This window comes from Pseudoalteromonas sp. OOF1S-7 (genome assembly GCF_022347765.1).
In the GTDB taxonomy this organism is placed as follows: Bacteria; Pseudomonadota; Gammaproteobacteria; order Enterobacterales; family Alteromonadaceae; genus Pseudoalteromonas.
This window is the reverse complement of the sequence record NZ_JAKRFZ010000004.1, coordinates 1-408,822: the sequence shown is the minus strand read 5'-3', so window position 1 is coordinate 408,822 and position 408,822 is coordinate 1. Positions and strand designations below refer to the sequence as shown.

Genomic DNA, 408,822 nt, shown 5'->3' with positions numbered 1-408,822 from the left:
GGTTGGATGGTGGAATAGGTCTGCGTTCTCTAAAATGGTTCATTTCACCTTGCGCAAAGGCCGAGCTAAAGCTCGACTTTGCACGACAAAAGCCCGATTCGAGAGAGTCGGGCTTTTTTGCGTTTGGACACATATCAATTTATTAGCTGCTAACGTGAATGCCATAAAGATGCTCAATCTTACGACAGCCATCTTGCTCTGGATGTGAAACCTGTTACAGAGTCATGACGAGGTAGATCCAAAAAGTACACGTTGTAAGACCAATTTTACTTAATATCTGGTCAATTTGAAGGAGCAAATATGACGCTAACTATTTTAAAAATTTCTTATTTAGAACAACTAAATAGCAAAATTTTTTTCTGATTATCGACGATATTTTCTCGCCTCAAAATAGAACACTTAATTAAGCAAATTGGTACAACTTAGCAACCTTTTTCAAACTTCCAAATGTGTTTCAGTCGATATCCGATTAATTTTTGCTTTTAATAAACGTAGATTTCAAAAGTCCTTGAGCCTATTTTATTGTTTTGTTCATAAGTCCAGCCAGCAGTTTGTAGCTTCTCTTGAACAACCTCCATTACATGTCTGGCCACTCCGTAGGGCACTTCGCTATCAAATGTAGGGCGGCCATGAAAATAGCCGTGTTCCTGTAAAACGTCATTTATACCATTCAGCGTTTCTCCAACCTCTTTTTTAATCGTTACTTCGTGTTGTGCCAAAAACTCATTTTTCTTAGTCATGTTTTATTTCCTTTGCTCTTATCTAAGTAAGAATAATGTAAATCCGGATCTTAACGCTGCTCTTCGGGTATAACCACACTGGGTGCAGAGTCAATTCCAGGCTCATTTTATCTTAAAGTTACAGCACGACTTTGCCACTCAGTATAAGACTAAGGTCGTAGAATACACTGTCTGTATGAATTTTACTCGCTCTGTTACGCTGAACGGGCAGGTCATCAACTATTGAGAACGTCGGCTCGGCCTGCATTTGCCGACAAATACAACATGGAAAAGGTAATGAAATATAGAAACTTATTAATGGCGTTGCCATTGCTTGGTGCAATGGAAGTCGCGCTTGCGGTGGACTGTAGTAGCTTAGAACAATGGCAAGCTCAGAATGTGTATATCAAAGGGGACTCAGTGACTTATCAGTCTGTGAGTTATACTGCAAAATGGTGGACTCAGAATCAAAACCCAGCGAATAACTCAACTACTTATGCTGTGTGGAACAAAGATGGCACCTGTGATGCGACAGATCCGACGCCTCAAGTCACCGTGACCTCACCGAGCAACAATGCAAGCATTATTATTGGGACACCTATTGATCTGACAGCATCTGTTTCACATCCGCAAAATGTTGCCATTGAGCGGGCTGAGTTCTATATTGATGGAACGCTGGTAGCGACAGACAATACGGCACCGTACTCCGTGTCCTGGCAAGCGCAAGGATTAGGTAGTCGTCAGTTACAAGTATTTGCAGTCGATGCCGCAGGTGGCAGAGGAGAATCCAGCGCTGTGAACTTTACTGTCATTGCGGACGACTTGCCACCGGGCGACCCCAGCTTCAAAATAGTTGGCTACTTTCCAAGCTGGCAGGGCGCCGTCAACGACATTCAGTTTGATAAACTAACGCATATCAATTACTCCTTCTTGTTACCGAATGCGGATGGCACACTTCAGCCGCTCGAAAATTTGAGTAAAATGACAGCGCTGGTAAATTCTGCTCATGCAAACAAGGTAAAAGTTGGTATCGCTATTGGTGGCTGGAATGGTGGGGATGACAGCGCATTTGAGACCTTTGCGGCGTCAGCACAAGGTCGCGCGACGTTTGTACGTGAAGTGATGAATTTTGTAGAGCGGCATAACCTCGATGGTGTAGATATGGACTGGGAATACCCGGATCCTGGCACCTCGGCTAATAACTACGCGTTGTTAATGAAAGAACTGAGCTTAGAGTTGCGAGCTCGTGGTAAATTTCTGACCGCTGCGGTTGTGGCGTTGGGCTACACTGGAGGTGGCGTACTGGAGTCGGTTTTTCAGGATATAGATTTTCTGAACCTGATGGCCTACGATGCAAATAATGGTAATCATGCATCTATGCAATATGCCAAAGATTCCATTGCGTATTGGCAAAGTCGTGGATTGAGTAAGGAAAAAACAGTGTTAGGAGTGCCTTTTTATGCGCGCCCGACCTGGAAGGCATATCGAACATTGGTACAGGAAAATCCGGCCAATGCCTGTCGGGATACGGATGGCAGCAGCTACTACAATGGTATCCCAACCATCCGTGCCAAAACGGAGTATGCAACGCTCAATGCAGGTGGGATCATGAACTGGGAGCTGTCTCACGACAGCAACGGCCCGGCTTCATTACTCACCGCAAAGTGGGAAGTCGTCAAGGGCATTGCGCCTAGTTATAGTTGCCAGTAAAACGTTAATAACCACGGAGTTCAGCTGTTATTGGACCGCTGAACTCATTGGTGAAAACTGTTTTAGAGTGTTCATATCTGGTAACAAAGGCAAATTAGCTAGTCTGTTTTGCCAGTGCTGGATAACTTCCGGTATGTTTTCATAATGCGGAAGCAGGAAATAGCCGCTCAGCAGCACCACACCTAACTGAAAAGTAGATGCTAATGGTGCACTGATTGCAACTGGTTTAAGCGCGCTACCAAAGGAGGCTTTCAGTTCATTGTTATTGATGTCTACTGCGTAACATTCATCCAGAATCAGGTGGGTCAGCATGCCTAAGGTGACCATTACACCGCAAAGCAGTGCAAAAGACAGCGCCTTATCTAGATACAAGGAAATGTTCACTGCGATCAAGGTAAACATTATTACAGACAGTAACGAGTGACTTGCGCCGCGGTGAATGGTGTAGCTTTCAAATACGGGCTTCAGGCCGTACATGATGAGCAGATATACGCCCAGCCCAGATAACCAGATGGTAGTCAGAGAGTGAAACTCGATGGCCAGTGGCAGACCAATGGCCGCGCACAGTGCAAATATAGAAAACAAACTACTTAACGAGCGTGATTTGTCGGCATCGAGATCCGGCAGCAGCCCGGCCAGCGCACCTAATATAAATAACAGCAGTATATCGCTCATGTCAGCAAGGTTGGTTGCCAATATAACGGATGATGCGGCGGCACTAACTACCACTGCTGCTTTGAAGTGAGTTGCAAAATTAGCCACTAAGTACATTCCCGAATGAATGGAGACAATGTCAGCCACATAAGCGAATTTGTGGCTGTTTAATCGACTCAGATCATAATGGCATTGTTGTTGTTTTACTAGCTATAAAACAGAGGCTTATTTATAGCGATTGCCACAGATGTGTGAACCAGGCGACAAATAAGGTGATACTGCCAAGGGCAAAGGCGAGTGTGCGCATTCTCAGGTTGTGGCCAAGTATATGCTCATAGCAGTGCCAGTAACGTGCGGCAACAAATACAGTGCTGAACATATACCAGAGTTGGCTCTGAACTCCCTGAATATGCAGCAGAAGCAACAGACACATAAACAACAGTGGTAATTGGAACTGGTTGTCATAGCTGTTGGTCAATAGCCGGATCCGTTCAGGGAAACTTTCTTTACTCACAAAACGAATGTCGGCCAGAGAAATCTTGCGCTGATAAACGGCACGAATGCGCAGCCCGGCAGTTGTTAGCCACAAAAAGGTATAGAGCAATACTAAAAAGAAAATAGGGATATGGATCCACATAGGGTTGTTCCTTCTACAATTAAAACTGACTTTACTTTATCTGAGGCAAGCGTTAACTTGCTGTGTCAATATTGACTAATTTCAGGTTGAAACTGACATGAAGGTTATACTTTTGTGCCCTCCGAAAGTATTCGCCAGTGCATTAACTGGTGTAATCGACATCTTTAACGTGGCTAACCAGGTAATGGGCAGGCAATTTTTTAGCTGGAAAATTGCGGCATTGAGCAAAGAACTTCAAGTTGTCAGTAGTCAGGGGTTAACCATTCAGTGTGATAGCATGTTAGGTGAACTTAAAGGTTACGACGTGCTAGTCTGGGTCGGTGCTCAGTACAGTAGTGATGCTACTTTGTGGCAGCAGTGTAAAGAGGTAAACCAAGCGCTGAGTGAGGTTAGCGATACGCTCAAAACGTGTCGTTATCATTTGGCAGGCTGCTGCGGAGTGGCCTATCTTGGCGCTACAGGGCTGCTCGATCAACATAAGATCACCGCGAGTTGGTGGCTTGCGCCGTTTTTTGCCAAGTATTTCCCGCATATTGACTTTAAAGCAGATGAGACTGTTTTGCGCAGTAATGAAGTGTACACCGCAGGGGCTGCGCACAGCTATCTGCACCTAATCCTCACGTTTGTCTGTGATAGGGTCGGAAAAGAAGTAGCGGAGCAAGTTGCGTCCTGGCTGGCCATTCCACAGAAATCATCAAGTCAAAACCAATTTATCCGGCTGAGTGTATTGCAGGATCACAGCGATGAGCAGATAAGAGCAGTACAGTCTCTGATAGACAATAATCTTGCAGAAGCACTGAGCCTGAAGCGTCTGGCAGAGTTTGCATATATGTCTGAGCGTACCTTAATCCGGCGCTTTAAGCTGCATGTGGGCATGACACCCATGGACTATGTTCGGCTGGTTCGGCTGGAGAAATCAAGACACTTGCTGGCCAGCTCTAACTTGTCACAGGCGCAGATCGCTTATCAGGTTGGTTATCAGGACCCTCAGGCGCTGGCAAGGCAATTCAAAAAGCACTTCCAGATGAGTATGAAAGCGTTTCGAGATTAATAGTAATTTAGTATATGTTTTATAAGGCATGTCTGTTATAAAAGTATTAAATACTGTTGCGGGTAATGCAATTATGAATACTCACCTGACTCTCGTGGCTTTTTGTCTGACCACGCTGGTTGCCTGTGGTGGCTCGTCTGAAAGCAGTCCAGCCCCGAATAACACCTCATCAAATACATCAAAGGATACGCAGACATCTCAGCAATCTGGCGGTAGTACGACAGAGCCTTCACCGGAACAGGGGGACGATACCGATCCGCAAGCGGGTGATGAGACACCCGAGCTGCAAAATACCCCGCCCGAAGTGGTCGTCGATATCGCTCAGCCTGAGGTGATAAAAGGGGCACCGTTGACCTTGTCTGCAAACGTGGCAGATCCCGAAGACACTGCTTTTAATTACTTCTGGCGACAGCTAAGTGGGCCCAAAGTGGAATTGGGCGATGTCACCGGACCAACTCTGACTGTGACTTTGCCTGAGACTTATCAGGCCGCAGCGGATAGCTATCAGTTTTCTGTCACAGTGACGGATCCTCAGGGTGCAGAAACAACCACAAACATTGATATACTAGCCAGCAATGCGATGTCAGCCACCCAGGCTGCAACGCTTTTACATCAGGGTACCATGGGGCCAACACTTGTAGAAGTGAATGCAGCGACGGGTATCAGTGAAACGCAATGGCTGGACGCGCAAATGGCACTCCCTGCGACCTATCACTCTGTGTTACTAGAGAATTACCCAGACAGAGATACGCCTTATCAGATAAACCGGATTGACGCCTGGTGGAAAGCTACTCTGAATGCAGAAGACCAACTGAGGCAACGGGTGGCCTTTGCCTTAAGTGAAATATTTGTCGTCTCGGATGCAAACAATGCACTTAAAGGCGAGCCGGAGGGCATGCTGGCATATTATGATCTCTTGCTTGAACATGCATTTGGCAATTATCGTGTACTATTGGAGGCTGTGACTTTATCGCCTGTGATGGGCACTTACCTCAGCCATCTTGGTAATGAGAAAGCGGATCCTGAGCGTAACATACGGCCCGACGAGAATTATGCACGAGAGGTTATGCAGTTGTTTACCATTGGACTGGACATGCTTAATCAGGACGGCAGTATCATGCGAGATGACAATGGTCAGCCAATCGCGACTTATTCCCAGCAGGAGATAACCGGATTTGCACGTGTCTTTACCGGCTGGACGTTTGCCTATTCGGCGCGCTGGGATCGTCCGAGCCGCAATTTCAGTCTGCCTATGCAGGCCTTTCCCGACTATCACTCCGAATTTGAAAAGACCTTGCTCAATGGGACAGTGGTCCCGGCCGGGGTCGGGCCAGAAGACTCCATGCAGCTCGCTTTGGACAACCTGTTTAATCACACCAATGTGGGTCCGTTTATTAGTAAACAACTGATTCAGCGTTTAATTACCTCTAATCCGACTCCACAATACGTTGAGCGGGTAGCAGCGGTTTTCAATGACAATGGCAGTGGCGTACGCGGAGATTTGAGTGCCGTGGTCCGTGCTATCTACCTTGATGATGAGGCGCGCCACTACGGCTCTGTGCTGACCTATCAGGGTAAAGTCAAAGAGCCACTGTTAAAAGGGGTTCAGTTGTGGCGTACATTGAACGCACACAGCGAGGAAGGTAACTACTTTACCTGGAATCTGGATGACAGATATGGCCAAGGGCCTATGCTATCGCCTTCGGTATTCAATTTCTTCAGACCAGATCATCAGCCGTCAGAGCTCAGCGCGCAGGGGTTGTTTGCCCCAGAGCTCCAGATAGCCAATGATGCTGCAATGATCGGTACTTTAAACCAGCAATACAGCGATCTTATCTGGCGTATGGCAGAACGTCACGATAGCTTAAACCCATCAACAATCTACTTATACGGCCACAGTGACATCAGTTTGCTCGAAACCAGTGGTCTCAATGCGTTACTCGACAGATATAACTTATTGTACTTTGCAGGCAATATGTCACAGGCAAGCCGGGATGCGTTTGTCGCACTGGACGAGTATTTTGCTAATAAGAGCGCGGCAGACAGAGTCGGACAACTGCTATTTATGGTGTCATTATCACCCGATTTTAACGTGCAGTATTAGGAGCCAAGCATGATGAACAAAAGCAGAAGAGACTTCTTATCATTATGCCTGAAGGGCGGCATGTCAGCGGCAGCATTAACCAGTTTACAGCTTCAGGCCCTGTCAGGCAGTGTTGAACAGCGCAGTTTTGCCGACTACAAAGCGCTGGTATGTGTGTATCTGTATGGTGGAAATGATTCCATGAATATGCTGGTACCACTGACTGGCGAGCAACGTCGCTGGTACGAAGCAAGCCGCCAAAACCTCGCTGTGCAAGATGCGATTGCGCTCTCCACTGTCAGCGAATTTGACGGTGGGGTTGGTCTGCATCCGGCTATGGCGCCCTTACAATCCTATTTTGATCAGCATAGCCTGGCGTTTGTTGGTGGAGTGGGTACTTTGATAGCGCCAACCTCTTTGGCAGAGTTCCAGGCCAAAAGCGTACCTTTACCCCAGCATTTGTTTTCCCACAATGATCAGCAGGCAACCTGGATGCATGGCCAGGAAAAGCAAACGCTGAATACCGGTTGGGGAGCAAGACTGTTAGAACGCCTGGAGCAGGGCAGCGTATTTGGCAGTAACATTACTATAGATGGGGCAAACCCCTGGCAAACCGGCACTAGCACCAGTGCATTTGCCTTGAGCAAAAACGGGGTCAGTAAAATTAATGCTCTGAGTGGCTATGAACCTAGAGTTGAGCATGTGCGGCGCGTTATGCAAACTTTGTTTAGCCAGGCTTCTCACCCGTTGACATCGGCTTATGCCAGCAGATTAAACGGGTCTATTGAACATACCTTGTACATGAATGCCTTGCTTGAACAAGCACCAACATTAACCACTGAGTTTGGCGAATCAAGCCTCTCGGCACAGTTAGCAGCGGTGGCTAAAACCATCAGTATTCAGTCACAGCTTGGTGTGAAGCGACAAATCTTCTTTGTGTCTATGGGTGGCTTTGATACTCATGACGATCAGGAGTCAGCTCATCCGGCGTTACTGGGCGCGTTGGCAAACAGCCTGGGAGATTTTCAAGGCGCACTGGCAGAGCTGGGACTGTCCGATCAGGTAAGCACATTTACTATGTCTGACTTTGGTCGCACTCTGACCTCGAACGGTGATGGCACTGACCATGGCTGGGCGGGTAACCAGCTGGTACTGGGTGGTGCGGTTAAAGGGGGTGATATCCATGGTGCAATGATGGCGCAGCAACTGGAAGGTTCTGACGATGTTGGCGGTGGACGGCTGATCCCGGCTTACAGTAATGAGCAATATTTTGCGCCACTTGCTCGTTGGTTTGGTCTTGCAGACAGTGAACTGACAGACTTATTTCCGAATCTTACTAACTTCGATGCACAGGCGCTTTCTTTGTTTAAGACCTAGGATGTAGTTTGTCTTGGGCCACAGTCATGATAGATTATCTCGTGAAATATCACGAGGTAATCTATGTCTTCTGTAATTGCACAATTTTTAAATGATCCCCGATTGCTACTTAATGCAGTTGGCGAGGGGATTTATGGCTTTGATTTGTCAGGCAATGCTGTCTTCATTAACCCGGCCGCGGAAAAAATGACCGGCTGGTCTGCAGAAGATTTACTTGGCAAGAAAATCCACCAGTATCACCATCATAGTTATGCAGATGGCACACCATATCCCGCTGATCATTGTCAGATCTATCGGACTATGTTCGACGGGCAAACTCGTCATGTCACTGATGAAGTATTCTGGCGTAAAGATGGCAGCTGTTTTGCGGTGGAGTATACCTCTACGCCAGTATTCAAAGATGAACAGATCGTTGGAGCGGTCGCGATATTTCACGATATATCTAAGCAAGTAGAAGCTGAGCAGGCACTGCGGGATGCGCTTGAACAGGTCCAGACGCTCTCTGAGCAGTTGAAAGAAGAAAATAGTTACCTGCTGGCAGAAATTAACGAAGACTGGCAGGATTCCGGGCTGGTCGGTCAGAGCCATATTTTTCAGGCCATGCTGGAACAAATTAAGCTGGTCAGCCAGACCGACAGTACCGTGCTGATCCTGGGTGAGAACGGCACTGGTAAAGAGCTGGTTGCGCGCAACCTGCATCGCCTGAGTTTACGCTGCACCCAGCCGTTTGTACGAGTTAACTGTGCTGCCTTTTCGCCGAGTTTATTAGAGTCTGAATTATTCGGTCATGAGAAAGGCGCGTTTACGGGCGCCAATGAAAGACGTAAAGGGCGCTTTGAGTTGGCTCATCAGGGTACGTTATTCTTAGATGAAATAGGTGAACTGCCTTTGGAGGCGCAAAGCAAGTTACTGAGAGTGTTGCAGGAACAAGAGTTTGAACGTGTCGGAGGGAGCAAAACCATTTCGGTTGATATTCGCGTAATTGCTGCCACCAACCGCGATTTGTGGCAGATGGTTGAAAAGGGTGAGTTCAGAATGGATCTGTACTACCGCCTGAACGTTTTTCCAATCAAAGTGCCGGCGCTCCGGGAGCGCCTGGAAGATATTCCTTTATTATGTGCCAATATGTTGTCCCGACTCAATGCCCGACTGGGTAAACAATTACGGGGTATTGCTAAATCATCTTTGGCGAAACTACAGGCTTACGACTGGCCCGGGAATATCCGGGAACTGCAAAACATTCTCGAGCGTGAAGCCATTTTAGCCAGTGGCAGAACCCTGCATCTCACTCAGGCGCTGGCCGCGAATATTGGGGAGGCGACAGTGTCTCAGGACTTGTCACTTGCTCATGCCCAGAGAGAACACATTCTAGCGGTGCTTGAACTGTGTCAGTGGCGGGTTGCAGGGGCGCAGGGCGCTGCAGCACTGCTTGGTATGCCAGAAAGCACTTTGAGGTCAAAGATGAAGAAGCTCAATATACAGAGAGGGCGCGATATTTAGCGTTGAATCGTGAAATATCGCGGGTGAGTATTTTTTGCTCTTTATAAAATTCAATTAAAACAATAGGTTAAAAACTTTCAGTTTGGTCTGAAACTTGCAAATTGATAAGTGTGTTTCACTGAAAATAAGCAAGTATTATGAAGTTCGATATTAAAGAAGAAGATATGATCATTAAGCCCTACAAGATGGACGGGCCGATTTATATCCGCGAGCAAAAGGGACCTTTCCAGCATATTCGTCGCTATCTCGGGTGGTTCCTGATGCTGGTATTTATTGCCATTCCCTGGATCCCCTATAAAGGTCAGCAGGCTGTGTTGCTGGATGTGGCTTCCCAGCAGTTTCGTATTTTTGGCGTTACTTTATTACCGCATGATTTCATGATTTTGGCTTGGGTATTTATGGCCGGCGCATTTGGCTTATTTTTTGTCACCAACTGGCTGGGTCGAGTGTGGTGTGGCTACACTTGCCCGCAAACGATTTGGATGCTGATGTTCACTTGGGTTGAACATCGGATCGAAGGGACTCGAAACCAAAGGATTAAACTGGATAAAAGCAACTGGAATAGCAAAAAGGTATCCAAAAAGTTAGCCAAACACGCAGTGTGGTTACTGATCTCTGTTTTCACAGCGACCTCTTTTATGGCCTATTTTGTACCAGCTAAATCTTTATATACCGAGATGTTTACACTGCAATGGTCTGGCCTGGTGAGTTTTTGGGTGTCTTTATTTGCATTTTGCACCTACGGGAACGCAGGTTTTTTGCGCGAGAAAATGTGCAACGTAGCCTGCCCATATTCACGCTTCCAGTCTGTGATGTTTGATAAAGATACCTTGGTTGTGTCGTACGATGCCGCACGAGGAGAAAACCGTGGACCCAGAAAGCGCAAGGCCGATCACAAAGCCATGGGATTAGGCGATTGTGTTGATTGCAATTTATGTGTTGAGGTATGCCCGGCAGGTATTGATATCAGAAATGGTCTGCAATACGAATGTATTAACTGCGGACTGTGTATTGATGCCTGTGATGAGACTATGAGCAAATTTGGCTATGAGACCGGGCTTATCAAATACACCAGTGAAAATACGCTTTCAGGTAAAAAGACCAACCCGTTCAGGCTCAAGCTGGTGGGGTATGCTGCTTTATTCGCCATGATTTTGGTCACTATGGTGTTTTGGGCTATGAATCGTACACCAATAGAAGCTTCAGTGATACGTGACAGAAATGCGCTATATCGCGTGAACTACGAGGGTCTCGTTGAAAACCCTTACACCCTGAGCATTATCAACAAAACTCAGCAAACACTCCATTATCGGGTTGGGATAAGTGGGATTGAGCATGCCAGTTTATCTGCGCCAGAAACAATTCGAATTGAAGCTGGACAAATGCTACTGGTACCAGTCACTGTCACAGCAGATGGTTACGATTTACGCGGCACTGCTACGCCACTAAACTTTGTGGTGACAGCCGAGGAAGATGCCAGTATCACGATAGAAAAAGAAAGTTATTTCTATAAAAACCGTTAACTTGAGGTTAGTTTCGGTCTTTTGTGATATGTACCTCATTTCTGAGTAAATTTGTTTCGGAGATGAGGTGCTTGCTGAGTTGACGTTTTAAGTGATCTGGTAACCATTTTAGCATGATGCGCTTATAGTCTTGTGTTTTTGTCAGTTTGGCTAAAGCTGTATCTAACAGGCTGACAGCTTGTTTACCCTGAGCATTGTTGGTGCAGCCAATATAGCCTTTGGTAACAAGTGGCATACCGGCCAGAGGCATTTGTGTCAGGTTGTCTGTACCAAGGCGTTTGCTCAGGTAATAGTGCTCACTTGGGTAACCCAGCACCAGGTCTACTCGTTTTTTGAGTAGCATGTTTGTCAGACTTTGCAGCGTGTCCCACCCGGGACGGATAACAATCTGGTCGGGCGGTAATCGAGCGATAAGCTGGTCCAGTTTTTCACCATATGAGCGGCTTTGTGCAATGCCCAGTGTGAGATGATGTTTTAGCACCAAATCAACCAATGAAGCTGGTTGATGAACATCTAACCCAAGCGAATGAGCTGTTTCTTTACGCAGTGCTAGGCCGGGTGACAAGCCAACTGTGGAATAATGCTTGGTATAGGTGATGTGCTTGGCTCTTTGCGCCGTTTTGTATAAAGAAACCATGCAGTACCCCATGTCACTGTGGCTCAGCTCGTGAATTGCGCGGCTGGCGGGAAACCCTTGCAGCTGATAGGCCAGAGGGTGTAGCTGAGTATGGAGCAATGAAATTAACTGCTCATCTCTGCCTTCGCCTGCATCTCTATCTGCATAGATATAGTAGGGTGGAAAATCTATGGTGATCCATGAAATGACATGGTTTATGTTGTGAGCATAACAAAATGAAGTAAGGCACGTTAACAACAGCAAAATAAGTTTCACGTATTTCCCCGACAACACAACTAATTACTGAGTTTAGCAGAAGTGGACAAAAAGCCGAGTAAATGGGCATTCTGGCTGAATATTTACTGGAATAGACAAGGTGTAGCATTTGTTTCTGAATTTTTTTTACAAATGGTAATGGTTTGCTACATTTTAGGGAGCCCCAGCTCAGTTTGCACCGCATTAAGAACATGGACAGGCAAACTTAGTTACGCTGCAATAGGTGCATTTTTCAGTTAAGATAGGGGGTTGGCGTAACGATTAATATAATAACTATATTGGAAATAAGAGAAAACAACCATGGTTACGCTTATCGTCAGTGATATATTCGGTCATAGCGACTATCTCGAAGACTTTGCTCAAAGCTTGGATTGCGATTGCAAAGTAAGTTCGCCATACGGCACTTTCCAGGCGAAAACACACCTACCCGAAGCCCAAGTCTATCAAGCCTTTACCGATGAGATTGGGCATGATGCATATATGCGTAAGGTATTGGATGACATCCTTGCATATCAGCCAGAATTGATCATTGCTTTTAGTGCCGGAGCTGTTGCCGCCTGGCGTGCCTTATCAGCGATTGCGCTGAAAAGCTCTGTAAAATTGATCGCATTTTACCCCGGGCAGATCCGAAACTTCTTACACCTTAACCCAGGTTGTAGAGTGGATATTTTTTTTCCATATCAGGAAAGTCATTTTGACATTGTGCCCGTTATGGAAATATTGCAACAACAGCCTAACGTTGAGTGCTTTCGTACCCGCTATGAGCATGGGTTTATGAACAGTTTGTCTGCTCATTATGACAGCGATGCGTATGGGCATTATCAGACAAGGTGCCAGGGGGAAGTTGAACAACTGGCAAAAATTAAATTTAACTATCGACGTATTAAAGATGAACTAGACTTAGTGTCACATTAATCATTGCGGGCATTTAACACCCCGGTTATCGGTCAGGGAAGTACAGCCTAAGGTTGTGAAGTGGTGGTTACTGATAGCGAATGGGAGCAGAGGTAACAAGTTTGCTTGGTATCACTGTGTTTCTGTCGTCGCATATTACCACCGCTTTATAGAAAGGAGTTTTCTATGTCTGAAAAACTGACTATCCCTTATCGCCATTTCTTGGGTAACCCTATTGCTAAGCCCCCCTGCAGAATGCTTAATGCAATGATGTACGGATTTTTTTTAAAAGGGAAAATTGAGAAAATACAGGCGTTTTTTGATGCTACATTGAACTCCGTCCCAAATGAAGTCAATAGCTACAAGGCGATATCTTCGCACTGTCTTCTGACATTCACTGACATTGAAAATATCGCCTCGAAGGTTCTGCCATTTAGCAACTACGGCTATATGCAAGAGACAGATATCATTATCTGGGTGCCGGTTGCTGAAGTGTGCAAAAATACTAATCGAATGACGCACTTATACTGGTACCCGGCATTTATCACAGTAAACAACATCAATGCATTGATCAATGGACGCGAAACCTGGGGATATAACAAGTACCTGTGCCGTTATGAAATGCCTGCAGATCGTCGTCACGCCGATCATTTTTCGCTCAGTCTTGAAACCTTTCAACCTTATGATCCCAGCAAGAAAATGGCCTGGTACGAATTGCTGTCTATCGACCGAGTGGCTGATGATGATACCTGGTTTGAAGAGGCAGTAGAAATAAGCAAAGAAGTTGCTGAATTACTTCATGAAAGCGCGAGTGAAATTGATATTAGCAGCGAATTTATTAAACAGCTATTGACGGGGTTTACTAACCCTATGCTGGATCAGATTTTCTTTAAGCAACTTCCGGATGGTTTCGCTACCAACAGCGTATACAGTGCGGTTGTTCATTCTCCCTCAGAAGTAAAGAAGTTGCACAAACTGGGCTTTTTGAAAGACGAATATAAAGTCACGATTAATCAGGTTGCAGCGTATCCCCTGGAAGACATGTTTGGAATTGCTGTGGGAGAACAGTTTGCCAAATTGCCTTATTATTTGTGCATGGACTTTGATCAGGACGGGGCACATGAAATCGTCAGAGCGGATTTGGGGTAGGGTGTCACTATGAGTAAAGAAAAAATTGCAATCCTGGGCGGTGGTGTGTCTGCCATGACCGCAGCCGTTTATCTCACAGAAAAAGATAATTGGCAGCAAGAGTACGATATTACGGTGTATCAGCTTGGCTGGCGCCTGGGCGGCAAGGGCGCCAGTGGACGTAATCCGGATGTTCATGAGCGTATTGAAGAACATGGCTTGCATGTATGGTTCGGTGCTTATATTAACTCATTTCGGGCTATTGAAACGGTATACAATAATCTGGACAGACCAAGCTCAGTGCCTATTGCCACCTGGGAACAAGCACTCAAGCCTCACAGCTTCGTGGTGTTGCAGGAATTGATTGACAACGAATGGGAGACCTGGCCGGTTGACTTTCCGTTGGTGCCCGGTAACCCGGCAGACGGCACGTTGGATTTGCACTTCTGGCAGCTTATCCAAATGACCATCGCCTGGTTACATAAGTGGATAGACGGGCTTGAAGACGAAGTGGTTGCGGCACACCGGGAGATCAGGTTGCAAACCCGAAAACGACGAGACCGTGGCCTGTTACAGCACCTTGCCAGCGAAATAACCTCAGCATTTGATAGCCTGGAAGATAAGGTAACAGACTTTTTTGACAGTGCACAGGATGAGGCTAGGGAGATCTGGTCGACCCCCAGGCTGTTGATAACACAGCTCCATGAATTATTGAACCTACGTGCAGCGGATAAAAACCTGTCCAACAGTCGTGACCGGTTAGTTACCTGGTACATAGTTCGCAAGCTTAAACGCTGGCTCAGGGCTGAGGTACGAGATTTACTGGATGATCACTCAGCCATTCGGCGTCTCTATATTTGTGCCGACCTGGCCATTGCAATGTTGATTGGCTTGCTTCGTGATCATGTTCATTCAGATGGCTTTGAAGCAATCAATAAATATGATTTTAAAGCCTGGCTTAAGCGCAATGGCGCCGATGAGAAGTATGTAGTGGAGTCGGCACCCGTGAGAGGCTTTTACGATCTGGTTTTTGGTTATGTGGATGGTGACTTTGACAAGGGAAACGTTGAAGCGGGGGTTGCCTCGCTGGCGATGCTGCGCTTGATGTTGTGCTACCGTGGCGGTGTAATGTGGAAGATGCAGGCCGGTATGGGCGATATTATTTTTTCGCCAATTTATGAGTTGCTGGCGAAACGTGGTGTGAAGTTTGAGTACTTCCACCAGGTCGATGAACTCATACCTGCATCTGTCGCTGGGGAGTACGTAGTCGACGAAATAGCTATCACGCAGCAAGTAAAGCTAAAAAATGGTCTGTATGATCCACTTGTAGATGTGAATGGCTTACCGTGTTGGCCGGACCGGCCTAACTATGAGCAAATAGATGATGCGCAGGCTGCATTATTACAGCGACATAACGTGAACCTCGAATCTTTCTGGAGCAACTGGCCAACATTGTATGAAGCAGAGTTTGGCTCCCCATTGCCAAGATTGTCTCTAAAGCGAGGGCGGGACTTTGATAAGGTGATTTTTGGAATCTCTGTGGGTGGGCTTGAGCACTTATGCCCGCAGTTGTTGGCGCTGGACAACGGGCTCAGGTTACAAAGCAGCGAAGTCAAAACGGTAGCGACGCAGGCATTTCAGGTTTGGCTAAATCAGACTGATGAACAACTTGGGTTTAATTACACACCACCGAGTGAAGAGCGTCCTATTTTGAGTGGCTTTTCACAGCCTTTTGATACCTGGGCTGCAATGTCTAATTTACTGCCGCATGAAGATTGGCCCTCAAATGGACCTAAAAATATCGCTTATTTTTGTAGTGCATTTGGGTGCACAGAATATCCCCCTAGCAGCGAATATAATTTTCCGGCGGAGCAAAAAGCCAAGGTGAAGGGCAATGCTATCAGTAAGCTGGCGACAGAAATGAAGCCGTTGTGGCCAAATGCCTATAATGCTGCGGGCCAGTACAACTGGAACACGCTCTATGACGACTCCATCGCGCAGGGCGAGGAACGATTTGACAGTCAGTACTGGCGGGTTAATGTTGATCCCAGTGAGCGATATGTATTGTCCGTAGTCGATAGCAGTCAGTACCGGCTTCCTACCGATGGCTCAGTATTTAAAAACCTGTACCTGACAGGTGACTGGATCAGTACGGGTGTCAATGCCGGATGTGTTGAAGCGGCGGTGATGGCGGGTATGCAGACCTCCCGGACAATTTGCGGACTGCCTGAAAATATCAGCGGTGAAGATGGCTTTAAGCCAGATTAATTCGGAGCAGTTAACTGGTGCGGTAACCAACCTGGCTGTCCTGCCAGCTAACTATTGATATAATAGACAAAAGACCTCCAATTTTGTTGGAGGTCTTTGCATTTAGACTATACTCAAACAAGCACACGCGTGAAGCAGAAAAAGAGCACGGATATGTTTAAACTCTCAGCGATATCAATTTCATTAAGTACAGTTTTTTTCTCTCCCGTCAGTGTTTTTGCAAACAATGATAGTATTGAAGTCATCGAGGTATATGCGCAAAAACGCAAACAAACACTAGAGGAAGTGAGTATTTCGATTGCCACACTCAATGGCGACAACATTACCCGCCAGGGAATTAAAGACGTCAGTGAAGTGGGTGGCTATGTTGCAAACTTCAAAATCAGTCAAAATGCAGCCGAGGGAACCCCTCCGGCATTGAACATTCGCGGTGTGGGCTTAATTGACTACAACACTGCGAACACATCGCCCATTGCTATGTACATTGACGGCAGACCTGTTGGCTCTGCAAACAATCAGATCGCCAATTTGTTTGATGTTGAACAAATTGAAGTACTTAAAGGACCACAAGGCACTCTGTTTGGGCGCAATAGCACCGGTGGTGCCTTACTTGTCAGGACCAAGCGTCCAGATGACGGAAATTATGGTTTTATCAAAGTGGGTATTGGTACCGATGAGTGGCGTCGCGTTCAGGGTACCTACAATGCGCGGGTGAACGAACACAGCGCGGCGCGGTTCTCCTTTAACCACACCGATTATGAGTACACAAGCTACAACTTGTTTGAGCCTTCTCCCGAAGCGGGTCTGAAGCAGCAGGATGCCCGGCTTAGTTACTTAGCTGAGTGGGACGATTTCTCACTCTATGCCAAACTTGAATACGGTCACTGGGATGGAATTGTTCAGCCGGTGGGCAATATCGGTATCTTCAAAGATCCGGTCAATGGGGTTCGCTGTACCCCGAGCGAAGCGGGAGGCGCAGGATGTGTTGATGCGTTTGGTTTCAATGATGGCAGCGGTGATTATTGGGCTGTCAGCGTGAATAATAACTCACCACATTTGTCGATTTATAAAGGCTGGACAGTACAAGGAGACTGGCAACTATCTGATATTCAGCAACTAACCTACATAAATGGTTTTAACCGCCTGGACAGGCGTCACGCTTTCAACTGTGATGGTAGTCCCGCTAAGCTGTGCGAAGGGCAGCTGGGCTTGAAAAATGAAATGCTCTCCAACGAATTGAGGTACAACCATATCTTTAACAGAGACCACCTGACATTGGGCCTGTTCCATATGGAAGAGCGCATATACCAGGATAATTTCAATGATATTCTGCGGGATATGCGTGGTCTGCTAGACACAACTCTGACGAATACTTTTTTTTATGACAATGAAATTACCGTCAAGTCGGCGGCGGTGTTTGCGCAGTATGAGTGGCAGCTAAATGAGGCTCATCGCATTACAGTGGGGTTGCGCTACAGTGATGAAACGGTTGAGTACGACTCAATTTCCCGACTGAATACGGTGTTAGACATTGCCCAGTTGGATGGGGTGACCATACCTTACTACCAGGTCTCGGGTGAAGTGAAAGATGATGGTCTGTCTGGCCGCGTTGCCTGGAATTATCAGTACTCAAAATCCCTGATGTTGTATTACAGTCTGGCCAATGGCACTAAAAGTGGGGGATACAATGGGGGATTGCTGGCGACTGAGGAGCAAGCAAGAATGGCTGACTATGACTCAGAAGAGCTTTATGCCCATGAGATAGGAGCGAAGTACAATAACGCAGATAATTTGTCGTTAAACGGTGCCGTGTTCTTCTATGATTACAGCGAGCAGCAGGTGTTCATGAATCAGGCCTCGACAACACCAGGTGCTCCACCGTTACAGCTTCTTGAAAATGTCGGTAGTTCAACAATATACGGTGCCGAGCTGGCTATGCAATACAAGCTTAGTGAGTCTCTTTCGTTCAGAAGTGCGGCAGGTTATGTACCAGAAGCAAACTTTGACAGGTTTATTGATCCTGTAGGAAATGTGCTGACGGACAATCGTCTGCCCTTTACTCCAGAGTGGAACATTAATGGTGATGTTACGCATTCATTGCCACTTTGGAGCGGGGAGCTGGTTTCAACCATCGGGTTTGACTATCAATCGGAATACTACTTTGACCAAAACCAAAGTGCCTATGCGATGCAGCCTGGATATACCTTGTGGCGTGGTAGTGTGCACTTTGAACAAGGAGACTGGCGTGTTGGGATATGGGGAAAGAACCTGTTTGATAAAGAATACAGCCATTTAAAATTCGATTTGAGTGCTTTTCTTGGCATGCTGGAAGACTTTAAGGGAGAGGGGAGACGCCTTGGGGTGGATGTTTCGTATCGGTTTTAGCCGGGCACTTGCCCTGAGCTGTCAAAGTTAAGGTCTCAAATGGGTAGTTTAAGACTATTATGTGCGGTGCTGTTGTGCCTGTGTTCCTGTTTCGCAAGCGCCAGTGTGTATGTATTTGATGGCACACAGCGAGGGCAGAATTTACACGACCAGGGTTTGGTGCTGTCGGCTCAGAACAACGCGCGTTTCCCGGATAATTTTGCCCAGGTTGAACAATGGGCGCGTAGCCAACCGGAGCAGACGAAACGCGCGCTATTTTCTGGTCGATACTGGTTAGTGACCGAAATTGAAAACCACTCCAGGTATCAGGATTTGGTGCTCTATCCGTACAACACTGTATTGTCTAACGTGGAAACGAGGATTTACTCGCAGACAGGGGTTGAACGATTTTTTACCGGTGGCATGCACGCGAATGAATACCCTTTTCACTATGGCAATAAAATACACTTGTTACCCAAGCAGCGGTATTTCATTGTAACTTTGTTTGAGAGTGACTATTTCTATACACCTATCAAACTGGAGCTTGTCCCGGTTAAAGAGTTCGAGCGTCAGATAACCTTCGATAACCTTTTCATGTCGTTATGTTTTAGCGTTGGTATCGTACTGGGTTTGTACAACTTACTGATTTATATCGGCTCTAAAGACATGACACATCTGTATTATGCAATGTTTGCTGCAACCTGGGTGTTCGCATGGAGCCATTTCTTTCATGTTTCCGATCAGCTGTTTGGCTTTTATTCAGCGCACTTGCACTGGCTGGGCTTTGCACTGACACCGATAACCAATGTATTGTTTTATAATCAACTGCTTAAGCTCAAAGAAACACACCCTGCACTGTCTACAGCGTCGCTCTGGGTTGGCGCAATAGGCGCGATCGGAACTCCGTTTTGTATACTGTTCCCAGGATTTGGTTTTTTGTGGGCCACATTAGCTACGGGTTCAGCATTGTGCATGGGGCTTTATGTTGGCGTGCTACGTCTGATGGAAGGTTTTAAACCGGCTCGCTACTTTGTATTGGCCTATGTGTGTATGGCCATTCCTAACATGGTCGGAAACTTCACCAATCTCGGGTTACTTCCGCCTATCGCGGTCAATTTGTATTTAATCGGACTGATAGGCACTGCCTTGGATGCCTTGCTATTGGCATTCGCCGTAGCAGATAAATATCGTCTGACGAATGAAGAAAACATTGAACTGAATAAAAATCTCGAAGCAAAGGTACTCAAGCGGACATATGAATTGGAACAGCTTGCCTCTGAATTACGCGACGCCAGTGAAGCGAAAAGCCGCTTCCTGGCGAATATGAGTCATGAAATCCGCACCCCCATGACATCAATAATTGGCTATGCTGACGGCATTATGCTGGGGGATATTAAGCCCCATGAGCGCAATCATGCTATCTCGGTAATTTTACAGAATTCTCGCCATGTCCTTGGTTTGATCAATGACATTCTCGATATGTCTAAGATAGAGGCAAACCGGTTGGAAGTGGAGCTCATTGAAGCGAATCTGTTTCAATCTATTACTCACGTAGAGTCTTTACTGGGTAAGCAGATCAGAGACAAAGGTTTGGAGTTTGAGCTGAACTACCATTTTCCACTGCCAGATTATATTGTGATTGACCCGACCCGGTTGCGACAGATACTGCTCAACCTAACCTCAAATGCGCTTAAGTTTACTTCGGTGGGCAAAATTTCCATCGATGTCAGTTGCACGCAGGAAACCCTGTCGGTTCGCGTTCAGGATACCGGAATTGGCATGACCTCTGCTGAGCAGAAGGAGCTGTTTAATGCTTTTCATCAGGCCGACTCGTCTACGACCAGAAAATACGGTGGAACCGGCCTTGGACTAAATATCTCGAAAAGCCTGGCGCAGAAGCTCGATGGAGACATTACCGTAGAGAGTGAAGTCGGCTCTGGCACCGCTTTCACTTTGTCGGTAGGTTTATACACTACGCAACGCACTAAGTGGCTGAATACGTTTTCGGAAATTCATCAGTCAGAGGAGCCCGACACAGAGACGGAAAGTTATGAATCCGAGTCGTTAAAAGGTGAAGTACTGTTGGCTGAAGATCATGTTGATAACTGCCGTCTTATCACTCGTATTCTTGAACGAATGGGGCTCAGTGTGACGGCAGTAGAAAATGGCCAATTGGCTGTACAAGCCGTATTGGACGATGAGTTTGACTTGATCCTCATGGATATTCAGATGCCGGTGATGGATGGCGAGCAGGCATTTAATTTTATTCAGGCAACGGGTTGCACGGCACCGGTCATTGCCTTAACGGCCAATACCATGAGCCATGAAGTGGAACGCTATCTCAAGCTTGGCTTTACAGATCACCTTGCTAAACCAATCGACAGAGCTGAATTTGCCAAGAAGGTTAGTCACTACCTGAACATCACTGTTGAGGAAGACCTTGCACTGCCTGATGAAGAGTTTTCCATGCTGAAATCTCAGTATATAGCCGGGTTGCATGAGCAGCTGGTGCAGTTACAAAACCAGCTTAAATACCACGACTTTGATGGGCTGGCGCGGTCTATACATGCACTTAAAGGCACGTCGGCCATGTTTGATTGTCATGATATTTATCAGACAGTCACAAAAATAGATACGCTGTTGAAAGAAAAAGACTATGACAAAATTGAAGCGCCAATGACCGAGCTATTTGAGCTGATGCACATTGCAATCCAGCAGTCTGAGTGCAACCAGGCCATCTAATCTCAGTGTGGGTTAAATTGTAATAAGTTGTGCCATAATTGTTCTTTGGTTAATACAGTTTTTTATTCCGAAAATTTCAATAAAATGTATTTTAATCATTACACTAGTCTTTTTTCTGAAATCTAAATGAGAATACATACTTTTGCTAACTTTGTGTAAAAGCAGAAACATCAAAGTCTTAGCATGAAAATGTAAAACACATTTTCACACTTCAGTCTGGGTGTTTTTTGAGCTGATGGTCTTTTTGGCTTACCTTTAAAGCGGGTTAGACAACAAGGTATGCAACTATGAAAACATATATTCCATATATTTTACTGGCATTATTAACGGGATGCTCGTCATCGGACAATGATGAGTCTGGTATCACCAATACACAGGATCAGCAGCAACCTGCTACAAATAATGACTCTTCCAGTGGTGACTCGGACAACAACAGTGATAGCACTGACTCTGACGATGGCAGCTCAAACAATACTGGTGCCGGAGAGAATAATTCGGATGACAGCGACGGTCAGAATGAGCCGGACGATTCGCGCGGCGTATACTTCCCTCGGGAGGTCATGGCATCCTCACCCTTTAGTGACAGCAGCAATGAAGTTGCACGCGGCTTTGGATCTAGGCCTGCCGTGGAGTATGGTCCGTCTGTACCCACGTATTTGTGGTCGACTCAGCGGATTGGTCGGATCCTCAATGGTACAGTACCTTTGCTGGATGTGTTTCGAGTTCAATCATTCTATCGCAATAGCACGAATGCCAGTTGTTTTGGGCCTCAGGTAGCCTATACAGGACATCCGGATGCAACCGATCCCGCCTCGGCATCTGGCACGTTACCAGGTGGTGATTTAGGGCTGTGGCTGGAAAGTGACAGTGATGGTAATGCCTGTGCAGTGGCGCAGACCAATGCTTTATTGAGCGGACTCAGAGATCAGTCGCGCATGAGCCTGATGACCTTAGCCAGCATGGTATCAGCAGCGCTCGACTCGGGAATGAGTCTGCCCGAGGATGGCAGCAGTATTGATGTCACTGGTGAAATGAATGCCAAAGGCGTGTCTGGCGTAACATTTAGCACTGCCGCCATCACTCGTGCGGGTAGTGAATGGCAATATATCGTTTCGCTCACGTATACAGTGAGTGGTTCCGATTACGATATTTCGTTATCTATGGCGCATACTCCCGGCGCCGATCTGTTGAATTACTCTGGCCATCTGACCTATCTGGTTGAAGGCGAGCAGGGCGTAAGTGGCATTGAATTTCCCGGCGGAAATTGCGCGCAAAATGAGCGTACCCGGGCGGGCTCATTGGCCTATGAGCGCGCTGGTGGCAACATGTCTTTGCAAGCTCGGGTTGCGACGCTGTGTGGTCACGGCAACAGCGGTATGTTCAACAGCGACAATCAGGTCGACGTGAACAACAAGTACCACAGTGTCGATAATCCGGATGGCTGGAGCGAGAACTTTTCGATATTTGGTGCCAACTTTGATCTGACGACGCTGGCAGGGCAATATGCCTATGTTTGGCAGGCCGGGGTGAACGACAGTAACAGCCGGATTTTAAATATCGGATTTAACTCTCCCAGCCTGGACAACGGTGAAGCGCACTTTGGTTACGGCACAAAAATAGAGGATACAGACGGCCTGATCCAGGGCTTTATTTGCAACTGGGCAGGACCGGGCAATGACCACAGTATGCAGGCATTCTCACAGCGTCAGTTCTTCCAGTACGACGCTGCAACGGCAACCTATGACGGCAGCGGTAGCAAAGCGAATATTGAATATGCACCGACTGCTTCATGTAGCTATGACGGCACTGGCAGCTTTGTATTTGATATTGATGCCAGTGGGGTATTAGGCGATATTGCACTCGAAGATGCATCGCTTACGTTCAGTCAGGACTTGTGGACACCCACAGATCCGAGCAAAACCGTCGCAGAATCCATCATCGACAGAGGATTGTCTGTACCGGCGGTCCCGTATACCTGGCCAGTTGATGAATAAATCAAGTCAAACGAGGCCCCCGCCAGGGGCCTTTAGTTTCTCCGTTTAATCGAAAGTTTGCGACAGATCAAATTCTTTCCTGTCATCGACCAATGTCTAGTGTTGTCTTTATCTCAGTAATTCTATGTTTTACAGGGTATCGGTCGTTAACCGGGTATTAACCAGTTGGCAGAGTTTCATACCCGCTGGACCCGACCCAACAGGAAATCATTATGACAACAACTGCATATCAGGCCTATCAACAGGCATATGAACAATTTGAGCAAAATCCAGAGGCCTTTTGGCTAAACCAGGCTGGCCGTCTTAACTGGCATACCACACCAAAAACCGGAGTCAGTTACGACGAGGAGTCGCTGAGTCACTGGTTTGAAGATGGCAGGCTCAATACCAGTTATCTTGCACTGGATCATCAGGTAAATGAGGGCAGGGCCGAGCAAATCGCACTGATTTATGATTCACCTGTAACAGGACAAAAGCAGAATTACACGTATGCACAACTGCTGGAGGAAGTCAGTACATTTGCCGGGGCGCTCAGTAAACTTGGTGTGATAGCAGGAGATCGGGTGGTAATCTATATGCCCATGATCCCGCAAGCAGTGGTGGCCATGCTGGCATGTGCGCGGATCGGTGCCATTCATTCTGTGGTATTTGGTGGCTTTGCACCCAAAGAGCTTGCAGTACGCATTGATGATGCGAAACCTAAGCTGGTACTGAGCGCATCCTGTGGCATTGAGATAGGTCGGGTGATTGAATACAAGCCCATGCTGGACGAAGCGTTAGAGCTGGCGGAGCATCAAATAGAGCACGCGATTGTCTGGCAACGTCCTCAGTATCGTGCGCACATGTCCGCGCCGCGTGATCTTGACTGGTGCGAGCTGGTTGCAGCCGCCCCGCAGGCCGATGCTGTGCCATTGAGTGCAACTCACCCTCTTTATATTTTGTATACCTCAGGTACGACCGGCACCCCCAAAGGCGTTGTACATGAGCAGGGAGGTCATGCCGTAGCGCTACACTACAGTATGGAAACCGTTTACGGCATGAAACCGGGGCAGGTATTTTGGGCCGCGTCAGATATCGGCTGGGTCGTGGGCCACTCTTATATTGTTTATGCGCCACTTTTGTTTGGCTGTACCACCATATTGTACGAAGGTAAGCCGGTCAGGACCCCGGATGCAGGTGCATTTTGGCGCGTGGTTGAAGAATATCAGGTGAATGCGCTGTTCAGTGCGCCGACAGCGTTTCGTGCCATTAAGAAAGAAGATCCAGACGGAAAACTGTTTACTCAGCATGATACCCATTCTTTACAAACCTTGTTCCTCGCAGGAGAGCGCCTGGATCCCGCGACCTATGACTGGCTGCAATCTGTCACGCGCCTGCCGGTTATTGACCACTGGTGGCAAACCGAAACGGGCTGGCCCATTGCCGCTAATCCAATGGGGTTATCACCTTTACCGACTAAAGCGGGCAGTGCGTCGGTGCCAACACCGGGTTATCAATTGAGCGTACTGGATGGGAACGGCGAGCCTTGCGCGCCTAACGAGCAAGGCCTCATTGCAATTAAGACTCCTTTACCGCCTGGTTGCCTGAGTAGCATCTGGAAAAATAGCCGTCGTTTTAGACAAGGTTACTTGTCTGAATTTCCGGGTTATTACTTGTCTGGTGACGGGGGGTACCTGGATGAAGAAGGCTATGTGTTCATTATGGGACGCACGGATGATGTGATAAACGTGGCTGGTCACCGTTTGTCGACCGGAGAGATGGAAGAGGTCGTTGCTGCGCATGACGCCGTAGCCGAATGTGCCGTATTTGCGGCTAAAGATGAGCTAAAAGGCCAGGTGCCTGTGGCTATGGTGGTGCTTAAAGATGGCGTGGATCTTACTCAGGAACAGTTACGCGAAGCACTCGTTCAGTCTGTTCGGGGCAAAATAGGTGCAATTGCCTGTCTGAAGCAAATTCTGGTTGTAGAGCGGTTACCAAAAACACGTTCCGGAAAGATATTACGCAAAAACTTACGTCAGCTGGTGGATGGTGAAGCGATGACAGTCCCGTCGACCATTGACGACCCTGCCACACTTGATGAAATCAGTGTGCTGTGGCATGCCACACAGCAACAAGCCTAGGATAGCCTAGATACACTTAGCCGGTTTTGGCAGGCCGGCTATTTTAGTGGCCTGTTTTGCCGGACCTTTCGGAAACAGTTTATACAGGTAAATGCTTTTACCTTTATCTTCACCCAGCTTCTGCCCGATGGCCTTAACCAGCATACGAATGGCCGGGCTGGTATTGTATTCTTCGTAAAAATCGCGCACAAAGTTGACTACTTCCCAGTGGGCGTCTGTCAGCGTTATATTCTCTTGCTGGGCCAGTAATGGCGCCAAGTCTTTATGCCAGTCCTGATGGTTGAGCAGGTAGCCTTCTTTGTCTGTTTCGATTTGTTTATCTTGAAAAACGAGCATAGTTACCACGTAATAGTTTTATGACATTGCTCAACCAGCAAGACCCACTGCTGGTCGCTGAGCGGTTCGATATTATCTTGCGCGCTGATCCCGCGTGCCTGAGCACAGACACTGAGCATACAGGTTCGGTTGGCGCTAAGCTTGCGCCACGCAGCCTGATCATAACAGGCATCCCGTGTGAGCAGCAGCACATCCTGCTCACCGAGCAAGCTTGCACTGAATACATCATGATAGTAGCTCAGTGGCTTAGAAAAAATATGTAATGTTGGAAGGCTCATAAACTGACCACCTTACTTTGCTGTGCGAGTAATGCCTGTTGTGCCTCCAAAGTCAGGACCTGGGCGTCAATATTCAGTGCTTCAGGAGTGAGCGCGAAACGCTGCATGGCTTGAGCGCAGACATAGACTTGCTCAACATCATAAATCTCCAGCGTTTTGAGCTGTTTAAAGTAGTTCTTGATACCTAACAGGGATGCATCGTTGCCTTGTTTTAAAGCTAGTACCGCAGGACCCTTAAAAAGCCAGGAAACACTCTGATCCAGTGCAGCAAAAATCAATGCCATATCTAATCCTTCACGGATATGTGCGCCGTCGAATGGGGCAGTGTGGTTGATCACCAGAATGTTCTCACTCATTTGAATTGCACCCATTTATCCGCTTTCGTCGCCAGCATGGCAAACTCCGCCAACCCGGCAACCTCAAAAGGGCCACACTGCGTGGTGTCCAGACCATGTTTTTCTGCCGCGGTAACGCACAGTTTCAGCGCAATACCTGCGTCATGCAGGGATTGCCACAGTTGCGTTGGCTGAAGTTCATCACTGGCCAAACTAAAATGCTGACTGGCAAACAAAACAGCTTGCTGATAAAGGAAGATACAGGCGACTTGATGATCTTGTGCCTGTAAAGCTTGGGTAAAGCGCAGCAATTGCTGTAACGCATCGTGGTTACTGACATCACTGTGCAGGGAAAGTACGTACTGGCTCAAAAGTTACTCATAAAAAAAGCCCCGAATGGGGCTTATTTTAGCAAACTGAGCGGATTAGTCATCACTTGAGCCAAGTAGCGCAAGGATAGCCGTGAACAGGTTATAAATACTCAGGTACAGGCTGACTGTTGCCAGGATGTAGTTTGTCTCACCACCGTTAACGATACGGCTGGTGTCGTACAGGATAAAACCAGACATAAGCAATACAACCGCCGCGTTAATCGCGATAAATGCAACGGAGCTGCCAATGAACAGGTTAACCAGGCTAGATACGATCACGACCAGCATACCGACAACCAGAAAGCCGCCCATGAAAGAGAAGTCTTTCTTAGTTGTTAACGCGTAAGCCGATAAACCAAAGAACACCAACGCCGTTGAGCCAAGCGCTTGTGCAATCAGTAGGCTACCATTTGGCATCGCCGCATAGTGACTAAGCAGTGGGCCTAAGCCAAAGCCAAGCAAACCTGTGAACAGGAAAACCAAGCCAATTGCTGAGCTGGAATTTGCTTTTTTCTGGATTACAAATAAAAGGCCAAAAGCAATTAATGAACAGACAAGACCAGTGAAGCGCGGTAGTGCCATAGTCATAGAGATGGCAGCAGTAATCGCACTAAATGCCAGTGTCATTGCCAGTAGGAAGTAGGTGTTTTTAAGCACCTTGTTAGTTTCGACCGTCGACATAGCCACTTTTTGGCCAGTGTACGAATGATTGAACGCCATTTTCAGCTCCTTATTAGAAACACAATGTTCCGAAAATTATTCTAGGCCAAGATTACCAAGAGTTAAATCACTCGGCAAACCTTTCTGGAACAGTAGACCCTAAAATCCCCTTAAAAGTTCTTTATCTACTGACTTTAGCCCTTAAAATCTTTCAATGTGTCCGATGTTTGTACAAATCAAGTGAATTTTAACCAATTAAACAAAAAAGCGAAAAAAAAGCTTCACAAGGGGGCCGGGATTCTCTAATATTCGCCCCGCTGCGGAGAGATGGCTGAGTGGTTGAAAGCACCGGTCTTGAAAACCGGCATACGTTAATAGCGTATCTAGGGTTCAAATCCCTATCTCTCCGCCACTTTATTTTACGCAGGTTTGCCCATGATAGTTCACAGGCGAGCCGCGACAATTCGATTTGGAGAGATGGCTGAGTGGTTGAAAGCACCGGTCTTGAAAACCGGCATACGTTAATAGCGTATCTAGGGTTCAAATCCCTATCTCTCCGCCACATTAAGGCCGCAAGTCTCAGACTCGCGGCCTTTTTCTTTTCCATCATTTGACTGAGCTTAGCCCGCAAACCGCAATGCTCTTTTTACGTAGCGTTTGGCGCGATGAGCACAGGCATCTATCGCATCAGACGCTTTACCCGCCACCTCTTTGACTTCAATGGCCTGAAAGCCCTTCAGTCCAACCCGTATGGTGCAATGATATTGTGGACTGGCTTGTACCATATCCTCATCGGTCAAAAGATAAACTTCGACTTTGTCTATTTGCCCTGCATAGCGGCCAAGCATTAGCCTTATTTGCGCATCAACATGATTATCCTCGGCTTCTGTAATGTCACTATGGGATGAAAACACATCTACCCACATATTCTACTCTCGTTGATTGGTTTATCACTCGCCTGTCTTTTAGGCATACTCAAACGTCGCCTTTAGTATGAAGTGCTACCTGATTAAGCCTATCAATCGAAAAGAATTAAATGAAATCGTTTGTTCTATATACTACAGTTCGGATTATTCGAAGTGTTCGTGAACGAGAGGAAGCACTATGCAGGATGTCATTAACTACAAGCACTTAAAGTATTTCTGGGCGGTTGCGCATGAAGGCAGTATCGCCAAGGCCAGCACTAAACTGAACATCACCCCGCAGACCATCAGTGGTCAGCTGTCTTTGCTCGAAGAGCGGATAGGTAATGAGTTACTACAAAAGGAGGGGCGCGGGTTGCGCTTAACCGATACCGGCAGAGTCGTATTGCGTTATGCCGACGAAATTTTTGAACTGGGCAATGAACTGAGCGATGTATTAAAAGGCAACAGCGCGGTGGGGCCGGCGGAGTTTATTGTGGGGGCGTCGAGTGTACTACCCAAAACCATAGTCCATAAGATCATTGAGCCGGCCATGCATATTGAGCAGGACATTAGATTGACCAGTCTGGAAGGGCCTGTTGAGAGTATGCTCGCTGACCTGGCGATACATAAAGTTGACCTGGTACTCAGTGATGTGCCTGTGACGGGGGCTTTCAGTGTGAAGGCCTATAATCATCTGCTTGGAGAAAGTGGCATCACCTTTTTGGCCGCGCCGGCACTCGCCCGTCAGTATGCTAAAAACTTTCCTTTGTCGCTTAATAATGCGCCCTTGCTGTTGCCGACGCAGCAGCATGAAATTCGCAAAGAGTTTGACTTTTGGTTAAGCGATCAGAATATTCACCCCAATATCGTCGCCCAGTTTGATGACAGTGCATTGATGAAATCGTTTGGTCAGTCTGGCCTTGGGCTGTTTTTTATGCCCAGCACGATTGCCAGAGATGTGTGTGACGCATTCCACGTGCGTCCGGTTGGTGAATTGCCTCACATCAAACAAAAGTTTTATGCGATTTCAGCAGAGCGCAAGATCCGCCACCCGGCTATTGCAGCTATTTTTAACGCGGCTAAGGCGTCTTTATTCAAGTGAGCTACGACGCCAAAGTGGCAAAAGATCAACTTTGTGCCAGAATTAAACTTCGTATTTTTCGACTATTTGAATTTAATAATTCGAGTTTTACATATCATTGCCGCACCCTAGTATAGTTTTAGTACAACTAGTTCCCGAGGTGTTTTATGCAAGATCTGAAAGACTGGCACAGTCAACACTCAGAAGCAGTACTCAAGCAGTTCGAGGCCGACCCGGAGCGGGGTTTATCATCGCAACAGGTCGACAGGCAACAGGCTCAGTTTGGGCTTAACGCCATTACCAAACACGATGGCGATGGGCCAATTAAGCGATTTGCCCTGCAATTCCATCAGCCCTTAGTCTATATTCTGCTCTTTGCGGTGGTTGTTACGCTGGCCCTTCAGGAGTGGGTCGACGCAATCGTCATTTTCGCTGTGGTGCTGCTCAACGCCATCATAGGTTTTGTACAAGAGTCTAAAGCGATCAATGCCATCAACGCCTTGTCGGGCAGTATTAAATCAACCGCAACCGTGATCCGGGACGGGGTAAAATCCACCATTGCTGCCCAACAACTCGTGCCCGGCGATATCGTATTGCTGCAGGCGGGTGATAAAGTGACGGCGGACATGCGTCTTGTGAAGGTCAGAGACTTACAGATTGATGAGTCGGCATTGACCGGCGAGTCGGTCCCTGTCGAGAAAAACCTTGAGGTACTCGCTAATGAAGCTCTGCTGGGCGATCGCCAGAATATGGCGTTTTCGTCGACATTGGTAGTTTATGGTACCGGCGTTGGGGTAGTCACTGAGACCGGAGACAATACCGAAATTGGCAAAATCTCCGAGCTAATAGCAACCACGCCAACACTGGATACCCCATTAACCAAGCGCATCAAACAATTCAGCCATGTATTGTTGTATGCAATCGTAGGCCTGGCAGCCATCACCTTATTGATCGGATACCTGCATGGTCAGCCTTTACTTGATTCCTTTATGGCGGCAGTTGCCTTGGCGGTGGGCGCGATCCCCGAAGGCTTACCTGCGGCGGTTACAATTATGCTGGCCATCGGTGTCTCCCGGATGGCTAAGCGCAAAGCGGTGATCAGAAACTTGCCAGCGGTTGAAACACTGGGAAGCACCACTATTATTTGTTCTGATAAAACGGGCACGTTGACCAAGAACGAGATGACGGTAGAGCAAATCTACAGTGGCGGGCAGCTCTATACGGTATCTGGTAATGGTTATGATCCCGCAGGTGAGATCCAAACTCACATGCCGCAGTCTGAGTTACAGTCAGCGTTAGTTGAGGCCAACACCCAGCCAGGTCTTTATGCAACACTCAGAGCTGGCGCGTTGTGCAATGATGCTCAACTTTTGGCACCGGATACAGGAAATGCACAGTGGCGTATCAGCGGTGATCCGACCGAGGCGGCATTACTGGTGTCGGCACGTAAAGCCAATATGGCCTCAGGCAGCCTGAATGCCAAACGAGTCGATTGCATCCCGTTTCAATCTGAATATCAGTATATGGCTACTTTGGATGACGTCGACGACACGCGCATGATCCATATGAAAGGCTCTATCGAGAGTATTTTGCCTAAGTGTCAGTTTATGCTTAACGAGCAGGGCGCTTGTGTTGCGCTTGACCAGGAAGCCATTGAACAACAAGTAGAGCGCCTTGCCGCTAAGGGCCTGCGAGTACTTGCTTTTGCCAGCAAAGCGACTTCCCAGGAGCAAACCACGCTGAGCCATGAAGATGTGGCCGGTGAGCTGGTGTTCCTCGGCCTGCAGGCAATGATAGATCCGCCTCGTCCGGAAGCCATTGAGGCCGTTGCAGCCTGTCACCGCGCAGGGATCCGGGTCAAAATGATCACTGGCGATCACGCTCTGACCGCTACCAGCATTGCCAAACAGCTTGGCATTATTCAGCCGCAAAGCACGGGTAAAACCGTCACTGGCTATCAGCTAGGTGATTTGTCGGAGCATGAGTTCAGTGACATTGCCAGAAACAATGACGTGTTTGCACGAGTCAGCCCTGAGAACAAGTTACAGCTGGTAAAGTCGCTCCAGGCTGAAGGTCATGTAGTGGCCATGACGGGTGACGGAGTGAATGATGCACCAGCGCTCAGACGGGCTGATATTGGTGTGGCCATGGCACTCAATGGCACTGAGGTGGCCAGAGATGCATCGGATATGATGCTGACCGATGATAATTTTGCCACCGTTCGGGCTGCTGTTGAAGAAGGCCGGGGTGTCTTCGATAATCTGAAAAAGTTTATTGTCTGGACATTGCCGACCAATGGCGGGGAAGGCCTGGTTATCTTGCTTGCCGTGCTATTGGGTGTTTCTTTACCTTTGTTACCCGTACATATTCTGTGGGTCAACATGACTACCGCTATTTTACTCGGTCTGATGCTAGCATTTGAGCCCAGAGAAAAGGGCATCATGGAACGACCGCCATACGACCCGGACGCACCCATCATAGACAGAATCTTAATGTGGCGTATTTTGTTAGTGTCTTCGTTATTGTGTATCACCGCCTTTGGCCTGTATGAGCTGGAGCTGATGTGGGGCGCTACTGAAGCGCAAGCCAGAACTGTAGCAGTCGCTATGTTTGTGGTCGGTGAAGCATTCTACCTGTTTAACTGCCGCTCTCTTGACCGCTCGGTGTTTTCTGTCGGCTTGTTTTCAAACCGCTGGATCTGGATAGGCATCGCGCTGATGATGGCATTACAGCTGCTGTTTACTTACCTGCCTTTGATGAACGACTGGTTCCAGAGTGCTCCTATCTCCGTTGAGGCCTGGTTACGAGTTATTGCCTGTGGCTGGTTGATCTCCCTGATTGTCGGAGTTGAAAAGCACCTGCGCAGTCACAGCAAACAAACACATCGAAACTCAGGTTCAAATACCAATAGAGTGAGCGAATCAGTATGAACTCAAAGACGCATTCTCACAATTCAGACAAACGGACCTTGCTTATCCGGGCAGTGATCTTCAGTGCACTTTGGTTGCTACTCACCAAAGGGGCATGGTCCTCCTGGTTGATCGGCATTGTCGTTGTGCCTGTGTCTGTCTGGATGAGCATGCGTCTTTTTAACAGCTCACCGAGTACAGCAGGGCGTAATGTCCGATCTGTAACAGGGCAACTGCATTATGATCGCCTGTTGCGTTTGTTGCCGTATTTTTTGCTGAATTCGTTAAAAGGGGGAATACAAACTGCACGCCTTGCGTTTTCCCGGCGAATTGAAATGCGCCCGGGGACTGTAGCTTACTCGGTGAGATTGCCTTCGGGGTATACACAGTTGTGGTTTATTCATCTGATCAGTTTATTGCCGGGCACATTGAGTGCACGACTGGAAGGAGGACAACTATTGATCCATATGTTAGAGGTGAACGAGAGCAATTACAGAGACGTCATTGATTGTGAGCAGAAAATTGCCTACTTGTTTGATTTAGATATAGATAACAAAACGACGCTGGTATTGAAGGAGCAATTATGAGTGACTATTTGAATCTGGCGATCAGTATTTTAACCCTGGCCTTATTAGGTGGGCTATGGCGGCTTTGGTTAGGCCCTTCCAAGCTTAACCGGATTCTTTCTTTGCAGCTATTTGGCACTATAGGGGTGGCTATCCTGGCGTTACTGGCTGTGGTTTACCAGCAAAGCGCTTTGTTTAATGTGGCACTGGTGTTAGCGCTGCTGGCACCCACCGCAACCGTCATTCTGGTTAAAATGGGAGAAGCCAAATCATGACACTCTTTGACTGGTATAGCGTGGTGATGGTGACACTGGGCGTGTTCTTTTTTGTTGCCGGGTGTGTCGGGTTATGGCGTTTTCCCGACGAGTTATCAAAACTGCATGCCCTGACTAAAGCCGATAATTTAGGGTTGGGGTTTGTTGTGCTGGGCGTGATACCTCAGGTAGGAGAAGTGACCGATGCTATCCAGCTGTTGGTGATCTGGGTTGCGGTTATGCTGGCTGGAGCAGTTTGCTGTTACTTATTAGCCAGCCACACCAGGGTGCAGCCAGGTGGTGCGCACAGCGACGGCGGCTGTAAACCGAACTTTGAGGAGCAAACGCATGACAGGTAGTGAATTGGTGATAGATCTGCTATTGGGCTGCGGTACTGTAGTGACGGCTGTACTGTGTCTGACTGCAAAAGACATGTTTCAGGCTATTTTATTGTTTATCAGTATGGGTTTGCTGGTCACCCTTGCCTGGGTCAGGCTTGGCGCCTGGGATGTTGCCATCGCTGAAGCGGCTATTGGTGCCGGATTAACGGGTGCTTTGCTCATTGCTACGCGTAGGCAGCTTAACTGTTAAGCCTGAACTCGCAAATAATAGAGGTATATATGTTTAATAACTTGACGCTCGGTCGCAGTGCACAACACAAAGCAGACTTGCCAGTCGGCGTCTTGTTTATGGTTGCCCTGGCTATCGCTGCAGCCTGTCTTTTTCTGACAATGGCGCTTATCGACTTTGGGCCTGCTGAGCAACCACTGGTTACGCTGGTCGCTTCTCATCTTGAACAAAGTGGTGTAGAGAACCCGGTCACGGCTGTACTGCTGAATTTTCGTAGTTATGACACTTTGCTTGAGGTAGCGGTTCTTTTGATTGTTGCACTGGCCGTAATGCCCGCAAACTCAGAGCAAAGCAAGGTGCGATTTATTAGTGTGTTGGTACCGACCGAACGCAGTTTTGTATTGGAGGCATTTCTGCGTTGGTTACTACCCGCGATAGTGGTTACCTCAGGGTATCTTTTATGGACCGGTGCAGCCCTGCCTGGTGGGGCGTTTCAGGCAGGTGCCTTACTGGCAGGTGCTGGCATTCTATTGCTGCTGGCCGGCCACCATAGCTTTAATTTTAATGCATCAGCCGCGCGATTACTGTTAGTCGTGGGCTTGGCTGTATTTTTACTGGTGGGCGCAGCTGTGATCCTGTCAAGCGGTATCGCATTAGCCTACCCGCAAGCCTGGGCCGGGATTTTAATCTTGGTGATAGAAGTCGCGGCAACATTAACCATCGCAGCCATTCTAGTATTGCTGTTTTGTGCGTTGCAGGTCGAAGCGCCACGTGCAAATTACGAGGGTCTAATAAAGGAGGAACGCCCATGACGCAAGCGATGTTATATGCTGTATTTGGCATTGTTTTATTTGGCGTGGGTCTGTTTGGCGCGCTGGCGATTGCCCACGTTATGAAGAAGCTCCTCGCAATAAACATTTGTGGCGTTGGCGTATTTATGGTGTTTATTGCCAATGCGTCATCTGGCGTTGCAGCTGATTATGTACCGCATGCGATGGTTTTGACCGGCATCGTGGTGGCTGTGGCTGGCACTGCCATGGCTCTGTCTTTGGTGGTACGGATCAATACACTTGAACAGCAAGAGGAAGACGCTTAATGCCACTATCTGACGTATCTTCATTGCTTCCTCTGCTGGTCGCTATTCCCCTGACGGGCGCTATATTTTCTGTATTGATAAACTCTAAACATGGGCAGGTGCTGACAGGGCTGCTTGCGGCATTGAGTTTGGCGCTGGTGATTGGTGTTATCTTACTTGGCTTACCTTCCGATGGGCTCCAGAGCACAGCGGTTTTCAGGTACCCTATTGCTGGCTGGGAGGCGCCGTTAGGTATTGCACTGAGTCTGGACGGATTTTCAGCACTGCTGCTGACGTTGACGACTTTCCTAGTCACGGTATTGACCTTTTATTCCGCCTATTATTTCTCGGCTTCGCCTGCTCGTGTGCGCTTTTGGCCGCTTTGGTGGTTGCTGGTGGCCGGAATTAACGCGCTGTTTTTATCTGCGGATATCTTCAATGTGTATGTAACACTCGAGATCATCGGGCTGGCTGCGGTTGCGCTGGTTGCACTGAGTGGTAACAAGGCGGGCCTGACGGCGGCGCTGCGTTATCTGTTAGTGGGCTTGCTTGGGTCGCTTTGTTATTTAATGGCTGTGGCTTTGTTGTATCACGTTTACGGCACACTGGATTTTGCTCAGCTCGCTGCTGAGGCCGAGTCGAATCCATTAAGCTGGTCGGCATTGGTGCTCATCACTGTGGGCCTTGTGCTAAAAACGGCGCTGGTTCCGCTGCACTTTTGGTTGCCCCATGCGCATGGCAGTGCACCCGCGCCGGTCAGCGCTATTTTGTCTGCACTGGTTGTCAAAGCCTCGTTTTATCTGCTGGTAAGATTTTGGATGGAGATTTTGGCACCGGCTGTCACCAACGGTGCATTGATACTGCTGGGTATTCTTGGGGGCCTGGCAATTCTGTGGGGGTGCATTCAGGCACTCAGAGCGACGCGCTTAAAACTGATGGTGGCTTATTCGACCGTCGCGCAGATAGGATATTTGTTTTTGCTGTTCCCGCTGTTAATGAGCGCAGAAGGGACATCGGCAGCGCAGCTGGCTGTACAGCATCAAAGTGCACTGGCAGCGGTGTCCTACTTTATTGTTGCGCATGCCTGTGCCAAAGCGGCAATGTTTATTGCTGCTGGCAATATCATCCATTCATTGGGGCACGATGATATCGCCAAGTTGCAGGGCATGGCCAAGTATATGCCGCTGAGCTTATTTACGTTTGCGATAGCCGGGGGCAGTTTAATTGGTTTGCCACCCAGTGCCGGGTTTATCGCTAAATGGTTATTGCTTAATGTCGCCATAGATACTCAGCAATGGTGGTGGGTCGTGATCATTCTCACCGGCGGACTATTGGCGGCGCTGGCCATATTCAGAGTCCTCGACCTGGCATTTATTAAATCAGAGCAGGCGTCTGAGCAGGTTGCTCCCGCTCACTGGCGGAAGGTGCCCGTTGCGATGCCGCTCAGTGGTCTGGCACTTGCGCTCTGTACGATGGCGCTGGGCTTTAACGCGGATCTGATCATTGATCTCATCACGATAGGAGGCGGCGAATGATGTGGCAAAGTACTCTGCCTTTATTGATTTTGCTAAGCGCGCTGGCATCGGGCATTGCGATATTCTTTGTCAGTGACGATAAGCCGATACTCAGAAAGACCTTGAACTTTCTGGGGGCTGGCAGCTGTGTCGCCCTGATCCTAGTGATGATTTCGGGCGTTTATCAGGGACAGGTGTTTGAAACGCGTTTACCGTTGCTGCCTAATATGGATTTGGTACTGCATGCGGATGCACTGTCATTACTGTTTGTCGCCTTATCCGGTTTTTTGTGGTTGCTGACCACGATTTATGCCATCGGCTATCTCGAGCAATCTCCCAATCGCAGTCGTTTTTTCGGGTTCTTTAGCCTGTGTGTATTTGCGACCATAGGTGTTGCGCTTGCGGGCAACCTGATCACCTTTTTGATTTTCTATGAGTTGCTGACGCTGACAACCTATCCGCTGGTTGTTCATAAAGGGAACAAGGCATCGCTGGCAGCCGGACGTAAATATCTGATCTACACCATGCTGGGTGGAGCCAGCCTACTGGCCGGTGTTGTCTGGCTTAAAGCCCTGGCGGGCTCACTGGATTTTACCGCAACCGGGATTTTGGCCTCTATGCCGCATCTGGACCCGCTTCATCTGAAAGTGATCTTTGCTCTGATCATCATAGGCCTGGGTGTCAAAGCGGCTTTGGTACCGCTGCACGGCTGGTTACCATCAGCTATGGCTGCACCTGCGCCAGTCAGTGCGTTGTTGCATGCCGTTGCTGTCGTGAAAGCGGGCGCATTTGGCATAGTGCGGGTGGTATATGATGTTTACGGCGTTGAGTTTGCACAGGAGCTGGGGCTAACCATCATACTGGCCGTCATGGCCTCTGTCACCATTGTTTATGGCTCGACCCGGGCGGTGTTTCAGGATGATTTGAAGCGCAGGCTGGCATACTCGACGGTCAGTCAGGTGTCCTACATTGCGCTGGGCACTGCCATTGCCGGACCGATTGCGACAATCGGCGGGATTGCACACCTGGTCCACCAGGGGTTGATGAAAATCACTATGTTCTTCTGTGCCGGTAGTATTGCAGAAACACTTGGCGTCACTAAAGTCAGTCAAATGAAAGGTGCTGGTAAGCGCATGCCGCTGACTATGCTGGCGTTCAGTCTGGCGGTGCTGGGGATGATAGGGATCCCGCCTGCTGCGGGCTTTATTTCTAAATGGTATCTGGGCACCGGCGCATTGGAGACGGGCTTTTATTGGGTGCTTGGGGTGCTGATTATCAGTAGCCTGCTGAATGCTATCTACTTCCTGCCCATCCTTTATGCAGCCTGGTTTAAGCCACAGCAGGGAGCCTGGCCCAAAGAGCAGCCACGCGGGCGCTTTGAAACACACTGGATGCTGATGCTGCCGCCAATAGTGACGGCGATACTGGCGCTGAGCGCGGGCTTATTTGCAGATGCTCAGTTTAGCCCACTCAACTGGGTTAAGCTGATCGCAGCCCGGGAGTATGGTAGTGAGTTTGTGTCGACACTGACGTTAAGCTCGCAACAGATCCCCTGGATGTGGCTGGCAGTTGTTACGCCCATATTGTGCGCGCTGCTGCTCGTGCATAAGCGGATGCAGGAAATTGCTCACTGGTTTTTGCCAGTGTCAGCCGCCGTAGCGCTACTGGCCTTTAGCGCGTCATCACAAGGCACAAATACCACGCCCTGGTTGTTCTTTGGCAGCATCATGACGCTCAATTATACCACTTCTACCTTCTTCCTGCTCGCGGCCTGCTTATGGCTTCTGGCGGCGGTCTTTGCCGTCAACTTTGCCAAAGACGATGCGCGCAAAGTGCGTTTTTGCCTGTTTTTCCTGCTCGCCATGTGCGGTAACTTTGGGCTCATTCTGGCCGAGGACATCTCTGGGTTCATTAGTTTCTTTACTTTGATGAGTCTGGCCTCGTACGGCCTGGTTGTGCACTTTGATACAGAGGAGGCACATCAGGCTGGTAAATCCTATATGCAATGGGCTGTGCTGGGAGAATTGTTGCTGTTTACTGCTTTGGCTGGTCTGGCTTTTGGCTCAATTGATCCGTCCTCAGCAGGTAACCCTGAGCAGGCTTACCCGGCCTGGGCAATCGGGTTTTTGCTTGCGGGATTTGGCGTTAAAGCAGGATTGTTTGGCTTGCACGTGTGGCTGCCTCTGGCGCATCCGGTTGCGCCTGTTGCCGCCAGCGCGCTGTTAAGTGGGATAATGGTCAAAGCCGGTCTGTTGGGCTGGCTGAAGTTTATTCCATTTGGTGAAGTCGCCTTTGCAACCTTTGGCTCTGTGCTCGTGGTGTTGGGGCTGTTTGCGGCATTTTTTGGTGTTTTAGTAGGTGTGACGCAGGAAAATCCCAAAGCTTTACTTGCTTATTCAACGATGAGCCAGATGGGTATCCTGATAGCCGCGGTTGGTGCGGGGCTGAAATATCCCGAAATATGGTCTTTGCTGTTACCTGCAATAGTATTATACGCTGTGCATCATGGCCTTGCTAAAGCGGCGCTGTTTCTTTTTGCGGGGATGAATAGCACCCTGGCATGGCAGAAATATCCCTGGCTGTGTTGGCTTGCAGTGATACTTCCTGCTGCTGCTCTGGCCGGGTTGCCGTTAACCAGTGGTGCGGTTGCTAAAATCGCTTTAAAAGATGTGGTGGAAAGGGATTTGCTGATGGCGGCCGTATTGCCTTTGACTGCAATCGGTACCACCTGGCTGATGATGCGGTTTTTACAATTGATCGGACAAATGCGCTCGAAAGTCGAAGCGTGTCAGTCTGACAGACTTCAGCTAGGCGCTTACGCCGTATTGCTGGCATTGGTTTTAGTCATGAGCTATGTGGTTCCTCAGGCCGACAAGGCGTGGTCTACGCAACTTACTATGACGAGTGTATGGGGGAGTGCGTGGCCTGTTCTACTTGGATTGGGTTTGTACCTGGCTACGCGTTCTTTTGTCAATAACATGGAGCCGCAGCCGGCTGGTGACATTAACCTTGCCTACGTGGAGGCAGGTTCGTTGCTGCGTCTAGGCGTCGATACAATGCTGCAGGGTTTGCACTTGTTGAAAGATGAAATTAAAAGCACATCCTGGCAGCTGCCTCAGCAGGTTTTACAAAGGCAAGTCCGACTGATTGCCATGGCCACTGCGACCGCTCGTTCTATGATGACTCCGGGTGTCCTGTTTGCTGTGTTGCTGTGCATGTTACTGTGGATTATGGCTGCGGGTAGGTAACCCTATTCGACCAAAGTTGACTTGTGATACACAGGGTTCCCGATAACACTGAGTAAGTCTATGTGAAGTGTTAAAAGGTGAAAGAGATGGTCAAAAGGCAAGTGGCTAAAGCCGTGGGGTACTCGTTATTGTCACCGCTCATTATTGGTATTGTTCTGGGCAGCTATTACGCACTGGTAACTGGTCAGAGCAAGATACTGTTTCAAATACTGATGACCGCTGTGGCGAATGCTCATATAGTTGGGCTGTCCATGGCGTTTTTTGTGTTACCAGCGTATACGTTGCTGCTGCGTTATAACAAGCTGAGTTATTCAGGGGTGTTGACGGCTGGCATGCTGGGAGGTGCGCTGTTCAGCTATTTGTTTGTCGCAGGTTCTGGTATGGTTTTTATTATCAATGCGGTGATGGCGGCAGTGGGTGGTGGGCTGTTTTTGTTCAGTTTGCGTCGCAATGTACGCAGGGCGTGATGGCTTTTTATACAGCTCGGCTGAGTTTTACACTAATTTAATAGTTTTTCTGTCTAAAAGGTTTCATTTAGCTGCACGAAAGAGTACCTTTACTTCTTATGTAAATTTGTTGAATAACCGCAATGCAGAAGAAAAAGTTCTACGATACTCTCAGCCTACAAGCTCAGGCCCTGATTGGTGATGAGCACAATTACATCGCCAATATGGCAAACCTCAGCGCTCTGTTATTTACCTCTATGGAAGACATTAACTGGGCAGGCTTTTACCTATTGGACGGTAAAGACGAGCTCGTATTAGGCCCTTTTCAGGGCAATCCCGCCTGCATTCGAATTCCGCTTGGCAAGGGCGTGTGTGGCACAGCGGCCGCTGAGTTAACCACTCAACTTGTCGAGGATGTGCACAGCTTTGATGGTCATATCGCCTGTGATGCTGCTTCAAACTCAGAAATCGTGATCCCCGTGATGAGAAACGGCGAACTGTTTGCCGTGCTGGATATCGATAGCCCAAGTTTGGCAAGGTTTGACGATGAAGATAAAATAGGCCTGGAAGCACTGGTTAAATGCTTTGAAGGTACATTGTAAATGAAAGAACTACTCAACGTTCAGGATTACCTGTTTTCAAATTTCGATGTTGGAGACTGGGAAGGGGACGAAGAGCGTGTCGCTGAAACGTTAAATGAGCTTATCCACGTAGCCTGGGAGCAAATACCTGACGATCTGGCGTGCGAGCAAATTGATTTAATTATAAATGGAATATGGGAACATCTGCGCGGCGATTTGGCTCTTGTTGAGGCCGAGTATGATGAACTCGTTGACTGGGTAACACATTACATTCAGTCATCTCTTGATGAAAATATTGAACTATAGGTTTAGACATGGAAACCACAAACAAGCTAAAAGATATCAAAGAGGTTCTCGACTTTTTATATGCCGAGTTTCCTCAGTGTTTTAAACAAAAAGACGGTATTAAACCGCTTAAGGTTGGCATCTTTAAAGACATTGCCGCCAGAATTGAAGGATCTGAGAAAGTCAGTAAAACTCAGGTCCGTCAGGCGCTACGCAAGTACACTTCTTCGTGGCGTTACTTAGAAGCCGTCATCAACAATGAATTTCGTGTTGACCTGGACGGTAATGACGCAGAAAAAGTTGAACAAGAACACGTAGAACATGCGCAAAAAGCGTTGGAAGAGTCGCGTGCTAAAATGGCTAAGCGTAAGAAACCACAACGCCCAAGACAGGATGGTCGTGGCGAGCGTCGTCGCGATGGCGACACAAAATCTTACAAATCTCGCGGTGATAACAAGCATCGCCACGGCAATAAAAACGCTAAAGTTAATGCTAAGCCAGAGCAACAACAACGTCGTAGCTCAGGCAAAGTTGAACCTCTGCCGGCAAATGAGGTCAAGGTAAATAATAAGGTTAAAGTAAAGTTAGGACAGGCTCTGGTCAATGCAACCATCACTGAAGTCAACAAAGATGAAGTACATGTTGAGTTAGTGACAGGTATGCAAGTTAAAACAAAAGCAGAAAGCCTGTTTATTCTTTAAGGAGTAGTGTATGAGTAATAAGTTACCTTTAGTTGGTGCAATCGCATTGTTTGTATCTGGCGTGTGTTCTGCTGCAACACAGGCTGTGACGGAAAAAGACATTCCTGTGCTGGAGCCTGAAATCCAGCATGCGACTGCAACCAAAAGGGTAACCAGTAAATTTACTCGTGAACACTATAAGCGCTTTAAACTGGACGATGCGCTGTCTGAACAGATCTTTGATCGTTACATCGAAAATCTCGACTATAACAAATCACTGTTCCTTCAGTCAGACATCGACAAGTTTGCGAACTACAGAAAGCAATTTGACGATGCATTGAAAAAAGGCAAGCTCGATTTTGCGTTTGACATGTTCAACGTCAGTATGCAGCGTCGTTATGAGCGCTTTAACTACGCCATTTCTCTGTTAGATACAGAAATGAAGTTTGATAAACCAGACGAGTTTGTATTTGACAGAGAAGAGATGCAATTTGCCAGTACTCAGGCCGAACTTGATGAGTATTGGCGTCAACGTGTAAAATCTGATGCTCTGAGATTGAAACTGACAGGTAAAGACTGGGCAGGCATCAAAGAGGTCCTGACCAAGCGTTATAAAAACGCCATCAAACGTCTGGTTCAAACCAACAACGAAGATGCTTTTCAGATTGTCATGAATGCGTTTGCGCGCAGCATTGAAGCGCATACTTCCTACTTATCCCCCCGTCGTGCAGAGCAGTTTAAGATGGACATGGAACTTGAGCTGGAAGGCATTGGTGCCGTGCTGGGCTATGACGAAGACTATACGATTATCCGTAGTCTGGTCCCCGGTGGTCCTGCCGACAAAACGGAAAAAATCAAACCGGATGATCGTATTGTTGGCGTGGCGCAGGAAGGGGAAGAATTTGTTGATGTGATCGGCTGGCGTCTCGATGACGTTGTCGACCTCATTAAAGGTCCCAAAGGGACCAAAGTAAGGCTGCAGTACCTTAAAGGCAGTGATACCCATGGTACACCCAAAGTAGTGGAAATTGTGCGAGATAAAATCCGCCTTGAAGACCGGGCTGCAAAGTCAGAAGTATTCGAAGCCAAATACTCTGATCTCACCAGTAAAGTGGGCGTGATTGAAATCCCGAGCTTCTACAACAACTTGTCGAAAGATGTGAAAAAGGAGCTGGAAAAGCTCAAAGAGCAAAAGGTAGACGGCATTATCGTTGATCTCAGACAAAACGGTGGCGGCTCATTGTACGAAGCCACTCAGCTGTCTGGATTATTTATTGATAAAGGCCCGATAGTGCAGATCCACACCGCGTACAACCGTGTTGAAGCACAAAAAGACAGTGATGGCGTGACTTATTACGATGGCCCGTTAACCGTATTAGTTGACCGTTATAGTGCGTCTGCATCCGAGATTTTTGCCGCTGCAATGCAGGATTATGGTCGTGCCGTGGTGATAGGTGAGCAGACGTTTGGTAAAGGAACGGTACAGCAGCACCGTGGTCTAAGAAAGACTTATGATCTGTTTGATAACGCACTTGGCAGTATTACTTACACCATCGCCAAATTCTATCGAATTGATGGCGGCAGTACTCAGAACAAAGGGGTTATTCCAGATATTTTACTGCCTTCAGCGGTTGACCCGGCAGAGTGGGGTGAGAGTCAGGAAGACAATGCGTTGCCATGGGATAGCATTGTAAGAGCCAAATACCGGCAATTAGATGACCTGAATCCGACCATTAAATATTTGAGCGAGCGTCATGGGCTTCGTATTGCAAAAGAGCCTGAGTTTGCTTACGTATACGATGATATTGCGCGATACAAAGCACAGAAAGATGACAATGCGATTTCTCTGGTTGAAGCTGAGCGCACTAAAGAGCGTGAAGAGCGTGACGAACGGGCGCTGAAGCGTACCAATGAGCGCTTAAAACGCCTGGGACAGGAGCCGGTGAAAGATCTGGACGATGTACCAGATATCATTGCAGAGCTAGACCCTTATCTGGAAGAAGCTGCACTGATCACACAAGATTTGATCAACTACGGTCGTTTGGCTAAGAATAATGCAGGTGACTGAATATCTGTTTTAAAGCCAGATGTACAACCGGGCTAAATAACGAAAAGGCGCATTGAGCGCCTTTTTTCGTTACCAGTGCGTGGGAAATTTGTTATTATTGTCAGCTGCAATATTAAAAATAGTCAGGCAGGAATTTGCCTGGCGCTGTCTTGGGCGCAGATTCAGATGTTGTGCTTAACTATTGAACTGACCCGGCAGAGATAATAATAAAGCACTCCATTAAGTGCGAAGGAGTATTCTGGTTTGAGACAACAAAAACAAGCATCCTATCTGGATGCCTTTATTCCCATTGTGGTATTGGTCAGCCTGTTAGGCGCTGCGGTATACCTGTACGGTGACAATTCTTCTTCAGGGCCGAACCAGATAGCCCTGCTGTTTGCGACCTTTACGGCTGCATTGATCGGATTAAAAAATGGCTTTACCTGGAAAACACTCGAAGAAGCCATGATCAAAGGGATCACGATCTCTTTAGGGGCAATCCTGATCCTGCTGATGGTCGGCGCTTTGATCGGAACCTGGCTGTTGTCTGGTACAGTACCGACGTTGATCTACTACGGATTGCAGATTATTCATCCTTCCTGGTTCTATGCCGCAGGGTGCTTGATCTGTGGCATTGTCGCTATGAGTATTGGCAGCTCCTGGACGACAGCCGCAACCATAGGTGTTGCCTTGTTGGGGGTGGCTAACGGCTTAGGGTTAGATCCGGTTGTTACGGCCGGGGCGGTGATCTCAGGTGCTTACTTCGGCGACAAACTCTCACCGCTTTCAGAAACCACTAACCTGGCACCCGCAGTGGCAGGCAGTGACTTGTTTGAGCACATCCAGCATATGTTATGGACCACAGTACCAAGCTTTGTTATTGCTTTGGTTATCTTCATCTTTATGGGGTTTAACGCTGATGTGTCGAGTGAATCGAGCAAAATTGATGAGATTGCCACTATCCTTGAAAGTAACTTTAGTATCAGCATCGTTAATCTGGTTCCACTTGCTATTCTACTGGGACTTGCCATTAAAAAGATGCCTGCTTTTCCGGCCATTTCAATTGGCGCTGTGATTGGTGCGATTTGGGCTTTGCTGTTCCAGGGAGATTTGATTGCGAGCCAGGTTAATCCAGACGAAGGTGCGCTGGTCAGCCACTTTAAGCTGGTTTGGGCCACCTTCTTTGACGGATTCAGCCTGGAAACCGGTAATGCCAAGATGGATGATTTGCTTAGTGGCGGCGGTATGTCCAGTATGTTGACAACTACCTGGCTGGTGATGACTGCGTTAATGTTTGGTGCCATTATGGAAAAAACGGGGTTACTGGAGCTATTCGTTAAGAGTATACTCAAAGTAGCTAAGAGCACAGGCTCGCTCATCGCTTCTACAGTTGCAACCTGTTTTGGTACAAACCTGGTCGCAGCCGATCAGTATATCGCCATCGTAGTGCCGGGGCGCATGTTTAAAGAAGAATATAAGCAACGGGGCCTGAGAAGTGTAAACTTGTCCAGAACCCTGGAAGATGGCGGGACGATCACCAGTCCTCTGATCCCCTGGAATACCTGTGGTGCCTATATGCAAAGCGTATTATTGATTAATCCACTTGATTATGCCGTTTATGCTTTCTTCAACCTTATCAATCCATTCCTGGCGATTGTGTATGCCTATCTAGGCATTAAGATTTTGAAAATCAAACCTAAAGCAATGCAAGAGAACGAGACTGCACCCAACGCATCGTAACCATTAGTACGCAATGTTAGATAAAACGCCTCATTGAATTTGAGGCGTTTTTACACGTCTGTAATTCATAAATCCCTTTGCCCTTAGCGCGGGCCGTTCTACAATAAAGATATTGATTTGTACTCATTTTTTCATTTTGTTCAGTTGTGTGACACTGGCATCAGCAAATGAATTTGATAATAGGAATTGTCATGAACTCAAAACCCCAGGCCAAATACCTGCATGATTATCAGCCTCCTACACATGCAGTTGAAAACCTCTCCTTGACGTTTGAACTGGATCCACAAAACACTAAGGTAACCGCCCGTTTTGTCCTGATTGCGCAAGATGATGCAACGTCTGTGACGCTTAATGGCGTTGATCTGACACTTAACTCTGTGAAAGTAAATGGACAAAGCCATTCAGATTACAAACTACACGACACCGGTCTTGAACTATGTGGGCTAAGTTCACGCGCTGAAATTGAAATCGTCAATACCATATCACCTGGCACAAATACGTCTCTTGAAGGCCTGTATCTGTCAGATGGTGCTTACTGTACTCAGTGTGAGGCAGAAGGATTTCGAAAAATCACCTATTTTCTTGACAGGCCAGACGTACTGACGACTTACCAGGTTAGGATAGTGGGGCCTAAAGACATGCCTTACTTGCTGTCTAATGGCAACAAGGTCGACAGTGGAGAACTGGCTGATGGCCGCCACTATGTATGCTGGGAAGATCCCTTTAAAAAGCCATCGTATTTATTTGCGCTGGTAGCCGGTGACTTCGATGTTCTGGCCGATAAATTTGAAACCCGCTCTGGCCGGCTGGTTGATCTGCAACTATTCGTCGATAAAGGTAACCTGAGTAAAGCTCCTCATGCGATGACTTCTTTGAAAAAGGCCATGGCGTGGGACGAAGAACGGTTTGACCTGGAGTACGATCTTGATATTTACATGATTGTTGCGGTCGACTTTTTCAACATGGGGGCAATGGAAAACAAGGGCCTTAATGTATTCAACAGCGCCTGTGTGTTGGCAAATCAGGAAACAGCAACTGACAGAGATTTTCATGTAATCGAATCAATTGTCGGACATGAGTATTTCCATAACTGGACAGGCAACCGTGTAACCTGCCGGGATTGGTTCCAGCTGAGCCTAAAAGAGGGCCTAACTGTATTCCGTGATCAGGAGTTCAGTAGTGATCTGGGCTCGCGCGCATTAAACCGGATTGATGCAGTGAATACGGTACGTACCCATCAGTTTGCTGAGGACGCGGGGCCAATGGCACATCCTATCCGGCCACAGCAAGTCATCGAAATGAATAACTTCTATACGGTGACTGTGTATAACAAAGGCGCTGAAGTGATCCGTATGATGCATACCATCCTGGGTGAGGCGGGTTTCCAGCAGGGGATGAAGCTTTATTTCGAACGTCATGACGGCCAAGCGGTTACATGTGATGACTTTGTTGCTGCGATGAGTGATGCCAATGGCAAAGACTTGACTCAATTCAAGCTTTGGTACAACCAAATTGGTACGCCTAAGATTAGTGCACGCACGAGTTTTGATGAGCAACAGGGCGAATTTATTTTGCATCTGACACAAAGCCACGCGGAAAATGATCCCATAGAGGCACCACTGCATATTCCGGTTGCGATTGAATTACTGGATAAGCAAGGGCTGGTAATTCCGGCCCCCGAGTCGATTGCTAAACAGGGTAAAGTGATAGAGCTAACCGAGAAACAACAAAGCTTTGTCTTTTCTGGGTTAGAAAATGAGCCTGTGATCGTATTGCTAGAAGGGTTTTCGGCACCTTGCTTATTGAATTATGACTATCAGCAACATCAATTGCTCCATATTGCCAAGTTCGCCAGCAGTGATTACGCGCGTTGGGAAGCCATTCAGCAGCTTTATAAAGCTGAAATTAAGTCTCTGGTGAATACACAGGCGTTTAACGAATATCAGTTGCCGGAGCGTTTGACTCAGGCGCTAAGTATGTTGCTTGACGACTTGAGCGGGGACCTGTCGATTTTGGCAGAGCTATTTACCGTGCCAGGCTTTGAGGCACTCAGCGCTGATTACACCCCAGTTCCGGTAGAACAGCTGGAACAGGCGATATCGACAATAGAGTATCAGATAGCCGAGCAACTTAAGTCAGCCTGGTGTGCAGTCTATGCGCAGCTTGAGGATGACGGCAGTCTTGACGCCACGGCTGTGGCAATTCGAACGATGAAAAATAAATGCTTGTTTTATCTGGCGCAAGTGTCAGATCCGCAGATCCAGGGTTGGATCATGGCGCAAAGTGAAAGCCACAATATGACGCTAAAACTGGGGGCGCTCAGGGCCGCAGTCAATGCTCAGCACGTGCTGACCCAGTTGTTGCTGGATGATTTTGATAAACAGTGGCAGTCTGATTTGCTGGTGATGGACAAGTGGTTTGCGTTGCAAGCGAGCCGGGGTGATGATAACTGTATTGACAACATCTTGTCCCTATATAACCACCCCTGTTTCGACAAAGCCAATCCAAACCGGGTGCGGGCACTCATCGGTGCGTTTACTCGTAGCAACCCTCGCCACTTCCACCACAGCGGTGGCCGTGGCTACGCTTTGCTTGGTGATCTGATAGCCGAATTGAACCAGGTCAACCCGCAAAATGCTTCCCGGATTATCACGCCTTTGCTGTCTTTCAAACGCTTTGATGAAACTCGCCAGAGCCTGATGAAAGCGCAGTTAGAGAAGCTAGCACGCTTGCCCGAGCTGAGTGATGATTTGTTTGAAAAAATCGACAAGGCGCTGAACTAGCAGTGTCTTTAGTCTTGATATGTAAAGGTTTTTATCCACAAGATGCAAGAGTATTACTTTTACATGGATTTGAGCTATGAACTGTGTATGGCGTATTACCACGGACATGTTGAGTTTATTCAGGTCGTTGAAGATGGCGGGAAGCGGATCCGTTTCCCCGCTTATCATATCAGACGGCATGTCTCTAGTTTAGGGATTCGTGGGCGCTTCCGTTTATTGCTTGATGAAAATAACCGCTTCGTAGCGTTGGAAAAAGTAGTTTGATGACAAATATACGGCGAGACATAAACTATTTTTGTTAAATCGGTTTGTTTTAAACTTAAATTACGTGTTATAACTACTCTGGTAGGACGTCTTACCATGAGTGAAATGCGCTCCAATGAGATAAAAATGCACCGATCAGACGCGTATTATTTGTAATTTAAAGCTATCGCTTCTATCGTTACGACAACAAAAAACAATAACTTGATAAGAATTACCCGCCAAAGGGGGGAGAAATAATGATAAAAACATCGCGCTTTGTGAAGAACAAGATAATGCTGGGCCTGAGTGCTGCATGTCTTGGTGTCGCTGGCACTGCTGCGCAAGCCGCCACGTTCCAAGTTGGTGATTTTGATGTGACCTTTGATTCCACGTTTTCTTACGGTCAGAGTATTCGTGTAGAAGACCGTGATTTTGATCACATTGGTAAAAGTAATCACCCACGTTACAACTGGACTGGCTACAACGCCTCACTGGGCAACACCATCTACTCATCTTCTCAGGTCTGGTCACAGCAGGGTGCATACTCGAATAACGGTGACGCCGGCGATTTAAATTTTGACTCAGGCGACACTTTCTCTCAGTTGCTTAAAGGCACGCATGAACTTGGCATTACGAAGGACAACTACGGCTTTTTCTCTCGCTTCATGTATTTCAAAGACTTTGCAATGGAAGACGGTGATTTTGCATACACTAACCCAGTGTCAGGTCAAAAAGTAGACCCCTGTGCAGACGATAACACCAAAGAGCAGGTTTGCTCCGATGTTCGTTTGCTAGATGCCTTCGTCTGGGCAGACTTTGACATCAATGATGGTAAGAACCCGTTGTCAGTGAGACTAGGTCGTCAGGTGGTTAACTGGGGTGAGAGCACGCTTATCAGCCATGGTATTAACGTTAATCCCGTTGATATCGATCGCCTGAAAGCACCTGGTGCTGAACTCAAAGAAGCCTTTATCCCGGTTGGTATGTTCTGGGCGTCACTGGGTTTGACAGACAATCTAACGCTTGAAGCTTTCTATCAGTACGAATGGCATGAAACGCGTCTTCCTGCATCAGGCAGTTACTTCTCAACCAACGACTTCGCGTCTGAGAATGGCTATAATCAAAATATCCAGCTCGGCTTTACAGCGAACCCAGATATTGACCTGGCACATCTGACTGAAGCACTGAATAACCTTCATACAAACTGGATGGGCGCTTTAGCAGCTCAGGGTCTTGATGTGACCGATCCAAATGTATTACAAAGCGAAGCGGCTGTGTCACAGCTCACTTCTATGTATCTGGCTTACCCGACTAAGGTGGCTTTGAAAGGCAAGGGCCACAATGGTAAGAAAGAGCCACAAGATGGTGGTCAGTTTGGTATCCGCCTGGGCATGTTTGCCCCGGAGCTTAACGATACTGAGTTTGCGCTATATTACATTAATTATCATGCGCGTCGCCCGCTGATCTCAGGTAAAGCCTCTAACTTTACCAGCGATGCCATTGCCGCCGATCTGAACTACATTCAGAACAACACGCTTAACGACGAAAACTTCACTAACCTCAACGCATTTACGCAAGGTCTGATTGAATACCCTGAAGATATCAAGCTGTATGGCTTGAGCTTCAATACCGCAATCGGCGAAACGGCTTTCTCAGGTGAATTTGCTTATCGCGAAGATGAGCCGCTGCAAATTGATGACGTAGAATTGCTTTATGCCGGTATGTTGGAACAGCTGGCTTTAGCTGGCATTCGGACTGACGTTGCAGGTCTGTCTCAGTTGAGTAAAGGCGACGATGTTGCTTATGTAAAACCGGGTGAAATCGCACAAGGTTATGTCCTGAAAGACACCATGCAGCTACAGTTTACCGCCACACACCTGTTCGGTCCTTCTCTGGGGGCAGACAGCTGGGCATTGGTCGGTGAAGTAGGTGGTGTCACCATCAAAGACATGCCAAGTTACGATGAGCTACGTTTAAACGTAGCAGGTACTGGCCGAAGCGGTACCATTGAGGGTGTTAACGGTCAAAGCTACGATTTGCTTCATATGGCAATTTCCAATGGTCCTGAAGTGAACCCGTTCCCAACAGCATCAGCATGGGGTTATCGTTTAATTGCGAAGGGTGAATACAACAACCTGTTTGCAGGCGTGAATATGTCACCTCGCATCGTGTTCTCCCACGACGTCAATGGTATTACACCTGATCCTATGTTCTTGTTTGTCGAAGATCGTAAGTCAGTTGGTCTGACCCTGAACTTTAATTATCAAAATGCCTGGTCATTTGACTTTGGTTATAACGCATTCTGGGGTGGTGGCAAGACTAATACATTCTCAGATCGTGACTTCGTTTCATTTAATATCAAGTATTCAATCTAAGGGCTTTCCATATGTTTAGAAAACCTACTATGCTTGCTGCAACAATTATAACTATGATGGCAGCACCGGGAGCATTTGCAAAAATGACCCCAGAAGAAATTGCGCGCTTAGGCGCGGACCTGACGCCGATCGGCGCGGAAAAAGCGGGTAATGCCGACGGTAGTATTCCTGCGTGGACAGGTGGTATCACTAAGCCACCTGCGGGATTTGAAGTGGGTATGCACCACCCAGACCCATACGCAGATGACAAAGTTTTGTTCACGATTGATAAAACCAATCTGGACAAGCACAAAGATAAACTGAGCCCGGGTCAAGTTGCCTTGTTTGAAACGTATCCGGATACCTTTAAGATGCACGTCTACCCAACTCGGCGTAGTGCTGCCTATCCTCAGTTTGTTTACGATGCAACTAAAAAGTATGCAGCTACCGCACAGTTGATTGAAGACGGTAACGGTATCAAAGACACCGCCATTGGTATTCCTTTCCCTATTCCTAAGAACGGTTTAGAAGCAATCTGGAACCATCTGTTGCGTTATCGTGGTTTATCTATCGCGCGTTTCGGCGGACAGGCTATGCCTACAGCTTCAGGGTCATACAATATCATCGGATTCGATGAACAACTGTTGGTAAAATATTCTGATCCAGATGCGACACCGGCTGAGTTGAAAGAGTCTAACGTGTTGTTCAAGTTCAAACAGAAGGTAACGGAACCTGCACGTCTTGCAGGTACCGCTCTGTTGGTTCACGAAACCATGGACCAGATCCTGACTCCTCGTCAGGCATGGACTTACAACACAGGCCAGCGTCGTGTACGTCGTGCACCAAATGTGGCTTATGACGCACCGGGAACAGCATCGGACAGCCTGCGTACTACCGATGATTTCGATATGTTTAACGGTTCACCTAACCGCTATGACTGGACGTTAAAAGGCAAGCAGGAGCTGTACATCCCATACAACAGCTACAAGCTGCACAGTGATAAGCTAAAGTATGACGATATTCTGATGGCCGGTCACGTAAACCCTGAGCATGTTCGGTATGAGAAGCACCGTGTCTGGGTTGTTGAGGCAAACCTGAAAGAGGGAACCCGCCACATCTATAAGAAGCGTGTATTCTATATTGATGAAGACAGCTGGCAGATCCACATTGCCGATTTATATGATAACCGCGATCAGATGTATCGTGTGGCGATGGCCCATGGTCTGAACTACTACGAAGTACCGACCCACTGGAGTACGCTGGACGTGTATCATGATCTTAACTCTCGTCGTTACCTGGCTATTGGCCTGGACAACGAAGAAAGCATGTATGATTTCAGCCAGTCTTTCCAGGACAATGAGTTCACACAAAGCGCTTTACGTCGCGAGGGTAGACGATAAGCACCGCGGCCGGTTGACACCGGCACAGCACAACTTCTCAGGGGTTGCTTTGGTGGCCCCTGAACCTGCTCTTCCTATTCTCTCTCACACTAATTATCGAGTATTCATCATGATTAAGAAGTTAGTCGCAACCACGATTGCAGTGATGGCAATGCAAAGTGATGCAGTAGCCGCAGCTTCTGATGCATTAATGGTGGCACACCCACAGCGTACACTATTGACAGATATCAGTTACACAGGTCAGCAACTGGTTGCGGTTGGTAAGCATGGCACCATAGTAACCAGCCAAGATGGTAAAAGCTGGCAGCAAGCCACAGTGCCAGTGCAAAGCTTACTGACCGCAGTGACCTTTGCCAGCGAAAAAAAAGGCTGGGCATGTGGCCACGACGCAACGATCCTGAACACCGAAGACGGTGGTCAAAGCTGGCAGATCCAGCAACATTTACCAGATATTGAAAAACCTTGTCTTGATATTACCTTTGCCGATGAACAAACCGGCTATGCTGTTGGTGCTTACGGAATGATGTATGAAACCACAGACGGCGGGAAAAAATGGACGAAGCGGTTTATTGATGCCTTTGTTCACCCGGATGACGTCACTTATCTTGCCGAACTCAAAGAAGATGATCCGGCAGCTTATGAAGATGAAACCGCGTTTATTTTGCCTCACTTCAATGCGCTGCTGATTGATGGCTCGCAATATCTGCTGGCCGGTGAAATGGGGTTGTTCGCCATCAGTGATGATGCCGGAAAGAGCTGGCGCAAGATACCCGCATTTTATGCCGGGTCTCTGTTCTCAATTAATAAAACAGCGGATGGCAGGGTGATTGCAGCAGGGCTACGCGGCAATGCTTTTGTCTCCAACTCGGACTTATCTCAGTTTCAGCGCCTGGCGCTTAACAAAACAGCCACGATTAATCACGTTTTAAGCGTTAATAATCAACAGTATTTGTTTGCAAACAGTGGTGTTATACATTCACGAAATGACGCAGGCTTGTCCAGTAAGCAGCTTAAAAATGGCAAATCCATTATGGCTGGCGTTTTATTTGAAGGAAACCTGGTGTTGGCAACGGAACAAGGGATCCAGATAGTAGAGGCGAAACACTAATGCAGTCATTGTTAAACCAACTAGTTTACGTCGTTTTCAGACATCGTGTCGCGATGATCTTGTTCTTCATTGTGGCAACCCTGTTTTTAGGTTTTCGCGCGACGCAGATCCAGCTTGATGCTTCTTTCAACAAAAACATTCCTCTAAATCATGAGTATATGCAGGTTTACCTGAAGCACGAAAAGCAGTTTGGCGGTGCAAACAGCATCCTGATTTCTGTGTGTGATGCCGACGGGGATATTTTTAATCCTGAATTTTTTACTCAGCTGAAAGCCGTTCACGACCAGCTGTATTTTATTCCGGGGGTCAATCGCCCACTGGTTAACTCAATTTTTGCTCCCAGCGCACGGTTTGTGGAGGTCGTTGAAGACGGCTTTGCCGGCGGTCCTATTATCCCTGCAAATTTCACGGCTGATGAAGCAGGTTTGGCTGTTGTGAAGCAAAACATTGAAAAGGCGAAAGTTGTGGGCCGTATGGTGGCCAGTGATTATTCGTGTGCGATGGTGACAGCCCAGCTTATGGAAACGGATCCGCAAACGCAGGAAAAGCTGGATACACTGGCATTTGCTAAAAAGCTCGAAAGTGAAATTCGTGAACCACTGAGTACAGATAAGGTGTCTGTTCATATCATTGGTTTCGCCAAAATGGCTGGTGATATTGCCGATGGCGCTAAAGGCGTTGTGCTGTTTTTTGCGGTAGCAATTTTATTCACATTTATCATGGTGTGGTTATTCTGTAAGAGCTTCAAACTGACTCTCTTGCCCATCATGTGCTCCCTGATTGCCGTTGTCTGGCAAATGGGCTTGCTCACTGTATTGGGTTTTGGCTTAGATCCTATGTCGATCCTGGTACCGTTTTTGGTCTTTGCCATTGGTGTGAGCCATGGTGTACAGATGATCAATGCGATCGGTAAGAAAGTGGCAGAAGGTGTGAGCAGTAAAGTAGCGGCAGAAGCGAGCTTCAAAGCTTTGCTTATTCCGGGTGGAATTGCACTGCTATCCGACACGGTAGGCTTTTTGACATTACTCGCGATAGATATCGGCATTATCCGCGAGCTGGCAATTACGGCAAGTTTGGGTGTTGCTGTGATTATTTTCACTAACCTGATCTTGTTGCCAGTACTGGCTTCTTACTACAACTCCAGCAGAATTCACCGTGTTGATGATGGTAATTCATTCAGCCATAAGCTGTTCACCACGATGCGAGAAAGTTTGGTGAAAACCACCGATAAGCGTGTCGCTCGGGTTATCCTGCTGGTCAGTGCCGTTTTGTTTGGCCTGGGATACTGGCAGTCACAACACATGCAAATTGGTGATCTGCATGCAGGGGCACCAGCGCTACACGAAGATGCCCGTTATAATCAGGATACTTTCCTGATCTCAGACCGTTACGCTATTTCTTCGGATATCCTCAAAGTGTTGGTTGAAGCCTATCCGGCTGCGTGTACAGAGCATGACACGATGGACAGGATCAGTCGTTTTCAGTGGCGCGTGGAGAACTTGCCTGGTGTCCAGTCTGCTGTTTCGTTAAGCTCCGTGGCGCAATCGGTGAATGCAGGATACAACGAAGGGAACCTGAAGTGGCAAACGCTGCCGCGTAACAGCGCGTCGCTGGTTCAGGCCACATCCCGGGTTGAAACCAGCACCGGCTTGTTGAATGGCGACTGTTCTGTGATGCCGATTATTATCTTCATGGCCGATCACAAGGCGCAAACCATAGATAATGTGGTATCGCAAATTAAGGCGTTTGCTGAGGAAGAGGGCACCGATCAAGTGCAGTTTAAACTGGCATCTGGCCCTATTGGTGTAATGGCGGCGACTAACGAGTCGGTATCGGCGGCGCAGTTGCCGATGATGATTTACGTTTATGGCGCGGTGATTGTATTGTGCCTGATTAGTTTCAGAAGTGTGCGCGCCACCATCGCTGTTGTATTGCCACTGTATATCGTCTCAACGTTGGCACAAGCATTGATGGTGAAGCTGGAAATTGGTCTGACGGTATCGACCCTGCCAGTAATTGCTCTGGGGGTAGGTATAGGTGTGGATTATGGCATCTATATTCTGTCTTCTATGATGACACAGTTGAAACAAGGCGTGCCGCTTGCCTATGCGTATCGTAACGCGCTGGCCGAGCGCGGTAGTGCGGTGCTGTTTACCGGTATCACCCTGGCCATCGGTGTTAGCACCTGGATTTTCTCTGCACTCAAATTCCAGGTCGATATGGGGATATTGTTAACCTTCATGTTCCTGGTTAATATGTTGGGTGCCGTTTTATTATTACCTGCAATAGGAACCTTAATCTGGACAGACCAGAAAAAAAAGTGTGAATAAAAGTGCTTATAAATGGCCGGTTTCGGCCATTTATATCTATATTTAGTGAATATCTGACCAACCGGCTGAAAAGGCTATAATGTTTTCGTCGAAAAGGCTTTTTATTAGCGCCAGAAAGGTTAAAATTCACATGACTCCACGCTAATAAATGGCTGTACAAATAATCTACCGTTCAAAGGTGGTATAGATTAAGGAACACATAATGACACAAAATGAAGGTCCAGCATCGGTTATCCTGGATAACGTCACCAAGCTGATCCACAAAAAAGTTCATGCCGAAAACGTGTCGCTCGTTGAAACTTTTGCCAAAGCCTTGTACAGCAATATGTCTAAAGAGGACTTGGCACATCGTAACGACAGTGACTTATACGGAGCCGCATTGAGTCTTTGGAATTCTCTGGAAAAGAATGCCACTGACGATGCGGTTATTCGCGTTTTCAACCCTGAAGTAGCCAAAGATGGCTGGCAATCCTCTCACACGATCGTAGAGATCATCGCCAAAGACATGCCGTTTTTGGTTGACTCGGTGCGCATGGCACTTAGCCGCAAAAACATCGTGTCTCACTTACTGTTACATAGCCCGCTTAAAATCAAGCGCGACAGTAATAACAAGATCACTGCGCTTTCAAATTTAAAAGCAGATCAGGAATCATCGTCGACCAAGACTGTGTTTTTCATAGAGATTGATCGTCAGACCGACGCTAAGGCAATCAAAGAGTTCACCGAGGAACTGGAATCAGTATTGAAAGACGTGTCTGTGGCCGTTGAAGACTGGAAGCCAATCCGCGACAAGCTGGTTGCAGTCAGCAAAGAGATCCCAACACGCCACCATGATTGCACTCAGGCTGAGGTTGATGAAGCGGTCGAGTTCCTTGAGTGGCTATCTTCAGATAACTTCACCTTTATGGGTTATCGTCAGTATGACTTGGTGCCTGTACAAGGGGACCACGAACTGCGCGCAGTGCCAGACACAAGCCTGGGTTTGATGAAAAACTCCAGCCATGATGGCGGTCGTTTGCTGTCAGAGCTACCGGAAGTTGCCCGTAAAGAAGCACGCAGCAAAAACCTGCTGATATTAACTAAGACTAACTCCCTGTCTCGTGTTCATCGCCCGGCTTATATTGATTATGTGGGCATCAAACGCTTTGACGAACAGGGCAATGTGATCGGCGAAGATCGTTTCATTGGGTTGTTCTCATCAAGCTTCTACAACAATAGTGCAGCCGATGTGCCTGTTCTCAAGAGCAAAATCCAGCGCATTATGGAGCAGTGTGATTTTGCAGAAGGTACCCACGCTTATAAGGCAGTATTGAATTTACTGGAAACCTATCCGCGTGATGAGTTGGTACAGGCCCGTGAAGCCGAGTTATTAGAAGTTGCGACTGGCGTATTGCAAATTCAGGAACGCGACATGTGTCGTCTGTTCGTTCGCCGTGATGTATACGGGCGCTTCTTCTCTTGTATGGTTTACGTACCACGTGAACGCTATAACACGGCACTACGTCGTGAAACTCAAAAGTTATTGGCAGATGCATTTAAGTCCAATGAAAAAGTTGAGTTTACGACCTTTTTCTCAGAGTCCACACTGGCGAGAACGCATTACATCGTGCGTGTGGCAGACAACAGTATTAAGTACAACGTGAAAGACATCGAAAATAACCTGGCAGAAGCCGCACGCACTTGGGAAGATAAACTACAGTCAGCCTTGCTTGGCAGCACTGGTGAATCCCGTGGCAATGAGCTAAACCGTAAGTATGCTAATGCATTCCCACACTCATATAAAGATCAGGTTCTACCGAGTGCAGCGGTGGTAGACATTGAAAAGCTTGAGCAACTAAGTGATGAGAAAAAGCTGGAAATGCTTTTTTACCGTCCTCAGGAAGAAGCAAACAGCGAAATCGTTCGTCTGAGCCTGTTCCACAAAGATGTTCCCATTCATTTGTCAGACGTCATGCCGATGCTGGAAAATTTCGGTCTGCGCGTCATTGGTGAAACGCCTTACGCAATCAAAACCAGCGACGGCCAGGTAAACTGGATCATGGACTTCTCCATGATGATCGATTCCAAAGGCATTGCTGATTTCGATAAAGTGTCGGCACGTTTTCGCGCCGCACTGACTAATGTGTGGAACAACCGTCTGGAAAGCGATGGCTTCAACCGCATGGTGTTGTTAGGAGGCATGACGGGTCGTGAAGCGTCTATTTTGCGTGCATACGCTAAATATATGCGTCAGATTGGCGTGACATTCTCGCAATCTTATATCGAAAATACCTTTGAGCACTATCCGCACATTGCAGCGCAAATCGTCGAGCTGTTTGTGAAGAAATTCTCTCCTGCGAAGAAAGCGACGCAGAAGACGCTGGACAAGCTGATTGAGAAGATCTATCTGGAACTGGAAAATGTTGCTAACCTGGATGACGATCGCATCATTCGCATGTACGTTGATATGATCAATGCCACACTGCGTACTAACTTCTATCAAAAAGAAGCGGACGACAGCAACAAGTCTTATGTTTCATTCAAGGTCAATCCTCGGGCGATCCCTGACATGCCTTTGCCATTACCGGCATACGAGATCTTCGTCTACTCTCCGCGCGTAGAAGGTGTGCATTTACGTGGCGGTAAAGTCGCTCGTGGTGGCTTGCGCTGGTCTGACCGCCGTGAAGATTTCCGTACTGAGGTTCTGGGCCTGGTTAAGGCACAGCAGGTTAAGAATACAGTTATTGTACCGGTTGGGTCAAAAGGCGGATTCGTTTGTAAGCAACTGCCAAGTGACCGTGAAGCTTTCTTCAAAGAAGGACAAGCGTGCTACAAGATGTTTATTCGTGGTTTATTGGACATCACAGACAACATTGTCCACGGTGAAATTGTGCCACCGGTAGATGTTGTGCGTCATGATGAAGATGACCCGTATCTGGTGGTTGCTGCCGATAAAGGCACTGCAACTTTCTCTGATATCGCGAATGGCATCGCGGATGAGTACAACTTCTGGCTGGGTGATGCATTTGCCTCAGGTGGTTCAATTGGTTATGACCATAAGAAAATGGGTATCACTGCGAAAGGTGCGTGGGAGTCGGTTAAACGTCATTTCCGTGAAATGGACATCGACTGTCAGACCACAGACTTCACAGCGGTTGGTATCGGTGACATGGGTGGTGACGTATTTGGTAATGGTATGTTGCTGTCTAAGCATATTCGCCTGCAGGCAGCCTTTAACCACATGCACATTTTCATCGACCCGAATCCGGATGCAGCAAGTTCGTATGTAGAACGCGAACGTTTGTTTAATCTGCCACGCTCAAGCTGGGAAGATTATAACAAAGAGCTGATCTCTGAGGGCGGTGGTGTATTCTCGCGTGCTGCTAAGTCAATTAACCTGACTGCTGAGATGAAGAAGATGCTGGGCACCAAAAAAGCCAGCATGACTCCTAACGAGTTAATTAAAGCCTTGCTTAAGATGCCAGCTGACCTGCTGTGGAACGGTGGTATCGGCACTTACATTAAAGCTAAGTCTGAATCCAATGCAGACGTAGGCGACCGCGCGAACGATGGTTTACGCATAGATGGTTCAGAGCTGGGTGCAAAAATATTTGGTGAAGGTGGTAACCTGGGTGCAACGCAACTGGGTCGTATCGAGTTTGCCGAGAAAGGCGGGCGCATTAACACCGACTTCATTGATAACGTAGGTGGTGTGGCGTGTTCAGATAACGAGGTAAACATCAAGATCCTGCTAAATGGCTTGGTAGCTGAAGGTGACCTGACCAAGAAGCAGCGTGATGAATTACTGTATGCCATGACGGACGAAGTGTCTGAACTGGTGCTGGCGGACTGTTACCGTCAAACACATACTTTGTCTATCACTAAGTCAAAGGGCCCGGCAACACTGAAAGAGAAGATCCGCTTTATCCATGCACTGGAGAAAGAAGGCAAACTGGACCGTACCATTGAGTTTCTACCAACCGATGAAGAGTTAGCAGAGCGTGCAGCGGCAGGTTCAGATCTGACTCGTCCAGAGCTTTCTGTACTGGTTTCTTACTCTAAAATGGTGTTGAAAGAATCACTGGTTGTCGATGAGATTTCAGAAAACCCATATTATCGCCAGCTGTTGGTAAATTCATTCCCGGTGCCACTGCGTGAGCGCTTTAACGCGGCGATGGATAACCACCCACTGCGTAAAGAAATTATTGCGACTAAACTGGCCAATAACATCGTTAATGACATGGGTCTGAACTTCATGGTTCGTATGCATGAAGAAACAGGAGCAACGGAAGCTGAGATTGCGTTGTGTTACTCAATTGCCAGCGAAATCTTTGAAATGAAGGACACCTGGCAGTCAATTGCGGCACTGGATAACCATATTCCATCAGCGGTTCAGACTGAAATGTTGTACCAACTGCGTCGTACTGTTCGTCGTACAACGCGTTGGTTCCTGCGTCATCGCAACAAAGGCATGACGATTGAAGAGACCATTGCGTTCTTTGCGCCAACCTTTGCCGATTTGAGTAAGAACCTGAACAACTACATGGTTGAGGAAGAGGGGGCTCGCCTGGCAGAAAAAGCCGATGCATTGATTGCACAGGGTGTACCTGAGCAAATCGCGATGCGCATTGTGTCTCTGTCTAGCTTGTTCTCTGTCATGGATCTGGCAGAAGTAGCTGCGAATTCTGGCCGCGCTATTGATGTAGTGTCTAACACTTACTTCAAGTTGGGCGCTAACATGGGACTGCACTGGTTCCTGGATCAGATCACGGCACAACCTGTAGCGAACCACTGGCAGGCGCTGGCACGTGCATCTTATCGTGAAGAGCTGGACTGGCAGCAACGTGCACTGTCTGAAGTTGTCTTGAACAGCTTTGAAGGGGATGACCACGATGTAGATTCACTGATCAACCAGTGGATGGAAAATCAGTCAACCTTGTTACTGCGCTGGCAGCAAATGCTAGCTGAGTTCAAGACGTCACAGAGTCACGACTTTGCGAAGTTCTCAGTGGCATTACGTGAGCTGATGCTGTTGAGTCACAACTGTGACACTTCCAAATAGAAAATAACCCGTTAAAATACCCCGGCTTTGCTGGGGTATTTTTTTATCTCAGATTTGAAATTGATACTAAGTCGCTTCATTAAGTAGCTAATTTTGAGGTAAGAAAATCTCGGTGAGAACCAGGTAAAAATTTTGCTGTTTAGGGAACTAAACGAAAAATTTTTAACGCAGTTAGCGGCAGATTTTATCCTCCAAGCTGGTTACGCATGAATGCGCAGTGGTGTCATACGTTACTAGGAACTTAAGGAGTCTCCATGTTTTATGATTTAGCGCGTCGTTATATGTTCAGTAAAGATGCCGAGTGGGCTCATGATTTTGCGCTCGGAAATTTACGCCGCTTCGCGAACACCCCATTAAGTATGGCCTGGTCACAGTCACTTCCAAAGAAACCGGTTACTTTCCTTGGCCTGGAGTTTGACAACCCGGTGGGGTTAGCTGCGGGACTCGACAAAAATGCAGAATGTATTGATGCGTTCAGCCAGATGGGCTTTGGCTTTATTGAAGTGGGTACGGTTACACCTAAACCTCAGGCAGGTAATGATAAACCTAGGATATTCCGCTTGCCAGAAGCCAATGCCATTATTAACCGCATGGGTTTTAATAACAAAGGGGTCGATAACCTGGTTGCGAATGTTAAGGCGGCCCGGTACAGCGGTATCCTGGGTATTAATATCGGTAAGAACAAAGACACACCGAACGAGCAGGGTAAAGATGACTATATCCACTGTATGCGTAAAGTGTTTGAGCATGCGTCTTATATTACCGTCAATATTTCCTCACCCAATACACCAGGATTACGCGATTTACAATATGGTGAAGCGCTGGACGACCTGCTCCAGAGCCTGAAAAATGAGCAGGTTGACCTGATAGAGAAACACAAAAAGTCAGTGCCTATGCTGGTGAAGATCGCGCCGGATGTGGATGCGGTTCAGTTGCAACAAATTGCCGAGTCATTAGTCAATAATCGGATTGATGGCGTCATTGCCACCAATACTACACTGTCGCGAGAAGCGGTAAAAGGTCTGGCACATGCAGAAGAAGCAGGCGGTTTGTCGGGTCGTCCGGTACGTGAAAAGTCGACACAGGTTGTGAGTGAGCTAAAACGTATGACAGAGGGCAAACTGCCCATTATAGGCGTAGGTGGGATCGACAGCGCTGCTGCGGCAAAAGAAAAGCTCAATGCCGGTGCCGATTTGGTTCAGGTTTACACCGGTTTTATCTATGAAGGTCCTCAGTTGATCAAAAAGATCATCACTGAGATCTAACTGGCGGTTTTATAAGCTACTGAATATGAATGTAATTGCTTTGTAATTTCACCGCCATTTAAACACACATTGATTAAACGATCATTGTAACGTCACAATGATCGTTTTTTCCTTATAAAGATCATTTATATAACGCAATGATCTAAAACAATTTGTTATTACAAATATTTTCACACTGTGATATTTCGCGATATACTTCTGGTCAGGTCATAGGTGCATAACACATTGATATCGGGAGGTCAGTTTTGCAAGCATCCAAAGAGTGGCGGTGGATAAGATGTAGCCACAGAAACAGACTGCTTGTGGATTTGGGTGAAGACCTCCAGTTGTGTACGCCTTTTCGTCTCAGGCAGCTAACGGAAGACTCTCTGCACAGTATCGACTTGAGCGTCGATGAAGCTGCGTTTTATCGTAATGTTTATGATTATTTGCTTGGGTTTAAAGTCTGGTCTGAGCCTCAGTGTTGCCAAATTGCACTCAATGCCACGGCCGCAAAATTTCACCTACTTCCTGTTCAGGCCAAAAGCTGGTTTTTCAGTTGTTACACGGGCGGTCAGCCTTTGTGTGAAGCTGTTGTCACGTTGCAGTCAAGATGTCAGTCCGGTGAATTCCTGATTGTTGATCACAATCATGAGACCAGCCTGTGTATTAATCTGACACAAGGCTTTATGCTGGATGAAAACATAGAGCTGGAGCAGTTCCAGGCAATCAAAGTCCTTAACGACAGGGTACACCCTCTCATTCAGGTACACAAGCAAACTCAGACGGCCTGATGCTCATTTCAGTCAGCAGGTTTTGATTGCTGAGCTAAAGGGCCAGCTGCCACTCTGATATCCCAGTCTGCTACTTGCTGTGTTATACTCGCTGCAATTGAAATTATTGAGTATTTACATTGCAGTTTATCGCCTTAACGTCCATCGGAATTGAAAACCTGTTGCTTGAAGAACTTCAGTCTCAGGGACTGGAAGTTGTCAAACAAAGTGTTGGCTCGGTCCGCTTTACTGCGGATAGTCTGGCAGTGCAGAAATTCTGTATGACCACACGCTTTGCAACGCGCGTCATGATGCTGATTGATGAGCACGAAAACATCAACAACAAAGATGACTTATACAAGTTCGCGCGTTTTCAGGGCTGGCAGGAGTGGTTTGGTCCTAAGCAAACATTTGCGGTTGAATTCAATGGTACCAATCGGGAGCTGAAAAACACGCAGTTTTCCGGTTTGGTGATCAAAGACGCCATTGTCGATTATTTTCAGGATCTATACGAGCAACGCCCATCTGTCGATAAGCAAGACGCCAATGTACGCGTAATAGCTAAACTCAATAAGGAAAAAATTGCCCTTTATATTGACTATTCTGGTCCACGTCTGTCAGACAGAGGGTATCGTACCAAACAAGGCCGGGCACCGATCCGGGAAAACCTGGCAGCGGCATTGGTGCAGCGCAGTGGTTGGCTGAATGATACCGCTAAACCTTTGTTTGACCCATGCTGTGGCTCCGGTACTTTGCTGATAGAAGCGGCCAGCATGGCGCTGAACCTGCCTGCCAATATAAACAAAGACTTTGCCTTTAAGCGCCTGCCAGGGTTTCGTGATGCCAAATTTAAAGAGCTGAAAAGCGAGTTAAAACAGGCTCAGCTGGACAAACCCTTGTGGATCATCGGCCAGGACATTGATGCTCAGGTACTTGAAACCGCGATAGGCAACGCCAAACGCGCCGGGCTTGAACAATACATCCGTTTTAATGAAGGGGATGCCAGCCAGCTGACTTGCGTTGCCAAGCGCCCGGGCACATTGCTCAGCAACTTGCCTTATGGTGAGCGCTTAGGCTCTATGGCGGAGTTAATTAGCCTGTACCGGGGTATGGGGGAGCGATTCAAAAAGCATTATAAAGACTGGTCTGTGGCTTTGCTCGGCACAGATGAGGCACTATTTAAAACCCTCAAACTGTCCTCGAAAAAGCGTTATAAATTTAAAAACGGTCCGCTCGATGTTGCTCTTTATCTGTACGATATGGACGAGCGTCAGGTGGCACAAAATGAACAGACCGGCGCGCTGCATTTTGAACAATCACGGGCATTTGCCAACCGGGTTAAAAAGAACAAGCAAGCTCTGAAAAGCTGGCTCAAAAAAGAGCTGGTGCAGGCGTATCGTGTGTATGATGCCGACATTCCTGAATATAATGTGGCGGTGGATGTCTACGGTGACAGTGCCGTGGTATTTGAATATGCCGCACCGAAAGAAATTGATGAATTAGTCGCGAACAAACGCCTTCAGGATGTTATCACGCTGACTGCGGAAACGCTGGATATCGACCCTTCAGATATCGCAGTTAAGGTACGTAAAAAGCAAAAAGGTCAGGAACAATACAATGCACTTAGCAAGCAAAACCGGGTGCAAGTGGTTGAAGAGTTTGGCGCCAAGTTCAAAGTTAACTTGTTCGACTATCTTGATACAGGATTGTTCTTAGATCACCGACTGGCCAGACGCTATATTCAGCAAAATGCCAAGAACAAGCGTGTACTGAACTTGTTTGCGTATACCGGCAGTGCGTCGGTCCATGCGGCACTCGGTGGCGCAAAAGCAGTGACTACCGTCGATATGTCTAAAACTTACCTGAAGTGGGCAGAAGAGAACTTCGCGTTAAACGAGTTGCGTAACCCACGATTCAGATTTGAGCAGGCAGATTGTCTTAAGTGGCTTGAGCACGCGCAGGGTCAATATGATTTGATCTTCCTTGACCCGCCAACGTTTTCCAATTCAAAACGTATGAAAGACGTATTTGATGTGCAGCGCGACCATATCCAGCTACTGGGATGGGTGAAAAAAATCCTCAGCCCGGGTGGCACCTTGTTGTTCTCCAATAATAAACGGGGCTTTAAAATGGATGAAGTTGGTCTCATGGGGCTTGGGCTCAAGGCTGAAAACGTGTCAGAGCAAACTTTGTCACCGGATTTCAAGCGCAACAAGCAAATTCACAATAGTTGGTTGATCACCCATGGCTAAGCTTACCCTGTTTTATACTGACGGCTGTCACCTTTGCGAGCAAGCTCACGAATTGGTGCTACGTTGTGTCGACAGCGACGCTGTAGTGCATCAGGATATTGTGGACGACCCTCAGCTGATGGCTGACTATCAGACGTCAATTCCCGTACTTAAGTCAACAGACAGTGCCAGAACTTTGTTCTGGCCCTTCACAGAACAAGATATAAAAGAGTTGTTAAAGTAAGATGGATTTAATCAGAATTGCAAGGGCCCAACTGGCTTTTGGTACTCACCCTTTGTTAGATCAGGCGGATGCGGTCATTGAAGCCGGAGAGCGGGTCTGTATTGTCGGGCGCAATGGTGCCGGTAAATCAACCCTGCTCAAGGTTCTGGACGGGCAGGTTCAGCTCGACGATGGTGAAATTAACCGGGTATCGGGACTGAAAGTATCGCGGCTCGAGCAAGATCCGCCAAAGGGCGCACAGGGCAGTGTATTCGATTATGTCGCCGGTGGCCTGCCAGATATTGCCCAGCTGTTGATTGATTATCATCATGTCAGTGAAGCGCTGCAAACGGATCATTCAAGCAGTTTGCTTAGTCGTCTGGAGCGTTTATCTGCAGACATTGAAGCGAAAGATGCGTGGCGTTTTGAAAGCCGTATTAAGCTGGTACTGACCCAATTGCAACTGAGTGCCAACATGAAGCTGGAGAAACTCTCCGGAGGCTGGCTGCGTAAAGTGGCTTTGGCGAAGGCGTTGGTGAGTGACCCGGACTTATTACTGCTGGATGAACCAACTAACCACCTGGATATGAGCAGCGTCGAGTGGCTGGAGCAGTTCTTAAAAGAGTTCAAAGGCGGCATTGTTTTTATCTCCCACGACCGGGCATTTATTCGCGGTGTTGCAACGCGTATTCTTGATTTGGATCGCGGTAAGCTTATCTCTTACCCGGGCGATTATGCCAAGTATCTGGAGCAAAAGGCGCACGATCTGAAAGTTGAAGAGGCACAAAATGCCTTATTTGACAAAAAACTAGCTGAAGAAGAAGCCTGGATCCGACAAGGGATCAAGGCACGGCGCACACGTAACGAAGGACGAGTCAGAGCACTCAAAACACTGCGGGTTGAGCGTAAGCAGCGTGTGGAGCAAGTCGGCAAAACAGACTTTAACATTGAATCAGCTGAGCGTTCTGGCAAGTTGGTCTTCGAGGCACAACATATTGGTCATGCCTTTAAAGATAAGCGTATTGTGGATGACTTTTCGACGCTGGTCATGCGCGGCGATCGGGTTGGTCTCATTGGCCCCAACGGCGTTGGCAAAACCACTTTACTGAAAATTTTATTTGGTGATATTGCACCGGATAACGGCAAAGTGAAGCAGGGCGTTAACCTTGAAGTGGCCTATTTCGACCAGTATCGTGAAAAACTGGATGAGGAAAAGACCGTTCAGGACAACGTTGCCGAAGGCAAGCAGGAAGTACAAATGGGGGGCCGAAGCCGCCATGTCCTGGGTTATCTGCAAGACTTTTTATTCCCGCCAGCGCGAGCGCGTACCCCGGTTAAGGCCTTGTCCGGCGGAGAGAAGAACCGTCTGCTGCTGGCCAAGCTATTCCTTAAACCTTCAAATGTATTGGTGCTGGATGAGCCGACCAATGACCTGGATATCGAAACCCTGGAATTGCTGGAAGAGATCATCAACCAGTATCAGGGAACTATCCTGATTGTCAGCCACGACCGGGAGTTTATCGACAATACCTGTAACAGTGTGTGGGCATTTGAAGGTAATGGTAAAGTAACTGAGATTGTCGGCGGTTTTAGCGATTTTGAAGCATATCGGACACAGCGCCAGGAGCAGCAAAAAGCGCTCGAAAAGCTGGACAAAGAGAAACAGCAGGCGAGTGAAAACAAAAAATCGGCCAATAAAAACAAATCCGGCAAGTTAAGCTACAAATTAAAGCTTGAACTGGAAGCATTGCCGGGTAAAGTAGAGGCTCTGGAAAACGAGCTGGAAGAGCAGCAAAACCTGGTGAATTCACCGGAGTTTTTCAAGCAAGATCCTGAAACGACCCAAACCGCGTTGAACCAATTGGCTGACCTTGAGTCCAAGCTTGAAGCCGCGTTTGAGCGTTGGGAAGAATTAGAAGCATTACAGAATCAGTAGTAAGGATTGAAATGAAATATTCACTTATGGCCGCCAGCATTATTTTCGGCCTATCTGGTCAGGCGATTGCCGCGACCTACAAACTCACTGAATTACCGACCAGCGACATAGGCAAAATGCATTATGTCACTGATGCCAATGAAAGCGGTGAAGCCATTGGTCGCGTGACGGGACTATATAATCTGCCAGTCGACATTAGTTATATCGATTTTCAAGACAGTTCGATCACCAACTATTACGATACTTATAAAAGGGTCTTAGAGGACAGAGACGAAACCATCACTTTTACCCTGGATGAAATTGAGAATGGTGATGCTCTGGCAACCGATGCAGAAGCGCATAATTTTATGTTGGGTTACTTGTCTTCGGGAACGCAAAGTGGCAGTGCAGAATTCCAAAAGATCAGTTCGGCAGCCGGGTTTGAGTTTACGGGTACAAGTGTCAACTTGATCGACCTATTCGATGTTGAATCCCCGGACTATGCGGGTCTGACACGCTCCGTCAGCAATTCGATAACCGCCATAGCGGCAGATGGCACTGTGGTTGGCTGGGGATCTGCGCCTTATAAAAAGATCACTTTTACACCTGAAGGAGAAAGTGAAGAGAAAACTTACTTTGTTCGTGACTGGCATGCGCGTGGGTTAGTGATATCTCCAGGTGGTAAGCGTGTTACACTGGAGCCTGAGTTCACTGAATATGGTGGCTACAGCATTGCGACAGATATTACTCTGACCGATGAAGGCAACTATCTGGTAGTGGGCCAGGCATCAGTGGGCTTACCGGAGAACAGCCAGACATCCATTACCGACAACTGTGATAACAAAGATGAACCTGAAGCGGTTTGTATCTGGCGTCAAGGGCGGGGTGTCTATGATTTGCGTGCCTATCAATGGACGCTGGATAAAGATTTCAACGTTATTGAAACAAAAAACCTGGGTATTGGTCTGGAACGCAAAGACGATGAAAACAACCCGTTCTATAGCTCAGCGTTTGCCATCAACAAGTCGGGTATTGCCGTGGGCAAATCCAGAATCAGGGTTGACGATAGTCTGAAAGCCTATGAAGAGCCAGGTTACTATCAGGACGGGCAATTTTTTACCCTACGCGCGCATGACGATTTTTATCAAACTGGTAATGCCTTAGATATCAACGACAGTAATGTGATTGCCGGGTACGTTGGTCGACAAAATCAGAGTTCCCTGTTCGAGGTGACTGGTTTTTACTACGATATGAATGACAAAAAACTGGTGGAAATCCCCAATTACTTCAGTGGTTCAGACACCTATGTCAGAGACATTAACAATGCCGGTTACATGGTTGGCCAGGGCGAGACTGAGAAAAACGTCTCTAATTCCCGCAGTGAAGCCTTCTTGTACAAGATTGGTGATGAAAAGCTAACTAACATCAACGATTTATTACCTTGTAAAAGTGATGAATTCCCTTATACCATTGCCGAAGCCATCCGTATCACAGATGACAATACGATCTATGCAGTTGCAACTAAAACAGTGACTAAGTTAGACTCGTTTGGCAATGTGGATAAAGATTCCAATGGCGACGAAGCGTCAGAATCCGTTACGGTGCCTGTGGTATTGACTAAGACAGGCAGCACAGAGCTAGATCAGTGTGTTGCGCCGGAAGTAGAGACTTATGAACGTCAATCCGCTTCGCTGAGCTGGTTATCTTTGTTCGCGTTACCGCTGCTGTGGGTGCGCCGCAGACGTAAGATTTAAGCATTTTTGGGGCATGTACAATGTGCCATGCCCCGGGTTTTCGCCACCATCACCTCCTGCTATTGGTTTTTTAAAGCCTCATGTCCCATTGGTGTTCGTAACAACCAGAACTGTTTATTCAGATTACTAAGCTTGTTTCTATAACGCTCGCTTTGTCGAGATCCCCAGCGGCCATCTTAAGGCTAGTCTGTCTGTATTCATCTAAGTATTTTGTAACTTGATCGCTGAGATGCGAACTCTTGTGCGCTTTTGCGGGTACATAAAAGGCATTTAGATAGGCGTGAATACTGTTTCATAGCACCAAACTCTGCCTGTGAACCTATTTTTATTTAGGTGAAAAGTGCTGGTTTTGGGAGTTTCAGTCATCCTTACGGCTGTTCTTACCAGTTTCTATTGTAAAATATACGATACAAAATAGGGGTTTCCAAATAATCCAGCATTCATATAAATGCAACAAATAAATAATCTCTATAAATATCATAAATATATATGTTTTGTGTATTCACGGGAGTGGTTGAGTAAAAGTAAAAATGTACTAGATTATTATTTATAACCAGTCACTTGTTATGTGTTTTTGGAACGATACACTGCATTCGCCTGGACCGAAATGGAAACAAACTCATTTTCCATTGATGTCAGGTTAAAAATAAAAACAAGTGAGGGTGCATTTATGCAACTAGTTAACATAATAAAACCTGCTGTTAAACTCAGTGCAATAGCGCTGGCATTAACGGCATACAACGCCAGTGCGGCGGTGGAGTGTAGTGGGCTGCCTCTGTGGCAAGCCGGTCAGGTGTATACGTCCGGCCAGCAAGTGCAACAAGATAACATAGCTTATCGGGCAAATTGGTGGAATCGTTCATCACCTAAGCTTCGCTCCGGGCAGTGGCAGGAATGGCGCAAGCTGGGTGAATGTCGTGGCACTGAGCTACCCAATCAGTCACCGGTTATTGATATCGCTCAGCCGCAGGATGAGATAAATGTAAGCGAAGGCGAACAGATCCAGTTCGTTTTTGAAGCGAGTGACAGTGATGGTGTGATCAAGCAGGTTTTGGCTTATCACAATGACACCCTGGTCAAAGTGCTGGATGAAGCCCCCTATGTACTTAACTGGAAAGCACGCGCAGGGGAACACCTGTTTCATGCGGTGGCCATTGATGACGACGGGGCAAAATCCGTATCGACCAGGCGGACAGTCGTGGTGAACGCGTTACCGCCTGAAGATAAAAACACCGCGCCGGTTGCACGCCTGACAGCCGAGTTGCCCAGTGAGCTTGAAGTGGGCAGTCAGGTTCGCCTGACGCTGCGAAGTCATGATAAAGAAAATGATCGCATAACGCAGGCGTTGACACACAATGGCAAAGAGGTGAAGCGCACAGATCTGACTGAAGCGCATTATAACTGGTCGGCAGCCTTTGCCGGGCGTCATGAGTTTACTTTGCAGGCAACGGACGAGCATGGCCTGGTGTCAGAAACAATAACGCGTACTTTCATTGTGAAAGCGCCTGGTGACGATAAAACCAGTCAGCTGGATTGTTTGCCTGCCGGACTATATCGTACACCAGGCGTAACCAGTGCTTATTGTGATGTCTACGATAGCGAAGGTCGGGAGAAAATGGGGGCAGATCATCCACGGCGTGTGATTGGTTATTTTACCAGCTGGCGTCATGGTAAAAATAATCAGCCAAGCTATCTGGTCAATGATATTCCATGGGACAAGATCACCCACATTAACTATGCCTTTGCCCATGTAAATAGCCAGAATGAGCTAAGTATTGGCGACCCGAAAGCACAGGGCAATGCGGCAACCAATATGACCTGGCCAGGCAAGGCAGGCGCCGAAATGGATCCAAGTCTGCCCTATACCGGTCACTTTAACTTATTAAATCGTTACAAAAAGCAGTATCCACACGTCAAAACCATGATCTCTGTTGGCGGCTGGGCTGAGACGGGCGGTTACTTCGATGAAACCGGTAAGCGCGTCAACAGTGGCGGGTTTTACACTATGACCACCCACGCCGATGGCAGTGTTAATCATGACGGAATAAATGCCTTTGTTGCCAGCTCTGTGGCCTTCTTACGTCAGTACGGGTTTGATGGTCTGGACATTGACTACGAATACCCGTCCTCGATGAAAGACTCGGGCCATCCTGAGGATTTCGAGATCAGCAACCAACGCCGCGCTGGCCTGAATCAGTCTTATCAGGTGCTGATGAAGTCCCTGCGTGAAGCACTGGATAAAGCAGGCGAGCAGGATGGTAAGCACTATATGCTGACCATAGCGTCTCCTTCTTCGGGCTACTTACTCAGAGGTATGGAAACGTTCCAGACCGCGCAATATCTCGACTTTGTGAACATCATGAGTTACGACCTGCACGGCGCCTGGAATGACCATGTCGGCCATAACGCGCCTTTGTATGACACGGGTAAAGACACCGAGCTGAAAACCTGGAATGTCTATGGTACCAGAGAGTTTGGGGGAATTGGCTATCTAAACACAGACTGGGCCGTGAATTATTTCAGAGGCGCATTGCCTGCGGGGCGGATCAACATAGGTATCCCTTATTACACCCGAGGCTTTAAAGATGTACGTGGCGGTGAAAACGGCCTCTGGGGTAGAGCACCTCTGCCAGACCAAAACGCCTGCCCGAAAGGAACGGGGATTGGCGAGAAAAACAAATGTGGCAACGGCGCCATTGGCATCGACAACCTCTGGCATGACATTGAAAATGGTCAGGAAGTCGCTGCGGGGTCGAACCCCTTATGGCATGCAAAAAATCTGCAACATGGTATTAATCCGAGTTATCTGGCTGGCTATGGCTTGACGCCTGCTACAGATCCGGATGATGTGCTGCGGGGTGACTATGTGCGGCATTACGATGACATCGCTGTCGCGCCCTGGCTGTACAATGCGCAGAAAAAAGTCTTCCTGTCGATGGAAGATACCGAATCCATGCAGACTAAGCTCAATTATGTGGTTGAAAAAGGCCTGGGTGGCGTGATGTTCTGGGAGCTGGCCGGCGACTTTGACTACCATGCGGATAAAGGTGAGTACTTCATGGGGTCAACCATGACCAGCCTTGCTTACAACACCTTCAATCAAAGTGGCACAGACTACGCAACGGCACAAGGTGATGCAGAATTTGTTGTGCCTGAGTCAGCGGTTGATATTCGCTTTAACGCCAAAAACTTCCCAGTTGGCGATCAGAACTACCCGATCAGACCCACATTCGCGTTCACTAACCACTCGGAGCTGGACCTGAGCGGGGCAACCATCAGCTTCAATGTACCTGTCTCAACCTCTGCGATTTTCAAGTCCAACTGGAATGCCCGTAAAAAGCTGGGCATGAAAGTAGAGCATGATGCCAGCAATGTACGTGGTAACAACATAGGTGGCTTTGACAACGCATTCCATCGTTTCTCAATTACCCTGAAAAACGAGTGGGGTGGCCAGCTGCAGTCATTCAAGCCGGGAGAGACCGTGAATGCCCAGGTGATGTATTACATGCCGATCACGGGACCCGTTAACTTTGTTATCGAAAAAAACGGCAAACAATACGCCTTCAGTAGCGAATATCCTCAGTTGCCTGTAGCGAAAAAGTCGGACGACACCTCTGGTGGTAACCCTCCATCCGGCACGCTGTGCGAGGGAGTTGAGCTGAGTAATATCAATCATTACCCACAGTGGCCGCGCACCAACTGGGCCGGTACACCAAGCCATGCGCTCGGTGGCGATATGCTGATCCACAACGGTTACGTCTACAAAGCAAAGTGGTGGACCAATGCTACACCGTCCAATGGTGGTGCCTGGCAGCAGGTTTGCTCGCTGTAATCCTCAATAAATAGCGGTGGCATAGCTGCCACCGCAGGAGATAACCCTATGAAATATAATAAAACCCTATCGGCTCTCGCCGTGGGGATAAGCTTTGCTGCTGCAAATCAGGCATTAGCGCATGGCTATATGGACTTTCCCAAGGCCCGTCAGGCGATTTGTCAGGAGCAGGGCGGGTTTTGGTGGCCAAAAGATGGTTCCAAAATCCCCAATGCAGCCTGCCGTGCCGCATTTTTGAAATCCGGCCATGTACAGTTTATCCAGAAGCATGAATTCGCTGCCAATACAGCAGAGTTTAACGATCAAAGCGCGGTTGAGGCGAATATTCCCGATGGGACTTTATGCCATGCCGGCGATAAAAATAAAGCCGGCATGGGTTTACCCTCAAAAGACTGGCAGAAAACCCCTGTGACGGTCGATGGTCAGGGGCAAATCAAAATCCGTTATCGCGCCACAACGCCACACAACCCGAGCTTTTGGCAGTTCTATTTGACCAAGCCGGGCGTTGATTTTGAAAACAAAGCGCTCAGCTGGGCTGATCTGGAGCTGGTGCAAAGCCATGGCAATGTCGACTTTTTTATGGCACCCGACGGTAAACGTTACTACGAGATGACTGTGGCCATTCCTGACAAGTTTTCGGGCGATGCTGTCCTGTACAGTCGCTGGCAACGGGATGATGTAGTCGGAGAAGGTTTTTATAACTGTAGTGATATTACGCTCATCAGAGACGCTGAACCCCAACCGCCACAAAGCTGGCACAGCGCAGGGTATTATCTGCGTCAGGGGCAGACGGTCAATATAGGCGATACGGTCTGGCTGCGGGCGTTCGACGGCAACGGCAAAGAACTTATTCAGGAAAAACTCACCATTTCTGAGCAACGCCTTGCCGACTGGCCAGCGTATTTTGCGACTCAGCTCAATGAAGCATTCGCTGCACTGATCCGAATTGGGGTGCAGGATGCGCACGGCAATATTCACTTTGATGCAACGAACCTGGCGGGCAATCAGGTTTTTGTGAGCGATCAGGCGCATACCTTTAATCTTAGTGTGGTTGCCAGGCCCGTGAATACACCACCCACAGTGCATACCCCGGCCGTATTGACGGTGCAAGAAGGACAAAGCGCACATTTGCATGTGCATGCCTTTGATGACCAGCAAAGCAGACTGGATTTCGACTGGCAGTTGCCTGCCCAGATCAGTTACACCGGCGACGGCGCAACCATTACAGTCACGGCCCCACAGGTAGATAAAGACACGCAATTTAGCGGCAAAGTTACGGTTTCCGACGGGCAACTTAGCACCTCAGTCAATGTGGTCATTGCCGTGACCAACCAAAATGACACCCCGACGCCCCCCGATAGTGATACCTGGCAGGCGGATAAGGTCTATACCGGCGGAGACATTGTCAGCTTTAACGGCAGTCAATATCGCGCCAAATGGTGGGTTCGCGGACAGCGCCCGGACAATAGCCATGCCTGGGAGCGCATAGCATCACCTTCTGAACCAAAGGACCAATGGCAAGCCTCCGTGGCTTATACCGGTGGTGCCGTTGTGCGTTACCAGGGTCAACGTTATCAGGCCCGCTGGTGGACCCGAGGCCAGCAACCTGGCAAGCACAGCGTGTGGCAAAAACTATAACAACGAACGAGGAAAAAACATGTTTAACTATTTGATCAGTGCGGCTGCGGTCGCGTCAGCTTTATCGGTAGCGACAGCAGTCGCTGCACCATCAACCCCGAGCATCAACTGGAAACCACAAAACTACTCCTTTGTTGATGTGAACATATATGGCAGAGGCTCCTACAAACAGCTGATCCAGGCCAAAGAGGTAGTGGATATCGCTATCGAATGGAATGCCTGGTCGGGAAAAGGGGGTGACAGTTACAAAGTGTACTTTGATGACGAGGTGGTTAATGAAGGGCCGCTGGCGAAAGGTACCACCAGTGGGGTGATCCGCTTCCCCTATCATAAATCAGGGCGGCATGAATTGCGCATTGCATTGTGTGATGCGTCGGGCTGCGCCACCTCTGCCAGTAAGCCCATCGTAATTGCGGATACCGATGGCGGGCACCTGGAACCACTCAAGCTGAACGTCAATCCCAATAACAAAAAGTATGACACTGACCCCAATACCGTGGTGGGTGCTTATTTTGTCGAGTGGGGCATATACGGCCGAAGCTTTGATGTGACCCAAATCCCGGCGGATAACCTGACCCACCTTTTATATGGCTTTATTCCTATTTGTGGTCCGAATGACTCGCTGGCAGAAATTGAAAATGGCAATAGTCTGCGCGCGTTAAAGCTGGCGTGTGGCAGCTCTGAAGATTATGAAGTGGTGATCCATGACCCCTGGGCTGCGGTGCAAAAGGCACTGCCTGGGATCAGCAGTAAAGATCCAATTCGTGGCACCTATGCGCAATTAATGGCGCTTAAACAGCGTAACCCGGATCTGAAGATCTTACCTTCGGTAGGGGGCTGGACTTTATCCGATCCCTTCTTTGATTTCACGGACAAGGCAAACCGCGACACCTTTGTAAAGTCAATGCGCGAGTTCCTGACGACCTGGAAATTCTATGATGGTGTGGACATTGACTGGGAGTTCCCCGGTGGTGATGGTGCTCACCCTGATTTGGGTGCCAGCACGGATGGCGAAACCTATGTATTACTGATGAAAGAGCTCAGAGAGATGTTGGACGAGCTGGAAATTCAAACCGGTCGTGAATACGAATTAACGTCGGCCATTGGTACCGGCTGGGACAAAATCGAAGATGTTGATTATCGCGATGCTGCGCAGTACATGGATTACATCTTTGCCATGACCTATGACTTTTACGGTGGCTGGAACAACGAAACAGGCCATCAGACGGGCATTTACTGTGGTTCACATCTGAGTTCAGATGAATGCCGGGGCACGGGTGTTGATGAGCAAGGGGAGGCAAGAAAAGGCCCTGCTTATACCCTGGATAATGCAATTCAGTTATTACTCAAGCAAGGCGTTCCCAGCGAAAAGCTGGTCGTCGGTGCAGCCATGTACGGTCGTGGCTGGGAAGGTGTTTATCCGAACAATGCCCAAATTGCAGATAACCCGATGACGGCACCGGCCAATGGTAAGTTACGAGGCAGCATGTCACAGGGCGTTTGGGAAGCCGGTGTCATTGACTATAAAGGTCTAAAGGCGCACATGATTGGCAGTGGTGAGCAGGGCATTAATGGCTTTGAAGTGGGTTATGACACCACCGCCGAAGCAGCCTATGTGTGGAATCGCGATACCGGCACGCTGGTGACCTATGACAGCCCGCGTTCAGTCAGAGCCAAGGGGCAATATGTCCGTGAGCATAATCTGGGTGGTTTGTTCGCCTGGGAAATTGATGCCGATAACGGTGATATTCTCAATGCGATGCACGAAGGATTGGCAGGGAAAGCGACTGAGCCGGTGCCCGTGAACAAAGCACCAGTAGTCACTATGCCAACTAACCTGACGCTGGCGGCGGGTGACATTTATATTCTGACTGCCGATGCACGCGACCCCGAAGGTCAAGCTCTGACCTATCGCTGGTCAGGTGATGCTCAACTGAATCTGCAAAGCGAGGATGACAGCGTTATCGTAACGGCGCCGAATGTCACTCAGGATGCGGTGTATACGGTTAACTTGCAGGTTTCCGATGGGGTGAACCAGGTACAGCGACAAGTCAAAGTACTGGTAAAAGCGCCGGTGGTTGAAAATAAAGCCCCCGTTGTTGGAGACATAGCGAGTATTAGCCTGGATGAAAAGGCCAGCAAAACGCTGACTGTGGGCGCCACTGATCCGGAAGGTAAAACACTGAGTTATCGTTGGCATGTGCCGGGTCATACCATCAGCGGCCAGGGCGCATCTGTCACTCTGAACGCCTCTGAAGTGGAGAAAACACAGACTGTGACCGGCACTGTGACCGTCAGCGATGGCGTTCATGAAGTGCAGCGTCAGTTTAACGTTACCGTGAAAAATCTGGCTGACACACCTGAGCCGACTCCAGGTGACGGCAACACCACCTGGGATGCCAATAAAGTGTATGTAGGCGGCGACAAGGTGTTTTACAAAGGCGTTGAATATCGCGCTCGCTGGTGGACAAGGGGCGCGCTGCCTGCCAATGGTGGTGTGTGGCAGGAGATCATTCCAGACGATGGCAAAGTGCGTGCATGGCGCAGTGACCTGGTTTATACCGGCGGTGATAAGGTTATGCATAACGGTGAAACCTGGCAGGCGCGCTGGTGGACCCGAGGTCAGTCGCCTGGCAGCAATGGTGTCTGGCGCAAGCTATAAATTAACGCACGCTTACGGATAACCCCTAAACAGCGCAGGGACGCGCTTCTAACAGATAAATAAAAACAACGAACAATAAGAGTAAAATCATGTATAAGTTATCACCCATAGCGTCTTTTCTCGCCGCAGTCAGCGTGTTTGGCGCTACTGCAAACACCGCCCCGATCAGTGTCCACAGTAACAAGCAGCTGGAATCACAGCTGATCGAACAGTTGCAGCAGTCAACGCGCTTTTTCCAGTCCCGTCAGGCAAGCACTATGCCTGGCTTTGAATTTAAAACCCATAGTCGCAGCGAAGATGGCAAACACCTGCGTCGTAGCCAGTATTATCAGGGTATACGGGTACATGGTGGGGAAATCGTCACCCATCATGATGCGCAAAACCTGTTTAGTGTGTGGTTTGCCCCTGAGGGGAATATTACGGGTGTCAGTGGTTCCGTGGTCCCGGCGCCTAAGCTGGATTCAGTGGTAGCGTCAATTGATGAAGCGCAAGCTTTACGCAGCGCAAAAGCCAGTATCCCGGATCTTCTTATGACTCAGGATGAGCAGATTGAACTGGTGGTTTACCCATATCAGGATGGCTTTAGGTTAGCATACATGATCACCTTCTTTGCTGAGACAGAGCAAGCGCCCAGCCGGCCGGAGTTCTTTATTGATGCCCATAGTGCAGAGGTGTTGAGTCATGTTGAAACCTTGACCCACGGCAAAATTGGTACGGGCCCCGGCGGCAATGAGAAAATCGGCCGCCATTATTACGGCGAAGATAAGCCCAAGTTTTATGCCACAGAGCATGACGATGGTCGTTGTGCCCTGGCGCATGATGATATTCGCGTGATCGACATGAAACACGACATCAGTAATACAGAGACCTTTGTGTTTGATTGCCATGAGAACCAACACAAGTCAGTCAATGGCGCCTATTCTCCGCTCAATGATGCCATGTATTATGGTAAAGCAACGCTGGAGATGTTTGATGACTGGTACAGCAGCCGCGCGCTTGAAGGCGATTTGGTGATGCGGGTGCACTACCGTGAAAATTACCTCAATGCATTTTGGAATGGCAAGGAAGTGACGTTTGGCGACGGTAACTTGTCGCGTTATGGCGTATACCCCTTTACATCACTGGGCGTGGTCGCCCATGAGATTGCCCATGGTGTGACGTCACAAAACTCCAAGCTGGTATACAGCAGTATGTCCGGCGGTGTAAACGAAGCGTTTTCAGATATGACATCGGAAGCACTGGAGTGCTTTTTGAATCAAGACGCCGATGGCAGCTGCGAAGTAGACTGGTTAATTGGTGCCAGTATTTTCAAAAACCGCACAGCGCTGCGCTATATGGATGATCCAACCAAAGATGGCAAGTCGATTGGTCATGCGGATGATTACACCCCAGGGCTGGATGTTCACTATAGCTCTGGGGTGTTTAATAAAGCATTTTATCATCTGGCAAACACACCCGGCTGGGGCGTGAAAAAAGCCTATGAAGTGATGTTGCATGCCAACAAACACTACTGGGTTTACAACGGCAATTTTGAGTCGCTTGCTTGCGGGGTAACAGATGCTGCCGAGGAGCTGGGTTACGACATTAAAGCGGTTGGCGCTGCATTTAAACAAGTGGGGGTCTTTGCCTGTACAGAAAATAAAGCACCAGAAATTAGCATAACAAACCCGGGCGAGGGCAGTCGCTTTAAGATTCACTCAGCGCTGACTTTCAGTGCTGATGCAAAGGATGATTATGGTGAGGTTGCTCAAGTCACTTTTGTTGTAAACGGCGATCAATATCGGACATTAACCGCTGAGCCTTATGAAATAAACTGGCAAAGCGATGAAACCGGCACCTATCAAATCAGCGCGATTGTAGAAGACAACGAAGGACTGACAGTCACCTCAGAGCCCGTGCGCTTTACCTTAATTGACCCTGCGCAATGCCAGACACCCCAGTGGAGAGAAAGTCAGGTCTATGTCCAGGGTAATAAAGCGTCCTTTGATGGCTTTGAATATACAGCCAAATGGTGGAACCGAGGCCAGAGCCCAGCGCATAACTCAGGTTCCTGGGGCGTGTGGCAGCGCGGCGTCGAGTGTGGTGTCACTGCGGAGCAACCAAACCAGGTGCCTGAACTGACCTTCTTATCACCAGACAATGACCTCGAGGTGAGTGAAGGCAGCAAAGTAGCGGTGGCATTAAAGGCAACCGACAGAGATGGCACAATTAAACAGATATTAGTTAGCGTTAATGGACAGTTGCTGACTGAGCTTATTCAGGCACCTTATGTATTTAACTTTGACGCGAAACAGGCTGGAGAGTACATCCTGAGTGCGGTTGCCATAGATAACAAGGATGCCCGCTCTGCGGTGGCAACACGCACAATTAAAGTGAGTGCAGCGCCTGGTGAGACCCATACGCCAGAAGTAACCCTGAACAGCCCCAAAAATGGCAGTGAGTTTGCTCCGGGGCAGCCAATCGCACTGCAGGTTAGCGCCTCTGATAAAGATGGCGACCTGATTCAAGTCCGTTATTTTGTTAATGGCAAACAGGGGGCAGGCAGTCATACAAAGCCTTACTCAGCCTCGGTGACCTTAAGCGAAGCGGGTGCGTATGAGATATATGCCGTGGCCAGCGATAAGAGTGGGCTGCAAACTCGCTCAGCCACGCACAACATAAGCGTCAAAACGCAGACACCCGGTTGTCGGGTCGCAGTCTGGTCCGCCAATACGGTTTATACCGCCGGCGATCAGGTGAGTTACGACGGACGCTTGTTTCAGGCTAAGTGGTGGACACGCAATCAGAACCCGGCCGACAATGCTAGCCGCTGGGCTGTGTGGAAAGACAAAGGAGATTGCAAGTAACTAACAACAAGGGCCTGAGCTGCGTTTGCCCCGGGCCCGAATCAATTGAATAGTTCGTTTTACTGAGCAAAGGGTAACATTTAATAACACGTAATCCATTGTTACCCAAATCCATACAGATAGAATATGGTGATGAAGTAGAGTAAGGATAACAAACAATGAAGGTACTTACACTGTGCGCACTGGCGCTATCGGGCATGCTTCTTGGTTGCGGTTCGGGTAGCAATGGCACTACGCCCGGGCCGGATGTGCCACCTAAGCCCAGCGCGAAAAAATCCAAAATAGTCACCCAAGGATTTGAAGTTCGCGTTTACAATCGACTGGCGGAACAAGATACGCAAAACCCTGAATATAATCGAGACACACCCTATCAGGGTACTGGGGAAGTGACCTACCAGGACATTGTTTTTGGTCTGGATACGCAAACGATGTCGGTTACAACGGCATCCTGGCTTGATATACCTCATTCGTTTTCATTGATCACAAAAGCCTATGCTTTGTCGCCCGTACCGCCTCAAACAGAAGAAAACATCGTCTCTATTAAGATCACCTCAGCCACAGACTTTAGCCAGGCCTATCCATCTGGTAGCAATCTAAATGCTCTATTCTCGGTAACTTACGCTGATGCACTGAATAAGTACTACACCTACAAAAACGAGACGAAAACGTTTTTTACGGTTGAGGAGTATGTGCAATATGGTCAGGCCAATGGCGGGCTAAACGCCGGGTTTACACGTAATTTGATATTGAATACCGGGCCAGACTATCCAGCGAGTATGACTTTTTATATCGAGATTGAGTTGGACAATGGCAAAACCTTCTCCCTTGAAACACAAGAGGTTGTCTTTAAAGGCGTGGATAATTAGAGCGTAATTAAAGAGGTCGCAAAGGTTCATAAGTGGCAAGTGCGTTCGGGCCAGTTTTGACGATGAATTCAGGGCTGAGCTTATCTTTGGTCAATGATTGTTAACGAAGAGTGCTCACACCGTGGTTAGCTGGATGTGAATAGTGTGCTGGGTGAATACCTTATTTTTGTCTCGACATTGTGTTCATGATCGCCTCGAAAAAGGAAAAATGTTGATGTAATAGTATGTAATGGCTTCTTTGAATATGTGATTTATGATTGAACAGTACTTCACACATAAAAGGACAATTCATGGCTATCATTACCTATACCAGCTTAAGTCACATCGGAAAACTCAATATCAATGAACGGCCTAATACACAAGAACAATTTGATAATCTCAATGAACTGGCTCACGCTTTTTCTCCTTCACCATTTGATTTGATACGTCTGAGTATGACTCAGCCACTAACGTCGCAATACTGCGCTGCCTATAGTTTGACTGCGGCTGCTGCAACTTTGGGATTATTGCCCAGGAATGAAGAGATATTATTAACATCACATGAGGGATGTGTGCGCAGTGCTACTTTAAAGTATGATGACAATTTCACTACATTGGCACTCAAACTTTATAAACTAACGCGCTTTGATGTAGAAGAAATACAAAATTTCTTTGACGTTAGAAGCGTTCCAGCAGAGATTGAAAAAGGAGGCAGCGTGCCACAGCGGGTCACTGAAGTGGCGTGCAAATTGGGGATGAATGCTGAACTTTTTGTCACAAAGGAAGCGCAGAGTAACTTTTTTAAGTTGGCACAAGACCAAATTAAATTGCTAGGTCTGAGCACAAGTCCTGAGAAGGTTTTGGCATTTATGTTCGGCAATGGCTATACCTCAGCCGAACCAACTATGCCGATCCCTAAAGCTGATGAACTGAATTTAGTTTTGGTCCAAACCCCAGTTAAAACATTGCATTGGGTAGCACTTAGCAGTGATGGTACCTACTTTGATTCATTGCGTAACTTTCAGCCTGGCGGCAGGTTTGGATGTGTCGGGAGTGTCTGGTCGTCAAGGCCTTATGTAGATACAGGAGTCTGGATCACCGTCAGCAATAGCACCATGACAGATAAGGTTACACCTAAACTGAACGTCACTAGCGCTTTTAAATATGACTAGACAGCGGTGCTAAAAAACGCATTGAGGACCACACAAAATGGTGAAATTAGCCGGGGGAGCGGAACTAACAACTGAGACCGTGGCCGTTCTTTTGGCTGGTATTACAAATGGTGTGCGGCTGTAAAAGTAGAAGGTAATGGGCCATTTTATATTTTAAGGCTGTAATTACTGGGCGTTGCCAAGACAGCCTCATCTTATGTTCAGGTTTGAACAATCACTGCAACTTTTTCTTCTCTACTATGGTGTCTGCTGTGCTAAATACAGTATCAATTTCTGCTTTTGCATGGAGCTGGCTGACCCCATAAATTATGCCTGTGCCAGATTTAGATGGGTCGTTTTTGTGTTTGGGGTGGACAATATCGGAAAGGCTCTGCTCTTCAGCGTATAGCTTAATGTTTTTACTCGCTGTACTCAGTGCGTGTTCAACGTGTGAAATGGTAAGGCCTTCACCGGTGACGATAAAGCTAAATTCATCGCCGCCGTGACGAAAGTCACAGGAGTCGGCTGCCAACAAGGCTATTTGCTGTTTGGTTAAACTTGCCATCTGGCGATAGACCTTATCTGCGCCCGAATGGCCAAGCACCTGATTAAGCCCACCAAGATTTTGGATATCTACTTCAATATAAAAAGCGTTTTCGGTAGGTTTGTCTTGCAATCGTTCAATCGCCCGTTGCACAGTGGGTGGTCTGTCCGCTGCGATGGCAAAGCCTGTGACTACATCCTTTTTATCTGCGCCACTTAATTTGTAGAGCTTTAGTGCATCCTTTTTGGATAATTGCATAGCTTGCGCTTCGTTAACAAACCGGGCTTGCCTGTGTTGGGATTCACAAAGAAGAGAGTGAATATTATCTGCAACGGCCACATTTGATTTATTTGATGTAGAAGTGCAGGCGGTCATGCTGATTGCAATTGCAATCGAAAGAACAGTTATCTTGGTGCGTGTCATTCTAATACTTCCTTATGGTTACAAGTGAATGCTTGAAAGTATGGTTGCTTACATAAAAATAACAAATCCCAAGTGTGTATAATGTACAAAAGTTCTATGTCCAGTCGTTCTGCCATCCTATTTTGCAACCTGGCATGAGTATGATTTTAGCACCAATGAAATAATGGGATTGGCAAAGGCGTGAGTGCGCAATTCAAAGTTGGAAGCGCCTAATAGTTTCAGTGAATGGAATCGACAGTGACCAGTAAATTTGTTGAGAGTTTGCTCGATGAGCTTGATGCCATAGTGTTGTATGCTCAATAGCGCCGGAGAAATACCATCTGACGACTGAAAAAATAAACCCCACTTAAAAAAAGTGAGGTTTATCATCAATCTGAGCCGGATTATTGAATCCGGTTTTTTATTTTGAAACAGGGTGTACAAACTTGCATATTCAGTTAGTACTGCTGCACGACCTTCACGCCATCCGTGACTGAGTCGGATGAGACAAAACCAATTGTATCTGGGTTTGCTGAGACCATTTTGATCACTTCGGCATCATTAGAGACCTCTTTGGGTGGCGTACCTTTACCTGTAAAAATGAGTTTAGACCAGTATGCCTTGAGCTGTGCTGAAGACTTATTAAGCGCTTTATTATTAAACTCATCGGTGATCGGATTACCTGCTTCTTGTGAAACCGGGATTGCCTTATTGCCATTGGAAAAAGACTTCTCTTTGCCAGTAAAAATACGGTTTATCGTTGAGGTATCAAAGCTACTGCCATTGCTGGGATGAACAATCACAGATACGCCTGCATAGGCATTCAAAGCTGATGACAATAGCACTACACTTATTAAATTTTTCATGTCATTTCCCCTAAAAAACCAAATCAATACCAAGTGTGAGTGATTCGCTGTCGCCAGCGACTGCCAGTGCAGTGGAGTCGTCCTCGACTTTGTCGTATTGTACTTTAAAGGCCGCAGATGGATGGAAGTCCCATCTTACCCCAACGGCGCGAGTGTCATGTTTTTCAGGGTCGTCTCCGTCTTTTTGTTCAAAGTTAGAATACATAATGTAGGGGGTGATACTGTCAAAGCGATATCCGGCACTGACCATATAGGTATCCAGATCGCCATCCAGATCCAGGCGGTTAAATTCCGATAAAATAAAGACATTGCCAAAGTCGGCATTGGCAGCCAGTCCATAAAACTTGCCATCCCGAGAATCCGAGCCATTCCACATTTCTGGCTCGCCATTGCGAAAACGCTTGTTGGTATAGCGCATGTGGGTTACCCGAAGTTCGAGCCAGTTATAGCTGAATTGAACCACCCCACCTAAAATATCTTCCCAAATCTCTCGCGTAGGTGTCTGGAAGAAAAACTCAGATAACAGCTTGTTTTCAGTGTCATCCTCACGTCCAGTATAAACATTGGCAGAGACTCCCCAATCCCCGATCGAACCACTGTATAAAAGGTTAACCCCTTCATAGTTAAATATTTGCCAGGTGTAGTTGTCGGCAGGTGCCCGCATCCACACATAGGCAAAACCTACGTCATAAAAGTCAGAATAATAGAACAACGGAAGGCGTTTTTTACCGGCTTGCAGTGTCCAACTATCGTTGATTTCGTACGAGACATATGCCCATTCAAATTCTGCGTCATAGTCATTAGCACCCCGGGCAACAATTTGGCCTGTGACGGTTAACCCCTCACCAAGATCACCGCTCACCTGCAGCCCAATCAAGGATTCAGGCGATAATGAAAAGTCTTCTTTATAAGCACTGACGATAGGGTAATCTGCCAGAAAAGTGGGCTCGAGACCAAATTGAGGCACGCCCGATCCACTGAGTACCTGGCCGCCGGTGATACTGGCAAACCCGGATATGTTGACCTCGGCATGAAGCGCTGTCGACGATAAAGCTGCGACCAGGAGAGTATATTTTAGTTTCATGGATAGCTCCGCTAAACTCGTGTTGTTGGCACGGCTAATTATAGTTAAATATGCGAAAAAGAAAGTTTTATTGAATAAATTACGAACAGCGCTAAGCTTTATTGTGATAGGTGTATCCTAATTTGGTAGGCGCAAGGAATTCGACTGGCCTGTTGTACATCAGAATCGTTTTAACGCTATTTTGGCGTCAGTTTACAAGGTGTGATATGTCGATACTTTCTGGCTTAAAAAACTTAAGTATTTCCAAGAAAATACATGCTCTTACCATAGTGGCCGTTGCAGCTTTTGTTGTACTGGTGATGATTAATTACACGTCTTTGCTGGAAAATCAACGCTCTTTGGACGAACTGGAAAATCAAACTTACAAACTCCTGATTTTGACCTCAAAGAATGTCACAACGATGCAAACCATAGATGAAACCTACACCCAGTCAGTGACCTTTGGCGATGCCGAACTGATAGAAAAGGCACAGACTATGAGTGCTGAGTTACGGGAGAGTTTGAGTCAAATTCCCGCATTAAACGACAATTTCCCAACCGCTTCCACGATAGATGACATTCAGGAGTACGAATCAATCGCCAAAAATATAGCTTCCAGCATGCTCGATGGTACAGCAGACTTTTCAACACTACCGCAAAAAGCAAACCAAAAAAGAGCATTGTTTGAAAGTGTGATGCAGCGACTCGGTGATGATCAAAAACGCGCCGATGCGCGTTTCTTTGAGCTGGTTAACAACACAAAAATGAATGCTGACAGCGCGCTGGGAATGATGTTTATTGTTGCGATTGTGTCTCTGATTATTGTTATTATTTTAGCTGTACTGATAGCCAGTGGAATTAGCTCCGCGGCAAAAGAAGCTGCCAGTAACCTCCACCTGCTTGCAGAGGGAAAAGGCTCACTCAGTTCGCAACTGACCGTACACTCAGGTGACGAAATTGGTCAGGTGTCGAAAAATTTTAATTCATTCATTAGCTTGCTAAGAGCAACTGTGGTTGATGTGGTTGCTGTTGTGGAGCCGTTAACCAAAAACTCGACGCGGCTCGTTGAAGGCATGAAGTCTGCGGAACATGCCACACAAAGGCAGTCCAGCGATGCAGAAGTTGTCAGGCAATCAATGGAAGAAATGAAACAGAGTGTAGGAGATATTTCGCAGTCGGCTGCCAGTGCATTTCAGGCCGCCGAGCTTGCCGAAGGGGCTGTTGACGAAAGTATGAAGCAAATTGATGTGTCGGTGGCCCAGTCTCAGGAGCTGAGTGCTGAGATTAACAAGGCTGCCAGCACCATTAATAAGTTGGCGGATGACACTCAAAACGTGACGCAGATCCTAAATGTGATCACCTCTATCGCTGAACAAACGAACTTGTTGGCACTCAATGCGGCAATAGAGGCTGCTCGGGCTGGAGAGCAGGGGCGTGGCTTTGCGGTAGTCGCTGACGAAGTCAGGGAGCTCGCATCACGTACAGCAAAGTCTACCAATGAAATACGAGAACTTATTAATGTATTGACCGTTGCTGCATCCGATTCGGTTAAGGCCATGAATAGCGCCCGGGACATGGCGACCAACAATGCCGAAGCCGCGCAAGCTACTGGTGCATCTATTCAGTTGATTTCAGAGCAGATCCTCGCAATCAATGGAATGAACTCTCAAATTGCCACAGCGACAGAGGAGCAAACTTCTGTTGCAGCAATGGTAGTTACCAATGTGTCAAATATGCACAGTTCTTTTGAAGAAACTATGAATGCACTATCCCAGGTTGGTGATGTCGCGCAGAGTTTGCACAAGCTGTCTGACAACTTACTTAGTTCAACATCTAAATTTAAGGTGTAACAAAAATATCAGCGAGCAGTGATTGTTTGACGGATGCGTTTGTTCTGCACTTAGGCTTGGTCCTGTGTTGGAAAAACGCTGGCAGTGCTTTGTGACCTCCATCGGTTTTGGCTCAGGCTCCTGCTTTAATATGCATATTGCCTTGTATATTTGAGTTTTTGAGCGAATAAAAAGTCACCTAGCTCAATGGTTCAATTAATGTTTACAGTTGATGTCAGCTTTAAAAACAGCTGACGTAACTGGTACAGGTAGTATCATGGCCGAATACTCATTTCGCTTTCAACTCATCGTGTGTCTATCGTGTTGCCTCACAATTAGCCCATTGTGCATGGCGGATCCCTCTGCGACAGCTGAGAGCATGGCCGAAAAAATTGAGCAAAATAACGGTCAGGAAAAGATTGAGGCGATCATCGAGTATGTCGCAAATCATTTTCATTTTCATACTAACCAGTCACTAGAATACGGATTGCAGGGCCTGGATTTACTGAATGAGCAGCCAAACGCCGACCAGGCTGCCAGATTGTTAAGCCATTTGGCCAGGGCCCATATATCGAAACGTGAGCTAAGCGAGGCCAAAGAATTGGCACAGCGCGCGAACGTATTGGCAGTACAAAGTGGTATCGAGACTAACCAGGTACTAGCCAGGCTGGTCTCTGCAGATGTTGCGACACGGCAGAAAAATTTCGCAGTTGCAGAGGCTGATCTTGCTACGGCAATGGTGCTGGCAGCCAATATAGGGCATGACAGGTATCTCGCCAGAGCCCGACAATTATCGGGTATGCTCAATGTACAGTTAATGCGTTTTGATGATGCATTGGCCGATTTTCTTCATAGCCTGAATTTATATCGCAATTTACAGGACACCTTTAGGGCCTCTTCGATACACCAAAGTCTGGCGTCTCTGTACAGAAAAATGAATCTGTATGAGAAAGTGCTTTTCCATCAAAACAAGGCAATCCAGATGGCGGTGCAGCTCAAAGACGATAGAAAGCTTGGTATTTATTACAGCAACATGGGTACCTACTTTGAAGAGATTGGTGACTATAACAGCGCCATTGAGTCGTACCTTAAATCTCTGACGTACAGGAGAGCCCTGGACTACAAAATGGGTATGATCCACACCTATAATCGCCTAGGCTCTGCATATCGTTTAGCGAAAGAGTATAGCAACGCTGAAAATAGCCTTCTGGAAGCACAGCGTTTGAAGCAGGAGATCAATCGCTTTGACACCAACATATCTACGTATTTGGATCTAGGCCGATTGTACATAGACACAGGGGAGCTGAAAAAGGCTGAAGAATACCTTAATAAAAGTTTGCCATTATATCTGGGATCACCGTGGGAAAACCGAATCGCTGAGATTAATCAGGCATTCGCGCAATTATCGTTGCAGCGGGGCGAAGCACAACAGGCTATTGAGCACTATCTCAGAGCCATTGAAATTGCCCATCGGCATCAAAGAGACGCGCTGGTCCTGCAATATCATCGCGAGCTTGCGCAGGTCTATGAGCGCGTTGGTCAGACACAGGAGGCGCTGAGGTCTCTGAACGCTTATTTACTGCGTCAAACTGAGTGGGAAGGTAGGAATAACCAGTATCGGCTCAATGCGTTAAGTGTGGAGTTTGATGTTGAAGAAAAAGAGCGAGAAATTGCTGTCCTGGTTCAGGAAAATCGAATTAAAGATTTAGAAATAGAAAAGCAGGCATTCCAAAAAGGCGCTGTTCTGATTGCGTTAGTGTTGGCATTTGGCGCCGTCTTCTTTTTATATTTTTGGTACAGCAAAAACAAACAGCTCAAGATAGAGCAACTTGCTTTGCAACAAGTGAGTGATGCAAAAGAGCGCCTGAGACTGGCCTTATGGGGAAGTGGTGATGAACTGTGGGATTGGGATTTGGCTGCGGGGGTTATCACACGAGATAATCGACTGGGTAATTTGCAGTTACCTGATGCTCAGATTGGTTCTGATCTTGGCACACTCAAAGCGTCCGTTCATCCACAAGACTACGCAAGGTTACAAGAGGCGTTTAACAGACACTGTAGCGGAGAAAGTGATTACTATGAGGTGAGTTACCGGGTTAAAGACAAGCAGGGTAACTGGTTGTGGGTGCTGGACAGAGGCAAAATAACGGCACGAGACGAAGCGGGCAACGCCATCAGAGCATGTGGCACAATCAAAGATATATCAGAACTTAAGGCCACAGAGCTGGCGCTGGCAGAGCTCAATAAATCCCTTGAAAAGCGGGTCGAAGAGCGAACCGAGCGATTGCAACAATCCGCCGATGAGCTGGCAAATACCCTTGAAGCACTCACCGCAACGCAATCTACCCTGGTGGAAGCACAAAAAATGGCGTCTCTTGGACGTCTGGTCAGCGGTGTTTCTCATGAGCTCAACACACCACTTGGCACAGCCATAACGGCCAGCTCAGTATTAACTCAGTCTTTGCGAAGCTTTAAGGAGCAGCTGGACAGTGGCAAGCTAACATTGAGCGACACCCAGGCTTTTATTGATGTTGCAGGGTCTAGCGCGCAGCTGGTGGACAGCAATACAGCCCGTGCAGCTCAACTGGTTAAGCGTTTTAAGCAGGCATCCGCTCAGGAATATACCAGCAGTAACGACCCAATCGAATTGAAATCCTTTATTGAGGCGTTTTTGGCATACAGGATAAAGGAAAGCAAAGTAAAGGTTGAGCTTGACTGTCACGACCCAATCAATATCTTCAGTAATGGTCAGGCACTTGAAAAAATACTCGAAGACTTGCTTGCAAACGCGATAGATCATGGCTTCGATACTGCTGAGGGGCGTATTTTGATTCAAGTCAGACAACAAGAAGAATTGATAAGCATACTGTTTTCAGATAATGGCAAAGGGATCGACAAGACTGAACTTGCGCAGATTTTTGAGCCATTTCATACTACTGCGCGCCATAAAGGGAGTACAGGCCTGGGCTTATACATGGTGTTTAACTTGGTGACCTATGTACTAAATGGCAACATTCAATGCAAACCCAATGTACCACAGGGCTGCACGTTTGAGGTGGTATTCCCGACAAAATTAAGGTGACTGTAGATTTTTTCAAAGACCTGGTTGAATTAATTAACTCATTAGGTCAATGTATATGCACCCAAAATAAAAACAAATAAGGAGCTCTGCGTGACAGAGTTACTGGTCCCATATCAACTGACTATTCTGGTGCTCGGGTTATCGGGTGGACTATTTTTAATTCAGCTGGCGATTGTCGATATTATTGCAATTAAGCAAAAGCATCCGCCTGGCGTGGCGGTCGCGCAGGACCCGCAAACGCTGTTGTTTCGAAGTAACCGAGTGTTTGCCAATAGCAACGAAACAGTGGGGATCTTGATACTGGTGGTACTTTTTGCTGTATTCTCGGGCACACACCCTGATTTGCTCAACGGATTAGCTGTCACATACCTGCTGTCCAGGGTCGGGCATATGGTGTGTTACTACTTAGATCAGAAACTAATGCGAAGTATCTCTTTTGGCGTCTGTTATCTCAGCCTGTCGGGTATTTTTGTTAGTGGCATGGCCGCCTGGTTAAGATAATCCAGACGTGCGTATTCAGGTTATGGCGCGAATAATGATGCCTGGGTCTGTGATCCCCGCTTCCTTCAGGGCTTTTTGAATGGACTCCATAAGCTCGAAGTATTGCCCCTGTAATTGGACTAATTGGTTGTTTTTCATTTCTATCATTGCTTTGGTTGCATCGTCTTGGTCTTGCTGGGTTTGCAGCGCCTGAAGCTCTTCTTTTAAATTCAATATCTCTTCCTTAAGCTTTTCCAGCCGTTCGACCATTTTTTGGATATGCGGAGGCAAACCCGTTTGCTCCTCCGCTTGCTCTTTGGCTTTTTCGCCTGATAACACTTTTTTGTCTTCGTCTGATAAAGTAATGCCGTGTGATTGTTCCTTAGTATCGGCAACCCGGGTACTATTTTTATCCTCGGCCGCTGCTGAAGGGGCACCTTTTTTGTTCGTATCGGGTGCGACAAGCGGCTTATTTTGCAAAGCTGAAATGCCTTTGGGTGCCTGATGGATAGTAAATGTCATAACGCTTTCCTTGGTTATACTGAGTGAGATACAAAGCTTCAAACCTTACTTTAATGTTAATCGGCACCAATAGTGACATCTTTAGGTAAAAAGTAACTATACATGCGACAGGCTGCGGTTAAGCCTGCTTTTCAATGACGGCAACACAGAAAGTAATATCAATAAGTAGGCACCTGAGAGCGGCATAATGAGTACCAGTACCAACCCCAATATAAATAATGATGGTGCGAGCACAGGTGGTACCGATATGGCATGCTTACCCAAATAGCGCATCATCACACCCAAAAGCACAAACAGGCATCCACAGGTTAGAAACCAGACAATAGCTTCGCGGTCAAACAGCATACTGCCGTTGGCGACGGTCGTGGCGAACCAGCCTTCCTGATGCATTTCAGTGAGAACGTCCCAGCCCATCAATAAACCGATCAGGTTGTGAAGCAGGCCAGTGGCTATCAAGCCATTTCCTAAAAAGCAGCGCGATTCATAATAGTATCTCCAGTTGTGATTTTGCCTGCTGTGAACTGAGGGCCAGGCAATCCTGTATGGGCAGGCGAGAATCGAGTTGCATGTTCGCATACATCACTGATGTACGTCGAAAAAAGACGAATGAGAGCCGGATCAGAACAGATGTACGTCGAAAAAAGACGAATGAGAGCCGGATCAGAACAGATGATCCGGCAAAAGCCTGGTTTAGAACGTCCAGGCGAGGTGAACCTGAGGCACTGACTCGTTGGTGTCTGTGCCCAGTTTATTTCGCCAGTACTGCCATTCGATACCCAGCATCAGTTGATTTTCTGGCATTTCCAGCGCATGACCCAGATCCCAGCGCAGAATAGGTTGCGCCAGTAGCCAGCCTTTCACATCACCGCCCAATTCATTGTCGCGGCCGGTGATGTATTCCACATGGCCGGTGAACTCAAACCTGTGTCCGCCAATGGTAAACGGATAGCCCCAGGCCACATCCAGCATATAACTGTTGGTTTCTTTTGGCGCGCCACCGGCATTCACGCCGCGACTGTCGTCGATATAGCCGGTCAGGGTGGTAGAAAAGAAATTAAACCCGTCGATATTCCAGGAAAGCTTTACGCCAGGCAGATATTTCATCACCTTGGCATCGCCCGCGGCGTTAAAGCCCATCACAATCCCAACGTCCTGAAGCGCAGAGTCATTAAACTTCAGGTCCGTCAGTTTTCCCAGGCTAAATGTGGAGTACCACTCGCCGTAAAAGTCGCCATCCTGATAACCATCGTTTAAATCATCTTTACTGTAGTCGATAAAGAAGAAGTTATCGCCATAGCGGTAACCGGATGCATGTTGCAGAGAATAAATCGTCTGATTGGCTTTTTGCTGGCTAAACGGGTTTTTAAATTCACCGTGGTTGAGGTGTAGTTGAGTGTTGCTCCAGTCAGCCGCCGCAGCCGTACCAGCACTTAGCATAAGACTGGCAGTGAGCGCAGAAAAAAGAGGTGTTTTCATGGTTTCTCGTGTGTATGGGGTTATAAATAGCTGAATTATAAACGCAAATCAACAAACAAGGGGAATAAAAACACGCATTTTATTGGTTTAGAACAAATAATGGCATCCTCAGGATGCCATTTCTGTTTGATGATCAGTCTTTATGACGGCGCAAACATATAACGGCAATGGCCGTAAACGCCAGAATAAAGCAGTAAAACGACGAAGTAGAAACTTCCCAGGGGCTGATCTTAAAGGTCGCACCCAGCAACAAAGCTTGTGCGCCATAAGGCAGCGAGCCCTGCATGACACAGGCAAAAATATCCAGCAGGCTGGCTGAGCGCTTACCAGAGATCTCACCATCATCCGCCAGTTTTTTAGCAACCGGACCGGCAACAATAATACTCACGGTGTTGTTGGCGATACACAGGTTACTGGTCAGTACCAATGCGGCAATACCCAGCTGATCGGCCACTTTTCTGTGCCATTTGGCAATGATGGCCGTGATTGCCTGGATCTTATGCGCCAGATAATCCAGTCCGCCATTGACGCGGATAAATTCAGACAAGCCACCGATGAACATAGATAACAGGAAAATTTCCTGCATATCACTGAAGCCCTTGTATACGTCCTTAACGAAAGCGGCACCCTGATAATCGGCGGTGAATCCCATCAGTGCAGCGAAAATAATACCACTAAAGAGCACCACAAAGACGTTAATGCCGATCACAGCCAGTACCAAAATAAAGGCATAGGGCAGCACCAGCAGCCAGTCAAACGGCTTGGTTTCAACCGCCTGTGGCTCAGGGGTTAGGAATACCAGCAACGCAACGGTGAGTGCGGCGGCGGGCAGGGCAATTTTCAGGTTTTCTTTAAATTTGTCTTTCATTTCACAACCCTGAGTACGGGTTGCTGCGATGGTGGTATCCGAAATAATTGACAGGTTATCACCGAACATCGCACCGGAGACAATGGTACCGGCCATCAGGGCGGGGTCGATACCGGTTTTGACTGATACCGCATAGGCAATCGGGCCAATCGCGCCTATGGTACCCATAGACGTCCCCATGGCAGTCGAAACCACGGCGGCAATTAAAAACAGCCCGGGTAATAGCATGCTTGACGGGATCAGCGACAATCCGGCATTAACGACGGCATCAACGCCGCCCGTGGCACTGGCCACCGACGAGAACGCACCGGCAAGCAGGTAAATTAAGCACATGGTAATGATGTTGCTGTGCCCGGCGCCTTTGATGAAGGTTTCAACGCTCTGGTTGATGGTGCCTTTGTTGATCCAGAACGCGATCACTATGGCAGGCAATATGGCGACCGGTGCCGGTAGCTGATAAAAAGCATAGTCGACGCCCTGTGATTGCAGGTACAGACCTGCGCCCAGGAACAGGCCAACAAAGGTTAAAAGAGGTAGCAAAGAAAGCTTTGCGTGTGTGTGATTTAAGTGTGGCTGCATAGCACTCCCCAAAAACTAACCACAGCCAACGAGTCCATTATTAGCTGCATTTAAACTACATCGCCCGCAATAATTGAAATCGGCGAGGGCGGAAGTTTATATGGTTAGACGTCTAAAGTCCATTGTGTTTCGTTATTATATTTTTCTACCTGTCTGAGCGTTTAGCTTTGAGCGTGAACAGAGCGCTCGATAGCGCAAAACACGACTTTAAAGTGTGCTCGGCCTTGCTGGTTGCACGTCAATGACGAGCCTGCAAAACAGGATAGATTCGTATTATTGTCAACTGACTATGACACAGAGATAGGGTAAACTCTAGAGCACAAAATTAATCACCTGGCACAAAAGCGGGGTGATCGTGCTTATCTCTCTTGCGCTGAAAATCGGGAAAATACGTTTCCGTACCACCAAACAGGTGGCATATCTAACACAAAGGAAAACCGTAAAATGACACAAATCGGTATTTTTGGCGCCAATGGCCGTATGGGCCTGGCGCTGATTGAAGCAGTCCAACAGTCTCAGCATTGCTTGCTTGGCAGCGCATTCGTCAGAGCTTCCTCGCCCCACCTTAACCAGCCTATTGCCACATTACAGCCGCAAGCACCCGCCGGGTCAACCTTCAGTTCTGAACAGCAACTGGACCCTGAACTGGATGTACTGATCGACTTTACCCTGCCAGAGGGCATGCTTGGCCACCTGCAACAGGCTGTGGCCAACAAAACACCCATGGTGATTGGCACAACGGGCCTGAGTGCAGAGCAAATGCAGGCACTGGAAACCGCCTCTCAGTCTATCCCGATTGTTTTTGCGCGTAACTTTAGTGTGGGTGTCACTTTAATGCTGGATCTGGTGCAAACTGCCGCGGCAAAGCTGGCCGATGAAATGGACATTGAAATCTTTGAAGCCCATCACCGTAATAAAGTCGACGCACCGTCGGGTACCGCACTGGCGATTGGGGAAGCCATTGCCGAGGCAAAAGGCTGGGATCATGACCAGGTGGCACGCTATGACAGAACTCAGGTACACGAGGCTAAAAGTCAACAAGAAATTGGCTATTCAGTGCTCAGGGCTGGCGATATAGTTGGTGAACATACGGCTTATTTTGCCACTATGGGAGAAAGGCTGGAATTAACACATAAAGCAACATCAAGATTAACCTTCGCATCAGGTGCTGTAAGGGCTGCGCAGTGGTTAAAAGATAAGCCGAACGGACTTTATTCCATGCAAGATGTGCTTGGATTGAAGAGGTAAGCTTACTATTTTAGCGTGTTCGTTAGTAAAAGTCGTCAAAAACCTTATTTTTTTATTTTTTACGTGAATTGTTAGACGAATCTAAGAAAGTGCTGTAGACTATAACGAATTTGCCAAAATTTTAATAACTGCGTGTTACCAAGCGCTTTGTAGACGGGAAGATAAGCGTTGGCTTGCTCCCGTTTTTTACTATCTAGGAGGTTAACTTGACTAAATCCGCTCTCTTAGTCCTTGAAGACGGCACTGTGTTTCGCGGTACTGCCATTGGCGCTGACGGCCTGTCCGTTGGTGAGGTAGTATTCAATACGTCTATGACGGGATATCAAGAAATTTTGACGGATCCTTCTTATGCAGAACAGATTGTGACGCTGACTTATCCACACATCGGAAATACCGGTACTAACAGTGAGGATGAAGAAGCCGATAAGATCTGGGCTAAGGGTCTGGTAATTCGGGATTTGCCATTACTTGCAAGTAATTTCCGTAACGAGCAATCGTTAAGCGACTACTTAAAAGAACGCAATATCCTTGGGATTGCCGATATAGATACGCGTAAGCTGACGCGTATCCTGCGTGATAAGGGCGCTCAAAATGGCTGCATCATCGCGGGCGATGAAATTGATGAGCAGCAGGCACTGGAAGCGGCAAAAGCGTTCCCAGGCCTTAAAGGGATGGATTTAGCGAAAGTCGTAACAACAGAACAGACTTACGAGTGGCGTGAAGGAAGCTGGACTTTAGGTCAGGGCTTCCAGACTCTGAGTTCTGAGGAAGAAAAATTTCATGTTGTTGCGTATGATTTTGGTGTGAAAAAGAACATTCTTCGCATGTTAGTAGACCGTGGCTGTAAACTAACTGTAGTACCTGCAGAAACCTCCGCTGCAGAAGTACTGGCGATGAATCCAGACGGTATTTTCTTGTCTAATGGCCCTGGCGACCCAGCGCCTTGTACCTACGCAATCGATGCGATTAAAGCTTTCCTGGAAACTGACACGCCTATCTTTGGTATTTGTTTGGGCCATCAGTTACTGGCGCTGGCATCCGGTGCACAAACGGTGAAGATGAAGTTCGGTCACCACGGTGGTAACCACCCGGTGAAAGACCTGGACCGTGACGTGGTAATGATCACAGCACAGAACCATGGTTTTGCTGCGGATGAAGCAACCTTGCCAGATAACCTGCGTGCAACGCATAAGTCGTTGTTCGACGGAACCTTGCAGGGCATTCATCGTACCGACAAGCCGGCCTTTAGCTTCCAGGGTCACCCAGAAGCGAGCCCGGGTCCGCATGATGCAGCGCCGCTGTTCGACCACTTCATTGAATTAATGCAAGCACGTAAAGCCTAATTAGAACCGGAGTAACAATGCCAAAACGTACCGACTTAAACAGCATACTGATCCTGGGCGCAGGCCCAATCGTCATCGGCCAGGCCTGTGAGTTTGACTACTCTGGTGCTCAGGCGTGTAAAGCGCTAAGAGAAGAGGGCTACCGGGTTATTCTGGTTAACTCAAACCCGGCAACCATCATGACTGACCCGGAAATGGCAGATGCGACTTACATCGAGCCAATTCATTGGGAAGTGGTTGAAAAAATCATCGAAAAAGAAAAGCCAGATGCCGTGCTGCCAACTATGGGTGGTCAGACTGCCCTAAACTGTGCGCTTGACCTGGACAAGCATGGCGTACTGGCTAAGCACGGTGTTGAACTGATCGGTGCAACCGCAGATGCCATCGACAAAGCTGAAAACCGCGAACGCTTCGACGCGGCAATGAAAAACATTGGCCTTGAGTGTCCTCGCGCAGAGATCGCACACTCAATGGATGAAGCGCACGACGTACTGTCGCGCATCGGCTTCCCGTGTATCATTCGTCCTTCTTTCACTATGGGTGGTACCGGTGGTGGTGTTGCCTACAACATGGAAGAGTTCGACGAGATTTGTACCCGTGGTCTGGATTTATCTCCAACCAACGAGCTGTTGATCGACGAGAGCTTGCTGGGCTGGAAAGAATACGAAATGGAAGTGGTGCGTGACAAAAACGACAACTGCATCATTGTGTGTTCTATCGAGAACTTCGACCCTATGGGTGTGCATACTGGTGACTCAATCACAGTGGCACCAGCACAAACTCTGACTGACAAAGAATATCAGATCATGCGTAACGCCTCGATGGCGGTACTGCGTGAGATTGGTGTAGAAACCGGTGGTTCAAACGTTCAGTTCGGTGTTAACCCGGATGATGGCCGTATGGTTATCATTGAAATGAACCCGCGTGTATCGCGCTCATCTGCACTGGCATCTAAAGCAACTGGTTTCCCGATCGCTAAGATTGCAGCTAAGCTGGCTGTGGGTTACACCCTGGACGAGTTACAAAATGACATCACAGGTGGTGCAACCCCTGCGTCATTCGAACCGTCAATCGATTACGTTGTGACTAAGATCCCACGCTTTAACTTCGAAAAGTTTGCCGGTGCTAACGACCGTCTGACTACCCAAATGAAGTCAGTGGGTGAGGTGATGGCCATTGGTCGTAACCAGCAAGAATCACTACAAAAAGCACTTCGTGGTCTGGAAGTGGGCGCAACAGGTCTTAACCCAATCGTTGCACTGGACGACCCGAAAGCGAAAGAAACCATCATTCGTGAACTACGTGAGCCAGGCGCTGAGCGTATCTGGTACATCGCCGATGCAATGCGTCACGGCATGAGCGTAGAGGAAGTGTTCGAGCTGACCAAAGTTGACCGCTGGTACCTGGTTCAGATTGAAGACATTCTGAAAGACGAAGCAACCATCGCTGAAGTGGGTATGGCCGGTCTGAACAAAGACTTCCTGCGTCGCCTGAAGCGTAAAGGTTTCTCAGATCCGCGCATCGCAGAGATTGCGGGTGTGTCTGAAAAAGAAATTCGCAAGAAGCGTCACCAGCTGGATATCCTGCCGGTTTACAAGCGCGTAGATACTTGTGCTGCGGAATTCAGCTCAGACACGGCTTACATGTACTCATCTTATGATGAAGAGTGTGAAGCCGCACCGTCTGACAAAGACAAAATCATGGTTATCGGTGGTGGTCCTAACCGTATCGGTCAGGGCATCGAGTTCGATTACTGCTGTGTACACGCCGCGCTGGCAATGCGTGAAGATGGCTACGAGACCATCATGGTTAACTGTAACCCGGAAACGGTTTCAACTGACTACGATACCTCAGATCGCCTGTTCTTCGAGCCAATCACATTGGAAGATGTGCTTGAAATCGTTCGCGTTGAAAAGCCAAAAGGTGTGATTGTTCAGTACGGTGGTCAAACACCACTGAAACTGGCGCGTGACCTTGAAGCGAATGGTGTGCCTGTAATTGGTACTTCTCCTGACGCAATCGACCGCGCGGAAGACCGTGAGCGCTTCCAGCAGCTGGTAGAGCGTCTTGACCTGCTTCAACCTGAAAACGCGACGGTTACGTCACTGGAAGAAGCGGTAGCTAAATCTCAGGAAATTGGCTTCCCGCTGGTTGTACGTCCTTCTTATGTACTGGGTGGCCGTGCGATGGAAATCGTGTATGACGAAGATGACCTGCGTCGTTACATGACCGAAGCGGTTTCTGTGTCTAACGAAGCACCAGTATTGCTGGACCGCTTCCTGGATGACGCCATCGAAGTAGACGTCGACGCGATCTGTGATGGCGAAAACGTCATCATTGGTGGCATCATGGAACACATTGAGCAAGCCGGTGTTCACTCTGGTGACTCTGCCTGTTCACTGCCTGCACACTCACTGTCGCAGGACATTCAGGACGTAATGCGTAAGCAAGTGCGCGACATGGCACTTGAGCTGGGCGTGGTTGGTCTGATGAACACCCAGTTCGCGGTAAAAGACGGTCAGGTTTACCTGATTGAAGTAAACCCACGTGCTGCGCGTACCGTGCCGTTTGTTTCTAAAGCAACGGGTGTTGCACTGGCAAAAGTGGCGGCGCGTTGTATGGTTGGCCAGTCATTGGAAAGCCAGGGCGTGACGAAAGAAGTTATTCCGCCTTACTACAGCGTAAAAGAAGTGGTACTGCCATTTGCTAAGTTCCAGGGTGTTGACCCAATGCGTGGCCCAGAGATGCGTTCAACGGGTGAAGTAATGGGTGTTGGTGAAAACTTCGCCGAAGCCTTCGCAAAAGCGCAATTAGGTGCATCAAACGCTTTACCACGTGGTGGTCGCGCGCTACTATCTGTTCGCAATGGTGACAAGGCACGTGTTGTAGAGCTGGCTAAGACCATGAAAGCCATTGGCTTTGAGCTGGATGCCACCAAAGGTACAGCACAAGCTCTGGAAGACGCCGGCATCGAAGTACGTCGCGTAAACAAGGTATTTGAAGGTCGTCCACACATTCTTGACCGCATCAAGAACGGTGAGTACAGCTACATTGTAAATACCACAGAAGGCCGTCAGGCCATCGAAGATTCGAAGGTGTTACGTCGTGGTGCACTTCAGCATAAGACTAACTACACCACTACGCTCAACGCAGCGTTTGCAAACTGTACAGCCAATGAGGCTGACGACAGAAGTTCTGTAAACTCTGTTCAGGAGCTACACCAGCGTTTGAACTAAGAAGAACAAGGCCAGGGCGCAAGCCCTGGCAATGAGTGAGATACTATGCAATCAATTCCGATGACAGTACGAGGCGAAGAAATGCTTCGTGAAGAACTGAACCATTTAAAGAAAGTCGTCCGTCCTAAGATCGTTGCCGATATCGCGGAAGCGCGTGAGCACGGCGATCTGAAAGAGAACGCCGAATACCACGCTGCACGTGAGCAGCAGGGATTCTGCGAAGGCCGCATCCAGGAAATTGAAGCCAAACTGTCTACATCACAGGTTATTGACGTCACTAAAATGGCAAACAATGGCAAAGTGATCTTTGGCAGCACGGTGACCATAGTCAATGTCGATACCGATGAAGAAGTGACTTACAAGATAGTGGGTGACGACGAGGCAGATATTAAAAACAATCTGATCTCAGTTAACTCGCCCATTGCGCGTGGTCTGATCGGTAAAGAACTGGATGATTCAGTGACCATTCAAACTCCAAACGGTAGCGTTGAATACGACATCATCGAAGTTGAATATGTCTAGATTTGTCTAACCTATAGCACCAAAAACCCGACCCAGTGTCGGGTTTTTTATTGCCCACTTCCTAACCTTGTGCCAGATCAAAGAGCCATAAAAGCTGCGCGTTATGATGAGTTTAACAAAGGAGAACATCATGACTGCTGACCAAATAACAAGTTTTCTCAAATCCAAACAAAATGAACTGAGTCAACGGATAGCCGCCATTGAAGCCGATTTCAAAAAGGGGCGGTCGGCCAACTTCGCAGAGCAAAACACAGAGCGCGAAAACGACGATGTACTGGATGAAATTCATCAAGAAGCCAAGCAAGAGTTGGTGATGGTCAATCAGGCGATACTGAGAATAGAGCAGGGCACCTATGGCCTGTGTCAGCACTGTGAAGAACAAATCAATCCGCAGCGCTTAAACGCTCTGCCTTACACAACGACTTGTATTAAATGCGCAAAATAGAAAGGACCATATTATGACAATTGAAAAACATGACTTGCACCACGAATTTCCTGAATATAAAGACGAGATCCACCACCTGAAAATGAACGACGCGCATTTCGCTCGCCTGTTCAAGGAGTACCACGAGTGCGATCACGAAGTACATCGCATTGAAACCGGCGCGGAGAACACCTCTGACGACTATCTTGAATCACTGAAAAAACAGCGCCTGCACCTGAAAGATCAGCTGTTCTCTATCATTAAGAAAGCACAGACTGTTGCTTAAGACTTAAGTTGGACTGTCAGGTTTGGCTGATAGAGCTTAATCTGACAGTTTTTTATGTGGTAAAAGCGGGGGTTTAGGTGTCACTTTTTAGTGCTCCGTTTTGAGGTAAAGTGAAAATCTGAAATTTTCCCCCATGTTATCTGCCAGTTTACAGTAGCAATTTTTAGTGGAATTATTAAAGTATGTAATATGAGCCGCTTTGGTGTGTTATGAACTACCAAAGTGGGACAGAATAAGTTGTTATATTTTTATCAAGTATCGTGGAATAAATGGATTTAGCTAAGTATCAAAAAGTAGAAGTGGTTGTATTGGGTGTAATCGCTCCAGTATTACTACTCACTTACACTATTTTACTATTACTCTCAGGTGAAGCTGTCTTTTGGGGGCGTAGTTCAACCATCATCTATCATTCTAACGAAGCATATTTTGTGTCACTGCTTTGGTTTGGTGTAGCTGGTAGTATGTTTAGTCATTTCTTCCTCCGCCCATTAAAGTTATTGTCGAACGCTTCTCGTAGGTTAATTTTATATATTTCAATGAGTTTTCTTTGTTCGGGTTTATTGTCTGCAGTAGTTTTAGTATAAAAACATAACAAAGAAAATTAAAAATGGCGGACAAAAACCAGTTGGCTTTGTTCGCGCCTCACAAATTTTAGCCAACTAATTTTGCCGTTTATTTACGGCGTTAGGTTACCAGCAATAAATCAAGCATCGAGGCTATGGAATTCGTAGAAGAATATAAAAAGTGGCTTGAGCCACCAGAAAATGCGGCATCTACTTGGTATCGTCAAAGGGGGTTTGCTTTTGAGAGAATACTTAAAAGTTGCCTTAGTCATGAGGGCATGGACCCTCGCTCTAGTTACAAAGCCGAAGGTGAGCAAATAGACGGATCATTCTTTCTTGATGGAAGTGTATTTCTATTAGAAGCAAAGTGGCATAAAGATGAACTTCCTGCCTCATCCATATATCAGTTCAAAGGTAAAGTTGATGGAAAGTTAGCAGGGACAATTGGGGTGTTTATTTCAATGTCTGGATATTCCAAAGATGCAGTTGACGCGCTAACCCTAGGTAAATCATTGAATGTCATCTTGTTTGGTAAAGAAGACATTGATGCTGCAATCATCGGAAAAAGCAGTTTTAAAAACGTATTGAAGTCAAAACTGAGAATCGCGGCCGAAGAGGGGGTCGTATACCACTCTTCAGAAGTTGAACAAGTATCAAAAGACGGCCAAACAATTATTGAAGCTTTTTCCTATGACAACATGTTTTCTAGCATTGTTAAACAAGATGCAAACTTCGAATCAACATCAGACCTAGTTGTTGTTTGCGAGGGTCAAACAGACAGGGAGTTGATTGCTCTATTAGCTACAAAAATACTTAATAAGCATAGACTAACAAAGAAAGTTAACATTATTGTTGCGATGGGTAAGATGACGATACCTAGAGTCGCCAATGCCGCCTCTAATATTGTCACGCAATCACCGATTTTAATTGTTACTGATTCGGATAATGATTTTGATAAAACACGGGATATGTTAAATCGAGGTGTTGAACTAGACAGTTGGAAGTATTCAATTCCAGACCCAGAAATTGAAGCATGGCTAGGGTTAGACCGTAGAGAGTTCCGGAGGCATCACAGAGGTGAAATGATGCGCTCAAAGCTTAATGAGCTAGTAAACGAGCTAGACGTAGAAGAGTTGGCAGAGCGAGATTCTTCGTTCAATACATTTTATCAGTGGGTAATAAGTGCCTAACAAACGCATGTTATCGGAGTTCAGCGTGAACAATTTCGAAATCCGTAAACTTTTAGTCTGTGATGATACCGAAGCTAGAGAAAGCTTTGAGAAAGATTTCTCTAATGAAATTGATGAACTCTGTTCACTATTTTCCGATTCGTTACAGCACCTTGAAGAATCTGATTGTGCAAAAGATGAATCGAAGAGAGCTGGCGTTGTTTCTGGGTATCTTCATTTAGCTATAGAGTCCGCTGTAACAGCAACACAATTACTTTCACTAGGCCATATCGCTCCGGCAGGGAATTCTATGCGTATTTCCTATGAATCTTTATGCATAGCTGAGACAAACAGAGACACCCACCCGAAACTGGCGTGCGGAATGTACGTCGTCTACTTTTAGGTAATGCTCAACGGATTGAGAATGACAAACTATGCCAACTGCAAGGAAGAAGCAGATCAGCTTATCAGCAGAGACAAACAGAGACACCCACCCGAAACTGGCGTGCGGAATGTACGTCGTCTACCTTTAGGTAATACTCAATGGATTGAGGATGACAAATTATGCCAACGGCAAGGAAGAAGCAGGTCAGCTTATCAGACACTATGTACTACCACTGCATATCCTGGTGTGTTCGCCGGGCATTTCTGTGCGGCAAAGACCGCATCACGGGCAGGTCTTATGAACATCGGCGAAACTGGGTTGAGGAAAAAACAGGATTGAACGGACACCCACCCCAAGGGGTTGAATGAACACCCACCAAAAAATTGAATAGACATATTGCAAACAAACAGAGACATCCACCGAAACCGGCGTGCGGAATGTACGTCGTCTACCTTTAGGCAATGACAAACAGTAAGACAAACAAAGACACCCACCCGAAACTGGCGTGCGGAACATAGGTAGGACAATTGGTCTGTGAATTTACTGGTGGGTGCCACTTAAAAAACTGGGCGTGAATTTGGGGGCAGTTTTTTCCGAGTATATCGTGTAGGATGAAGGTATCACGCATATTGTTGTTATCTAGATGGTTTTTTGCGAAGTAAATTAGTTCAAACAATGCTGTGCGTGTCCATCAATTTGATTCTAAATATGATTGTCTGGGGATTCCTCAGGTTCAGGCGTTAGCTTTCAATAAGGATTATTTATGCTTAGAAATATTGTTTTTTCTGTTTTATGTCTAGTGGTCATTGGGTGTAAGTCTACTTCTACAGTTTATGTTCCTAAAGCATTACTGCACTCACCAGATTCAAACACCACTACTTTGAAGGCGGACTCTGAACACGAACATGGAATTTTCGTTGCGTTCGATGAGCGTTTATACATTTCATCTATTAATGATGAAAGTACTTTTGAATTCTTCACTATGAGCATGAGTGAATATCCAGAAGTGGCTAAAATCCCGCTTGGTGAAAATATTATCGGTTTAAAATACAGGCAGGGGCAGGTTTATAGTGATGGTTGCGTAGCATTTATTGCTAGAAAGGGTATCTCATATATGGCTACAAAGAAAAGGGAAGGCTTTAAAGTTGTTTTTTGGGTTATTGAGGAAGGCACAAATAAAGTTGTAAGCAAACCCTGTCCGGTACTTGAAAGCTAACAAACGCCTCAAGTAGGAAGAACGCATAAAGCTTGGCTCGCGATAATTTTAGCTAAGTATTTTCCGTCTCTTGGTCGGTAAAAATGACAAACAGAGACACCAATGACAAACAGAGACACCCACCCGAAACTGGCGTGCGGAATGTATGTGAGATTGAATGGACAGCCACCCGAAACTGGAGTGTTGAATGTACGCAATTGGTCTGCGAATTTACCGGTGGGTGTCACTTAAAGCTTACTTATAGAACCTGCCCACATTGGTCTGCGAATGTACTGGTGGATGTCACTTAAAACTCCTATTATTAGTAGAGTAATGAAGGAATGTAATACGAGCTGCTTTGGTGTATTGTAAGCTATCAAAGTGGGACAGAATAAGTTGTTAGCTCAATAATGCAATATTTAAGCGAAGGAATATCATGAATCCATTTCAGCACAAAAAACCCGTCGTGCCCCCTATTTTTGCGGGTCGTTCTGCTGAGCTTGCTAGGCTTCGTGAAAGCATTATAGAACAAAATGAAAGTGTTTCTGTAAGTGGTTTTAATGGTATTGGTAAGAGCAGTTTGATTCTGACGCTTTTTACTGAAGCCGTTAAAGAGAAACGGCAGTTGTTTCCTGTTCGGATAGAGCAGGAGCAATTTCGCACATATTTGAAAGGTGATTTCTTAAGTGTTGTCACACATGAGATATGTGCTGCCATCTGGGTTAAGTTGTTAAAGTGCCGATACTCGGAGTTGTTGGAGCAAACGCTTCTAGACCCTAGAGACTCAACTATCGAATCTAAACATAAATCGATACTAAAGCGTATTTTCAAAATAGTAACAAGTGAGAATATTAATGCAAAAGGATCAAAGGAATCAGGGTTTTCCGGAAAGTTGGTTTTTGAGGGCAAGTCATCTGAGTCTAATACGCTCGGATATTCAAGAAAGCCGCTGATGTCCTTTGAGTTTCTTTTGCTCTTAGATGAATTAATGGAAATTCTAGAAGAAAAAGGATACAAGAAAATAGTGCTAGTGTGTGACCAGCTAAATCATCTTCCCCCTGTGGCTAATTATGACTTGGTCAGTCAGAACTTTGAAGCTCTCTCATCAAAAAAAATAATGTTTATTGTTTCGGCTGTAAATAACGAGGCGAGGCAAGCATCAGATATAGTTGTAGCAACCGAAAATATGCTCAAGTCCTTTAGTAATTGGATTGAACTTCCCGGCTTTTGTAGCTCAGCTGAAATTTCAGAGTATTTAAAGAATAGCTTGACTCACCTAGATGGTGAGCCATTGTTGGTAGATAACGCTTGTGCAGATGTGGTTTATGATATTTGCGAGGGTTTTCCTTGGTTTACTTCTGAATTATTGTCACTAGCATACGATGATGCCCTGATGGCTAATGAGGGTAAATTGCATTCCAGTAATATTGAGAAATATGGAGTGGGGTTTGCGAAGGCAATTTCTCATTACAAAACTGAGGGCGGCAATGTACCAACCCATCAGCTTTCTGGTTTGCTTAAGAAATTTTGGTCCAAGAGCTAACAATTGGTTGAGTAGACATATATAGACGCTCCAGCGGTGAAGGTTGAATGGACACCCACCCGAAACTGGCGTGCGGAATGTACGTCGTCTACCTTTAGGTAATGCTCAATGGATTGAGAATGACAAATTATGCCAACGGCAAGGAAGAAGCAGGTCAGCTTATCAGACACTAAGTACTACCACTGCATATCCCGGTGTGTTCGCCGGGCATTTCTGTGCGGCAAAGACCGCCTCACGGGCAGGTCTTATGAATATCGGCGAGACTGGGTTGAGGAAAAATTGCTGACCCTTGCGAAGGTGTTTTGCATTGATGTGTGTGGCTATGCTGTTATGAGCAATCATACGCATATTGTGTTGTATGTGGATGATAAGAAAGCACAAAGGTTATCAGATAAAGCAATCGTTCTTCGCTGGCATAAGCTGTTTAAGGGCAACTGGCTGACGCACAAGTTCATTAGTGGTGATGAGCTGAGCGCATCCGAGCATAGTATGCTGGCAGCTGATGTTGCTGAATTCAGACACCGTCTTGCAAGCATCAGCTGGTTTATGCGGGTGCTTAATGAAGACATTGCCCGCAGAGCCAATAAAGAAGAAGGTTGCACAGGCCGGTTTTGGGAAGGACGATTTAAGTCACAAGCCTTGCTGGATGAAGCGGCACTGGCAGCGTGCCTGGCTTATGTTGACCTGAATCCAGTCAGAGCCAAAATGGCAGATACACCGGAAACGTCAGACTACACCAGCATTAAAAAGCGTATTGAGCATGCACAGCAAGGAAAGCAGCCCAAAAGCCTACTACGTTTTGCGGGTAATCCAAGGAAGCACATGCCCAAAGGACTGCCGTTTGAGCTGACCTATTACATTCAACTGGTAGAGTTAACAGGCCGATGCATGCGTACAGATAAGCGGGGTTATATCAGCGATAGTCAGCCACTGCTGACACGATTGCAAATAGAGCCAGACAATTGGCTCAAGCTCACTACGCAATTTACGAAGGTCTTTCATGGCGCGGTAGGGCGAAAGCAAGCGATGACAGATTACTGTGAACATCTTCATAAAAGGCGACGAGCCAACTTGACTCAGTGCGAGCGATTACTGGGTTAACACCTTTACGTAAATACCATCTCGATTTATCCAAGCTCAGGTTTGGGTACGTTCTCGTATTGTCAGAATCTGATTATTCTTCAGGGTCTGGTGCTTAAACTTACGACTTTCACTGCTCCGAACTTATAGAAAGCGCAGCATTTGATAGTCTTTCATTTCTTTATTGAACCTGCCCACAATTGGTCTGCGAATTTACCGGTGGGTGTCACTTAAAACTACTTTAATTTACCGGTGGGTGTCACTTAAAAAAATTTTCAATCGATTACTTATGATAATGGGTCTGAAAATGCTCAGAAACTGGATTGAATGGACAGCCACCCGAAACTGGCGTGCTGAATGTACGCAATTGGTCTGTTAAATAACACAGACACCCAGCCTTATCTATTCTTGATACGGGTCCGTAGGCTATGAATACAAGTGCTTCTGCAAATAAAAAAGCGAAAATTTTTAGAAGTCAGGCTTCACGGGTGAACAATTTCAGCTTAAATAATTGTTATTTGGTATTTTTGGACACGTTTAAGCACTGCCTAAGTGCGACAGTCATCACGAGAAGTTAATAATGACAATTCTAACCCAGAAAGCGCTCACAATTAGCGAGGTTAGGGCGTCGCTTTTTTTGCAGGTGCTCACAAAATTTGGTCACGGCTTGCTGTCTGCCGACTGCGCCGTGGAATACTTTGGTAAATCGTGTGGTGAGTTTTAGCCAATTTTCAGGCTCTATTTGTAATCTGGCGAGGATAGGCTGGGTATCGCAGATGTGGCCTCGCTTATCTGCACGAATGCATCGGCCTGTGAGTTCAACCAGTTCAATGTAGTATTTAAGCTCAAAGGGCAAACCTTTGGGCATGTTTTTTCTGGGGTTACCAGCAAAGCGCAGAAGGCTCTTTGGTTGTTTGCCATGCTGTGCGTGTTCAATGCGTTTTTTGATACTGGTGAACTCGGAGTTTTCGGGTGTAGCGGTCATTTTAGCCCGGATAGGATTGAGGTCAACGTAGGCCATGCAAGCGGCCAGCGCGGCTTCATCTAGTAATGCCTGAGACTTAAACCTGCCTTCCCAGAACCGACCTGTACAGCTATCTTCTTTATTCGCACGACGAGCAATGTCTTCATTCAGTACGCGCATAAACCAGCTGATACTCGCAAGTCTCTCCCTATATTTCTCGATAATATCGTCGAGCATAATGCGTTCGGATGGACTAAGCTCGTTACCTTCCACGAATTTGTGTGTCAGCCAGTTTCCCTTAAACAGTTTATGCCAGCGTATGACGATAGCTTTGTCATGCAATCGGTTGGCTTTTTTATCGTCCACATACAAAACGATGTGAGTATGGTTGCTCATCACAGCGTAAGCGCAAATATCAATACAGAAAGTGCTTGCCAGCAGAAGTAGTTTTTCTTCAACCCATTCACGGCGATGTTCATAAGATTGGCCTGTTAACGGGTCTTCACCGCATAAAAAGGCACGCCTTACGCAGCGAGAGATGCAATGATAGTATTTTGTGTCAACTAAGCTGACCTGGCTTTTCCGTGCCGCTGGCATTTGTTTCGTCCTTATCCTTGGAGCAGATGAAAAGCATAGGCTAGGGTTGTATGACAGACAAGTTTTAGACTGGGTGTCTGCTATTTGTGTTCTTGTGTCAACTAAGCTGACCTGGCTTTTCCGTGCCGCTGGCATTTGCTTCGTCCTTATCCTTGGAGCAGATGAAAAGCATAGGCGAGAGTTGTGTGACAGACAAGTTTTGGAATGGGTGTCCGCTATTTGGCTATTTGGAATGTGCTATTTGTGGGGGTAAAGTGACAAGCTGGAATTTTCTGCCATGCTATATGCCTGTTTACATTAGTAATTATTAGTGGAATTATGAAGGTATGTAATATGAGTCGCTGTGGTGTGCTATGAACTACCAAAGTAGAACAGAAGAAGCTGTCAGCTGCCAAGAGCAATTATGGAGGAGTCGATGCTAAACCCATGGGTTAGAGTCCCTTCAGGAATAGTCCTCTTTTTTATAAATTTGTTGTGCTTGCTGGGCGTAATCGTAATGCCTATGGCTGTACATGAAGAGAAATATCTATTCGGCGTATTAATTACAACTGTTTGTGCAATCTTAAATGCATGGCTGTTTATTAAGTGTTTTCAACTCATTTTCAATTTGAATGCTAGCAATGGACTAATCAGTCCTTTTGGTTTCAGAGTTGCAGCTGTAATGTATATGCTACTTCCAATTGTTGGTATTTTTACTGGCTACTACAGTCAGTATGGCTGGCTAGCGCTGATTCAAGCAGGTATCTACTACTTCATTGGCATATCGTTACTTTCATATGCCAAACAAAGGGAAGGCACATTGGCATCTTACAAAGCACTGTAGTCACTCGCTAGCGCTCGTTGGGACAAACACGCAGGTTCCCTTCATTATAGCCTACGTATTTGTGCCCCTAAGTGGGGCGTTATGTGCCACCAGAGTTTTGAGGCGATTAATTGAAGTATAGAGACTTGTCGAAAATTGCACTTGATCCAGATAGCACAGATAAGAGTATCGAGTTGCTCAGGCAGCATGGAGTTAGTGCACCTGATTCTGTGATTGAACAGTTTTATATTGATCATAATGCTAACAGTCGCTTTTTAGCTCTCTACGGTGATTTATCACTTTCTGATCTAAAGTGGGAGCTAGTTGAACTTGATACAACGAGATTTTTGCAAATAGGTAGCAACGCTTCATTTCCTGATTTCCTTGAGGAGGTATCAGAAGATGCATCGCATTTCCACGATGTTGGAGAGGCTGTGATTGATTGCCGAGAGGAAGTGCTCAATCATTGGAAAAAGCATGGTACTTGGTTAACTCCACCAATATTGCTAGATGCAAAGGTTCTTGGTGGTAAATCTGGCATGCCTCATTTAGTTGAGGGGCATTCAAGGGTCGGGTGCCTTCTTGGTATCCAAAAATATAGAATCATTCCTTTGGCTGACAGGCACAAAGTGTATTGGGGCTCTATTCAAAAAGGCAAATAACAAGTTACTCAAAAGGAAGCATTTGTCTTAAGTCATTGACGTCCAAAAATGAGCTAGAGCAAACGTCCGCCGGTCGCCCTCCCAGGCCCACCGACATACTTTGAAACGATTTGTCATACTCCTCTGGACCCACGTTTGCTACACTTCCTGCATCACTGTTGTCGCATATAGGAAGTATTATGTTTTCTTTAATCAAAGGGTTACTGTTTAAGTCACTGAAACACAAAGCGGGCCGAAAGGTGGCTGATGCGGTTGTTGAAAAGTGCCTGCAACAGGGAATGGAGTATATGCGAGGACGCCCGGGCACGGCGCAGCATCACGCTAGTGAAGTTGATGGTCTGATCACCGGGCTGAATAATCTGACCGCCAGAAAGTTGCCCAATGGCCAGTATCCAATCAGGCTGGAGCACCAGACGTTACTTGTAACCATTGAAAACCATGGCATTGTGTCTGTTACCTCGCTGCTTTCAGACAATGCCTGACTAGTCGTCCCTTTTTAATTCCCCTTAAATGCCACTTTATTGCAAGATATGTTAACAAACGCCAATTGCAGTGGCGCTTTTCATTCTGTCATTCCCTTTTTTGGTTCATTCGCTGTCTATGAGTGGCAGTAAAGCGAACTGCCCGCACAATAACCAAACTGTCATATAACTTTTAACATTCTGACTTAATTGAATATTTTATGCTTAAAAGGAAAAGTAAGGTAGCATATTCAATAATATTATATAAATTATATTGTATACACTGTGTTCGTGGTGTTAATAATATGTCACCTCTTCTGGGGTTTGGATACACATTTTAATAAGGTTACATTATGAAAATAACAGCAATACTCGCTGCACTTCCTCTGCTCTGTACCAGTGTAGAAGCCGCGCAGCAACAAGTTGAAAGACAGTTTAAACCACTCAGTGCCCAGGATCTGCAACTGGCACATGGAGACGAAGGCCATAATCATGCTGCTCAGGATAATGCGCCGACGGCTGCGCGCGAGTCCTTTATGCATGCGCATTTACCGGTGGTGATGCGCCTGGCGTCAGAGCCGGTTGATGTGGCAAGCAGCTGCGATCTGGCGGCTTTTGCCAATGCCAGTGCATCCACGATTGTGGCGCAAATCTCCACACAGGGCGCAGGTTGCGTCAACGATTTGTTCAGTGCACCTTCCGACACCCAGGTTGCGACCTTCACAACCGCAAAAATGCTGGCGGTAGCGACTCAGGCGAGAACGCTGTCTGCTGCTTACACAGGCACCGGCAGTGCAGATCTGGAAGCGCTCTTCTTATTTATTCGGGCCGGCTTCTATGTTGAGTTTTATAACGACTCGGTCAGCTTTGACAGCAGTGTGCAAACTGCGGTTAAAGGCGCGCTGGACGCGTTTGTGGCTAACAGCCATTTCTATGACAACAACGATGCCCATGGTGAAGTACTGGGAGAGGTGATCACCACCATGGATTCATCCGAGCTACAGCATGTTTATCTGCCCGTGGTGAAAGCCTGGTTGTCGCGCTGGAGCGAAAGCTATGCCGACAGCTGGCACATGCGCGGTGCGGTGAATGGGATCTTTACCATTTTGTTCCGTGGCCAGTGGAATAGCGATTTTGTTGCTCTGGTTGGCAGCGATGCTGAGCTGGTCACTTTACTTGCAAATTTTACCAAACAAAACTGGATGCTGGGGTCGGACGCTGAGTTTTTGATTATCAATGCGGCGCGCGAGCTGGCCAGGCTGAAAAATTATCAGGGGACACCCATTCAGAGTGCTGTTGATGAGGCGTTAAAATCTCTGTTTGCAACCTATCAGAGCTATGGATATGGTGACGGTGTTTGGCTGGGCGCGACGGATGTCGCGACTTACTATGCCAACTGTGAAGACTTTGGGATCTGCGGATTTAAGGAGGAACTCAGGGATAAAGCACTGTCGCAGACCTATCAGTGCAGCAGCACCATTCGGATCCGCTCGCAGGAAATGACCCAGGCGCAGCACTTGTCTGCGTGCGACACCATGGCGGCCGAAGAAACGCGCTTTCATACTATGCTCGAAACCAACCAGACGCCGGTCGCAGACGACAACAACACCATGTTACAGGTGAATATCTTTAACAGCAGCGCAGATTACAAGAAGTATGCGGGCCCGATTTTTGGCATCAGCACCGACAATGGCGGTATGTACCTTGAAGGTGACCCCAGCGTGGTGGGCAATCAGGCAAACTTTATTGCCTATGAGGCCAGCTATGCAAAGCCCGATCACTATGTCTGGAACCTGGAACACGAATATGTCCATTATCTGGATGGGCGCTTTGACCTTTATGGCGACTTTAACGCGCCCACAGAAACAATCGTGTGGTGGAGCGAAGGCGTTGCCGAGTATGTTGCCAATCTGAACGACAATCAGGATGCCATTGATACCATTAAAGACGGTAGCACCTATCAGCTGGGCGAGGTTTTTGCGACCACCTATGACGGCTTTGATCAGGACCGTATTTACCGCTGGGGTTATCTGGCGGTGCGTTTTATGATTGAAACCCATAAAGACGAAGTCAATGCCATGCTCAGTGAAACTCGCGTGGGCAACTGGGCTGGGTACAAAACACGTATCGACAACTGGGCGGCCCAGTATGGCACTGAATTCACGCAGTGGACGCAACAGCTGGCCGGTGATCAAAACCAGGCCCCAACAGCCGTTATCAATGGTCCTTACCAGGGCACGGCGGGCACGGCACTGAGTTTCAGTAGCCAGGGCAGTTCAGATCCCGAGGGCAGCACTCTGGCTTATATGTGGCAGTTTGGTGATGGCGCACAGAGCACCCAGGCCAACCCGACTCACACCTATCAGGATGAAGGCAGTTATACGGTCACGCTGAGCGTCACAGACGAGCAGGGGCTGGCCCATCAGGTTAGCACGCAGGCTGTGATTGAGTCAGGCCAGGGCACGGTGGAGCTACAAAATGGTCGCGCGATACAAGTATCTGGCGCGCATAAGGAGCTGAGCTACTTTAAAGTCAGACTCCCCGAGGGCGCCAGCGATTTGAATGTGGCCATCAATGGTGGCAGTGGTGATGCGGATCTTTACCTGCGTTACGGACAGTTACCAACACAAGACACCTATGACTGTCGCCCTTATGTAGGAGGAAACAGCGAGCGTTGTGATATCGCGGCGCCGCAGGCAGGCGATTACTACATCATGCTGCGTGGGTATAACGCCTACAGTGATGTAGAACTCATGGCCAGTTATACAGCTCCCAGTACCGCTTTACCTGATACCTGCGCCACTCAAGGCAGTGTTTCTGATGGTCGGCTGTCAGATGGCGTGCCGGTATGTATGGGCAATCGCGAGCCAATGTGGTTTAGCCTGGAAAATGTCAGCGCGCAGCAAAGTATTCGGATTGAGACAGCGCATGGCAGCGGCGATCTGACTTTGGAATACAGTAATCAGGGCTGGCCTGACGAGAATAATGTAGAGGCGCGTTCGGCGCGTTCAGGCAATGGTGAGTGTATAAATCTCAGCGGTCAAAACCAGTATTGGGGCTATCTGAAGGTCAGTGGTGCGCCTGCTGGTGCAACGATTCAGGTGAGTTATAACGAGGGCTGGTGCAACTAAACTCAAAGAGAATTAACTAAATTTGCTTGAAGGTTGGAGAGACACGCTCTAAATTTAAAGGGTCTTCTCCAGCCTTTTTATGGCAGTGATTTGTGAAAAAAAACCTGTTGATTGTCGGCTTCACCTGGCTTTTGTTCAGCATGCTGAACCCCGCGTATGCAGCAGAGCGACTGAACATATATGTTTACCACAACAAACCGCCTTATATTACCAACCAGGTTGAGCAGCGCGGCTTGTACTTCGACCTGGTGTCTTTACTGAATGCCACTCAGTCCCAAACCCGATATAAGCTTGTTTATCTGCCCCGGCGACGAATTGAAAGAGATCTGACTGAGCAGACGTTAGATGGCGTTGTACTGGGTGTGCATCCTGTCTGGTTTAAAGATCCCGACAAAACGCGTTACTTGTGGAGTGAGCCGCTGATGTATGACACCGACGAGTTTGTGTCCTGTGCGGGCAGCCCATTTGAGTATGATGGTGCCTCTTCAATGCACGACAAAAAATTCGGTGGCATTTTTGGTTATCATTATTTTCGTACCGTTGAACCAGTCAACAGCGGGGCGCTTGAGCGAGTTAATGCAAACAGCGAGGAGGGCTTACTGGAGCTGGCGTTGCGCGAGCGAGTCGACTTTGCCATTGTCAGCCGCTCCACACTGAATTACTTTATTAAGAAAAACCGCTGGCAAAACCACTTTTACCTGTCAAAACAACCCCATGAGTCTTATTACCGAGCCATTTTGTCGCCCAGACAACTTCAGCCGCAGTTTGAGCGCTTATCAGAATTACTCAATGACAGCGCTTTGCGCATAAAGCTGGCGCAATTAATGACCAGTTATCAGGTGGAGCCAGTATTGCCCTGATAAAACTGGACTGTGTGCATATAAGAATAAAGTTACCTATATTTAAGTTGAAGGTCGGCAAAAAGGAGTGGTGGCATGTGGCAACGTAATTTATGGTTCTTTGGGGCGATATTGGTGGCCTCAATCTTCACGAGCTCACACAGCTTTGGGGCCGACCTGGTGCGCTACAATGTGTCAAAAGCTTACGCTGATCCTAAACAGGATTATTATATTGCGGTACTGCGCCTCGCTTTGAACAAAAGCCGGGATAAATATGGTCCTTATCAGTTAAGCGAGAACTCGTTTGATCATACACCTCAGGGCCGCACACTTGAGATCCTTGAACAAGGTGAGTTGTTGGATGTGCACTGGACTATGACGTCGCAGCAACGAGAAACTCAGTTGGCGGCCGTATACGTACCACTACTCATAAGGGATGATGGGGGCACGGCTTTTTTTGGTTCATAAAGATATTTTGCCAAAGCTGGATAAGCTTAACTCACCGGCCCAATTAATGGACCTTTTTATTGGTAGTGGCATTGACTGGCCGGATACAAAAATCTACGAGAAAAATGGTTTTATTGTGGTCGCCAGCGTTGCGTCGTTATTGCCCAGAATGCTCGAAGAAAAGCGGTTTGAGTTATTTCCTCGTGCACTACATGAGCCCTGGGCAGAGTTGCCCAGCCTTAAAGGGGTCGTCGTGGAGCCCAGGTTTGCGTTTTGTTATCCCACGGCCATGTATTTTTTTGTTAACAAACACAATACGCGATTAAAAGCACGCCTGACTTATGGCTTACAAAAAGCCATTGATGATGGCTCGTTTGAGCGCTTGTTTGAGGCTCATCCAATCACGCGTGATGCCATCAGGCTAGGTAATTTTAACGAAAGGCAGGCTTTAAAGTTGCAAAACCCGGAGCTCAGCGCCAGAACACGTGATGTGCTGATGAATGCCAGATACGTCTGGGCGCCACTTCATCGCTGCCTTTCGACGATTTAAGCTACCAGCTTCCGGTGTTTTCCATGTTCAGCCAGGGGTCCTGAGGAGGTAACGGTGCTCCTTGTTGTAACAGTTCAATCGAGATACCGTCGGGAGACTTGATAAAGGCCATGTGCCCACACCTTGGTGGGCGGTTAATGGTAACTCCTGCAGCCTGGAGTTTCTCACACAGCGCGTAGATGTTTTCAACGGCAAATGCCAGGTGACCAAAATTGCGCCCGCCTGTATATTGCTCTGTGTCCCAGTTATAAGTCAGCTCAATGGTAGGTGAAAAGCTGGATTTAGCCTCTTCCAGTTGGGTGGGTGCCGCCAGGTAGACCAGTGTAAAGCGGCCAGCTTCGCTGTCCTTGCGTTTTACCTCTACTAATCCCAGCAGGTTACAGTAAAAGTCTAATGATGCGTCCAGGTTTTCAACCCGAACCATAGTATGCAGATATTTCATAAAATTGCCCCTGTAATGTCAGGTGTCAAAGATAAGGGCAAACAGAGAAAAATCAAGGAGCGCGATGTGATTGCCCTCCTTGTTGCGTCAGGGCATCAATACTCTGCGGTTAATGTCACGCCGCTGAAGTCTTTATAGGCTTTGACTGAGATGTGCCAGGTGCCCGTTTGGGGCTGAGTCTGTGTACAGGTTTCTGTATTGCCATCTTCATAGGGGCGGCAATCATAACGTGAAGAGGTTGGCTGCGCGCCATAACGGACATACAGATCGGCATCGCCATTGCCACCAGAGGTGCTAACAGTGAGTTTAGTGGCACTGGCTGGTACCTCAAAGGTTTTGTGGATCCAGTTGCCAGCTGTCGCTGAGAGGTCTGTCCAGGTTTGCTTGTTGTCATCGCCCGGCGGTGTGCCCAAGTCATACTGGCCAACCAATGACACGCCAGAAAACGCAGTGTAACCACGGATAACAATATAGTAGGTTCCCGCCTGTACGTTCGTGATGGTACAGCTCTCGTTGTTACCATCTTTATATGGTCGGCAATCATAAGCCGAGGTGGTTGGCTTTTGCGCAAAACGCACATACAGATCGGCATCGCCACTGCCACCGCTCATAGTGAAACGCAGGTTGCTGGCGCCTTGTGGCACCACCATAGTAAACACCTTTTCGCTGTCCGCAGCGCCTGCAAGATTGCCGACAGGTTGGCCATTTTGCAGCGCATTGCCCGGGTCAACCGGGCCACTGTCTCTGTCGATGATTGACAGCGAATTGGCGGCCCGCTTGAGGGTCATGGTTTCACCCAGTTCACTGGCATACCACCAACTGATATTGGCGGGCAGAGCAAGTGCGTCGGCAGCACGCTGTTCGCGCGTCAGTGTATCCGCACCGGCTGTAAACTGGGCGGTTTGTACTTTGATACTGTCCGGGGTCACACTCAGTACTTTAAATTGCTGAATACTGGCCAAATCTATGGTCCAGTTTTTAGGGTCGTTGGCCGAGCGAGCGGGGGCACCCCAGCTGCCTTCACCCACATACACCGTACCGCCGGTAGTGGTTTTGGTAAATCCGGAACCTGAGGGCTGCAACGCTTCGGTCAGTTTATTTATATGGGTGTCGGATTCAACGACCAGGTTCATTCCATGCTGATAGAACAAGTCTGCCCACCAGGTATGCAGTATGGTGTTGTCCGACTTCCCCGAGTAATGCGGGTACATGGGTTTGTGATACTGAGCAATACGCCAGTTGGCACCGGCACCATTGCTTTGCAAGTCTTGTTTAAGCCAGTTGTTCATGGCGGTGGCATAGCTGGACCAGCCGCTGTCTTTATACTGGCTGTTGAGGGTATAAACGCGCAGCAGGTTGGCAATGTTAAAGGCTCCATAACTGTCTTTGTTGGTACAGGCACCATCTTGGTCATAGTCGACGCCAAACACCTGACAAAGTGTTTTAAAATTATCACCTTCATGATTACCAAATGTGGCAACAAACGGGTAAATGCGTTTGTAGTTTTGCCCGTCAATGACATCATCTGACAATGTCAGCTGCCAGTCTTTCAGGTATTCACGCATTTCCTGAGCCGAATTGGCGTTGGTGTAGTCACCACCGTGCATAATAAACAGCGGGCGGATCTTGGCAACCAGCGCGTTGCCTTCGCGGCGCGTTGTCCAGCCTGTGCGGGTATCTCCACCGGCAATGGCAACAAACCCGGTACTGGTTGTTGGCGCGGTTTTAAACCACATACGCTGGCCACATCCAGTGCTGTCACATACTCGGTAATAAATTGCTGTGTCGGCACTGAGCCCTGTCAGAGTCACAAACTCACTTTCTAAGCTGCCATCAAAAACATATTTGGCAGTAGGTTGCTGAGTCGTCCAGTTTTGCTCATCGGTGGTGGTACCATATTTAACGTAATGATTGTTACCACCGGTTGGTGTGTATCCCAGTGTAACCTGATTGCTCGGGTTGGTATCCCAGATCAGGCGATGATAATCACTGGCACTGTGGGCTGCTGTGGTAAATAAAGTAACCGTTGTGAGGCCTGCAAAAAGCACTCTCATAGAGAAGTTTCCTGTAGTTGGTTAATGGACCACGCTTTTAAGGCGTGATGATTGAAACTCTGGTGGCAAGTCGGCTACCAGCAGTACGAACGCAGCGTTGCGATAGGGCAATGGATATTGTTCTCCAGTATGAAAGTTGACTGCCGTTGCACCTTGTTGAAAGCGCTGATAATGGCCTGTAAGGGGTTGAGAGTGATCCGCGCTCCAGTAGTCTCCATGCTTCATATGGGGGAAATAATCCTGAGCAATATGTACATGTCCCGGGCGAGCGGGGCTTTGCAACAAACTACTTAATTCATCACTGGTTGGCAGACGCCAGTGTGTCAGACCGCACAGGGCTGTTTGTCTGGTTTTGTTGATCAGATCCTGGGTATCACACCGGGAAGATTCAAAGTAACAATCTCCCAGATTTGCGTCGCCTCTTGGCGGGCGGTGCTGGTCTGAAGCCAGATACCAGGAGTAGGTCCAGTAGCCATCATGTATGTTTTCACTGTCGGTTTTAACCTCCCAGACCAAATGTTTCTGGGTATCCAGCACGCAAGACCAGGGGCCTTGCCAGGGTGACATAGGACTGCCCGTTTTATCCAGCTTCACAAATCTGGGGTGTGGCTGGGCAACCGGGCTCAGGGGTTGGATCCATAGCAAGGGGATAACAATTAACAGGACGACTAACGACATCAGCAACCGTGTGATCATAGCGAGTACCTCAAGATGGCAGGGCGAATATGGCGGGTATGTGCGACCTGAGCATGATCAAAGGCGGAAAACCACATACAGGTGCCATTTTTAAGTGGTACATCATGGGCAGAGCCGGTATCGTGTTTTCGCACCAACTCCAGTGTCCAAATTCCCTCATCCCAGCGGCCGCGTGCTCTGACATCAGCACGATCACCTTCGAATCGGTTAGAGCGATAAAGGATAGAAGACACTATGCTACCAGGAGCATACTGGTCGAGTGTGCTTTGATAGGGGGCGCTGCCAAACCAAGGCAAAACACTCAGATGCGCATTTTCGGGATCCGGCAATCGTTTTGGGATCACGGTATTTGGTGTATACCATTGCCAGTTCATCACATATGCACCGCTTTCTTTGCCATCTGGCTGATACCCTGCACTATAGCGGCGCTGTCCTTGCTGCACCACGGCGGGCGGTCCGAAAAAGTTATCATCGGCCAGATACATGTCATTGGTTCGTACCGCTTTCCAGTGCCACACGTCCCGGATCTCGCCGTCCAGGCTTGCGTGAAATCCTTTGCCGTGCCAGTTGGGTGGCTTCCCTTGCAGCGGACGATTGCCCAGGTAGGCGGTGTTATCTGATCCGCTGGCGCATGAGCGTGACAACATCACTGCCAGTTTGTCTTCGTAAAAGGTGCGTTCGTCAAAGTGATAAAAGCCATCTTGTTGCACTTTCCAGCCAGCTTCAGTTTTAAGTAACGGCAGGTGATTGGTGCTCTTACTGGAGTCTGTCCAGCGGATCAGGAAGTAGCTTTCATACTGGTTGGCCAGAGCCTGTACACGGATGATGCTGCGGCCATCGTCAAAATTAGCGCCACCATGCGTTTCAATGGTGTAAACCTGCGCTCTCTTCCAGTGCGATTCATCGTCCCGGCCGTCTATCTCTATAAATTCGTCAGGGCCCAGGTGTGCAACCCGCAGCGGTGATGCTGAATATTGGGTGGCGATGCAAATCAATAAACCTGCGACACAGACGCTTGTTACTATGAATGCGCTCTGTTTTTCGATGCGTGTTGGTAGTACCGCGCTCAGAATATGCTTACCGTATTGAATAAAGTAAATCCAGCCGTGTATAAGCAGGTAAAGGAGTAATAGCCAGAGACAGTAAAAGTGCACAGGCTGCATAAAAGTCACAAACTGGCCTGCCCAGAGAAACCAGCCGGAGCATAACAGGCTCATAATGATCACATACCCCAGACGGTTTACCCAGAGGTGGTAAAGAGTAGGGCTACTGCGAAAAGGCTGCCATAGTGAAAGCAACAGATATGCCATTGCCAAAACGCTGAGGGTACTGCCGCTGGCAACATGCCAAGGGTACAGATCACCCTGAGGTAACAATGTGCTGATGACCGTCAGCCAGTCCTGTGTTAGCAAAGAAAATCGTAAGCCCGTGAGCAGGCTACACGCGATAAGTACAATGACTAGGGCATGAAGCAGTACAAAAGTGACTCTATGCATGTCGTTTGGTGTTATCTTTATGTTTAAATAGTGTAAACATAAAGGGTTGCAATTTTATGTCAAGCACTTGCTTATGAATAAATTCATTGGCTGCATGATGAGCCAGTTCGAAGTTACCCAACAAATCACTTAAAAACTGCTATGCGCTTTTCTGACGCAATCTGCCAAAACCTGGACTAAACTTAACAGGTGCCATACTTCAGGTGGAACAAGTGAGAACAGGATGAATGAGGTTGTATTAGAGAAGATGGAAGCCCTCGACAGCACAGAAGTAATTGACAGCATGACGGACATCGTTGCCTGCCTAAATACCAGTGACTCTATCCAGCGGTTTTTGCTGGACATACATTGTATTTTGCAAAAGGTAACTTACGCGGATAACTTTTACGTTGTGCTGTTTCGTGAGGATGGCAGCCTGACATTTCCTTATTTTCACGATGTAAAAGATGACATTAACCCTGAAGATTTGGAAGCCTTGTCGCTTGAAGAAATCGCCCAATCACTGACTGCCTATGCTTTACAGTCACAGAGCGTGTGTAACTATAACAGCGAGCAATTACATCAGCTGGTGGCGCAAGGCCGGTTAAATATTATCGGTACCGTACCCAAGCAATGGCTATGTTTCCCCTTGGTGAATCGCAGTAACTTTATGGGCGCGTTTATCATTCAATCTTATCGACGAGAGGATGAATATTCAGGGGTGATAGTGGATGTGCTTTACACCATTAGCCATGTGATCTCGTCTGCCCTGGATGCATTTAATAACCAACAGGCGCTGGTCGAAGCCAACAAAGTACTGCAAAACTACCAGGGTGAGTTGGAAAGCAAAGTAGCGGAGCGAACCAAAGAGCTCGAATCCAGTCTGGCTGAACTGCAAAAAGAAATTAGCATGCGCGAGGCGCTGCAGCAGCGCCTGGAGCATGAAGCCTTACATGATACCCTGACGGGCCTGACCAATCGAAAATTCTTATTTCGAGAGCTGAATAACCTTGCGGAGCGTTCAAAGCGTGGCTCGGTTACTGTGCATATTCTGTATCTCGATTTAGATGACTTTAAGCCCATAAACGATAACTACGGGCATCACAACGGCGATATTGTGTTGCAGGAAGTTGCTTGCAGGATCCAAAATGAATTACGCAGTTATGATGTGCTTTGCCGCCTTGGCGGGGATGAATTTGTTGTGGTGTTGTCCGACCCAATCGAAAAACCGGCTCTGTTGCAGATATGTTCGCGGCTTATCACGTGTCTTTGCTCACCAGTCCGGTTGGAAGGCGGGCAGGAAGTACAATGTGGCTGCAGTATAGGAGTTGCCAACAACCAGGGAGAATTCAATGCAGAGACTTTGTTAAAGTGTGCTGATAGCGCACTTTATTCATCTAAAGAACTGGGTAAAAACCAGGCATACTTTTACGATGGTCAAGCGGTTTGACCACAAAACCCGCAATCCTATAATGGGAACTCACAATCAATCTGCGCTGGCTTTTGCTTTGCAGCGACGATTGCATTAGGATCAGGTTTTCTCCTTAACTTTTTGGTTGTTATGGTACTGAGATTCTTTTTGCTGGGTTTGTTCGGCTGGTGTATGGCCGCAAGCGCGGTTGAGGTAACCGATCTATACGAAGCTACCCTGCAAGTGGACAACAAAACGCGCGCAAAGCGTGTTGTCGCCAGTCAGCAGGCGTTGGACCGCGTGATCCAAAAGTTGACAGGCCGCACGGAGCATTTAAATCACCCGTTGATCCGTCAAAGCAAAAGGCGAATTTCCGATTATATGCTCAAATATGAGTATATTGAGTCTGCCGATGGCGATATCAAAATACGTGTCAGGTTTGAGGCTGACAAAGTGGAGCAGTTGGTCAGAGACAGTAATTTACCTTTGTGGGGCAACCGTCGTCCTATGATTGCAATTTGGCTGGTGATTGAAGACAACCTGCGGCGTGAGTTTGTGACGCAGGAAAGCTACCCCCAGCTGGAGCGGCTCATTTATGATACAGCAGCTGAGTGGGGGATCCCTGTCGTTGTACCCCTGATGGATCTGACCGATCGAACCCAGGTGGGCATTGCTGAAGTCTGGGGGAATTTTTCTGAGCCAGTCGAAGCCGCATCTATGCGTTATAACGCTGAGCGGGTGATCACCGGGCGGCTCTTTAAACAACCCAACAGCAGCAGCTGGCAACTGGATTGGCGTTACACAGACACCGAACAATTTGAATCAACGCAACAAGTCGGCGACAAACAGCAACTGCTTATTGCCATGATTAATGATATGTCCACGGCGCTGGCTGCTGAATATGTGATTGATCCCAATCGTTCATATGCCACCAACAGCACGGTATTAACCGTTGATAAACTGACTTCGTTCAGCAAAATCGAGCTGGCCAGACGACAGTTACTCAGTATTAGCACGGTCCAGGATGTTGATGTGATTTATCGTCAGGGCGATCTGGTCAAGTTTGAGGTAGAGCACGGCTCGTCCGTGGTTGATTTACAAAAGTCGCTGAAACTAGAACGTGCATTCAGTGTGTTTGTCGACCCGCGTGCGTTCTATCAGGTGGCCAGTGCCAATAACCTCAGATACAGCTGGGTAGGGCAATAGTATGATGCAGCCGATGCAGATGGCGTTGCCTGTAACACTGCCTGACGATGAAACGTTTAGTGCTTACTTTGGCGGCGAAGGGTCGCTGGAGGTAACACACCTGAAAAATGCGTTGGAGGCGATCCATCAGGACTTTCAGTTTACTTATTTGTGTGGCCTGGGAGACTCGGGCAAGTCTCACCTGCTTTACGCCACCTGTATTCATGCTCAGGAGCAGGGCCTGTCGACCATATTATTGTCGCTCAGAGAAGTGATTAACTTTGGACCGGCTGTGCTCGACGGGCTGGAAGCGCTGGATGTGGTATGCATTGATGATGTGCATTTAGTGGCGGGTAATGAGTCCTGGGAAAAAGCCCTGTTTAACTTTTTTAACCGGTTTAATGAGCCCGGAAAATGCCTGGTTGTAACGGCCGATCTGTTGCCTAATATGCTCAATCTGAGTCTGCCAGATCTGGAGTCACGTTTTACCTGGGGTACTACGTTTCAGATCCGTTCAATGAGTGACGACGATAAGGCCGAAGCGCTGGTTAAAAGAGCTAAAATGCGAGGCCTGGAACTCAGTGATGAATGTGCCCGGTTTTTATTGACCCGACTGAGTCGGGATATGCGTGCATTATTAGATGTGCTTGATAAACTGGATCACGCATCCATGGCGGCGCAGCGAAAACTGACCATTCCCTTTATTAAAACCACATTGAATTTGTAACCTGCGGGTGTGGAATTTTTGAGCGTCTATGTCACAAATTCCACCAGAAACCTCAAACCAGCCCAAAATCAACTGACAACCAGTAAATAGTCCAAGAAAAGCCCCTAATTTGGGCTAGAATCTGCCCCGTTGTTTCAGTTATTATAATCGATTCAATGAAAGGCAAATTACCTCAACAAGATCAGGTATAGAATGAACTTAGAGAATATTTTAGCGCAAGCGCTGGACGCCGTTGCAAACGCGAGCGAAGTTGCGCAACTTGAGGAAGTCAGAGTTAACTACCTTGGTAAAAAAGGTGAGATCACTGGACTACTAAAAACCCTGGGTAAACTGGCACCAGAAGAACGTAAAGAAGCGGGCCAGGTGATTAACCAGGCAAAAAATCAGGTTCAGACCGCGATCAATGACAAACGTGAAGCGCTTGAGCAGGCTGCGCTGGCTCAAAAGCTGGCTGCAGAAACCATCGATGTGACCTTACCAGGGCGCACTATGTCGCAGGGGGGCTTGCACCCGGTAACACGCACCATTGAGCGTATTGAAGCGTTTTTTGGTGAGCTGGGCTTTGCGGTCAAATCAGGCCCGGAAGTAGAAGATGACTTCCATAACTTTGATGCGCTGAATATTCCAGAGCACCATCCTGCGCGCGCCGATCATGACACCTTCTACTTTAACCCTAAGCTGGTACTGAGAACCCAGACAAGTGGTGTGCAGATCCGTACTATGGAGGCTGAACAACCGCCACTGCGTATTATTTCTCCAGGTCGGGTATATCGTAACGATTACGACCAGACACATACGCCAATGTTCCATCAGGTTGAAGGCCTGATGGTAGACACCGACGTGAGCTTCACTGAATTGAAAGGCATTTTGCACGACTTTTTGCGTAACTTTTTCGAAGAAGACATGGAGATCCGTTTCCGTCCGTCTTACTTCCCGTTCACTGAGCCTTCAGCAGAGGTAGACGTGAAAGGCAAAAATGGTAAGTGGTTAGAAGTATTAGGCTGCGGAATGGTACACCCGAATGTACTGCGTTCAGTCGGTATTGACCCCGAGAAATACACCGGTTTTGCCTTTGGTATGGGTGTAGAGCGTCTGACCATGCTGCGCTATGGCGTTAACGACTTGCGTGCTTTCTTCGAAAACGATTTAAAATTCCTAAACCAATTCAGATAAGAGCGATACAACAATGAAATTTAGTGAAAAGTGGTTAAGAGAATGGGTTAATCCTGCGATTGATACCGAGGCTCTATCTGAACAGTTATCAATGGCCGGTCTGGAAGTCGACGGTGTCGATCCGGTTGCGGGTGATTTTGATGGCGTGGTTATTGGGGAAGTGGTTGAGTGTGGCCAGCACCCGGATGCTGACAAGTTACGTGTAACCAAAGTAAACGTTGGCGAAGACGAGCTGCTGGACATCGTCTGTGGTGCAGCAAACTGCCGTGCGGGCCTGAAAGTCGCTGTGGCCAAAGTCGGTGCAGTTTTGCCAGGCGGCTTTAAGATCAAAAAAGCAAAATTACGCGGTCAGCCTTCACACGGCATGCTGTGTGCGTTTGAAGAGCTGGGCATGGCAGAAAGCTCAGATGGTATTTTAGAGCTACCAGCTGATGCACAAATTGGTCAAAACATCCGCGAATACTTCAACCTTGACGATGTCACTATCGACGTAGACTTAACTGCAAACCGCAGTGATTGTCTTGGCATTAAAGGCCTTGCGCGCGAAGTCGGCGTATTAAATGGTATTGATGTCAATGAGCTGGCTATCCCGGCTGTTGAACCTAGCATTGATGACAAGATTGAGATTGAACTGGTTAACAGTCAGGCCTGTCCTCGTTATCTTGGCCGTGTGGTTAAGGGCATCAACCTGGATGCAACCACGCCACTTTGGATGGTTGAAAAGCTGCGTCGTTCGGGCATTCGCTCAATCGATCCGGTTGTTGATATTACCAACTATGTGTTGCTGGAGCTGGGCCACCCAATGCATGCCTTCGATTTGAATGCTATTGAGGGGGGCATTAAAGTACGCAGCGCAGCAGAAAACGAAGAACTGGTATTGCTGGATGGCAATACAGCCAAGCTGAAACCAACTACGCTGGTCATTGCCGATCACAACAGAGCGTTGGCAATTGCGGGGATCTTCGGCGGTGAAAACTCAGGGGTCAAAGAAGGTACTACGGACATCTTGCTTGAAAGTGCATTCTTCAACCCGCTGGCGATCGCCGGCCAGGCACGTAGCTATGGCTTACATACTGATGCGTCACACCGCTACGAGCGTGGGGTAGATTACCAGCTGCAGCATGATGCAATGGAGCGCGCAACGGCGTTGCTACTTGAAATTGCAGGCGGACAGGCAGGCCCTGTGGTAGAAGCTGTGTCAGAGACGGACCTGCCAGAAGCCAAATCAGTGACGCTTCGTCGTGCACGTCTTGATCGTGTTATCGGTTACCATATTGAAGACAATAAAGTAACAGACATTTTGACGCGTTTGGGTCTGGATGTGACATTCGCCAACGACAGCTGGACAGCCACAGTGCCAAGCTACCGCTTCGATATCAGCATTGAAGAAGATCTGATTGAAGAAGTTGCACGCGTGTTTGGTTACAACAATATTCCAAACGTTGCCCCAACGGCCGCTTTAAAAATGACTGATCATCAGGAAGCACATCTCCCTGTGTCTCGCCTGCGTAACGAACTGGTTGCACGTGGTTATCAGGAAGCCATTACCTACAGCTTTGTCGATCCGAAGAAACAACAGTTGTTACACCCGGACAGCGATGCACTGGTATTGCCTCATCCAATCTCAGTAGAAATGTCGGCGATGCGCGTCAGCCTGATGCCCGGACTGCTGAATGCGGTGGCATATAACCAGAACCGTCAGCAGTCGCGGATCCGTTTGTTTGAACATGGCCTGAAGTTTATTAAAGACGAAACTGCTGAAAATGGTGTTCGTCAGAGTCCGGTCATTGGCGGCGTCGTCTATGGTAATACGCACAATGAACACTGGGGTATTGCGAGCCGTAAAACAGACTTCTTTGATGTCAAAGGGGACGTTGAAGCATTACTGGCTTTGTGTAACGATAAAGCGCGTTTCAGTTTTAAAGCACAGGTCTGTGATGGGCTACACCCAGGCCAGTCAGCGGCAATTTATGCCAATGGTGAGCGAGTCGGCTTTATTGGTGCGGTCCATCCGCAGCTGCAAAAGTCATTGGATCTGAATGAAACAGCGTATGTTTTTGAAGTTGAAACAGCGGCAATTGCGCAGCGACAGCTTCCAGAAGCCGTCAGTGTCTCGAAATTCCCGTCAAATCGCCGTGATATTGCTATTTTAGTTGCAGATGATGTAAAAATAGGCGATATTTTAGAAAGCATTGAGAAAGTTGGCGGAAATCAATTAGTTGACCTAAACTTATTCGATGTGTATAAGGGCAAAGGTATTGAGCCTGGTTATAAGAGTTTAGCCATTGCTCTAACACTGCAAGCCGTTGATAGAACGCTCGAGGAGAAAGACATCAACGACACTGTAGAAATCGTGGTGGCCGAATTGGCCAAACAATTTAATGCATCGTTGAGGGACTAGATATGGCGCTTACTAAAGCCGACATAGCTGAACACCTATTTGAGAAATTGGGGATAAATAAAAAGGATGCCAAAGACTTAGTTGAAGCGTTTTTTGAAGAAATCCGCTCAGCGCTGGAAAGTGGAGAGCAGGTAAAGCTGTCCGGTTTTGGTAACTTCGATCTGCGCGATAAGAAAGAACGCCCAGGTCGTAATCCTAAAACTGGTGAAGACATTCCCATCTCAGCACGTCGCGTTGTAACTTTCAGACCTGGTCAAAAGTTAAAAACACGTGTAGAAGTAGGAACCAGTAAAAACCTGTGATCACACAGGAGGACTATGCTGATACTACAGGAAGTCTATTTCCTGGGTAGCATGTAGGCAACCTGTCTGATAACTAAGAGACCCTGGCGTGAGCCGGGGTTTCTTGTAATAAAAACTTCATTTAGCTGTTTTACCATCTGGCCTTTGTATTTGAGTTTAGAGTGCGAAGTTGAATCAGGGTAATCACTCCTTAACTGATCGTATAAAAAATATCACTGTAGCCTGGCTAATTAGTTCCTTACTGTTTGGTTTACTGGCGATTTTTGTTTATGTTCAGCAAAAAGATGCCGCTAAGCAATCTGTGCAAGCCGCTTCTCAATTGATTAGGCTAGAGCTGGACAGTCAGCTGCGTAACATCGATCTCTTTCTCCAGCAGGCTGAGCGGCTTAATCAGGCATGTGATGCCCATACAATCTCTTTGATGCGAGAGCAGGTGTTTGTTAATCCGGCATTGAGTGAGATTGGCATTGTTGATAAGTATGGCCGTTTGCTGTGTAACTCTTTCGGTCGTCTGGAACCTGCTGTGCAAACTACCGAACCCATTAAGCAACCCGGGCTCAGGTATCATGGCCCTATTATTACTGACTTTCTGCAAGTGCCTGCGTTTGTCCTGGCGCGTACGCGCAGCGATGGTTATGAGGTTAATGCGTTACTGCCAACCAGCTGGCTGAGCGATACACTGGATATTACGCGGCACAAAAACCTGGCGTTTATCGCATTGCTTGACGGCGAATCCGGAGTGCCTATTTTCCTGCGTGGTAAGTACACTTTGCCGCTGGGCGAGAGGCTGTTTCCGATGCATGATGAGACTGAGTTTGAAGGGCGCTTTGATGATGGGACGCAAAAGTATATTTTTGCTCACCCACTGGCTGCTTTGCCTCAACTGACCATTATGGTTGCCAGCGATGCGAAACAGTTATCTGTCATTAAGCCGGTATGGCTGCTAACTTTGTTGCTGCTCTATTGCGCTTCATTGGTGGGGCTAACTATGTTGTTAAACCACTATGACCGTCGGGTACTGAGTAGTCGGGCGCTCTTGCTGGGCGCGATAAGCAGGCAGGAGCTGTTTAACGTCTATCAACCCTTAGTCGATGCTACCACCCGCGAGGTTGTAGGGGTAGAGGTGTTGATCCGTTGGCAACATCCGGTGGAGGGAGAGCTTAGTCCTGCCTATTTTATTCCTGAAGCAGAGCGGGATGGGAGTATCCTGGACTTGTCTGTCTATCAGATTGAGAAGGCGCTTAATGAACTGCGCACAATTGTGCAAAGCAGGGCAAACTTTAAAGTGTCGTTCAACGTAAATGGCTACCTATTGACCTGTCCGGATTATCTTCAGAAGCTACATCAAGCTAATGAGCTTATCCCGCAGCTGACGATAGAGCTGACCGAACGCGACGTGCTATCTCAGGCACAAATACACTCGGTATTGCAGTCACTGGTTGAGCAGGGCGTTGAGATAGCGATAGACGATTTCGGGACGGGCTACAGCGGGCTGCACTATTTACAGAGTTTCCCCATTGATCTGCTGAAAATTGACCAAACCTTTGTTGCATCTATAGGCATGGACAACCTGCAATCTCCCGTACTCAACGCCGTGATAGAAATGGCCAATAAGCTCGATAAAAAACTGATTGCAGAAGGGGTGGAGACCGCGCATCAGGCCGAATATTTATCCCGGCAGGGGGTCACAATTCATCAGGGCTGGTATTATTACAAGGCGATGCCCATTCACGATCTGAAGCAAATTTGCTAAATGACTTCATGTGTGGACGGTAAAAAGCCCCGATGTCGGGGCTTTTGTTCAAGGGATTACAATGAAGCAAAGTAGCAGCCAAATCCGGGCAGGGATAGTTGGCCGTCTTCATAGTGACCATTATGGTGAACAATTTCCAGGTGCTGAGCATGCTCTGCAAGTGCTAACGCCAATTGTGCAGGCTGTTCGCTGAGGTTAAAAGCGCACAGTAAAGTCTTACCCTGGTGACGGCGATAAAATGCCAGCACCGGTTCCGGGGTATCAATAAACTCAATATCACCGACCTGAAGTTCAGGCATCGTATTACGCCAGGCCATAAACGCCTGATAGCGATTTAGTACTGAGTCCGCCGCGTCGGCTTGCTCAGAGACCGCGCGAAGCTGATGCGCTGGCGAAACCGGCAGCCAGGGCTCGCTTTCTGTGAAACCGGCATGTCCCAGCTGAGTAGCCCATGGCATCGGCGTCCGACAGCCGTCACGACCTTTAAAATTAGGCCAGAAAGTGATGCCGTAGGGGTCTTGTAAGTCTTCAAATGCAACATCCGCTTCGCCCAGGCCCAACTCTTCGCCCTGATACATGCATACACTGCCACGTAAAGAGCCGAGTAAAGCGGTGAGCATACTTGCCTGACGATCATCGACCGTTTTACCATCTTTAGACCAGCGACTCGCAACGCGCTCAACGTCGTGATTACTGAATGCCCAGCACGGCCAGCCTTCGGTCATGACCGCTTCAAGACGCGATACGGTTTCACGGATATAACTTGCACTGTAGTCTTTAGTCAGTAACTCAAAGCTGTAGCCCATGTGCAGTTTGTCGCCGCCAGAAGTGTATTCTGCCATGGTCTGAAGAGAATCTTCTGATGAAATCTCGCCCAGACTCACAGTACCCGGGTAACGATCGAGTAGAGCACGGACCTCGGCCATGAAGTCAAGGTTCTCTGGCTGGGTGTTGTTGTAATAATGGTACTGAAACGCATAAGGGTTGTCTTCGCTAAAGCCGCGGCCCTGGCGTAATTCCTTCGGTTTAGCCGGGTTATCTCGTAACTGCTGATCATGAAAACAGAAGTTAATGGCATCAAGACGGAATCCGTCGACGCCTTTTTTCAGCCAGAACTCCACATTATCCAGCACAGCCTGACGTACGTCAGGGTTATGGAAGTTCAAGTCCGGTTGCTCGGTCAGGAAGTTGTGCAAATAGTACTGACAACGGCGCGAGTCCCATTGCCAGGCAACTCCACCAAAAATAGACAGCCAGTTATTCGGCGGGCTGCCGTCAGGTTTTGCGTCTGCCCAGACATACCAGTCGGCCTTAGGGTTATCCTGGCTGATACGGCTTTCGCTGAACCAGGGATGCTCATCCGACGTATGACTAAGTACCTGATCAATAATGATCTTAATATCGCGTTGATGCGCTTTATCAATCAGCTCGTCAAAGTCATCCAGGTTACCAAACATAGGGTCGATATCGCGATAGTCGCTGATATCATAGCCAAAGTCCTTCATTGGTGACTTAAAAAAGGGTGAAATCCAGATGGCATCCACGCCAAGCGACTTGATATAGTCGAGCTTGCTAATGATCCCCTGAATATCGCCAATTCCATCATTATTGGTGTCACAAAAGCTGCGAGGGTAAACCTGATAGATTACCGCGCCTTTCCACCATTCTTTTTTAGCCATGCACATTCTCCTGCGCCGTGCAGCCGGGTTGTCGTATATCAAAATCTGCCTCTGAAGTCATTTCGCTACACTGTTTTTAGTGGCTCAATAACTGTAGTCAACTCAGACGGGGAGAGGTCAGATTTTTAAGTAAGCTGGATACGCCAACACTCATAATTAACAATGGCGAAAAGCATACGGCATGCGCTGATATGAGTAAAAAGCCTGCATACGTATGCAGCATAATTAGTTGCGATAGAATTAATATACATAGGTCACTGCAAACTTGTCGGGGCTGTTTACCAATATGTGTTTCTGTCTCACTTGGCCTTTCTCTATCTATGTTACCGTTAGATTAATTGGTAATACCAATTTCCAAGTGAGTCGGTTACTTAAAAAATGGAAGAATTTTTTCGGCACTTACACTGGCAGATATTTGATTTTCGTTAACACTTAGTAAATTCAAGTGAAATTGCATACTCGATGACTGCGCTTGGATTGTTGCGATAACATTTATAAAAGTAACAGTGGGTTAGCTCCATGATGGGTGAATGTTCTGTGAACAAAATGAAAGGGGACTTGCGTTGAATACGTATGCATAAAGTTGTTTGCACGTTGAACGCAGCGCTACTATTGCCGCTGACAACAAAATTACCGCCTTTATAAATCGTTGTAGCGCTCCACGGTACACCGTGTGACGAATTAACAAACAACTAGGCGTCATAAAAATGGTTAATTGGGATAAAACACTATGTCTATGTTCAAACCAAGCATGCTAACAGTTGCGCTTATGGCCGCTGGCGTTAGCCACTTTTCGGTCGTTGCAGAAGAAGAGAAAGCAGTAAAGCAAGAAGACGTTGAAGTGATTGAGGTACGTGGTATCTCTCGCAGTATCATCGCGTCAATCGATAAAAAGCGTTACAGCGACACTGTAGCAGAAGTCGTTGATGCCGGTGACCTGGCATCTCTGCCCGATGTTTCCATTGCAGACTCCCTGAGCCGTTTGCCAGGCGTTACAGCGGTACGCGCAAGTGGTCAGTCATCTCAGCTGAATATCCGTGGTATGAATGGTGACTTTATTCAGACCACACTCAATGGCCGTGAACAGGCCAGCACCAGTGGTTACACCGCAGGTAGTCGCTGGATTTCATTTGATCAGTATCCATCGGAGCTTATCAATCAGGCTGCGGTATACAAGTCGCCAAAAGCCTCTTTGGTAGAAGGTGGCGTTGCAGCAACGGTTGAACTGAAAACTGCAAACCCGCTTGAGGCAAAAGAGCAGCACAACTTCAACTCATCAGTTCGTTATTCATACAATGATGCGGCATCAGATGTCGGCGCCGATTCAAGTGGTGAGCGGATCAGTTTCTCTTATCAGGGTAAATTCCTCGATGAGACTTTAGGTTTTGGTATTGGTGCGGCGTTTCTAAACCAGCCTAATAATGCGATTGATATTTCCGCACATGCTCCAAAACGTTCACAAGACTTTGATGGCGACGGAACAGAAGAGCGCTCCGTTAATGGCTATCAGGTCCGTTCTGCGAAAGGAGCTGACGAGCGTCTGGGTCTTATGAGTACGTTGGTTTACCAGCCTACAGACGCCTTAAAAGTTCAGTTTGATTATTTCCGTTCTGAGTTTGAATCTGAAGATCGTAAAAGTGGTTTGAACATCGAGGGATTCGATAAGGACCTAGGCTCGCTATATACACTTAACAACGCAGTAGTAAAAGATGGCTTCTTAGTCGCCGGTGATGTGGTCATCACAGACTCCAAAGGCCCTTGGGTTGAGATGCGTTCTGAAGATCAGTCTACCGACTCTACCACAGATAGTTTTGGACTAGATCTGGAGTATGTGACCGACAAGTGGGAACTTAGGTTAGACTTTGCACACAGTGAAGGTGAGAAAACGCGCCGTGATATGATTGCATCCATGCATGCCTACGAATTCGGTAATGCAACAGTCGACGGTACCTTGGTTGAAACGTGGCAGGAAATGCGCAACCAAAGTTTTTCTTTTGCCCAGCAAGAGAAAAAGTCGCCACTGCTGACACTTGGTAACAGCTATACAGATCTGTCTAACATGCGTTTGGGTGACTGGGAGCAGTTCCCGCATAAGTACACAGATACGTTAGATAGTTTTAAAGTAGACTTTAAATATCATGTAGAAGTTGGCTTTATCTCGTCTATCGAAGTGGGCGCACGCTGGTCTGATCGTGAGTTTACCGATCAACGCTCTACTTTCCGTTGGGGAGCCCGAGAAGGTCAGAACGGCTATAAAATGCCAGATGGTACAATTGTGACAAACAAAGGGTGTGAGTTTAATCATCAAAACCATGCCTGTGTACCTCATTCTTTAGATGGGTTTGTAACCGTTGAGCACACGCGTGGTTTTGATTACCTGGAGCTGGACCTGGTAGGTATCGCAAATGAGGTATTTGGACCGGGCAATTACAATGCTCAGCAAACCTGGGAGCATAACTGGACGTTGATTGAAAGTGGTGCGGTAAAAGAAGAAGTATTAGCAGGCTACGTAATGGCTAATATTGATACTGAACTAGGCGATATTCCGGTTACAGGTAATTTTGGTGTCCGAGTTGTCAGAACTGATACCAAGTCTGTCGGTATTCAGCAAATCCAGGGGGATGAAGTCGGCGACAAGATCGTTGATGATAACGGCGTAGAACGTAATGACTATCGACATGTAGAATATGGTCCGGAGTACACAGATACACTGCCATCTTTGAACCTTAATTTTAGGGTGAGCGACACGGATCAGGTGCGCTTTGCAGCAGCAAAAGTGATCGGTCGTCCTCCGGTCTACCAACTGCGAGGTGGAGCAGGTTCATGGGCTGATACGGCGAATGACGGTACCAGTCCTCGCTATAATGTATGGTCAAAAGGTAATCCGAATCTGGATCCGTTCCGTGCAACACAGTTTGACCTTTCCTACGAGCGTTATTTTGAAGATGGCGGTGCGTTTGTGGCTGCAATCTTTTGGAAAGATATTGACTCGCTGATTGAAAGCGTTACCTATAACGAAGGTGATATTGACTGGGCTTCTATCGGTCTTGAGGTACCTGAAGGGTTTGTAGCAGGTCAATACCAGACAACCCGAAACAACGACAACGGTGGTTACATCCGTGGCGTCGAGCTGGCGTACACCACTATGTTTGATAACTTGCCAGGTATTTTCTCGGGCTTAGGCTTTAATACCAATTACTCTTATACAGAAAGTGAAGCGAGTGTTGATGGCGGGGCTAATTTCGAAAACTTGGCCCTGGCGCTGCCTGGCTTATCTAAAAATGTCTGGAGTGCCACGATTTTCTGGACTATTGATGCCTTCACAACACATCTGAATGTACGCTATCGTGATGAATACGTCTATGAAGGCGCTACACCAGGTGGTGCTGCATTTGCGATGGCAGATGAGTACATTGTGGTTGACTGGCAGGGTACCTATGATTTCGAGAATGGCCTGCAAGCTGTTCTGCAAATCAATAACCTGACTAACGAGCCTAATACCACGCACTACGGTACAGCACTGAGCACGGGCGAGTACAAAGAGTTCGGTCGTCAGTATTTCTTAGGGTTTAACTATAGCTTCTAAATCCTGAGAGCTACTGTGATATAAAGCCACCAGTTTTCTGGTGGCTTTGTTTTATGAGGTGAAAATGATGAATAAAAAGAGAATCGTTATTTTAGGTGGTGGTACCGCCGGATGGATGGCGGCCAACCTGATGGCAAAAAGCTGGCAGGGCGAGCCGATTGAGATTGCCCTGGTCGAATCGCCGGATATCGGCATCATTGGCGTAGGCGAGGGCTCCACCCCCCAGTTTAAGGGCTTTATGGACTTTATGGGGATCAGTGAAGCGCAGTGGATGCCAGCGTGTAACGCAACCTATAAAAACGGCATTCGCTTTATTGACTGGTCAACGCGCCCCGGCTTTAGTAGCTACTTTCATCCTTTTCCCTCACAGCCCGACGATTATTCCGCACCTGCCTTCTTTCACAACAGCTTTGTACGAAGAAAAGCGATTGATGTAGCAGGCCACCCGGACCCATTTTTCCTTACTACTTATCTGGCAGAGCAGGCTAAAGCGCCAATCGCTGCGCATCATTTTCCGTTTGAAATTAACTATGGCTATCATTTCGATGCCGGTAAACTTGGGCTCTTCTTAGCTAAAACAGCCCGCGATTTAGGTGTAGAGCATATTCAGGCCAATGTCAGTGATGTGCGTAAACACCCCGATGGTGATATTGCGGCCCTGATCTGTGAAGCAGGCATGGAAGTCACCGGAGATGTCTTTATTGATTGCTCCGGCTTTCGCAGCCTATTGATGCAGCAGCACTTAGAAGTCGGCTTTGATTCCTTTGCCAATAATTTGTTTAACGACGCCGCAGTGGTGTTGCCAACCGAGCAGGGCGAGGTGGTTTCGTCTGAGACTCAATCAATTGCCCGAAAATTTGGCTGGAGCTGGCATATCCCGCTGACCAACCGCATTGGGAACGGCTATGTTTACAGCCGACGTTATTGCGATCCGGATAAAGCTGAGACCGAATTACGCGCCGCGCTGGGGTTGCTGGACAGTGAGGTTGAAGCGCGTCATTTAACCATGAAGGTGGGGCAGGTTAAAAAGCACTGGCATAAGAATTGTCTTGCTATTGGACTGTCACAAGGGTTTATTGAGCCGCTGGAAGCAACGGCGCTTCATATTGTTCAGGAAACCGTTCAAAGCTTTATTGAATGCTATCAGGAAGGTGAGTTCACCGATAAGTTCAAAACCAGACACAACCAGTCACTCGATGCTCGTTATCAGGCGATCCGAGATTATATTGTGGCGCATTACCGTGTAAACAGCAGAGCCGATACGCAATACTGGCGCGATAACGCGAACAACAATCAGCTCTCGCGTTCTTTGTATGACGTATTACAAACCTGGGTGTCGGGCAAAAACTTATCGGATGAATTACATCGTCAGGATATCGACAAATATTATCCATCCGTAAGCTGGCACTGTTTACTTGCCGGTTACGGCATTTATCCGGAGCAGTCTCAATTGATTGCAGGTAATGAGGAGGCGAACAAGTACGATTTATCACAGATCCAGGACTACATTGCCCGGTGTGGACTAAATTTTGATGACCATCGTGTGCAACTTGAGCGATTAGCCCAAAAGCGATAAATCGACGAACTATGCCTTTGAGCGGTGTTTACATCTGAGCACTAAGAATATTGAACATGACGCGCGGATGAATAGGAGCTCTGAATACGTATGCAGGCGGTTCACCCGTGATTATCAAGTCAGTAGACTCATTTAAAATACTAAAAATGACAACATTATGATGACAATAAAACCGCTGGTGATTGCCCTTGGACTGATCACCGGCTCTGTGGTACTAAGTGCCTGCAACAGTACTAACGACAACAAGACAGCAATCACCGGCACTCAGAGCCTGGCAGCGCAGCACAGCGATGCAAAGCCGGTTGTTTATCAGGTTTTTACCCGCCTGTTTGGTAACACCAATAGCAACAATATTCCCTGGGGCACAAAAGCGCAAAATGGCGTAGGCAAGTTTGCTGACTTTACCCCCAAAGCCCTGTCTGAAATCAAAGCCATGGGCGTGAGCCACGTCTGGTATACCGGGGTATTGCACCATGGTTTGGTGGGGGATTACACCGAGTACGGGATAGCCCTGGATGACCCGGATGTGGTTAAAGGCCGTGCGGGCTCACCCTATGCTGTAAAAGACTATTACAACGTCAATCCGGATCTGGCTGTTGACCCGGCAAACAGGCTGGCTGAATTTGAAGCCCTGATCGCCCGTACCCATGAAGCCGGGATGAAAGTGGTGATTGACATAGTGCCCAATCACGTTGCCCGAAATTATCAATCGCTCAGCGCACCACAAGGTGTCAGCGACTTCGGCGCGAATGACGATACTTCAGTGACCTACGCCCGTGATAACAACTTTTACTATGTCACCGGCGAAGCCTTTAGCGTGCCAGACTCCCAAGACTATCAGGTACTTGGCGGCGAGCCACACCCGCTTGCCGATGGCCAGTTCAGTGAAAGCCCGGCCAAATGGACCGGCAACGGCGCACGCGCCGCGCAGCCCCATATTCATGACTGGTATGAAACCGTAAAGGTCAACTATGGTGTTAAGCCCGATGGCAGCTACGATTTTGCCACCTTACCGGCGCAGTACGCCCAGCTTGATTACCGTGCTCACTATGCATTCTGGCAGGATAAAAAACTGCCCGACAGCTGGTATAAGTTCCGCGATATCACCTATTACTGGCTGGACAAGGGCGTAGATGGCTTCCGTTATGATATGGCCGAGATGGTGCCCGTTGAATTCTGGAGCTTTCTCAATGCGTCTATCAAGATGAAAAACCCCGACGCCTTCTTGCTTGCCGAGGTGTATAACCCAACGCTTTACCGTGCTTACATTGAGCAGGGCAAGATGGACTTCCTCTACGACAAAGTGGGCTTATACGACTCGCTCAAGGCGCTGATGCAGGGTAAAGGCACGGCGCAGCAAGTGCTGGATGTACATGCCAGCGTTCAGGATATTGCACCGCACATGCTGCACTTTTTAGAGAACCACGATGAGCAGCGCATTGCCAGCCCACAGTTTGCAGGCGATGCCAATAAAGGCAAACCAGCCATGGTGGTGAGTCACTTGATCAGTCAGTCACCAACCTTATTGTATTTTGCGCAGAGCGTGGGTGAAGACGGTTCAGAAATGGCCGGGTTCGGCAAACCCAGCCGTACCAGTATCTTTGATTACATCGGTGTACCTGCCCATCAGGCCTGGATGAACCAGGGTAAGTTTGATGGTGCTTTGCTGAGTAAAGAGCAAAAAGCGCTGCGTGCTTATTATCAAAAACTGATGAACATGGCCTCATTCAGTGCGATAGCGCAGGGCGAGCTAGTCTCGACACCCGTCACAACGCGCGACGGTCAGTCTGCAACCAAAGTGATTGGGTTTGCCCGTCAGAGCGATTCACAACGTCTGGTTGTGGTCAGTAACTTTGATGCAGACGCTCCTCAAACTGTCTCTGTCACTTTGCCAGCTGGCTGGCAGGGTAAAGCGATTGACAGACTGGAACAACATGGACAGGTTGCGCTTAACAATAATCAGCTGACAGTCACCCTGGCACCGCTGGCCAGTGCCGTCTTTGAACTAGAGAATTAATATGCAAAAACAAAAACCACAACTGAGCTTCTGGCAGATCTGGAACATGTGCTTTGGCTTTCTGGGGATCCAGTTTGGCTTTGCACTGCAAAACGGTAATGTCAGCCGGATCTTTCAGACGCTGGGCGCCAAAGTCGATGATATACCCATTCTCTGGGTTGCCGCCCCATTAACGGGCTTGATTGTACAGCCAATCATTGGTTACTGGAGTGACCGCACCTGGGGCAAGCTGGGCCGCAGACGACCTTTCTTTTTGTATGGTGCTATTCTGACCACCTTGTCGTTATTCTTTATGCCGAACTCTCCCACACTCTGGATTGCGGCGGGTATGCTGTGGATCATGGATGCGTCAATCAACGTCACCATGGAGCCATTTCGCGCACTGGTGGGTGACAATCTCAACGAAAAGCAGCGCGCCAATGGCTATGCGATGCAGAGCTTCTTTATTGGTGTAGGTGCCGTGGTTGCGTCGGCTTTGCCCTGGATGATGACTAACTGGTTTGGGATCAGCAATACCGCTGAAGCGGGTCAGATCCCAGAGTCTGTTAAGTATGCTTTCTATTTCGGTGGTGTGGTGCTGTTTCTGGCGGTGGGCTGGACCATCCTAAGAACCAAAGAGTACACGCCACAGCAGCTGGCGGAGTTTGCCGGTGAAGCAGTTGAAACGCAAACCAGTCAAAGCTATCAGGTGATCAACTATGCGCGCGCAGCACTGATTTCTGGCGTGATTGGCGGGGGGATCCTGGCTGCTGTGATTGGGCTGCAACTGGAAAAAGAGCTGTATCTGCTGAGCGGATTGTTTTTATCCTTTACGTTGGTTCTGTTAATAGCTGGCTACCTGCAGCAGCGCGGCAGCACCTCTGGTGGCTTTTATAACGTTATCTACGATGTCTTTACTATGCCCGGCACCATGCGCCAGCTTGCCGTGGTGCAATTCTTTAGCTGGTTTGCCTTGTTTGCTATGTGGATCTATACCACCTCGGCAGTCACCAGTTTTCACTATGGCACGACCGAAGTAACCAGCAAAGCCTATAACGATGGGGCCGACTGGGTGGGTGTGCTGTTTGCCGCCTACAACGGTTTTGCCGCTCTGGCTGCTGTGTGTATCCCTGTGATGGTGAATCGCCTGGGCATGCGTGGCGCACACTGCATTAACTTACTGATGGGCGCAGGCGCATTATTGAGCTTTAAAATGATAGCTGATCCGAGCCTGCTTTGGCTGCCTATGATTGGGATTGGCTTTGCGTGGGCGTCTATTTTGTCGCTGCCTTACGCCATGCTGAGTAATTCGTTGCCAGCTCATAAAATGGGCGTCTTTATGGGGATCTTTAACTTCTTTATCGTGATCCCGCAGCTGATGGCCGCCAGTGTACTTGGCCTGATCCTGAGAAACCTATTTGATAATCAACCGATTTTTGCATTAGTGGTTGGTGGTGTGTCGTTCCTGCTCGCAGCGGTTGCTGTGATGCGGGTGAAAATCGAACAAGAATAACACCACCCAAGGAGACTTTATGAAAAAACTATCTAGTTTAACCCTGGCTTTGATTGCGGCTGGACTCGTTGGTTGCGGCAGTGCCAACAACGCGGTCCAATCGAAACAGGCTGCGCCAGGCGCACCGGGTGACAAGCCATACTGGGCTTATTCAGGTAAAGCCGGCATCGGCACCTCTTACGAGGCATACAAACAGGGCCAGTATTCTGATCAAGCGAGTACGCAAGCCGTATCAAAAGTGTGGTTTTCCATCGCCAAAGGCATGATCACGGAAACTATGTTTGGTCTTATTCACCAGGCGCAGATCAAAGACATGCAGTTCATTGTTACCGGACCTGATTTTACGGTAACGGAGCAAGACGCGCTGGACGTCAGCATTGATTACCTCGATAAAGACGCACAAGGTCGTGCGCTGTCTTTAGCATACAAAGTGACAAGCAAAGACAAGCAAGGCCGTTTTACACTTGAGAAACACATATTCACCGATCCTGACGGCCAAACGCTGTTCGTCCGCGCTAAGGTGCAAACAGAGCTTGATGGCTTGAAGCTGTTCGTTAACGTAAACCCGTACGTGAATAACAACGGCCTGAACGATTTTGCGAAGGTCACCGAGCAGGGCCTGGTTGCCTGGGAAGGAGACAATTACCTGACACTGCAAAGCAGCACGGGTTTTAAGCAGGCAAGCGTGGGCTTTACCGGTCAGAGCGATGGTCTGGCCGAACTTAAAGCAAGCCAGTCAATGGCACCGCGTTACACCAGCACAGGCGCACAAAGCGGCAACGTTAATTGGCTGGCCGAGCTGGGTGACGTGGGCAAGCAGGCGACATTCGACCTGGCACTGAGTTTTGGTAAATCGCAAAGCGCGAGCTTCGAGGAAGGCGCTCAGTCACTGGCGCGTGGTTATCAGCAGGTGCTGGCCCACTACAATGGTGAAGGAGAAGCCATTGGTTGGCGCGACTATCTGAACAGTCTTGAGCCTATGCAAAAGCTCAGCGCTTACACGGCCGATCAGGGTAAACTACTTTACACCAGTGCTTTGGTGTTAAAGGCGCAGGAAGATAAAACCCACGCAGGGGCCTTAATCGCTTCTTTGTCTAACCCCTGGGGTGACACAGTAGCGGCTGAGCAAGGCCACACTGGTTATAAAGCGGTCTGGGTGCGCGACTTCTATCAGGTTGCGATGGCATTTTTGGCCATGGGCGATCCGCAAACCGCACTGACCGCATTTGAATATCTGGAAAAAGTACAAGTCACAGACAAGACGCCTGGCAACCAGGGCGACACCGGCTGGTTCTTACAAAAAACCCATGTTGACGGTGAGCTTGAGTGGGTAGGTGTGCAGCTGGATCAGACTGCTATGCCGATTATGCTGGCGTGGAAACTCTGGCAGGCTGGCGTACTGAGCGATGAGAAGCTTGCTTACTGGTACAAGCGTATGCTCCAGCCAGCGGCTGAATTCCTGGTCGACGGGGGCCTGGCAAAAATCCTTTGGAACGACACGCAAATTACACCACCGGCAACACAGCAGGAGCGCTGGGAAGAGCAGGACGGCTATTCACCATCGACAACCGCAGCCATTATCGCGGGCCTGGTCGCTGCCAGTGACATTGCGAAACTGGCCGGAGATAAAGCCGGCAGTGAGCGTTATATGGCAACAGCCAGGCGCTACGACAGTGAAGTGGAATCGACCATGTTCACCACTGAGGGTAACCTGCCTTCTAAGCAAAGCGATGGTAAATATTTCTTCCGCATTGGCAAAGACGCCAATCCGAATACCGATACTAAGCTAAGCGACAACAATGGCCGTGCGGGTATGGATAAAAAGCAGATCATTGATGGCGGGTTCCTGGAGCTTGTGCGCTATGGCGTCAGAGCCGCAGATGCCAGCAGCATTACCAATACCTTGCCCGAGTATGAAGATGAAAACCTGCCGGAGAACCTGCGAGTTAAATACAGCTTTAACTTTGCCGGGGATCCCAATAGTTATCCGGGCTACCGCCGCTATGGCAACGACGGCTATGGAGAAGATGAGGTACGCGGGACCAACTATGCCGAGCAAGGCCAGAACACGGCCGGTCAGCGTGGTCGGGTCTGGCCTTTCTTCACCGGTGAGCGTGGTCATTACGAAATTGCAGCGGCCAGCCAGGCTAATGCACTGGATGACAATGCGGTTAAGCGTATCAAATACACTTACATCAAAGGCATGGAGCACTTTGCAAATGAAGGCCTGATGCTGCCCGAGCAGGTGTGGGATGGCGTGGGCGTAAATCCGTTTGGTTATGCACTGGGCGAGGGTACCAACTCCGCAACACCACTGGCGTGGACGCATGCCGAGTATGTGAAGCTGGTTCGCTCACTTGCCGATAAGCAAGTCTGGGATCATTACCCGATTGTTGAGCAGGCGCTTAAGTAATCGCGCTGATAGGCTGATAAAAAACGCGGTGTCCCCTTTGGGGGCGCCGCGTTTTTTATTTACTGATATTTAATCTACCCGTTTATCATCAGACTAAAACACAAAGACTGCGTCCAGAATAGATTTAGATCACTCTTTTCTATTTCAATTTTTATTATTCCAATTCTATTCTAGGGTTTAGCTTTCCGCTTATTGTATTATTAACCCGATAATTACTAGGAAATTAAATACCCAATTACAATAATGGAGTAAGAATGTATAAAAAAACACTAATAGCTCTAATAATGGCCTCAGCATTTTCTGTCAATGCACAGGAACTACAGTTTAATCAAATTACAGAGCAGGGTATCTCTATTGGGAAAACGGCGCAGCAAGCTATATTTTCAGGCGTTGCGAGCTTTAATGACCCCACCGCTGGCACCGTTTCTGTTGTTGACAATAATGATGGTACCGTAAATGTTTCATTCTCTGAGTGGCCATATTTGGATGGTCTGCACTTGAATGAAACTGTTTCAACCTTTGTCTTAGATTATGGTCGACACCTCCAGTCGGACGGCTCTATCTGGGAGGTTGGAGTGGTTGATCTTAATGGCAGTAGTCAAATGTTTTCTTTTTCGGAGACAATGCCACAAGTTCCATATGTTTTTTTAACCGGTCAAACGCGCAATGGCGTTGAACCCTACACCGCCAGAGCGAGTCACGTTACACGCCTGGGTTTTAACGCTCAAGTTCAGTATCAAGAAAGCAGTACAGGTTCTGAAGTAAATGAAAAAGTGGCTTATCTTTCTGTTTACGCGCCAAATAGTGAAGGTCGGCTCGATTCAGGGATTTCATACAAGCTCAATCAGGTGAAAGCCACTGATCAGATTACTCAAGCAGGCGAGCATGATATTTTTCTTCATGAAGAGCAGTCTAAAGATACAGAGTTAACCCATACCACAGAAGTTGTTAATGTACTTGAATTGAATGGTCACTTGTTTGCGCAGGACATTACAACACTGGGCAGTGATACGATGACTATTCGCGCGAATCTAAATGTTCGCGAGCCTGAAGCGCCTGAGCCACAAAGCTGCCAAGCTATTTTAAACGCAGATCCAAGTGCGCAATCTGGCTATTATACGCTGGATGTAGATGGCAGAGGTGGTTTGAGCGAGTTCACGACGTACTGTGATATGGAATATCAAGGTGGTGGCTGGACTTTAGTTAGCATCAGGTTTGCACCAAATAAAAACTATGATGGCTGGCCAAACGACTTAACTGGTTTTATGGTCGAAGCGCAGAACATTACATCACTTGATGACAATTACCATTTACCAGATGCACATTGGCAGTATATCAAAGATACCTACAGCGAACTGATGATGACAATGCCTACGTTTAATGGTGCCTATGCAATTGCTGATATAGCAGTGCTTAAAAATGCTAATTGCGTACCCCTTCAAGATACGTTAGGTTTAATTCCGGGCGAGACTGGAGAGAGAAGCTATCGGTTGTTTTGGCATGAAAACTCTGGCTGTTCTGGCTCTGGCTCTGATTATTCAATGCTAAATTATCAGAATATATATGGTTATTCCAAGATTTATAAATCTACAAACATTGTGACTTACGTAAGCCAACAGACTTCATATGTGTATGTTCGCTAATGTAGCCCAATAAGTTACAGCGCTTAAATAATGGCGCTCTAAGCTTGAAAAAACGCGGTGTCCCTTATGGGGCGCCGCGTTTTTTATTGCGCGTATGTCTGCACCTGATCTCCTGTATTTGTTACTTGTCCCGTTAAAGTTTACAATGTGTCCTTTATTGTTGGCTTAAGCGCCCATCGTGCGGCCAGAAGAAGTAAGTATGTTGAATAAGGAATACGATGAGTCAGGTTTTTAAAGTATTGGGGTCTGTTTTTGCAGCTGTATTATTGCTGAAAAGTGGCCACACCCTGGCGCGTGGTACGGCGGGTGACGTGTATATAAAACGAGATACGCAGTGGCAAGCCCTTAAATTGGTCAGTATTGATAGCGATGTGCCGGCAGAGCCGACTTACCATGCTGTTATCTATACCCCGTCTGAAAGTAAGCCGACGCTACAAGATATTAAAAATCTCACAATTGAACTGCGCCATGCGCCTCTGTCTCAGGCTGTCCTGTCTGAGGGGTGGCGTCGGCTGGGTAATCAGGAAGTAACCGAGCTTGAGCGGGCAGGGTATGTGGACTATTTGAAACATAACGATTTTAATAAATACGCTGCCGTTACTGGCCAAAAAGTGGATGAACTGATTGCATCTGCCAACGCAAAATATCGCGAGGCCTATGCGCTGAGTGAGCAAAAACAATTTTCTCAGGCATTGGATCTTTACCACGAAGCGTTAGACATCTTTCCAATGTTCATAGAAGCAATTGACAACATCGCATTTATTTTGATGGATCATGGTCAGTTTCAGGATGCCATCAATGCATTTGACCATTCTCTGGCAATATCACCCGGCGCAACAGCCTTGTATTACAAAGCCCAGTGTTATGCAGAAATGCGGGAATATCAGACTGCAATGGATTTGTTCCAGCAAGGTATGACGCAGTTTCCCGAGAAAAAAGCGGCATTCGAGGAAATGGTTAATAAATTGCACCAGGTAATTGAAAGCAATCGCGGAACGGCTCAATAGAGTCAGGCGTATTTTTACATCACGCGAGGCTGACTTTGTATTGCAAAGATTTTTGTCTATCCTGTTAAACAGCATGCCCTGTCAGTGCTGAGGCTATGCCATTGTGGCATAGCAAATTAACAAGGAGAAAAGCCCGTGTTCGACATTTATTTATCTGCGTTAAAAAAGTATGCAGTGTTTAACGGCCGAGCGAGACGCAAAGAATATTGGCTGTTTATGCTTTGTAATATCATCGTTACAATTGTGCTGGGTTTGGTCGATATGACGCTGGGGCTTTACTCCGAAGAGTCCGGCTTTGGGCTGCTAAGTGGTCTATACGCGCTGGCCGTGATAATTCCCAGTATTGCGCTGAGCATTCGCCGCTTGCACGATACCGGGCGCAGTGGTTGGTGGATATTGATCTCTTTGGTGCCTGTGATAGGGCCGCTGGTGCTGTTGGTGTTTTACGTGATAGACAGTACGCCGGGTGAGAACGACTATGGCCCTAACCCCAAAGAGCAGTCGTCGCAGCAAACACTGTAAATAGATTTGTGCCACTGCCTGCCACACCATGCTTAGCTGAGAGTGACAGGCAGGCGAAGATGATAAAAATGCTTGCCGCTTTCGAAAAGCAAGCCAGTTATGCTGGCACAGGCAGCACACTAATGTGAACTGATCTGATATTCATGTTTACCACTGGATGTTGTTCAGAATGTCAGGCTTACCCGAACTATTCAAAGCCCGGTTACACATTTATGTTAATCTTGGGGTAGATTGCGTCATTCATTTTCATTGCAAAGAGCATTGTGTGGCTATTCACTTTTTCCTCAAGGGTGTGATAGTCCTGACCAAAACCTTCGTCATGGAATTGGTTTTCGAAGCTTCTGCTTAACTCATTCAGCCTGATATTGTCATAGAAGTCTTTTGCTTCAATGCCTTGCCTGTCTGCACCAGAGGACCTAACAATGTGTGCAAGCCCTTCATGTACTTGTTCGAAGACATTTTTTAAGGTGTTATTGTCGTTAATGATAGACTCCAGGTCCGCACGTAACTGACCGCCTAAATTTCCACCAACGAGCTTTAATGTGCCATCTTCATCTTGCGCTAAATCCAAGACACTCAAATCAATGCCAGGATTTAAGCTACTTTGTTCTTTTTTAAATTTTTCAAACTCACTTAATGTGGTTGCAAACGCCTCTTGCGTTTCTCCCATGAGTTTATAATTTTGCTTGCTCATTTCAAAAGTTTCTTGTTTTAACTTTTGGGTTTCTTCTTCCGTTAATATTGACGTATTTTTGGCCGATAACGCCGCAGCATTCATTTCCTGTTCTGGTGCTTGAGGTTCGATGCTATGTGCCTTAGCCTCCTTTTTCGCTGTCAAGCTACTTGCTAAACCAACCTGTGAATTAACGAGTGGAGAATTGATGTTCATTATTTCAGTCCTTGATGGTGGTAAATGATTAAAAAACTTACTATATAGTTGCTGTGTGTACCTCTATGCTTTATCGCCAGTATGCCTATTAACTTTAGGAAGGCGTGAATTGCAGGAATGGACAATGGCTAATAGCGTCATTATTTCCCAGGGTTTTGACTATAAGGTATGCGCTGTTATTGCGCTGCCTGGTTATGTATTGAGTGGGTGAGTTTATCGCTCACCCAGGATCTCAAAATCATCACAGTACAGACGGGCCTTACCGTCTTGCTCAACCACCCAATGTTCAGCGTGGATTTTGCCAAACGCTTTGTTCATCGTCCAGTTGGCACTCAGCAGGAAGCCAACTTCAGGGTGTTTTTCCCAGATTACATCGGTATAAGCAACATCACAGAAACCCTGATCTATGATGTCCTGCCAGAATGCCTCAATGTTTTCCCTCCCGTCAAACTCGCCAATGGGCCGCGCATGCATAATACAGGGTGTGGCATATTGTGCGGCGCAGCCACGTGCATCTTGTTTGTTAAATGCGTTCTGCCACGCGGCAATGCCTGCCTTACATAAGTCCAGCTCTTGTTGTTGTGTCATGTAATGACTCCACTTGTGGTGTTTTCAGTAAGGTCAGCTTAATGGTATTAATTGATGTGAAAAACAGAGATAATAAAAAACACTGTTTAATTAAAGCTTACAATAAAAATGCACCAACTTGGTAAAATGTCGCTGTTTGCCCATGTCGTTGAAGCAGGCTCTATCTCTGCGGCAGCAGACAGGCTGGGTGTGTCAAAGTCTGTGGTCAGTCAGCATTTAAAAACGCTGGAGCAAGAACTCGGTGTGGTCCTGGTTAAACGAACAACCCGTCGACAGTCTCTGACTGAGCCCGGAAAGCGCTTCTATGAGGCGTGTAAAGCACTCAACCAGATTGCAACCGATGCCTGGGATGATGTGCAAGCACAGCAGGGAGAGCCAGAGGGCCTGGTTCATATAACGGCACCGCATGCACTGGTTGATACCTTACTTGCACCAGCCATTTCCGAATTAATGCAGTGCTACCCTAAGGTGGTTGTAAAACTGACCTGTGATGACAAGCATCTGGACTTGATGGCCCATAACATTGATATTGCTATTCGCATTGGTGCCTCGAAAGACAGCACGCTCAGGCAGCAGCGGCTGGGCACGTTTTGCGACGTATTATGCGGACATCCACGTTTTTCACACGAGGAACTGACACAGTCTCCCTACATTGCAAATGCCTGGGAAGGGGCACAGGTAACGCACCAGTTTATGAGCCAAAGCGGTGAGAAAATGCAACTAACTCCTCAGGTTAGTTGCATCACAAATGCATTTCATAGTACCGTTTCTCTCATTCGGGCCGGGGCAGGAATAGGCTTAGTGCCGGATTTTTATTTGAACAATGATTTGTCGGATGTAATAAGGCTCATGCCACACGCCAGTTTACCCGACAATTCAGTGTATTTACTTACTCCCTTTTCCAAACATACCCCAATGGCAGTCCAGGTATGCATGGATGCGCTGAGTACAGGTATACGGGAGAGATTGCCTAAGCATGGCAGGTAAATTGGTATCAGAAGGCACGATGAAACTCACTCAGCTGCTAATAGTGCTCGGGGTCTTGTGTGCAGTGGTGGTTTTTGCACTTGACCGTGCGCAATTGAGCTGTTTTCACTGTGTTAAGGTGTATCATTTTAATGTGCTGGTAACGCCTTTCGCACTTATGTCTTTAGTCATGCTTGTAGCAGGGCTGATGAGGTTGCTCAGTGGCCAAAGGATCAAATCGTCCACCGTGCAAATGAGTGCAGCCTGCGATGCGGACCATCCCGGTGCGTAACCCTATTAATCAGATTGTATAGCGAACCATGACAGAAAAAAAATGGACTCTTAAAAGCATTGCTGCCCACCTTGGCGTGTCGAATGCAACGGTATCCAATGCCTTTAATCGTCCCGATCAGCTTTCCAGCAAAAAGCGTGAGGAGATCCTGGCCGCCTGCAAGGCGTTGGGTTATTTTGGTCCAAATAAAGCGGCGCGGTCGTTAAGAAAGGGCACGTTTAACATAGTTGCCCTGGTTTTACCCGATAGCGTTGAATATATGGTGTCAGATCCCGTGGCCAGCAGCTTTATGCGCGGCGTTGCCAAAGTGCTTGAACCGCAGGGGATCAACCTGTTGTTGTTTTCAGGCAATACCGACAGCGTTAACAACATAGTGGACTTTGTCGATGGCTTTATTTGTTATGGTCGTCCGCGTAACCCCAAATTAATTGAACAGCTGGAAACGGTAACCAAGCAGGTGGTGACCGTCGATTTTGAGCTGCAAGATCAGGCCAGTGTTAATATCGACAACCAAGGTGCAGCCCGGGAAGTGGCCAAAGCGGCATTAATGCAGTTCGATGCGCCGTCTGAGCAGGCCGATGTGGCAATCCTGGGGCTGAGATTGCTCGATACTGAGCTTATCTGCCGGGTCTATGACCATCATTTGCCTCAGCTCAGCACCTCTATCGCACACCAACGCTTGGCGGGATATCGACAGGCGCTCAAAGCATGTCAGGTGACACTCCCTGAAGACCGGATCTGGAATATTCCGGAAAGCAGCGAGCGTTTTGCGCGGATCGCCGCCAAAGAAGCGCTAGCCATTCAGCCAAGACCCAATGTGTTGTTTTGTATGAGTGATTTAATTGCGCTGGCCGCCGCCCGTGAAGCGCTTGCTCAGGGGATCCAGATCCCACAGGAGCTCAAGATCGTAGGCTTTGATGGCATAGATGAAGCAGAGCTGTTTCAACCTGCCATTACCACCATTCATCAAAACAGCGAAAACAAGGGAGAACAGGCGGCAAGTTTGTTTATCCGTAAAGAAAAGCAGCAAATACGCCTGCCTTTTGAATTGAGAGTTGGGCAGTCAATCTGACTGCCATCACCTTAGTTTTTCAGGTTGTGAAGTAAATCACTCAGGTTGAGGTATTTGATGTGGCCCGGCTCCTGCAGAGTGATGTGCGCTTCGCGTGTCGTCAGATTGACTTGCAGTTGAGCACGAGCGTCCTGATTGCGCCACTGTAAAGAGAACGCCTCTTCAGACCCTAACAAAACAAACTCTCCATCGAATGCACTGCTCTGGTTTCGTATTTCAATCAGTTTGCACAGGCCCCTGACTACGGGTTTGGATAACGCGTCTTCAACTTGTTGTTCATTGAGGTAACTGCGATTGATATCCCGGCCTACGTTGGTGTTTTCAAGCAGCGCCATATCATTGTGCAGTGCCAGCAGGCCGCCATAATAAACTTGTGGGACGCCAGGCGAAAAGAACTGAATTGCGCGCGCTATCAGGTAATCGAGATCGTTGCGACCCAGTGCATCATAGTAGGTGCAATTGACCTGGTACAAATCAACGTTGCTGGCAGCGGCACCGGTCGCCTGTTTGCTCTCACCCCGACTGTTGGTGTGTATGGTTTCTACCAGAGTGTCGATTTGCTGTGCATTGAGCAGACCGGGCTTGTCACCGTCCGGACCTGCATCGACAATGCCGATACCGTCATGGGTATCGAGTACCGTCAGGCAATTACGCGGCGATTGCTGTAACCAGCAAAGCAGGGCATCGGCATTATTGCTAAATAGGGCGTGTAAGATTAACGGTGGCAAAGCAAAGTCGTATACGCGGTCTACTTTCGATGCTACGTCAATTTGAGTTTGATAATGGCTGTGGATCTCCGCTATGGTTTCCATACCGAGCGCATTGGCCTGACGCGACAACTGATTAATAAAGTCGAATGATTCAGGGGTCATAAAACAGCTTGTTCCGGCGCGCTTTATGGCATAGCCAGCCGCATCCAGGCGAATAATCTTGACATTGTTTTGCGCAAACAAGGTGAGAATTTTGTCCAGATACGCTTTGCCCTGGGGCGTTTCAACATTGATATCAACCTGGTTATCAGTAAACGTGGTCCAGAAGTTGACCGTTTCACCACTTTGCAGCTTTTTAGGCGTAAAACAGCTGGTTGGCCTGGGTCTGAATATCGCTTGTGCTTGTTCGTCACTGATCCCAGCGGGAAAAATATCCTGCTCCTTTAAAAACAAAGCCCAGTAGGGCGACTGTTCGCCGTGTTTGAGCACATCCTGAAATTCCGGTGACAGAGCCGAAGCGTGATTGACGATTAAATCGGCCATTATCTCAAAGTGCTCGCCAAGTGTTTTCACACTTGCCCAGTTGCCCAGTCGTTTATCAACCTCACTGTGGTCTATCGGATCGAACCCGGCATCGCTACCGTCAATCGGGTAGTAAAACGGCAGGATATGGACACCGCCAAACAATCCCACTAACGGACCGTCCAACAGCTGAGAGAGTTCCGTCAGGCCTGCACCGCTTAAGCGATCGGCGTAGGTTATCAGTTGCACTTGGTTTTTCATGGTTCAGTTCAATTCTCATTGTTGAAACTTAATCGATTAAGTTATATCTTTAATCAGCACGACAAGATATTCAAGCACTATTTACAGGAAAATTGGCACAAGGGTGCGATTGAGTTTTAAACTTAACCGGGCTTTGCCGCAATACCTGAGAGGTAATAACTATGACAAGCAGCAACTTAGGCGCATTGCGCTGGCTGACATACATGATGTTTTTTATGTTTGCCATGACATCGGACGCCGTGGGCGTGATCATTCCCGAGCTGATCCGGGATTATCAGCTAACCATGACGCAGGCGAGCGCGTTTCATTACGCGCCAATGATTTGGATTGCCGCCAGTGGCCTGTTGCTGGGCTTTTTGGCCGATAAAATAGGCCACAAGCCGACCATCATTCTTGGTTTTGTGCTCTTTGCCGGTGCCTGCTTTGGCTTTGCAATGGGTGAAACCTTTATCACTTTTGTGTGCTTACTGAGTGTGATTGGCCTGGCGATCGGCCTGTTTAAAACCGCAGCACTGGCTTTGTTAGGCGATTTGACGCCAACCAGTCAGGCGCACACCCGGACCATGAACATGGTCGAAGGCTTCTTTGCTGTCGGCGCCATCGTGGGTCCCGCGGCGGTGAGCTACATGCTGGCGTCGGGTGTCAGCTGGGTTTACCTCTATATTCTGGCAGGGGGCTTATGCAGCGTTTTGTGTTTAATCACGTTCGCTGTGAAGTTTCCCGAACGGCCCGCTAAGCAGGTTAGCCAGGGCAGTGGATTCAGGCAGACCCTGTTGATGCTCAAGGACAAACATGCACTGGGTTTTTCGGCCGCCATTGCGCTGTATGTCGCAACAGAAGTGGCCATCTATGTCTGGATGCCGACTTTGCTCAAAACCTACGAGGGGAGCTGGGGCCTGCTGGCAACCTATGCACTGACCATCTTTTTTATTTTGCGGGCGGTGGGGCGCTTTATGGCTGCCTGGCTGCTTAACCTGTTCAGCTGGCAGAGCGTGATGTTTGCCCTGAGCTCGGCCATTTTTCTTTGTTACCTGCTGACCTTTGTCTTTGGCGTGAATGCTGCCGTCATTGCGCTGCCACTCAGTGGGCTCTTTATGTCGATGATATACCCCACACTTAATTCGAAGGGGATCTCATGCTTCGATAAGCATCAGCATGGCTCGGTCGCTGGCGTGATCTTGTTCTTTACCGCGCTGTCTGCAGCCCTGGCGCCTTTGCTGATGGGGATGGTCAGTGATTATTTTGGCCATATTCGCTACGGCTTTGCACTGGCGATGGGGTTTGCGGCTTTGCTGATGCTGGCGATGACGTATAACTACTGGAAAAACCCAGCCCAGCTGAGGCTGGCAAACGCACACTAGCTCAAATACTTTTAAAACTAAATCATAGCGTTATCTAACTAGAAACCCGTCGTGTGTAATTTTTTGATTGCAAAGCGACAAATATTTGCTAACTTACTTAATCGATTAAGTAACAAAATCCACTTAATGTGGTGCCAGCAATATATAATTGACAACAACGAGGCACATTATGACAACATACACTCCCGGTTGGTTTGCACTCAGTGCACTGACTCTGGCGCTTAGCCCCACAGTGTGGGCACAACAGAGCCAGGACCAAGCAAATGCACAGGCTCAGAATGAGCTGGAAAAAATCATTGTGACAGGCGTGCCACAACGGCGCACCGTGATGGCATCCAGTGTGTCTGTCAGTAGCATTTCTGCTCAGCAGATAAGCGTCGCGACACCCAGAACCACAGCCGAAGCTTTCCGCTTGTTGCCTGGGGTGAGATCAGAGTCAACTGGGGGAGAGGGCAATGCAAACATTGCTGTACGCGGACTACCGGTTGCGGCCGGTGGAGCGAAGTTCCTGCAATTGCAAGAAGATGGCTTGCCCGTATTACAGTTTGGCGATATTGCATTCGGCAATGCTGATATTTTTATGCGCCTGGATAATACGGTGCAATCAATTGAGTCCATCCGTGGCGGCTCGGCTTCGACTGCCGCCAGTAACGCGCCGGGTGGGATCATCAACTTTATTTCTAAAACGGGTGAAAGCGAATCGGGTAGCATTGCAACGACTCTGGGTCTTGATTATGACGAATTCAGAACCGACTTTGAATTTGGCACCTATCTGTCCGACACCGTCCGATTCCATATCGGTGGATTTGTACGTCAAGGTGAAGGGTCGCGTGATACCGGTTATACCGGCAACAAGGGCGGGCAGGTTAAAGCCAATCTGACCAAAGAATTTGAGTCGGGCTATGTCAGAGTCTACCTCAAGCACCTGGATGACCGCTCAACCGGCTACTTACCTATGCCCATGTATGCCAATGGCGACTCACTGCCGGGATTTGATGCCTTGTCAGATACGCCGCATTCGGTTTTGTTTACCCAAACACAGGGGCTGGGTGCCAACAACGAAGTGCGCCGTGGGGATATGCGTGATGGCATGCACCCTCAGGTAGACAGCGTTGGCGTTGAGGCCAGCTTTGAGCTGAGCAACGACTGGAAAATTGAAAACCGGTTTAGAATAGCCAAGGTAAAAGGCACGTTTAATGCGCCTTTTCCGGCTGAAGTGGGCAGTGCCCAGTCTATCGCCGAGAGCATCGCCGGTGAGGGCGCGACATTAAAATATGCGAATGGTGCAAGCGCGGGTAGCAAATTCAGCGACGATAATCTGATGCGGATCCATACTTTTGATGTTGAGATGCAGGACTTTGGCTCGCTGGTTAACGACATTAAGCTGACCAAACAGCTGGGCGATACCGCTTTAACCTTTGGCTATTTTGCATCAGAGCAGGCCATTGAAATGTCCTGGCTGTGGAACTCTTACCTGCTGGAGTTAAAAGGGCAGAATGCAGCGCTTTTGGATGTCTTTGCAGCCGATGGCACCGCTTTTTCTGACAATGGCTTGTACGCATACGGGACACCTGCCTGGGGCAATTGCTGTCAGCGTAATTACAATACAGACTATTCAACGCGTGCGCCTTATCTGGCGGTTTCCTCTCAGGTGGGCGATTTAACCGTTGATGCCAGTGTGCGTTACGACTCGGGTGAAGCCTCGGGCACCTATACGGGGGCTGTGGTATCGCAGCGGGATGTGAATGCCGATGGCGCGATTTCAAAACCTGAAGAGCAGGTTGCGGGCATAGATTTGGCTAATCCGTCACTCGTTGATTACGACTGGCATTACACCAGCTACTCCCTCGGTGCTAATTATCAGTTGAGTCCAACGCGGGCGGTGTTTGGGCGTTTCAGTGAAGGGGCCAGAGCAAATGCGGATCGTCTGTTGTTTGGCAAAGTGAATGCAGACGGCAGTGTGGCAAAGGAAGACGCCATTGACGAAGTAACTCAGCTTGAATTTGGTTTGAAGCAACGGCTTGAAAACGGCAGTGTGTTTGCCACCGCTTTTTATGCGCAAACCGAAGAGCAAAACTTTGAAGCCACCAGCCAGCGCTTTTTCGACCGTGAATATGAAGCGCATGGCATTGAACTTGAAGGGGTGTACTTTGTTGGCTCCTTTGATTTCAGAGGCAGCCTGACCTGGACGGACGCCGAGATCGCCAAAGATGCGTTGTCACCTGAGGTGGTGGGCAACACGCCAAGGCGCCAGGCAGATTTTATTTACTCTTTGATGGCGCGTTACAACATGGCACAAGGCGCAGTGGGTTTAAGCCTGCTTGGCTCAACCGATGCCTACGCACAGGATAATAATGCGCTGAAATTCGATGGCTACACCCAGGTTAATGCATTTGCCAGCTATGATATGACCGATGACTTGTCTTTATCGCTCAACGTCAACAATCTGTTTAATGCGGTAGGGATCACAGAAGCAGAAGAAGGTATTATTCCTGACTCGGGTATTATTCGGGCGCGTACTATCAATGGTCGTACGACCTCCTTTAGTATCAATTATCAATTCTAGATAGCTGCTTTATTTGTGGCCTGAACACTATCGGGCCGCAAGCATCCTGACACATTAGTTTTGCTATTTATCAACTATAAAAAGACCGTGCCAGCAGATAATTGCCTTTTTGAGTAATGGCCCTGTTAGCAGGCGATAAATGAATACCAGAGTACATATTTTGAATATGGCATTTAACTTGAGCTGTCTATCTAAAGTACTCTTCCTGCAATCCATACTTTTTTGCAATATTAGCCAGGCGACCATCCAGCTGTAATCTGAGCACTCCTAAGTCCAATGCCAGAGTCAGTTGCTCGCTGTCAGTAAGGCGGGGAGAAAAAGCGATATAGGCAGGCTCCAGAGGACTGATTGAACCGACGGATTTTATTTTATCACCGATCCCGAGCTGCTTTGCCTGATACCAGACAACGGGGCCGGCATCGACGTAGGCGTCGATGCGTTTGCTGGTTAACAGTTTGAGGCTGCGTGTTACCACATTATCACCCGTTAACAGGGTTATATAAGTGTTGGGTGAGCTGCGATGTGACTTAATATAGGCATTTAGCAAATTACCATAGTCATAGCCTTGTACTGCTCCAAGGCGAATCTTATTGAGTGAGTGCCGATTTTTATAGACCCATGTACTGTCTGACAAAGTGAATAAGGTATTTGGGCTCAGTTTTAGAATAGGGACTTTTGGGAAATAAAAATCTGGTGCGTCGTCTTTGAACGCCCCCACGATAGCATGTACTTTTCCTTCTCTTGCCTGCTGAATGGCTCTGAGCCAGGGCATTTCGATATAGCGGACCTGATAGCCCGAAATGGCCAGCGCTTCGGTGGCAACATCAATCATAAAACCTTTGTTTTGGTCCGTTTCGCCACAATTAACCGGGCACCAGTTATCTCCGGCGATCAATACCAGCTTGTCGTTGCTTGATAGCACCACTGACGAAAAAACTGACAGGCAAAAACAGATAACGCGTAGCATATAAGGGTAAATTAGTGATGATATTGGGAGTCTAGTCAAGAAACGACCGTCCGGCAATGTGCTGAATGACAGTGCCGTACTTTGGTGTGACGGGAGGGTTGCAAAAGAACAACATACAGCGTGTTTAGTGGGTATGGCGAGATATTTAGGGATGGCTGGAAAACGCCACAATACATACCAATGTTGTCCGGGAACCAAATTTGCCAGAAAAGATGGCAGTCAAAATCGCAATTCATCAACTTAAGAACTTGATATTTATTGATATGTTATTTTGTTGGTAACGAGGTCATGAAGAAATCACGGGTAAATCAGGTCTTTTATGTCGGGTTTCGCTAACTTTGCCGCTTGTTCAAAACAGGAGGGTTAACATGAGCAAAAATAAACTCGTTACTTATTTAATTTCGGCTGCCATCTTCAGCAGTGTCAGTCATTTCGCAATAGCAAATGGTGCGCAGCCTGTTGAAGCAACCGCAGCGGAGTTGAAAGGAGGCTATCGGGATGTCGCTGAACTCGAGCATGCATTTATTGATGCGGCTCCAAAGCAAAGAGGTGATGGTGTGGAAGTTGGCATTCTGGGTGCCGATGGTGGTAATAAAGAGTTGCTGCTGAGTCTGGCAAAAGAAATCGCCAGCAAGACACATGGTCATTTTGACAGTCTGCTTATCTCACATAAGGGCAAGCTGGTTTTGGAATCTTATTTTTCTCGCGGCCGCATCAATCTGCCTCACTATCAGGCTTCTGCCACTAAGGTATATACCGCTTTGGCACTGGGTCGTGCTATCCAGTTGGGTTATCTGAGCATGAAGGATTTGGATAAACCTCTAGTGGGTTTTCTAAAAGAGCTGGATCGCGCCAAGCTTACACCAGGTAGCGAAAAAATCACCCTCAATATGGCGCTGACCATGCGTTCTGGCGTGCGGCTGAGTGACGCACACCAGGAAGCGCTAGAGAACGTTTCAAAACAATTGAAGGGGCAGCAGCATGCGCAAGCACTGCTTGAGCGTAGTGCACCGATCAGTACGGAATCACTGACCTTTAAATATCAGGATGACCCAATGCTGGTAATGCATGTTATTGACGCGGTTGTGCCTGGGAGCGCACAAGCGTTTATTAAAAAAGAGCTGCTCGATAAACTGGGGATTAGTCAATATCGCTGGCAGCATGCCGATAATGGCCTGCCTGAAGCCGGCTGGCGGGTGAGCATGACATCACGGGATATGCTGAAATGGGGTACTTTGACCCAAAACAAAGGAAAATGGCAGGGTGAGCAATTAATCCCGCAGGATTACATTGCCAAGGCCATAAGTCCGCACCTGTATACCGGAGATGAGGATATGTTTGGCGGGGGTAAAGACGTGTCAAAGCAGGGATATGGCTATTACTGGTGGAATGCTGAACTAAAAAGTGGCGACAAGCAGTTTTACAGTGCCTCCGCTCAGGGGGGAGGTGGTCAGTATATTATCCTGGTTGAAGAACTGGATCTTATTGCTGTTGTGACCGCCAGTCGCAGAGAAAACAGCACGCTTCAGCTCATGGCTGAGCGCGTCTTGCCCGCCTTTATGTGACCAAGATAGCAAGCAATGCCTCTGTATGAGGCGTTGCATATTGATGTTGCCTGATCAGGACTGTAAAGTGCTCGCCTGTTCCTGGTTTAAAAGGGGCCTTGTGCTCCTTGGTCAATAATAAGGTTTATACAATGAAAGTGCTGGTAACGGGCTCTGCGGGCAGGGTTGGACGCGCCATCTACATTAAACTCATGCGAGAGCACCAGGTGATTGGGTTTGATAAAACACCTTGCTCAACAGCAGATTTTGTCGGTGACATAAGAGATAGTCAGCTGTTAAGTCGCGCGCTTGACGGGGTAGAGGTGATAGTTCATACGGCAGCATTGCATGCACCGCATGTCGGGGTTGTTGATGACGATGCGTTTCAAAGTATTAATGTCGATGCAACGGAGCAAGTGGCATTGATGGGTGTCAAAGCAGGTATAAGACACTTTGTTTTCACCAGTACCACCGCACTCTATGGTTATGCATCTACCCCCAAAGGGGTGGCAGGTTGGGTGACAGAACATACTCAGCCACAGCCTAAGTCCATTTATCATCACAGTAAAATACGGGCAGAGCGAACATTAGCAGACATTGCAAGGGAATTCAGGCTTCCTGTGACTGTGCTACAGATGTCCCGCTGTTTTCCCGAACCCGCTGACCTGATGGCTGTTTACAGACTAACACGTGGTATCGACGCCCGGGATGTTGCCAGTGCACATCTGTGTGCTATCAAAAAACGCCTGCCAGGCTTTAAACGTTTTATCATTTCTGGTGCAACGCCCTTTAGCCGCGACGACCAAGCAGGCCTGTTTCAGCAAGCCAGCAAGGTGATCATCGAAAAATGCCCGCAACTTTTGTTGGCGTTTGAACAACGTGGCTGGGCCCTACCTGATTCTTTGGATAGGGTGTATGACTCCTCAGCTGCGCAACAACAACTGGGCTGGCAGCCGGGTTATGGTTATGAGCATGTTTTGCAGATGCTAGATGCAGAAACTGCTGAAGTACTGCCGGTAATAAAGCACAAGGATTAGCGGTTGGCGCAGTAAGCATATTCGTTGAAATTTGTGCTTGATTTTTGTTCAGCTTAGCCGATAAAAAACCACATGGATGGGCGCGGAGGAGCTATGAAAATTGAAAATGCACAAGTCAATATGAGTAACAAACATGAGGGTCAGACCCATGTATATGAAAAACGAACCGAAATAACTGAATCGTCAGTTTCTGAAAATGTTAACCCGGCACGATCTGGCAATGGGGGTCAGGTCGTGCCGGGGGAAGTTGCAGAGGTAGACAGCACAGCAACGGAGCTGGATATGCAAACCAGTGCCAGGATGTATATCTTGAAATTACTGGTAGAAAAGCTCGCAGGCAGTGACGTAGAGTGGTATGACGCTGAGGTTGGTAAAGATATTTCACATGCAGAAATGTCACAGATTATGTCAGCTGCAGAAGAAACTCCCCCTACAGAGGTGCTGGTTGAGCGGTTTGCTCATGAGAGTCAGTCCAACATCTTTAAAGCGGATGGACAAATTCGTCTGGAAAATGGCCAGCAAGTCAGTTTTGCTTTTAAATCTGTCTTTGAACAATCCTACACCAGTTATGTACGCACCATAGAAAACGTCAATATGAAAGATCCCCTGATCATTAGTTTTACCAACCGGGCCGTTGAGCTGGATACTGAGCGTATGGACTTTGATATCGATGCCGATGGTCAGGCAGACAACTTTGCTCAGCTGAAAAAGGGCTATGGGTATCTGGCACTGGACCTTAATCACAATAACCAAATCGACGATGGCAAAGAACTTTTTGGTGCACTGAGTGGTAATGGATTCGCCGATCTGGCTCAGTATGATGACGATGGTAACGGCTTTATTGATGAAAATGACGCCATCTTCGATAGCCTCAAAATCTGGATTAAAAACACTGAGCAGGACGAGTTAATGTCACTTAGTGATGCCAATATAGGGGCCATTGCACTGCAAAATGTAGACACGCCTATGAACATCAGAAACGGTGGGGAGTTACAAGGGGCTGTTCGCAAATCGGGTTTTTATCTCGATGAAGATGGAAAGCCAGGTCTTGTCCAGCAGGTTGATTATGTGGTTTAAAGATACAACCTGATGTCAGTGAGACAAACGTTCATTCTTTCGCTAAGATGCAAATAGTTCAGGGACTCTTTGCAATGAGGGCCCTCAACTTTCTTAAAAGATGCTCAGGGAGCGAAAATGCACGCCTTAAGATTCAAAGATTTCCTAACCCCAAGGCCGACTCCAGTAGGAGGTGGTATGTTGTGTAAGCTCCAGCACTTTGCGATGATTACGTCTGTTATTTATCTGCCACCAAAGGTGCTGGCGGGCTGCTCAAAAGAGGTATAGTGACTATGGTTAAGCGACCTCAAGTGAGAAAGTAATGCAGTTTATCTATGTTATGGACCCTATGTGTGGCTGGTGCTATGGCTTTCAGCCAGAGTTAGAGTTGTTTTTGTCCAACCGTCTTGGGGCCGAGCTTAGTTGGGTTATGGGTGGCCTGGCACCCGACACAACCGAGCCGATGGATCCGGCACTCAGAGACACCATCGCCTCTTACTGGGTGCAAATAGAGCGCAAAACCCAGGTAGCATTTAACCATGACTTTTGGCAGCTCAATACCCCTATACGTGCGACTTACCAGGCTTGCCGGGCCGTGATTGCAGCACAAAGCTTACAAGCACACAGCGCCATGGAAATGGTCAAAGCCATCCAGGCAGCCTATTACTTACAAGCTAAAAATCCATCGCTGGATAAAACCCTGATTGCATGTGCCAGGTCCATTGGGTTAGATGAGATTGCTTTTGAGGCCACGCTTAAGTCAGCTGCAACCGAAACACAATTTCAGCAGCATTTGCAGATAGCCCGTCAGCTGCAGGTAAGTGGCTATCCGGCGTTGTTTTATATTAACGACAAAGACCATGCATATCCCCTTGCTTTGGGGTTTTGTCACGCGGGCGACCTTGAGCAGCGATTAGAGACAATATGCAATGACGCTTGAGCAGTATCTCATTAAGTGGGATGGTAAATCAGTGGCGTATCTAGAGGAGACTTTTGGCGTCTTCAAAGATGATAAAGCACTGAGCAGCACACTCATTATATTACTCGAACAGGTAGCGCTGCAGGCGGGCGCAACCTGGCTGCTTAAACACCATCTGCATGCATCCGGCGCCATTAAGGAAAAGGACGTCTCACTGTTGTTTCGTCGTTTATCCACCATTAAAGATTGGCAGGCAAAATTACATCTGCTCCAGTGCCTGCCTTATTTACCGATAAGCAATAACGACAAGCAAGTGGTTGAGTCTTTTATACGCGCTTGCATATCAGCCGACAATAAGTTTGTCAGGGCCTGGAGCTATCAAGGTTTTTACGAACTCGCCCGTCAGCACTGTGAATATCGCCCGGAAGTTCAGCAACTATTAGCGTGTGCGCTGCAAGACGAAGCGCCTTCGGTCAAGGCCAGGGTTAAACAGCTGACAAAAAAGGCTTCTGACTTTAGCAAATAGGGGAGCCGGTTTTGCTGATGTGGTTTCTCAAAACCGGCTATACAGGCAAAAGCGTTTTGCCTTTTACCTGTTGTACTCACTTATCGCATTGCAAAGCCGGTAGGGTAATATCGACCCAGACCAGACGATGATCGGATGAAGCGGCTCTGTCGGCCACCAACTCTGCGCCCGCTTCATGGCTTGCAGGCCAAAACACGCCGCTGACGGTAACGGCAAGGTCTGCAGAGGGCAGGACATAGTCTGCTCGCATACCCCAGTGCGCGGTGTGTGTAGCGCCATGCTTGTTTTCGGGTTTATTCAGTTGCCCGCCTTGCGACGTCGGTGCCGGGTAATCATTGACGCGAGGGTGTTTAAGTAGCTGATCAATGGCACCCGGATACGCATCACCATCAACCGAGCTGGCATTCAGGTCGCCCAGGATGACAAATGACGTATCAGTAAATCCCCCTGTTTGTCCCTTGTCGTCATACAGGTATTCGTTACCCGTGGCGCTGATATAGTCTTTCCACAACCTCAGCTCATCGTGATTACGTTTTCCGTTTCTGTCTTCCGGACCGTCAAACACCGGCGGTGTCGGGTGGCTGGCCAGTACATTGACTTGCTTGTTACAGATCTGGACCGGGATGTCCCAATGGGATTTTGACGACAAGCGCATGGCGGATACCTCTTTTGCAGAATACCAGCTGCTGCCATCTGGCTGGGTCGGCATCAGGTTACCAGGCATGTCTTTCCATAAAAAGTGCTGAAACGTTCTTACCTGGTCTTGTTTGATGGGATATCTGGACAACAAGACCATGCCATACTGACCCGAATACTTGCCAAACCCATAATGCGTCAGGCGGGTATCATCGCCTGAAAATGGGGTTTTTACACCGGTATTAACCGGTGCCAGATACACATAAGGGTACTCGATGGGGTCAAAGCCATTTTGAGATACTTCAAGGTAATCTCGCTTGAACAGGTTAATGCCTTGCTCCGGGTCTTCTATATAATCAAACTCGTTTAGCAGGATAATATCCGGGCGGGTGCGTTGAATGATCTGGGCAATATTGTTGATCTGGCTGAATTCCCCGCTTTGCAGGGCAAAGGTTAATGCATTACCCGATTGCGCAGTATGCTGAGCCATATCATAGTTAGTGGCTTCCATGCTGACATTAAACGTAGCCACTCTCAGAGTATGATGACTTGTTGGCTGTGAGTCTGAGGAGGCTGTGGTTGAGGTGCTCTGACAGCCAGAATTTAAAACGCCGGCGGCCAGTACTAAAGGTAAGAAAATCGCTTTCATTGTTAACCTGATACAGAGTAATACTGATTCAACTATACCGTTTTTCTGCAAAGAAATGTGTTAATATTTCGTTGTGAGTTTGATTCTAAGTCTAGGTTAAATAAGGAGCTTACCCGTATGAGCCGAGGATATGGCATAGCATTATTGCTACTTGCAACCTGTGCTGCTTTTTTAGTTGCCGCTGCGCACTTGTCGTGTATTTATTTTGGTCCGCAGTGCTATGCGGTCCAGATGGCTCCGCCATTTGTGGTAGAGTCTGCTCGTGCAGGTACGCTATTGGCGCCGTTATTAACCCTGGTTGTATCTGCGATTTTTATCATATTGGGGTGCTATGCGTTATCTGCCGCTCGGTTTATTCGACGATTGCCCTTTTTGCGGGCGGGCATTTATAGCATCTCTGCTGTCTGTATTGTCAGGGGCTTGCTACCCATTCAATTGTTTTTGCGTTATCCGGAAAAAATCAGCGCGCCCGTACTGATGGCCGGTATTGCCTGGCTGGTTGTCGGGCTATGTTACTGGTTTGGTTATCGGGCAGTCAAAAAACATACTATGCATTGAGCTCTGTCAACCGCGACCTGCATTTTGCAATTCGCTCAGGACATCCGGGGCAGGGACCTGAGCGGGTTGGCCTTACCCTCAGAGCTTGGCTTTATTCACCATGGCTTCTATATGTTCAAGTGCAATCCAGGGATCCGTCTCATCAAACAGGTGTGAGGCGTATTTCATGGTGACCGCCTGCGTATTGTTATTGAGCTTGGCCAGTTTCTTTTGTGAGTCGTTCCAGGTCTGTGTGTAGACATCAATATCAGCGTAACTCATTTTAGTTTGTCTGATGGTTACATGAGGGATGCCGCGCGATAACACGGTAACAGGCAGATCTTCTTTAATTTTATAAAGCGCAGAATGGCTGGAGGCCTCGGCAAAGTCCTCAAACGAGTTATGCTCACGCTCCCAGTTGATGATCATTTCCATCGTGTCCCAACCGGGCTTAGACATGTTTGACTTCATGGCGTCGAACCAGGATTCATGAGCTGTGTCTATCAGCACCATGCCTTTAACTTTGTCAGGGTATTTGCTGGCGTAAGCACGGGCGACAAAACCGCCAAAAGAATGTGGTACCAGCACCAGAGACTCGACTTTCAGGTGTTCAACCAGGCCGGCAAGCTCGTCGCGCAGCTCAACCATGGTTCTGACTTTGGGGTTCTCATATTGGCTTTTGCCATAACCGGCGCGGTCGTAAAAGCATAACCGATAACCCTCAGGGTTGGCATTGTGTAAGGTATTTTTATAAGTGGTATGAGCATCAAGCCCCATGCCCGAGACCAGCAATGCGGTGACTTTACCTTGCCCCTGACAGGCATAGGCCAGCTTCTTTCCTCCGATCTCAGTATATTGGTAATTATGGGCATCCTGCGATTGGCCAGCCTGGCCTGCAAATGCAGCGCCCAGCAGCACGACGGTGGCGAGTTTATTCATAGTGCAAGTTCCTGTTGTTTATTATTTGATTCACCGCAGCTAGCTTAGCGCGGTTGTTATTGAACTTTCAATAAAAATTGAAACTTTATTGCTGAACTTTTTCCTTTTCTGGTTCGTAAAAGGTCGCATATATCCGAATTCAACAGGGCTGCGTGTGAAAAAAACACTTTACTGGTTTACTCAAGATCTGAGACTGGATGACAATCTGGCACTGGATTTTGCCGCTCAAAATAGTGATGCGCTGATGTTTGTGTATGTGATCAACCCAAAGTATCGCACTCAGACCAATCATCACTGTAAATTACTTGGCGACAGACAGGCGGCATTCATTGCGGATTCGCTGATGACGCTGGACAGCCAACTCATAGCCCGCGGCCACAAGCTATTGGTACTTGAGGGGGAGCCCAATCACCTGGTGCCGGAATTGGTTGCGAAGCATCAGATAAATCAAGTGATCTGTGCAGAGCCCGTCGGGTTTTATGAACGAGCGATATTGCAGCAGACGCGCCGGGCACTGGGCGCTGTTCCTGTGCATAGCTTTTGGCAGCACACCTTATTCGACCAGGCACAAATTCAGACACTCAACAGTGATTTAGGCAGTTTTACTCCGTTCCGCAAGCGCGTTGAAAAGGCCCCGTTGTCGGTGGTCACGGCGTGCCGTTTTGAGTCAAACATAATGCCGGCTTCACCGATAGCTGACGATAGCGCTTGCGTAGCGCTTGAACAGTGGCAGGCACAACTCCAGTCAAATTTGTCAGAAACCCGCGTACCGCTGGACTTCCCAGCCGGTGAAGAAGCCGCTCAGGCCCATCTTAAAGACTATTTTGAGAGCGGCATGGCACGCAGATATAAAGAGACCCGCAATGAACTGGATGGCTGGCTGAATTCAACCAAAATGAGCCCTTATCTGGCGCTGGGTAATTTGTCACCCCGTCAGATTTGGTGGGCGACAGACACCTTTGAGCGCCAAGTAGAGGCCAATGAGTCGACCTACTGGATCAAGTTTGAGCTGCTGTGGCGTGAATATTTTCAGTGGCTGAGCCTGAAACTCGGAGCAAAGCTTTATCGTTTTCAGGGGCTGGCCCCATCGAAACCTTTAACCACCTTTATGCCCGAGCGCTTTTTGCGCTGGTGCGAGGGCAGCACGCCCGCGCCTTTGGTTAACGCACTGATGAACCAGCTCAACAAAACCGGCTATATGTCAAACCGCGGCAGACAGATTGTTGCCAGTTATTTTGTTCACGAATTGGGGCTGGACTGGCGCTATGGCGCAGCTTATTTCCAGCAACAACTGCTCGATTTTGACGTCGCCTCAAACTGGGGTAACTGGCAGTATATCGCGGGTGTAGGCGTTGATCTCCGCGGTGGTCGTCACTTTAATATTGAAAAGCAGGCACAGTTATACGACCCACAAGGCGTGTTCGTGGCTAAGTGGCGGGGTAAACAGGGCATAACAGCTGTGGATAGTGTGGATGCGGCTGACTGGCCGATGGCTGCTGAGGCTGATGTATGAGTGTGGCGCTGGTCTGGCTTAAGCGCGATTTAAGATTGTCTGATCACGAGCCTTTGTGCCGGGCAGTGGCCAGTGGTCACCCTGTGTTGTTGTTATACTGCTTTGAGCCTATGCTGCTGGAAGACCCGCATTATTCTCCCCGCCATTGGCAGTTTGTTTTACAGTCTTTACAGGATATCAGGCAACGTATTCCGGACGGCGCGTTATGGGTTTCAGACAAACCTGCGCTGGATACGCTGGAGTACATCCACAACACGTGGCAGATATCGGGGTTGTATTCTCATCAGGAGATTGGACTGGCGAACACGTTCGAGCGAGATAAGGCGGTGTCAGCATGGTGTACTACACAGAGGATACATTGGTCAGAGTCCCGCAGTGGTGCAGTGCAACGCGGGCTGAGGCAACGACAGAGTTGGGACAAGCAATGGCAGAAAATCATGCGTTCCATATGCGCGACGCCTGACTTGTCTCAAATAAATTGGTTTAAGTTGCAAGCGAGCGAAGGAAGGCTTGACGAAATCCAGCAGAGGTTTAGTGCCCCTCCTGGCACTTTTCAGCCGGGCGGAGAGTCGCAGGCGCAGCGGGTACTGGACGAGTTTTATCAGGGGCGGGGTAAAAGCTATTCATACAGTCTCTCAAGCCCTTTATTGAGTCAGCAGGCCTGCTCGCGTATGTCCGCCTATCTGGCGTGGGGTAACATCAGTTTGCGTCAGGTGTACCAGAGTGTGCTGGCCCATTGGCAAATGGTTGGCTGGCGCCGCACTCTGGTGGCCTTTTCTTCCAGGCTGCACTGGCACTGTCACTTTATTCAAAAGTTTGAAAGCGAATGCGAGATGCAGTTCAGGCACATTAACCGTGGCTATGAGCAGTTGCCGCGCTGCACCGGCGATGAGGCGCAGCGCAGGTTACACGCCTGGGAAACGGGCAACACCGGGATCCCTATGGTAGATGCCAGCATGAAGTGCCTGATTGAAACAGGCTATATTAACTTTCGTATGCGCGCGATGCTGGTGAGCTTTTTATGTCATCATCTTGAGCTTGACTGGCGCGCTGGGGTCGCGCACCTGGCTCGCCTGTTTCTGGATTTCGAGCCTGGTATTCATTACAGCCAGTTTCAAATGCAGGCAGGCGTGACGGGCATTAACACCATTCGTATTTATAATCCTGTTAAGCAGGGGGAAGAAAAAGACCCGGATGGCGAATTTGTGAAAACCTGGCTGCCTGCGCTCAGAGATATTCCATCGCCGCTGGTCCATCAGCCCTGGGCGCTTTCTCCTATGGAGCAGCTGATGTACGGCATTGAGCCTGGCAAAGACTACCCCGAACCCATTGTTGATTTAAAGCTAAGCTATAAAGCAGCCCAGGAATTGCTGTGGCAGTGGCGTAAGAAACCTCAGGTAAAAAAAGAGGCGCAGCGGATCTTAAAACGACACGTACGGCCAAGTTAAAAGCTGGATGAGAGAATGAAAAAATCACAGTTACCGCAAAAAACTTGCCCAGTCTGCCTGCGACCTTTTTCATGGCGTAAGAAATGGCAACGGGACTGGCCCAATGTTAAGTATTGCTCCAAACGCTGTGCAGGCAACAAGTCAACACAAAGAGAACCTCATGAGTAAGCAACTGAGATTAATCCTGGGCGATCAGCTTAATGCTGGTCACTCCTGGTACAAAGAAAAATCCGACGATGTATTGTATGTGGTGGCCGAGCTGCATCAGGAAGCCAGTTACACACGCCATCATGTTCAAAAGGTGTGCGCGTTTTTCGCTGCAATGCAAGCCTTTGCGCAGGCGCTTGAGTCGGCTGGGCACCGGGTACTTCACCTGACGCTGGATGATACTCAGGATTTTGCCTCTCTCCCTGAACTACTGACGCATCTGTTTAGCGAGCACAACATCAGTCATTTTGCCTATCAACTCCCTGACGAATATCGGCTGCGCACGCAACTGGCAGCGTTTTGTGAGTCGCTTTCAGTCACGTCGAGTGTGTATGACACTGAGCATTTTTATCTCGCCGATGAACAGTTAAGTCGTTATTTCAAGCGCGACAAGCGTCATCGCCTGGAGCACTTTTATCGCAAGATGCGCAGTGAATTTAATGTGTTGATGGTTGATGGTGAGCCGCAGGGTGGGCAGTGGAACTTCGACAGCGATAACCGCAACAAACTTAAAGCGGCGGATCTTGCCGATATCCCCGAGCCACTGGTGTTCGCTAACGATGTTACTGGCATTTTAGCGCGACTGGAACACCACCAGATCAAAACCATAGGTCAGGCAGATAAGCAGTTATTGTGGCCCGTTAATCGGGTTCAGGCAACAGACTTGCTGACGTTTTTTTGCCAACATTGTTTGCCGTCTTTCGGACGATTTCAGGATGCCATGACGGGCAAGCTCATAGATCTGGGTGAAGACCGGGGCTGGAGCTTGTATCACTCCCGCCTGTCTTTTGCGATTAATGCCAAAATACTTAGCCCGAAAATGGTGGTCGATGCGGCCATTGCGGCATTCGAGCAGTCTCATGGGACCATCAGCCTGGCTCAAATTGAAGGCTTTGTCCGTCAGATCATTGGCTGGCGTGAATTTGTGCGGGGGATTTATTGGGCCAATATGCCCCAGTATGCACAGCTCAATCATTTGCAGGCCAAGCGCAGCCTGCCATCCTGGTTCTGGAACGGTGAGACCAAAATGCGCTGTCTCAGTCATGCCATCACCCAATCGCTGACCTATGCCTATGCGCATCATATCCAGCGCCTGATGGTCACAGGCAACTTTTGTCTGGTGGCTGGCATTGCCCCGGATGAGGTGGATGACTGGTATCTGGGCATTTATATCGACGCCATCGAATGGGTTGAAATGCCAAACACCCGGGGCATGAGCCAGTTTGCCGATGGTGGCATTGTTGGCTCTAAGGCCTATGCAGCCAGTGGCAACTACATTAAAAAAATGAGCGACTATTGCGGCGATTGCGCCTACAAGGTGACAGAAACTGTCACTGACTCTGCCTGTCCGCTCAATGCCTTGTACTGGCACTTTATGCAGCAACACCATGCACAGTTTGTCAGTAACCCGCGCACCAAAATGGTATACAGTAACTGGCTGAAAAAGTCAGACGAAGACAAACAAGCCGTGCTCGAACGCGCCAGGCAGGTGCTCGATAATATTGAACAGCTTTAACACTGAAGTGATAAATGAGGAAGGTATACAGATGATCAAACAGCTCAACCGGGAAGACATAGCCAGTATGCAGGAGCGGGAAAGGGCACGGCTGATCAACAGCTTGTCGGGGTTTAAAAGTGCTAACCTGGTCGGTACTCAGGATGCCCAGGGCAACCCGAATCTGGCGATTGTTAGTTCGGTGTTTCATATCGGGGCTAACCCGCCGCTGACAGGCATGATCATTCGCCCCGATACCGTGCCAAGAGATACCCTGAGTAATCTTAAAGCCACAGGTTTTTATACGCTGAATCATGTTAGCTCCGACATCTGGCAGAAAGCACATCAGACATCGGCGCGTTATGCGCCTGGTATCTCTGAATTTGCACAGGTCGGGCTGGACACTCAGCATGAAGCGGGTATTGCCGCGCCTTATGTGGCGCAAAGTCAGCTTAAGTTTGCGCTGGCGTTGCGTGAAGTGCTAAAACTGGAGATCAATGGCACCATTTTGGTCATTGGTGAGGTGATGGACATCCAGCTGCCGCAACAGAGCATCAAGGCCGATGGTTATATCGACATCGAGTCTCTCAACACAGTCGCTATATCCGGGCTCGACAGTTATCATAAAACCCAAAGACTGGGCCGTTTGAGTTATGCAAAGCCTGAACAACCGCCCAGAGCGCTGAGTCTGGATGGCGAATAGGCATCACAAAAAGGAGCATTAAGCGCAAGGTGACAACCGTTTCACATAAGTTATGGCATGCATCCATTGCAGCAACGCTTTTATTAGCCTGTAGCACGGTTCTGGCAGCGCCAAAAATAGAGGTAACATCGCGGGTAAATGGGGTGTATTTGGTATCCGTATCTGATCCCGACGCGCCGGCGACTGAGTTGCTTACATTGTGGCTGAGCGCAGCAAAAGAGTTGTGTGCGGGTACCGCCTATCGCGTTGAGCCTAAAGGTCATCCGGTGGTGCGGGAGAAACGCTGCAGCGACGCTGTGAAGTCAGTCCTGAATGACTTGCAATGCCTTGAGGTAGATGCCAGCGTGTTCGGAAAAGTGATCTGTGAACAAGCCCCGCCTTCAGCATCTCGCTAAAAGCGGGCCCTGCGCTTATTTAATCAATCGCATTGCCAGAGCATTGATCTCCCGGAGTACACTTTGGCGATTCATTTCCATAAAGATCCACAGCTTGGTGGCTATTTGCACCACTAACCCGGCAATAAACCACACCGCCCAAAAGACCTGATCCATCACCGATGTGGCAATATAAAAACGATAACCGCTGTATACAAAACCTAGGGTGATCATCAGGGCGCTGATCGAGGCCAGAATCACCCAAAAGCGGGTATTGCCCTGATATACATTGCCCAGCATAGTGAACAGGCCTTTTTCCTCAGCAAGGATCGGGGCCATCTCGGCTTGCTCTTGTTGTAATGCTTTACTGATCTCTTTGTCTAAATTCATGATGCTAGCTCCTCGTTAACCATGGCACGCAATTGGGATCGTGCGCGGTTTAATCTCGATTTAACGGTGCCCTGGGGGACATCCAGTATGTTGGCGATGTCTCTGAGCGACATCTGCTCTAAGTAAAATAAATACACGCAGTGGCGCTCGTCGTCAGCAAGCTGATTTATCAGTGCCAGAATGCTCAGCGAGGTATCCAGATCCGGTGTCTCGTAGGCGTGTTCCGGTTGACTGTCTTCGAACCGACTTTCGCCTTGCTTTTGACTGATAAAGCGTCGATAGATGGCCCTGAACACCCAGGCGCGAAACGCACTGGGCTCTTTCAGCTGCCCCAGCTTTTTTGCCACACTGGTCCAGATATCATCTGCACAGGCGCGCTGGCCACTGAGTTTCATTGCAAATCGCCAGCTTGGCTGATAAAACGCTTCGCATAAGGTTTCGAACGCACGCCGGTTACCCTGTTGGGCAGACAATACCAGTAATGCGGCCTTTGATGGTTCCATGCTATTCCTTGTGGCTTTTTCTACAAGACGGCGCAGTGACCAAAAAGGTTCACGAACATCACATTATTTTTCCCAGTAAGGGATATCGCCGAAATAGCGGGTCAGGTAATCAATAAAAACCCGTACTTTAGGCGCGAGTAATCGGGAGCTGGGATAAACCAGCCAGATTGCGGTATCAGACTTCAAGGGGTAGGCCGCGAGCACCTCAACTAACTCACCAGAGCGTAATGCCTGATACGCACTCCAGCGCGAATTAATGGTGATCCCAAGGCCAAGCTGACAGGCTTCTCTGATGGCATCGCCGTTGTCTGCACGCAGCTGGCCCTGAACTTTGATGGTCTGGACGCCATCCGGGGTATGAAAAGACCAGTGTTCCAGCCCAGAGAGCGTAATGCAGGCATGATCCCGCAAATCCTCAGGACTTTGCGGGGCTCCTTTAAGGGCCAGATAGTCGGGAGCCGAAGTGAGCAGACGAGTGTCTGTTGCTAACCGCTTGGCGACCAGAGTTGAGTCTTTCAGCGCACTATTTCGGATGGCCAGATCAAACCCGCCTTCAACCAGATCCGCAATGGTGTCGGAGAGTTTCAGGTCGAGCTTAATGTCCGGATAAAGCGCAAAAAAGCCGGGCAAAGCCGGCAGAACGTGCATGCGGCCAAAGGAGGCGGGCATGGTCAGCCTCAGTGTGCCACTGGCTTTGGTGGTGCCTGCGCCGATGGCGGCGCGGGCGGCTTCAATGCCGTTTAATACATCCTCGGCATGGGGCAAAAACGCCTGTCCTTCTTCGGTCAAAGCGACCTTGCGGGTGGTGCGGTGCAGCAGTCTTACGCCCAAGTCGGTTTCAAGCTTATTAATATGACTGCTCGCGACCGCGGCTGACAGCCCCAGATCCTGACCTGCCTGACTGATGTTGTGGGTGGAGGCAATGCGGATAAACAGCTTCAGATGTTCAATGTTCATTATCAACAAAATACATAAAGTGATTATAAAACCAAGTCTATTATCAAAATAATGAAAGGCAAGTATAGTTTTCGTCATCAACACAGGAGAGCACAATTATGAAAGCAATGGTTTTGAATCAATATGGTGATGACGCCGAATTTAGCGCAACTGAGGTTGCTAAACCCAGCGTGAGCACCGGTCATGTGCTGGTGCAAGTTGCAGCCAGCAGTGTTAACACCGTGGATACCATGATCCGTACCATGGGTGAGGCACTGCCCCTGTCACCAGCTTTACCCGCTATTTTGGGGATGGACTTTGCCGGTACCGTGGTTGAGGTCGGCCAAGGCGTAACCGGCTTTGCACCAGGCGATGAAGTTTATGGCTGTGCTGGTGGGCTGGCCGACTTACAAGGTGCGCTGGCGGAATATATGCTGGCCGATGCACGATTGATTGCACGTAAACCGCGCAATCTGAGTATGCGTGAAGCGGCGGCGTTACCCCTGGTTGGGATCACTGCCTATGAAGGGTTACAGCGTGGCGGTATTAGCGCAGGTCAACAGGTGCTAGTGCATGGCGGCTCTGGTGGGGTCGGTCATGTGGCATTGCAGTTAGCTAAGCATTTTGGCGCCCGTGTTTATTCTACCGGCGGCGGTGAAGCTCAGCTGGATTTAATTCAGCGTCTGGGCGCCGAGCCAATCAACTATAAAACCGAGTCGGTTGCCGACTATGTCGCCAGGCACACTGATGGTAAAGGGTTTGATCTGATCTTTGACTCGGTGGGAGGTGCTAATATGGCTAACTCGTTTGAGGCGGCGGCACTCAATGGTCATGTTGCCTCAACGGTCGCTATGGTGGACCTGGATCTGTCGCAGGCGCATTTTAAAGGGCTGTCGCTGCATGTGGTCTTTATGCTGATCCCCATGCTGCATAACCACAAACGTGAAGCGCATCATCACATTCTGAATGCATTGGCCCGCATCGTTGAAGCCGGTGATCTAACACCGGTGCTGGATGAGCAGCGTTTTGCGTTGGCTCAGGCAGGGCAAGCGCATGCGCGTCTGCAAAGTGGTGCGGCAATGGGTAAAGTCGTGATTGATGTTTAGCGCTATTTGTTATTACCTCTGTTAAAGAAAGGAAACAGCGTCTAAAGTATAAGTGCTTAATTGACAAGGACTCATAACTTATGACGCTGGATTTGGGACTCATTTTAGCGGGTATTGCCATGCTGACACTGGGTGGTGAGGCGCTGATCCGCGGTGCGGTGGCCGCAGCGCGGCGGTTGCGCGTATCTCCTTTGCTCAGCGGGCTGGTGATTGTCGGGTTTGGCACTTCAGCGCCGGAATTGGTGGTGTCTGTGGACGCTGCCGCTCAGGCTCAGCCCGATATAGCCATGGGGAATGTGGTTGGCAGTAATATTGGCAATATCTTGTTGATATTAGGCTTATGTGCGCTGATAAGCCCCATGTCGGTACAACCGCTGATCCTGCGGCGTGACGGGGTTATTATGGTGCTGAGCTCTGTACTGCTGGTGGTACTGATAGGTGGTCAGGGGCTTTCGGCTACAGACAGCATTATGCTGTTGGGGGCACTAGTCGGTTATCTGGGCATTGCCTACTGGAGTGAAAAAAACCACAGTTCGCCTGCTTCTGAAATGTATGCTGATGAGGCAAAGGAAATTGAAGTCGTGCCAGATGCTGTCTGGCGTATTATCTTGTTTTTGGTCGCCGGTTTGGCGCTGTTATTACTGGGTTCTCAGGTACTGCTGAAAGGAGCGGTGGGCCTGGCTCAGCATTTTGCTATTTCAGAGGCGGTGATCGGCTTAACCTTAGTGGCGGTGGGCACCTCTTTGCCCGAACTGTCCGTCTCTTTGATTGCCGCAATGCGTCGCCATGCCGATGTTGCCATTGGCAATGTGCTGGGCAGTAATGTCTTTAATATCCTTGGGATCCTCGGTGTTTCTGCTTTACTACAACCACTGCCTGCTCACCCTCGCGTATTGCAGTTTGATTTGTGGGTGCTACTTGCCAGTGCGCTTATTCTATTGTTTTTTCTGTTCACCGGGCGTCGTCTAAGTCGACTGGAAGGCGGCGCGTTGCTTAGCGGCTACATAGCTTATCTTATCCTCAGCTTTAAGGTTTTTGGGAGTTAGTGCATAGCCCATTTGAGGGAGCCAGCTTCTACCTAACAATGGATACGCCATTAGGCAGGCTGACATGGCATAGCTTTTGACTCTGTGACCGGGGAATAATTAAAGCCTTGCGAGCATTAAAAACCTAATGTCATGAAATATATGAAGTTATAGGGGTATAGACAAAATGCAAGGCAGATCATCAACAAAAACAATAACCAATCTGGTGCAATGCATGAGTCCGAAACAGGCTGCTTGCACCAAAAGGGGGCAATATGAACTACTACGAAGTAAATTTTGATGGCTTGGTTGGCCCAACGCACAATTACGCCGGGCTGTCGTATGGTAATGTGGCGTCCAAGTCAAATGCCAATAAAATCTCGAACCCAAAACAGGCTGCACTTCAGGGGCTTGAGAAAATGTGGCACCTGGTTCAGCTGGGTCTGCATCAGGGCGTGGTTGCACCTAATGCCCGACCGGACTTAATCACGCTCAGGGCTTGCGGTTTCACGGGCTCAGACAGTGCGGTGATCAGCAAAGCGGCAAAAGCCCAGCCTCAGCTGCTTAAGGCGTGTTATTCCGCCTCATCCATGTGGACCGCGAATGCCGCGACTGTGTCGCCTAGTTGTGATTCAGCCGACGGCAGATTGCATATCACACCAGCCAACCTGAATAACAAGCTGCACCGGGCCATTGAAGCGCCTCAGACCAGCCAGATCCTCAAGGCCATGTTCAGTGATCCTGACTTTTTTAGTCATCATGATGCACTGCCACAGCACCCATTGTATGGCGACGAGGGCGCGGCAAACTACACGCGTCTGGCGGACAGCTACGGCCATCAGGGTCTGGCGTTGTTTGTTTATGGCGAAGACGCTCATACTCAGGTTAAGCCGCAATTATTCCCTGCACGCCAAACGCGCCAGGCATCAGAAGCGGTTGCGCGTAGCCACCAGCTGGACCCGCAGCATACTTTATTTATTCAGCAAAACCCTGAAGTAATAGATCAGGGCGTGTTTCATAATGACGTGATTGCCATTGGTAATGAAAATGTCTTTTTATTCCACGAGCAGGCGTTTTATCAGCAGCAAAGCGTGATTGAGCAGATCAAAGCGGGCTATCAGGGCGACCGGCCGCTTCACCTGATTGAGGTAAAAAATGCCGATATCAGCGTCGAGGACGCGGTTAAGAGTTACGTGTTTAACAGCCAGCTGGTCAGCCTGCCGTCTGGTGGTATGGCCGTGATTGCGCCGGGAGAATGTCAGATGGTAGGCAAAGTGGAGCAGTATTTATCTGCATTGTGCCAGGCCAGCAACCCGGTAAGCGAAGTGATCTATATGGATCTTAAACAAAGCATGCAAAATGGTGGCGGACCGGCCTGCCTGCGTCTGCGAGTTACTTTGTCCGAGCAAGAGCTCAGTGCTGTGAACCCGGCATGTTTACTGGACGAGGGTTTGTATCATCGCCTGCGTGACTGGATAAACCAGCACTATCGCGACAGGTTGAGTGAGGCCGATCTGGCCGACCCATGTTTAATGACTGAAAGTCAGCATGCACTGGATGCGCTCATGACTATCCTGAATTTAGGGTCGGTTTACCCGTTTCAGCAGGCGTAGACAGCATTGTCTGAAACAAATTTCATTCGCGGGCTTGCCAGAGTTAAGGGTTAACAGGTTTAATGGTCTTGATAATAACAAACAAGACCATACACCACTTCGAAGGAATATTATGCCTGCCTATACCATCAGCACCGATCCGACACGGCTTAATTTTGACGTAATTTACAACTATATCTCTGGCTCCTACTGGGCAAAAGATATTCCCCGTGAAATCATGGCCAGGGCAATCGACAACTCACTGTGTTTTGGCGTGTACTGCGAAGCGACAGAGCTGGTGGGGTTCGCCCGGGTGATCACCGACAAGGCTACGTTTGCTTACCTTGCTGATGTGTTTATTCTTGAGCAGCACAGAGGCCAGGGTTTAAGTAAGCAGCTGGTGGACGCGGTGATTAACCACCCTGAATTACAAGGTCTGCGCCGAATGATGCTCGCAACCAAGGACGCACACGGCTTATATGCCCAGTTTGGCTTTGCAGCTGTGGAAGACCCAAGTATCCTGATGCAAGTTTGTAAACCAGATATTTATCAAGCCAAGGAGTGACCTTATGGAACTAGGTCAGTGCGAATGCGGTGCGTTTATTTTCCTGATTGGGGAGTCTATGTATGACATCTCGACCGGTATTTGCAGGCGGTGTGGGGAAATATCCGACAGGCAATATTTGGTAAATTGCAGCGACTTTCGGTGGCTTCAAAAAGGCCAGATCACTACCTGGAAATACCGTAGCTTCTGCGCTCAGTGTGGGACCGATGTACCCCGAGCGCAAGCAAATAATGTGATCGAAGTGCCTGCTCGGATGCTCAAAAAGGGCACCTCAGAGGAAGAAATCATTGCTTTACATAAACGTTATGCAGAGCGAATCAAAAAACGTTAGAAAGTGTAAAGCGCAATCTGGGACACTTTTTTAGTGCCGCGCTCTGTCACACTGGCCGTCAGTTTGTAGTACTCGCGGAGCCGGTTGTGAACCTCCATAATTCAATTTCTTTTGGTGCGATTATTCGCACCAGCCCAGTTAAAATTCTGCTCACCTGGACAATGGTGATCTTAGAAAATATCTTACTGATTTTATTGCCTTTATTTATTGGTTATGCCATCGACGGCGTACTTGAACGTGCAATGGCTCCGCTAACCTGGTTTGCCTGCGTCCTGTTGGCCCTCGTTGTAGTCAGTGTGCTCAGGCGCTTTTATGATACTCGTGTATTTGGCGCCCTGCGGGTGCGGCTGGCTGAAATGCTGGCCTTTAAACTGCGCGCTGCTCCCGTATCGGTGAAAGATGCGCGCCTGACGATGTCACGGGAGCTGGTCGATTTTCTCGAAAATGATCTGCCGGGGGTGTTTACCGCTGTTATTCAGCTAATTGCCACTGTGGCGATCCTGGCCGCTTTTCATATCTACCTGGCGTTCAGTGTAGTCTTTGCCGCCGGTTTAATGTGTTTAATTTATGGTCTGTTTCATGACCGTTTCACCCACTTAAACAGCAAATTGAATGATCAACTGGAGCAACAGGTGTGGGTGCTGAGCCATCGACCACTGGTTGCCGTGAGTGCGCATTTTGAGCGCCTTAAGCGCTGTGAGATCCGCCTGTCAGATACCGAAGCCTGGGTGTATGGCCTGATTTTTTTGGTGCTGTTCATTGCGGTACTGAGCAATTTATGGATGGTCCAGCTGATCCCTGATATCAGTGTCGGTCAGGTGTTTTCCATCGTGACCTACTCACTGGAATTTGTCGACACTGCCATCATGTTGCCAATCACGTTACAGACGCTGTCCCGCTTAAGTGAAATTAGTAAACGACTGAATCAGCCTGTTGATTCGGTGACGAACCAGGAGGTTATCCATGATGTTTAAATCCCGAAAACCGGCCATCGTTGCCGCAACTTCCTTGCTGCTGGCGCTTGTGACCGTCGTATTAATGACGCCATCTGAATCACCAATAGAGGTCGAGGAGGTAAAACCGCCGGCTGTTTCGGTATTGACGGTGCAGCGCAGCGAGCTTAATCCAAAGTTAACAATACAGGCCAACACGCAGGCCCGCTGGCCGTTGCAACTCAAAGCAACCAGCAGTGCCAGATTAGACTATTTAGGTGCGGACATGGAGCCGGGTAATCACATTAAAAAAGGTCAGGTGCTGGCGCGGCTTAACACCCGTTTACTTGAATCTCAGCTTGCCCAGGCCCAGAGCACATTGAAACAGGCTGAGCTCAACTTGCAACAGCAGCTGCATGAGCAGCAAGTGGCTAAAACCATGCGCCCGGGTGCCAGTTCGGCCTTTGCCAGAATGGAGCCGCATGCGGCCGCTGCACGCTCTGAGCTGGCACGTGCACAACAGAATGTAGAAAGTGCCCGTCAGCTACTGGACGATACCATTATTGTCGCGCCCTTTGATGCCGTTATCACGCAGCGGCTGATCAGCCCGGGTGAATGGCTGGAGGCAGGGCAAACGCTGTTTGAGGTGGTGGCCAGTGACAGCATTGACGTGCATGTGCCCTTGTCGCAGCGAGACTGGAACAAAGTAGGCACTGCGCTGGGTGAACAACCAATCACAGTCGTTAGCAGAACAGGCGAAAAATGGCCCGCATTCGTTCGTTATTTATCACCTCAGGTGAATGCAATGACCCGTCAGCGCACACTGGTGCTGGCAGTGTCTGATCCTTATCAGCATGCAACCCGGCTGCTGCCAAATCAACAGGTAGCCGTACATTTTGAGCTTGTTGCGCACAGAGGCCTCTATAAACTGCCACTGAGTGCGGTCGACCCGGACCATACAATCTGGATAGTGACCGAGGCGCAGCAATTGCGTCAGGTCCCGGTGCAGGTGGTTGAAGTCCAGGGAGACAAAGTGATCGCCTCGCTTAAAGTTGAGCAGCCCGATACCTTGCAGCTGGTGCGCTATCCGCTGCGCTCCATGATGGCCGGTAAACGCGTCAGCGTTCAGCCAGATACGGTGCAGGTAGCGGATAACCAGGGGGCGCTATGAGCTGGCTAAGCAAATGGTTTATTGATAACCCGGTGGCTGCCAACCTGCTGATGGCGATGATTATTGCTGGTGGTTTGCTGGCGTTTGGTCAGCTCAGGGTAGAGTCTTTTCCGCAGATTGCTCCATCGAGCATCAGTATTCACGTTGCCTATCCCGGAGGGACTGCCAGGCAGATAGATGAAAGTATTACCCAGCGCATTGAGGAGTCTGTCAGCTCAATTGCCGGTATCAAACAAATTACCAGCCAGTCTCAGGCGGGGTTGTCGAGTGTTACCGTGCGCAAAAAGCCCGATGCCGATCTGGGTAAGCTACTGGAAGAAGTGCGTAATCAGGTTAATGCGATCAGCCACTTTCCGGTGCAGGCTGAAAAACCCATCGTCACGCGCGATGAATTTACGAATCTTGCGGCTTTTGTGATTGTCTCGGCGCCGCGCAGCGATGACGCATTGCAGCAGGTTGCCAGGCGGGTGGAGCTGGCCCTGAAAACGCATCCGGATATTTCTAAAGTCAGTAACTGGGGCGCACGGGAACCCAGACTATTTATCGAGCCCAGGCCTGAAGCCTTGCAGCGTTATGGTATGACGATAGAGCAACTGGCCAACATCATGACTCAAATGTCACTTGAAACCCGCAGCGGTCAGTTGCAACACGAGGGCGGCCATATCACTTTGCGTGGCGACGGTTATTTAAGTGCGCTGGGTGAGTTGCAAACGCTGCCGGTGATCCAGGGGCCGTCGGGTGAAGTGACCTTAGCCGAAATTGCAACAGTGCGACGTGGCTATGAGCAAAGTGACGCCATTGTGCGAAACAATGGCATGCCGGGCATTGCACTGATGGTGAGCACCAGTCAAAGCGATAATCTGCTGGACGTCAGCGCGGCTATTCGCGATACCCTGGCAAAGCTCAGGCCTTTGCTTGCAGAAGACATTGAGCTGACGACCATGGCAGATATGGCGCCTTACATCAAAGAGCAGCTGCAACGACTCGGCACCAGTGCCTGGCAGGGGTTGCTGATAGTGATTTTGCTGTTGGGGGTATTTTTAAATCTCAGGCTGGCATTTTGGGTGGCTGCCGGGATCCCGGTTGCCATTTGTGGCACTTTATATGGCATGCAGCTGCTTGATTACAGCCTCAACGACATCACTTTGTTTGGTTTTATTCTGGTGCTGGGCATTTTAGTCGATGATGCCGTGGTGGTGGGTGAAGCCATCGATGAGCATCAAACCAGTAATGCAAACTACAAACAGGCGGCATACACCGGGGTAGAGTCTGTGACAGTTGCCACCGTGTTTGGTGTGCTGACCAGTATTGCGGCGTTTTCGCCCATGTTGTGGATCAATAACGACTTGGCCAAGTTGTTTGCGGGGTTTTCGGCGGTGGTTATTCTGGCACTGTGTTTTTCGCTGGTTGAAAGTAAATTTATTCTGCCGTCCCACCTGGCCGCAATGTCAAAAAAAGGAGCACGAAGCGGCATAATTGCGACAATCCAGAATAAGGCGCGCTGGGCGTTAACTCAGTTCATTCAGCGTGTTTATAAACCTTTACTGCAATTGAGCCTGAATCATAAGCGATCAACCCTGGTGATGTTTGTGTCGGCCTTTGTATTGGCATATGGATTGTGGCTTGGTGGCGCAATTCGCAGTACTTTGTTCCCGGAAATTCCGGGGCGCTATGTGACCGCCAAAGTGACGCTGGAAGAGGGCGCGCCATTAGGTTTGCAGGCGCGTGCCTTAAGCCAGCTTGAGCTGAGTGCACAAAAGACTAACCAGGCCTTGCAAGCTGAATATGGTCTGAGCACGGCACCGATGAACAATGTCCTGGCCTGGTCTAACGGCCATGGCGACATTGAGGTGACTGCCGAGCTCACATCCGAGGCCTTAAATGTCTTACCGGCAAATACACTCAGTGATGCCTGGCGTGCGCAAACCGGCTTGATAGAAGGCAGCTATGCACAGCACTTTAGTGCCGCCGAGCCTCCGGCGGGCGGGACATTTTTGGCGATTTCAGCCGCTGATGCGCAGCAGGCCAAGCAGGTGAGTGCCAGACTTAGCAGCAAGCTGGCAGGATTGCCTGGGGTTGAAGATGTGCGCGACGATCATCAGGCTGAACAGCGGCAAATTCGCGTCAGGCTGAATGCATTTGGTCGTCAGCTGGGGCTGACTCAGGCACACCTGGCGCAGCTGGTTGCCAATGCCCTGGGTGAGCGCGAAGTTCACCGATTGCTCTATCAGGCCCGGGAGCTAAAAGTCGTGCTGCGTTTCGCCCCGCACGCTGTGCGTACTGAACATGAATTGCTCGACATGCGGGTTATGCTCAATGACGGGCAGAGCGTGGCGCTTGGGGATGTGGCCGAGCTGAATGACGAATATGAACCTCAGACACTGCAACGGCGGGAGCGCGCGCGAGTGATCAACCTCTATTGGTCTCAGGATCGCACCGCAGGGTCGCCGGAGCAAACTCTGGCACTCCTGGCAAGGGAGATTGAGCAATTAAATGCCCTGTATCCGGACGTCAGCATTAAGCCGGCTGGTGAGTATGAAGAAATCGAAGAGGTCAGCAAAGGCTTTAAAGGGGCGCTTATTCTGACCCTGATGCTGATATACGTGTTGCTGGCGATCCCGTTAAAGTCCTACTGGCAGCCGCTGATCATCATGGCCGTGATCCCATTTGGCTTTGCCGGTGCCATTTTTGGCCATGCCGTGATGGACTTACCGGTCAGTTTATTGTCGCTGTTTGGCATGATGGCCATGACGGGGATTGTGGTGAATGATGCGCTGGTGTTGATGACCCGGTTTAACAGTGAATACCGCAAAGGCACTGAGCCCGGACACGCTTTATTAGTTGCAGGGACCGCCCGCTTCAGGGCGATTTTTCTGACCACAGTGACGACAGTGTGTGGTTTATTGCCGCTGTTATTCGGTACATCGGAGCAGGTACAGTACCTCAAACCCGCGGCGGTCTCGCTGGTGTTTGGTGAGCTGTTTGCGACTCTGATCACCTTGTTTTTAATTCCTGTATTGCTGGGGGCTTTTTACCGTAAAGCAAAACCCATAACTGTGTCGCAGCAGGAGGCTGTTACAGCAGGTTGACTTGGGGCACCGCCTGGGCGATATTTGTCGCCCAGGATTCAGCTGTGAGCCCCTATGTCTGAAAAACAAGATCCCGCGTTTAATCTGGTGCCAGAGATTGCTTTGCTTGCGCCTTTACCCGAGCACATGCGCAATCGCTTTGAGCAGGCGTTATTGCTGATGCACGACCAGCTTGAAGCAGGCTTAAGCTGGCAGCAAATAGCTAAAAAAAGCGCCATTTCTGCGTTTCATTTTCATCGTCAGTTTAGCAAGCTGTTCAATGAAACCCCCGGGCGCTACCTTAGTCGCATACGGCTGCAACATGCGGTGTATTATCTGCTCTATCACGATCCCTTGTCTGTCACTGACATTGCGCAATTGTGCGGATTTGCCTCGTCACAAGCATTGGCTAAGGCCCTTAAACGTGAACTGGGGCTTACCGCTAAAGCGGTGCGTTTAATGGGTCAACAGGCAACCCCGGCGCAAACCACTGTGCTGCTCGACAAGCTGGCACATCCGGGTAAGGCTGGTTCACTGGAGAAGCAACTGGCGGAAGCATTGCCGTGCACGCTTGAACAAATAGAAGCGCGTTACATCAAATTGATCTCCAGTGAGAGCGCTGACTGGGAGCAAATTTTAGATCAGTATGGTGAAAAGTCCGTGGGTTTACTGGGGGTCACGCATGTTTCGGAACTGGAGAAAAGCTGGTCAGTTATTAACACTCAGATAGGAAAAGTGGTGGGCCGAACTGAGGCTCATGAGCTGATCATTCAGGGAGGCCGGTATTTTTGTTGTCGTGCGTATCTACTGTCGGATGTGGCCTACAGTCAGGTGCTCAGCACCCTGTTTGATAAAGCGCAAGCCGCCGGGCACGAGATAGATCCTCAGGGTTACTTTATTGAGTCGATTGAAGACATAGATACAGAACACTACGGCGGGATCACCATGCAGTTCCAGATCCCTATTCTCTCCTAGCTAAACATTTCAGGAGCCATAATGGCAGCTTGTCTGTATATTCGTTTGCCCTGTTTTACTGACGAAATAGCGCATTATTTAAGTGTGTTTGTAATTGACACTTTTCAATAACTCGGTCTACGTTTAATTAACTGCAGTGTAATGCAGGTATGTTTATCTGCATGGTGCATTCATGTGATAGCGGCGTGCTTTCACCTTTGCTCAGAGGTTAATTGATGATCCAGTCACTCTTTTTTGGAAAGTCGGATAATACACGTGCGATCCTTGATCAGGCGATTGATGCCGTGATCAGTATCGACACCAAAAACAATGTTACTTATATGAATGCGGCAGCTGAAAAACTGTTTGGTTACGGTAAAACACAAGTGCTCGGAAAAAACGTTAAAATGCTGGTGCCGCGCGAATTTGCGACCAACCATGATCAGTATGTTAATGCTAATCGTAATGGCGGGCCAGATAAGATCGTTGGTACGGCCCGGGATATTCAGATTGAAACCCGCAGCGGCGATAAAAAGTGGTGCAGCCTGTCATTGTCTAAGGTGCGCCAGTCTGATGGCATTCATTATACTGCATTTATCAAAGACATTACGGTGCAAAAAGAAGCTCAGGAGCGCATTGACCAGACCCTGGAGCAATGTATTGATGCCGTTGTATCTATTGACCACAACAACATAGTGACGTTTTTTAATCCCGCAGCGGAGCGATTGTGGGGCTATCAGCGTGAAGAGGTGATAGGCCACAACGTTAAAATGCTGGTGCCCAAAGTCATTCAGGGCAACCATGATGAAATGGTCAATCGCAATCGCAGGACCGGCGAAGACAAAATCGTCGGTACGTCCCGGGATGTGGAAATTGAACGCAGCGATGGTCAGGTGCTGTGGGCCAATCTGTCGTTGTCGAAAGTAAACGTGGCCGGGAAAATTGCCTACACGGCATTTGTGAAAGATATTACGGAAGAAAAAGCGCAGCGCGACCAGATAGCATTACTTTCACTGGTCGCTAATGAAACCGATAACTCAGTGATCATTACAGACGCAGTCGGTCTCATCGAATACGTTAATCCTGGTTTTACAAAGCTCTCCGGCTTTGAACAACATGAAGTGCTGGGGAAAAAGCCCGGACATGTCTTACAGGGCAAACATACGTCGTCAGATACCAAAAAGCGCATCAGAAAAAACCTGGAACAGCGAACGCCGTTTTATGAGGAGATTCTGAATTATACCAAAGAGGGCGAGCCCTATTGGATTAGCCTGGCCATTAACCCGGTTTTTGACGAGCGGGGAAACCTGATACGCTTTGTTTCCATTCAGGCGAATGTAGACAGCACTAAGCGTGTGGCACTGGAAAATGACGTGCGTCTTAAAGCCATAGGTGAAGCGAATATTGTGCTGGAGTTTGACCCTCTGGGAGAGCTGACGTTGATTAACCCAATGGGTCTCAGTGCGCTCGGTGCCACCGATAAACACGCCGTACAAAAAATGCTCAAGACTTTATCGAGTTACCTGAGTGACGAACAATGGCAGTCGATCCGCACCGGCCAGTTTGTAAAAACCCAGCTAGCCTTGCCGAAGGGCTTGAGTGAAGTGCAGATAGATGCGGCAATTTCCCCTGTATTAGATGAAGATGGTAAGCTGAATAAAATTCTGCTTTACGGCACGGATGTGTCTGAGCGTAATGCAGTACTGACTGAAACGCATCATGCAATGGCACAGGTACTGTCAAAGATCAGCACGATTATCAACACCATAAATAGTATCTCCGATCAGACCAATTTACTCGCGCTTAACGCGGCCATAGAGTCGGCGAGAGCGGGTGATGCGGGCAGAGGGTTTGCAGTGGTTGCGGATGAAGTCAGGAGTCTGGCGATGCGCACCACGGAATCGGCTGGAGAAATTGGTGGCCTGATTGATGAAACACGCCAGCATGTTGATCAGCTTAGCAGCTATATACAGGCAAAGTGAAGCGCTAGCCATTTCGCGACCTGGCGCTAGCGTTAACCACTTTCGCTGGGTCGTTACAATGATCAAAGCGGTGTTTTATGTCTGAGTACGGGCAGAGCATACCGTATGAAACTGATTTAACATTTGTATTTTTTATCAATCTGCGGATTACTATTACTCTGAAGCAAAGGGTTTTGACATACCTGGCATCTCAAAGGGCTCGCCCGACGCTCTCACCCTAACATTAATTCACCATGTGCATCTGTCAGAGAGCAGACATTTGAGCGTACAAAAACACCTTCTTTCTATTAATCAATCAGTTAATTTATAACAGTTTTAAAAATTCCTAGCCGCATATGATATAAATATCCTTGATTATAATAATATTTAAGGAAAACACAGTGAAACAGCACAACAAAAGGAGCTTTGCGGCAGGGCATCTGCTGGCTGCAACCACATTTCTATCAGCCATTTACCTACCCACAGCACTGGCCGAAACCATAGTTAATAACATTTACTCCGAAAAGGGGCTGGCAGGTACTATGAGCCAGACGCAAGCTGATAACCGGACTTATACGTCAGAGGCACGATTTGGCTGGAACAACCGGCGAATTATTCTGAATGAATCGCTCAAGCTCGACGAACAGGGCCGGATATTGGCGTTTGAAACCCGGGGTCAGTCGGCTTTTGGTGCGAAGATCAAAGAGTCCTATATGTGGGAAAGTGGCCACGCTAAGTGGCGCAATGATGATGAACAGGGCAGCACCAGGGTTAACGACCCTCAATTCTATGTGCCCAAAAACAGCACCTTGGCCATAGAAAACGCATTGACTCGTTATATGATCAAAAATGATCTGCACAAGACAGATGTGTTACCTCACGGAAAAGTAACCTTCACTAAGCTGGATACGGTTCAGCTGGGTAATGAGCAAGTCCATTTGTATGCCAAGTCAGGGTTAAGCATGACGCCGGATTTTGCGTGGTATGACCAAGCTGGTAACTACTTTGCGCAGAGTTGGGGTGGTATGTATGTGATCCGGGATGGTTTTAGTAAAGCGCAATTTGAGCAGCTAAAAGCCCGTCAACTCGAGGCGGAGCAGGCATATCTGGAAGATCTGGCTGAGCAGCTTACTGAGTATCATCCAAGGTTGTTACTAGACAAGGTGAACGTATTTGACGTAGATACAGGCACGATGCTCAAAGGTCAGCAAGTGTTAATTGAGCAAGGCAAAATAGTTCAGGTTGCGCCGACGATTAAACTCAATAAACAAGTGGCAACAGTGAATGGTCAGGGAAAGACCCTTATCCCGGGCCTGTGGGATATGCATGGTCATTTAAGTAAAAACACCGGGATCCTGAATATTGCAACTGGCGTAACCAGCGTACGAGACATGGGTAATGAACACCAAAACCTGATGGAGATCCAATCTTTGTTTGATACGGGCAAAGTGCTCGGGACGCGCGTATATCGTGCCGGGTTTATGGATCAATACAGTGAAAACTCAGCGGGTTTAAGTGTTAAGACCCTGACTGAGGCGCTCGAGATGGTAGATTTTTTTGCCGACAATGGTTATGTCCAGATCAAGCTTTATTCGTCGATTGACCCTAAATGGGTTAAACCGATTGCTGAGCGGGCGCACAGTCGAGGCCTGCGTCTTAGTGGTCACATTCCGGCTTTTATGACGGCAGAGCAGGCTGTACATGCCGGGTACAACGAGATCCAGCATATCAACATGTTGTTTTTGAACTTTCTGGCAGGTGAAGAAGTTGATACACGCACCAAGCAACGCTTCTCTCTGATTGGTGAAAAAGCCGCAGACATGCCGATGACAAGCGAGCAAATGGGCGTATTTATCAAGCTGCTTGCAGATAAAAATGTAGTGATTGATCCTACTGTATCTACCTTCAGAAGTCTGCTCATGAGTAAAAACAAACAAATTGATCAAGAGTTTGCTGAAATTGCACCACATTTACCCCCCAACTTTGTGCGCAGTCTGAAAGGGGCGCAGATGCAGGTAGAAGAAGAGCACCAAAGTGCCTATCAGAACTCGGGCGAAGCTTTACTGAAAATGGTCAAGATTCTTTACGACGCCGGCGTACCTATGGTTGCAGGCACAGACAGCGTCCCCGGGTTTACCTTACTTCGGGAACTTGAGTTGTATACTCTGGCTGGGATCCCAGCGGCGGAAGTACTGAAATTGGCCACCATTGACAGCGCCAGGCTGATGGGGGTCGCACACCAGACTGGCTCTGTAAGTGAGGGCAAAGTGGCGGATCTAATCCTGGTTGACGGCGATCCAGGTCAAGATATAAAAGCACTGAGAAAGCTTTCATTAGTGATTAAAGGCACGCAAGTCTTTAAACCGGAAGCCATCTTTGAACAAATCGGGATCGCGCCTTTCACCAAAGCAAGCCGCATCGTACTTTGATGTGTTAGTTGCAAGCTGGTACCTGACCAGCTTGCACGCAAAAGCCGACTCAACGCGCGTTCTTGTTAATTATGACGTTTCCATGAAATATTTATTCGCCAGCCTTTCGTGGTTGATTTTTGTGCAAAACATAAACACACTGAGTGTTACCAATATTGGTGCAATCATGTAAAGGTGAAAAATAATGAAACTAGTACTCAACAAGAAGAAGGTCAAAATCCTGTCTGATCAGGCGGCCCTGAACACTTGCAAAACACGCCAGATTGGCGGAGCGATTTCCGCGATGGGGTGCGGTCCGATCTCAGATCCAAACTATTCATGCCCGGTGTCTGTAAACGGATATCGCTGCTGAATATAGGCTAAACTGAAGGGCAGGCCGAGCTATTAGGCTTGACCCTTGATCATTCAAGCGTTGTACAAAAGAGTTGGCTCAGGGGACGCCGTTAAGAAAAACCGTAAGGAGAAAGCAAAATGGACTATAAGCACACCCAGATTGGTACCGCCATATTAGTGGTGATGGGCACATCCGCATTGGTCTTAGCCTACGGCAGCATGACTAAACCCGAAGAGCCGATTGAATTTGCCTTTGTGGTTGTAGGGATCATTGCTATTTTGTTTAGCTCACTGACAATCAAAATAGGCGAAGGCCAGATCCGCTGGTTTTTCGGTCCCGGCTTCTGGCGTAAATCACTCGATCACAGCCAAATTGAATCAGCCAGCGTCATCACAACCAAATGGTATTACGGATTAGGTATTCGTCTGATGTCTACCGGCTGGTTATATAATGTTTCCGGTTCACACGCCGTAGAACTTAAACTAAAAGACGGCACGACCGTGAGCTTAGGCACCAATGAACCCGAGAAACTGCTCGCTGCGATTGAAAAAGCGCTTGAGCGTTGAGGGGGCTCGCCAAACACTACTGAAATTACCGAGTTTTAGCTACTTTCATACACAAGTGATGAGGCGATATGTGCGGTCAAATCACTCTACTTCCCCTGTTTTGAATACTTCGCGTCAACCAATTTACCTTTAAGTTAATTAAATTCAATAAGTTAGTGGTTTTCTCATAACGAGAGCCCCAGAATCGCCGTGATAGCGGGGCGATTTTTGTAAAGGTGGTTAAAACTTGAGCTGCAGGTGAATTGGTGCTAGGTTGTTGTTATTTAGAGTAATAAGTGAACGAGTGTGATGAGGTCTGCGACATCAGGAGCGGTCATACCGAAAGGTTTTGCTTCTGTTAGCGACGTTATTGCTTGGCGGGGTGTTGGTGCGTCTCAGGTAAATGTGGAGGTCAACATGGAATGGTTTTTAAATAATTATGAATGGTTTTTTTCTGGGTTAGGGGTGTTCCTAATTTCGCTAGTAGTTATGTTTTTAAAGAAAAACAAACGATCCACAAAAATTTCAAAAAATATAGAGTCGATAATATCGAAAAATAGTATAAAAGGCAAGGTTGAAATAACCGGAAATGAGAATACAACTATCAATGGCAATGATATCTCATGAGTTTTTTCAAAAGGATTCTTGGGGCTTTACGTAGGTATGATAAGGTTGATTTATCGAATAATATCAATACCAAGATTACTAACAATAGAATAAACTCACCAAATATAATATCCTATCTCGATAATGGTGAGTCTGATAGTGTTTCAATTCCTAGTTCTATTTTACCCTTGATCGACGAAAAGTCAGTGGTAGAAGGGACTCATGAAAGAGCTGAAAATAATATTACGATTTTTGATAAGTTACTTTATATGTCCAAGCAGAGTGGTGAAAAGCAAGTTATTCGTATGTATGGACTTTTTACCTCTCTATCAATATTAGAGTCTAAGTCTAATCGTTCTCCATCGTATGAAGAGCTACTAAAATTAGAAAAGGAATATATAGAACTTTTTATTAAACAGGGTTTTGAGGTGAAAATATGTGCTAGTCTTGATTTGCCATATATTTATGAACAGTGGGGGTATGCGGAGGAAGAGTTAGCTTTAAGAGTTTCAAATTTATGTCAAAACATAAGTCTGCTGTCTGAAAAATATAGCAATTTAAATTTCACTATAGATACTCACAATCGCTTGGATGGACATTTTATATTGGGAAGTAGTCTATTGATAAAATCTATTCGTGTTACAACAGGGAAAGGATATAGTCAAACCGTGTATGATAATAATCAGGTGATTGTATCAAACGCAATTCAGACTTTTGACGATGTTTTTTATAGCGCAAAGAGACGTGAGTTAGGGGCAAGGAAGTTGCTTAAAATAGAACGTGATGAAGATTATATATCTACAGTTATTGAAAGCAGGATAAAGTTCTTGATTGATTAGAAACTGATAAAAGGGAATGTTATGATTGTGACAATAGATGGGCCAGCAGGTTCAGGGAAAACGACGGTTGCGATAGAACTTTCGAAACTGACTAATTTCAAGTGTATTCTCAGTGGAAATATGTTTAGGGGAATCGCTTATTATATAATGGATAATAAAATTTCTCTAGATGACCCATGCTTAGTTGCTTTATGCAAAGCTGCAAACTTTGAATTTACTATTGTAAATGGCGTATATCGAACTAAATTGAATGGTTATGATATTACCGATTCAATTGAATCACCTTCTATTTTACCTCTGACATCCAAAGTTGCCTTAAATGCAGGTGTCAGAGCGGAGTTGGTAAAGAAACAGCGCGATATGGCCAGAGTCAGTGACGTTATAGTCGAAGGGCGAGATTCCGGAACTGTTGTATTTCCAAATGCAGATATTAAGTTCTATTTAAATGCAGATATGGGTACTAGAGTTGATAGATTGTATTCTTTATTACCTGAAGATAAGAAAGACCATATATCAAAAGAAGAGTTTTTCAAAGAAATAACAGAAGTAGATGAATTAGATGCAAGTAGAAAAATAGCGCCATTACGAGTTCCAGAAGGGGCAATAGTTCACAAAAATTACGGTGAGCTATCGGCCTCTCAAGATGCGATAATCTTATACTATTATTTAACCAGAAAGGGAGAAATTTTAAAAAATTCGCAAGTCCTTAGCTCGGTGAATAGAAAACAAGAGAGAGCAGGTGGCACTGAAGTAAAACAAGCGACACTGACCTGAAAACGGCGTAATTTTACGTCGCCATCCACGCTTTAGAATACGCTCAAAGAAAATAATACACTGTGCCAACAGTAACGAAGAAACAAGAAAGTTTAACCGATACCAAATACTATCATTGTATATTCCGGTGTGTGCGTTGTCCCTATGTGTATGATTAAGGCCGCTTCGGGCTGGTCCTATGTCATAGACAGAACCGAGTGACAGTCACCGATTGAAAAATGGGCAACTGTCAGGTTGAGTCTGAGTTGTAAAGCTTAATGCTGTTTGTGAAAATGACTACTATGCAGCATTTGCAAAGAACAGTAGGTTAGAGTTTTTCTCTTTGATATCTTCGATATCTGCCAAAGTCACATTCAGCGAGTCATCGATTGCATTAAGTTTACTCTGTACTTGCGAGGGAGAATTTGAGTTGAGCAGCAGGGTAACAATCAGCACTTCTCTCAATTCTTTTATATTTTCTTTGTGAAGCTTGAAGTAGTCGGTGATGGCATCAATATCATCATTGCTGATGTAATAGCCCAATAACAATACCAATTCGTCATGTTTGGTGTCGTCATCGCCCATTGTTGGATCATCAGATATATCAAGATTTATCAATATACTGGCTTTTTGCGCTGCATCTGGTGCTGACAAGCCCCTATTGATATACGTCTGCATAGCTTTTGCACCTGTTGAAAACTCCGTACTTTTGTCTGCAAATCCTTTCAGAGTATTGTAGATATCTGACCTGGAGATAACGTCTGATGATCCTGGATCTCTGAGTTCTTTTACAATAGGTTCAATTTTGTCAAAAATGTCTTTCACGGCTGTTCTGGCTTGCTGCAGCTGACTAATCACCCCATTGGCTTTGGTTACGCCTTCTCCTGCATCTTTTTCAACCTTTTCATAATGCTCTTTTATTTTGTTAGCTTTATCAATTTCATTAATTATCAACAGGACGCCGCCAACGACAGCCAAAATTGCACCTACGACGGCAATCACCGGTGCAAGTGCAACGGCCACTCCACCAGCTGCGCCAAAATATGCCATTCCACCGGCAAGACTCAACCCAAATACACCGAGCAGCCCTGACACAGCTCCAATATCTGAAATCGTGCTGGAGCCGGAATTGAAATCTTTCAGGTTGACTGTGATGTCCGAACTTATCGACACGAAAGGTGACTCATTGAGCGAGTTAGACCAACGTTTAAGTACGTCGGCGATATCTTTGACGTCCTGCAGGTCTGCTCGGTAATTTGAAATTTCACTGACGATGGTATTCAGTTTACCCTTTAGCTCATTGAGCTTATTTTGTGCCTTGTCGTTTCTTTTGTCGTTGTCCGGACGTAGATTTGTGCCTCTACCTTTTAACTCTTTCAAACTGTCAACCTGGCTGTCTACCTGTTCGATGGAAACATTGGTTTTTATGCTGGCATCATTTAACTCGTGCTGCAGATTGTCCAGGGTATCAGATAACCGTTGAAACATGATCTCTTCGAAAGTCCCAACAACTGAACGATAAAACGGAATGGTTTTTCTGTATAGGCTGTTCGAATAGGGCAGCGGTAGGCTTCTCTCTTTAAGTTTGAATTGGATTTCTCCAAAACCGGAGGAGGCTGTTTTACTGCTAACTGATATTCTGTCCGGTTTATCCAACAGATAACTAACGTCATCGATAGGGAAATTAAAATCTTGATAAGTATCTGTTTTTTCCAATCGTGCGGCCAAAGCCTGAGATATGTATCCGGCAACATTTTCACCATCACGTTTGAAAGAAGATAATATTACTGCATCTTCTTTCACAAGTATCATTTCGTCTTTCGTAACCATGTCTAGCTCCTTAGATAGTTCCCTGCCAAGGGATTTTTAATGATATTCAGGTTTGTTGGTATTACGAGATAAATCAAACAAGTCACGGTTGGCCAAACTTTGTGAATCGCCCATTAATGACTTTGGCCTTAGGCTTTTTCGTAACCTGGTACACTTAAACCTAGCAAGGAAGGAAGCGGTGTAATATTACACTGCGATAACACATTACTTGGGAGCCTGTCTCAAATACAGTAACTACACAAGAATTCTCTCAGCGCAAAACACTTTGATGGTCGCACCATAAGTTGCTACCTTCATCGAGTTATTGCTCCCAGGACAACCCAGGGTTGATGCATTTTTATTGCCTTAATATGAATTCGTATGGTCGCTTTTTACCACAGTACTGAGTACTGGTATTCGTTCAAACCCGGCGTTCAAGGAGCGTTAAGGTGACACTTACGGATGTCTCCAGCGATGACAAGCCGAGTAGTTCAGAGCAACGCATGCTTATCGCTGATACTGCTTTATGTGGACACCTTTCAATATGTACCAGTAATGAATGTACGATTGGTAAGGCTTTGTATTTTGTAGCGCAAAGCGAGTTTTTGTGGTGACAGGTAAATGATTGTAAGTAATTGTAATTAGGTCTTTTTTATTATTATGAAAGTGCTAATGTTCGCTTGCCTTTGGATGGCATTACACACTCAATTATCAGAAAGGAAGTTCAGTATGAGAAGTCAAATAAAAGCACTAATAAAATTATCATCAATTATTGCGTGTAGCTCTATGGCCACTGCAAATGCACAGGACAGCTCGCTCATGTCTTGCTATTGGCAGCTTGATAATCAAAGTGAAGCAGCTACATGGGAAAACAAAATGTGTACTAATCCATTGGATGCTAACTTACCAGATGTATTGGTAGCCAACAGAGTGGATATTTCCAGCTATGATATTTGTAGCATAAACTGGCTTGATGGTTACCGGACTGAGCTTAAAGGAGCGATTAAAGTCGAAGGTGAAAAGTCTTCCTGTTGGGGACACGCTGTTTCTTTTGAGCCTGCACCTGCGCGTCGCATAGTTGATGGGCTTGAAGAAAAACGCCTGAATTGTCGTTGGAAAAATGACGCAAACAGTAACCAAAAACTTCAGTGTGATGATATTGATGGACATCCACTGAATATGCCTATTGCGATTAAAATGCAGGCTGCTAACTCTTCAAGTTGTGTCATGATCTTTAACGACTTTGTACTTAATTATTTCTCTGGTGGAGTAGCGGTCATCGACAATAAACCCGCTTCCAATGCGTGTGACGTAGGCCCAGTGTACTTTAGACCTTATCCGGCTCAGCGTATAGTAGAGGGGTTCGAAGAAACTTTACTGCAATGTGCATGGCGAGATGTAAATGATAGTGCACGTATCAAGTATTGCTCAAATGTGGGGGCATCAGGCAAAGAAGTCACAGTCGCAGTGACAGTGAATGGTATTCACCAGTCACTAATAGATACGGCAAATAATCAATTATCGGATGGGGAAATTATAGAAGACAAAATCCTTAACCCAAATTTTCCGGCGCTTTATTTTAGGAAATATTAGTGCGAAACGAGAGATCTACATAAAGTAAATGCAGCTTTTGGGGTCATATCCGAAAATATATAGCTATCCCCGATATGTTCACAAAACACAAAAAAGGCCGACAATTGTCGGCCCTTTCAATCGAAAAAAGTGAACTATACCAATCTATATAATTAAGTAGCCAAAATTCATCGCATTGGCTCTATGTATTAATGTAGTTGGTATTAATTACCGTTTTCTTCAGCGTATTTTTTACACGCTTCCACGTCGCTGCACTCACCGTACAGGTAAAGAGAGTGGTTGGTCAGCTTAATGCCGTTGTCTTTGGCTATTTCTTCCTGACGCGTTTCGATCACATCATCTTCAAACTCAACGACTTTACCACACTTTAAGCATACCAGGTGGTCATGGTGTGTACTGCCTGACAATTCAAATACAGACTTACCACCTTCAAAGTGGTGACGAGTCACAATGCCGGCGTCGTCAAACTGGTTTAAGACGCGGTATACGGTAGCAAGACCGATTTCTTCGCCTTTATCCAGCAGGATTTTGTATACGTCTTCGGCACTGATGTGCTGGTTATCAGGACACTGCAAGATCTCTAAGATCTTAATACGTGGCAGGGTAACCTTTAAACCCGCTTTTTTTAGCTCTAAGTTGTGATCAGTCATTAATCTGTCTCAATTTGTCTAATTTCAGTTACTACTTAAGTCTAGCACGACACAGACTTAAAAATAGTGCGCTTGGGATACTAACCCGCAATAGGGTTGAATTAGTCTTCCAACTCGCTTAGGCACATTTCTTCATATACCTGAGCAGACCACTTTTTAACACGCTCTTCGGTTAATTCGGGCTGACGGTCTTCATCGATGCCGAGACCAACAAAGTGGCCATCGTCTATCAAGGCCTTTGATGCTTCGAAGTCGTAACCTTCTGTTGACCAGTTACCAATCACGATTGCACCGCGCTCAGTGACAATGTCATTCACCATCCCCATTGCGTCTAAGAAGTACTCGGCATAGTCTTCCTGGTCGCCACAACCAAAAATGGCTACCAGCTTACCCTCAAAGCTAATTTCTTCCAGCTCAGGGAAAAAGTCATCCCAGTCACACTGTGCTTCACCGTAGTACCAAGTAGGGATACCAAAAAGAAGCAAATCGAACTCTTCGATATCTGCTTTGCTGCTCTTGGCAATGTCTTTCACATCGACTAATTTTTTGCCCAATTCTTTTTGGATCATTTTTGCAACGTGTTCGGTGTTACCCGTGTCACTGCCGAAAAAAATACCTACGCTTGACATTAACTACTTACCTTTTATCTATTAATCGCTAATTTTTCTTGCAAAATGGTTTCTATCAGCGCGCTACGACTGATGTTTTGCTCTTCTGCCATATCGCTCAAAGCCTGGTATAGCTCAGAAGAAATTTTAAACTCAACGCGCTTTAACCCTCTTGCTCTGTCTCTTTTAATCTGATTGCGCTTATTGATCTTTAGCTGCATCTCTCTGGGGAGAGGGTTTGTCTTAGGCCGACCAGGGCGCTTTTCATTTTCAAACAAGTCGATAGTGGTTCTATCTAATTCAGACTTGGCCATCAACCAACACCCGCACCTTGCCAAAATACCTGTATCAGGCCCTTGGCGATAAAGCCTGAGCACCCTAAAAATAGCACTAACCAGACAATGTATCGACCAAACTTGGGCACGTCTCCTTTCTTTAGGACGTCCTGAATGGCCATACCTATAAAAAAGAAAATTCCGGCGAGAGCAAAGTAAAGACCAAGGGTTTCAAACTCATTTATAAATTCGTTGATCATCTTTGCACTACTCAAAACATAAACGGCGGCTACTATACCATACCTGGAACCGATAAATTAAGGTTGCAGAGAAAAAACTGAGGTAATTATTGAATAAAATCAATAATTGAACGATTGACGGCTTGCGGTTTTTCTGCGTGCAGCCAATGTCCGGCACCCTGGATAATTTTTGCTCTCGCATTGCTAAACGATTGCATAATGGCAGCTCTGTGCTCGGCCAGAATATAATCTGAATTGTTTCCTTTCAGGAACAGAGTATCACACAAACAGGAATGAGTTGTATTTATATTTGAGATGATCTTATCGTAGTTTTTTTCTATGACATGCAGGTTAAACCGCCAGGTAAGGCCGTTTTGCTCGTTTTTTGCAAGGCTCTTGAGCAAAAAGCCTCGTACACCTTGTTCTTCTATATACGCTTGCATGATTGTGTCGGCTTCACTGCGGCTGGTAATATCGGAAGAAGCTACGGCGTTCAGCGCCTGAATTATGGCATCATGACGCGGGTGATAGTCCACTGGTGCAATATCCAGTACTACCAGCTTATCGATCTTATCTTCATTGAGCATAGCGACTTGCATGGCCACTTTGCCGCCCATGGAATGCCCAACCAGGTGGGTTTTTTCTATTCCAAGATGGTCGAGCAGGGCAAGTACGTCCTGAGCCATACTGGGGTAATCCATCACATCGCTTTTGAACGACTGGCCATGATTACGCAAATCTAGATTGATAACCGTGAATGACTCACTCAGTGCGCGGGCTATAATATTTAGGTTCTCCAGCGAGCCAAACAGGCCGTGGAGCAACACAACAGGCTCGGCACTGCCCAGCGGCTGTCCCGATAATTTGTAGTTAAGCAACATAATACCTCCGGATCCGGCGCATAGTGTGCCAGTGTTGAAAGCAAAATCATAGCCGTAGAGGAATAAGTTAAATTTAGATATAATCCCGTGAAGATGCAGTAGATGTATAAAATGACAGGACAAGCATGAAAAAAATAGAAATAGATGACGAGCTATATCAATACATTGCCAGTAACACGCAAAGTATTGGTGAAAGCGCTTCCCAGATCCTGCGTCGTTTATTGAACCTGAACTCTGTGGCGCAGCCCACTGAGGAAACCGACCAAACCGCAGAGCTCACGCCACAACCAGAAGTTGAGCCTCAGCAAGCCCCGGTTTCAAACGAACCTTCAGGCAATGTATTTGATATCCTAAATAAAGAAGAGCTGGCTATGCAAAAAGGCGTAGTGGGGCGTTTTTTGTTTATTCTGGCAGCGTTTCATCGTAGCCATAAAGCTGATTTCCACAAAGTATTGGAAATCAAAGGGCGAGATCGCATTTATTTTTCGACCAGCAAAGCGGCGCTGCTCGAAAGCGGTAGTAGTACGAACCCGAAAAACATTGCAGACAGTCAGTATTGGGTTATGACAAACTCAAACACGACGCGCAAAAAAATGATGTTGCACGAAGTTGCGCTCATACTAGGTTATTCGGCGCAACACGCAGAAACTATCCGAGACTACCTATAAGGAAATGTGATGGCAAATCACCCCAATGCAGGCAAACCAGCTCCGTTAAGTCAGCTGGCGAATATTCCCAAACTGGTATCGGCTTACTATCTGAATGAGCCTGATCTGGAACAAAACCCCGAGCAGTGCGTTGCTTTTGGCACATCAGGTCACCGTGGCTGTTCGTATAATGTGAAATTTAACGAATCTCACATTTTGGCTATTACCCAGGCTATCTGTGATTACAGAAAAGCCAACAATATTTTTGGCCCGTTGTTTTTAGGCAAAGACACCCATGCCTTGTCGGAAGCTGCGTTTAACTCCGCTATTGAAGTACTGGTTGCCAACGAGGTCCATGTGGTCACGCAGGAAAACGATGATTACACACCAACTCCGGTGATAAGCCATGCCATTGTGTGTCATAACAAGACGCATCCGCATGAGCTGGCCGATGGTATTGTGGTAACTCCATCACATAACCCGCCAGAAGACGGTGGCTTTAAATATAATCCACCCAATGGTGGACCAGCCGACACAGACGTCACTAAGTGGATTGAAGATCGTGCCAATCAGCTACTGATTGAAGATTTAGTTGAAGTTGAGCTGTTCCCATTTGCTAAAGCCAGTCGCTCAGGATTTGTAAAATATGTCGACTTAATCACGCCTTATGTGGAAGACCTGGCGAATATTGTTGACCTCGAAGCCATTGCAAAAGCAGGCGTACGTATTGGTGTTGATCCGCTGGGCGGCTCTGGCATCAACTTCTGGCCGGTGATTGCGAAGCAATATGGGTTAGATCTCACGGTTGTGAATGAGCAGGTTGATCCACGTTTTGCCTTTATGCCTTTGGACAAAGACGGCAAAATTCGTATGGACTGTTCGTCGCCATTTGCGATGGCAAATCTGGTGGCGATCAAAGATGACTATGATATCGGCATTGGTAACGATCCGGATTACGATCGTCACGGTATCGTCACTAAAGACGGTCTGATGAACCCAAATCACTTTCTGGCCGTCTCGATAGATTATCTGCTCAAGCACCGTGACTGGGGCAGTGAGATTAAAATTGGCAAAACCCTGGTATCCAGCGCTATTATCGACAAAGTGGTTAAAGGCAATCAGCGCGAAGTGTACGAAGTACCGGTTGGTTTCAAGTGGTTTGTTGATGGCCTGAGTGAGCAATGGTTGGCATTTGGCGGTGAAGAAAGCGCGGGCGCATCCTTCCTGCGCCGCAACGGTGAGGTCTGGAACACAGACAAAGACGGCTTCATTCTGGGCTTACTGGCTGCGGAGATCCTGGCCGTGACAGGTAAAACGCCATCACAATACTATCGTGAGCTTGAAGCGCAATATGGCGCGCCAGTTTACAAGCGTATTGATGCGCCTGCATCACCTGAGCAAAAAGCCAAACTAAAAGCTTTGAGCCCACAAGATGTGACGGCCAGCTCGCTGGCCGGTGACGCCATCACAGATATTCTGACTGAGGCGCCAGGCAACAATGCGGCCATCGGTGGATTAAAAGTAGTGACCGAGTCGGGTTGGTTTGCGGCTCGTCCATCAGGCACCGAAGACATCTATAAAATCTATCTTGAGTCGTTTAAAGGCGAAGCGCATCTTGCTGAGCTGGAACAGGCAGCCAAGACATTGGTAGATAGCGTGATCCGCTAACTTTAAGTGATAAAAGGCCATACATTGTGATGGCCTTTTTTTATACCTACTATTTAGTTGCTGAAATATGACTCCTCAGCGACGCTTATTTCTCTCACAAAAGGTGATGTTCGTATGTACCTTGATACATTAAAACAAACTGGAGACTTTCTGACTCTGACTCGCAATAACGAGTTCTCGCTTGCCGCTGAACAATTTACGCTGAGCAACGGCACTTTGGTTGAAGTAAAAGACACGGGTGTTATTCAGTTTACGCCTGCCACGTATGGTAACAAAGACATCGTGTTGTCGAGCGCGGTGCATGGTAATGAAACCGCCCCCATCGAAATATGCGATGAGTTTATTCAGGATGTGATCCTGGAACGCATTGAACTGGCACACCGTGTATTATTTGTGTTTGGTAACCCTAAGTCCATCAATATCGCAGAGCGTTTTGTGGATGAAAACCTCAATCGACTGTTCAATGGTGCCCACGAAAACCGCACCGAAAACCCGGAGCAGATCCGCGCTGCAAAGCTTGAGAGCTATGTGCGCGACTTTTTCACCAGCGTGCCAGAGGGACGTTATCGCTGTCACTATGATCTGCATACTGCCATTCGTGGCTCCAAAAATGAGAAATTTGCAGTTTATCCATTCTTACACGGCAAGCCGTGGAAGAAGTCACAACTGCAGTTTATGCTGGCCTGCGGTGTAAACACCATTTTGATGATGCGTTCAGCAGCAACGACCTTCAGCTATTTTTCATCCTGTCAGTTCGGTGCTGACGCCTTTACGGTTGAGCTGGGGCAGGTGAAGCCTTTTGGCCAGAATGATATGTCACGTTTTGCCGCAGTAAAACAAACACTAAAAGCATTAATTAGCCAGGAAAGCGTCAAATTTGGTGAGTTTAATGCAAATGACTTCGAGTTGTTCCAGGTGCATCGCACGATAAACCGCACCTGTGAGGCGTTTTCATTCCCATTCCCTGATTCTGCGGTAAATTTCACCGGTTTTGCTAAAGGTGAATTGCTTGCAACCGATGGTGATACAGCCTACTTTGCAGAAGTTGAGGGAGAAGCCATCATCTTCCCGAATGCCAAAGTCGCGCTGGGCCAGCGTGCATTACTGACGGTGATCCCGCTGGAAGTAGATAAAAACTTCGTGTAACCCTCTGTAAATAAAGCGCTTAATAAAGCGTATCAAAAACTTTCCACCGCAAAATGTGCAAATTAACGGTTATTCATCTAGGATTAGTTGAATAACCGTTTACGTTAACGTAAAGTGGCAAAAGCTTTAATTTAATTAATTTGCATTTACCGCACTAATTATTCAAATCTCTAACCGCGGATCCGGCCCATTTTAAGCGGCTTTGGCGTTGCAAATTAGTTATGACAACAAGAGAAGGTAGGTTATGACTAACCCCAATAACATATCGTTGAATATCAGCCATGCGCTCGAATTTATCGATGGCCATGCGCTTAACATCCCGACGCTGAAAATTCTCAGCGAAGACGGTGAGATTTTGGACGGTGCAACTGCACCTGAGTTAGACAAAGACACAGCGCTGCGTATTTATTCTACCATGCGTTTTATCCGCCTGCTGGATGAACGTATGCAGGCGGCACAGCGTCAGGGCCGGATCAGCTTTTATATGCAGTGTCTTGGCGAAGAGGCTGCAATCACTGCCAGTGCAGCTGCGCTAAAACAAGAAGACATGATCATGGCGCAGTATCGCGAACAGGCGGCACTGCACTATCGTGGATTCTCGCTTGAGCAGTTTATGAACCAGCTGTTCTCTAATGAGAAAGACTTGGGTAAAGGTCGTCAGATGCCAGTTCATTATGGCTCAAATGAATTACACTACCTGACCATTTCATCACCACTGGGTACACAGATCCCGCAAGCGACGGGCTATGCGTACGGCCAGAAACTTAAGCATATTGATGCACAAAGCGGTGAACTAAGCAGCGAAATTGACAACGTCACTATTTGTTACTTTGGGGAAGGTGCTGCATCGGAAGGTGACTTCCACGCAGGTTTGAACATGGCCGCAGTGCATAAGGCACCGGTACTGTTCTTTGCCCGTAACAATGGTTACGCCATATCTACGCCAGCTGATGAACAATTTAAAGGCGACGGGATTGCCTCTCGCGGTGTCGGCTACGGCATTAAGACCATTCGTGTCGACGGAGCGGATACATTAGCGGTTTATGCGGCAACGCAAAAAGCCCGTGAAATCGCAGTCACAACAGGCGAGCCTGTCCTCATTGAATCCATCGCTTATCGTTTAGGTGCACACTCTACGTCGGACGACCCGTCGGGCTACCGTACAAAAGACGAAGAAGCTGAGTTTAAGTCAAACTGTCCGGTTGCACGCTTCAAGGCCTGGTTGCTTAAACAAGGCTGGCTGAACGAAGAAGAAGACGAAGCGCAAAAAGATAAAATCCGCGAAGAGATCCTCGCTGCGCTGAAAGTGGCTGAGAAGATTCAGAAGCCTGCGCTGGAAGAGCTTGTTTCCGACGTTTACGATACGCCAATCCCGGCACTACAAAAACAATACGAAGAACTTAAAGAGCATATTAAACAGCATCCGGATGCGTATCCAATCACGGCTGGGAGGGTAAAATAATGGCTAAAATGAACATGCTGCACGCCATTAACTCGGCGCTAGACATCACCATGGCAGAGCACCCGCAGGCGTGTATTTTTGGTGAGGATGTGGGTTACTTCGGCGGTGTATTCCGCGCGACTTCAGGTTTACAGGAAAAATACGGTAAACACCGTGTGTTTAATACACCACTGACCGAGCAGGGGATCCTGGGTTTTGCAAACGGTCTGGCGGCTTTCGGTGCCCCGGCGCTGGCAGAGATCCAGTTTGCGGACTACATCTTCCCGGCGTTCGACCAGATAGTAAACGAATCGGCCAAGTTCCGTTACCGCTCTGGTAATGAGTTCAATGTCGGCAATCTGACCATTCGCACACCTTACGGTGGTGGTATTGCAGGTGGTCTGTACCACTCACAATCACCAGAAGCTTATTTTGCACACACCCCGGGCCTGAAGCTGGTTGTACCGCGTAATCCCTATCAGGCCAAAGGTCTGCTGCGTGCGTGTATCAAAGATGATAACCCTGTGATTTTCTTTGAGCCAAAGCGTTTGTATCGCGCTTCTACGGGTGAAGTGCCCGAGGGCGATTACACCATTGAAATTGGTAAAGCTGAAGTGGTGAAAGAAGGTAAAGACGTGACATTGCTTGCCTGGGGCGCTCAGATGGAGATCATTGAGCAGGCTGCTGCCAAAGCAGAAGAAGCCGGGATCAGTTGTGAAGTCATTGATCTGCGCTCAATCTTGCCTTGGGATGTAGAAACCATTGCTAAGTCTGTAACCAAAACAGGTCGCTTGGTAATCAGCCATGAAGCACCTATTACTAACGGGTTTGGCGCTGAGATTGCTGCAACTATCCAAAAAGAGTGCTTCTTGCATCTTGAATCGCCTATTGAGCGTGTTTGTGGTCTGGATACGCCTTATCCGCTGGCGCTGGAAAAAGAGTATGTACCGGATGCACTTAAAGTGTTCGCTGCAATTAAGAAGTCAGTAGAGTTTTAAGGGACGGAACATGTCGAAAGAATTTATTTTACCAGATATCGGCGAGGGGATCGTCGAATGTGAGCTGGTCGAGTGGCTGGTGAATGTAGGTGATGAAGTGAAAGAAGATCAGCCTATCTGCGATGTGATGACAGATAAGGCATTGGTCCAGATCCCGGCAGTACATGATGGTGTGATCACCCAGTTACACTATGCAAAAGGCGATATCGCCAAAGTGCATGAGCCATTGTTTGCGATGGATGTTGCGGGCGAAGCCCCGGCCCCCGTCAGTAATACAAGTGACAGTGAGCCCGCCCCGGCGGCGTCAACTGCCCACTTAGAAGACTTTATTCTCCCGGATATCGGCGAAGGCATTGTTGAATGTGAAATCGTCGAGTGGTTGGTCGCTGAAGGCGATGAAATCAAAGAAGATCAGGCTGTGTGTGATGTGATGACAGACAAGGCACTGGTGCAAATTCCGGCTAAATACGACGGTGTGGTAGAAAAGCTGTATTATCAGAAAGGCGATATTGCGCAGGTACACAGTCCGTTATTCCAGATGCGCTTAGGTGCCGATCACAGCCCGAAACAAGATGAGCTGGCGGTCCATAAGCCACAGCCTGTGAAAGAAAGCAAAGCGCTATCTTCACAACCAGCTACAGCGGCTAAAGTGAATGGCAAAGCCGTTGCTTCGCCTGCGGTCAGACGCCGCGCGCGAGAGATGGACATCGACATCACTCAGGTGCCAGGCTCAGGTAAAAACGGTCGTGTATTTAAAGAAGACCTGGAGCACTTTGCGCAAGGTGGCGCAGCGGCCGCTCAGTCGTCGACGCCAGCTCAGACTGAACCATCAACGTCAGCATCGGTATCATCAGGTGGTACACGTGTTGAGTCTATCCGTGGTATGAAAGCTGCGATGGCCAAGCAGATGGTCGCATCGGTTTCAACTATTCCACACTTTACTTATAGTGATGAAATTGACCTGACGGATCTGATAGCCTTGCGTAAGTCTCTCAAAGATCAGTATGCAAAGCAGGGCATTAAACTGACGATGATGCCGTTCTTTATCAAGGCGTTGTCACTGGCAATTAAAGAGTTCCCGATTCTTAATTCGCAGGTGAACGACGAGTGCACTGAGATCACTTACTTTGACGATCACAATATAGGTATGGCGGTAGACAGCAAACTTGGATTACTGGTACCAAATATCAAACAGTGTCAGAACAAGTCGATTGTGGACGTTGCTCAAGCGGTCACACAACTTACAGACGCTGCGCGAGAAGGGCGAGTTTCTCCTAATGACCTGAAAGGCGGTACGATCTCAATTTCGAACATCGGCGCAATCGGCGGAACGACAGCAACACCTATTATCAATAAACCAGAGGTAGCTATCGTTGCGCTGGGTAAGTTACAGCACCTGCCGCGCTTTGATGAGCAGGGTAATGTGGTATCTCGTGCAATTATGCAAGTGAGCTGGTCTGGCGATCACCGTGTTATTGATGGCGGAACGATTGCAAGATTCAACAATTTATGGAAGTCTTACTTAGAGGAGCCGGCTAAAATGATGATGGCCATGCGCTAATCACCACTTTTGCTAGTTTCTTACTTGTTGTAAAGGGCCTTTACGGCCCTTTTTTAATGCCTTCACTTACAAAAAACAAGAAAATGTTCGCTTGGTTGACGCATCGATTTTCGTTGATCCTGGTAAACGTCTTATTCGTATCATTGGTCAGATTTAACTGTTTGGTCTGATTTTATGATTCAAAGTGTGCAAATGGCACTTTTTCCACTACCTGTATTTCTGTTGCCCGGTGGCGTCACTCGGCTACGCATATTTGAACAAAAGTACCTGCGCATGGTAAAAGAAGCAGGCGATGACCGTCACTTTGCGCTTAGCCTGTACAAGTCATCGACTGAGTATCAGACTGCCCCATGGGCCAGCTGGGTCGAGATTATTGATTTTGGCTCAGCAGAAGATGATATCCTGACCATAGACGTGAGATCTAAAGGGTTGCTGGATATTGAAGAGGTCTGGATGGAGTCTGATGGTTTGAGGCAAGCGTGCCTTGCCGCCAGGGCGCATTGGCCACGATCTGAATTGACACCCAGATACCAACATATCAGTGATGAACTGATACGAATTTTCAAACAAAACTCCGAACTGGCAGGGCTTTATCCTCATCCGTGTTTTGAGGATGCAGCGTGGGTAGCAGGACGTTTCTTAGAGATTCTGCCTTTCTCGCCTGAACACAAAGAAGGATTTTGTGAGCCAAACACACTGCCTCAGGCTTTAAAATTTCTCGACACCATCTTAACAGGCCAGGAAGACTGATAAATTTCTCTGTCTTACGTGATCCAGTCTGGGGTAGCTGACGTATTCAATACAGAGAAACAAAAATCCATTTTAAACTTCCATTATGTATGGATGTGAGCTAATGATAGAAAAGAGTCGACAGCAAAGTACCGAAACGCCACAGGGGTCAGTTATGAAAGACGTTGCTGCTACACAAACATCAGAGCAACGCCTGCTCAGTGCTGAGCAACAGGCGCAATTGTGCGACTGGATGCACCGTATTGCAAACCACAGAGACAGGAAAGCATTCGCTTGTTTATTTAAGTGGTTTGCTCCCAAAGTACTGCATCTCGGGCGTCAGCGTTTCGGCGATGCCAGTCAGGCACAAGAGCTGCTTCAGGAAAGCATGGCCAACGTGTGGCGCAAAGCCCATTTGTTTAACGCTGAAAAAGGTGCCGTGACAACCTGGATCTATACTCTGGTACGTAATCAATCTTTTGACATGCTGAGGAAGATGCAGACTAACCGTGAAGATAATCTCAGTGAAGACATCTGGCAACAACACAGTAATGAACGTGATGACAGTGCTGAATTTTCAGACCATTTACTGGACAGGCAACTTGTTGAATACGTAGAAAAGCTACCTGAAGAACAAAAAAATGTAGTGAAAGGCATTTATTTTCAGGAGTTGAGTCAGGAAGAACTGGCAAATCAGCTGGGGATACCTTTGGGCACGGTAAAATCCAGACTGAGACTGGCACTGGGCAAACTGAAAGCACATATGGGGGAACATCATGATTAAATATCACCCATCCGAACACATTCTGCAGTCTTATGTTCAGGGCGAACTGTGCGCGTCGCTGAGTGTGGCAGTGAGTATGCATGTGGCCATGTGTCCTCAGTGTCAGCACCTGACCTGCCAGTACGAGGCAAGTTGTGCTCAAAGCTTTGCTGGTGAAAATCTGGACTTGCATGGTGACGAGAACTGGGACGAGCTGATAGCTCAGATAACAGAAGACACGATGCTTGCAGAAATTGCTGCTCCGGCACCGCTCGAAATCGAAATAAAAGGTGAGCAATTTTTACTGCCATCCAGTTTGCAAAATGTCGGCCTGAGTGGCTGGTTGAAATTAGGTAAACTATCTCGCTCGCGGCTGAACCTGGGTGACGGTAAATTGCACGCCAGCTTGTTGCATATTGAAAAGGGCGGCAGTGTGCCACAGCATACACATAGAGGGTTTGAGCTGACGCTACTGCTATCTGGTACTTTTAAAGACGAAATGGATAGCTATGTACCGGGCGATTTTATTATGTTGGATGGAAGCCATGAGCATTCACCGGTAGCGACTGAGTCTTGCCTGTGCTTTACGCTGGCTGATGATGCTTTGCACTTCAGTCAGGGCCTGAGCCAGTTGTTCAATCCCATTGGTAAACTGATTTACTAACCCAGAATTAACAAGGATCTTAATCCCTCCTTTGACTTAAGCACAAAGCCTGCCTTTGTGCTTTTTTTATATGATGCTGATTTCAGCCGTTTTATCTGAAAACCTGCTACTGTACTAGGTAGGGACTCATGTGCTCCTGATTGTCAGCCAGCACCATCGCAACAGGTTGCCGGAACCTTAGATAGTTTGATCTTATACCTTGCTGAACACGTATAACGAAGCATAGCAGCAAAAAGGACAGAGTAATGACCGAACAACCAGACTGGCTTAACAATTTTGTAGGGATTTATAACAAGCTGGATAAAGAAACTCTGTACTTATTGGCAGAGATTTATCACCCTGATATTGAGTTCAGAGACCCGCTTCATGGGATCAGTGGACTACAAGGTTTGAGCACTTACTTCAGCGATATGTACAGCAATGTGATCAGCTGTCAGTTTGATATTCAGCACAGCTTGTCTCAGGGCGACGAGGCCGCTTTATACTGGACTATGCACTACAGACACAATCGTTTGGGAAAAGGGCGCAATATCAGTGTAGAAGGCCACTCCTTTTTGAAAGTACAGGACGGCAAAGTGATCCTGCACCGAGATTATTTCGACGCTGGCAGCTTATTGTACGAACACATTCCTGTGCTGGGAATGGGGGTACGCTGGCTCAAAGCCCGTATTTCCGGTGAACAAACAGGTAGTAAAGACAACAAAGGAGCGCAGGCATGCCCGAAATTCTAATTACCGGCGCCAGCTCCGGTATAGGGTTGGCCCTGGCTAAGCGCTATGTTGATGCCGGTTACAAAGTGCACGCTTGCGGACGGAACAAAGACAAACTCCAGGCAATGCTGCCTGAATCTGAACAAGTGCGCCATGTATGCTTTGATCTCAACGATAAGGCGGCAATTTTTGAGGTAGCGAAAGATCTCCCGGATCTGGATGGCATTATTCTGAATGCCGGCGGCTGTGAGTATATAGACGACGCAAAGCAATTTGATTCAGCCCTGTTTGAACGCGTTATTTCCGTCAATCTGATATCCGTTGGTTATTGCCTGGATGCCTGGTTGAGTAAGCTTACCTGTGCGTCGTTTTTGGTGTTTGTCAGCTCATCGGCCAGTTTTTTAGCGTTACCTCGTGCAGAGGCCTATGGTGCTTCCAAGGCTGGGCTTACTTACCTGGCTAAAGCGTTGGATGTTGACCTTGCAGGTAGTGGTATTCAGGTCAGTGTAGTGCATCCGGGGTTTGTGGATACACCGCTTACACGAAGAAATGATTTTCCGATGCCTTGTCAAATTACAAGCGCGCAGGCTGCTGAACGTATCTTCAAAGGTGTCGAGAAAAAGCAGTTTGATATTCACTTTCCACGCAGGTTTACCTACCTGCTCAAGTTTTTTGGTTGGCTGCCACATATTACATGGCGGCACCTTGCGGCAAAATGGATAAAAAGATGAAAAAAATAGCCGTCATTGGTAGTGGCGTTTCAGGTATGGTCTGTGCCCGATTGCTTAGCACCCGGCACGACGTACACTTGTTCGAAAAAAGAGATAGGCTCGGAGGGCATACTGCGACCAAAGAGGTCGAGTATCAGGGCCAAACTTATCAGGTTGACACTGGGTTTATTGTTTATAACGACAGAACTTACCCAAACTTTATTAAATTAATGGACAAGATTGGGATCCAGGGTAGGCCGACTGAAATGAGTTTCAGTGTTCATAATAAGGATACCGGGTTGGAGTATAATGGACATGACCTCAATACCTTATTCGCGCAGCGGCGCAACTTAGTTCGTCCCAAGTTTTGGCGTCTGCTTAGTGAAATTGTTCGTTTTAACAAAACTGCCAAGCAGCGCTTTGCGGATGATGATTTTTCCAGTACGGAAACGCTGGGCACTTTCCTTGATGAGCAAAACTTCAGTGAGTTTTTTGCTGAGCACTACATTTTGCCTATGGGGGCAGCCATCTGGTCCACCAGCATGCAAAAAATGAAAGCGTTTGAACTGAAGTTTTTTGTTCGCTTTTTCCATCATCACGGTCTGCTTAATATTAGCGACAGGCCACAATGGTACGTGATCCCAGGTGGATCTAAGCAATATATCGCACCCTTGTTAAATGGTCTGGAAGGCAACATCCATCTCAATGCTGATATCAAAAAGATCACGCGACAAAACGACTGTGTCCAGCTGCACTTCGCCGATGAAATACGGGAATTTGATGAGGTTGTTTTGGCTTGCCACAGTGATCAGGCACTCAAATTGCTTAGTGATGCCAGTGCGAAAGAGAGCAGTGTGCTGTCAGCAATTCCCTACGCAAAAAACAGTGTGATCCTGCATACTGATGCGAGCTTGCTTCCTAAGCGTCGTTTAGCCTGGGCTGCCTGGAACTATTTGCTCGACAACAATGAGTCTCGTCCGGCGGCAGTCACCTACAATATGAATATACTGCAGGGTATTGAAGCACCATGCACTTTTTGTGTGACGCTGAATCAGCCTATCGATGAGAGCAAGGTGCTTGGTCAATATCAATACGCGCACCCGGTATTCAATACTCAGAGTATTGCGGCACAACAGCGTAGGAAAGAAATTTGTGGTCTGCAGCATACGCATTTTGCCGGTGCCTATTGGTACAACGGCTTTCATGAAGATGGTGTGCGTAGCGCAGTTGATGTTGCGGCGCGATTTGGCATCAGTGTGGATGATTTGTAATGTCTGATGCGCTACACCGTTCACCTTTGTATGTCGGTCAGGTCAGGCATCGACGATTTGCACCCGTGTTTCATGGTTTCTCCTATCGCTTATATATGCTTTGTCTGGATATAGAAGAAGACACCTTTGTTAAAAAAGGCCTGGGGTTAATTGGACCACAGTGGTATCGACCTATTCGCTTTTGCCACAAAGATTACCTCAGAGGTGATCCTGGTACGTTGCAACAGCGTATCAAAAATAAAGTCATAGAGCTTGGCGGGCAATGGCCCGGGGGCCGTATCAAAGCACTTGTACAGGGGCGTTGTCTGGGGCTGTATTTTAGCCCACTGAATATTTACTTTTGCTACAACGAACAGGGTCAGTGCAACCTGATGCTGGCAGAGGTGAGCAATACGCCCTGGAATCAGCGCCACTATTATCTGGTCGATATCGGGCAGGTACAAAAAACCGACAAAGTGTTTCATGTGTCGCCGTTTATGTCTCTGGATATGCAATATCTGTGGCGTGTTAAAGCGCCGCCCGAGCTAGGGCCTGGCAAGCTGATGGTGCACATAGAAAATCACGCCACATCTGAGCATGAGTACAAACAGCAGGGCAGTGTGAAACAAGACAAATTGTTCGACGCCACTATGGCACTGGAGTCCAAGCCTCTGTCTTTGAAAAGTGTACTTGGTCTCGGTTTGTGTGTGCCCTCTATGACATTAAAAATTTGCCTGTCGATTTACTGGCAAGCTTTGAAACTTTGGGTGAAGCGTGTGCCGTTTATACCACACCCTAAAACGCATTCTAACTGAAATAAAGCGAAGTGATACATGGAACAAAATAGCCAAACCATCTCCAAGCCTGCCACATCAACCTGGTGGCACCAGTTGATGATCAACAAAGCCAGAACGTTCATTTTTAAGCTGCTTAAAAACCTGAAACACGATCGGCTTGAGATCATTGAAGGGAGCGAGAAAGTATCACTTGGAACCTTGCAACCCAGGCTTCAGGCAACGATTTTTGTCAGCGACCCAGGCTTTTACTTTGATGTACTTAAAGGTGGTGGCATAGGTGCTGCGGAGGCATTTATTGCTGGCAAGTGGCACACCCCTGACCTGACTAAAGTGATCCGTATATTCGCGTGTGCTCAATCCCAGCTAGATGAATTAGAAGGTAAAATGTCTTGGTTTACTGCGCTTAAGAATCGGGTGTTTCATCTTGGGAACCGAAATAGTGAATCGGGTTCAAAACAAAATATTCTTGCTCATTATGATTTAAGTAATGACCTGTATCAGGCATTTCTTGACCCAACCATGATGTATTCCAGCGCGGTCTTTGAAACTTTGGATCAGCCCCTCGAGCAGGCCCAACACAACAAGCTAAAAATCATTTGCGACAAACTTGAGCTGAGCGCTGACGACCACTTACTTGAAATAGGAACCGGCTGGGGGGCGCTGGCATTATTTGCGGCACAAAACTATGGCTGCAAGGTTACGACCACGACGATTTCCGACGCTCAGCATGACTTTACCGCGCAAAGAATTGAAGCGGCTGGTTTGCAGGGGCAGATAACCCTGTTAAAGCAAGATTATCGCTTACTTGAGGGCAAGTTCGATAAGCTAGTTTCCATCGAGATGATAGAGGCCGTCGGGCACAGTTATATGCCGGGCTTTTTTGCCAAGTGCAGCAGCCTGTTAAAAGACGATGGTCTGATGCTACTGCAGGCTATTACCATTTCGGACAGTCGCTACGATCATTACCGCAATAACGTGGATTTCATCCAGCGTTATATTTTTCCGGGCGGGTGTCTGCCATCTGTGGCTGTGATGTCACAACACCTGGCCACACAGACGGATATGGTGGTGCGAGATATAGACGATATCGGCCTGCATTACGCGCAAACACTTAAACGCTGGCGGGTTCAGTTTGAGCAGAACTGGCAGCAGATCCGCACGTTTGGCTTTGACGAGCAGTTCAGGCGTTTATGGCTTTTTTATCTGCAATATTGTGAAGGCGCATTTCTGGAGCGGGTGATCAGTACGCATCATTTAGTTGCACGTAAACCCAGATATGTTGGGGTCAATGATGAGCAATTTCTGGCTAGTTAACCTCGTTATATTCCAGTCAGTGTGGTGGTTGAGTGCTTTGTTCACTCACCAGGCACTGATTGGGGTCATAGTGTTGCTGGCGCTGCACTTCGCGTTGTCGCCAAGTCGCAAGGCTGACCTCAGTAGCCTGATGGTGTTACCGGTAGGTTTATTGGTAGACCAAGCTCTGGCGGCTGCGGGCGTCATCCAGTTTGCCGGTGGTCAGCCCTGGCTTCCTGTGTGGCTTGCTTTTTTGTGGGTGCATTTTACCTTGACTCTCAACCACAGTCTGAGCTGGTTAGGACGTTGCCATCTGGGCGTTCAGTCTGTACTCGGTGCGGTGTTTGGTGCTCTGAGCTACATTGGCGGCATAAAACTGGGTGCACTTGATAGCGCGCTGTCCGTTTTCAATTTGTTTATAGTCTTTGGTGCTGTCTGGGCGGTTGTGTTGCCTCTGGTGGTTCACCTTAACAGCCGTTTTGTCGCGAAAACAGGAGTACAACATGTTTAAACAGTTAAATGGCTTGATTTTGTCAGCTGCATTAATTGTGGCGCCCGCTGTGGTATCGACGCAGGCGGAGGCATCAACATCAACTGAGCTGTCGGAGCTTGATTTACGCGGTACGGCAGACTTGCGCTATTTGTTCTGGGATGTTTACTCAGCTGCGCTTTACACCGGCGGTGAGGCTTATCGGGAAACTGAATACCCTCAGATACTGAGCTTAACCTACAAGCGTGACATTGAAGCGCAGGAACTGGTTGACGCAACCGAAGAGCAATGGCAAAAACAGCAGCTTTCTCTTGATAACAGTGAACAATGGCTGCGGCAGCTTGCACGGCTTTGGCCAGACATACGCAAAGGTAATCAGTTGATCCTGGTGGTCGATGAGGACCTGCAAAGTCGCTTTTACTTCCGTCCTGAACCGCCAGTCGAGCTGAGTGCGTCGCTGTCCGAATCTGATCTTAAAGCGTCGGCGCGTTTTCTGGGGGCGATTAAGGACAGTGCATTTGGGCCAGCCTTTTTAGGGATCTGGCTGTCTGAAAAAACCACAGAGCCTGAGCTAAGAAGGCAGCTCATAGGAAGAAGGTAACACAATGAAACTAGTTATAACTTTGTTGCTGGCGTTGGCTCTGAGCGGCTGCACCAGCAAAACAATTGCGGATTACAGCGACACCAAACCAGAGCTGGCACTGGAGCAATTTTTTGAAGGTGAGCTCACGGCCTACGGGATAGTGCTGGATCGCAGTGGCAATCTTACCCGGCGCTTTGAGGCTGATCTAATCGGCTCCTGGACAGGGAATAAAGGCGAACTGAAGGAGTGGTTTCGCTTCGACGACGGGGAGAAATCAACCAGAATCTGGCAGCTAGAAAAAACAGCTGAGAACCGCTACAAAGGCACTGCCGGTGATGTGATTGGGGTTGCCCAGGGCGAAACGGCGGGGTCCGCCTTGTACTGGCGTTATCAGCTGGAGATCCAATATCAGGGCAAGCCGCTGGAAGTGATCTTAGATGACTGGATGTATCTGGTTAACGAAAAGCGCTTGTTTAACCGCACAGAAATCATTAAATGGGGTTTTAAGGTTGGAGAGGTTATCCTGATCATTGAAAAACATGATGATGACTGAACACTCCGTTGTCTGGGCCTGGAACCGTTCAATGCGCTGCTCCAGGCACCTGTTCTTGCTTGTCTGCGGTTTTATAGCAAAGGTAAAAACTAAGTGCTAAAAGGTACAAAGTGTAGATCCTGAACGGTGCAACGTGAAACTTCAAGTTTCCAGGAACTGTTTGCGCCGACCGGTACTGTGAAGCTGTGATAAGTATTCGTGTCGCCGTATTCATAAGAGTAGTTTCCAGCCCGGATGACTTTTACGCCGTCTATGATTATATCAACGTAGTAAAGTTTGTTGTCACTACTGCCACAAGATGCCCAACCAACGACAAAGCCTGCTGTAGACTCTGTATGCTGTTCAGTGGCCGCTCTGCTCTGGTATATACCAAAGCTGCCCGCAATACCAGCAGGGCCTTGGGGGCCTGTGTCGCCTTTTTCTCCTTTCGGTCCCTGTTCACCTGTTTCACCAACAGGTCCCTGTGGTCCTTGTACACCAGGTTCTCCCTTAGGCCCAGCGGACCCTTGTTCTCCCTGAGCGCCATCTGCCCCATCACTGCCAGGCAAACCTTGTGCTCCTCTAAACGCTTGCCAGCTTTCACCATCACAAATCATAGGCGTATTTAAACTGTCATCAAAATAAAAACTCCCTTTGTTTACTTCTGAGCACATGAATGGTTGAGTTAATTTTGGGGTAAGTAGAATCGCACCATCTACAGTGATATTGCCTGAAAAAGTATGTTGTTGCGATGAAACAGGTGGAGTTGAATTAGGATCAAGCGGATCAAACCTCATTTTAATTTCGTATGCGTTCGAGAAGCCATCACCGTCGGAATCAAAGTGTGCATCATTTAATTTCTTACCAGGGTCTAGACTGAATGCGTCATTTGGGTCTGAGTTTAGCAATGAAGCTTCATCTTGGTCATTAATAAGATCCAGGTCTGAATCCGCATTTAATTGGAACAATACCGCCTTAACACCATCGGCAATGACGTGACCATCTGATCCACTATTAGAGAGCTTAACTAAGAAGGGTCTGTCAAAAAGACCTAACGAAACCCACTCACCATTGTTTGACCGCTGATCCACAGATATTACTTTTTCATCATGTGCGTAAGAAATATAATAGCTGGCATTTGATGCTCTGTTGCTGTGGGCAGTCCAGCGTGCAAACACTTCATATGTCGCATCTTGCGTCAGGTTTAATTGCCAGTGTACTTCTCCATGCCCAGTCGCTTTATCATCATAGATATAATTGCTACCCAAATAGCCGGAAATGGATGAGCTGGTTACCCAACTTCCTGACTCAAATGAAAACATATCGCTGCTATTGTCTACAATGATGGTTTCCGCTGATAAAGTAAAAGTTGAAAAAAATGTCAAAGAACACAAGGCTCTAAGAGATGTCATATACAAACCTTTCTTCATGGGTTCTGATATCCTTGTCTTAATGGTCGTTAGGTTGAAGAGGCATATCACGCAATAACTTCGGCTGGATATTGTCTTCGTAATCGCTCGTCATAGTAAGGGGCGTTTGTTAAATAGGTGTGAATTTTGTTTCTGTTGAGGAGCAACCAGGAAAGGGAGTGTATCCGGGTATACACCAAGGCCTGCTTGAGCAGGCCTTAATACTGTCAGGCAAAGTAATATAAGCCATAGCCTACAAGCAATGCGGGTATGGCCGAGTAAAGGGTAGCCAGAGCTGCGGCCCCGGGTGCCAGTGCCATCGCCGGGAATAGCGCATCACCATCGTTGGCTACAGCGTTTGCTGCCAACGCACTGAAGGGTAAGACACCCTGAATATACAGGCTCGTTACGACTATCTGAGGCCCACATCCCGGCAGCATTCCAATGGCAATGGCAATCAGTGGTGCAAATACCGCATACTCAGAAAACCAGGCCGCCAGGTCCAGGCCAAACAGGGCAACAGACAGTTCATACAGCATAAAGCTGGCCACCACCCAGGCGGTCACAAAGTGGGTGTCGTGGATGACCTTGGCCAGTTTGGAAGGGGGATCCTGCTCATCGTCCTCGGCGGTGACTTCGCGGTAACTCTGGCCTTTTGAAGACAACGCCCAGATGGTCAGGGCGAACAAAGCCAAAGCTGCACCTGCCAGTTCCACGGGCCTGGTCAGTACGCCCAGGTCAGTATTAAAGGCGATCAACAGTGCGATCACCAGACTGGGGAGAAGCACCCAGCGCCAAACAGGCTCACTAAAACGGATAGCACTAGACGGTGCCTTGCATTCAATTGCACTGTTGCTTTGCTTACCGGGTTGGCAAAATTCAGGTTTGTGCAGACAGTTAACAACTAAACCACTGATTATGCCCACAACGACGCCCAGGGCGATGATAGTGAGGCCTTCAAGTGGCTTTTTGGCCAGGAGCAGGAACGCGGCATCGCCCATGGTTGCTGTCAGGACCGCAACCACAGAGGCAAAACTTGCCTGTCCTTTGGTGAACTGGGTAACCACGATAATGGCACCGCCACAGCCGGGCAGCGCGCCCAGAATTGCTGCCATAGAGATTTCCAGTGCCGGTGATTTAGCTTTAAGGTAACTCAGTTCCAGCTGAGGGAGTCTGTCGACCAGAAAGTAGTAGATTGCCAGTGTGCCCGCGACAAACACACTGACCTGAAAAAATGCGTCTGCAAGTGTGGCAATGGTCAAAGCCCGAAGTGGTTCAAATAGCACAGCCAGACAGACTAACACTGGCAGCAGCAAGCGTTTATTTGCCAGTACCGAAGAGAAAGCAGAGTTGCGTCTGGTGGTTGTAGAGTAGGATTGTGAGAGCATAAAAAGTGCAACCGGTTGAAAACACAGTTGCACTTTAGAATGATATTAAATGAAAATCAATATCATTTGCGTTTATTTGTTGCGTTGGAACTCAGAGGTTGCTTTCCAGGTCGGCCATTCACTCTGTTGAGAAATGTCGTAACCAACCTGGAAGAACAATTGCAGATCCTGCACAGCACCACTTAAGTCCCATTCTTCACGGTAGCGATCACAAGGCTGGTGATAACAACCACGTAAAACCAGGCTCATACGCTTACGATATTGTTCCGTGGCCTCGTCACGTGCTTCAGTACCGCCACCGGCATACATCGCCGGGACGCCCATGTTAGCAAAGGCGAAATGATCTGAACGATAGTAGCCGCCTGCTGCCGGACGTGGATCGCCAGAGACAACACGGTCCTGTGCTTTTGCGGCGGTTTCCAGCATTTCATCCAGCGATGACTTGCCAATACCCACAACACTGATGTCTTTTACTTTGCCGAGCAAGTTCAGGCTGTCCATATTAATGTTGGCAACCGTTTTATCCGCTGGGATAACCGGGTTTGCAGCATAAAATTTTGACCCCAGCAGGCCTTGCTCTTCCGCAGTCACGGCCAGGAAAGTGATTGAACGGTCCGGCTTAACAGGCAGCTTGCTGAAGGCTTCGGCGACTTCAATCATGCCACCTGTACCGGTTGCATTATCGTGTGCACCATTGTAAATCTTATCGCCTTTACGGTTAGGATCTGTGCCTAAGTGATCCCAGTGTGCAGAGTAGATGATGTGCTCGTCACTGTGTTTTGCACCAGGCAAGGTCGCGATGAAGTTATAAGATGTCGAGGTGCTGATCTTACTTTTCACGGTGACTGACGCGGTTAAGTCGCCCATGTCTACATGATATGCGCCGGCTGCTGCTTTTTCTTTTGCTTCGGTAAAATCCAGGCCGGCTTTTGCAAATAGCTCTTTAGCTACGTCACTGGTGACCCAGCCTTCAACAGCGACACGGTCCATGTTGTTGTTTTCTTTCTGGAAGCCAAACTGAGGGCCACTCCAGGAGTTTTCAACAACGCTCCAGGGGTAAGAGGCTGGCGCGGTTTCGTGAACGATAATGGCACCTGCTGCACCCTGGCGGCTCGCTTCTTCATATTTGTATGTCCAGCGGCCGTAGTAAGTCATGGCTTCACCGGTAAACAAAGCCGGGTCTTTACGCGCAAAACCCGGGTCATTAACCAGCATGACCACCGTTTTGCCGCGTACATCCAGGCCGTCGTAATCGTTCCAGCCGTACTCAGGGGCATTGACGCCATAGCCGACAAACACCAGCTCAGAATCTTTAATAGACTCCAGTTTGCTGATACGGCCGGTACCCATCACCATGTCTTTCTTGTATTCGTAATCTTTGCCGCCAATGTTCAGGGTCATGTCAGGGTCGGCTTCAATGGAAACCAGTGGCACTTCCTGGAAGAAGCTGTCTCCATTGCCTGGCTGGAAACCCAGCTCAGTGAAGTGCTTTTTAAGATATGCCAGTGTCAGTTCTTCGCCTTTGGTAGAAGGGGCGCGGCCACCAAATTCGTCAGAAGCCAGGGTTTTGATATGACCGGCCAGTTGCTCGGCGTTAATGCTGTTATAAGCGGCGGTTACGTCGCCAGGTTGATTGGTTTGTGTCGCCATACAGCCAGCTAACACAGCAACAGAAAGTGCGCTTAGCGCGAGTCTTAGTTTCATAGTGTTATTATCTTCGCTTGTTGTTATACGCCGCTAGTATAACGTTATTTGCACGGGGATTTCGACTTTTGGCGATAATTGACGGGTTTGGCTATTTACTACACAAAGTTGGCTGGGATACGAGCCCATGCTGGGTTAAAATGGCGGCTTTGACTGTGCCAGATAAAGACTAACCGGCAAAATGAATAAATTTACCGCGCCAGAGCACTGGCATGCAGACCTGTTTACTCAGGCACCCTTTGAGCATCTTGAAGAGCTTTTTACACTCAGCCAGCACACAGACTGGCCCGCTTTTGAATGGCTGAATGCGCAGCAAGATCAGCAACATAACCGCCAGGTGGTGTTTACCCCCAACAGTGAACTGGAAGGCGAAACCTTGTACTACGAAGAGATTATCGCGCAGACGAATCGCATTCCAACCCGGGAAAATAACTGGCATGACTTCTTTGGGGCTTTGGTCTGGTGCCTGTTTCCTCAAACCAAATCTCTGTTAAATCAGCTGCATATGCAGGAAATTGCCGAGCATGGCCTGAAACAACGCAGTAAAAAGCGCAATGCGCTGACGCTGTTTGATGAGTGTGGCGTGGTGCTGGCGGTGCCTGATATGAGCTGGCAAACCGCGTTAAGAGCGCACCAGTGGCAGGAAGTTTTTTATGAATACAGCGCGATGTGGCACCATAACCTGTTGCCATTTGTCTTTGGCCATGCCAACTATGAAATGCTCACTAAGCCGTTTATCGGGTTAACGGGCAAAGTAGTGTGTATTGAAGTTGATGAAGCATTCTATCATCTGCCGCTAGCGCTTCAGTATCGTCATCTCGATAAGCAACTGGCAAACATGATTGAGCAGCAGGGGTTGCTCGATAACAATAAGCAGATGTCGCCTTTACCTTTGCTGGGTATACCTCAGTGGTATCAGGGGCAACAGGACCTGGCTTTTTACAATGATACCGACTATTTTCGGCCCAAGCGGCACAAAGCGACAAACAAGGACACACAGTGATACAGATTGAAGGTTTACAAAAACGCTTCAAGCTCAGCAAGGAGCACAGCAAAAACAAAACCAGCCAGGACGCCAGAGAGCGGGATGGCTATTTTCACTCCGTAGAATCTGTGTCGTTTCAGTGCCAGCAAGCTGAAGTACTGGGGCTGCTTGGTCCCAACGGCGCGGGAAAGACCACCACATTAAGAATGCTGTCCACGGCGCTTACGCCAGACAGCGGCGCAATCCTGGTGGGTGGTCAGGATATTGTTAAAAACCCGCTCCATGGCCGCCGGTGTATTGGCTTTTTGTCGGGTACGACAGGCCTGTACGGCCGACTAACCGCAAAAGAAAATGTCGAATATTTTGCCAGGTTGCACGGCCTCAAAGGCAAAGCACTCAAGGCCCGCTGTGAACTGTTATTTGAAACTTTGGATATGACCGCATTTCTTGACAAGCGCTCAGACAGCTTGTCTACCGGTATGAAGCAAAAAACCAATATTGCCAGAGCTGTGGTACATCAGCCTCAGGTGGTTATTCTGGACGAGCCGACCACCGGGCTGGATATTATGACCAAACAGACCGTACTGACCTTTATCAGGCAGCTTAAAGAGCAGGGGACCCCCGTGATTTTCTCTACCCACCACCTGGATGAAGTCGATATGTTGTGTGACAAGGTGTGTGTGATTGACAAAGGGATAAGCTGCTTTGAGGGCGACTTAGCGGCTTTTCGTACGCAGGGGCGCAACAACGAGCTCAACCAGGCATTTATGACAATCATTCGGGAGACACAAGATGTTTGAAGTCATGTTAAAGGAGCTTAGGGAGTTGCTCAGAGACCGCAAAACCTTGTTCTTTGTCATTGCCCTGCCAATCGTTATTTTTCCGGTGTTATTCGCCTTTGTCGCATTTCTCACTTCCAAAGCGGCGCTGGAAGCCGAGCAACAGGTTCATACCTTTTACGTGGTAAACGAAGACTATGCGCGCCCCTTTGCTGATACCTTATTCTATCATCGCAGTTTTAAGCGCTATGACGGAGAAACTAAACTTGATAGTGTTGAAGCGCTTCGCGATGCGGTCAGGCAAGGCATTATTGATGTGGGCATCTACATTCCATCTGTCCCTAAGAAGCAGTTGCCCCTGGGTGAACAAACGCGGTTCCAGGTGGTCTTTAATGATGCGCAATCGATCAACTATATTTACAGCCGGATCAAGAAAGTAATAGATGAGTACTCGGCCACACTAACGGAGCAGGCACTGAATAATCTCGGTGTGGATCTGACAAAGCAAAAGGCTATGCTCAAGCCTGTCGTGATGGAGAAGGTCGATACTGCCGATCAGCGAGAGAACATAGGCGAGAAAATAGGCGCATTTATTCCGTATATGTTAATTCCGCTGGTGCTGATGGGGGCCAGTTATCCAGCCATAGACCTGGGAGCAGGTGAAAAAGAGCGTGGCACACTCGAAACCTTACTGCTAACGCCACTGACTCGTACTCAGCTGGTGCTGGGGAAATTTTTCACCATATTGATCAGCTCCATTGCCTGTGCACTGGTGACCGTATCCAGTATGTCTGTGTGGATCTGGATTGCGAGTGGGTTTGGTGCACTCAATCCTATCCTGAGTGCGTTTGCGACGGTGACTCAGTGGGATTTTCTGCTGATTTTTGCTTTGTTGCTGCCGGTCGCTATGATGTTGTCGTCCCTAGTGCTGGCCATCTCGATTTATGCCCGCAGCTTTAAAGAAGCACAGAATTACATGGGACCGCTTAGCATGCTGGTGTTTGTGCCAATTGTGGTGTCGGTTTTGCCTAACATGACACTGACCGCTAAAACCGCCTGGATCCCAATTACTAATGTGGCACTGGCCATCAAGGAAATTGTCAAAGGGACCGTTGACTATCAGGCCGTCGGGCTGATTTTTCTGGCCTCAACTCTCCTTGCAGGCGCCTTGCTGGCGTGCTGTGTCCGCTGGTTTAGCCGCGAAGCAGTGTTATTCAGGTAACGCCATAATGCCAACAGCATGGTTAATATCAGGCGTTAATCATGCTGGCAATTCAGGCGGCTTTCACGTCCTCAGAAGAGACAGCCTCGGGCTCGACCACCGTCAGGACTTTTTTGATATCTGACCAGTGCAGCAGTTCAATGCGGCCCTGTTCATTTTCCACCAGGGCTGTGCAGTTCTCTATCCAGTCGCCATCGTTACAGTAAACGATACCATCTATGACGGAAATCCTTGGCTGATGTATGTGGCCACAGATAATGCCATCAACACCACGTTTCCTGGCTTCGTGTACCGCGGCTTGTTCAAAAGCATGAATGGCCTCGCGGGCTTTGTGCAACCGATTTTTGAGCCATGATGCCAATGACCAGTAATGGCGGCCGTATAACCTGCGCACTCGGTTGGTCCAACGATTGAGGAACAGCAAAAAGTCATAGGCCGCATCTCCAATAATGCTGATCAGTTTGTTGTATCGGGTTGCGGAGTCAAAATCGTCTCCATGTAAAAGTAAAAACCGTTTACCCGCTGAGGTGGTGTGAATATAAGTTTTATGCACCTCAACATGAAACAGGGTTTTACCGACATAGTTGCGAAACGTTTCGTCATGATTACCGGGGATATATATCACCCGCGTACCACTCTCAGCTTTGCGCTGAATGCACTCCAGTACCTGGTAATGGCTTGGGTGCCAGAAAAACTGACGCTTTAAAGACCATAGATCGACAATGTCGCCGACCAAATATAAGGTATCGCAGCGGGTACTATTGAGAAAGTCTAACAGAAAATCGGCTTTACAATCTTTGTAGCCGAGGTGGACATCGGAGATCCAGATCGTCGGATAGTAGGTATATGTCATAGCCATGCTCTCGAGCGTAATAAAGACTAAGTTAGAGACGGCGGATGACAAAAGCAGGGCAGTTAAGAGAAGCTATTATGACACTGCAAAAGAGTAGGGAGCGCACGGGGCGCTCCATTGGGGGCTTACTTGCCCAGCGCTTTGGCGATTTCTGCAACCGCTGAATCAATGTCCAGCATCAGCTTTTCACCGGTATGGCGGTTTTTCAGCTCAACCTGGTTGTTGTCCAGGTTACGCTCGCCAATGACCAGGGTAAAGGGTACGCCAAGCAGCTCCATGTCGTTAAACATCACACCCGGGCGCTCTTTACGATCGTCAAATAGTACTTCGACACCTGCCGCTTGCAGATCAGTGTAGAACTTCTGTGCAATGTCCGGGATACGGTGAGACTTGTGCATGTTCATTGGCACAATAGCCAGCTCAAATGGGGCAATGGCCTGTGGCCACTTGATGCCGTAGTCGTCATTATTCTGCTCAATTGCAGCAGCAACGATACGAGATACGCCAATGCCGTAACAACCCATGGTCATGACCTGGTTTTTACCGCTTTCACCAAGTACGCCTGCATTCATCGCTTCAGAGTACTTAGTGCCCAGCTGGAAGATATGACCGACTTCGATACCACGTTTGATCTGAAGCGTGCCCTGGCCACAAGGGCTTGGGTCGCCTTCAACCACATTGCGCAGATCCGCAACTGTGTAATCTGTTACATCACGGTCCCAGTTAATGCCACTGTAGTGGACACCATCTTTATTGGCACCAGCAACGAAGTCTGCCATCACAGCTGCGCTGCGATCGACAATGACTGGCATGTTCAGGCCAACCGGGCCCAAAGAACCTGGCTTTGCACCAATCGCCGCCACTATGTCTTCTTCTTTGGCCATTTCCAGCGGAGCATCAACCAGAGGTAGTTTCTCGGCTTTTAGTTCGTTTAGTTCATGGTCACCACGCAAGATCAGGGCAACCAGGCCACGCTGTTCGTTTTCGTCAGGTGCACCATAGACTATCAGCGTTTTAACGCCACGATGTGGTTTAACACCGTGCTTTTCTTTCAGCTCAGCAATGGTGTTTGCTTCTGGTGTGTCAAAGGTGTTAAGTGCTTTAGCTGGCTCCGGGCGAGGCTCAGAAGGCGCAACAGCTTCTGCTTTTTCGATGTTAGCTGCGTAGTCACTTTCAGTACTGAATGCGATGGCATCTTCACCAGATTCGGCTAGTACGTGGAACTCGTGCGACACGCTGCCGCCAATTGAGCCGGTATCTGCGATAACCGGGCGGTAATCCAGTCCCAGGCGCTCAAAGATATTACAGTAAGCCTGATGCATGGCCTGGTAGGTTTTTTCCAGACAGGCTTCATCCAGGTGGAAAGAATAAGCATCTTTCATGGTGAATTCACGGGCACGCATTACACCAAAACGCGGACGCACTTCATCGCGTACTTTGGTCTGAACCTGATACAAAGTCAGAGGCAATTGTTTGTAGCTACTGATTTCACGACGGACCAGGTCGGTGATCACTTCTTCATGAGTCGGACCCAGTGCAAACGGACGATTGTGTCTGTCATTAATGCGCAGCAGCTCAGGACCAAATTGCTCCCAACGACCCGATTCCTGCCACAGATCGGCGGGCTGGATGATGGGCATCAGCATTTCAATGGCGCCGGCTTTGTCCATTTCTTCGCGGACGATTTTTTCTACTTTACGCAGTACTTTCAGGCCCGAAGGCAACCAGGTGTATAAACCTGAGGCCAGTTTGCGGATCATACCCGCGCGTAACATCAGCTGATGGCTGATCACTTCTGCATCTGCAGGCGTTTCTTTTTGAGTCGCTAAAATATATTGACTGGTACGCATACTTGTTCCGTTCAATTGATGGTTGCACAGGGCTTGCCCGGGAAACCATACGTTGTTGTAGTATTCTTGTCGGGTTAGTTTAACAGTGCTAAAACCGCTTAAAAAGCTTTATTTAATGCGAAAAAGCGACTGTTTTAATGGCTGCAGTATTTTTACTCAATCCGGCCTGATATGCGTGACTTCGAGCACATGATTATGCTCACCATCGACTTGCCAGCGAATGTTAAAGTCATACAGGTTCATGCCATAACTTTGTGTACTAGCCTGTTTTTTCTTGTAGGCCGGGCGCGGGTCTTGTTTAAGCACATTGGCGATAAAGGCTTTTAGTTCCGGATAGGTGTGCTGAGCGTTAATAAAGGCCTCAGCCTGTTCACTAAACGTCACTGTCATCGCCGTTTCAGGGCGAGTATCGGCAAAGCCGGCAGCAGCACCGGTAAGCGCGTCAGAATAGGGCAGATAGGGCTTGATATCCACAATCGGGGTGCCGTCAAGCAGGTCAATCCCGGATAACAACAGCGCCAGCTGACCATGTTTGTATTCGACCCCTTCGAGCTTTACCGCACTCATGCCGATACCATTGGGCCGGAAGGTCGCACGGGTAGCAAACACCCCCTTGCGTTCGTTACCGCCTAAACGAGGCGGGCGGACTAACGCAGAGTAGCCTTTATCGGCGGTCTCGTGAAAGCGAAATAGTAACCAAAGGTGGCTGAACTCCTCAATACCGCGAACAAATTCCTCGCGATTAAACGCATCACAGAATATCAACTTCGCTTTGGCTTCAGGCACGAGTCGGGGTTGTCTTGGAATGGCAAACTTTTGTTTATAGGGTGATTGGATCACTCCTATGGGTTGTATGTCGAAGTGCACACGTTGTTCCGGCTATTAAATTTGCGTGTATTGTAACGGCCCAGAGTCTGCTGAACAAATGGAACTGTACAATACTGTAATCACGTGTAATTCCCCTAGATTAGGTTTGTAGCTAGGATCGGGTTACTACATGATGTATTGGTTTATAAAATGTTGAATATAGAAAGTTCACCAGGGGCTGAGCTACAAGGCGGTTTGATTTCGAATATGATGGAACCGACTTACAGCCGTCTGGTGAGTCATATTTGCCGCAAGGTTTTTTCCGAACAATCGCCGGTCATGCCGCTAGTGGTAGAACAATTGCGCAAACGGCGTATATTCCTGCAACCCTTGTTTGCGGGTGTCGGGGATGGCACTATACGTGCCACGCAGCTTAATACGGCACTGCAGTGTGAAATTGAACTGGTCGTCAGCAAAGTTTTGTCGCAGTGCGATATGCCGCGTCACGAATTAGTCAAGCACACGAACAAAACCGTGTTTGAGCTGGCCAGACAGGCAATTTAGTTATTATCGACGACATCTGGCACAACGTTGTTCAGATGTTTCATTAGCTTATCCAGGCTTTTACGTACCGGTTCGGCGCATTTTTCCAGCTCAAATCTAACCCCTAACAAGCAGTCCTGCTCCGGGCCATCATTGGCTTCAATACGCACAATGGTGCCATACAAAGGCGAAATACTGAGTGCATGAGGCCCGTCAAAATTGTTGAAGCTGAGATTAAACTCTGTGATTCTATAGAGTTTAAGGGCATCGACATAATCGGTATAAACCTGCATACCCGTGTGACTGATATTGTGCACTTTGCCCTCAAGCAGTGCATCGGATGAAATGATCCGCATTGCGTGTGAAGGCAGAGCAGAGTGACGCACAGAGTCACGTTTACTGGCGCCATTCCACGATTTATTAACTGCGGCTTCCAGTTTATCAGCCCGAAACGGTTTGACAACAAAATGACTGACGCCATTCTGAATGGCGGTAATCACAAAGTCTCGCTCACCGTTTGAGGTCATCATGATGAAGGGGATGTCTTTGAATCTGGCGTTATTGCGCACCCGATAGAGGAGCTCCTCACCGTTGAGCTCTGGCATCTGCCAGTCAGAAATAATAATGTCGACGGGTTTTGATTCGAGGATCTGCAGCGCCTGCTTGCCATTAGCGGCCATCAGCACCTGTTCTGACCCCAGACGCGTTTGAATGATGTTGCGTACGACATTGCGCACAGTGGTACAGTCGTCGACCACCAAGAACCGGACATTTCTCACTACTACTTGCTCTACATTTGACCATATTTTAAGCCGGCGGCAATCATAGCATAGCTCACACCAGTAGGTAAGAGATTCACGGATAATTTTGAACCGTTCCAAATTGAGAGACTTAACACCAGACTGCAGCTGTATATGTGAATAACTGTTGTGAAAGGGTGCACAAAGTTACAGTTGCTCACAGGGCTCTCACTGAGTTTTGCATTTATCCGGGGCATCATGAAGGCGTGAAATTCACCGAGGAGTCAGATTGTTGTCCAGTATTGGTATTCAGCTCCTTCTGTATTTGCTATCTCAGCGCAATAAAAACTTTTAGAGACAAAGGAGCTCATTATGATTGGGATTACTAAACACACAATAGCCGTCGCTGCAGGTGGCTTATGTTTGGGACTGGCAAGTTTATGTAGCAGCGCTTCTGAACAAGAGCAAGATGACTGGGACGTCAAGGTGGGAGCGGGCATCCTGGTCGCAGACTTGCCATGGCAAGGCGTTGATAATGAATTTGCACTTGTTCCCATGGCCGAAATCAAAAAAGGCAAGTGGTTTTCCAATGAAGACGCGACAATTGGTTATCAGTTTCTGAATATCCAGGACGTCTTTAGTACCTACGCAGGCCTGGGCTACCGAAATGAGGGCTATGACAGTCTGTTTGGTGATACCAGTTCCAGCAGCAAAGTATTTGAAGGTTACGACGCGCCAGATGGAGAGCTGGTTCTGAACTATGGCGCAAAGTTCTTGTGGTTCGGACTGTCCGGGCATACCGACCTGTCGGATGAATCAGATGCAACCAATTTTACGTTCAGCGCAGAAGTCCCTTTATATGAAAGTGCTAATGGATTTGGTATTTCTGTACAGGCGCAGGTACGCTGGCTGGATGCAGATTACGTTAATACCGTCTATGGGATCAGCGGTAAAAATATCAATGCATCAGTTGGGCGGATGGCTTATCAGACCGACGACAATGCAGTGAATGTGACGTTTGGGCTGAATGCCTATTATCAGCTCACTCCGGAAATGACGCTGATTGGCAGTGTCAGCCGTACAGAGTTAGATGATGTGATCAGCAAAAGCCCCTTAGTTGGCGATGACACAATGGACGTGGCCTTTATCGGCGCACTATACCAGTTCTAATTGTTTTATCCCGTTAGTTCACAGCTGCGCTGGTTCAGTCACCCTGATCCAGCGTATTTTGCAACAGCGATTCAGTTTGTATCGCAATTTCTTTCATCTGAATCGCATACTGCTCCAAGGCTTTTTGCTCTTTGGTTTTGGCCTCAAACTTAGCAACCGGGATGGGATAGCCGGCTTGATCCATGGCAATAAAACTAATAATACAATGATTGGTTTCGACCATATGCTGTTTCTGCGGATCACCACACCTGACCTGAATAAAAATTTGCATGCTGGTTTTGCCTGTGTGGGCGATACGAGCAGAGACCTCGACTATCTGGCCGACCAGAATGGGACGGTGGAAACGCACGCCTGCTACGGAAACCGTCACGCAGTAGGCACCGCTCCAACCGGCTGCACAGGCATACCCGGCCTGATCTATCCATTTCATGACCACACCGCCATGTACTTTACCGCCGAAGTTAACGTCAGTTGGCTCCGCTAAAAAGCGAAACACGACTTCTGATTGCTGTGCCATAAGACACCTCATTTTCTAAAAATGTTTGCTTAAGTATAGAAAAAAAGGGGCATTTTGCCCCGGCAATTTAGGATAAATAGCATGTGTGGCAGGTCAGAGACACCTACCAGCATAAATTACATGTTGGGATAGTTAGGACCACCTGCACCTTCCGGTGTCATCCAGGTGATATTCTGACTCGGGTCTTTGATGTCACAGGTCTTACAGTGAACACAGTTTTGCGCATTTATCACAAACTGTTTATCGCCGCTTTCATCTTCGTTGATCTCGTAAACACCCGCCGGACAATAACGCTGAGCGGGCTCTGCAAACTGTGCCAGATTGACCTGAATAGGAATAGTGGCATCTTTTAATTGTAAATGGCAAGGCTGTTCTTCCTCATGGTTGGTATTTGATAAAAACACCGACGACAGCTTGTCAAAACTCAGCTTTCCGTCCGGTTTTGGGTAGTTAATTTCCTCAGACTCTTTTGCCGGACGAAGAGATGCGTGGTCGACTGTGGTATCAGTAAGTGTAAACGGCAGCGAGCCGGAAAACAGGTTTTGATCAATCGTGTTATAGGCACCACCCAGGATACGGCCAAACTTATGTATCGCAGGACCAAAATTTCGCGACTGATAAAGTTCGTCATAAAGCCAGCTACTCTTGAAATTATCGGCGAATTCGCTTAAATCCGGGCGGTGAGTTTCTTCACCCAACGCAGCCATAATTGTATCCGCGGCCAGCATGCCCGATTTCATCGCGGTGTGGTTTCCTTTGATTTTGGCAAAGTTCAGGGTGCCTGCATCACACCCCACCAGCAAACCTCCAGGAAAGTGCATCTTAGGTAGCGCGTGAAATCCACCTTTGGCTATCGCACGTGCACCATAAGCGATGCGTTCACCGCCTTCAAGAATATTTTTAAAGACTGGATGATGCTTCATGCGCTGAAACTCATCAAATGGACTCAGATAAGGGTTTTTATAGTTGAGATCGATAATTAACCCGATAACCACCTGGTTGTTTTCGGCATGATACAGAAAAGAACCGCCGTGGGTTTCGTGGTCGAGCGGCCAGCCTGTGCCGTGTACGACCTTTCCTTCCTGGTGTTTTGCAGGGTCAATCTGCCAGATCTCTTTAAAGCCAATAGCATAGTGCTGTGGTGTTGACTCTTTGTCTAAATCATACTGGTTGATCAGCTGTTTGCCCAGATGGCCGCGGCAGCCCTCTGCAAATACCGTATACCTGGCTCTAAGTTCCATACCCGGCATATAGCTGTCTTTTGGTTGTCCATCCTTGCCAACACCCATATCGCCTGTGACGATGCCTTTGACCTCATCGTTTTCTATGATCAGAGAATGTGCACTGAACCCTGGAAAGACTTCAACGCCTAACTGTTCCGCCTGTTCAGCCAGCCAGCGACAGACGTTGCCCATAGAGACAATGTAGTTGCCTTCATTTTTAAATGTTTTAGGAACGGCGATGTGGGGAATACCGGTCGCTTTATCTTGATCCCTGAAGAGATAAATCTCATCTTCAGTGACTTTGGTTATAACCGGGGCATCTTTTTCGGCCCAGTCAGGGATCAGTTCATCCAGCGCTTTAGTTTCAAAGACCGCGCCGGACAATATATGTGCTCCGACCTCTGAGCCTTTTTCTACGACACAGATCATCATTTCTTGTTGTTTTTCTTGTGCCTGTTGTGCAAGTCGGATCGCACACGACAAGCCCGCAGGGCCCGCGCCAACGATCACAACATCAAATTCCATGGTTTCGCGTTCGACCATTTTTACCTCACGTAGATTGACGGTAGTTTAACTAAACCGAGGCTTTAGTTTTGTTAAGGTTAAGCTAAGGTTATTTTAGGTTGACGTTTACGTCAACAGGAAGTAGTCTGGTTCCATTAAATTGTTTTGTTGACGCGTACGTCAGCCCATAGAATAACCAGATAATGGAGTAACCATGAAAGTACTTGTGCCAATCAAACGCGTGATTGACTACAATGTCAAGGCAAGAGTCAAGGCCGACAACAGTGATGTTGATCTGACCAATGTGAAAATGGCAATGAACCCGTTCTGTGAGATAGCGGTGGAAGAAGCTATTCGCTTAAAAGAAGCCGGCAAAGCCAGCGAAGTCATCGCTGTCTCGATAGGTGATAAGGCTTGTCAGGAGCAGTTACGCACCGCGCTGGCTCTGGGGGCTGACAAAGCCATTCATATTGAAACCAGTGCAAAACTGGAGTCGCTTCATGTCGCTAAACTGCTGGCAAAATTGGTAGAGCAAGAAAGCCCTGAACTTGTTATTTTGGGTAAGCAATCTATCGATTCTGACAACAATCAAACTGGTCAGATGTTAGCTGCATTGACTAAACGTCCTCAGGGCACTTTCGCGTCTAAAGTTGAAATTGAAGACGGCAAGGCCGTTGTGACGCGTGAAGTTGATGGGGGTCTGCAAACGGTAGCACTTAACTTGCCAGCGGTTGTAACTACAGATTTACGCCTAAATGAACCGCGCTATGCATCTTTACCAAACATTATGAAAGCTAAGCGTAAACCTCTTGATGTGATTGCAGCAGATACGCTGGGCGTTGATCTTTCGCCGCGTGTTGAGCTGGTTCGTGTGGCAGAGCCTGCCAAGCGTGAAGCGGGCATCATTGTTGAAAGTGTAGAAGAACTGGTCAATAAACTAAAAACTGAAGCTAAGGTGATCTCATGAGCGTACTAGTCATTGCTGAACACGAAAATGGTGTGTTGAAGCCAGAAACGGCAAAAGTGGTTCATGCGGCGAGCAAGCTAGGCGCAGAGATCCATGTTCTGGTAGCGGGCCACAATGTTGGGTCAGTTGCTGAGGCGGCAGCACAAATCGCAGGCATCACAGCCGTTAAGCTGGCAGACGACAGTGCGCTGGATCATCAGTTGGCCGAAAGCACAGCGGATTTGGTTGTCACACTTGCACAAGGGTACAGTCACATTCTGGCTGCAGCATCGACCACAGGCAAGAATATCATGCCACGCGTTGCGGCATTGCTGGATAAGTCTCAAATTTCTGAGATCGTCGACGTTGTAGATGCTGACACCTTTATGCGTCCTATCTATGCGGGTAACGCCATTGCCACGGTTAAGTCTTTAGAAACGCAAAAAGTTATCACCGTGCGTGCCAGTGCATTTGATGCAGCCGGTGAACAGGCGCCAGTGGGTGTTGATACGCTTACGGCATCAGTAGACAACACCAGCAGCAGCTTTGTTGGTGTTGAGCAAACGGAGTCTGAACGTCCTGAGCTGACGGCGGCGCCTGTGGTTATTTCTGGTGGGCGTGGTATGCAAAACGGTGAGAACTTCTCTTTGCTGGAAGGTATTGCGGACAAACTGGGTGCGGCCATTGGGGCATCACGTGCTGCGGTTGACGCAGGCTTCGTACCAAATGATATGCAGGTCGGTCAGACGGGTAAAATCGTTGCACCTGACTTGTACATTGCTGTTGGTATTAGTGGTGCCATTCAGCATCTGGCCGGTATGAAAGATTCAAAAGTTATCGTTGCCATTAACAAAGATCCGGAAGCGCCCATCTTTCAGGTCGCTGACTACGGTTTGGTGGCTGATCTGTTCGATGTATTACCTCAGTTCGAACAAGCGCTGTAACAACAAATTCTGGTTGTTAAAGCCGTGAGCACGATTGTGCCACGGCTTTTTTCGTCAACGAAGGAGCAAATTCAGCTGGTCAGTGTGGAGCACTTATTATGAAGCCATCATCCTCTTTATGACGTTAGTTTTTCTTACACTGCCTCTTCAATTCCATTGCTTGCTTCATCACCACAAAAGTTACTTTTCACTTTGACTGAGTTCTCTTGTCATTTTAGCGGCCGTTTTTCCGGCGGGGTCAAAACAGCTCATAGAAATGCACATGGCTTGGTTAGGTGTCCTTATTTACCCGAGAACCCTTGAGGTTATCCCCGATATAGGGGTCATTTTAGCTCATTAAGACTGAAATTTAGCCAGTTTGAAGGGGAGATGGCGGTGTACCGACAATGGCTGCAATAAATTGGTCATTGAGCAAGGTTAAGGTCTTCGCGGATATTATAAACGACTCTTCCTGTGCGAGAAAAATATGAAAAATACTCTACCTTCCGTGATATCCAAAGCCTGCGCTGGCGTCGCTATGGCACTTGGCGTGATAAGTGCACCTGTATTTGCCAATACGTTGCAAGGTGAACTGACCGATCAGCAAAACAAAGCCCGTTTTGAGGGTGCGAAAGTCATCATCAAAGAGCTGGGCCGCGAAGTCAGCTCTGAGCGAAATGGTGCATTCAGATTCATCAATCTACCGGCTGGCACGTATACGCTGGAAGTGCGTTACATTGGTGCGCAATCTGTTACCCAGCAAGTCGTGATTAAAGACAACCAGGTGACTCAAACACGAGTTCAGCTAAGTGCATATCAGGGGGAAATGGACAACATCATAGTCAAAGGGCAGCGTGCCGGGCAGGCAGGTGCCCTGAACAGACAAAAAAATGCCGATGGCATCAAATCTGTGGTCAGCGCAGACAGTATTGGTCAGTTACCGGATCAAAATGCTGCCGAAGCGCTGCAACGTTTACCGGGGTTGTTTATCGAACGTGACCAGGGTGAAGGCCGCTTTGTGGGCATTCGGGGCATAGATCCAAACCTTAACAATGTGACTATTAACGGTGCTGCCGTGCCGTCTCCAGAAGGCGGTGTACGCAGTGTGGCGATGGATGTGCTACCGAGTGAAATTATTCAGAGCCTGGAAGTCAGCAAAACGGTCACGCCGGATATGGATGCCAATGCCATTGGCGGCAGCATCGAAGTGAAAAGCTTAAGTGCCTTTGACCGCGAAGGGGAGAGCTACAGCTTTACGGTGCAGGGGGCCTACAATGAGCAGGTCGAGAAGAGCAGCCCGAAACTGTCGGCAAGTTACAGTGATATCTATGAGATAAGCAGTCAGACACAGCTGGGTGTTGCAACCGCGGTTTCCTGGTTCGAGCGCAAGTTTGGCTCGCATAATATGGAAACCGATGGTGGCTGGAGGGCACTTGAAATGGACGATGCCAATACAGGAGAGGAAGTGGCATTTTTTGGTGCTGAGGAAATTGAGCAGCGTCATTATAGCATTACCCGAGAGCGACTGGGTGCTGCATTAAACTTAGATCTGCATCAGGGATTGTTTAACAAATATTACCTCAGAACTATGTACAGTGAGTTCTCAGACGATGAGTTTCGTCTGCGTAATGAGTACAAGTTTGATAAAGGCGAGTATCTGAGCGAGCAATCGGGCGATACCATGGCCTATTTTAGCGGCGCAGAAATGGACCGGGATACCAAAGACCGCTACGAAGAGCAAAGTATTCTGTCTGTGGTGGCTGGCGGTGAGCATCTGATCAGCGACTGGTTTATTGAATACAGTTTGGTGTACTCAAAATCAGATGAGCGAGAGCCGGAGCGTCTGGATATTGCCTTTGCCGGGGAGGACTTGATGCTGGGATATGCGAGCCAGGGCGACACCCCGGTATTGTCTCGTAGTGAGGCCGCGCATCAGTTAAGTGGTTTTGAACTGGATGAAATTGTTTACGAAAACAACCTCAGCGAAGACGAAGCAACCAGCTTTAAGCTGGATCTGAGCAAAGAGCTGTTGATCTCGGGGCATAACGCGGAACTGAAGTTTGGTGCTAAGTACCGCGACCGTGAGAAGTTTAACTCAGTTAATGCTGTGGTGTATGACGGCGGGTTTGATGATGTTACGGCTGAGCAGTTTAAAACGCCTGAGTCAGAATACGCTCCGGGTGATTTTGGTCCGGGTTTGTCGCAGCATAGGTTGCAAGCCTATTTTGCACAAAAGCAGGGCAGCTTTGAACGTAACGAGCAGGAAACGCGTATCGAGTCAAAGGGACGTAGCTACCGCTCTGATGAAACGGTCAGTGCACTGTATGCAATGGTCAACATTGATTTTGGCAAACTCAACCTCATCACGGGTGTGCGGTACGAGGATACAGACTACACCACCAGAGGCTATCGGGTGGCACTCGAAAAAGACAACCTGACAGACAGTGAGCAAGTTAATATTACACCGTGGGAGGTGGATAAATCCTATGACCATTTACTGCCAAACCTGACCTTGCGTTACGAGTTGGCAGACGACCTGATCTCCCGCTTTGCTTATACCCAAACGCTTGCTCGTCCGGGCTTCGAAGAGGCAGCTGCCTATCAGCTACTGGAAAGTGAAACGGATGAAGATGATGGTCAGGTCGTGACAGAACGTGAAGGTGAGGTCGGCAATCCAGACCTGGACCCTTATGAGTCGCAAAACCTTGACCTGTCGATTGAATACTACACCGGGAACATCGGCGTTATGTCTGCGGGGGTGTTCCACAAGCAAATCGACAACTTTATCACAGAGCAGGAAGTACAGGAGCAGCCCCAGTGGGCGGGCTATAAGAAAGTCATGCAATACGTCAACGGTGGTGAAGCGGATCTGACGGGTATTGAACTGGCTTACAGTAAGAACTTCAAAAATGGCCTGATGTTTTCCGCCAACACCACCCTGATAGATGCAGATGACAAGTTGACCCGTCAATCCGATACCGTGGCTAACCTGATGTTTGGCTATGAAGACGACGCTCTCAGTGCTCGCATCAGCGGTAACTACAAAAGCAAGGCCTACCTGAGTACAGAAAATGATGCGCGCGTTTATCAGGACGACCACATGCAGTTAGATTTGAGCGTGAAATACTACTTTAACGAACAAATGCAGCTGTATTTCAATGCCATTAACCTGACTGATGAGCCGCTTTACATTTATCACGGTGAGCGCAAATACAACTTCCAGTATGAACAGTATGGCCGCTCGTTCGAGCTCGGCTTTACCTATACCTCATTCTAAACTTGGCCGGAGTGTGCCGGGGTAACCCGGCACTGTGTATACCTTATGACTTTAAAACCACTAGTTCTTTGTTGCCTGAGCGTGCTTTGCGGCTCTGCGATGTCGGCAAACAATATTTCTTTCCTGGCATTTGGCGATGGCGGCTATCATCCCGATTATCCAAAACTAAAACATATCCAAAAGCCAAAAAATAAGGCGCAGTTTATTGCCGCTGAAAAAGCTGACTGGTTACAAGATCATCGTCCGCTTGATGAGTTTAATCATGCGCCGATTTACGTTTATCCTGATACCGACATTGCCACGGAGCAGACCGGGGCAATCGCCTCGGGTAAGGCTATGGCAACCTTGTGCCAGCAAAAACGCTGTGACTTTGCCATTCAGCTGGGCGATAACATCTATCCTGACGGGGCGGGCGCAAACGATGGTAAAGACGATCAACAACGGATGAATGATTTGATCTTAAAGCCACTACAGCCCTTATTTGCCCAACAGCCTGATCTGGTTGTGTATTCTGCGCTGGGTAACCACGACTGGAAAACCTCACGCAAAGGGGTCAAACTACAAACCGAATGGATGGCAAAGCAGCCAAACTTTACCATGTCGCCCCAGGGCTACTACAGCTACACAATGGGGGAGCCTGGCAATGATGTTGAGCTGTTCGTACTGGATACGAATATGCTGCTTTCAGGTCAGCACTACTATGAGGTGCCATTGCGGCCCGATGGCAGTGAGCAAGGGTTGGCCAGTGCACTGGCATCTGCTCAGGCTGAGGTAGAAGACATTGAACGTCATGAAGTGCCCGTTAACGGTGAGGATCATCGTCAGCTGGCATGGCTGGCCAACGGGCTGAAAAATTCCAAAGCAAAATGGAAACTGGTGTACGGACACCATATATTGTGGTCGATTGGCGGTACCAAATATGACGAAGGCCATGTGTTACGGCGGCTTATTTTACCTGAGCTATGCCAGTATGCCGATGCGTATATTGCCGGACATGAACATGATTTGGAATTACTGACGGATGATTGCAGCCGCGTCATGCCGGGCAATACCAAACCTAAGCTTCCGCTGATCATCAGCGGCGCTGCAGCAAAAATGCGTGGCACCCATACGCCCTTTGCCCAGCAGCAGGAAAAGCGCTATCCGGAATACGATCTGCTGTGGTCGAAAAGTTTTATCTGGGGTTTTGCGCACATTGAATTAGATAACCAGCATGACAGGTTGAATGTGTCTTTTTATACCACGCCACATGATCGCAGTGGTCGGTTAGAAGCAGAGCAGTCCTTTAGCTTCGCAAGGCGCAGTAACTAAAGGGAGTTCGAATAAAGGCACCACATTTTGGCTGGCAGTAACCCTAATGTAGTGCCTTTATTACTCTGATCGAAAGTTCATTGCAATGCGTATAGTGCACTATAGTTATACTCACACAGATATCGTTTACACCTGATATCACCATTGTTCGGGTTGCGTATCTAAGATTAAATAAGAGTTGAGTTGCCAATGAATACCCATGATCCTTCAATGGAAGAAACCTTGTTTTTCGGTCAGCTAATGGAAAATTCCTCTCCAATTGAATTACTCAAACAAATTCTGATGAATTCTCAGCACGCCATTGTGGTAACCGATGCAGACCGTGACCATGGTTACCGTGTTGTGTACGCCAACCAAGTGTTCTGCAGACAAACCGGATATGAGCTTGCTGAACTGATAGGCCAGTCGACGTCGATATTGCAAGGACCAAAGAGTAACAGCAGAGTACTGGCCCGCCTCAGTCCGGCACTGGAAAAAAACGGCTATTTTTATGGCTCATCGGTTAATTACCGTAAAGACGGCTCTATGTATCCGGTAGAGTGGAATATCTCGGCCATTACTAATGAAGCCGGTGAGGTCACTCATTATATCTCCTTACAAAAAGACCTCACAAACATGCGTCGTCTGGTCAGGCAAATTCGCGATTCCACCGAAGTCTTCAAGCAGTTTTATATGGATTCCAGCCGTCAGGATAGCCGCTTTGGTGGTGTCTCGAACTCGGTACTCAAAGCTTTGAAAAGAAGTGCTAAATTACTTAATGGTAGATTGAAACTTAAAGATAATGTCGAGCTTTTCCAGGACGCATTCCCTTATCAGGAAGCAGAAGAAAATCAGTTTGACGAGCTTTTTTTCGACCTGGATGAAGAATCAGGTAGCGCCACAGATCAGCGTCTCAACAAGCAGGTACTGAGTGCAGAACAATTTTGGGCTGACAGTCCGATAGAAGAGGATGATGTTGAATCCATTGTCGGTGCACTAAATGAGTTAGAGTCTGAGACAGGTCTGATAGAGCTCAATGGTTATTCAGAGGCAAGGTTTAAAAATGTTGCCCGGTTATATAAAGAGCTCGCCAATACCTTGTATTTCTGCATTGAATTCAATGACGGCGCCTTGATGATTGACGAGGTTGCTGAACGCCTGGATGCGCAGGCAGCAGATCCGTCGTTTCCTATCGAATTTTTGTTGATGTTTAATAAAGACATCAGTAGCTGGCTGAATGATGTCTTTGTAGATCAGCAAGCCGATAACGTATTTGCGGGGGAAACTAATGCAATTATGGCAGGGGAGCAGCTGTTGTCTTTGATCGGCAGAGGATAACCACGCTGGTCAGTGTACTTTACCATCTGGTGTGGCGAGCTGCATTCATTGCTCAGAGCAGGGGGAGCTAGATAGAACAGTTCCGGCCTGCCACCCCAATATCAGGGCTATTTAGCTGATACCAGAACCCGCTATGTTTATCTTTAGATAAATTTATAGCGGCTAATCCGTTGTGCATTTTACGCGAAAAAGTCACATTAAAACAAATAACTTGTGCAAATTTCAGAAGGTGCTCGGCTGCTTTGAATGTCAGTGCATCACTCTTTACTTGCCAATGTGGAAAGTCATGGGTTAATATTTAGTTTCCATGTTGGAAAGTAAAGGAATGATAATGAATAGAGAAATTAGGGTAGATGTGGACGTGGCAAAGGCCGCCCTGGCGCTGTCTGGTGAGACGAAACGGCAGGCGCTTCTGTTACTCAGGCCGCCCATGTGGCTGAATGGGTTGATAAGTGTGCTGGCTGCATCCGCCACCATCGCAAGCGCACAAGCCAGTCATAGCAGTCTCTGGACCTTCATTGCGCTTGGCACCTCAGCTGTTTTGCTTGCACTGGTCCTGGGCTGGTGCTGTTATCTCAAGCTCTCTGGCGTTAGCGTAAAAAGCCCGCTTGGCTACAGTCCTAAAAGCACCACCCGTAACCTTGCACTGGCTTTGTTCAGCGCGTTTACCGTCCTGTTGGGGTACCACCTTACACAGCAGGGGAACTGGCAATTTGCTTATCTGGCCGGCTTACTGATTGGAATTTTGAGTGGTGTTGGATTATACAAGTTACCTACAGGCGAGTGGATACCGCAGGACAGAGGCAATGAGTAAAGCCTGTTTTGATCCGCTGATCCATGCCAATAACCGGTTACAGATCTGCGCTTTGCTTGAAAGCGTTGACGAAATGGAGTTTTCTGTCGTGAAAGCGCAGCTTGCGGTCAGTGATTCGGTACTATCAAAGCACGTAAAAGCCCTTGAGCAGGCCGGTTATATTGCGGTAAATAAACGTACCAGTCTGGCCCGCCAGCGTACCTGGTTGTCTCTTACTCGTGCGGGCGAAGCTGCTTATCAACGACATGTAGCAGCGCTGCGGGAGATTGTTGGTTTTTAAGGATTTCAGCTGCATAGTTTTCTATTGCGCTATGAGCGAAGGTGGTTAATCCATATTCATTCAGAGGCAGCAGAACGCGCAAACAGTGTGCTCTGATAATTTATCATATTTAGTGTCTTACAATATCTCAACAGGCTAACATGGGACTTTTGTTGATCTGTGACGCAGCAATATTAACGAGATTAACGAGACTCTTGTACTGAGCAGAAGGGAGCTAAACGCTCCCTGAGTTACCAGTAAGGCTTATAGTTTTTCCAAAATTACTTCTGCTTTACTTACTTCAAAGGTCTTTGGCGCTTCAACCTGTAAGATGGTGACAATGCCATTGTCGATCACCATGGCATAGCGCTGCGAGCGGATCCCACCAAACCCTTCAGTGTCCATTTCTAACCCTAGGGCTTTGGTAAAGCTGGCATCGCCATCACCCAGCATCATAATTTCGCTGGCATTGTGGGCGTCTCCCCAGGCTTTCATAACAAATGCATCGTTTACAGACACACACGCAATTATATCAACACCTTTAGCTTTGATTTTGTCGGCTAAAGTTACATAGCCTGGCAAATGAGCGGCAGAGCAGGTTGGCGTGAATGCGCCGGGGACCGCAAACAGGACGACTTTTTTGCCTGCAAACAGGGCGTCGCTTTGGTGTGTTACCATACCGTCGGCTGTGAGTTGACTTAAGGTCGTCTGGGGTATGGTTTGTCCTTGTTCAATCATGGTTTTCCTCATTGGATGTTACAGAGATTAATCTCATTTTAGACGTAAACGCCGTACTTAAACACTGACAAATTGCAGGGTTAATACCTTTTTATGCGGTTACTATGAACGACATCAGGTGATAACCTGAATGGCTCAGATTATCACTGGTATAGACAAGTTATTTACTTGATCCGTGTATAGAACTGAAAATATGACTTACACTGGCATTATTGGTCGGGCCAGGATAGCCATGACAATTAAAGCAGTTTGCCGCAGGCTGAAGGTTCTGCGGGCCTGTATAGACAACCTCGCTAAACCCTTGTTGTGCGTTGGTTTCCATTGTGGTGTTAGCAAGCTGGATCGACCCTCGTTGGTTGTCATGATCACTCGAAGGCTGGCTGACATCATTCAGCCAGAGTCCACCTACCAGTTCATACTTGGCCAGCACGCGCAATGAGTTGTAAGTAGGCATACGCTTAAATACCTTGCTGAGCTGCTCGTTAAGGGAAATAATATTGGCGCGATTGTGCTTAGCCTGATTGTCGCCATCAGCAGTACCCTGAGCATAAACTTGGCATACTTCCGTAGGCGCACCGGTTAGAGGCGAATCTCCTGTTTTTGTCGGATCTATGGTTTTGTTAAACGCACAACTTGTATCAGGTTTTGGCAGGCCTGATGTGCATTGCTCACTGGCAAAACTCCAGTCAGCAGTTGGCTGATTGGCCTTCTGACAGTCTGGTGCATTATGTGTGTGCTCAAAGGTTGCCCAAATAAACTCGGGATGCTCTTTGGTGCTGATCACCAAATGAAAACCGACCATACCGTACAGCTCATCAGCTTCCAGTTCTCCATTGTTATTGGTATCAGAGCGTATCCAGACATAGTTCAGCATGTCTTTTTCATTGATCTTACGCCAGGATGTTTTGATCTCGGTCGTGCCTGCTGGGAGAGTTGCTGACCCCTGAGCCACGTTACACATACCGCGATCAAATCGTGTTTCATACAATACGATATTGCCATTTTGATCATACAATACGGCATTGTTAAGCGCCTGATTCATCTCGTGTGGAGCCGTAAAATCCTCACTGGTGGTATGAGGGTCTTTATCTCCTCTGACAAACAGTTTGGATTGCAATGAATTTGGTGCACAAGAATTTTGCCCGTTGCCAAGGTAAATGGCATAGCGGTCCTCATTCAGAAAAGTACGCTCTTCACCTGTCGGTGCATTCAGCAAAGAAATAAACCATTGCCAAGAGAATTGATAGAACTGACATAAGTTTTGCCCGCCACCCGGAATTTCACTGGGTGGACTGTTGGGTTGAGTTACCCAGCTAATACTTGCCGGACAAAACAAAGGGTCCTGGCTGGAGGCGGTGTTATTTGAGTCAGCTGAGCCTGAAGGCTCGGTGGAGCAGGCCATTAATGTTGTGACGGCTGCTGTGAGCATAGAAAGCTTTAAGGGGCGCATAACAATTCCTTTCAATATCGAGACGGTCTTGTTAACTGTAGAGCAATGTTATAAAAATTGTTAAGGGAAAACGCTTTAATTCGCTGGTTTTAATGCTAAGAGCGCAGCAAAAGGCAGTCTCATTAAAAACTGAATCCATTTAGTCAAATCACAAAACACAGCGGTCTGTCGCCGCCAGCAAGTCTCAGGGCTACTTAAACATGATCTGAATTTGTTCTCGTTTGGTGTTTCTTGTATCGCCGACGAGATGCGTAAGCAGGTTTATAGAGTGAGCTTCTGCATGGGCTGCAAACAACACCATACTGGGAAACTGATTAACTAAAGGTGTGGCACATAGAATTTTGGGGGCTTTTTCCGTGTGCCTGAAAAGTGTGCTTTAAATGAGCCTGGTTGATTGCCAGCACCTGGTTTCAGCGTTACTTCAAATGTTTTATTCGGGCCAGGTACTCAATGCCGTCGACATCTGCAAAACTGCGATATGTGTCACTACCCTATAAATCTGCATAAATGACACATATATTTAGATGTTACCCGCTACAGGCATCTGAGCGGCAGTAAAATTCTATGCAGTTACTCATGGAAGCCGGTGGCTTACCGCCAGCAACAAGTATAGTTTGGTCCGACGGCATGACTGACTTGTCCTTACTAAGAGATTTTAACTTTTTGGTTTTTATAGCTAATTTCATTTTCATACCTTTTGAATTTATAATTGTTACCAATTAATGGTGGTTAAATCTTTATATGGGTAAACCCAGCGAGCTTCCCTCACTAAGGGATTTCCACATTTACACGTAAATATCAAAATTGCAACCTTGCCTTTAATTTATGTTAACTTTATGTGGTGGCGCCTTGCTGTTGCCCGAATGGTGTCTGAACACTAAAAATAGGCTCAGAGGGCGTTCGGTGCATACTGTCACGACATGTTTCATGTAGTAAGTTTTACGCTAGAAGGGGTTTAACTGACAGCATTACTTTTAAAGTTATGGTGCAGGCGCAATGATTATTGTCAGTGCAGTTCGGGCTTCCTTTTCCTGCTTAAGCGGTTATAGTCTGGTACATGATGAATTTACTACCCTATCTGTGGACATTCGGTTGCGGACAGGGAAGCGCATACAGGATCTATTTCTGATGAGTAACAACTACACAATTCGAACTATGACCCGTGAGGAGGTTGGCCTGGCAATTGAGTGGGCCGCACAGGAAGGCTGGAATCCGGGGCTTGAAGATGCACATTGCTACTATCAGGCTGACCAGGAGGGGTTTCTGATTGGCTTGTTGAATGATAAGCCAATTTCAGTGATATCGGCGGTAAAATACGATAGCTCGTTTGGATTCATCGGTTTTTATATTGTGAAACCAGAATATCGGGGTCAGGGTTTTGGATTGAAAATCTGGCAGGCGGCTATGGCCAGGCTGGACGGATGTAATATTGGCCTGGATGGTGTGATTGAACAGCAGGAAAACTACAAAAAGTCTGGCTTTGATCTGGCATATGCAAATCGACGCTACCAGGGCAACAGCAACAACCTCGCAGTACAGGAAGCGACAAACTTTCAAGACCTTGATACGTTGTCACATGAAACAATTGAGCAATTTCTCTTGCCGTTTTTTCCTGCGCAAAGAACCGCGTTCTGGCATGCCTGGCTGGGGCAGAGAAACGCATCGTCGGTTGCCGTGCTAATTGAGGGGGAGTTGCAAGGGCTTGGTGTAATCAGACAGTGCCGGGAAGGGTATAAAATAGGTCCCTTATTTGCTAAAAGTGTCTTGCAGGCTGAAGCAATGATTGGTGCATTAAGCTCAAAAGTTGCGGACGACAGCTCTGTATATCTGGATGTGCCTGCATGTAGCCCAGCGGCGGTTGTGCTCGCAGAAAAGCTCAATATGACACCTGTGTTTGATACGGCACGTATGTATACGCAAGCGCTGCCGGATATTGGCATAGACCGAACATTTGGTGTGACGTCTTTCGAAATAGGCTAATCAATAGCAACAGTTTGGCGCACTGGGTGCGCCAAACTGTCAGCTCACACGGGTTGTTTTGCAAAACCACTTCGTAAAGAGAGCGATCGTGTTGTGATAACTAAGCCGTTACTTGTTAGACTTTACAAGTGAAATTGAAGTGGCCTCAATATGGATTTTTTCTTGTTTGAATAAACCACCGATAGCTTTTTTAAAGTTAGCCTTGCTGGTGGAAAAAGTCTTTTTAATCAGCTCCGGGTCTGATTTATCGCCTAAAGGGATGAAGCCGTTGTTTTCTTCCAGTTTTTTAAGGATCTGTTCGCCTAAGTCTGAGATCTTATCCATGCCTGGCTTTTCAAGTAAAACGTCAATCTTATCGTCTTCGTGTACTTGTTTCACATATCCGGTCATACGCTGACCTATGTACATACGTTTAAACACCGTGTTAAAAAATACCATGCCAAAGTGTTGTTCGTTGACGATGACTTTATAGCCTAGATCGGTTTTAGCGGCGACAATTAGCTCAACCTGTTCAAATTTTTTGTACTGTGCAGGCGTCTTATTTAAGAATTTTCCAAGGTTACTGGAGGCACATAAACGCTTGCTGGCGTTGTCCAGATACAGCTTAACCAGGTAGCTGTAGCCTTCGCGCATTTTTGGCTTCTGTTCGTTATAGGGCGCCAATACATCTTTACTGATCCCAAGATCTAAAAAAGCACCGACCTTATTAATTTGCTTGGCACGGAGTAAAGCGAACTCTCCCAGCTGAGCAAGTGGTTTTTGGGTGGTTGCGCAGGGGTGTCCCTGGTTGTCACTAAACACAAACACCTCTACATTGTCGCCGGCTTCAAGGTGATCAGGCAGCTCTTTGAGAGGCAAAAAAACGTCGCCATGCTCCTTGCCATCAAGGTATGCACCTTCGGCACAAATCTCTTCGATCATTAAAAACTGAGTAGTACCTAGCATGTTTATTCCTCGGTTGGCTTCTTAGGTTTTCTTCTTAGTGGCGCGTGTCCGTCGACATCAAATGGTGCCGGAATGGCTTTTTTCACTTGCTGTGGCTTACGCTTTGCTGTGCGTTTTACTTTGGCCTTGGTATCTGCAGGCTTGCGCTTGGCACCAGGTTTAGGTTTAGCCACTTTGGGCTTAAAGCCTTTAAACCTTGCTTCAAGCCCTTCAACTGACTGAAACTGCACTGACTCTTTCAGGTAGGCAGCGATGGCTTCATAGCTTTTCCAGTCTTTTGGTCCGACAAAGGAAATCGCATCGCCTTTAAACCCGGCCCGGCCAGTACGCCCGATCCGATGGACATATTCTTCTGCCTGTTTTGGCAAGTCGAAATTAATGACGTGAGAAACATTAAGCAAGTCCAGACCACGCGAAGCCACATCAGTAGTAACCAGTACCTTATACAGTCCGCGGCTGAATGCGTTCATGATCTCCAGACGTTTGCTTTGTGGCAAATCGCCCGCCAGTGCAACGGCTTTAATGTCCATGTCATTGAGCATGTCGCTGAATCGGTTGGTGTCCTGACGCGTGGCGGTAAAGATAATACATTGCTTTACATCACCTTGTTGTACAAAGTGTTTTAGCAGGGCTTCTTTGTGATCCAGGTGATCGGCAAAATACATTGCCTGACGAATATCATCATGTTTTTCGTTACTGCCACTAAGCAGGATGCGCTTGGGTGATTTCAACAGATCTCTGGAAGTGATTTCAATCTGGGCATGCTCAAGCGTTGCCGAGAAGAGTAAGGTCTGACGAAGTCGGTGATCGGCCGCCTGGTTAATGGTCGACAGTTGCTTTTCAAAGCCCAGGTCCAGCATACGATCGGCTTCGTCGAAGATCAGCAGCTCAAGGCCGTGAAGCTGCAAGCTGCGTTGTTCTATATGGTCCGTGATCCGGCCCGGTGTACCAATCACAAAGTGGGGGTCTTTGCGCAGGGCTTTAACCTGATCATTAAAGTTCTCACCACCGAGTACTTTAGTGCATGACATAGCGGTGCCGGCAATGAGTAACCGGCACTGGTTAAACACCTGAGTAGCCAGTTCTCGCGTTGGTGCAACGATCAACACACGAGGATCTCGCTTGCTAAGCGCTTTTTGTTTCATCACGCGCTGAACTGCTGGGAGCAAAAATGCCAGAGTTTTTCCTGAGCCGGTTTTTGACTGTGCAAAGGTATCGTGCCCGGCAAGGGCGGTTGGGATGGCCTGGGCCTGGATCTCGGTAGGGGTCGTGATCCCCTGGTGTTCTAATTGTTTTTCAAAGCGCAGGTCAAGACCCAGTTCGGAAAATCTCAAGGTACTCTTCTCCAGTAATTATTTTCTAAAACGCAGCATTATAACAAACTAACTCTCCCAAGAACCATAATTTTACAGTGCTTAATGTTAGTTGTGTAACGGGCGCGGACAAATGGTTTTGCAATTATCCTTAAAATCCGTAAAATATCGCGCCTGGCGCCGGATTTACGATCCGGTTATGTGCTTACACGTCGTGCTTAAGTGTAGGCTGTTTTAAAGCTTATCGAAGAGAAAGTTATGAATAACCATTTTGTTGTATGTGCAATGTACAAGTTTGTGTCTTTGCCAAATTATCAAGCCATCCGTCAGCCTTTACTCGATGTTATGGAAGCTAATGAAGTGCGTGGTACGTTATTGCTGGCAGAAGAAGGGATTAATGGCACGGTTGCGGCCAAGCGTGAGGGGATTGATGCCTTGCTGGCTTGGCTCGATAAACAGCCTGGCCTGGATAACATAGTGTATAAAGAATCATACGACGAAACCTGCCCGTTTTACCGCACTAAGGTTAAACTGAAAAAAGAAATCGTCACCATGGGCGTGCAGGGCATTGATCCTAAAGAAGTGGTGGGTACTTATGTTAAGCCACAGGATTGGAATGCACTGATCTCTGACCCAGACGTGGTACTGGTCGATACCCGTAACGATTACGAAATCGAGATCGGAACGTTCAAGAACGCCATTGACCCAAATACTAAAACTTTCCGTGAGTTCCCGGCGTGGGCTGAGAAAAACCTCGACCCGGCAAAACACAAGAAAGTGGCGATGTTCTGTACCGGTGGTATTCGCTGTGAAAAATCAACGGCGTACATGAAGGAGCAGGGTTTTGAAGAAGTCTATCACCTCGAAGGCGGCATTCTTAAGTATCTGGAAGACGTGCCAAAAGAAGAGACCATGTGGGAAGGCGAGTGCTTTGTATTCGACAACCGCGTTGCCGTTGATCACGACCTGAACAAGGGGTCATACGAGCAGTGCCACGCTTGTCGTATGCCAATAACTGAAGAAGAAATGCAGCGTCCTGAATACATGGAAGGGGTGTCATGCCACCACTGTTACGAGGACGTGACTGAAGAGCAAAAAGCCCGCTTTGCCGAGCGCCAGAAACAAATTGAGTTAGCGAAACAGCGCGGCGAAGGACACATTGGCCATGAAGCACAGGAAACGTTACGTGCCCGCAAAGAGCAAAAGCAAGCAAAGAAAGAAGCGCAGCGCGCTAAATCGGCGTAATTGCTCTGAGCAACTAAAACTGAAAAAGCCAGCGTAATGCTGGCTTTTAAGTACTTGCTATCCAAGTTATTTTGAAAAGGAAAATAGTACTAATGGCAATGGTTATGCTGTAGGCCAGGTAACCTATATTTACGTCAGATAACGATAGAGTTGGTTGCAGCTCCTTTATGGAGCAGCAACCAACGGTATTAAAAAAGCGTTGACTATGCTCATTGAGCCAGCTCTGTAAACTTTGCCAGCTTACCACCTCAAAATTGGCTACAGAAATAAACGCTTTGATATGAGTGCGATTTTAAACGATCGTATAATTAGCCTGTTAACGTTTTGACAAGCTCTTTTATCCAAACAGGCGCACTGCACCGATGAATTAAGCATAGCTGCTCTGAATTTTGTCTGGCACCATCCGGAACAGACAGTTTTTTGAGCTGCCAGGCCGAGATCATATAATCTGGCAGGTAGGCTATCGCCTTTCCACACCTGACCAGTTCACATAATGCTGCATAGTCGTTCAACACCCACCTTACCTCTCTGTTCAAATTAGTACTTGGCCAGCCGTCGCATCCGATGCCGCGTACTTCACCACAAAAAGGCGATGTCTCTGGTACAGCGAACGGAAAATTGGCAAGATCTTCATGCGTTATACTGAGTTTGTTCGCAAGTGGGTGGGTATCTCCAACCGCCAGCTCAAGGGTGAGCTGACCTAACGGATGCACTTCAAGGTCCTCGGTCAGATATGGTTTAACCAAACGGGTCGTTAATGCAACATCCACCAGGCCACGTTTGAGCTTGTCAAGTGCGCCGACTTCGAAATCAGTTTCGTAACTCATTTGAATACCAGAAGCTTGCGATCCGAAAAGAGCAACCCACCGATACTGAAGGATTGCCGGTGCAGATATACGACAGCAGTACGTATGTTGCTCCGGGTCCATTATCGATTTTATGTTATGGGTGAGATCCAATATTTTGATAGCTTCAGGTAATAAACGTGCACCATTTTCATTCAGGACTAGCTGTTTGCCAATTCTGTCAAATAATAATACACCGAGCGAAGACTCGAGTTTTTTCAGAGATTTGGACAGAGCTCCCGGGGTGGTATGTAGCTTTACAGCGGCGCACTGAAGCGTTTGAGCATTGGCAATTGCGATAAAGCGATTTAATTCTACTATTTCCATTTTGGAACTACAGTTGAGTACTTGGAGACGATATGGAATTAAATATACCTTAAACTTAGTGAGAATATACCGAGATTGGAGGAATTTTCATTGTTTAAGTGGTTATTGTTGTTTTTGAGCCCTTATCTATTCGCGCATCAGCTGCATAATAGCTTTGGTGTACATGGTCTGGTATTGATGCAGGTGGATCATAAAATGATTGCTTCTCACTTGCCAATGCCTGCTGGCATGCATGCGAGACAACTTATTTTCGATGTGCAGGCCGGTTACCTACATGAAAAGGTGGTAAATTTGCTCAAATCTGAGCCTCTGGTAACATTTGCTCCCCATCCATTTGAGCTTGACAAGCTGCGTACGGGAAAAATAACTGAACTGACGGGGGGATTATATCGGGGACATTTTGAGCGCGGGGGGACATTAGTTGAAGATGGACTGAAACTTAAAATAAATGAAAGAATACTCGATAAACCAGTTGAACTGGTTGCCAATGGGCACTTTTATGTGAAGCCCATCACTGAGCAGTCTTGTTTGCTGGTCCACAGAATTGGCAGGCTCCCTAGTTTTGATCAAATAGTTCAGGTTAAATGTCGTGACCAATCTAACTTGGCCAGTATCGTTAACGGCGGGTTGAAAACCCCTCTTAACAAGGCTGTACCGCTACAGTTTACTTTTATTCGATCATTGTACCTTGAAACTCAAGACTTTTCCGGAGGGTAAGCATAAGTTACTGGATCAATACAAAAAGAGCGTGCCTTAAACCAGTCTGGTAGCGCTTTTTTTACTCTGGCTGGGCGCTGTTTTTGGGCAATCTCTAGCTTCACTTTAGGTGCCAGGTATTGCGCAACCAGTTGCTGCAATTTTTCACTTTCAAGTTGTTTAAATGCTGATAATAGGTTTTCCCTGGTGCTTTGAGGGAGTGTCTTACCCAGGTTAGCATCATTGGCACTGACCAGCCAAAGTAGCAAAGCTTTTTTAGATGTGTCTGGGTAGGCGTCTACCAAAGCGGAAATTGGACTGATCAGGCGTTGGAAATTGAGTGTGTGCCCCTGGATGGCGAATACGAGCAACAGGTTGGTACCCGCGGTAATGTTGCCCGAACGTTTATCGCTGGATTGATAGCCAATCAGAGCGTCACGGTAGTAAGCCTCGGCTAAATTAATTTTTCCTTCATCCAGGGCAAGTGTTCCCAAGTTATTGTTCACGTTTGCAAGCGCACGTTCATGATGAAGCCTCTGCGCTATGTTTCGTGCTGACTGATATGACTCCCTGGCAAGCGTGTAATCATTCATGTGCCTCGACAGCACCGCAAGGTTGATAAGTAAAGCCATTCGTTTTTTGTCCGAGAGTTTAAGTGCCAGCGCACAGGTATAAAGCGTTTTTGCTTCAGCCAGGTAGCCAAGACGCCTGAGTGCGATGCCCATAGCACTTACCATGCTTGCCAGGTGCCTTTTAAAGTAAGCCTGTTCCTGGAGTTGTATCAGTGCCGCCAATTCTGCTTCTATGTGGCCTAAATTATTGGTGGCGATGGCTGAGCGGACTTTCACCAGGTGCCAACGGATCCGCTGTGAAGGGTTGAGGTCTGTAATTGAGTGGACTTGCCTGAGTAGTTGATAGGAATGTGAAGGCTCAACAATCATGTAATCCTCTGCTTCTCTCAAAATATCTGCAGATGAACGATTAACCATTTGAGCACTAGCACAGCTGAGCTGGCTATAAAGTACTCCAACAACCAATAACAACCAAGTGTATTGCAACGCATACTCCCGAAAAATGAGCTTATGGCCAGACACTTTTTAAGATAGCGCAACAAAGAGAAGGCGTCTACGTATTAGGTATTCGCCTTGCGAGGGAGAGTTAGAGGAAGGATTGCTCCTGTAGTGCTGCTTCTACAATACTCAGGTTGGTACCAGCAATAACTTTGTTTCCAATAATAATTTGCGGTATATCAGCGCGCTGCAAGCTATTAAACAGAGAGTTTATTTTCTGGTCATTAGATTCTATGTCTCTGCTTAGGTATTCAACATTATGCTGATTAAGATAACTTTGAACCTGTTTACAGTATTGGCACCAGTGCGTGGTATAAAGAATTACGGGCTTATCGGTACCCTCATAATGGGCAGATGTATCCAATGTCATGATATTTGGGTGGTAGGATAACTTGTTGTAGCCAAATTTTAGTGTGATACCCAGGCACAACCCCAGTAGCAACATCACAATGAACACAGCGCTTTGTTTTACTTGTTGTTTCATAATTTTCCTTATTATTGTTTTTAGTTGGTCCTACCCGCAAACTAGCAGGTAGATTAAAATTACAAAAGGGTACAGATTGTGTCAATTATTTTAACAAATAATCGACGATCACCATGAAATTAGCGATTACCGGGCTGAGCAGAGCGCGCATTGCCGTTGATCAGTACACGTTTTTTAAATAATAAGAACGTTGACCAGGTCAGAACTGAAGCGAGTGAAAGTGCAACACAGGTAGAAATCGCTGCGCCTGTAATGCCATGCAAGGGAATAAGCAGCCAGTTTAAAAGTGCATCCGTAGCGAGTGTCAATAACCCAATAACCACAACATACTTGCCTTTTCCTGTATATTGCAACCAGGTCGAAATAAACGCCGTTACGGCCCAAAAACAGGAGCCGAGGATCAGATAGTGCAATGCGTCACTTGCGGTGAAGAAGTCTTCACCAAAGAGTTGCAGTAAGTGTGAACCGGTGATAAATAATCCACCTGAAAGCACTAAGACGATGGCAATCATGATTCTTTGACCTCGCCACAAGATATGCTCGGCCTGCTCTTCCCCTTTTTCCAAAGCCTGTCCTAACAGGGGGATAAAGAGCGCAATAACACTGACTTGTGCGACCGGGATCATGTGGGCGGTCGTCACAGCGCCGGCATAATGTCCTACTTCATGCTCCAGAGCCAGTAGCTCAAGCATATACAAATCTAGTTGTGAAATGGCGACGGTCACTAACATGGCGAGCATCATAGGAATGGAAGTTGCGAGAAGTTGCGGCTGGTTGCTGACGGGCGTCGTCGGTGAGAATGTGAGCAAGTTTTTACTCTGTAGCACTTTCAGTTGCCAGCTTGTTATAACTGCAAGGATCACAATACCGGCTGCAATTACGTGCCATAAATGTACTTGTTCCAGCAAAGTGGCAAGTGCCAGGACCACGGCTGTTTTGGTCAGAGGAAGGACGATACGCCAGGGTAAATTAGCATACACAAGCATTTTAGCGCTTTGTAAAACACGGCTTAGTATTGCTCCCAGTGCGATCAGTGGGATAGCAGCTGAGATCCAAAGTAGCGCGTGATGCTCATCTGCTGACCAGCTCCCAAGGTGAAGGTATCCGCTTAGATAGGTCAGTAAAATGACTATCAGGGACAAAACAAGCGCGATTTTGCTAAAGAAGGCAACAAAGCCACCGACTTGACTCGGCAGATTGTTGGCCAATGGCTTTGCCAAAAATTTAGGCGCAACCCGATCTCCACCCAATAGTACCAATACGCCACATATAGTGGCATAGGCATACGCTACTTTGTAGTCACCGTATTCATGTGTTGTCAGGGCTCGGCTCAGACTCAGATTGAAGGCATAATCGACGAGAAAACCGATGATAACGGACGCACTGAGCGTGAGTGCGCCGTGTTTTAAGTATTTATCTTGTTGCACTGTGGTAAGGCCGTAATTCTTAAATGAATTGTATCATCAGGATTATAGTTTACCGGATTGCGGGATTGAATTTCACTACATTACACAGAAAAGGGCGCTGGTGTATCGAATGCCAGGGCCATATCTATGCATCGCAACGCGGCCTGTTTATCACCCTGAACAAAAGCAGAAGTAGTTGCGCCTTCTTTGAGCAAACACAGCGCATCTACCAGCTGGTCATTAGGCTGGGGCAGGCTTGTTGTGATAAGGCTTCTTACTGCGACTTTGTGACTGGCACAGCGGTTCAAAATTTGCAGATTGAGCGCGCCGGATTCACCCGCGGTATTAATAAAAAAGCACCCTCTGAACTCGCCAAGCTCGGTGGCTCGGTTATTGAACCAGTCATTCAGAGCTTGAAATAGCTTTCTGATCAGCTCGCCATTACTTTGCGCATCAGCCAGTTTGGCTGCGAGCCACTGCATGTACCTTTGATCCCGTAGTGATAAAGCGGCAAGGATCAGATCATCTTTTGAACTAAAGTGATGATAGAGGGTTTTCTTGGCGACCCCGCTGTAAGCAATGATCTCATTGATCCCGACGGCTCCAGTCCCTTTATTGTAAAACAGCTCCAATGCACTACTCAGCAACAACGCGCGTTTATCTGACATATTCGCCTCCTGACATTTTTAGATATCTTGACATGAGGAGACAGTATTGTCTACCATAGTTGGTAGAACAATCTGTCTACATGAGGGGATTATGACCAACTTAATTATTTCTTTATCTGCGGGAATTGGCTCTATGCTGGCAATTACCGCATTGGCTTTGATAGGGCATCACAATCAACAACACTGGTTGCTGATGGCGGCTTTTGGTGCATCCTGCGTGCTGATCTTTGCTCTGCCAGACAGCCCGCTTGCTAAAGCTCGCAACGTAATTGCGGGCCATTGCCTTACGGCTTTGGTAGGGGTTGTGTTCGTTGCATATGTGCCTGTGAATCCACTTTCTTTAGGGACCGCAACAGGGCTGGCTGTGATGCTTATGGTATTGAGTAAAACGGTACATCCGCCAGCCGGGGCCAATCCGCTATTTATCATGTTAACCGGGCAGGGCTGGGCCTTTTTGCTTTTCCCTGTATTAACTGGTGCGGTTTGTTTAGTCGTGCTGGGTCGAAGCTACCATCTGGTACGCACTCGCTGGCTAACTTGACGTATATTCCTTTTTAGCAAAAGTAAATAATAGTGATTATCAATACTGTTTGTGTATAATGTACAGGATCGTTTTTACGCAATAACAGGGAGTGGAAAGTGCTTACTTCAATACTAGTTCTGCTACTAATCGCAGGGACTATTGTTATTTATCTTAGTAATAAGAACCAGCGCTGGTTAAAAAAGCAAATTAAGAAAGGCTGGCGCACCATTGCTTGCCTTTTGTTTGTTGCTGCATTCATTGGGTTCAACAACAGTTTAAGTATACCTGTCAGCTTGTTTATCTGCATGATGGTCATCATGCTGTCGCTGATATGTATTCCTTTGTTGGTTGTGGTGAGCAGAGGTAAATAATGAAAAATTATACTCCGATACAACCCGACTGGCTGAGTAAAACGCTGGCAGGGATAATTGGCGGCGGACTGTTGAGCTTCTCAATTATAGGATTGTTTGCCTGGTTTGGTCCTTCCGGGCTGACTGCTTCGTTAAGTGACACTGAGCTGTTATGGAAGACCCAGTTTAATATGTGGCTGAGTGTACCAATTTGGTTACTGGTGATGAGTTTTACTTACTTGTTTAGAAGTGGGGCTCAGGCTTGGCTCTGCTTGTTGTCTGCAAGTGCTGCTGGTTATGGCGTTTTAGCAATTTTAAGGGGGCTGTTATGAAAGTCAGAGCAGATATTCTGAAAACCTACCAAAGTTTACACACCTGGACTGGGATAACATCCAGTTTATTGCTGTTTATTGGTTTCTTCGCAGGCGCCCTGACCATGTTTGCTCCTGAAATTGACCGCTGGGCAACGCCCGCGGCGCATCAAATGGCTGCTATTGATACAGATCGCTACGATGCCTTGCTAGATAAGGTTTTACAGGAATACCCAAAAGCCAGCGATAGTGTTGCCCTACATTTCACGGATGCTCAGTCTCCGGTGAGTTGGTATGAACAGGGTTCTCCTCGCGGTTTGCGGCTGGATGATATGCGTTGGCATGCAACTCTGGATGATAACGAACAGCTGATTACTGAGTTGGTGCCCGTAAACAGTTTATCAGCGTTACTCGATATGTTGCATCGTACAGCGGGGATCGGCGGCGAAATCGGGCATACGCAAGCTGGTGTTTTTGTACTTGGTATTGCCGCCGGTTTGTATTTCCTGGCCCTGGTATCGGGCGTCATTTTTTTATTACCAACACTGGTAAAGCGGTTTTTGGCTGTTCGTGATCAGGGAGAAAGAAAACGGTTTTGGCTTGACGGACATAATTTACTTGGCATAGCCAGTTTGCCGTTTCATGTTGTCATCGCGTTTACGGTTTGTGTGTTCGCTTTTCATGACATTCTTTATGGCACTTTGGCTCAGATATATGGCGATAAACCGTTATTTCCACGTAGTGCACCATCGCAGGTAGAGCGTAACATTGCGGACCTGCCTAAAGTGAGTGAGCTGATCGCTTTGGCCGAGTCTCATGCGCCTGGCTACCAGGTGGCTCAGATAAAGCTAAGTAATCTTAATAAACCCTCTGCATTTGCCACTATTGATGTTGCTAACGAGGGTGAAATTGCAAGGGGGGCGCTGAATGATTTTATCTTTATTAACCCCTATACGCTAGAAGTCGTCTCGTCCAGTGTGGCAAATCCAGAGCAAACCGTTTGGGCGCGACTAGTGTCGAGTTTCTTTGGGTTGCACTTTGGTAGCTACGGCGGCGACCTCGTTCGCTGGGCTTACTTTTTGATGGGGATTGCGGGGGCTTGCTTGTTCTATTCCGGCAACATACTTTGGCTGGAGAAAAGGCGTCGCAAGGGCATGCAACAGCATCGTTCCTATCGTATTATGGGGGCGCTGACGGTTGGTATCAGTCTTGGGGCACTAACAGGAGTGGCTGCCATATTTGCCAGCAATAAATGGTTGACTCTGACTCCTGTCAATATCAATCAGGCTTACATGTTTGTTTATTACGCGTGTTTTTCTTGTGTACTGATAAGTGCTTTTGTTTATGGTCCGGCAAAAACAGCGATTAACGCTCTGAAGGTGCTGGCGCTGCTTTGTGTGGTGGTACCTGCCACTTCTGTGCTGGCAGGTGCTGTTCCGGCGCTAAACTTATGGACACCAAATAGTCTGGGAACTCTGATGATTGAAGTCATGGCACTCGTTTTTGCGCTTATGTTCTGGTGGATGTCAGTGTGTGTGACACGCAGAGCAACAGCGAACGAGCCGGGTAGCATCTGGCATCTTGAAACATCAAACGCTGTAACGTCAGAGTTGTCAATCAAACACAGTTAGTAAAAGCGGGCAGGACATGCAAGGTGTTCTGCCTTTTCTTTCATCCTAAAAAGAACACATCATACAATATTAACTAATACAATAATGTCAGCTTATTCGTAAGAACTCGTAACATACTTTCTTTACAGGAGGCAGGGTCGGACAAGCCTTGTATTAGAGTCATAAAGTAACAATCCATCATGACAGCTGCTTTTGTATCATCATATTCTTGCTCGGCGAACAGGCGCCGTTTGAACAACGCTATCTGATCAGCAAAATAGGCTTGGTGCCACAGTAAATCACTCATTAGTGCCTGACTAAACTCTCTGTGTTGCAAGTAAAACGAGAACAGGTGGCCTGCATAGTGACGTAACTTAAGGCGTGCGGAGTGATGCTGATCAGTACTACCTGCTTGTTCAATCACCGTATCTATGCGCTGATGCATCGCTGTTTTGAGAATATCAATTTTATTGGGAAAGTGGCTGAAGACAGTACCCACTGCAACGCCCGCAGCTGTTGCAATCTGACGGGTAGAGGTTTCTTTGTAGCCGTTTTCGATAAACAGTTGCCAGCTCTCATCCAGGATCTGTTGCTTGGTTTTTTCGCTTTTTTTCATTGATTTCCAGCCTAACCGTTTTCAGCATTATACCACGATATGAAGGAGCCTTAACATGTAATGGCGCTTTTGAATCGCCATATATTTTTAAGTAACTAACTGATTCAAAATGAGTGTTTGCCTTTTCATATTAAGCCAGCCACTTCAACTATCGGTATTCATTGACAATTGAGCGCGCTCAATTAATAATATGAGCGCGCTCAATATTGTTAAGGAGGCTATATGTTGCAGCGATTTTTTGGTTATATTTTGTTTATCCCATTCATTATTTTTTACAGCTATGTCCTCGGCCCCGTACTCAAAGCAGTTCTGGTGCCCGGAGGTTTGGCGATACTATTCTTTATTTTGGGGCCTGAGGCGTTTTTCTATCATTGGCGCAAGGCCTGTAACAGGCAGTCAGTGATTGCCGTGGCAGACAACAATCCTGTTTAATCTACTCAGCAGAAATGTCGATTCGCTTTGAAGCGCCACTTGGGTATAATACGCCTGAAGTTGGCGCATACCCCAAAAAACTGCGCTTAAATCGTTCAATTTAAACTGAGGAATAATTATGACGGTTGGCATCATTATGGGCTCTAAGTCCGATTGGCCTACAATGCAACACGCTGCAGAAATGTTGGATAAATTCGGTATTGAATACGAAACAAAAGTCGTCTCTGCGCACCGTACACCTCAATTGTTAGCTGACTACGCATCCTCAGCCGCTGAGCGTGGTATTAAAGTCATTATTGCTGGTGCCGGCGGTGCGGCACATTTACCTGGTATGGCCGCAGCATTTACCAGCCTGCCTGTACTGGGCGTGCCTGTTAAGTCTAAAACACTTAATGGGGTAGACTCACTGTTGTCTATCTGCCAAATGCCGAAAGGGGTGGCGGTAGGTACACTGGCCATTGGTGATGCTGGTGCTGCAAATGCAGGCTTACTGGCCGCACAAATATTGGGTTGTCAGCAAAGTGACATTTTCGAAAAGGTTGAAGCCTTCCGTAAGGCACAAACTGACACCATTCTGGCTAACCCTAACCCAGCAGAGTAGTAATGAAAGTATTAGTTTTAGGCGCAGGCCAGTTAGCTCGTATGATGAGCTTGTCTGCCACGCACTTAGATATCCAGATCTCTGCCTACGATGTTGCCACTCAGCAAGTGATTAATCCGGTTACGTTTGAATCTCACACTGCCACACTTGAACTCGCCATCGCGGGTGTGGATGCGATTACTGCAGAGTTTGAGCATATTCCTGCTGACGTGCTATCTGTATGTCAGCAAAGCGGTAAGTTCTATCCCGGAGCAGAAGCGATTTTGACCGGCGGTGACCGTGCCAAAGAAAAAGCATTACTGGAAAAAGCCCAGGTCGCCTGTGCGCCCTATGCGTTAATCACCGAAAAATCACATTTCCTGGCTGCTATCGAAAAGCTCGGTAAGCCACTTGTTGTCAAAACCTGCCAGGCTGGCTATGACGGTAAAGGTCAGTGGCGCGTAAAGCACGACGACGAAGTGGATGCTATCTGGCAGGAAATGTCTGAGTTTTTAGTGGCTGGTACCGAGACCACACCTCACGCAATTATTGCGGAGCAAATGATCCCGTTCGACAGAGAAGTGTCTATTATTGGCGTGCGAGACCGTAACGGCCAATGCCGGATCTATCCATTGACTGAAAACCAGCACACCAATGGTGTACTGACGCTATCCGTAGCGGGTATGGAAAAGTCAACGATTCAGGCGCAAGCAGAGACCGCATTCTCAGCCATTGCCAGTGAGTTAGATTACGTTGGGGTACTTGCAATAGAGTTTTTTGATGTCGGCGGCACCTTGCTGGTCAATGAAATTGCGCCGCGCGTGCACAATTCAGGCCACTGGACGCAACAGGGGTGTCATGTCAGTCAGTTTGAAAACCATATTCGCGCAGTCGCTGGTTTACCTATTGGTGATACCAGCCTTGTTAGACCAACGGCCATGATCAACGTCCTGGGACAGACGCATATTCCGGCGGACGTCTTGAACGTGAGCGGTGTTACCAGCCATTGGTATGGTAAGACTGCCAAACCGGGACGAAAAATGGGCCATATCAATGTCTCCGCGAATAGCTTACATGAACTGGGTGAGCGTCTTGCTGAGCTGGCGGAGATGCTCCCGGAAGATGATTACCCGGGGGTTGCCCAAACCAGTCATGCATTGATCCTCAATTAGGAATTGCCGACGCCGGGCTCGCCCGGCGTTATTCTATCTGATGACCGCGTACGAGCGTTAATATGTTATTAGAACGACCAGGTCTTCACAAAGCCTTATTTCTGTTTGCCTTCTTATATACACTTTCGCCTTATGCCAGCGCTTCTTTGGCACTGTTTATCGGCCTTGGGTTTGCACTTACATTAGGGAATCCTATTCCTGATTTTTCTAACACCGCATCAAAATGGCTATTAAAAGCCGCCGTGATAGGCTTGGGGTTTAACGTCGATATCGAAGATGTATTGGCTGTTGGCAGCAGCTCTGTGGTGTTAACCATAGTCAGTATCACAGCCACAATTGGCCTCGGTGAAATCCTCAGCCAGGTGTTTCGTCTGAATCGCAATACCGGCACACTGATCTCATTCGGCACGGCAATTTGCGGGGGCAGTGCAATTGCGGCTATGGCACCCGTGATTAAAGCAAAACAGGATGAAATTGCGATTTCCCTCAGCATAGTCTTTGCCTTAAATGCGCTTGGCCTGCTCATTTTTCCCTGGCTGGGACATTACTTTTCACTCACTGAAAGTCAATTTGCGATTTGGAGTGCGCTTGCGATTCACGATACCAGCAGTGTTGTAGCAGCGGCTGCGGTATACGGACCGACCGCGTTGGCAATGGCAACCACCATTAAACTCACCCGAGCGATGTGGATAGTGCCTTATGCTGCCATGGCGGGGGTATTCTCGCGCTCTAGTGAAAGAGCCAGTATTCCTTTGTTCATTGTAGGTTTTGTTGCGGCGGCGATGATCAATACTTGGTTGCCTGAGTATCAAGGCGTCTGGTCTGTATTTTATAGTGGCGCTAAGTCGGTGCTGGTTGCCAGCTTATTTCTGATCGGCAGCGGTGTATCCATGACCATGTTACGCCAAAGCGGTTGGCGACCATTTGCGATGGCAACGGTACTGTGGTTTATTGTCAGTGGCATAATGCTGATGCTGATTTTGGACGATCTGATCACGCTTTAATGCAGGTAGTGCAGCTCGGACGAAGTACAGCTTCTGATAGCAAGCTCGCAAATCAGTGGATTACAAAAAAATAAAAAAAATGGATTTTTTTGGAACTTATTCCATTGGCCACAGGTCTACTTTTATGAGGCGTGGATAGGCCTCATTTCATACTCGTTGTCCATCAACGACTATGTGAGCGCAGAGAGTATTTGGCCAGTAGCTTTACTGGCCTTTTTTTTGCAATAATCGCTCAGGTAGGTTGTTTGTCTAAAATTGTTCGAATTATCTGGATTCATTTGCTTAAATTAGCCTTCAATAGCAAAATTAGACAATTCATAAAATGAAACAATCTCTTACTTCTCTCGCCGTGGCATCAGTGTTATTTCTGGCTGGTTGTCAGGTCACTCAAACAAGTAATAATAAATCAACAGCATACGAAACAGTCCCCCCAGCCGTCATGGCCAGCTCTGAAGCTACAGGAACTGAAAGCATCACGCTCGAACAGGCAATGGCTCATCCCGACTGGCTTGGCAGAAAGCCGGAAGATGCTTTTTGGAGTGCAAATAGTCAGTCAGTGCTGTTTAAGCAAAAACAAGTGGGAAGTAAACTAAGAGACACTTTCAGCTATGGTGAGAAAGGGCTTGAGCAAATTGCCTTATCTAACAAGCACCAGATAGGTGCAGATGATGCGGTTTATTCGCGCGATGGCAAGCTTCAAGCCTACACCTTTTCGGGCAACGTATTTGTCAAAAATATTGCCACTAATCAGGTCACCCAGTTGACACGTTCCAGCCAAAAAGCCGAACAACTGCAGTTTTTGACCAACGGGCAGCTTGCCTACGTTGCAGACAATACCTTTTATGCCATTGATTTGACATCAGGCCTGACTACTGAGCTGGCCAAGCTCATCACGGCAAATGCGCCAAAAGGCGTCACTGAGCCACAGAGTTATCTTGCGCAGGAGCAACACAAGCTCATCGGTTATGTTGCTCTTCAGCATAAGAATGCCAAAGACGCGCAAAGCCGAAAAAAGGCATTGATTGCGCAAAATGACACGCTCGACGAAAACTTGTTTTATCTGGGCGAAGATCAGCGTATCGTCGAGACCAGCCTATCGCCAGCGGGTGATAAACTCATTGTTGCCACCACCAAAGACGTGCCTGAACGAAGCGCACAAGACATCATGCCTAATTACGTTACGCAAGATGGCAATATTGACCCCGTTAAGGCGCGTAGTCGTGTGGCAGACAACAAACCCATTGAGCACACGCTGATATTCATTGACCTGACTACCAAAGGGCAACACGCGTTGAGCTACCAGAGCTTGCCTGGTTTTGATGAAGATGTACTGGCCGAGGTAAAAAGCGAAAATGCCCGTGCCCAGGGTAAAACTTACACCAGCAAAAAATCACCACGTCACATTGCGCTGATCCTTGACTGGGCGTGGGATCAGTCTGCTATCCAATGGAACGCACAAGGTTCTGAAGTCGCGGTGATGGTTGAAGCCTGGGACAATAAAGACCGCTGGATGGCAACCGTAGACTTTACTAACAATAAGCTGGTGTCGCAGCATCGCCTGCACGATAAGGCCTGGGTTAACTACACCCATAATGACTTTGGCTGGCTACACCACGAAGATACGCTGTATTACCTGTCTGAAGAATCTGGCTACAGTCATTTATATACCAAGCCACTGAAAGGTAAGGCGACTCAGCTGACCTCAGGAAAATACGAAGTGTCAGAGCTGACGCTGACCAAAGATGATAGCGCAATCTATTTTAAGGCGAATATAAAGCATCCGGGTGTTTATGAGATTTACCGTGTGAATATGCAATCAGGTGAACTGGAAACGCTGACCAGCCTCAATGGTATGACGGACTATGTACTGAGCCCGGATGAAAGCAAACTCTTGCTGACGCACTCAAAAATAGCCAAGCCACCGGAATTGTTTATTGCCGATGCGCAACCGGGCAGTGCAGCCAAACAAATCACTAATACCGTTTCTGAGGCGTTCTTAAGCAAAAAACTCATCACTCCCAAAGTTGTCGCTGTGCCATCCAGCCACACAGATCAACCAATCTATGCCAAGGTTTACTATCCGGCCGATTATCAGGAAGGTGAACAAGGCAAGACACGTAAAGCGGTGATTTTCAATCATGGAGCAGGCTACTTACAAAACTCACATATGGGGTGGTCTGTCTATTTCCGTGAGTTTATGTTCCACTCTCTGCTCGCCAGTGAAGGTTACGTGGTCATGGATATGGACTATCGCGCTTCTAAAGGATATGGACGAGACTGGCGTACTGCCATTTACCGTCATATGGGTAAACCTGAAATTGAAGATTTGGTCGATGGCGTGAACTGGTTGGTTGAAAACGTCAACGTCGACAAAGGTGCAGTGGGTACGTATGGCGGATCATACGGCGGCTTTATGACCTTTATGGCACTGTTTACGCAGCCTGAGCTATTTCAGGCCGGTGCTGCACTCAGACCTGTCACTGACTGGGCGTATTATAACGACACCTACACCTCCAATATCCTGAACCGCCCGGTGGATGATCCCATTGCATATCGTCGCAGTTCACCCATTTACTTTGCCGAAGGCCTGAACAAACCTATGCTGATCAATGCCCCTATGATTGATGACAATGTGTTTTTCCAGGATGTGGTTCGACTGGTACAAAGGTTGATAGAGCTGGAAAAAGAAAATTTTGAAACAGCAATATACCCGGTAGAGCCGCATGGCTTTGTGCAGCCTTCAAGCTGGCTGGACCAATACCGTCGTATTTATAAACTGTTCAAAGAAAACCTGTAATTTAAAGTTGGCGCAGATCGCAAGTTCTGCGCCTTTTTTAGCATTATTTTTTTTGCCACAGCAAGGGCAGGGCCAGCACCATTCCGCCAATGGCACCAATTAAATGTGATTCAATCGCAACGCGGGATGAAATTAACTGACCGACTTCATCGCTGGGGCCAGCATACTGCTCCCAGGCCAGTTTACCGAGAATGCCTAAAAAGAGCAGCACGCCGGTTCTTTCTCCCACTTTAATGTCCTTAATTGCGCCCCAGACTATTACGCCATGAAGCAGGCCACTGAGACCAGTATAAATGTGGATATCCGGACAAAAAAGCCAAATGCCCAGACCTGTCCACAACCCAAGCAGCAGCAGGTGAACAGCATAAGTTTTAGGCGAGCGGTATTCCGCATGTAACACCCAGATAAACACCACGCCAACCACATTCAGTAGCCAGTGCGTCCAGTTGGTATGGACATACTGGCTGGTCAGGATCCGCCAAAACTCGCCCTGGTCAATCAGCTCACGGTTGAAGGTGAGTAATGCCTGAACAGATGGCTGCATAAGCACTGCACATAGAACAATCAAAATTGCAGGAGGAAGAAGGTAGCGAGGCACTAACGGCAGATCAAACATAATATTTCTTAGAATTTTTTTGCATATTGTGCCTGTTTACTTTTATGATGCCAATCATCTATCAGAAGAATTTCCAGACTCTATGAAATATCGCCTATCACTTGCCACACTGGCGCTCGGCGCCGCATTACCATTCACTTCTTCAGCATTAGACAACAACACCAGAGAAGTCAGAGAGCCTGAAGCAGCGACAGGATTACAGCTGAAAAAAGAAAAAACGGCTAAGAAGTACATGGTGGTTGCCGCCAATGCTCATGCCAGTAAAGCCGGGCAGTTAATGCTACAACAAGGCGGCAGTGCGATTGACGCAGCCATTGCTGCGCAGCTGGTGCTGACCCTGGTTGAACCGCAATCCTCAGGTATTGGCGGAGGTGCGTTTATTCTGCATTATGATAGAGAGAATGAATACCTCACCACCTTTGATGGTCGTGAAACGGCACCCAAAGATGCAACCCCGTCATTATTTTTAGACAAAGAAGGCAAGCCGGTTCGCTGGATTGAGGCGGTTGTAGGGGGTCGCTCTGTCGGCACACCCGGGATACTTCATGCTTTGAAGCAGGCTCATGACAAATATGGCAAGCTTAAGTGGCGTCATCTGTTTAAGCCTGCCATCGAGCTGGCCGAGAATGGCTTTATTGTGTCACCTCGCTTACATATGCTGCTAGAAAAGGAACTTAACCCAGGCCTGACTAAGCTATCCCCGGCCAAAGAGTACTTTTATCCTGATGGTAAACCACTGGAAGCCGGCACTTTATTACGTAACCCGGATCTTGCCAGACTGTATCGGGAAATTGCCGAGTTTGGCCTGAAAGGCTTCTATGAAGGTAAAAATGCTGACGACATAGTCCGTGCTGTGCAAAAAGCCGCAATAGCGCCGGGCGTGTTGTCATTATCCGATCTGAAAAATTACCACAGCAAAGAACGCGCCCCCATTTGCACTAGCTATCACAGCTACCGTGTGTGCTCAATGGCACCGCCCAGTAGTGGCGGGATTGCTGTCCTGCAGATCTTAAAACTACTGGAAGGCAAAAAGCTCAGTCAGTATCAACCCAACGACCCTCAGGCAGTTCATCTTTTCACGCAGGCTTCTCGGCTGGCATTTGCCGATCGCAACTATTACATTGCCGATCCCGACTTTGTTGAGGTGCCCACGCAAGGCTTACTAAACCCAGCCTATCTGAAGCAAAGGGCTAAACTGATCACAGACAAGGATAACAAAGAGGTGCCCATCGGCGATCCAAGCAAGGGCGCATTGGCTTATGCCATGGACGACAGCTACGAATTGCCCTCGACAACGCACCTTTCCATTGTGGATGCCGATGGCAATGCAGTTTCTATGACCTCATCTATTGAGATGGCTTTTGGTTCAACTGTGATGGTGAATGGCTATTTGCTGAATAACCAACTGACTGACTTTTCGCTGTCTCCTAAAGTGGGCGACCTGTGGGTTGCAAACCGCGTGGAGGCAAATAAGCGGCCACGCAGCTCAATGTCGCCGGTGATGGTATTTAATAAAGATGGCTCACTTAAATTGGTGGTTGGCTCTCCTGGTGGCAGTCGCATTATTAACTATGTAGCGCAAACCGTTATTGGTGTACTTGACTGGGACTTATCCCCGCAGCAAGCCATAGACTTGCCAAGAGTGACAAATCGAAATCAATACACCACGCTTGAAAAGGGCACTGAGATCACTAAATTAAAGCCAATTTTGGAAACCAAAGGGCATACTGTCAGGGTCAGAGACCTCAACTCCGGAATTCACGCCATTGCGGTTGAAGAAGATCTGTTACTGGGTGGTGCTGATCCGCGCAGGGAAGGGGCCGCGATGGGAGAATCCAGCGAGTAACCTTGGCGCTTATTGGCGATATAAAGTATAATGTACGGCTCTGTTTACGCATTGACCATGCCTGATCAGAGCCGTTTTTTATTGGTCTGACATGCTTAAAATTCATTGAATTTTAATGCATTTGCGCAATAATAATCCCTTGTACTTAAATTAACGAGTCACAGCTTGTAAATATGACTAAACAATCCGATCCCAATTATCTCTACATTCCATACTCTGGCCCTACGCTTTTAGAAACGCCGCTATTAAATAAGGGCAGTGCATTTAGTCAGCGCGAGCGCGAGAACTTCAACCTGACAGGCCTCGTACCGCCACGCTTCGAAACCATTGAAGAGCAGGTCGAACGCTGTTATCAACAGTTCTCTAGTTTCAACGACAACCTTAACAAGCATATTTATTTGCGTGCCATTCAGGATAACAACGAAACTCTTTACTACCGCCTGGTACGCGACCACCTTGAAGAAATGATGCCAATCATCTACACCCCAACTGTGGGTGACGCATGTGAAAAGTTTTCCGATATATATCGTAGTTCACGCGGCTTATTTATTTCATATGAAGAACGCCATCAAATTGATGACATTCTGCGCAATGCGACCAAGAGTAAGGTTAAGGTTATTGTTGTAACCGACGGCGAACGCATTTTGGGTCTGGGTGATCAGGGGATCGGTGGAATGGGTATCCCAATTGGTAAACTGGCTCTGTATACCGTTTGCGGTGGGATTAGCCCGGCCTATACGTTACCTGTCATGCTTGATGTAGGTACCAATAACGAAAAGCTACTCAACGATCCAATGTACATGGGGGCGCGCCATAAGCGTATTTCTCAGGAAGAATATGACGAGTTCCTTGAGCTGTTTATTAAAGCGGTAAAGCGTCGCTGGCCAAATGTTTTGCTACAGTTTGAAGATTTCGCGCAGCCGAATGCGATGCCATTATTGAGCCGTTATCGTGATGAGATCTGTTGCTTTAACGACGATATTCAGGGTACCGCTTCTGTAACGGTGGGCTCACTATTAGCAGCTTGTCGTGTCAAAGGCACTAAATTGTCAGAACAAAAAGTGGTCTTTGTAGGTGCCGGCTCAGCCGGATGCGGTATTGCAGAACAGATCATTGCACAAATGGTCTCGGAAGGTGTTTCTGACCAACAAGCGCGTAGCCAGATCTTTATGGTTGACCGCTATGGCCTGCTGACTGAAGGTATGGAAGGGTTACGTGACTTCCAGGCTGCTTTGGTTCAGTCAAAATCAGCCTTGGAAGCCTGGAGCTTCAGTGGTGAGTATGCCTCTTTGCTGGACGTAATGCATTGTGCACAACCTGACATTCTGATCGGTGTGTCGGGTCAGCCGGGACTGTTTACAGAACAGGTTATCAAAGCAATGCATATGGGCTGTAAGCGTCCAATTATTTTCCCTTTAAGCAACCCGTCTCGTCAGGTAGAAGCACATCCAAAAGATGTGATTGAATGGACCCAGGGTCAGGCAATTGTGGCAACTGGTAGCCCATTTGACCCCGTTGAATTCGATGGTCAAACCTTTACCATTCCCCAATGTAACAACAGTTACATCTTCCCGGGCATTGGCCTGGGTGTATTGGCGGCTAAGGCATCACGCATTACCGAATCCATGTTGATGATAGCCAGTGAAATGCTTGCAGAGTCTTCACCCTGGGCCAACACGGGCAAGGGTAGCCTTTTACCTTCTCTGGTTGAAATTGAACCACTGAGTAAGCGCATTGCCTTTGCCGTTGCTAAAAAAGCGATGGAAGAGGGCGTTGCGCTGGAAATGCCGGAAGACCTGATCTGGGCAGCCATTGAGAAAAATTATTGGTTACCAGAGTACCGCAACTACAAACGTTGTAGTGTCTAACTAGGTAAAAGGCGCGATATGTATGTTCGCGCCTTTTAACTATGGTTCTAACACATTCGTCAAACGACAGTATTTATTGTTGTTGAGAAGATACTGTCCGTCAGTAATGTAAGAAACTCTTAACATCTTTTTACGAGCATGAGCAGACATTACTATAGATAAAACAGCGTTTTCAGAACTGGGAAAGTAAACGGCTTCGCAAGTAGACCCAGGGCTGGATTGTAATTTAAATAATGTATGATCTTTTGATGTGTGGGGGTGTGCATTCGAGAAAACTTGCAGATTTAGCACGTACGTGTTCGAAGTGTGAATTGTTGGAGCAGCCCACGCAAGCGTGTTTACAAATAAAAGTGGTAGCCATAAAAACAGACATTTTTGCATCATAATCAACCTGGTTATTATAAAGGTCACGATAATATCACCTTTACTACCCTTACCAAAAGTACTCATCCACATTGATTTCGTTATTTAAATTGCCATGGCAGATTTACTCTTTTTAGTCCACACTTAATACTAGTATTAAGCGCTCTACATGTAGCGTTTGGCTGTGCATGGAGCACTGATAACTGATAGAGAATCTATGCAGATCCGATCTCACTTTGCTTTGTAGCAGGAATCCAGCAAAAACGGCTTTGCATTGATGTTCGATGTAGGTGAACGAAATGCGCTATGCCATCATACTTATCTTAATTTTCTTCTCGCTTACTGTGAAAAGCAACCCGATATACATTGATGTAATCTCTGACTATTCACCAGATTCAAACAAAGCACCGACGGATCAGGCAACGCTGCTACTATTGAAATTAGAGCAAGCGCTTCAAGGAAAACTAACACTGGCCTTTATGCCTGCAAGTCGTGAGAGGGAATGGCGCGAATTGAACCGTAACCCAAAATCCTGCTTGTATAATAAAGTTAAGACACCAGAGCGTGAAGCCATGGCTTTATTTACACCTTATCCGCTGGTGTCCTACCCGGCAAATCGCCTGATCCTCAAAAATCAGCCAAACATCCCAGACACGGTTTCACTGGGTACTGTGGTCAGAATGGGTTTCAACATTGGTGTTTCTGAAGGGCGCTCTTATGGGCTGGAAATTGATAATTTTATTGTCGCTAACCGCAGTGCGTTTTGGGTTGCAGAGGGAAATCAAAGTGCCTATCGGCTTAGAATGATGCTGAGTCAGGATAAACTGGATGGGATCATCGAATACAGCTCGGTATTCATAAATGAGCATCCCTCGGCACAGGCGCTCAATAGCTATAGTTTTCACGCTATAGAGGAAGCCGGTTTGACCATATTTGGCTATATTGCCTGCGCAAAATCGAATGAGGGTAAGCAAGCAATAGATTTACTGCAATCGGCACTGGAAAGGCCAGATTTGCAACAGGCAATTATTTCGGCGCATACCGGAGTGTTTTTTGAGCAAGAAGAGCCCTTTATTATCCGTTCATTACGTAAAGCCTTCAACATTCAGCATTGATTAACAAACTTGTGCTTTAATTGGCGCACTGCTTGTGGTTTTATAAACCAAAGCCACATCATCTTATTCGATTAATGTAAGGAGGCGTCCATGCGCTCACTTTTAGCCGCTGCAGTTTTTGCGATCAGCACTTGCGCACAAGCAGGCAGTCTACCCGAAGGCCCACATTTATACGTTAAAGGCATGTCATCTATGGAAGTACAGCCTGATGCAGCCATTATTCGTGTCGCAATAACCGAAAAGCACAAGTCCTTACCTGATGCCAAATCCAACGTTGACCAGATCATGGCAAAAGCGATTCAAATAGCGAAAAACTTTGATATTAAAAGCAACGATATCCATGCTGAGCAGCTGAATGTACATCGCCAGACCCGCTACAACCGAAGTTCTAACGAAGAAGAGTTCGACGGTTTCAGAGTGAGTCGCAGCCTGACCGTGAAACTTAAAGACCTTTCAGAATATCCAAATCTGCTACAGGCTTTTGTCGACAGTGGTATTAATCAATTTAATAACACCGAGTTTGTCGTTGAAGACAAAGCGGAGTATATGAAAAAGCTAAAAAAATCCGCTATTGAAGAAGCCAAAGCGGCCGCCAGAGAGCTAGCCGATGACTTTGATGTGGATCTGGGTCGACTATATTCTGTGTCATTTTCACCAATGAATGTACCTGTACAGCCTTATGCGCGTGGCAAAATGATGGCCGCAGAAGCGATGGATGTGAGCCAGGCTTATAATACGGGAGATACGACACTGACCGCCGAAGTGTATGCAGTGTATTTTATTGAGTAAACTCTCTATACTGGACCTACTTATAATACTTACAAGTAGGTCTGCGTCATGATAACAGGATTTTTTGCTGCCATATTTACCCTTTTCTATATCAAACTCAGCTTTGATATCATAGGCTTACGCCATAAGCATCAGGTTGCACTGGGAGATGGTGGTCATCCCGCGTTAGAGCGGGCGATCCGCGCCCATGCCAACTTTATGGAGTACACGCCACTGCTGCTAATTCTCTTATTTGCACTGGAATTTCAGGGTGGTCAGGCAATTTGGTTGTATCTCACCGGCGTCACTTATTTAATAGGCCGTATTTTACATTCTTTCGCGCTGAACCTGGCTAATCTTAAGCTTCGTGTGATGGGAATGGCACTGAGCTTCTTATCATTACTGGCGCTGTCTGTTATTAATCTGTATTGCTATTTTGTTTAATGAATAAAATATTTATTGCTGGTTTACCGCGTACTGGCACTACCAGCGTATGTGCTGCTTTTCTCGAATTGGGGTTTAAAACAGCACATACGGCATATACACGAGAAGCACTATCGCAAGCGCAAGTTATTGCAGACACACCGGTCTTTAACGATTATAAACAGCTTGCTGCTTTATATCCGAATAGCCGTTTTATATACCTGGACAGAGCCATGGAAAGCTGGCTTCCTTCAGTCAGACGCTTGCTCACCCGTATGCTACCCAGGCTGGAGACTCAGCAAGGTGGATTCAACGACACACTGAAACGCTGCTACTATGATACTTTTGCCAAATTGAGTGCTGATAATATCGCGTGCGATCACTATCTGACAGATATCTACCAACAGCATCGCAAAAAGTTACTGTGCTTTTTGGACGCAAGCCAGATTGAGTATTTGATATTAGATGTGTCGCACCCACACAGCCTGCAACAACTGAGCGATTTTCTTGATATCCAGACTAGTACGGCAACTCGTATGCCGAACCTTAATCAGGGTGGCAAAGTGACGGCCTGGAAACAAATTGATCATCCACTCAAGGTTGAGTCAACCCGTCATGGCAAAGCAGATAAAGACAGTCTTTTGTACTGTGAGATAAACACGAACAGATAAAATGTCCGATACCATAGGTTAGGTCGTTGATTTTGTTCACTAGAGTAGGGTGAAGCCCTAAATCGGCTACAGGCTTTGGATATTAGCACCATAGTTGGGTAAAATGCCTTAACACCGACAAATGAACAGAATAGAGATGTTTGAATTAAAATTCCATACGCCATTCGACTGGACTCATAAAGTGATGGCCGACTTTGATACTTTTTTACAGGATCACGCCGCCGCTGAGAAAAAAGCCTCCGGTATGGCCATGTCCATGCTGAGCCATTACCCGGATCGCATCAAGCTGGTTAAAGCTATGGCTGATCTGGCTATAGAAGAAATGATCCATTTCAAGCAAGTGCTTAAATTATTGACTGATCGCGGCGTGACTTTAGGCAATGACAAAGCCGACCCTTATATTAAAAAAATGCGCGCCTTGTTCCGCCAGGGCTCAGATGAGTTTTTGATTGACCGCCTGTTGGTTGCTGCAGTTATTGAAGCGCGTGGCCATGAGCGCTTTTCACTGGTTGCGGAAGCATTACCCGAAGGAAAAGAGAAAGACTTTTACGTAACCATCGCCAAATCGGAAGAGAAGCATAAAAACCTGTTTGTTGAACTAGGTTACGAATATTTTGACAAGGTCGTAATCGACACACGCTTGGAAGAAATATTGATCGCAGAAGCAGCGATTTGCGAAAGCATTCCATTTACCGCTGCATTGCATTAACTGGATAAAATTCAGCCTAAAAAAGTGCCATTTTTCATTATGTTAAATTGCTTGTATAATAATGAAGGGGGCGGTATTCTGCTCCTTTTTTTGAACCGGGTTTTGACCCCATTAATCATTTACCTGGAAGGTGCAATCATCACCCAAGGTATAGCTAATTATTCACCTTCGTTCGGTTAAGAACACTTCAGTCAATAATACAAGCTAATAAGCAGGGCACTTCAGTGTGTTTACCAGTTTACTTAATTAAGTGTTCTATTTTGAGGCGAGAAAATATGCTCAATAACAAGGCGAAAATTTTGCTATTTAGTTGTTCTAAATGAGAGGTTTTTAACCCAGTTAGCGTCATATTTGCTCCTTCAAATTGAACAGGTACTAAGTGAATTTGGTATTATATAGCGGTAGAATAGTCAGTGCTATTCGCAGCTTTTGGCGGTATTGTATTTTATCTCGTCCAGAATGCCGTGCTTTTTAAACTCGGCTATGGCCTTGTTCAGTTCAAACAGCAGGGTTTTACCGTACTTGTTGTGTTTGGAGACGGCAAAGAACAGACCATTCATTTGCAAAATGGGCTCAACCATAACTAAATTTTGCGCCAGAGAGGTCGCATTATTACCTTGCGGTAAAGCAGCAATTTCCATTTCGATGACTTCAGGGTCGCCAATAATAAGATTAACGCGTCCAGCCATTAACAGTCTGATATTGTGCGCATCATCAACGGCTTCAATAACGTTAAATTTTCCCGCGTCCATTAAGCGGTCGAACTCAGGGGTATTCTGATAGCCCCGTACCACACCAATGCGTTCATCGGCCAGAGCGGCAAGGCTGGTAAAATGATCGGTGTTGTAGTCCTGACGTTTGTAAAGTGCGATTGGGCCCCAGCCAAATGGTTCTGTGAGCGTGAGGTGATCCAAACGGCGCGTACCTGGCAAAGTATCCGAGGGGGCTTCTGGCTCAATAAAATACTCAGGCACCAGTATATCTACCTTGCCATTTTCTGCATTGGCTACGGCTCGTGCCCAGGGATAGAATGTCACCGTTGCACCATAATTCTGGCTGTGCAATAAAGCGATAACGGCCTGCATAACCCAGCCTTGCTTACACAAGCTTTGTCCGATGTAGGGCTGCCATTCTAAAGTGGTCACCTCAACTTGCTTTGACGCAGTGATGTTGTAGCGAAAAGTATGATCACTGACTTTTTTGCCAGGCACAGTATGGGTGCCTTTATAATCGCGGTAGGTTACACTTAGCTGATCACTGCCAGAAGCAGAGGCGGCGGATTGGAAGGAAAAAGTACTGAAAAGCACAAACAAAACAAATGACATTGTTGAGAAACTCTTGGCCTGATTAAATGTAAGCTTAGACATAAAGCCGCGCATTGTCACAAACACCTAATTTAACATAACGTAAATTATAGGCTGTTAATACTAATCAATAGAACACGCGTGAATTCGCGGCAATAACTGTATAACACCTTCAAATGTCCAATACTAGACGGTATCGGACATTTGAAGGTGTAAGTATTAAAGGTCTTTGTAGGTACCCATTTAACGATGTTCAAATGACTGTAATCTCTGGGCTGTCGGTGATTGCCACATCACCTCTACACCGTAATGACACAGCTATATTTTAGGCATTACAAGGCTGAGATTATCAAGCTGGCAACAATATCGCGCTGACTTTTGATGTCATTGCCATCTTATCGCTATGATGAATTTACAGTTAATTTATAAATTGCCATTGAGCTCACTTTACGCTTGTCTTAGTATTAGCCTTGTCGTTCAAAAGAAGTAAATACAATATGGAACTTGTCAGACCCCTAGAGCCAATTTTGATCATCGATGACGTTGAAGATGTGCGTAGTTACCTGATAGACATTCTTGAAAACCTGGGTTTTGAAGAAGTCTATGAGTCAGAAGACTTCAAATCTGCAATGCCATTGATGGCAGAAAAATCTCCTAATGTGATTTTCCTGGATATCGAACTACCAGATACTGATGGCACACAAATTCTCGAGTACATTAATGACAACTATCCCAATGTGCATGTCATTATGTGCTCTGGCCATAACAGCCTGGAAAACGTACAAAACACCTGGGAACTGGGTGCAAAAGGCTTTATTGCTAAGCCATTTAACGCGAAAAAAGTCGATTCCGTCATGAAAAGACTCGAAATGATTGCATGAATAAAACCACACAAGACATCATTAGTCAGCTATCTGAGCTGATCCTGGGAAAAGAAGAGCAGATCAGGCTAGCGGTTGTCTGCTTGCTGTGTAAAGGACATCTGCTGATTGAGGATTTGCCAGGCATGGGTAAAACCACCCTCTCCCACGGCCTGGCTAATGTTCTTGGATTGAGCTACCAGAGAGTTCAGTTTACCAGTGATTTGTTACCTGCTGATATTACCGGATCCAGTGTCTTCAATACATCGCAGCAAAGCTTTAATTTTCATCCGGGCCCCATTTTCAGCCAGGTATTACTTGCCGACGAAATTAATCGTGCCAGCCCGAAAACTCAGAGCGCTTTGCTTGAAGCGATGGAAGAGCGTCAGGTAACCGTCGATGGTAAAACCCACCCTCTGCCTGAGCCGTTTTTTGTTATTGCTACACAAAACCCGCTGCACCAGTCAGGAACTCATCCTTTGCCAGAGTCTCAGCTTGATCGCTTTTTCCTGCGGATCAGTTTGGGCTACCCCGATGAACACGCCGAAAAAAGCCTTATCCTGGGCAATAACCTGCAACGACAATCACTTAATGAGCTGAGCTGTGTGCTGGACTTAACTGCGCTGGCAACGCTTCAAAAAGCCGTGCTCGCAGTTAACCTGTCAGACTCCATCGTACAATATATAATCAACCTGGTGAACTTCACACGTTACAGTGGCCAGTTTAGCGATCCCCTTTCACCTCGGGCCAGTATTGCGTTAGGCCTGGCGACTCGTGCCTATGCGCTGACTCAGGGGCGAGATTATGCCTTACCGGATGATGTGCAGGCCGTATTTGCCGCTGTCGCCGGTCACCGTCTGAACATTGCCACCAACGAGCTGGAGGATGTGGTAAAGGGAGTTTTTGATAACGTTGCGGTTGTATTGTAGTTATGCGCCGTGACTGGTTGCAGTCCTGGCTGGCTGACATTATTAGACGTAAGCATAGCGCTGCGCAAATTACTCTGTCACACCACAATATTTATATTGTTCCTTCCAGGCAGGGAGCTTTCTTTTTATGCATGGTGATCCTCAATTTTATTCTGGGTAGCAATTATCAGAACAATCTCATTCTTGGCGTGGCCTACGTGATGTTACTTATTCTGGTACTGGCGCTGATATACGGATATCTAAACTTACATGGCCTGACGATCCAGTTATTGGATGTAAAAAACAACTTTGCCGCCAAACCTGTGGAAGTGATGATAAAACTCACCTCGCCACACAAATGCTACTCTCTGGATGTTGCCAGCCAGGAATTCGACTTTAGTGATTGTTATAGTCACTATTCTCAAGGCGCCCAGGTCATGTCGCTGTTTTTACACCCGGGATCCCGTGGCCGCTACCGGCTTGGCAGGCTCAAGTTATCCAGCTGCTACCCATTTGGCCTGGTACGAGTGTGGACTTACCTGAATGTCGACAAAACATTTTGTGTCTACCCTGCTCCACTACCCTGTCAGCTGACATTTAGTGAGCAAGAAGTCACAGCCGATCAGGGGCAGTATATAAATCAAAGCACACAGAGCCACGAAAATTTTGACGGGCTTGAGCGGTTCAGACCCGGCATAAGCAAAAGTCGGATATCCTGGCGCCATTTTGCTAAAAGTCAGCAGTTGCTGGTGAAGCAATATAGTGGCGATAGCTATTATTCACAGCACACCTTTGATTACGCTGAGCACGACGGAGGCAAAGAAACACGCTTGTCTAAATTGTGCTATCAGGTGCTTGAAGCCGATAAACAGGGCGATGAATTTGCTCTGCGGCTGAGTAACGCCGTTCAGGTCAAGGTCAGTCGCGGAGACAAACACAGGGAATCATGTTTGGAGGCACTGAGTGACTTCTGACAAACTTCTTGGGTTCCAAACCCTGGTGACAACGCTCCTGTATGGTTTAGTCAGCATTTTACTATTTAATAGCTTTGGACTTGTATTTACTTGCGCCATGTTGCTTATCGTACTGTTTAAACTGGTAATTTACCGTGCTCTGGTAAAGGGGCCTTCCGAAAAGCTGGTTAATTTATTAGCGTTTACCATCATTCTGGTGGTCTTTGTTGCAATAGGCTTTACTAACCTTGTAGAAATGTTCGTTTCGTTGCTACTGGGTGCGTGTGCACTGAAAACCATTCAGGCAAAAACAAAAAAACAGGCAATGTCGGTACAGTTGCTAAACTTTTTTGTTTACCCCTGTTTCTTCATCTTCTCTCAGAATGTCCTGTCATTGCTATTCGTACTGGTACTTTTAGTGCTCAATCTTGCACAAATGCTTTGGATTGAACACGGCATAGAACTGCGCAGCGCTACCAGACAAGCCGCCAAACATTTGTTCCTCGCGCTGCCTCTGGCTGCGATCATGGTCGTGCTACTGCCAAAAGTTTCACCGTTTTGGCAGCTCCCCGGTGCCAAAAAGACTCAAACAGGCCTTTCTGAAGACATAGATCCGTTTGAGATTTCAGAGTTATCTCGCTCAGACGAATTAGTATTTCGGGCCATTCTTCCAGATCATGCGCAGATGAATCCACCATTTTACTGGCGAACGTTAGTCCACGACAACTATGATGGAAAGCGCTGGCGAGTTTCAACACATCAGGATGTGCCACTTCAGGCACCTTACCGAGCTGTGGGAGAAAGCTATACGATTATTGCCAGAGCTTCTGGAAAAACCTGGTTATATAACCTGGGGCAAGCCAAGTCATCCACGCGAGGCGTTAATACCAATCAATTTGGTACTTTGTTTATGCAAAAGCACCTCAGTAGCAGTTTGGAATATCAGGTCACACCCATTCATATCGCTGGACCGGGCCTCGTTCACTGGCAGTACCAGCTCAATACAGCCCTGCCTGATGGGATTAACCCACTGGCAAAGGCAATGGCTGAGCAGTGGGATTCAACCACCGACAATACCGCAGACTTCATCGCGCAGATGAAACAATATTTTGTTCGACACAGGTTTCATTACTCGCTGAAACCGCCCACGATAAGCGACCGAAACAGTATAGACATGTTTTTAACTGAGACAAGAGAAGGGTTTTGTGGTCATTACGCGGCCAGCGCTGCTTTTATGTTACGTGCAGCTGGGATCCCTGCGCGCTTAGTATCTGGGTATTTGGGTGGCGAATACAATGAAGAGCGCGGTTATTACAGTGTCTACCAGTATGATGCCCATGCCTGGGTAGAGTACTATATCCCGCAACAAGGCTGGTATCGTCTTGATCCTACAGCCTGGGTCGCGCCAGACAGGCTTAGCGGGTCCTTGTCTGAGCTAACCGCGCTGGAAGACGAGTTTAAGGATAACCTGGGTCTGAGCCTGATGAGCTACTCAAATCTGGCCTTGGTCAATTGGCTCAGGCTGCAAATTGAACAGCTTGACTATCAATGGACTCGCTGGGTGCTGAACTTTGATCATCAAAAGCAATCGAAGCTGTTGCGCGACTTATTTGGGTCATATCACAAGCTGCTACCTGCCCTGAGTGTATTTATGTTGCTGATAGCCATATTCGCAGCTCGCTTTTGGTATCTGCAACGTAAGCAGGTGGCAAAATTACCCGAACCAGTCAGGCTGTATCGTGCCATCTGTCAACTTGCAGATGAAGAGCTGTATAAAGTGACGCCTGCAAAGGCGCTACTGATATTACAGTCTCAATATCCTAACTTGTCGCAGGAGCTGGAAGAGTTCAATCAATATTTTGTAAAATCAAGATTTTCCCGGGCGCAATTAACCAAATCGGAGGCGACAAGGATGAAAGCGCTTGGCCGTTTAATAATAAAAAGGGCGAAAAAATAATATTATGAATGCTGTTATTATTGGTGTTTTGCTGATGCTCGGCCTGACACTATTTAGAGTGAATGTGATTGTTGCGATGACAATTAGTGCAATGGTTGCCGGGCTGACTGCAGGCCTGGGACTGTCGGATACGTTAAACGCGTTTAATTCTGGGCTTTCTGGTGGCGCAGAGATTGCGCTCAGTTATGCCATGTTAGGTGCTTTTGCCGTTGCAATATCGAAATCCGGATTGACTCAAATCTTAGCTGATAAACTGCTGTCATTGGTCCATGGTAGTCAACAAAACTCCAGCCAGCTACTGAGCATGTTAATTATGCTCATTATTCTAGGTTGTTCGATTGCTTCTCAAAACTTGATCCCAGTGCACATTGCTTTTATTCCAATCCTAATCCCACCGCTTTTAGTGATCTTTAACCAACTTCATATCGACCGCCGCGCCATTGTCTGTATTTTAACTTTTGGCCTTGCGACTTCCTATATGGTCCTGCCTTATGGCTTTGGTGGCATCTATTTATACTCTATTTTGCACAAGAACCTGGTTGATAACGGCCTTGAGATTGTTAATACACAGGTCCCTTATGCGATGGTGATCCCTGCGCTTGGAATGCTTGCAGGCCTTATCATTGCGGTTTTTATCACTTATAGAAAAGACCGCGATTACACTCACGGTACCCCTCCCGGCCACGAAAAACCGGCAGATAAGCCAGAGCTTAGTGCTCAGGAAAAGCGTAAGGTGATTATGGCCGGTACACTGGCCGTCGTATGCTCTTTGCTTGCGCAAAACGTTAGCGGTTCAATGATCCTGGGTGGTCTGGTTGGGGTGATGATGTTCAGTCTGTTTGGTATTGTAAAATGGGATCAAAGCTCGGATGTGTTTAGCAAGGGCGTTGCTATGATGGCGATGATTGGCTTTATTATGATCTCTGCTCAGGGTTTTGCGTCTGTGATGAAAGAAACAGGTGATGTTGCCAGCCTGGTGAGCGCATGTGCCGATTTGGTCGGAGACAACAAACCACTGGCCGCAGCCATGATTTTGCTGGTCGGTCTGCTGATCACTATGGGAATAGGCAGCTCTTTCTCAACTGTGCCCATCATTGCTACTTTGTTCGTTCCCTTATCGATGGAAGTTGGGTTTTCAGCAATGGCTACAGTGGCGCTTGTTGGCACTGCCGGCGCGCTGGGTGATGCTGGGTCGCCTGCTTCTGATTCTACGCTAGGCCCAACCTCAGGATTAAATGCGGATGGCCAGCATGACCATATATGGGACTCCGTCGTACCGACTTTTATTCACTTTAATATCCCGCTGTTGATCTTTGGCTGGATAGCTGCCATGGTGCTATAGAATTGAAACGTCGGCCTGCAGGAGGCCGACTTTTGCTCACACATCAAATCTAGCTAAATTAAAACTTCACGTATGCTCTGTTGATATAACACTTATCGGTGGCACTATCATAGTTGACTGTTAAGCTCTTGCCTGATGCAGCTGCCATCAAGGCCAGAGAGTATATTTTATTTGCACCTTCCTGGGTCATACCATTTTGATCTACCTCAACATAGTGATACTTATTGGAAATATTAACCGCTTGAGAGCAATCTGGTGCATTGGTTTCAAAGGCAATAACAAAACCGCCTTTAGAAAGTGGGTACAAAGTATCAATTTTTGAGTTATGCCATTTAGCACTGGCACTAGCTGCAAAACTGGAAGCTGCAAGCACGCAGCTAAACGAAAGTAATATTTTTTTAATCATGAATTTATCCTAAATTCCTTTATTTTTAATAATTATCAAACTAACACTAAGCAAAACACAAAACCGCTTAATCTTATACCTTCCTGGTTATGCTCCTTTTCATACGAACCATGTAAAGAGTGCCTTCCTACAAATTGTATTCAGGCTATTCGTTAAAGATTTAGTGAGCTACACTGCAACAATTAACCTCTAACATGCATATCCAATAAGGCACAGCATTGTAACTGTTAATTATTTAATTTTGAATATTCCCACACAATCACTTCGAATTTTATAAGCGAGCACGATAAAGACACATGACGACTGACGGCATATCCTGTTTCATTATCATCGAATAATGCCCAATAAACTTGGCACCTACCCACTGCGCAATTTTAATACTCCCATTGTTAAATTCAAGGCAATGAAATTCAAGGCAATGAAATTCAACATAGCGGGTTTGATGCACCTTTTTAAGGTGCGGTAACATGACCTTGAGTATCTGGCTGATGACCGCCTTTCCGCGCCCCGCCTCACTTAGCCAGTAACCAATTTCGTACGTTTGAATGGCTTTAGCGGGTTTTACTGCGAATACTCCTATGAACTGGTTTTGCCGCATAATGGCAAAGTAGTTGGCATAAAGTGTTTGTGTGCGATCCAAAATGTAAGCCTTTGCTCCGCAACTGTCGGTGACCCCCGATACCCAGGGCAAATAGGTTTGCAAACTCTTGCGACGACTGTCTACTGCTTCTAAGAGCGCAGTAGCATGTTTTATGTCTAACGGAATTAGGTGTAAATGTGTTGAGATGTGGTATTCCATGACTTCCTTCCAGGTGATCCCTTTTCTGTTTTAGTCCTTTTAACAGAGTATCCATTGATCTGCCCTATTATTACGCAACATAAATTTCCCGGGAAACGCCAGCTTAATGAATATCCGAAAAAGAATTTAAGATATAAACCACACAGCTCAGTTTCGGTAAGTTCTACTTAACGACGTTTGGTTGCTAAGCTAAGGTTAAAACAAAAACTAGTATGATGTGTTCCATTCTAGTTAATGGAGTTCAAAGAACTCCTGTCGTATTACTGATTATTTTGAACTATTTGTAGTGATTAGCGAAACCCATTCAACATTTGATCACATACAACCGGTGTGGGTCTGTGATTATCATCGACGGCGACAAACGTAAAGCTGCCGGAAATAGCCAGGTGCTTGTCGTCTTTGTGCATGGTTTCAAGGAAAATATGCACTTCAACTTTCAAACTGGTGTTGCCAACATGGACTACATTAGCAACGAGTTCAGCGAATGTGCCTGCCGGGATCGCTTCTTTAAAGTCAACTCGGTCTGATGAAATGGTAACCAAAGGCTTGCGGCAAAAACGCGTCGCTGCAATAAACGCGACCTCATCCATCCAGGCCAAGGCATCGCCACCAAACAGGGTATTATGGTGATTAGTGCGCCCAGGAAATACCGTTTTAGTCACTGAGGTTTGCGAGTCTTTAATTCGTTGTGCAATTACTGCGTCTTTATCTGTTTGTGTCATTCTTTACTGCTTTTCGTTGCGAGTTTATCAATCATAAGAAGTTGTGGATCCAGGCGTTCATTAAACCAGTTAAAACGCCAGTCCAGGTGTGGGCCGGTTACCCTGCCAGTCGCACCAATATCAGCGATATGCTCCCCTAATTCCACCACCTGCCCTTCCTCTACATGTAGCTTGTTAAGGTGTATATAGGTAGAGGTAATACCGTATCCATGGTCCAGAATAAGTGTTCCGCCACTGTAATACAGGTCGGGGTTGGCAAATACCACTTTGCCTGATACCGGCGCTAATACGGGTGTGCCCGTTTTATTGGCTATATCCAGTCCAAAATGGGGTCTTCTGGGTTTTCCATTAAAATAACGCTGGCTGCCGTAAACACCAGATATTCTGCCCTTTGCCGGGCGGTACACCGGGTCATCAAAATACGGTAAAGTGCTCAATTTACTTCTGGCGGCACTAACTTGCGCACCTTCTTTACGGATCCGAGCCAGCACTTCCTTTGGTGGTGAGACATATTTTTTCTCAACTCCGGTAATACGGTCAATGTCATAGTCGCGAGACGTTATCAGCAGAGTTTTTGTATGAGTTTGCCCGTCTTTGTCGACCCAGCTCAAATTATGTTCAACGCCGGCGTCCCGGCCAAAACCAAAGACAAACTTGCCATCTGGTGCGATAGCCAAATCTTTATCGTTAAGCCTGGCAGATTGCACGCCTGTCAGCTTCGCAATCACCATACCGCCTTGGGTTAGTGATCCTTTAAGCTCAATGGCATTACTCGACCCCATACCAACGCATAAGCCAGCCAGTATGATAGCGGTTTTCTTTGCCTTACTTAGCCAATCAGGCATAAGCTATTGCTCCTTTTCCAACCCCTTCAAACGCCCTAACTTTCACTTTTCTGTCCGGATACTGCGCTTTAATCTCGCCAGCGAGGTATTCTGCAATACATTCAACCGTGCTGTCACAAGGGATCAAGTCACAACGTGCTTTGCTAATTGCCAGTTCAAAATAGCCCTGAGATGCCGTATAGGCAAAGGTATAATCATTATCGCGAGCAGAGATATACTGTAATGCGCTTTCGTCAACCAGATCTTCTTCGCTCCCCAGGTAGATATCCTGCCAGCGCTCAGCCCATTCTTTTTGTAAACGCGGCATACTGATATCATCAAGGTAAATACCGAGATCAGAGCGGTGTCCATGAATAATTCGTTGACAGTTGCCGTCATGCTTTTTCAAACCATGACTATAGTGGTAGTAAAAGCTGCGGCTGGGCTCTGGGCGTAATTCAATTTCAACGTCTTTTACATTGTCCGGCATTTTAGGCAAAATTTGCTGCTTTAGAAAAGCAACCACATTTGCTTCGTTGATCGCCTCGCCTTCAACAATACAAACGGCTTCATCTGGCGCACTCATCGCCAGGTGGTGACCATCGAACTCACCATCAAAACTCACTCTGCCATTTTGCTCAGCATAGTTGCAATCCAATTGGCTTGGTATGGCCAGTTTATGATCAATTGTGTCATCAATTATGGCTTTGACCTGCTTTTTTACTTTGGCAAAGTCCAGCACCATAGACTCTTCATTTAACCGGCCATGCAGTGTCATATCAACAATCCAGCTCTCGCCTACGGCGCCTCGTTTACTACACAAGTAAGAAAAATCAATTACCGTCAAGGCATCTACAAAAAGGATCATAAACTTCCGCTAACATTAAAAACGACTGATTCAATTATAAAGATTTTTCACGCAAAAATCGCCCTGAAAGGTCGAGAAACAAAGAAATTATCGTTTCGAAAGTCCCCTTTGAATGATTTTCATTCATTTATCCGGGCAAGGCGAGTTGTTGCGCTTTCTTATGACTGTCGTCCACTCAAAACCAACATTCAGTTTGGATAACAGTAAAAGAATGACGAAGCTATGTAACACAAATTGATAAATAAATACTTAAAGCGCTCAAAGAGCAGGCAAATATTAACTGTTCAGAGTTGTTTGGCGTACAAGTGTAAGCTAAAGTAGCGTCAATTGAAGACTAAGACTGATGATTATGGAACCAAAAAATAGCTATACAAAAGAAGAATTGATCCTGTGCGCTGAAGGCAAGATGTTTGGCGAGAACAACTGTCGTCTGCCAATTGATAACATGCTGATGATGGATCGTATCATCGAGATTAACGAAGACGGTGGTCAGTTTGGTAAAGGCCAGATTGTTGCTGAGTTGGATATTAACCCTGATCTGTGGTTCTTTGACTGCCACTTCCGTGGTGATCCGGTTATGCCTGGTTGCCTGGGCCTGGATGCCATGTGGCAAATCGTTGGCTTCTTCCTGGGCTGGTCAGGTGGTCCGGGGCTGGGTCGAGCGCTGGGTGTGGGTGAGGTTAAATTCACCGGTCAGATCCTGCCAACCGCAAAGAAAGTCACTTATCGCGTAGATATGAAGCGGGTTATCAAGCGTAAACTCTTTATGGGTCTGGCTGATGGCACGGTAGAAGTAGACGGTCGTGTTATTTACGAGGCAAAAGACTTAAAAGTAGGTCTGTTCCAGGACACCAGCGCATTCTAATTTGTACCAATTCATTTTCATTAAGTGTATTGATGAAAAAAACAAAGCCCCTGGACAGGGGCTTTTGACATTGCTTAGTCATTAGATATTTTATAGGAATTTAAGTTTTGTACATGTTGCGGTTATCTATGGCTTCTCGCCATCCCCCCAACCATTCTGATCTGTGCTCTACTTGCTGATATGGACATAAATCTTTGGACCGGCCCGCTAAACCTGCTTTGAATCCCTGGGCATGTGCTCTTTCTAAACGGTCTCTTTTCTGTCTCTTCATAGGTAAATTCCTCACCTTCATATTTTTCGAGTTGCTTTCGTCGTTACGACATCCACATTTAATAAATAGTTAATAAATTCGTAAATATCAATCCGTACGAAACACGACAATGTCCTCTGTACAATTTGATTCAGTGCTCCGCCGCAGGCTGACTGGCAGCCGATAGCTCGAATTTCACTTAACTACTAACATTTTTACTATTGCATATGGTTAAACAACGGTCGACTGCGAATGCACTTTTTTGCCAGACACACGTCGACTAATTCAGGATTGGCCAAACCTTCAAAAACAATAAATCATATATTGTTTTGACATGCAACATGCTGGCGATGAGCGAAGAAAGTTGAAAATGCTAAAGAGACAATTAAATACATAAAATAGAACAAAAAGGGATATTTCAATCCAGCTAACTGCCTATCATGAATTATTTACCCTATTACTGGCGTAAAAAAACATTCATTAATTTGTAATAAAAAAGGCCGCAGGAATGCGGCCTTAGATCAATGCGTTAAGTGCGTTACTGAATTTTTTCAAGACCGCCCATGTAAGGTCTAAGTACGGTTGGTACCACAATAGAGCCATCTGCTTGTTGATAGTTTTCCAATATTGCCACCAGGGTACGGCCAATTGCCAGACCAGAACCATTCAGTGTATGCAGCAACTCAGGCTTCTTCTCACCTGCACGACGGAAACGCGCCTGCATGCGACGAGCCTGGAAATCCTGCATGTTTGAGCAAGAAGAGATTTCACGATAAGTGTTTTGTGCCGGTAACCAGACCTCCAGGTCGTAAGTTTTCGCTGCACCAAAGCCCATATCACCGGTGCACAGTACCACTTTACGATAAGGTAGCTCCAGCGCCTGCAAAATACCTTCTGCGTGACCTGTCAGCTCTTCCAACGCGGCCATTGAATCTTCAGGCTTGACCAGTTGAACCAGTTCTACTTTGTCAAACTGATGCTGACGAATAAGACCACGGGTATCACGACCATAACTGCCGGCTTCACTTCTGAAACATGGCGTATACGCTGTCATACGAACAGGTAACTCTTTTTCGTCGAAGATTTCGTCACGTGCACAGTTGGTCAGTGGGACTTCTGCGGTTGGGATCAAGCTGTAACCATCCTGATCTTCACTCAGCGCCTCTGTATGAAACAGGTCTTCTGCGAATTTAGGCAGCTGGCCAGTACCATAAAGACTTGCTTTGTTAACCAGGTAAGGCACGCACATCTCAGTGTAACCATTTTTATCTGTGTGCGTATCCAGCATAAATTGTGACAATGCGCGATTCAGACGCGCAATACCACCACGCATAACAGTAAAACGTGACCCGCTGAGCTTAACGCCCGTTTCAAAGTCCAGGCCTTTACCCAGCGCTTCACCCAGATCAACATGATCTTTAACTTCAAAATCGAAAGTTTTAGGCTCGCCCCATTTGCTGATCTCAACGTTTTCATTTTCATCAGCACCAACCGGGACGTCTTCGGCCGGCAGGTTAGGTAACGTTGCTGCAATATCTTGCAACTGAGCCAATACATCATCTTGCTCTTTTTTTGCTGCGCTAAGCTGGTCGCCCAGATCGGCAACGGCGTCCAGTAATGGCTGAACGTCTTCCCCTTTAGCCTTGGCCTGGCCTATTGCTTTGGAGCGACTGTTGCGCTCGCTTTGCAGCTCCTGTGTTTTGGTTTGCAGTGTTTTTCGTTTTTCTTCCAGCGCATTAATAGCAGTCACATCAAGCTCAAAGCCGCGTTTTTTCAAACGCGCTGCTGCTTCCTCAATGTCCTGGCGTAAATACTTTGCATCTAACATAGTTTGTTCTTTTAACCTTTTTGCATGACTAAGCACAGGCCTATCCAGGCCATGAAAATACACATCACGACATTCAACACTATATTCAGTACCATTTTCACTATCTGACCTTGCTGAAGCAACAGCAAAGAGTCCATCGAAAAGGTAGAAAATGTCGTTAAAGCACCCAAGAAGCCAATCCCAACCAAACTTTTGGCCGGTGATACTTCTATGATCTGCTTATCAATTAATCCGTAGAGAATGCCCATCAACAGTGAACCCAGAATATTAACGGTCAACGTGCCAAAAGGGAATCCCTTACCCAAGAGTTTTAGGGCGATATCACTAATAAAAAAGCGCAGACAGGCACCAAATGCGCCACCAGTTGCAATCATCAGGTAAGTTTTAAGCAAGTCCATCAGTGCTCGTCTTCACCTTGATAGCGCTTTTGCGCACTTTGTTCATTCAATGAGCGCAGGTAACGCAGCTTTTCAGAAATTTGCTTTTCAAGGCCTCTGTCGCTGGGCTCATAGTAACGGCGCTGCTGAATATCCGCAGGAAAATAACACTCTCCGGCGGCAAACGCCCCTGGTTCATTGTGCGCATAGCGATATTCTTCACCAAAGCCCAGCTCTTTCATCAGTTTAGTGGGCGCATTGCGCAGATGTTCCGGCACCGGAAAGTCGGGATCACTGGCGGCATCCTGTTTAGCCTGATTAAACGCCATATAAACTGCGTTACTTTTGGCTGCACTGGCCAGATAAATCGTCGCCTGCGCTATAGCACGCTCTCCTTCACTGGGGCCCACTCTGTGATAGATGTCCCAGGCATTTAGTGCCACTTGCATGGCTCGTGGGTCTGCATTGCCAATGTCTTCTGTGGCGATCGCGAGCAAGCGCCTGGCTACGTAGAGCGGGTCGCCGCCACCGGCAAGGATCCGACAATACCAGTATAACGCAGCATCCGGATCACTGCCCCGTACTGATTTATGAAACGCCGAGATCAGGTCGTAAAAGATATCGCCGCCCTTGTCGTATTTCGCCAGATGCGACGGTAAAACCTGTTTTAGCACGGTTTCGTCAATCACAACTTGCCCATCCCCGTTGGCACCTAAGTCCGTGGCCTGCTCAAGCAGGTTTAGCGCTTTTCTGGCATCACCGTCTGCGGCACGTGACAATGCATCTATACCAGTCTCACTCAAGGTGATCTGCTGGCGGCTGAGCTCTTGATCCTGTGCCAGTGCCTGACACAGCACCTGAGCCAGTTCGGCAAGGCTAAGCGGTTTAAGAGTGTAGACCCGTGCACGGGACAGAATCGCATTATTTAAAGCAAAAGAAGGATTCTCTGTGGTTGCCCCAATGAAGATAAAGGTACCATCTTCAATATGGGGTAAAAATGCATCCTGCTGCGACTTATTAAAACGATGGACTTCATCGACGAACAAGATGGTTCGCATGCCACTTTGGCTGAGACGGTTCTTAGCATCAAGCACCTGCTCACGGATCTCTTTCACACCGGCAGTGACAGCAGATAGCTTACACAATTGAGCATTCGCATGGTGTGCAATGATTTCAGCAAGCGTCGTTTTGCCCACCCCCGGAGGACCCCACAGAATCAAGCTGTGACAACGCCCCTGAGTAATTGCACGGCGCAGCGGGCTGTCAGCACCCAAAATATGGCTTTGGCCTATATAGCCGCCAAGATCGGTTGGGCGCATTCTCGCAGCCAGAGGCCTAACATCGGGCGCAAAATCAAATCCCAGGTTAGTCACTTTGCGTCTGGTCGTCGACGACCACCCCTTCTGGGATCACAAACTTAAACTGCGCTGCATCGATTGGTACATTGACCTGCGCATTGCTGAACTTAAAACTGGAGATCTGGCCCGATGAATCTGTCACGTTTAACTGACCTATTTTCAGCCCACCGTCAGTAAACAAAACGTCCAATCGCTCCACCTGGGCCCCCGACTGAACAGGCTCTATCCGATAGCCACCGGCAATCTCAGCAACCTGGTACTTTTGCCATTGCTTTGGGTCTTGTGTGGTTAACAACACAAAGGGGGTGGTATCAATCAGCCCAAGCGTATTTAGGATCGTTGCTTGCTCCGCAAAACTATCGAAATAGACTGTGCGAAACCCATCCGAAACCAGCAGAGTCTCATCGGGTTCACTTTGCTGCCAGCGTATTCTAGCTGGATATTGCAAAGCGATTTCACCTTTACCTGATTGGATCAGATGACCCTCGTGGTCAATCACACTTTGTTCAAACTGAGCCCGAAAACTTTCCAGTCCCTTTAATTTATCTTTTAATGACTGAGCAGCAACACTCACGGGCTGATTGCCTGTTGCTTGCGCCGCATAGACAGCAGGCGTTGCCCCGATAACACACAGGGCCAGAATAAGTGGTTGTAACTTCATTAATTCGCTCCACCTTTGGGCACCAGGACTTCTCTGGCACCATTGTGTCCGGGCGCACTAACTACGCCGGACATTTCCATTTGTTCGACCAGACGAGCCGCGCGGTTATAACCAACGCGTAACTTGCGCTGAACACTTGAGACCGACACCTTGCCAGTTTCAATCACAAATGCCACCGCTTCATCGTAGAGCGGATCCGACTCCTCGTCTTCACCCTCACTTGTCTCGCCTGGCAGTAAAATATCTTCTGTGGCCTCTCCACACAAGATGTCTTCGATATAGTTGGGTTTACCCCGCGCTTTCCAGTCGCTCACCACGGCATGCACTTCATGGTCGTCTACAAACGCGCCATGCACACGAATTGGGACGCTGGTACCCGGTGGCAGATACAACATATCACCCATACCCAACAGGTTTTCGGCGCCTTGCTGATCCAAAATTGTGCGCGAGTCAATTTTACTCGATACCTGGAACGCCATCCGGGTTGGGATGTTGGCTTTGATCAAACCCGTGATCACATCAACTGAAGGACGCTGGGTTGCCAGCACCAGGTGAATACCGGCAGCACGCGCTTTTTGTGCGATCCGGGCAATCAGCTCTTCTACTTTTTTGCCGACAATCATCATCATGTCAGCAAATTCGTCAATCACCACGACAATACTTGGCAGCTTATCGAGCTCCTCGGGCTCGTCTGCCATACCATCCGTATCCTTAAACAGCGGATCCAGAATAGGATGGCCAGCTTCTTTGGCATCGAGGATTTTCTGGTTATAACCCTTCAGATTTCGTACCCCCAGGGCCGACATCAATTTATAGCGGCGTTCCATTTCACCTACGCACCAGCGCAGTGCATTAGCCGCTTCTTTCATGTCGGTCACTACCTCACATAACAAGTGCGGAATACCTTCATAGACCGACAACTCAAGCATTTTCGGGTCAATCATGATCATCCGCACATCTTCTGGCGGCGACTTGTATAGCAAGCTTAATATCATCACATTAACGCCCACTGACTTACCTGAACCGGTTGTTCCTGCCACCAGCAGGTGTGGCATTTTGGCCAAGTCGGCCACCACAGGCTGACCCGCGATGTCTTTACCCAGTACCATAGTCAATGGTGATGGATTCTGCTCAAACTTAGGGGCATTGATCACTTCTGATAACCGTACTATTTCACGGTTCTTGTTGGGCAGTTCAAGGCCCACGTATGTTTTACCCGGGATCACTTCAACCACGCGCACACTGACCGCAGACAACGAACGTGCCAGGTCTTTTGCAAGGCCGGTGATTTTAGCAACTTTAATGCCCGGTGCCAGATCCAATTCAAAACGGGTAACAACTGGGCCTGGGTAAACTCCCATCACTTTTGCCTGAATATTGAAATCCAACAGCTTAGCTTCAACAAGCCGAGACACCGCCTCTAGCTCTTCTTCCGAAATTGGGTTTTTCGCTTTATCGGGCCTGTCGAGCAAATCAAGGGACGGCAATGGTTCTTTCGGTGGCTCGGCTTCGAGCAACGCCTCGAACTGCTCTTTTGCAGTCGGTGGCGGCTGATAGCCCGATGCCGACTTTTCATTGGGTTTTAAAGGCCTTGCTGGTGACACCACTGTGGTCTCTGCAGGTGCCGGCGTATCATCAAGCGCATTAAGTGCCGCGACCGTATCAAACGCCTCATCATCAACCGCTGAGAAATTAATTTCCTGTTCTAAAATATCGTCCAGCTCATCAAAAACACTGGGCGCGACGGCAATATCGTCGCTATCAGGCATCGTTTTTTCAGTCTCTTGAGCGTGATTTACCACAAGTTCGCGCTGAGCGCCTGATTTAGTACCAAACAACCTGTCTTTAAGCTTTTTAGGTTTGCTCTTTTCAAGTTCTGCTGACTCATCTTGTGGCTCCCCGGCTGGCTTCGTGCTCGGTACAGTATTTTCTATTGCAGGCATGCTCGCGGGTTCTTCAGCTTGTTGTTCTTCGGCTTCACCCAGTGTCGCTGCGGCGTTCGAGGTAGTCTCTGCTATCGCTTGTGGTACATCAACTTCCACTGAAGGGATATCCGGCTGACTTTCAGTGCGCTGCTTGAGCTTGGCAAAACACCACTTACAAAACGCCACCACCTTTTCGCCGATATAGTCAACAAACTCAACCCAGGAAACGCCGGTTAGCAGCGTCAAGCCAGCAAAGAAAAAGCACAATAATAGGATAGTGGTGCCGGTAAAGTTAAACGCAGGCATCATGGCACTGGCGACCACATCCCCCACTACCCCACCGGAAGAAAAATTGTAAATATCATCAAAGTTAATACTACTGATGGCGCTGGCAGAGGTGATAAACAAGGTACCACCAATGAGTCTCAGCCCCAGGGTGGTATAATCCAGCTGCAATAATTTGTGTGGTTTTTTGAACAATAAGTAGCCGAACAGCTGGATAAAAGCAGGTACCAGAAAGGCCAGCCAACCAAAACTGAGTAATAGAATATCCGCAACCCAGGCACCGGCAGCACCAGTGATGTTATTAACCTTGATAAACTCGCCTGTTTGCGTCCAGGCGGGATCGGCCGGATCAAAGCTGATGAGTGCGCACAGCGTAAAAATTGCTGCCGCCGTACTGATGATCAGGCCAGTCTCCAGCAGGCGCTGAATACCATTTAAGCGCATTATGTAATACCTAAATACTGTTTCGTTAATTCTAACATGACTTTTTGCACACCTTAGCAAGAAATTCCTTAGGGTGCACAAGGTTTTATCACTTCACCTTGCTCTCCTTTGACTTCTTCCATAACAACATAGGTACGGCTTTCACTAATGCTGGGCAATTTTAACAGTATCTCACCCAACACCCCTCGATACTCTGACATATCCGTTACCCGGGTTTTCAACAGGTAATCAAAGTTGCCGGATACCAGGTGACATTCAATAATCTCGTCATGTTGCTTTACCGCCTGATTAAACCGGTCAAATACGTCAGGCGAGTTTTTGTTAACCGTGACTTCTACAAACACCAGCAGCCCCTGGCCCAGCTTTGCCGGATCTACGACTGCCTTGTAACCTTTTATATAGCCTTCACGTTCGAGCTTTTTGACCCGCTCCAGGCATGGTGTAGCACTGAGCCCAATCCTTCTGGCCAATTCTACATTAGAAATTCGTCCGTCTTTTTGCAGTTCAACTAAAATCTTTCTATCGGTTCTATCTAACTGAGTATGCATGATCAGTTTATTACCCTGAATAATTACTTAATACAGTGTTATTAACTGCCAATTATACCAAAAAAGGTAGGACATACTAGCAAACCATATTTATAATGGTCGAAAATTTTTACCCCGTTCTTAATTGAGGCGAATTGTTATGATTATTGGTGTACCTAAAGAGATAAAAAACCACGAGTACCGTGTTGGTATGGTTCCAGCAAGTGTTCGTGAACTGATTAATCACGGCCACCAGGTAATAGTAGAAACAAATGCCGGTATCGGTATTGGTTTCACAGATGAAGACTACATTCAGGTCGGTGCTGAGATCCGTGATACGGCAGCACAGGTTTTTGAAGAAGCGGACATGATCGTAAAAGTGAAGGAGCCACAGGCTGTTGAGCGCGCGATGTTACGTGAAGACCAAATCCTGTTCACATACCTTCACCTGGCCCCTGATCTGCCTCAGACAGAAGACCTGGTTAAGAGCGGCGCAATCTGTATTGCATACGAAACTGTGACTGACGCACGTGGCGGCCTACCTCTGCTTGCGCCTATGTCAGAAGTAGCTGGCCGTATGTCTATTCAGGCTGGTGCTCAGGCGCTTGAAAAGTCTCGCGAAGGTCGTGGCATGCTGCTTGGCGGCGTACCAGGCGTTGAGCCTGCTAAAGTGGTTGTTATCGGTGGTGGTATGGTTGGCCGTAACGCTGCACAAATGGCGGTTGGTCTGGGCGCTGACGTTACTATCCTTGACCGTAACATCGACGTACTGCGCAGCCTGAACGCTCAGTTCGGCAGCCAGGCAAAAGTGATCTACTCAACGGCTGATGCGCTTGAGAAACACGTTCTGGAAGCTGACCTGGTTATCGGTGGCGTACTTATCCCGGGTGCTGCTGCACCTAAGCTGGTGACTGCGGATCACATCAAAGCAATGAAGCCAGGCGCTGCCATTGTTGACGTTGCTATCGACCAGGGTGGTTGTATTGCCACTTCTAAAGCAACTACACACGCAGAGCCTACTTACATTGTTGACGACGTAGTTCACTACTGTGTTGCTAACATGCCAGGTGCCGTACCACGTACTTCTACGTTCGCACTGAACAATGCAACTCTGCCTTATATCATCAAGCTTGCCAACCTGGGTTATAAAGAAGCCCTGCTTGCTGATCAGCACTTCCTGAATGGTCTGAATGTCATCAAAGGTCAGATCACGTGTAAAGAAGTGGCTGAAGGGTTCAACATGGAATACGTAGACGCACGCTCGGCGCTTGCTAACGTATAACAGACACGCTCAGTGTTTCAAAAGCCTCGCTGATGCGGGGCTTTTTGCCTTTCGCCTCGCCACACAGAGTTGCCTGCATCACAGATTATTGACTATCTTTGTATAATAGTCAGTCGTAAAGGTAGTGCTGCATGGCCATTTCCCTCACTCAACAAGAAAAACTCATTTTAAAAACGGTCAGTATCCCTCCTCGCCCCCAGGCATTGCTGCAATTTTCTGAAGAAGCCAAGCAACCCGAGCCCAATATCACAAGAATTTCTGAAGTATTGCAAAGCGATGTGGCGATCAGTGCTGCCATTTTACAGGTGGTAAATTCAGCCGCTTTCAGACGCTCACGCGAAATCGACTCTATTGAACAGGCAGTGATGATCCTGGGCCTGAAGCGCCTCATACCCCTGGTTAAAGCGGTTGCTTTAAAATCTTCTGTTGATTTGCCACCAGCACTCAGTGATTTCTGGGAAACCCAGTCAGAGATAGGACAGCATGCGTCCGTCATCTGCAATCGGCTTAACCGCCCGGCACTGGCCAATCATGCCTACATGCTTGGTTTGTTTCATGGCGTCGGTATTCCGATCTTATGTCAGCACTTTGATGACTATCAGAGTGTATTGGACAAAGCGCAATCCGATGGATGGACCGAAGCCAGTCAGTTTGAATTTGCACAATATCATACCAGTCACGGAACCATCGGCGCTTTACTGGCGCAGCAATGGCGTCTGCCAAAGATAGTGATTAACGTGATTTACTATCAACACGATGTCGACGGCATTCTTACTTCGGGAGAGCTGGATAGTCTTGGCAACGATCTGCTGTCTATTCTGAAGATCGCTCGCCATAAAACCTATTTGTCTACCAACCCTATAAGCGAACAAAACCCCGAGTGGCAGGTAATCAAAGATGATGTGATGGATTATCTGGCAATGTCTGATGAAGAACTGGATGAACTCTGGGGTGAATAAACCTGCTCCGGGCTGGCCGGAGCAGGTCTATCGATAAAGTGATATTCGGTTATTCTGAGAAAGTCACTTCCGTATCCTGATTCACAGACACCGATTGTGTGGAGTACAGTGTAAATGTAGCGTCTACAGACTCAGGATCATCCAGGTGCCCCAGGCAGGAATAAGCAATCTGATAGTCTCCTGCGGGTACAAAGCCTATCTCAAACTGACCTTGCTGATTGAGTACGGCCGTTGCCATAGGTCCACTGCCATCTTCCTGAACATCCATAAGCTCACCCTGAGTTTGGCTATACAGATATACCACCTGTTTGAAACCACCCACAGCCGGGGCCAGACCAGAGTTATCGGCAATACAGGCTGTTTGCAGATCGGCCGTTACGGTACCGGAAATATCAAATACCAGCGCCTGATTTTCCAGCCGGACTGCGGTCGGCTTTAAATATACCGTGCTGCTGTTACCTGTTTTAACCAGGGCTTTACCCAAATCAAATTCAAGCACATAGTCATTTTCCCCCTGGTTAACCAGCACAGAATTGATCTGGATTTCACCTTCACCATCGTTGCCTTTGCGCTTTACAGCCAATGCAGCCCGACTTTCATCCTCATATACAACATGAGAGCGCATCTCGCTTACTTCGCCTTCAACACCATTGACCACAGTGACACGCATCCATTCATAGTCACCGGGGTCGATCTCAGTATCTGCTATCAGCTCAAAAGTGCTGCTGCCCTGATAGGCCAGTAAGTTCACTTTTTGTGGATTACCAGACTCATCCAGCGTTTCAAAGCGGGTTGTCGTACCTGTGGTGCCTTGCAAAATGACTTCTTTGAATACCAGGTTAACTTCGGACACGTTGTTAACGGCTGCATCCGACACCCCTAAAGAAAATGTCGTTTTTTCTTCTGACTGTACATTCGTCTTAGTGCCAGAGCCGCTATTGCTATCACTGCCACCACAGGCAACCATAAATGCCGAAGCCAATGCCAGTCCATATACTTTGTGTAACATACCCAAACCTCTTTATTGCCATATTCACAATTAAATGTAGCCATATTGTTATGAACAAAACTTTAATGGCTCGCCCCTGTTTTAAGGCCAAAGCCCTTATTTAGATTTAAATACCTAAATAATTGAAAGTTTCCGTCAATGATTTACCTTTATAGAGGGAAGCAGTTAGGAGATATGCCTGTGAAGTTCAAATTTAAGGTAATAGCCGTTTCAGCCTCAGTGCTCTTTCTGGCCCTGTTACTACTATCGCTCAAACAGTATTTTTTACTGAAAGATAACCTACAACAACAAGTCAATGATAGTGTGGGAGAAATCATTCAGGGGATCAGTAATACGGTGACCTCGCAAATGCAAGGTGCCATTGATTTGGCGGTCCTTACCACCGGCCTTGTGGAACAAAGCGATACATTGCAAGATGCCCTGCCACTGATTTCTCAGCCAAAGCTGAAAGAAACATTTTTACTGATAGGCTATGGTGAAGATGCTACCGGCAACTATGTGGCCAGCGATCCCGGTTGGGATCCGGGCCCTACGTGGGACCCACGGGTGCGTCCGTGGTTTGCCGGCGCCAAACAAGCTAATCAGCTGATTGTGACCGCACCTTATGCCGATTCAGTCACCAAAGAAATTGTGGTGTCTGTGGGCACACCCGTTAAAAAAGCCGGCCGTTTCCATGGCGCTATCTTTTTTGATGTCAGCCTGGCCAAGCTCGGAAATATGATTAACTCATTCGCACTATTCGATTCCGGCTTTGCTTTTATGGTCAGTAAGGACGGCACCATTATCTCCCACCCTGATACAGAGCTAAATGGCCAGCAGGCTAGTGAGTTTTTAGGCCGTACTCGGGTATCACAAACGGTACAGGAAGTGGAGATGAACAACCGCACCTATCTGGTCACCTTTAAAGATGTAGAGGGGCTGGACTGGTATGTCGGTGTGGCACTGGAAAAAGATAAAGTGTTTAGTGCGGTAGATATCATGGCTCAGGACGCGACGTTGTTTTCGATTATCGCCGTAATAGCAGCGATAGTTGTACTTTCTTTGGTTATCAACTTGCTACTCAAACCTCTTGAAGACATTAACGTAGCCATGGCCAACATCGCTCAAGGCCATGCTGACCTGACGGTCCGACTCCAGGCCTCTAACGAACCGGAGTTTGCCTCATTGGCAGAAAACTTCAATCGCTTTACTTCCCGTCTGCAAAACCTCATTGCGGATATACAACAACTTGGTCATGAAGTGTTAGAGGACGCTCGTCAGACATCAACTGGTGCAAATCAGGCAACGATGGCCATCGAGGAACAACTTAACGCCCTCAATACCCTGACAACTGCTACGGGCAACATGTCGAGTACTGAGCAACAAGTTGCCAATACCGCGCAACAAGCGGCGGATGCCATACAAAACACTGACAACCTCGCCAGTAATGGTGAAGCCATAGTAGCGGAGTCAACCGATGCCATTGCTGAGCTGTCTGCACAAATCAAGCGAGCAGTCGATGTAGTTGCCGAGCTGGAAGTGTCGTCGTCCGGCATTGAGCAAATCCTGTCTGTCATCAATGGGATTGCTGAACAAACCAATCTGCTGGCACTCAACGCTGCCATTGAGGCCGCCCGTGCTGGCGAGTCTGGTCGCGGGTTTGCCGTTGTGGCTGATGAGGTCAGAACTCTGGCACAGCGTACTCAGGAAGCAACAACTGAAATCAAAGCCATGATAGATCAACTGCAAAGTGGTGCGCAAAGTGCCGTTGGGGTCATGAATCAAAGCCAGAGTATTGTGGAGAAGTCGGTTAGCAAAGCCAATGATACCCGAGAAGCCCTTGAGTCGATCCGCCAGTCTATAGCAAGCATTGTTGATTTAAACGTCAGTATTGCAGATATGATCAGCGAACAAAAACATGTGGTAGAAGAAGTGAATAATAATGCCTCGCAAATTCGCAACCTGTCAGACACCGTATTTGATGAAGCCAAGGCCGTTGATCACACCATGCAGTCTCAGGTAGAGAAAATTGCCAAGCAGGAAAATATGTTAGAACAGTTCAGAGTCTGATTTTGCCACAGCATAATACTAGCGAGTGCGGTTAAAACTCGCTAGTATATGGATATAAAGACAGTATCAGTAGCATTTCGGCATATGCATAGCGACCTTAAAGAGACATTCGAGCAATATTTCCAGATTGCCGAATCAAACCAAATCAATTTGTACCCGGTAGATGCCAACATGGTACCAAAGAGCCAGGCACAGCTGGAGGCAGCCATTCCGCCGCTGTTCAGACTGGCAAATGAAATCAATGAGCTGGACTTAAATGCGCTGCGGCCACTGCGCAACCTGGGGGATGTGGCCAGCGACCTGGCCGCCTACCTGCAAGCTCAGTCGCGTAAAATCGACCTGATCATGAGTCATATTCTGGCCACAGAGCAACCTGAAGACGAGCTGCTAAGATGCGACAGTTACGGCGGCGGCGGCATTACCGCAACGCTTGAGCAGGACTATGAGATAGGTCAGGATTTCAGGACTAAAGTTTTTTTGCAGCACGAAGCCAGTGCCATCTTTTGTTATGCTCAGGTCATAGACAAAGAAACCGTGGACTCGGGCTTTCGCTATACCCTGGCTTTTACTCAGATCCGCGATAACGATCAGGAACTGCTGGTCCGAGCCAGTTTACACGCCCAAACCCGGCAGCTAAAAAAGCGTCAGTCGCCTGACGAAAACGAACAAAATAGCTGACAGCCAAGCTGTCAGTGCTAAACTAGTCGTCTACTAATTTTGATTGATAACACCATGAGTTTTACACTTTTAACTGAGTGGGCGCCGCAAGATGCGGTGATGCTCACCTGGCCACATCGAGATACCGACTGGGCAGATATTTTACCCCAGGTTGAACCCGTTTATATCGCTTTATGTCAGCACATCTCTCAGGTTGAGAAAGTGGTTATTGTGGCGCACAACAGCGAGCTCAGAGCACACATAACCAAAGTGCTGATTGCAGCGGACGTCGACATAACGCAAATTGTGTTCGTGGATGCGCCCTGCAATGACACCTGGGCCCGCGATCATGGCCCACTCACCACGCGTGACGCATCGGGTAAGCTGTCTGTGAAAGACTTCACCTTTAATGGCTGGGGCAATAAGTTTGCCGCCGAGCTGGATAATCAGATAAACGCGCAGCTTCAGGCTCAAGTCGTCAACCCTGCAAACCACTATGAGCGCATAGAGCTGGTACTCGAAGGCGGCGGTATTGAAATTGACGAAGCAGGTACCCTGCTAACCACCTCTGAGTGTTTGCTCAATCCAAACCGTAATCCGCACCTGAGCAAAACCGAACTAGAGCATGAGTTAAGTAACATACTGGGAGCAAAACAGTTTCTGTGGGTCGACCATGGTTTTTTGGCAGGTGATGATACCGACAGCCATATTGATACGCTTGTGCGCTTTGCACCCAACGATACTTTGGTGTATGTCAGCTGTGATGACCCGCAGGATGAGCATTATGCGGCCCTGAGCGCCATGGAAACACAACTTAAGTCGTTCCGCACACCCCAAGGTCAGCCATACAACCTGGTTGCCCTGCCCTGGCCCAAAGCGGTCTTTAACGATGAAGGTGACCGTTTACCTGCCACCTATGCGAATTATCTGATCATCAATGACACCGTTTTGATGCCGTTATATGGCGATGACAACGACGCCCAAGCGCTAACTCAATTGCAAAGCGCTCACCCGGAACGTACCGTGATTGGCATTGACTGCCTGCCTATTATTCATCAGTTTGGCAGCCTGCACTGTATTACGATGCAGCTACCCGCCGGATTTTTAAAACAGGACTAAATTTTAATGAGCAACAACACGTTAAAAGTCGCACTGGTTCAGCACAGCAATAGTGCAGATCTACAAAACAACCTGGGCAAGTCCATTGCGGGGATCCGCGATGCGGCGGCCCAGGGCGCTAAACTTGTGGTATTGCAGGAGCTTCATCGCAGCCTGTATTTTTGCCAGACCGAGGACACCGACCTTTTTGACCTGGCAGAAACCATACCAGGCCCAAGTACAGACCTATTTTGCCAGCTTGCCAAAGAGCTGAACCTGGTGATCGTTGCCTCGCTTTTCGAAAAACGCGCAACCGGCTTGTATCACAACACGGCGGTCGTCTTCGAAGCCGACGGCAGCATTGCCGGTAAATATCGTAAAATGCACATTCCCGACGACCCGGGCTTTTATGAAAAGTTCTACTTTACACCGGGCGACATGGGCTTTACCCCAATTCAAACCTCAGTCGGTAAACTGGGTGTACTGGTATGCTGGGATCAATGGTTCCCCGAAGGCGCACGCTTAATGGCGATGGCCGGTGCTGACATGTTGATCTACCCGACCGCCATTGGCTGGGATCCGCGCGATGATAAGGACGAGCAAATTCGTCAGCGCGATGCCTGGATGATCGCACAGCGCGCTCATGCCGTATCTAATGGCCTGCCAGTGTTAAGTGTCAACCGCGTTGGCCACGAAACCGATCCAAGCGCCCAAAGCGAGGGGATCCAGTTCTGGGGTAACTCTTTTGTTGCCGGGCCTCAGGGTGAACTACTGGCACACGCCAGCGAGTCTGAAGAGCAGCTTCTGGTGGTTGAATTAGACCAGAGCCGCAGCGAGTCGGTACGACGCATCTGGCCGTACCTGAGAGATCGTCGCATTGACCACTATCAGGATCTTTGCAAAATCTATCGGGACTAAATCATCCCATCAAACGGCCTCGACACTCAGTCAGGCCGTTCTGTTTTATCATCGCAAAAGCGCATTGAATAAAACACAGTGTAATAAAAACAACGTGCAGTAACAGGAGTATATGAATGGCAACAGCGCAGTGGAGCAAACTTCCCTGGGTCAAATCACAAAAGGATAAAATCCATTGGGGCCAGCTGGTCGGTAGCAGCATGTCCATTGCCATCAGTGAGGGCGTCAGACAACATGATGCACTGGTTGTGGTCGTCACCCCCGACACGCCAAGCGCGCTGCGCCTGGAGACTGAGCTGGGTTACTTGCTGGGCGAAGACAAAGTCCATGTTTTTCCCGACTGGGAAACCTTACCTTATGATCACTTTTCGCCGCACCAGGACATTATCTCGCAGCGTCTTGCCAGTCTGAACTCTTTGCGCCAGCAACATCAAGGCGTATTACTGCTGCCTGTGTCGACTTTGATGTTACGCACCGCACCGCCGGAGTTTATTTACGGCAATGCCTTACAGTTTAAAGTCGGTGACTCGCTGGATGCACAGAAGCTCAAAGAAACACTGGCACAGGCCGGTTATCGCAATGTGCAACAGGTGATGGAGCACGGCGAATTTGCCGTGCGCGGTTCTATCATAGACTTGTTCCCGATGGGCAGCACCACGCCATTCAGGCTCGACTTTTTCGATGATGAACTCGACAGTATTCGCCTGTTTGATATTGAAACCCAGCGCTCCAGCGAGCAGATCAAGTCAATCGACCTGTTACCGGCCCATGAATTCCCCACCAATGACGAAGACATAGAGCGTTTTCGGATTGCGTATCGCGAGACCTTTGGCGCGAGCAGCGAACAGGATTCCATTTATATGCAGGTTACCCGGGGCAACTGGCCGGCGGGTATCGAATATTATTTGCCGTTGTTTTATGAGCAGGTCGCCACGATTTTTGACTATCTGCCTGAGCAAGCGGTGTTTATGCATCTGGGCGACATTGAACAAGCCGCCTCGGAGTTCTGGCTCGATGTTAACAAACGCTATGAAAGCCGTCGGGTTGACCCACTGCGACCTCTGCTGGAGCCGGTGCGCCTGTATCAAAATGTCGAAACCCTGTTTGAAGGCTTTACACGTTACCCCAGAATTCGCCTGAGCGAAGCAAGCTTAGGCACCAAAGCCGGTCATACTAACCTCAGCGCCAGTTTGGTAATCGATGTTCGCGTTGACCATAAACAGGCCGCCCCTTACAAGCCCCTGCTGGATTACATTGCCACCCAGAAGAAGAACAAAGGCCGGGTGCTGTTCAGCGTGGAATCGGATGGTCGTCGCGAATCCCTGATGACCCTGCTCAAACCAAGCGGCCTTAAGCTCAAAGAATTCGACAGCTTTAACGACTTTGTCGCTGCACGCAACGATGTGGGCCTGATCGTCAGCCCGCTGGAGCGTTCGGTACTGCTTGATGGTGACAAGCCACTGAGCATACTGACGGAACAAGAGCTGCTGGGCATTAAGGTGTCGCAGCGCCGCCGTCGTAAACATAAATACGATCAAGGGCAGGATGCACTTATTCGCAACCTGGCCGAGCTTAAAGAAGGTCAGCCGATTGTACACCTGGACCATGGTGTCGGCCGTTACCTTGGTCTGCAAACCATCGACGCCGCCGGTGTTGCTACTGAGTTTGTCACCATCATCTATGCCAACGACGCCAAGTTATATGTACCGGTATCAGCGCTGCATATGCTAAGCCGCTATTCTGGTGGTGAAGAAGCCTCGGCGCCGCTGCATAAGCTAGGCTCTGATGTATGGGAAAAAGCCAAGCGCCGCGCGGCCGAAAAGGTCCGTGACGTTGCCGCCGAGCTTTTGGACATTTACGCAAAGCGCCAGAGTAAGCCTGGACACTTATTCAAACTCGACGGCCAGGCTTATCGCGAATTCAGCGATACCTTCCCGTTTGAAGAAACCGACGACCAGCGTAATGCCATTGACGCCGTGCTGGGTGATATGCAAACCCCGCTGGCAATGGACCGGCTGGTATGTGGTGACGTTGGCTTTGGTAAAACCGAAGTGGCAATGCGCGCCGCATTTGTGGCCATTAATGACAACAAACAAGTGGCCGTGCTGGTCCCCACCACCTTGCTGGCGCAGCAACACTACGAAAACTTCCGCGACCGTTTTGCCTCTTTGCCTATTGAGGTGGGCGTATTGTCTCGCTTTAACAGCAGCAAAGAGCAAAAAGACACCCTGGACAAGCTCGAAAACGGCCAGCTCGATATTGTGATTGGTACGCACAAGCTGCTGCAACAGAGCATCAAGTATAAAGACTTAGGCCTGCTGATTGTCGACGAAGAGCACCGCTTTGGGGTAAGACAAAAAGAGAAAATCAAACAGCTGCGCGCGGATGTAGACATACTCACCCTTACCGCCACGCCGATTCCCAGAACGCTGAACATGGCCATGAGTGGCATGCGCGACCTGTCTATCATTGCCACGCCACCAGCAAAACGTCTGGCGGTTAAAACCTTTGTGCAGGAGCGTAACGATGACGTTATTCGCGAAGCCATTCTGCGGGAGATAAAACGTGGTGGTCAGGTGTACTTCCTGCACAACAATGTCGAGACCATAGATAAAACCGCAGCCGACATTGCCGCACTGGTGCCCGAAGCCAGCATTGCCATCGCTCACGGCCAGATGCGTGAAAAAGAGCTTGAGCAGCTGATGAGCGACTTTTATCATCAAAAGCACAATGTGCTGGTGTGTACCACCATCATAGAAACCGGGATTGATATCCCGTCTGCCAACACCATCATCATGGACCGCGCAGACAAGCTGGGCCTGGCGCAGATGCACCAGTTACGTGGTCGGGTTGGCCGTAGCCATCACCAGGCCTATGCCTACCTGCTCACTCGTAACAGCCAGACGCTCACCAAAGATGCGGTAAAACGCCTGCAGGCCATCGAATCACTGGAAGATCTCGGTGCCGGCTTTGCCCTGGCCACCCACGACTTAGAGATCCGGGGCGCCGGTGAGTTGCTCGGTGATGAACAAAGCGGTCAGATCCAGACGGTGGGCTTTACCCTGTATATGGAAATGCTGGAACAGGCCGTTCAGGCACTTAAAGAGGGCAAAGAGCCGACCCTTGAGAACCTGTTGCAACAGCAAAGCGATGTGGACCTGAAGATCCCCGCCCTGCTCCCTGATGACTATATCCATGACGTTAATATGCGCCTGAGCATGTACAAGCGCATTGCCAGCGCCAATGATGAAGAGGCACTGGACGAGCTAAAGGTTGAGCTGATCGACCGCTTTGGCCTGCTCCCGGATGCCGCGAAAAACCTCTTTAGTATCCAACTTTTGAAATCAAAAGCGGCTAAACTAGGGATCACCAAAGTAGAAGCCAACCAAAAAGGCGGCTACTTTGAATTCAGTGCCAGTACCACGGTTAACCCGACATTCATCATTGCTCTGATACAAAGCAACCCGGCTGTGTACCGCATGGAAGGTGCCAGTAAGTTACGCTTTAATATTGAAGAGAAAAATGGTCAGGAGCGCTTAAAACTGGTAAATGCAATGATAGACGACTTTCAGAAAAAGGCGGTGGCATGATAAGGACGGCCCTTTCACTGACAATACTGAGCACAGCCTTGCTGGCCTCTGCACCCGCCAGCGCAAAACGCTGGTATGAAGTTGAGCTGATCGCCTTCGCTCAGCAGGATAACGAGCAACTGCAAGAGGATTTTACCATTGAAAATCCAGAGCTGGATTTAAACCGGACACTGGATTTACTGACGAAAGGCTACAACAGCGCTGGCCAGCAGGCTTGCCTGAATGGCGACAGTCGTTTTGATCCTCGCCCGGTCACCCGCCGTTTTGTTCAGCAGGATGCGTCCTGGCATTGCGGTGATGGCGCAGACTATATGGACAAGTACCAGCAGCTACCGTTGACACCTTACGCTGAGCCACAAGAGCACAAGCAAAGCATCTACTTGCTTAGCGCAGATCAACTTAAGTTTGACAACGTACTCAATCAGCTAAAAAGAAAAGGACTTGAACCAATTCTGCACACCGGCTGGCGCTTTCCCGACCAAAGTAAAAAGCGTGCGCCTAACATACTGATCTACGGTGGACAGAAGTTCGAGCAGCCCGCCAGCTATGTCGTCCGCTTAGATACACCCGATGATGGCTTTATCAGCTTGCTGGGTGAGCCCAGGCAGCACGCAGTAAGAGAGCAAGATCCGGCACTATGGCAGCTACAGGGCTGGATGAAAATCCATATACGGCATTACTTATACGTCACCAGTAACTTTGACTATCATTACAAAAGTGATGAAGGCGACTTAGAAAGCGCCAGAATGTCTCAGTTTACCCGGGTATACAGCGGCGATATCCATTATTTAGATCATCCCAAAATGGGGATCATCTTCCAAATCAGAAAATACAGACACTGACGGAAACTACTATGAAAAAAATTTTAACCCTGACTTTGTTCCTCGGCCTGGCCGCCTGCTCTAAAGTAAGCATGGAAAACTACGATAAAATCGAAGTAGGCATGGACAAGACTGAACTAGAACAGATCCTAGGCTCTGCAGATCAGTGCGAAGAGAAAACCCTGCACACTAACTGCACCTGGGGCAACGACAGCAAACACATTAAAGTGACGCTGGTATCGGATAAGGTTACCTTGTACAGCAAAAAAGGGCTGGAATAAGACTTGCCGGCAAACAGGTTTCTTTACCTGTTTGCCTCTTCTGCTAACAGTTATCTTGTATCTAATTTCGCTTTCCGTGCAATCATTTTATCAATCCCAGCCTTCCTGTTTACCCATATTACAGATACGATCCTTGGTTTGTGGTGTTTACTATTCACTGAACGTTGACAACAGGTACACACCATGATTAGATATATCTCGATTAATTTTGCATACAATATACATTAAAGGGGGGCCATGAATCATTTAAATCTTAAAACAAAGAAACTCAAAAATTTGACCAACAATGAAATGCTCGCTAAGCAAGCAACACAGTTTATCGCAGGCGGCAGCTCTGCTACTAATGTGTGTATAAACTCTGTACAGCAGTGCAGAACAGGTGGTACCGACGGTATGCCTGGTTAATAGCTACGAGCAAGAGCGCACTCGTGTGCTCTTTCTAATCCTACACATGTAAAATCACGCCAAACATAGGCAGCATTCCGGGCTTGAGATCTTCGTTAGAATCCGTTGTACTCTTATGCTCCCCAAACCAATGTAACTTATATCCTTCTGGTAACTTTATCTGCTCGAATTTTTCTAGCACAGATTGTCTCAATGCAGCTGGTGCCATGCCTTCTATAGGAGAAGCCTGAGCGGTTTTCCTATAACTATGAATACGAAGGTGCCACTGCTAATGCCTATCAGCTAGGGGCGCCAGCACTCCCAGTGATGAACGAGTTTTCAAAACAAGGGCATACAGGTAGCGCTCATATGCCCTCATTAGGGAAGCAACTAAATCGCTACACTTGCGATTCTTGCCAATGGTGAGTTTTTAGCTGACTGATCTAGTTAACATCATAACGCCCTGTCTGCGTAGCTCCGCTAAACATGGGATCGGCGCTCAACAGGATATAGTAAACGCCGCCACTCGTTGTACTAAAATGACAGGTTTCACGGTTACCGACTTTCCAGGGGCGACAGTCATAGTCTGTTTTACTTGCCTCGCTACCAAACTTCACATGCAAGTCCAGCTCCCCTGTTCCGCCCGTGGTGCTGAAAGTAACATTAGTCGCGCCAGCAGGCACCGCCATGGTGTACATCAGTTGACCACTGTCAGACACATTGACGGGGACAGCGACCCCATTTTGCAGTTCGTTTTCATCCGCAATAGGCTGCTGAATATATCTGGCTAACAAAGTGGCATCTTGATAGCCCGTTTCGGTGCCAACCGCAATATAGTGCCAACCTTTTTCGATGTTATCTAAAACCAGGGTTTCATCATTGTTGGGCCCTGTTGATTCATGGGAATAACGCCAGCCGTTATCCGGACGGCCATACTCATAATAAAGATCCGCATTGCCCGTGCCATGGCGTAGCGTAATCTCCAGAGAAACGTTTTGCAGCCCTTCGGGCACGTAAATGGGGTACTCTTTAAGCTGTCGGGTATCTGTACCTGACAAACACCTGGCCTGACCTGCCTGTGTTCTGTCAGACGCCAACTGCACCCCACAGGCATTGATGCCAACCTGATCACTCCCCTGAATGTCATCAACATTCACAGGCTCCACTGGTGAGGGAGGACGCGTGGTATCAGTAACACACCCTGTCGACTCTACTTGTGTCAGCCAGTTTGAGAACTGGTCGTCATACAACTTCTGAGTGACCCATTTGTCTACCAATTCAGAGCGGTACCCCGAAAAATCACCGTCCTTAAACCGTGTCAGCATGTCAAAGAACGCAGCGTATTGTTGCTCGTACATAAAGCGTGTTGCCAGGTAGCCCCAGTCGTAGATCCGTGTTTGCCCCACTCCATACTCGTTGCTGAATATAGTGGAAAGTGAATAAGTCCCCTTTCTGGCTTCCTCAACAGCATAAGGGTTACAGTTTTTCAGCGAGCTATATTCCGCAATCCCTTCACCGAACCAGACTGTACGGCCTGCACTATTGCTGTCATTGAAGTCGCCTTTTGAGATATAACGCCCTTCCAGATAATGAACATATTCATGGCGTAGGTTCCAGATGTCAAAAACCGGGCGCTCAGATACATGTTCATAAGCATAAAAGGTGGCCTGATCGCCCGGCTTGGACGGATCTCCCTCTCGATAGGTCCCTCCATTGCTTGTACTGACATTGAACAGCACGCCACCGTATGTAACCCACTCTTTTTTATCATTGAATATCACCATTCTGAGCGAGTCATTGTCATCCGGTGTAACCGGGACCCGATCAGTGCGCAACAGTTGATGAAAGTGGTCTTCATGGACCTTGAGCGAGTTACAGCTCCATGCCAGCTGCGTTGCAGTCATATCCTGTGCCCAGATAAACAGGTTACCTGAGGGGCACGTTAGGCGATTACCAAGTACCTGGGTAATGATTTCCTGTGCCTTGTCACACACCGCGTAAGTATCACACTGACGGTTATAATTGATCGATTCGAGTACAGCCAGATAGAGCGTTCGTTCGCGGTCCGTTTTGAGCGGCCCGTAATTGTTCAGTATACGTGTGATCTCAGTACGTAACTTGGGTTCCAACTGGGCAAAGTGAGGTTCTTGTTTTCCACGATAAAAATTAACCAGTTGATACCCCAGGTTGAACAAATGGTAATCATTGGCTGGCTTACTTAGCCAATTCAGGTTGTCATTAATGAAACCCGTAATTGCATCTATCAAAGCATCTGTATGCTGCTGAGAGCGACAGCTTGTATCACGCGCGCAGTCATTCAAAACTTGCCAGAACAAAGGGGTTGCTGAGCGACCCCAGTCATTAATATGCTCGTAGGATTCATCATACCTGGCTAACAGACCAAGCGTCAGTGACACCAGAAACTGACCTATTTGTGCATTTTTAATGATGCCCGTCGCACTGCGGATCAGCTGAGCATTGGTTTCAGTTTTATCAAAGAAGTGCTCATTGGCGTAGAGAGTATTGATAGCACTAACCATAGCTTGCTGTGTCGTCGGGTTCACAAAACGTCTGAAATCGTAATACGAATAAGCTTTTAGCCAGTAAAATAGATCGCTAAGGTAGGTAACATCAGACTGACCATCGTAGCTAACCAAGCGGGTATTAAGCTCATTGATAACGGTTGCAAAATTAGCATCTGTGTAGGCCCCCAGAGTCAGGGTTTCAGGCCTGTCGTTAAATAAGGTATCAATACAGACCCTACCATGATTTCTTATCGCCTCCAGAAAAACTGAACCACTGAGATGGCTGAAGACCTCATCGGGGCAGCTGGTTGAAGTCGAAAGCGCATTACTGAAAGACATAAAGGCACGGCTTGCAAAAGGCAGTTCTGATTTCGGTGTGATTTGCCTGTTACTGTGCATTGCGTCCGCTTTATACTCAGTATCGACATGGATATGCGCAACGTCGGCACCGTTAAAGTCATTTATGGGTGTGGCGGTTTCTCTGTCACCCTGCGCCCAGCCAGAGGCTGAGCTTAGTGCGATGACCAGAGGTGTCATCTTGATTACTTTATACATGTTGTTGTCTCATTTAGTTGTGTTGTTATATTGCGAGCACAGTTAACCCTCAAGACAGTGCCCGATAGGTGTAACAATAAATAAACCACACAGGGTGTGGCTTATGGTCTTCAGGGATTAGTGTGGGCGACAGCCAGCAACGTCATAATCAACGACTATGGTGGTGCCGACCGGGTTACCTGACATCACCAGATAGCCCCAGTAACGAGATTGGTCTGTGATTTCGTAAAACAGGCACTGCTGATCAGCGTCTGTCACTGACACCGCGTCATGATCGCTGCCATCTGCTTTGGGCCAGTGACCGTCACCGAAATAAATACGGGTATCAGCGGGCGCATTAATCAATGTAACAGCAACTGTCTTTGGACCGCGATCCATTTCTGCAAATGAATAGCCTCGGGTGCTGTTGATGCAGTGCGGTTGACTCGGAGTCAGACGTCTCACCGCTGAACCATCTGAGCCCTCGCAAGCGTTAGTCAGGGGCGGATGGTCAACGACTACTGTGACAACTGCGCTGGCTGCCATATTGTCATTGTCGGTGACCGTTAAAGTTGCCTGATATACGCCTGCTTGTGCGTAACTGTGATTTGGGTTAGCAAAGTCACTTTGTGTGCCATCACCAAAATCCCAGTGAAAAGCGGTGATCTGACCGTACTCATCGTCCGAACCCGCACTGCTGAACGCCACGGACTGGCCGATTTGAATGTCGCTCGTTAATACACTGGCCTGTGCAAGCGGAGGCTGAGGTGGCGGTGGAATGTTCGAGCAATTTGCAAAGCTACACAAAGCAGTCATCTCGGTGACATCGGCGTTGTCAATCACGCCATCGCCATTGATATCAAACGAGCTGTCCAGTGGCAGGTTTGCAGCAATGGCGGCCCGCATCGCACTGATGTCATCACTGTCAACATTGCCATCTTCATCAATATCGCCAATCGGAAGTACCCGAATGATAACCTGTGTGCTGCTGCTCGCGCCTTTATCATCGGTCACAGTAAGGCTAACGGGATAACTGCCAGCGCGTTCGAAGTGATGACTGATAGTCTCACCCACCTGAGTCGTGCCATGTCCAAGATCCCACAGATAGGTAATAAGCTCTCCATCCTGATCGCTCGACTGACGGCCATCCAGTAAGACCTGCTCCCCGGCTCTGACGGTCTGGTTACCGCCTGCGTTGGCTATCGGTAAACGGTTTGGTGCGGAACGGTCAGCATCACGATGGATATCATAGTACGCTTTGAAGCGCAGCGATTCATAATCCTTGAACGGGTCAATCATCACGTTAAACACACCACCTTGTTCAAACTGACACAATTCGGTCTGATTTGGCGCCTCCCAGGGGCGACAGTCATACTGAGATTTAGACACAGCCTGATTTCGACTAACATGAATATCCGGGTCGCCATTGTAACGCTCGACCAGTTCAAAGGTTACCAGAGACGCCGCATCCGGTACTGCAAACTCATAGTTATAAGTCTGTCCACCAGCACTGGCTGCCAGATTTAACTCGTCAGCCAGGTAAATACGCTCACAGTCATCGCACAACGCGGCATCTTCAGGAGATAGCTCAGTAATCACTGCACTGCCATGTGCCGTGCTTTGATTCCCTGCATTGTCGGTAACCGTAAGGCTAACCGGATAAGTACCGGTCATGGTATAAATATGGTCAACGTCTGCTTGAGTACTTTGCGTACCATCACCAAAATCCCACAGGAATGAGACTATCTTGCCATCTGGGTCGTTAGATCCAGCGCTTGAAAACTCCAGTGCGTGACCTACCGCTTCTGCGTGCGTCTGACCGTTGATGTTAGCGAACGGCAATTGGTTTTGCGTGTCTGCTATTTCGTAATACACCTCAATGCTCGCATTAGTGTATGTTTCAAAGGGGTCGATGATCACCTCAAAATCGCCTCCACCCTCAAACTCACAGTATTCCGTGATCCCTTTCCAGGTGAAAGGTCGGCAATCAAACTGTGTTTTTGAAACCGCCCTGTCTTTGGCCACGTACATATCTAAATCGCCATTTCTCTTGATTGACCCATCTGCCATCTTGGGCCCCTGATAACCACCAGGTACGACAACTACAGTACGGCTGGCGTCCTGCGGTACACTGAATTGGAAGTCAAAGGTTTTACCAGCACGGTCCGGCCAGGATGCGTTTTTCTTATTCGCCCATAAGCCATCGATTTTAAACAAGGAATAACGCTGCTCACCGTCATTGAGGTAGGGATCCTCACCCTGAATGACGCTCAGCGTAGCGTCACTGTAAGCAGTAAACGCGTGAACAGAGGCAAAATAGGGAGAGTTGACATCCGGCGTATCCACCGTAACCGCTTCACTGTCTCCAGGACTGTTAAAAGAGATCAGATCGGCTATCCATTGCTCATCCGCATTCGCCGGTGGTGTCGGCTGCTGACCTTTTGACACATACAGATCCGGATCTTCACTGTGACCATTAAGATAAAACAGGATATTGTGTGCGGTATTCGGCAGGTCTATCTCAAAGGTTTCCACCGACCCTTTGGCGGCAAAAGGGATCTGGTAACTAGCCAGCACCTCACCCTGCGGTTCGACATCCAGCCCCGAATTACCATCCCATGGATGACCCGCATCACTAACATATTGCGACAGACCCGTTCTTATCAGGTTATCGTTCGACCATAGTGTACTGCGTGCTGGATTATGGAGCGCAGCGGTCATACGTGCAACCTGCGCTTGTGTGAACATGGCGTAGTTGTCTGAGTAGTGCATAAAGTTTTCGGTGTTGGTAGGCTGTCCCAGGCAGTTAGGCGCATTGTTCTGCATTTCACTGGGCATAGACATCTGAGGTGTATCACAGCTACGGTCGCCGGTTGAATGACAAAACGCTTCGTTGGTAATCGAGCATTGCTTAGTTTCGAAGGTGTGGATCAGGTTAAGCCAATGACCAAACTCATGAGTCAGTACCGAGCGAAAATTTTCACTGGTGTTGTTACCCACGTAATGGCCGTTATAGACGACTCGTGCGGTATTTTCCTCAGTCATCGCTAGCTCAGGGTACCAGGCAACACCGGAATTAGTCTCCTTACCATCATCATACAAGTCATGCATGAGATACACATTCATGTAACTGAAGTTGTCCCAGGCATCGGCCTGTATTTTCGCCAGCGTTTCATCATCATGGTTGCCGTAACCCCTCTGATCGTGACTATAACGGACAATGCCATTAGTTGGGTTGCCCTGAGGGTCTTTACCCGCCAGCACAAATTCGATATTCAAATTTTCACGGATCGCCTGAAACTGAGGAGAGACCTCAGGTGAGTCGACCGACAGTCCCTGAAAATCATTGTTTAACTTGATCAATGCATCCTGTATTTTCTCGTCGGTCAGGCACTTCTGGCTGTCATCGCTGCAGTTGTAGGCGTCACCGTATACATGGAACACGACTGGAATATAGTAGCGTCCCGCTACAGCGGCACTGTTGCTTAATAGCTCGGCCGACAATGGTGCACTTTGTGTTGCTGCCATCATGGGCTGTGCAAATGATGCCATCAACCCTTGAGGTTGCTGAGCAGCAGACTTTTGCAGTTTTGCCCAGTCCTGACCGTTATGATCTGCGCCACAGCTGGGTACGAGCGGGTCCTGAGGCCACTCATTGTGCGCAAGTTTCGCTTCAACTGCACTCGTCTCGGTGCTGGCATGTTTGACGCTTGCTTGCACTGCTAATGGTGCAATACAGGCACTAAACGAGCATAGCCCCGCAATAATGCGTTTCTTCATCTTGTTGTATCCTTGTTGTTGATATGTAGTGCTTTGTACAGCCCGCCCTCTGATTGCCGGTACGGGCTAATATGCTTTGTTATTTTGGTGTCATTTTGGGTGCAATTCGCACCCGACTGCTATGCCATCTTCGTGGCACTAACAATGAAAAAGATTTAATTTATGTCGTTTTGTGCTGACCTAATTGGTCAGTTGGATAATGATGTTATCCAATCCTTTTTTTGAAACCTGAACCGCCTCTAGCTGAGTTAATCCGTCCGGGTATTCTTCCTGCTCCAGCACTAGCCATTGCGTACCACCTTTTTTCACATTAGCGTAAATAACAGCAGGCCAGTCTGTAATGTCCTGACCGATCAAAGGCTTCTTGTTGTATGTTCCCACTGGATATTTGGCTTTAAAATGTGTAGTAATGGTTCTGTTCGGATAGCGATTAATATAAGTCACGGGATCTTTTCCAGCGTACTGGGCCCAACCCACATCCAGCTGCAGCACAAAGTCTTCAGGTGTGTTTGCAGCAATGTAATCCCAGTACGTGCTGTTTTTGTAAGGCACCAACTCCCGGTCATGATTGTGGAAGCCAAAACGCATCCCTTTAGAGCGCATTTTTATCGTTACTCTATTCAGCTCAGCTACAAAAGATTCTATGGTCTCGGCGTGCTCAGCCCGTTTGTCACTGGGCACTATCATCATTGGGCTGCCCAGCTGTTGATAAAAATTTACTGTCTGTTCAAACTTCTCATCGGTCAATTCACGCATTTTGACATGCGCCCCGCTGACTTGCAGATCCAAACTATCCAGATAACGTTTCAATCCCTTAGGATCATCACGATATGGGCCAAAGTCACCGGCAAACTCAACCGCATCAAATCCCATTGCCGAGATTGCTTCTAATGTGCCCTTAAAGTCTTTTTTCAGCGTATGGTTGACCGACCATAACTGCACACTGATCGCGGGGATCTGTGATCGCTCAAGAAGCAATGCCCTTTGATTGTCTTCGTCGCGTGTGCCAAGTTGTCCGTTGCATGCAGTTAGCAACCCAGCGCATACCAGCGTTGAGAGAAAGCGTTTAAAAAAAGTCATAGTAAGTACCTTTATTATTTAAATGCGTCTGGCGGCGATTTCTTTCACCGCGTAGTTCACCGCTCTGACTGTTAATGCCATAAATGTCAGACTGGGGTTTTGCACTGCGCTAGAGCAAAAGCTAGCTCCATCAGTAACAAATAAATTTGGAATATCATGACTCTGGTTAAAGCCATTAAGCACAGAGTCTTTCGGGTTCTTGCCCATTCTGGCGGTACCCAGTTCGTGGATCCCTGAACCAGGCGGTTTGTCGTGCAGGCCAGAAGAGACACTTTCCAGGCCTATCTTTTCCAACATTAACCGGCCCTGCTCGGCGGCATCGAGCATCATCAATCGTTCGTTTTCGGAGAAGCGACAATTGATCTCAAGTTGCGGTATGCCCCATTTGTCCTTTTTAAATGCGTGCAATTGCACACTGTTTTCAAACCTGGGCAACATCTCTCCCTGCGCCCCTAACCAGAACTGCCACTTTCCGGGCTTCTGTAACTGTTGTTTGAATGCGATACCAATGCCATCCTCGTGCTGCATTGCCTTCCAGTCCTCTCGATAAGCACCGGCGGACATACCATATCCGCGTAAAAATGGCCTTTTCGGATCAGGCTTGAAATAAAAGTTAGGTATGTACAATCCACCTGGCCGCCTGCCGGAATAAAATGAATCTTCAAAGCCTGGGATCTCTGCTCTGGCCCAGGCGTTATAGTTATGATCCATGAGGTAGTGGCCAAGTACACCGGAGCGATTGGCAAGACCATTGGGAAAGGTCTTGTTGCGAGAATTAAGCAATATTTGTGTTGAACCCAGCGTAGATGCACACAAAAATACCACTTTGCCAAAATACTCCCGTTGTGACAGGTCTTCATTATCTATGACTCGGACACCTTTAATGCGATTGCTTATGCCATCGTAGATCAGACTGTGCACCACGCTATTGGATGCTATCTGTAAGTTTCCGGTTTTAGCTGCATCTGGCAGCGTTGAGCTTTGCGTCGAGAAATATGCACCGAAGGAGCAGCCTTTTTGGCATTCATTACGCGCCTGGCACTGTCCCCGGCCCTGAGCCAGGTGATGTGCGCTGGGTTTGGTCAAATGTGCCTGCCTGCCGTGGATCAGCTTTCTGTCAGGAAAGGCGGCTTCAAGCTGTTGTTTTATGTGTAACTCAGGCGCCGTCATATCAAACGGAGGTAAAAACTCACTGTCGGGAAGTTGTGGCAATGACTCTTTCTGTCCGCAAATACCCACATGACGCTCTACATAGGAATACCAGTGAGCCAGGTCTTGGTATCGAATTGGCCAGTCATTGCCAAATCCATCCAATTTATTTGCATTAAAGTCAAAGTCACTCCAGCGATATGAAAAGCGATGCCAAAGTAATGATTTACCTCCTAACTGGTTGGCGCGGATCCACCAAAAATCAGTTCCTTTTGCGGTCTCAAATGGTAAATCTCTGTCATTACCAAAAAAGTGTTTGGTACTGTCATTAAACGCATAGCAATTTTTTTGAACATGATACTGCTGCTCTACCTTCGCCAGTGACACTTTGCTACGAAGCGGCTGTTCCCATGGGGGTATGCCTTCGCCAACGTAATCTTTACGATGCTCAACAACCCGCCCCCTCTCAACGAGCAGCGTCTTAAATCCTTTTTCACTGAATTCCTTTGCAGCCCATCCGCCCGTTATCCCTGAGCCAATCACAATGGCATCATACGCTTGTTTTGATTCTTTGATGTACATCACAGCTCCTTAGTAGTAGGCCAAAGAGCCATAGCCAGCTCGCCCGCGATAGGCTATCTGACCTTTGAATCCGCCAGGATAAGCCTGATACACAAGCTCGTGACTGGCTCCGGTTTCTGACGTGTAGTAACCAAAGCAAACCAGTGCCTTAAGCTGTTTAAAGTCAGTACGCTGCTGCTCTGAGAAAGGCTCGGCTGCGGTTTCCAGTCGAGTTAAGTGAACAACTTGCTTTTCGGCATTAAGCTGTGCGAATGAGTGCCCATAAATACGCAAACTGCTTGTTTCGATTACACTCAGTATCGCCCGCATACGGTTATGTACATTCAGGTCGTAGCAGTGATACAACTGATGATCAATAAAACCATGAACGCCTATGTCACCGGCGCCGGGGGTTTCAGTTGCCGGAATAATGGTGTTGCATACTCTCTTCAGCAGCATCAGCTGTTCATTACTCAACACCTTGGTCTGATAGGGTTCACCGTCAGGCACAACCCGATAATTCAACGCAGCAGCCAAAGCATTATCACCAATAAGTCCGTTACTTAAACCGGTCCCTAAACTGATGAGTACGCCCTGCAAAAAGCGTCTTCTTGAGTGGTTAGTTAGTTCAGCTGTCATGGCACACCCCTTTAGGTGTTTGGCGTCTGGCTTTATAAAAGCTGCCCAGCAAAAGCAGTCCAAATGCCACAACCAGGCTAAGTGGGAAGTAACTCAGAACGACTAAGGTACCGGACACATTTTGAGTACCCATCGCCTGCCCTCGCTCAACTAACTGGCCAATTATCGGGTTCCAGATACTGACAGCAAACATACCTGCAGCCCCCATGACTCCCAGGCCAAGTGCGCCGGTTCTGGGTAACTTTTCAGACACAAATCCAAGCATAGTGGGCCAATAATACGTGACCCCCAGAGCGAAAATAATCGCCGCGTAATACACCTCTGTGCCCTGTGCAACAGACATAAAGCGGATCCCCATATATGCCGCTACAGAAGACATTAGCAACACACCCAGTGGGTTTAATTGTTTAATGACAGGCCCTGCAAAATAACGCCCGACTGCCATCACTCCGGTGATCAGCGCCAGAGTCAACATGGCAGACGCACCGGATTCTCGGAGTATGCGTTCGATCCATTGTTGGGTTAGCAGTTCGGTACTCGCCGTAAGCGTCATACACAACAGCATGAACAAAAAAAGAGGTGAAAACAGAGCCTTTAATACCCCATGCTGCGGATCCGCAGGTGCCTGTTCTTCGATAAAGTTGTCGGGTAAACGAATAAGCAATGCGCCATAGAGCAAAGTTGGAACAAGCAGGCAGGCAAACTGAAACTGCCAGCCAAGACCCAAATAGGTCATTGATATTGAAACCAGCGAACCTAACACGATACCGCCCGGAAACCAGACATGAAACCGGTTTAACATGGTAGTTTGCTTGGTAGGAAATAAACGGGTAACCATTGGGTTGCAACCTGCTTCAACAGCACCATTCGCCAGACCAATTAAAAAGGTTGCAAACATCAGGCTGTAAAACCCCGAAGCAAATAGGGTGCAAAACAAACCCAATATATGGCCAGCAAATGCAATCATGAGTAACCGTCTGGCACCCAGCACTTTGTACAGAGCACCACCGACGATTGTTGCCACTGGAAACCCGAAAAATGCCATTGCGTTGACCCAGCCAAGCTGGCTGTCCGTTAGTTGCAGTACCTGACTGAGCTGCGACAACATGCCAGCACGGACAGCAAACGTCATCGCTGTCACCGTCAGTGCAATACATGCAGTAATAAAGGCCCAATGCTTGATTTGGTTGTTCATATTTCACGCTCCCCAAGCCCAAGGAGACGCCTGTTTGTCATCTCACAACTCGCTCTGCCTGCAAAGTCGTCAAATGCTTTTTCAGTCGGTTTAATGATCAGATCTTTAATGATCTGGGCCCCTTGCAGCGCGCCTATGTAAGGGTCTTTTATGCAGCACTCCCACTCCAGTACAGCCCAGCCATCGAAGCCATATTGTGTGAGTTTGCTGAATATCGCGTTAAAATCGATTTGACCGTCGCCAAGGGAGCGAAAACGCCCCGCTCTGTCTTTCCAGTTAAGATATCCGCCATATACACCGGTCCGTCCATTGACGCGATATTCCGCATCCTTGACGTGAAATGCCTTGATCCTGTCATGATACAAATCAATAAAGGCTAGATAATCCATTTTTTGCAGATGTAGATGACTTGGATCGTATAATATATTGGCTCTGGGATGATGGTTGACCTGCCTGAGAAACGCTTCAAAACTCGCTCCATCATGTAAATCTTCCGCCGGATGCAGCTCAAAACAAACATCAACCCCAGCAATGTCAAAAGCCTCAAGGATCGGTAGCCAACGCTGAGCAAGTGCTTCAAACCCTTGCTCTATCAAACCGGCAGGGCGTTGAGGCCAAGGGTAAACCATAGGCCAAAGCAATGCGCCAGAAAAAGTGGCATGTGCTCTGAGCCCCAGGTTTTTACTGGCCTGAGCGGCGAGCGCCAGTTGTCCACTCGCCCACAAAGAAATTGAATCAGGATCCTTGTTCAAGGCGTTTGGATAAAACCCGGCAAACATCTCAACATAACAAGGCGCTACAGCCACCAGTTGCCCCTGGATATGTGTTGAGAGCTCTGAAATTACCAGATTGTAACGCGCCAGTAGTGCCTTGATGTGCTCACAGTAATCTTTACTTTCGGCCGCTTGAGCTAAATCGAAAAGAGATTCAATGTGGGTCGGCAGCTGAATTGCTTTGTATCCCAGGCTTGACGCCCACTGTGCAAGCCCTTCCAATGAATTATATGGCGCTTCATCCCCAATAAACTGAGCAAGAAAAATACCAGGCCCTCTAATTTCAGTCATGTAATTGCGCCCCCTGAACAGCATGCCACTTTTGCGATGATCCACTGGCCCGAACGACACTATCGATGAACAACATCCCCCGGATCCCTTCTTTGATCCCTGGTACGTCTAGCGCTTTGTCACAAGGCACCTGAACCAATTGCCGCGCCCGAATTTGCGCTGCAAAATTGCGGTATAAATTTGCAAAGGCTTCTATATACCCTTCCGGATGACCTGCGGGCAATCTTGTGTTTGCAACAGCAAGAGACGATTCATTAGCAACCCCACTTCGGATAACTCGCATCGAGCTGTCAGCATACCTGAGTGTCAGGCTGTTGGGGTTTTGCTGCTGCCACTTTAGGCTTCCTTTGTCTCCATAGACGCTGATAGAAAGGTTATTCTCTTCTCCTGTAGCCACCTGACTGGCCAGCAACACACCTTTGATTTCATCACCAAACCTGAGCAGCACTGCACCATCATCATCCAGTGCCCTGTGCTCGTATGCTGTATTAAGATCCGCGCATACATGGGTGATAGACTGACCGCTGATGTACTCAGCCAGATTAGCTGCATGAACACCAATATCGCCCATGCAACAACTTAGTCCAGCCTGTTCAGGATCAAGTCGCCAGCTAGCCTGTTTTGTACTCTCTACGTTTTTACCACTCAGCCAGCCCTGCTGATAACTGACAATAATTTTTCGAACAGTCCCTAACTCGCCGGCGTGCACCCGATATCTGGCTTCCTTCACCATCGGATAACCGGTATAGGTATAGGTCAGCGCATATAACACATCAGAGCATGCAAGCTGACGGGCCAGTGTAAGTGTCTGAGCCAATGAAATCGTGGCGGGTTTATCTGAAATCACATGAAAACCATGTTTAATCGCTTCGCTGGCCATTTGAAAGTGCAAGTGGTTCGGCGTGACTATGGCTAGTAGCTCCATTCTTTCGCCCTCTGGCAATGAAGATTCCATCTCCAGCATGTCATTAAAATGTTGGTAGCAACGCGAAGCCTTTAAACCCAGATATCTTCCGTACTCATATGATCGCTGCGGCGCACTGCTGAATACGCCACATACCAGTTCGATTTGACCATCAAGCTGTGCTGCCATGCGATGTATAGAGCCAATAAAGGCGTCCGGGCCACCGCCGACCATTCCCATCTTAATTTTTTTCATCTACTTAATTCTGCTGTCTTGTTTTTCTGATATCGCAACAATGGTAAATAGAAAGTGAATTTATGCGTTAGGTCAAAATCGGACAATAATGCAAGGAAATCGGCGATATTGTATCCACCAATTCACAAAAGAAATTTAAATACATCTATATTAACGACTTATGATAACATATATTGTATACATAAGAAGAAATGAAAAAGAATGAGCTGTAAGGCAATGGATAATGATAAAAATCAGAGCAATGCGTTTTTCGACTCTGTACACTTTTCTCAATTATTAGCTATGCTCGACATGCTCTCTGGTACGCTATTTTGGGTTAAAAATGCGCAAGGTGAAATCGTATACGGTAATGAAGCCTTCCTTGCGCACATTGGTGTATCTTCTTTGCACCAGATACTTGGTCAGACCGATCTTGCTTTTGCACCACCTCACCTCGCCCACCAATATATGGTTGATGATAATAAAGTAATGTCAGGTCAATCAGTTACGGAACGACTCGAAGTAAATCAAGCCGATGGTTCCGACGATATTGCCTGGTATGTTACCTCTAAGCGCCCTTTGTATTCTGCAAACGGCGAGATCATCGGAACTTATGGTATGTCAAAAAAGCTCCACGCACATACCTGTACTCAACCCGGGATGAAAGCACTTAAGGCGCCAGTAGAGTACATCAGAGCCAACTTTGCTCAGCCTCTTAAACTCACGGAGATCGCCGAGGCCAGTCACTTATCGGTCAGCGCACTAGAGAGACGATTTAAAAAGCACCTGAATATCACACCCAAAAAATTTCTGACCCAGGTAAGACTAGAACAGGCCAGAAAGTTACTAATAGAGACCAATGATTCAATAAGTGACATTGCATTTTCTGTGGGATTTACCGATCACAGCTATTTTAGCCGACAGTTTCAGCTGTACTTCAGTGAACAACCCCGCGAGGTTAAAAAGCATTATCATCGATAGAAGATAGTCACGAACTGACAAAGGCGGCATACTCATCAAAGTAACCTGCCTTTTCACTCAACGGACAAAACGCGAATATGGCAACAGCACCACCTTTGACTTGTCGGAACCCGCAATGCTTCAACAAACGCTGACATGCTAAATTATTATGCTGAACCTTGCCCAATATGAGTGACACCTCACGGCCGGGCACCAGTTTATATAACGCATTCATAGCTGCATTGAGTGCTTCTGAGGCCAGACCCATGCGCCAAAACAGCGGATCAAGCTCGATGCCCAGGTGAATGTGTTTTGTATTTATGTCGTAATCGTACAACCCGAGCGTGCCTATGAATTCACCATCATACTCAATAGCAAAGCGCCCGCCTCGCCCTTCGTAGAATTCCTCAAGATCGGCCTGTAACATCACCCTGACTTCTGGCTGAGTCAGCTTATCGCCATAATCATTGTACCGGCTTACCAAGGGATCGTTTAACAACGCCACCAGCGCCGGCACATCACGATAATTCACGGGCCTGAGTAACAATCTGGGGGTTTTAATTTGCATACAGTTTCATCATCTAAAAGCTTTAATAAAGCCCTCTCTTTTACGCGAAATTAGTATAAACTATCGGGCCTTAAGTAACAGCCGTCAGGAGTCGTTAAGATGAGCGAAGAGTATATTGTCATTCCCCCCACCACTAAAGTATGGTGCCCGGAAAAAGGCGAAGGCTGGACACTGACCGGGATAACCGGCATTGAAGAAAACACTTCAGTAATGTTCAGCGGCGTGCGTTACACTATTCCGGCGCAGAAGATTGTAGAAGAATTACTGCCAAATTATCAGGCAAGAGAGAAAGAGCAAGGGTGAGCCTGCACTGCTCCGCTGCAATGAGCCCGCCTGATTATCAATTATCAGGCTCATTCTCTACTCTTTTTGTACTCTGATATTCTGGCCCGATAAAACGCCATTCAGCAACCGGTACCTTCACCAGCATCACCGATTCCTGGCCAAATCGACGGGCATATAAAGACGCCAATGCCTTGGCCTTTTCAACGCCCTGCTCGTCCACAATCACTGTCACCACTTTCGAGCGCTCTGGTTTACCTTTGTAGTAACCTACCGAATCAACAACATTAAAACCGTCAAACGTCTTTACTATTTCACCGTTTTGAAACGCCTGCCATTGCTCTAGCGATACTCCACCGCCATCTGGCAATGACAGACCAAAGAACAGTCTGAGCCGATAGACTTCATCTGCATAGACGTGGGAAGTGCTGAGCAACAGAGTAAGTAAAATCAAACGATTTATGAATTTTACGACCATGCATTTTCCTTATTGAATGCGCGAAAATTAAATTGATGACCAACATCCTTTAAAGTTGAGTCATTAGTTGTTCTTTGCTTTACACGATTTAGATTTACTTGAGGAACAAAGCGCTGGCTGACCAAATAATATGGTAACTATTATTCTCTCACCCAACCAACACTTAACACATAGCGGCTGCCTTGCGTGATTCTGCTCACAGCATGGGCTTCTATGTCGGGCCTGAATAGTTTAACCCTCGACCTGTTAAGAATGGGGTTTTGGCAGATAAACTCTCCACCTTGTTTGGCGTGTTTGAGGATAATATTGAGCCGGTAATGTTTGCCAGAGTCGACCTGATCCACATGCTCTTTAATTTCACTGTCAACCGGGAAATGGATCAGATAACAGTCGAATTTGATGGGCCAGATTGCGCCGCATAACAGCATTTTATCGTAGCCCGAGTCTTGCCTTCCCGTTTCCCAGCGCCATAATTTATTCAGCATATCTGCACTTACTTGACGCCCTGCGCAGCTAGTCTTGTTGATACCGCGCATTTAGTCGATTATAAAATTATCCATCGTACGCTGCAGTGTATCACTGTTTAGCTTCATATCATCAAAGAGTTTTTTCAGTGCCTGCGAGGTTTTAAGTTCTTCATTTGCAGCATCCAGAACGGCAGTGGTATTGCTGGAAATATCCTGTGCAACTACAGACTGCTGCTGCGCCGCGGTGGCCACTGAGGTAGTCAGTTGCTCTACATGATTACTGTGATCGCTAACCTGCATAGACACCTGGCGGGTTTGTTCTACCTCATTCATAATACTACTGGCCAGACCGGTGTTTTCCTTAATTGCATGGACCACATTGCGGCTGATGTCGTTCAGATTATTTAATAATGTAGAGATCTGCTCTGATGACCCTTTACTGTTGTTGGCAAGCCCTCTGACTTCGTCCGCAACCACCGCAAAGCCCCGGCCATGTTCGCCCGCTCTGGCCGCTTCAATGGCTGCATTCAGAGCCAGCAAGTTGGTTTGATCCGCTACGCTGCGAATAGAGTCCAGTATGGTATTAATCTCTTCCACCTGCTGCTCCATATTGAGTGCCATTTCATTGACCTGCTCCATGTTTTGCGAGAGCACATTCATGGTATCCAGATTGCGCTGATTGTCTTCCAGCAACTTTTTAGATTCGTCGTTGAGCTGATCACTGGCCGTCAGCGTGTCTGATGCCGCTTTGGCTATGTCTTCGCAGGTTGCCGCCATTTGCTCTATCGCCGCAGCAATATTAGTTGCCAGGCTCTGAGTGCGCTGGGCACCAATGTCTACATTATTTGAAGCGACTCCCAAACTGTCATTTAATTTAGTCCCAGTGTGAATTGAACCAGACAAAGTGATAAGAAACTGCTTGAAAACTCCTATAGTATGATAGATAGAATGCGAAATTTCCCCGAGTTCATTATTACTGCTAAGCCTTATATCCAGAGTCAGATCATTGTTTCCAGCCACCTTAGACAAAGTCGCCTGAAGCTGTTTCAAATCACTTTTAAGAGAAGTAAACAATCTGTAATTAATGTAGAAAATAAAGACAATAAAAATCACTAGTAAGGCTACAAGTAACATCACTTGATTTTCTAACTGGCTCCTGTAACTCCGGCTTCTTGTTTTGGTCTCATTCCAAATTAAATCTAGCGAAGACTTTAGTGATTGTATCTGTGTTGTCGCAGTAGAAAACCACTGTTCACTGTTAGGTAAATGCGCAAAGTTTACTTCTGGGTCTGACACTAGAGTGGTAATTACATCGTCCAGATCATTTCCATGATCACCGGGAGTGATTTGTAGTTCAGAAGACAATATATATTCTTCCAACGCGGTTTGAAGCTGTTTTTTCAAAAAAGACAGTTGCTGTTGATAAAAAGCCAGCTCCTTTCTCTCTCCCATGTCAATTTCATTCTTAGAAAGGATACCGTAAATCTTTCCACGCAGCTGTCCCATTCGCTCCTTACTACGAGCCAGGATTAGTGCAACTGACAAACTGGCCATTAGCTCTTGATTATGCACTCGAGACTGCAATTGCATCGCAGTACTCAGGGCCAGTTCATTAAGATGGCTGTAGTACTCAAAAGCGAGTGTGTTATTTTGCCGGTCCACTTCGCTTCTTATCATCGCTTTCTTTTCAAATAAATTTAGTAGACCCGGCAACCACCTTTTTACCTTTTCATCGACGCTAAACTGACCTGAATGAAGCGTTCTGAGCGACTCAGAAACCACATCTGCCTGAGTTCTCTGAGCCACCAAAGCTTGCCGATTCTGCGCATTTGGATTCCCCAAAAAGCCTTCCGTTAAGCCCCGCTCCACAGCATGATGATGCGCTACTTTTTCCATGGCATCCAGCAGCCCAATGTAGGCAATGTCTTTTTTGGTGGCTTCTATGTCCTGCCAATATTGGTAAACCACTTTGCTAAGTAAGATCAGAATGAAAATAAGTAAGGCGGTAGAGCTGATAATGGATAATTGAATAATGGAAAAGCGCTTAAGCAGATTCATGATTTCTCCGGTGATCACTTAATGACGCCAATCTGATACATAATGACTGGCTATCCTTATTGATACTAAAGATAGTCAAAAATCTGCAAAGTCAACAATATCTGGGCTGCGACCTTAGTTGGGAGGTTTCAGTTTAGCAGGCACAGTACCGGCTGACTTCTGTCTCAGTGATATCCTAATCAACCTGTGTCACTCTGGGGTAAACTTCTGATGACAGCTCGTGATAAATATCGTCCAGATATCGCGCCAGTTCGTATTCCTCTAGCTCTGGCGGGATCACCACATCGTACACGCGTGCTCGGTTCCCTGTATCTGAGTCAATAAACAGCTGCCATTGCGCTCCAATACGGCTCACAGACATGCGCCTGCCAAATACGTTAAACCTGAGTGTCATGTTTGTCCTTACCATTGTAATAAAAGGTACGCTTAGAGGCAGTTTTCACTAATTGAAGGAAAAAGTCGATAAGTTAATTAAATTGTTTTTCACAAAAGTGAGGGTTGGCCACGGTCACTGTCAGCTTAGTAATTTGGGTGAGCAATACTTGTCGGGTCGCGCCAGCAACATTCAATTGAATACATTCATCCCTGTTCGTATCACGACATAGGTCAGCGGCAATGCCCGAGACTTGTTCACCATTTCGCAGACTCAGTGTCACCGGATAGCGAAACATACAAACAATTTCAAAGTAATCGTAATCACTGCAACTGATCATAGTGCGGTCTCCAAAATTGAAGCGTGGCCCGTAAAGTCCAAAAAGCAGCACTAACCTCACGACTGAGTTAAACGCTGCATACGAAAACCAGTTATGCTTTGGCGCTATGCTGAAGACCCAGTAAATCAAGCAGCGCGCCGTGAATTTGCAGCTTGGGTGTCCCTTCGCAGTATGGCGCGACACCAAGCAATGGCGCTTTTAATCGCTGTTTTAACGTATCCAGGTTAGCATCGTATTCCTGCATGGCCGGGTCTATCTGATTCGCCACCCAGCCCACACAATTTAGTCCGGCGGCAGCTATCGCCTGCTCAGTCAAAAATGCATGGTTCAGACAGCCAAGCTTCATACCCACCACCAGGATCACGGGCAACTCTTCGTGCTTTATCCAGTCGTATAAAAACTGTGAATCGTTGATGGGTAATGCCCAGCCACCGGCACCTTCTACCAGCGTATATTCTGCGCCTAAGACACCAAGTTCCTGGTACTTTTCAGTCAAGGCTTCGCAACTAATAGTCACGCCAGCGCGCTGCGCTGCAATATGCGGTGCAATGGGCGGTTCAAAGCAAAACGGATTAACTTGCTCATATTTACCATGTACAGACGCCGCTTCCATCAGGCTCAGCGCATCTTCATTTACCAGTTGGCCAAAAGCTTCTTCGGCCCCTGCCGCCAAAGGTTTAAAGCCCACCGCTTTTTTACCTCTCTGGGCCAGTAGTTTAAGCAGTAACGTGGAGACATGGGTCTTGCCCACTTCGGTGTCTGTGCCGGTGATAAAAAATGCACTCATAATTTAGTTAGCTCCATAAAAGCAACCTGATAACTTAACTGGGCGCGGCCATTGGTAAGCGGATATCCTGCCAGTAATTTACGATATTGTGTCTTGCCCAGCAAGCCACGGCGATGATCAGCATGTTGTAACTGGTTAGCACCAATGGCTTTCACAGATTTAAAAGCAGCCTGCGCAGTTTTGAAGGTTTCTTTGAGACACATCAGCTGTGCATCATCGAGCGCGAACCCGGCCTCTTCAGCATAGGCCAGCAGACTGTCGAAGGGCGTAAAACGATTGACGTGACAGTGTGCATCAACATTCTGCCAGGCCTGGCGGATCTCGCACAACGACCCATCAACAACAATGCTCAGATAGGCCTTGCCACCGGGTTTTAATATTCGATTCAGCGCCTTAAACAAAGCCGGGTGATCCTGACTCCATTGCATGGCAAAGTTACTAAAAATAGCGTCTACACAGTTATCAGCCAAAGGCAGATTGTCCATATCCGCGCAGACTTTCAATGCATCCCGAGGCCCCTGCCCCAACATGCTGGCACTGAGGTCCAGTGCCACCAGCTGAGCGCAGCGTGTACTTAGCGCCTCATAGTGCTGCATAGGACCGGCACCCAAATCTAACAAAGTTGTGCAGGGCAGACTGATTTTCCTGAGCAGGATCTCGGCGGCTTGTTGCTGGACATTGGCATGCTGTACATAAACCTGTGACGCACGAGAAAAACGTGAAGCAACCTGCGCTTTAACGGACGCACTCATATCGCCTCCTTAAGTGCATGAAGTAACGCATCTATATCTTGTGCTGTATGCGCCGCTGTCAGCGTCACACGCAGTCGGGCTGCGTTTTGTGGCACCGTGGGTGGGCGAATGGCAGTGAGCCAAATGCCATGCGCTTTGAGCTGCTGTTGCGCCGCCAGTGCATTGTCTGCTGAGCCCAGCACAATAGGCTGAATGGCCGTGACTGAGGGCATCACTGCAATCCCCAATTGCGCGGCGGTTTGCGTAAAATAGGCAATGTTGTCTTTTAATGCCGCCCTTTGTGACACTGCACTGCGTAACTGAGCAAACTGGCTGCTTGCGATGTCGGTCAACATGGGCGACATCGCGGTGGAATAAATATATTCGCGGCTAAACTGTAATAAATACTGCTGAACCCGTTCACTGCATAACACCGCCGCCCCCTGACAGGCCATGGCTTTACCAAAGGTGATCACTAAAAGTTCTGGCTTTACGCCACGTTCAATACTGCCCAGCCCGTTGTCGCCAACCACGCCCAGCGCGTGTGCATCATCGACCATCAGCCAGGCGTTATGGGTTTTTGCAAGCTGCGCGATATCTGTTAATGGCGCACAGTCCCCATCCATTGAGAACACGCCTTCCGTTACAATCAGTTTGTGTTTTGCTTTAGATTTTTCGAGCCGCGCACGCAAATGCCCCACATCGTTGTGGTTGAATCGGGTCAGCCTGGCCTGACTATGCAGCGCACCATCGAGCAGGCTGGCATGGTTGAGTTTATCCTGAAACAGCTCTGACTCGCGCCCAACAGCCGGGTCGTTAAATAGCGCCTGCAGCACACTGGTATTGGCAGCAAAGCCACTTGCAAAAAGCAATGCGCTTTCGTAACCAAAAGCTTCACACAACTGTGATTCAAATGCCGCATGCACAGACTGAAACCCGGTCACCAGCGCTGAGCTGCGACTGCCGGGTTGGCCTGTCAGGTTCAGTGGTTGGTCCGCCAGTGCCAGGTAATCGTTACTGGCAAAGTTGAGATAACGTTTACCACCAACTTCAATTTCACGGGCAGAGACCTTATCAATGCACTGACGATGGCGCAGCAAAGAGGCAGCAGCTCTGCTATTCAGAGCCGCATCGATGAACTCAAAGGCCATTTAGTTGGCTTCGTAGAACAGTTCAGAAGTGGCTTTGTCTGCAATGGCAGAATTCAGAGACGCTTCATAGGCTTCGTCTGAGTAATCCTGACGCTTCTCCGGCTGCATACCCAGTTTTCTTAGCAGGTTCATGTCTGCGTCGGCTTCCGGGTTTTCTGTGGTTAATAGCTTGTCACCGTAGAAAATCGAGTTTGCACCAGCAAAGAAGCACATCGACTGCATTTGCTCGTTCATGGCAGTACGGCCCGCTGATAAACGTACATAGCTATACGGCATCATAATACGTGCAACGGCAATGGTGCGAATAAACTCAAAATGGTCCAGATCTTCTACGTCTTCCAGCGGTGTGCCCGCTACTTTAACCAGCATGTTAATTGGCACACTCTCAGGTTGTTTTGGCAAGTTAGCCAGCTGCATCAGCAGACCATAACGGTCAGAAGCTTGCTCACCCATACCAACAATACCACCGGAACAGACTTTCATACCGGCATCACGGACATGATCAAGTGTATCCAGACGATCCTGATAAGTCCGCGTGGTGATGATCTGCTCGTAGTACTCGGGTGACGTATCCAGGTTGTGGTTGTAGTAATCTAGACCCGCTTCTCTGAGTGCATGGGCTTTATCATTATCTAGTTTACCCAGCGTCATACACGTCTCCAGGCCCAGCTCTCTGACTTCGCGCACCATTTTCTCAATATAAGGCATGTCGCGATCTTTTGGATCGGACCAGGCAGCGCCCATACAAAAACGCGTCGCGCCTTTTTCTTTGGCCACCTTGGCCTGGGCTACCACTTTTTCAACTTCCATCAGGCGTTCACGCTCCAGGTCGGTTTTATAATGACCCGACTGAGGGCAGTACTTACAGTCTTCCGGACACGCACCGGTTTTTATAGATAAGAGTGTAGAGATCTGTACTTCATTGGGATTAAAGTTTTTTCTGTGAATGCTCGCAGCATGAAACAACAGATCATTGAATGGCATTTCAAATAGTGCTTTAACTTCTTTATGCGTCCAATCGTGACGTACTGTGCCCAATTCCATAATTATTCTCTTCTTTTGACTGACATTTTTTAGTCAGTTGTTATGACGGTGATTGGCTTAGTCTACTTCTTGCTTTACCATTGTCAACACGGACCACTTAAGCAAGGTTTACAAGTGAGCAATAATAACACAATTGATTTAGCCTTTGATAAAGCGCATATCTGGCACCCCTATACCTCCATGCTGGATCCTCTGCCCGTTTACCCGGCAAGCCACACCCAGGGCAACCGTATCCACCTGGAAACAGGCGAAGAATTAATTGATGGTATGGCATCCTGGTGGAGCGCCATTCATGGCTACAATCACCCCGATATAGTTAATGCGATTACTGAACAAGCAGGCAGGATGAGCCATGTGATGTTTGGCGGACTGACGCATACACCAGCGGTTGAGTTGTGTAAAAAGCTGGTCGCCATGACCCCGACTCCCCTTAATAAAGTGTTTCTGGCAGACAGCGGGTCGGTTAGCGTTGAGGTGGCGATTAAAATGGCTCTGCAGTACTGGCTGAGCCAGGGCCATAAACGCAAAACTAAACTGATGACAGCGCAAAAAGGCTATCATGGCGATACCTTTGCCGCCATGAGTGTGTGCGATCCGGTGAATTCTATGCACAGCATGTATCAGGGCTTTCTGCCGGAGCATATTTTTGTGCCAGCGCCATCCGGGCGCTTCCATGAACAGGCATGTGAAGAAGAGCTCGCGCAACTTGAGGCGTCATTTGTAGCCCATCATCAGGAGGTTGCCGCGTTTATCATTGAACCCATAGTGCAAAACGCCGGCGGTATGAACTTCTATCACCCGGATTACCTGAAAAAACTCCGCACACTGTGCGACCAATATGATGTTTTGCTGATCCTGGATGAGATAGCGACCGGCTTTGGCCGTACCGGAAAATTATTTGCCTGCGAGCACGCCGACATTAGCCCGGATATTCTGTGCCTGGGTAAAGCCCTGACAGGTGGTACCATGACACTCTCGGCAACGCTCACCACAGATGAGATAGCCATTGGGATCAGTCAGGGCGAAGCCAAAGTACTGATGCACGGCCCCACCTTTATGGGCAATCCGTTGGCCTGTGCAGCTGCAAATGCGAGCCTGACCCTGTTGCAACGTAATACCTGGCAACAACAGATCCAACGCCTGGCAAACAGTTTAAAGTTGCTCGAGCGCTGTAAAAACCTCGATGCGGTACAGGATGTCAGAGTGCTGGGCGCAATCGGGGTTGTTGAAGTAAACCGCACCATAGATGTGGCAAAGATACAGCGCTTTTTTATTGAAAAAGGCTTGTGGATCCGCCCGTTTGGCAGGCTGATCTATCTGATGCCCCCGTATATCACACCGGATGAAGATATCGCGCAGCTGGCTGACGGTATTTATGACGCCATCGCACAGAACGCGTACTAGTTTTCCTCAGCACAGCTAAAAAGTGCGAAAATAAAAGCAAGGTTGGCACTTTTTTTGCCAATTTTGCAATTATTTAAGATATTTCATCGTTTGTACCTGAAATCATTTCATGGCTTTGTTAGACTAGGCGACTTTGATTGTAAATTTCGGAATAAAGTCGAGAATCGAGTAACTATGCAACAAACCGTCAAATTGCAGCCAGCTGAAGCTTATCAGCCACCGCGCTTTACTGTTTATCAACACCGTCAGATTGATAAAATTGAGCAACTTGAAAAACTGCCTGAGCACCTGCGCTTCCAGATGAAGGTGGTTGCAAACGTTTTCCCTTTCCGCGTGAACAACTATGTTATTGATGAACTGATTGACTGGGACAAAGTACCTAACGACCCCGTTTTTCAGCTTACTTTCCCTCAGCGTGGCATGCTGGACGACGAGTCGTACGAAGAAATGGCCGCGCTGCTTAAACGCGAGCACACGCCAGAAGAAGTCTTTGAGCTGTCAACCAAGTTAAGACAAAAGCTTAATCCGCACCCAGCCGGTCAGATGGACAAAAACGTCCCCACCTTTGACGGTGAACGCGTTGAGGGCATTCAGCACAAATACAAAGAAACCGTGCTGTTCTTCCCGGCACAGGGCCAGTACTGTCACTCTTACTGTACTTTCTGCTTCCGCTGGGCACAGTTCGTTGGTAAAGCAACCCGCTTTAACAACAACGACGAAGACCTGCTACACAGCTATCTGGAAGAGCACACAGAGGTGACCGATCTGCTTATGACAGGCGGTGATCCTATGGTTATGCGCACCGTTAAGCTCCGTAAATACCTGGAAGCACTGAAAGAACCACGCTTTGATCATATTCGTACTATTCGTATTGGTACTAAGTCCCTGACTTTCTGGCCATTCCGTTATGTGACCGATCCGGATGCACAAGACTTGTTAGCCCTGCTTAAAGAGCTGGTCGACGCTGGTAAGCACGTGTCTATTATGGCGCACGTTAACCACAAGCAAGAACTACGCACCGACATTGCCAAAGAAGCGATTAAATTGCTGCGCAAGACTGGTGTACAGATCCGTACTCAGGCGCCTTTGCTTAACCACCTCAACACCGACCCTAAAATGTGGTCTGAGATGTGGAAAGAGCAAACACAAATGGGCATGATCCCTTACTACATGTTCATAGAGCGTGATACCGGTGCAAAGCGTTACTTTGAATTGCCGCTTTACAAGACCTGGGAAATCTTCCGCGATGCCTATAAAGATGTATCGGGTGTGAGCCGCACAGTGCGTGGGCCTTCCATGAGTGCCGGACCGGGTAAGGTTGAAGTCTCTGGTGTAACAGAAATCAACGGCGAAAAAGTGTTTGTATTGCGCTTTATTCAGGCTCGTAACCCGGACTGGGTGCAAAGACCTTTCTTTGCCAAATACGATGAAGAAGCGACCTGGCTGGATGGCCTTAAGCCGGCATTTGGCGAGGAAAAATTCTTCTGGCAGGACGAATACGAAGCCATGTAAGAGTTTCAGCTCTAAAAAAGCCGACAACGTTGTCGGCTTTTTCGTTTCAGATAATCACTTATTGCAACTACCACTCAAACATATAGGCCATTTTACTGATGGTTCTCAGTGCCACACCATGGGTATTACGTTTGGCATACAAATGCTGCATTGATTTATCTTTCACTTCGCCGACTATCACTTCTTTGACCTGATACCCCATCGCCTGTGCTGCACTGGTGTAAGCAACAAACTCCCAGCGTTTGATATTGGTGTTATCAGCTATCACCAGCGGGATCCCCTCAGCCAGCGCATTGATAAAGCGTGCCAGGTTCAGATTATGGTATTCCGGCAGTCTGAACTTTTCAAAATGATATTCGCCCTGCTCATTATGAAAGTAATCATCGGTAGAGCAAATGATGAATTGCGTTTCGTCACCTGCGACCAGCTCGTCTGCCAGTGCGTAAGCGTAATGTGTTTTCCCAGAGCCAGGTAATCCCCGTAATATAAATGCCTGTTTCATCTATTGAACGACTTATATCCAGTTTTTCTTAGTAGTAGACAGGTATAATGCCATAATTTTTGCGATTAAGTAATTCATCAAGCAAAAGGCAGACAGTTTTTACTCAGTTGCCTGCAAGCGACGGCCGACTTTTCGTAATATAAAGCTCTGAGATGAGCAAATATTAATCGTTCTCTTGCCTGCGCGCGCCAAAGAGGGTAAAAAGCCTTAAGAAATTAACTCACATCCCCATTTGGTGGTTTTTTTATATGTCCATCGCAGGTAAGATACGACATAGCTGACTGCGCAAAAAGCGTGGTCATGGCAGTGAGTTAAACAACACACGCAACAGACTAATTATAAATAATCATTTTGGAGTAAAGATGAGCCACACAGCGATAACGGAGCTACTAGCAGGCACCGTTGCGGTAGACAGCCAGGTTACTGTAAAAGGCTGGATCCGTACACGACGCGATTCAAAAGCGGGTATTTCATTCCTAGCCGTCCATGACGGTTCTTGTTTCGACCCTATTCAAGCCGTAGTCCCTAATTCGCTTAATAATTATGAAGAAGTGACTCGTCTTACCGCAGGCTGCTCTGTGGCCGTGACCGGTGTTTTGGTGGCCTCTGAAGGTCAGGGCCAGGCTTTTGAAATTCAGGCTAATAAAGTAGAGGTACTAGGCTGGGTTGAGAATCCGGATACCTATCCAATGGCCGCTAAGCGTCACAGCATCGAATATCTGCGTGAGCATGCACACCTGCGTCCTCGTACCAACGTTATTGGCGCGGTTACCCGCGTTCGTAACTGTTTGTCGCAGGCTATCCACCGTTTCTTCCACGAAAGAGGCTACATGTGGATCAGCACCCCTATCATCACAGCAAGTGACTGTGAAGGTGCGGGCGAAATGTTCCGTGTTTCTACACTGGATATGCAAAACCTGCCGCGCACAGACAAGGGCGACATTGATTACAGCGAAGACTTTTTTGGTAAAGAAGCCTTCCTGACCGTATCTGGTCAGTTGAACGGCGAAACGTATGCCAGCGCCATGTCAAAAATCTATACGTTTGGTCCAACATTCCGCGCGGAAAACTCGAACACCTCACGTCACCTGGCGGAATTCTGGATGGTTGAGCCGGAAGTGGCGTTTGCCGATCTGGACGACATTGCGGCTCTTGCTGAAGACATGCTGAAATATGCCTTTAAAGCCGTATTAGAAGAGCGCCGTGACGACATGGAATTCTTTGCACAGCGCATCGAAAAACAGGCAATCACACGTCTGGAGTCCTTTATCGACAAAGACTTCGCACAGGTTGATTACACCGATGCCATCGAGATCCTGAAAAACTGTGGTAAGAAATTTGAATTCCCGGTTGACTGGGGTGTTGATCTGCAATCAGAGCATGAGCGTTATCTGGCAGAAGAGCACTTTAATGCGCCGGTTGTTATCAAGAACTACCCGCGTGACATCAAAGCTTTCTACATGCGCCAGAACGAAGACGGCAAAACCGTTGCTGCAATGGACGTCGTTGCTCCTGGCATTGGTGAGATCATCGGTGGCTCTCAACGTGAAGAGCGTCTGGATGTGCTTGATAAGCGTCTGGAAGAAATGGGTCTGGATAAAGAAGACTACAGCTGGTACCGCGACCTGCGTAAATACGGTACGGTGCCGCACTCAGGCTTCGGCTTGGGCTTTGAGCGCCTCGTTGCTTACGTAACCGGTATGGGCAACGTCCGTGACGTTATCGCCTTCCCGCGCACCAAAGGTAGTGCAACTTACTAATCTAATTTAGTTTAGTTTTGAAAAGCCCCGTTTTGGGGCTTTTTTATGCCTGTTAGACTTATTTATTGCGCTGCAACATAATTCTGGCACGCGCCCAATTCGCTGTATCTGTGCGCATGCCCTTCAGTCATAGGCGCAACCCCATGCAAAGGCCCCCCATTAACCCGCCAGTTTTTTCCTTCATAGCTCACTACATCCCCTGTTTGATAGACACTCGGATACGGTTGCCAGGACTCAGCACAACGCTGGCATTTAGGTAAGACTTCACCAATGGCATCGAGCAACTTATTCTCACCGCGCGCATCCTGATGCAGCTCCCAGATAAAAATGCCCGGATAACCATTGTCGGCAACAAACTGTGACTTGGTACGCACCAGCTCCGGTGTCTCCCAAAAATGCAGGTAGTTATCCTGCTCATAAAAGCCCGCGTTGTAATCTACGCCAAGTCCGTCAACAAAGGTTTCTACAATATCACGTGCCGTATAAGTCATGACCGGACCACTTACCCCATCGGGAAATGACTTGTTATAAAATGGAATGCCTAAGCTGGTTTTACTTACATCGTATTTAGTGATCATGCTCTGGCTCCACTGGGCTGGATTAACCAAACCATCGTGAATATATGACCAGGCAGCATGATGGTTTTTCGGGGAGCCTCCCCAGCCGCCGGTATAGTCATAGGCCATAAAACGAATGTAATCGGCATACTCATCTAAATCTGGATGGAAATTAATCCCCGACCAGCCACCTGCCTGAACATCAACACTCACCTCCAGGTGCGCAGGTAAAGCTGCTCTCAGATCTTTTACCAGATCCAGCAGATACCCGCTCTCGATGGGGTTTGGCTGGTTGTATGTGCTCCAGTCTTCCCAGTCAACATCAATACCATCGAGCTTGTGTAGCTCCGCATAAACAACCAGATTCTTTACCAGGTTGGCCCGAGCCTGCTCATCCATAGACAGAAAGTCGACGCCGGCACCGCCTACTGAGATCATGACGCCTGTGTTATTGGCATGGGCATGTGCCACAATGTCATCGATATAGCGATCAGCTTCAAGTGTATTTAGCGTGCCATCAGCATTAGGGTAGGCAAATGCCACTATGATATGTGTGAGTCTATCGGTTGCCAGATCCTGAACATCCAGTTGGCCACCCGCCGGGTAATCCCAGGTAGAATAAAAGCCTTCAACTCGAGGACAAAAAGTATCTTGTGCCCACGCAGACTGCATTGACAGCCCGGATATAGCCACAGCTAAAGTAAGACAGGTTTTCTTAAACATAACGCGCTCCATGTTGTATAAATATTAAACACAACCAATATCACGTTAACAAAAAATTTAAAATTGAAGATTTATAATAGTAAGCCAAACAGAGTAACTTTGGCATTTGTGGATTCAGGATTATCAGAAAAAGAGACGAGATTTTAACATATAATGGCAAAAACAAAGAGAAATGCATTTAGCTGCTAGCCCAGTCACAGTACCTCGGATGTATTTACATGCGTCTACGATACTGCAAAAAGTGCCACATGTTTTAATCGTATATTTTCATGTTCACAAGCTTATAAGCATTTCTGTAAGGGTAACCTGTCTTACAATCACCAGCACCGTTGGCCCACACTTTCTTTCCGGACAGCTGCGCTGCCAGTAACATTGAGAATAACGCTTTTTCATACTCAGAATTGAGCGGCAGATAGTAGCGTGAACCACAACTGGAATTTGGTTTGCTAAAATCAACCAAAATAGTGTTGTTCGCCCCTGACACAATAACGGTACCCGATGTTTCCTTTGATGCGAGAACAAGGTTAGGTAAGAGCATAAATAGTAAAAGTAGTTTTTTCATTATTAACTTCCTTTAGTAATGAAAAAGGCTGCAAAAAGCAGCCCTAATACTGAAGTTACAGAACTTCTAACAACTCAACATCAAAGATCAGAGTTGAGAATGGTGCGATTGATGCACCTGCACCACGCTCGCCATAAGCAAGATCATGTGGTACGTATAGACGCCACTTAGAACCAACAGGCATTAACTGTAGTGCTTCAGTCCAGCCTTTGATTACGCCATTTACTGGGAACTCAGCAGGCTGACCGCGCTCGTAAGAGCTGTCGAATACGTTACCGTTGATCAGAGTACCGTGGTAATGTACACGAACAGTTGAATCAGCTGCCGGCTTGTCGCCTTCACCAGTTTCGATTACTTCGTACTGCAGACCAGACTCAGTTACTGTGATTTCAGTGCGCTTGGCATTTTCTTCCAGGAATGCAGTGCCTTCAGCAGCCAGTACTTTGGCTTCTTCTTCGCGACGCTGTTGAATTTCTGCATTGATTTTTTCGAATGCAGCCTGGATCTCAGGGATCTCGACACGGAATGCTTCACCGGCATAGGCATCTTTCATACCTTCAAATACCGAGTTCAGGTTCAAACCTTCAAATGGGTTAGACTTAAGCTGCTCGCCCATTTGCAAACCAATACCATAACTTGCCTTTTCAGCATCTGTGTTGAATAAATCTGACATATTAGATCCACTTATTTATCAGTTTAAAAGAAGCGGCAGTGTATCACAGCGCATAGATGACTAACAGGGAGGTGGATAACTTTATAGAAACAGCGCATGAAAGCATTGCAAGCAGCCTGGCTGCCTGCAGACATAATGAAAAGTCTAAGTGAGTTACACTTTGCTTTGGTTTTTGAGTTTGAATTCTCTTACTATGAAAGTGGCAAACGGTAAACTGAGCGTCAGGCCTATGATCAACTCGTTGCTGTAACCCACCAAGCGCTCGGTGAAATAACAACCAAAGCCAACTACGCCAAACACCGAAATAACCACACCGGCGATCATTGGGAATAACTTTTCATACTTAGTGATAATGTGTCCGACAAGCAGATTAAAAAAGAAAGTGTACAGCAAAGTGATCCAGATACTGGGGTATGCTTGCCCATCAATTGCCAGTACCAGAGCAGCCTGCAAACCACTTAGATAAAAGAAACTGAAGATCACCCATAACGAACTATGAATAACAACTTGCTTAGTCATCACTGCCTCCGAACGAAAAAAACCGCCGTATAGGCGGTTTTGGGAATGAGGTGGCGGAGAGATAGGGATTTGAACCCTAGATACGCTATTAACGTATGCCGGTTTTCAAGACCGGTGCTTTCAACCACTCAGCCATCTCTCCGTTGTTGGCGCGAATTCTATGGTGCTGAGGTAAAAAAGTAAAGCCCTAATTCAGTTTTTTGCAAAACTTCGCGCCTAAACGGTTGTATTTTACACAACCAACCCGATATAAAGCAGCTAACCTCTAGTAATACTGTTTGGGCCTTCTTGCAACCCAGGCACCTATAATGCTTAATCCAATACACATCAAAATTACCAGCGCCATATCAATAATACCCTGTTTAGGGTCGGGTACCGGATACAATTGCGTTAGTAATAGTGGGATAACTGATATGACCGTAACACAGCTCAGCACCTTAAATGCTCGGCTGAAATCGAATCGCCGACTGTAATTCATCCAACTAACTAACACGAATAAAAAGCAGACCGGAGAAAGTAGCGCCAGCCACACCTCACTGATATAGGGCAACATACTACCCGTTGAAATACATCCCAGTACACCCCAGACAATCCAAGTCCACCAATTCTCCCGCTCTTTTAAAAATAGATTGCCCATGACTATTCTTCTTATAATTGTGCTTTGAGACTGCCAGCCTTTAGCCTAACAAACATTCAGGCCACAAAACAACCGTAGAACGAATAATTAATGGACCAAGTTCCTTTTTTAATGACATGTATCACAGTCTCAAAGACCGGGTTCCTGTCTGGATTAGAAGTTCACTTTAAGTCAGATCATTCACCTATGTCTTCATTCCATAGATCAGGGCGGGCTTTGATAAAGTCGTCCATCATAGTGATGCACTCTGGATCCTGAAGGACTTCTAGTTCAACACCATGCTCGCGCAGTAACACTTCGTTACCCATAAAATTTTTGTTTTCCCCTATCACCACTTTCGGTATACCGTAAAGCATGACAGTCCCTGAACACATTGGACAAGGCGACAACGTGGTATATAAAGTACACTCTTTATATACCGCAGCGCTCAAACGCCCGGCATTTTCTAACGCGTCCATTTCGCCATGCAGCACGGTACTCCCCTTTTGAACTCTCTGATTATGCCCACGTCCAATTATCTGGCCTTTATGAACCAGCACAGAACCAATCGGGATCCCTCCTTCATCAAGCCCCTTTTTCGCTTCTTCAATCGCCGCCGCTAAAAACTTATCCATCGCTGCACTCCTGATGTTTATACCAATTTGAATATGAAGACGGATCATCCTCAACTTCACCCAAGCTAGCATGTAATTGAGGACAAAATAAGAATAGCCTAACTCTGGATGCGGCGGTGTTATCAGAGCAGATTAGCGCAGCCCCTGATACCTGTATTGCTGATTGAGCTGTTGAGCCTGCACATCGCCAACTACACCTTGTTTGTTCAATACCGCAATGATTGAGCCCGGTTTTCTGGCCAAATTAACTGCGATTCTGTCGATCTCCACATTCCCTTTATATTGTTCAAGCACCTGCTCTATATCTTTTTCTGACCAGGGTAAACCGTAATTTTTCGGTAGCCCTTTCTCAAGGTTTTCCTGCTGCTTTTGAGCCAAAGTTCTCTTTACCTTCTTGGCCTTTGGCTGCCACTGTAAAGACTGGAAAAGCGCCCTAATCACGTCTGGGTGGTTATAGGGCGACTGTGCGGGCAGGATCTCTCCTGTGATCGGATCAATGCCATTAGCCAGGCCATTTACTATGCTGACCACTTGTTGCTGATTCATATCGACTCCTTGATGATAACAATATATAAACTTCCTGTAACAATACTAGTGTAGCAGGCTCATAGATATTGGGAGGTCTTTCTCTGGTAAAATAACCGACACAATGTGGGGGCAGAGGTAATAGAGGAAGTGAGATAGCTGCACTAACCCCACAAGGTTAGTACAGCAAGACCAGCTCTTTAAAGCGAGCTGGTCTGAAGTAGAGTTGGGTTTAAAGCCCCTTGATAGATTCGTTGATGGCGCTCAGGGCCTTCACCGGGTCAGTTGCCTGAGTGATAGGCCGGCCAACAACGAGATAATCACTGCCTGACTTTATTGCCAACTCAGGTGTCATGATGCGTTTCTGATCGCCAGCATCGCTGCCTGATGGTCGAATACCAGGCGTTACCAGACAAAAATCATTGCCTAATTCAGCCTTGAGGGTTTGCGCTTCCTGAGCCGAACATACGACGCCATCCAGCCCAGACTCTTTTGCCAGTTTTGCCAAGTAAAGCACCTGCTCTTGAGGGGTTTTGTCTACACCCAGTTTGCTGAGCTGTGCCTGATCCATACTGGTCAGCACTGTTACTGCAATCAACAAAGGAGCTTTGTCTCCATAAACTTCCAGCGCTTGTTTAGCTTTGCTCATCATCTCAGTGCCACCGCTGGCATGCACATTGACCATCCATACGCCTAACTCCGCCGCTGCAGTCACAGCTTTCGCAACCGTGTTTGGAATGTCATGAAATTTCAAATCAAGGAATACGTCAAACCCTTTATCAATCAGTTTAGAAACAAACTGAGGACCGAAATAAGTAAACATTTCCTTTCCGACTTTAAGTCGACATTCGTTCGGAGAAAGCTGGGATACAAACGCCAGCGCAGCAGCTTCATTGTCGTAATCCAGTGCAATAAGCACTTTTTTCATTTCTGTGTTTGACATAGTTGACCTATTTCGCCTTGTAAAATGTCGATTTTTTAATACCCATCCACACCCTGACTTGGCAAGATTGATTCCCAAGACTTACAGGAGGGACATAACCAGTAGAGTTTGTGACTTGTGAAGCCACAGTTGCGACACTGGTAGTCTGGCTTTGTCGCAACATAAGCAGACACCAGATTGTCGACTTCATTTAATACAGAGTGGAATTTGTCCTGCCTTGTGGCAAGTAACTTGAGCAGAAAACTGAACCCCCGAATAGAAGGTTCACGTTTTAGACTGTCAGTAAGGTACGCTACCGCCTGCTGAGTATGGCCGGATTCTACCAGTCCCTCACAGTGCTTTATTTTAACCAGTACGCCACTGGTTGTTAGTAAGTCATTGACCAGCGCATGAAATTCGTGATCGATATTGAGGCGCTGATAACAAATATGCAGGTCTTGTAATACAAGCGGGACAGCGCACGGGAACTGTGAAACCAATTTACGCCAGTAGTAAATGGCTTTCACATTGTCTTCTTTGCCAAGTGCATCGTGCCCTAGCTCATAGAGCGGCCTTATCGTGGTTTTGGGTAGCTTAAGTGCGCGCTCAAGATAATCGTTTGTTTGATTCTCTTGTGCCTGATTTTCCAGCGCAGCTTCACAATAAAAGTTAGCAATAGCGGCACAGTAAACTTGCTCGGTAAACAACTCTGCGTGGCTTTCGTACATGTTTACGCCCTTCTGCCACTCGCGAGTTTGCGAGTAAAGCTGGATAATCGGCGTTAATGCCTCTTGATAATTCGCTTTAACCAGTTCGACCAAATGTTCTTCCGCACTATCTAATAAGCCGGCCATTATGTAGTCTTCGGCGAGTGCCAGTTTACAAGATTGGATAACCTGTACGTCCAGACTGGGTTGTTTTAATAGCAGTTCGTGGATCCGGATGGCTCTATCGAGCTCACCTCTTTTACGAAACAAGGTGGCGAGTATGAGGTAGTGCTCAACGGAGTCAGCACTGACCTCTAATAATTTTATCAGGTGCTCAAGGCCCTGATCTTCTTCTCTATCTAAAAGAAACTTTAATCCTTTGCTGTACTCCGAGGTAATTTTTCGGTTTTGTTCATGGGCTTGATTCTTAGCGCTGTTTTTTCCCATGACGTAGCCATAAGCAGCTGCGACTGGTAGCAATAGGAAAAGTAGTTCAATCATTTACTGCTTTGCGCTGTGTCGATTGATTAACTCTCTGTTGCTGGCGAATTTGCCTCTTTAACTGCGTTATTTTGCCAATGCCCAACAACAACCCTAATACCAAACCAAATACCACGCATAGGCTCATTAAGCTGGCCAACGGCACTTCTGAACTGGCAATGATGTAGTCGACTTTTACCAACGCTGGGTTTTGTGTTCCCAGTACAAAAGCGATTACCACCAGTATCAAAAATAGTCCTTTTCTTACTACCTGGATCAAACGTTACCTCTATAATCAGCTTTCTAGACTGGCGTTTACGCGGTCACGAAGTTCTTTACCAGGCTTAAAGTGAGGTACGTACTTTCCATCCAGCTCAACAGTATCACCAGTTTTAGGGTTACGACCTGTACGAGGTGAACGATAGTGGAGTGAAAAGCTGCCAAAGCCGCGGATTTCGATGCGATCCGAGCTTGATAGTGACCCTGCCATTTGCTCTAAAATCTCTTTTACCGCATTTTCAACGTCTTTGACTGGAACGTGAATATGTTGCTCAGCAAGTTTTTCGATTAGTTCTGACTTTGTCATAGCGTTTCCTTTAGATAAAAAAGAAGGGCAAAAAGTGCCCTTCTATTCAAGACTGAGTATTAGTCTTTTTGAGCGTTTTTGAAAGCTGCAGCCATTGCATTTTCGAATGCTGGCTCTTCTTTCTTCAGCTTCTCAAGCGCTTCTTTCTCTTCTGCTTCGAAGATAGCTTTAACAGATAGGCTGATAGTACGGTTCTTACGATCAACACCTACAAATTTAGCTTCAATTTCGTCGCCTGCAGAAACAACGCTAGTTGCGTCTTCGATGCGCTCTTGTGCGATGTCAGCAACACGGATGTAACCTTCAACGCCTTCGATAAGCTCAACAGTTGCGCCTTTCGCGTCAACGTCTGTCACTTTACCTTTAACAATAGCACCTTTTTTGTTTGCGTCTAGGTAGTTATTGAAAGGATCAGCTTCGATTTGCTTAACGCCTAGTGAGATACGCTCACGCTCTGGGTCAACCTGAAGAACGATTGCAGAGATCTCGTCGCCTTTCTTGTATTCACGTACAGCTTCTTCGCCAGGCGTGTTCCAAGAAATGTCAGACAGGTGTACAAGACCGTCGATACCACCGTCAAGACCGATGAAGATACCGAAATCAGTGATTGACTTGATCTTACCAGTAACTTGGTCGCCTTTGTTCTGTAGACGAGCAAATTCCTGCCAAGGGTTAGCTTTACACTGCTTAAGACCTAGAGAAATACGACGACGCTCTTCGTCGATTTCAAGAACCATAACTTCAACAGTGTCACCTAGTGAAACAACTTTTGAAGGGTGGATGTTCTTGTTAGTCCAGTCCATTTCAGATACGTGTACCAGACCTTCAACGCCTTCTTCGATTTCAACGAAACAACCGTAGTCAGTCAGGTTTGTAACACGACCAGTTAGCTTAGCGCCTTCTGGGTAACGACCAGCGATAGCTGCCCATGGATCTTCGCCAAGTTGCTTAAGGCCTAGAGAAACACGCGTCTTCTCTTTGTCGAACTTAAGTACTTTAACAGCGATCTCGTCACCAACATTTACGATTTCACTTGGGTGCTTAACGCGCTTCCAAGCCATGTCAGTGATGTGAAGTAGGCCGTCAACACCGCCCAGATCTACGAATGCACCGTAGTCTGTCAGGTTCTTAACGATACCTTTAACTTCTTGACCTTCAACAAGGTTAGCCAGCAGCTCTTCACGCTCTTGTGAGTTTTCAGACTCAATAACAGCACGACGAGAAACAACTACGTTGTTACGCTTCTGGTCAAGCTTGATTACTTTGAATTCAAGCTCTTTACCTTCAAGGTGTGTTGTGTCACGTACTGGACGAACGTCAACAAGTGAACCAGGTAGGAATGCACGGATTGAATCAACTTCAACAGTGAAACCACCTTTAACTTTACCGTTGATAACACCAACGACAGTTTCTTGCTCTTCACAAGCTTTTTCAAGGCGGATCCAGGCTTCGTGACGCTTCGCTTTCTCGCGAGAAAGGATAGTTTCACCGAAACCATCTTCGATTGCGTCAAGTGCAACATCTACTTCGTCGCCAACAGCAACTTCTAGTTCACCAGCAGCATTTTTGAATTGCTCTGCAGGGATTGCACTTTCAGACTTAAGGCCAGCGTCAACAAGAACAACGTTGTTCTCGATAGCAATAACTGTACCTTTAACGATTGAGCCTTGCTCAACTTCAAAACCCTTTAGGCTTTCTTCAAATAACTGCGCAAAATTTTCTGACATACTAAATACGTCTCATAAATAAACATTCCAATTAGCAACCATGCTGCATGGGGTGGTTAAAATAACGTTAGCCTCCTGCCAACGCAGTAAAAATCTAATTTGATGCAGGCAGCTTGCCAGCGGCAACGGTGTCCTGAATTAAAGCGGTGACTTTCTCAAACACTTGTTCTGCATCTAATTCTGTTGTGTCGAGCACGATAGCATCGTCCGCAGGCACCAAAGGCGCAACTTTGCGGTTCATATCACGCTCATCGCGAGCTTCAATCTCGCTTAAAAGACCATCTAGTGTAACATCCAGCCCTTTATCCTTCAACTCCAGATAACGACGTCTTGCACGTTCCTGAGCACTGGCTGTTAAATAAATTTTCAGTTCAGCTTGGGGGAAAACAACTGTGCCCATATCTCTGCCGTCAGCGATCAAACCTCTTTCACTGCGAAACGCTCTCTGACGACGTAATAAAGCTTCACGAACCCGAGGGAGTGCAGCAACTTTTGACGCCGCAGCTCCAACCTCTTCGTTACGGATCGTGTGTGTCACATCCTCTCCCTCGAGGACCACTCTAATCCTTTTCGTAACACTATCGATCGGAAACTGAACATCCAGATTCGCGGCAAGCGGGACTAACGCCTCTTCGCTATCGAGTGCAATATGATGATGAATAGCGGCCAAAGACAATACGCGATAAATTGCGCCACTATCCAACACGTCCCAATCAAGCTTCTCAGCTAATAAACGACAAACCGTTCCTTTGCCCGAGCCACTTGGGCCGTCTACGGTGATTACTGGCATGACAGCCTGCATTTAAACCTCCCGAAATGCACACCAAAAATGAACGGCAGTATTATACGCAAGTTTGCTGAATAGATCCTTATTGACATGTAACTTTTTGTTTGATTTTAAATTTACGACGATAAACTGGCACGAGTATAGGGTCAGGCAGACAACTTAGTGTCAAGCTGACTGCCCGTAACCAGCTAAATTACAGCGTTTAAAACGCATTGCATCACCGGTCAGAAGTTATTGGCTCACCGAAGACAATGCCTCGAAATATGTCGGGAAAGTCTTTGCGGTACAACCTGGATCATTGATAATCACATCCACGCCGCCAACAGCAACCATAGAAAAGCACATTGCAATTCGATGGTCGTTATAGGTATCTATCTCAGCCAGATTAAAAGATTCTGGTGGTGTGATTTCGATGAAGTCGTGCCCTTCAGTGACCTCAGCGCCGACTTTTCTGAGCTCGGTAGCCATCGCGTACAAGCGATCTGTTTCTTTAACGCGCCAGTTGTAGATATTACGGATTGCCGTTTTACCTTTAGCAAATAAAGCGACAGTTGCCAGCGTCATTGCCGCATCCGGGATGGCATTTGCGTCGATATCGACTCCGTTCAGCTCACCCTTACGCACAACCAGCTTTTCATCATGCCAGTCAATTACAGCACCCACTTGCTCCATTACTGAGGCAAAACCAATATCGCCCTGCACGCTCTTACGTCCAACACCATTGATTTCTATTTCACCGCCTGCAATGGCTGCGGCTGCTATAAAATAGGATGCCGATGATGCATCCCCTTCGACCATGATGCTGCCAGGTGAAACATAACCTTGCTGGCCTTTAACATGGAATACCTGATAATTATCATGGCTAACGGCGACGCCAAACTGTGCCATGACACCCAATGTAATATCAATATAAGGCTTAGAAACCAGCTCCCCTTTTATCCGGATCGTGGTGTCTTTGACAAACAAAGGCGCAGCCATCAGCAACGCGGTCAGAAACTGGCTTGATATACTGCCATCAATTTCAACTTCACCACCCTCAATACCATTACCATTGATCTGCAATGGCGGATAGTCTTTGTTTTTCAAATATTTGATATCCGCCCCCAAGGCATGTAACGCATCTACCAGGTGGCCAATAGGTCGCTCTTCCATTCTCGGCTCGCCGATCAACGTAAACTGGCCCTGACTTGCTGCCAAAACGGCGGTCAGCGGCCTGAATGCAGTACCCGCATTACCCAAAAACAATGCTTCAGAAGGCGTGTTAAAGCGCCCGCCTTGCCCATAGACTCGGGCAGACGTTTTATCCTCATTCAGCTCCACTTCTACGCCCATCTGGGCAAGTGCCAGTAGCATATGGCGAATATCGTCACTGTCGAGCAAATTATTCACTTGTGTGACACCCTCACACAAGGCTGCCAACAATAAGACGCGGTTTGACAAACTCTTTGAGCCGGGCAACGTGACACTGCCATTAACCTTGCCTATGGCATTAAGCCTGAGTTGTTCCATCAGCTGTTCTCCTGCGCAAATTTTTCCATGAAAGCAATCAGTGCCTGGATGCCTTCAATGGGCATAGCATTGTAAATACTCGCGCGCATGCCACCTACAAAACGGTGACCTTCCAGTGCCATCAGTCCATGCTCCTGCGCCTGTGCCAGAAACTGCTCATTCAAAGACTCATCATGCAACCAGAATGGGACATTCATCAGTGAGCGACAGTGTCTGGCTACCTTATTAAGGTAGAAAGAAGAGCTGTCGATGTAATCGTACAAAAGCGCGGCTTTTTCTTTATTGTGTGCTTCCATCGCCTTAACGCCTCCAATGGACTCCAGGTACTTAAATACCTCGGCTGCCAGGTACCAGGCAAACGTCGGTGGCGTGTTGTACATGCTTTGCTGTTGCGCTTCGATTGCGTAATCCAGAATAGCCGGTCTTGGTAGGCCTTTGCGCTCCAGCAGCGTTTTGCGCACAATCGCTATGCTTAAACCAGACGGACCTATATTTTTCTGAGCACCTGCGTAAATTAAGTCAAAATCATCCACATTCATTTCGCGAGACAGAATGTTAGACGACATATCCGCGACAATAGGCGCAGTCGGATGCTTTGGTACCTCGAATAATTCAATTCCATCAATGGTTTCATTAGGGCAGTAGTGAATGTATGCGGCGTTGTCAGGTAGTGCCCATTGAGAAACGGGTAACACGTCGAACATACCATCCTGATCACGGCGAATATCGATAGACTCAACCTGAGTGAACTTTTGGCCTTCTTTCGTCGCACCACAAGACCAAATCCCATTCTCGATGTATACCCCTGGTGCATCGTCCTGATGCAGGTTAAGCGGGACCGCTGCAAAATGACCACGACCACCACCGTGCATAAACAGCACCTCGAATTCATCCGATATATTCATCAAACGACGCAAACTGGCTTCGCATTCGCGCGCCAGTTCTAAAAATGGTGCCGAACGGTGGCTGATCTCCATCACAGAGACCCCCAGGTTTTGCCAGTTAATGAATTCTTGTTGAGCTTTTTTCATAACAGCAGGTGGCAACATCGCCGGGCCCGCACAAAAGTTATAAACGCGCATAGTTTCCTCATTCCAGTTTTTATACTGCCACAGGCAGTGTGCTTAATTATGTATGTCGAAATAATAAAAAAGCGGCCTAAGCCGCTTTTTTGTCTTGAACCAGATTACTCCGGTGCCTGCTCGTCAGTGTCAGGCGTTTCAACAAGCTCTGCTTCCCCTTTGAGGGTCTCGTCGATTTCGATCTCTTCGATACGTTGTAAACCAACTACCTGCTCGTCGTCAACCGTTCTGATCAGAATAACGCCCTGAGTATTACGCCCAACTGTCGATACTTCGTTCACTCGAGTACGTACCAATGTGCCTCGGTTCGAAATCAGCATGATTTCGTCGTTGTCCTGAACCTGCACAGCGCCAACAACACGGCCGTTACGTTCAGTCACCTTGATTGATACCACCCCTTGCGTTGCACGGCTCTTCGCCGGGTACTCTTCAAGCGGAGTGCGCTTACCATAACCATTTTCGGTCACAGTCAGAATCGCGCCGTCGTTCTTAGGCACAATCAGTGAAACCACTTTGACATCATCCGGCATTTTAATGCCGCGTACACCGGTCGCAGTACGACCCATTGGACGCAATGCCAGCATTTCTTCACCGGTTTCCGGATCAATCTTCACTTCGCCGGTTTCAGAGTCGCGCAGCTTTTCGTTAAAGCGTACAACTTTACCGTGATCGGTGAACAACATGATGTCGTTAGTACCATCTGTGATATCCGCACCAATCAGGCTATCACCATCATTGAGGTTGATGGCAATAATACCGCTTGCACGCTGACGGCTGTACGCAGTTAATGGTGTCTTCTTCACCACGCCATTGGCCGTAGCCATTAGGACAAACTTATCATCTTCGTATTGTTTTACCGGCAATATAGTAGTGATGCGTTCATCTGCTTCGAGTGGCAATAAGTTAACGATCGGCTTACCACGGGCGGCACGAGATGCCAGTGGCAACTGGTACACTTTCAACCAGTACAAGCGCCCTGATGTTGAGAAACACAAAATTGTATCGTGGGTGTTGGCTACCAGCAGACGTTCAATGAAGTCTTCATCTTTCATCTTAGTAGCGGCTTTACCTTTACCACCACGACGCTGCGCTTCATAGTCAGACAGCGGCTGATACTTCACATAACCTTCGTGAGACAGGGTTACAACCACGTCTTCTTCATTGATTAGGTCTTCCAGGCTGATGTCATGTGCCGCTGCGGAAATTTCTGTGCGACGCTCATCGCCATAGTTTTCTTTAATTTCTGCCAGCTCGTCGCGGATCACTTCCATCAGACGATCAGGTGAAGACAAGATCAATAGCAGCTCTGCGATTAAATCCAGTAGCTCCTGATATTCGCCCAGGATCTTTTCATGTTCAAGGCCGGTTAGCTTGTGTAAGCGTAAATCAAGAATAGCCTGAGCCTGTTGCTCTGACAGATAGTACTGGCCATCACGGATCCCCAGCTCAGCATCAAGCCAGTCCGGACGCGCTACATTCTCTTCGCCTGCACGCTCCAGCATAGAACGTACTGAACCTAGCTCCCACGGGCGTGCTGTCAGCGCCGCTTTGGCTTCTGCTGGGGTCGGTGACTTACGGATAAGCTCAATGATTGGGTCGATATTCGCCAGCGCAATCGCCAGGCCTTCTAGCGTGTGCGCGCGGTCGCGTGCTTTACGCAGGTCGTAAACGGTACGACGTGTTACCACCTCACGGCGGTGAACAATAAAGGCTTCGAGCATTTCTTTGAGGTTGAAACACTTCGGCTGGTTGTTATCCAGCGCAACCATGTTGATACCAAACACGGTTTGTAGCTGAGTTTGGGCATACAGGTTGTTCAGAACAACTTCGCCCACTTCACCACGTTTGATCTCAATAACAATACGCATACCGTCTTTGTCAGACTCATCACGTAGTGCGCTGATCCCTTCTACTTTTTTGTCTTTTACCAGCTCGGCGATTTTCTCAATTAAACGCGCTTTGTTAACCTGGTATGGGATCTCATTGACGATGATGGTTTCTTTGCCGGTTTTCTCATCGGTTTCGATTTCAGCGCGGGCACGAATATAGACTTTACCGCGACCGGTTTTATAGGCCTGCTCAATGCCTTTCTTACCATTGATGATAGCTGCAGTCGGGAAATCCGGACCCGGAATATAATCAATCAGCTCATCAATGGTGATATCCGGGTTTTGGATCACAGCCAGACAGCCGTTGATCACTTCAGTCAGGTTGTGAGGCGGAATGTTTGTCGCCATACCAACCGCGATACCAGACGATCCATTCACCAACAGGTTGGGTACCTTTGTCGGCAACACATCAGGAATTTGTTCTGTGCCATCATAGTTGGGCACGTAATCAACAGTTTCTTTTTCCAGATCAGCCAACAGCTCGTGAGACATTTTCGCCATACGCACTTCGGTATAACGCATCGCAGCCGCTGAATCGCCATCGACTGAGCCAAAGTTACCCTGACCATCCACCAGCATGTAGCGCAGTGAAAACGGCTGTGCCATACGAACAATGGTATCATAAACCGCACTGTCACCATGCGGGTGATATTTACCAATCACGTCGCCCACAACACGGGCCGATTTTTTGTAAGGTTTGTTCCAGTCGTTACGCAACTCATTCATTGCAAATAACACGCGACGGTGTACAGGTTTAAGGCCATCGCGAACATCCGGTAATGCACGTCCAACGATAACGCTCATCGCGTAATCAAGGTAGGAATTTTTCAATTCGTCTTCGATATTGACCGGGAGGATTTCATTGGCAAGATCAGTCATTTAATACCACTTTCCTTCAGAGTCTTCCCCTTTTGTGTCACACTATGGACATCAAAAGGCTCAATTATTATTAGTTCGACTGGGGATACTATCATAGTTTCAGGGTTAATGCAGTGGCTAAATGACTCGGAAATTTCATCCAATACCGATAGAATGCCCTCAGTTCAACGAGGAAGTTTCTTATGACCGAACATCAAAATGTAGATCTAAGTGAAATTGCAAAATTTGAAGAGATAGCAGAGCGCTGGTGGGACCGCGAAGGTGAGTTTAAACCATTGCATGACATCAACCCGCTGCGATTGGACTTTATCAATGACCGCTGTGGCGGCTTGTTCGAGAAAAACGTGCTGGATGTGGGCTGTGGCGGCGGTATTCTGACTGAAAGCATGGCTAAACTCGGTGCCAAAGCACATGGTATCGATCTGGGTCAGGAGCCGCTCAATGTGGCTAAATTGCACGCGCTTGAAGCCGGAGTCTCTATTGATTACCGGAAAGTATCAGCTGAAGAGTTCGCCGCGTACCATAGCGAGCAATTTGACGTCGTCACCTGTATGGAAATGCTTGAGCATGTACCAGACCCGGCTTCCATTGTTGCCGCAGTTGCAAAAGCGGCTAAGCCAGGCGCCGATGTGTTTTTCTCAACGCTCAATAAAACGCATAAGGCGTTTTTGCTGGCCGTTGTCGCTGCGGAGCGTGTGCTTAAAATGGTCCCTCCAGGCACGCATGACCATAATAAATTCATTCGTCCCTCTACTTTGATAGGCTGGGCCGAAGCTGAGGGCCTCAAAGTACGTCGCGCAGCCGGGATCAATTACAACCCGTTTGGCAAAACCTTCACGCTGACCAATGATGTCAGTGTTAATTACCTCCTTCACTTTGAGAAGCTCGCATGACACAGGCTGTAATATTTGATCTTGATGGTACCTTGCTCGATACCAGTGATGACCTTGGCGCCGCACTTAATGACGTATTGCAAAAACATGGCATGCCACAGGTAGAACGTGGCGTATATAGTCCAGCTATCTCAAATGGTGTCAAAGCCTTGCTGGAAGTTGGTTTTGCAGATCAGCTCAGCGAGTTCGACTTCGCAACACTAAAACAGCAAGTGCTGGATTACTATGCACAGAATTTGGCTGTTCATTCACACTGTTTTGCTGGCGTTAAAACTTTGTTGGAGATGCTGCTGAGCAGGGACATTAAAGTGGCTATTATGACGAATAAGCCTTCCTTTTTGACTCTCCCCTTGCTGGATCAAATAACCCCGCTCAGAGACATAGAGGTCGTGGTGTGCGGCGATACTCTGGCTGTAGCCAAACCCCACCCAGAGCCTCTGTTACTCGCGGCAAAGCAATTGGGCGTTGAACCAGCACACTGCATCTACGTCGGAGATGCAGAACGTGACATTGCAGCCGCCAAAGCGGCAGGCATGCGATCGGCAACCGCACTGTGGGGGTTCATTCCATCCCTGGAAGAGGCACACAACTGGTCAGCAGATCTGAATCTTACTAACCCAGAATCTCTCATTTCATATATTTAGTGGCATTGATTAAAAAACACCACTATATATAGTGGTGCATGCGAAATTGAGAACAGAACTGCACAGAAAAAAAACAGTCGTGCAGTTTGCAAAAATTTCTTAAAAAAAGCGAAAAATCGATTGCGGCGAGTTGATTTTTTTTTGCTTGCAGCCATGTTGGATAGCAGAAGGTTAGTGTTTGCTAACATAAAAATATTATCCCTATGTTATCCACAATCCACAGAAAGTTGTTCTATTGCAAAATGGCGCTAACCCCACTATCTTGTGATCCTCTTTCTAGCGGACACCATATATAGTGGTGAAATGCTAAGCAATTATGAATATGCGATGACAATTACCGCATTCCGGGGGAATACAGGCGTAGCTATGAACCAACAATTATCTGTCAGTAAACGTAACGGCCGTAAAGAGCCGCTTGATTTAGATAAAATTCATCGAGTGATAAACTGGGCTGCCGAAGGCCTGAATAATGTGTCGGTTTCTCAGGTAGAGCTTAAGTCTCACATTCAGTTTTATGATGGTATTCGCACAGAAGACATTCATGAGACTATCATCAAAGCAGCTGCCGATCTGATCTCAAAAGATACACCAGACTACCAATATCTTGCGGCGCGTCTTGCTGTATTCCATTTGCGTAAGAAGGCCTATGGCCAGTTTGAGCCGCCTCACCTATACGACCACGTGACTAAATTGGTTGAAGACAAGCGCTACGATGCCGGTCTGTTGACCGATTATACCCGCGAAGAATATGAGCAACTAAACGACTTCCTAGATCATGATCGTGATATGTCGTTCAGTTATGCTGCGGTCAAACAGCTGGAAGGTAAATACCTGGTTCAGAACCGCGTTACCGGCGAAATCTACGAAAGTGCACAGTTTTTGTATATTCTGGTTGCGGCCAGCCTGTTCTCTGATTATCCAAAAGAAACGCGCCTTGACTACATCAAACGTTTTTACGATGCGGTGTCTCAGTTCAAGATCTCGTTACCGACGCCTATTATGTCGGGCGTACGTACACCAACACGCCAGTTCAGCTCATGTGTATTAATCGAAACGGCAGATAGCCTGGATTCAATTAACGCTACCTCATCTGCCATCGTAAAATACGTCAGTCAGCGTGCCGGGATCGGTGTTAATGCAGGTCGAATTCGTGCGCTGGGCAGCCCTATTCGCAATGGCGAAGCATTCCACACAGGTTGTATTCCTTTTTATAAACACTTCCAGACAGCTGTAAAGAGCTGCTCTCAGGGTGGCGTACGTGGCGGAGCAGCAACGCTGTTTTACCCGCTTTGGCACCTGGAAGTTGAAAACCTGCTGGTACTGAAGAATAACCGTGGTGTTGAAGAAAACCGGGTAAGACACCTTGATTACGGTGTACAGTTCAACAAAACCATGTACACACGTCTGATCAAAGATGATTACATCACCCTATTCAGTCCGTCAGATGTACCAGGCCTGTATGATGCCTTCTTTGAAGATCAGGACAAATTTGAGCGCCTGTACGTACAGTACGAGCAGGACGAGTCAATCCGTAAGAAACGCATTAAAGCACTTGAGCTGTTCTCTATGTTTGCGCAGGAGCGTGCCAGCACAGGCCGTATCTATCTGCAAAACGTAGACCATTGCAACACGCACAGCCCGTTTGATGCCAAAGTTGCGCCTATCCGCCAGTCTAACCTGTGTCTGGAAATTGCGTTGCCGACTAAGCCACTGAGTCATGTTAATGACGAAGAAGGTGAAATTGCACTGTGTACCCTGTCTGCATTTAACCTGGGTGCCATCAGCAGCTTGGATGAACTCGAAGAGTTAGCTGAGCTGGCCGTTCGTGCCCTCGATAACTTGCTCGACTTCCAGGACTACCCTGTCCCTGCGGCAAAAAATGCCACTATGGGCCGCCGTACACTGGGTATTGGTGTCATTAACTTTGCCTACTACCTGGCTAAGAATGGCGTGAAATATTCAGATGGCAGTGCCAACGGCCTGACGCACAGAACGTTTGAGGCCATTCAGTATTACCTGATGAAAGCGTCTAACAAGCTGGCTCAGGAACGTGGTGCATGTCCTAAATTTAATGAGACGACTTACGCAAAAGGCATTATGCCAATCGATACCTACAAAAAAGATGTTGACACTATTTGTAGTGAGCCACTGCACCTGGACTGGGATGCACTGCGTCAGGACATCATGCAATACGGTATGCGTAACTCAACCTTATCTGCACTGATGCCGTCTGAGACATCTTCTCAGATCTCAAACGCAACCAATGGTATTGAACCACCGCGTGGTCACATTAGCGTTAAGGCCAGTAAAGATGGTATCCTTAAACAAGTCGTGCCTGAGTACGAGCGATTGAAGAATAACTACGAGCTATTATGGGATATCCCGTCAAACGATGGTTACCTGGGTCTGGTAGGTATAATGCAAAAATTTGTTGACCAAACGATTTCAGCAAACACCAACTACGATCCGACTAAGTTTGAAGGTGGTAAAGTGCCAATGAAGCTGCTGCTTAAAGATTTGCTTACCGCATACAAGCTAGGCGTAAAAACCCTGTATTACCACAACACCCGTGACGGTGCATCAGATGCTCAGGATGAAATGAAGCCTGAGGCTGAAGACGATGATTGTGCAGGCGGCGCTTGTAAAATCTAATCATGGTTAGCGGGTAATAAACCCGCTCTTTTTTGGTGTCGAGAATTATCTATGTCGTATTCTACGTTTAACAGAACCCACAACAATCAATTGCAGGAGCCGATGTTTTTCGGTCAATCTGTTAATGTTTCCCGTTATGATCAACAAAAATACCCGATTTTTGAAAAACTGATCGAAAAACAACTGTCCTTTTTCTGGCGCCCTGAAGAAGTAGACGTCAGTAAGGACCGATTGGATTTCCAGGCATTACCAGAGCACGAAAAACATATCTTCCTGAGTAACCTTAAGTATCAAACTCTGTTAGACAGTGTCCAGGGCCGTTCGCCAAACGTGGCCCTGTTACCTATCGTATCGATCCCTGAATTGGAAACCTGGATTGAAACCTGGGCATTCAGTGAAACCATCCACAGCCGCTCTTACACTCACATTATTCGTAATGTGACAAAATCACCTGAGCTAATCTTCGATGACATTGTCGAGAACGACAAGATCAGTGAGCGTGCAGAAGCGGTGACTAAGCATTATGATGCATTGATTGAGAAAGTGTCTTTATACAATATGTATGGTGAAGGCAAACACGAAATCAACGGCGAAACAGTGCACATTAACCTGTTTGAGCTGAAAAAAATGCTTTATCTCTGCATTATGTCGGTGAACATTTTAGAAGCGATCCGCTTTTACGTGAGCTTCGCCTGTTCATTTGCATTTGCAGAGCGTGAACTCATGGAAGGTAACGCCAAGATCATCAAGCTGATCGCCCGAGATGAAGCACTACATCTGTCTGGTACTCAGCACATTCTGAACATTATGCAAGACGGCAAAGACGATCCGGAAATGGCCATCGTTGCTGCGCAATGTCAGGAGCAGGCCATTCAGATGTTTGTAGAAGCCGCAGAGCAGGAAAAGGAATGGGCAGAATACTTGTTCAAAGATGGCTCTATGATTGGCCTGAACAAAGATATCCTGTGTCAGTATGTTGAATACATCACCAACGTACGCATGACCGCTGTCGGTTTACCGGCACAGTTTGAAAGTAACAGTAACCCTATCCCCTGGATCAATGCATGGCTGGTGTCTGACAATGTTCAGGTTGCGCCACAAGAGGCTGAAATCAGTTCATATCTGGTAGGTCAGATTGATGCAGAAGTCGATGCGTCTGACTTTGGTGACTTTGACCTGTAATGACAGACAGGCCAGTCAAAAAAATCTTTCTTGACCCTGACAAAGAGCCGCTCCTCTACGCGGCTCACTCCCCTTCACTCCTTGCAACGCTTGAAGCCAATCAGGTTGAAGTTGCCTATCAGTGCAGAGAAGGGTTTTGTGGTGCGTGTCGCGCTAAGCTCTGTCGGGGAAAGATAGCCTACAATCAGGAACCTTTGGCGTTCGTTCGTGACGGAGAAATTTTACTCTGTTGCAGCAAGCCGGTGACCGATGTGATCATTAAGCTAGTGTAGTTTAATGATCTCACTTTGATAGTAATCCACTTTATCACTCACACTGATCACCCCGTTATCGATGATCACATCCCAGTGCAGACTGCGCGAAAGTGCGCCAGACAATTGACTCACAAAATCTGCAGATAATGCAAAGATACTGATATCCTGCATGGCAATCAGGTGTGGTGACAACTCTTGGTACCAGATATCTGCGTTGGCCACCAGACAAACCACCTTGTTCGCCTGCTTACGATACTTCTGCAACTCACCCAGGCTATGCTCACCGGCATAAAGCGCAACATCCACTTGTCCCTGTGAATTCTCAAGCCAGACATCGGGCTGATTTTTCTCTCTCACCCCCAGCCAGTGCACGTTATCCAGGTACGATAAGCCACAGAAACCGATTAGCTTCAACACAAAGTGCTCCAGCGTTTCGGCTTTTTGCAACGCTGCGGTGAACACTTCCTGATGATGCGCATGATGAAACAAGTCTGCTATGTTCATCCGCACTTTAAAAACAAAGAGATCAGCCATGATGTGTGTACCTGAACCTATTACTTTAACTATATAAAGCCGTCAAAATAATGCAAACTTAAAGAGATAGTATAACATCATTGAAACCGCAATAATGCAGTGTTATATTATTGCAAGTATAAACAATCCAGAATGAGTGTTATGTTTAAGCAGTCTTTAATCACATTTGCCATTACCAGCGCAATTTTTTCCTCTCAAGCCTCTGCCGCACAACTGAAAGGTAAAGTGCTGGATACCTACAATCAACCTGTTCCTAATGCCACCGTGCATTTGCACGGTAAGTCACAGTCCGTGAAAACCGATATTAACGGTCAGTTTAGTATTAATGTCGATCAGGATTCACAGCTGCATGTCAGCAAAGACAACTTTATCAATGAGCGCATTGATGTTTCTCCTGACTCGCCATACGTGACCGTAAAACTGGCCCCTAGTTCTGTTGAGAGCGTTGTCGTCTATGCCTCTGCGCTGCACAAAAGCAATATCGAAATGGCGTCTCCTGTAGCCGTTTTAAGCGGTGATGAACTGAAGAACAGCGCAAAACCAACACTGGGTGAAACACTCAAACAACTGCCAGGCATTAACGCCAGCTATTTTGGACCAGTCTCTTCCAGCCCGATCATTCGTGGTTTAGACGGCCCGCGCGTTAAGATCACCCAAAACGGTCTGGACAGCAGTGATGCATCTCGTGTCGGTCCAGATCACGCCAATACCAACGACTCTCTGGCAGCCCAGCAAATTGAAGTACTACGTGGTCCTGCCACTTTGCTGTATGGCTCAGGCGCTATTGGTGGTGTGGTTAATGTGGTAGATAATCGCATCCCCACTGATGTGATCGAGGGAGTTCAGGGCGCAGCTGAATTCAGCCACGACACTAACTCAAACACCAATACGGTTGCAGCCTTACTGGAAGCTGGTAACAACGGGTTTAACTTCCACTTTGATGGCGTAACGCGTAAAGGCGGCGACTATGACACACCGCGCTTTGCTCTGCCGGGCGAAGAGCATGAAGATCATGACCACGATGATGAGCATGAGGAACATGGTCACGATGAGCATGCAGAAGAAGAGCATAGCGAAACTGAGTACGCAGAACGTGTAGCCAATACCTTCATCGACTCCGAGCAATTCAATATTGGTACCAGCTTCGTTGGCGATCACCTGACGGTTGGCTTGTCTTACGCTCGCATTGAAACAGACTATGGGATCCCTGCCCACTCTCATGAACATCACGATCATGGCGACGAGCATGACCATGATGGCCACGACCACGACGAACATGATCATGACGACCATGATGAGCATAGCGAAGACGAGCATGACCATGCACATGGTGCAGAAGAAGAGTCAGTCTTCGCACGTGTTAAGCAAGACAGATGGCAGGCACTGTTTAATTATGCGTTGCACAACAACTGGATCGAGTCGATTCAGATCAGAGCTGGCTTTACAGACTACGAGCACGCCGAAATTGAGCATGGTGCGGTGGGTACTAAGTTTACTAATGAAACCACTGAACTGAGAACCAATATTGAACACAGACTGGGCGAGTGGCACGGTATTATCGGTTATCACTTCTCTGACAGTGACTACGCCGCTGAGGGCGCGGAAGCGTTCACCCCTGCAACCAACACAAAAACGCACGCCCTCTACGTGCTTGAAGAGCGCCGCTTTGGTGATGTGACTTTAGAGCTGGGTGCTCGTGTTGAAGACTTCGCATTGTCTAGCAACTTTACGTCAGGCCACGATGACCATGACGAGCATGATCATGATGACCACGGTCACGACGAGCATGACCATGAGCATGAGGGTCATGAAGATAAGCACATGGCTGAGGTGATAGACTATACACTGGATACCACGAACTTCAGTGCTTCGATTGGTGCCGTGTATGATTATACTGAAGGCCACAATGTTGCCGTTAACCTGTCTCGCTCGGAGCGTGCACCTCTGACTGCCGAGCTGCTGTCAAACGGCCTGCATATTGCCACTTCTACATACGAGCTGGGTCTTGGTTTCCACATTGAAGGCGATGAAGTACACTTTGAGCCAGAAAACATCGAACAGGAAAGATCGACGAACCTGGATATCAGCCTCAGACGCTTTATTGGCGACTTTGGTTACACGGTAAACTTTTTCTACAATGATGTTTCAAACTACTATTACCAGCGTAACACGGGTTATATGTACACAGGCGAGCACGGTGTAGAGCTGGCTGATCATCACCACGATGGTGCTTTACCTGTTTATCAGTTCGAAAGTGCCGATGCTGAACTATATGGCTTTGAATTTGATGCCCACTATCAGATTGATGCCCGTAATCGCATCAAGGTGTTTGGTGATCACCTGAGAGCTGAGCTAGATTCTGGCGAATACCTGCCACGTATTCCGGCTAACAAGCTGGGTACAAGCTACCGTTTTGAACTGGAAGATTTCGCCGCTGAGCTGAGCGCCATACATTATATGACGCAGGACAAGTTAGCACAGTCAGAAACTAAGACCGACAGCTATACTTTACTCAATGCCAGCTTCAGTTATGACTTCAGCGTGTCCGGCGTTGACCTGGTTGGCTATGTGAATGTCGACAACATCACAGATGAACTTGGCTTTGTACACAGCTCGTTTATCAAAGAGCAGGCGCCACTGCCGGGTCGTAACTTCAAGCTAGGTGTTCGTGGTTATTTCTAAGTTTGCAGGCTCTGTTTATCTTACACGCTAATAGCAAAAGGCAAACAGTTCCTATCTGAGCCCAATGCCGCCATCTGGCGGCATTTTCTTTTCTACCTCTAAAACACCTTCGTATTATAACTGAGTGAAGAAGTCTTCAGGCTGATGTCTGACAGGTTTAGTGCATTGCACCGTTGGTGTGCCCAGGTAAAGATAACCGACGATTTCATCTTGCTCATTCAGCCCAAGCTGGCGTTTAACTGAGCTGCTTTGTGCGAAGTAGCCTGTTCTCCAAACTCCCGAAAGGCCCTGCGCAAAGGCTGCCTGTTGCATCGCAAAAACGCTACACGCTGCACTTTCTATTTGCTCAACTCTGGGCACTTTTGGGTGCTCCACAAAGGGAGAAACGGCAATGATCAGCATAGGTGCGCGCTCAGGTAATGATTTGGCACGGTCAATGATGCGCTGCTCTTGTTGCTCCTCAACGGCAGCCTGATAGAAGATCTCGCCCAGCTTCTCTCTGCCTTGCTCCTCTACCACAAAAAAGCGCCATGGCTTTAAACCACCGTGATCGGGCACCTTAAGAGCGGCTTTTTTTATCACCTCAAGTTGCGCTGCGTTGGGTCCCGGAAAAGACAAGTTGCTGTCTGATTGTCGCGTCAATAATAGTTCTATGGCATCCATTTGTAATTCCTAAAAATTCTGTTCATTCACTATTCTAACGCGACACTGGCCTAAAAGTTTAGTGCCTGGCTTTAAAAACCACCTACGGCAGATAATTCTGGTCAGGCTCAAACCGTTTTCGAACCCAGTGATCAGCGCTGAAAAAACGCCCGCCGCCTGTGAATATCAGGCTTATCAGCATCGCAAAGTATATGGCGGCGAACTCAATGCCATTGTTCAGGATCACAGGGTTACCGTATTCATAAAGGTACTCCGGCAGCCCATTGGCTTCTACTATTTCTTTGATGCGGGACAGCCTCTCTGCCACCTCTGTACTGGCTTGCAGGCTCTGCTTTGCGGTTTCGCTTCCCAGCCAGGCAAAAACCTGCGCTGCACTGGTATCCGGGTTACTTGGCGCGACCGAAAACCAGCCATTATGCCAGTGTACCTGAGTGGCTGCGACAAACATAGTTACGGCAAGTGGCACAGATACCAGGCGCGTAGCCAGGCCAATTAACAGCAACCAGCCCCCTAAAAACTCGGTCCAGCCGGCCAGGAACGCCAGCAGATCCGGAGCCGGTAAGCCCAGTCCCCACTGCGCGTTACCAAACCAGGCAACCACGTTTTCATCGGCCAGCAGACGCTGCCACCAATCGAGTTCGCTGTTGGCCAGGTTTAGTTTGCTATATCCGGCGATGATCATCACAGGTGCCAGAATCAGTCTGAACATCAAAGGCGCCAGGCCATCAAGCAGGGAAAGTTTACTCAGAAAGGAACGATAAAAGGTATAAAGTGATTTAAGCATAAATAAAGTCTGTTATAACGATTGTTATAGAGTGTAGACCTTAAAGCACCGTTTTTTATTGCAAAGATTAAGGTTTTAAATGGTTTAAAACACGAGTATTGACATTCAAGCATACCCGTGTTCTGTGTGTTACCGCTGAATTATATTTTTCTGGCAACCTGCAACGCCTCATAAATTGCGCGTTTTGCGTCAATCGCGGCCGCCAACTTGGCACCACCAATAACATGCTGGTTGGCAGGCATCGCGTCTTTACTGAACAACGCATCATTGGAGGTTTGCCCAATACAAGCAACAACGGTATCAACGTCCAGTACCCGCTCTTTACCCGCTTGTTTGACCAGTAAGCCTTTGCTGTCGAATGAAAGGTACTCACATTCGGCTACCTGTTCGACATTGTGATGCTTAGCAACCGCACGATGGATCCAGCCAGTGGTTTTTCCCAGGTTGCTACCAAAACGCCCTTCGCTACGCTTCAACATATAGAGCTTTTTCTCTGTTGCACTGTCCGATGGCTGACATTCAATCCCCCACTGCGCTTTGAACTCATCAATACTCTGGTCAGCCTGTTCAGCGAGAAAGGCAACCATGTCAAAGCCAATGCCGCCGGCACCGAGAATCGCGATTTTGTCTCCCAGTTCAACTTCTTTGCGGATCACTTCATCATAAGCAAAAACACGTTTGCCATCGCTGCAAGTAATTCTGGACTGTCTGGGGCTCACGCCCGTCGCGAAGACAATGTCATCATAAGACTGAGCCATAGACGACTCATACTCGCAACCAAGTTTCATGGTCACGCCCAGACGCACCACTTCCTTCAGGAAGTAATTGAGGGTGTATTTAAAGTCTTCTTTACCAGGTATGCGCATTGCCAGGTTGAACTGACCACCGGCATGTTCGTTCTTGTCAATCAGCGTGACCTTATGCCCTTTTTTGGCGAGGTAGCAGCTGGCCGACAAACCTGCAGGTCCGGCCCCCACCACTAGCACCTGTTTAGGGCTATTGGTACGCTCAAGGGGGTAATCCAGCTCGAAACCAGCCTGCGGATTGACCAGGCAGGTTGCCCGCTTACCTTTAAACACATGGTCAAGACAACCCTGATTACACCCGATACATATATTGATTTGCTCGCTTTTGTTTTGAGCATATTTGTTAAAGAACTCAGGGTCAGCCAGCAAAGGACGTGCCATAGAAATCAGGTCTGCCTCGCCCTGATTGAGAATATCATTCGCAAGCTCTGGAGTATTAATGCGATTGACCGCCACAACCGGAATATCGACGACGTCCTTAAGGCGCTTTGATGCTTCACGGAAAGCTCCCGCTGGTACCATGCTGGCAATCGTCGGAACACGCGCCTCGTGCCACCCAATACCGGTATTAAGAATATCAACACCGGCTTCTTCCAGAGCTTTTGCTTGTGCCGTAACCTCTTCAGCAGTTGAGCCATTGGGGATCAAATCCATCACAGACAGGCGAAACACAATGATGAATTTAGCAGAGACTTTTTCCCGAACCGCACGAACGACCTCCAAAGCCAGACGCATTCGATTTTCCAGTGTCCCACCGTACAAATCCTGACGCTTATTAGTATGCTCAGCCATGAACTCGTTGATAAGATAACCCTCTGAACCCATGATTTCGACACCATCGTACCCCGCTTTTTCAGCCATTTTTGCAGACTTGGCAAAGTCCTTAACGGTATTACGGATCATGCTCAACGACATTGATTTTGGCGTGTATGGGTTAATCGGCGCTTTGATATCGCTCGGTGCGACATTGAAAGGGTGATATGCGTAACGTCCTGCATGTAATAACTGAAGACAGATTTTACCGCCGTGGGCATGCACGGCATCGGTATATGCGCGATGCTTGATGATATCATAGCGGCTGTTAAATGAAGACGAAATTGGTGTTAGTTTTCCACGCAAATTCGGGCTGTACCCCCCTGTAATGATAAGGCCGACGCCGCCCTTAGCGCGCTCTTCATAAAAAGCTTTCAGTCGTTTCCTGTTATGCCATCCCTCTTCAAGGCCCGTGTGCATCGAGCCCATGACCAAGCGATTTCGCAAATCTGTGTTCTTCAATTGTAATTTTTGTTCTAACATTGCGTGCCCCAATGTAACTGGTCTTACCTGTGAACATTAACGATTTTTTATTTTTTCGCAAGCAAAAACCATGACTAATTTCTGTAAAAGCCCCACCTATGATAGAAAAGTGATTGATTTTTACCCCGTCGTCGCCATAAAAATACTTAGTTACGTTTTTGTTCTAACAGCGCAAGGGCAACTAAGTTATGATTAACAGTGAGTACATTCCACTAAGACATTCAGAGGTACAGCTTTGAAATTGATCGGTAAATTTTTTCTCGGCATCTGGCACGCACTAAACTTTTCTCGTCGCCTGGTTCTGAACTTTTTGTTCTTCTTCCTGGTTATCGCGGCAGTAATTGGTGTTTTCTCTTCGGAAGAGCAACCCCAGGTTGCACAAGACAGCATATTACGGCTGAATTTATCTGGTAAATTGGTTGAGCAACTTACCTATGTTGATCCGATAGACGCTGCAATGGGTGACGTTTTTGGCAAGCAAGACTTGCCCAAGGAAATGCTGGTCGACGATATTGTCGATACCATCAATACCGCAGCCCGGGATCCCCGCATTAAAGCGTTGTTTCTGGACCTGCGCAATATGCACTATGCTCACTTAGATAAATTACGTGATGTAGCAGGTGCGATTGAGTCTTTTAAAGACTCAGACAAAAAGGTTTTCGCACATAGCCCTTATTTCAGTCAGTCTCAGTATTACCTGGCCGCCCATGCTGATGAAATCTCAATGCATCCTTATGGCGGAATCAATATCAGTGGTTATGGCTCATACCCGATGTACTTTAAAGACGCCCTGGAAAAGCTCAAGGTTACTCAGCACATTTTCCGCGTCGGCACTTACAAATCTGCTGTCGAGCCATTCATTCGCAATGACATGTCACCAGAAGCCAAAGAGGCAAACCAACTCTGGCTCGACACTTTATGGGCTCAGTATAAACAAGATGTTGCGACTATGCGTGGGTTTGAACTGACAAATTTTGATGAAACGCTGACTCAGTATGTGAATAAAATGGCCTCAGTGACCGGTGACTCTGCACAGTTCGCTGTTAAGTATGGCTGGGTTGATAAACTGGAAACAGACCAGGAGTTCAATCAAAAAATGATTGATCTTGTTGGCACTCAGGACGAAGGAAAACGCTTTAAACAGATCGCTTTTGAAGATTATTATGCCACAGTGACCTCACTCGATTTTGGCCCCAACCCTTTCGTCGAAAAAGTGGCGGTGGTCGTTGCCAAAGGCACCATTGTAGATGGTAAGCGCAAAGCTGGCATGATCGGAGGCGACTCTACTGCGGCCCTGCTGCGCAAAGCTCGACTTGACGACAAGGTCAAGGCCGTGGTGTTACGCATTGACTCTGGTGGTGGCAGTATGTTTGCTTCTGAGGTCATTCGTAACGAAGTGTTGGCCATCAAGGCCGCTGGGAAGCCGGTGATCGCTTCAATGGGCTCTGTGGCTGCGTCAGGCGGTTACTGGATTGCAGCATCAGCCAATGAGATTTGGGCTTCACCCAGCACGATTACGGGTTCAATAGGTGTGTTTGGCACGATTTTGACTTTTGAAAACTCACTCAGAGAACTGGGGATATACTCAGATGGGGTAGCAACCACAGAACTAAAGTCGTCCTCTTTGTCTCGCGGTCTGGACCCTAAATTTGCCCATGTATTACAGATGGGGGTTGAAGACGCTTACCACAAATTTATTTCTGTGATAGCGGACTCCCGTAATCTGGCAGTGTCCGACGTAGATAATGTTGCACAAGGTCGGGTGTGGCTTGCCACTCAGGCACATGAATTCGGCCTCATCGACGAACTCGGTACTAAGCAGCAAGCCATTGAGGCCGCCGCTAAAATGGCGAACCTTGAGCATTATGAAGTCTATACCGTTGAGCAAACTCTGTCTGACAAAGAGAAACTACTCCAGGATATCTTCGGCTCAGCGACGATGCAATCACTGCTGGCTGTTGCTAATGATACAAAAGAGCCACTGAACTCGGTTGCTCACGCAGGACTCAACCAGCTTTTCCAACAGGTGAAACAAAGCGCTGCGATGATCACCCAGTTTAACGATCCCAACAACATCTATACGCTATGTACCACTTGCGTTGTGGGTGAATAAGGCATGTCTCACTGATTTGACTGCATTGTGATGCTGCAGTTGATATAATTAGCCCGGACCAGGATCCGGGCTTTTTTTAGGTAGCAGAATGAAAAGAAAAAAAATCTATATCGCCTATACAGGCGGCACAATTGGTATGAAACAATCCAGCCGGGGTTATGTGCCCGTCGCAGGCTATCTGACAGAAACAGTCAAAAGTAATGCAGAATTTACCCGAGAAGAAATGCCCTTGTTCGACATTCATGAATACTGCCCGCTAATTGATTCGTCGGATATGTCGCCACAGCACTGGCAGCTGATAGCCGATGATATAAAAAGTAAATATGAAGAATATGACGGATTTGTTGTACTTCACGGCACAGATACCATGGCCTACACGGCATCGGCACTTTCATTTATGTTCGAGAACCTGACCAAGCCCGTGATCATTACCGGCTCACAAATTCCTTTGTCTCAGCTTCGCTCAGACGGCCAGGTTAATTTACTTAATGCAATGTATCTTGCCGCAAATTACCCCATTGCCGAAGTAAGCTTATTTTTCAACAACAAATTGTTCAGAGGTAATCGGGCCATCAAAGCGCATGCCGACGGATTCGATGCCTTTGCCTCGCCTAACATGGCGCCTTTGGCTCAGGCAGGCATTAATATTCAACTGCTTGAGGGCCAGCTAAGCCCATACGTCGATCAGGCGCTGCGCGTTACACCAATCGCCTCTCAGCCTATCGCGGTACTGCATCTGTACCCGGGGATCAGCAGCGCTATGGTGGCGAATGTGTTACAAAGCGATATCAAAGCGCTTATTCTGCTCAGCTTCGGTGTTGGTAATGCCCCGCAACAGGAGGATATACTAAGCGCGCTCAAGGCTGCCTCAGACAGGGGCGTGGTAATTGTCAACTTAACCCAGTGTATTCAGGGCCAGGTGAATATGGGTGGCTACGCAACCGGAAACGCCTTGCTGAACTGCGGCGTGATCAGTGGCTACGATATGACGCTGGAAGCCTGTTTGACCAAGCTACACTACCTATTTAGCCAGGGTCTTGAATTAGAAACTGTGCGCCATCTGATGCAAGATAACTTGCGCGGCGAACTGACGCGTTAGTCTTTGATCCAGACAAAAAAGCCCGGGCTTGTGCGCCGGGCTTTTTTTGTTGTCACTCAGAGATTAGATTATCTGACTTTAGCGTCAATCTCTGTCAGATCAGTCAGGTGACAGGATTCTCCACTGTGTGTTTTAATACCGTGCTCGCCAAAATAATCACGCTGTGCCTGCACTAAATGACCATTGCTTGGCGTGCTCAGCGTCGCAATGTAGGTTTGTGTTGAAGTCAGTACAGGGAATGCCAGGCCGCTTTGAATTGCCTGACCGGCAATTTTACGTAACGCGTTTGCCGGGCCCTCAAGCGTATCCAAAAACTCAACCCCCTTCGCAATATCATCCAGATAATCTGCCCGAATGATACAACCTGCTCGCCATGTCTGCAGTGTTTTGTCCAGATCCACTTTCCACTGATGTGATCTGGAAGCGCCTTTGATTAGTGCTAAGCCCTGACGATAGCACAGCAAGCTAGCAAAATAGAATGCATCTTTCAGCTCATCCAGGTCTAAGTCAACACTATTAGTTGCACGCTGCGCATAGGTCATCTCTTTCGCGGCGGGTGTATCTATGGTGTTTGTAAGGTGTCTGGCTTGTACAGCAGCAACCAACGATGGTACTGCAATACCCAGTTCAAGCGCATTTTGCGCAGTCCATAGACCCGTTCCCTTAGCGCCAACTTTATTATCGATAAGGTCCACCACGGCCTCATTTTGGTCACTCTCAAGGCTAAGAATGTGACTGGAAATCGACAGTAGATAGCTATTTAGAGGCCCTTCAGACCAGTTTTTGAATACTTCGGAAACCTGTGCAGGTGAATAACCCACACCGATACGTAGTAATTGATACATTTCAGCGATCAACTGCATCAGCGCATATTCGATGCCGTTGTGGACCATTTTGACAAAGTGCCCACTGGCAGACTGCCCAACTCGTGCGAAGCAGGATTCACCATTATGTGTAGCGGCCACCTTCTCAAACCAAGGGATTAAGCGCTCCCAGCCACCTTCTGAACCGCTGGCCATCATGGCAGGTCCATGTCTTGCACCTTCTGCACCGCCTGAAATGCCCATTGTGGCAAATTCGAATTTGTTCTGATATTTCAGCTTGCGGGCAATACCATCTTTGTAATTGCTGTTACCGCAATCAACAATAATGTCGCCCTTTTCCACACCGGCTTCAATCAGATCCTGACACACTTTGTCCACCAGCTCACCAGCCGGTACCAACAGCAATACTGATCTTGGTGTGTCCAATCGCTTTACCATGTCAGCAAGATCGGAAACTATGTGAAGGCGCTCGGCGATACCCAGTGACTGGGCGCAGCTTAACAATTCCGCCCCCGCATCCGGGTTCTTATCATAGGCAACTAACGTCATGCCCTGTTCTACTAAATTTAGCGCGAGGTTTTTCCCCATCACACCCAAACCAACTAATGCAACTTGCATTAAGTTTCCTCCTCGGTAACAAATTCTATACTATATCGGTAACGCAACAACATTATACCCCAGCTGGGGGGGATATACAGCAACGCTCGCTTACCTCACTGATCCCGCTTATCTCATGGTAAGTGAACCACCATAAGGTAAGTACGACATATCATTGACAAGAAGTCATGATTGACGACACCTGACACCGGTGTCATAATCAGTTCATATAGATGATATAATTTAATTTGCGTGTTAAAAAGGGCTATAAGATATTTCTTTCTTAAAACCCAGCAAGTTAACCAAATAAAGTCACCGAGACAAGCCAACAGGAGAACCTGATGCTTAGACGCACAAAAATCGTAGCAACACTAGGGCCAGCTACGGATAAAGATAATAACTTAGAAAAAATCATTCGCGCAGGTGCAAACGTTGTCCGTTTGAACTTCTCTCATGGCGTTGCACAGGACCATAAAAATCGTGCTCAAGCCGTCAGAGAAATTGCAAAAAAACTAAACAAACACATCTCGATTCTGGCTGATTTACAAGGGCCAAAAATTCGCGTGTCAACATTCAAAGACGGCAAAGTTAATCTTGCCATTGGGGCCAAATTTACTTTAGATGCTGATCTGGAAAAAGGTCAGGGGACTATCGAATCCGTAGGTATTGACTATAAAGAGCTGCCAAACGACGTAACATCAGGTGACTTGTTACTCCTGAACGATGGCTTGATCCAGCTGACGGTTGATACTGTAGAAGGCAATAAAGTGCACTGTACGGTTACTTTGGGTGGGATCCTGTCGAACAATAAAGGGATCAATCGACTGGGAGGTGGCCTGACAGCCCCTGCATTTACCGATAAAGACAAAGAAGATTTGCTTACTGCAACTGAGATTGGTGTTGATTACATTGCGGTCTCTTTTCCTCGCAGCGGCGATGATATGCGCTATGTACGTGGACTTGCTGAAAAAGCAGGATCAGATGCCCAGTTGCTGGCTAAGATTGAACGTGCAGAGGCTGTAGAATCAATCGAAGCGATTGATGACATCGTGCTGGCATCCGATGCCGTGATGGTAGCCCGTGGCGATCTGGGTGTTGAAATCGGCGATGCCGCATTGGTGGGTAAGCAAAAACAAATCATCAGCCGCGCACGCTCACTGAACAGAACGGTGATCACTGCAACGCAAATGATGGAATCAATGATTGACAATCCTATGCCTACCCGAGCTGAAGTCATGGACGTTGCAAATGCTGTACTAGATGGTACAGATGCCGTTATGCTCTCTGCAGAGACGGCAGCGGGTGACTACCCGGAAGAAACAGTCGCAACCATGGCGCGCGTGTGTCTGGGGGCGGAATCTCAACCGCAGACACATATTTCAAAACATCGCCTGGATAGCATGTTTACTGATACGTCGGAAACGCTGGCATTGTCTGCTATGTACGCTGCTAACCACCTGACCTCAGTCAAAGCCATTGTGGCACTCACGGAGTCTGGTAACACCGCAAAGTTGATGTCGAGAATAAGTTCCGGCTTGCCTATCTATTCATTATCTCGGCATGCCAGAACTTTAGGCCAGACAGCACTTTATCGTGGCGTTTATCCGGTTTACTTTGACTCTACTCAATGTAATGAAGAATCCACCGTGCGCGATGCGCTAAATACACTGGTCGAAGCAGGTGCGCTGGAACAAGGCGATACGGTGATCCTGACTCACGGTGACGTAATGGAAACCATTGGTGCGACCAATACAATGAAAATTGTCACCGTTTAACAACCCCGGTCCGGGTGGCATGACTGCCCGGATCATCATTGCCGCTCAATGCATCATCAATCCACAGACTTAGCTTGCGAGTGCGGCTTTTACCTTGTCGCGGTAGCTTCGGCTAACTTTCAATTCCTGACCATTTTCTAGTACTAACAGATACTCACCACTGCTTTGTGTCACCAGCTTGCTGATTTGCTTGGTATTTACTATCGCTGAGCGATGAACACGCACAAACAATTTAGGATCCAGCTCTTGCTCAAGCTCCTTCATCGTTTTTCGCAGAATATGCGTTTGTCCGTCAGAGCAGTGCAAACACATGTAATCACCCGCAGCATCTATCCACTGAATTGACGCAGCGGAAACGCGAATAATTTCTCCCTGCTCTTTCACCGCGATTGATTCAGGATATTTTTTATCTTCAATGGTATCGCCAGTGGCCAGTTTGCGCAGAATTTCTTCGCAGTTATTGCCTGTGATACCGGCAACGAAGCTGGCAAGCTTTTTCTTATGAGCATTGTCTTGTTGTGTTTTCAAATAGCTATGCACTTTTTCAACCGCCTGTTTTAGTCTGTTGTCATCTACGGGCTTTAGGATGTAATCTAAAGCATGAATTTCAAAGGCTTTTACTGCATAATGATCAAAAGCAGTGACAAACACGATGGCAGGTAGCGGCTTAACACTCTCACTGAGCGCCCTGGCCACTTCAAAACCATTCATGGTTGGCATTTGAATATCGAGGAATACCAAATCTATTTGCTGACTGGCACACAACTCAAGAGCCTGCTCGCCTGAGCTGCACAACTCGATAACGTCTATGTCTTCTATTTGCTTCAGGCGCACCGCCAGGCCTTTTCTGGCCAGGGACTCATCATCTACTATTAGCGTTCTGATTTTGCTCATTACTTTACTTCTCAGCCTTTTCAAAAGGAACTCGTATATTCACCTTCAATCCAGAAGGTGCATTGTGCGCAAGCACAAATGAATAGTTATTCTCGTATAAAGTTTTTAGTCTGTCCTGGGTATTAGCAATGCCAACTCCCTGTACGTTACTTAACTGGCCGTTTTCTATTGAAGCCCCCGGCCCGTTATCACCCACTTCTAACAATAGCTCATTGGCAAAAACCTGGGCTCTTATCTCGATTTTGCCACCACTGGCCATGTGTGCAATAGCATATTTGATGGAGTTTTCAATGAGGGGTTGCAGTATCAAACTGGGAACCAGTGCCTGCTCTGCTTCTTCGGTGATATCAAACACTATATCCAGGCGCTCATCGAAACGAACTTTTTCGATATTCAGATACAATTTGAGCGCATGGAGTTCCTGTTCCAGCGGGACTTTTTTTATTGGATCTGTGTTTAATGTGTAGCGCAGAAAGTCACTCAGTCTGGACACCATCTGGTTGGCATCTTTATTTTCTTCAACCAATATTAAGGTTGAAATCGCGTTGAGCGTATTGAAGAGGAAATGCGGATTTAGCTGGTATCTCAGCATTTTAAGTTGTGCTTCATGCGCCATCGTGTTGGCTTTAAGCGCTTTTTGTCGTTCACTTTGCAATAACTGATAGTACTTAACACCAAAGTACAACCCGCTCCAACACAAAATGATGTAAACAGAGTCAAGTCCTTGCTGAAGGTAATAGTACCATTCCTCAGGCCTGTAACCATGGCGGTAAATTTCCCACATATTGAACTTTTGCACGACCGACCATAGCGTACCAGTCAGGTAAGACGCGCTAAATACCACAAAGATAAGTACTAAGGGCTTCGCATTCCACACTTTTCGATAGAGGTAACGCAAGGGGACAGTCATCAAACAACCAGCATAGGCGTTGAGCACGATCACGAAAACGTAAATATCGCGCATTTCGAATACTTTTGATCCTATGTAGTTTACCAATGCATAGCCTATCCAGCCTGCAATTTGTAAAACCCAGAAAAATCGCTGTCGATTATCGACCAGAGCTTGCCACTTCAAACGTTTATAACCTCTTAAGACTTAGTCAAATTATATCCTATGGCAGCCTTATTCAACAGCACCAGCGGTCTTGCTTTTCTAACGGTTAAACGCAAATTGACGCGGTTAAATTACGTTTCATTGATGACAAAAAAGGCCCTTTCGGGCCTTTTATTTTGTCGTGATTATTTCGTGTACGCGCGTGGCATATCAGAATCGGTTGTATAACGCTCTCTGAGTTTATCATGACGAGACTTCGTGCTTACCTCTTCGCCATTGATCCAGAGCTTATCTAAAGTCGTGCTATATTCAAATGGGTCAGCACTCCACAATACCAGGTCGGCACGTTGACCTGACGCTATCTTACCACCATCCAGACCAAATACCTCAGCAATGTTACTACTGACCGCTTTAAGCGCACCGTCATAACTCATACCGTGTGCAACGGCAATACCCGCATCAAAGCGTAACTGGTACAAGTTATGCGCGCCTTCAAACGCAAAACCCGACAACAATACTTTTACGCCCGCACGCTCAAGTTCACCAGCATTACTCAGATCAGCGTGTAATGAACTGAAACTAGTCGGCAGATTGGATACAGCACTGATCACAACGGGTACGTTTGCTTTAGCTATGTGCTCTTTAACCAGGACTGCATCGTTTACGCCCCACAGGACCAAATTAAGACCGAACTGCGCTTTCACTTTCAATACTTCAAGGATGTCGGATGCACGTTCAACCTCGACAACAACCGGCATGTCGCCTTTTAGGACAGCCGTCAGTACCAGCTCTTCCTGAGTGGGCTTTTTAGTGGCTTTTTTGTCGTCTTTTTTATCTTTTTCAGACAACTTTTGCTGTTGCCCTTCAAGCTTTTCTGTCAGAGTTTTATACTTCATTGCCCGTGAACCACTGCCACTTGCATCCATATCAACTACTAAAGCAGTGCGTGTTTTCAGAACACTGTTAAACTCACCTGATAAATCAACAACGAATGCCAACCCTTCAAAAATGCTTTTGCCACCATGGGGCACAACCAGATTCTGAGTGATACCACCTTTACGGCCATAAGGAATAAGGGAAGAGCGTGGGTTGAATGCCGGGCTGGCGTCAAAGTCAACGTCAGCTTTATCATCACCTGCATCTCTGGAACCGGCCACTGCGCTCACTTCAACTAGTCCGAGCTGGTTCATCGAACCGATAAAGCCAGGTGTCAATACTCTGCCCTTCGCATCAATCGTCACGTCTGCGGCTACATTAGCGGGATTGATTGCAGTGATGGTGCCATTTTCAATGACCACGGTTGCCCCTTCCAGAGTGCCCGCGTCAGTCAAAGTGTGAACCTTAGCATTGGTGATAGCCGTGATCTGAGCAAAAGCAGCAGAAGAAGCCAACAATGCACCGGTCAATAAAGAAACCTTAAAGTTATTCATCATTTACTCCTTAGCGCTGACCCAGCATAAAATCACTTACCGCCTGATACTTCTCATCGAAGCGGTCATATACTTTGGCACCGTCTATATATACGGTTTCAGCCTTAGAATAAACGCTAAATGGATTGCGATCCCAGATAACAATATCCGCTTGCTTACCTAGTTTCACTGAGCCTGTTTTATCTTCAATACCAAGAGATTTGGCAGCATTGTAAGTGATCCACTTGATCGCATCTTGCTCTTTCAGTGAAAAGCCAGCCTGATTTGCGGTATTCATGATTTTAGCCGCTTCATGGTTCAAACGTTGAATCGTGGTGTCTGAGTCGGAGTGTACAACGGCACAAGAATTTTTAACGGCATCCACAATTGCGACGTTTTCCGGTACCATGTCATACGCTTCCATCTTGAACCCCCACCAATCTGGCCACAACGCGGCACAGTTACCGTTTTCAGCCAATAGATCAGCAACTTTATACGCTTCAATACCATGGTGGAAAGTACCAGAATGATAATTAAACTCTTTAGAGAGGTCGATCATCATCGCCATTTCCTCGGCTTTATAACAGTGGTTGTGGATCAGGATTTCGCCGTCTAGTACACCTCGCAATGTATCCAAGCGAATATCACGCTCTGGTGCATCCGGGTTCAAACCAGCAGCATATGCCGCGTTGTATTGCTCCCAGGCTTGCTTATATTCAGTTGCTTCTGCCCAGGCTGCGCGATACCCCGCCATATTACCCATACGGGTGTAAGGTGCGACGCCTTTACCACCATAAACGCGTTTCGGGTTTTCACCACAGGCCATTTTCAAACCATATGGGGCATCCGGAAACTTCATACCCTGCATGGTTGGCGACGGCACGTTTTTCAGTGTCACACTACGACCACCAAACAGGTTCGCAGAGCCAGGTAAAATCTGTAACGTGGTGATCCCGCCTTCTCGCGCGCGATTAAACCCCGGGTCTTGTGGCCACACTGAATGCTCTACCCAAACCTGCGCTGTATTGGGCTTAGTCATTTCATTACCATCTGCATGGGATTCTACTGAAGGATTAGGGTAGGCGCCGAGGTGTGAGTGTACGTCAATAATCCCGGGCGTTACCCATTTCCCCTGCGCATCAATGGTTACGTCAGCCTGAACAGATAGGTCTTTACCTACCTGGCTGATTTTACCTTCTTTTAGCAGTATATCCGTTTCTTCCAGTCGCTCACCTGTACCAGTCAGTACGGTTGCATTAGTGATTAAGGTAGAGCCTGCACTATGAGGCTGATAGGTACTTGGGTAAGGATTTTTTTCAATGGTGACTTTTTCTTTCTGAGGGCCTTTGTCCTGGCACCCTAAAAGAACTGTACTCAATGCAAGTACAATCGCCGTTGGCTTGAATTTTTGCATCATTTTTCTCTTATTGTTCTGCGTGATTGATCACCCCGCAGTCTATTGGCTAACAATTGACGTAAAATTGCAACTTAGTTTCGACAGTTCACAATATAGCTCGGCCACCTGCACATTTCGAGTTTTCTCCCTGTAATAGAGACTTATCCGGTCTTTCAGTACGGTTAACTCGTCTGCACTGCCCTTTTTCGAACCTGGTTGCTTAAGCAGCTGACTACCTTTTGTTCACCAATACATAAAAACGCCTTATTACAGGCCATATGTTCGTGCGAGCAAGGTAGGTGCGCAACGCGTTATTCAGCCTTGTTCTCACACCGATGCAGACAAAACGGTGAGACGTTGCCGACACACTCACAGAAGTATCGACATACTTTTGACACAGGTATTAATCTAAGCTCAATTAAACGAAAACATCACTATAATGAAACAAAGAAAAATAGTTAATCGAAAAAAAATTGCTCAGAAAAAGTCCGACAACCGCTTACGTCTGACACAACTATATCATTAAAATCAGCTTCTTACCCAGCTTTTTTACAGTAGACACAGTTGCTTACACTCGCTCATTGCACGGTTACAGCATTTTGCATGATTCGCATCAATACTTGTTGTGAGCTTTGTATAAATCTGGAGAAGAACATGAAACTTGCCGCGACTTTAGTGCTTACCCCCCTGCTTTTGGCCACCAGCTTATCTGCAACTGCAGGAGAAGTTGAGTTTGTAGGAACAGATAACAGTGTTGCAACCCAACTGTGTGTTGCCGTGGGGGCAAACCACCGCCTGACTTTACTTAAAGAACTGACAGAACATCGCATCAGCCGCACCATTGTCGCGGACAAACTTACTTGTAACGACATGACGGTGCCTCAGTTCGCTAAAAAGTTTGGCCTGCATAAATCTGCTGGTCTGCTTAAGATCGACTTTACCACAGACACATCCATTCGTGACATCGCGATGACTGAAAGCAAGCAGACCATCGTTGTTTCCGGGTCACGATAAGTGCCAAAAAGCACCAGCGGCGTATTGTGATAGCGCTTTAAGCTAGATCACGATGCGCCCTGTCTTACTGGATTATGTTCATATCAATGCTGCGATCAGGCCAAACAAGCCACCAAAAACGCCACCCCATACAACCAACCAGCCAAGGTGTGTATGGATCATATCTTGAACGATACCCTTAACCATTGCCGGCGTGAGCTCTTCCAGGCGTTCTTCGACAGCATGCTCTATGGCCACCTTCACAGCATCAACCGACTGACCGCTGCTCAGTAACCCAGATAGTTGCTGTTTGAACTCAGGGCCTTCACTGATTTCAAACAGTGCTTCTTTCATTTTGTCAGTGAAGCTGTCTTTCATCGGCTCAATCGCTTCTTTGCCTCCCACCATAGCCAACATGGCTCCAAACTGGGAAGCCTCTATCACCTGTACTAGTTTATTGAATGCAGGTGACAGATCCGTTTGTGTGATCACGGGTTTCAGGTCCAACTGAATTTCATTCTTTTTGGCAAAGCTACGCAGTTTGTCATCGTTAAAAAACTCTTCAAGTATTAGCTTGCGAATGGCGGTTTTGAATTCTTTAAATTTAATGGTTATCACGCCGGAGCCGTACAAGCCTGGTACTTTTTCAAACAACATGTGGATTGCAAGCCAGTTAGTAACAGCCCCTGACAGGGCAAACAAGCCCATTGTCAACAACACATCAAGATGTAACAACCAACCCAGAAGTACAACCACTGCAGCCAGGATATTCGTTGCTAAACTTTTACTCATCAGTGCCTCTTAATTATCTGAGTGTTTTGCTCGGCCGCATATTGTAGTGAATTTAAATCTGTCTACAAGTATTTGTGTTATAGCAAAAATCGACCATAGTTTAGAATATGTATGGTACTCAACCATGGCGGTACTATGTGGAATCTCGTAAACCAGTATATTAGTGATGCAATCCATGAACACTTCGAGTTTACCCGTAAAACGCAATTGCCCTGTAATGCGCATGCTCGTTTATTTAAAATCGAGAATGACCATCACAGTTATCTGGTTAAAGTGGATCACATTCAGGCATTGGAACGCTTTGAATGTGAGGCTCGTAACCATGACACGCTGATCCGGGACAGTGACTTTCTGGTTGCAGACACCATAACGATAGGCTCAAGCATTGAGTTTTGCTTTTTGGTGCTTGAATGGCTGGAGACCTCTGGAGAGCTTGAAGACTGGTTTTCCTGCGGCACTACTTTGGCCAAGTTGCACACTCGCCATGAACAGCAAATGTACGGGCTGGAAGAAGATAACTATTTTTTCGACTTGCTACAACCTAACCAATGGCACAAAAAGTGGGAAATATTCTTTGCTGAGGAACGTATAGCCTGGCAACTGCAGTTGTTGGCAGAAAAAGGCATTAAGCTGGTTGATATTGACCAGTTTGTTGAACATATAAAACCTATGTTACCCCATCAGGTTGCGCCTTCTTTACTACATGGCCATTTTTGGCGCGGTAACATCGCCTTTGCACAGGGTAAACCCTGTTTGTTTTGTCCTTCTTGCTATTATGGTGACAGAGAAATTGATCTGGCCTCTAGTGAGCTATTCGCCCCCTTACCTCATGCGTTTTATGAAGGGTATGACAGTGTCTACCCACGCCAGGAGGGATACGAAGTACGTCGCAGCATCTACCAACTTTACCCGTTGCTGTGCCATGCCAATATGTTTGCTGGAGACTACCTGAAGCAAGCAGCCTGCCAAATCGAGACCCTATATAAATAAGTGCAACTTTACTGTAATAATTCGCAATGCTGCTATAGTTATTAATGCGAAAAATGGAAAACTCGTTGGAGTAAACTCATGAAGCAGCTGTATGACCAACGTATTAGTTGCCCGCATTGCGGCCACCATATCTTTGTTAGTCTGGACGTCAGCGAAGGCGATCAGGATTACTATGAAGATTGCGCAGCCTGTTGCAACCCAATTCATTTGAATATGCACATCGACTACGCGATTAATAAACTTGAACTGAGGGTGGACTCTGACGACGAACAAGTCTTTTAACAGTGAACTGACATTACAGGGAAAAACTCCCCCGGACTTTACGTAGATAGTGCTCTACCGTGTTCACTGTAGTGTATGTCTGCTGATCAACTTCAATATTAAACACACCATCAACACGGGCTTCACCGATATTGGTCAGAGTCAGTGTTTCCGGGATCAGATGCAACCAGAAGCCATCTTCTTCTAGTTTACCCACCGTTAAACTCGCGCCATTTACACAAATAAACCCTTTATAGAGTATGTATTTTTTCCATGTTTCAGGGATAGCGAGCTTGATCCGGCAATTGTCAGCTTCGCGAATAAATGCCAATATCGTTGCCTGACAATGTATATGTCCTGACACAATATGTCCGCCTAACTCAGTACCAAAGGTCACTGAGCGCTCAAAATTCACCCGGCTCCCCTGCTGTAATGCACTCAAATTGGTCAATCTGAGTGTTTCATCAATCACGTCAAAAGACACCTGCCCGACTACATCTGCCCCCCTTACTTCAAAGTCAGTGACGGTCAGGCAACAACCGTTGATTGCGATACTGGCACCATGAGTTAACTTCTGCAGATAGCGGCTGTCGACCGACAATACCAATTTCATAATCCCTTCTCGTAAGACGGCACTGACCACCGTCGCTTGAGTCTGTACAATTCCGGTAAACATAACACTCAAATTTTCGAAAGTAATGGCGCGCAGTGTATCTCAAACAGTCATCAGATTAAACTGCCTGTTCATCGGATAAAAGTGGTAAGTTTTTAAGAAGTTATTTAAGATTATCGTTTTAGGAAATCCAGACTCAGTATGAAATTCGCTTTATGGGAAGCAAAGCGCCTGGTACGCCTTGCCACCCCGGTCTTTTTTGCTCAGATCACCCTCGTGCTTATGTCAGTTGTTGACACTATAATGGCAGGACAAGTCAGTGCCGAAGATCTCGCTGCTCTGTCAATTGCCACTGGGACCTGGAACCCGATGATATTTTCCTTGCAGGGAATTTTACTCGCTATCACCAGTATGGTTGCATACTGCGATGGAGCCAAACAGCGAGAAGGTATTAAAACCTATTTTCAACAAGGCATCTACCTGGCGCTGCTGCTCTCTTCATTGGGCTTTATTGCCAGTGTATTTACTCCATTGATATTCGCGCGTATCGGTGCCGCCAGTGCCATCACAGAGCTGGCACAACAGTATATCGATTTCGTTAAGTGGGGGTTACCCGCTTTCTTATTGTTTTCAGTCTATCGTAATGTCACTGAAGGCGTTGGCAACACAAAAGCCGCTTTGTACATCAGTTTGCTCGGGCTGGCCGTTAATGTCTTTGCTAACTATGTATTTATTTATGGCAAATTAGGGATGCCAGCGTTGGGCAGTGCGGGATGTGGTCTGGCTACAGCACTGGTATTTTGGGTCATGGCTATCGCCCAGCTCATCTATAGTTTTTACAATAAATATCTGGACGGCCGTTGGTTAATTGAAGGGTTTTCACGCCCTCATGTTGCTACGCAGTTCCAGATAGTCAAGCTCGGACTGCCCATTTGCCTTGCCACATTCTTTGAGGTGACCTTGTTCGCATGTATTCCGTTGTTTATCGCAGATCTGGGGGCCATTGCGGTGTCCGGGCATCAGATAGCGGCCAGTGTAACGACCATACTGTTTATGCTCCCGTTGAGTTTATCAATGGCAATTGCCATACGCATAGGTACGTTATCCGGAGAGGGGAATTATTCTCGACTCGTTAACTCGGTTTACACCAGTTTTGTGTGTGCAGTGGTGGTTTCAGTCATTGTAGCGACTTTCACCTTCGTGATCCGAAACGAGATTGCCTGGGTATATACTCAAAACAAGGAAGTGGCTGTACTCGCTTCGGGAATTATTATACTGGCCTGTATTTATCAATTGCCAGACGCTTTGCAGGTTGCCGCCAACGGAGTATTGCGAGGGTTAAAGTACACCAGCCCTATCACCATAGTCACATTTGTCTCATACTGGTTAATAGGGTTTAGTCTTGGCTTTGTGCTGGCAAAAACAGATTTACTCGTGCCGGCCATGGGCGCAAGAGGATTTTGGGTTGGTATTATCGTCGGCTTAACCTGTGCTGCGATATTGCTACTGCATTTTGTGAGGAAACGCCTTGATACGTTACGTCCTGATCCTGTTTAGTCTGGCAGTGACAGCCTGCTCACCCACTGCCAGTGACATTAATCAGGAATATGCTGACAGGCTTGCTAATGTGTTGGGCTTGGCCCCGTTGAGTATCGACAAGCCCGCCCCTTTAGCAAGCTTTAGCGCCACACGACCCGAAGCCACTTTCAAGCTCTCAGTTTTGCAGCTTGCCAATCTGGGACATTGCGCACTGGCTCAGGACGTTGCCATGCACAATAATCAACTCGGCAAGCTGGCTGTGCCCAGCGAGGTATTTAAATATCAGGTCCGCTTTATTCAACTGGCGTCGCATTGCATTCAGGACACCAGAACCGAAGATCCAGAAGTCAAAGACATCCTTCGTCAGGCTGCCGCTGAGAAACGTGCAGCGTTAGCGCAGTATTTTGCTTTCATGCTCTCCGCTGAGCCGGAGCTTAACCAGTTTAGCAGACTGACATTTGCCGAAATCGGTAAACGTGGTACAGACAACGAAATTCAGGCCAATGAGGGCCTTGCTACGCTTGCATCCGTTGCAAGCAGCTTAGCTACTCCGGAAAATATTGATCCACAGAAAATAACACCAGCCTTAAGTAAGTTAAACAATAACGGTTATGTTCAAACTTTGCTGACCAGTGCACGTAGGCAAATTTATTGGAACCAAAGTTTAACGGCATGGTTGTCACAAGTTGAACTACAAACAGCAATTTGTCCTGTGGGCAAAAACAAAAAAAAAGCTCTGGTGCTACATAATATTTTCAACAAATTCGCCATTTCACAGGTGCAACCATACCAGGCTCAACTGAGTATCCAGTTGCAGGAATTGAGTGACTCACTCGCACAAATATCACAAGCCATTTCGCACCCGGCATATCCAAATCACGCAGCAGCCCTGATGGTTGAACTGAAAACCTCGAGCAAACAGCATGCACAATGGTGGCAACGCTTCTACAAAGTGTGTAAAGTTGCACCGGTATGAACGAAAAAAGTGCAAACAAACATTAATTTAGCAAATTTACTTGATCCCTTCGAACGCTCGCTATATATTAGCGGCCGTTGGCAAGTGACGTAATGCAACAAAACAGTCATAGTTGTTCAACATAGTACGACCGTAGCTCAGTTGGTTAGAGCACCACCTTGACATGGTGGGGGTCGGTGGTTCGAATCCACTCGGTCGTACCAATTTATTTGATAAGTTAACTCGTATCTCAGTACGACCGTAGCTCAGTTGGTTAGAGCACCACCTTGACATGGTGGGGGTCGGTGGTTCGAATCCACTCGGTCGTACCAACTTATTTGATAAATTAACTCCTATCTCAGTACGACCGTAGCTCAGTTGGTTAGAGCACCACCTTGACATGGTGGGGGTCGGTGGTTCGAATCCACTCGGTCGTACCAACTTATTTGATAAATTAACTCCTATCTCAGTACGACCGTAGCTCAGTTGGTTAGCGCACCACCACGCTCCATGACCCGATCCAGTGCTCGGTGGTTCGAATCCACTCGGTCGTACCAATCGATTCTGGTGATTCCCCCCACCGTATACAAATCATCAGCTTGTACAATAGTTACACTAAAGCAGGATTTCGTATCATTGGTTTGCTCTGACCTGATAATTTGCTATAAATTAGTTAGCAAATTATATTCTAAGGAAGGTCATGCCTGGCAGGTTATGCACCATATTATTATTCATATTGTTGACCGGCCTGTGCAGCCGTTTGGGATATGCCAAGCAGCTACCTGGACAAACACTGACCATTGCCATAGGCTTGGAGAATTATGATTTCAAACCTTTGTTTGCGCAGTTCACCAGAAAAACCGGCATCCAGGTTAAAGTTGTTGAATTCGAAAACAACTCTCTAAAATCTGAGCTCCTGTTGCGGGCCAGCAATAACGCTCTTCCTGACGGTATTATAGTGCCCGCAGACTATATGGGGCTGACAGCACTTAACTTATCCGAAGTACCCGATGACTGGCTCTCAACGCATTTGATAGATCAGGTGCGCATGAACATCAAAGCCAATGGCTCAACACTTGGGATACCTATCGTATTTGGTAACCACCTGATGCTTTATTATAACCGTGCTCTTGTCAGTGATGCCGCCAAAAACTGGCAACAACTGCGCATACAACACCAGGAGGATGGACTTAAAATCAGTTGGAACTATTACGAGATGTACTGGTACAGAGCGTTTCTGGGCACCTTTGGAACGTCTTTGATTTTAAATGGTAACGCTAACTTGGATACATCAGCTATGGTCAGCGCCCTGCGCTGGTATAAGTCTCTTAAAGATGAGGCCTGGCTGGATGTTGAATGTGACTACGATTGTACGGTTAATCAATTTTTATCTGGTGAAGTTGCTTATACCATTAATGGCTCCTGGATGTTTCAACGCTTCTCGGAGCATTTTGGTGATAAACTGGGTGTCACACAGTTACCCAGCCTGCGTGGTGAGCCTATGCGCTCTTACTTTTCGTCTCATGTTATGGCGTTTCCCGACCATGCCTTATCCGGAGAAAAAAGCACGCAACTCAGAACATTATCTGAGTTTTTACAATCTCTGCCAGTGCAAACCAGTTTATGGTCCTCTATTAATGCGCTGCCAGTTGATAGGCGCGCACTTGAAATGCTTAAGATACAAGGTATTACACAGGTAGAGGCTCTCATCTCTACACTGGAGTACGCTCAGCCAATGCCCAACGAGGCACAAATGGCCTTTGTCTGGGAGGCGATGTTAAAAGGTCTGACACGCCACCTGGCAGGTGTGCTGGACGAACACCAGGCCGCCCACTTTATGCAACACATTGTTGAAAAGTCGATTAGTTATGAGCAAGAAAAAAAGCCTGGTCAGTGAGTTACAGCTAAAAGTCGGCGCCATGGTTCTTGCTTTGCTGACCATTGCGCTCGCGCATTTTGCTTACAGCGCCTGGACACAAGCCAACAAAATTGCCGCAGACACGGTTGCACAGCGCGCGACCAGCCTGTCTCTGGACCTCAAGAACCGGCTTGCCGAGTTTACTTTTCAGGTCGCTCATTACAGCGATCACCGGATCCTGGCGGAACTCCCGCTCAACCTTTTATATACGCAATATGCACTCAAAGAAATGCGCGACTTGGTCTATACATCTCCTTTGGTAAAAAGTGTGATGATCAGCGACGGCTCGCCCTACATCGTCGAAGGTTACCCGCTTTATACTCTGCACTGGGCTACGCCTTCCATCATTGAACACGCCAGCTCAGTGATCAATGAAAGTGCGCGAGAGTTGATGGTCCGTAAACTATTGATCAGCAACAAGGAGTTGGGGGTTGCCGACACAACTGCAGGGACCTTATTTATTGCCGTGCCACTACGCCAAACTTTGCCCTCTCTCATTGACCCTTTTCGCTACACCAGCGTGCTGTTTTTTGAGCTGGATGTCAGTCAACTGGCAATTGAGCTGGCTGATTATGAAGCTTTGAGTATCTATTCAGATAAACAAATGTGGTTTCGTGAGGGCCTTGAGTTTGAGGCGGGCCTTAATGCAACCCATCCGATTTATGAACGCAGTGACGATGGCTTGAACTTGTCTCTTTCGCTTTCTCATCAGCACAGCGCATATACGCGGGAGATCCTGTACGCCATTATCAGAAGCGCACTACTGGCGCTGGGTGTGTTAATCATTCTCATTTGGTATCTGGCTTATGTGAGCCGTAAAGTTACAAGCCCTATGAAGCAACTTGAAAAATACTGTGTATCGCTGACTTCTGGAAATTATGAACAAAATAATGCCAACCTCGAATACGAAGAACTCAAAACATTACAAAAGACGCTGAACGAGCTGGTGAGTAACGTTAATACGCAAGTGACACAACTTAAGCAAGAAAAGGTACGCGCAGAGCAATCTGAGCTGGCTAAAGCGCAGTTTCTCGCCACAATGAGCCATGAGATCCGCACGCCAATGAATGCTATTCTGGGGGTTTTTCAGTTGCTCAGACAACACAACCGAGACCCGGAAGACCACTCGCTCGTCGAGCAGGGCTATACTTCATCGCAAACCCTGCTTGCTCTGGTAAATGACATACTCGATTTTTCGAAAATGGAAGCTGGTAAGCTTACGCTTGAAGTTCTGGCAGTCGACATATTACAGTTATGCCAGGAGGTGATCCAGGAATACCAGCACCTGGCCCGCGACAAGCAGGTCACATTAGACTTAACCACTGAGTTAAAACCACCATTGTCCGTCCGCCTTGCTGATCCGCTGCGGCTTAAACAGATACTGCGTAATTTACTGTCAAATGCCATTAAGTTTACCGAGCAGGGTCAGGTAACGTTGGGCATTCAGGGCGATAAAAGCCAGCTGATTATCGAAGTTCGAGATAGTGGGATTGGTATGACACCTACCCAAGTTGCCAGCCTGTTTAAACACTTTCATCAGGCTGACAGTTCAACCACACGCAAATATGGAGGGTCGGGGCTCGGACTGGCTATCGTCAAACAGCTGGTGGAGCTCATGCACGGTGAAGTTACCGTCAGCAGTGCAGCTGGTAAAGGCAGTCAGTTTAGAATTAATCTGCCGTTATTAAGCACCAAACCGACAGCGCAGCAGTCATCCAGTGAAGCTCAACCACAAATACCAAATTTGCGCGGTGTTAGTGTGCTACTGGCTGAGGATAACCTGATCAATCAACAGATATTTGCCGCCATGATGAAAAAGACCGGCGCCAACCTCACTCTGGCCAATAACGGCAAGCTGGCCATGGACTGCTTTAACGAAGCGCAGCCCGACCTTTTCTTTGTCGATATTCAGATGCCCGTGATGGATGGCATAGAAGTTTGCCAGCAAGTGAAGAATACCGATTACCGTAAACCGCTCATTGCCATCACCGCCAATGTGCTCCCTGAAGATGTCAGCCGCTATTTGTCACTAGGATTCGATGATTTTGTCGCAAAACCCATAGATATGCAGGCATTGTTTGATACCATCACCCGAGTAATGGGCAGGCAAGCTCGGACACAACCGGGGACGGCAAAGCCGGATATATCAACTCTAGATAACAAATGACGCAATGGCCCGACCAGGCCTATTCTGGTCTAGACCATCCACGTGCGCTCAGATCCATCAAGTTATTGGTGACCTCACTGGATGTGGTATAAATTTCTAAACAGCAACAATCTGGGAGCGTATATGGACATACTATGCGGTGATGACACTCTTCTACTTCGACCCTTTAAAGAGTCAGATCTCAAGAACTTTGCCCGGTACAGAGCGAAACCCGAGATTGCGCGATTTCAAAGCTGGGATGAGAACTACACACTGGAAGATGCCAGCGCCCTTTTTCGGGCGATGGATTATGACCGTTTCGCAGAGCCCGGGCTGTGGTTTCAGATTGCGATCGTTCAGCGCCTGTCAGGTGAGTTACTTGGCGATCTGGCATTACACTTTTTACCACAACTGCAGGTTGAGATTGGCTTTACGCTGGCACCTGAATCGCAGCATAACGGGGTAGCCAGGCGTGCACTTCGGTTACTACTACCCCATTTGTTTTCTAAGTACGGTATTCACCGCCTGACCGCATTGACTGATACCCGAAACTTACCCGCTCAAAAATTGCTGGAGGCACTGCATTTCCGATGTGAAGCCCATTATGTAAAAAGCCTCTGTTTCAAGGGCTGCTGGGTAGATGAATACAGGTATGCACTGTTACGCGAAGAGTTTCATCAGTTCACTCCTCTAAAGCGCTCAACAGCGCCTCAGCCATAGGTATTGCTGACGCCGGATTCTGTCCGGTTATAAACTGGCCATCCACAACAACATTCACTTCCCCTTTTTTTGCAGCAACAAAATTCGCACCAAGCCTGATTGCCTCATCTTCAATCAGAAATGGATAATGCCTCCGGGCGAACCACCCTTCTTCGCTATTCGCTTTGCCGGTAATACGCCTGTTCGAGATCAATCGGGTACCGCTATCATCCTGTAAGTTCAGTAAGGCAACAGTGCCATGACAATCCGCGGCAATGATACCACCCGCTTTATATATCGCTTCTGTAAGCACCTTTGCTGATGTATGCGCCGTCAGGTCAAACATTGGCCCAGCTCCACCTGCGTAGTACACGGCCAAATAGTCCCGACTATTGCGTGTTTCTATGACACCTGGCTCGCTAAGCTGTTGCTTAAGGGGCGAATTATCCAGCCAGCGTAATTGTTTCTCTCCCAATCGCCCTCGGGGATATCCGGGCTTGCCGGTGCTGCTGGCAAGCTCAATTTCATACCCTGCGTCGTGTAGCACCCGGTATGGGCCTACCACTTCAGGTAACCAAAAACCATGCTTATCCCCGGAGATAACAAACAGAATTTTGCCTTTGCGCAGCTCTGCCGATAAAGCAGACACAGAGAAGGTTAGGATTAAGGTCAGTAAAACAAGCCTTTTTACCAATACCAGAAAGTGAGCACGATGAAATCTACACATCATATAATTCCTTATTTAGGTTTAATTTCTGCTCACCATATCGACTCGTGCCCCGTGACACATGAAGTAATGCTGATTTCTTAAGGAATTCTCAGGATGGAACAGTGACCACACGATGACCAAGATTTTATTGCTTTATATTTTAGGAGGTTAGAACTAAAAAGCTGGAGGTAATGAAAGCACCTGGATTTACGTCGACCTATAAACTAGCGTACTATCTGAATTAACCAACTCACACGTTGGCGTGTACAAAGATAATAATAATACCATTGTGTACCAGGCAGGAACCTATTTTGAGATACCTTAGATTTGAACACCTGATCATAGATACCCATAACCAGATACTCATCCGTGATGGTGTCTCAGTGACGCTGGCACCAAAGGTGTACGATCTCCTCTACTATCTGGCATGCAATCAACAGCGCGTGATTAACAAAGATGAGTTAATGGATACAGTTTAGCAAGGCACGCTCGTAACGGATAACGCCATTAGCCGGACTCTGGTCAAGGTTCGTAAAGCCCTGGGCGATGACCCCAAATCCCCCAATTTCATTTTGACCGTGCCACGTAAAGGGTATCGAATGATCACTGCGTTTCATGAAACAGATCAGCTCCCAATGCAGGCCGAAAACATCCATGGTGCCAGTACAAGCAAACATCAACCTCCTTGCAGCAAAGTCCGAATTAAGCGGCCCATTTTATCTGCCATCGGCATGTCTGCAGCAGTCGCTTTTATGGCTAGTATGTTTCTGTACAACCCTTACTCGCCGCCAGAACTGAGTTTAAACAAACAAGTCAAACCATATACGCGCGCTCAAGGCGAGGAGTTATACCCCAGCCTGTCGCCAGATCTCAAAACTCTCGTTTATGTCAAAAAGACGAAGCAACTGAATGCGCTCATTATCGAAAATGTCAGAACACATTCCCAGCAGCAGCTATCTATCCCGCTCGCGCGTTTTAGTCGGCCCCGTTGGTCACCTGACAGTGCTCAGCTTGCATTTGTCATGCATACACCTCAAGCATGTGGTATTTATCTGGTTCGTCTGACGCATTTGCACACGCAAGCACTATGGCAAAAACTCAGCACATGTGGCAGTGAAAGCAAGCCCGGCCTGGCGTTTTCATCAGACGGGAAAAAACTCTATTTCAATGATCGCACCTCTGAAGAGGCTGGTTATCAAGTTTTTCAGATTGATTTAACCCAGGGGCAAAAGTCAATCGTGAATCAGCCCATTACCAATGGTCGTGGAAACTATGCGTTTGACCTTTCACCGGACGGCAACTCACTGGTTATGCTAAACAGCGAGTTCGGCCCGAAAACACGCATTTACACGCTCGATCTCGCCTCATCAAAACTAACTCAAACCGCACAACTAGATTATCTGATGCGCTCAGCCATCTGGCATCATGATAGCCAAAGCTTGATCCACCCTGCCCCACACCCGGCTTATGAGTTGTGGCAAAGTACTGTACAAGGCGATAAACTGGCAACCGTCGTTAGCAACACGGCGCGCGTAAAACATCCAGCCAGAATAGGTAATGGGACCGACTTTACCTTTGTGTCTTACCTTCTGGACCGGGATATCTATTTACAGCGCAGTTCAGACAATCAAACCCAGCCCCTGGCAAATTCATCGGTTATGGATTACCTGCCAACGATAGCAGATACATCATCACATTATGCCTTTGTTTCAAAACGCTCTACACATGCACAAGTATATCTGGGTGATATTACTCAGCCGCTGGCGGACCCTGTTCCGCTGACCTCCAGTAAAGCTTCCCATCGATTTTACCAGCTCGCATTTTCTCCCGATGGTAACCGGCTGCTCAGTCTGGGGGATAATCAGCTTCTCGTCACAACGATTACAACACTGAAAACCATTCAGCTCCCCGTCACCGACATAGCTATCAGGGGTGTCAGCTGGCATTCTGACAATCAATTGTTGTTTTCCACTACCAGAAACAATCGCTGGCAGCTGGTACGTTTTGATCTGACAACACTAGAATACGAGACTATTTTTCCCGAGTTTATGGGTGGGATCTACAGTAAACACGACGGTGCTTATTACCTGTTACACCGCAAAACAGGACAGGTATTCAAGCATACAGAGTCAACCTCAGTGACCTCAGCATTACCACTGTATTGTACAACGCACCTGCCCAATCGACGGCTTACGCTGCAGCGTGGACAAAATGGGTTACATTGTATAAAGGACGATCAAAGTCATGTGCACCTCCCTATGACTGTAACAGATAGTGTAGCCTTGCCACAGCAGATAGATAATACAGATTATCAGTTTTCAGCACATGGAGTTATCTATACCCGTCTGCAACGGACCACGGCAGATATCATGAGAACGCTCGATGCACAGTAAGGCGATGTTGTCTTACTATCTCACCCCAACTTAAGCTATTAATTTTATTACTTTTAGTTATGACCACTTCCAGTGGTCATCGCTTTTCCGCTAGCCATCACACCTTTTCCCGGTTTGTTCCTGAATCCTCTTTGCAGTTTAGTAATACTGATCTGCGTTTTCATTCACAGGATCAGGAGCCAGTATGGATAAACCTATTCAACCCAAATTTTTGAGCAGACGACGTGTTGTCATTACTTCGATTGCCGTTGCTTTCATTGCGGTCTCAGTAATAAGCATTCAGGTGTTCAGTACCCATTTTCAGGCGTCGGGTAAAATCTACAACGTCAGCCAGAAGACGCTTGAGTTCAGTTCGGCACACCACGCCAACTTTACTCACTACCTGCCATTGCGCGGTATTGTCGAACCACAAGATACCATCTTCATCGATGCAATTGATGGCGGGCGCGTAGACGCCTTGTATGTCCAGGAAGGTGAGCTGGTTCGTCAAGGTCAGGCATTGCTCAAGCTCAGCAACACCGATCTACAACTGAGGGTATTGGCGCGTGAAGCAGAAGTGTCGGAACAAATTAACGACATGCGCAATACGCGCCTCGCCGTTGAGCAAAACCAGCTCGCATTAGCGCGTGACATCATTGAGCTCGACTTTGCAATTCTTAAACTGGAAAAAGATTTAGCGCGACAACAAAAGCTATATGAACAAGCCTTGGTGCCACAACGTACTGTAGAGACGCTCAGGGATGAACTTAACTATCAAGTGAGATACCGCGAAACAGTAAAACAAAGCCAGCAAAAAGAAGCATTATTACAACAGCAACAGCTTACGCAGCTTTCTCAGAGTATTGCTACTTTGCAATCTAACCTTCAGATATCGCAATCCAGCCTGGACAAACTCACTATCCGTGCCCCGCGTGATGGTCAATTGACTTTCATGGCTGCCCGGGTTGGTGAATCAAAAACCCCGGGTGAACGGCTTGGTCAGGTTGATCTGATAGATAAATTTAAAGTCAGTGCACATATTGATGAGTTCTATATTGATCAAATCTCAATGGCGCACACTGCCACTATCCAGGTGGGGCAAGCAACGATTGCACTGACCGTATCCAGAATATACCCAGGCATCGAAAACGGCCGCTTTAAAGTCGATTTTCATTTCCAAAACCCCTCTGAAGCGCCCGCATTGAGACTCGGACAGAGTTTGCCTCTAGAGCTAAACCTGAGCTCCGAAACAGCTCAGCTGGTCATCGAAAACGGGGCGTTTATGCAATCCACGGCGGGTGCCTGGGCATTTGTAGTAAGTCCAGATGGGCGTAGTGCGCACAAGCGCCAGATTACGCTTGGGCGCCGTAATCCCACACAAGTGGAAGTCCTGTCAGGCCTGGGTGCCAACGAGCGACTGATCACGTCTTCATACAACCGCTTTGCTGACGCAGAGCACCTTTCTCTTATTCCTTAAGGTAGCACAACAATGATCATACTAAATAATGTCAGCCGTTCATTTATTGCAGAACATATCGAAACTGTTGCACTGGACAGACTCTCGCTGTCAGTCAGCCAGGGTGAATTTATCACGATTTTGGGGCCATCAGGCTGCGGCAAATCATCTTTGCTCAATATTCTGGGTATGTTGGATGACATTGATGAAGGCAGCTTTGTGTTCAATGGTACTGAGCTTGCCTCAGCATCTTCGTTAACAAAGGCACAGTTGAGAAAAAAACACATTGGATTTATTTTTCAGAATTTTAATCTGATAGACGAGCTCACGGTAGAGCAAAATATCGCACTGCCACTACATTATCAGCAGCTCAATAAAGCACAACGAGCTGCTCGGGTTGAAGAGGTGCTTCACCGCCTGGATATCGCTCATCGCCGCACTCACTTACCAGCCAAGCTCTCAGGGGGCCAGCAACAGCGGGTTGCGATTGCACGTGCGATTGTCACTCAACCAAATTTAATCCTGGCTGATGAGCCAACGGGCAACCTGGACTCACAAAACTCAGCACAAGTCATGGAAATACTTCGCCAGCTCAACATGATGGGAACAACCATCATTATGGTGACGCATGCTCAGGAACAAGTGCAATATGGCACTCGGGTTATTCAGCTCATGGATGGCAAAGTACAAAAAGATCGCCCGGTTTCAGCTCAACATGCATTGAACAAGCAGGAGGTTTTAAGTGATTAGTCTTTTATTCTCCATGACGTGGCGTAATATGTTGCGCAGCAAACGTACCACGGCCATCCAGTTACTCAGTTTAATCATCGGCCTGACCTGCTTCATGTTGATCCAACTGTATGTATCCCATCAATACAGCTTTAATACACAGTTTAAAAATGCGGAAAAGATCTATCGAGTAAATCTGCTTAGAGATGATAATCGTCCTCAAACACTCACACCACTTCGACTCGCCGAGGAGCTTACCAGTAACTTCCCACAAGTGTCGGACACAACTCGTATTTCCGTCAGTACCATATCCGTCAGAAAGGCGTCCGGTGTATTTGCTGAGCGTGCGCTATTCGTTGATGAGAACTTTTTCTCATTTTTTGACTACAGCCTGATTGAGGGAGATGTTCACACAGCACTCCAGGCACCTGATAAGGTAGTATTACATGAAGCACAAGCGCTGAAATATTTTTCGCGTAGTACTCAGATTATTGGTGAACAACTAAACATTAACGGCAAATCCTATCAGGTATCCGCAGTAATCAAATCCTCAGTGACTCCTTCCACCATTCCGAATGAGATAATTCTCCCGATCCAGAACTACTTTCAACAGCTACCAAATGAACGCTGGCAAACATTGTGGAATTTCAACGCGACCATCACATTTGCAAAGATCACGCAAGCGACTGCAATTGAGCCTCTGACTGCAAGTGTCAGTGACTATTATCAACAACGCGTTGAGGGTTTATCATCTTACAAGCGGTACCGAGTCATGTTCGAACCTTTGCTGGATGTCTATCTCAATGCGACTGCGACTCGCAGCCTGATCCCACCCGGTAGCCGAGAGATGGTTGACACGTTTGTGCTGGTATCTTATATGTTATTAATACTGGCCTGTATCAACTTCACCAATTTGGCCACTGCTGCTTCTTTGCGGCGTGCAAGAGAAGTTGGGGTCAAAAAAGCACTTGGGGCAAGTCCGAACCAGCTGGCTTTGCATTATCTCATTGAATCCTTTTTTATTACTCTATTGGCTCTGGGTACAGCAGTGCTTTTTTGCGTCATTCTGTTAGATACCTTTAATCAATTGTTGGGCGCCCAAATCACATTTACTCTGACATTCAAACATATCCTCACGCTAGTGTTCACCTTACTGTGCGTTACGCTTCTTGCGGGAGGCTACCCGGCTGTGTTTCTTAGCCGAATGAATGCAGCTTTAGTGCTCAAGGGAGTGGTAGATACAGGCTATGGAGCAACGCTCTTTCGTCGCATACTCATGATCATACAATTTATCATTGCAACACTGCTGCTGATCGCCAGCACAGTGGTCAGCCACCAAATGCACCATCTCAGTACGATGGCCCAAGGGTATGACAGAGACAATGTCCTCATCATCAATCGCAGTGCAACACTCTATCAAGCCTTCAAACGTCAGGTGTCACGATTTGACGATGTCCTCTCCTTGAGCATGTCTCATACAATCCCTACCAAAGCGACACGTACATCTGCGGTTGTCCGAACGAATGACGCGCCCGGTAATGAGATATGGGTTGGAAATAACCCGGTTAGCTATGACTATTTCAGGACGATGGGTATTACACTTCTGAGTGGCCGAGTTTTTCAACGCCAGTTCCCCGGAGACCCCTACTTTGAGGATAACCAGAATACAGAGAATACACGCGGAAATTTAATAATTAATGCAACGCTGGCAGCCAAGTTAGATACTGATCCCCATAAAGTCATAGGCCGCTTTCTGACACTCGGCAGCGTCAGCGAAGGATTGCATCGTCATCAGGTCATCGGTGTGGTCGAAGATACCCATCATGTTGACGCCAGCCAACGTGTTCCACCTATGATATATGTTTTGTCAGAAAACCCTGAAGACCTAGCACTTCGGTGGATGGCGATCAGACTGAAAGCCGGATTCAATCAAGATGTGCTACGTCAGCTGGAACAGACTTGGCTCGCCTTGGACAGCAGCAAAGCATTTAAGTATGAATGGCTGGCAGGCTTATTCGAAGCACAATATCATAATCAGGCACAGCACCTGCAATTACTTGAGTTATTTACACTGATCGCAATGGTAATGTCTGTTGCTGGATTATACGCAGTGGCCTCCTTTACCCTATTGCAAAGCTTGAAGGAAATAGCCATACGTCAGATTATGGGCGCGAAAAATTGGCAAATTTATGGGTTGTTCCAATTGCGTTTCGGGATTTTGGTGCTGTTTGCAACTTTAATCGCTTTGCCCATAGCGTTTATTTTGCTCAGCGACTGGCTGAATCAATATATCTATCGAATTGAGTTACCTGTTAGCGTATTTGTTATCAGCGCGCTTGCCTGCTTGGCACTGGCAGGGGTAACTGTTCAGGTCGTAGCTTGGAAAGCAGTACGAAGTCGCCCTGTTGATATATTGAAGCGAGATTAGCTTAACTAATGCAATGAGAAGCCCCTGGAAAGGGGCTTCTTAAAATAAGGTTACGCTAATTTGTCTGACGCAACTTTATATTTTGGATCTTCTATCACATTAACTTCTACAAGGTCCGCCGCTTTCGCCAACAACTGCTGACAATCCTGACTCAGGTGACGTAGGTGTAGCTTTTTACCTGCCTTAGTGTATTTTTCTGCCAATGCATCAATGGCTTCTATGGCACTGTGATCGGCAACGCGACTGTGTTTGAACTCAATGATCACATCAGCCGGATCGTTTGCAACATCAAATAGCTCAGCAAAGTTCTTTACAGAGCCAAAGAACAGCGGGCCATGCAGCTCATACACTTTTGAGCCCTGCTCATCAATGTAATTACTGGTGTAAATGTGCTTGGCATGCTCCCAGGCAAAGACGAGTGCAGACACAATCACCCCCACACACACAGCGATGGCCAAATCGGTCACCACAGTGACACCAGACACTAACACAATGACAAAGGCATCACTTTTAGGGATACGTTTCATCAGGCGGAAGCTTGACCACTCAAACGTGCCGAGTACCACCATAAACATCACGCCAACTAAAGCCGCAAGCGGGATCATTTCAATCAGGCTGGCAGCAAACAGGATAAAAGCAAGTAACAGGACAGCAGCTGTGATACCAGACAGACGGCTACGACCGCCAGAGTTAATGTTGATCATCGACTGACCAATCATCGCACAGCCCCCCATCGCACCGAATACACCACAAGTCATATTCGCAGCACCCTGGCCAATACACTCTCTGTTCGAATGACCACGTGTTTCTGTGATCTCGTCAATCAGGGTCAACGTCAGCAGTGACTCAATCAAACCAATGGCGGCCAGAATAAGGGCATACGGGAAAATAATGGTAAAGGTCTCCCAAGTCCAGGGCACCTGAGGGATATGGAATTCGGGGAAACCACCGGCAATAGTCGCGTTCACATTACCGCTCATGTCTTTGAGGTAATCCAGTACGTTACGTGTATCAAGGTCAAGTCCAATCACCAAACCTGTGACCACCAGAATGGCTGCCAGGCTCGATGGTATCGCCGTTGTCAGTTTTGGCAAAAAGTGGATAATGGCCATGGTCAGTGCCACCAGCCCAGCCATAATGTAAAGCTGCTGCCCCTGCATCCATTGCAATGTGCCAGACTCATCCATCATTTTGAATTGACCAAGCTGAGCCAAAAAGATCACAATCGCCAGACCATTCACAAAGCCCAGCATTACTGGATGCGGTACCATACGAATAAATTTACCCAGCTTGAAGACGCCAGCGAGGATCTGCAGAACCCCCATAAGTAGCACAGTCGCAAACAGGTATTCGACACCATGTTCAATCACCAGGCTGACCATTACAACGGCCAGCGCACCGGTTGCGCCAGAGATCATACCCGGACGACCACCAAAAATTGAGGTGATTAAGCCCACGATGAACGCGGCATATAAACCGACTAACGGATCGACATGCGCAACAAACGCAAATGCGACAGCTTCGGGTACCAACGCCAGTGCGACGGTCAACCCCGACAGAATGTCGTTCTTAGCAGAGCTGGGCGCCTTGCTGATTAGATTAAACATTTAAATCCCCAAGATTATTACTACGACAGAAAAGCGCTGGATCCTAGCAAAATCCAGCGCTTTTAACAAATGAGATACATTATAGTTGAGTTTCAGGTCTGATGTATGACAATCAGATTGGCAGGGCTGTGGTGCGCTTAACACACGTCATAGTGACATTTGAGTGGACTTCCTGAACATACTCAAGATTCAACAAGTTGTCTCTGACAAATTGCTCATAGCCTTCTATGCCACGGGAAATAATACGCAGCATAAAGTCCATCGTGCCCGCCATGGTATAGCATTCCGTCACTTCGTCATAGCTCATGATCAACTTTTCGAACTCTGAAAGGTTGTTTCGACCATGATTTGACAGTTTTACGTGGGCGTAAACAAGCATATCAAAACCAAGCTGCTTTTCATCCAACAAAGCAACTTTTCCTTTGATGTATCCATCTTGCTCCAATTTCGCGATGCGACGCCAGCACGGTGACTGTGACAACCCCACTTTATCGGCTATTTCAGCCGTAGATAAACTTGCATCTTGCTGTAACAGCGCGAGTATTTGACGATCAACCTGATTTAATGACATATTTTTCTTAATTTTTAATTAGTTAAATGAATAAAGTGCCGATAGACTCAGTTATCAGCCAAACCGCCCGCTCATAAATGGATTATGACGCTGTTCATATCCAATCGAGGTGTCGTCCCCGTGACCACTCATTACCCGCGTCGCCTCTGGCAAAGTGAATAACTGAGTTTCAATTGAACGCTTTAACAGTGCGGCATCCCCTTTCGGAAAATCCGTTCTGCCTACCGACCCTTTGAACAACACATCTCCAACCAGTACGGTGGCACTTCGCGACTCATAAAACACCACATGGCCCGGCGTGTGTCCCGGACAATGACGTACTTCTAATTTTAACTCGCCGAGCTCTACACACTCGCCGTCTTCAAGCCAGCGATTTGGTAAAAACGCCGCTTGAGGTGCAAAGCCAAACATCTGAGCCTGCATTGGCAGTGCATCAAACCAGAACTTATCTTCGCGTTGTGGCCCGACAATATCAACCCCTAATGCGTGCGATAGGGCTTCACTGGCACCAATGTGATCCAAATGACCATGGGTAAGCAGAATCATCTCGACCTTGAGTGCGCGTTCCTTTATAACAGACAATAGTTTATCAATATCGCCACCTGGGTCAACCACAGCACACAGACTTGTGCTTGGACAACAAATTATCCTGCAATTTTGCATAAATGGCGTGACGGGTATGGTAATTACCTGCATCTACTTTTCCTTAAAGGACATGAGGATCGGATACTTCAAATAAGCCTGATCATAATAAGGCGTACGCTGATAGAGCCATTCCATCCGCGCTTTAGGATCGTTTGCAAAGGCTTTATCCTCGCTGATCTTTTTATCAAATGCCAATGCCATTGTCGGATTGTTTTTTAACATTTTCCGGGCAAAGGGTTCAAGCGCATAATTTTCAACGTACTCTGTTCGCTGGAATACCCCTGGGAAGTCGCCCCAGGCAAACAGTGAATCTGGCGCGCTGGGATGAAGCAAATGCGTTGCCAGCTCTCCACCGGCCTGCTGTGTAGATACTCTATACCAGCCGGACAAGCTCAGTGTGGACGACACAGCCTGTTGTTCGAATTCGGCACTGACACGAAAACGCCCTTCAAATGGTGCATCCGCAAACTGGTAAGACTTTATGGAGAGCTGAACAAGGTCATCAGCCAGTACATCAGTATTCAGCTGTTCTACGGCAATACCATGCAGTTTGAGTTTTTCCACAATACTTGTGTATGCAGGCGGAATGTAAAACGCACTAGGGACCTTTACCTTGACCTTTTCTACTTTTTGCCAGTATACGGGCAGCTGCTCGTACAGTTTAGGCTCTCCCAGATATTTTGCCTCCATTTGCCCGGACAACGCGCTTTCAAAGCGCTTGTAGGCAATGCCTTTAAATGCAATAGGATCTGGCTTATCAGCATAACTCCGTTCAACAACCAGCTCGTCAGGGACAAAGTGTTGCTCCGTTTCGACCGCTTTGGCCAACGCTTGCTGATGCTCAGCCAGTGCATCTATGACACCATCCACAAAGACATACGTTCCCAGTACACGCTGCTTGTAGGGTTTTAGTGAGTGATTTTCCAATAAAATGCTGGGTAATGCCTTAATATCTGCCCAGCCATTCGAAAAACGCGGACCAGCCACCCACCCAGCCAGCCCTTTTTTAAAGTCACGCTTGTCCATTACAAATACCAGAGGGCCTGGTTCATGCCCTTGCTGGCGCAACTTATCATCTATCATTGGCGTAAAATGTTGCTCAAGCACTTTAGCAACGGCAGGCGATTCACTGGCGAAACTGGGGTTAAATCCATACGTGATGTCGTATTGATAATCAGCGCCATCGGTCACATGCAAGTCCAGATACATAGCAGGTTGATACTGGTTAACCACTTGCATCACTGCCCGAACACCTGGGGTATCGAGCTTAGTGTAGTCGCGATTCAGGTTCAGATTAAGCCCATTAGTACGATAACCCATTGTCGCCGGGCCGCGTTGATTAATGCGATTGTAGGCACTTCGCCTTTCATGGCCGTCAACATTCAGTACCGGAATGAACAAAATGTTCACTTTGTTCAGAATATCACGCCGTTTACCTGTTGCTATGTCACGCAACAGCATAAACATGGCATCTTTACCATCAATTTCACCCGCATGGATCCCTGCCTGAACCAGTAGCGTCGGTTTATTGTTATTTTTTAACATCGCCGGGCTAAACTGATTGACTTGAGAAGCTATCAGCATTTTGATGTCACGCCCCGCGTCACTGTGTCCTATGGTGAGGGCTTTAAACTGAGTTGGGTTCGCGGCAACCAGCCGGTCGATAAATGCCATCGTTTTTGCATAGTCTGGGCTTTCCAGGCCCTTGCTCAGTTCAAAATCTGTGGTGAGTGGCCCCTGCTCCTGCATCAGGCCTACACTTTTTCCTTGCCAGTCTTGTAACGGTGGTAAATGACTATTCAGATTTACTGTTGCACTTAGCAAAACAATGCCTAAATTCATAAACAATCTTTATTTTTATCTATCGATATGATGATTATATCAATATTTAAATTAACAACTTACAATGTGCGGTGATTCTACAAAAATTCACAGTTAATCGCGAGCTGACTTTTGACAGTGCGAAAAAACATGGATAAACACATGACAAAATCGATTTTAATCACAGGATGCTCCACCGGCATTGGCTATTACTGTGCAAAAGCACTCCACGACGGTGGCTCTCGCGTTGTGGCATCAGTGCGCAATCCTCAACACTTGGCACGCTTTGAAGCACAGGGGATCCCCTGCATCATTATAGACCTGGCCGATGACGCCTCAATTAAAAAGGGTTTTGATGAGGCCGTTGCACTATGCGATGGAAAGCTGGACGCCGTGTTTAACAACGGCGCATATGGCCAGCCCGGCGCAGTCGAAGACTTGCCCACAGACGTGCTACGTGCACAGTTTGAAACTAACCTGTTTGGCTGGCATACCCTGACGCGCCTGGCCGTTGCCCACATGAGAGCCCACGGCGGTGACAGCCGCATCATTCAAAACTCATCAGTGCTGGGTCTGGTTGCTTTGCCTTACCGAGGTGCTTACAACGCCAGCAAATTTGCACTGGAAGGACTGACAGACACACTGCGGATGGAGCTGAGTGGATCAAATATTCAGGTTAGCCTGATAGAACCAGGCCCAATCTTGTCTGAGTTTCGTCGCAATGCGCGAATCGCTTTTGAGCAACACATTGAGATTGAGCACAGTGCACACGAAGCCGAATATAAGGCGCAATTAACTCGCCTGAACGCACAATCTGCCCCACAAAAATTCACGCTGGGACCAGAGGCTGTTTATGACAAACTCTTGCATGCCCTCACCGCTAAACGCGCAAAGCCAAGATATTATGTGACCTTCCCGACGTATCTGATGGGATACCTAAAACGCCTGCTCAGCTCAGCCTGGTTGGACAAGATTTTAATGAAAAATAGATAATATCACTGTGCATTATAATGACAGGATCAAAAAAAGGAGCCATTGGCTCCTTTTCTATTCAATCGCTTAGCTTAAGAGAATTAAGCTGCAAGACCTTCTTTTGCTTTAGCAACTAGTGCTGCGAAAGCGACTTGGTCGTATACTGCGATATCAGCTAGGATCTTACGATCGATTTCAACAGATGACTTTTTAAGGCCATTGATGAAGCGGCTGTAAGAAAGGCCGTTTTGACGTGCAGCAGCGTTGATACGTGCGATCCATAGTTGACGGAAAGTACGTTTCTTAGCGCGACGGTCACGGTAAGCGTATTGACCTGCTTTAGTTACTGCCTGGAAAGCTACGCGATAAACACGTGAACGTGCTCCGTAGTAACCTTTAGCTTGCTTTAATACTTTTTTGTGACGTGCACGTGCGATAACACCGCGTTTAACTCTTGCCATTTCTGATATCCTCTATTAAGCGAATGGTAACATACGATTGATAAGACCCAGGTCATTCTTATGAACCATAGTCTTGTTACGTAGGTGAAGTTTACGCTTAGAAGATTTCTTAGTCAGAATGTGACGAAGATGCGACTGTTTACGCTTAAAACCGCCAGAAGCAGTCTTTTTGAAGCGCTTAGCAGCACCTCTGTGTGTCTTTAGTTTGTAAGACATTGCAATAACTCCAAATGATATTGCGTTAACATTATGCAAGCAGGCGGATGATAAACATCACTTTCTTGGCCTGGTATGCACCCTAATTCCGGTGAAACGCCACGAGGTGACCTTTACTTAGTTACCGGTTAACTCAGGTGGCTTACGCACTTGAAACCTGAGTTAAATTCTGTCGATTGTTAAATCGGCGCGTATTATGCCTTGCTTAAGACTTTTTCGCAATAGGTGCCATCATCATAATCATTTGACGGCCTTCAACCCGATTCGGGAATGACTCAACCTGAGCCACCTCTTCAAGGTCGGCTTTCAAACGATTTAGCATTTCAATGGCAATTTCCTGGTGAGCCATTTCACGGCCACGGAAGCGAATGGTAATTTTCGCCTTGTCGCCCGCTTCAAGGAATTTGCGAAGGTTACGCAGTTTGACCTGATAATCGCCTTCGTCCGTGCCAGGACGGAATTTGATTTCTTTAACCTGGATCTGTTTTTGCTTTTTCTTTTGTTCTTTTTGTAGTTTTGCTTTTTCAAAAAGGAACTTACCATAGTCCATTACTTTACAGACTGGTGGCTCTGCATTCGGACTGATCTCAACCAGGTCCAGGCCGGCTTCTTCAGCAAGCGTTCTTGCTTCTCTAATTGAAACTACGCCTGCCTGTTCGCCTTCAGCGTCAATTAAGCGAACTTCTTTCGCTGTGATTTCTTCATTGATACGATTTTTCTGAGCAGTAGTTTGCCCTTTTTTGCCGCCTCTAATGGTACGTTCCTCCAAAAAGTCAAAAATATATTGTGCGAAAAGCGTTTTATGTTAGGTGATAAGCCCTTCGCACAGGTTTGTTAAATTAACGTCTGTCTTTAATTTCTTCGCTGATCTTAGTAATGAAGTCATCAACAGAGAACTTGCCCAGGTCTTCGCCTTTGCGTGTTCTTACCGCAACTTCTTGTTGTTCTACTTCTTTGTCACCAACAACAAGGAGATACGGGATACGTTTTAAAGTATGCTCGCGGATTTTAAAGCCAATCTTTTCATTTCTCAAGTCAGCACCGGCTCTTATTCCAAGTTTATTCAGTTTTTGTACAACTTCCTGCACATAGTCGGCCTGTTTGTCGGTGATATTCATGATCACCACTTGCTTAGGCGCAAGCCAGGTCGGGAATAAACCCGCGTACTCTTCAGTCAGAATACCAATGAAACGCTCCAGTGAGCCTAAAACAGCTCGGTGGATCATCACCGGTGTTTTACGTTCGTTGTTTTCCGCCACATACGTCGCGCCTAAACGGCCCGGTAAAGCAAAGTCTAGCTGCACTGTGCCACATTGCCAAGCACGCTCAAGACAGTCGTACAAGGTAAACTCGATCTTAGGACCATAAAACGCGCCCTCGCCTGGCAGATAATCGAACTCGATGTCGTTCGCTTTAAGTGCATCAGCCAGTGCTTCTTCTGCTTTGTCCCACATTTCGTCGTCGCCAATGCGCTTTTCAGGGCGCGTAGACAGTTTTACGACAATTTTTTCAAAGCCGAACGTTGAATATGTATCATAGATCATATTAATACAAGCAGATACTTCATCCATGATCTGTTCTTCAGTACAGAAGATATGCGCATCATCCTGAGTAAAACCACGAACACGCATCAGACCGTGCAGTGCGCCCGAAGGCTCGTTACGGTGACAACAACCAAATTCAGCCATACGCAATGGTAAGTCACGGTACGACTTCAAGCCCTGGTTGAAAATTTGCACGTGTCCCGGACAGTTCATCGGCTTAATGGCATATTCACGCTTCTCAGACTCTGTGGTGAACATAGCATCAGCGTACTTGTCCCAGTGGCCTGATTTTTCCCACAGACCACGGTCCATCATCAGCGGGCCTTTCACTTCTTCGTAAGCATACTCACGTAGCTTCTCGCGCACGAAGTCTTCAAGCTCACGGTAAATGCTCCAGCCATCGTTATGCCAGAAAACCATGCCCGGCGCTTCTTCCTGCCAGTGCCACAAGTCCAGCGCTTTACCGATTTTACGGTGATCGCGTTTTTCTGCTTCTTCCAGACGCTTGAGGTAGGCTTTCAGCTGTTTCTTGTCTGCCCACGCAGTACCATAGATACGCTGCAGCATTTTATTTTCTGCATTACCACGCCAGTATGCGCCAGCCACTTTCATAATTTTGAAGTGTTGGCAGAATTTCATGTTTGGCACGTGCGGACCACGACACATGTCCACATATTCTTCGTGGTGGTAAAGGCCTGGACGGTCATCTTTGTCGATGTTTTCATCCAGGATCTCCATCTTGTAGGTTTCGCCACGCGCTTCGAACGCATCGCGTGCTTCTTGCCAGCTTACTTTCTTTTTTACAACGTCATAGTTAGTTTTAGCAAGTTCAAGCATGCGCTTTTCGATGGCATCGAGGTCTTCCTGAGTCAGCGAGTGCTCCATGTCGATGTCATAGTAGAAACCATTGTCAATGGTCGGACCGATCGCCATTTTGGCTTCAGGGAAAAGCTGCTTAACCGCGTGGCCGATCAGGTGTGCACACGAGTGACGAATGATCTCTAAGCCATCTTCATCTTTCGCGGTGATGATCTCAAGCTGCGCGTCCTGTTCAATCAGGTCGCATGCATCAACACGCACGCCGTTCACACGACCGGCAATGGTCGCCTTCGCAAGGCCTGGGCCGATGTCCTGAGCAACTTCTAAAGTGGTAACCGGGTTTTCAAAAATACGCTGACTGCCGTCAGGGAGAGTAATTACTGGCATGATAATTCCTATTTACAGTGGTGACACCTACAACGCATCACATGTATTAGTTAAGTTAATTCTTCTAAATTTGACGCCCATCAACGCTTTTACGAATAAGCATTGATTGAACAGTGATATACTGACAGTGTTTGGGGACTTTCAAACGCAGCGCCCATTGTGAACGCTCACGTGACGAGTTGCAAGGAAAAGACTAAGATTAAGCAGGGATTTTGGGCAAAATGACGAGGAACACCATGGCACAGAAACACGCATACAAGTTTGCATCTTTTAATTTGCTAAACTTTGCTGCGCCCCCCTATTCTTTTTATCAGCTAGATGAATCCTATAATGACACTCAATGGCTGACCAAAACCCAGTTTATCACCGGTCTAATCCAACATATGGACCCCAGTGTGATCGTGTTTCAGGAAGTCTTTAGCCCTGAAACGCTGGCCACCTTATGCGAAGATTTAGGATTGCCATATTTTGCTACCGTCGATACCCCCAAACCAGACCTGGTTTATCCCAATGTGCTATTCAACCCCATCGTCGCCATTGCCAGTAAGTTTCCATTTAAAAGTTTTACCCCGCTGGAGCCCTGCCCAGAACTACTGGAATACCTCAACAACCAGCACCAGTTTAAGTTTAACCGCACCCCCATCAAATGTAGCTTTGAACTACCCGGTTTTGGCCTGACAACTGTGTATGCTGTACATTTCAAGTCGCAGCGGGTCCATTCTATGGCGCATATGCTGGGTAATACCTCCGTAGAAGATCCCCTGCTCACTTTATTACATCAGACTGTAGGCACTATGCAGTCTCAAATATCCCGCTCATTGGAGGCTTCTATTGTCTACTACGATGCCCTCAAGACACAACGCGAAAAAGGTGCCGCAACACTGGTTATGGGTGATTTTAACGACCATATTGCCAGCCCGGCGCTGTCTTTTATGACCCAGCAGTTTCCAACCAGTGCCATTCATCAGGATGTTAACAGCGTTGGATTGTTCGATAGCTTTTGCCTGGCAGACAATCAACTCAGCTTTGGTCAGAAGCCGCCGACACACTACTATCAGGGTACCGGCAACACGCTCGACTACATTCTGGCCTCTAAAGAATTCAACCCAAACCTTGTGCACAGTAAGGTCAGGCGTTTGACCTACCACAACTATGCGTCGCATTTAGACTCAAAACGAGACGAAGAAGATATACGTTATTCAGATCATGCCGCCATAGCCATCGAAATGATACTGCAATGAGTTCTCGCTCATCGCGAGCTGTGTTATGATCTTTTCCTGTAACGATTTATTTGACCAGTTAATGGGATACCAACAATGAGAACACTCGGTGTAGAGATTACCGGCAGCGAGGCCCTGCTGTGCCTGCTGAGCAAAGAAGAAGACGTTTTTGATATTCGCGATATTCGCCAGACGCGTTTTACGCTTGGCAATATTGGCCAGGACACAGATGCCATGCGCAAATTTCACTTCGATTTTGCCAAACTGGTAGAAGATTACAAAATTGACTCTATCGCCATCCGTCAACGTGCCCACAAAGGTAAGTTTGCGGGCAGTGCAGCTGGCTTTAAAATGGAAACGGCGATTCAGCTTATTGCAGGCACTGACGTGAAGTTACTGTCTTCCACTGAAGTTAAAGAGCAGCTGAAGCGTAATCCGGTGCCAGTCGATTTCGCCGACACAGGCCTGAAAAAATATCAGGAGCAAGCGTTCCACAACGCTTATGTGTATATCATGCGTAAAACCTATGGTCATGAAGAAGCCGAACAGGCGGAATAACCCTATCGCCCGGTACACATGCCGGGCATGTAAACCCTATCACAGCTAGCCAATATCAACCGCCATTGATACATAACCAACTCAAGAAATTAAATCCACCGCTCATGGTGTAAAAAACCTTTCATTTAACCACTCGCCGTTAGACTTTGGTTACGGTTTTTGCCTTGCCCACAAGGAAATAGATGCCTCAGCAACTGCAAGACGCATGAGTGCTGTTCTCGCCAGGATTTGCTCACCTCAAAGGTGGCGACTTAGTCATGCGAATTGCTATAACACTTTCTCTTATTTCACATTTTTCAAATTGTTACTTGGTTTTCAGCCGAGTTCTGAGTTATAACGTACGCTTGGAGTGTGCGCTTTTTCTGACCTACACCAAATTTGCTTTGATCCTTCAAACTAAACAGGGTTTAAGTGAAATTGGTATTACCGGCACTCCCCTAATCAACGGGCAGGGTCAATTCGGCACTGTTATCATGCAGGAGGCAATATGCTTAAGTTTTTCGAACGGTTTACCGACCCATTTCCAGCGCAACCAGCGACACAGCCACCTCAAAGCTTGCTGGCATTCTGTCGGTTTTATACCAAAGGGATGGAGTGGCCACTACTGTTAATGTCGCTTACCGCAGCCATCCTGGCCACATTCGAGGTGATGTTGTTCGGCTTTATGGGCACCCTGGTAGACTGGATGCAAGCATACTCACCCGCCGAGCTGTTCGAAGTCAAACATCAGGAACTCACCATGATGGCCCTGATCACTTTGGTCGGCCTGCCCTGTCTGGTGTTTTTCCATAGTGCGATACTACATCAGAGTTTGTTAGGTAATTACCCTATGGCCATTCGATGGCTGGCACATCGCTATTTACTCAAGCAAAGTATCTCTTTCTATCAGGATGAATTCGCTGGGCGAATTGCAACCAAAGTCATGCAAACGGCATTGGCAATTCGTGAGGCGGTGATGAAGCTGCTGGATGTGCTAGTTTATGTCATTGTGTACTTTGGCGCTATGCTCGCGCTGGTGAGCGACAGCGACAAGAGACTGATGATCCCATTATTAATTTGGCTGGCCTTATACATAGGTATGCAGTTTTATTTTGTACCCCGGCTTAAACAGGTCGCCAGTAAGCAAGCCGATGCCCGTTCTCAGATGACTGGTCGCGTGGTCGACAGTTACACCAATATCACTACCGTCAAGCTGTTCTCCTACAACAAGCGTGAAGAAGCCTATGCCCGGGAAAGTATGGATCTGTTTATCCAACCCGTGTATGCCCAGATGCGACTGGCCACACAATTAAATGTCAGTATTCAGACACTGAATTTTTTGTTGGTGTTCAGTGTCGCTGCCGGTTCACTCTACTTGTGGTCGCTGAGTGCTATCAGCAGCGGTGCCATTGCCATCACTATCGCCCTGGCTTTGCGCCTCAACGGCATGTCGCAGTGGATAATGTGGGAAGTTTCCAGCCTGTTTGAAAACATAGGTACCGTAATTGATGGTAAAACCACCTTAGCCAGACCGTTAGATGTGCAGGATCTGCCCAATGCTCCGGCGCTAAAAATTACTCAGGGCGAAATTAAATTTACTGATCTGCATTTTGCTTACAAGCGGCAAAAACAATCAGCTCAAGACGCAGTCATTCAGGGGTTGAATCTGACTATCTCCCCGGGCGAAAAAATCGGCATAGTTGGTCGTTCAGGCGCGGGTAAATCGACTCTGGTTAACCTTTTACTGCGTTTTTATGATGTTCAGCAAGGCACCATAGAAATAGACGGTCAAAACATTGCTCACGTTGATCAGGAAAGTTTACGAGCACACATCGCCATGGTAACCCAGGACACTGCTCTGCTGCACCGAAGTGTACGGGATAATGTGTTGTATGGTCGACCTGACGCCACCGAAGCTGAGCTACTCGAAGCAATTCACAAAGCTGAAGCAAGTCAGTTTATCGAGTCTCTTGAAGATAACCAGGGCAATACCGGGCTGGATGCGCAGGTAGGAGAGCGTGGCGTTAAGCTTTCAGGTGGACAACGCCAGCGTATTGCCATTGCAAGAGTCTTACTGAAAAACGCCCCTATTCTGATCTTGGACGAGGCAACAGCGGCACTGGACTCAGAAGTAGAAGCAGCTATTCAGGACAGTTTAGATAGTCTGATGACCGGTAAAACGGTGATTGCGATAGCGCATCGACTCTCAACCATTGCTCAAATGGATCGTTTGATCATCATGGATAAAGGCCAGATTGTTGAGCAAGGCACACATGACGCCCTGCTGGCACAAAATGGCATCTATGCAAAATTGTGGGCACATCAAACTGGTGGTTTTATTGGGGTTGAGTAAACACTGCCTGGTGGATCAGGTCGATTCTTGAGTGACATATTTTATGCCACCACAAAACAGCTGACAGGCTTGATCCACAAAAGCGTCCAGATCGGCTTCAGCAAGCGGGGCCTGCCAGCGAATAGCTTGATCCCAGAATGTCAGCCGTTTCAGCGCCCCCCAGAAAAAAGCAGCGGCAAATGGCGCAGAAAAGGTGCCCAGACACCCAGCTCGGGACGCTTCTTCAAACCACAAGCTCATTGCCGCTTCACATTGGCTGAACTTATGGTTAAGCCTGTCAGCCTGAGCCTGGCAGCGCATAGATTCAATCATTACGATACGCGACAGTTTGATGTAGTCTTCGTCAGCCAGCAGGGACACCGCGCTGTCGGCCAAGTGACGCAGCTGAATTTCAAAATCGTAGTTTGGGATAAACTGAATGGTTGTAATAGGCTGTATTCTTTCAATTAGCGAAATAACCACTGCATCAAACAAGGCTTCTTTGGTCGCGTAATGTTTATACAAAGTGCGTTTGGATACGCCTGCGGCACTGCAGATAGCTTCCATCGTTGTGGCTTGCAGTCCCCGCTGAGCAAACTCTTCTACCGCAGCGCTTAATATTGCTTGTTGTTTTTCAGTAAGCTCGGTCATCGACTCGGACATCTGTGTAAAATTAACAGCAGTTTAACTTAAAAAGGCGCAATACGGAAGTAAACACCCCCGTATACTGCCGCTTTAAAAAAGTACACGATCCCGTTTACCCATTGAATAATTAAGTATACACTTGCGTATACTTGCACCGTTATCGAACTATCTTTGCACTTTCTAATCCGCTTAAAAGCCTTACGGAATAAGCTCTAGAGGGTGCTTTATGTGTAAGCGGCATGCTCTGTTTTGGTGTAGACAGCGCGTCGTACGATAATCTATTCACTGGCTTTTGGACAAACTCTCTCAGTAAAAATCGGCACACGTTAGCGCAAAAGCGGTGCTACACTTATTTGATTGGTTTGTGAACACGTCAGCGAATAAATGCAAAAAGTAAACCCAATAAATGAGAGATGAATTCGTCTCTGCTTAGGAATAAAAAATTTAATCAGGATTTGGAGTATACATGTATCCAGCCCAAAACAGCAGTCGTGTAGTACACCTGGCAACAGCGGTATTTTCTGCACTCGTTATTTCCGCCTGCTCCGAGGCACCTCAAAGTCAGGGCGGCCATACCATGCCACCCGCGCAGGTAAGCATCAACAGGGTCACGACTCAGAGCGTGCCGTTTAATATCGAACTACCGGCCACGCTGGCCGGCGATAAAGAAGTAGAGATCAGGGCGCGAGTGTCAGGACTCATTGAATCCCGAAACTTTGAAGAGGGTCAGTATGTTAAAGCCGGCCGTTCCCTATTCACCATAGAACTTCGCCCTTTGCAGTTGGAACTCGAAAAAGCCGAAGCAGAACTCAACGCTGCTAAAGCTAATGTGGCACAGGCCAAGCGCGAGAAAGACCGTCTGGAACGCTTGAAAGACGAGCGCTCAGTGTCGAAGCGGGATTTCGATAATGCCATGTCTGCGCACGAAGTTGCCATTGCCAACCTGGACTCGGCTAAGGTGGCACTGAGTGAAGCACAGCTGGATTTAGAATATGCCCAGGTTAAGGCCCCGGTGTCAGGTATTATGGGTCGGGAGTTTGTTTCACAGGGGAGCTATGTCTCTGGCCCCACCGTACTACTGAGTGAACTGACTGACACCGGCATGATGCGCGCTCGCTTTGGCTTTTCCGAGCGTGAGCAGCTGGCCATGCGTCAGGACGTCGAAAATGGCACGCTCAGCTTGCCCAAGAACAACGAATTCAATGCCACCATAGTGCTACAGGACGGCTCTGTCTATGCACACTCTGGCAAAGTCGACTTCTCTGACGTGCGAGTCAATCGCTTTACCGGCACCAGTGAGCTACAGGCCCGGATCAACAACCCCGACGGAGAGCTGCGTCCAGGTCAGTTTGTCCGCGTTCGCCTGTCAGGTGCAGTACGCAATGATGCCATTGTGTTGCCTCAGCGTGCAGTGTTGGATAATGGCACGGGCAAATTTGTCTATGTCGCAACCGAAAATGAGCAAGGCATGACTGTGGCGCTGCCAGCCCCCGTTGAAGTGGGTGAATGGGTAAACCTGGATGGAAAAAACATGTGGGTGATACGACAAGGCCTGACACCCGGCCAGCCCGTAATTGTGGAAGGTATGGCACGAATATTCTTCCCGGGTATGCCTGTCTCTGTGAGCGGCGAAGGAGAATAATTGTATGTTCTCTAAATATTTTATCGATCGTCCGATATTTGCCTTTGTGATCTCTATTGTTATTGTACTGGCCGGTCTGGCAGCAATGCGTACCCTGCCTATTGCGCAATACCCAGAAATAGCTCCCCCTCAGGTTCAGGTGACTGCCTTTTATCCTGGTGCTTCAGCTGATGTGCTTGAGCAGACGGTTGCAGCACCTATAGAAAATGCCATCACCGGAGTTGAAGGCATGATGTATATGGAGTCAACCAGTACCAGCTCAGGCACAACCACCATCACAGTGACCTTTGAGATAGGCACCGATATTGACCAGGCCGCGGTAGACGTCAACAATCGGGTCAAACAGGTTGAAGCGCGTTTACCAGAAGAAACCCGCCGCCAGGGCGTGGTCGTTGCAAAGGGGTCATCCAGCTTCCTGCAAGTTCATGCGTTTTACTCGCCTGATGGTACCCGTTCTAGCTTGTGGACATCGAACTATGTCACTATGAATATTCTTGACCGGATCAAGCGCATTCCCGGTACCACCAGTGTACAGATTTTCGGTGCCAAAGATTACGCTATGCGAGTCTGGATCCGCCCGGATCTGATGAGCCAGCTCGGCGTGACCGTAGAAGAAATTACCGCAGCTATCCGCGAACAAAACTCACAATATGCGGCGGGGACAATCGGTGCCACACCAACCAGTAGCCAGCCGCAGGAGCTGGTGTATAGTGTAACCGCCAAGGGTCGCTTGTCTACGCCTGAAGAATTTGAGGCCATTATCATTCGTGCCAATCCGGATGGTTCAACCCTGCGCCTTAAAGACGTAGCACGTGTAGAGTTGGGTTCAAAAGACTACAACTTTGCCGGTACTTTTAACGGTAAAGAAGCGGTATTACTGGGTGTTTTCCTGCAACCGGGTGCCAATGCACTGGATGTCGCGAAAGAAGTAGAGTCTGTGATTGCTGAGCTACGTCAGCAGTTTCCGGTCGGGCTGGACCACGGTATCCCTTACGACACAACCCGTTTTGTTGAGGTTTCTATTCGTGAAGTACTGATCACCCTGGTTGAAGCCATGGTGCTGGTGTTTTTAGTGGTTTACCTGTTCCTGCAAAACTGGCGCGCTACTTTAATTCCGACTCTGGCAGTCCCGGTTTCTCTGCTCGGTACTTTTGCCGGCCTGTATATGCTTGGTTACTCTATCAATACCCTGACACTCTTTGGCATGGTGTTGTCTATTGGCATTGTGGTCGATGATGCCATCGTGGTTCTGGAAAACGTTGAACGGATCATGCACGAGCAGCACCTGAGTGCCCGAGAAGCCGCCATCAAAGCGATGCAGGAAGTCAGCGGCCCGGTGGTCGCAATTGTACTGGTATTGTGTTCAGTATTCGTACCCATCGCGTTCCTGGGTGGATTAACCGGTGAGTTATTCCGACAATTCGCCATTACCATTTCGATTTCGGTGAGCCTGTCGGGGGTTGTTGCACTGACCATGACACCGGCGCTGTGTGTAATGATCCTTAAACATGAGCACAAACAAACTGCAGGGTTCTTTTTGTGGTTTAATAATTGGTTCCAGCGTGTTACCGGCCGATATGTCGGCTCCGTGAGCTTTATGATCCGCCGAGGCCTGCTTGGCCTGACGCTCATGGCCGCCATGGTTGGGGCTACTGTTTTCATCTGGCAAAAAACGCCGGGGTCTTTGGTTCCGGATGAAGATCAGGGCTTTTACATTGCCGCCGTGTTCCTGCCAGATGGTTCGTCTCTGGAACGCACAGCTGCGGTGGTTGAAGAAGTGGTTGCAGCTGCGCAATCTAACCCAGCCAATGAAAACGTGGTGGCGTTTACCGGCTTTGATTTCATCGGTGGCGGCTACAAAAACAGTGCAGCCACTTTGTTCATTACGCAGAAACACTGGGATGAGCGTGAAATCGATACTAAATCCCTGGTTGGTGAATTATTTATGAAAACTGCCGGGATCAATGAAGCGCTGGTTCTGGCCTTCAACCCCCCTGCCATCTTTGGTCTGGGCACCACCGGTGGCTTTGAGGTATACCTGCAAAACAAGGCTGGTACCGATCCTGAGCGACTCAAACAAGGCATGCAGATGCTGATGGGCGAGGCGCAGAAGAGTCCAATTCTGGCTGGTATCCAGACACTGTGGCGACCGGATGCACCGCAGCTGAAAGTTCATATGGACAGAGAGCAGGCGCGTGCCATGGGCGTAAATATCAACTCGGCATTCAATGCGCTGGCGGCTAACCTGGGTAATTACTATGTTAATGACTTTAATAAATTTGGTCGTGCCTGGCAGGTACTGTTGTCGGCAGAAGCTGAGTTCCGTATGTCACCCGAAGACGTGGGCCGCATTTATGTGAAAAACAATCGCGGCGAAATGGTGCCTATCTCTGCTTTCACAGATATAGAATACAGCCGGGGTCCGGAAACCCTGCAACGTTACAACAATCTGTCAGCCGTTAAGTTGATGGGTAATGCTGCACCCGGTTACAGTTCTGGCCAGGCCATTGCTGAGTTTGAGCGTATTGCTAAACAAGTTTTGCCACCGGATATGACCTTTGAATGGACCGCATCCGCCTATCAGGAAAAGCGCAGCTCAGGCACAACGGGCCTGGCACTGGGACTGGCCGTTGTAATGGTATTTTTGATCCTGGCAGCACTTTATGAGCGCTGGTCACTGCCTATTTCGGTATTACTGGCGTTGCCCTTTGGTACCTTTGGTGCACTTATCTCAATCTGGGTTGCAGGCTTAACCAATGACGTTTACTTCCAGATTGGTCTGGTTACTTTACTGGGCCTGGCCAGTAAAAATGCCATTCTGATCGTTGAGTACGCCCTAATGAAGACACAACAAGGCTGGAGTCCGGCTGCGGCTGCGTTGGAGGCGGCCAGACTGAGATTCCGCCCTATCATCATGACCTCACTGGCCTTTATTCTGGGCGTAGTTCCCCTGGTATTGAGCTCAGGCGCAGGGGCTGGTGCGCGCCATAGTGTAGGAACCGGGGTGATGGGAGGCATGCTCGCAGCTACGTTCCTGGCCGTGTTCTTCCTGCCCTTATTCTTCTACTGGTTAACGGCAAGGCGCGTGGCTGAGAAACGCTCCAAGCACGAACTTTGCGAAGAAATTGCACAGCAACACAAAGCTGAGCATGTAGATACCAAAGAAGATTTGGCTTAGTCTGTCAGACTGGATAAAAAGCGCCGTGGATTTTAATGTCTTCGGCGCTTTTTTATTAATGCACATGATAAGGTTCGCCTTGCTGTAGCATTGCTGAGATTGAATACGTCTTATTATTCCCCACTGACATTGCTATAAATTTTTGACAGCATAAACAACTAAATGCATAGAAATCGAGCGCAAATTCAACTAGCCTAAGAATACGAGTTGCGCTTTTAAGCATTTTTCATGGTTGTCAATCATGCGTTTGGGTAAACGGTTTTTTTTCGTCCATCTGGTTGTGGCCATGGTGGCTGTCATGCCTGCGCTGTGTTTTGGTAACATTCCCATACTGGCCAATCAATACTCTGTCAAAAAACTGACCGCAGAGGATGGTTTTGTCTCCTCCGAAATTTACTCTATCATCCAGGACAGGCAAGGCTTACTCTGGTTTGGCACTGCCGAAAATGGCGTAATGCGCTATGATGGCCGCAAGGTCACCCTATTTGAATTCGATGGCCAAAGTAGCAGTGGCTTATCACACAATGATGCCGGTAACCTGATGTTAGACCGAAATGGTGACATTTGGATCGGTACCTGGGGAGGGGGTGCAAACCGCTATGACCCCAGAACAGGACAATTCGAGAACTTTCTTCACGACCCCAAGCGTGCCAGCTCAATTTCAGCAAACAGGATCCAATCTTTATATCATGATCTGGATGGCTCAATTTGGTTAGGCTCTTATGATAGCGGCCTCAACCGGTACTTGGGAAAAGGTAACTTTGAGCACATCACAAAGACCGATGAATCAGCCACAAGTTTGTCCCACAACCGAATATGGGATATCGAGAACGATGGCATGGAACGTTTATGGATAGCAACCAGCTATGGCCTGAATCGTTACGATAAGTCGACCAGGAGCATCCGCTACTTTTTTCCTGACCCAACAAATACTACCCCAACCGGCTCGAATGAAATCAGGCACATTTTAAAAACCTCACACAACAAACTGTATGTCGGAACCCAGCAAGGTCCCTTTGAATTTAACCCAGCCAGCGGAGAATTCAGCAAAGTAGGCCCTAAAAACGATGTACATCTAGGCCAAGTTAACTCCATGATTGAAGACAAGGACGGTTACATCTGGTTTGTTACCAGTAAAGGGGTATTCAGAAAACACCCATCCAAAGAGGAGCTGGTCCAACTGGATCTTGAACATAGCAGTGGCATGCGGATTATTTTTGAGGACAGCGCCAGAACGCTGTGGATCACCAATGAAGTGCATGGCATTTTTAAACTGGTTCCGCATCGCAAGTTTAAATCCATCAACAACGCGATGCTCAGGGCACCCAATGGTATTACCGCCGATAAAAACGGGGATCTGCTTATAGTTAACTCAACCTCTCACCTGCTGAGGTGGGATGTTGCATCACAAACCTTGCATACTCTTTCACCACCTCTATTTCACGTATCAAATGGTTTTAGTGAAAACCGGCTGTTAGAGCGCCCCGTGCTTTATCTCGACAATGCCAATTTATGGGTCGCTCAGGATGAAGGGTTGGCAAAATTTAACCTCGATACGCGCGATGTTACACTCATTCGCTACCCAAAGGAGGATCCAAACCACCGGCAATTCAGAGAGATAAGAGCACTGGCTGTTGATAAACAAGGCAACCTTTGGGTAGGAACCTACAAAAACGGAGTTTATATTTACAACCCCGGTTTAAACACCTTCAGACATCTCGACGCCTCGTATGGGTTATCTCATCCTGAAGTTTTGACGATATATAAAGACAATGCACATAACATGTGGGTTGGAACCGGCAATGGGGTGAACTTGTGGTTGGAGAAAGAGCAAATTTTCCAGCCCTTTGTCAATAATCCATACCGAGAAGGCAGCCTGCTCGGCAGTATAGTACAGGATATCTATCAGGCACAGGATGGGCAGCTCTGGATTGCCACGCAACAGGGGCTTAATCTATACCAGGCTAAAACCAACAACTTTGTTCACTTTAGCACACGAAATGGTCTGCCTAGCGACCTGATCCGCGCCATCTCAGATGATCAGCGTGGTAATTTGTGGTTAACCACAAATCAAGGAGTTACCAAATTTTCGCCATCAAGCGGTAAGGTCAGCAACTTTGATAGCCACAATGGTTTACTCGGACTAAATTACTACCCTGATAGCCTGGTCAAAGCAAAGCGAGACTTGCTATTCACCAGTAGCCAGCGCGGCATCGAATATTTTAGTACACGTCCTTTGCAGTCAACTCTGAAAGACCCGACACTCATTTTGACCGGCTTTAATAAGATGGGGCAGCCTGTCAACCTGGACAAACCCTACTCCTACGTCACCGATATTGACCTTTCTTATCAGGATTATATCTTCTCTTTGGAATTTTCCGTGCTTGATTTTGTATCTCCCAATAAAAACCAGTATGCCTATAAACTTGAAGGCTACGACGACAACTGGATAGAGATAGGCAACCGCAACACAGCCACCTTTACCAATTTAGATGGCGGGTCTTATACATTTCAGGTGAGGGCAACCAATAGTCGCGGTGAATGGGGCGAGCAGCTGTTATCGGTTAACCTACATGTTGCCCCGCCTCCATGGAAAACCTGGTGGGCCTATGTTTTATATACTCTGGCTTGTGCCATGGTTATTTTTACCGTGATTTACCTACGTACCCGGATGCAAAAAACGGAATTAGACCGACAAAAGCAGTTTGTATTGCAGCTTGAGGAGCAAGTCTCTGATAAAACAGCTTCGTTGCAATCACAGGCGATGGAGCTTGAAGCCGCACTTAAAAAAGCAGAACAAGCAACCCGACTAAAATCTGAATTTTTGGCCAATATGAGTCACGAAATCAGAACGCCGATGAATGGCGTACTGGGTATGCTGGAGCTTCTCAAACACAGCGAGTTAACGCCGGAGCAGGAACATTCCGTGGGTATTGCCAGTAACAGCGCCCACTCCTTACTTAGCCTGATCAACGATATTCTGGACTTTTCAAAGATTGAGGCTGATAAGCTGGAGCTGGAATTCATCGATTTCGACATCAGGCAGCTATTTGAACAGCTTGCCGAGTCTATGGCGCTTGCGGCACAAACTAAGGGAGTGGGTTTGGTGCTGGACTTAACGGGTATTGAAACGGCCCAGATCACTTCCGACCCAGGCAGGATCCGGCAAATCGCTGCAAATATACTGAGCAATGCGATTAAATTTACCGAGCAAGGTGAGATCACCCTAAGCGCATCAATTACCTCCCCTGCCGATGACCAGCAGGCTATACTAACCTGTTGCATTCAGGATACCGGAATAGGTATTCCTGAGGAGATGCTCTCCAGCCTGTTTGATTCCTTTACTCAGGTTGATGCCTCAACGACCAGAAAATACGGTGGTACGGGTCTTGGACTAAGTATTACCAAACGACTCTGCCAGCTGCTGGGGGGAGATGTTTATGTTTCTAGTAAAGCGGGCATTGGCAGTTGCTTTGAGTTTACCTGCACGGTCAGCCCCTGTGCGCCACTTACACAAGGCATAGCAGCATTTGAGCCCTCCAATTTACATGCTTTGTTGGTCGACCCTGACACGTCGAGTAACACCGTCATCAAAAAACAGCTTGCGCTTTGGCAGGTAGGCGTAAGTGAAGCTCTGAATGCTGAGCAAGCGCTACACACACTGACCAGTAAACCGGTAGATATTGTCTTTTTTAACAGATCACTGCCCACATTGAGCAGTGAGACCTTGGCTCAGAAGATCAGAAATAACCCCAAGTTCAATCACGTTAAATTGATCATGATGACGTTGCTGGATGAGCAGTTTGACGCGATAGAGTCCAGCTCAGTTCCCCTGGATGGTTACTTCACTAAACCGGCCACACAACAGGATTTACTAAAAGCCCTGTCTACGGTTAGAGCAAGCACCAATCACAATACAGAGGAACAAAATACGGACAATCTATGTGATGATGACAGCCATGACACTTATACATGGGCGAAGCACACCCGAGTATTGCTGGTTGAGGACAACAAGGTGAATCAGCTGGTTGCAGGGAAGATCTTAGAGCACCTGGGTGTCACAACCGACATCGCAGAAAACGGTGTAGAGGCGCTGGAAAAACTGCGTGATGCTGACGAGACACAGCCATATACTCTTGTTTTGATGGATTGCCAGATGCCAATGATGGATGGTTATGAAGCCACCCGGCGTATTCGCACTTCACAGGCAGGCAACCTTCAGGCCGATATTCCGATTATCGCAATGACCGCTAATGCTATGCAAGGCGACAAGCAAAAGTGCCTGGATGCAGGGATGGATGACTACATCACTAAACCCATAGAACCCACCAAAGTGACGGAAAAACTCGCTTACTGGGCAACCAAAGTAACGATAACGTGAATAAAAAATGGCTGATATTATCTTCATAGTCTCATTATCAACGTTACGTCGTACTAAGCCGATTGAGCTGAGCGTGTTGCACAGCGCGTACAAATTGCCAATCAATACGTTGTGTGAAGCGCAGGTGTAGGCTCGACTTGAGTATCTTATTAGGCTACCCCGCTATTCTGTTAATTTGAGTAACTTTTGCACCGTATTATGATTCCTGGCTGTTGCTGGGACACCTAGAACTTTTTCAATATTCGCTACGAGCTTCGATCGACCGATGCCATCTGGAGCATATAGATAGAATATATTGTCCTTAAGTTTATACCTCTCAGACGATGCACAAAGAGATAGTAAGGAATCGTTATTTAGAATAGGCGTAGAAGCCATGAAGAAATAATGAAGCAACTTACCTTCTGTTGCCTGAAAAGGACAAGCCTCAACTGCGGTTTTGAATTTCGATACTGTTTGTGCAATTACAGGAACATCAAAACCCTTTGTATTCGCTAGCGCCTCGGCAATTGATTTCTCCAGTAATGAAGCTGATAAATTGCTGTGCAGCACGAGATTTCCGCTTTGAATGTACGTACGCACATTTTCGCAACCAATGCCCTCAAGGATATTCACCAGCTCCTTCATGGGAAGAATATTTTTACCTGAGACATTAATCCCTCTAAGCAATACTATATATTTTTTCATAACTGAACCTTATTACGTCCAACGTCGAATCAAGGCGCTAACAACGCAAAACATTCAACTCAACCATTACACCTTAAACATCAAAACCAAACTTCAATTAAGCTCGCCGAGCATTGCGAGTCACTCATAAATGCCTTGTTTGAGCTATGGCGCCACTGCATCCATTTCAGTTTCAACCAACCATGTAGGGTCAATAAAGCCTTTTACTTCAACGAAAGTGCAAGCTGGACGAATATCTGAAAACAACTCACCGTGTGCTCTTGCTGCCTCTTCCCATAAAGATATGTCCGTGAGCATTATTCTGGTTCGAATAACATCAGCGGAAGTAGCACCAGCCTCTTCAATTGCCTTAATCGATAGCTCCAAACAGTACTTAGTTTGGCTATAAACGTCATTTGGAAACACAGTTTCTGCATTTTTAATTGGCGCAGTGCCTGCCACTGCAATCAGATTCCCTATTCTACAAGCCCTAGAAAACCCAATTGGTTTCTCCAAATGAGAATCGGAGCTAACTAATTGTTTCATAAAATAAACCTTCCTTGATAGGTCATTAATGGTATTGAGTATGGATGCTGGTTTAACCCCGTTCCCAATGCCTTTTCAGCCAATAACTAAAAAAGCGTATTGATAACAAGAACAATAACCTACCACCTAGAGACCAAGCCTTCAAGCCAGCTGCAGTCTGTAGAAAATGTGCCTTGGTATTAACCAGGCATTCAGTCTCGTTATGCAGAAGCACAAATTTTATAAATTTCATAAACTTAAAAATAGTTTCGGCATGAGCGAGACACAAAAAACTAGGAGACTGGGAGATAGGGAAATTGGTAGACATATATGGACGCTCCAGCGATGTCAAGCCGAGAAGGTCTGCGAGATAGCGAATTTTCGTTATCTCGTTCGTTATTTTACCCGCTTTGCCATGCCTGATGTTTAGTCCAGTCCGCTATAAATGAGTTGCTCTGACATATATCCGGGCTTAACTGATTGTTCAGCGCCCCAAATGAGTTCCGAGCCTGCACACCCTAAAATTAATACACCCACTCGGTCTGTAACGACCGTGCCGTCGTCGGGTTTTACACA

The 408,822-nt window shown here is 47.5% G+C and carries 348 protein-coding genes, 6 tRNA genes and 1 pseudogene; 224 read left to right on the top strand and 131 right to left on the bottom strand.

The features are described from left to right. Window positions 1-482: 482 nt before the first annotated feature. Window positions 483-740: a hypothetical protein gene (locus tag MHN33_RS09065; RefSeq protein ID WP_239397656.1), complete on the bottom strand. Its 258-nt coding sequence runs from the start codon at window positions 738-740 to the stop codon at window positions 483-485. 276 nt (window positions 741-1,016) lie between these two features. On the opposite strand from MHN33_RS09065, the gene MHN33_RS09060 reads away from it, so the two are divergent. Then, entirely contained in the window at window positions 1,017-2,429 is a 1,413-nt protein-coding gene (locus MHN33_RS09060; protein WP_239397655.1) for a glycosyl hydrolase family 18 protein, read from the top strand. A 27-nt stretch (window positions 2,430-2,456) separates the two neighbouring features. Here MHN33_RS09060 and MHN33_RS09055 read toward each other — a convergent pair whose 3' ends face one another. Beyond that, window positions 2,457-3,191: a metal-dependent hydrolase gene (locus tag MHN33_RS09055; protein ID WP_239397654.1), complete on the bottom strand. Its 735-nt coding sequence runs from the start codon at window positions 3,189-3,191 to the stop codon at window positions 2,457-2,459. 121 nt (window positions 3,192-3,312) lie between these two features. Beyond that, window positions 3,313-3,720: an MAPEG family protein gene (locus tag MHN33_RS09050; protein ID WP_239397653.1), complete on the bottom strand. Its 408-nt coding sequence runs from the start codon at window positions 3,718-3,720 to the stop codon at window positions 3,313-3,315. Between the two features lie 97 nt (window positions 3,721-3,817). Between MHN33_RS09050 and MHN33_RS09045 the strand changes: the two genes are divergently transcribed. The 5 genes from MHN33_RS09045 (at window position 3,818) to ccoG (ending at window position 11,254) form a co-directional block, all read left to right on the top strand. Continuing rightward, window positions 3,818-4,771, top strand: coding sequence for a helix-turn-helix domain-containing protein (locus MHN33_RS09045; RefSeq protein WP_239397652.1), 954 nt, complete (start codon window positions 3,818-3,820; stop codon window positions 4,769-4,771). Between the two features lie 73 nt (window positions 4,772-4,844). Continuing rightward, a complete protein-coding gene (locus tag MHN33_RS09040; RefSeq protein ID WP_239397651.1) occupies window positions 4,845-6,875 on the top strand; it encodes a DUF1800 family protein in 2,031 nt (676 codons plus the stop codon). Window positions 6,876-6,887: 12 nt separating this feature from the next. After that, on the top strand, window positions 6,888-8,231 hold the full coding sequence (locus MHN33_RS09035; RefSeq protein ID WP_239397664.1) for a DUF1501 domain-containing protein: 1,344 nt from the start codon (window positions 6,888-6,890) through the stop codon (window positions 8,229-8,231). A gap of 63 nt (window positions 8,232-8,294) precedes the next feature. Beyond that, window positions 8,295-9,731: a sigma 54-interacting transcriptional regulator gene (locus MHN33_RS09030; RefSeq protein WP_239397650.1), complete on the top strand. Its 1,437-nt coding sequence runs from the start codon at window positions 8,295-8,297 to the stop codon at window positions 9,729-9,731. Window positions 9,732-9,868: 137 nt separating this feature from the next. Then, complete coding sequence (gene ccoG, locus MHN33_RS09025) at window positions 9,869-11,254, top strand: cytochrome c oxidase accessory protein CcoG (protein ID WP_239397649.1); 1,386 nt, start codon at window positions 9,869-9,871, stop codon at window positions 11,252-11,254. 7 nt (window positions 11,255-11,261) lie between these two features. On the opposite strand, the gene MHN33_RS09020 is transcribed toward ccoG, so the two are convergent. After that, window positions 11,262-12,146: a transporter substrate-binding domain-containing protein gene (locus tag MHN33_RS09020; RefSeq protein ID WP_239397648.1), complete on the bottom strand. Its 885-nt coding sequence runs from the start codon at window positions 12,144-12,146 to the stop codon at window positions 11,262-11,264. 300 nt (window positions 12,147-12,446) lie between these two features. Here MHN33_RS09020 and MHN33_RS09015 point away from each other — a divergent pair, with 300 nt between their 5' ends. The 7 genes from MHN33_RS09015 to MHN33_RS08985 all read left to right on the top strand — a co-directional run bounded on the left by MHN33_RS09015 (window position 12,447) and on the right by MHN33_RS08985 (window position 25,656). Further along, complete coding sequence (locus MHN33_RS09015; RefSeq protein ID WP_239397647.1) at window positions 12,447-13,061, top strand: hypothetical protein; 615 nt, start codon at window positions 12,447-12,449, stop codon at window positions 13,059-13,061. A 165-nt stretch (window positions 13,062-13,226) separates the two neighbouring features. Then, window positions 13,227-14,189 carry an acetoacetate decarboxylase family protein gene (locus MHN33_RS09010; RefSeq protein ID WP_239397646.1) on the top strand — a complete coding sequence of 321 codons (963 nt, stop codon included), beginning with the start codon at window positions 13,227-13,229 and terminating at the stop codon, window positions 14,187-14,189. A gap of 9 nt (window positions 14,190-14,198) precedes the next feature. Further along, on the top strand, window positions 14,199-16,436 hold the full coding sequence (locus tag MHN33_RS09005) for an NAD(P)-binding protein (protein ID WP_239397645.1): 2,238 nt from the start codon (window positions 14,199-14,201) through the stop codon (window positions 16,434-16,436). Window positions 16,437-16,589: 153 nt separating this feature from the next. Then, window positions 16,590-18,821: a TonB-dependent receptor gene (locus MHN33_RS09000; protein WP_239397644.1), complete on the top strand. Its 2,232-nt coding sequence runs from the start codon at window positions 16,590-16,592 to the stop codon at window positions 18,819-18,821. 39 nt (window positions 18,822-18,860) lie between these two features. Next, the gene (locus MHN33_RS08995; RefSeq protein WP_239397643.1) at window positions 18,861-21,542 is read left to right on the top strand and encodes an ATP-binding protein; all 2,682 of its coding nucleotides are present in this window, start codon (window positions 18,861-18,863) and stop codon (window positions 21,540-21,542) included. 287 nt (window positions 21,543-21,829) lie between these two features. Continuing rightward, window positions 21,830-23,536 (top strand): hypothetical protein, encoded by a 1,707-nt coding sequence (locus tag MHN33_RS08990; RefSeq protein ID WP_239397642.1) that lies wholly within the window; start codon window positions 21,830-21,832, stop codon window positions 23,534-23,536. A 212-nt stretch (window positions 23,537-23,748) separates the two neighbouring features. Beyond that, window positions 23,749-25,656 carry a propionyl-CoA synthetase gene (locus MHN33_RS08985; protein ID WP_239397641.1) on the top strand — a complete coding sequence of 636 codons (1,908 nt, stop codon included), beginning with the start codon at window positions 23,749-23,751 and terminating at the stop codon, window positions 25,654-25,656. Between the two features lie 6 nt (window positions 25,657-25,662). Here the strand turns inward: MHN33_RS08985 and MHN33_RS08980 are convergent, their stop codons facing one another. The 5 genes from MHN33_RS08980 to MHN33_RS08960 are packed head-to-tail and all read right to left on the bottom strand — an operon-like array spanning window position 25,663 to window position 27,696. Then, on the bottom strand, window positions 25,663-25,992 hold the full coding sequence (locus MHN33_RS08980; RefSeq protein ID WP_046003147.1) for a TusE/DsrC/DsvC family sulfur relay protein: 330 nt from the start codon (window positions 25,990-25,992) through the stop codon (window positions 25,663-25,665). A gap of 2 nt (window positions 25,993-25,994) precedes the next feature. Further along, window positions 25,995-26,270 carry a hypothetical protein gene (locus MHN33_RS08975; RefSeq protein WP_052712990.1) on the bottom strand — a complete coding sequence of 92 codons (276 nt, stop codon included), beginning with the start codon at window positions 26,268-26,270 and terminating at the stop codon, window positions 25,995-25,997. Next, on the bottom strand, window positions 26,267-26,626 hold the full coding sequence (gene tusC, locus MHN33_RS08970) for a sulfurtransferase complex subunit TusC (RefSeq protein ID WP_239397640.1): 360 nt from the start codon (window positions 26,624-26,626) through the stop codon (window positions 26,267-26,269). Before tusC ends, MHN33_RS08975 begins: the two co-directional genes overlap by 4 nt. Beyond that, a complete protein-coding gene (locus MHN33_RS08965; RefSeq protein ID WP_125721420.1) occupies window positions 26,623-26,976 on the bottom strand; it encodes a DsrE family protein in 354 nt (117 codons plus the stop codon). The genes tusC and MHN33_RS08965 overlap by 4 nt, the downstream gene beginning before the upstream one ends. A gap of 54 nt (window positions 26,977-27,030) precedes the next feature. Further along, window positions 27,031-27,696 carry a Bax inhibitor-1/YccA family protein gene (locus MHN33_RS08960; RefSeq protein WP_125780231.1) on the bottom strand — a complete coding sequence of 222 codons (666 nt, stop codon included), beginning with the start codon at window positions 27,694-27,696 and terminating at the stop codon, window positions 27,031-27,033. 261 nt (window positions 27,697-27,957) lie between these two features. On the opposite strand from MHN33_RS08960, the gene MHN33_RS08955 reads away from it, so the two are divergent. Further along, window positions 27,958-28,048 (top strand) — tRNA-Ser (locus MHN33_RS08955). Window positions 28,049-28,107: 59 nt separating this feature from the next. Then, window positions 28,108-28,198: transfer RNA gene (locus tag MHN33_RS08950), tRNA-Ser, on the top strand. A gap of 58 nt (window positions 28,199-28,256) precedes the next feature. Here MHN33_RS08950 and MHN33_RS08945 read toward each other — a convergent pair. Beyond that, on the bottom strand, window positions 28,257-28,562 hold the full coding sequence (locus tag MHN33_RS08945) for an HPF/RaiA family ribosome-associated protein (RefSeq protein ID WP_239397639.1): 306 nt from the start codon (window positions 28,560-28,562) through the stop codon (window positions 28,257-28,259). 178 nt (window positions 28,563-28,740) lie between these two features. Here MHN33_RS08945 and nhaR point away from each other — a divergent pair, with 178 nt between their 5' ends. From nhaR to MHN33_RS08770, 35 genes are all read left to right on the top strand, one after another. Then, the gene (nhaR, locus tag MHN33_RS08940; RefSeq protein ID WP_239397638.1) at window positions 28,741-29,643 is read left to right on the top strand and encodes a transcriptional activator NhaR; all 903 of its coding nucleotides are present in this window, start codon (window positions 28,741-28,743) and stop codon (window positions 29,641-29,643) included. A 146-nt stretch (window positions 29,644-29,789) separates the two neighbouring features. Continuing rightward, a complete protein-coding gene (locus MHN33_RS08935; RefSeq protein ID WP_239397637.1) occupies window positions 29,790-32,552 on the top strand; it encodes a cation-transporting P-type ATPase in 2,763 nt (920 codons plus the stop codon). Then, complete coding sequence (locus MHN33_RS08930) at window positions 32,549-33,118, top strand: Na+/H+ antiporter subunit E (protein ID WP_239397636.1); 570 nt, start codon at window positions 32,549-32,551, stop codon at window positions 33,116-33,118. Before MHN33_RS08935 ends, MHN33_RS08930 begins: the two co-directional genes overlap by 4 nt. After that, window positions 33,115-33,372 carry an MrpF/PhaF family protein gene (locus MHN33_RS08925; protein WP_239397635.1) on the top strand — a complete coding sequence of 86 codons (258 nt, stop codon included), beginning with the start codon at window positions 33,115-33,117 and terminating at the stop codon, window positions 33,370-33,372. The genes MHN33_RS08930 and MHN33_RS08925 overlap by 4 nt, the downstream gene beginning before the upstream one ends. Next, window positions 33,369-33,710: a monovalent cation/H(+) antiporter subunit G gene (locus MHN33_RS08920; RefSeq protein WP_239397634.1), complete on the top strand. Its 342-nt coding sequence runs from the start codon at window positions 33,369-33,371 to the stop codon at window positions 33,708-33,710. Before MHN33_RS08925 ends, MHN33_RS08920 begins: the two co-directional genes overlap by 4 nt. Continuing rightward, on the top strand, window positions 33,700-33,942 hold the full coding sequence (locus MHN33_RS08915; RefSeq protein WP_239397633.1) for a DUF4040 domain-containing protein: 243 nt from the start codon (window positions 33,700-33,702) through the stop codon (window positions 33,940-33,942). Before MHN33_RS08920 ends, MHN33_RS08915 begins: the two co-directional genes overlap by 11 nt. Window positions 33,943-33,971: 29 nt before the next feature. Continuing rightward, window positions 33,972-34,733 (top strand): Na(+)/H(+) antiporter subunit B, encoded by a 762-nt coding sequence (locus tag MHN33_RS08910; RefSeq protein WP_239397632.1) that lies wholly within the window; start codon window positions 33,972-33,974, stop codon window positions 34,731-34,733. Further along, entirely contained in the window at window positions 34,730-35,017 is a 288-nt protein-coding gene (locus MHN33_RS08905; protein ID WP_239397631.1) for an NADH-quinone oxidoreductase subunit K, read from the top strand. The genes MHN33_RS08910 and MHN33_RS08905 overlap by 4 nt, the downstream gene beginning before the upstream one ends. Beyond that, window positions 35,017-36,531 (top strand): proton-conducting transporter membrane subunit, encoded by a 1,515-nt coding sequence (locus tag MHN33_RS08900; RefSeq protein ID WP_239397630.1) that lies wholly within the window; start codon window positions 35,017-35,019, stop codon window positions 36,529-36,531. The genes MHN33_RS08905 and MHN33_RS08900 overlap by 1 nt, the downstream gene beginning before the upstream one ends. Further along, window positions 36,528-39,758 carry a proton-conducting transporter membrane subunit gene (locus tag MHN33_RS08895; protein WP_239397629.1) on the top strand — a complete coding sequence of 1,077 codons (3,231 nt, stop codon included), beginning with the start codon at window positions 36,528-36,530 and terminating at the stop codon, window positions 39,756-39,758. Before MHN33_RS08900 ends, MHN33_RS08895 begins: the two co-directional genes overlap by 4 nt. An 86-nt stretch (window positions 39,759-39,844) precedes the next feature. Then, window positions 39,845-40,225, top strand: a complete 381-nt coding sequence (locus MHN33_RS08890) for a hypothetical protein (protein WP_239397628.1) — start codon at window positions 39,845-39,847, stop codon at window positions 40,223-40,225. 122 nt (window positions 40,226-40,347) lie between these two features. Continuing rightward, a complete protein-coding gene (locus tag MHN33_RS08885; protein ID WP_239397627.1) occupies window positions 40,348-40,806 on the top strand; it encodes a GAF domain-containing protein in 459 nt (152 codons plus the stop codon). Beyond that, entirely contained in the window at window positions 40,807-41,091 is a 285-nt protein-coding gene (locus tag MHN33_RS08880; RefSeq protein WP_239397626.1) for a hypothetical protein, read from the top strand. An 8-nt stretch (window positions 41,092-41,099) separates the two neighbouring features. Continuing rightward, window positions 41,100-41,771 (top strand): RNA chaperone ProQ, encoded by a 672-nt coding sequence (proQ, locus tag MHN33_RS08875; protein ID WP_239397625.1) that lies wholly within the window; start codon window positions 41,100-41,102, stop codon window positions 41,769-41,771. Between the two features lie 10 nt (window positions 41,772-41,781). Continuing rightward, a complete protein-coding gene (gene prc, locus MHN33_RS08870; RefSeq protein ID WP_239397624.1) occupies window positions 41,782-43,818 on the top strand; it encodes a carboxy terminal-processing peptidase in 2,037 nt (678 codons plus the stop codon). Window positions 43,819-44,061: 243 nt separating this feature from the next. Next, a complete protein-coding gene (nhaC, locus tag MHN33_RS08865; protein ID WP_239397623.1) occupies window positions 44,062-45,537 on the top strand; it encodes a Na+/H+ antiporter NhaC in 1,476 nt (491 codons plus the stop codon). 191 nt (window positions 45,538-45,728) lie between these two features. Further along, complete coding sequence (gene pepN / locus MHN33_RS08860; RefSeq protein WP_239397622.1) at window positions 45,729-48,320, top strand: aminopeptidase N; 2,592 nt, start codon at window positions 45,729-45,731, stop codon at window positions 48,318-48,320. Between the two features lie 42 nt (window positions 48,321-48,362). Continuing rightward, the gene (locus MHN33_RS08855; RefSeq protein WP_239397621.1) at window positions 48,363-48,584 is read left to right on the top strand and encodes a DUF2835 family protein; all 222 of its coding nucleotides are present in this window, start codon (window positions 48,363-48,365) and stop codon (window positions 48,582-48,584) included. 236 nt (window positions 48,585-48,820) lie between these two features. Continuing rightward, complete coding sequence (locus tag MHN33_RS08850; protein ID WP_239397620.1) at window positions 48,821-50,938, top strand: DUF1302 domain-containing protein; 2,118 nt, start codon at window positions 48,821-48,823, stop codon at window positions 50,936-50,938. An 11-nt stretch (window positions 50,939-50,949) separates the two neighbouring features. Beyond that, the gene (locus MHN33_RS08845) at window positions 50,950-52,317 is read left to right on the top strand and encodes a DUF1329 domain-containing protein (protein ID WP_239397619.1); all 1,368 of its coding nucleotides are present in this window, start codon (window positions 50,950-50,952) and stop codon (window positions 52,315-52,317) included. A gap of 109 nt (window positions 52,318-52,426) precedes the next feature. Next, window positions 52,427-53,425 carry a YCF48-related protein gene (locus MHN33_RS08840; RefSeq protein ID WP_239397618.1) on the top strand — a complete coding sequence of 333 codons (999 nt, stop codon included), beginning with the start codon at window positions 52,427-52,429 and terminating at the stop codon, window positions 53,423-53,425. Continuing rightward, window positions 53,425-55,755 (top strand): MMPL family transporter, encoded by a 2,331-nt coding sequence (locus tag MHN33_RS08835; RefSeq protein ID WP_239397617.1) that lies wholly within the window; start codon window positions 53,425-53,427, stop codon window positions 55,753-55,755. The genes MHN33_RS08840 and MHN33_RS08835 overlap by 1 nt, the downstream gene beginning before the upstream one ends. A 202-nt stretch (window positions 55,756-55,957) precedes the next feature. Beyond that, complete coding sequence (locus MHN33_RS08830; RefSeq protein WP_239397616.1) at window positions 55,958-60,796, top strand: NAD-glutamate dehydrogenase; 4,839 nt, start codon at window positions 55,958-55,960, stop codon at window positions 60,794-60,796. A gap of 254 nt (window positions 60,797-61,050) precedes the next feature. After that, window positions 61,051-62,061 (top strand): quinone-dependent dihydroorotate dehydrogenase, encoded by a 1,011-nt coding sequence (gene pyrD, locus MHN33_RS08825; protein WP_239397615.1) that lies wholly within the window; start codon window positions 61,051-61,053, stop codon window positions 62,059-62,061. Window positions 62,062-62,306: 245 nt separating this feature from the next. Continuing rightward, entirely contained in the window at window positions 62,307-62,834 is a 528-nt protein-coding gene (locus MHN33_RS08820; RefSeq protein WP_275442720.1) for a cell division protein ZapC domain-containing protein, read from the top strand. Window positions 62,835-62,953: 119 nt separating this feature from the next. Then, complete coding sequence (rlmKL, locus tag MHN33_RS08815; protein WP_239397614.1) at window positions 62,954-65,065, top strand: bifunctional 23S rRNA (guanine(2069)-N(7))-methyltransferase RlmK/23S rRNA (guanine(2445)-N(2))-methyltransferase RlmL; 2,112 nt, start codon at window positions 62,954-62,956, stop codon at window positions 65,063-65,065. Beyond that, window positions 65,058-65,288, top strand: a complete 231-nt coding sequence (locus tag MHN33_RS08810; RefSeq protein ID WP_046003123.1) for a glutaredoxin family protein — start codon at window positions 65,058-65,060, stop codon at window positions 65,286-65,288. Before rlmKL ends, MHN33_RS08810 begins: the two co-directional genes overlap by 8 nt. Window position 65,289: 1 nt before the next feature. After that, window positions 65,290-67,203, top strand: a complete 1,914-nt coding sequence (locus tag MHN33_RS08805; protein WP_239397613.1) for an ABC transporter ATP-binding protein — start codon at window positions 65,290-65,292, stop codon at window positions 67,201-67,203. Between the two features lie 11 nt (window positions 67,204-67,214). Next, on the top strand, window positions 67,215-68,936 hold the full coding sequence (locus MHN33_RS08800; RefSeq protein ID WP_239397612.1) for a DUF3466 family protein: 1,722 nt from the start codon (window positions 67,215-67,217) through the stop codon (window positions 68,934-68,936). A gap of 670 nt (window positions 68,937-69,606) precedes the next feature. Beyond that, window positions 69,607-72,768, top strand: a complete 3,162-nt coding sequence (locus MHN33_RS08795; protein ID WP_239397611.1) for a glycosyl hydrolase family 18 protein — start codon at window positions 69,607-69,609, stop codon at window positions 72,766-72,768. Window positions 72,769-72,816: 48 nt separating this feature from the next. Further along, a complete protein-coding gene (locus MHN33_RS08790) occupies window positions 72,817-74,406 on the top strand; it encodes a lytic polysaccharide monooxygenase (protein ID WP_239397610.1) in 1,590 nt (529 codons plus the stop codon). Between the two features lie 19 nt (window positions 74,407-74,425). Next, a complete protein-coding gene (locus tag MHN33_RS08785; protein WP_239397609.1) occupies window positions 74,426-77,068 on the top strand; it encodes a glycosyl hydrolase family 18 protein in 2,643 nt (880 codons plus the stop codon). Window positions 77,069-77,157: 89 nt separating this feature from the next. Further along, window positions 77,158-79,914 (top strand): Ig-like domain-containing protein, encoded by a 2,757-nt coding sequence (locus MHN33_RS08780; protein ID WP_239397608.1) that lies wholly within the window; start codon window positions 77,158-77,160, stop codon window positions 79,912-79,914. 158 nt (window positions 79,915-80,072) lie between these two features. After that, window positions 80,073-80,780, top strand: a complete 708-nt coding sequence (locus MHN33_RS08775; protein ID WP_239397607.1) for a hypothetical protein — start codon at window positions 80,073-80,075, stop codon at window positions 80,778-80,780. Between the two features lie 290 nt (window positions 80,781-81,070). Beyond that, window positions 81,071-81,931 (top strand): hypothetical protein, encoded by an 861-nt coding sequence (locus MHN33_RS08770; protein WP_239397606.1) that lies wholly within the window; start codon window positions 81,071-81,073, stop codon window positions 81,929-81,931. 214 nt (window positions 81,932-82,145) lie between these two features. Here MHN33_RS08770 and MHN33_RS08765 read toward each other — a convergent pair whose 3' ends face one another. The 3 genes from MHN33_RS08765 to MHN33_RS08755 all read right to left on the bottom strand — a co-directional run bounded on the left by MHN33_RS08765 (window position 82,146) and on the right by MHN33_RS08755 (window position 84,806). Beyond that, a complete protein-coding gene (locus tag MHN33_RS08765; protein ID WP_239397605.1) occupies window positions 82,146-82,712 on the bottom strand; it encodes a diguanylate cyclase in 567 nt (188 codons plus the stop codon). 602 nt (window positions 82,713-83,314) lie between these two features. Further along, window positions 83,315-83,722: a phosphate ABC transporter substrate-binding protein gene (locus tag MHN33_RS08760; protein ID WP_239397604.1), complete on the bottom strand. Its 408-nt coding sequence runs from the start codon at window positions 83,720-83,722 to the stop codon at window positions 83,315-83,317. Between the two features lie 10 nt (window positions 83,723-83,732). Continuing rightward, entirely contained in the window at window positions 83,733-84,806 is a 1,074-nt protein-coding gene (locus MHN33_RS08755) for a porin (RefSeq protein WP_239397603.1), read from the bottom strand. Window positions 84,807-85,012: 206 nt separating this feature from the next. Here MHN33_RS08755 and MHN33_RS08750 point away from each other — a divergent pair, with 206 nt between their 5' ends. The 3 genes from MHN33_RS08750 (at window position 85,013) to MHN33_RS08740 (ending at window position 90,197) form a co-directional block, all read left to right on the top strand. After that, entirely contained in the window at window positions 85,013-86,635 is a 1,623-nt protein-coding gene (locus tag MHN33_RS08750; protein ID WP_239397602.1) for a HAMP domain-containing methyl-accepting chemotaxis protein, read from the top strand. A 358-nt stretch (window positions 86,636-86,993) separates the two neighbouring features. Then, on the top strand, window positions 86,994-89,696 hold the full coding sequence (locus MHN33_RS08745; RefSeq protein ID WP_239397601.1) for a tetratricopeptide repeat protein: 2,703 nt from the start codon (window positions 86,994-86,996) through the stop codon (window positions 89,694-89,696). Window positions 89,697-89,786: 90 nt separating this feature from the next. Continuing rightward, window positions 89,787-90,197, top strand: coding sequence for an MAPEG family protein (locus MHN33_RS08740; protein ID WP_239397600.1), 411 nt, complete (start codon window positions 89,787-89,789; stop codon window positions 90,195-90,197). Between the two features lie 15 nt (window positions 90,198-90,212). On the opposite strand, the gene MHN33_RS08735 is transcribed toward MHN33_RS08740, so the two are convergent. The 4 genes from MHN33_RS08735 to MHN33_RS08720 form a co-directional block, all read right to left on the bottom strand. Beyond that, window positions 90,213-90,698 (bottom strand): hypothetical protein, encoded by a 486-nt coding sequence (locus tag MHN33_RS08735; RefSeq protein ID WP_239397599.1) that lies wholly within the window; start codon window positions 90,696-90,698, stop codon window positions 90,213-90,215. Between the two features lie 96 nt (window positions 90,699-90,794). Further along, complete coding sequence (locus MHN33_RS08730) at window positions 90,795-91,274, bottom strand: DUF6463 family protein (protein WP_275442717.1); 480 nt, start codon at window positions 91,272-91,274, stop codon at window positions 90,795-90,797. A gap of 114 nt (window positions 91,275-91,388) precedes the next feature. Beyond that, complete coding sequence (locus MHN33_RS08725; protein ID WP_239397597.1) at window positions 91,389-92,174, bottom strand: nucleoside-binding protein; 786 nt, start codon at window positions 92,172-92,174, stop codon at window positions 91,389-91,391. 133 nt (window positions 92,175-92,307) lie between these two features. Further along, window positions 92,308-93,621 carry a Na+/H+ antiporter NhaC family protein gene (locus MHN33_RS08720; RefSeq protein WP_239397596.1) on the bottom strand — a complete coding sequence of 438 codons (1,314 nt, stop codon included), beginning with the start codon at window positions 93,619-93,621 and terminating at the stop codon, window positions 92,308-92,310. Between the two features lie 444 nt (window positions 93,622-94,065). Here MHN33_RS08720 and dapB point away from each other — a divergent pair, with 444 nt between their 5' ends. The 13 genes and pseudogenes from dapB to MHN33_RS08655 all read left to right on the top strand — a co-directional run bounded on the left by dapB (window position 94,066) and on the right by MHN33_RS08655 (window position 106,636). Continuing rightward, the gene (dapB, locus tag MHN33_RS08715; protein WP_239397595.1) at window positions 94,066-94,869 is read left to right on the top strand and encodes a 4-hydroxy-tetrahydrodipicolinate reductase; all 804 of its coding nucleotides are present in this window, start codon (window positions 94,066-94,068) and stop codon (window positions 94,867-94,869) included. A gap of 206 nt (window positions 94,870-95,075) precedes the next feature. After that, the gene (carA, locus tag MHN33_RS08710) at window positions 95,076-96,212 is read left to right on the top strand and encodes a glutamine-hydrolyzing carbamoyl-phosphate synthase small subunit (protein WP_239397594.1); all 1,137 of its coding nucleotides are present in this window, start codon (window positions 95,076-95,078) and stop codon (window positions 96,210-96,212) included. Between the two features lie 17 nt (window positions 96,213-96,229). Beyond that, complete coding sequence (gene carB, locus MHN33_RS08705; RefSeq protein ID WP_125780172.1) at window positions 96,230-99,448, top strand: carbamoyl-phosphate synthase large subunit; 3,219 nt, start codon at window positions 96,230-96,232, stop codon at window positions 99,446-99,448. Between the two features lie 45 nt (window positions 99,449-99,493). Beyond that, window positions 99,494-99,970 carry a transcription elongation factor GreA gene (gene greA, locus MHN33_RS08700; protein ID WP_046003103.1) on the top strand — a complete coding sequence of 159 codons (477 nt, stop codon included), beginning with the start codon at window positions 99,494-99,496 and terminating at the stop codon, window positions 99,968-99,970. A gap of 130 nt (window positions 99,971-100,100) precedes the next feature. Beyond that, complete coding sequence (locus MHN33_RS08695; protein ID WP_239397593.1) at window positions 100,101-100,415, top strand: TraR/DksA C4-type zinc finger protein; 315 nt, start codon at window positions 100,101-100,103, stop codon at window positions 100,413-100,415. 13 nt (window positions 100,416-100,428) lie between these two features. Then, entirely contained in the window at window positions 100,429-100,680 is a 252-nt protein-coding gene (locus MHN33_RS08690) for a YdcH family protein (protein WP_046003101.1), read from the top strand. A 269-nt stretch (window positions 100,681-100,949) separates the two neighbouring features. Beyond that, window positions 100,950-101,264, top strand: coding sequence for a hypothetical protein (locus tag MHN33_RS08685; RefSeq protein WP_239397592.1), 315 nt, complete (start codon window positions 100,950-100,952; stop codon window positions 101,262-101,264). Between the two features lie 134 nt (window positions 101,265-101,398). Beyond that, a complete protein-coding gene (locus tag MHN33_RS08680) occupies window positions 101,399-102,433 on the top strand; it encodes a TOPRIM nucleotidyl transferase/hydrolase domain-containing protein (RefSeq protein ID WP_239397591.1) in 1,035 nt (344 codons plus the stop codon). Window positions 102,434-102,458: 25 nt separating this feature from the next. Next, window positions 102,459-102,815 carry a hypothetical protein gene (locus MHN33_RS08675; RefSeq protein ID WP_239397590.1) on the top strand — a complete coding sequence of 119 codons (357 nt, stop codon included), beginning with the start codon at window positions 102,459-102,461 and terminating at the stop codon, window positions 102,813-102,815. 161 nt (window positions 102,816-102,976) lie between these two features. After that, window positions 102,977-103,126 (top strand): annotated as a pseudogene (locus tag MHN33_RS08670) (transposase); the annotation flags it as partial. Between the two features lie 434 nt (window positions 103,127-103,560). Beyond that, window positions 103,561-104,013 carry a hypothetical protein gene (locus MHN33_RS08665; RefSeq protein WP_239397589.1) on the top strand — a complete coding sequence of 151 codons (453 nt, stop codon included), beginning with the start codon at window positions 103,561-103,563 and terminating at the stop codon, window positions 104,011-104,013. A gap of 415 nt (window positions 104,014-104,428) precedes the next feature. Beyond that, on the top strand, window positions 104,429-105,535 hold the full coding sequence (locus MHN33_RS08660; protein WP_239397588.1) for an ATP-binding protein: 1,107 nt from the start codon (window positions 104,429-104,431) through the stop codon (window positions 105,533-105,535). Between the two features lie 129 nt (window positions 105,536-105,664). Further along, the gene (locus tag MHN33_RS08655) at window positions 105,665-106,636 is read left to right on the top strand and encodes a transposase (protein WP_239397587.1); all 972 of its coding nucleotides are present in this window, start codon (window positions 105,665-105,667) and stop codon (window positions 106,634-106,636) included. Window positions 106,637-107,204: 568 nt separating this feature from the next. Here the strand turns inward: MHN33_RS08655 and MHN33_RS08650 are convergent. After that, window positions 107,205-108,176 (bottom strand): transposase, encoded by a 972-nt coding sequence (locus MHN33_RS08650; protein ID WP_239397586.1) that lies wholly within the window; start codon window positions 108,174-108,176, stop codon window positions 107,205-107,207. A gap of 403 nt (window positions 108,177-108,579) precedes the next feature. On the opposite strand from MHN33_RS08650, the gene MHN33_RS08645 reads away from it, so the two are divergent. The 7 genes from MHN33_RS08645 (at window position 108,580) to MHN33_RS08615 (ending at window position 115,068) form a co-directional block, all read left to right on the top strand. Then, window positions 108,580-108,999 (top strand): hypothetical protein, encoded by a 420-nt coding sequence (locus tag MHN33_RS08645; protein ID WP_239397585.1) that lies wholly within the window; start codon window positions 108,580-108,582, stop codon window positions 108,997-108,999. A 110-nt stretch (window positions 109,000-109,109) separates the two neighbouring features. Further along, complete coding sequence (locus tag MHN33_RS08640) at window positions 109,110-109,640, top strand: hypothetical protein (protein WP_239397584.1); 531 nt, start codon at window positions 109,110-109,112, stop codon at window positions 109,638-109,640. Between the two features lie 179 nt (window positions 109,641-109,819). Then, entirely contained in the window at window positions 109,820-110,122 is a 303-nt protein-coding gene (locus MHN33_RS08635; protein WP_239397583.1) for a hypothetical protein, read from the top strand. Between the two features lie 332 nt (window positions 110,123-110,454). Continuing rightward, complete coding sequence (locus tag MHN33_RS08630) at window positions 110,455-113,232, top strand: collagenase (RefSeq protein WP_239397582.1); 2,778 nt, start codon at window positions 110,455-110,457, stop codon at window positions 113,230-113,232. Between the two features lie 92 nt (window positions 113,233-113,324). Beyond that, entirely contained in the window at window positions 113,325-114,092 is a 768-nt protein-coding gene (locus MHN33_RS08625; RefSeq protein WP_239397581.1) for an ABC transporter substrate-binding protein, read from the top strand. A gap of 75 nt (window positions 114,093-114,167) precedes the next feature. Next, complete coding sequence (locus MHN33_RS08620) at window positions 114,168-114,539, top strand: hypothetical protein (protein ID WP_239397580.1); 372 nt, start codon at window positions 114,168-114,170, stop codon at window positions 114,537-114,539. A 46-nt stretch (window positions 114,540-114,585) separates the two neighbouring features. Next, complete coding sequence (locus MHN33_RS08615; RefSeq protein WP_239397579.1) at window positions 114,586-115,068, top strand: hypothetical protein; 483 nt, start codon at window positions 114,586-114,588, stop codon at window positions 115,066-115,068. A 1-nt stretch (window position 115,069) separates the two neighbouring features. Here MHN33_RS08615 and MHN33_RS08610 read toward each other — a convergent pair whose 3' ends face one another. The 4 genes from MHN33_RS08610 to MHN33_RS08595 all read right to left on the bottom strand — a co-directional run bounded on the left by MHN33_RS08610 (window position 115,070) and on the right by MHN33_RS08595 (window position 119,756). Then, entirely contained in the window at window positions 115,070-115,510 is a 441-nt protein-coding gene (locus MHN33_RS08610; protein ID WP_239397578.1) for a VOC family protein, read from the bottom strand. A 95-nt stretch (window positions 115,511-115,605) separates the two neighbouring features. Further along, complete coding sequence (locus MHN33_RS08605; protein WP_239397577.1) at window positions 115,606-117,564, bottom strand: pre-peptidase C-terminal domain-containing protein; 1,959 nt, start codon at window positions 117,562-117,564, stop codon at window positions 115,606-115,608. Between the two features lie 21 nt (window positions 117,565-117,585). Beyond that, a complete protein-coding gene (locus MHN33_RS08600; RefSeq protein ID WP_239397576.1) occupies window positions 117,586-118,260 on the bottom strand; it encodes a DUF1566 domain-containing protein in 675 nt (224 codons plus the stop codon). Further along, on the bottom strand, window positions 118,257-119,756 hold the full coding sequence (locus tag MHN33_RS08595) for an ethylbenzene dehydrogenase-related protein (RefSeq protein ID WP_239397575.1): 1,500 nt from the start codon (window positions 119,754-119,756) through the stop codon (window positions 118,257-118,259). The genes MHN33_RS08600 and MHN33_RS08595 overlap by 4 nt, the downstream gene beginning before the upstream one ends. 223 nt (window positions 119,757-119,979) lie before the next feature. On the opposite strand from MHN33_RS08595, the gene MHN33_RS08590 reads away from it, so the two are divergent. From MHN33_RS08590 to MHN33_RS08560, 7 genes are all read left to right on the top strand, one after another. After that, window positions 119,980-121,185, top strand: a complete 1,206-nt coding sequence (locus tag MHN33_RS08590; protein ID WP_239397574.1) for a GGDEF domain-containing protein — start codon at window positions 119,980-119,982, stop codon at window positions 121,183-121,185. Window positions 121,186-121,296: 111 nt separating this feature from the next. Next, window positions 121,297-122,352 (top strand): DUF2066 domain-containing protein, encoded by a 1,056-nt coding sequence (locus MHN33_RS08585; protein ID WP_239397573.1) that lies wholly within the window; start codon window positions 121,297-121,299, stop codon window positions 122,350-122,352. A 1-nt stretch (window position 122,353) separates the two neighbouring features. Continuing rightward, entirely contained in the window at window positions 122,354-123,058 is a 705-nt protein-coding gene (gene hda / locus MHN33_RS08580; protein ID WP_046004551.1) for a DnaA inactivator Hda, read from the top strand. A 192-nt stretch (window positions 123,059-123,250) separates the two neighbouring features. Then, window positions 123,251-124,231, top strand: coding sequence for a phenylalanine--tRNA ligase subunit alpha (gene pheS / locus MHN33_RS08575; protein ID WP_239397572.1), 981 nt, complete (start codon window positions 123,251-123,253; stop codon window positions 124,229-124,231). 13 nt (window positions 124,232-124,244) lie between these two features. Then, on the top strand, window positions 124,245-126,632 hold the full coding sequence (gene pheT, locus MHN33_RS08570) for a phenylalanine--tRNA ligase subunit beta (RefSeq protein ID WP_239397571.1): 2,388 nt from the start codon (window positions 124,245-124,247) through the stop codon (window positions 126,630-126,632). 2 nt (window positions 126,633-126,634) lie between these two features. Next, window positions 126,635-126,934 carry an integration host factor subunit alpha gene (ihfA, locus tag MHN33_RS08565; RefSeq protein ID WP_010384797.1) on the top strand — a complete coding sequence of 100 codons (300 nt, stop codon included), beginning with the start codon at window positions 126,635-126,637 and terminating at the stop codon, window positions 126,932-126,934. Between the two features lie 169 nt (window positions 126,935-127,103). Further along, the gene (locus MHN33_RS08560; RefSeq protein WP_239397570.1) at window positions 127,104-128,687 is read left to right on the top strand and encodes an EAL domain-containing protein; all 1,584 of its coding nucleotides are present in this window, start codon (window positions 127,104-127,106) and stop codon (window positions 128,685-128,687) included. A gap of 56 nt (window positions 128,688-128,743) precedes the next feature. Here the strand turns inward: MHN33_RS08560 and MHN33_RS08555 are convergent, their stop codons facing one another. Continuing rightward, the gene (locus tag MHN33_RS08555; protein ID WP_239397569.1) at window positions 128,744-130,366 is read right to left on the bottom strand and encodes an alpha-glucosidase family protein; all 1,623 of its coding nucleotides are present in this window, start codon (window positions 130,364-130,366) and stop codon (window positions 128,744-128,746) included. Between the two features lie 730 nt (window positions 130,367-131,096). Between MHN33_RS08555 and MHN33_RS08550 the strand changes: the two genes are divergently transcribed. The 8 genes from MHN33_RS08550 (at window position 131,097) to MHN33_RS08515 (ending at window position 144,622) form a co-directional block, all read left to right on the top strand. Further along, entirely contained in the window at window positions 131,097-133,952 is a 2,856-nt protein-coding gene (locus MHN33_RS08550; protein ID WP_239397568.1) for a TonB-dependent receptor, read from the top strand. Window positions 133,953-134,019: 67 nt separating this feature from the next. Beyond that, a complete protein-coding gene (locus MHN33_RS08545) occupies window positions 134,020-135,528 on the top strand; it encodes a tryptophan halogenase family protein (protein ID WP_239397567.1) in 1,509 nt (502 codons plus the stop codon). Window positions 135,529-135,688: 160 nt separating this feature from the next. Then, the gene (locus MHN33_RS08540) at window positions 135,689-137,545 is read left to right on the top strand and encodes an alpha-amylase family glycosyl hydrolase (protein WP_239397662.1); all 1,857 of its coding nucleotides are present in this window, start codon (window positions 135,689-135,691) and stop codon (window positions 137,543-137,545) included. A 1-nt stretch (window position 137,546) separates the two neighbouring features. Further along, entirely contained in the window at window positions 137,547-139,037 is a 1,491-nt protein-coding gene (locus tag MHN33_RS08535; RefSeq protein WP_239397566.1) for an MFS transporter, read from the top strand. Between the two features lie 19 nt (window positions 139,038-139,056). Then, window positions 139,057-141,450 carry a glycoside hydrolase family 15 protein gene (locus MHN33_RS08530; protein WP_239397565.1) on the top strand — a complete coding sequence of 798 codons (2,394 nt, stop codon included), beginning with the start codon at window positions 139,057-139,059 and terminating at the stop codon, window positions 141,448-141,450. A gap of 254 nt (window positions 141,451-141,704) precedes the next feature. Then, window positions 141,705-143,093: a fibrinogen-like YCDxxxxGGGW domain-containing protein gene (locus MHN33_RS08525; protein WP_239397564.1), complete on the top strand. Its 1,389-nt coding sequence runs from the start codon at window positions 141,705-141,707 to the stop codon at window positions 143,091-143,093. 218 nt (window positions 143,094-143,311) lie between these two features. After that, window positions 143,312-144,100 carry a tetratricopeptide repeat protein gene (locus MHN33_RS08520; protein WP_239397563.1) on the top strand — a complete coding sequence of 263 codons (789 nt, stop codon included), beginning with the start codon at window positions 143,312-143,314 and terminating at the stop codon, window positions 144,098-144,100. Between the two features lie 135 nt (window positions 144,101-144,235). Beyond that, window positions 144,236-144,622, top strand: coding sequence for a DUF805 domain-containing protein (locus MHN33_RS08515; RefSeq protein WP_239397562.1), 387 nt, complete (start codon window positions 144,236-144,238; stop codon window positions 144,620-144,622). A 202-nt stretch (window positions 144,623-144,824) separates the two neighbouring features. Here the strand turns inward: MHN33_RS08515 and MHN33_RS08510 are convergent, their stop codons facing one another. After that, a complete protein-coding gene (locus tag MHN33_RS08510; RefSeq protein WP_239397561.1) occupies window positions 144,825-145,511 on the bottom strand; it encodes a hypothetical protein in 687 nt (228 codons plus the stop codon). 213 nt (window positions 145,512-145,724) lie between these two features. Further along, on the bottom strand, window positions 145,725-146,099 hold the full coding sequence (locus tag MHN33_RS08505; RefSeq protein WP_239397560.1) for an isochorismatase: 375 nt from the start codon (window positions 146,097-146,099) through the stop codon (window positions 145,725-145,727). 108 nt (window positions 146,100-146,207) lie between these two features. Between MHN33_RS08505 and MHN33_RS08500 the strand changes: the two genes are divergently transcribed. Genes MHN33_RS08500 through MHN33_RS08490 form a run of 3 tightly spaced genes read left to right on the top strand, consistent with a single transcriptional unit; the run spans window position 146,208 to window position 148,429 of the window. After that, window positions 146,208-147,086 (top strand): LysR family transcriptional regulator, encoded by an 879-nt coding sequence (locus tag MHN33_RS08500; RefSeq protein WP_239397559.1) that lies wholly within the window; start codon window positions 146,208-146,210, stop codon window positions 147,084-147,086. After that, entirely contained in the window at window positions 147,076-147,357 is a 282-nt protein-coding gene (locus tag MHN33_RS08495; RefSeq protein WP_239397558.1) for a hypothetical protein, read from the top strand. Before MHN33_RS08500 ends, MHN33_RS08495 begins: the two co-directional genes overlap by 11 nt. A gap of 28 nt (window positions 147,358-147,385) precedes the next feature. Further along, window positions 147,386-148,429, top strand: a complete 1,044-nt coding sequence (locus MHN33_RS08490; RefSeq protein ID WP_239397557.1) for a LacI family DNA-binding transcriptional regulator — start codon at window positions 147,386-147,388, stop codon at window positions 148,427-148,429. 11 nt (window positions 148,430-148,440) lie between these two features. Here the strand turns inward: MHN33_RS08490 and gtfA are convergent, their stop codons facing one another. Next, window positions 148,441-149,922: a sucrose phosphorylase gene (gtfA, locus tag MHN33_RS08485; protein WP_239397556.1), complete on the bottom strand. Its 1,482-nt coding sequence runs from the start codon at window positions 149,920-149,922 to the stop codon at window positions 148,441-148,443. 161 nt (window positions 149,923-150,083) lie between these two features. Here gtfA and MHN33_RS08480 point away from each other — a divergent pair, with 161 nt between their 5' ends. Both MHN33_RS08480 and MHN33_RS08475 read left to right on the top strand, forming a co-directional pair. Then, window positions 150,084-151,283 carry an MFS transporter gene (locus MHN33_RS08480; RefSeq protein ID WP_239397555.1) on the top strand — a complete coding sequence of 400 codons (1,200 nt, stop codon included), beginning with the start codon at window positions 150,084-150,086 and terminating at the stop codon, window positions 151,281-151,283. Between the two features lie 169 nt (window positions 151,284-151,452). Next, window positions 151,453-153,849 (top strand): TonB-dependent receptor, encoded by a 2,397-nt coding sequence (locus tag MHN33_RS08475; RefSeq protein WP_239397554.1) that lies wholly within the window; start codon window positions 151,453-151,455, stop codon window positions 153,847-153,849. A 187-nt stretch (window positions 153,850-154,036) separates the two neighbouring features. On the opposite strand, the gene MHN33_RS08470 is transcribed toward MHN33_RS08475, so the two are convergent. Next, on the bottom strand, window positions 154,037-154,774 hold the full coding sequence (locus MHN33_RS08470; protein ID WP_239397553.1) for a transporter substrate-binding domain-containing protein: 738 nt from the start codon (window positions 154,772-154,774) through the stop codon (window positions 154,037-154,039). A 410-nt stretch (window positions 154,775-155,184) separates the two neighbouring features. On the opposite strand from MHN33_RS08470, the gene MHN33_RS08465 reads away from it, so the two are divergent. From MHN33_RS08465 to MHN33_RS08445, 5 genes are all read left to right on the top strand, one after another. Beyond that, window positions 155,185-156,381, top strand: a complete 1,197-nt coding sequence (locus MHN33_RS08465) for a serine hydrolase (RefSeq protein WP_239397552.1) — start codon at window positions 155,185-155,187, stop codon at window positions 156,379-156,381. A gap of 131 nt (window positions 156,382-156,512) precedes the next feature. Then, window positions 156,513-157,397: an NAD(P)-dependent oxidoreductase gene (locus MHN33_RS08460; RefSeq protein ID WP_239397551.1), complete on the top strand. Its 885-nt coding sequence runs from the start codon at window positions 156,513-156,515 to the stop codon at window positions 157,395-157,397. A 93-nt stretch (window positions 157,398-157,490) separates the two neighbouring features. Beyond that, window positions 157,491-158,474: a hypothetical protein gene (locus MHN33_RS08455; protein WP_239397550.1), complete on the top strand. Its 984-nt coding sequence runs from the start codon at window positions 157,491-157,493 to the stop codon at window positions 158,472-158,474. 301 nt (window positions 158,475-158,775) lie between these two features. Further along, window positions 158,776-159,393 carry a DsbA family protein gene (locus tag MHN33_RS08450; protein WP_239397549.1) on the top strand — a complete coding sequence of 206 codons (618 nt, stop codon included), beginning with the start codon at window positions 158,776-158,778 and terminating at the stop codon, window positions 159,391-159,393. A 31-nt stretch (window positions 159,394-159,424) separates the two neighbouring features. Beyond that, complete coding sequence (locus MHN33_RS08445; protein WP_239397548.1) at window positions 159,425-159,898, top strand: hypothetical protein; 474 nt, start codon at window positions 159,425-159,427, stop codon at window positions 159,896-159,898. Window positions 159,899-159,974: 76 nt separating this feature from the next. On the opposite strand, the gene MHN33_RS08440 is transcribed toward MHN33_RS08445, so the two are convergent. Continuing rightward, window positions 159,975-161,183: an endonuclease/exonuclease/phosphatase family protein gene (locus MHN33_RS08440; RefSeq protein ID WP_239397547.1), complete on the bottom strand. Its 1,209-nt coding sequence runs from the start codon at window positions 161,181-161,183 to the stop codon at window positions 159,975-159,977. 117 nt (window positions 161,184-161,300) lie between these two features. Here MHN33_RS08440 and MHN33_RS08435 point away from each other — a divergent pair, with 117 nt between their 5' ends. Then, the gene (locus tag MHN33_RS08435) at window positions 161,301-161,741 is read left to right on the top strand and encodes a hypothetical protein (protein ID WP_239397546.1); all 441 of its coding nucleotides are present in this window, start codon (window positions 161,301-161,303) and stop codon (window positions 161,739-161,741) included. A 78-nt stretch (window positions 161,742-161,819) separates the two neighbouring features. Here the strand turns inward: MHN33_RS08435 and MHN33_RS08430 are convergent, their stop codons facing one another. After that, window positions 161,820-162,659 (bottom strand): alpha/beta hydrolase, encoded by an 840-nt coding sequence (locus MHN33_RS08430; protein ID WP_239397545.1) that lies wholly within the window; start codon window positions 162,657-162,659, stop codon window positions 161,820-161,822. 154 nt (window positions 162,660-162,813) lie between these two features. Between MHN33_RS08430 and MHN33_RS08425 the strand changes: the two genes are divergently transcribed. Genes MHN33_RS08425 through MHN33_RS08400 form a run of 6 tightly spaced genes read left to right on the top strand, consistent with a single transcriptional unit; the run spans window position 162,814 to window position 168,420 of the window. After that, window positions 162,814-164,172: a DASH family cryptochrome gene (locus tag MHN33_RS08425; protein WP_239397544.1), complete on the top strand. Its 1,359-nt coding sequence runs from the start codon at window positions 162,814-162,816 to the stop codon at window positions 164,170-164,172. After that, window positions 164,169-165,620 (top strand): deoxyribodipyrimidine photo-lyase, encoded by a 1,452-nt coding sequence (locus MHN33_RS08420; protein WP_239397543.1) that lies wholly within the window; start codon window positions 164,169-164,171, stop codon window positions 165,618-165,620. The genes MHN33_RS08425 and MHN33_RS08420 overlap by 4 nt, the downstream gene beginning before the upstream one ends. 15 nt (window positions 165,621-165,635) lie before the next feature. After that, the gene (locus MHN33_RS08415) at window positions 165,636-165,788 is read left to right on the top strand and encodes a DUF2256 domain-containing protein (RefSeq protein ID WP_125717458.1); all 153 of its coding nucleotides are present in this window, start codon (window positions 165,636-165,638) and stop codon (window positions 165,786-165,788) included. Further along, window positions 165,781-167,343 (top strand): cryptochrome/photolyase family protein, encoded by a 1,563-nt coding sequence (locus MHN33_RS08410; RefSeq protein WP_239397542.1) that lies wholly within the window; start codon window positions 165,781-165,783, stop codon window positions 167,341-167,343. Before MHN33_RS08415 ends, MHN33_RS08410 begins: the two co-directional genes overlap by 8 nt. Window positions 167,344-167,374: 31 nt before the next feature. Beyond that, window positions 167,375-168,025, top strand: coding sequence for a flavin reductase (locus tag MHN33_RS08405; RefSeq protein ID WP_239397541.1), 651 nt, complete (start codon window positions 167,375-167,377; stop codon window positions 168,023-168,025). Window positions 168,026-168,054: 29 nt separating this feature from the next. Then, window positions 168,055-168,420 (top strand): hypothetical protein, encoded by a 366-nt coding sequence (locus tag MHN33_RS08400; RefSeq protein ID WP_239397540.1) that lies wholly within the window; start codon window positions 168,055-168,057, stop codon window positions 168,418-168,420. A gap of 15 nt (window positions 168,421-168,435) precedes the next feature. Here MHN33_RS08400 and MHN33_RS08395 read toward each other — a convergent pair whose 3' ends face one another. The 3 genes from MHN33_RS08395 to MHN33_RS08385 all read right to left on the bottom strand — a co-directional run bounded on the left by MHN33_RS08395 (window position 168,436) and on the right by MHN33_RS08385 (window position 170,249). Then, on the bottom strand, window positions 168,436-168,789 hold the full coding sequence (locus MHN33_RS08395; protein ID WP_239397539.1) for a DUF6768 family protein: 354 nt from the start codon (window positions 168,787-168,789) through the stop codon (window positions 168,436-168,438). Then, window positions 168,786-169,292 (bottom strand): RNA polymerase sigma factor, encoded by a 507-nt coding sequence (locus tag MHN33_RS08390; protein WP_239397538.1) that lies wholly within the window; start codon window positions 169,290-169,292, stop codon window positions 168,786-168,788. Before MHN33_RS08390 ends, MHN33_RS08395 begins: the two co-directional genes overlap by 4 nt. Before the next feature lie 63 nt (window positions 169,293-169,355). After that, a complete protein-coding gene (locus tag MHN33_RS08385; RefSeq protein WP_239397537.1) occupies window positions 169,356-170,249 on the bottom strand; it encodes a LysR family transcriptional regulator in 894 nt (297 codons plus the stop codon). Between the two features lie 98 nt (window positions 170,250-170,347). Here MHN33_RS08385 and MHN33_RS08380 point away from each other — a divergent pair, with 98 nt between their 5' ends. From MHN33_RS08380 to cmk (MHN33_RS08310), 15 genes are all read left to right on the top strand, one after another. After that, entirely contained in the window at window positions 170,348-171,334 is a 987-nt protein-coding gene (locus tag MHN33_RS08380) for a zinc-dependent alcohol dehydrogenase family protein (RefSeq protein ID WP_239397536.1), read from the top strand. Between the two features lie 80 nt (window positions 171,335-171,414). Next, window positions 171,415-172,380, top strand: a complete 966-nt coding sequence (locus tag MHN33_RS08375) for a calcium/sodium antiporter (RefSeq protein ID WP_239397535.1) — start codon at window positions 171,415-171,417, stop codon at window positions 172,378-172,380. Window positions 172,381-172,634: 254 nt separating this feature from the next. Then, window positions 172,635-173,972 carry an N-succinylarginine dihydrolase gene (gene astB / locus MHN33_RS08370; RefSeq protein WP_239397534.1) on the top strand — a complete coding sequence of 446 codons (1,338 nt, stop codon included), beginning with the start codon at window positions 172,635-172,637 and terminating at the stop codon, window positions 173,970-173,972. A gap of 112 nt (window positions 173,973-174,084) precedes the next feature. After that, window positions 174,085-174,516, top strand: coding sequence for a GNAT family N-acetyltransferase (locus tag MHN33_RS08365; protein WP_239397533.1), 432 nt, complete (start codon window positions 174,085-174,087; stop codon window positions 174,514-174,516). A 4-nt stretch (window positions 174,517-174,520) separates the two neighbouring features. Further along, on the top strand, window positions 174,521-174,847 hold the full coding sequence (locus MHN33_RS08360) for a hypothetical protein (RefSeq protein WP_239397532.1): 327 nt from the start codon (window positions 174,521-174,523) through the stop codon (window positions 174,845-174,847). A gap of 86 nt (window positions 174,848-174,933) precedes the next feature. After that, window positions 174,934-175,821 carry an ABC transporter six-transmembrane domain-containing protein gene (locus MHN33_RS08355; protein ID WP_239397531.1) on the top strand — a complete coding sequence of 296 codons (888 nt, stop codon included), beginning with the start codon at window positions 174,934-174,936 and terminating at the stop codon, window positions 175,819-175,821. After that, window positions 175,811-176,950, top strand: a complete 1,140-nt coding sequence (locus MHN33_RS08350) for an efflux RND transporter periplasmic adaptor subunit (protein ID WP_239397530.1) — start codon at window positions 175,811-175,813, stop codon at window positions 176,948-176,950. The genes MHN33_RS08355 and MHN33_RS08350 overlap by 11 nt, the downstream gene beginning before the upstream one ends. Continuing rightward, window positions 176,947-180,039 (top strand): efflux RND transporter permease subunit, encoded by a 3,093-nt coding sequence (locus MHN33_RS08345; RefSeq protein WP_239397529.1) that lies wholly within the window; start codon window positions 176,947-176,949, stop codon window positions 180,037-180,039. The genes MHN33_RS08350 and MHN33_RS08345 overlap by 4 nt, the downstream gene beginning before the upstream one ends. Window positions 180,040-180,093: 54 nt before the next feature. After that, a complete protein-coding gene (locus tag MHN33_RS08340; protein WP_239397528.1) occupies window positions 180,094-180,993 on the top strand; it encodes a helix-turn-helix transcriptional regulator in 900 nt (299 codons plus the stop codon). Window positions 180,994-181,208: 215 nt separating this feature from the next. Then, entirely contained in the window at window positions 181,209-182,954 is a 1,746-nt protein-coding gene (locus MHN33_RS08335) for a PAS domain S-box protein (RefSeq protein ID WP_239397527.1), read from the top strand. 380 nt (window positions 182,955-183,334) lie between these two features. Further along, on the top strand, window positions 183,335-185,362 hold the full coding sequence (locus tag MHN33_RS08330) for an amidohydrolase family protein (protein WP_239397526.1): 2,028 nt from the start codon (window positions 183,335-183,337) through the stop codon (window positions 185,360-185,362). 471 nt (window positions 185,363-185,833) lie between these two features. Continuing rightward, window positions 185,834-186,262, top strand: coding sequence for a hypothetical protein (locus MHN33_RS08325; RefSeq protein WP_239397525.1), 429 nt, complete (start codon window positions 185,834-185,836; stop codon window positions 186,260-186,262). A 396-nt stretch (window positions 186,263-186,658) separates the two neighbouring features. Then, the gene (locus MHN33_RS08320; protein ID WP_239397524.1) at window positions 186,659-186,868 is read left to right on the top strand and encodes a hypothetical protein; all 210 of its coding nucleotides are present in this window, start codon (window positions 186,659-186,661) and stop codon (window positions 186,866-186,868) included. Beyond that, window positions 186,865-187,686, top strand: a complete 822-nt coding sequence (locus MHN33_RS08315) for a hypothetical protein (RefSeq protein ID WP_239397523.1) — start codon at window positions 186,865-186,867, stop codon at window positions 187,684-187,686. The genes MHN33_RS08320 and MHN33_RS08315 overlap by 4 nt, the downstream gene beginning before the upstream one ends. 21 nt (window positions 187,687-187,707) lie before the next feature. After that, window positions 187,708-188,460 carry a (d)CMP kinase gene (gene cmk / locus MHN33_RS08310; RefSeq protein ID WP_239397522.1) on the top strand — a complete coding sequence of 251 codons (753 nt, stop codon included), beginning with the start codon at window positions 187,708-187,710 and terminating at the stop codon, window positions 188,458-188,460. Between the two features lie 279 nt (window positions 188,461-188,739). Here the strand turns inward: cmk (MHN33_RS08310) and MHN33_RS08305 are convergent, their stop codons facing one another. Beyond that, window positions 188,740-190,269 (bottom strand): hypothetical protein, encoded by a 1,530-nt coding sequence (locus tag MHN33_RS08305; RefSeq protein WP_239397521.1) that lies wholly within the window; start codon window positions 190,267-190,269, stop codon window positions 188,740-188,742. 428 nt (window positions 190,270-190,697) lie between these two features. Between MHN33_RS08305 and MHN33_RS08300 the strand changes: the two genes are divergently transcribed. Together MHN33_RS08300 and MHN33_RS08295 are read left to right on the top strand one after the other, a co-directional pair. Further along, on the top strand, window positions 190,698-190,862 hold the full coding sequence (locus tag MHN33_RS08300) for a hypothetical protein (RefSeq protein WP_239397520.1): 165 nt from the start codon (window positions 190,698-190,700) through the stop codon (window positions 190,860-190,862). 115 nt (window positions 190,863-190,977) lie between these two features. Continuing rightward, a complete protein-coding gene (locus tag MHN33_RS08295) occupies window positions 190,978-191,841 on the top strand; it encodes a hypothetical protein (RefSeq protein ID WP_239397519.1) in 864 nt (287 codons plus the stop codon). A 203-nt stretch (window positions 191,842-192,044) separates the two neighbouring features. On the opposite strand, the gene fur is transcribed toward MHN33_RS08295, so the two are convergent. From fur to MHN33_RS08270, 5 genes are all read right to left on the bottom strand, one after another. Continuing rightward, a complete protein-coding gene (gene fur / locus MHN33_RS08290) occupies window positions 192,045-192,491 on the bottom strand; it encodes a ferric iron uptake transcriptional regulator (protein WP_054015203.1) in 447 nt (148 codons plus the stop codon). A gap of 101 nt (window positions 192,492-192,592) precedes the next feature. Beyond that, window positions 192,593-193,120, bottom strand: a complete 528-nt coding sequence (gene fldA / locus MHN33_RS08285; RefSeq protein WP_239397518.1) for a flavodoxin FldA — start codon at window positions 193,118-193,120, stop codon at window positions 192,593-192,595. Window positions 193,121-193,134: 14 nt separating this feature from the next. After that, complete coding sequence (ybfE, locus tag MHN33_RS08280) at window positions 193,135-193,413, bottom strand: LexA regulated protein (protein ID WP_010384731.1); 279 nt, start codon at window positions 193,411-193,413, stop codon at window positions 193,135-193,137. After that, entirely contained in the window at window positions 193,413-193,634 is a 222-nt protein-coding gene (locus MHN33_RS08275; RefSeq protein ID WP_125559476.1) for a DUF2788 domain-containing protein, read from the bottom strand. Before MHN33_RS08275 ends, ybfE begins: the two co-directional genes overlap by 1 nt. 86 nt (window positions 193,635-193,720) lie before the next feature. Further along, entirely contained in the window at window positions 193,721-194,494 is a 774-nt protein-coding gene (locus MHN33_RS08270) for an alpha/beta fold hydrolase (protein ID WP_239397517.1), read from the bottom strand. A 125-nt stretch (window positions 194,495-194,619) separates the two neighbouring features. On the opposite strand from MHN33_RS08270, the gene seqA reads away from it, so the two are divergent. From seqA to MHN33_RS08185, 17 genes are all read left to right on the top strand, one after another. Beyond that, on the top strand, window positions 194,620-195,162 hold the full coding sequence (seqA, locus tag MHN33_RS08265) for a replication initiation negative regulator SeqA (RefSeq protein WP_239397516.1): 543 nt from the start codon (window positions 194,620-194,622) through the stop codon (window positions 195,160-195,162). 9 nt (window positions 195,163-195,171) lie between these two features. Beyond that, window positions 195,172-196,809, top strand: a complete 1,638-nt coding sequence (pgm, locus tag MHN33_RS08260) for a phosphoglucomutase (alpha-D-glucose-1,6-bisphosphate-dependent) (RefSeq protein WP_239397515.1) — start codon at window positions 195,172-195,174, stop codon at window positions 196,807-196,809. A 114-nt stretch (window positions 196,810-196,923) separates the two neighbouring features. Continuing rightward, window positions 196,924-197,955, top strand: coding sequence for a succinylglutamate desuccinylase (gene astE, locus MHN33_RS08255; protein WP_239397514.1), 1,032 nt, complete (start codon window positions 196,924-196,926; stop codon window positions 197,953-197,955). A 244-nt stretch (window positions 197,956-198,199) separates the two neighbouring features. Then, window positions 198,200-199,417: a thiamine pyrophosphate-dependent dehydrogenase E1 component subunit alpha gene (locus MHN33_RS08250; RefSeq protein ID WP_239397513.1), complete on the top strand. Its 1,218-nt coding sequence runs from the start codon at window positions 198,200-198,202 to the stop codon at window positions 199,415-199,417. Beyond that, window positions 199,417-200,394, top strand: a complete 978-nt coding sequence (locus MHN33_RS08245; protein ID WP_046004494.1) for a transketolase C-terminal domain-containing protein — start codon at window positions 199,417-199,419, stop codon at window positions 200,392-200,394. Before MHN33_RS08250 ends, MHN33_RS08245 begins: the two co-directional genes overlap by 1 nt. Window positions 200,395-200,404: 10 nt before the next feature. Then, window positions 200,405-201,955, top strand: a complete 1,551-nt coding sequence (locus MHN33_RS08240; protein ID WP_239397512.1) for a dihydrolipoyllysine-residue acetyltransferase — start codon at window positions 200,405-200,407, stop codon at window positions 201,953-201,955. A gap of 192 nt (window positions 201,956-202,147) precedes the next feature. Next, window positions 202,148-202,705, top strand: coding sequence for a hypothetical protein (locus MHN33_RS08235; protein WP_239397511.1), 558 nt, complete (start codon window positions 202,148-202,150; stop codon window positions 202,703-202,705). 103 nt (window positions 202,706-202,808) lie between these two features. Then, on the top strand, window positions 202,809-203,468 hold the full coding sequence (locus MHN33_RS08230) for a sigma-70 family RNA polymerase sigma factor (protein WP_239397510.1): 660 nt from the start codon (window positions 202,809-202,811) through the stop codon (window positions 203,466-203,468). Beyond that, the gene (locus MHN33_RS08225; RefSeq protein ID WP_239397509.1) at window positions 203,461-204,111 is read left to right on the top strand and encodes a ChrR family anti-sigma-E factor; all 651 of its coding nucleotides are present in this window, start codon (window positions 203,461-203,463) and stop codon (window positions 204,109-204,111) included. The genes MHN33_RS08230 and MHN33_RS08225 overlap by 8 nt, the downstream gene beginning before the upstream one ends. Before the next feature lie 245 nt (window positions 204,112-204,356). Continuing rightward, complete coding sequence (locus MHN33_RS08220; protein ID WP_239397508.1) at window positions 204,357-204,842, top strand: nuclear transport factor 2 family protein; 486 nt, start codon at window positions 204,357-204,359, stop codon at window positions 204,840-204,842. Then, window positions 204,827-205,552 carry an SDR family NAD(P)-dependent oxidoreductase gene (locus MHN33_RS08215; RefSeq protein WP_239397507.1) on the top strand — a complete coding sequence of 242 codons (726 nt, stop codon included), beginning with the start codon at window positions 204,827-204,829 and terminating at the stop codon, window positions 205,550-205,552. The genes MHN33_RS08220 and MHN33_RS08215 overlap by 16 nt, the downstream gene beginning before the upstream one ends. Further along, window positions 205,549-206,802, top strand: coding sequence for an FAD-dependent oxidoreductase (locus MHN33_RS08210; protein ID WP_239397506.1), 1,254 nt, complete (start codon window positions 205,549-205,551; stop codon window positions 206,800-206,802). Before MHN33_RS08215 ends, MHN33_RS08210 begins: the two co-directional genes overlap by 4 nt. Further along, window positions 206,802-207,596 carry a DUF1365 domain-containing protein gene (locus tag MHN33_RS08205; protein ID WP_239397505.1) on the top strand — a complete coding sequence of 265 codons (795 nt, stop codon included), beginning with the start codon at window positions 206,802-206,804 and terminating at the stop codon, window positions 207,594-207,596. The genes MHN33_RS08210 and MHN33_RS08205 overlap by 1 nt, the downstream gene beginning before the upstream one ends. Window positions 207,597-207,614: 18 nt before the next feature. Next, window positions 207,615-208,892, top strand: a complete 1,278-nt coding sequence (locus MHN33_RS08200) for a cyclopropane-fatty-acyl-phospholipid synthase family protein (RefSeq protein ID WP_239397504.1) — start codon at window positions 207,615-207,617, stop codon at window positions 208,890-208,892. After that, window positions 208,867-209,382: a DUF2878 domain-containing protein gene (locus MHN33_RS08195; RefSeq protein ID WP_239397503.1), complete on the top strand. Its 516-nt coding sequence runs from the start codon at window positions 208,867-208,869 to the stop codon at window positions 209,380-209,382. Before MHN33_RS08200 ends, MHN33_RS08195 begins: the two co-directional genes overlap by 26 nt. Beyond that, window positions 209,375-209,962, top strand: a complete 588-nt coding sequence (locus MHN33_RS08190; RefSeq protein ID WP_239397502.1) for a chalcone isomerase family protein — start codon at window positions 209,375-209,377, stop codon at window positions 209,960-209,962. Before MHN33_RS08195 ends, MHN33_RS08190 begins: the two co-directional genes overlap by 8 nt. A 4-nt stretch (window positions 209,963-209,966) precedes the next feature. Beyond that, entirely contained in the window at window positions 209,967-210,497 is a 531-nt protein-coding gene (locus MHN33_RS08185) for a DUF3833 domain-containing protein (RefSeq protein WP_239397501.1), read from the top strand. Between the two features lie 89 nt (window positions 210,498-210,586). Here MHN33_RS08185 and MHN33_RS08180 read toward each other — a convergent pair whose 3' ends face one another. The 3 genes from MHN33_RS08180 to MHN33_RS08170 all read right to left on the bottom strand — a co-directional run bounded on the left by MHN33_RS08180 (window position 210,587) and on the right by MHN33_RS08170 (window position 214,977). After that, entirely contained in the window at window positions 210,587-211,906 is a 1,320-nt protein-coding gene (locus MHN33_RS08180; protein ID WP_239397500.1) for a hypothetical protein, read from the bottom strand. Window positions 211,907-212,112: 206 nt separating this feature from the next. Next, window positions 212,113-213,273, bottom strand: a complete 1,161-nt coding sequence (locus tag MHN33_RS08175; protein WP_239397499.1) for a putative manganese transporter — start codon at window positions 213,271-213,273, stop codon at window positions 212,113-212,115. 72 nt (window positions 213,274-213,345) lie between these two features. Further along, entirely contained in the window at window positions 213,346-214,977 is a 1,632-nt protein-coding gene (locus tag MHN33_RS08170) for a M28 family metallopeptidase (RefSeq protein ID WP_239397498.1), read from the bottom strand. Between the two features lie 181 nt (window positions 214,978-215,158). On the opposite strand from MHN33_RS08170, the gene MHN33_RS08165 reads away from it, so the two are divergent. From MHN33_RS08165 to MHN33_RS08155, 3 genes are read left to right on the top strand one after another with little or no spacing between them, the layout of a single operon-like run. Continuing rightward, window positions 215,159-215,980: a DUF3025 domain-containing protein gene (locus tag MHN33_RS08165; RefSeq protein WP_239397497.1), complete on the top strand. Its 822-nt coding sequence runs from the start codon at window positions 215,159-215,161 to the stop codon at window positions 215,978-215,980. Beyond that, window positions 215,977-216,762: an ATP-binding cassette domain-containing protein gene (locus MHN33_RS08160; protein WP_239397496.1), complete on the top strand. Its 786-nt coding sequence runs from the start codon at window positions 215,977-215,979 to the stop codon at window positions 216,760-216,762. The genes MHN33_RS08165 and MHN33_RS08160 overlap by 4 nt, the downstream gene beginning before the upstream one ends. Further along, window positions 216,755-217,963 (top strand): ABC transporter permease, encoded by a 1,209-nt coding sequence (locus MHN33_RS08155; protein WP_239397495.1) that lies wholly within the window; start codon window positions 216,755-216,757, stop codon window positions 217,961-217,963. Before MHN33_RS08160 ends, MHN33_RS08155 begins: the two co-directional genes overlap by 8 nt. A 52-nt stretch (window positions 217,964-218,015) precedes the next feature. On the opposite strand, the gene MHN33_RS08150 is transcribed toward MHN33_RS08155, so the two are convergent. The 3 genes from MHN33_RS08150 to tsaA form a co-directional block, all read right to left on the bottom strand. Beyond that, window positions 218,016-218,816 (bottom strand): UDP-2,3-diacylglucosamine diphosphatase, encoded by an 801-nt coding sequence (locus MHN33_RS08150; protein WP_239397494.1) that lies wholly within the window; start codon window positions 218,814-218,816, stop codon window positions 218,016-218,018. 125 nt (window positions 218,817-218,941) lie between these two features. Then, window positions 218,942-220,666 (bottom strand): proline--tRNA ligase, encoded by a 1,725-nt coding sequence (locus MHN33_RS08145; protein ID WP_239397493.1) that lies wholly within the window; start codon window positions 220,664-220,666, stop codon window positions 218,942-218,944. Between the two features lie 156 nt (window positions 220,667-220,822). After that, window positions 220,823-221,533 carry a tRNA (N6-threonylcarbamoyladenosine(37)-N6)-methyltransferase TrmO gene (gene tsaA / locus MHN33_RS08140; protein WP_239397492.1) on the bottom strand — a complete coding sequence of 237 codons (711 nt, stop codon included), beginning with the start codon at window positions 221,531-221,533 and terminating at the stop codon, window positions 220,823-220,825. Window positions 221,534-221,683: 150 nt separating this feature from the next. Between tsaA and MHN33_RS08135 the strand changes: the two genes are divergently transcribed. Beyond that, a complete protein-coding gene (locus tag MHN33_RS08135) occupies window positions 221,684-222,037 on the top strand; it encodes a hypothetical protein (RefSeq protein ID WP_239397491.1) in 354 nt (117 codons plus the stop codon). Here the strand turns inward: MHN33_RS08135 and MHN33_RS08130 are convergent. Then, window positions 222,034-222,795: a response regulator gene (locus tag MHN33_RS08130; RefSeq protein ID WP_239397490.1), complete on the bottom strand. Its 762-nt coding sequence runs from the start codon at window positions 222,793-222,795 to the stop codon at window positions 222,034-222,036. The two genes, MHN33_RS08135 and MHN33_RS08130, sit on opposite strands and share 4 nt — an antisense overlap. A gap of 333 nt (window positions 222,796-223,128) precedes the next feature. On the opposite strand from MHN33_RS08130, the gene MHN33_RS08125 reads away from it, so the two are divergent. Next, window positions 223,129-223,926, top strand: a complete 798-nt coding sequence (locus tag MHN33_RS08125) for a MipA/OmpV family protein (RefSeq protein WP_239397489.1) — start codon at window positions 223,129-223,131, stop codon at window positions 223,924-223,926. A gap of 34 nt (window positions 223,927-223,960) precedes the next feature. Here MHN33_RS08125 and MHN33_RS08120 read toward each other — a convergent pair whose 3' ends face one another. Further along, a complete protein-coding gene (locus MHN33_RS08120; RefSeq protein ID WP_010384630.1) occupies window positions 223,961-224,443 on the bottom strand; it encodes an acyl-CoA thioesterase in 483 nt (160 codons plus the stop codon). A 116-nt stretch (window positions 224,444-224,559) separates the two neighbouring features. After that, window positions 224,560-226,209 carry an electron transfer flavoprotein-ubiquinone oxidoreductase gene (locus MHN33_RS08115; protein WP_239397488.1) on the bottom strand — a complete coding sequence of 550 codons (1,650 nt, stop codon included), beginning with the start codon at window positions 226,207-226,209 and terminating at the stop codon, window positions 224,560-224,562. A gap of 175 nt (window positions 226,210-226,384) precedes the next feature. Here MHN33_RS08115 and MHN33_RS08110 point away from each other — a divergent pair, with 175 nt between their 5' ends. From MHN33_RS08110 to MHN33_RS08080, 7 genes are all read left to right on the top strand, one after another. Beyond that, window positions 226,385-227,137: an electron transfer flavoprotein subunit beta/FixA family protein gene (locus MHN33_RS08110; RefSeq protein WP_239397487.1), complete on the top strand. Its 753-nt coding sequence runs from the start codon at window positions 226,385-226,387 to the stop codon at window positions 227,135-227,137. Next, complete coding sequence (locus MHN33_RS08105; protein WP_239397486.1) at window positions 227,134-228,060, top strand: FAD-binding protein; 927 nt, start codon at window positions 227,134-227,136, stop codon at window positions 228,058-228,060. Before MHN33_RS08110 ends, MHN33_RS08105 begins: the two co-directional genes overlap by 4 nt. Window positions 228,061-228,526: 466 nt before the next feature. Continuing rightward, window positions 228,527-231,316 (top strand): TonB-dependent receptor, encoded by a 2,790-nt coding sequence (locus MHN33_RS08100; RefSeq protein ID WP_239397485.1) that lies wholly within the window; start codon window positions 228,527-228,529, stop codon window positions 231,314-231,316. 99 nt (window positions 231,317-231,415) lie between these two features. Then, window positions 231,416-232,627 carry a metallophosphoesterase gene (locus MHN33_RS08095; RefSeq protein WP_239397484.1) on the top strand — a complete coding sequence of 404 codons (1,212 nt, stop codon included), beginning with the start codon at window positions 231,416-231,418 and terminating at the stop codon, window positions 232,625-232,627. Between the two features lie 189 nt (window positions 232,628-232,816). Beyond that, window positions 232,817-233,944, top strand: a complete 1,128-nt coding sequence (locus MHN33_RS08090; RefSeq protein ID WP_239397483.1) for a PAS domain S-box protein — start codon at window positions 232,817-232,819, stop codon at window positions 233,942-233,944. Window positions 233,945-234,275: 331 nt separating this feature from the next. Further along, entirely contained in the window at window positions 234,276-234,758 is a 483-nt protein-coding gene (locus MHN33_RS08085) for a hypothetical protein (protein WP_239397482.1), read from the top strand. Then, entirely contained in the window at window positions 234,751-235,038 is a 288-nt protein-coding gene (locus MHN33_RS08080; protein ID WP_239397481.1) for a transcriptional regulator, read from the top strand. The genes MHN33_RS08085 and MHN33_RS08080 overlap by 8 nt, the downstream gene beginning before the upstream one ends. 243 nt (window positions 235,039-235,281) lie before the next feature. Here MHN33_RS08080 and MHN33_RS08075 read toward each other — a convergent pair whose 3' ends face one another. Beyond that, window positions 235,282-235,755: a peroxiredoxin gene (locus MHN33_RS08075; protein ID WP_239397480.1), complete on the bottom strand. Its 474-nt coding sequence runs from the start codon at window positions 235,753-235,755 to the stop codon at window positions 235,282-235,284. Window positions 235,756-235,915: 160 nt separating this feature from the next. After that, window positions 235,916-237,205: a hypothetical protein gene (locus MHN33_RS08070; protein ID WP_239397479.1), complete on the bottom strand. Its 1,290-nt coding sequence runs from the start codon at window positions 237,203-237,205 to the stop codon at window positions 235,916-235,918. 1,128 nt (window positions 237,206-238,333) lie between these two features. Between MHN33_RS08070 and MHN33_RS08065 the strand changes: the two genes are divergently transcribed. Beyond that, window positions 238,334-239,185 (top strand): GNAT family N-acetyltransferase, encoded by an 852-nt coding sequence (locus MHN33_RS08065; RefSeq protein WP_239397478.1) that lies wholly within the window; start codon window positions 238,334-238,336, stop codon window positions 239,183-239,185. 108 nt (window positions 239,186-239,293) lie between these two features. On the opposite strand, the gene MHN33_RS08060 is transcribed toward MHN33_RS08065, so the two are convergent. Both MHN33_RS08060 and MHN33_RS08055 read right to left on the bottom strand, forming a co-directional pair. Beyond that, on the bottom strand, window positions 239,294-240,130 hold the full coding sequence (locus MHN33_RS08060) for a S1-like domain-containing RNA-binding protein (protein ID WP_239397477.1): 837 nt from the start codon (window positions 240,128-240,130) through the stop codon (window positions 239,294-239,296). Window positions 240,131-240,132: 2 nt separating this feature from the next. Further along, window positions 240,133-241,464 (bottom strand): DEAD/DEAH box helicase, encoded by a 1,332-nt coding sequence (locus tag MHN33_RS08055; RefSeq protein ID WP_239397476.1) that lies wholly within the window; start codon window positions 241,462-241,464, stop codon window positions 240,133-240,135. Window positions 241,465-241,701: 237 nt separating this feature from the next. On the opposite strand from MHN33_RS08055, the gene MHN33_RS08050 reads away from it, so the two are divergent. Then, window positions 241,702-242,688 carry a rhodanese-related sulfurtransferase gene (locus tag MHN33_RS08050; protein ID WP_239397475.1) on the top strand — a complete coding sequence of 329 codons (987 nt, stop codon included), beginning with the start codon at window positions 241,702-241,704 and terminating at the stop codon, window positions 242,686-242,688. Window positions 242,689-242,996: 308 nt separating this feature from the next. Here the strand turns inward: MHN33_RS08050 and MHN33_RS08045 are convergent, their stop codons facing one another. Continuing rightward, on the bottom strand, window positions 242,997-243,860 hold the full coding sequence (locus MHN33_RS08045; RefSeq protein ID WP_239397474.1) for a LysR family transcriptional regulator: 864 nt from the start codon (window positions 243,858-243,860) through the stop codon (window positions 242,997-242,999). Between the two features lie 90 nt (window positions 243,861-243,950). Here MHN33_RS08045 and MHN33_RS08040 point away from each other — a divergent pair, with 90 nt between their 5' ends. Then, window positions 243,951-244,577: a hypothetical protein gene (locus tag MHN33_RS08040; RefSeq protein WP_239397473.1), complete on the top strand. Its 627-nt coding sequence runs from the start codon at window positions 243,951-243,953 to the stop codon at window positions 244,575-244,577. Here the strand turns inward: MHN33_RS08040 and MHN33_RS08035 are convergent. The 4 genes from MHN33_RS08035 to MHN33_RS08020 all read right to left on the bottom strand — a co-directional run bounded on the left by MHN33_RS08035 (window position 244,556) and on the right by MHN33_RS08020 (window position 248,184). Further along, entirely contained in the window at window positions 244,556-245,545 is a 990-nt protein-coding gene (locus tag MHN33_RS08035) for a tetratricopeptide repeat protein (RefSeq protein WP_239397472.1), read from the bottom strand. The two genes, MHN33_RS08040 and MHN33_RS08035, sit on opposite strands and share 22 nt — an antisense overlap. A 169-nt stretch (window positions 245,546-245,714) precedes the next feature. Beyond that, window positions 245,715-246,110, bottom strand: coding sequence for a glutaredoxin family protein (locus MHN33_RS08030; protein WP_239397471.1), 396 nt, complete (start codon window positions 246,108-246,110; stop codon window positions 245,715-245,717). A gap of 119 nt (window positions 246,111-246,229) precedes the next feature. Next, window positions 246,230-247,537 (bottom strand): oligosaccharide flippase family protein, encoded by a 1,308-nt coding sequence (locus MHN33_RS08025; RefSeq protein WP_239397470.1) that lies wholly within the window; start codon window positions 247,535-247,537, stop codon window positions 246,230-246,232. An 80-nt stretch (window positions 247,538-247,617) separates the two neighbouring features. Beyond that, window positions 247,618-248,184, bottom strand: a complete 567-nt coding sequence (locus MHN33_RS08020) for a TetR/AcrR family transcriptional regulator (RefSeq protein ID WP_239397469.1) — start codon at window positions 248,182-248,184, stop codon at window positions 247,618-247,620. Between the two features lie 91 nt (window positions 248,185-248,275). On the opposite strand from MHN33_RS08020, the gene MHN33_RS08015 reads away from it, so the two are divergent. The 4 genes from MHN33_RS08015 (at window position 248,276) to MHN33_RS08000 (ending at window position 250,999) form a co-directional block, all read left to right on the top strand. After that, window positions 248,276-248,725: an HPP family protein gene (locus MHN33_RS08015; protein WP_239397468.1), complete on the top strand. Its 450-nt coding sequence runs from the start codon at window positions 248,276-248,278 to the stop codon at window positions 248,723-248,725. A 98-nt stretch (window positions 248,726-248,823) separates the two neighbouring features. After that, window positions 248,824-249,078, top strand: coding sequence for a hypothetical protein (locus MHN33_RS08010; RefSeq protein WP_239397467.1), 255 nt, complete (start codon window positions 248,824-248,826; stop codon window positions 249,076-249,078). Next, window positions 249,078-249,389, top strand: a complete 312-nt coding sequence (locus MHN33_RS08005) for a hypothetical protein (protein ID WP_239397466.1) — start codon at window positions 249,078-249,080, stop codon at window positions 249,387-249,389. The genes MHN33_RS08010 and MHN33_RS08005 overlap by 1 nt, the downstream gene beginning before the upstream one ends. Then, the gene (locus MHN33_RS08000) at window positions 249,386-250,999 is read left to right on the top strand and encodes a PepSY-associated TM helix domain-containing protein (RefSeq protein ID WP_239397465.1); all 1,614 of its coding nucleotides are present in this window, start codon (window positions 249,386-249,388) and stop codon (window positions 250,997-250,999) included. Before MHN33_RS08005 ends, MHN33_RS08000 begins: the two co-directional genes overlap by 4 nt. Window positions 251,000-251,072: 73 nt before the next feature. On the opposite strand, the gene MHN33_RS07995 is transcribed toward MHN33_RS08000, so the two are convergent. Continuing rightward, window positions 251,073-251,594 carry a TetR/AcrR family transcriptional regulator gene (locus MHN33_RS07995; RefSeq protein WP_239397464.1) on the bottom strand — a complete coding sequence of 174 codons (522 nt, stop codon included), beginning with the start codon at window positions 251,592-251,594 and terminating at the stop codon, window positions 251,073-251,075. A gap of 222 nt (window positions 251,595-251,816) precedes the next feature. Here MHN33_RS07995 and MHN33_RS07990 point away from each other — a divergent pair, with 222 nt between their 5' ends. The 5 genes from MHN33_RS07990 to MHN33_RS07970 all read left to right on the top strand — a co-directional run bounded on the left by MHN33_RS07990 (window position 251,817) and on the right by MHN33_RS07970 (window position 257,579). After that, a complete protein-coding gene (locus tag MHN33_RS07990) occupies window positions 251,817-252,026 on the top strand; it encodes a hypothetical protein (RefSeq protein ID WP_239397463.1) in 210 nt (69 codons plus the stop codon). Between the two features lie 118 nt (window positions 252,027-252,144). Beyond that, on the top strand, window positions 252,145-252,627 hold the full coding sequence (gene purE / locus MHN33_RS07985; protein ID WP_239397462.1) for a 5-(carboxyamino)imidazole ribonucleotide mutase: 483 nt from the start codon (window positions 252,145-252,147) through the stop codon (window positions 252,625-252,627). Between the two features lie 2 nt (window positions 252,628-252,629). Then, entirely contained in the window at window positions 252,630-253,778 is a 1,149-nt protein-coding gene (locus MHN33_RS07980; RefSeq protein WP_239397461.1) for a 5-(carboxyamino)imidazole ribonucleotide synthase, read from the top strand. Window positions 253,779-253,840: 62 nt separating this feature from the next. Further along, entirely contained in the window at window positions 253,841-254,782 is a 942-nt protein-coding gene (locus tag MHN33_RS07975) for a putative sulfate exporter family transporter (protein WP_239397460.1), read from the top strand. A 322-nt stretch (window positions 254,783-255,104) separates the two neighbouring features. Beyond that, a complete protein-coding gene (locus tag MHN33_RS07970) occupies window positions 255,105-257,579 on the top strand; it encodes a prolyl oligopeptidase family serine peptidase (RefSeq protein WP_239397459.1) in 2,475 nt (824 codons plus the stop codon). Window positions 257,580-257,622: 43 nt separating this feature from the next. Here MHN33_RS07970 and rrtA read toward each other — a convergent pair whose 3' ends face one another. After that, window positions 257,623-258,195 carry a rhombosortase gene (gene rrtA, locus MHN33_RS07965; protein ID WP_239397458.1) on the bottom strand — a complete coding sequence of 191 codons (573 nt, stop codon included), beginning with the start codon at window positions 258,193-258,195 and terminating at the stop codon, window positions 257,623-257,625. 82 nt (window positions 258,196-258,277) lie between these two features. Here rrtA and ggt point away from each other — a divergent pair, with 82 nt between their 5' ends. From ggt to MHN33_RS07930, 7 genes are all read left to right on the top strand, one after another. Further along, a complete protein-coding gene (gene ggt / locus MHN33_RS07960; RefSeq protein WP_239397457.1) occupies window positions 258,278-260,041 on the top strand; it encodes a gamma-glutamyltransferase in 1,764 nt (587 codons plus the stop codon). 173 nt (window positions 260,042-260,214) lie between these two features. Next, window positions 260,215-261,909 carry an NAD-dependent malic enzyme gene (locus MHN33_RS07955; RefSeq protein ID WP_239397456.1) on the top strand — a complete coding sequence of 565 codons (1,695 nt, stop codon included), beginning with the start codon at window positions 260,215-260,217 and terminating at the stop codon, window positions 261,907-261,909. 662 nt (window positions 261,910-262,571) lie between these two features. Then, entirely contained in the window at window positions 262,572-263,387 is an 816-nt protein-coding gene (locus tag MHN33_RS07950; protein ID WP_239397455.1) for an ABC transporter substrate-binding protein, read from the top strand. Between the two features lie 90 nt (window positions 263,388-263,477). Next, window positions 263,478-264,176, top strand: coding sequence for an SIMPL domain-containing protein (locus MHN33_RS07945; RefSeq protein ID WP_239397454.1), 699 nt, complete (start codon window positions 263,478-263,480; stop codon window positions 264,174-264,176). Window positions 264,177-264,224: 48 nt separating this feature from the next. Next, the gene (locus MHN33_RS07940; RefSeq protein WP_239397452.1) at window positions 264,225-264,599 is read left to right on the top strand and encodes an MAPEG family protein; all 375 of its coding nucleotides are present in this window, start codon (window positions 264,225-264,227) and stop codon (window positions 264,597-264,599) included. Beyond that, on the top strand, window positions 264,599-265,249 hold the full coding sequence (locus MHN33_RS07935; protein WP_239397449.1) for a sulfotransferase: 651 nt from the start codon (window positions 264,599-264,601) through the stop codon (window positions 265,247-265,249). Before MHN33_RS07940 ends, MHN33_RS07935 begins: the two co-directional genes overlap by 1 nt. Window positions 265,250-265,385: 136 nt before the next feature. Further along, on the top strand, window positions 265,386-265,958 hold the full coding sequence (locus MHN33_RS07930) for a tRNA-(ms[2]io[6]A)-hydroxylase (protein WP_239397448.1): 573 nt from the start codon (window positions 265,386-265,388) through the stop codon (window positions 265,956-265,958). Between the two features lie 416 nt (window positions 265,959-266,374). Here MHN33_RS07930 and MHN33_RS07925 read toward each other — a convergent pair whose 3' ends face one another. Continuing rightward, complete coding sequence (locus MHN33_RS07925) at window positions 266,375-267,325, bottom strand: transporter substrate-binding domain-containing protein (RefSeq protein ID WP_239397447.1); 951 nt, start codon at window positions 267,323-267,325, stop codon at window positions 266,375-266,377. Window positions 267,326-267,759: 434 nt separating this feature from the next. On the opposite strand from MHN33_RS07925, the gene MHN33_RS07920 reads away from it, so the two are divergent. From MHN33_RS07920 to MHN33_RS07900, 5 genes are read left to right on the top strand one after another with little or no spacing between them, the layout of a single operon-like run. Further along, window positions 267,760-268,143, top strand: coding sequence for a response regulator (locus MHN33_RS07920; RefSeq protein ID WP_046004429.1), 384 nt, complete (start codon window positions 267,760-267,762; stop codon window positions 268,141-268,143). After that, window positions 268,140-269,051: an AAA family ATPase gene (locus MHN33_RS07915; protein ID WP_239397446.1), complete on the top strand. Its 912-nt coding sequence runs from the start codon at window positions 268,140-268,142 to the stop codon at window positions 269,049-269,051. Before MHN33_RS07920 ends, MHN33_RS07915 begins: the two co-directional genes overlap by 4 nt. A 2-nt stretch (window positions 269,052-269,053) precedes the next feature. Then, window positions 269,054-270,004 (top strand): DUF58 domain-containing protein, encoded by a 951-nt coding sequence (locus MHN33_RS07910; RefSeq protein ID WP_239397445.1) that lies wholly within the window; start codon window positions 269,054-269,056, stop codon window positions 270,002-270,004. Continuing rightward, window positions 269,994-271,940, top strand: coding sequence for a transglutaminaseTgpA domain-containing protein (locus MHN33_RS07905; RefSeq protein WP_239397443.1), 1,947 nt, complete (start codon window positions 269,994-269,996; stop codon window positions 271,938-271,940). Before MHN33_RS07910 ends, MHN33_RS07905 begins: the two co-directional genes overlap by 11 nt. Window positions 271,941-271,944: 4 nt before the next feature. Beyond that, the gene (locus MHN33_RS07900; protein WP_239397440.1) at window positions 271,945-273,282 is read left to right on the top strand and encodes a Na+/H+ antiporter family protein; all 1,338 of its coding nucleotides are present in this window, start codon (window positions 271,945-271,947) and stop codon (window positions 273,280-273,282) included. Between the two features lie 58 nt (window positions 273,283-273,340). Here the strand turns inward: MHN33_RS07900 and MHN33_RS07895 are convergent, their stop codons facing one another. The 5 genes from MHN33_RS07895 to MHN33_RS07875 form a co-directional block, all read right to left on the bottom strand. After that, window positions 273,341-273,688: a hypothetical protein gene (locus tag MHN33_RS07895; RefSeq protein WP_239397439.1), complete on the bottom strand. Its 348-nt coding sequence runs from the start codon at window positions 273,686-273,688 to the stop codon at window positions 273,341-273,343. 271 nt (window positions 273,689-273,959) lie between these two features. Beyond that, window positions 273,960-274,487 carry a GNAT family N-acetyltransferase gene (locus MHN33_RS07890; RefSeq protein ID WP_239397438.1) on the bottom strand — a complete coding sequence of 176 codons (528 nt, stop codon included), beginning with the start codon at window positions 274,485-274,487 and terminating at the stop codon, window positions 273,960-273,962. A 290-nt stretch (window positions 274,488-274,777) separates the two neighbouring features. Beyond that, window positions 274,778-275,209, bottom strand: a complete 432-nt coding sequence (locus MHN33_RS07885; RefSeq protein ID WP_239397437.1) for an acyl-CoA thioesterase — start codon at window positions 275,207-275,209, stop codon at window positions 274,778-274,780. Then, window positions 275,206-275,991, bottom strand: a complete 786-nt coding sequence (locus tag MHN33_RS07880) for a M23 family metallopeptidase (RefSeq protein WP_239397661.1) — start codon at window positions 275,989-275,991, stop codon at window positions 275,206-275,208. Before MHN33_RS07880 ends, MHN33_RS07885 begins: the two co-directional genes overlap by 4 nt. A gap of 55 nt (window positions 275,992-276,046) precedes the next feature. Further along, on the bottom strand, window positions 276,047-276,901 hold the full coding sequence (locus MHN33_RS07875) for a 6-carboxytetrahydropterin synthase (protein ID WP_239397436.1): 855 nt from the start codon (window positions 276,899-276,901) through the stop codon (window positions 276,047-276,049). A 349-nt stretch (window positions 276,902-277,250) separates the two neighbouring features. On the opposite strand from MHN33_RS07875, the gene fabA reads away from it, so the two are divergent. Next, entirely contained in the window at window positions 277,251-277,766 is a 516-nt protein-coding gene (fabA, locus tag MHN33_RS07870) for a bifunctional 3-hydroxydecanoyl-ACP dehydratase/trans-2-decenoyl-ACP isomerase (protein ID WP_049864164.1), read from the top strand. A gap of 100 nt (window positions 277,767-277,866) precedes the next feature. Here fabA and rmf read toward each other — a convergent pair whose 3' ends face one another. The 7 genes from rmf to lrp all read right to left on the bottom strand — a co-directional run bounded on the left by rmf (window position 277,867) and on the right by lrp (window position 285,442). Then, window positions 277,867-278,037 carry a ribosome modulation factor gene (gene rmf, locus MHN33_RS07865; protein WP_010384607.1) on the bottom strand — a complete coding sequence of 57 codons (171 nt, stop codon included), beginning with the start codon at window positions 278,035-278,037 and terminating at the stop codon, window positions 277,867-277,869. Between the two features lie 517 nt (window positions 278,038-278,554). Continuing rightward, window positions 278,555-279,844: a serine--tRNA ligase gene (gene serS / locus MHN33_RS07860; RefSeq protein ID WP_239397435.1), complete on the bottom strand. Its 1,290-nt coding sequence runs from the start codon at window positions 279,842-279,844 to the stop codon at window positions 278,555-278,557. Window positions 279,845-279,855: 11 nt separating this feature from the next. After that, on the bottom strand, window positions 279,856-280,236 hold the full coding sequence (gene crcB / locus MHN33_RS07855) for a fluoride efflux transporter CrcB (protein WP_239397660.1): 381 nt from the start codon (window positions 280,234-280,236) through the stop codon (window positions 279,856-279,858). Window positions 280,237-280,241: 5 nt separating this feature from the next. Next, window positions 280,242-281,594 carry a replication-associated recombination protein A gene (locus MHN33_RS07850; RefSeq protein ID WP_239397434.1) on the bottom strand — a complete coding sequence of 451 codons (1,353 nt, stop codon included), beginning with the start codon at window positions 281,592-281,594 and terminating at the stop codon, window positions 280,242-280,244. After that, window positions 281,587-282,240, bottom strand: coding sequence for an outer membrane lipoprotein chaperone LolA (gene lolA, locus MHN33_RS07845; protein ID WP_239397433.1), 654 nt, complete (start codon window positions 282,238-282,240; stop codon window positions 281,587-281,589). Before lolA ends, MHN33_RS07850 begins: the two co-directional genes overlap by 8 nt. Next, the gene (locus tag MHN33_RS07840; RefSeq protein WP_239397432.1) at window positions 282,240-284,894 is read right to left on the bottom strand and encodes a DNA translocase FtsK; all 2,655 of its coding nucleotides are present in this window, start codon (window positions 284,892-284,894) and stop codon (window positions 282,240-282,242) included. The genes lolA and MHN33_RS07840 overlap by 1 nt, the downstream gene beginning before the upstream one ends. Before the next feature lie 68 nt (window positions 284,895-284,962). Then, window positions 284,963-285,442 (bottom strand): leucine-responsive transcriptional regulator Lrp, encoded by a 480-nt coding sequence (gene lrp / locus MHN33_RS07835; RefSeq protein ID WP_239397431.1) that lies wholly within the window; start codon window positions 285,440-285,442, stop codon window positions 284,963-284,965. Between the two features lie 139 nt (window positions 285,443-285,581). On the opposite strand from lrp, the gene ald reads away from it, so the two are divergent. Both ald and MHN33_RS07825 read left to right on the top strand, forming a co-directional pair. Continuing rightward, window positions 285,582-286,703, top strand: a complete 1,122-nt coding sequence (gene ald / locus MHN33_RS07830; protein ID WP_054015067.1) for an alanine dehydrogenase — start codon at window positions 285,582-285,584, stop codon at window positions 286,701-286,703. 131 nt (window positions 286,704-286,834) lie between these two features. Then, entirely contained in the window at window positions 286,835-287,662 is an 828-nt protein-coding gene (locus MHN33_RS07825; RefSeq protein WP_239397430.1) for an HDOD domain-containing protein, read from the top strand. A gap of 49 nt (window positions 287,663-287,711) precedes the next feature. On the opposite strand, the gene MHN33_RS07820 is transcribed toward MHN33_RS07825, so the two are convergent. After that, window positions 287,712-288,671, bottom strand: coding sequence for a DUF4382 domain-containing protein (locus tag MHN33_RS07820; RefSeq protein WP_239397429.1), 960 nt, complete (start codon window positions 288,669-288,671; stop codon window positions 287,712-287,714). Between the two features lie 174 nt (window positions 288,672-288,845). Between MHN33_RS07820 and MHN33_RS07815 the strand changes: the two genes are divergently transcribed. The 8 genes from MHN33_RS07815 to MHN33_RS07780 all read left to right on the top strand — a co-directional run bounded on the left by MHN33_RS07815 (window position 288,846) and on the right by MHN33_RS07780 (window position 298,490). Then, on the top strand, window positions 288,846-290,720 hold the full coding sequence (locus MHN33_RS07815) for a methyl-accepting chemotaxis protein (RefSeq protein WP_239397428.1): 1,875 nt from the start codon (window positions 288,846-288,848) through the stop codon (window positions 290,718-290,720). Window positions 290,721-290,804: 84 nt separating this feature from the next. Next, entirely contained in the window at window positions 290,805-291,398 is a 594-nt protein-coding gene (locus MHN33_RS07810; protein ID WP_209051841.1) for a PilZ domain-containing protein, read from the top strand. Window positions 291,399-291,452: 54 nt separating this feature from the next. After that, window positions 291,453-292,496 (top strand): agmatine deiminase family protein, encoded by a 1,044-nt coding sequence (locus MHN33_RS07805; protein ID WP_239397427.1) that lies wholly within the window; start codon window positions 291,453-291,455, stop codon window positions 292,494-292,496. Between the two features lie 6 nt (window positions 292,497-292,502). Further along, window positions 292,503-293,393 carry a carbon-nitrogen hydrolase gene (locus MHN33_RS07800; RefSeq protein WP_239397426.1) on the top strand — a complete coding sequence of 297 codons (891 nt, stop codon included), beginning with the start codon at window positions 292,503-292,505 and terminating at the stop codon, window positions 293,391-293,393. A gap of 116 nt (window positions 293,394-293,509) precedes the next feature. Continuing rightward, complete coding sequence (gene mfd, locus MHN33_RS07795; protein WP_239397425.1) at window positions 293,510-296,983, top strand: transcription-repair coupling factor; 3,474 nt, start codon at window positions 293,510-293,512, stop codon at window positions 296,981-296,983. Then, the gene (locus MHN33_RS07790; protein WP_239397424.1) at window positions 296,980-297,825 is read left to right on the top strand and encodes a CsiV family protein; all 846 of its coding nucleotides are present in this window, start codon (window positions 296,980-296,982) and stop codon (window positions 297,823-297,825) included. Before mfd ends, MHN33_RS07790 begins: the two co-directional genes overlap by 4 nt. Window positions 297,826-297,836: 11 nt before the next feature. Further along, a complete protein-coding gene (locus MHN33_RS07785; protein ID WP_239397423.1) occupies window positions 297,837-298,085 on the top strand; it encodes a DUF3862 domain-containing protein in 249 nt (82 codons plus the stop codon). 237 nt (window positions 298,086-298,322) lie between these two features. Beyond that, on the top strand, window positions 298,323-298,490 hold the full coding sequence (locus MHN33_RS07780; RefSeq protein ID WP_156158623.1) for a hypothetical protein: 168 nt from the start codon (window positions 298,323-298,325) through the stop codon (window positions 298,488-298,490). A 422-nt stretch (window positions 298,491-298,912) separates the two neighbouring features. Here the strand turns inward: MHN33_RS07780 and MHN33_RS07775 are convergent, their stop codons facing one another. The 8 genes from MHN33_RS07775 to MHN33_RS07740 all read right to left on the bottom strand — a co-directional run bounded on the left by MHN33_RS07775 (window position 298,913) and on the right by MHN33_RS07740 (window position 312,155). After that, window positions 298,913-301,549, bottom strand: coding sequence for a M9 family metallopeptidase (locus tag MHN33_RS07775; RefSeq protein ID WP_239397422.1), 2,637 nt, complete (start codon window positions 301,547-301,549; stop codon window positions 298,913-298,915). 117 nt (window positions 301,550-301,666) lie between these two features. Further along, window positions 301,667-305,308, bottom strand: coding sequence for a PKD domain-containing protein (locus MHN33_RS07770; protein ID WP_239397421.1), 3,642 nt, complete (start codon window positions 305,306-305,308; stop codon window positions 301,667-301,669). 180 nt (window positions 305,309-305,488) lie between these two features. Beyond that, window positions 305,489-306,388 carry a sugar phosphate isomerase/epimerase gene (locus tag MHN33_RS07765; RefSeq protein ID WP_239397420.1) on the bottom strand — a complete coding sequence of 300 codons (900 nt, stop codon included), beginning with the start codon at window positions 306,386-306,388 and terminating at the stop codon, window positions 305,489-305,491. Window positions 306,389-306,406: 18 nt separating this feature from the next. After that, window positions 306,407-308,119 (bottom strand): GMC family oxidoreductase, encoded by a 1,713-nt coding sequence (locus MHN33_RS07760; protein ID WP_239397419.1) that lies wholly within the window; start codon window positions 308,117-308,119, stop codon window positions 306,407-306,409. A gap of 9 nt (window positions 308,120-308,128) precedes the next feature. After that, entirely contained in the window at window positions 308,129-308,737 is a 609-nt protein-coding gene (locus MHN33_RS07755) for a gluconate 2-dehydrogenase subunit 3 family protein (RefSeq protein WP_239397418.1), read from the bottom strand. After that, the gene (locus MHN33_RS07750; RefSeq protein WP_239397417.1) at window positions 308,727-309,932 is read right to left on the bottom strand and encodes an MFS transporter; all 1,206 of its coding nucleotides are present in this window, start codon (window positions 309,930-309,932) and stop codon (window positions 308,727-308,729) included. Before MHN33_RS07750 ends, MHN33_RS07755 begins: the two co-directional genes overlap by 11 nt. Next, window positions 309,929-310,996 (bottom strand): sugar phosphate isomerase/epimerase, encoded by a 1,068-nt coding sequence (locus tag MHN33_RS07745; RefSeq protein WP_239397416.1) that lies wholly within the window; start codon window positions 310,994-310,996, stop codon window positions 309,929-309,931. Before MHN33_RS07745 ends, MHN33_RS07750 begins: the two co-directional genes overlap by 4 nt. Next, on the bottom strand, window positions 310,989-312,155 hold the full coding sequence (locus MHN33_RS07740) for a Gfo/Idh/MocA family oxidoreductase (protein ID WP_239397415.1): 1,167 nt from the start codon (window positions 312,153-312,155) through the stop codon (window positions 310,989-310,991). The genes MHN33_RS07745 and MHN33_RS07740 overlap by 8 nt, the downstream gene beginning before the upstream one ends. 216 nt (window positions 312,156-312,371) lie before the next feature. Here MHN33_RS07740 and MHN33_RS07735 point away from each other — a divergent pair, with 216 nt between their 5' ends. Continuing rightward, window positions 312,372-313,115 (top strand): AraC family transcriptional regulator, encoded by a 744-nt coding sequence (locus MHN33_RS07735; protein WP_239397414.1) that lies wholly within the window; start codon window positions 312,372-312,374, stop codon window positions 313,113-313,115. 7 nt (window positions 313,116-313,122) lie between these two features. On the opposite strand, the gene MHN33_RS07730 is transcribed toward MHN33_RS07735, so the two are convergent. Next, window positions 313,123-313,662, bottom strand: coding sequence for a GNAT family N-acetyltransferase (locus tag MHN33_RS07730; protein WP_239397413.1), 540 nt, complete (start codon window positions 313,660-313,662; stop codon window positions 313,123-313,125). Between the two features lie 99 nt (window positions 313,663-313,761). Here MHN33_RS07730 and MHN33_RS07725 point away from each other — a divergent pair, with 99 nt between their 5' ends. Further along, window positions 313,762-313,965, top strand: coding sequence for a hypothetical protein (locus MHN33_RS07725; RefSeq protein WP_049865994.1), 204 nt, complete (start codon window positions 313,762-313,764; stop codon window positions 313,963-313,965). Between the two features lie 37 nt (window positions 313,966-314,002). Here MHN33_RS07725 and MHN33_RS07720 read toward each other — a convergent pair whose 3' ends face one another. The 9 genes from MHN33_RS07720 to bioB all read right to left on the bottom strand — a co-directional run bounded on the left by MHN33_RS07720 (window position 314,003) and on the right by bioB (window position 321,373). Next, window positions 314,003-314,422, bottom strand: a complete 420-nt coding sequence (locus MHN33_RS07720) for a DUF3574 domain-containing protein (RefSeq protein ID WP_239397412.1) — start codon at window positions 314,420-314,422, stop codon at window positions 314,003-314,005. A gap of 140 nt (window positions 314,423-314,562) precedes the next feature. Then, complete coding sequence (locus tag MHN33_RS07715; protein ID WP_239397411.1) at window positions 314,563-314,907, bottom strand: 2OG-Fe(II) oxygenase; 345 nt, start codon at window positions 314,905-314,907, stop codon at window positions 314,563-314,565. 51 nt (window positions 314,908-314,958) lie between these two features. Next, a complete protein-coding gene (locus MHN33_RS07710; protein WP_239397410.1) occupies window positions 314,959-316,947 on the bottom strand; it encodes a methyl-accepting chemotaxis protein in 1,989 nt (662 codons plus the stop codon). 175 nt (window positions 316,948-317,122) lie between these two features. Continuing rightward, complete coding sequence (locus tag MHN33_RS07705; RefSeq protein ID WP_239397409.1) at window positions 317,123-317,341, bottom strand: hypothetical protein; 219 nt, start codon at window positions 317,339-317,341, stop codon at window positions 317,123-317,125. A gap of 73 nt (window positions 317,342-317,414) precedes the next feature. Then, window positions 317,415-317,660: a Rho-binding antiterminator gene (locus MHN33_RS07700; protein WP_239397408.1), complete on the bottom strand. Its 246-nt coding sequence runs from the start codon at window positions 317,658-317,660 to the stop codon at window positions 317,415-317,417. A 91-nt stretch (window positions 317,661-317,751) separates the two neighbouring features. Beyond that, window positions 317,752-318,447: a dethiobiotin synthase gene (gene bioD, locus MHN33_RS07695; RefSeq protein ID WP_239397407.1), complete on the bottom strand. Its 696-nt coding sequence runs from the start codon at window positions 318,445-318,447 to the stop codon at window positions 317,752-317,754. Beyond that, a complete protein-coding gene (locus MHN33_RS07690) occupies window positions 318,444-319,199 on the bottom strand; it encodes a methyltransferase domain-containing protein (RefSeq protein ID WP_239397406.1) in 756 nt (251 codons plus the stop codon). The genes bioD and MHN33_RS07690 overlap by 4 nt, the downstream gene beginning before the upstream one ends. Further along, window positions 319,196-320,329, bottom strand: coding sequence for an 8-amino-7-oxononanoate synthase (locus MHN33_RS07685; protein ID WP_239397405.1), 1,134 nt, complete (start codon window positions 320,327-320,329; stop codon window positions 319,196-319,198). The genes MHN33_RS07690 and MHN33_RS07685 overlap by 4 nt, the downstream gene beginning before the upstream one ends. Then, window positions 320,330-321,373 (bottom strand): biotin synthase BioB, encoded by a 1,044-nt coding sequence (gene bioB / locus MHN33_RS07680; RefSeq protein ID WP_046004389.1) that lies wholly within the window; start codon window positions 321,371-321,373, stop codon window positions 320,330-320,332. Between the two features lie 114 nt (window positions 321,374-321,487). Here bioB and bioA point away from each other — a divergent pair, with 114 nt between their 5' ends. Next, a complete protein-coding gene (bioA, locus tag MHN33_RS07675; protein WP_239397404.1) occupies window positions 321,488-322,777 on the top strand; it encodes an adenosylmethionine--8-amino-7-oxononanoate transaminase in 1,290 nt (429 codons plus the stop codon). A gap of 174 nt (window positions 322,778-322,951) precedes the next feature. Next, window positions 322,952-324,289: a lysine 2,3-aminomutase gene (locus MHN33_RS07670; RefSeq protein WP_054015033.1), complete on the top strand. Its 1,338-nt coding sequence runs from the start codon at window positions 322,952-322,954 to the stop codon at window positions 324,287-324,289. 67 nt (window positions 324,290-324,356) lie between these two features. Here the strand turns inward: MHN33_RS07670 and MHN33_RS07665 are convergent, their stop codons facing one another. Continuing rightward, a complete protein-coding gene (locus tag MHN33_RS07665; protein WP_046004386.1) occupies window positions 324,357-324,791 on the bottom strand; it encodes an AAA family ATPase in 435 nt (144 codons plus the stop codon). A 362-nt stretch (window positions 324,792-325,153) separates the two neighbouring features. Here MHN33_RS07665 and asnS point away from each other — a divergent pair, with 362 nt between their 5' ends. Further along, complete coding sequence (asnS, locus tag MHN33_RS07660; protein ID WP_054015032.1) at window positions 325,154-326,551, top strand: asparagine--tRNA ligase; 1,398 nt, start codon at window positions 325,154-325,156, stop codon at window positions 326,549-326,551. 62 nt (window positions 326,552-326,613) lie between these two features. On the opposite strand, the gene MHN33_RS07655 is transcribed toward asnS, so the two are convergent. From MHN33_RS07655 to gyrA, 17 genes are all read right to left on the bottom strand, one after another. Continuing rightward, window positions 326,614-327,831: a glycoside hydrolase family 18 protein gene (locus tag MHN33_RS07655; protein ID WP_239397403.1), complete on the bottom strand. Its 1,218-nt coding sequence runs from the start codon at window positions 327,829-327,831 to the stop codon at window positions 326,614-326,616. A gap of 253 nt (window positions 327,832-328,084) precedes the next feature. Further along, a complete protein-coding gene (locus tag MHN33_RS07650) occupies window positions 328,085-328,393 on the bottom strand; it encodes a hypothetical protein (RefSeq protein ID WP_239397402.1) in 309 nt (102 codons plus the stop codon). A 55-nt stretch (window positions 328,394-328,448) separates the two neighbouring features. Next, window positions 328,449-329,066 carry an FKBP-type peptidyl-prolyl cis-trans isomerase gene (locus MHN33_RS07645; protein ID WP_239397401.1) on the bottom strand — a complete coding sequence of 206 codons (618 nt, stop codon included), beginning with the start codon at window positions 329,064-329,066 and terminating at the stop codon, window positions 328,449-328,451. 153 nt (window positions 329,067-329,219) lie between these two features. Further along, window positions 329,220-329,585: a hypothetical protein gene (locus MHN33_RS07640; protein ID WP_239397400.1), complete on the bottom strand. Its 366-nt coding sequence runs from the start codon at window positions 329,583-329,585 to the stop codon at window positions 329,220-329,222. A 51-nt stretch (window positions 329,586-329,636) separates the two neighbouring features. Then, window positions 329,637-329,727, bottom strand: a tRNA-Ser gene (locus MHN33_RS07635). A 123-nt stretch (window positions 329,728-329,850) separates the two neighbouring features. Next, window positions 329,851-330,222: a hypothetical protein gene (locus MHN33_RS07630; protein ID WP_239397399.1), complete on the bottom strand. Its 372-nt coding sequence runs from the start codon at window positions 330,220-330,222 to the stop codon at window positions 329,851-329,853. Between the two features lie 176 nt (window positions 330,223-330,398). Beyond that, complete coding sequence (locus MHN33_RS07625; RefSeq protein WP_239397398.1) at window positions 330,399-330,836, bottom strand: nucleoside deaminase; 438 nt, start codon at window positions 330,834-330,836, stop codon at window positions 330,399-330,401. 132 nt (window positions 330,837-330,968) lie between these two features. Further along, on the bottom strand, window positions 330,969-331,382 hold the full coding sequence (locus MHN33_RS07620; RefSeq protein ID WP_239397397.1) for a hypothetical protein: 414 nt from the start codon (window positions 331,380-331,382) through the stop codon (window positions 330,969-330,971). A 211-nt stretch (window positions 331,383-331,593) separates the two neighbouring features. Then, a complete protein-coding gene (pyrF, locus tag MHN33_RS07615; protein ID WP_239397396.1) occupies window positions 331,594-332,304 on the bottom strand; it encodes an orotidine-5'-phosphate decarboxylase in 711 nt (236 codons plus the stop codon). 35 nt (window positions 332,305-332,339) lie between these two features. Beyond that, window positions 332,340-333,491: a lipopolysaccharide assembly protein LapB gene (gene lapB / locus MHN33_RS07610; protein WP_239397395.1), complete on the bottom strand. Its 1,152-nt coding sequence runs from the start codon at window positions 333,489-333,491 to the stop codon at window positions 332,340-332,342. Continuing rightward, a complete protein-coding gene (locus MHN33_RS07605; RefSeq protein WP_239397659.1) occupies window positions 333,484-333,711 on the bottom strand; it encodes a lipopolysaccharide assembly protein LapA domain-containing protein in 228 nt (75 codons plus the stop codon). The genes lapB and MHN33_RS07605 overlap by 8 nt, the downstream gene beginning before the upstream one ends. Before the next feature lie 54 nt (window positions 333,712-333,765). Next, window positions 333,766-334,056 carry an integration host factor subunit beta gene (ihfB, locus tag MHN33_RS07600; protein WP_239397394.1) on the bottom strand — a complete coding sequence of 97 codons (291 nt, stop codon included), beginning with the start codon at window positions 334,054-334,056 and terminating at the stop codon, window positions 333,766-333,768. Window positions 334,057-334,115: 59 nt separating this feature from the next. Further along, window positions 334,116-335,783: a 30S ribosomal protein S1 gene (rpsA, locus tag MHN33_RS07595; RefSeq protein WP_239397393.1), complete on the bottom strand. Its 1,668-nt coding sequence runs from the start codon at window positions 335,781-335,783 to the stop codon at window positions 334,116-334,118. Window positions 335,784-335,877: 94 nt separating this feature from the next. Beyond that, the gene (cmk, locus tag MHN33_RS07590; protein WP_239397392.1) at window positions 335,878-336,585 is read right to left on the bottom strand and encodes a (d)CMP kinase; all 708 of its coding nucleotides are present in this window, start codon (window positions 336,583-336,585) and stop codon (window positions 335,878-335,880) included. 216 nt (window positions 336,586-336,801) lie between these two features. Then, window positions 336,802-338,079, bottom strand: coding sequence for a 3-phosphoshikimate 1-carboxyvinyltransferase (gene aroA / locus MHN33_RS07585; protein ID WP_239397391.1), 1,278 nt, complete (start codon window positions 338,077-338,079; stop codon window positions 336,802-336,804). Beyond that, complete coding sequence (gene serC / locus MHN33_RS07580) at window positions 338,079-339,161, bottom strand: 3-phosphoserine/phosphohydroxythreonine transaminase (RefSeq protein ID WP_239397390.1); 1,083 nt, start codon at window positions 339,159-339,161, stop codon at window positions 338,079-338,081. The genes aroA and serC overlap by 1 nt, the downstream gene beginning before the upstream one ends. A gap of 104 nt (window positions 339,162-339,265) precedes the next feature. After that, window positions 339,266-341,929 carry a DNA topoisomerase (ATP-hydrolyzing) subunit A gene (gene gyrA, locus MHN33_RS07575; protein ID WP_239397389.1) on the bottom strand — a complete coding sequence of 888 codons (2,664 nt, stop codon included), beginning with the start codon at window positions 341,927-341,929 and terminating at the stop codon, window positions 339,266-339,268. A 182-nt stretch (window positions 341,930-342,111) separates the two neighbouring features. Between gyrA and ubiG the strand changes: the two genes are divergently transcribed. The 5 genes from ubiG (at window position 342,112) to yfaE (ending at window position 347,572) form a co-directional block, all read left to right on the top strand. Further along, entirely contained in the window at window positions 342,112-342,822 is a 711-nt protein-coding gene (gene ubiG, locus MHN33_RS07570; RefSeq protein WP_239397388.1) for a bifunctional 2-polyprenyl-6-hydroxyphenol methylase/3-demethylubiquinol 3-O-methyltransferase UbiG, read from the top strand. Further along, the gene (locus tag MHN33_RS07565) at window positions 342,819-343,466 is read left to right on the top strand and encodes an HAD-IA family hydrolase (protein WP_239397387.1); all 648 of its coding nucleotides are present in this window, start codon (window positions 342,819-342,821) and stop codon (window positions 343,464-343,466) included. Before ubiG ends, MHN33_RS07565 begins: the two co-directional genes overlap by 4 nt. A 366-nt stretch (window positions 343,467-343,832) precedes the next feature. Then, window positions 343,833-346,118: a class 1a ribonucleoside-diphosphate reductase subunit alpha gene (gene nrdA / locus MHN33_RS07560; protein ID WP_046004364.1), complete on the top strand. Its 2,286-nt coding sequence runs from the start codon at window positions 343,833-343,835 to the stop codon at window positions 346,116-346,118. A 51-nt stretch (window positions 346,119-346,169) separates the two neighbouring features. Then, window positions 346,170-347,300: a class Ia ribonucleoside-diphosphate reductase subunit beta gene (gene nrdB, locus MHN33_RS07555; protein WP_239397386.1), complete on the top strand. Its 1,131-nt coding sequence runs from the start codon at window positions 346,170-346,172 to the stop codon at window positions 347,298-347,300. After that, entirely contained in the window at window positions 347,300-347,572 is a 273-nt protein-coding gene (yfaE, locus tag MHN33_RS07550) for a class I ribonucleotide reductase maintenance protein YfaE (RefSeq protein ID WP_239397385.1), read from the top strand. The genes nrdB and yfaE overlap by 1 nt, the downstream gene beginning before the upstream one ends. Here yfaE and MHN33_RS07545 read toward each other — a convergent pair. Then, a complete protein-coding gene (locus MHN33_RS07545; RefSeq protein ID WP_239397384.1) occupies window positions 347,564-348,088 on the bottom strand; it encodes a YaeQ family protein in 525 nt (174 codons plus the stop codon). The genes yfaE and MHN33_RS07545 overlap by 9 nt on opposite strands. A 141-nt stretch (window positions 348,089-348,229) precedes the next feature. Here MHN33_RS07545 and MHN33_RS07540 point away from each other — a divergent pair, with 141 nt between their 5' ends. Then, window positions 348,230-350,770 carry a TonB-dependent receptor gene (locus MHN33_RS07540; RefSeq protein ID WP_239397383.1) on the top strand — a complete coding sequence of 847 codons (2,541 nt, stop codon included), beginning with the start codon at window positions 348,230-348,232 and terminating at the stop codon, window positions 350,768-350,770. A gap of 114 nt (window positions 350,771-350,884) precedes the next feature. On the opposite strand, the gene MHN33_RS07535 is transcribed toward MHN33_RS07540, so the two are convergent. From MHN33_RS07535 to MHN33_RS07525, 3 genes are all read right to left on the bottom strand, one after another. Then, window positions 350,885-351,433: an NAD(P)H nitroreductase gene (locus MHN33_RS07535; protein WP_239397382.1), complete on the bottom strand. Its 549-nt coding sequence runs from the start codon at window positions 351,431-351,433 to the stop codon at window positions 350,885-350,887. Between the two features lie 82 nt (window positions 351,434-351,515). Next, a complete protein-coding gene (locus tag MHN33_RS07530) occupies window positions 351,516-352,217 on the bottom strand; it encodes a DoxX family protein (protein WP_239397381.1) in 702 nt (233 codons plus the stop codon). A gap of 140 nt (window positions 352,218-352,357) precedes the next feature. Next, the gene (locus tag MHN33_RS07525) at window positions 352,358-354,319 is read right to left on the bottom strand and encodes an NADPH-dependent 2,4-dienoyl-CoA reductase (RefSeq protein WP_239397380.1); all 1,962 of its coding nucleotides are present in this window, start codon (window positions 354,317-354,319) and stop codon (window positions 352,358-352,360) included. 241 nt (window positions 354,320-354,560) lie between these two features. On the opposite strand from MHN33_RS07525, the gene sppA reads away from it, so the two are divergent. After that, window positions 354,561-356,432: a signal peptide peptidase SppA gene (gene sppA / locus MHN33_RS07520; RefSeq protein WP_239397658.1), complete on the top strand. Its 1,872-nt coding sequence runs from the start codon at window positions 354,561-354,563 to the stop codon at window positions 356,430-356,432. Window positions 356,433-356,520: 88 nt separating this feature from the next. After that, the gene (ansA, locus tag MHN33_RS07515; RefSeq protein WP_046004356.1) at window positions 356,521-357,531 is read left to right on the top strand and encodes an asparaginase; all 1,011 of its coding nucleotides are present in this window, start codon (window positions 356,521-356,523) and stop codon (window positions 357,529-357,531) included. 68 nt (window positions 357,532-357,599) lie between these two features. On the opposite strand, the gene gndA is transcribed toward ansA, so the two are convergent. Next, complete coding sequence (gene gndA / locus MHN33_RS07510; RefSeq protein WP_239397379.1) at window positions 357,600-358,973, bottom strand: NADP-dependent phosphogluconate dehydrogenase; 1,374 nt, start codon at window positions 358,971-358,973, stop codon at window positions 357,600-357,602. Window positions 358,974-359,293: 320 nt separating this feature from the next. Here gndA and pyk point away from each other — a divergent pair, with 320 nt between their 5' ends. Continuing rightward, window positions 359,294-360,727, top strand: a complete 1,434-nt coding sequence (pyk, locus tag MHN33_RS07505; protein WP_239397378.1) for a pyruvate kinase — start codon at window positions 359,294-359,296, stop codon at window positions 360,725-360,727. 69 nt (window positions 360,728-360,796) lie between these two features. Here pyk and MHN33_RS07500 read toward each other — a convergent pair whose 3' ends face one another. The 4 genes from MHN33_RS07500 to MHN33_RS07485 all read right to left on the bottom strand — a co-directional run bounded on the left by MHN33_RS07500 (window position 360,797) and on the right by MHN33_RS07485 (window position 365,498). Next, window positions 360,797-361,621 carry a LytTR family DNA-binding domain-containing protein gene (locus tag MHN33_RS07500; protein WP_049864693.1) on the bottom strand — a complete coding sequence of 275 codons (825 nt, stop codon included), beginning with the start codon at window positions 361,619-361,621 and terminating at the stop codon, window positions 360,797-360,799. A 4-nt stretch (window positions 361,622-361,625) separates the two neighbouring features. Continuing rightward, entirely contained in the window at window positions 361,626-362,696 is a 1,071-nt protein-coding gene (locus MHN33_RS07495; protein ID WP_239397377.1) for a histidine kinase, read from the bottom strand. Between the two features lie 164 nt (window positions 362,697-362,860). Then, entirely contained in the window at window positions 362,861-364,105 is a 1,245-nt protein-coding gene (locus MHN33_RS07490) for an amidohydrolase family protein (protein ID WP_239397376.1), read from the bottom strand. A 10-nt stretch (window positions 364,106-364,115) separates the two neighbouring features. Then, entirely contained in the window at window positions 364,116-365,498 is a 1,383-nt protein-coding gene (locus MHN33_RS07485) for an amidohydrolase (RefSeq protein WP_239397657.1), read from the bottom strand. A 636-nt stretch (window positions 365,499-366,134) separates the two neighbouring features. Here MHN33_RS07485 and MHN33_RS07480 point away from each other — a divergent pair. After that, window positions 366,135-366,494 carry a DUF3718 domain-containing protein gene (locus MHN33_RS07480; RefSeq protein ID WP_239397375.1) on the top strand — a complete coding sequence of 120 codons (360 nt, stop codon included), beginning with the start codon at window positions 366,135-366,137 and terminating at the stop codon, window positions 366,492-366,494. Window positions 366,495-366,572: 78 nt separating this feature from the next. Here MHN33_RS07480 and MHN33_RS07475 read toward each other — a convergent pair whose 3' ends face one another. After that, window positions 366,573-367,265 carry a DUF445 domain-containing protein gene (locus MHN33_RS07475; RefSeq protein ID WP_239397374.1) on the bottom strand — a complete coding sequence of 231 codons (693 nt, stop codon included), beginning with the start codon at window positions 367,263-367,265 and terminating at the stop codon, window positions 366,573-366,575. 135 nt (window positions 367,266-367,400) lie between these two features. Between MHN33_RS07475 and MHN33_RS07470 the strand changes: the two genes are divergently transcribed. Both MHN33_RS07470 and MHN33_RS07465 read left to right on the top strand, forming a co-directional pair. Continuing rightward, window positions 367,401-368,255: a fructosamine kinase family protein gene (locus MHN33_RS07470; RefSeq protein ID WP_239397373.1), complete on the top strand. Its 855-nt coding sequence runs from the start codon at window positions 367,401-367,403 to the stop codon at window positions 368,253-368,255. Between the two features lie 78 nt (window positions 368,256-368,333). Further along, a complete protein-coding gene (locus MHN33_RS07465; RefSeq protein WP_125717608.1) occupies window positions 368,334-368,537 on the top strand; it encodes a CPXCG motif-containing cysteine-rich protein in 204 nt (67 codons plus the stop codon). Between the two features lie 13 nt (window positions 368,538-368,550). On the opposite strand, the gene MHN33_RS07460 is transcribed toward MHN33_RS07465, so the two are convergent. After that, on the bottom strand, window positions 368,551-369,192 hold the full coding sequence (locus MHN33_RS07460; protein ID WP_239397372.1) for a riboflavin synthase subunit alpha: 642 nt from the start codon (window positions 369,190-369,192) through the stop codon (window positions 368,551-368,553). A 138-nt stretch (window positions 369,193-369,330) separates the two neighbouring features. Here MHN33_RS07460 and MHN33_RS07455 point away from each other — a divergent pair, with 138 nt between their 5' ends. The 8 genes from MHN33_RS07455 to MHN33_RS07420 all read left to right on the top strand — a co-directional run bounded on the left by MHN33_RS07455 (window position 369,331) and on the right by MHN33_RS07420 (window position 376,407). Beyond that, window positions 369,331-370,686 carry an MATE family efflux transporter gene (locus MHN33_RS07455; RefSeq protein ID WP_239397371.1) on the top strand — a complete coding sequence of 452 codons (1,356 nt, stop codon included), beginning with the start codon at window positions 369,331-369,333 and terminating at the stop codon, window positions 370,684-370,686. Beyond that, the gene (locus MHN33_RS07450; RefSeq protein ID WP_239397370.1) at window positions 370,658-371,644 is read left to right on the top strand and encodes a DUF3080 family protein; all 987 of its coding nucleotides are present in this window, start codon (window positions 370,658-370,660) and stop codon (window positions 371,642-371,644) included. The genes MHN33_RS07455 and MHN33_RS07450 overlap by 29 nt, the downstream gene beginning before the upstream one ends. A gap of 126 nt (window positions 371,645-371,770) precedes the next feature. Then, a tRNA-Val gene (locus MHN33_RS07445) sits at window positions 371,771-371,847 on the top strand. Window positions 371,848-371,878: 31 nt separating this feature from the next. Beyond that, window positions 371,879-371,955: transfer RNA gene (locus MHN33_RS07440), tRNA-Val, on the top strand. 31 nt (window positions 371,956-371,986) lie between these two features. Continuing rightward, window positions 371,987-372,063 (top strand) — tRNA-Val (locus MHN33_RS07435). 260 nt (window positions 372,064-372,323) lie between these two features. Then, the gene (locus tag MHN33_RS07430) at window positions 372,324-373,520 is read left to right on the top strand and encodes an extracellular solute-binding protein (RefSeq protein ID WP_239397369.1); all 1,197 of its coding nucleotides are present in this window, start codon (window positions 372,324-372,326) and stop codon (window positions 373,518-373,520) included. Continuing rightward, a complete protein-coding gene (locus MHN33_RS07425) occupies window positions 373,492-375,708 on the top strand; it encodes an ATP-binding protein (RefSeq protein WP_239397368.1) in 2,217 nt (738 codons plus the stop codon). The genes MHN33_RS07430 and MHN33_RS07425 overlap by 29 nt, the downstream gene beginning before the upstream one ends. 123 nt (window positions 375,709-375,831) lie before the next feature. Further along, window positions 375,832-376,407, top strand: coding sequence for a GNAT family protein (locus MHN33_RS07420; RefSeq protein ID WP_239397367.1), 576 nt, complete (start codon window positions 375,832-375,834; stop codon window positions 376,405-376,407). On the opposite strand, the gene MHN33_RS07415 is transcribed toward MHN33_RS07420, so the two are convergent. Next, window positions 376,370-377,116, bottom strand: coding sequence for a type 1 glutamine amidotransferase domain-containing protein (locus tag MHN33_RS07415; RefSeq protein ID WP_239397366.1), 747 nt, complete (start codon window positions 377,114-377,116; stop codon window positions 376,370-376,372). The genes MHN33_RS07420 and MHN33_RS07415 overlap by 38 nt on opposite strands. A gap of 290 nt (window positions 377,117-377,406) precedes the next feature. Here MHN33_RS07415 and MHN33_RS07410 point away from each other — a divergent pair, with 290 nt between their 5' ends. From MHN33_RS07410 to MHN33_RS07390, 5 genes are all read left to right on the top strand, one after another. Beyond that, entirely contained in the window at window positions 377,407-377,574 is a 168-nt protein-coding gene (locus MHN33_RS07410; RefSeq protein ID WP_239397365.1) for a hypothetical protein, read from the top strand. A gap of 120 nt (window positions 377,575-377,694) precedes the next feature. Then, complete coding sequence (locus MHN33_RS07405) at window positions 377,695-379,488, top strand: transcriptional regulator (RefSeq protein WP_239397364.1); 1,794 nt, start codon at window positions 377,695-377,697, stop codon at window positions 379,486-379,488. Between the two features lie 184 nt (window positions 379,489-379,672). Then, the gene (locus MHN33_RS07400; protein WP_239397363.1) at window positions 379,673-380,944 is read left to right on the top strand and encodes an HlyD family efflux transporter periplasmic adaptor subunit; all 1,272 of its coding nucleotides are present in this window, start codon (window positions 379,673-379,675) and stop codon (window positions 380,942-380,944) included. 12 nt (window positions 380,945-380,956) lie between these two features. Next, entirely contained in the window at window positions 380,957-381,673 is a 717-nt protein-coding gene (locus MHN33_RS07395; protein WP_239397362.1) for an ABC transporter ATP-binding protein, read from the top strand. Next, window positions 381,666-384,080, top strand: a complete 2,415-nt coding sequence (locus MHN33_RS07390) for an ABC transporter permease (protein WP_239397361.1) — start codon at window positions 381,666-381,668, stop codon at window positions 384,078-384,080. Before MHN33_RS07395 ends, MHN33_RS07390 begins: the two co-directional genes overlap by 8 nt. 50 nt (window positions 384,081-384,130) lie before the next feature. Here the strand turns inward: MHN33_RS07390 and MHN33_RS07385 are convergent, their stop codons facing one another. The 4 genes from MHN33_RS07385 to MHN33_RS07370 form a co-directional block, all read right to left on the bottom strand. Continuing rightward, complete coding sequence (locus MHN33_RS07385) at window positions 384,131-385,687, bottom strand: SulP family inorganic anion transporter (protein ID WP_239397360.1); 1,557 nt, start codon at window positions 385,685-385,687, stop codon at window positions 384,131-384,133. A 112-nt stretch (window positions 385,688-385,799) separates the two neighbouring features. Next, a complete protein-coding gene (locus MHN33_RS07380) occupies window positions 385,800-386,258 on the bottom strand; it encodes an Lrp/AsnC family transcriptional regulator (RefSeq protein ID WP_046004338.1) in 459 nt (152 codons plus the stop codon). A 54-nt stretch (window positions 386,259-386,312) separates the two neighbouring features. Beyond that, window positions 386,313-386,954 (bottom strand): MBL fold metallo-hydrolase, encoded by a 642-nt coding sequence (locus tag MHN33_RS07375; RefSeq protein ID WP_239397359.1) that lies wholly within the window; start codon window positions 386,952-386,954, stop codon window positions 386,313-386,315. Next, window positions 386,955-388,745: a M14 family metallopeptidase gene (locus MHN33_RS07370; RefSeq protein ID WP_239397358.1), complete on the bottom strand. Its 1,791-nt coding sequence runs from the start codon at window positions 388,743-388,745 to the stop codon at window positions 386,955-386,957. A gap of 141 nt (window positions 388,746-388,886) precedes the next feature. On the opposite strand from MHN33_RS07370, the gene MHN33_RS07365 reads away from it, so the two are divergent. Continuing rightward, window positions 388,887-389,717 carry an SDR family oxidoreductase gene (locus MHN33_RS07365; protein WP_239397357.1) on the top strand — a complete coding sequence of 277 codons (831 nt, stop codon included), beginning with the start codon at window positions 388,887-388,889 and terminating at the stop codon, window positions 389,715-389,717. A gap of 80 nt (window positions 389,718-389,797) precedes the next feature. Here MHN33_RS07365 and rplT read toward each other — a convergent pair whose 3' ends face one another. The 4 genes from rplT to thrS form a co-directional block, all read right to left on the bottom strand. Next, on the bottom strand, window positions 389,798-390,157 hold the full coding sequence (rplT, locus tag MHN33_RS07360) for a 50S ribosomal protein L20 (RefSeq protein ID WP_010387194.1): 360 nt from the start codon (window positions 390,155-390,157) through the stop codon (window positions 389,798-389,800). Window positions 390,158-390,172: 15 nt separating this feature from the next. Next, window positions 390,173-390,373, bottom strand: coding sequence for a 50S ribosomal protein L35 (gene rpmI / locus MHN33_RS07355; protein ID WP_010387195.1), 201 nt, complete (start codon window positions 390,371-390,373; stop codon window positions 390,173-390,175). 205 nt (window positions 390,374-390,578) lie between these two features. Next, window positions 390,579-391,142 (bottom strand): translation initiation factor IF-3, encoded by a 564-nt coding sequence (gene infC / locus MHN33_RS07350; RefSeq protein ID WP_239397356.1) that lies wholly within the window; start codon window positions 391,140-391,142, stop codon window positions 390,579-390,581. Between the two features lie 70 nt (window positions 391,143-391,212). Next, window positions 391,213-393,123 (bottom strand): threonine--tRNA ligase, encoded by a 1,911-nt coding sequence (gene thrS, locus MHN33_RS07345; RefSeq protein WP_239397355.1) that lies wholly within the window; start codon window positions 393,121-393,123, stop codon window positions 391,213-391,215. Between the two features lie 236 nt (window positions 393,124-393,359). On the opposite strand from thrS, the gene MHN33_RS07340 reads away from it, so the two are divergent. From MHN33_RS07340 to MHN33_RS07330, 3 genes are all read left to right on the top strand, one after another. Beyond that, entirely contained in the window at window positions 393,360-394,364 is a 1,005-nt protein-coding gene (locus MHN33_RS07340) for an endonuclease/exonuclease/phosphatase family protein (RefSeq protein ID WP_239397354.1), read from the top strand. 75 nt (window positions 394,365-394,439) lie between these two features. Next, window positions 394,440-394,901, top strand: a complete 462-nt coding sequence (locus tag MHN33_RS07335; protein ID WP_239397353.1) for a DUF3010 family protein — start codon at window positions 394,440-394,442, stop codon at window positions 394,899-394,901. Between the two features lie 487 nt (window positions 394,902-395,388). Continuing rightward, the gene (locus MHN33_RS07330) at window positions 395,389-397,233 is read left to right on the top strand and encodes an ABC transporter ATP-binding protein (RefSeq protein ID WP_239397352.1); all 1,845 of its coding nucleotides are present in this window, start codon (window positions 395,389-395,391) and stop codon (window positions 397,231-397,233) included. A gap of 15 nt (window positions 397,234-397,248) precedes the next feature. Here the strand turns inward: MHN33_RS07330 and MHN33_RS07325 are convergent, their stop codons facing one another. Then, window positions 397,249-397,863, bottom strand: coding sequence for a TetR/AcrR family transcriptional regulator (locus MHN33_RS07325; protein WP_239397351.1), 615 nt, complete (start codon window positions 397,861-397,863; stop codon window positions 397,249-397,251). 460 nt (window positions 397,864-398,323) lie between these two features. Here MHN33_RS07325 and MHN33_RS07320 point away from each other — a divergent pair, with 460 nt between their 5' ends. The 4 genes from MHN33_RS07320 to MHN33_RS23855 all read left to right on the top strand — a co-directional run bounded on the left by MHN33_RS07320 (window position 398,324) and on the right by MHN33_RS23855 (window position 407,188). Then, window positions 398,324-399,499 carry an efflux RND transporter periplasmic adaptor subunit gene (locus MHN33_RS07320; RefSeq protein WP_239397350.1) on the top strand — a complete coding sequence of 392 codons (1,176 nt, stop codon included), beginning with the start codon at window positions 398,324-398,326 and terminating at the stop codon, window positions 399,497-399,499. Between the two features lie 4 nt (window positions 399,500-399,503). After that, complete coding sequence (locus tag MHN33_RS07315) at window positions 399,504-402,677, top strand: multidrug efflux RND transporter permease subunit (protein ID WP_239397349.1); 3,174 nt, start codon at window positions 399,504-399,506, stop codon at window positions 402,675-402,677. 241 nt (window positions 402,678-402,918) lie between these two features. Then, window positions 402,919-407,058: a hybrid sensor histidine kinase/response regulator gene (locus MHN33_RS07310; RefSeq protein WP_239397348.1), complete on the top strand. Its 4,140-nt coding sequence runs from the start codon at window positions 402,919-402,921 to the stop codon at window positions 407,056-407,058. Between the two features lie 7 nt (window positions 407,059-407,065). Continuing rightward, the gene (locus MHN33_RS23855; protein WP_275442663.1) at window positions 407,066-407,188 is read left to right on the top strand and encodes a hypothetical protein; all 123 of its coding nucleotides are present in this window, start codon (window positions 407,066-407,068) and stop codon (window positions 407,186-407,188) included. 32 nt (window positions 407,189-407,220) lie between these two features. Here MHN33_RS23855 and MHN33_RS07305 read toward each other — a convergent pair whose 3' ends face one another. Together MHN33_RS07305 and MHN33_RS07300 are read right to left on the bottom strand one after the other, a co-directional pair. Further along, on the bottom strand, window positions 407,221-407,742 hold the full coding sequence (locus tag MHN33_RS07305) for a DUF1697 domain-containing protein (protein ID WP_239397347.1): 522 nt from the start codon (window positions 407,740-407,742) through the stop codon (window positions 407,221-407,223). Between the two features lie 144 nt (window positions 407,743-407,886). Further along, window positions 407,887-408,267, bottom strand: a complete 381-nt coding sequence (locus tag MHN33_RS07300; protein WP_239397346.1) for a RidA family protein — start codon at window positions 408,265-408,267, stop codon at window positions 407,887-407,889. Window positions 408,268-408,822 lie beyond the last annotated feature (555 nt).

Bases quoted from the DNA above. Each gene is read 5' to 3' on its own strand.
- MHN33_RS07895 (WP_239397439.1), bottom strand. From the start codon at position 273,688: ATGATTAAAAAAATATTACTTTCGTTTAGCTGCGTGCTTGCAGCTTCC.
- MHN33_RS07890 (WP_239397438.1), bottom strand. From the start codon at position 274,487: ATGGAATACCACATCTCAACACATTTACACCTAATTCCGTTAGACATA.
- MHN33_RS08910 (WP_239397632.1), top strand. From the start codon at position 33,972: ATGTTTAATAACTTGACGCTCGGTCGCAGTGCACAACACAAAGCAGAC.
- MHN33_RS08320 (WP_239397524.1), top strand. From the start codon at position 186,659: ATGGAATGGTTTTTAAATAATTATGAATGGTTTTTTTCTGGGTTAGGG.
- MHN33_RS08920 (WP_239397634.1), top strand. From the start codon at position 33,369: ATGACACTCTTTGACTGGTATAGCGTGGTGATGGTGACACTGGGCGTG.
- pyk (WP_239397378.1), top strand. From the start codon at position 359,294: ATGCTTAGACGCACAAAAATCGTAGCAACACTAGGGCCAGCTACGGAT.
- seqA (WP_239397516.1), top strand. From the start codon at position 194,620: ATGAAAAAAATAGAAATAGATGACGAGCTATATCAATACATTGCCAGT.
- MHN33_RS07885 (WP_239397437.1), bottom strand. From the start codon at position 275,209: ATGACACAAACAGATAAAGACGCAGTAATTGCACAACGAATTAAAGAC.
- MHN33_RS08915 (WP_239397633.1), top strand. From the start codon at position 33,700: ATGACAGGTAGTGAATTGGTGATAGATCTGCTATTGGGCTGCGGTACT.
- MHN33_RS08250 (WP_239397513.1), top strand. From the start codon at position 198,200: ATGACTAACCCCAATAACATATCGTTGAATATCAGCCATGCGCTCGAA.
- MHN33_RS07400 (WP_239397363.1), top strand. From the start codon at position 379,673: ATGGATAAACCTATTCAACCCAAATTTTTGAGCAGACGACGTGTTGTC.
- MHN33_RS07545 (WP_239397384.1), bottom strand. From the start codon at position 348,088: ATGGCTGATCTCTTTGTTTTTAAAGTGCGGATGAACATAGCAGACTTG.
- MHN33_RS08215 (WP_239397507.1), top strand. From the start codon at position 204,827: ATGCCCGAAATTCTAATTACCGGCGCCAGCTCCGGTATAGGGTTGGCC.
- MHN33_RS07685 (WP_239397405.1), bottom strand. From the start codon at position 320,329: ATGGCCTTTGAGTTCATCGATGCGGCTCTGAATAGCAGAGCTGCTGCC.
- fldA (WP_239397518.1), bottom strand. From the start codon at position 193,120: ATGTCAAGCGTAGGTATTTTTTTCGGCAGTGACACGGGTAACACCGAA.
- MHN33_RS08960 (WP_125780231.1), bottom strand. From the start codon at position 27,696: ATGGCGTTCAATCATTCGTACACTGGCCAAAAAGTGGCTATGTCGACG.
- MHN33_RS08180 (WP_239397500.1), bottom strand. From the start codon at position 211,906: ATGAAGAAAGGTTTGTATATGACATCTCTTAGAGCCTTGTGTTCTTTG.
- MHN33_RS08335 (WP_239397527.1), top strand. From the start codon at position 181,209: ATGATCCAGTCACTCTTTTTTGGAAAGTCGGATAATACACGTGCGATC.
- MHN33_RS07325 (WP_239397351.1), bottom strand. From the start codon at position 397,863: ATGACCGAGCTTACTGAAAAACAACAAGCAATATTAAGCGCTGCGGTA.
- thrS (WP_239397355.1), bottom strand. From the start codon at position 393,123: ATGCCAGTAATTACTCTCCCTGACGGCAGTCAGCGTATTTTTGAAAAC.
- MHN33_RS08495 (WP_239397558.1), top strand. From the start codon at position 147,076: ATGGCAGGTAAATTGGTATCAGAAGGCACGATGAAACTCACTCAGCTG.
- MHN33_RS08765 (WP_239397605.1), bottom strand. From the start codon at position 82,712: ATGCAATTATCCAAAAAGGATGCACTAAAGCTCTACAAATTAAGTGGC.
- MHN33_RS08275 (WP_125559476.1), bottom strand. From the start codon at position 193,634: ATGATCAACGAATTTATAAATGAGTTTGAAACCCTTGGTCTTTACTTT.
- MHN33_RS08490 (WP_239397557.1), top strand. From the start codon at position 147,386: ATGACAGAAAAAAAATGGACTCTTAAAAGCATTGCTGCCCACCTTGGC.
- MHN33_RS08805 (WP_239397613.1), top strand. From the start codon at position 65,290: ATGGATTTAATCAGAATTGCAAGGGCCCAACTGGCTTTTGGTACTCAC.
- MHN33_RS08395 (WP_239397539.1), bottom strand. From the start codon at position 168,789: ATGAATTTAGACAAAGAGATCAGTAAAGCATTACAACAAGAGCAAGCC.
- proQ (WP_239397625.1), top strand. From the start codon at position 41,100: ATGGAAACCACAAACAAGCTAAAAGATATCAAAGAGGTTCTCGACTTT.
- gyrA (WP_239397389.1), bottom strand. From the start codon at position 341,929: ATGACTGATCTTGCCAATGAAATCCTCCCGGTCAATATCGAAGACGAA.
- MHN33_RS08685 (WP_239397592.1), top strand. From the start codon at position 100,950: ATGGATTTAGCTAAGTATCAAAAAGTAGAAGTGGTTGTATTGGGTGTA.
- MHN33_RS07425 (WP_239397368.1), top strand. From the start codon at position 373,492: ATGAGCAAGAAAAAAAGCCTGGTCAGTGAGTTACAGCTAAAAGTCGGC.
- MHN33_RS08360 (WP_239397532.1), top strand. From the start codon at position 174,521: ATGGAACTAGGTCAGTGCGAATGCGGTGCGTTTATTTTCCTGATTGGG.
- MHN33_RS09045 (WP_239397652.1), top strand. From the start codon at position 3,818: ATGAAGGTTATACTTTTGTGCCCTCCGAAAGTATTCGCCAGTGCATTA.
- MHN33_RS08850 (WP_239397620.1), top strand. From the start codon at position 48,821: ATGATAAAAACATCGCGCTTTGTGAAGAACAAGATAATGCTGGGCCTG.
- MHN33_RS07810 (WP_209051841.1), top strand. From the start codon at position 290,805: ATGCATAGCGACCTTAAAGAGACATTCGAGCAATATTTCCAGATTGCC.
- MHN33_RS08480 (WP_239397555.1), top strand. From the start codon at position 150,084: ATGACAAGCAGCAACTTAGGCGCATTGCGCTGGCTGACATACATGATG.
- MHN33_RS07460 (WP_239397372.1), bottom strand. From the start codon at position 369,192: ATGTTTACCGGAATTGTACAGACTCAAGCGACGGTGGTCAGTGCCGTC.
- MHN33_RS08790 (WP_239397610.1), top strand. From the start codon at position 72,817: ATGAAATATAATAAAACCCTATCGGCTCTCGCCGTGGGGATAAGCTTT.
- aroA (WP_239397391.1), bottom strand. From the start codon at position 338,079: ATGGAACAACTCAGGCTTAATGCCATAGGCAAGGTTAATGGCAGTGTC.
- MHN33_RS09040 (WP_239397651.1), top strand. From the start codon at position 4,845: ATGAATACTCACCTGACTCTCGTGGCTTTTTGTCTGACCACGCTGGTT.
- MHN33_RS08200 (WP_239397504.1), top strand. From the start codon at position 207,615: ATGGAACAAAATAGCCAAACCATCTCCAAGCCTGCCACATCAACCTGG.
- nrdB (WP_239397386.1), top strand. From the start codon at position 346,170: ATGTCGTATTCTACGTTTAACAGAACCCACAACAATCAATTGCAGGAG.
- MHN33_RS09010 (WP_239397646.1), top strand. From the start codon at position 13,227: ATGTCTGAAAAACTGACTATCCCTTATCGCCATTTCTTGGGTAACCCT.
- MHN33_RS07760 (WP_239397419.1), bottom strand. From the start codon at position 308,119: ATGTACATCAAAGAATCAAAACAAGCGTATGATGCCATTGTGATTGGC.
- MHN33_RS08645 (WP_239397585.1), top strand. From the start codon at position 108,580: ATGGAGGAGTCGATGCTAAACCCATGGGTTAGAGTCCCTTCAGGAATA.
- MHN33_RS07820 (WP_239397429.1), bottom strand. From the start codon at position 288,671: ATGTTACACAAAGTATATGGACTGGCATTGGCTTCGGCATTTATGGTT.
- MHN33_RS08665 (WP_239397589.1), top strand. From the start codon at position 103,561: ATGCTTAGAAATATTGTTTTTTCTGTTTTATGTCTAGTGGTCATTGGG.
- MHN33_RS07395 (WP_239397362.1), top strand. From the start codon at position 380,957: ATGATCATACTAAATAATGTCAGCCGTTCATTTATTGCAGAACATATC.
- MHN33_RS09050 (WP_239397653.1), bottom strand. From the start codon at position 3,720: ATGTGGATCCATATCCCTATTTTCTTTTTAGTATTGCTCTATACCTTT.
- MHN33_RS08585 (WP_239397573.1), top strand. From the start codon at position 121,297: ATGGTACTGAGATTCTTTTTGCTGGGTTTGTTCGGCTGGTGTATGGCC.
- MHN33_RS08655 (WP_239397587.1), top strand. From the start codon at position 105,665: ATGCCAACGGCAAGGAAGAAGCAGGTCAGCTTATCAGACACTAAGTAC.
- ybfE (WP_010384731.1), bottom strand. From the start codon at position 193,413: ATGGCCAAGTCTGAATTAGATAGAACCACTATCGACTTGTTTGAAAAT.
- MHN33_RS08650 (WP_239397586.1), bottom strand. From the start codon at position 108,176: ATGCCAGCGGCACGGAAAAGCCAGGTCAGCTTAGTTGACACAAAATAC.
- rpmI (WP_010387195.1), bottom strand. From the start codon at position 390,373: ATGTCTTACAAACTAAAGACACACAGAGGTGCTGCTAAGCGCTTCAAA.
- MHN33_RS09015 (WP_239397647.1), top strand. From the start codon at position 12,447: ATGGTTACGCTTATCGTCAGTGATATATTCGGTCATAGCGACTATCTC.
- MHN33_RS07375 (WP_239397359.1), bottom strand. From the start codon at position 386,954: ATGCAGGTAATTACCATACCCGTCACGCCATTTATGCAAAATTGCAGG.
- MHN33_RS08975 (WP_052712990.1), bottom strand. From the start codon at position 26,270: ATGAGCCTTCCAACATTACATATTTTTTCTAAGCCACTGAGCTACTAT.
- MHN33_RS08095 (WP_239397484.1), top strand. From the start codon at position 231,416: ATGTCGGCAAACAATATTTCTTTCCTGGCATTTGGCGATGGCGGCTAT.
- MHN33_RS08530 (WP_239397565.1), top strand. From the start codon at position 139,057: ATGAAAAAACTATCTAGTTTAACCCTGGCTTTGATTGCGGCTGGACTC.
- MHN33_RS08075 (WP_239397480.1), bottom strand. From the start codon at position 235,755: ATGATTGAACAAGGACAAACCATACCCCAGACGACCTTAAGTCAACTC.
- rrtA (WP_239397458.1), bottom strand. From the start codon at position 258,195: ATGTTTGATCTGCCGTTAGTGCCTCGCTACCTTCTTCCTCCTGCAATT.
- MHN33_RS08435 (WP_239397546.1), top strand. From the start codon at position 161,301: ATGAGCCGAGGATATGGCATAGCATTATTGCTACTTGCAACCTGTGCT.
- MHN33_RS08895 (WP_239397629.1), top strand. From the start codon at position 36,528: ATGATGTGGCAAAGTACTCTGCCTTTATTGATTTTGCTAAGCGCGCTG.
- MHN33_RS08340 (WP_239397528.1), top strand. From the start codon at position 180,094: ATGTCTGAAAAACAAGATCCCGCGTTTAATCTGGTGCCAGAGATTGCT.
- pyrF (WP_239397396.1), bottom strand. From the start codon at position 332,304: ATGTCAAACACAGAAATGAAAAAAGTGCTTATTGCACTGGATTACGAC.
- asnS (WP_054015032.1), top strand. From the start codon at position 325,154: ATGAGCCACACAGCGATAACGGAGCTACTAGCAGGCACCGTTGCGGTA.
- MHN33_RS08185 (WP_239397501.1), top strand. From the start codon at position 209,967: ATGAAACTAGTTATAACTTTGTTGCTGGCGTTGGCTCTGAGCGGCTGC.
- MHN33_RS07840 (WP_239397432.1), bottom strand. From the start codon at position 284,894: ATGCGCTTAAATGGTATTCAGCGCCTGCTGGAGACTGGCCTGATCATC.
- gtfA (WP_239397556.1), bottom strand. From the start codon at position 149,922: ATGAAAAACCAAGTGCAACTGATAACCTACGCCGATCGCTTAAGCGGT.
- MHN33_RS08770 (WP_239397606.1), top strand. From the start codon at position 81,071: ATGGCTATCATTACCTATACCAGCTTAAGTCACATCGGAAAACTCAAT.
- MHN33_RS07300 (WP_239397346.1), bottom strand. From the start codon at position 408,267: ATGAAACAATTAGTTAGCTCCGATTCTCATTTGGAGAAACCAATTGGG.
- MHN33_RS07910 (WP_239397445.1), top strand. From the start codon at position 269,054: ATGCGCCGTGACTGGTTGCAGTCCTGGCTGGCTGACATTATTAGACGT.
- MHN33_RS07665 (WP_046004386.1), bottom strand. From the start codon at position 324,791: ATGAAACAGGCATTTATATTACGGGGATTACCTGGCTCTGGGAAAACA.
- pgm (WP_239397515.1), top strand. From the start codon at position 195,172: ATGGCAAATCACCCCAATGCAGGCAAACCAGCTCCGTTAAGTCAGCTG.
- MHN33_RS08315 (WP_239397523.1), top strand. From the start codon at position 186,865: ATGAGTTTTTTCAAAAGGATTCTTGGGGCTTTACGTAGGTATGATAAG.
- MHN33_RS07500 (WP_049864693.1), bottom strand. From the start codon at position 361,621: ATGAGCAAAATCAGAACGCTAATAGTAGATGATGAGTCCCTGGCCAGA.
- MHN33_RS08755 (WP_239397603.1), bottom strand. From the start codon at position 84,806: ATGAAACTAAAATATACTCTCCTGGTCGCAGCTTTATCGTCGACAGCG.
- MHN33_RS07790 (WP_239397424.1), top strand. From the start codon at position 296,980: ATGATAAGGACGGCCCTTTCACTGACAATACTGAGCACAGCCTTGCTG.
- MHN33_RS08775 (WP_239397607.1), top strand. From the start codon at position 80,073: ATGAAGGTACTTACACTGTGCGCACTGGCGCTATCGGGCATGCTTCTT.
- MHN33_RS08420 (WP_239397543.1), top strand. From the start codon at position 164,169: ATGAGTGTGGCGCTGGTCTGGCTTAAGCGCGATTTAAGATTGTCTGAT.
- MHN33_RS08890 (WP_239397628.1), top strand. From the start codon at position 39,845: ATGGTCAAAAGGCAAGTGGCTAAAGCCGTGGGGTACTCGTTATTGTCA.
- MHN33_RS07975 (WP_239397460.1), top strand. From the start codon at position 253,841: ATGTTATTAGAACGACCAGGTCTTCACAAAGCCTTATTTCTGTTTGCC.
- MHN33_RS07465 (WP_125717608.1), top strand. From the start codon at position 368,334: ATGAAGCAGCTGTATGACCAACGTATTAGTTGCCCGCATTGCGGCCAC.
- MHN33_RS08115 (WP_239397488.1), bottom strand. From the start codon at position 226,209: ATGGTCGAACGCGAAACCATGGAATTTGATGTTGTGATCGTTGGCGCG.
- MHN33_RS08900 (WP_239397630.1), top strand. From the start codon at position 35,017: ATGCCACTATCTGACGTATCTTCATTGCTTCCTCTGCTGGTCGCTATT.
- MHN33_RS08620 (WP_239397580.1), top strand. From the start codon at position 114,168: ATGTGGCAACGTAATTTATGGTTCTTTGGGGCGATATTGGTGGCCTCA.
- pyrD (WP_239397615.1), top strand. From the start codon at position 61,051: ATGTTTTATGATTTAGCGCGTCGTTATATGTTCAGTAAAGATGCCGAG.
- MHN33_RS08105 (WP_239397486.1), top strand. From the start codon at position 227,134: ATGAGCGTACTAGTCATTGCTGAACACGAAAATGGTGTGTTGAAGCCA.
- MHN33_RS08380 (WP_239397536.1), top strand. From the start codon at position 170,348: ATGAAAGCAATGGTTTTGAATCAATATGGTGATGACGCCGAATTTAGC.
- MHN33_RS08230 (WP_239397510.1), top strand. From the start codon at position 202,809: ATGATAGAAAAGAGTCGACAGCAAAGTACCGAAACGCCACAGGGGTCA.
- MHN33_RS07945 (WP_239397454.1), top strand. From the start codon at position 263,478: ATGCGCTCACTTTTAGCCGCTGCAGTTTTTGCGATCAGCACTTGCGCA.
- MHN33_RS08175 (WP_239397499.1), bottom strand. From the start codon at position 213,273: ATGCTCTCACAATCCTACTCTACAACCACCAGACGCAACTCTGCTTTC.
- MHN33_RS08415 (WP_125717458.1), top strand. From the start codon at position 165,636: ATGAAAAAATCACAGTTACCGCAAAAAACTTGCCCAGTCTGCCTGCGA.
- ubiG (WP_239397388.1), top strand. From the start codon at position 342,112: ATGACCGAACATCAAAATGTAGATCTAAGTGAAATTGCAAAATTTGAA.
- nrdA (WP_046004364.1), top strand. From the start codon at position 343,833: ATGAACCAACAATTATCTGTCAGTAAACGTAACGGCCGTAAAGAGCCG.
- MHN33_RS08150 (WP_239397494.1), bottom strand. From the start codon at position 218,816: ATGACATATACCTACTATCCGACGATCTGGATCTCCGATGTCCACCTC.
- pheT (WP_239397571.1), top strand. From the start codon at position 124,245: ATGAAATTTAGTGAAAAGTGGTTAAGAGAATGGGTTAATCCTGCGATT.
- MHN33_RS08210 (WP_239397506.1), top strand. From the start codon at position 205,549: ATGAAAAAAATAGCCGTCATTGGTAGTGGCGTTTCAGGTATGGTCTGT.
- MHN33_RS07720 (WP_239397412.1), bottom strand. From the start codon at position 314,422: ATGGTCGTAAAATTCATAAATCGTTTGATTTTACTTACTCTGTTGCTC.
- MHN33_RS07540 (WP_239397383.1), top strand. From the start codon at position 348,230: ATGTTTAAGCAGTCTTTAATCACATTTGCCATTACCAGCGCAATTTTT.
- pheS (WP_239397572.1), top strand. From the start codon at position 123,251: ATGAACTTAGAGAATATTTTAGCGCAAGCGCTGGACGCCGTTGCAAAC.
- MHN33_RS08195 (WP_239397503.1), top strand. From the start codon at position 208,867: ATGATGAGCAATTTCTGGCTAGTTAACCTCGTTATATTCCAGTCAGTG.
- gndA (WP_239397379.1), bottom strand. From the start codon at position 358,973: ATGCAAGTTGCATTAGTTGGTTTGGGTGTGATGGGGAAAAACCTCGCG.
- MHN33_RS08440 (WP_239397547.1), bottom strand. From the start codon at position 161,183: ATGAAAGCGATTTTCTTACCTTTAGTACTGGCCGCCGGCGTTTTAAAT.
- MHN33_RS07470 (WP_239397373.1), top strand. From the start codon at position 367,401: ATGTGGAATCTCGTAAACCAGTATATTAGTGATGCAATCCATGAACAC.
- MHN33_RS07915 (WP_239397446.1), top strand. From the start codon at position 268,140: ATGAATAAAACCACACAAGACATCATTAGTCAGCTATCTGAGCTGATC.
- carB (WP_125780172.1), top strand. From the start codon at position 96,230: ATGCCAAAACGTACCGACTTAAACAGCATACTGATCCTGGGCGCAGGC.
- MHN33_RS08120 (WP_010384630.1), bottom strand. From the start codon at position 224,443: ATGGCACAGCAATCAGAAGTCGTGTTTCGCTTTTTAGCGGAGCCAACT.
- MHN33_RS08050 (WP_239397475.1), top strand. From the start codon at position 241,702: ATGAATAACCATTTTGTTGTATGTGCAATGTACAAGTTTGTGTCTTTG.
- MHN33_RS08835 (WP_239397617.1), top strand. From the start codon at position 53,425: ATGCAGTCATTGTTAAACCAACTAGTTTACGTCGTTTTCAGACATCGT.
- MHN33_RS08750 (WP_239397602.1), top strand. From the start codon at position 85,013: ATGTCGATACTTTCTGGCTTAAAAAACTTAAGTATTTCCAAGAAAATA.
- MHN33_RS08190 (WP_239397502.1), top strand. From the start codon at position 209,375: ATGTTTAAACAGTTAAATGGCTTGATTTTGTCAGCTGCATTAATTGTG.
- MHN33_RS07320 (WP_239397350.1), top strand. From the start codon at position 398,324: ATGTATCCAGCCCAAAACAGCAGTCGTGTAGTACACCTGGCAACAGCG.
- MHN33_RS08015 (WP_239397468.1), top strand. From the start codon at position 248,276: ATGACCAACTTAATTATTTCTTTATCTGCGGGAATTGGCTCTATGCTG.
- MHN33_RS08800 (WP_239397612.1), top strand. From the start codon at position 67,215: ATGAAATATTCACTTATGGCCGCCAGCATTATTTTCGGCCTATCTGGT.
- MHN33_RS07970 (WP_239397459.1), top strand. From the start codon at position 255,105: ATGAAACAATCTCTTACTTCTCTCGCCGTGGCATCAGTGTTATTTCTG.
- MHN33_RS07655 (WP_239397403.1), bottom strand. From the start codon at position 327,831: ATGTTTAAGAAAACCTGTCTTACTTTAGCTGTGGCTATATCCGGGCTG.
- MHN33_RS07620 (WP_239397397.1), bottom strand. From the start codon at position 331,382: ATGAATCAGCAACAAGTGGTCAGCATAGTAAATGGCCTGGCTAATGGC.
- MHN33_RS08235 (WP_239397511.1), top strand. From the start codon at position 202,148: ATGGCACTTTTTCCACTACCTGTATTTCTGTTGCCCGGTGGCGTCACT.
- MHN33_RS07825 (WP_239397430.1), top strand. From the start codon at position 286,835: ATGGCCATTTCCCTCACTCAACAAGAAAAACTCATTTTAAAAACGGTC.
- MHN33_RS08545 (WP_239397567.1), top strand. From the start codon at position 134,020: ATGAATAAAAAGAGAATCGTTATTTTAGGTGGTGGTACCGCCGGATGG.
- MHN33_RS07710 (WP_239397410.1), bottom strand. From the start codon at position 316,947: ATGAATCTGCTTAAGCGCTTTTCCATTATTCAATTATCCATTATCAGC.
- MHN33_RS08110 (WP_239397487.1), top strand. From the start codon at position 226,385: ATGAAAGTACTTGTGCCAATCAAACGCGTGATTGACTACAATGTCAAG.
- MHN33_RS08855 (WP_239397621.1), top strand. From the start codon at position 48,363: ATGCAAGAGTATTACTTTTACATGGATTTGAGCTATGAACTGTGTATG.
- MHN33_RS08135 (WP_239397491.1), top strand. From the start codon at position 221,684: ATGTTGAATATAGAAAGTTCACCAGGGGCTGAGCTACAAGGCGGTTTG.
- MHN33_RS08680 (WP_239397591.1), top strand. From the start codon at position 101,399: ATGGAATTCGTAGAAGAATATAAAAAGTGGCTTGAGCCACCAGAAAAT.
- MHN33_RS08600 (WP_239397576.1), bottom strand. From the start codon at position 118,260: ATGATCACACGGTTGCTGATGTCGTTAGTCGTCCTGTTAATTGTTATC.
- MHN33_RS08430 (WP_239397545.1), bottom strand. From the start codon at position 162,659: ATGAATAAACTCGCCACCGTCGTGCTGCTGGGCGCTGCATTTGCAGGC.
- MHN33_RS08905 (WP_239397631.1), top strand. From the start codon at position 34,730: ATGACGCAAGCGATGTTATATGCTGTATTTGGCATTGTTTTATTTGGC.
- astE (WP_239397514.1), top strand. From the start codon at position 196,924: ATGTACCTTGATACATTAAAACAAACTGGAGACTTTCTGACTCTGACT.
- MHN33_RS08465 (WP_239397552.1), top strand. From the start codon at position 155,185: ATGAGCAAAAATAAACTCGTTACTTATTTAATTTCGGCTGCCATCTTC.
- MHN33_RS08845 (WP_239397619.1), top strand. From the start codon at position 50,950: ATGTTTAGAAAACCTACTATGCTTGCTGCAACAATTATAACTATGATG.
- MHN33_RS08045 (WP_239397474.1), bottom strand. From the start codon at position 243,860: ATGGAAATAGTAGAATTAAATCGCTTTATCGCAATTGCCAATGCTCAA.
- MHN33_RS07380 (WP_046004338.1), bottom strand. From the start codon at position 386,258: ATGTCATTAAATCAGGTTGATCGTCAAATACTCGCGCTGTTACAGCAA.
- MHN33_RS08030 (WP_239397471.1), bottom strand. From the start codon at position 246,110: ATGAAACAACAAGTAAAACAAAGCGCTGTGTTCATTGTGATGTTGCTA.
- MHN33_RS07415 (WP_239397366.1), bottom strand. From the start codon at position 377,116: ATGATGTGTAGATTTCATCGTGCTCACTTTCTGGTATTGGTAAAAAGG.
- tusC (WP_239397640.1), bottom strand. From the start codon at position 26,626: ATGAGTGAGAACATTCTGGTGATCAACCACACTGCCCCATTCGACGGC.
- MHN33_RS08635 (WP_239397583.1), top strand. From the start codon at position 109,820: ATGTTTTCTTTAATCAAAGGGTTACTGTTTAAGTCACTGAAACACAAA.
- MHN33_RS07815 (WP_239397428.1), top strand. From the start codon at position 288,846: ATGCCTGTGAAGTTCAAATTTAAGGTAATAGCCGTTTCAGCCTCAGTG.
- lolA (WP_239397433.1), bottom strand. From the start codon at position 282,240: ATGAAGTTACAACCACTTATTCTGGCCCTGTGTGTTATCGGGGCAACG.
- MHN33_RS08220 (WP_239397508.1), top strand. From the start codon at position 204,357: ATGACCGAACAACCAGACTGGCTTAACAATTTTGTAGGGATTTATAAC.
- fur (WP_054015203.1), bottom strand. From the start codon at position 192,491: ATGACTGATCACAACTTAGAGCTAAAAAAAGCGGGTTTAAAGGTTACC.
- MHN33_RS08510 (WP_239397561.1), bottom strand. From the start codon at position 145,511: ATGAACATCAATTCTCCACTCGTTAATTCACAGGTTGGTTTAGCAAGT.
- MHN33_RS07805 (WP_239397427.1), top strand. From the start codon at position 291,453: ATGAGTTTTACACTTTTAACTGAGTGGGCGCCGCAAGATGCGGTGATG.
- rmf (WP_010384607.1), bottom strand. From the start codon at position 278,037: ATGAAGAGACAGAAAAGAGACCGTTTAGAAAGAGCACATGCCCAGGGA.
- MHN33_RS08090 (WP_239397483.1), top strand. From the start codon at position 232,817: ATGAATACCCATGATCCTTCAATGGAAGAAACCTTGTTTTTCGGTCAG.
- MHN33_RS08630 (WP_239397582.1), top strand. From the start codon at position 110,455: ATGAAAATAACAGCAATACTCGCTGCACTTCCTCTGCTCTGTACCAGT.
- MHN33_RS07750 (WP_239397417.1), bottom strand. From the start codon at position 309,932: ATGAACAACCAAATCAAGCATTGGGCCTTTATTACTGCATGTATTGCA.
- MHN33_RS08810 (WP_046003123.1), top strand. From the start codon at position 65,058: ATGGCTAAGCTTACCCTGTTTTATACTGACGGCTGTCACCTTTGCGAG.
- greA (WP_046003103.1), top strand. From the start codon at position 99,494: ATGCAATCAATTCCGATGACAGTACGAGGCGAAGAAATGCTTCGTGAA.
- mfd (WP_239397425.1), top strand. From the start codon at position 293,510: ATGGCAACAGCGCAGTGGAGCAAACTTCCCTGGGTCAAATCACAAAAG.
- hda (WP_046004551.1), top strand. From the start codon at position 122,354: ATGATGCAGCCGATGCAGATGGCGTTGCCTGTAACACTGCCTGACGAT.
- MHN33_RS08990 (WP_239397642.1), top strand. From the start codon at position 21,830: ATGAAAACATATATTCCATATATTTTACTGGCATTATTAACGGGATGC.
- MHN33_RS08225 (WP_239397509.1), top strand. From the start codon at position 203,461: ATGATTAAATATCACCCATCCGAACACATTCTGCAGTCTTATGTTCAG.
- rpsA (WP_239397393.1), bottom strand. From the start codon at position 335,783: ATGTCAGAAAATTTTGCGCAGTTATTTGAAGAAAGCCTAAAGGGTTTT.
- MHN33_RS08730 (WP_275442717.1), bottom strand. From the start codon at position 91,274: ATGCGAACATGCAACTCGATTCTCGCCTGCCCATACAGGATTGCCTGG.
- MHN33_RS08935 (WP_239397637.1), top strand. From the start codon at position 29,790: ATGCAAGATCTGAAAGACTGGCACAGTCAACACTCAGAAGCAGTACTC.
- MHN33_RS07955 (WP_239397456.1), top strand. From the start codon at position 260,215: ATGACTAAACAATCCGATCCCAATTATCTCTACATTCCATACTCTGGC.
- rplT (WP_010387194.1), bottom strand. From the start codon at position 390,157: ATGGCAAGAGTTAAACGCGGTGTTATCGCACGTGCACGTCACAAAAAA.
- nhaR (WP_239397638.1), top strand. From the start codon at position 28,741: ATGCAGGATGTCATTAACTACAAGCACTTAAAGTATTTCTGGGCGGTT.
- serC (WP_239397390.1), bottom strand. From the start codon at position 339,161: ATGCGCGTTTATAACTTTTGTGCGGGCCCGGCGATGTTGCCACCTGCT.
- MHN33_RS07725 (WP_049865994.1), top strand. From the start codon at position 313,762: ATGAGCGAAGAGTATATTGTCATTCCCCCCACCACTAAAGTATGGTGC.
- MHN33_RS08390 (WP_239397538.1), bottom strand. From the start codon at position 169,292: ATGGAACCATCAAAGGCCGCATTACTGGTATTGTCTGCCCAACAGGGT.
- MHN33_RS08375 (WP_239397535.1), top strand. From the start codon at position 171,415: ATGACGCTGGATTTGGGACTCATTTTAGCGGGTATTGCCATGCTGACA.
- MHN33_RS07940 (WP_239397452.1), top strand. From the start codon at position 264,225: ATGATAACAGGATTTTTTGCTGCCATATTTACCCTTTTCTATATCAAA.
- MHN33_RS08885 (WP_239397627.1), top strand. From the start codon at position 40,348: ATGCAGAAGAAAAAGTTCTACGATACTCTCAGCCTACAAGCTCAGGCC.
- MHN33_RS08070 (WP_239397479.1), bottom strand. From the start codon at position 237,205: ATGCGCCCCTTAAAGCTTTCTATGCTCACAGCAGCCGTCACAACATTA.
- MHN33_RS07745 (WP_239397416.1), bottom strand. From the start codon at position 310,996: ATGACTGAAATTAGAGGGCCTGGTATTTTTCTTGCTCAGTTTATTGGG.
- MHN33_RS07880 (WP_239397661.1), bottom strand. From the start codon at position 275,991: ATGGGGTCGAGTAATGCCATTGAGCTTAAAGGATCACTAACCCAAGGC.
- MHN33_RS08725 (WP_239397597.1), bottom strand. From the start codon at position 92,174: ATGAAAACACCTCTTTTTTCTGCGCTCACTGCCAGTCTTATGCTAAGT.
- lrp (WP_239397431.1), bottom strand. From the start codon at position 285,442: ATGCATACTCAGTTAGATAGAACCGATAGAAAGATTTTAGTTGAACTG.
- MHN33_RS07305 (WP_239397347.1), bottom strand. From the start codon at position 407,742: ATGAAAAAATATATAGTATTGCTTAGAGGGATTAATGTCTCAGGTAAA.
- purE (WP_239397462.1), top strand. From the start codon at position 252,145: ATGACGGTTGGCATCATTATGGGCTCTAAGTCCGATTGGCCTACAATG.
- MHN33_RS07535 (WP_239397382.1), bottom strand. From the start codon at position 351,433: ATGGATGCCATAGAACTATTATTGACGCGACAATCAGACAGCAACTTG.
- MHN33_RS08460 (WP_239397551.1), top strand. From the start codon at position 156,513: ATGAAAGTGCTGGTAACGGGCTCTGCGGGCAGGGTTGGACGCGCCATC.
- MHN33_RS08035 (WP_239397472.1), bottom strand. From the start codon at position 245,545: ATGGTTAATCGTTCATCTGCAGATATTTTGAGAGAAGCAGAGGATTAC.
- bioB (WP_046004389.1), bottom strand. From the start codon at position 321,373: ATGGAATTGGGCACAGTACGTCACGATTGGACGCATAAAGAAGTTAAA.
- MHN33_RS07370 (WP_239397358.1), bottom strand. From the start codon at position 388,745: ATGAATTTAGGCATTGTTTTGCTAAGTGCAACAGTAAATCTGAATAGT.
- ald (WP_054015067.1), top strand. From the start codon at position 285,582: ATGATTATTGGTGTACCTAAAGAGATAAAAAACCACGAGTACCGTGTT.
- MHN33_RS08605 (WP_239397577.1), bottom strand. From the start codon at position 117,564: ATGAGAGTGCTTTTTGCAGGCCTCACAACGGTTACTTTATTTACCACA.
- bioD (WP_239397407.1), bottom strand. From the start codon at position 318,447: ATGAGTGCATTTTTTATCACCGGCACAGACACCGAAGTGGGCAAGACC.
- MHN33_RS08695 (WP_239397593.1), top strand. From the start codon at position 100,101: ATGACTGCTGACCAAATAACAAGTTTTCTCAAATCCAAACAAAATGAA.
- ggt (WP_239397457.1), top strand. From the start codon at position 258,278: ATGAAATATCGCCTATCACTTGCCACACTGGCGCTCGGCGCCGCATTA.
- MHN33_RS08520 (WP_239397563.1), top strand. From the start codon at position 143,312: ATGAGTCAGGTTTTTAAAGTATTGGGGTCTGTTTTTGCAGCTGTATTA.
- MHN33_RS07630 (WP_239397399.1), bottom strand. From the start codon at position 330,222: ATGGGCAATCTATTTTTAAAAGAGCGGGAGAATTGGTGGACTTGGATT.
- MHN33_RS08065 (WP_239397478.1), top strand. From the start codon at position 238,334: ATGAGTAACAACTACACAATTCGAACTATGACCCGTGAGGAGGTTGGC.
- lapB (WP_239397395.1), bottom strand. From the start codon at position 333,491: ATGATTGAACTACTTTTCCTATTGCTACCAGTCGCAGCTGCTTATGGC.
- MHN33_RS07700 (WP_239397408.1), bottom strand. From the start codon at position 317,660: ATGATCAGTTGCAGTGATTACGATTACTTTGAAATTGTTTGTATGTTT.
- MHN33_RS07645 (WP_239397401.1), bottom strand. From the start codon at position 329,066: ATGTCAGATTTATTCAACACAGATGCTGAAAAGGCAAGTTATGGTATT.
- MHN33_RS08020 (WP_239397469.1), bottom strand. From the start codon at position 248,184: ATGTCAGATAAACGCGCGTTGTTGCTGAGTAGTGCATTGGAGCTGTTT.
- MHN33_RS08985 (WP_239397641.1), top strand. From the start codon at position 23,749: ATGACAACAACTGCATATCAGGCCTATCAACAGGCATATGAACAATTT.
- MHN33_RS07670 (WP_054015033.1), top strand. From the start codon at position 322,952: ATGCAACAAACCGTCAAATTGCAGCCAGCTGAAGCTTATCAGCCACCG.
- MHN33_RS09030 (WP_239397650.1), top strand. From the start codon at position 8,295: ATGTCTTCTGTAATTGCACAATTTTTAAATGATCCCCGATTGCTACTT.
- MHN33_RS07430 (WP_239397369.1), top strand. From the start codon at position 372,324: ATGCCTGGCAGGTTATGCACCATATTATTATTCATATTGTTGACCGGC.
- MHN33_RS07990 (WP_239397463.1), top strand. From the start codon at position 251,817: ATGTTGCAGCGATTTTTTGGTTATATTTTGTTTATCCCATTCATTATT.
- MHN33_RS07530 (WP_239397381.1), bottom strand. From the start codon at position 352,217: ATGCTTAAATCACTTTATACCTTTTATCGTTCCTTTCTGAGTAAACTT.
- MHN33_RS07640 (WP_239397400.1), bottom strand. From the start codon at position 329,585: ATGACTAAGCAAGTTGTTATTCATAGTTCGTTATGGGTGATCTTCAGT.
- MHN33_RS08145 (WP_239397493.1), bottom strand. From the start codon at position 220,666: ATGCGTACCAGTCAATATATTTTAGCGACTCAAAAAGAAACGCCTGCA.
- MHN33_RS08165 (WP_239397497.1), top strand. From the start codon at position 215,159: ATGAATAAATTTACCGCGCCAGAGCACTGGCATGCAGACCTGTTTACT.
- MHN33_RS08385 (WP_239397537.1), bottom strand. From the start codon at position 170,249: ATGAACATTGAACATCTGAAGCTGTTTATCCGCATTGCCTCCACCCAC.
- MHN33_RS08270 (WP_239397517.1), bottom strand. From the start codon at position 194,494: ATGTTGCTTAACTACAAATTATCGGGACAGCCGCTGGGCAGTGCCGAG.
- MHN33_RS07385 (WP_239397360.1), bottom strand. From the start codon at position 385,687: ATGTTTAATCTAATCAGCAAGGCGCCCAGCTCTGCTAAGAACGACATT.
- MHN33_RS08780 (WP_239397608.1), top strand. From the start codon at position 77,158: ATGTATAAGTTATCACCCATAGCGTCTTTTCTCGCCGCAGTCAGCGTG.
- MHN33_RS08155 (WP_239397495.1), top strand. From the start codon at position 216,755: ATGTTTGAAGTCATGTTAAAGGAGCTTAGGGAGTTGCTCAGAGACCGC.
- MHN33_RS08240 (WP_239397512.1), top strand. From the start codon at position 200,405: ATGTCGAAAGAATTTATTTTACCAGATATCGGCGAGGGGATCGTCGAA.
- MHN33_RS07690 (WP_239397406.1), bottom strand. From the start codon at position 319,199: ATGAGTGCGTCCGTTAAAGCGCAGGTTGCTTCACGTTTTTCTCGTGCG.
- MHN33_RS08325 (WP_239397525.1), top strand. From the start codon at position 185,834: ATGGACTATAAGCACACCCAGATTGGTACCGCCATATTAGTGGTGATG.
- MHN33_RS09000 (WP_239397644.1), top strand. From the start codon at position 16,590: ATGTTTAAACTCTCAGCGATATCAATTTCATTAAGTACAGTTTTTTTC.
- MHN33_RS07740 (WP_239397415.1), bottom strand. From the start codon at position 312,155: ATGAAAAAAATTAAGATGGGAATGGTCGGCGGTGGCCCGGACGCCTTT.
- cmk (WP_239397522.1), top strand. From the start codon at position 187,708: ATGATTGTGACAATAGATGGGCCAGCAGGTTCAGGGAAAACGACGGTT.
- MHN33_RS07770 (WP_239397421.1), bottom strand. From the start codon at position 305,308: ATGAAGAAACGCATTATTGCGGGGCTATGCTCGTTTAGTGCCTGTATT.
- MHN33_RS07995 (WP_239397464.1), bottom strand. From the start codon at position 251,594: ATGAAAAAAAGCGAAAAAACCAAGCAACAGATCCTGGATGAGAGCTGG.
- MHN33_RS08590 (WP_239397574.1), top strand. From the start codon at position 119,980: ATGAATGAGGTTGTATTAGAGAAGATGGAAGCCCTCGACAGCACAGAA.
- MHN33_RS08450 (WP_239397549.1), top strand. From the start codon at position 158,776: ATGCAGTTTATCTATGTTATGGACCCTATGTGTGGCTGGTGCTATGGC.
- MHN33_RS08540 (WP_239397662.1), top strand. From the start codon at position 135,689: ATGACAATAAAACCGCTGGTGATTGCCCTTGGACTGATCACCGGCTCT.
- MHN33_RS07340 (WP_239397354.1), top strand. From the start codon at position 393,360: ATGGCACAGAAACACGCATACAAGTTTGCATCTTTTAATTTGCTAAAC.
- fabA (WP_049864164.1), top strand. From the start codon at position 277,251: ATGGAACCAAAAAATAGCTATACAAAAGAAGAATTGATCCTGTGCGCT.
- MHN33_RS07780 (WP_156158623.1), top strand. From the start codon at position 298,323: ATGAATCATTTAAATCTTAAAACAAAGAAACTCAAAAATTTGACCAAC.
- prc (WP_239397624.1), top strand. From the start codon at position 41,782: ATGAGTAATAAGTTACCTTTAGTTGGTGCAATCGCATTGTTTGTATCT.
- MHN33_RS07755 (WP_239397418.1), bottom strand. From the start codon at position 308,737: ATGACAGCTGAACTAACTAACCACTCAAGAAGACGCTTTTTGCAGGGC.
- dapB (WP_239397595.1), top strand. From the start codon at position 94,066: ATGACACAAATCGGTATTTTTGGCGCCAATGGCCGTATGGGCCTGGCG.
- ihfB (WP_239397394.1), bottom strand. From the start codon at position 334,056: ATGACAAAGTCAGAACTAATCGAAAAACTTGCTGAGCAACATATTCAC.
- MHN33_RS09065 (WP_239397656.1), bottom strand. From the start codon at position 740: ATGACTAAGAAAAATGAGTTTTTGGCACAACACGAAGTAACGATTAAA.
- MHN33_RS08350 (WP_239397530.1), top strand. From the start codon at position 175,811: ATGATGTTTAAATCCCGAAAACCGGCCATCGTTGCCGCAACTTCCTTG.
- MHN33_RS07525 (WP_239397380.1), bottom strand. From the start codon at position 354,319: ATGTTAGAACAAAAATTACAATTGAAGAACACAGATTTGCGAAATCGC.
- MHN33_RS08795 (WP_239397611.1), top strand. From the start codon at position 69,607: ATGCAACTAGTTAACATAATAAAACCTGCTGTTAAACTCAGTGCAATA.
- MHN33_RS23855 (WP_275442663.1), top strand. From the start codon at position 407,066: ATGGCTGATATTATCTTCATAGTCTCATTATCAACGTTACGTCGTACT.
- MHN33_RS07775 (WP_239397422.1), bottom strand. From the start codon at position 301,549: ATGTATAAAGTAATCAAGATGACACCTCTGGTCATCGCACTAAGCTCA.
- MHN33_RS08125 (WP_239397489.1), top strand. From the start codon at position 223,129: ATGATTGGGATTACTAAACACACAATAGCCGTCGCTGCAGGTGGCTTA.
- MHN33_RS09060 (WP_239397655.1), top strand. From the start codon at position 1,017: ATGAAATATAGAAACTTATTAATGGCGTTGCCATTGCTTGGTGCAATG.
- MHN33_RS07315 (WP_239397349.1), top strand. From the start codon at position 399,504: ATGTTCTCTAAATATTTTATCGATCGTCCGATATTTGCCTTTGTGATC.
- MHN33_RS07980 (WP_239397461.1), top strand. From the start codon at position 252,630: ATGAAAGTATTAGTTTTAGGCGCAGGCCAGTTAGCTCGTATGATGAGC.
- MHN33_RS08205 (WP_239397505.1), top strand. From the start codon at position 206,802: ATGTCTGATGCGCTACACCGTTCACCTTTGTATGTCGGTCAGGTCAGG.
- MHN33_RS07490 (WP_239397376.1), bottom strand. From the start codon at position 364,105: ATGAATAACTTTAAGGTTTCTTTATTGACCGGTGCATTGTTGGCTTCT.
- MHN33_RS08000 (WP_239397465.1), top strand. From the start codon at position 249,386: ATGAAAGTCAGAGCAGATATTCTGAAAACCTACCAAAGTTTACACACC.
- cmk (WP_239397392.1), bottom strand. From the start codon at position 336,585: ATGCAGGCTGTCATGCCAGTAATCACCGTAGACGGCCCAAGTGGCTCG.
- MHN33_RS07420 (WP_239397367.1), top strand. From the start codon at position 375,832: ATGGACATACTATGCGGTGATGACACTCTTCTACTTCGACCCTTTAAA.
- MHN33_RS08365 (WP_239397533.1), top strand. From the start codon at position 174,085: ATGCCTGCCTATACCATCAGCACCGATCCGACACGGCTTAATTTTGAC.
- MHN33_RS08830 (WP_239397616.1), top strand. From the start codon at position 55,958: ATGACACAAAATGAAGGTCCAGCATCGGTTATCCTGGATAACGTCACC.
- MHN33_RS08080 (WP_239397481.1), top strand. From the start codon at position 234,751: ATGAGTAAAGCCTGTTTTGATCCGCTGATCCATGCCAATAACCGGTTA.
- MHN33_RS08455 (WP_239397550.1), top strand. From the start codon at position 157,491: ATGAAAATTGAAAATGCACAAGTCAATATGAGTAACAAACATGAGGGT.
- MHN33_RS09035 (WP_239397664.1), top strand. From the start codon at position 6,888: ATGAACAAAAGCAGAAGAGACTTCTTATCATTATGCCTGAAGGGCGGC.
- MHN33_RS07715 (WP_239397411.1), bottom strand. From the start codon at position 314,907: ATGCTGAATAAATTATGGCGCTGGGAAACGGGAAGGCAAGACTCGGGC.
- MHN33_RS07705 (WP_239397409.1), bottom strand. From the start codon at position 317,341: ATGACACTCAGGTTTAACGTATTTGGCAGGCGCATGTCTGTGAGCCGT.
- MHN33_RS07930 (WP_239397448.1), top strand. From the start codon at position 265,386: ATGTTTGAATTAAAATTCCATACGCCATTCGACTGGACTCATAAAGTG.
- MHN33_RS07765 (WP_239397420.1), bottom strand. From the start codon at position 306,388: ATGACTTTTTTTAAACGCTTTCTCTCAACGCTGGTATGCGCTGGGTTG.
- MHN33_RS08500 (WP_239397559.1), top strand. From the start codon at position 146,208: ATGCACCAACTTGGTAAAATGTCGCTGTTTGCCCATGTCGTTGAAGCA.
- MHN33_RS07950 (WP_239397455.1), top strand. From the start codon at position 262,572: ATGCGCTATGCCATCATACTTATCTTAATTTTCTTCTCGCTTACTGTG.
- MHN33_RS08005 (WP_239397466.1), top strand. From the start codon at position 249,078: ATGAAAAATTATACTCCGATACAACCCGACTGGCTGAGTAAAACGCTG.
- MHN33_RS07650 (WP_239397402.1), bottom strand. From the start codon at position 328,393: ATGAAAAAACTACTTTTACTATTTATGCTCTTACCTAACCTTGTTCTC.
- MHN33_RS07335 (WP_239397353.1), top strand. From the start codon at position 394,440: ATGAGAACACTCGGTGTAGAGATTACCGGCAGCGAGGCCCTGCTGTGC.
- MHN33_RS08475 (WP_239397554.1), top strand. From the start codon at position 151,453: ATGACAACATACACTCCCGGTTGGTTTGCACTCAGTGCACTGACTCTG.
- MHN33_RS07565 (WP_239397387.1), top strand. From the start codon at position 342,819: ATGACACAGGCTGTAATATTTGATCTTGATGGTACCTTGCTCGATACC.
- MHN33_RS08170 (WP_239397498.1), bottom strand. From the start codon at position 214,977: ATGAAACTAAGACTCGCGCTAAGCGCACTTTCTGTTGCTGTGTTAGCT.
- MHN33_RS08615 (WP_239397579.1), top strand. From the start codon at position 114,586: ATGGACCTTTTTATTGGTAGTGGCATTGACTGGCCGGATACAAAAATC.
- pepN (WP_239397622.1), top strand. From the start codon at position 45,729: ATGAACTCAAAACCCCAGGCCAAATACCTGCATGATTATCAGCCTCCT.
- MHN33_RS07455 (WP_239397371.1), top strand. From the start codon at position 369,331: ATGAAATTCGCTTTATGGGAAGCAAAGCGCCTGGTACGCCTTGCCACC.
- MHN33_RS08505 (WP_239397560.1), bottom strand. From the start codon at position 146,099: ATGACACAACAACAAGAGCTGGACTTATGTAAGGCAGGCATTGCCGCG.
- MHN33_RS08595 (WP_239397575.1), bottom strand. From the start codon at position 119,756: ATGCATAGAGTCACTTTTGTACTGCTTCATGCCCTAGTCATTGTACTT.
- MHN33_RS08550 (WP_239397568.1), top strand. From the start codon at position 131,097: ATGTCTATGTTCAAACCAAGCATGCTAACAGTTGCGCTTATGGCCGCT.
- MHN33_RS07800 (WP_239397426.1), top strand. From the start codon at position 292,503: ATGAGCAACAACACGTTAAAAGTCGCACTGGTTCAGCACAGCAATAGT.
- serS (WP_239397435.1), bottom strand. From the start codon at position 279,844: ATGTTAGATGCAAAGTATTTACGCCAGGACATTGAGGAAGCAGCAGCG.
- MHN33_RS08660 (WP_239397588.1), top strand. From the start codon at position 104,429: ATGAATCCATTTCAGCACAAAAAACCCGTCGTGCCCCCTATTTTTGCG.
- MHN33_RS08785 (WP_239397609.1), top strand. From the start codon at position 74,426: ATGTTTAACTATTTGATCAGTGCGGCTGCGGTCGCGTCAGCTTTATCG.
- MHN33_RS08690 (WP_046003101.1), top strand. From the start codon at position 100,429: ATGACAATTGAAAAACATGACTTGCACCACGAATTTCCTGAATATAAA.
- MHN33_RS08085 (WP_239397482.1), top strand. From the start codon at position 234,276: ATGAATAGAGAAATTAGGGTAGATGTGGACGTGGCAAAGGCCGCCCTG.
- ihfA (WP_010384797.1), top strand. From the start codon at position 126,635: ATGGCGCTTACTAAAGCCGACATAGCTGAACACCTATTTGAGAAATTG.
- MHN33_RS07730 (WP_239397413.1), bottom strand. From the start codon at position 313,662: ATGCAAATTAAAACCCCCAGATTGTTACTCAGGCCCGTGAATTATCGT.
- MHN33_RS07935 (WP_239397449.1), top strand. From the start codon at position 264,599: ATGAATAAAATATTTATTGCTGGTTTACCGCGTACTGGCACTACCAGC.
- MHN33_RS07405 (WP_239397364.1), top strand. From the start codon at position 377,695: ATGATCACTGCGTTTCATGAAACAGATCAGCTCCCAATGCAGGCCGAA.
- MHN33_RS08840 (WP_239397618.1), top strand. From the start codon at position 52,427: ATGATTAAGAAGTTAGTCGCAACCACGATTGCAGTGATGGCAATGCAA.
- MHN33_RS08535 (WP_239397566.1), top strand. From the start codon at position 137,547: ATGCAAAAACAAAAACCACAACTGAGCTTCTGGCAGATCTGGAACATG.
- MHN33_RS08100 (WP_239397485.1), top strand. From the start codon at position 228,527: ATGAAAAATACTCTACCTTCCGTGATATCCAAAGCCTGCGCTGGCGTC.
- MHN33_RS09005 (WP_239397645.1), top strand. From the start codon at position 14,199: ATGAGTAAAGAAAAAATTGCAATCCTGGGCGGTGGTGTGTCTGCCATG.
- MHN33_RS07480 (WP_239397375.1), top strand. From the start codon at position 366,135: ATGAAACTTGCCGCGACTTTAGTGCTTACCCCCCTGCTTTTGGCCACC.
- MHN33_RS07485 (WP_239397657.1), bottom strand. From the start codon at position 365,498: ATGCAAAAATTCAAGCCAACGGCGATTGTACTTGCATTGAGTACAGTT.
- MHN33_RS08305 (WP_239397521.1), bottom strand. From the start codon at position 190,269: ATGGTTACGAAAGACGAAATGATACTTGTGAAAGAAGATGCAGTAATA.
- MHN33_RS08945 (WP_239397639.1), bottom strand. From the start codon at position 28,562: ATGTGGGTAGATGTGTTTTCATCCCATAGTGACATTACAGAAGCCGAG.
- MHN33_RS08410 (WP_239397542.1), top strand. From the start codon at position 165,781: ATGAGTAAGCAACTGAGATTAATCCTGGGCGATCAGCTTAATGCTGGT.
- MHN33_RS08980 (WP_046003147.1), bottom strand. From the start codon at position 25,992: ATGCTCGTTTTTCAAGATAAACAAATCGAAACAGACAAAGAAGGCTAC.
- MHN33_RS08925 (WP_239397635.1), top strand. From the start codon at position 33,115: ATGAGTGACTATTTGAATCTGGCGATCAGTATTTTAACCCTGGCCTTA.
- MHN33_RS08760 (WP_239397604.1), bottom strand. From the start codon at position 83,722: ATGAAAAATTTAATAAGTGTAGTGCTATTGTCATCAGCTTTGAATGCC.
- MHN33_RS08610 (WP_239397578.1), bottom strand. From the start codon at position 115,510: ATGAAATATCTGCATACTATGGTTCGGGTTGAAAACCTGGACGCATCA.
- MHN33_RS07625 (WP_239397398.1), bottom strand. From the start codon at position 330,836: ATGGATAAGTTTTTAGCGGCGGCGATTGAAGAAGCGAAAAAGGGGCTT.
- MHN33_RS07925 (WP_239397447.1), bottom strand. From the start codon at position 267,325: ATGTCTAAGCTTACATTTAATCAGGCCAAGAGTTTCTCAACAATGTCA.
- ansA (WP_046004356.1), top strand. From the start codon at position 356,521: ATGAAAAGAAAAAAAATCTATATCGCCTATACAGGCGGCACAATTGGT.
- MHN33_RS08405 (WP_239397541.1), top strand. From the start codon at position 167,375: ATGATCAAACAGCTCAACCGGGAAGACATAGCCAGTATGCAGGAGCGG.
- MHN33_RS07920 (WP_046004429.1), top strand. From the start codon at position 267,760: ATGGAACTTGTCAGACCCCTAGAGCCAATTTTGATCATCGATGACGTT.
- MHN33_RS07330 (WP_239397352.1), top strand. From the start codon at position 395,389: ATGCTTAAGTTTTTCGAACGGTTTACCGACCCATTTCCAGCGCAACCA.
- MHN33_RS08060 (WP_239397477.1), bottom strand. From the start codon at position 240,130: ATGCTAGGTACTACTCAGTTTTTAATGATCGAAGAGATTTGTGCCGAA.
- MHN33_RS08745 (WP_239397601.1), top strand. From the start codon at position 86,994: ATGGCCGAAAAAATTGAGCAAAATAACGGTCAGGAAAAGATTGAGGCG.
- MHN33_RS07475 (WP_239397374.1), bottom strand. From the start codon at position 367,265: ATGAGTAAAAGTTTAGCAACGAATATCCTGGCTGCAGTGGTTGTACTT.
- MHN33_RS08930 (WP_239397636.1), top strand. From the start codon at position 32,549: ATGAACTCAAAGACGCATTCTCACAATTCAGACAAACGGACCTTGCTT.
- yfaE (WP_239397385.1), top strand. From the start codon at position 347,300: ATGACAGACAGGCCAGTCAAAAAAATCTTTCTTGACCCTGACAAAGAG.
- MHN33_RS07365 (WP_239397357.1), top strand. From the start codon at position 388,887: ATGACAAAATCGATTTTAATCACAGGATGCTCCACCGGCATTGGCTAT.
- ccoG (WP_239397649.1), top strand. From the start codon at position 9,869: ATGAAGTTCGATATTAAAGAAGAAGATATGATCATTAAGCCCTACAAG.
- MHN33_RS07875 (WP_239397436.1), bottom strand. From the start codon at position 276,901: ATGATCCTTTTTGTAGATGCCTTGACGGTAATTGATTTTTCTTACTTG.
- MHN33_RS08245 (WP_046004494.1), top strand. From the start codon at position 199,417: ATGGCTAAAATGAACATGCTGCACGCCATTAACTCGGCGCTAGACATC.
- MHN33_RS08880 (WP_239397626.1), top strand. From the start codon at position 40,807: ATGAAAGAACTACTCAACGTTCAGGATTACCTGTTTTCAAATTTCGAT.
- MHN33_RS07785 (WP_239397423.1), top strand. From the start codon at position 297,837: ATGAAAAAAATTTTAACCCTGACTTTGTTCCTCGGCCTGGCCGCCTGC.
- MHN33_RS07900 (WP_239397440.1), top strand. From the start codon at position 271,945: ATGAATGCTGTTATTATTGGTGTTTTGCTGATGCTCGGCCTGACACTA.
- MHN33_RS08555 (WP_239397569.1), bottom strand. From the start codon at position 130,366: ATGGCTAAAAAAGAATGGTGGAAAGGCGCGGTAATCTATCAGGTTTAC.
- MHN33_RS08995 (WP_239397643.1), top strand. From the start codon at position 18,861: ATGGGTAGTTTAAGACTATTATGTGCGGTGCTGTTGTGCCTGTGTTCC.
- MHN33_RS08345 (WP_239397529.1), top strand. From the start codon at position 176,947: ATGAGCTGGCTAAGCAAATGGTTTATTGATAACCCGGTGGCTGCCAAC.
- MHN33_RS07310 (WP_239397348.1), top strand. From the start codon at position 402,919: ATGCGTTTGGGTAAACGGTTTTTTTTCGTCCATCTGGTTGTGGCCATG.
- MHN33_RS07735 (WP_239397414.1), top strand. From the start codon at position 312,372: ATGGATAATGATAAAAATCAGAGCAATGCGTTTTTCGACTCTGTACAC.
- MHN33_RS08295 (WP_239397519.1), top strand. From the start codon at position 190,978: ATGAGAAGTCAAATAAAAGCACTAATAAAATTATCATCAATTATTGCG.
- MHN33_RS08720 (WP_239397596.1), bottom strand. From the start codon at position 93,621: ATGCAGCCACACTTAAATCACACACACGCAAAGCTTTCTTTGCTACCT.
- MHN33_RS08735 (WP_239397599.1), bottom strand. From the start codon at position 90,698: ATGACATTTACTATCCATCAGGCACCCAAAGGCATTTCAGCTTTGCAA.
- MHN33_RS08525 (WP_239397564.1), top strand. From the start codon at position 141,705: ATGTATAAAAAAACACTAATAGCTCTAATAATGGCCTCAGCATTTTCT.
- astB (WP_239397534.1), top strand. From the start codon at position 172,635: ATGAACTACTACGAAGTAAATTTTGATGGCTTGGTTGGCCCAACGCAC.